The 459,850-nt window shown below is 67.7% G+C and carries 423 protein-coding genes, 8 tRNA genes, 1 other RNA gene, 2 pseudogenes and 1 riboswitch (2 of these 435 only partly in view); of the genes and pseudogenes, 167 read left to right on the top strand and 267 right to left on the bottom strand.

Features of this window, described 5'->3' with window-relative positions; genetic code table 11:
* Positions 1–974: the 5' end (the start) of a S9 family peptidase gene (locus VMT40_RS03215; protein ID WP_326356460.1), read on the bottom strand. Its footprint begins 1,207 nt before the window's first position; 974 of the gene's 2,181 nt are visible here — the first part of the coding sequence; the start codon lies at positions 972–974; the stop codon falls past the left edge of the window.
* A 456-nt stretch (positions 975–1,430) separates the two neighbouring features.
* Here VMT40_RS03215 and VMT40_RS03220 point away from each other — a divergent pair, with 456 nt between their 5' ends.
* Entirely contained in the window at positions 1,431–1,646 is a 216-nt protein-coding gene (locus VMT40_RS03220; protein WP_326356461.1) for a DUF397 domain-containing protein, read from the top strand.
* Between the two features lie 81 nt (positions 1,647–1,727).
* On the opposite strand, the gene VMT40_RS03225 is transcribed toward VMT40_RS03220, so the two are convergent.
* The 5 genes from VMT40_RS03225 to VMT40_RS03245 form a co-directional block, all read right to left on the bottom strand.
* Complete coding sequence (locus VMT40_RS03225) at positions 1,728–2,687, bottom strand: alpha/beta hydrolase (protein ID WP_326356462.1); 960 nt, start codon at positions 2,685–2,687, stop codon at positions 1,728–1,730.
* A 128-nt stretch (positions 2,688–2,815) separates the two neighbouring features.
* Positions 2,816–3,253: an HIT family protein gene (locus VMT40_RS03230; protein ID WP_326356463.1), complete on the bottom strand. Its 438-nt coding sequence runs from the start codon at positions 3,251–3,253 to the stop codon at positions 2,816–2,818.
* A 130-nt stretch (positions 3,254–3,383) separates the two neighbouring features.
* Positions 3,384–4,805 carry an adenylosuccinate lyase gene (gene purB, locus VMT40_RS03235; protein WP_326309832.1) on the bottom strand — a complete coding sequence of 474 codons (1,422 nt, stop codon included), beginning with the start codon at positions 4,803–4,805 and terminating at the stop codon, positions 3,384–3,386.
* A 174-nt stretch (positions 4,806–4,979) separates the two neighbouring features.
* Complete coding sequence (locus VMT40_RS03240) at positions 4,980–5,585, bottom strand: TetR/AcrR family transcriptional regulator (protein ID WP_326356464.1); 606 nt, start codon at positions 5,583–5,585, stop codon at positions 4,980–4,982.
* A 69-nt stretch (positions 5,586–5,654) separates the two neighbouring features.
* A complete protein-coding gene (locus VMT40_RS03245) occupies positions 5,655–6,812 on the bottom strand; it encodes a pyridoxal phosphate-dependent aminotransferase (RefSeq protein ID WP_326356465.1) in 1,158 nt (385 codons plus the stop codon).
* Between the two features lie 71 nt (positions 6,813–6,883).
* Between VMT40_RS03245 and VMT40_RS03250 the strand changes: the two genes are divergently transcribed.
* The gene (locus VMT40_RS03250) at positions 6,884–8,119 is read left to right on the top strand and encodes a M23 family metallopeptidase (RefSeq protein WP_326356466.1); all 1,236 of its coding nucleotides are present in this window, start codon (positions 6,884–6,886) and stop codon (positions 8,117–8,119) included.
* 63 nt (positions 8,120–8,182) lie between these two features.
* Here VMT40_RS03250 and purD read toward each other — a convergent pair whose 3' ends face one another.
* Complete coding sequence (gene purD, locus VMT40_RS03255) at positions 8,183–9,466, bottom strand: phosphoribosylamine--glycine ligase (protein ID WP_326356467.1); 1,284 nt, start codon at positions 9,464–9,466, stop codon at positions 8,183–8,185.
* 92 nt (positions 9,467–9,558) lie between these two features.
* Between purD and VMT40_RS03260 the strand changes: the two genes are divergently transcribed.
* On the top strand, positions 9,559–9,984 hold the full coding sequence (locus tag VMT40_RS03260; RefSeq protein ID WP_326309837.1) for an HIT family protein: 426 nt from the start codon (positions 9,559–9,561) through the stop codon (positions 9,982–9,984).
* A gap of 61 nt (positions 9,985–10,045) precedes the next feature.
* Here the strand turns inward: VMT40_RS03260 and VMT40_RS03265 are convergent, their stop codons facing one another.
* The 5 genes from VMT40_RS03265 to VMT40_RS03285 all read right to left on the bottom strand — a co-directional run bounded on the left by VMT40_RS03265 (position 10,046) and on the right by VMT40_RS03285 (position 13,850).
* Positions 10,046–11,482, bottom strand: a complete 1,437-nt coding sequence (locus tag VMT40_RS03265; protein WP_326356468.1) for a sensor histidine kinase — start codon at positions 11,480–11,482, stop codon at positions 10,046–10,048.
* A gap of 41 nt (positions 11,483–11,523) precedes the next feature.
* Positions 11,524–12,261 carry a response regulator transcription factor gene (locus tag VMT40_RS03270; protein ID WP_326356469.1) on the bottom strand — a complete coding sequence of 246 codons (738 nt, stop codon included), beginning with the start codon at positions 12,259–12,261 and terminating at the stop codon, positions 11,524–11,526.
* A 121-nt stretch (positions 12,262–12,382) separates the two neighbouring features.
* Positions 12,383–12,454 (bottom strand) — tRNA-Thr (locus tag VMT40_RS03275).
* Between the two features lie 164 nt (positions 12,455–12,618).
* The gene (locus VMT40_RS03280; protein ID WP_019931522.1) at positions 12,619–12,861 is read right to left on the bottom strand and encodes an MbtH family protein; all 243 of its coding nucleotides are present in this window, start codon (positions 12,859–12,861) and stop codon (positions 12,619–12,621) included.
* 155 nt (positions 12,862–13,016) lie between these two features.
* On the bottom strand, positions 13,017–13,850 hold the full coding sequence (locus VMT40_RS03285; RefSeq protein WP_326356470.1) for an alpha/beta fold hydrolase: 834 nt from the start codon (positions 13,848–13,850) through the stop codon (positions 13,017–13,019).
* 187 nt (positions 13,851–14,037) lie between these two features.
* Between VMT40_RS03285 and VMT40_RS03290 the strand changes: the two genes are divergently transcribed.
* Both VMT40_RS03290 and VMT40_RS03295 read left to right on the top strand, forming a co-directional pair.
* Positions 14,038–14,205 (top strand): hypothetical protein, encoded by a 168-nt coding sequence (locus VMT40_RS03290; protein WP_326309841.1) that lies wholly within the window; start codon positions 14,038–14,040, stop codon positions 14,203–14,205.
* Between the two features lie 4 nt (positions 14,206–14,209).
* Positions 14,210–15,691, top strand: coding sequence for an alpha,alpha-trehalose-phosphate synthase (UDP-forming) (locus tag VMT40_RS03295; RefSeq protein WP_326356471.1), 1,482 nt, complete (start codon positions 14,210–14,212; stop codon positions 15,689–15,691).
* 54 nt (positions 15,692–15,745) lie between these two features.
* On the opposite strand, the gene VMT40_RS03300 is transcribed toward VMT40_RS03295, so the two are convergent.
* From VMT40_RS03300 to VMT40_RS03360, 13 genes are all read right to left on the bottom strand, one after another.
* Entirely contained in the window at positions 15,746–16,696 is a 951-nt protein-coding gene (locus VMT40_RS03300) for an oxidoreductase (RefSeq protein WP_326356472.1), read from the bottom strand.
* Between the two features lie 163 nt (positions 16,697–16,859).
* Complete coding sequence (locus VMT40_RS03305; RefSeq protein WP_326356473.1) at positions 16,860–17,348, bottom strand: h domain protein; 489 nt, start codon at positions 17,346–17,348, stop codon at positions 16,860–16,862.
* Positions 17,345–18,124: a hypothetical protein gene (locus VMT40_RS03310; protein WP_326356474.1), complete on the bottom strand. Its 780-nt coding sequence runs from the start codon at positions 18,122–18,124 to the stop codon at positions 17,345–17,347. Before VMT40_RS03310 ends, VMT40_RS03305 begins: the two co-directional genes overlap by 4 nt.
* Complete coding sequence (locus VMT40_RS03315) at positions 18,121–19,530, bottom strand: MlaD family protein (protein WP_326356475.1); 1,410 nt, start codon at positions 19,528–19,530, stop codon at positions 18,121–18,123. Before VMT40_RS03315 ends, VMT40_RS03310 begins: the two co-directional genes overlap by 4 nt.
* A complete protein-coding gene (locus tag VMT40_RS03320) occupies positions 19,527–20,765 on the bottom strand; it encodes an MCE family protein (protein WP_442789892.1) in 1,239 nt (412 codons plus the stop codon). The genes VMT40_RS03315 and VMT40_RS03320 overlap by 4 nt, the downstream gene beginning before the upstream one ends.
* Positions 20,762–22,012, bottom strand: a complete 1,251-nt coding sequence (locus VMT40_RS03325; protein WP_326356477.1) for an MCE family protein — start codon at positions 22,010–22,012, stop codon at positions 20,762–20,764. Before VMT40_RS03325 ends, VMT40_RS03320 begins: the two co-directional genes overlap by 4 nt.
* Positions 22,009–23,070 carry an MCE family protein gene (locus tag VMT40_RS03330; protein ID WP_326356478.1) on the bottom strand — a complete coding sequence of 354 codons (1,062 nt, stop codon included), beginning with the start codon at positions 23,068–23,070 and terminating at the stop codon, positions 22,009–22,011. The genes VMT40_RS03325 and VMT40_RS03330 overlap by 4 nt, the downstream gene beginning before the upstream one ends.
* On the bottom strand, positions 23,067–24,098 hold the full coding sequence (locus tag VMT40_RS03335; RefSeq protein ID WP_442789893.1) for an MCE family protein: 1,032 nt from the start codon (positions 24,096–24,098) through the stop codon (positions 23,067–23,069). Before VMT40_RS03335 ends, VMT40_RS03330 begins: the two co-directional genes overlap by 4 nt.
* Positions 24,095–25,294, bottom strand: a complete 1,200-nt coding sequence (locus tag VMT40_RS03340) for an MCE family protein (RefSeq protein ID WP_326356479.1) — start codon at positions 25,292–25,294, stop codon at positions 24,095–24,097. The genes VMT40_RS03335 and VMT40_RS03340 overlap by 4 nt, the downstream gene beginning before the upstream one ends.
* An 8-nt stretch (positions 25,295–25,302) precedes the next feature.
* A complete protein-coding gene (locus VMT40_RS03345; protein WP_326356480.1) occupies positions 25,303–26,154 on the bottom strand; it encodes an MlaE family ABC transporter permease in 852 nt (283 codons plus the stop codon).
* Between the two features lie 4 nt (positions 26,155–26,158).
* The gene (locus tag VMT40_RS03350; protein ID WP_326356481.1) at positions 26,159–26,923 is read right to left on the bottom strand and encodes an MlaE family ABC transporter permease; all 765 of its coding nucleotides are present in this window, start codon (positions 26,921–26,923) and stop codon (positions 26,159–26,161) included.
* A gap of 323 nt (positions 26,924–27,246) precedes the next feature.
* Positions 27,247–28,149 (bottom strand): 3-oxoacyl-ACP reductase, encoded by a 903-nt coding sequence (locus tag VMT40_RS03355; protein WP_326356482.1) that lies wholly within the window; start codon positions 28,147–28,149, stop codon positions 27,247–27,249.
* Between the two features lie 45 nt (positions 28,150–28,194).
* A complete protein-coding gene (locus VMT40_RS03360; protein ID WP_040854753.1) occupies positions 28,195–28,383 on the bottom strand; it encodes a ferredoxin in 189 nt (62 codons plus the stop codon).
* Between the two features lie 152 nt (positions 28,384–28,535).
* Between VMT40_RS03360 and VMT40_RS03365 the strand changes: the two genes are divergently transcribed.
* Complete coding sequence (locus tag VMT40_RS03365) at positions 28,536–29,729, top strand: acyl-CoA dehydrogenase family protein (protein WP_326356483.1); 1,194 nt, start codon at positions 28,536–28,538, stop codon at positions 29,727–29,729.
* A gap of 23 nt (positions 29,730–29,752) precedes the next feature.
* A complete protein-coding gene (locus tag VMT40_RS03370; protein ID WP_326356484.1) occupies positions 29,753–30,880 on the top strand; it encodes an acyl-CoA dehydrogenase family protein in 1,128 nt (375 codons plus the stop codon).
* Between the two features lie 154 nt (positions 30,881–31,034).
* On the opposite strand, the gene VMT40_RS03375 is transcribed toward VMT40_RS03370, so the two are convergent.
* Positions 31,035–31,730, bottom strand: a complete 696-nt coding sequence (locus VMT40_RS03375; RefSeq protein WP_326356485.1) for a maleylpyruvate isomerase family mycothiol-dependent enzyme — start codon at positions 31,728–31,730, stop codon at positions 31,035–31,037.
* 75 nt (positions 31,731–31,805) lie between these two features.
* Positions 31,806–33,002, bottom strand: a complete 1,197-nt coding sequence (locus VMT40_RS03380) for a glycosyltransferase (RefSeq protein WP_326356486.1) — start codon at positions 33,000–33,002, stop codon at positions 31,806–31,808.
* A 115-nt stretch (positions 33,003–33,117) separates the two neighbouring features.
* On the opposite strand from VMT40_RS03380, the gene VMT40_RS03385 reads away from it, so the two are divergent.
* A complete protein-coding gene (locus VMT40_RS03385) occupies positions 33,118–33,534 on the top strand; it encodes a VOC family protein (protein WP_326356487.1) in 417 nt (138 codons plus the stop codon).
* Positions 33,535–33,578: 44 nt separating this feature from the next.
* On the opposite strand, the gene VMT40_RS03390 is transcribed toward VMT40_RS03385, so the two are convergent.
* From VMT40_RS03390 to VMT40_RS03400, 3 genes are all read right to left on the bottom strand, one after another.
* The gene (locus VMT40_RS03390) at positions 33,579–34,580 is read right to left on the bottom strand and encodes a sigma-70 family RNA polymerase sigma factor (RefSeq protein ID WP_326356488.1); all 1,002 of its coding nucleotides are present in this window, start codon (positions 34,578–34,580) and stop codon (positions 33,579–33,581) included.
* A 113-nt stretch (positions 34,581–34,693) separates the two neighbouring features.
* On the bottom strand, positions 34,694–36,343 hold the full coding sequence (locus VMT40_RS03395) for an acyl-CoA synthetase (protein ID WP_326356489.1): 1,650 nt from the start codon (positions 36,341–36,343) through the stop codon (positions 34,694–34,696).
* A 96-nt stretch (positions 36,344–36,439) separates the two neighbouring features.
* On the bottom strand, positions 36,440–37,477 hold the full coding sequence (locus VMT40_RS03400) for an LLM class F420-dependent oxidoreductase (protein ID WP_326356490.1): 1,038 nt from the start codon (positions 37,475–37,477) through the stop codon (positions 36,440–36,442).
* Positions 37,478–37,570: 93 nt separating this feature from the next.
* Here VMT40_RS03400 and VMT40_RS03405 point away from each other — a divergent pair, with 93 nt between their 5' ends.
* From VMT40_RS03405 to VMT40_RS03420, 4 genes are read left to right on the top strand one after another with little or no spacing between them, the layout of a single operon-like run.
* Entirely contained in the window at positions 37,571–38,536 is a 966-nt protein-coding gene (locus VMT40_RS03405) for a Zn-ribbon domain-containing OB-fold protein (RefSeq protein WP_442789894.1), read from the top strand.
* Between the two features lie 17 nt (positions 38,537–38,553).
* The gene (locus tag VMT40_RS03410; RefSeq protein ID WP_326356491.1) at positions 38,554–39,582 is read left to right on the top strand and encodes a thiolase domain-containing protein; all 1,029 of its coding nucleotides are present in this window, start codon (positions 38,554–38,556) and stop codon (positions 39,580–39,582) included.
* Positions 39,579–40,745, top strand: coding sequence for a thiolase domain-containing protein (locus VMT40_RS03415; protein ID WP_326356492.1), 1,167 nt, complete (start codon positions 39,579–39,581; stop codon positions 40,743–40,745). The genes VMT40_RS03410 and VMT40_RS03415 overlap by 4 nt, the downstream gene beginning before the upstream one ends.
* On the top strand, positions 40,742–41,161 hold the full coding sequence (locus VMT40_RS03420; RefSeq protein ID WP_326356493.1) for a nuclear transport factor 2 family protein: 420 nt from the start codon (positions 40,742–40,744) through the stop codon (positions 41,159–41,161). The genes VMT40_RS03415 and VMT40_RS03420 overlap by 4 nt, the downstream gene beginning before the upstream one ends.
* A 59-nt stretch (positions 41,162–41,220) precedes the next feature.
* Here VMT40_RS03420 and VMT40_RS03425 read toward each other — a convergent pair whose 3' ends face one another.
* The gene (locus VMT40_RS03425; RefSeq protein ID WP_326357176.1) at positions 41,221–42,420 is read right to left on the bottom strand and encodes a cytochrome P450; all 1,200 of its coding nucleotides are present in this window, start codon (positions 42,418–42,420) and stop codon (positions 41,221–41,223) included.
* A gap of 206 nt (positions 42,421–42,626) precedes the next feature.
* Between VMT40_RS03425 and VMT40_RS03430 the strand changes: the two genes are divergently transcribed.
* Together VMT40_RS03430 and VMT40_RS03435 are read left to right on the top strand one after the other, a co-directional pair.
* Entirely contained in the window at positions 42,627–43,793 is a 1,167-nt protein-coding gene (locus VMT40_RS03430) for a steroid 3-ketoacyl-CoA thiolase (protein ID WP_326356494.1), read from the top strand.
* 358 nt (positions 43,794–44,151) lie between these two features.
* The gene (locus VMT40_RS03435) at positions 44,152–44,568 is read left to right on the top strand and encodes a helix-turn-helix domain-containing protein (RefSeq protein ID WP_011207048.1); all 417 of its coding nucleotides are present in this window, start codon (positions 44,152–44,154) and stop codon (positions 44,566–44,568) included.
* A gap of 600 nt (positions 44,569–45,168) precedes the next feature.
* Here the strand turns inward: VMT40_RS03435 and VMT40_RS03440 are convergent.
* From VMT40_RS03440 to VMT40_RS03460, 5 genes are all read right to left on the bottom strand, one after another.
* Entirely contained in the window at positions 45,169–46,191 is a 1,023-nt protein-coding gene (locus tag VMT40_RS03440) for a hypothetical protein (RefSeq protein ID WP_326356495.1), read from the bottom strand.
* A complete protein-coding gene (locus tag VMT40_RS03445) occupies positions 46,188–46,700 on the bottom strand; it encodes an ImmA/IrrE family metallo-endopeptidase (protein ID WP_326356496.1) in 513 nt (170 codons plus the stop codon). Before VMT40_RS03445 ends, VMT40_RS03440 begins: the two co-directional genes overlap by 4 nt.
* Positions 46,701–46,710: 10 nt before the next feature.
* A complete protein-coding gene (locus VMT40_RS03450; RefSeq protein WP_326356497.1) occupies positions 46,711–47,949 on the bottom strand; it encodes a hypothetical protein in 1,239 nt (412 codons plus the stop codon).
* A gap of 466 nt (positions 47,950–48,415) precedes the next feature.
* Positions 48,416–49,327 (bottom strand): SDR family oxidoreductase, encoded by a 912-nt coding sequence (locus tag VMT40_RS03455; RefSeq protein ID WP_326356498.1) that lies wholly within the window; start codon positions 49,325–49,327, stop codon positions 48,416–48,418.
* Between the two features lie 46 nt (positions 49,328–49,373).
* Positions 49,374–50,168, bottom strand: coding sequence for an SDR family oxidoreductase (locus VMT40_RS03460; protein ID WP_442789895.1), 795 nt, complete (start codon positions 50,166–50,168; stop codon positions 49,374–49,376).
* Between the two features lie 50 nt (positions 50,169–50,218).
* On the opposite strand from VMT40_RS03460, the gene VMT40_RS03465 reads away from it, so the two are divergent.
* The 5 genes from VMT40_RS03465 (at position 50,219) to VMT40_RS03485 (ending at position 54,480) form a co-directional block, all read left to right on the top strand.
* Complete coding sequence (locus tag VMT40_RS03465) at positions 50,219–50,983, top strand: enoyl-CoA hydratase family protein (protein WP_326356499.1); 765 nt, start codon at positions 50,219–50,221, stop codon at positions 50,981–50,983.
* A gap of 5 nt (positions 50,984–50,988) precedes the next feature.
* On the top strand, positions 50,989–51,864 hold the full coding sequence (locus tag VMT40_RS03470; protein ID WP_326356500.1) for a CoA transferase subunit A: 876 nt from the start codon (positions 50,989–50,991) through the stop codon (positions 51,862–51,864).
* On the top strand, positions 51,864–52,622 hold the full coding sequence (locus tag VMT40_RS03475; RefSeq protein ID WP_326356501.1) for a CoA-transferase subunit beta: 759 nt from the start codon (positions 51,864–51,866) through the stop codon (positions 52,620–52,622). Before VMT40_RS03470 ends, VMT40_RS03475 begins: the two co-directional genes overlap by 1 nt.
* Complete coding sequence (locus VMT40_RS03480; protein WP_326356502.1) at positions 52,619–53,698, top strand: NAD(P)H-dependent flavin oxidoreductase; 1,080 nt, start codon at positions 52,619–52,621, stop codon at positions 53,696–53,698. Before VMT40_RS03475 ends, VMT40_RS03480 begins: the two co-directional genes overlap by 4 nt.
* Before the next feature lie 212 nt (positions 53,699–53,910).
* Complete coding sequence (locus VMT40_RS03485; RefSeq protein WP_326356503.1) at positions 53,911–54,480, top strand: Uma2 family endonuclease; 570 nt, start codon at positions 53,911–53,913, stop codon at positions 54,478–54,480.
* 12 nt (positions 54,481–54,492) lie between these two features.
* Here the strand turns inward: VMT40_RS03485 and VMT40_RS03490 are convergent, their stop codons facing one another.
* Positions 54,493–55,326, bottom strand: coding sequence for an SDR family oxidoreductase (locus tag VMT40_RS03490; RefSeq protein ID WP_326356504.1), 834 nt, complete (start codon positions 55,324–55,326; stop codon positions 54,493–54,495).
* 84 nt (positions 55,327–55,410) lie between these two features.
* Here VMT40_RS03490 and VMT40_RS03495 point away from each other — a divergent pair, with 84 nt between their 5' ends.
* On the top strand, positions 55,411–56,289 hold the full coding sequence (locus VMT40_RS03495; protein WP_326356505.1) for a metallophosphoesterase family protein: 879 nt from the start codon (positions 55,411–55,413) through the stop codon (positions 56,287–56,289).
* Here the strand turns inward: VMT40_RS03495 and VMT40_RS03500 are convergent.
* The 8 genes from VMT40_RS03500 to VMT40_RS03535 form a co-directional block, all read right to left on the bottom strand.
* On the bottom strand, positions 56,278–57,672 hold the full coding sequence (locus VMT40_RS03500; RefSeq protein ID WP_326356506.1) for a uracil-xanthine permease family protein: 1,395 nt from the start codon (positions 57,670–57,672) through the stop codon (positions 56,278–56,280). The two genes, VMT40_RS03495 and VMT40_RS03500, sit on opposite strands and share 12 nt — an antisense overlap.
* Before the next feature lie 234 nt (positions 57,673–57,906).
* Positions 57,907–58,452 carry a hypothetical protein gene (locus VMT40_RS03505; RefSeq protein WP_326356507.1) on the bottom strand — a complete coding sequence of 182 codons (546 nt, stop codon included), beginning with the start codon at positions 58,450–58,452 and terminating at the stop codon, positions 57,907–57,909.
* Between the two features lie 80 nt (positions 58,453–58,532).
* A complete protein-coding gene (locus tag VMT40_RS03510; RefSeq protein WP_326356508.1) occupies positions 58,533–60,359 on the bottom strand; it encodes a multicopper oxidase family protein in 1,827 nt (608 codons plus the stop codon).
* 134 nt (positions 60,360–60,493) lie between these two features.
* A complete protein-coding gene (locus tag VMT40_RS03515; protein ID WP_326357178.1) occupies positions 60,494–61,645 on the bottom strand; it encodes an acetyl-CoA C-acetyltransferase in 1,152 nt (383 codons plus the stop codon).
* Between the two features lie 73 nt (positions 61,646–61,718).
* On the bottom strand, positions 61,719–62,336 hold the full coding sequence (locus tag VMT40_RS03520) for a TetR/AcrR family transcriptional regulator (protein WP_326356509.1): 618 nt from the start codon (positions 62,334–62,336) through the stop codon (positions 61,719–61,721).
* A gap of 67 nt (positions 62,337–62,403) precedes the next feature.
* Entirely contained in the window at positions 62,404–63,159 is a 756-nt protein-coding gene (locus tag VMT40_RS03525) for a hypothetical protein (protein ID WP_326309887.1), read from the bottom strand.
* Between the two features lie 207 nt (positions 63,160–63,366).
* A complete protein-coding gene (locus VMT40_RS03530) occupies positions 63,367–64,161 on the bottom strand; it encodes an SDR family oxidoreductase (RefSeq protein ID WP_326356510.1) in 795 nt (264 codons plus the stop codon).
* Positions 64,158–65,378, bottom strand: a complete 1,221-nt coding sequence (locus tag VMT40_RS03535; RefSeq protein ID WP_326357179.1) for an acyl-CoA dehydrogenase family protein — start codon at positions 65,376–65,378, stop codon at positions 64,158–64,160. The genes VMT40_RS03530 and VMT40_RS03535 overlap by 4 nt, the downstream gene beginning before the upstream one ends.
* Before the next feature lie 71 nt (positions 65,379–65,449).
* Between VMT40_RS03535 and VMT40_RS03540 the strand changes: the two genes are divergently transcribed.
* The 7 genes from VMT40_RS03540 to VMT40_RS03570 are packed head-to-tail and all read left to right on the top strand — an operon-like array spanning position 65,450 to position 71,832.
* Positions 65,450–66,997 (top strand): FadD3 family acyl-CoA ligase, encoded by a 1,548-nt coding sequence (locus VMT40_RS03540; protein WP_326356511.1) that lies wholly within the window; start codon positions 65,450–65,452, stop codon positions 66,995–66,997.
* Entirely contained in the window at positions 66,994–67,878 is an 885-nt protein-coding gene (locus tag VMT40_RS03545) for an enoyl-CoA hydratase (RefSeq protein WP_326356512.1), read from the top strand. Before VMT40_RS03540 ends, VMT40_RS03545 begins: the two co-directional genes overlap by 4 nt.
* Positions 67,879–69,009, top strand: coding sequence for an acyl-CoA dehydrogenase family protein (locus tag VMT40_RS03550; RefSeq protein WP_326356513.1), 1,131 nt, complete (start codon positions 67,879–67,881; stop codon positions 69,007–69,009).
* A gap of 19 nt (positions 69,010–69,028) precedes the next feature.
* Positions 69,029–70,120 carry an acyl-CoA dehydrogenase family protein gene (locus VMT40_RS03555; protein WP_326356514.1) on the top strand — a complete coding sequence of 364 codons (1,092 nt, stop codon included), beginning with the start codon at positions 69,029–69,031 and terminating at the stop codon, positions 70,118–70,120.
* Positions 70,117–70,287 carry a hypothetical protein gene (locus VMT40_RS03560; protein ID WP_326356515.1) on the top strand — a complete coding sequence of 57 codons (171 nt, stop codon included), beginning with the start codon at positions 70,117–70,119 and terminating at the stop codon, positions 70,285–70,287. The genes VMT40_RS03555 and VMT40_RS03560 overlap by 4 nt, the downstream gene beginning before the upstream one ends.
* On the top strand, positions 70,284–71,327 hold the full coding sequence (locus tag VMT40_RS03565; protein WP_326356516.1) for an acyl-CoA dehydrogenase family protein: 1,044 nt from the start codon (positions 70,284–70,286) through the stop codon (positions 71,325–71,327). Before VMT40_RS03560 ends, VMT40_RS03565 begins: the two co-directional genes overlap by 4 nt.
* 16 nt (positions 71,328–71,343) lie before the next feature.
* Positions 71,344–71,832: a YbjQ family protein gene (locus VMT40_RS03570; protein ID WP_442789896.1), complete on the top strand. Its 489-nt coding sequence runs from the start codon at positions 71,344–71,346 to the stop codon at positions 71,830–71,832.
* Between the two features lie 3 nt (positions 71,833–71,835).
* Here the strand turns inward: VMT40_RS03570 and VMT40_RS03575 are convergent, their stop codons facing one another.
* Positions 71,836–73,281 (bottom strand): amino acid permease, encoded by a 1,446-nt coding sequence (locus tag VMT40_RS03575; RefSeq protein ID WP_326356517.1) that lies wholly within the window; start codon positions 73,279–73,281, stop codon positions 71,836–71,838.
* Between the two features lie 164 nt (positions 73,282–73,445).
* Between VMT40_RS03575 and VMT40_RS03580 the strand changes: the two genes are divergently transcribed.
* A complete protein-coding gene (locus VMT40_RS03580; RefSeq protein WP_326356518.1) occupies positions 73,446–74,198 on the top strand; it encodes a DUF427 domain-containing protein in 753 nt (250 codons plus the stop codon).
* A gap of 25 nt (positions 74,199–74,223) precedes the next feature.
* On the opposite strand, the gene VMT40_RS03585 is transcribed toward VMT40_RS03580, so the two are convergent.
* On the bottom strand, positions 74,224–74,961 hold the full coding sequence (locus VMT40_RS03585; protein WP_326356519.1) for an SIR2 family NAD-dependent protein deacylase: 738 nt from the start codon (positions 74,959–74,961) through the stop codon (positions 74,224–74,226).
* Positions 74,962–74,998: 37 nt separating this feature from the next.
* Positions 74,999–75,910, bottom strand: a complete 912-nt coding sequence (locus VMT40_RS03590; RefSeq protein WP_326356520.1) for an AraC family transcriptional regulator — start codon at positions 75,908–75,910, stop codon at positions 74,999–75,001.
* Between the two features lie 96 nt (positions 75,911–76,006).
* On the opposite strand from VMT40_RS03590, the gene VMT40_RS03595 reads away from it, so the two are divergent.
* Together VMT40_RS03595 and VMT40_RS03600 are read left to right on the top strand one after the other, a co-directional pair.
* Positions 76,007–77,065 carry a saccharopine dehydrogenase NADP-binding domain-containing protein gene (locus VMT40_RS03595; RefSeq protein ID WP_326356521.1) on the top strand — a complete coding sequence of 353 codons (1,059 nt, stop codon included), beginning with the start codon at positions 76,007–76,009 and terminating at the stop codon, positions 77,063–77,065.
* The gene (locus tag VMT40_RS03600; RefSeq protein ID WP_326356522.1) at positions 77,062–77,472 is read left to right on the top strand and encodes a cupin domain-containing protein; all 411 of its coding nucleotides are present in this window, start codon (positions 77,062–77,064) and stop codon (positions 77,470–77,472) included. Before VMT40_RS03595 ends, VMT40_RS03600 begins: the two co-directional genes overlap by 4 nt.
* 3 nt (positions 77,473–77,475) lie before the next feature.
* Here the strand turns inward: VMT40_RS03600 and VMT40_RS03605 are convergent, their stop codons facing one another.
* Together VMT40_RS03605 and VMT40_RS03610 are read right to left on the bottom strand one after the other, a co-directional pair.
* Positions 77,476–77,805: a hypothetical protein gene (locus VMT40_RS03605; protein ID WP_326356523.1), complete on the bottom strand. Its 330-nt coding sequence runs from the start codon at positions 77,803–77,805 to the stop codon at positions 77,476–77,478.
* Positions 77,805–79,034, bottom strand: a complete 1,230-nt coding sequence (locus VMT40_RS03610; protein WP_326356524.1) for a Rieske 2Fe-2S domain-containing protein — start codon at positions 79,032–79,034, stop codon at positions 77,805–77,807. Before VMT40_RS03610 ends, VMT40_RS03605 begins: the two co-directional genes overlap by 1 nt.
* 199 nt (positions 79,035–79,233) lie before the next feature.
* Here VMT40_RS03610 and hsaA point away from each other — a divergent pair, with 199 nt between their 5' ends.
* The 4 genes from hsaA to hsaB are packed head-to-tail and all read left to right on the top strand — an operon-like array spanning position 79,234 to position 82,800.
* Positions 79,234–80,403 carry a 3-hydroxy-9,10-secoandrosta-1,3,5(10)-triene-9,17-dione monooxygenase oxygenase subunit gene (hsaA, locus tag VMT40_RS03615; protein WP_326356525.1) on the top strand — a complete coding sequence of 390 codons (1,170 nt, stop codon included), beginning with the start codon at positions 79,234–79,236 and terminating at the stop codon, positions 80,401–80,403.
* Between the two features lie 3 nt (positions 80,404–80,406).
* Positions 80,407–81,285, top strand: coding sequence for a 4,5:9,10-diseco-3-hydroxy-5,9,17-trioxoandrosta-1(10),2-diene-4-oate hydrolase (gene hsaD, locus VMT40_RS03620; protein ID WP_326356526.1), 879 nt, complete (start codon positions 80,407–80,409; stop codon positions 81,283–81,285).
* Between the two features lie 2 nt (positions 81,286–81,287).
* Positions 81,288–82,187, top strand: a complete 900-nt coding sequence (gene hsaC, locus VMT40_RS03625) for an iron-dependent extradiol dioxygenase HsaC (RefSeq protein ID WP_442789897.1) — start codon at positions 81,288–81,290, stop codon at positions 82,185–82,187.
* A gap of 28 nt (positions 82,188–82,215) precedes the next feature.
* Entirely contained in the window at positions 82,216–82,800 is a 585-nt protein-coding gene (gene hsaB, locus VMT40_RS03630) for a 3-hydroxy-9,10-secoandrosta-1,3,5(10)-triene-9,17-dione monooxygenase reductase subunit (RefSeq protein ID WP_326356528.1), read from the top strand.
* A 79-nt stretch (positions 82,801–82,879) separates the two neighbouring features.
* On the opposite strand, the gene VMT40_RS03635 is transcribed toward hsaB, so the two are convergent.
* The 4 genes from VMT40_RS03635 to kstD all read right to left on the bottom strand — a co-directional run bounded on the left by VMT40_RS03635 (position 82,880) and on the right by kstD (position 88,168).
* Positions 82,880–83,830, bottom strand: coding sequence for an AraC family transcriptional regulator (locus tag VMT40_RS03635; RefSeq protein ID WP_326356529.1), 951 nt, complete (start codon positions 83,828–83,830; stop codon positions 82,880–82,882).
* A complete protein-coding gene (locus VMT40_RS03640) occupies positions 83,830–84,852 on the bottom strand; it encodes an NADP-dependent oxidoreductase (protein WP_326356530.1) in 1,023 nt (340 codons plus the stop codon). Before VMT40_RS03640 ends, VMT40_RS03635 begins: the two co-directional genes overlap by 1 nt.
* 520 nt (positions 84,853–85,372) lie before the next feature.
* Positions 85,373–86,233, bottom strand: coding sequence for a MaoC family dehydratase (locus tag VMT40_RS03645; protein WP_326356531.1), 861 nt, complete (start codon positions 86,231–86,233; stop codon positions 85,373–85,375).
* A gap of 228 nt (positions 86,234–86,461) precedes the next feature.
* On the bottom strand, positions 86,462–88,168 hold the full coding sequence (gene kstD / locus VMT40_RS03650) for a 3-oxosteroid 1-dehydrogenase (RefSeq protein WP_326356532.1): 1,707 nt from the start codon (positions 88,166–88,168) through the stop codon (positions 86,462–86,464).
* A 152-nt stretch (positions 88,169–88,320) separates the two neighbouring features.
* Here kstD and VMT40_RS03655 point away from each other — a divergent pair, with 152 nt between their 5' ends.
* The 4 genes from VMT40_RS03655 to VMT40_RS03670 all read left to right on the top strand — a co-directional run bounded on the left by VMT40_RS03655 (position 88,321) and on the right by VMT40_RS03670 (position 92,172).
* Complete coding sequence (locus VMT40_RS03655; protein WP_326309911.1) at positions 88,321–89,106, top strand: 2-keto-4-pentenoate hydratase; 786 nt, start codon at positions 88,321–88,323, stop codon at positions 89,104–89,106.
* Positions 89,107–89,134: 28 nt separating this feature from the next.
* Positions 89,135–90,043, top strand: coding sequence for an acetaldehyde dehydrogenase (acetylating) (locus VMT40_RS03660; protein ID WP_326356533.1), 909 nt, complete (start codon positions 89,135–89,137; stop codon positions 90,041–90,043).
* 12 nt (positions 90,044–90,055) lie between these two features.
* Positions 90,056–91,120 carry a 4-hydroxy-2-oxovalerate aldolase gene (gene dmpG, locus VMT40_RS03665; protein WP_326356534.1) on the top strand — a complete coding sequence of 355 codons (1,065 nt, stop codon included), beginning with the start codon at positions 90,056–90,058 and terminating at the stop codon, positions 91,118–91,120.
* A gap of 164 nt (positions 91,121–91,284) precedes the next feature.
* The gene (locus VMT40_RS03670; RefSeq protein ID WP_326356535.1) at positions 91,285–92,172 is read left to right on the top strand and encodes an endonuclease domain-containing protein; all 888 of its coding nucleotides are present in this window, start codon (positions 91,285–91,287) and stop codon (positions 92,170–92,172) included.
* On the opposite strand, the gene VMT40_RS03675 is transcribed toward VMT40_RS03670, so the two are convergent.
* A complete protein-coding gene (locus VMT40_RS03675) occupies positions 92,164–92,412 on the bottom strand; it encodes a DUF433 domain-containing protein (protein WP_326356536.1) in 249 nt (82 codons plus the stop codon). The two genes, VMT40_RS03670 and VMT40_RS03675, sit on opposite strands and share 9 nt — an antisense overlap.
* A 126-nt stretch (positions 92,413–92,538) precedes the next feature.
* Here VMT40_RS03675 and VMT40_RS03680 point away from each other — a divergent pair, with 126 nt between their 5' ends.
* Complete coding sequence (locus tag VMT40_RS03680; protein WP_326356537.1) at positions 92,539–92,778, top strand: glutaredoxin family protein; 240 nt, start codon at positions 92,539–92,541, stop codon at positions 92,776–92,778.
* 23 nt (positions 92,779–92,801) lie between these two features.
* On the opposite strand, the gene VMT40_RS03685 is transcribed toward VMT40_RS03680, so the two are convergent.
* A complete protein-coding gene (locus VMT40_RS03685) occupies positions 92,802–93,836 on the bottom strand; it encodes an AraC family transcriptional regulator (protein WP_326356538.1) in 1,035 nt (344 codons plus the stop codon).
* Between the two features lie 242 nt (positions 93,837–94,078).
* Here VMT40_RS03685 and VMT40_RS03690 point away from each other — a divergent pair, with 242 nt between their 5' ends.
* On the top strand, positions 94,079–94,378 hold the full coding sequence (locus tag VMT40_RS03690) for a hypothetical protein (protein ID WP_326356539.1): 300 nt from the start codon (positions 94,079–94,081) through the stop codon (positions 94,376–94,378).
* A 99-nt stretch (positions 94,379–94,477) separates the two neighbouring features.
* On the opposite strand, the gene VMT40_RS03695 is transcribed toward VMT40_RS03690, so the two are convergent.
* The 8 genes from VMT40_RS03695 to zapE form a co-directional block, all read right to left on the bottom strand.
* Complete coding sequence (locus VMT40_RS03695; RefSeq protein ID WP_326356540.1) at positions 94,478–94,909, bottom strand: hypothetical protein; 432 nt, start codon at positions 94,907–94,909, stop codon at positions 94,478–94,480.
* On the bottom strand, positions 94,906–96,180 hold the full coding sequence (locus VMT40_RS03700) for a DUF58 domain-containing protein (RefSeq protein ID WP_326356541.1): 1,275 nt from the start codon (positions 96,178–96,180) through the stop codon (positions 94,906–94,908). Before VMT40_RS03700 ends, VMT40_RS03695 begins: the two co-directional genes overlap by 4 nt.
* Positions 96,181–96,187: 7 nt before the next feature.
* Positions 96,188–97,150, bottom strand: coding sequence for an AAA family ATPase (locus VMT40_RS03705; protein ID WP_326356542.1), 963 nt, complete (start codon positions 97,148–97,150; stop codon positions 96,188–96,190).
* 20 nt (positions 97,151–97,170) lie between these two features.
* A complete protein-coding gene (locus tag VMT40_RS03710) occupies positions 97,171–97,674 on the bottom strand; it encodes a hypothetical protein (RefSeq protein WP_326356543.1) in 504 nt (167 codons plus the stop codon).
* A 49-nt stretch (positions 97,675–97,723) separates the two neighbouring features.
* Complete coding sequence (locus tag VMT40_RS03715) at positions 97,724–98,662, bottom strand: DUF4129 domain-containing protein (protein WP_326356544.1); 939 nt, start codon at positions 98,660–98,662, stop codon at positions 97,724–97,726.
* A gap of 443 nt (positions 98,663–99,105) precedes the next feature.
* Positions 99,106–100,557 (bottom strand): UDP-glucose dehydrogenase family protein, encoded by a 1,452-nt coding sequence (locus tag VMT40_RS03720; protein ID WP_326356545.1) that lies wholly within the window; start codon positions 100,555–100,557, stop codon positions 99,106–99,108.
* Positions 100,557–101,705 carry a glycosyltransferase family 4 protein gene (locus VMT40_RS03725; RefSeq protein ID WP_326357180.1) on the bottom strand — a complete coding sequence of 383 codons (1,149 nt, stop codon included), beginning with the start codon at positions 101,703–101,705 and terminating at the stop codon, positions 100,557–100,559. The genes VMT40_RS03720 and VMT40_RS03725 overlap by 1 nt, the downstream gene beginning before the upstream one ends.
* Positions 101,706–101,926: 221 nt before the next feature.
* The gene (gene zapE, locus VMT40_RS03730; protein WP_326356546.1) at positions 101,927–102,895 is read right to left on the bottom strand and encodes a cell division protein ZapE; all 969 of its coding nucleotides are present in this window, start codon (positions 102,893–102,895) and stop codon (positions 101,927–101,929) included.
* A 76-nt stretch (positions 102,896–102,971) separates the two neighbouring features.
* Here zapE and VMT40_RS03735 point away from each other — a divergent pair, with 76 nt between their 5' ends.
* On the top strand, positions 102,972–103,559 hold the full coding sequence (locus VMT40_RS03735) for a TetR/AcrR family transcriptional regulator (protein WP_326356547.1): 588 nt from the start codon (positions 102,972–102,974) through the stop codon (positions 103,557–103,559).
* Here VMT40_RS03735 and VMT40_RS03740 read toward each other — a convergent pair.
* A complete protein-coding gene (locus tag VMT40_RS03740) occupies positions 103,552–103,869 on the bottom strand; it encodes a hypothetical protein (protein ID WP_326356548.1) in 318 nt (105 codons plus the stop codon). The genes VMT40_RS03735 and VMT40_RS03740 overlap by 8 nt on opposite strands.
* Before the next feature lie 124 nt (positions 103,870–103,993).
* On the opposite strand from VMT40_RS03740, the gene VMT40_RS03745 reads away from it, so the two are divergent.
* A complete protein-coding gene (locus tag VMT40_RS03745; protein ID WP_326356549.1) occupies positions 103,994–105,031 on the top strand; it encodes an LLM class flavin-dependent oxidoreductase in 1,038 nt (345 codons plus the stop codon).
* Here VMT40_RS03745 and VMT40_RS03750 read toward each other — a convergent pair.
* Genes VMT40_RS03750 through VMT40_RS03775 form a run of 6 tightly spaced genes read right to left on the bottom strand, consistent with a single transcriptional unit; the run spans position 104,950 to position 111,905 of the window.
* On the bottom strand, positions 104,950–106,125 hold the full coding sequence (locus VMT40_RS03750) for a lipid-transfer protein (RefSeq protein WP_326356550.1): 1,176 nt from the start codon (positions 106,123–106,125) through the stop codon (positions 104,950–104,952). The two genes, VMT40_RS03745 and VMT40_RS03750, sit on opposite strands and share 82 nt — an antisense overlap.
* Positions 106,122–106,535, bottom strand: a complete 414-nt coding sequence (locus VMT40_RS03755) for a MaoC family dehydratase (RefSeq protein WP_326356551.1) — start codon at positions 106,533–106,535, stop codon at positions 106,122–106,124. Before VMT40_RS03755 ends, VMT40_RS03750 begins: the two co-directional genes overlap by 4 nt.
* The gene (locus VMT40_RS03760) at positions 106,532–107,497 is read right to left on the bottom strand and encodes a bifunctional MaoC family dehydratase N-terminal/OB-fold nucleic acid binding domain-containing protein (protein ID WP_326356552.1); all 966 of its coding nucleotides are present in this window, start codon (positions 107,495–107,497) and stop codon (positions 106,532–106,534) included. Before VMT40_RS03760 ends, VMT40_RS03755 begins: the two co-directional genes overlap by 4 nt.
* A gap of 15 nt (positions 107,498–107,512) precedes the next feature.
* Positions 107,513–108,682, bottom strand: coding sequence for an acyl-CoA dehydrogenase family protein (locus tag VMT40_RS03765; RefSeq protein ID WP_326356553.1), 1,170 nt, complete (start codon positions 108,680–108,682; stop codon positions 107,513–107,515).
* A complete protein-coding gene (locus VMT40_RS03770; protein ID WP_326356554.1) occupies positions 108,667–109,725 on the bottom strand; it encodes an acyl-CoA dehydrogenase family protein in 1,059 nt (352 codons plus the stop codon). Before VMT40_RS03770 ends, VMT40_RS03765 begins: the two co-directional genes overlap by 16 nt.
* Positions 109,726–109,751: 26 nt before the next feature.
* Positions 109,752–111,905, bottom strand: a complete 2,154-nt coding sequence (locus VMT40_RS03775; RefSeq protein ID WP_326356555.1) for an acyl-CoA dehydrogenase — start codon at positions 111,903–111,905, stop codon at positions 109,752–109,754.
* A 124-nt stretch (positions 111,906–112,029) separates the two neighbouring features.
* Between VMT40_RS03775 and kstR the strand changes: the two genes are divergently transcribed.
* The 5 genes from kstR (at position 112,030) to VMT40_RS03800 (ending at position 118,550) form a co-directional block, all read left to right on the top strand.
* Complete coding sequence (gene kstR / locus VMT40_RS03780) at positions 112,030–112,680, top strand: cholesterol catabolism transcriptional regulator KstR (RefSeq protein WP_326356556.1); 651 nt, start codon at positions 112,030–112,032, stop codon at positions 112,678–112,680.
* Positions 112,681–112,937: 257 nt separating this feature from the next.
* Positions 112,938–115,508 carry a trehalose-phosphatase gene (gene otsB / locus VMT40_RS03785; RefSeq protein ID WP_326356557.1) on the top strand — a complete coding sequence of 857 codons (2,571 nt, stop codon included), beginning with the start codon at positions 112,938–112,940 and terminating at the stop codon, positions 115,506–115,508.
* Between the two features lie 209 nt (positions 115,509–115,717).
* Positions 115,718–116,680 carry a metal ABC transporter solute-binding protein, Zn/Mn family gene (locus VMT40_RS03790; protein ID WP_326356558.1) on the top strand — a complete coding sequence of 321 codons (963 nt, stop codon included), beginning with the start codon at positions 115,718–115,720 and terminating at the stop codon, positions 116,678–116,680.
* Between the two features lie 35 nt (positions 116,681–116,715).
* Positions 116,716–117,675 carry a metal ABC transporter ATP-binding protein gene (locus VMT40_RS03795; protein ID WP_326356559.1) on the top strand — a complete coding sequence of 320 codons (960 nt, stop codon included), beginning with the start codon at positions 116,716–116,718 and terminating at the stop codon, positions 117,673–117,675.
* Complete coding sequence (locus VMT40_RS03800) at positions 117,675–118,550, top strand: metal ABC transporter permease (protein ID WP_326356560.1); 876 nt, start codon at positions 117,675–117,677, stop codon at positions 118,548–118,550. The genes VMT40_RS03795 and VMT40_RS03800 overlap by 1 nt, the downstream gene beginning before the upstream one ends.
* A gap of 166 nt (positions 118,551–118,716) precedes the next feature.
* Here the strand turns inward: VMT40_RS03800 and VMT40_RS03805 are convergent, their stop codons facing one another.
* The gene (locus VMT40_RS03805) at positions 118,717–119,619 is read right to left on the bottom strand and encodes an A/G-specific adenine glycosylase (RefSeq protein WP_326356561.1); all 903 of its coding nucleotides are present in this window, start codon (positions 119,617–119,619) and stop codon (positions 118,717–118,719) included.
* A 120-nt stretch (positions 119,620–119,739) separates the two neighbouring features.
* On the opposite strand from VMT40_RS03805, the gene VMT40_RS03810 reads away from it, so the two are divergent.
* Together VMT40_RS03810 and VMT40_RS03815 are read left to right on the top strand one after the other, a co-directional pair.
* Positions 119,740–120,363, top strand: coding sequence for a carbonic anhydrase (locus tag VMT40_RS03810; protein ID WP_326356562.1), 624 nt, complete (start codon positions 119,740–119,742; stop codon positions 120,361–120,363).
* A 187-nt stretch (positions 120,364–120,550) separates the two neighbouring features.
* Positions 120,551–121,219, top strand: a complete 669-nt coding sequence (locus VMT40_RS03815) for a hypothetical protein (protein ID WP_326356563.1) — start codon at positions 120,551–120,553, stop codon at positions 121,217–121,219.
* 140 nt (positions 121,220–121,359) lie between these two features.
* On the opposite strand, the gene radA is transcribed toward VMT40_RS03815, so the two are convergent.
* Both radA and VMT40_RS03825 read right to left on the bottom strand, forming a co-directional pair.
* Positions 121,360–122,760: a DNA repair protein RadA gene (radA, locus tag VMT40_RS03820; RefSeq protein ID WP_326356564.1), complete on the bottom strand. Its 1,401-nt coding sequence runs from the start codon at positions 122,758–122,760 to the stop codon at positions 121,360–121,362.
* Between the two features lie 133 nt (positions 122,761–122,893).
* Positions 122,894–123,538 (bottom strand): hypothetical protein, encoded by a 645-nt coding sequence (locus VMT40_RS03825; protein ID WP_326356565.1) that lies wholly within the window; start codon positions 123,536–123,538, stop codon positions 122,894–122,896.
* Between the two features lie 430 nt (positions 123,539–123,968).
* Between VMT40_RS03825 and carD the strand changes: the two genes are divergently transcribed.
* From carD to VMT40_RS03855, 6 genes are all read left to right on the top strand, one after another.
* Positions 123,969–124,457 (top strand): RNA polymerase-binding transcription factor CarD, encoded by a 489-nt coding sequence (carD, locus tag VMT40_RS03830; RefSeq protein ID WP_019931623.1) that lies wholly within the window; start codon positions 123,969–123,971, stop codon positions 124,455–124,457.
* Positions 124,458–124,459: 2 nt separating this feature from the next.
* Entirely contained in the window at positions 124,460–125,206 is a 747-nt protein-coding gene (gene ispD, locus VMT40_RS03835; RefSeq protein WP_326356566.1) for a 2-C-methyl-D-erythritol 4-phosphate cytidylyltransferase, read from the top strand.
* Positions 125,207–125,220: 14 nt separating this feature from the next.
* Positions 125,221–125,688, top strand: a complete 468-nt coding sequence (gene ispF / locus VMT40_RS03840) for a 2-C-methyl-D-erythritol 2,4-cyclodiphosphate synthase (protein ID WP_326357181.1) — start codon at positions 125,221–125,223, stop codon at positions 125,686–125,688.
* Positions 125,689–125,731: 43 nt separating this feature from the next.
* A complete protein-coding gene (cysS, locus tag VMT40_RS03845; protein ID WP_326356567.1) occupies positions 125,732–127,129 on the top strand; it encodes a cysteine--tRNA ligase in 1,398 nt (465 codons plus the stop codon).
* Between the two features lie 297 nt (positions 127,130–127,426).
* The gene (rlmB, locus tag VMT40_RS03850; RefSeq protein ID WP_326356568.1) at positions 127,427–128,410 is read left to right on the top strand and encodes a 23S rRNA (guanosine(2251)-2'-O)-methyltransferase RlmB; all 984 of its coding nucleotides are present in this window, start codon (positions 127,427–127,429) and stop codon (positions 128,408–128,410) included.
* 126 nt (positions 128,411–128,536) lie between these two features.
* Positions 128,537–128,815 (top strand): DUF4190 domain-containing protein, encoded by a 279-nt coding sequence (locus VMT40_RS03855; protein WP_326356569.1) that lies wholly within the window; start codon positions 128,537–128,539, stop codon positions 128,813–128,815.
* Between the two features lie 80 nt (positions 128,816–128,895).
* On the opposite strand, the gene VMT40_RS03860 is transcribed toward VMT40_RS03855, so the two are convergent.
* From VMT40_RS03860 to VMT40_RS03870, 3 genes are all read right to left on the bottom strand, one after another.
* Positions 128,896–129,708: an enoyl-CoA hydratase/isomerase family protein gene (locus tag VMT40_RS03860; RefSeq protein WP_326356570.1), complete on the bottom strand. Its 813-nt coding sequence runs from the start codon at positions 129,706–129,708 to the stop codon at positions 128,896–128,898.
* Positions 129,709–129,815: 107 nt separating this feature from the next.
* Positions 129,816–130,988, bottom strand: coding sequence for an acyl-CoA dehydrogenase family protein (locus VMT40_RS03865; protein WP_326356571.1), 1,173 nt, complete (start codon positions 130,986–130,988; stop codon positions 129,816–129,818).
* 78 nt (positions 130,989–131,066) lie between these two features.
* The gene (locus tag VMT40_RS03870) at positions 131,067–131,810 is read right to left on the bottom strand and encodes an alpha/beta fold hydrolase (RefSeq protein ID WP_326356572.1); all 744 of its coding nucleotides are present in this window, start codon (positions 131,808–131,810) and stop codon (positions 131,067–131,069) included.
* Between the two features lie 107 nt (positions 131,811–131,917).
* Here VMT40_RS03870 and mhuD point away from each other — a divergent pair, with 107 nt between their 5' ends.
* Positions 131,918–132,229, top strand: coding sequence for a mycobilin-forming heme oxygenase MhuD (mhuD, locus tag VMT40_RS03875; RefSeq protein WP_326356573.1), 312 nt, complete (start codon positions 131,918–131,920; stop codon positions 132,227–132,229).
* On the opposite strand, the gene VMT40_RS03880 is transcribed toward mhuD, so the two are convergent.
* From VMT40_RS03880 to VMT40_RS03900, 5 genes are all read right to left on the bottom strand, one after another.
* On the bottom strand, positions 132,201–133,472 hold the full coding sequence (locus VMT40_RS03880; RefSeq protein ID WP_326356574.1) for a DUF418 domain-containing protein: 1,272 nt from the start codon (positions 133,470–133,472) through the stop codon (positions 132,201–132,203). The genes mhuD and VMT40_RS03880 overlap by 29 nt on opposite strands.
* Positions 133,473–133,624: 152 nt before the next feature.
* On the bottom strand, positions 133,625–134,068 hold the full coding sequence (locus tag VMT40_RS03885) for an OsmC family peroxiredoxin (protein WP_326356575.1): 444 nt from the start codon (positions 134,066–134,068) through the stop codon (positions 133,625–133,627).
* A 46-nt stretch (positions 134,069–134,114) separates the two neighbouring features.
* The gene (locus VMT40_RS03890; RefSeq protein WP_326356576.1) at positions 134,115–134,555 is read right to left on the bottom strand and encodes an SRPBCC family protein; all 441 of its coding nucleotides are present in this window, start codon (positions 134,553–134,555) and stop codon (positions 134,115–134,117) included.
* A gap of 30 nt (positions 134,556–134,585) precedes the next feature.
* On the bottom strand, positions 134,586–134,906 hold the full coding sequence (locus VMT40_RS03895; RefSeq protein WP_326356577.1) for a DMT family transporter: 321 nt from the start codon (positions 134,904–134,906) through the stop codon (positions 134,586–134,588).
* 1 nt (position 134,907) lies between these two features.
* The gene (locus VMT40_RS03900) at positions 134,908–135,555 is read right to left on the bottom strand and encodes an FMN-dependent NADH-azoreductase (protein WP_326356578.1); all 648 of its coding nucleotides are present in this window, start codon (positions 135,553–135,555) and stop codon (positions 134,908–134,910) included.
* A gap of 105 nt (positions 135,556–135,660) precedes the next feature.
* Between VMT40_RS03900 and VMT40_RS03905 the strand changes: the two genes are divergently transcribed.
* A complete protein-coding gene (locus tag VMT40_RS03905; protein ID WP_326356579.1) occupies positions 135,661–136,266 on the top strand; it encodes a TetR/AcrR family transcriptional regulator in 606 nt (201 codons plus the stop codon).
* 1 nt (position 136,267) lies between these two features.
* Here the strand turns inward: VMT40_RS03905 and VMT40_RS03910 are convergent, their stop codons facing one another.
* Together VMT40_RS03910 and VMT40_RS03915 are read right to left on the bottom strand one after the other, a co-directional pair.
* Entirely contained in the window at positions 136,268–137,116 is an 849-nt protein-coding gene (locus VMT40_RS03910; RefSeq protein ID WP_326356580.1) for an ABC transporter permease, read from the bottom strand.
* A complete protein-coding gene (locus VMT40_RS03915; RefSeq protein ID WP_326356581.1) occupies positions 137,113–138,009 on the bottom strand; it encodes an ABC transporter ATP-binding protein in 897 nt (298 codons plus the stop codon). The genes VMT40_RS03910 and VMT40_RS03915 overlap by 4 nt, the downstream gene beginning before the upstream one ends.
* Before the next feature lie 125 nt (positions 138,010–138,134).
* Here VMT40_RS03915 and VMT40_RS03920 point away from each other — a divergent pair, with 125 nt between their 5' ends.
* The gene (locus tag VMT40_RS03920; protein ID WP_326356582.1) at positions 138,135–139,361 is read left to right on the top strand and encodes a sensor histidine kinase; all 1,227 of its coding nucleotides are present in this window, start codon (positions 138,135–138,137) and stop codon (positions 139,359–139,361) included.
* Positions 139,362–139,388: 27 nt separating this feature from the next.
* On the top strand, positions 139,389–140,051 hold the full coding sequence (locus VMT40_RS03925; RefSeq protein ID WP_326357182.1) for a response regulator transcription factor: 663 nt from the start codon (positions 139,389–139,391) through the stop codon (positions 140,049–140,051).
* Between the two features lie 182 nt (positions 140,052–140,233).
* Here VMT40_RS03925 and VMT40_RS03930 read toward each other — a convergent pair whose 3' ends face one another.
* The 20 genes from VMT40_RS03930 to ftsH all read right to left on the bottom strand — a co-directional run bounded on the left by VMT40_RS03930 (position 140,234) and on the right by ftsH (position 159,969).
* Positions 140,234–141,022: a phytanoyl-CoA dioxygenase family protein gene (locus VMT40_RS03930; protein ID WP_326356583.1), complete on the bottom strand. Its 789-nt coding sequence runs from the start codon at positions 141,020–141,022 to the stop codon at positions 140,234–140,236.
* Between the two features lie 152 nt (positions 141,023–141,174).
* Positions 141,175–143,733, bottom strand: a complete 2,559-nt coding sequence (locus tag VMT40_RS03935) for an ATP-dependent Clp protease ATP-binding subunit (RefSeq protein ID WP_326309965.1) — start codon at positions 143,731–143,733, stop codon at positions 141,175–141,177.
* Positions 143,734–143,980: 247 nt separating this feature from the next.
* On the bottom strand, positions 143,981–144,934 hold the full coding sequence (locus VMT40_RS03940; protein ID WP_326356584.1) for an esterase/lipase family protein: 954 nt from the start codon (positions 144,932–144,934) through the stop codon (positions 143,981–143,983).
* 190 nt (positions 144,935–145,124) lie between these two features.
* Positions 145,125–145,754: an anthrone oxygenase family protein gene (locus tag VMT40_RS03945; protein ID WP_326356585.1), complete on the bottom strand. Its 630-nt coding sequence runs from the start codon at positions 145,752–145,754 to the stop codon at positions 145,125–145,127.
* Positions 145,755–145,913: 159 nt separating this feature from the next.
* Positions 145,914–146,537: an FHA domain-containing protein gene (locus VMT40_RS03950; protein WP_036545715.1), complete on the bottom strand. Its 624-nt coding sequence runs from the start codon at positions 146,535–146,537 to the stop codon at positions 145,914–145,916.
* A 205-nt stretch (positions 146,538–146,742) separates the two neighbouring features.
* On the bottom strand, positions 146,743–147,105 hold the full coding sequence (locus VMT40_RS03955) for a histone-like nucleoid-structuring protein Lsr2 (protein WP_326309968.1): 363 nt from the start codon (positions 147,103–147,105) through the stop codon (positions 146,743–146,745).
* Positions 147,106–147,222: 117 nt separating this feature from the next.
* Positions 147,223–148,689, bottom strand: coding sequence for a lysine--tRNA ligase (gene lysS / locus VMT40_RS03960; protein ID WP_326357183.1), 1,467 nt, complete (start codon positions 148,687–148,689; stop codon positions 147,223–147,225).
* A gap of 178 nt (positions 148,690–148,867) precedes the next feature.
* Positions 148,868–149,299, bottom strand: coding sequence for a rhodanese-like domain-containing protein (locus VMT40_RS03965; protein WP_442789898.1), 432 nt, complete (start codon positions 149,297–149,299; stop codon positions 148,868–148,870).
* A complete protein-coding gene (locus VMT40_RS03970; protein WP_326356586.1) occupies positions 149,296–149,925 on the bottom strand; it encodes a cysteine dioxygenase in 630 nt (209 codons plus the stop codon). The genes VMT40_RS03965 and VMT40_RS03970 overlap by 4 nt, the downstream gene beginning before the upstream one ends.
* A gap of 193 nt (positions 149,926–150,118) precedes the next feature.
* Entirely contained in the window at positions 150,119–150,922 is an 804-nt protein-coding gene (locus VMT40_RS03975; RefSeq protein WP_326356587.1) for a type III pantothenate kinase, read from the bottom strand.
* A 13-nt stretch (positions 150,923–150,935) separates the two neighbouring features.
* Positions 150,936–151,355 carry an aspartate 1-decarboxylase gene (gene panD, locus VMT40_RS03980; protein ID WP_326309973.1) on the bottom strand — a complete coding sequence of 140 codons (420 nt, stop codon included), beginning with the start codon at positions 151,353–151,355 and terminating at the stop codon, positions 150,936–150,938.
* Between the two features lie 12 nt (positions 151,356–151,367).
* A complete protein-coding gene (gene panC, locus VMT40_RS03985) occupies positions 151,368–152,294 on the bottom strand; it encodes a pantoate--beta-alanine ligase (protein ID WP_326356588.1) in 927 nt (308 codons plus the stop codon).
* A gap of 7 nt (positions 152,295–152,301) precedes the next feature.
* Positions 152,302–153,228, bottom strand: a complete 927-nt coding sequence (locus VMT40_RS03990) for a Rossmann-like and DUF2520 domain-containing protein (RefSeq protein ID WP_326356589.1) — start codon at positions 153,226–153,228, stop codon at positions 152,302–152,304.
* A gap of 122 nt (positions 153,229–153,350) precedes the next feature.
* Positions 153,351–154,334 carry a DUF6779 domain-containing protein gene (locus VMT40_RS03995; RefSeq protein ID WP_326356590.1) on the bottom strand — a complete coding sequence of 328 codons (984 nt, stop codon included), beginning with the start codon at positions 154,332–154,334 and terminating at the stop codon, positions 153,351–153,353.
* 69 nt (positions 154,335–154,403) lie between these two features.
* Positions 154,404–154,874 carry a DUF3180 domain-containing protein gene (locus VMT40_RS04000; protein WP_326356591.1) on the bottom strand — a complete coding sequence of 157 codons (471 nt, stop codon included), beginning with the start codon at positions 154,872–154,874 and terminating at the stop codon, positions 154,404–154,406.
* A 16-nt stretch (positions 154,875–154,890) separates the two neighbouring features.
* Positions 154,891–155,424, bottom strand: coding sequence for a 2-amino-4-hydroxy-6-hydroxymethyldihydropteridine diphosphokinase (gene folK, locus VMT40_RS04005; protein WP_326356592.1), 534 nt, complete (start codon positions 155,422–155,424; stop codon positions 154,891–154,893).
* Between the two features lie 4 nt (positions 155,425–155,428).
* The gene (gene folB / locus VMT40_RS04010; RefSeq protein WP_326356593.1) at positions 155,429–155,824 is read right to left on the bottom strand and encodes a dihydroneopterin aldolase; all 396 of its coding nucleotides are present in this window, start codon (positions 155,822–155,824) and stop codon (positions 155,429–155,431) included.
* 19 nt (positions 155,825–155,843) lie between these two features.
* Positions 155,844–156,767 carry a dihydropteroate synthase gene (gene folP / locus VMT40_RS04015; RefSeq protein WP_326357185.1) on the bottom strand — a complete coding sequence of 308 codons (924 nt, stop codon included), beginning with the start codon at positions 156,765–156,767 and terminating at the stop codon, positions 155,844–155,846.
* Between the two features lie 11 nt (positions 156,768–156,778).
* Positions 156,779–157,411, bottom strand: coding sequence for a GTP cyclohydrolase I FolE (gene folE / locus VMT40_RS04020; protein WP_326357186.1), 633 nt, complete (start codon positions 157,409–157,411; stop codon positions 156,779–156,781).
* 191 nt (positions 157,412–157,602) lie between these two features.
* Complete coding sequence (ftsH, locus tag VMT40_RS04025) at positions 157,603–159,969, bottom strand: ATP-dependent zinc metalloprotease FtsH (protein ID WP_326356594.1); 2,367 nt, start codon at positions 159,967–159,969, stop codon at positions 157,603–157,605.
* A 305-nt stretch (positions 159,970–160,274) separates the two neighbouring features.
* Here ftsH and VMT40_RS04030 point away from each other — a divergent pair, with 305 nt between their 5' ends.
* Positions 160,275–161,204, top strand: coding sequence for a hypothetical protein (locus tag VMT40_RS04030; RefSeq protein WP_326356595.1), 930 nt, complete (start codon positions 160,275–160,277; stop codon positions 161,202–161,204).
* Between the two features lie 79 nt (positions 161,205–161,283).
* Here VMT40_RS04030 and VMT40_RS04035 read toward each other — a convergent pair whose 3' ends face one another.
* Positions 161,284–162,108 carry a DUF1266 domain-containing protein gene (locus VMT40_RS04035; RefSeq protein ID WP_326356596.1) on the bottom strand — a complete coding sequence of 275 codons (825 nt, stop codon included), beginning with the start codon at positions 162,106–162,108 and terminating at the stop codon, positions 161,284–161,286.
* 177 nt (positions 162,109–162,285) lie between these two features.
* Between VMT40_RS04035 and VMT40_RS04040 the strand changes: the two genes are divergently transcribed.
* On the top strand, positions 162,286–162,552 hold the full coding sequence (locus tag VMT40_RS04040; protein ID WP_326309983.1) for a DUF2277 family protein: 267 nt from the start codon (positions 162,286–162,288) through the stop codon (positions 162,550–162,552).
* 3 nt (positions 162,553–162,555) lie between these two features.
* On the opposite strand, the gene VMT40_RS04045 is transcribed toward VMT40_RS04040, so the two are convergent.
* The gene (locus tag VMT40_RS04045) at positions 162,556–163,800 is read right to left on the bottom strand and encodes a PucR family transcriptional regulator (RefSeq protein WP_326356597.1); all 1,245 of its coding nucleotides are present in this window, start codon (positions 163,798–163,800) and stop codon (positions 162,556–162,558) included.
* Between the two features lie 156 nt (positions 163,801–163,956).
* On the opposite strand from VMT40_RS04045, the gene VMT40_RS04050 reads away from it, so the two are divergent.
* The 3 genes from VMT40_RS04050 to VMT40_RS04060 are packed head-to-tail and all read left to right on the top strand — an operon-like array spanning position 163,957 to position 167,349.
* Positions 163,957–165,606 (top strand): aldehyde dehydrogenase family protein, encoded by a 1,650-nt coding sequence (locus VMT40_RS04050; RefSeq protein ID WP_326356598.1) that lies wholly within the window; start codon positions 163,957–163,959, stop codon positions 165,604–165,606.
* Positions 165,607–166,437 carry an SDR family oxidoreductase gene (locus VMT40_RS04055; protein ID WP_326356599.1) on the top strand — a complete coding sequence of 277 codons (831 nt, stop codon included), beginning with the start codon at positions 165,607–165,609 and terminating at the stop codon, positions 166,435–166,437.
* Positions 166,438–166,467: 30 nt separating this feature from the next.
* Positions 166,468–167,349, top strand: a complete 882-nt coding sequence (locus VMT40_RS04060) for a PfkB family carbohydrate kinase (RefSeq protein ID WP_326356600.1) — start codon at positions 166,468–166,470, stop codon at positions 167,347–167,349.
* Between the two features lie 12 nt (positions 167,350–167,361).
* Here VMT40_RS04060 and VMT40_RS04065 read toward each other — a convergent pair whose 3' ends face one another.
* From VMT40_RS04065 to VMT40_RS04075, 3 genes are read right to left on the bottom strand one after another with little or no spacing between them, the layout of a single operon-like run.
* Positions 167,362–168,048, bottom strand: coding sequence for a nucleoside/nucleotide kinase family protein (locus VMT40_RS04065; RefSeq protein WP_326356601.1), 687 nt, complete (start codon positions 168,046–168,048; stop codon positions 167,362–167,364).
* Between the two features lie 19 nt (positions 168,049–168,067).
* A complete protein-coding gene (locus VMT40_RS04070) occupies positions 168,068–170,257 on the bottom strand; it encodes a protein kinase domain-containing protein (protein WP_326356602.1) in 2,190 nt (729 codons plus the stop codon).
* Positions 170,254–172,794 carry a serine/threonine-protein kinase gene (locus tag VMT40_RS04075; protein ID WP_326356603.1) on the bottom strand — a complete coding sequence of 847 codons (2,541 nt, stop codon included), beginning with the start codon at positions 172,792–172,794 and terminating at the stop codon, positions 170,254–170,256. Before VMT40_RS04075 ends, VMT40_RS04070 begins: the two co-directional genes overlap by 4 nt.
* 143 nt (positions 172,795–172,937) lie before the next feature.
* On the opposite strand from VMT40_RS04075, the gene VMT40_RS04080 reads away from it, so the two are divergent.
* Entirely contained in the window at positions 172,938–174,392 is a 1,455-nt protein-coding gene (locus VMT40_RS04080) for an amidase (protein WP_326356604.1), read from the top strand.
* Positions 174,393–174,571: 179 nt separating this feature from the next.
* Here VMT40_RS04080 and VMT40_RS04085 read toward each other — a convergent pair whose 3' ends face one another.
* From VMT40_RS04085 to dacB, 5 genes are all read right to left on the bottom strand, one after another.
* Positions 174,572–175,459, bottom strand: a complete 888-nt coding sequence (locus tag VMT40_RS04085; protein ID WP_326356605.1) for a LysR family transcriptional regulator — start codon at positions 175,457–175,459, stop codon at positions 174,572–174,574.
* Between the two features lie 429 nt (positions 175,460–175,888).
* Complete coding sequence (hpt, locus tag VMT40_RS04090) at positions 175,889–176,443, bottom strand: hypoxanthine phosphoribosyltransferase (RefSeq protein WP_326309993.1); 555 nt, start codon at positions 176,441–176,443, stop codon at positions 175,889–175,891.
* A 59-nt stretch (positions 176,444–176,502) separates the two neighbouring features.
* Positions 176,503–177,444 carry a tRNA lysidine(34) synthetase TilS gene (gene tilS / locus VMT40_RS04095; protein ID WP_326357187.1) on the bottom strand — a complete coding sequence of 314 codons (942 nt, stop codon included), beginning with the start codon at positions 177,442–177,444 and terminating at the stop codon, positions 176,503–176,505.
* Between the two features lie 161 nt (positions 177,445–177,605).
* Complete coding sequence (locus tag VMT40_RS04100; RefSeq protein ID WP_326356606.1) at positions 177,606–178,709, bottom strand: zinc-dependent metalloprotease; 1,104 nt, start codon at positions 178,707–178,709, stop codon at positions 177,606–177,608.
* 13 nt (positions 178,710–178,722) lie between these two features.
* A complete protein-coding gene (dacB, locus tag VMT40_RS04105; RefSeq protein WP_326356607.1) occupies positions 178,723–180,189 on the bottom strand; it encodes a D-alanyl-D-alanine carboxypeptidase/D-alanyl-D-alanine endopeptidase in 1,467 nt (488 codons plus the stop codon).
* 167 nt (positions 180,190–180,356) lie between these two features.
* On the opposite strand from dacB, the gene ppa reads away from it, so the two are divergent.
* Positions 180,357–180,848 (top strand): inorganic diphosphatase, encoded by a 492-nt coding sequence (ppa, locus tag VMT40_RS04110; protein WP_326356608.1) that lies wholly within the window; start codon positions 180,357–180,359, stop codon positions 180,846–180,848.
* A gap of 45 nt (positions 180,849–180,893) precedes the next feature.
* Here the strand turns inward: ppa and VMT40_RS04115 are convergent, their stop codons facing one another.
* Together VMT40_RS04115 and VMT40_RS04120 are read right to left on the bottom strand one after the other, a co-directional pair.
* On the bottom strand, positions 180,894–182,549 hold the full coding sequence (locus VMT40_RS04115; protein ID WP_326356609.1) for an MDR family MFS transporter: 1,656 nt from the start codon (positions 182,547–182,549) through the stop codon (positions 180,894–180,896).
* A gap of 82 nt (positions 182,550–182,631) precedes the next feature.
* The gene (locus VMT40_RS04120) at positions 182,632–183,453 is read right to left on the bottom strand and encodes a crotonase/enoyl-CoA hydratase family protein (RefSeq protein ID WP_326356610.1); all 822 of its coding nucleotides are present in this window, start codon (positions 183,451–183,453) and stop codon (positions 182,632–182,634) included.
* A gap of 151 nt (positions 183,454–183,604) precedes the next feature.
* Here VMT40_RS04120 and VMT40_RS04125 point away from each other — a divergent pair, with 151 nt between their 5' ends.
* Genes VMT40_RS04125 through VMT40_RS04135 form a run of 3 tightly spaced genes read left to right on the top strand, consistent with a single transcriptional unit; the run spans position 183,605 to position 185,035 of the window.
* Positions 183,605–183,919, top strand: coding sequence for a 2-oxo-4-hydroxy-4-carboxy-5-ureidoimidazoline decarboxylase (locus VMT40_RS04125; RefSeq protein ID WP_326356611.1), 315 nt, complete (start codon positions 183,605–183,607; stop codon positions 183,917–183,919).
* A 40-nt stretch (positions 183,920–183,959) separates the two neighbouring features.
* Positions 183,960–184,433, top strand: a complete 474-nt coding sequence (locus tag VMT40_RS04130; protein WP_326309999.1) for a YbaK/EbsC family protein — start codon at positions 183,960–183,962, stop codon at positions 184,431–184,433.
* A 53-nt stretch (positions 184,434–184,486) separates the two neighbouring features.
* Entirely contained in the window at positions 184,487–185,035 is a 549-nt protein-coding gene (locus VMT40_RS04135) for a flavin reductase family protein (RefSeq protein ID WP_326356612.1), read from the top strand.
* Positions 185,036–185,059: 24 nt separating this feature from the next.
* On the opposite strand, the gene VMT40_RS04140 is transcribed toward VMT40_RS04135, so the two are convergent.
* Together VMT40_RS04140 and VMT40_RS04145 are read right to left on the bottom strand one after the other, a co-directional pair.
* Positions 185,060–185,695: a LysE family translocator gene (locus VMT40_RS04140; RefSeq protein WP_326356613.1), complete on the bottom strand. Its 636-nt coding sequence runs from the start codon at positions 185,693–185,695 to the stop codon at positions 185,060–185,062.
* A 108-nt stretch (positions 185,696–185,803) separates the two neighbouring features.
* The gene (locus tag VMT40_RS04145; protein ID WP_326356614.1) at positions 185,804–186,463 is read right to left on the bottom strand and encodes a biliverdin-producing heme oxygenase; all 660 of its coding nucleotides are present in this window, start codon (positions 186,461–186,463) and stop codon (positions 185,804–185,806) included.
* A 208-nt stretch (positions 186,464–186,671) separates the two neighbouring features.
* Between VMT40_RS04145 and VMT40_RS04150 the strand changes: the two genes are divergently transcribed.
* Positions 186,672–187,523: an SAM-dependent methyltransferase gene (locus VMT40_RS04150; RefSeq protein ID WP_326356615.1), complete on the top strand. Its 852-nt coding sequence runs from the start codon at positions 186,672–186,674 to the stop codon at positions 187,521–187,523.
* 63 nt (positions 187,524–187,586) lie between these two features.
* Positions 187,587–187,700: riboswitch (SAM riboswitch) on the top strand.
* Between the two features lie 68 nt (positions 187,701–187,768).
* Positions 187,769–189,082 (top strand): aminotransferase class V-fold PLP-dependent enzyme, encoded by a 1,314-nt coding sequence (locus VMT40_RS04155; protein WP_326356616.1) that lies wholly within the window; start codon positions 187,769–187,771, stop codon positions 189,080–189,082.
* Between the two features lie 14 nt (positions 189,083–189,096).
* Here the strand turns inward: VMT40_RS04155 and VMT40_RS04160 are convergent, their stop codons facing one another.
* Positions 189,097–189,285, bottom strand: coding sequence for a hypothetical protein (locus VMT40_RS04160; RefSeq protein ID WP_326310005.1), 189 nt, complete (start codon positions 189,283–189,285; stop codon positions 189,097–189,099).
* An 18-nt stretch (positions 189,286–189,303) separates the two neighbouring features.
* Complete coding sequence (locus VMT40_RS04165; protein ID WP_326356617.1) at positions 189,304–189,753, bottom strand: DUF2752 domain-containing protein; 450 nt, start codon at positions 189,751–189,753, stop codon at positions 189,304–189,306.
* A gap of 127 nt (positions 189,754–189,880) precedes the next feature.
* Between VMT40_RS04165 and VMT40_RS04170 the strand changes: the two genes are divergently transcribed.
* Complete coding sequence (locus VMT40_RS04170; protein WP_326356618.1) at positions 189,881–190,507, top strand: hypothetical protein; 627 nt, start codon at positions 189,881–189,883, stop codon at positions 190,505–190,507.
* 14 nt (positions 190,508–190,521) lie between these two features.
* Here VMT40_RS04170 and VMT40_RS04175 read toward each other — a convergent pair whose 3' ends face one another.
* On the bottom strand, positions 190,522–191,169 hold the full coding sequence (locus VMT40_RS04175; RefSeq protein ID WP_326356619.1) for a TetR family transcriptional regulator: 648 nt from the start codon (positions 191,167–191,169) through the stop codon (positions 190,522–190,524).
* 133 nt (positions 191,170–191,302) lie between these two features.
* Here VMT40_RS04175 and VMT40_RS04180 point away from each other — a divergent pair, with 133 nt between their 5' ends.
* Both VMT40_RS04180 and VMT40_RS04185 read left to right on the top strand, forming a co-directional pair.
* Positions 191,303–192,088, top strand: a complete 786-nt coding sequence (locus tag VMT40_RS04180; protein WP_326356620.1) for an SDR family oxidoreductase — start codon at positions 191,303–191,305, stop codon at positions 192,086–192,088.
* A gap of 25 nt (positions 192,089–192,113) precedes the next feature.
* Positions 192,114–193,178 (top strand): NAD(P)H-dependent amine dehydrogenase family protein, encoded by a 1,065-nt coding sequence (locus VMT40_RS04185; RefSeq protein ID WP_326356621.1) that lies wholly within the window; start codon positions 192,114–192,116, stop codon positions 193,176–193,178.
* A gap of 3 nt (positions 193,179–193,181) precedes the next feature.
* Here the strand turns inward: VMT40_RS04185 and VMT40_RS04190 are convergent, their stop codons facing one another.
* The 11 genes from VMT40_RS04190 to VMT40_RS04240 all read right to left on the bottom strand — a co-directional run bounded on the left by VMT40_RS04190 (position 193,182) and on the right by VMT40_RS04240 (position 205,425).
* Positions 193,182–194,852 (bottom strand): copper resistance CopC/CopD family protein, encoded by a 1,671-nt coding sequence (locus VMT40_RS04190; RefSeq protein ID WP_326356622.1) that lies wholly within the window; start codon positions 194,850–194,852, stop codon positions 193,182–193,184.
* Positions 194,849–195,538: a YcnI family copper-binding membrane protein gene (locus VMT40_RS04195; protein WP_326356623.1), complete on the bottom strand. Its 690-nt coding sequence runs from the start codon at positions 195,536–195,538 to the stop codon at positions 194,849–194,851. Before VMT40_RS04195 ends, VMT40_RS04190 begins: the two co-directional genes overlap by 4 nt.
* Complete coding sequence (locus tag VMT40_RS04200; RefSeq protein ID WP_326356624.1) at positions 195,535–196,950, bottom strand: pyridoxal-phosphate dependent enzyme; 1,416 nt, start codon at positions 196,948–196,950, stop codon at positions 195,535–195,537. The genes VMT40_RS04195 and VMT40_RS04200 overlap by 4 nt, the downstream gene beginning before the upstream one ends.
* Complete coding sequence (locus VMT40_RS04205; protein WP_326356625.1) at positions 196,947–197,789, bottom strand: ABC transporter ATP-binding protein; 843 nt, start codon at positions 197,787–197,789, stop codon at positions 196,947–196,949. Before VMT40_RS04205 ends, VMT40_RS04200 begins: the two co-directional genes overlap by 4 nt.
* Entirely contained in the window at positions 197,783–198,796 is a 1,014-nt protein-coding gene (locus VMT40_RS04210) for an ABC transporter permease (protein ID WP_326356626.1), read from the bottom strand. Before VMT40_RS04210 ends, VMT40_RS04205 begins: the two co-directional genes overlap by 7 nt.
* Positions 198,793–199,875, bottom strand: a complete 1,083-nt coding sequence (locus VMT40_RS04215; protein WP_326356627.1) for an ABC transporter substrate-binding protein — start codon at positions 199,873–199,875, stop codon at positions 198,793–198,795. Before VMT40_RS04215 ends, VMT40_RS04210 begins: the two co-directional genes overlap by 4 nt.
* Positions 199,876–199,987: 112 nt before the next feature.
* Positions 199,988–200,060: transfer RNA gene (locus VMT40_RS04220), tRNA-Thr, on the bottom strand.
* Positions 200,061–200,142: 82 nt separating this feature from the next.
* A complete protein-coding gene (locus tag VMT40_RS04225; RefSeq protein ID WP_326356628.1) occupies positions 200,143–201,357 on the bottom strand; it encodes a DNA polymerase III subunit delta' in 1,215 nt (404 codons plus the stop codon).
* A gap of 42 nt (positions 201,358–201,399) precedes the next feature.
* Positions 201,400–201,906 carry a DinB family protein gene (locus tag VMT40_RS04230; RefSeq protein ID WP_326356629.1) on the bottom strand — a complete coding sequence of 169 codons (507 nt, stop codon included), beginning with the start codon at positions 201,904–201,906 and terminating at the stop codon, positions 201,400–201,402.
* 117 nt (positions 201,907–202,023) lie between these two features.
* Positions 202,024–204,978: a type I DNA topoisomerase gene (topA, locus tag VMT40_RS04235; RefSeq protein WP_442789899.1), complete on the bottom strand. Its 2,955-nt coding sequence runs from the start codon at positions 204,976–204,978 to the stop codon at positions 202,024–202,026.
* 243 nt (positions 204,979–205,221) lie between these two features.
* Positions 205,222–205,425, bottom strand: a complete 204-nt coding sequence (locus VMT40_RS04240) for a cold-shock protein (protein ID WP_033089373.1) — start codon at positions 205,423–205,425, stop codon at positions 205,222–205,224.
* Positions 205,426–205,859: 434 nt separating this feature from the next.
* On the opposite strand from VMT40_RS04240, the gene VMT40_RS04245 reads away from it, so the two are divergent.
* Entirely contained in the window at positions 205,860–208,256 is a 2,397-nt protein-coding gene (locus VMT40_RS04245) for a DEAD/DEAH box helicase (protein WP_326356630.1), read from the top strand.
* A gap of 353 nt (positions 208,257–208,609) precedes the next feature.
* Here the strand turns inward: VMT40_RS04245 and VMT40_RS04250 are convergent, their stop codons facing one another.
* The 7 genes from VMT40_RS04250 to ssd form a co-directional block, all read right to left on the bottom strand.
* Positions 208,610–208,987: an Rv3654c family TadE-like protein gene (locus tag VMT40_RS04250; RefSeq protein ID WP_326356631.1), complete on the bottom strand. Its 378-nt coding sequence runs from the start codon at positions 208,985–208,987 to the stop codon at positions 208,610–208,612.
* Positions 208,987–209,298 carry a TadE family type IV pilus minor pilin gene (locus tag VMT40_RS04255; protein WP_326356632.1) on the bottom strand — a complete coding sequence of 104 codons (312 nt, stop codon included), beginning with the start codon at positions 209,296–209,298 and terminating at the stop codon, positions 208,987–208,989. Before VMT40_RS04255 ends, VMT40_RS04250 begins: the two co-directional genes overlap by 1 nt.
* Positions 209,299–209,333: 35 nt before the next feature.
* Complete coding sequence (locus tag VMT40_RS04260) at positions 209,334–209,528, bottom strand: DUF4244 domain-containing protein (protein ID WP_326357189.1); 195 nt, start codon at positions 209,526–209,528, stop codon at positions 209,334–209,336.
* 78 nt (positions 209,529–209,606) lie between these two features.
* On the bottom strand, positions 209,607–210,203 hold the full coding sequence (locus VMT40_RS04265) for a type II secretion system F family protein (RefSeq protein ID WP_326356633.1): 597 nt from the start codon (positions 210,201–210,203) through the stop codon (positions 209,607–209,609).
* A complete protein-coding gene (locus VMT40_RS04270) occupies positions 210,200–210,841 on the bottom strand; it encodes a type II secretion system F family protein (protein ID WP_326356634.1) in 642 nt (213 codons plus the stop codon). Before VMT40_RS04270 ends, VMT40_RS04265 begins: the two co-directional genes overlap by 4 nt.
* A gap of 363 nt (positions 210,842–211,204) precedes the next feature.
* Positions 211,205–212,401, bottom strand: coding sequence for a TadA family conjugal transfer-associated ATPase (locus VMT40_RS04275; RefSeq protein WP_326356635.1), 1,197 nt, complete (start codon positions 212,399–212,401; stop codon positions 211,205–211,207).
* Positions 212,394–213,707, bottom strand: a complete 1,314-nt coding sequence (gene ssd, locus VMT40_RS04280) for a septum site-determining protein Ssd (protein ID WP_326356636.1) — start codon at positions 213,705–213,707, stop codon at positions 212,394–212,396. Before ssd ends, VMT40_RS04275 begins: the two co-directional genes overlap by 8 nt.
* 356 nt (positions 213,708–214,063) lie before the next feature.
* Here ssd and VMT40_RS04285 point away from each other — a divergent pair, with 356 nt between their 5' ends.
* A complete protein-coding gene (locus VMT40_RS04285; RefSeq protein WP_326356637.1) occupies positions 214,064–214,948 on the top strand; it encodes an HAD family hydrolase in 885 nt (294 codons plus the stop codon).
* Between the two features lie 497 nt (positions 214,949–215,445).
* On the opposite strand, the gene VMT40_RS04290 is transcribed toward VMT40_RS04285, so the two are convergent.
* The 5 genes from VMT40_RS04290 to VMT40_RS04310 are packed head-to-tail and all read right to left on the bottom strand — an operon-like array spanning position 215,446 to position 221,480.
* Positions 215,446–216,192, bottom strand: a complete 747-nt coding sequence (locus VMT40_RS04290; RefSeq protein ID WP_326356638.1) for an oxidoreductase — start codon at positions 216,190–216,192, stop codon at positions 215,446–215,448.
* 51 nt (positions 216,193–216,243) lie between these two features.
* A complete protein-coding gene (locus VMT40_RS04295) occupies positions 216,244–217,932 on the bottom strand; it encodes an ABC transporter ATP-binding protein (protein WP_326356639.1) in 1,689 nt (562 codons plus the stop codon).
* A gap of 4 nt (positions 217,933–217,936) precedes the next feature.
* On the bottom strand, positions 217,937–218,911 hold the full coding sequence (locus VMT40_RS04300; protein WP_326356640.1) for an ABC transporter permease: 975 nt from the start codon (positions 218,909–218,911) through the stop codon (positions 217,937–217,939).
* Positions 218,904–219,830 carry an ABC transporter permease gene (locus VMT40_RS04305; RefSeq protein ID WP_326356641.1) on the bottom strand — a complete coding sequence of 309 codons (927 nt, stop codon included), beginning with the start codon at positions 219,828–219,830 and terminating at the stop codon, positions 218,904–218,906. The genes VMT40_RS04300 and VMT40_RS04305 overlap by 8 nt, the downstream gene beginning before the upstream one ends.
* A gap of 60 nt (positions 219,831–219,890) precedes the next feature.
* The gene (locus VMT40_RS04310; RefSeq protein ID WP_326356642.1) at positions 219,891–221,480 is read right to left on the bottom strand and encodes a peptide ABC transporter substrate-binding protein; all 1,590 of its coding nucleotides are present in this window, start codon (positions 221,478–221,480) and stop codon (positions 219,891–219,893) included.
* A 382-nt stretch (positions 221,481–221,862) separates the two neighbouring features.
* Between VMT40_RS04310 and acs the strand changes: the two genes are divergently transcribed.
* The 4 genes from acs (at position 221,863) to VMT40_RS04330 (ending at position 226,775) form a co-directional block, all read left to right on the top strand.
* Positions 221,863–223,812: an acetate--CoA ligase gene (gene acs, locus VMT40_RS04315; RefSeq protein ID WP_326356643.1), complete on the top strand. Its 1,950-nt coding sequence runs from the start codon at positions 221,863–221,865 to the stop codon at positions 223,810–223,812.
* Between the two features lie 205 nt (positions 223,813–224,017).
* The gene (gene nhaA, locus VMT40_RS04320; protein WP_326357190.1) at positions 224,018–225,241 is read left to right on the top strand and encodes a Na+/H+ antiporter NhaA; all 1,224 of its coding nucleotides are present in this window, start codon (positions 224,018–224,020) and stop codon (positions 225,239–225,241) included.
* A gap of 41 nt (positions 225,242–225,282) precedes the next feature.
* The gene (locus VMT40_RS04325) at positions 225,283–225,798 is read left to right on the top strand and encodes a phage holin family protein (RefSeq protein ID WP_326356644.1); all 516 of its coding nucleotides are present in this window, start codon (positions 225,283–225,285) and stop codon (positions 225,796–225,798) included.
* Positions 225,799–225,821: 23 nt separating this feature from the next.
* The gene (locus VMT40_RS04330) at positions 225,822–226,775 is read left to right on the top strand and encodes an alpha/beta fold hydrolase (protein ID WP_326356645.1); all 954 of its coding nucleotides are present in this window, start codon (positions 225,822–225,824) and stop codon (positions 226,773–226,775) included.
* Positions 226,776–226,842: 67 nt separating this feature from the next.
* On the opposite strand, the gene VMT40_RS04335 is transcribed toward VMT40_RS04330, so the two are convergent.
* Genes VMT40_RS04335 through nth form a run of 4 tightly spaced genes read right to left on the bottom strand, consistent with a single transcriptional unit; the run spans position 226,843 to position 230,132 of the window.
* Complete coding sequence (locus tag VMT40_RS04335; protein WP_326356646.1) at positions 226,843–228,036, bottom strand: MarP family serine protease; 1,194 nt, start codon at positions 228,034–228,036, stop codon at positions 226,843–226,845.
* A complete protein-coding gene (locus tag VMT40_RS04340) occupies positions 228,033–228,761 on the bottom strand; it encodes an NUDIX hydrolase (RefSeq protein ID WP_326356647.1) in 729 nt (242 codons plus the stop codon). The genes VMT40_RS04335 and VMT40_RS04340 overlap by 4 nt, the downstream gene beginning before the upstream one ends.
* A gap of 34 nt (positions 228,762–228,795) precedes the next feature.
* Positions 228,796–229,455, bottom strand: a complete 660-nt coding sequence (locus VMT40_RS04345; protein WP_326356648.1) for a TlpA family protein disulfide reductase — start codon at positions 229,453–229,455, stop codon at positions 228,796–228,798.
* The gene (gene nth / locus VMT40_RS04350; RefSeq protein WP_326357191.1) at positions 229,452–230,132 is read right to left on the bottom strand and encodes an endonuclease III; all 681 of its coding nucleotides are present in this window, start codon (positions 230,130–230,132) and stop codon (positions 229,452–229,454) included. The genes VMT40_RS04345 and nth overlap by 4 nt, the downstream gene beginning before the upstream one ends.
* A 271-nt stretch (positions 230,133–230,403) precedes the next feature.
* Here nth and VMT40_RS04355 point away from each other — a divergent pair, with 271 nt between their 5' ends.
* Together VMT40_RS04355 and VMT40_RS04360 are read left to right on the top strand one after the other, a co-directional pair.
* On the top strand, positions 230,404–230,646 hold the full coding sequence (locus VMT40_RS04355; protein WP_033089361.1) for a hypothetical protein: 243 nt from the start codon (positions 230,404–230,406) through the stop codon (positions 230,644–230,646).
* Between the two features lie 273 nt (positions 230,647–230,919).
* Positions 230,920–231,594, top strand: a complete 675-nt coding sequence (locus tag VMT40_RS04360; protein WP_019044571.1) for a Crp/Fnr family transcriptional regulator — start codon at positions 230,920–230,922, stop codon at positions 231,592–231,594.
* A gap of 70 nt (positions 231,595–231,664) precedes the next feature.
* Here the strand turns inward: VMT40_RS04360 and VMT40_RS04365 are convergent, their stop codons facing one another.
* From VMT40_RS04365 to VMT40_RS04375, 3 genes are all read right to left on the bottom strand, one after another.
* Positions 231,665–232,471, bottom strand: a complete 807-nt coding sequence (locus VMT40_RS04365; RefSeq protein ID WP_326356649.1) for an MBL fold metallo-hydrolase — start codon at positions 232,469–232,471, stop codon at positions 231,665–231,667.
* Between the two features lie 79 nt (positions 232,472–232,550).
* Positions 232,551–233,060 (bottom strand): RidA family protein, encoded by a 510-nt coding sequence (locus VMT40_RS04370; protein ID WP_326356650.1) that lies wholly within the window; start codon positions 233,058–233,060, stop codon positions 232,551–232,553.
* Entirely contained in the window at positions 233,060–233,221 is a 162-nt protein-coding gene (locus VMT40_RS04375) for a DUF4177 domain-containing protein (RefSeq protein ID WP_086007868.1), read from the bottom strand. Before VMT40_RS04375 ends, VMT40_RS04370 begins: the two co-directional genes overlap by 1 nt.
* Before the next feature lie 167 nt (positions 233,222–233,388).
* On the opposite strand from VMT40_RS04375, the gene VMT40_RS04380 reads away from it, so the two are divergent.
* Complete coding sequence (locus VMT40_RS04380; protein WP_326356651.1) at positions 233,389–234,411, top strand: ArsA-related P-loop ATPase; 1,023 nt, start codon at positions 233,389–233,391, stop codon at positions 234,409–234,411.
* A gap of 2 nt (positions 234,412–234,413) precedes the next feature.
* The gene (locus VMT40_RS04385; protein ID WP_326356652.1) at positions 234,414–235,595 is read left to right on the top strand and encodes an ArsA family ATPase; all 1,182 of its coding nucleotides are present in this window, start codon (positions 234,414–234,416) and stop codon (positions 235,593–235,595) included.
* A gap of 124 nt (positions 235,596–235,719) precedes the next feature.
* On the opposite strand, the gene VMT40_RS04390 is transcribed toward VMT40_RS04385, so the two are convergent.
* The gene (locus VMT40_RS04390) at positions 235,720–236,043 is read right to left on the bottom strand and encodes a WhiB family transcriptional regulator (protein WP_033089817.1); all 324 of its coding nucleotides are present in this window, start codon (positions 236,041–236,043) and stop codon (positions 235,720–235,722) included.
* A gap of 300 nt (positions 236,044–236,343) precedes the next feature.
* Between VMT40_RS04390 and VMT40_RS04395 the strand changes: the two genes are divergently transcribed.
* On the top strand, positions 236,344–238,707 hold the full coding sequence (locus VMT40_RS04395; RefSeq protein ID WP_326356653.1) for a penicillin-binding protein: 2,364 nt from the start codon (positions 236,344–236,346) through the stop codon (positions 238,705–238,707).
* 72 nt (positions 238,708–238,779) lie between these two features.
* Here VMT40_RS04395 and VMT40_RS04400 read toward each other — a convergent pair whose 3' ends face one another.
* Positions 238,780–239,244 (bottom strand): GatB/YqeY domain-containing protein, encoded by a 465-nt coding sequence (locus VMT40_RS04400; RefSeq protein ID WP_326356654.1) that lies wholly within the window; start codon positions 239,242–239,244, stop codon positions 238,780–238,782.
* Between the two features lie 83 nt (positions 239,245–239,327).
* On the opposite strand from VMT40_RS04400, the gene VMT40_RS04405 reads away from it, so the two are divergent.
* The 4 genes from VMT40_RS04405 to VMT40_RS04420 all read left to right on the top strand — a co-directional run bounded on the left by VMT40_RS04405 (position 239,328) and on the right by VMT40_RS04420 (position 242,522).
* Positions 239,328–240,290 carry a metallophosphoesterase gene (locus tag VMT40_RS04405; protein ID WP_326310045.1) on the top strand — a complete coding sequence of 321 codons (963 nt, stop codon included), beginning with the start codon at positions 239,328–239,330 and terminating at the stop codon, positions 240,288–240,290.
* A gap of 52 nt (positions 240,291–240,342) precedes the next feature.
* Entirely contained in the window at positions 240,343–241,356 is a 1,014-nt protein-coding gene (locus VMT40_RS04410) for a hypothetical protein (protein ID WP_326356655.1), read from the top strand.
* Positions 241,357–241,393: 37 nt separating this feature from the next.
* Positions 241,394–242,383 (top strand): hypothetical protein, encoded by a 990-nt coding sequence (locus VMT40_RS04415; RefSeq protein WP_326356656.1) that lies wholly within the window; start codon positions 241,394–241,396, stop codon positions 242,381–242,383.
* A 65-nt stretch (positions 242,384–242,448) separates the two neighbouring features.
* Positions 242,449–242,522: transfer RNA gene (locus VMT40_RS04420), tRNA-Pro, on the top strand.
* A gap of 71 nt (positions 242,523–242,593) precedes the next feature.
* Here the strand turns inward: VMT40_RS04420 and VMT40_RS04425 are convergent.
* Entirely contained in the window at positions 242,594–243,451 is an 858-nt protein-coding gene (locus VMT40_RS04425) for a helix-turn-helix transcriptional regulator (protein WP_326356657.1), read from the bottom strand.
* A 119-nt stretch (positions 243,452–243,570) separates the two neighbouring features.
* Here VMT40_RS04425 and VMT40_RS04430 point away from each other — a divergent pair, with 119 nt between their 5' ends.
* Positions 243,571–244,179, top strand: a complete 609-nt coding sequence (locus VMT40_RS04430; protein ID WP_326356658.1) for a YbhB/YbcL family Raf kinase inhibitor-like protein — start codon at positions 243,571–243,573, stop codon at positions 244,177–244,179.
* Positions 244,180–244,185: 6 nt separating this feature from the next.
* Here VMT40_RS04430 and VMT40_RS04435 read toward each other — a convergent pair whose 3' ends face one another.
* Positions 244,186–245,775: a succinic semialdehyde dehydrogenase gene (locus tag VMT40_RS04435; protein ID WP_326356659.1), complete on the bottom strand. Its 1,590-nt coding sequence runs from the start codon at positions 245,773–245,775 to the stop codon at positions 244,186–244,188.
* A 134-nt stretch (positions 245,776–245,909) separates the two neighbouring features.
* On the opposite strand from VMT40_RS04435, the gene VMT40_RS04440 reads away from it, so the two are divergent.
* Positions 245,910–246,731, top strand: a complete 822-nt coding sequence (locus VMT40_RS04440; protein ID WP_326356660.1) for a crotonase/enoyl-CoA hydratase family protein — start codon at positions 245,910–245,912, stop codon at positions 246,729–246,731.
* A gap of 6 nt (positions 246,732–246,737) precedes the next feature.
* Here VMT40_RS04440 and VMT40_RS04445 read toward each other — a convergent pair whose 3' ends face one another.
* From VMT40_RS04445 to VMT40_RS04485, 9 genes are all read right to left on the bottom strand, one after another.
* Entirely contained in the window at positions 246,738–248,549 is a 1,812-nt protein-coding gene (locus VMT40_RS04445; protein WP_326356661.1) for an ABC transporter ATP-binding protein, read from the bottom strand.
* 108 nt (positions 248,550–248,657) lie between these two features.
* Positions 248,658–249,428: an SDR family NAD(P)-dependent oxidoreductase gene (locus VMT40_RS04450; protein WP_326356662.1), complete on the bottom strand. Its 771-nt coding sequence runs from the start codon at positions 249,426–249,428 to the stop codon at positions 248,658–248,660.
* Positions 249,425–250,135, bottom strand: a complete 711-nt coding sequence (locus tag VMT40_RS04455; RefSeq protein WP_326356663.1) for an acetoacetate decarboxylase family protein — start codon at positions 250,133–250,135, stop codon at positions 249,425–249,427. Before VMT40_RS04455 ends, VMT40_RS04450 begins: the two co-directional genes overlap by 4 nt.
* A 58-nt stretch (positions 250,136–250,193) precedes the next feature.
* Positions 250,194–251,822 (bottom strand): acyl-CoA synthetase, encoded by a 1,629-nt coding sequence (locus VMT40_RS04460; protein WP_326356664.1) that lies wholly within the window; start codon positions 251,820–251,822, stop codon positions 250,194–250,196.
* Positions 251,823–251,846: 24 nt separating this feature from the next.
* Positions 251,847–253,103 (bottom strand): hypothetical protein, encoded by a 1,257-nt coding sequence (locus VMT40_RS04465; protein WP_326356665.1) that lies wholly within the window; start codon positions 253,101–253,103, stop codon positions 251,847–251,849.
* A complete protein-coding gene (locus VMT40_RS04470; RefSeq protein ID WP_326356666.1) occupies positions 253,097–253,645 on the bottom strand; it encodes a nuclear transport factor 2 family protein in 549 nt (182 codons plus the stop codon). Before VMT40_RS04470 ends, VMT40_RS04465 begins: the two co-directional genes overlap by 7 nt.
* A gap of 30 nt (positions 253,646–253,675) precedes the next feature.
* A complete protein-coding gene (locus VMT40_RS04475) occupies positions 253,676–253,879 on the bottom strand; it encodes a ferredoxin (protein ID WP_326356667.1) in 204 nt (67 codons plus the stop codon).
* The gene (locus VMT40_RS04480; protein WP_326356668.1) at positions 253,879–254,661 is read right to left on the bottom strand and encodes an SDR family oxidoreductase; all 783 of its coding nucleotides are present in this window, start codon (positions 254,659–254,661) and stop codon (positions 253,879–253,881) included. Before VMT40_RS04480 ends, VMT40_RS04475 begins: the two co-directional genes overlap by 1 nt.
* Positions 254,662–255,867, bottom strand: a complete 1,206-nt coding sequence (locus tag VMT40_RS04485; RefSeq protein WP_326356669.1) for a cytochrome P450 — start codon at positions 255,865–255,867, stop codon at positions 254,662–254,664.
* Between the two features lie 232 nt (positions 255,868–256,099).
* Here VMT40_RS04485 and VMT40_RS04490 point away from each other — a divergent pair, with 232 nt between their 5' ends.
* From VMT40_RS04490 to VMT40_RS04515, 6 genes are read left to right on the top strand one after another with little or no spacing between them, the layout of a single operon-like run.
* Positions 256,100–257,569 carry an aldehyde dehydrogenase gene (locus VMT40_RS04490; RefSeq protein ID WP_326356670.1) on the top strand — a complete coding sequence of 490 codons (1,470 nt, stop codon included), beginning with the start codon at positions 256,100–256,102 and terminating at the stop codon, positions 257,567–257,569.
* An 11-nt stretch (positions 257,570–257,580) separates the two neighbouring features.
* Positions 257,581–258,333, top strand: coding sequence for an SDR family oxidoreductase (locus VMT40_RS04495; protein WP_326356671.1), 753 nt, complete (start codon positions 257,581–257,583; stop codon positions 258,331–258,333).
* Complete coding sequence (locus tag VMT40_RS04500; RefSeq protein ID WP_326356672.1) at positions 258,330–259,214, top strand: NAD(P)-dependent oxidoreductase; 885 nt, start codon at positions 258,330–258,332, stop codon at positions 259,212–259,214. The genes VMT40_RS04495 and VMT40_RS04500 overlap by 4 nt, the downstream gene beginning before the upstream one ends.
* Positions 259,211–259,591: a carboxymuconolactone decarboxylase family protein gene (locus VMT40_RS04505; protein WP_326356673.1), complete on the top strand. Its 381-nt coding sequence runs from the start codon at positions 259,211–259,213 to the stop codon at positions 259,589–259,591. Before VMT40_RS04500 ends, VMT40_RS04505 begins: the two co-directional genes overlap by 4 nt.
* 29 nt (positions 259,592–259,620) lie before the next feature.
* On the top strand, positions 259,621–261,093 hold the full coding sequence (locus VMT40_RS04510) for an FAD-dependent oxidoreductase (protein WP_326356674.1): 1,473 nt from the start codon (positions 259,621–259,623) through the stop codon (positions 261,091–261,093).
* A 15-nt stretch (positions 261,094–261,108) separates the two neighbouring features.
* Positions 261,109–261,969, top strand: coding sequence for an LLM class F420-dependent oxidoreductase (locus VMT40_RS04515; RefSeq protein ID WP_326356675.1), 861 nt, complete (start codon positions 261,109–261,111; stop codon positions 261,967–261,969).
* Positions 261,970–262,151: 182 nt separating this feature from the next.
* Here VMT40_RS04515 and VMT40_RS04520 read toward each other — a convergent pair whose 3' ends face one another.
* A complete protein-coding gene (locus VMT40_RS04520; protein WP_326356676.1) occupies positions 262,152–263,609 on the bottom strand; it encodes an HNH endonuclease signature motif containing protein in 1,458 nt (485 codons plus the stop codon).
* A gap of 432 nt (positions 263,610–264,041) precedes the next feature.
* Between VMT40_RS04520 and VMT40_RS04525 the strand changes: the two genes are divergently transcribed.
* Entirely contained in the window at positions 264,042–264,938 is an 897-nt protein-coding gene (locus VMT40_RS04525) for a hypothetical protein (protein ID WP_326356677.1), read from the top strand.
* A gap of 22 nt (positions 264,939–264,960) precedes the next feature.
* On the opposite strand, the gene VMT40_RS04530 is transcribed toward VMT40_RS04525, so the two are convergent.
* Positions 264,961–265,344, bottom strand: coding sequence for a hypothetical protein (locus VMT40_RS04530; RefSeq protein ID WP_326356678.1), 384 nt, complete (start codon positions 265,342–265,344; stop codon positions 264,961–264,963).
* A 119-nt stretch (positions 265,345–265,463) separates the two neighbouring features.
* Between VMT40_RS04530 and VMT40_RS04535 the strand changes: the two genes are divergently transcribed.
* Together VMT40_RS04535 and VMT40_RS04540 are read left to right on the top strand one after the other, a co-directional pair.
* Positions 265,464–266,027 carry a TetR/AcrR family transcriptional regulator gene (locus VMT40_RS04535; RefSeq protein WP_326357192.1) on the top strand — a complete coding sequence of 188 codons (564 nt, stop codon included), beginning with the start codon at positions 265,464–265,466 and terminating at the stop codon, positions 266,025–266,027.
* A gap of 120 nt (positions 266,028–266,147) precedes the next feature.
* Positions 266,148–267,506, top strand: a complete 1,359-nt coding sequence (locus tag VMT40_RS04540) for a cytochrome P450 (protein ID WP_326356679.1) — start codon at positions 266,148–266,150, stop codon at positions 267,504–267,506.
* Here the strand turns inward: VMT40_RS04540 and VMT40_RS04545 are convergent, their stop codons facing one another.
* Positions 267,507–267,995 (bottom strand): glutathione peroxidase, encoded by a 489-nt coding sequence (locus tag VMT40_RS04545; RefSeq protein ID WP_326356680.1) that lies wholly within the window; start codon positions 267,993–267,995, stop codon positions 267,507–267,509.
* Between the two features lie 39 nt (positions 267,996–268,034).
* A complete protein-coding gene (locus VMT40_RS04550) occupies positions 268,035–269,267 on the bottom strand; it encodes a cytochrome P450 (protein ID WP_326356681.1) in 1,233 nt (410 codons plus the stop codon).
* Positions 269,268–269,462: 195 nt separating this feature from the next.
* Between VMT40_RS04550 and VMT40_RS04555 the strand changes: the two genes are divergently transcribed.
* Positions 269,463–271,088, top strand: coding sequence for a GMC family oxidoreductase (locus tag VMT40_RS04555; protein ID WP_326356682.1), 1,626 nt, complete (start codon positions 269,463–269,465; stop codon positions 271,086–271,088).
* Positions 271,089–271,222: 134 nt separating this feature from the next.
* Here VMT40_RS04555 and VMT40_RS04560 read toward each other — a convergent pair whose 3' ends face one another.
* Positions 271,223–272,818, bottom strand: a complete 1,596-nt coding sequence (locus VMT40_RS04560) for a PKD domain-containing protein (RefSeq protein WP_326356683.1) — start codon at positions 272,816–272,818, stop codon at positions 271,223–271,225.
* Between the two features lie 127 nt (positions 272,819–272,945).
* Here VMT40_RS04560 and VMT40_RS04565 point away from each other — a divergent pair, with 127 nt between their 5' ends.
* Entirely contained in the window at positions 272,946–274,100 is a 1,155-nt protein-coding gene (locus VMT40_RS04565) for an MFS transporter (protein ID WP_326356684.1), read from the top strand.
* Positions 274,101–274,564: 464 nt separating this feature from the next.
* Here the strand turns inward: VMT40_RS04565 and VMT40_RS04570 are convergent, their stop codons facing one another.
* Positions 274,565–275,167: a TetR/AcrR family transcriptional regulator gene (locus VMT40_RS04570; protein WP_326356685.1), complete on the bottom strand. Its 603-nt coding sequence runs from the start codon at positions 275,165–275,167 to the stop codon at positions 274,565–274,567.
* Between the two features lie 106 nt (positions 275,168–275,273).
* Between VMT40_RS04570 and VMT40_RS04575 the strand changes: the two genes are divergently transcribed.
* Together VMT40_RS04575 and VMT40_RS04580 are read left to right on the top strand one after the other, a co-directional pair.
* Positions 275,274–276,389 carry a hypothetical protein gene (locus VMT40_RS04575; RefSeq protein ID WP_326356686.1) on the top strand — a complete coding sequence of 372 codons (1,116 nt, stop codon included), beginning with the start codon at positions 275,274–275,276 and terminating at the stop codon, positions 276,387–276,389.
* A gap of 2 nt (positions 276,390–276,391) precedes the next feature.
* Positions 276,392–277,417 carry a phosphotransferase family protein gene (locus VMT40_RS04580; RefSeq protein WP_326356687.1) on the top strand — a complete coding sequence of 342 codons (1,026 nt, stop codon included), beginning with the start codon at positions 276,392–276,394 and terminating at the stop codon, positions 277,415–277,417.
* Between the two features lie 62 nt (positions 277,418–277,479).
* Here VMT40_RS04580 and VMT40_RS04585 read toward each other — a convergent pair whose 3' ends face one another.
* A complete protein-coding gene (locus VMT40_RS04585; RefSeq protein WP_326356688.1) occupies positions 277,480–279,012 on the bottom strand; it encodes an MFS transporter in 1,533 nt (510 codons plus the stop codon).
* A 156-nt stretch (positions 279,013–279,168) separates the two neighbouring features.
* Here VMT40_RS04585 and VMT40_RS04590 point away from each other — a divergent pair, with 156 nt between their 5' ends.
* Complete coding sequence (locus tag VMT40_RS04590; RefSeq protein ID WP_326356689.1) at positions 279,169–279,912, top strand: TetR/AcrR family transcriptional regulator; 744 nt, start codon at positions 279,169–279,171, stop codon at positions 279,910–279,912.
* A gap of 18 nt (positions 279,913–279,930) precedes the next feature.
* Here VMT40_RS04590 and VMT40_RS04595 read toward each other — a convergent pair whose 3' ends face one another.
* Positions 279,931–281,091, bottom strand: coding sequence for a low temperature requirement protein A (locus VMT40_RS04595; protein WP_326356690.1), 1,161 nt, complete (start codon positions 281,089–281,091; stop codon positions 279,931–279,933).
* 21 nt (positions 281,092–281,112) lie between these two features.
* Positions 281,113–281,838, bottom strand: a complete 726-nt coding sequence (locus VMT40_RS04600) for an SDR family oxidoreductase (RefSeq protein WP_326356691.1) — start codon at positions 281,836–281,838, stop codon at positions 281,113–281,115.
* A 99-nt stretch (positions 281,839–281,937) separates the two neighbouring features.
* Here VMT40_RS04600 and VMT40_RS04605 point away from each other — a divergent pair, with 99 nt between their 5' ends.
* On the top strand, positions 281,938–282,516 hold the full coding sequence (locus VMT40_RS04605; RefSeq protein WP_326356692.1) for a TetR/AcrR family transcriptional regulator: 579 nt from the start codon (positions 281,938–281,940) through the stop codon (positions 282,514–282,516).
* Here the strand turns inward: VMT40_RS04605 and VMT40_RS04610 are convergent.
* Positions 282,488–283,132: a MerR family transcriptional regulator gene (locus tag VMT40_RS04610; RefSeq protein ID WP_326356693.1), complete on the bottom strand. Its 645-nt coding sequence runs from the start codon at positions 283,130–283,132 to the stop codon at positions 282,488–282,490. The two genes, VMT40_RS04605 and VMT40_RS04610, sit on opposite strands and share 29 nt — an antisense overlap.
* A 105-nt stretch (positions 283,133–283,237) precedes the next feature.
* The gene (locus VMT40_RS04615) at positions 283,238–284,698 is read right to left on the bottom strand and encodes a catalase (protein WP_326356694.1); all 1,461 of its coding nucleotides are present in this window, start codon (positions 284,696–284,698) and stop codon (positions 283,238–283,240) included.
* 260 nt (positions 284,699–284,958) lie between these two features.
* Here VMT40_RS04615 and VMT40_RS04620 point away from each other — a divergent pair, with 260 nt between their 5' ends.
* Positions 284,959–286,311, top strand: coding sequence for a serine hydrolase domain-containing protein (locus VMT40_RS04620; RefSeq protein WP_326356695.1), 1,353 nt, complete (start codon positions 284,959–284,961; stop codon positions 286,309–286,311).
* Between the two features lie 16 nt (positions 286,312–286,327).
* Here VMT40_RS04620 and VMT40_RS04625 read toward each other — a convergent pair whose 3' ends face one another.
* Positions 286,328–287,560, bottom strand: a complete 1,233-nt coding sequence (locus tag VMT40_RS04625) for a helix-turn-helix domain-containing protein (RefSeq protein WP_326356696.1) — start codon at positions 287,558–287,560, stop codon at positions 286,328–286,330.
* Between the two features lie 454 nt (positions 287,561–288,014).
* Here VMT40_RS04625 and VMT40_RS04630 point away from each other — a divergent pair, with 454 nt between their 5' ends.
* On the top strand, positions 288,015–288,215 hold the full coding sequence (locus VMT40_RS04630) for a hypothetical protein (RefSeq protein ID WP_326356697.1): 201 nt from the start codon (positions 288,015–288,017) through the stop codon (positions 288,213–288,215).
* A 79-nt stretch (positions 288,216–288,294) separates the two neighbouring features.
* Here the strand turns inward: VMT40_RS04630 and VMT40_RS04635 are convergent, their stop codons facing one another.
* The 3 genes from VMT40_RS04635 to VMT40_RS04645 all read right to left on the bottom strand — a co-directional run bounded on the left by VMT40_RS04635 (position 288,295) and on the right by VMT40_RS04645 (position 291,153).
* Positions 288,295–289,326 (bottom strand): aspartate-semialdehyde dehydrogenase, encoded by a 1,032-nt coding sequence (locus tag VMT40_RS04635; protein WP_326356698.1) that lies wholly within the window; start codon positions 289,324–289,326, stop codon positions 288,295–288,297.
* A 4-nt stretch (positions 289,327–289,330) separates the two neighbouring features.
* Positions 289,331–290,596, bottom strand: coding sequence for an aspartate kinase (locus VMT40_RS04640; RefSeq protein ID WP_326310090.1), 1,266 nt, complete (start codon positions 290,594–290,596; stop codon positions 289,331–289,333).
* A gap of 128 nt (positions 290,597–290,724) precedes the next feature.
* Complete coding sequence (locus VMT40_RS04645) at positions 290,725–291,153, bottom strand: SgcJ/EcaC family oxidoreductase (protein ID WP_326356699.1); 429 nt, start codon at positions 291,151–291,153, stop codon at positions 290,725–290,727.
* A gap of 97 nt (positions 291,154–291,250) precedes the next feature.
* Between VMT40_RS04645 and VMT40_RS04650 the strand changes: the two genes are divergently transcribed.
* Positions 291,251–291,715, top strand: coding sequence for a MarR family winged helix-turn-helix transcriptional regulator (locus VMT40_RS04650; RefSeq protein WP_326356700.1), 465 nt, complete (start codon positions 291,251–291,253; stop codon positions 291,713–291,715).
* A gap of 36 nt (positions 291,716–291,751) precedes the next feature.
* On the opposite strand, the gene VMT40_RS04655 is transcribed toward VMT40_RS04650, so the two are convergent.
* Entirely contained in the window at positions 291,752–292,327 is a 576-nt protein-coding gene (locus VMT40_RS04655; protein ID WP_326356701.1) for a dihydrofolate reductase family protein, read from the bottom strand.
* Positions 292,328–292,399: 72 nt separating this feature from the next.
* Between VMT40_RS04655 and VMT40_RS04660 the strand changes: the two genes are divergently transcribed.
* From VMT40_RS04660 to VMT40_RS04675, 4 genes are all read left to right on the top strand, one after another.
* On the top strand, positions 292,400–292,978 hold the full coding sequence (locus tag VMT40_RS04660) for a TetR/AcrR family transcriptional regulator (RefSeq protein WP_326356702.1): 579 nt from the start codon (positions 292,400–292,402) through the stop codon (positions 292,976–292,978).
* Positions 292,979–293,008: 30 nt separating this feature from the next.
* The gene (locus VMT40_RS04665) at positions 293,009–293,191 is read left to right on the top strand and encodes a DUF1918 domain-containing protein (protein ID WP_326356703.1); all 183 of its coding nucleotides are present in this window, start codon (positions 293,009–293,011) and stop codon (positions 293,189–293,191) included.
* A gap of 193 nt (positions 293,192–293,384) precedes the next feature.
* Positions 293,385–293,984 (top strand): SRPBCC family protein, encoded by a 600-nt coding sequence (locus VMT40_RS04670; RefSeq protein ID WP_326356704.1) that lies wholly within the window; start codon positions 293,385–293,387, stop codon positions 293,982–293,984.
* Positions 293,985–294,049: 65 nt separating this feature from the next.
* Positions 294,050–295,261, top strand: a complete 1,212-nt coding sequence (locus tag VMT40_RS04675) for a low temperature requirement protein A (protein ID WP_326356705.1) — start codon at positions 294,050–294,052, stop codon at positions 295,259–295,261.
* Here VMT40_RS04675 and VMT40_RS04680 read toward each other — a convergent pair.
* The 7 genes from VMT40_RS04680 to VMT40_RS04710 all read right to left on the bottom strand — a co-directional run bounded on the left by VMT40_RS04680 (position 295,200) and on the right by VMT40_RS04710 (position 303,418).
* A complete protein-coding gene (locus tag VMT40_RS04680; protein ID WP_326356706.1) occupies positions 295,200–296,054 on the bottom strand; it encodes an ion transporter in 855 nt (284 codons plus the stop codon). The genes VMT40_RS04675 and VMT40_RS04680 overlap by 62 nt on opposite strands.
* A 53-nt stretch (positions 296,055–296,107) precedes the next feature.
* A complete protein-coding gene (locus VMT40_RS04685) occupies positions 296,108–297,703 on the bottom strand; it encodes a GMC oxidoreductase (RefSeq protein WP_326357193.1) in 1,596 nt (531 codons plus the stop codon).
* A 156-nt stretch (positions 297,704–297,859) separates the two neighbouring features.
* Entirely contained in the window at positions 297,860–298,570 is a 711-nt protein-coding gene (locus VMT40_RS04690; protein ID WP_326356707.1) for a type 1 glutamine amidotransferase, read from the bottom strand.
* Complete coding sequence (locus VMT40_RS04695) at positions 298,567–299,799, bottom strand: Mur ligase family protein (RefSeq protein ID WP_326357194.1); 1,233 nt, start codon at positions 299,797–299,799, stop codon at positions 298,567–298,569. The genes VMT40_RS04690 and VMT40_RS04695 overlap by 4 nt, the downstream gene beginning before the upstream one ends.
* An 88-nt stretch (positions 299,800–299,887) precedes the next feature.
* A complete protein-coding gene (locus VMT40_RS04700) occupies positions 299,888–300,511 on the bottom strand; it encodes a pyridoxamine 5'-phosphate oxidase family protein (RefSeq protein ID WP_326356708.1) in 624 nt (207 codons plus the stop codon).
* A 64-nt stretch (positions 300,512–300,575) separates the two neighbouring features.
* Positions 300,576–302,342, bottom strand: a complete 1,767-nt coding sequence (locus VMT40_RS04705; RefSeq protein ID WP_326356709.1) for a hydroxysqualene dehydroxylase — start codon at positions 302,340–302,342, stop codon at positions 300,576–300,578.
* A 125-nt stretch (positions 302,343–302,467) separates the two neighbouring features.
* Complete coding sequence (locus VMT40_RS04710; RefSeq protein ID WP_326356710.1) at positions 302,468–303,418, bottom strand: EamA family transporter; 951 nt, start codon at positions 303,416–303,418, stop codon at positions 302,468–302,470.
* Between the two features lie 318 nt (positions 303,419–303,736).
* Here VMT40_RS04710 and VMT40_RS04715 point away from each other — a divergent pair, with 318 nt between their 5' ends.
* Complete coding sequence (locus VMT40_RS04715) at positions 303,737–304,633, top strand: LysR family transcriptional regulator (RefSeq protein ID WP_326357195.1); 897 nt, start codon at positions 303,737–303,739, stop codon at positions 304,631–304,633.
* A 47-nt stretch (positions 304,634–304,680) separates the two neighbouring features.
* Positions 304,681–305,670, top strand: a complete 990-nt coding sequence (locus VMT40_RS04720) for an LLM class F420-dependent oxidoreductase (RefSeq protein WP_326356711.1) — start codon at positions 304,681–304,683, stop codon at positions 305,668–305,670.
* A 52-nt stretch (positions 305,671–305,722) separates the two neighbouring features.
* Here the strand turns inward: VMT40_RS04720 and VMT40_RS04725 are convergent, their stop codons facing one another.
* From VMT40_RS04725 to VMT40_RS04750, 6 genes are all read right to left on the bottom strand, one after another.
* On the bottom strand, positions 305,723–307,273 hold the full coding sequence (locus VMT40_RS04725) for a MinD/ParA family ATP-binding protein (RefSeq protein WP_326357196.1): 1,551 nt from the start codon (positions 307,271–307,273) through the stop codon (positions 305,723–305,725).
* Between the two features lie 319 nt (positions 307,274–307,592).
* Entirely contained in the window at positions 307,593–309,395 is a 1,803-nt protein-coding gene (leuA, locus tag VMT40_RS04730) for a 2-isopropylmalate synthase (protein WP_326356712.1), read from the bottom strand.
* 222 nt (positions 309,396–309,617) lie between these two features.
* Entirely contained in the window at positions 309,618–310,604 is a 987-nt protein-coding gene (locus tag VMT40_RS04735) for a zinc-binding metallopeptidase family protein (RefSeq protein ID WP_326356713.1), read from the bottom strand.
* Positions 310,605–310,606: 2 nt separating this feature from the next.
* On the bottom strand, positions 310,607–311,500 hold the full coding sequence (locus VMT40_RS04740) for a transglutaminase family protein (RefSeq protein ID WP_326356714.1): 894 nt from the start codon (positions 311,498–311,500) through the stop codon (positions 310,607–310,609).
* A 3-nt stretch (positions 311,501–311,503) separates the two neighbouring features.
* On the bottom strand, positions 311,504–314,230 hold the full coding sequence (locus VMT40_RS04745; protein WP_326356715.1) for a circularly permuted type 2 ATP-grasp protein: 2,727 nt from the start codon (positions 314,228–314,230) through the stop codon (positions 311,504–311,506).
* Between the two features lie 21 nt (positions 314,231–314,251).
* Positions 314,252–318,010 (bottom strand): transglutaminase family protein, encoded by a 3,759-nt coding sequence (locus VMT40_RS04750; protein WP_326356716.1) that lies wholly within the window; start codon positions 318,008–318,010, stop codon positions 314,252–314,254.
* Between the two features lie 129 nt (positions 318,011–318,139).
* Here VMT40_RS04750 and VMT40_RS04755 point away from each other — a divergent pair, with 129 nt between their 5' ends.
* The 3 genes from VMT40_RS04755 to VMT40_RS04765 all read left to right on the top strand — a co-directional run bounded on the left by VMT40_RS04755 (position 318,140) and on the right by VMT40_RS04765 (position 319,362).
* A complete protein-coding gene (locus VMT40_RS04755) occupies positions 318,140–318,358 on the top strand; it encodes a hypothetical protein (RefSeq protein ID WP_442789900.1) in 219 nt (72 codons plus the stop codon).
* Between the two features lie 16 nt (positions 318,359–318,374).
* Positions 318,375–319,016, top strand: a complete 642-nt coding sequence (locus VMT40_RS04760) for a hypothetical protein (protein ID WP_326356717.1) — start codon at positions 318,375–318,377, stop codon at positions 319,014–319,016.
* 154 nt (positions 319,017–319,170) lie between these two features.
* Positions 319,171–319,362, top strand: a complete 192-nt coding sequence (locus VMT40_RS04765) for a hypothetical protein (protein WP_326356718.1) — start codon at positions 319,171–319,173, stop codon at positions 319,360–319,362.
* A 4-nt stretch (positions 319,363–319,366) separates the two neighbouring features.
* On the opposite strand, the gene recR is transcribed toward VMT40_RS04765, so the two are convergent.
* Positions 319,367–319,975: a recombination mediator RecR gene (recR, locus tag VMT40_RS04770; protein ID WP_326310112.1), complete on the bottom strand. Its 609-nt coding sequence runs from the start codon at positions 319,973–319,975 to the stop codon at positions 319,367–319,369.
* Between the two features lie 18 nt (positions 319,976–319,993).
* Complete coding sequence (locus VMT40_RS04775; protein ID WP_326356719.1) at positions 319,994–320,326, bottom strand: YbaB/EbfC family nucleoid-associated protein; 333 nt, start codon at positions 320,324–320,326, stop codon at positions 319,994–319,996.
* Between the two features lie 125 nt (positions 320,327–320,451).
* On the opposite strand from VMT40_RS04775, the gene VMT40_RS04780 reads away from it, so the two are divergent.
* Together VMT40_RS04780 and VMT40_RS04785 are read left to right on the top strand one after the other, a co-directional pair.
* Entirely contained in the window at positions 320,452–321,261 is an 810-nt protein-coding gene (locus VMT40_RS04780) for a MerR family transcriptional regulator (protein ID WP_326356720.1), read from the top strand.
* Between the two features lie 30 nt (positions 321,262–321,291).
* Positions 321,292–321,642 carry a VOC family protein gene (locus VMT40_RS04785; protein ID WP_326356721.1) on the top strand — a complete coding sequence of 117 codons (351 nt, stop codon included), beginning with the start codon at positions 321,292–321,294 and terminating at the stop codon, positions 321,640–321,642.
* Here the strand turns inward: VMT40_RS04785 and VMT40_RS04790 are convergent.
* Positions 321,639–322,076 (bottom strand): SRPBCC family protein, encoded by a 438-nt coding sequence (locus VMT40_RS04790; protein WP_326356722.1) that lies wholly within the window; start codon positions 322,074–322,076, stop codon positions 321,639–321,641. The two genes, VMT40_RS04785 and VMT40_RS04790, sit on opposite strands and share 4 nt — an antisense overlap.
* A 101-nt stretch (positions 322,077–322,177) precedes the next feature.
* Positions 322,178–323,398, bottom strand: coding sequence for an SLC13 family permease (locus tag VMT40_RS04795; RefSeq protein ID WP_326356723.1), 1,221 nt, complete (start codon positions 323,396–323,398; stop codon positions 322,178–322,180).
* A 185-nt stretch (positions 323,399–323,583) separates the two neighbouring features.
* Here VMT40_RS04795 and VMT40_RS04800 point away from each other — a divergent pair, with 185 nt between their 5' ends.
* Positions 323,584–325,011: an FAD-binding oxidoreductase gene (locus VMT40_RS04800; RefSeq protein WP_326357198.1), complete on the top strand. Its 1,428-nt coding sequence runs from the start codon at positions 323,584–323,586 to the stop codon at positions 325,009–325,011.
* On the top strand, positions 325,008–326,324 hold the full coding sequence (locus VMT40_RS04805; RefSeq protein WP_326356724.1) for a class I SAM-dependent methyltransferase: 1,317 nt from the start codon (positions 325,008–325,010) through the stop codon (positions 326,322–326,324). The genes VMT40_RS04800 and VMT40_RS04805 overlap by 4 nt, the downstream gene beginning before the upstream one ends.
* Before the next feature lie 54 nt (positions 326,325–326,378).
* Here VMT40_RS04805 and VMT40_RS04810 read toward each other — a convergent pair whose 3' ends face one another.
* The 5 genes from VMT40_RS04810 to VMT40_RS04830 all read right to left on the bottom strand — a co-directional run bounded on the left by VMT40_RS04810 (position 326,379) and on the right by VMT40_RS04830 (position 337,955).
* Entirely contained in the window at positions 326,379–327,833 is a 1,455-nt protein-coding gene (locus VMT40_RS04810; RefSeq protein WP_326357199.1) for an alpha/beta hydrolase, read from the bottom strand.
* Between the two features lie 138 nt (positions 327,834–327,971).
* On the bottom strand, positions 327,972–331,493 hold the full coding sequence (locus VMT40_RS04815; protein WP_326356725.1) for a protein kinase domain-containing protein: 3,522 nt from the start codon (positions 331,491–331,493) through the stop codon (positions 327,972–327,974).
* Positions 331,494–331,814: 321 nt separating this feature from the next.
* The gene (locus VMT40_RS04820; protein ID WP_326356726.1) at positions 331,815–333,977 is read right to left on the bottom strand and encodes a 3-hydroxyacyl-CoA dehydrogenase NAD-binding domain-containing protein; all 2,163 of its coding nucleotides are present in this window, start codon (positions 333,975–333,977) and stop codon (positions 331,815–331,817) included.
* 37 nt (positions 333,978–334,014) lie between these two features.
* Positions 334,015–335,226: an acetyl-CoA C-acetyltransferase gene (locus tag VMT40_RS04825; protein ID WP_326356727.1), complete on the bottom strand. Its 1,212-nt coding sequence runs from the start codon at positions 335,224–335,226 to the stop codon at positions 334,015–334,017.
* 254 nt (positions 335,227–335,480) lie between these two features.
* Positions 335,481–337,955, bottom strand: coding sequence for a DNA polymerase III subunit gamma and tau (locus VMT40_RS04830; RefSeq protein ID WP_326356728.1), 2,475 nt, complete (start codon positions 337,953–337,955; stop codon positions 335,481–335,483).
* A gap of 393 nt (positions 337,956–338,348) precedes the next feature.
* Here VMT40_RS04830 and VMT40_RS04835 point away from each other — a divergent pair, with 393 nt between their 5' ends.
* Both VMT40_RS04835 and VMT40_RS04840 read left to right on the top strand, forming a co-directional pair.
* Positions 338,349–339,182: a hypothetical protein gene (locus VMT40_RS04835; protein ID WP_326310124.1), complete on the top strand. Its 834-nt coding sequence runs from the start codon at positions 338,349–338,351 to the stop codon at positions 339,180–339,182.
* A gap of 104 nt (positions 339,183–339,286) precedes the next feature.
* Positions 339,287–340,582 carry an ammonium transporter gene (locus VMT40_RS04840; RefSeq protein WP_326356729.1) on the top strand — a complete coding sequence of 432 codons (1,296 nt, stop codon included), beginning with the start codon at positions 339,287–339,289 and terminating at the stop codon, positions 340,580–340,582.
* A gap of 24 nt (positions 340,583–340,606) precedes the next feature.
* Here VMT40_RS04840 and VMT40_RS04845 read toward each other — a convergent pair whose 3' ends face one another.
* Positions 340,607–341,908 carry a neutral zinc metallopeptidase gene (locus VMT40_RS04845; RefSeq protein ID WP_326356730.1) on the bottom strand — a complete coding sequence of 434 codons (1,302 nt, stop codon included), beginning with the start codon at positions 341,906–341,908 and terminating at the stop codon, positions 340,607–340,609.
* A gap of 85 nt (positions 341,909–341,993) precedes the next feature.
* Between VMT40_RS04845 and VMT40_RS04850 the strand changes: the two genes are divergently transcribed.
* Positions 341,994–343,601 carry a DUF2207 family protein gene (locus VMT40_RS04850; protein WP_326356731.1) on the top strand — a complete coding sequence of 536 codons (1,608 nt, stop codon included), beginning with the start codon at positions 341,994–341,996 and terminating at the stop codon, positions 343,599–343,601.
* 3 nt (positions 343,602–343,604) lie between these two features.
* Here the strand turns inward: VMT40_RS04850 and VMT40_RS04855 are convergent, their stop codons facing one another.
* From VMT40_RS04855 to VMT40_RS04880, 6 genes are read right to left on the bottom strand one after another with little or no spacing between them, the layout of a single operon-like run.
* Positions 343,605–346,301 carry a fumarate reductase/succinate dehydrogenase flavoprotein subunit gene (locus VMT40_RS04855; protein WP_326356732.1) on the bottom strand — a complete coding sequence of 899 codons (2,697 nt, stop codon included), beginning with the start codon at positions 346,299–346,301 and terminating at the stop codon, positions 343,605–343,607.
* Positions 346,301–347,062 carry an ABC transporter ATP-binding protein gene (locus VMT40_RS04860; protein WP_326356733.1) on the bottom strand — a complete coding sequence of 254 codons (762 nt, stop codon included), beginning with the start codon at positions 347,060–347,062 and terminating at the stop codon, positions 346,301–346,303. The genes VMT40_RS04855 and VMT40_RS04860 overlap by 1 nt, the downstream gene beginning before the upstream one ends.
* Positions 347,059–347,925, bottom strand: a complete 867-nt coding sequence (locus tag VMT40_RS04865; RefSeq protein ID WP_326356734.1) for an ABC transporter permease — start codon at positions 347,923–347,925, stop codon at positions 347,059–347,061. Before VMT40_RS04865 ends, VMT40_RS04860 begins: the two co-directional genes overlap by 4 nt.
* Positions 347,922–349,301 (bottom strand): ABC transporter substrate-binding protein, encoded by a 1,380-nt coding sequence (locus VMT40_RS04870; protein ID WP_326356735.1) that lies wholly within the window; start codon positions 349,299–349,301, stop codon positions 347,922–347,924. The genes VMT40_RS04865 and VMT40_RS04870 overlap by 4 nt, the downstream gene beginning before the upstream one ends.
* A gap of 9 nt (positions 349,302–349,310) precedes the next feature.
* Positions 349,311–349,538: a 4Fe-4S dicluster domain-containing protein gene (locus tag VMT40_RS04875; protein WP_326356736.1), complete on the bottom strand. Its 228-nt coding sequence runs from the start codon at positions 349,536–349,538 to the stop codon at positions 349,311–349,313.
* Entirely contained in the window at positions 349,539–350,306 is a 768-nt protein-coding gene (locus VMT40_RS04880) for a GntR family transcriptional regulator (RefSeq protein ID WP_326356737.1), read from the bottom strand. It lies immediately after the preceding gene.
* Positions 350,307–351,001: 695 nt separating this feature from the next.
* Between VMT40_RS04880 and VMT40_RS04885 the strand changes: the two genes are divergently transcribed.
* A complete protein-coding gene (locus tag VMT40_RS04885) occupies positions 351,002–352,279 on the top strand; it encodes an ROK family protein (protein ID WP_326356738.1) in 1,278 nt (425 codons plus the stop codon).
* A 209-nt stretch (positions 352,280–352,488) separates the two neighbouring features.
* Here VMT40_RS04885 and VMT40_RS04890 read toward each other — a convergent pair whose 3' ends face one another.
* The 18 genes and pseudogenes from VMT40_RS04890 to VMT40_RS04975 form a co-directional block, all read right to left on the bottom strand.
* A complete protein-coding gene (locus tag VMT40_RS04890) occupies positions 352,489–353,625 on the bottom strand; it encodes an LLM class flavin-dependent oxidoreductase (protein ID WP_326356739.1) in 1,137 nt (378 codons plus the stop codon).
* Complete coding sequence (locus tag VMT40_RS04895; protein WP_326356740.1) at positions 353,622–354,434, bottom strand: DUF1684 domain-containing protein; 813 nt, start codon at positions 354,432–354,434, stop codon at positions 353,622–353,624. Before VMT40_RS04895 ends, VMT40_RS04890 begins: the two co-directional genes overlap by 4 nt.
* On the bottom strand, positions 354,431–355,816 hold the full coding sequence (locus VMT40_RS04900; RefSeq protein WP_326356741.1) for an NtaA/DmoA family FMN-dependent monooxygenase: 1,386 nt from the start codon (positions 355,814–355,816) through the stop codon (positions 354,431–354,433). The genes VMT40_RS04895 and VMT40_RS04900 overlap by 4 nt, the downstream gene beginning before the upstream one ends.
* A gap of 9 nt (positions 355,817–355,825) precedes the next feature.
* On the bottom strand, positions 355,826–356,902 hold the full coding sequence (locus VMT40_RS04905; protein WP_326356742.1) for an LLM class flavin-dependent oxidoreductase: 1,077 nt from the start codon (positions 356,900–356,902) through the stop codon (positions 355,826–355,828).
* A complete protein-coding gene (locus tag VMT40_RS04910) occupies positions 356,902–358,527 on the bottom strand; it encodes an ABC transporter ATP-binding protein (RefSeq protein ID WP_326356743.1) in 1,626 nt (541 codons plus the stop codon). Before VMT40_RS04910 ends, VMT40_RS04905 begins: the two co-directional genes overlap by 1 nt.
* Positions 358,524–359,339: an ABC transporter permease gene (locus tag VMT40_RS04915; protein ID WP_326356744.1), complete on the bottom strand. Its 816-nt coding sequence runs from the start codon at positions 359,337–359,339 to the stop codon at positions 358,524–358,526. The genes VMT40_RS04910 and VMT40_RS04915 overlap by 4 nt, the downstream gene beginning before the upstream one ends.
* The gene (locus VMT40_RS04920; RefSeq protein ID WP_326356745.1) at positions 359,332–359,541 is read right to left on the bottom strand and encodes a hypothetical protein; all 210 of its coding nucleotides are present in this window, start codon (positions 359,539–359,541) and stop codon (positions 359,332–359,334) included. Before VMT40_RS04920 ends, VMT40_RS04915 begins: the two co-directional genes overlap by 8 nt.
* Complete coding sequence (locus VMT40_RS04925; RefSeq protein ID WP_326356746.1) at positions 359,534–360,493, bottom strand: ABC transporter permease; 960 nt, start codon at positions 360,491–360,493, stop codon at positions 359,534–359,536. Before VMT40_RS04925 ends, VMT40_RS04920 begins: the two co-directional genes overlap by 8 nt.
* A gap of 4 nt (positions 360,494–360,497) precedes the next feature.
* Positions 360,498–362,111, bottom strand: coding sequence for an ABC transporter substrate-binding protein (locus VMT40_RS04930; protein WP_326356747.1), 1,614 nt, complete (start codon positions 362,109–362,111; stop codon positions 360,498–360,500).
* Positions 362,108–363,193 (bottom strand): LLM class flavin-dependent oxidoreductase, encoded by a 1,086-nt coding sequence (locus VMT40_RS04935; RefSeq protein WP_326356748.1) that lies wholly within the window; start codon positions 363,191–363,193, stop codon positions 362,108–362,110. Before VMT40_RS04935 ends, VMT40_RS04930 begins: the two co-directional genes overlap by 4 nt.
* Positions 363,194–363,196: 3 nt before the next feature.
* On the bottom strand, positions 363,197–364,177 hold the full coding sequence (locus VMT40_RS04940; RefSeq protein ID WP_326356749.1) for an ABC transporter substrate-binding protein: 981 nt from the start codon (positions 364,175–364,177) through the stop codon (positions 363,197–363,199).
* 27 nt (positions 364,178–364,204) lie between these two features.
* A complete protein-coding gene (locus VMT40_RS04945) occupies positions 364,205–364,972 on the bottom strand; it encodes an amino acid ABC transporter ATP-binding protein (protein WP_326357200.1) in 768 nt (255 codons plus the stop codon).
* A pseudogene (locus VMT40_RS04950) lies at positions 364,875–365,895 on the bottom strand (amino acid ABC transporter permease). Before VMT40_RS04950 ends, VMT40_RS04945 begins: the two are co-directional and overlap by 98 nt.
* Positions 365,896–365,940: 45 nt before the next feature.
* Positions 365,941–366,513 (bottom strand): flavin reductase family protein, encoded by a 573-nt coding sequence (locus VMT40_RS04955; RefSeq protein ID WP_326356751.1) that lies wholly within the window; start codon positions 366,511–366,513, stop codon positions 365,941–365,943.
* A 118-nt stretch (positions 366,514–366,631) separates the two neighbouring features.
* Entirely contained in the window at positions 366,632–367,357 is a 726-nt protein-coding gene (locus tag VMT40_RS04960) for a hypothetical protein (protein WP_326356752.1), read from the bottom strand.
* A gap of 230 nt (positions 367,358–367,587) precedes the next feature.
* The gene (locus tag VMT40_RS04965; RefSeq protein WP_326356753.1) at positions 367,588–368,298 is read right to left on the bottom strand and encodes a hypothetical protein; all 711 of its coding nucleotides are present in this window, start codon (positions 368,296–368,298) and stop codon (positions 367,588–367,590) included.
* A gap of 158 nt (positions 368,299–368,456) precedes the next feature.
* Positions 368,457–369,152 carry a hypothetical protein gene (locus VMT40_RS04970; RefSeq protein WP_326356754.1) on the bottom strand — a complete coding sequence of 232 codons (696 nt, stop codon included), beginning with the start codon at positions 369,150–369,152 and terminating at the stop codon, positions 368,457–368,459.
* A 118-nt stretch (positions 369,153–369,270) separates the two neighbouring features.
* Entirely contained in the window at positions 369,271–369,849 is a 579-nt protein-coding gene (locus VMT40_RS04975) for an HhH-GPD-type base excision DNA repair protein (RefSeq protein WP_326356755.1), read from the bottom strand.
* A 157-nt stretch (positions 369,850–370,006) separates the two neighbouring features.
* Between VMT40_RS04975 and VMT40_RS04980 the strand changes: the two genes are divergently transcribed.
* Positions 370,007–370,813, top strand: a complete 807-nt coding sequence (locus tag VMT40_RS04980) for a methyltransferase domain-containing protein (RefSeq protein ID WP_326356756.1) — start codon at positions 370,007–370,009, stop codon at positions 370,811–370,813.
* 61 nt (positions 370,814–370,874) lie between these two features.
* Here the strand turns inward: VMT40_RS04980 and VMT40_RS04985 are convergent, their stop codons facing one another.
* Together VMT40_RS04985 and ffs are read right to left on the bottom strand one after the other, a co-directional pair.
* Positions 370,875–372,164: an aminotransferase class I/II-fold pyridoxal phosphate-dependent enzyme gene (locus VMT40_RS04985; protein ID WP_326356757.1), complete on the bottom strand. Its 1,290-nt coding sequence runs from the start codon at positions 372,162–372,164 to the stop codon at positions 370,875–370,877.
* A gap of 151 nt (positions 372,165–372,315) precedes the next feature.
* Positions 372,316–372,410, bottom strand: an RNA gene (ffs, locus tag VMT40_RS04990) — signal recognition particle sRNA small type.
* Between the two features lie 99 nt (positions 372,411–372,509).
* Between ffs and VMT40_RS04995 the strand changes: the two genes are divergently transcribed.
* Complete coding sequence (locus VMT40_RS04995) at positions 372,510–373,559, top strand: hypothetical protein (protein ID WP_326356758.1); 1,050 nt, start codon at positions 372,510–372,512, stop codon at positions 373,557–373,559.
* Between the two features lie 77 nt (positions 373,560–373,636).
* Positions 373,637–373,722: transfer RNA gene (locus VMT40_RS05000), tRNA-Ser, on the top strand.
* 43 nt (positions 373,723–373,765) lie between these two features.
* On the opposite strand, the gene VMT40_RS05005 is transcribed toward VMT40_RS05000, so the two are convergent.
* A complete protein-coding gene (locus tag VMT40_RS05005; protein ID WP_326356759.1) occupies positions 373,766–375,196 on the bottom strand; it encodes a WS/DGAT domain-containing protein in 1,431 nt (476 codons plus the stop codon).
* Between the two features lie 97 nt (positions 375,197–375,293).
* On the opposite strand from VMT40_RS05005, the gene qcrB reads away from it, so the two are divergent.
* Entirely contained in the window at positions 375,294–376,952 is a 1,659-nt protein-coding gene (gene qcrB / locus VMT40_RS05010) for a cytochrome bc1 complex cytochrome b subunit (protein ID WP_326356760.1), read from the top strand.
* Positions 376,953–377,061: 109 nt separating this feature from the next.
* Here the strand turns inward: qcrB and VMT40_RS05015 are convergent, their stop codons facing one another.
* Positions 377,062–377,265: a DUF397 domain-containing protein gene (locus VMT40_RS05015; RefSeq protein WP_442789901.1), complete on the bottom strand. Its 204-nt coding sequence runs from the start codon at positions 377,263–377,265 to the stop codon at positions 377,062–377,064.
* 399 nt (positions 377,266–377,664) lie between these two features.
* On the opposite strand from VMT40_RS05015, the gene VMT40_RS05020 reads away from it, so the two are divergent.
* The 3 genes from VMT40_RS05020 to VMT40_RS05030 all read left to right on the top strand — a co-directional run bounded on the left by VMT40_RS05020 (position 377,665) and on the right by VMT40_RS05030 (position 380,020).
* Entirely contained in the window at positions 377,665–378,162 is a 498-nt protein-coding gene (locus tag VMT40_RS05020) for a DUF309 domain-containing protein (protein WP_326356761.1), read from the top strand.
* A 98-nt stretch (positions 378,163–378,260) separates the two neighbouring features.
* Positions 378,261–379,190: a tRNA glutamyl-Q(34) synthetase GluQRS gene (gene gluQRS / locus VMT40_RS05025; RefSeq protein ID WP_326356762.1), complete on the top strand. Its 930-nt coding sequence runs from the start codon at positions 378,261–378,263 to the stop codon at positions 379,188–379,190.
* Between the two features lie 59 nt (positions 379,191–379,249).
* On the top strand, positions 379,250–380,020 hold the full coding sequence (locus VMT40_RS05030; protein WP_326356763.1) for an RDD family protein: 771 nt from the start codon (positions 379,250–379,252) through the stop codon (positions 380,018–380,020).
* Positions 380,021–380,109: 89 nt separating this feature from the next.
* Here the strand turns inward: VMT40_RS05030 and VMT40_RS05035 are convergent, their stop codons facing one another.
* Positions 380,110–380,685, bottom strand: coding sequence for a DUF4190 domain-containing protein (locus tag VMT40_RS05035; RefSeq protein WP_326356764.1), 576 nt, complete (start codon positions 380,683–380,685; stop codon positions 380,110–380,112).
* A 61-nt stretch (positions 380,686–380,746) separates the two neighbouring features.
* Between VMT40_RS05035 and VMT40_RS05040 the strand changes: the two genes are divergently transcribed.
* On the top strand, positions 380,747–381,514 hold the full coding sequence (locus VMT40_RS05040; RefSeq protein ID WP_442789902.1) for a queuosine precursor transporter: 768 nt from the start codon (positions 380,747–380,749) through the stop codon (positions 381,512–381,514).
* Between the two features lie 29 nt (positions 381,515–381,543).
* Here the strand turns inward: VMT40_RS05040 and tgt are convergent, their stop codons facing one another.
* Genes tgt through VMT40_RS05065 form a run of 5 tightly spaced genes read right to left on the bottom strand, consistent with a single transcriptional unit; the run spans position 381,544 to position 387,742 of the window.
* Positions 381,544–382,794: a tRNA guanosine(34) transglycosylase Tgt gene (gene tgt / locus VMT40_RS05045; RefSeq protein WP_442789903.1), complete on the bottom strand. Its 1,251-nt coding sequence runs from the start codon at positions 382,792–382,794 to the stop codon at positions 381,544–381,546.
* 24 nt (positions 382,795–382,818) lie between these two features.
* Entirely contained in the window at positions 382,819–384,783 is a 1,965-nt protein-coding gene (locus VMT40_RS05050) for an ABC transporter ATP-binding protein (protein ID WP_326356766.1), read from the bottom strand.
* On the bottom strand, positions 384,780–386,513 hold the full coding sequence (locus tag VMT40_RS05055; RefSeq protein WP_326356767.1) for an ABC transporter ATP-binding protein: 1,734 nt from the start codon (positions 386,511–386,513) through the stop codon (positions 384,780–384,782). The genes VMT40_RS05050 and VMT40_RS05055 overlap by 4 nt, the downstream gene beginning before the upstream one ends.
* A gap of 58 nt (positions 386,514–386,571) precedes the next feature.
* On the bottom strand, positions 386,572–387,105 hold the full coding sequence (locus VMT40_RS05060) for an RrF2 family transcriptional regulator (RefSeq protein WP_326356768.1): 534 nt from the start codon (positions 387,103–387,105) through the stop codon (positions 386,572–386,574).
* A 49-nt stretch (positions 387,106–387,154) separates the two neighbouring features.
* On the bottom strand, positions 387,155–387,742 hold the full coding sequence (locus tag VMT40_RS05065) for a TetR/AcrR family transcriptional regulator (RefSeq protein WP_326356769.1): 588 nt from the start codon (positions 387,740–387,742) through the stop codon (positions 387,155–387,157).
* 238 nt (positions 387,743–387,980) lie between these two features.
* On the opposite strand from VMT40_RS05065, the gene VMT40_RS05070 reads away from it, so the two are divergent.
* Entirely contained in the window at positions 387,981–390,314 is a 2,334-nt protein-coding gene (locus VMT40_RS05070) for an MMPL family transporter (RefSeq protein ID WP_326356770.1), read from the top strand.
* A 60-nt stretch (positions 390,315–390,374) separates the two neighbouring features.
* On the opposite strand, the gene VMT40_RS05075 is transcribed toward VMT40_RS05070, so the two are convergent.
* The gene (locus VMT40_RS05075) at positions 390,375–391,484 is read right to left on the bottom strand and encodes an FAD-dependent monooxygenase (RefSeq protein WP_326356771.1); all 1,110 of its coding nucleotides are present in this window, start codon (positions 391,482–391,484) and stop codon (positions 390,375–390,377) included.
* 94 nt (positions 391,485–391,578) lie between these two features.
* Here VMT40_RS05075 and VMT40_RS05080 point away from each other — a divergent pair, with 94 nt between their 5' ends.
* The 3 genes from VMT40_RS05080 to VMT40_RS05090 all read left to right on the top strand — a co-directional run bounded on the left by VMT40_RS05080 (position 391,579) and on the right by VMT40_RS05090 (position 392,768).
* Positions 391,579–392,136, top strand: a complete 558-nt coding sequence (locus VMT40_RS05080; RefSeq protein ID WP_326356772.1) for a TetR/AcrR family transcriptional regulator — start codon at positions 391,579–391,581, stop codon at positions 392,134–392,136.
* Between the two features lie 132 nt (positions 392,137–392,268).
* On the top strand, positions 392,269–392,439 hold the full coding sequence (locus VMT40_RS05085; protein WP_326356773.1) for a hypothetical protein: 171 nt from the start codon (positions 392,269–392,271) through the stop codon (positions 392,437–392,439).
* A 32-nt stretch (positions 392,440–392,471) separates the two neighbouring features.
* A complete protein-coding gene (locus VMT40_RS05090) occupies positions 392,472–392,768 on the top strand; it encodes a hypothetical protein (protein ID WP_326356774.1) in 297 nt (98 codons plus the stop codon).
* Positions 392,769–392,825: 57 nt separating this feature from the next.
* Here VMT40_RS05090 and VMT40_RS05095 read toward each other — a convergent pair.
* The 3 genes from VMT40_RS05095 to VMT40_RS05105 form a co-directional block, all read right to left on the bottom strand.
* A tRNA-Ser gene (locus VMT40_RS05095) sits at positions 392,826–392,913 on the bottom strand.
* A 31-nt stretch (positions 392,914–392,944) separates the two neighbouring features.
* Positions 392,945–393,406, bottom strand: coding sequence for a nucleoside deaminase (locus tag VMT40_RS05100; RefSeq protein WP_326357202.1), 462 nt, complete (start codon positions 393,404–393,406; stop codon positions 392,945–392,947).
* Between the two features lie 32 nt (positions 393,407–393,438).
* Entirely contained in the window at positions 393,439–393,978 is a 540-nt protein-coding gene (locus tag VMT40_RS05105) for a tRNA adenosine deaminase-associated protein (protein WP_326310182.1), read from the bottom strand.
* A 58-nt stretch (positions 393,979–394,036) separates the two neighbouring features.
* On the opposite strand from VMT40_RS05105, the gene VMT40_RS05110 reads away from it, so the two are divergent.
* Positions 394,037–394,987: a prephenate dehydrogenase gene (locus tag VMT40_RS05110; RefSeq protein ID WP_326356775.1), complete on the top strand. Its 951-nt coding sequence runs from the start codon at positions 394,037–394,039 to the stop codon at positions 394,985–394,987.
* Here the strand turns inward: VMT40_RS05110 and VMT40_RS05115 are convergent.
* Positions 394,984–395,586 (bottom strand): putative glycolipid-binding domain-containing protein, encoded by a 603-nt coding sequence (locus VMT40_RS05115; protein ID WP_326310180.1) that lies wholly within the window; start codon positions 395,584–395,586, stop codon positions 394,984–394,986. The two genes, VMT40_RS05110 and VMT40_RS05115, sit on opposite strands and share 4 nt — an antisense overlap.
* Positions 395,587–395,861: 275 nt before the next feature.
* Between VMT40_RS05115 and VMT40_RS05120 the strand changes: the two are divergent.
* The 4 genes and pseudogenes from VMT40_RS05120 to VMT40_RS05135 all read left to right on the top strand — a co-directional run bounded on the left by VMT40_RS05120 (position 395,862) and on the right by VMT40_RS05135 (position 398,982).
* Positions 395,862–396,897, top strand: a pseudogene (locus tag VMT40_RS05120) (DNA cytosine methyltransferase).
* Between the two features lie 37 nt (positions 396,898–396,934).
* Positions 396,935–397,357, top strand: a complete 423-nt coding sequence (locus VMT40_RS05125; RefSeq protein WP_326356776.1) for a very short patch repair endonuclease — start codon at positions 396,935–396,937, stop codon at positions 397,355–397,357.
* Positions 397,358–397,578: 221 nt separating this feature from the next.
* Positions 397,579–398,238 (top strand): DUF998 domain-containing protein, encoded by a 660-nt coding sequence (locus VMT40_RS05130; protein ID WP_326356777.1) that lies wholly within the window; start codon positions 397,579–397,581, stop codon positions 398,236–398,238.
* Between the two features lie 27 nt (positions 398,239–398,265).
* The gene (locus VMT40_RS05135) at positions 398,266–398,982 is read left to right on the top strand and encodes a maleylpyruvate isomerase family mycothiol-dependent enzyme (RefSeq protein WP_326356778.1); all 717 of its coding nucleotides are present in this window, start codon (positions 398,266–398,268) and stop codon (positions 398,980–398,982) included.
* Between the two features lie 53 nt (positions 398,983–399,035).
* Here VMT40_RS05135 and VMT40_RS05140 read toward each other — a convergent pair.
* From VMT40_RS05140 to VMT40_RS05150, 3 genes are all read right to left on the bottom strand, one after another.
* Positions 399,036–399,108: transfer RNA gene (locus VMT40_RS05140), tRNA-Arg, on the bottom strand.
* A 36-nt stretch (positions 399,109–399,144) separates the two neighbouring features.
* Positions 399,145–399,234 (bottom strand) — tRNA-Ser (locus VMT40_RS05145).
* Between the two features lie 88 nt (positions 399,235–399,322).
* Positions 399,323–400,015 (bottom strand): dienelactone hydrolase family protein, encoded by a 693-nt coding sequence (locus VMT40_RS05150; RefSeq protein WP_326356779.1) that lies wholly within the window; start codon positions 400,013–400,015, stop codon positions 399,323–399,325.
* Positions 400,016–400,183: 168 nt separating this feature from the next.
* On the opposite strand from VMT40_RS05150, the gene hisC reads away from it, so the two are divergent.
* Entirely contained in the window at positions 400,184–401,263 is a 1,080-nt protein-coding gene (hisC, locus tag VMT40_RS05155) for a histidinol-phosphate transaminase (protein WP_326356780.1), read from the top strand.
* A 34-nt stretch (positions 401,264–401,297) separates the two neighbouring features.
* On the opposite strand, the gene VMT40_RS05160 is transcribed toward hisC, so the two are convergent.
* The 5 genes from VMT40_RS05160 to VMT40_RS05180 all read right to left on the bottom strand — a co-directional run bounded on the left by VMT40_RS05160 (position 401,298) and on the right by VMT40_RS05180 (position 405,448).
* Positions 401,298–402,344 (bottom strand): alpha/beta hydrolase, encoded by a 1,047-nt coding sequence (locus VMT40_RS05160; RefSeq protein ID WP_326356781.1) that lies wholly within the window; start codon positions 402,342–402,344, stop codon positions 401,298–401,300.
* A 52-nt stretch (positions 402,345–402,396) separates the two neighbouring features.
* Positions 402,397–403,428, bottom strand: a complete 1,032-nt coding sequence (locus VMT40_RS05165) for a HoxN/HupN/NixA family nickel/cobalt transporter (protein ID WP_326357203.1) — start codon at positions 403,426–403,428, stop codon at positions 402,397–402,399.
* Positions 403,429–403,472: 44 nt separating this feature from the next.
* A tRNA-Ser gene (locus VMT40_RS05170) sits at positions 403,473–403,560 on the bottom strand.
* A 64-nt stretch (positions 403,561–403,624) separates the two neighbouring features.
* Complete coding sequence (locus VMT40_RS05175) at positions 403,625–404,059, bottom strand: MarR family winged helix-turn-helix transcriptional regulator (RefSeq protein ID WP_326356782.1); 435 nt, start codon at positions 404,057–404,059, stop codon at positions 403,625–403,627.
* A 210-nt stretch (positions 404,060–404,269) separates the two neighbouring features.
* Positions 404,270–405,448: a lactate 2-monooxygenase gene (locus VMT40_RS05180; RefSeq protein ID WP_326356783.1), complete on the bottom strand. Its 1,179-nt coding sequence runs from the start codon at positions 405,446–405,448 to the stop codon at positions 404,270–404,272.
* Positions 405,449–405,770: 322 nt separating this feature from the next.
* Here VMT40_RS05180 and VMT40_RS05185 point away from each other — a divergent pair, with 322 nt between their 5' ends.
* Positions 405,771–406,757, top strand: coding sequence for an NAD(P)H-quinone oxidoreductase (locus VMT40_RS05185; protein ID WP_326356784.1), 987 nt, complete (start codon positions 405,771–405,773; stop codon positions 406,755–406,757).
* A 14-nt stretch (positions 406,758–406,771) separates the two neighbouring features.
* Here VMT40_RS05185 and VMT40_RS05190 read toward each other — a convergent pair whose 3' ends face one another.
* Positions 406,772–407,977, bottom strand: a complete 1,206-nt coding sequence (locus VMT40_RS05190) for a cysteine desulfurase-like protein (protein ID WP_326310188.1) — start codon at positions 407,975–407,977, stop codon at positions 406,772–406,774.
* Positions 407,978–408,201: 224 nt separating this feature from the next.
* Between VMT40_RS05190 and VMT40_RS05195 the strand changes: the two genes are divergently transcribed.
* The 6 genes from VMT40_RS05195 (at position 408,202) to VMT40_RS05220 (ending at position 413,863) form a co-directional block, all read left to right on the top strand.
* Positions 408,202–408,798: a bacterial proteasome activator family protein gene (locus tag VMT40_RS05195; RefSeq protein WP_326356785.1), complete on the top strand. Its 597-nt coding sequence runs from the start codon at positions 408,202–408,204 to the stop codon at positions 408,796–408,798.
* Between the two features lie 152 nt (positions 408,799–408,950).
* On the top strand, positions 408,951–409,784 hold the full coding sequence (wzm, locus tag VMT40_RS05200; protein ID WP_326356786.1) for a galactan export ABC transporter permease subunit Wzm/RfbD: 834 nt from the start codon (positions 408,951–408,953) through the stop codon (positions 409,782–409,784).
* Positions 409,785–409,791: 7 nt separating this feature from the next.
* Positions 409,792–410,613, top strand: a complete 822-nt coding sequence (gene wzt / locus VMT40_RS05205; RefSeq protein ID WP_326310191.1) for a galactan export ABC transporter ATP-binding subunit Wzt/RfbE — start codon at positions 409,792–409,794, stop codon at positions 410,611–410,613.
* A complete protein-coding gene (gene glfT1 / locus VMT40_RS05210) occupies positions 410,610–411,533 on the top strand; it encodes a galactofuranosyltransferase GlfT1 (protein ID WP_326356787.1) in 924 nt (307 codons plus the stop codon). Before wzt ends, glfT1 begins: the two co-directional genes overlap by 4 nt.
* Before the next feature lie 223 nt (positions 411,534–411,756).
* The gene (gene rsgA, locus VMT40_RS05215; RefSeq protein WP_326356788.1) at positions 411,757–412,863 is read left to right on the top strand and encodes a ribosome small subunit-dependent GTPase A; all 1,107 of its coding nucleotides are present in this window, start codon (positions 411,757–411,759) and stop codon (positions 412,861–412,863) included.
* Positions 412,864–413,014: 151 nt separating this feature from the next.
* Positions 413,015–413,863: an SDR family oxidoreductase gene (locus VMT40_RS05220; RefSeq protein ID WP_326356789.1), complete on the top strand. Its 849-nt coding sequence runs from the start codon at positions 413,015–413,017 to the stop codon at positions 413,861–413,863.
* A gap of 58 nt (positions 413,864–413,921) precedes the next feature.
* On the opposite strand, the gene VMT40_RS05225 is transcribed toward VMT40_RS05220, so the two are convergent.
* Together VMT40_RS05225 and VMT40_RS05230 are read right to left on the bottom strand one after the other, a co-directional pair.
* Entirely contained in the window at positions 413,922–415,814 is a 1,893-nt protein-coding gene (locus VMT40_RS05225; protein ID WP_326356790.1) for a glycosyltransferase, read from the bottom strand.
* A gap of 141 nt (positions 415,815–415,955) precedes the next feature.
* The gene (locus tag VMT40_RS05230) at positions 415,956–416,453 is read right to left on the bottom strand and encodes a GtrA family protein (protein ID WP_326356791.1); all 498 of its coding nucleotides are present in this window, start codon (positions 416,451–416,453) and stop codon (positions 415,956–415,958) included.
* Positions 416,454–416,550: 97 nt separating this feature from the next.
* On the opposite strand from VMT40_RS05230, the gene VMT40_RS05235 reads away from it, so the two are divergent.
* Genes VMT40_RS05235 through VMT40_RS05245 form a run of 3 tightly spaced genes read left to right on the top strand, consistent with a single transcriptional unit; the run spans position 416,551 to position 420,192 of the window.
* Positions 416,551–417,510, top strand: a complete 960-nt coding sequence (locus VMT40_RS05235; RefSeq protein WP_326356792.1) for a glycosyltransferase — start codon at positions 416,551–416,553, stop codon at positions 417,508–417,510.
* A 50-nt stretch (positions 417,511–417,560) separates the two neighbouring features.
* Positions 417,561–419,123, top strand: a complete 1,563-nt coding sequence (locus VMT40_RS05240; protein WP_326356793.1) for a DUF2142 domain-containing protein — start codon at positions 417,561–417,563, stop codon at positions 419,121–419,123.
* A gap of 49 nt (positions 419,124–419,172) precedes the next feature.
* A complete protein-coding gene (locus tag VMT40_RS05245) occupies positions 419,173–420,192 on the top strand; it encodes a hypothetical protein (RefSeq protein WP_326357204.1) in 1,020 nt (339 codons plus the stop codon).
* On the opposite strand, the gene rfbB is transcribed toward VMT40_RS05245, so the two are convergent.
* Positions 420,189–421,193, bottom strand: coding sequence for a dTDP-glucose 4,6-dehydratase (gene rfbB / locus VMT40_RS05250; RefSeq protein ID WP_326356794.1), 1,005 nt, complete (start codon positions 421,191–421,193; stop codon positions 420,189–420,191). The genes VMT40_RS05245 and rfbB overlap by 4 nt on opposite strands.
* Positions 421,194–421,628: 435 nt before the next feature.
* On the opposite strand from rfbB, the gene VMT40_RS05255 reads away from it, so the two are divergent.
* Positions 421,629–422,333, top strand: coding sequence for a hypothetical protein (locus tag VMT40_RS05255; RefSeq protein WP_326356795.1), 705 nt, complete (start codon positions 421,629–421,631; stop codon positions 422,331–422,333).
* 133 nt (positions 422,334–422,466) lie between these two features.
* On the opposite strand, the gene VMT40_RS05260 is transcribed toward VMT40_RS05255, so the two are convergent.
* Complete coding sequence (locus VMT40_RS05260) at positions 422,467–423,444, bottom strand: alpha/beta hydrolase (protein WP_326356796.1); 978 nt, start codon at positions 423,442–423,444, stop codon at positions 422,467–422,469.
* Positions 423,445–423,689: 245 nt separating this feature from the next.
* On the opposite strand from VMT40_RS05260, the gene rfbA reads away from it, so the two are divergent.
* A complete protein-coding gene (gene rfbA, locus VMT40_RS05265; protein ID WP_326356797.1) occupies positions 423,690–424,565 on the top strand; it encodes a glucose-1-phosphate thymidylyltransferase RfbA in 876 nt (291 codons plus the stop codon).
* A 3-nt stretch (positions 424,566–424,568) separates the two neighbouring features.
* A complete protein-coding gene (locus tag VMT40_RS05270) occupies positions 424,569–425,135 on the top strand; it encodes a dTDP-4-dehydrorhamnose 3,5-epimerase family protein (protein ID WP_326356798.1) in 567 nt (188 codons plus the stop codon).
* A gap of 96 nt (positions 425,136–425,231) precedes the next feature.
* On the opposite strand, the gene VMT40_RS05275 is transcribed toward VMT40_RS05270, so the two are convergent.
* A complete protein-coding gene (locus VMT40_RS05275) occupies positions 425,232–426,623 on the bottom strand; it encodes an MFS transporter (protein WP_442789922.1) in 1,392 nt (463 codons plus the stop codon).
* Positions 426,624–426,785: 162 nt separating this feature from the next.
* Here VMT40_RS05275 and VMT40_RS05280 point away from each other — a divergent pair, with 162 nt between their 5' ends.
* Complete coding sequence (locus tag VMT40_RS05280) at positions 426,786–427,211, top strand: MarR family transcriptional regulator (protein ID WP_326356800.1); 426 nt, start codon at positions 426,786–426,788, stop codon at positions 427,209–427,211.
* A gap of 1 nt (position 427,212) precedes the next feature.
* On the opposite strand, the gene VMT40_RS05285 is transcribed toward VMT40_RS05280, so the two are convergent.
* Together VMT40_RS05285 and VMT40_RS05290 are read right to left on the bottom strand one after the other, a co-directional pair.
* Complete coding sequence (locus VMT40_RS05285; protein WP_326356801.1) at positions 427,213–428,085, bottom strand: helix-turn-helix domain-containing protein; 873 nt, start codon at positions 428,083–428,085, stop codon at positions 427,213–427,215.
* A gap of 106 nt (positions 428,086–428,191) precedes the next feature.
* A complete protein-coding gene (locus VMT40_RS05290) occupies positions 428,192–428,779 on the bottom strand; it encodes a DUF4282 domain-containing protein (RefSeq protein ID WP_326356802.1) in 588 nt (195 codons plus the stop codon).
* A 350-nt stretch (positions 428,780–429,129) separates the two neighbouring features.
* On the opposite strand from VMT40_RS05290, the gene VMT40_RS05295 reads away from it, so the two are divergent.
* From VMT40_RS05295 to VMT40_RS05305, 3 genes are all read left to right on the top strand, one after another.
* Complete coding sequence (locus VMT40_RS05295) at positions 429,130–429,594, top strand: hypothetical protein (protein ID WP_326356803.1); 465 nt, start codon at positions 429,130–429,132, stop codon at positions 429,592–429,594.
* 172 nt (positions 429,595–429,766) lie between these two features.
* Positions 429,767–431,980, top strand: a complete 2,214-nt coding sequence (locus VMT40_RS05300) for a molybdopterin-dependent oxidoreductase (protein ID WP_326356804.1) — start codon at positions 429,767–429,769, stop codon at positions 431,978–431,980.
* Between the two features lie 415 nt (positions 431,981–432,395).
* On the top strand, positions 432,396–433,013 hold the full coding sequence (locus VMT40_RS05305) for a pyridoxamine 5'-phosphate oxidase family protein (RefSeq protein ID WP_326356805.1): 618 nt from the start codon (positions 432,396–432,398) through the stop codon (positions 433,011–433,013).
* 22 nt (positions 433,014–433,035) lie between these two features.
* Here VMT40_RS05305 and VMT40_RS05310 read toward each other — a convergent pair whose 3' ends face one another.
* Entirely contained in the window at positions 433,036–433,491 is a 456-nt protein-coding gene (locus tag VMT40_RS05310) for a GtrA family protein (protein WP_326356806.1), read from the bottom strand.
* Between the two features lie 71 nt (positions 433,492–433,562).
* Here VMT40_RS05310 and VMT40_RS05315 point away from each other — a divergent pair, with 71 nt between their 5' ends.
* Complete coding sequence (locus VMT40_RS05315; protein WP_442789904.1) at positions 433,563–435,062, top strand: FAD-binding protein; 1,500 nt, start codon at positions 433,563–433,565, stop codon at positions 435,060–435,062.
* A complete protein-coding gene (locus VMT40_RS05320) occupies positions 435,059–435,820 on the top strand; it encodes a decaprenylphospho-beta-D-erythro-pentofuranosid-2-ulose 2-reductase (protein WP_326356808.1) in 762 nt (253 codons plus the stop codon). Before VMT40_RS05315 ends, VMT40_RS05320 begins: the two co-directional genes overlap by 4 nt.
* A gap of 87 nt (positions 435,821–435,907) precedes the next feature.
* Here the strand turns inward: VMT40_RS05320 and VMT40_RS05325 are convergent, their stop codons facing one another.
* Positions 435,908–436,798: an NAD-dependent epimerase/dehydratase family protein gene (locus VMT40_RS05325; protein WP_326356809.1), complete on the bottom strand. Its 891-nt coding sequence runs from the start codon at positions 436,796–436,798 to the stop codon at positions 435,908–435,910.
* Between the two features lie 111 nt (positions 436,799–436,909).
* On the opposite strand from VMT40_RS05325, the gene VMT40_RS05330 reads away from it, so the two are divergent.
* Both VMT40_RS05330 and VMT40_RS05335 read left to right on the top strand, forming a co-directional pair.
* Positions 436,910–438,838, top strand: a complete 1,929-nt coding sequence (locus tag VMT40_RS05330) for a galactan 5-O-arabinofuranosyltransferase (RefSeq protein ID WP_326357205.1) — start codon at positions 436,910–436,912, stop codon at positions 438,836–438,838.
* Between the two features lie 156 nt (positions 438,839–438,994).
* Positions 438,995–440,860, top strand: a complete 1,866-nt coding sequence (locus tag VMT40_RS05335) for a glycosyl transferase (RefSeq protein ID WP_326356810.1) — start codon at positions 438,995–438,997, stop codon at positions 440,858–440,860.
* Positions 440,861–440,890: 30 nt separating this feature from the next.
* Here VMT40_RS05335 and VMT40_RS05340 read toward each other — a convergent pair whose 3' ends face one another.
* Both VMT40_RS05340 and VMT40_RS05345 read right to left on the bottom strand, forming a co-directional pair.
* On the bottom strand, positions 440,891–442,435 hold the full coding sequence (locus VMT40_RS05340; protein WP_326356811.1) for a serine/threonine-protein kinase: 1,545 nt from the start codon (positions 442,433–442,435) through the stop codon (positions 440,891–440,893).
* Positions 442,436–442,449: 14 nt separating this feature from the next.
* Positions 442,450–444,330: a serine/threonine-protein kinase gene (locus VMT40_RS05345; protein WP_326356812.1), complete on the bottom strand. Its 1,881-nt coding sequence runs from the start codon at positions 444,328–444,330 to the stop codon at positions 442,450–442,452.
* A 130-nt stretch (positions 444,331–444,460) separates the two neighbouring features.
* Here VMT40_RS05345 and VMT40_RS05350 point away from each other — a divergent pair, with 130 nt between their 5' ends.
* Together VMT40_RS05350 and VMT40_RS05355 are read left to right on the top strand one after the other, a co-directional pair.
* Entirely contained in the window at positions 444,461–447,712 is a 3,252-nt protein-coding gene (locus VMT40_RS05350; RefSeq protein ID WP_326356813.1) for an arabinosyltransferase domain-containing protein, read from the top strand.
* A 125-nt stretch (positions 447,713–447,837) separates the two neighbouring features.
* Positions 447,838–451,191 carry an arabinosyltransferase domain-containing protein gene (locus tag VMT40_RS05355; protein ID WP_442789905.1) on the top strand — a complete coding sequence of 1,118 codons (3,354 nt, stop codon included), beginning with the start codon at positions 447,838–447,840 and terminating at the stop codon, positions 451,189–451,191.
* 90 nt (positions 451,192–451,281) lie between these two features.
* Here the strand turns inward: VMT40_RS05355 and VMT40_RS05360 are convergent, their stop codons facing one another.
* The 5 genes from VMT40_RS05360 to fadD32 all read right to left on the bottom strand — a co-directional run.
* Positions 451,282–451,488: a DUF5988 family protein gene (locus tag VMT40_RS05360; protein ID WP_326310224.1), complete on the bottom strand. Its 207-nt coding sequence runs from the start codon at positions 451,486–451,488 to the stop codon at positions 451,282–451,284.
* 75 nt (positions 451,489–451,563) lie between these two features.
* The gene (locus VMT40_RS05365; RefSeq protein WP_326356814.1) at positions 451,564–452,034 is read right to left on the bottom strand and encodes a hypothetical protein; all 471 of its coding nucleotides are present in this window, start codon (positions 452,032–452,034) and stop codon (positions 451,564–451,566) included.
* 54 nt (positions 452,035–452,088) lie between these two features.
* A complete protein-coding gene (locus tag VMT40_RS05370) occupies positions 452,089–453,633 on the bottom strand; it encodes an acyl-CoA carboxylase subunit beta (RefSeq protein WP_326356815.1) in 1,545 nt (514 codons plus the stop codon).
* Positions 453,634–453,685: 52 nt separating this feature from the next.
* Positions 453,686–458,899: a polyketide synthase Pks13 gene (pks13, locus tag VMT40_RS05375; RefSeq protein ID WP_326356816.1), complete on the bottom strand. Its 5,214-nt coding sequence runs from the start codon at positions 458,897–458,899 to the stop codon at positions 453,686–453,688.
* 116 nt (positions 458,900–459,015) lie between these two features.
* Positions 459,016–459,850: the final stretch of a long-chain-fatty-acid--AMP ligase FadD32 gene (fadD32, locus tag VMT40_RS05380; protein WP_326356817.1), read on the bottom strand. It continues 1,088 nt past the right edge of the window; only the last 835 of its 1,923 coding nucleotides appear in the window; its start codon lies beyond the right edge, outside the window; it ends in the stop codon at positions 459,016–459,018.

Below are 459,850 nucleotides of genomic sequence, written 5' to 3' on the forward strand. Positions count from 1 at the left end.
TTGACCGCCTTCACCCCGTCCACCACATCGTTGTGCAGGATGAGCAGCTTGTCCTCGCCGCCGATCACCGCGTGCTCGGCGGAGTACTCCACGCCCTCGCGGCGCGGCATGAGCACCCGGAACTCGCCCTCCGGATTGTCGGCCTCGAGGATCCAGTTCTCCGTGGTGATCTTGGAGCCGGTCATGATGACCAGGAACTTCTCCGAGCGGGTCGCGCCGATGCTGACCCAGAAGCTCTCGTCCGCCTCGTGGAAGACGCGCACATCCGCGGCCTGCTCGGTGCCCAGGCGGTGCCGCCACACGCTGTCGGGCCGCCAGGACTCGTCGAGGGTCTGATAGAAGAGATGCGTTCCGTCCAGCGACCAGGTCGCGCCCGGCGCGATATTCGGGATCTCGTCGGCGAGCAGCTCGCCGGTGCGCAGATCCTTGACCCGCAGCGTGTAGCGCTCATTGCCGAGGGTGTCCACCGAGTAGGCGAGCAGGTCACCGGCGTGGCTGATGGAGTACGCGCCGAGGGCGAAGAAGTCGTGGCCCTGGGCCAGCTCATTGGAGTCGAGGACGATCTCCTCGCCCGGAATCTCGACGTCGGCCTCCAGCTTGGGCGGGGTCCAGTCGTCGGGATCGGCGATCGGGCAGCGGCAGTGCACGCCGTGCTGCTTGCCCTCGAAGGTGCGCGAGTAGTACCAGTAGTCGCCCATGCGGGTCGGCAACGACAGGTCGGTCTCCTGGGTGCGGCCCTTGATCTCCTCGAAGATCTTCTCCCGCAGCGGGCCCAGCTTGGCGGTCTGCGCGTCGGTGTAGGCGTTCTCCGCCTCCAGGTACGCGATGACCTCGGGATTCTCCTTGTCCCGCAGCCACTCGTACTCGTCGACGAACACGTCCCCGTGGTGCACGCGCTCCTTGGGCACCCGCTTGGCGATCGGCGCCACCACCGCGCCGGTTACTGAGGTCGCGCTCCCACTGTCCAAAGCCATGGGGTCCACGTTAGTAGCGCGCCCCCGGCGCTGGTCCGCGACCCGGCCGTGGCGCGGCTCCCGCACCGACGGGCGGGGAGCCGCACGGCGCGGCTCGTGGCCAACGCGTTCGAACTCAGCGCAATCGCCGCTGCCGTGCCCCATTCCCGGCGTGCTGATGCTGCTCGTAGAGATAGAACACCGCTGCCTTGCGACGGGCGCATTGGTCAGTCGGGCAACTTCGGTGAATCCGCAGAATGCTGTGAGCCAGTTCCACAGTGAAGCGCTCCGGAACCATCTCACAGCTGTCGGAGATGGGAGCAGCCCGCTGCGGGGACCATGGCGTGCGCACCACAAACCTCCTTCCGCTGACAGAAGATGGAATATCCGATCCGAACCCCTCACAAACACTGGCATGATGAGTGCGATCTACATCACCGACCAGTACTCGCTGGTGCCGCACAGGGGAGGCCGACAGTGGAAGCGAAAAATCGCGCGATCGAAGCCGATGCGGTGTGGCGGCGCGGCGACGAGAACGCCGACGGCGTCGAGATCGCCTTTCTGGCCAGTGGAAACGTGGGATTGCGGGATTCCCGCAATCCGGACGGACCCGTTCTGATCTTCACCCCGGGCGAGTGGGAAGCCTTCGTCGCGGGAGCCAAGGACGGCGAATTCAACCGGCCCGGAGCCTGATTCGGGTGGGCCCGACTCGATTCGAATCGGGCCCACCCGAATTCGTTCAGGGGGCTTGATCGGGCCGCGGCGTCGGCCCGCTCAAGCTCCGATCGCGGGACCGATGGTCGGCCAAGATTCGTGCAGCGTGTCCTGCCAGTACGACCACGAATGCGTGCCCACCGGCGAATGCTCCACCCGCGCCGGGATGTTCAGGGAGCGCAGTCGCTGCTCGAACGAGGTGACGCAGGCGTCCACCCCGAATTCGATGGGCCCGCCGAAGAAGATGTTCTCCGGCAGCTGCGGTTTGATCTCCAGCTCGTGCGGGCCGGGAATGCCGGTGCCGGTGGACAGGAAGATGGTCTTGCCGCGCAGCGCCTCGGTCAGCACCGCCGGATTGTGTTCCTGCCATGCGGGACTCGTCGGCCCGCCCCACATATTGAGCGGATTGCCACCGCGATTCGCGATCGAGAACATCATCGCGCCCTGGGCGATGGTGGTGTCCGGGCACGCGCTGTAGCCCGCCACCGCGCGATACAGCTCCGGATGCCGCACCGCGAGCACGAAGGCCGCGATGCCGCCCATGGACAGCCCACCGATGGCATTCACCCCGTTACCGGCGAAGTAGTCGTCGATGATGGGCGGAAGTTCTTGTGTCAGAAAGGTTTCCCACTGATAGCGGCCGAAGCGCGCGTCATCGGCGGCCCAGTCGGTGTAGTAGCTGGCCTGGCCGCCCATGGGCAGCACCACGTTCACGTTCTTGCCCTGGAAGAAGGGTTCGGCATCGGTGGCATTGGTCCAGGTGCTCTGGTTCGCGCCCGGATCGAGGCCGTCGAGCAGGTAGTAGCTGGGGCGGTCGCCGCCACCGGCCGGGTGTAGCACCTGGACCTGGATGGTGCGGCCCATGGCCGCGGAGTCGATGAAGATCGCCGAGCGGGTCGCGCTCAGCTGGTCGACGCGGACCACCTGTGCCGCCCGGGCGACCACCGGCGGCGTGGCCACCGGACACAGCAAACCAGCAGCAATGGCCAAAACTGCTGCGGCAACGACTCTTTTGCGCATGCCCCACCTCCATCAGCCCACCACAATCACGATCAAACGTAACTCGAGTGACTGCGGTGACGCGGAGAAATCAGGTTATGGCGTGTCCTCGGCAAACCAGACGGTTCGGATATGGTAATGCGCCTCGGCTATGAATCGGAAGGGGTTCGGGACAATGCGCCCCGAATCGATCCCGCCAGATAGTCCAGGTCCGCCCGTGGCGGCGTGGTCGGCCGCGCCCGCAGCCCGAAACCGTCGCCCGGAGTGCGCGGAATCACGTGCAGATGCACATGGAAGACCTCCTGGCCCGCCGTCACCCCGTCGGCCAGGAAGAAGTTCACGCCATCGCAGCCCACCTCCGAGGCCCGCAGGCCCGCCGCGATCCGCTGCCCCACCTGAAACAGCTTGCCGCCCAAGGCCGGATCCAGCTCGGCGAGACTGCGGGCCGGGGTCTTCGGAATCACCAGCACATGCCCGGGCGTCACCGGCCGAATATCCATGAACGCCAACACATCCTCGTCCTCGTACACCTTCGAGGACGGTGCCCGCCCGGCAACGATGTCGGAGAAGATCGTGTAAGGATTCATGCCCCGCAGCTTAAAACCCGACGACCCGGTCCATTCGATGGCCGGGGCGGCATGACCACACTCACCACCAACTCATTCGCCCCCGGCTCCGTTCAGGAGCCGGGGGCGAGATTCGAGAGTCGTTGTATCCCTAGAGGATCGGGGAGGGCGTGTAGCGGGCCGCCTCCGGATTGGCGTCCACCAGCTTCTGCACCTGGGCGATGACATCGGCGACCTGGGCCTCGGCCGCTCCGATGAACGCGGAGCGGTCGGCCAGGGCGGCGTCGAGCGCCGCGCGGTCCAGCGGCATGCGGTCGTCGGCGGCCAGGCGATCCAGCAGATCGGGCTCGCGGCCCTGCTCGCGCATGGCCAGCGCCACGGCCACCGCGTGCTCCTTGATGACCTCGTGGGCGGTCTCGCGGCCCACGCCCGCGCGCACGGCCGCCATCAGCATGCGGGTGGTGGCCAGGAACGGCAGGTAGCGGTTGAGCTCGCGATCGATGACGGCCGGGTAGGCGCCGAACTCGGCCAGGACCGTCAGGAAGGTCTCCATCATGCCGTCGATGGCGAAGAAGGCGTCCGGCAGCGCGACGCGGCGCACCACCGAGCAGAACACATCGCCCTCGTTCCATTGCGCGCCAGCCAATTCCGCCGCCATGGAGGCGTAGCCGCGCAGCACCACCTGCAGGCCGTTGACGCGCTCGCAGGAGCGGGTGTTCATCTTGTGCGGCATGGCCGAGGAGCCGACCTGGCCGGGCTGGAAGCCCTCGGTCACCAGCTCGTGGCCCGCCATCAGGCGAATGGTGTGCGCGAACGAGGACGGGCCCGCGCCCACCTGCACCAGGGCGGAGAGCACGTCGTGGTCCAGCGAGCGCGGGTAGATCTGGCCGACGCTGGTGAAGACGTTGGCGAAGCCCAGGTGCCCGGCGACCTTCTGCTCGAGCTGCGCCAGCTTGGCCGCGTCGCCGCCGAGCAGGTCCAGCATGTCCTGGGCGGTGCCCATCGGGCCCTTGATGCCGCGCAGCGGGTAGCGGTCGATGAGCTCCCGCAGCCGGGTCAGCGCGATGAGCAATTCGTCTGCGGCGGAAGCGAATCGCTTACCCAGCGTGGTGGCCTGCGCCGCGACATTGTGCGAGCGCCCCGCCATCACCAGCGTCTGGTACTCGGCCGCCCGCTCCGCCAGCCGCGCCGCAATGGCCACCCCGTGCGCGTACACATGCTCGAGCGAGAGCCGAATCTGCAACTGCTCCACATTCTCGGTGAGATCCCGAGAGGTCATCCCCTTGTGCACGTGCTCGTGCCCGGCGAGCGCGTTGAACTCCTCGATCCGCGCCTTCACATCGTGCCGGGTGACCCGCTCCCGCTCCGCGATCGAAGCCAGATCCACCCGATCCACAACCCGCTCGTAGTCCTCGACCACCCCCGCCGGAACATCCACCCCCAACTCGGCCTGCGCCCGCAGCACCTCCAGCCACAGCCGCCGCTCGAGCACGATCTTGTTCTCGGGCGACCACAGATGAACCAGCTCGGGGCTGGCGTAACGGGTGGCAAGGACGTTCGGCACAAGACTCACGTTGTGCCAGTTTACCGGCACGTTTACGCCCAGTTTGCCCAGCACCGTCCGTGGCACCCGGCGACTGCCCGCTGTTGCGAGTTCAGCCCCCTCGGTTGGGGTTTCAGGGGCTTGCCCCTGAGTCTTTTCTGTTGTTGGGGTTTCAGGGGGTACCCCTGAGAGTCCGAGAGTTGGTTAGGCCGGTGGGGCGACGATGTCGATGATCTCGAGGAGGGCGGCGCGCGCCATGCGGCGCGGCTGCGGGTCGAGTTCACCGAGCGCGGTCACCACCGCCCCATCGACGACCGCCACCAGGCGGCGGGCCTGTTCCGCGCGCACCACCCGATCGGAGCGGCGCAGCACGTCCAGCAGTAGCTCGTCGAGCTGGGCGCGTAGTCGAAGCTGCACTTCTCGGAGTTCGGGGTGGCGGGCCGAGGCGACCGAGCGCTCGTAGCGGGCGATGAGCTGGCCCCGGGCGTCCTCGTCCTGAATCTCCGGACCCACCAACAGGTCCAGCACGAGTTCGACGGTGGCCTCGGCGCCGCGGCGGCGGTGGGTGACCTCACCCACCCGACGACGCATGGTCTCCAATTCGGCATTGCCGGAGAACTCGACCGCGCGCGCGATCAGATCCTCCAGCGATTCGAAGTAGTAGGTGGTCGACGCGAGCGGCAGATCCGCCCGGGTCGCCACCGAGCGGTGCCGGACCGCCTCGAAGCCACCTTCGAGCAGAAGCTCGGCGGCGGCACAAACCAGCGCTTGGCGACGCCGTTCGCCTTTCGGAGTCGTCGCAGTGGTCACGGTGCAATCGTGCCAGTCATCTTCGACGCTGTGTTCATTTTGCCCACCGCGTTCAATCCGCTTGGCAGATCAGGCCAAATACCGTTCCAACCGGTCGAGTGCCGCTTCGATGTCGGCGCTGGCCCCGGCGAACGAGAAGCGAACCGTGTGATGACCATTGCGGGTGTCGAAATCGATGCCCGGGGCGAGCGCCACGCCGGTGTTGTCGAGCACCTCGGTGCACCAGCGCATCGAGTCGTCGGTCAGGTGCGCGATATCGGCGTAGGCGTAGAACGCGCCGTCAGCGGGGGCCAGATCGGTGATGCCGAGTTTCGGCAGGCCGGTGAGCAACAGCTGACGGTTTGCCGCATAGCGTCGAACATGACCGTCCAGTTCGGCTTTGGCCTCCGCGCCGAACGCGTGCACCGCCGCGAACTGAGAAATAGCGGGCGGGCACACGGTCATATTGGAAGCCAAGCGCTGGAGTGCGGGTCGCAGAGATTCGGGGACCAGCATCCACCCCAGCCGCCACCCGGTCATGGAGAAGTATTTCGACACCGAGCCGATGACGACCGACTCGCGTGAGGTCTCCCAGGCCGAGGAGGTCGGTTCGGTGTCGTCGTACACGATGCCGTGATAGATCTCGTCGGAGATCAGCAGCGTCCCGTGCTCATCGCACCAGCGGGCCAGCGCGGCCAGCTCCGCGGGCGCGATCATGGTCCCGGTCGGATTGGCCGGGCTCGCCACGATCAGCCCCGCGGGCGGCTCCGGCAGCGCCTCGAGCATGGCCACGGTCGGCTGGAATCGGGTCTCGGGCCCGCAGTCCAGTTCCACTACCTTGCAACCCAGCGCGGTCAGCGTGTTCCGGTAGGCCGGATAGCCGGGCCGGGCCACCACCACGGTGTCCCCGAGATCGAACGCCGCCAGGAAGATCAGCGTGAAAGCGCCCGACGAACCGGTGGTCACCACCACGTCCTCGGCGTCCACCCGCACCCCGTAGGTGCTCCGGTGGTGCTCGGCGATGGCCTCCCGCAAGGGCAGGATCCCGAATGTCTCGGTATATCCCAGCAATTCGCTGTCCATTGCCGCCCTGGTGGCCCGCAGCACCGCCTCCGGTGCGGGCGTGGAGGGCTGCCCCGCCGCCAGCACCAGCACATCTCCGTGTGTCCGGGCCCGCTGCGCTGCTGCTTTCCAGACGTCCATCACGTAGAAAGGTGGAATGGTCGACCGGCGAGATTCGATACGCACTCGACAGACGGTAGAGCACCCGCTCCCCCGCCTGTCCGGGAACGGCCACGCGAATGCCTGAGGAGGGCGCTGTGCAGGGGGGACCAGCAACCACCGGGAACACCCCGGAAACGGACGCACACCCACCCAACCCCACCCCACCTGCGCCGGAACCACCCGCCCAACCCGAGCGCCTCCTGGGTGCCCTCGTCCGACGGCGTCGCTCCACCCCCCTTCCCCGGCCCGACTCCGATGAGGCCGCGGACCTCACCCTCGCCGAGGCGGCACCCGATAGCGACGGCTTCCGCTTCACGGGCGGCAGCTATACCCCCGGGGTGCGGTCGCAATTGGCCGCCGAAGACACGGGGCCTTCGCGGTTCGAGGAGGTCGCGGCGCGGCTGCGGCGGGTGGCGGTCCGGCTGCTACGGCAGGTCGTGGAGTGGCTACGGGTGTATGCACCGATCGTGCGCGATCGGGCTGTCGAGCTCTGGCGACAGCGGCCGCGTTCGTGGGCCGAGACCGTCGAGCTGGCGCGGCGCGGGCGGGCCGAGGCGCGGCGGCGGTGGCCGACGGTGCGGGCGTGGAGCATTCGGCATCGGGTGCTGATCGGGGGCGTGGTCGCGGTGCTGGTGTTCGCGAGTGCGGACGGGGCGCTGGGGTTGATTCCCAGCGATGCGCAGGTGAGTCCCGGTGTGGCGCTGCGGGTTCCGGTGCAGTACCCGCTGCAGGTGCAGGCCTCGCCGGAGTCGTCGAAGCGGTATCTGGACGCCATCAACAATGGTGAGCATCTGCGCGAGCAGGCGGTGGTGTCGGCGGCCGCGGCGCAGACGCTGGAGCGGGCCAAGGCGGAGGCCGCGGCCGCGGTGGCCGGGCAGCCGCAGCCGTGGATGACCCCGTCGCCGGACAGCTCGCTGCCGCCGGGCTTCGTGATCCCGGGCGTCGGCGGCTACGCCCTGCCCGCCAAGGGCGTGTTCACCTCCGGATTCGGCCCGCGCTGGGGCACTTTCCACGCGGGCATCGATATCGCCGCGCCCCTGGGTTCACCGATCTACGCGGTGGCGGCGGGCACGGTCATCGACGCCGGACCGGCGCAGGGCTTCGGCCTGTGGGTCCGCATCCGCCACGACGACGGCACCATCTCCGTCTACGGGCACATGTACGACTTCTCGGTCTCGGTCGGCGAACGCGTCCCCGCGGGCCTCCAGATTGCCCGCATCGGCAACCGCGGCGACTCCACCGGCCCCCACCTGCACTTCGAGATCATCATCAACGGCCAGCACGTCGACCCCCAACCGTGGCTGGCCCAGCACGGCATCATCGTCGGATAAGGGCTTCGAATACGAATGCGGCCGTCCGAATTCGGTTCGGACGGGCGCACTTTCGGGTGGGAGTCAGTTCGCGGTGGGGATGGTGATCCGTCCCTCTTCGGCGGCCTGGCCGATGTCGCTGCGGAAGTGGCCGCCCGGCAGCTTGATTCCGGCGAGCCGGTCGTAGGCGTTGCGGCGGGCCTCGGCGAGGTTCGCGCCCTGGCCGACAATGGCGAGCACGCGGCCGCCCGCCGACACCAGCGCGCCGTCCTCGCGCTGCGCGGTCCCGGCGTGCAGCACCTCGGATTCGGTTCCGGTGCCGGTGGATTCGGCCCCGGTGATGACATCGCCGCGGCGCGGGCTGGCCGGGTAGTTCTCGGCGGCCAGCACCACGGTGACGGCGGAGCCGTCCTTCCAGCGCGGCGGGGCCACCCGATCGAGGGTGCCGGTGGCGGTGGCGTAGAGCAGCTCGCCCAGCGGGCTGTCCAGCATGGCCAGCACGGCCTGGGTCTCGGGATCGCCGAAGCGGCAGTTGAATTCGACCACGGCCGGTCCGGCCTGGCCGATGGCGAGCCCGGCGTAGAGCAGGCCGCTGAACGGCACGCCGCGGCGAACCATCTCGGCCGCAACGGGTTTCACCACGTCCTCGACAATGGCGGTGAGGGTCTGCTCCGGCAGCCACGGCAGCGGCGTGTACGCGCCCATGCCGCCGGTATTGGGTCCGGTGTCCCCGTCGCCGACGCGCTTGTGGTCCTGCGCGGGCAGCAGCGGCACCACGGTCTCGCCGTCGACGAGGCAGAACAGCGACACCTCGGGCCCGTCGAGGAAGGACTCCAGCAGCACCGGGTGGCCCTGCTCGAGCAGTTCGGCCCCGTGCTCGCGCGCCACCGACCGGTCCGCGGTCACCACGACGCCCTTACCGGCGGCCAGCCCGTCGTCCTTGACGACCCAGGTCGGACCGAATCGATCCAGCGCCGCGTCCAATTCGCCCGGGTGGTCGACGATCTCGCTGTGCGCGGTCCGCACCCCGGCGGCGTTCATGACGTCCTTGGCGAAGGCCTTGGAGCCCTCGATCTTGGCGGCCTCGGCGGACGGCCCGAACGTAGGGATGCCCGCGGCCCGCACGGCGTCGGCGACACCGAGCACCAGCGGCACCTCGGGCCCGATCACCACCAGATCCACGCCCAGCTCCTGCGCCAGCGCGGCCACGTCCTCCCCGGAGCTGGCGTCGACGGCATGCACCTGCGCATGCTGGGCGATGCCCGCGTTACCGGGCGCGGCGTGGACGGCGGTCACCGCCGGGTCCTTCCGCAGTGCCAGGACGAGGGCATGTTCACGGGCTCCGGAACCGATGACGAGTACGCGCACGGCAGACAGCTTAAAGGGCTGGCCATCGGCAATCGGTGGCGGTCTGTTGTGCGTTCGCGCGGTGCTCGCCTTCCCCGCGTAGTGTCCGGGGCATGGCTTCTGTTTTCTCCGCAATCATCAACGGTCAGCTGCCGGGCCGGTTCGTCTGGGAGGACGAGGAATTCGTCGCTTTCCTCACGATCGCCCCGGTGACGCAGGGGCACACGCTGGTGGTGCCGCGCCAGGAGATCGATCAGTGGCAGGACGTCGATCCGGACACCTTCGCGCGCATGAACGGCGTCGCCCAGAAGATCGGCAAGGCCGTGCGCGCCGCGTGGGACGCCCCGCGCGCGGGTCTGCTCATCGCGGGTCTGGAGGTGCCGCACCTGCACATGCACGTGTTCCCGGCCTTCGAACTGGGCAATTTCGACATCACCGGCGCCGATCCGGAACCGAGCAAGGAATCCCTCGACGAGGCCCACGCCAAGATCAAGCAGGCCCTGCGCGATCTGGGCTACGGCGCGAACGTCCCGGAGTAGACGCACCGAGCACACTCGACCTCGCCCCGGGGCGGGGTCGAGGCCGCGGGGCGGGGTCGTCTCAGCGTGCGTCGCGGGGCAGGCGCACGGTGAAGGTCGTCCCCTCCCCCGGTTCGCTGGCCACCGACACCGTGCCGCCGTGGGCATCGACCAGTGCCTGCACGATCGAAAGTCCCAGTCCCGTACCGCCGCTGACCCGACTGCGCGAGGCGTCGGTGCGGTAGAAGCGTTCGAAGACCCGCTGGGCCTGCTCGGGCTCGAGGCCCGGCCCGGTGTCGGCGACCTCGATCAGCACCTCGTTCTCGACGGGCGTGAGCCGCACCGTCACCTCGGCGTCGGTGGGCGTGTGCACCAGCGCGTTGTTGATCAGGTTGGCGAGCACCTGTCGCAACCGCGCCTCGTCGCCGAGCATCTCCAAAGTGCCGGGCCCGGGCCGGATTTCGAGATCGACCTTGCGCTCCGGCCCGTCCGGATGCTCGGCCGCGGCCTGGGCGCGCGCACTGTGCACGGCATCGCTGGCCAGCGTGAGCAGGTCCACCGGCCGCCGCTCGACCGGCCGCTGCGCGTCCAGGCGGGCCAGCATGAGCAGATCCTCGACCAGCAGACCCATGCGCTTGGATTCGCGTTCGATGCGATCCATGAGCATCTCCGGATCGGTGATCGCGCCCTGCCGGTACAGCTCGGAGAAGCCCTTGATGGTGGTGAGCGGGGTGCGCAATTCGTGGCTGGCGTCGGCGACGAAGCGCCGCATCTTGGCCTCGGAGCGCCGCGCCGCCTCCTCGGAGGCCTCGGTGGCGGCGAACGCCTGCTGAATCTGGGTCAGCATGGTGTTCAACGACTGCGAGAGGTGATCGACCTCGGTATCGGTGCCGCGCACCGGAACTCGCTGATGCAGGTCCCCGCCCGCGATGGCCGCCGCCGTGCGCTCGACCTCCCGCAACGGCCGCAGACTGCGCCGAATCACGATGCGCGCCACCGCGGCCAGGGCCGCGAGGACCAGCGCGCCGATCACCAGCTGCAGCACGATCAGCTTGTCCAGCAGCGAATTCGTCTCGTCCATGCGCAGGGCGATGGTGCTGTTGCCGTATTCGTTGACCGTCCGCAGCACCCGCCACTGCTCGGTGGAAGAACCGATCGAACCGACCGTCTCCGGCCGGGTGCCGATATCCGCGGGCACGTCCGGCTGCTGCGCGCCCGCCGACAGGCTCAGCGTGGTCTGGCCCGAAGTGTCCTGCACCTGAACCCAATACAGGTGCGGCGGCCGTTCCCGCCCGCGCACGGTGGGCAGTGGCTCGGGTCGCTGCGCACCGGGCGCGGCCCAGCTGTGTGCGGCGTCGTAGAGCTGCCGGTCGATGCGTTCGACCAGCACATTGCGCATGAGCGAGGTGACCGCGATGCCCGAGACGAGCAGTCCGAAGCCGACCAGGGATACGAGGGCCAGCACGAGGGTGGTGCGCAGGGGCACCGCGGCGAGGCGGTCAGCGAGCTTGCCCCGCAAGGTACTGGCTGCCCCTTTGCCGACAACAAGCTCGGCGGCGTTCACGTGGCGGCCGTTTTGCCGCGCGGTTCCCGCATCACATAGCCGACTCCGCGCAGGGTGTGAATCAACCGGTCCGGTCCGGTATCGACCTTCTTGCGCAGATACGACACATACGTCTCCACCACCCCGACCTCACCGCCGAAGTCGTAGCGCCACACATGATCCAGAATCCGCGGCTTGCTCAGCACCGTGCCCGCATTGACCAGGAAATACCGCAGCAATGTGAACTCGGTGGGCGACAACGACACCGGCTCCCCCGCCTTCCACACCTCGTGCGTGTCGTCGTCGAGCTCGATGTCCGCGAACCGCAGCCGCGAGGATTTGGTCTCGGGCGCGGCTCGGCCCGCGCGCCGCAGGATCACGCGTAGCCGCGCCACCACCTCTTCGAGGCTGAACGGCTTGGTCACGTAGTCGTCGGCCCCGAGCGTCAGCCCGGTGATCTTGTCGTCCACATCGTCGCGCGCGGTCAGGAACAGCACGGGCGAATCGATCCCGTCTGCCCGCAACCGCCGCAGCAACCCGAACCCATCCATACCCGGCATCATCACGTCGATGATCAGCGCGTCCGGCCGAAAGGTCTTGGCCTTGTCCAACCCCTCGGTGCCGCTCGCGGCGGCGGCGACCTCGAACCCCTGATACCGCAGACTCACCGACAGCAGCTCGACGATCATCGGCTCGTCGTCGACGACCAGCACCCTGGCCTCGGGTTCACGCATCTGCGCGGGCGCACCTGTCATGACGACATATTCTGCGCTTCGCCCGCGAAGAACCTGGCCCTTCCCTGGGAGTTTCCTGGGAACGGCGACGACTCGGAAATACGACGAACGCCGGTCGATGATCGACCGGCGTTCGTCGTCGAGCCCCCTGTCAGGATTGAACTGACGACCTTCGCTTTACAAGAGCGGTGCTCTACCACTGAGCTAAGGAGGCGGAAGCGGAGCAATCATAACCGGGGTCGTCGGCTGCGCGGAAAAGCCGACGTCCCGGTCGGAACGATGCTGCGTCTGGAACCGGAGCACGACCGGGCGACGCCAGGAGCGTCGCGCGGCCGCGTTCGGAAGCCGTTCGCGCAGTATCGGACTAACCGCAGGGTGTCAGGACTGCGCCGCCTGACGTGCCGCGTCGTCCGCCGCCATGGCGTCACGCAGGCTCTTCGGCCGCATATCGGTCCAGTTCTTTTCGACATACTCGACGCACGCGGCGCGGGAGTCCTCGCCGAAAACGACTCGCCAACCCGCCGGAACCTCGGCGAAGGCGGGCCACAGGGAGTGCTGTTCCTCATCGTTGACCAGGACGAAGAACCGGCCGTCTTCGTCATCGAAGGGATTGGTGCTCATTTCACCTCACTGGATACTGGCGCTGTGTACGGAGTACGTAGACGGATCGCCCAACACCGCAGTGTTTGGAACGAGCCCCCGACGTTGATTCGACCCTAGCAAGGCAGGTGTTACCGCTGGGCGGTTACCTGCACTTCCTTGACCGGGCGAAGCATTCAGGCCGCGAAGAACTCGAGCAGGATCTTGTTGACGGCCTCCGGCTGCTCGAGGTAACCGAAGTGCCCGGCGTCGGGAACCTCCTGGTAGCGGGCACCCGGAATGATATCGGCGACCTCGCGGGAAAGATAGGGCGGAATCATCCGGTCGTCGGCGAAGCCCACGGACAGACACGGCACGGTGATGGCCTTGTAGGCGGCGGTGCGGTCGAAGTCGTGGTCCATGCGCCGCTGTGCCCGCACGCCGGGAGTGACCGGGCCGCCGGTGAATTCGAACAGGTCCAGCCAGTCGCGCGCGGCGTGCGCGTCGGCCAGGGTGGCCGGGCTGAGGTTCATCAGGGCGGTCATGGCGGCCTCGTATTTGGCGGGCAGCCGCACGCCGGTGGTGTCGAGTTCGTGTTCGCCCAGCGACAGCGTCTTCTGGAATTGGTCGAGCCGGGCGTGTCCGGCCATGAACACGGCCTTGCGCACCAGATCGGGCCGAGTCAGCGCGAGTTCCTGCGCGACCCGCGAGCCCATGGACTGTCCGACCACCAGCGCCGGTCCCTCGTCGAGGAATTCGATGAGGGCCGCGGTGTCGCGGACCAGATCGTCGATGGTGATTCCGTTGGGCGATTCGAAAGACGGTGCGATGCCGCGATTGTCGAAGGTGCAGACCCGGTATCCGGCCGCCACCAGCGCGGGCACCTGGTGCAGTTCCCACACCCGGCCGCCGCTGCCGGTGCCCATGATCATGACGACCAGCGGCGCGGACCCTTTGACGTCGGTGCCCTTGGAGCGGTCTCCCTTGACCTGGTAGTTCAGCGAGATTCCGTTCACCGTCGCCAACGGCATGCTTGCGACCCCTTCATCAGGTGTTTCGACTCGTGCTTTCGTCCACCGTATAGGTATCGGGACCCGGAACGTTTCGTCCCTCACCATTGCGGTTGGGGCTCGCAATACGAGCAGCGGGCGAGCACGACTTTCCCGACGGATACGATGGACGTCACGCACCAGCAGACTTTCCCGAGAGGACATCGATATGGCCGCGAAGACCGGCGCCAACGACATCGCGGACGACGATCTGGAACCGCTCGCCGACGAAACCGCTCGCCAGGCTCAGCGCGTGGTGGCCGCCTACGCCTCCGACGCCGACGAGTGCCGCATGCTGCTGTCGATGCTGGGCATCGGTCCGACGCGAGGCGAATAGAACCGTGCAGCCGGACAGCTCCGGTTCCGGTTTTGTCGTCGTCGCGAACCGGCTACCCGTCGACCTGGAGCGACTACCCGACGGCACCACCCGTTGGAAGCGCAGCCCCGGCGGCCTGGTGACCGCACTCGAGCCGGTACTGCGCAACAACAAGGGCGCCTGGGTCGGCTGGGCCGGTGTCCCCGATGTGGAACTGGATCCGATCGTCGAGGACGGCCTGGAACTGCACCCGGTGCCGCTGTCGGCCGAAGAGGTCGCCGACTACTACGAGGGCTTCTCCAACGCCACGCTGTGGCCGCTGTATCACGACGTGATCGTGCGGCCGGTGTACGACCGCCAGTGGTGGCAGGCGTACGTGCAGGTGAACCGCCGCTTCGCCGAGTACACCGCGAAGGTGGCCGCCGAGGGCGCGACGGTGTGGGTGCAGGACTACCAGCTGCAGCTGGTGCCCAAGATGCTGCGCATGCTGCGCCCCGATCTGACCATCGGCTTCTTCCTGCACATTCCGTTCCCGCCGGTGGAACTGTTCATGCAGATGCCCTGGCGCACCGAGATCGTCGAGGGCCTGCTGGGCGCCGACCTGATCGGCTTCCACCTGCCCGGCGGCGCGCAGAACTTCCTGTACCTGGCCAGACGCCTTGCCGGACAGCCGACTTCGCGCGGCAATGTGGGTGTGCGCTCGAAACTCGGTGTGGTGCAGGTGGGTTTCCGCACGGTGCGGGTGGGCGCGTTCCCGATCTCCATCACCTCCACCGAGCTCGACGAGTACTCGCGCCGCCGCAGCGTGCGCGAGCGGGCCGCGAAAATCCGTGCGGAACTGGGCAATCCGAAGACGATCCTGTTGGGTGTGGACCGGCTGGACTACACCAAGGGCATCGACATCCGCCTGGCCGCACTCGAGGAGCTGCTGCACGAGGGCCGGGTCAATCCCGAGGACACGGTCATGGTGCAGCTGGCGACGCCCAGCCGCGAGCGGGTCGAGTCCTACAAGCAGATGCGCGGCGACATCGAACGCCAGGTGGGCCGGATCAATGGCGAGTTCTCCCGCGTGGGCTATCCGGTGGTGCACTACCTGCACCGCCCGATCCCGCGCGAGGAACTGGTCGCCTTCTTCGTGGCGGCCGACGTCATGGTGGTGACGCCGCTGCGGGACGGCATGAACCTGGTCGCCAAGGAGTACGTGGCCTGCCAGGGCGGCCTGGGCGGCGCGCTGGTGCTCTCCGAATTCACCGGTGCGGCAGCGGAATTGCGCCAGGCCTACCTGTGCAACCCGCATGACCTCGACAGCGTCAAGGACGCCCTGATCGGCGCGATCGACGACGACCGCGACACCCGTCGCCGCCGCATGCGCTCGCTGCGCCGCCAGGTGCTGACCCACGACGTGGACCGCTGGGCCCGCGCCTTCCTCGACGCCCTCGCCACCGACCGCGTCGCGGGCAGCGCCCTGCTCACCGACGACGACGTGGACCCCGACGTGCGCCGCTGAGCACCGAAACGCGAACGCCCCCTGGAGTTTCCAGGGGGCGTTCCACGTTGTCGCCTAGTCCGCGTCCTCGAATCGGTAGGTGACGCCGGTGAGCCGTTCCGACTCGGCCCACAGCCGCGCCGCCAGCTCAGGATCGCGCGTCTGCTCGCTCGCCTCGTTCAGCACCGGATACCCCTTGGTATTGCCGGACGGCCCGAAGAAGTCGCCGCCGCGCACCGTGGGATCGGTGGCCGCGCGCAGGGTGGGCAGCGCGCCCATCTCGACGGTCTGCATGGCGAACCGGAATATCCACCGCAGCGAGGGCCGCGACAGGAATTGCACTGCGGGCCCGAGGTTCTGAGCGAAGTCGGACTCGGCGGCCCCCGGGTGCGCGAGGACCGAGATCAGCGCGCTGTCGGTGCCATTGAGCCGCCGCTGCAACTCCAGCCCGAAAATGGCATTGGCCTGCTTGGACTGCGAATAGGCCCGCAAAGGCTTGTACTTGCGGCGCTCGAAGCCGAGATCGTCCAGATCGAGCCAGAGCCCCTTCTGCGCGGGCATCCCGCTGGCCACCGTCACCACCCGCCCCTCCGGCGCGGCCCGCAACAGATCGAAGATCAGCCCCGTAAACGCGAACGGCCCCAGATGATTGGTGGCAAAGGTGGTTTCGAACCCATCCACCGTGAACGTCCGCTCCCGACTCAACATCCCCGCGTTGTTCACCAACAAATCGACCCGCTCGAACTCCCCCCGCACCTCCGCCGCAGCCTTCCGCACCGACTCCAACGAAGCCAAATCCAGCTCCACGAACGGCAATTCGGCCCCCGGCGCGGTCTGCCGAATGTCTTCCGCCGCCGCAGCCGCCTTCTCCGCACTCCGACAAGCCAACACCACCCGAGCCCCACGCTCGGCCAACCGCCGCGCCGTCTCCAACCCCAGCCCCGCACTCGCCCCGGTCACAATCGCGGTGCGCCCCTGCAGATCTGGAATATCCGCCGCGGTCCACGGCGCCGTCTTGCTACCCACGATCGATCCTGACTACTCAGCGTGCACTCTCACTCAGCGTGCACTCCCCGTGCAGCAGCCTAAATCGCCTCAAAGTCGCCTACCAATCGACAACCGCTGCGCAGCAACGAAAAACGCGCGCGGCCACCGGGCCACACTCGCTCTCCGACGCCGCGGTGGATGCTCAGATCGGCTTGATATCGGAGATGAGCCAGTTGTCGTGTTGCTTGGTGAGTTCCACCTGGAGACGGTCGCTGGTGATCGTCTCCTGGGCCGAGTCGGTGCTCGAGAAGCGCTGGTTGGCGATGACGAGGACCGTGGCCTTGTCCCGGGTCGTCGAGATCACGCCGGTGGCGTGGACAACCGTCTGGACGGAGAGCTTCTTCTCCTTCGCCGCCGGAATGGCCTGATCCTGAATCACCTTCATGTAGGAGTCCCGGTAGTCGCTGGTGAGCTTGTCGGCGACCTGCGGCAGCTTCTTTTCGGCGGTGTCGTAGTTGTACGAGAACAACTCCTCGACGGTGTCCTGTGCGACGGCCATCGCGGAGGAGCGGTTCTGTTCGGCTTGCCGATCGGACCAGAACCGGTATCCCGTCAACGACCCGACGACCGCGGCCGCGACGAAAAGCACCGCGGCGACGCCGACGAGGAGGGAGCGCTTGTCGAACTTCACGGCACAATCTCCAGGTTCGAAGCGGACACGGTATCGCCGCTGCGGGTGACGTGCACCCGGACGCGATAGTCCCGCTGCATCGGGCCGTTGGTGGCGACATTGGACACCGTCTGCTGCGCCAGCAACAGCACGCTGGCCGAATCGGCGTCATCGCTCTCGATCGCCGCCGCGATGACCTTGCCCGACGACTGCACCTTCAGCTGCTCGAAGAACTTCTTGATGTCGTCGCGATTCTGCGAGACATCATTCTTGAGCCCGCCGCCCGTGACCGACAGCAGTCGGTCGATATCGGGACCGCTGGACGAGTCGGAAACGGTGACCATGTTGATGTACGCCTGCTTGGCGACCTGAATGTATTCGGCGCGCCGTTGGCTGAGCGTGTCGGCCCGATGCTGGTGATAGAAGAACAGACCCGTCGAACCGATGAGCACCAGCGCCGACACCAGTGCGACCGCCGCCGCGACCGTGCCGACCCGACCGAGCGAACCGATCACTTTCCGAATTCGCGACTTCGGTTCGGCGTGCTCGGGCTCGGTCTGCTCTACGGAATCCCCATTCGCCGACACGGGATCCACCACGCTGTCGGCCGCAGCGGGCTCGGCGTCCGGCTCCGCGACGGGCGTCGGCTCGGCGTCGACCGCGGCCCGTTCCGGACTCACATGGACGACAACCGATTCTCGGATTTCGACGGCCGCGCCATCGCCTTCAACGGGCGGCCCCGCCTGCCGAACGACTCGCCGCCGAGCGCGGCCTCGATTTGCTGTGTTTTCGCTCATCGCGCTGGCTCCTGAAGTAACTCCTGCCAACTCGAGGGCACCTTCGTGGAGCCATCTGCGTTGACGCCTCCCTGACGGTACACGCGGCCATCGGGTCCGACGAATGTGCCAGTAGCCGGGTCCAGATTTCCGATGAACGGTGTCTTCTGGTTATCCAGCAGATTGGCGATCGGCTTACCGTTGTTGTCCACCGGCCGGGGCGATCCGATGGGCGGATTATCGCCCTCGGGGACATAGCCATTCGGGTCGCGGCACAGCTCCGGGGTCGGAGCCCGCTTCCCCGGTACCTCCGCACACGGGGTATTGCGGATGCCGCGCACCGCTTCCTTGGCGTTCTGCGCCACCTTGCAGTACAGGTTGTCCGGAGTATCCAACTGGGACAGGTCGGCGGGCGAGCGTCGCTGGTCGGCCGGTAGGAAGCCCGTCGTGCAACCCGGCGGGTCGTTGAGGCCGAGCATGAAGTCGACCATCGCGCCGTACTGAAGCGGCCCGCGGATTGAGGTGAGCAGTGCCGCCAGCAGCGGCGGATAGATCACGAGGATCTGTTCGAGCCCGGCGTGATACGTGACGCCGACCTGCCCGACGCTGATCATATTGGCGAGCAGAATCGGCAGCGTGGGCTTCAGGTCCTGGAAGGTCTGGTTCACCCGCTGGATCGTGGAGGGCGTGTGCTGTAGGACCGATCTCAGCGACGGATCATGTTGGCGCAGTTGATCGGTGACGGTGGCAAGGTCCTTGGTCCAGCTGCGGATGGAATCCGCGGACTGGTTCTGGGTGTCGAGCAGGGGCCCGAGCTTGTCCAACAGATCCTTGGTCGGCTCGGTGTTGTCCTTGGCCTCCTGCACCAGCAGGGAGGCCGAGTCGAGCAACCGTTGCAAATCCGGCCCCGCGCCGTTGAACGCCACGAACGCCTCGTTGATCACCTCGGCCAGTTTGGTGTCCGCGACGGTCGACAGCAGCCGGTCGGCCTGGTCGAGCATGTCACCGACGTCCTGCGGCAGTTTGGTGCGCTCGACCGGGATGACCGAACCATCGTGCAGATTCCCGCCTTTCGGCGATTCGGCAGGCACCAGGTCGACGTACTGCTCGCCGACCGCCGAGACGCTCTTCACGTACGCGTCGACATCACTCGGGATCTTGAAGTCGCTGTTGATGGACAGCTTGGCGTCGACTCCGGCGGGGGTGAGTCGGACCTCCTCCACCTTGCCGACATTGGTACCGCGGTAGGCCACGTTCGCCGACTGGTAGAGACCACCGGTCGCCGTCAATTGGACCGTCACGCCGTATCGTCCGATGCCGAACATGGCGGGCAGTTTCACATAGTCGCCGCCCATGACCGCGAGCCCGATCACGGTCAGCACGGAGAAGATCGCCAGCTGTACCTTGACGAATTTCGTGAGTTTCATCGGCCGCCCCCTTGCTGCGGTGCGGGCACTGTGAGACCGGGGATCGCGGGCAGGCCCGGAATCGGCGGCAGCCCTTGAATACTCGGCGTCGGCGTCGGCGTCGCGGGCTGAGTCGACGGCTTGAGCGGATCCGACAGCGGGTCGCCCTTGCCCAATGCCGTGGGCGGGATCCCGTACCCGAGGGTGGCCTGCGCGCCACCGAGGGAGCCGCCCAGGGGCGTGCCGGTGAGGAAGTTCGAATCCAGCCGGGCGCCGGTGAGATCCACCGTCATCCACAGATTCATGTAGTCGCCCTTGATGACCTTGTCGATGTTCTTGATCGGGAACGGGAAGGTCAGCAGCCATTGCAGCGAGTCGGCCAGTTTTCCACCGGTATTGGCCAGGGACTCGAGCGCTGGCTCCAGATTGGCCAGATCCGCCTTCAAGTTGTCGCCGCCCTGATCGATGATCTTCTGCACGACATCGCTCAGATCGCCCAGGGAGGTAATGGCTTTGGTGATGTTCTCCCGGCGGTCAGCAAGCACGGTCAGCGCCGGGTGGATGGTCGTGATGGCGGCGGTGACGTCATCCTTCTGCTGCGCCAGCACTCCGGCGAACCGGTCGAGTCCGCTCATCGCCGCGATGATGTCGTTCGTCTGCTGGTCGAGCGTCGTGGTCAGCTGGTTCAGCTGCGGAAGCAGGTCGCGAATCGCGTCGGTGCGGCCCTTGAAGGTGGCGTCGAGCTCCCGGGTAATGGTCTCCACCTGGGAAATACCGCCGCCATTGAGCACCACCGACAGCGAGGACAGGGTCTGCTCGGTCGTCGGGTACGCACCGGCACGGTCCAGTGGGATGACGTCCCCGTCCTTCAGCCTGCCTTGTGCCGGTACATCTTTCGGTGCGGCGAGCTCCAGGTGATTACTACCCAGCAAGCTGGTCTGCCCGATGCGAGCGATGGCGTTGGCGGGCAGCTCCAGTCCCTTCTCCAAGCCCACGGTGACCAGCGCGTGCCAACCCTCGACCTGAATTCCGGTGACCGTGCCCACCGTCACGTCGTTCACCTTGACCGGTGAATTGCGGGTCAGCATCGTGACATTCGGCATCTCGATGCGGACCTGCCACGACCCTTCCCCGGTGCCGACAGCGCCGGGCATCGGGACCGAATTGAGTCCGTCCCATTCACATCCGCTCACGCCGAGCACCGCGACCAACCCGATCGCCACGCCCGCGGCGCGAATTCGCCGTCGGCTCATCATCGTCCACCTCCAGGAACGAGAAGGTCCGTCAGAGATTGCGGAGACGGTGCGGAAACCGGTCCGGCCGCCGGGGCCTGGTTCGCCAGATCGGGCGTGCTGTAGGTGAGCTGCTGCGGGAAGGCGTTCTGCTCGGTCAGCGGATTCAGCAGCAGCGGCGGGTAATTCATCATGATCGAATTGAGGATCGGTCCCAGGTACTGCTTGCACAGGTCGGCGCTCTTGTCGGACTGGTTGGCACCGACGGCTTCGGCCGCACCGCACAGGAACGCGATCGGGTTGGCGAAGTTCGGGAAGGCCAGGGAGCCGGTCAGCGTGCCCTGGGCGGGCTTGTAGAGCTGATAGAAGTTGCCCAGCGCGGTTGGACCGGAGTGCATGATGCGCTCCAGCTCGGGCTTCTTGTCGGCCAGTACCTGGGTCGCATCGGCCAACCGCTGCACGCCTTCGGTGAGGTCGCCGCTGCGTTCGTCCAGGAATCGCTTCACATCGCCGATGGCGGTATCGAGGTTGTCGAGGCCGCTGCCCAGATCGGTGGACACGTTCGAGAGCACGGACGACACCGATGCCAGCCGACCGCCGAACTGAACGATCTGATCGTTGGACTTGGACAGCACGTCGACGAATTGCTGCAGATTCCGGATGGTGCCGAACAGATCGGTCCGCCCGCCGGAAAGCGTTGTCAGCGTGCTGGACAGCTCCCTGAGGGTGTCACGGAACGCCTGCGCATTGCCATTGCCGAGGTTGGCGGCCGCGGTGTCGATGGCGCGGCCGAAGGATCCCTGCTTGTCCTCGCCGATCGGGCCCAGGGCCTTGGACAGCTTGGTCAGTTCGGCCTTGATGTCGTCCCACTCCACGGGAACCGCGGTGCGCTCCACCGGAATCGAGGCACCGTCACTCATCTTCGCTCCACCGGTGTACGCGGGCGCGAGCTGAATGAAGCGCGCCGACACCAGCGACGGGGAGATGATCACGGCCTTGGCGTCGGCGGGCAGATCGATACCGCGGTCGACGGTGAGCTTCACGGTGACCCGGTCCTTGCCCGGATCGATGGAATCGATCCTGCCGACCTTCACGCCCAGCACCCGTACCTCGTCACCGGCGTACAGACCGTTGGTGGAGGGGAAGTAGGCCGTGATGTGCTTCTTACCGATATCGGAGACCAGGCCGTAGACGAGCCATCCCGCGACCACGAGTACCAGCGCCGCGGCGACCAGGCGCGCCCAGCGGGGCACCTTGGAAAGTGCGTTCATCGCGGCGGCTCCGTTCCTGCGGGCTGAATCGACGGCAGCGGATTGAGGTAGGCGTTGAGTGAATCCGGCAGATGCTGCGGCCACACCATCGCGTCGACCAACACCTGAATCATCGGCGAGTCGATATTGGACAGGTACGCCTGGAAGTACGGGCCGCTACCGACCTGCTCGCCCAGCGCGGCCTCGAAGGGTCCGAGCTCGTCGAGCGCCTTGCTCAGGTTGTCCTTGTTGTCCTGCAGCAGCTTGAGCACCGAATTCAATTTGTCCAGAGTCGGTTTCAGCTGCGCCTCGTTGTCGTTGACAAAGCCGGAGAGCTGCTTGGCCAGGCCGTTGATGTAGACGATCAGCTGGCTCAGTGCGGCGCGGCGCGCGTCGAGCTCACCGAGCAGGCTGTTGCCGTCGACGAGCAGTGAATTGATCTGCGTCGCACGCTCACCGAGCACCTTGGTGACGTTCTGGGCGTGCGAGAGCAACTGGGTGAGCGCCTGGTCGCGGTTGTTCAGGCTGCGCGAGAGCTGAGTGATCCCGTCCAGCGCCGACCGCAGCGGTCCGGGCGTATCGGTGAACGCCTCCGAGAGCGTGTCCAGGGTCTTGTTGACCTGGTCGGTGTCGAGCCCCTTGACCGTGGTGGCCAGATCGCCGAGCGCGTCGTTGAGCGAGTACGGCGACGTGGTGCGGGCCAGCGGAATCGTGTCGTTCTTGTGGATCGCACCGCCCCCGGTCGGGAGCACCTCGAGCGACTTGCGTCCCAGCAGCGTGTTGGTCTTGATGGCCGCGGATGTCCTGTCGCCCAGCACGATCGACTCGTCCAGCGTGAAGCGCACCTTGACCTTGGCGCCGTCGAGTTTCACGTCCTCGACCCGGCCGCTGCGAACACCGGCCACCTGAACGGGATCTCCGGGCAGCAGTCCACCCGCGTCGGCGAAATAGGCGCTGTACTCGGCCCCGGACCGCAAGAACGGCAGCCGGTCGAACTGGAGCGCCGTCAAGCAGACGGTCACCGCCAGCACGATGCCGATGATTCCGACATTGATCAGCGGGGAGCGTTGTTCGTTCATTTGTCGGAACACCTCCCGGTGTGCTGCCCGCCAAGGAAATTGACCTGCTGCGTCTTGCCGTCGGGTCCGTCGACGAGGAAGTTCGCACCGCAGACGAACATGTTCAGGAACGAACCGTAGGAACCGATGCGGATCAGCTTCTTGTAGGTTTCGGGCAACAGGTCCAGCACGTACTGCACGTCGGGCTTCCGATCATCCAGGTTCCCCGACAGTCGGCCGAGCTGCTCGACATTCGCCTTCAAGTCCGGGCGCACCTGCTGCAGCAGCGAGGTGAGATCACCGGTGGCTCCGGCCAATCGGGGCAGCGCGGCACCGATCGGATCCTTGTCCGCGGCGAGACCGCTGACGAGACGCTGCAATTCGTTGAGCGTGGTGGCGAAGTCCTGATTGCGGTCGTCGATGGTGGCGAGCACCGTCTTCAGGTTCTCGATCACGCTGCCGATCAGAGCGTCACGGTCGGCGAGGGTCTTGCTGAAGGAGCCACCACTGTTGAGCAGCGACACCAGCGTCCCGCCCTGTCCCTGGAACACCTGCAGCAGAGCGCCGGTCAGATCGTTCACCTGGTCGGGATTCAGGCCCCGCAGCAATGGCTTGAAGCCACCCAGCAGCATGTCCAGATCGAGCGCCGGTTTGGTCTGCTCGACATGGATGGTCGAGCCCTTGCCCAATGCCTGCGCGGTGCCCGGTCCGTCCATCAGTTCCAGATACCGGTCACCGACAAGGTTTTCGTAGCGAATCGCGGCCTGGGTGCTGGAGTAGATCCGGTACTGGTGGTCGATATCGAAGTCGACGTGGGCGAGGCGGTCCTTGCCCACATACACCCGCGAGACCGATCCGACCGGTACGCCGGCGATGCGCACCTTCGCGCCCGGCAGCATCCCGGACGAGCTGGTGAAGATCGCGTGGTATCCGGTCGAGCGCGAGAAGCGCATCTGGCTGAAGATGACGCCGAGCCCTGCCAACACCAGCACCATGACCAGCGTGAAGATACCCAGTTTCACCGAACTCGCGTGCGGCTTGATCCTCATGGGTTCGGCACCCCCGGCAGTCCGGCGAACAGCAACTGGAACACCTTGGGGCCGTTCAGATGTGTCGAGGTCGGCGGTTGCCACACCTCGCCCTCGGTGATGTCGGTGACGAGATAGTTGGCGTGGCTGCCCGGAACACGGTCGAGAATGTTCTCGCAGTGCGGGCCACCGGTGGCATTCACCTTCGGCAAGTCCTTCGGGTACTCGTACGGCGTGCCGCCGCCCATGAAGCTGGCGTTCAGCGCCACCCACGGGTTGTCACCACCGAAGATGCGGTTGCCATCCGGCAGCGCGTTGGCCGATCCGACCACCAGGCAGTACAGCGCCGGGTTGTATTCGTTCAGCAGTTCGGCGGTGGGGCGCAACAGGTCCAGCGCGGTGACCAAGGACTGCGTATTGTCCTTCAGCACGCCCCCGGTGTCGTCGGCCAGGCCGACGAGGTTCAGGAGCACCCGATCGAAGTTGGCCTTCTCGTCGACGATCGTGCCGCCGGTGACCGTCACGTTTCCGGTGGTGCGCAACAGATCCGGCACGGTGTCGGCATAGAGATTGGTCACGCCGACCGAGGTCTGCAAATCGCGTTTCAGGTCCGGCAGGCTCGGGTTGATGTCCTTCAGGTACTCATCGCTGTTGACCAGCAACTGCCCGATCTTGTCACCCCGGCCGTCCAGTGCCTGGCCCAGCGCGGTCAGGGTCGCGTTCAGCTTCTCCGGCTCGATCTTGGCGAGCACATCGTTGAGGTGCTGGAAGAGCGTATTGAATTCGACGGTCACCGAACTCGCCGCCACGACCGCCCCCGGCTTCAAGGAGTCGGCGGAGGGCTGCTGCGGTTCCAGGAAATTGATGTACTTCGCACCGAACACCGTGGTCGAGTTGATGTCGACGCCCGCGTTGGCGGGCACCATCTTCAATTTGTCCGGCTCGATGGCGAGTTCGATGTTGGCGCCGTCGGCGGTATCGACGATGTCGCGGACCCGGCCGATCTCGACACCGCGGATCTTGACCTTGGCGTCCTTGTCCAGGACCAGACCGGCCCGCGGGGACGAGATAGTCACCTTGACGGTGTTCTGGAATCCGCCCGCGAAGCTCACCAGGCAGATGGCGACCACCCCGACCAGCGCGAGTACCAGGCCCGCGCCCGCCAGGCGGATGACCCACGCCTGTTCGAGGTATCGCTTGGGCTCTTGTTGCACCATGTCCCGCCCTACCCGGAGAGATGGAAATTGCCGGAGGTGCCGTAGATGGCCAGCGACATCAGCAGCGTCACCATGACGACCGCGATCAGCGAGGCCCGCACCGCATTACCTACCGCCACGCCCACGCCCACCGGACCGCCTGCGGCGTTGTAGCCGTAGTAGGTGTGGATCAGCATGACCGCCATGGCCATGAAGATCGCCTGCGCGAACGACCAGAGAATATCGCTGGGGATCAGGAAGGTGTCGAAATAATGGTCGTACACACCGGCGGACTGTCCGTAGATCACCACGGTCGCAAAGCGACTCGCGATGAACGAGGCGATGACCGCCAGGGAGTACAGCGGAATGATGGCGATGATGCCCGCGAGCATCCGGGTGCCCACCAGGAAGGGGATGGGCCGGATGGCCATCACCTCGAGGGCGTCGATCTCCTCGGAGACGCGCATGGCGCCCAATTGCGCGGTGGTACCGGCCCCGAGGGTCGCGGCCAGGCCGATGCCCGAAATCACCGGCGCCGCAATGCGAACGTTGATGAACGCGGCGAAGAAGCCGGTCAGGGCCTCCACGCCGATATTGCCGAGCGAGCTGTAGCCCTGCACCGCGATGGTGCCACCGGCCGCCAGCGTCAGGAAGCCGACGATCACGACGGTGCCGCCGATGACCGCCAAAGCGCCTGTGCCCATCGAGATCTCGGCGATCAGCCGAATGGTCTCGGTGCGGTAGTGCACCAGCGCCTTGGGCACCGAGCCGATCGACTGCGCGTAGAACACCGCGTGCTTGCCGACCGAGTCGAGGCCCTCGTTGAAGCGCCGAAAGCGCTTGGTCACCTTCGGAAAACGAGATTGGATCACGAACGCCATCAGATCACCGCGCCGTGAACTTGATGCCAACGGCGGTAACGACCACGTTGATGACGAACAGCGCCATGAAGGCGAAAACGACGGTCTGGTTCACGGCGTCGCCGACGCTCTTGGGGCCGCCCTTCACGTTCAGGCCCAAATAGCAGGCGACCAGTCCGGCGACGAGACCGAACAGCGTGGCCTTCACCTGCGAGATGACGAGCTCGGGCAGGTGGGTCAGCAGGGTGATGCCATTGACGAAGGCGCCGGGGTTCACGCCCTGCAGCAGCACCGAGAACAGGAAGCCGCCCAGGATGCCGATGGTGGACACCAGGCCGTTGAGCAGGAAGGCCACGAACATCGAGGCGAGCACACGCGGAACCACCAGGCGCTGCACCGGATCGATGCCGAGCACCCGCATGGCGTCGATCTCCTCGCGAATGGTGCGCGCGCCCAGGTCGGCGCAGATGGCGGTCGCGCCCGCACCGGCCACGATGAGCACGGTGACCATGGGGCCGATCTGGGTGACCGAGCCGAAGGCGGCACCCGCGCCCGAAAGGTCCGCCGCGCCGATTTCGCGCAACAGAATGTTCAGGGTGAAGCTCACCAGGACGGTGAACGGAATCGCGACCAAAAGCGTCGGAACGATGGAAACCCGGGCGATGAACCAGGCCTGATCGATGAATTCCCGTCGCTGGAACGGGGGCCGTACCGCGGCGCGGGCGACAGCACCGGCGAGTTCGAAGAACCCCCCGACCGCCCGCAGCGGTACGGCAAGGACTTCATTCATTCCCGCTTTTCCTCCTGCCCCTGCCTAGCTATAGCAACCGAGATATGGATGTGATCTCGGTCCCGCTCGAAGATTAGAACACGTTCTCATGCAAATCGGGTAGGTTTCGACGGTTTTGAACAGGCCTTCTTTCTGAACTGGTGTCCAGTTTTGAGAACATGTTCACCCCAGCCTAACCGTCAGACATATGCCGCACTGTGAGACGACACACATGGTTGATCCCCATTCCTACCAACGATCCATCTCGTGATCAACCGCTGCACCGGGGACTGCCGCGTGTCTACGGAAACTCACAGCCCCCGGCGGGGAAACTGAGGTAAGCCTCAGCCGAGATCCTTGAGCGAGGAAGCGGAAAACGTAGCGTCCGAACCGCGTTCGGCGAAATAACCGCCCAGGGTCGCCGCGAGACCCTCGCGGGTCCATTCGCCCTCGGCGTCGAAACGCCGTTCCACCACGGGAGCCGCCATCAGGGCCACCATCGGGCCGTACACGACGAACAGCTGACCGGAAATCGATTCGGCCGCCGGGGAGGCCAGATAGGCCACCAGCCGCGCCACGTGATCGGGCGAGAGCGGATCCGGCCCCTCCTCGGGAGCCGCGGAGAAGACCTTCTCGGTCATGGCGGTGCGAGCGCGCGGGGCGATGGCATTGGCGCGCACGCCGACGCTCTCGAGGGCGCGGGCCGCCGACAGGGTCAGCGCGGTGATACCGGCCTTGGCCGCACCGTAATTCGCCTGTCCGGCCGGGCCGAGCAGACCGGCCTCGGAGGAGGTGTTGATGATGCGCCCGTACACCGGGGCACCGGTCTCCTTGTATTTGCCGCGCCAGTACGCGGCGGCATTGCGGGTCAACAGGAAGTGCCCGCGCAGGTGGACCGCGACGACCGCGTCGAAGTCCTCGTCGGACATGTTGAACAGCATCTTGTCCCGGGTGATCCCGGCATTGTTCACCACGATGTCCAGCCCGCCGAAGGTCTCCTCGGCGGTGCCGATCAGGGCGTCGGCGGTGGCCCGCTCGGCGATGCTGCCGCCGACGAACTCCGCCTTCACGCCCAGCGCCCGGATGTCGGCGAGCGTCGCGCTCACCGCGTCGTTCTCGGCGAGGTCGTTGACGATGACCGAAGCACCGGCCCGGGCCAGCTCGAGGGCCTCGGCCCGCCCCAGCCCGGCGCCCGCGCCGGTAACGATGGCAACCCGCCCGGAAAGACTTACATCAGAATCGCTCACGCGGCCGACTCTAGAACGTGTTCCACCCGGCGGGCAAGCATCCGCTCAGACCAGCTTGAGCGCGGCCTTCGGGCATTGCGCCACGGCCGACTCGATATCGCGGCGGTTGGCCTCGGTCACCTCGGCCTCGTTGACGTGCAGGTTGTCGTCGTCATCGAGATCGAAGACGTCAGGGGCGATTCCGACGCAGATTCCGTTCGCTTCGCACTGATCGAAGTCGACGATGACCTTCATGTTTCTCTCCTTAACCACAGGTTGTGCCCGAGCCTAACAACCAGACCCGCGCGCAACCAGCAAAGTAGCCCTAACCGGAACCAATACTGGAACATGTTTCACTTGCATGCGATGATCGGCTGAACCGAGAAACGAAGGCTAGAGGTACTGCTATGCGTATCGCCTACACGCCGCAACAGGAACAGCTGCGTGCCGAGCTACGTGACTATTTCACCAAGCTCATCACTCCCGAACGGCGGCAAGCGCTTTCGGCGCAGACCGGTGAATACGGCGAGGGCAATGTCTACCGGGAGATCGTCGCCGAGATGGGTCGCGACGGTTGGCTGGCGCTGGGTTGGCCCAAGGAGTACGGCGGGCAGGACCGCTCCACCATGGATCAGCTGATCTTCACCGACGAGGCCGCCATCGCGGGCGCCCCGGTGCCGTTCCTGACCATCAACTCGGTGGCGCCGACGATCATGCACTACGGCACCGAGGAGCAGAAGAAGTTCTTCCTGCCCAAGATCGCCGCCGGTGAACTGCATTTCTCCATCGGCTACTCCGAGCCGGGCGCGGGCACCGACCTGGCCTCGCTGCGCACCTCCGCGGTCCGCGACGGCGACGACTGGATCATCAACGGCCAGAAGATGTGGACCTCCCTCATCGCCTACGCCGACTACATCTGGCTGGCCGCGCGCACCGACCCGAATGCCAAGAAGCACAAGGGCATCTCCATGTTCATCGTGCCGACCACGGCCGAGGGCTTCTCCTGGACGCCGGTGCACACCATGGCCGGTCCCGACACCTCGGCCACCTACTACCAGGACGTGCGGGTCAAGAACTCGGACATGGTGGGACCGGAGAACGGCGGCTGGTCGCTGGTCACCAATCAGCTCAACCACGAGCGGGTGGCGCTGACCTCCTCCGCGCCGCTGGCGCTGGCGGTCGCGCAGGTCACCGAGTGGGCGCGGAACACCAAGAACTCCAATGGCACTCGCGTGATCGACCAGGAGTGGGTGCAGATCTCCCTCGCCCGCGTCCACGCCAAGGTCGAGTACCTGAAGCTGCTGAACTGGGAGATCGCCTCGCGCGCCGATGCGGGCGGGGATGCCGCGCCGCGCCCGTGGGACGCCTCCACCTGCAAGGTGTACGGCACCGAGCTGGCGACCGAGTCCTACCGCGCCCTCATGGAGATCCTGGGCCCGCAGGCCTATCTGCGCCAGGACTCGGCGGGTGCGCAGCTGCGCGGCCGCCTCGAGCGCATGCACCGCGCCTGCCTGATCCTGACCTTCGGCGGCGGCACCAACGAGGTGCAGCGCGACATCATCGCCATGACCGCTCTCAAGCAGCCCGCCGCGGCCCGCTAGATTTCGAAAGCTGGTTTCTCACCATGGATTTCACCCTTACCGAAGCGCAGCAGGATCTGGCCCGGCTCACCGCCGAGGTGACCGGGAAGCTGGTCACGGCCGACAAGCTGCGGGAACTCGACAAGAACACCGATGCCGCCGGTGCGCGCACCGTGCGCTTCGACGAACAGCTGTGGGAATCGCTCGCCGAGACCGGCGTGCTGGCCGCGGCCCTGCCGGAAGCGGTGGGCGGCAGCGATTTCGGGGTGCTGGAGCAGACCTCGATCCTGCGGGAGCTGGGCAAGTCGGTCGCGCCGGTGCCGTACCTGTGGTCGATCGTGCTGGGCGCGGGCGCGCTGGCGCGGTTCGGTTCCGCCGCACAGCGCGAGCTGGCCGCGCAGGCCGCGAGCGGGTCGGTCATTCTCACCGCCGCGTTGAGCGAGGAGCGCAACTGGGACCTCGCCCGCCCGGTCACCACCGCCATGGCGGGCAACGGCTGGCAGCTGACCGGCCTCAAGACCACCGTGCCCTACGCCCGGCAGGCCGCCCGAATCCTGGTGCCCGCCAGCGTGGATGGCACGCCCGCCGTCTTCCTGGTCGACCCGGCGCACGAGTCGGTCCGCATCGAGGACCAGATCGTGACCGACCGCTCCCCCGAGGCCGAGGTCGAATTCGCCGGTACCCCGGGTGAATTGGTCGGCACGGTCGAGCAGGGCCCGGAAATCCTGGAGTGGCTGCTGCACCGGGCCTGGCTGGGCCTGGCCGCCACCCAGCTCGGCACCGTCGAGAAGGGCCTGGAACTGGTCGCGGACTACGCGCGCGAGCGCGAGCAGTTCAACCGGAAGATCGGCAGCTTCCAGGCCGTGGCCCAGCGCCTGGCCGACGGCTACATCGATGTCCAGGGCGTGCGACTGGCCGTGCAGCAGGCGGCTTGGCGACTGGCCGAAGGACTTCCGGCGGCCGCCGAGATCCACACCGCCAAGTTCTGGGCCGCCGAGGCGGGCCACCGCGTCGCCCACACCGTGGTGCACGTGCACGGCGGCGTCGGCATCGACCGCGACCACATCGTGAACCAGTACTTCACGGCCGCCAAGCACAACGAGTTCGCGCTCGGCGGCGCGACCGATCACCTGCGCGCGCTCGGCGGTTTGCTCACCGACGCACAGCAGTAGACGTCCCCGGCGTCCGCGAAAGCCAGCCGTCCCCTGCATTGGCGGCTATGGGCGAGGCGGTGGTTTCCATACCGGCCACCGTCTCGCCTTTTCCGTGTGCGGGTCAGGGCATTTCCGGTAAGGGCTAGGGCATTTCGGGTACGGGCAAGGGCACCTAGGGCACCAGGGGTCCGGCGAGGACCTGCGCGCCCGCGGCCCAGTTTCCCTGCCAGCTCAGCGCCGCGTCCTTGGGGTCCTTGCGCTGCCACAGGGTCAGCAGCAGATCCGAAGCGGTGCCGGAGATTTCGGCGACCGGGGTGCCGGGGCCGTAGGTCCAGCTGTCGCCGGTGTCGGTGGCGTGGACGCTGAGCGCGACCTCCGGCTCCTTGGCCAGGCCGCGCTGAATCATGCGGAGCGCGAACATCTCGAACACCTCGGTGATGCCGTCGGCGGCCAGGGCCGGATCGAAGGCGTCGGCGGTGCCGAGCGCGTCCTGGGCGTCCCACAGATGCATCAGGGTCTCCTGGGCCCGGCGACGCCGCCAGAATCCGACGGTGCGCGGCATCAGGCTGGTGAAGGTCCAGGCCGGGGTCGCGGGGTCCACCGACAGCGATTCGACGATCGCCCGCGCGGAGTCGTCGAACCAGGCCCGCAGTTCGGCCCGGTCCACCGGCGCGGGATCGCCGTGGTAATCCCCGCGCCCCTCCGCGACCGCGGTCACCACCCACCGATTGCCTTGCCCGACATGGTCGACGAGGTCGTAGAGGGTCCAGTCCCCGCAGCTCGGGACCGGGGCGGCCAGATTGGTCTCGGGCGTGATCAGCTCCCCGAACTCGCTCAGCTTCTCGCGCAATACCGCCAGGAAATCCATGGAGCACACGCTAGGCAGTGAACGCCCAGCGTGCCAGCCATATCCGGCCTACGACACGCGAAATTCGGCCAAACCTCAGGTTTCGAGCTCCCGCACCGAGAAGATGTGCTCGCCCACGGTGTCCTGGTGATCGGCCGCGGGTTCGATCTCGTGCAGCAGGGCCTCGCCGCGCGCGTCGTGGCGGATGGCGCGGCCCAGTTCGGCCGCGGCGCGATAGTAGGTCGGGGTGCGCAGGACGCGGCGGACCACGCGGGCGATGCGCTGCGGAGTCGCGGTGCGCGGCACCACGATTCCGGCCCGGTGCGCGCGTACCCGGGCGGCATTGTCGGCGGTGTCTCGACCGTGTGGCAGGACCACCACCGGCAGGTCGGCGGCGAAAGCCTTCATCAGGGTGCCGTGGCCGCCGTGGGTGATGACCAGGCTGGCGTGGCGCATGAGCTCGCGATGCGAGGCGGCCCGCACGACGGTCACATTCGCCGGTGCGCGAATCTGCTCGGTATCGACGGCCGGGCCGGTGGTGATGACGCCGCGCACCGGGAGCAGCGCCAGCGCGTCGGCAATCCTTTGCAGGCAATCGGTTTGGCGTTGGAAGGTGGTGGACAGCGCGACCAGCACGAGCGGCTCACCACCGTCGGCCTGCGTCCAGGCTCCCTTCTCGACCCAGTCCGGTTCGTCCAGGATCGGCCCGACCCAGCGCACCCCGTCCGGACCCTGCCCCGGGAAATCGAAAGCGGCACTGGACAATACGAGCTGACGCCGGGCCAGTTGCGCCTGATCCTGGTAGTGGGCCAGGCGTTCCAATCCGAAGTCCGCGCGCAGGGCATTGAGCCGGGGTAGCAGTTCCTCGTCCCAGCGCCGCTGGACCAGCGTGCCCACGATCCGGTCCCGCAACCGGCCGAGCGGACCGCGAGCCCGGCCGAATCCGGTGCCGGGCGGCGGCCCGCCCTCCACGGGCAGCGGATAGATCCCGGGCATGAGCACCGAGAACGGCACGTCACAGGCCTGTGCGGCGACCATGGCCCCGAAGGCGAAGAAGGAGGCCAACACCAGATCGGGCCGCCCGGCGTCGATTTCGTCGGCGGTCTCGCGGGCGAACCCGGCTCCCGCGCGCGGCCGCAGCCGTGCCCCCGTGGCCGCCACCGCCTCGGCCAGACTCTCCTCGGCCAGCACGGTCACCCGATGTCCACGTCGCACCAGTCGCCGCACCACACCCAGTTCCGGCGGCACGGTTCCGCCGCTACCGGTGAGCGCGACCAGGTAGCTGTGATTCATCGGGCACCTCCACCAGTCACTCTTGCACGACCGATGACTTTTCCGCACCCGCTTCGTCCCCACCAATACATCGATGTACGCGCGATCGCATCGCGGGGAAGAGGGGCGAACCACCATGCCGAGCAAGATGATCTTCATCAATCTGCCGGTGGCCGACCTGGACCGGTCGAAACGGTTCTACGAGGCTCTCGGCTGGAAGGTGAACCAGGACTTCACCGACGCCAATGCCGCCTGCATCGTGATCGACGACAACATCTGCGTCATGCTCCTGACCCGCAGCTTCTTCACCACGTTCACCCACCGCACCCCGGGTGACCCCCGCGAGTTCGTCAGCGGGATTTACGCCCTGGCCATGTCGGGTCCCGAGGAGGTCGACGACCTCACCGAAGCGGCCCTCCGCGCGGGCGGCACCGAGGAGGTCGACACCGACCGCCGCAGCCAGGAGGCCCGGATGGGCATGTACGGCCGCACCTTCCTGGACCCCGACGGCCACCAGTGGGAGTCCTTCTACATGGCCTACCCCGACCGTTGAGTCGCTGAGTCGCTGCGCGCCAACCTGGTTCGGGCCGCGTCAACCTAGTTCGGGCGTAGCTCCATGGGCAGGCCGAAGAGGGGGAACAGCTTCTCGGTGTCGAGGAAGAAGGTGAGGCCGGAGATGCGGTCGCCGTCGAGTTCGAGGGTGGTGATGGACCAGGGGGTCCAGAGGCCGGGCTCGCCGCTGGGCTTGTAGTGGCCGAAGGCGGGCAGGCCATTGGCGCCGTCCAGCGGAATCATGCGGGAGTCGCGGCAGGCGTGGCCGGTGCCGAGCATGAAGGCGGCCACGTTCTCCGGGCCGGAGATCCACAGCGAGAACGGCGGCATGGACAGCGCCACATCGGCTTTCAACAGCTCGGTGAGGGCGTTCATGTCGTAGGCCTCGAAGGCCTTGACGAAATCGTCGACGAGTTTGCGCTGCTGCTCGTTGTTCTCGTCGAAGGTGTCGGAGACGGTGGACTTCTCCTGCACCTTCGACATGGTGGCGCGGGCGCGCTGCAGGGCGCTGTTCACCGATGCCGGGGAGACATTGAGCATGTCGGCGGTTTCGCCCGCGGAGAAGCGCAGCACCTCGCGCATGATCAGAATGGCGCGCTGGCTGGCGGGCAGATGCTGCACCGCGGACACGAAGGCCAGGCGCAGCGTGTCCTTGGCGCTGGCGGCCTCGGCCGGGTCCGCGCCGAAGGCGAGCGCGTTCGGAATCGGCTCCACCCACACGTAATCCGGCTCCGGCGGCGGCAATTGCGAATCGGGGGTGGACGGCCCGTTCAAATCCATGGGCCGGGCCCGCCGCTGCGGCCCGTCGAGCATGTCCAGGCAGACATTGGTCGCGATCTTGTACAGCCACGATCGCAGGCTCGAACGCCCCTCGAATGAGTCGTACGACTTCCACGCGCGGGTGAAAGTCTCCTGTACCGCGTCCTCGGCCTCGAAGGAGGACCCGAGCATCCGATACGCGTAGGCGCACAATTCGCGCCGGTGGCCTTCGAAAGACCGCAACACATCATCCGAAACGGTGACGGATCTGCCTGCCTTCTCGCTCATGCCAGACAGCCTGGCACAACCCACCGACAGAAAATACCCACCAAAATCAAATGAGTGATGCCCGCCCGCGAATGCGGACGGGCATCACAGTGTTGTAATTCGTTGCGCTCGAATTACTTCGAGCTGGAAGCGCTCGCGTGGTCGTCGGCCTCGCGGGCCTCGGTCTGCGCCTTCGCCCACTTGTAATCCGGCTTACCGGCGGGCGAACGCTTGATCTCGTCGACGTACCAGAGGCTGCGCGGCATCTTGTAGGAGGAGATCTCCTTGACCAGTGTCGGCCGCAGTTCCTCCAGCGTCGGACGGGCCTCGCCGCGACACTGCACGACCGCGACCACCCGCTGGCCCCAGCGCTCGTCGGGCACACCGACCACCAGCGCGTCGAAGATGTCCGGGTGCGCCTTGAGCGCGCCCTCGACCTCCTCCGGGTAGATCTTCTCGCCGCCGGAGTTGATCGACACCGACCCGCGGCCCAGCATGGTGACGGTCCCGTCCTCCTCCACCCGGGCGTAGTCGCCGGGGACGGAGTAGCGAACGCCGTTGAACACCTTGAAGGTTTCGGCGGTCTTGACCGGGTCGTTGTAGTAGCCCAGCGGGATATTGCCGGTGCGGGCCAGCATGCCGACCTGACCGGAGCCGGGGGCGATTTCGTTGCCCTGTTCGTCGATCACCTTGGTGGAGGCGTCGATCTTCACGCGCGGACCACCGGTGTGGGTCGCGCCCTTGGCGGCCACGGCCAGCCCGCCGAAACCGGTCTCCGAGGCGCCGATCGAGTCGGTGATCAACGCGTTCGGGAATCGCTCGATGAACTCGTCCTTCAGCGCCGGTGAGAACAGCGCCGCACTGGAGGCCAGCACCCACAGGCTCGAATGGTTGTACGGCTCACCGGTTTCCGGGTTCCCCTGGGCCACCGCGTCCAGCATCGGACGGGCCATGGCATCGCCGACGATGAAGATCATGTTCACGCCGTGCCGCTCGATGGCCTGCCACACGCCGTGCCCGGAGAACTCCGGCAGCATGACCGCCTTGCCGCCGTCGAAGAGGCTGTGCAGCGTCGCGGTGAACGCGCCGCCGTGGATCAGCGGCGGAATCGGGTAGCGCACCATCTGCGTATTGCCGCTGGCGCCGCCCTTGGCCTGCTCCCACTCGTCCTCGATGAAGACGCCGGTGTAGAAGTTGATGCCGCCGCCGAGCACGCGCCACCAGTCCTCCTGCCGCCACATGACGCCCTTGGGCATGCCGGTAGTGCCGCCGGTGTAGATCATCATGATGTCGTCGGAGGAGCGCTCCTCGAAATCGCGCTCGCCGTGCGAACCCGCCAGTGCCGCTTCGTATTCGACGGCGCCCGGGGGCAGCGGGAGATCGGTGTCGTCTTCGACGGTGAGAACGGCCTTGATGGCGGGCACCTTCGGCAGCACATTGGCGACCTTGTCGCTGTAGCGACGCTCGTGAATGAGAGCAACCATGTCCGAGTTCTCGAAGATGTATTGCAACTCGTTCTCAACGTACCGGTAGTTCACGTTGATCATGACGGCGCGCGCCTTGAAGATGGCCACCATGGACTCCACGGCCTCAATGGTGTTGCGCGAGTACACGCCAACCTTGTCACCCGGCCGCACACCCTGTTCCTGCAGGTAGTGCGCCAGTCGGTTGGCTCGATCCTCCAGTTCGGCGTAGGTCACCGAACGCGAGTCGTCAACCAGTGCGACACGTTCCGGCATGAGGTCGATGGTGTGCTCGACAAGGTCCGCAATGTTGTAGCTCACAGGATCAAAATAGAACGTGTTCTTGTGTGTGACAAGCCACAAATCCCACTCAGTCGATGGACCGAATGTGCCCCCTGTCACACACTACAGCCATTTCTAGGATTCGATCAGCGGACGCAGGCGCTCGAACTGCGACACATCCCGGACACCCACCAGCAGCATGGTGACGCCCGCCTGCTCCCACACCTTCAGCTGCTCACGCACGTGGTCCTCGTCGCCGATGATGGTGGTGTCGAGAATCAGCTCGTCCGGAACCGCCGCGGCCGCTTCGGCTTTGCGCCCGGAGCGGAACAGCGCGGTGATCTCGTCGACCGCCTCGCCGTAGCCCATGCGCCGGTAGACCTCGGCGTGGAAGTTCAGCTCCTCCGCGCCCATGCCGCCGATGTAGAGCGCGCTGTAGGGCCGGATGGCGTCGAGGGCGGCCTTGCGGTCGTCGGTCAGGATGACCTGCGCGGTGGCCGCGATCTCGAAGTCCTCGCGCGAGCGCCGCGCTCCCGGGCGCGAAAAGCCCTCGTCGAGCCACTCGTTGTACATGTCCGCCAGGCGCGGCGTGTAGTAGATGGCCAGCCAGCCGTCCGCGATCTCCGCGGTCAGCGCGACATTCTTCGGCCCCTCGGCCCCGAGCCAGATGGGCAGGTCGGCACGCAGCGGATGGGTGATCGGCTTGAGCGGCTTGCCGAGTCCGGTGGCGCCGGAACCGTTGTAGGGCAAGGGAAAATGCGGGCCGTCGCTGACGACCTTGCTCTCCCGGGCCAGCACCTGCCGCACGATCGAGACGTATTCGCGGGTGCGCGCGAGCGGTTTGGAGAACGGCTGCCCGTACCAGCCCTCCACCACCTGCGGGCCGGACACGCCGAGCCCGAGAATGTGTCGCCCGCCGCTGAGGTGATCGAGGGTCAGTGCGGCCATGGCAGTGCCGGTGGGGGTGCGCGCCGACATCTGCACGACCGAGGTGCCCAGCCGCACCCGGCTGGTGTCCGAGCCGTACCAGGCCAGCGGCGTGAAGGCGTCCGATCCCCAGGATTCCGCGGTGAAGACGGCGTCGAACCCGACCTCTTCGGCGGCCAATACCAATTCCCGCGTATTGGCGGGCGGCTGCGCGCCCCAATACCCCAATTGCAGACCAAAGCGCATTCGAGTGTCCTCTCCTAGAACATCGCGGGGCGTTCGGCAGTGGCCCAGCCCCGACTCTTGCCACCGTCACTAGAACCTGTTCTACTCGATCTCGTGACTCTGGGGAACACCGAAGTACTCTCCGCACCGCTGCGGATGAAATTCGACTACACCCGCTCAACCGGTCCGATCCTCGGCCGCTTCCTCACGGAATTGCGGTCCGGCAAGGTCGTCGGGGTGCGGGGTTCCGATGGGCGCGTGATCGTGCCGCCCGCGGAATTCGATCCGAAGACCAGCGAACCCCTCTCGGAGTTCGTCGAGGTCTCCGACGTGGGCACGGTGCAGACCTGGTCCTGGGTGGCCGAGCCGATCCCGGGCCAGCCCTTCGACCGGCCCTTCGCCTACGCGCTCATCAAGCTGGACGGCGCGGACACCGCCATCCTGCACGCGGTGGATGTGGCCTCGCCCGAGGACATCTCGACGGGCATGCGGGTGCGGGCGCGCTGGGCCGCCGAGCGCAGCGGGAGCATCCACGACATCGCCGCCTTCGAACCCGGTGAAACATCCAATGCCCCCACCGATTCCGATGCCGACGCGGAACCCATCACCGGCATCGTGACCCCGGTCGACTTCTCCATCAAGCACACCGCCGCCCCGCAGGAGGCCGTCTTCCTGCAGGGCCTCATGGAGGGCAAGCTGCTGGGCGCCCGCGCGCAGATGGACGGCAAGGTGTACTTCCCGCCGCGCGGCGCGGACCCGCGCGACGGCTCGCCGACCGATGACTTCGTCGAGGTGGCCGACACCGGCATCGTCACCACGTTCTGCATCGTGAACGTGCCGTTCATGGGTCAGTCGATCAAGCCGCCGTACGTCGCCGCCTACATCCTGTTGGACGGCACCGACATTCCGTTCCTGCACCTGGTGCTCGGCATCGACGCGAGCGAGGTCCGGATGGGCATGCGGGTCAAGGCGGTGTGGAAGCCGCGCGAGGAGTGGGGCCTGTCCATCGGCAATATCGACCACTTCGAGCCCACCGGCGAACCGGACGCCGACTACGACTCTTTCGCGCACCACCTGTAGAGAGGCGCTGAAATACCTTGAGTAACAATGACATCGCGGTGGTCGGCTTCGCGCACGCGCCGCACGTGCCGGAGACCTTCGGCACCACCAATGGCGTGGAGATGCTCGCGCCGTGCTTCCGGGAGCTCTACGCCAAGCTCGGCATCGGCGTCTCCGATATCGGCTTCTGGTGCTCCGGCTCCTCGGATTACCTTGCCGGGCGCGCCTTCTCGTTCATCTCGGCCATCGACTCCATCGGCGCGGTGCCGCCGATCAACGAGTCGCACGTGGAGATGGACGCGGCCTGGGCGCTGTACGAGGCATGGGTGAAACTGCGCTCCGGGCAGGCGGAGACGGCGCTGGTCTACGGCTTCGGCAAGTCCTCGGCCGGTACCCTGCGCCAGATCCTGTCCCTGCAGACCGACCCGTACCTGGTCGCGCCGCTGTGGCCGGACTCGGTCTCGATGGCGGGTCTGCAGGCCCGTGCGGGCCTGGACGCGGGCCTGTGGACCGAGGCCGACATGGCCGCGGTGGCGGCGCGCAGCAATGGCGGCGACGCCGAAAAGCTTTTGGCCGAGGCGAAAGTCGCCGATCCGTTCCGCGCCCACGACATCGCGCCCATTACCGACGGCGCGGCCGCCATCGTGCTGGCCGTGGGCGATCGCGCCCGCGAACTGTGCGAGCGCCCGGCCTGGCTGACCGGCATCGCGCACTACATCGACACCCCGGTGCTGGGCGCGCGCGATCTGACCGTCTCGGAGTCGGCGACCCGCGCGGCCAAGGCCGCCATCGGCGACGACAGCCGTGAGTTCGACGTCGCGGAGCTGCACGCGCAGTTCAGCCACGAGGAACTGATCCTGAAGCAGGCCATCGGCCTCAACGGGAACACCCGCATCAACCCGTCGGGCGGCCCGCTCTCGGGCAACCCGATGTTCGCGGCCGGACTCGAGCGCATCGGCTTCGCCGCCACCGAAATCTTCAATGGCACCGCGAATCGCGCACTGGCCCATGCCAGTTCGGGTCCCGCGCTGCAGCAGAACCTGGTCGCCACCCTGGAGGCACGATGACACTGCCAGCCGCTGTCCTGGGTACGGGACAGACTCATCACGTGACCAAACGGTCGGATGTCTCCATGGCGGGCATGGTCCGCGAGGCCATCGACCGGGCGCTGGAGGACTCCGGCCTGACCATGGCCGATATCGACGCGGTCGTGGTCGGCAAGGCCCCCGACTTCTTCGAGGGTGCCATGATGCCGGAGCTCTTCCTCGCGGATGCCTTGGGCGCCACCGGAAAACCGCTGCTCCGCGTGCACACGGCCGGTTCGGTCGGCGGTTCCACGGGCGTCGTCGCCGCCAATCAGGTGCAGGCGGGCGTGCACCGGCGGGTGCTCGCCATCGCGTGGGAGAAGCAGTCCGAATCCAACGCCATGTGGGCGCTGTCGAACCCGGTCCCGTTCACCAAGCCGGTCGGCGCGGGCGCGGGCGGCTACTTCGCCCCGCACGTGCGCGCCTACATCCGCCGCGCCAATGCCCCGCTGCACGTGGGCGCGATGGTCGCGGTCAAGGATCGCCGCAATGGCGCGCGCAACCCGTTCGCGCACCTGCATCAGCCCGACATCACCATGGAATCGGTGATGGCATCCCAAATGCTGTGGGACCCCATTCGTTTCGACGAGACCTGCCCGTCCTCGGACGGCGCGTGCGCCATCGTGATCGGTGACGAGGCATCGGCCAAGGCGGTCGAGGCGCAGGGCAAGAAGGTGGCGTGGATCCACGGCACCGCCATGCGCACCGAGCCGCTCGCCTACGCGGGCCGCGACCAGGTCAATCCCAAGGCGGGCCAGGACGCCGCCAAGGCGCTGTGGAAGCAGGCCGGGATCACCAACCCGCTCGAGGAGATCGACGCGGCCGAGATCTATGTTCCCTTCTCCTGGTTCGAGCCCATGTGGCTGGAGAACCTGGGCTTCATGTCCGAGGGCGAGGGCTGGAAGCTCACCGATGCGGGCGAGACCGAGATCGGCGGAAAGCTACCGGTCAACCCGTCGGGCGGCGTGCTGTCCTCCAACCCGATCGGCGCGTCCGGCATGATCCGCTTCGCCGAGGCGGCCAAGCAGGTCATGGGCCGCGCGGGCGACTACCAGGTCGAGAATGCCCGCAAGGCGTTCGGCCACGCGTACGGCGGTGGCTCGCAGTACTTCTCGATGTGGGTCGTCGGGAGTGAGCAGCCGTGACCACCACCACCGAACACCCGGCCCGGGTGGCGGGCGCGGCGTCCCAGGCCGCGGTCCGCGCCAAGGACAAGGACGCCTGGGTGGCGCTGTTCGCCGCAGACGGGATCGTGGAGGACCCGATCGGGCCGTCGTTCTTCGATCCCGAGGGGGTGGGCCACCGAGGTGCGGAGGCCATTGCGGCCTTCTGGGACAAGGCCATTGCCCCGACCGAGTCGATCGAGTTCCTCTTCGACGACTCGTTCGCCTGTGGTGGCGAGGTCGCCTATACGGGCCGCATCCGCACCACCATGGGTGGCGGCCACACCGTCGACGCGGAAGGTGTCTTCACCTACAAAGTCGATGAAGACGGCAAAATCCTGGCCCTACGCGCCTTTTGGGAAACTGAACGCGCGATGGCGACTCTCAAAACTCTCTGAAACTCTCGTGCCCCGCCTGCTACCGCAGGCGGGGCACGAAGGTATTTGGAAACAGCCGCTCAGTGCTTGACCGGGCAGCCGCCCGTGTAATCCACCTGGAATTGCTTGATGCCATTGAGCCAGCCCGACTGCAGGCGACGCGGGTCGCCCAGCTTGGAGATGTCGGGCATATGGTCGGCGATGGCATTGAAGATGATCTCGATCTCCAGCCGCGCCAGGTTCGCGCCGATGCAGAAGTGCGCGCCGGTACCGCCGAAGGACAGGTGCGGGTTCGGATCACGCAGGATATTGAAGGTGAACGGATCGTCGAACACGTCCTCGTCGAAGTTGGCCGAGCGGTAGGACAGCACCACCCGCTGCCCCTTCTTGATCTGCACGCCACTGACTTCCACGTCCTCGAGCGCGGTGCGCTGGAACGAGCTGACCGGGGTGGCCCACCGAATGATCTCGTCGGCGGCGGTCTTCGGGCGCTCGGACTTGAACAGCTCCCACTGCTCGGGATTCTCCAGGAAGGCGATCATGCCGTGGGTGGTGGCATTGCGCGTGGTCTCGTTGCCCGCGACCGCGAGCATCATGACGAAGAAGCCGAACTCCTCCGGCAGCAGCGCCTCGCCGTCCATATCGGCATTGATGAGCTGGGTGACGATATCGTCGGCCGGGCAGGCGCGGCGGGCCTCGGCCATTTGGTAGGAGTAGCCGAGGATCTCGGTGGAGGCGACCACCGGGTCGGCGTCGCTCTCCGGATCGTCGTAGCTGGTCATGTCATTGGACCACTGGAACAGCTTCTTCCGGTCGTCCTGCGGCACGCCGATCAGTTCGGCAATGGCCTGCAGCGGCAGTTCGGCCGCGACCTGCTCGACGAAGTCGCCGGTGCCGGTCTCGACGGCCGCCTTCACAATGGCCTCGGCGCGGGCGGTCAGCTCGGCGCGCAGACCATTGATGACGCGCGGGGTGAAGCCCTTGGAGATGATCTTGCGAAGTTTGGTGTGCTCCGGCGCGTCCTTGTTCAGCAGGACGAAGCGCTGCAGATCGATCTGCTCGCGGGTGATGTCGTCCTGGAACCGCGGGATCGCGGTGTTCTCGTAGGTGGAGAAGACGTCATCGCGGCGCGAGACGGTCTTGACGTCGGCATGCTTGGTCAGCACCCAGAAGCCGTCGTCGGTAAAGCCGCCCTTGCGAGGATCCTTGGGATTCCACCAGATCGGGGCGGTGCGGCGCAGTTCGGCTAGTTCCTCCACCGGCACCCGGTGCGCCCACATCTCCGGGTCGGTGACATCGAATCCATCCGGCACTCCGGGCCGGGCTGCAGTGTCCACCACCAGCAGTCTCCTTTGACCAACTGAAACACGTTCTACCGCTATTGAAGCATAGGAGGTAAAACAAGAGAAGGGACTAGGTAATAGCTCCGAACAGGCTTACGTTACTGGTTGTGAACTCGTTGCAGTTCTAATCCGGAAGGACAGACATGGGTACTCCCGTCATCGTCGAGGCAGCGCGCACGCCCATCGGCAAGCGCAATGGCTGGCTGGCCGGTCTGCACGCCGCCGAGCTGCTGGGCGCGGCGCAGCAGGGCGTGCTCGAGCGCGCGGAGCTGAATCCGGCGCTGGTCGAACAGGTCATCGGCGGCTGTGTCATGCAGGTGGGCGAGCAGGGCAACAACGTCACCCGCACCGCGTGGCTGCACGCGGGGCTGCCGTGGCAGACCGGCGCGGTCACCATCGACAATCAGTGCGGTTCGGCACAGCAGGCCGCGGGCCTGGTGGCCGGGCTCATCTCCACCGGCGCCATCGAGGTCGGCATCGCCTGCGGCATCGAGTCCATGAGCCATGTTCCCTTGGGCGCCAATGTCGGAACGCACGCCGGGCCGCGGCGTCCGGCCTCGTGGAATATCGATATGCCCAACCAGTTCGAGGCCGCCGAGCGAATCGCCAAGCGGCGCGGCATCACTCGCGACGATGTCGAGGAGCTCGGCGAGCGTTCGCAGCGACTGGCGGCGCAGGCCTGGGCGGAGGGCCGCTTCGACCGGGAGGTGCTGACGATCAAGAACGCTCCTCAGGTCGACAAGGAGGGCAACCTCACCGGCGAGTTCGCCGACATCGGCCGCGATCAGGGGCTGCGCGAGACCACCCGCGAGGGCCTGGCGAAGCTGAAGCCGGTGCTGGAGGGTGGAATTCACACTGCGGGCACCTCCTCGCAGATCTCCGACGGCGCGGCCGCGGTGCTGCTGATGGACGAAAAGGCCGCGCTGCGTGAGGGTTTGCGGCCGCGGGCCCGCATTGTCGCGCAGTGCCTGGTGGGCGGCGAGCCCGAATTCCACCTGGACGGTCCGGTTCAGGCGTGCGAGCGCCTGCTCGAGCGTTCCGGCATGAGCATCTCCGATATCGACTTGTTCGAGATCAATGAGGCTTTCGCGTCCGTGGTGCTGTCCTGGGCCTCGGTGCACAAGCCCGATTTCGATCGCGTGAACGTCAATGGCGGCGCGATCGCCCTCGGCCATCCGGTCGGCAGCACCGGATCCCGCTTGATCACAACGGCTTTGCACGAGCTGGAGCGTTCGGACAAGAGCACCGCCATGGTCCTGATGTGCTGCGGCGGCGCGCTCGCGACGGGCACGATCATCGAACGGATCTAGTCTCTCAATGATTTTGGGCCAGGTTGAACGTTCATCCGTCTTGCCGCGAAACGTGGCGTACGCCACACAAACTTCGGTACAGACAGGAAGATGAGACGTCAGCTATCTTATGGCTACCCGAGGCCCGTCCGGGAAGACCCTCGCGACGGGCCAGAACCGGGGCTCTTAAGCCCTTGGCAAGAACCGTGGGGTGAGCCCGCAAACGCCCAAGCCACACAGGGTGAAGCGGATCACCGCCTAGAAGCTTCAAGGAAATCGCGAATCAGGCGTAGGTTTTCAGTTACTGAGCCGCTAATATCAATGATACGTATCCGAGATAACGACTGTTAGTACAGCGAAGGGAATTGGGCGGCTCACAATGGCTGATTTCGCGGCGCGGCTGAACAAGCTGTTCGAAACCGTGCATCCCCCGGGGCGTAAGCCGCACACGAACGCAGAGGTGGCGGCTGCCTTGACGGCCTCCGGCCATCCGATCTCGAAACCGTATCTGTCGCAGTTGCGGTCGGGACAGCGCACGAACCCGTCGGATGAGACGGTGGCAGCACTGGCAAAGTTCTTCAAGGTCAAACCGGACTACTTCTTCAACGACATCTACGCGGCGAAGATCGATCATGATCTCGAGCTGCTGTCCCAGCTGCAGGGCTATGGACTCCGTCGTCTGTCGAGTCGGGCGTTCGACCTGTCCGAAGAATCTCAGAACCTCCTCACGTCTATGGCGGAGAAGTTGCGGGCCAGCGAAGGGCTGCCCGAAATTCCTCCGGACGGCACGGAATAGGCACTGCCACAGAGCAACACAGTGCGGCTAGCTCGGAGGCCGCACTGTGTTGGTTTGCTACAGGGCCTGGTCCGGACTCGACATAGGGCGGGTCACCGGCGGCGCTTGCAGGGCGGCGCCGGTGTCTCGCCGGACCATTCGGTCCGAGTGTTGGATGTTGCACCGGCCTCAGCGTGCTGAGGCCATGTGGCGTAGACCTCTGCGCTGGTGCATTATGCACAAACCTGGCATAACGCTGCCCGGGTGTTCCCGTGCGGCCGCGTGAGTTGTTTTGTGCACTATGTCGTTTTGTGCACTGTGAGTGTTTCGCCCCAATGCACCAACCGCGACAACAAGAGTGACAACTTCAAGTGACAAGTAAGTCCCGTACTACGCACGGCGGGTTCGATGAGACGAAACCTCGGATACGAAGTCTCATCGAGAAGGCCCGCCGGAATGCCACGCCCTTGGCAATCATGCGCGGTGCGGGACTTGCTCATTTGCGTCAAGATCGCAATTGCGTCGGTGATCTCCGCGTGATCAACTTCGGCGTCACCGGATCGGCAATGCCGAACTCTTCCGAATGGTAATGGGGCGGTAATGACTACCGGGGTGCGATGACTACCGGGGGGCGATCGCGCTCGACGCCTCCGCGCCCGCGGCATCGTAGGCGCGGGCAATGGCCTGCACCCAGCCGCGCGGACTCACGCCCGCGGGCGGCGAGATCCACCGGCCGTCGATCACCACCTCGCCGAACGGATTCCGCGCCCACTCGGCCACCCGCCGGGCGCGCTCGGTCACCGAGGTCGGCGGCGCACCGGCCGCGGCCAGTTCCACCCCGCCGCCGGACTGCAGGTAGAGCGCGTCCATGATCTGCGCGACCTGATCCGAGGCCTTGAGCTGGGTGCCCGATCCGGTTTGATCGTGCGCCACCACCTCCGGGAAGCGGGCGATCAGCACCCGATGCAGGGTGCGAATCTGCTTGAGCAGCGCGCGGGCTCGCCACCACAGCTCGAGCACGATCCACACCGCGCCGATGGCGATGAGCATGGCGGCGATCTGCCACATCGGCCAGAACCAGCCCTCGTCGCCGGGTTTCGGCAGCGGCTCGTCACGCATCTCGCGGCGAATCGACAGTGCCGCCAGCACACCGACGCCGAAGGTGCCCGTCGTGTAGAGCGCGATGCCGCGGCCCAGGGTCGTCCAGTCCAGGTTGCGCACGCCGGTGATCACGATGAACACGCACTCCAGCAGCACGACCCACCAGCCGAAGGTGATCGACCACAACAGCGTCGCGATCATGGCGACGGCCCCGCCCGCGTAGATCATCATGCCGATCTGGCGCAGATTCCGGCGCGACACCACCGGCCAGGCGGCGGCCGCCACCACCGAGGTGGCGGTGGCGAACATGATCCAGGCGGCGGTCACCACCCGGTCGCCGAGCCAATTGCCGTGCACCCCGCGGGGTGCCAGATGGTCCACGGCCAAGCCGATTTCGGGCACGCCGACGGTCACCGCCAGCGCCACCGCCGCCACCGCGATCACGATCGCCACGCGCGCGGTGGTCGCCGGTTTCACCAGCACGCGCCCGACGCGAGCGCCCGAGGCCATCCAGACCAACATCGCCACCAGCCAAAATGTCATCCGAGTGCCTCATCGAATCGAAGGACCGAGACGCCCGCGCCTCGACTGTGGAACACCCGCAGGCGAGTCAGGAGCATGCTCGCGAAGGTTTCGGCCTCCCACTCGCACTGCTCGTCATCGCCCAGATCGACCGCCTTCTGATGGGCGCGCTGGCTCAACATGTAGGCGATGAGATCGTCGCTGGCCTCCAGCGTCACCTCGGTCGCCGCCTCGCCCGGATGGTCGAAGACGATATGGCCCAGTTCGTGCGCGAGGGTGTGCTCGCGGCTGGGTAGCGCCTGCGCGAGCACGATCACGTCCCGATCCGGATAGCTGCGGCGCTGGCCGCACACACCGGGACCCAGTTGCGCACTGGCGATTTCGATGGGCCGCCGCCGTTCGGCGGAGATGGCCAGCACCACCTCGTCCAGGTCGGTGGCGTCGAAGTCGGCCGCCACCGCGCACACCGCGTCCACCGCGGCGGCCACCCGCCGGTAGGACCCGATGCTATGAGCCTTGCTCTCGGTCATCGCGGTCCCCTCATGCCCTCGGTCCGAAGAACGCCGCGCGCGCGGCATCCACGCGTGCCTGGGCGGCGGACGCGCTCTGGAAGCTCACCGCGCCCGAACCCGTGCCCGCCAGCGCCATGGCGATCAGGCCGCCGATCACCGACAGCACCGGAATCGGGGGCAGCGGTGTGTTGTTCGAGGTCGGCTTCACGTCCGGATTCGGTTGCGCCAGAACGGGAGCCGGGGCCGATGCGGGTGGCGGCGGGGGCGGTGCGGGCGCGGGCTCCGGTGCGGCTGGCGCGGCCGGTGCCGCCGCCGGGGCGACCACGGCGGGCACCGGCGGTACCGCGGGCGGCTGCGGGATCTCGAGCGGCAGCGGCGGCACGGCGGGCGGTGCGGGCGGCGGAATCAGCAAGAGCAGCAGGGGCGATGCGCACACGGCGGCCGAACCCACGCCCGCCGAGCCGACCGCCGCGGAACCCACCGCGGCCGAACCGAGATCGGCCGAACCGGCGGCGGAACCCGCACCGGCCGAACCCACGCCCGAACCGACGGCGGCGGAGCCGACACCGGTGGAGCCGCCGACGGCGGAACCCAGTCCGGCGGAACCGATTCCGGCCGAACCGACGGCGGCGGAGCCGGTGCACAGGGTGGCCAGTCCGGCCGAGCCGACGGCCGCCGAGCCGACGGCGGCGGAACCCGTCGCGGCCGAACCGGTGCCCAGCAACAGGCCCAAGAGCGCGGAGCCGGTACCGATTCCGGCCGAGCCGACGCCCGCGGAACCCAGGCCGAGGACCGAGCCGGTGCCAACGCCAGCCGAACCCACTGCGGCGGAACCGGTTCCGAGCACCGCCGAACCCGTGGCGGCACCGGCCGAACCGGTGCCGACCGCCGCCGAACCCAATCCCGCACCCGCGGAACCGGTTACGGCCGAGCCGGTGCCCAGGGCGGCCGAGCCGGTGCCACCGAGGACCGCGCCCAGGCCCGCCGAACCGACGGCGGCCGAACCGGTTCCGGCGGATCCGACGGCGGCCGAGCCCGTTCCGAGGCCGAGGAGGACGGACAGGAGGTCCTGCGGTCCGGCCACGGGCGTGGCGGGTTGCGCGTCAATGGGTTGCGATTGAGGAACCGACTGACCGGGATCTTGTCCGGCGGGCGCGGGATCGAGCGGGATGCCCGGCTGCGCCAGGGCAGCCGCGGGTCCGAGCAGCGCCGAACCGGCGACAGCTGCGATCACTGCCGCCAGGCGCATTGCACGATCGACGATCATGCGACAGCCATCCCCTCATCGATACCGCGCTTGGCTTGTCTCCGCACCAGGGGTACGGAATCCCGATCCGCACCCGACAGATCGAGACAGGTTGTCGAGCTCACACTGTCGCCCCGATTGCCAGACCGTTGCGGAACGCGGTCATCCTAACGGCCACCGCGCCGCCCCGCACAAGTCCCGATCGCATTAGGGGTGCCCACAAACCGTACGCCTGCGCGTCCCCCTACGCACCCAATATGACCAAGCGCCCCAGCCCAATTGGCCTAGACCACCCCCGACCGAGGAACCTCACAACCCCGGATCCCACCCCGTGAGGTCCCCCCACCATGTCCAATACCGACAATTCAGACCAACCTGACAGCAATCCCCCCGTCATTCCGGCATACTTCCGGCCTCTGTGATCAAGAGCACAAAAATACGAAACCGCCCTCGGACAATGGGTCCGGGGCGGCTCGGTTGTGCGGGCTTACGCGCCGTAGACCGGCTCCGGGGTGGTGGCCTTCGACAGCAGGTCGCGGACGACCGGACCCAGGTCGGCGGGGTCCCAGCGAGCGCCGCGGTCGATGGAGACGCCGTGGCGCCAGCCGTCGGCGACGGTGACCTTGCCGCCCTCGACCTCGAACATGCGGCCGGTGACACCGGCGGAGTCGGCGGAGCCGAGCCAGACCACCAGGGGGGAGACGTTTTCGGGGGCCATGGCGTCGAAGCCGTCCTCGGGGGCGGCCATCATGTCGGCGAACACGGTCTCGGTCATGCGGGTCCGCGCGGCCGGGGCGATGGCATTGACGGTAATGCCGTAGCGCGCGAATTCGGCGGCGGCGGTGAGGGTCAGGCCCGCGATGCCGGACTTGGCGGCCGCGTAGTTGCCCTGGCCGACCGAGCCGAGCAGGCCCGCGCCGGAGCTGGTGTTGATGATGCGGGCCTCGGGGGTGCGACCGGCCTTGGCCTCGTTGCGCCAGTACTCGGCGGCGTGCCGCATGGGCGCGAAATGACCCTTCAGGTGCACCTTGATGACGGCGTCCCACTCGTCCTCGCCGAGGTTGACCAGCATGCGGTCGCGCACGATTCCGGCATTGTTGACCAAAACGTCCAGGCGGCCGAAGGTTTCGACGGCGGTGGCGACGAGGCGGCGCGCGCCCTCCCAATCGGAGACGTCGTCGCCGTTCACGACGGCCTCGCCGCCGAGCGCCTTGATCTCCTCGACGACCTGCGCCGCCGGGGAATCCGGACTGGGCGCGCCGTCGAGCTCGGCGCCGAGGTCGTTCACGACCACCTTGGCCCCGGCCGCCGCGAAGGCGAGGGCGTGGGCCCGGCCGATGCCGCGACCCGCTCCGGTCACGATGACGACGCGGCCGTCGCAGATCTTGTTGTCCGTCATGGGGATTACCTCTGCTTGTGAATGGTTTCAGTGTTGTCGATCGGATTCAGTGACCGGAGACGGCGGGGACGTCCGCGGTGGAAGCCTCCAGAAAGGCGGGCTTCTCGCCGCCGCCGTGCACCAGCAGCGCACTGCCGGTGATGTAGGCGGCCAGCGGTGAGGCCAGGAACGCGGCCGTGCGGCCGATGTCTTCGGGGGTTGCCATGCGCTGCATGGGAACCGTGCGGCTCACCGCCGCGATACCGTCCTCGTCGCCGTAGTGCAGATGCGAAGACTCGGTGTTGACCAGTCCGCAGATCACGGAATTGATCCGCACCTTCGGAGCCCATTCCACCGCCAGCGACGAAACCAGGCTGTCCACACCGGCTTTCGCCGCACCGTAGGCCGCCGTACCGGGCGACGGCCGATGCCCGGAGATGCTCGAGATCATCACGATCGACCCGCCCGTCTCCTGCTGCTGCATCACCGCATTGGCCACCTGCGAAACCAGCAGCGGCGCAAGCAGATTCAACTGCACGATCTTCGAGTGAAAGTTGGCGCTGGCCTCGGCGGCCAGGGCGAAGGGCGCGCCACCGGCATTGTTCACCACGGTGTCGAGCCGCCCGTACTTCGCCACGATGGCCTCGATCAGTCCGCGCACCGAATCCGGTTCGCGCACATCGCACGGCAGGAAGTCGATACCGCGCCCACCGCTCTCCACGGGGACATCCGCGGGCCGTCGCGCACAGGCCACCACGGTCGCGCCCGCGTCCAGGAAGACCCGGCTGATACCGGCTCCGACGCCGCGCACGCCGCCGGTGACCAAGACGACCGAGCCGGACAGGTTTACTTCGATTCCCACCGTGATAACCTACCAAGCACTTGCTTGTTTTGCCAACGATGGGACATTCGATGGGGATCAACCGTCACACCGAAACCGAGGGCGTCGAAGTCGTCACTGTCGACTACCCGCCGGTCAACGCGCTGCCTTCGGACGGCTGGTTCGCCCTGGCCGACGCCATCACCCAGGCCGGGAAGCAGCCGGAGACCCGGGTGGTCGTGCTGCGCGCCGAGGGGCGCGGTTTCAACGCGGGCGTGGACATCAAGGAGATGAACCGCGACACCGGGCACACCGCCCTGATTCGTGCCAACCACGGCTGCTTCGCCGCCTTCGCCGCGGTCTACGACTGCGAGGTCCCCGTCGTCACCGCCGTGAACGGCTTCTGCCTGGGCGGCGGCATCGGCCTGGTCGGCAATTCCGATGTCATCGTCGCCTCCGACGACGCGACCTTCGGCCTCCCCGAGGTCGACCGCGGCGCGCTCGGTGCGGCCACCCACCTGGCTCGACTCGTCCCGCAGCATCTGATGCGGACCATGTTCTACACTGCGGGCACCCTCACCGCGCAGCAGTTGCACCACTACGGCTCGGTCTTCAAGGTGGTGCCGCGGGCCGAACTCGATGCCGCCGCAATGGAAGTGGCCAAGAACATCGCCAACAAGGACGGCCGCGTCATTCGCGCCGCCAAGAAGGCACTCAATGGCATCGACGTGCAGGACGTGCACCGCTCCTACCGCTTCGAGCAGGGCTTCACCATGGAGCTCAACCTCGCGGGCGTGGCCGACGAGATCCGGGCACGCTTCGACGACGATCTGGCCGCGCAGAAGAAGGAGAAGTAAAAGCCATGCGCGACAAGCGAATGTCGCTCGACGAGGTCGTCGGCGAACTGCGCAGCGGAATGACCATCGGCATTGGCGGCTGGGGCTCGCGGCGCAAGCCGATGGCCTTCGTGCGCGCGCTGCTGCGGTCGGACATCACGGATCTGACGGTCGTCACCTACGGTGGCCCGGACCTGGGTCTGCTGTGCTCGGCGGGCAAGGTGAAGAAGGCGTACTACGGCTTCGTGTCGCTGGATTCCGCGCCGTTCTACGACCCGTGGTTCGCCAAGGCCCGCACCGAGGGCGCGATCACCGTGCGCGAGATGGACGAGGGCATGGTCAAGTGCGGTCTCCAGGCCGCGGCGGCGCGCCTGCCGTTCCTGCCGATTCGCGCCGGATTGGGTTCGGCCGTCATCGATTTCTGGGAGGGCGAGCTGAAGACCGTTCAGTCGCCGTACCCGACGGACGGCAAGACCGAAACCCTGGTCGCCATGCCCGCTTTGCACCTGGATGCCGCCTTCGTCCACCTGGATCTGGGTGACAAGCACGGCAATGCCGCCTACACGGGCGTGGACCCGTACATGGACGACCTGTACGCCCTGGCCGCCGAGAAGCGCTACCTGTCGGTGGACCGGCTGGTCGAGACCGAGGAGCTGGTGAAAGCCGTTCCGACGCAGGCCCTCATCCTCAATCGCATGATGGTCGACGGCGTGGTCGAGGCCCCCGGCGGCGCGCACTTCACCTTCTCCGGCAGCTACGGCCGCGATGAGAAGTTCCAGCGCCACTACGTCGAGGCCGCCAAGACGCCCGAGGCGTGGGCCGAGTTCAAGGCCCGCTACCTGGATGTGTCCGAGGACGAATACCAGGCCGCCGTCAAGGCTTTCGCCGAGGAGCAGAAGTAATGACCGACACCACCACCGTTACTCGGGCCGAGATCTGCGTTGTCGCGGCGGCCGAGATCTTCCGGGGCGCGGGCGAGATCATGGCCTCGCCGATGTCCACCATCACCACCATCGGCGCGCGGCTGGCGCGGCTCACCTTCGAGCCGGATCTGCTGCTGTCCGACGGCGAGGCGCTGTTCTTCGCCGAGATTCCGCCGATTGGCGGCAAGGCCCCCATCGAGGGTTGGATTCCGTTCTCGAAGGTCTTCGATGTCGTGAATTCCGGTCGCCGCCATGTGGTCATGGGCGCGAACCAGCTCGACCGCTACGGCAATCAGAACCTCTCGGCGTTCGGCCCGCTGCAGCAGCCGACTCGTCAGATGTTCGGTGTGCGCGGCGCGCCGGGCAACACCATCAACCACGCCACCAGCTACTTCGTGCCCAAGCACGGTAAGCGGGTGTTCGTGGATCGGGTCGACATCGTCTCCGGAATCGGTTACGACAAGATCGATTCCGAGAATCCGGCGTTCCGGTTCCACCATCTGCACCGAGTGGTCTCGAACCTGGGCGTGTTCGATTACAACGGTCCGGACCACACCATGCGCGCGCTGTCGCTGCATCCGGGCGTGACCGCCGATGAGGTCGCGGAGAACACGTCGTTCGAGATCGCGGGGCTGGCCGAGGCGGGCGAGACCCGGCTGCCGACCGAGGAAGAGCTCACCATCATCCGGACCGTGCTGGATCCCAATGGCTTCCGTGAGAAGGAAGTGACGGCATGACCGCCCAGCGTCTCAAGACCCCACTGACCGAACTGGTCGGCATCGAGCACCCGATCGTGCAAACCGGCATGGGATGGGTCGCCGGTCCGGGCCTGGTCGCGGCCACCGCGAATGCGGGCGGCCTCGGCATTCTCGCCTCGGCGACCATGACCTTCGAGGAACTCGAGCAGGCCATCGCCAAGACGAAGGCCAAGACCGACAAGCCCTTCGGCGTCAATATCCGCGCCGACGGCTCCGACGCCGCCGAGCGGTGCGAACTCATGATTCGCGAGGGCGTGAAGGTGGCCTCGTTCGCGCTGGCTCCCAAGCAGGAGCTCGTCGCGCGGCTCAAGGACAACGGCGTGGTGGTGGTGCCGTCCATCGGCGCGGCCAAGCACGCGGTCAAGGTGGCGTCCTGGGGCGCGGACGCGGTGATCGTGCAGGGCGGTGAGGGCGGCGGCCACACCGGTTCCGTCGCAACGACTCTGCTGCTGCCCTCGGTGCTGGATGCCGTCGACATTCCGGTCGTCGCCGGTGGCGGGTTCTTCGACGGGCGCGGGCTGGCCGCGGCGCTGTCCTACGGCGCGGCGGGTGTCGCGATGGGCACCCGCTTCCTGCTCACCCAGGATTCGGCGGTGCCGGACTCGGTCAAGCAGGAGTACCTGACGCGCGGGCTCCAGGACACGGTTGTCTCGACCAAGGTCGACGGCATGCCGCATCGGGTGCTGAACACCGAGCTCGTCAACAAGCTGGAGCACTCCAGCGGCGTGCGCGGTCTGGCCGCCGCGGTGTCCAATGCCGTCAAGTTCAAGTCCATGACCGGCATGAAATGGTCGACCATGGTCAAGGACGGGCTGGCCATGCGCAAGCACAAGGACCTGACCTGGTCCCAGGTCATCATGGCCGCCAATACCCCGATGCTGCTGAAAGCCGGTCTGGTGGAGGGCAATACGCACGCGGGCGTGCTGGCCTCCGGTCAGGTCGCCGGAATCATCGACGACCTCCCCACCGTCGCCGACCTCATCGACCGCATCATCACCGAGGCCGTCGAGCGCATCGACAGCCTGAACCAGTACCGCGTCACCACCACGGCCTGACGCATCGCACGTGCGCGGCCACCACAGCCCGTCCGCGCACCCGGATCCGAACACCCTCGGATCCACGTGCGCGCCCCCTGTCGGGCGCGCCCGAGCCGCTCCCGGATCCTCTCGCCCGGGGGCGGCTTCGCGCATTCGGCCCCTCCCTTGATTTGGAACGCTCGAGCTATGTTGAGAGCAACCGTCGTCCGCAAGGATTGGAGCGATTGGTCATGAGTCTCCCCACCATGCGTCCCCGCCCGGGTAACCTGCGTTCCGTCGCCGAGCAGATCGAGCGGGCTACCGGCCTGCGCGTACAAATCCTGGGGGGCAGTCTGGTGATGTCGCCGACTCCGCGAGGCAAACATGCGGGCACGATCCTGGAGCTGCGGGAACAACTGCAGCCCCTACTGCCTGCCGAATTGAAGCCCTATGAAGTCTCATCGATTCTCATGCCCGCCGATCCGGACGACTACAGCACTCCGGACCTCGTGGTCCTGCCCAAAAGCTGGAGCGACGACGACGAATGGCTGGCCGATCCCGGCGACGTCGAACTCGCCATCGAGGTCATCTCGAAGAGCGAGAAATCCAAGCAGATCTCCGACAAGCAGGGCTGGTATGCAACAGCTGGAGTCCGCACCCTTCTAGTTGTCGATCCTCGGTATGGACGCTGGACGCTGTTCACCCATCCGAAAGACGGCGAATACCACGGATCTCTGGACGGCGTTTACGGGGACGCGGTACCGCTGCCCGAACCGTTCGGATTCTCACTCGATACCAGCAGTCTCCCCACGTACCGCTGAGTCCGTACACCTCTACTTCCTGCGGATACCGGAGGCCAGGGCGAACAAAGTGTCCAGGACTGGGGTGGGGGTCAAGGAGGTGGCCACCACCTGGATCTTTCCGGCCAGGCCGGGGATGTAGCGGGCGCGGGGGTGTTTTGCGGTGAGGGCCTTTTCGACTTCCTTGACGACCGTGTCTACCGGGGCGGCGATCTTCGGGACCTGTTGGGACATTTTGCGGAGGCCCGCGAGGTGGGCGCTGTAGAGGTCGCGTTGGGATTCGGTGAGGTGGGCGGTGGTGGTGTCGACCATGTCCGTGGCGCCGAACCAGAGGTCGGTGGCGATGGGGCCCGGTTCGATGAGGCTGGTGTGGATTCCGAAGGGGCGCAGTTCCACTCGTAGGGCGTCGACCAGGCCCTCGAGAGCGAACTTGGAGGCGTTGTAGGCGCCGGTGCCGGGGGTGGAGACGCGGCCGGAGAGGGAGGAGATGAAGACGGCCCGGCCCTTGGTGGCGCGCAGGCGCGGGAGGACGGCCTGGGTGACCGCCACCTGGCCGAAGACGTTGACCTCGAACTGGTTTCGGAGTTCGTCGAGGGTGAGCAGTTCGACGGGGCCGTCCACGACGATGCCCGCATTGTTGACCACGGCGGTGAGGTCGGCGGGGAGGACCGCGTCCAGGGCCGCGATGTCGTCGGGGTTGGTGACGTCGAGCTGGATCGGGGTGATGCGGGAGTCGGCGGCGGCCAGCGCCTCGCCGTCGGAGAGCTTGCGGACACCGGCGTAGACCTGCCAGCCCCGCTCGGCCATGCGCAGGCTGATGGCCTTGCCGATGCCGCGCGCCGCGCCGGTAACCAACACAGAGTTCATGGTGGTCAGCCTAATTCGGAGCGGCCGGGCGTGGCGTGCGGTAATGGAGATGCCGTTCGAGTGCGGGGGTGCCACCATGTGGCGATGGGGAATGTCCTGATTGCCGGAGATCTGCATGGGAACGCGACGTTCGCGCAGGCGTTGTTGCAGGTCGCCAAGCGCAAGGACTGCGCGCGGGTCTTCGTGGTGGGCGACTTCGGGGCCTGGGAGCACATGCATTCGGGGCGGCGGTATTTCGACGTGGTGAATCGGGCTGCCAAGCGGGCCGGGGTCACCGTGTACTTCCTGGACGGGAACCACGACAAGAGCTCACTGCTGCACGAGCTCTACGACGACCATCCCGACGACGAGGGATTCCTGATCTGCCGCACCCACCTGCGGTACGCGCCGCGCGGGCACCGCTGGAACTGGGAGGGGACCAGCTTCGCCGCCTTCGGCGGGGCGGCTTCGACCGACAAGGCCTGGCGACTGGCGAAGGAGGCGCGCAAGGCGGCCAAGGCCGAGACACGGCGGCGCTACGGGTCCTCGAAGCGGCCGCAAACCGCTGGCACGCTGTGGTTTCCGGAGGAGGAGATGACCGACGAGGAACTGGACGCGCTGCTCGAGGCGGACAGCTCACCGGTGGACATCCTGCTCACCCACGACAAGCCGCGCGCCGCGGAGCCGCCGTGGAACCGCAAGGACAAGCCCGAGTGCTATCCCAACCAGGACCGCATCCAGCGGGTGGTGCACACGCTGCGGCCCGCCGTGCTGTTCCACGGACACCTGCACGTGCGCTACACCGACACCATCGCCAGCGGGGACGGGCAGTGGACCCGGGTCGAGGGTCTGGCCTGCGACCCGGAAGCCGCGCAGTACCTGGAGTATTCGACCGAACACTCCTGGTACGTGCTGGAGCTGCCCTATGCCGAGCAGCGGTTGGAGAGCACCGGCGGGACCGAATCCCATTCCCTACCGGCTTGATTCGTCCCGGCTCGGTTCGTCGTAGGAGGAGGTGCCCTCGTCCAGCAGGGGCTCCTCTCCCTTGAAGTGCGCGGGCGCGAAGAAACGCAGCACGTGATAGCCGGAAATGACGACCAGGGTGCCCAGCGCGATGCCGCTCAGGGTGAAGTTGTCGGTGAACTTCATGCTCACATTGCCGATGCCGATGATCAGCCCCGCCGCGGCGGGCACCAGGTTCAGCGGATTGCGGAGATCGACCTTCGCATTGGTCCAGATCTGCGCGCCCAGCAGACCGATCATGCCGTAGAGGATGACGGTGATGCCGCCCAGCACACCGCCCGGAATGGCCGCGACGATCGCCCCGAACTTCGGGCACAGACCGAACAGCAGGGCGAAAAAGGCCGCCGCCCAATAGGCCGCGGTCGAATAGACCCGGGTGGCCGCCATGACACCGATGTTCTCGGAGTAGGTGGTGTTGGGCGGGCCGCCGACCGCGGTGGAGAGCATGGAGGCCGCGCCGTCGGCGGCAATCGCGGTGCCGAGCCTGCCGTCCAGATTGTCGCCGGTCATCTCGCCGACGGCCTTCACGTGTCCGGCGTTCTCCGCGACCAGCGCGATCACCACGGGCAGCGCCACCAGGACGGCCGACCATTGGAACGACGGCGCGTGGAAGGTGGGCAGGCCGATCCAATCCGCCTTGCCCACACCCGAGAGATCCAGCCGCCAGTGGTCGGTGACCTTGCCGCTGCCGTCGGCCGAATGGATCTGTCCGAGCACCCGGTCCAGCACCCACGACAGGGCGTAGCCGAACACCAGGCCCAGGAAAATCGCGATGCGCGAGAAGAATCCGCGCAATCCGACCACGGCCAGGCCGGTGAACAGCATGACCAGCAGGGCCGTCCACTGATCCTGCGGCCAGTAGGTCGCGGCGGTGACGGGTGCCAGGTTGAAGCCGATGAGCATGACCACCGCGCCGGTCACCACCGGCGGCATGGCGGCGTGAATGATGCGCGCCCCGAACTTCTGGACGGCCAGGCCGATGAGGAACAGCGCAGCGCCGACCGCGAGGCAGGCCCCGGTAACCGTCGCGCTACTTCCGCCCTGCGCCCGGATCACCGCGGCCACACCCACGAACGAGAGCGAACAGCCCAGGTAGCTGGGCACCCGGCCGCGGGTGGCGAGCAGGAAGATGGCCGTGGCCACGCCCGACATCATGATGGCGAGGTTGGGGTCCAGCCCCATCAGCACGGGCGCCACGAAACTCGCGCCGAACATGGCCACGACGTGCTGTGCGCCGAGCCCGAAGGTGCGCGGCCACGACAGCCGCTCATCCGGCCGCACCACCGCCCCCGGCGCGGGCGTGCGCCCGTCGCCGTGCACCGTCCAGCGGACACCCAAAACCATCAACCGCCCGCTTTCTCCCGAAGGTCCGAAATGCTTCGCGGACATCCTAATGCGAGCAAACCCCCAGCTCCCGCCCACACACGCGACGGGACTCGCCCGGCGCGCGACCCGAGACCACCGCGCCCACGACCGATCCGGACGGTGGCATGCGGCGAGCAACCACGAGCGTCGGCCCTCGAGGCCGCGAGTCTCCGGTCGCGGCGGATCACCACCGGATTCCCACCGCGACGCGGGTCAGACAAGACCGTAGCGACGGCGGATCGCGGGCGGCAGAGCGTACGGGTTCGGTCCGTCCGCGGACGACGCGTCGTGAATCTCCCATGGCGCACCGGCATTCGGACCATCCGACGTGGACATCGGGGCGCACTGCGGACGGACGCCGGTAAGGACCGCCGGGTCGGCAAGGTCATTATCGGTGACGTCGGTGATGAGCTGCGACGCAGTGTCATTCGGGCGTTCGGGGGCCGTCCGCGCGAAGTAGCGCAGCGCGTGGGCGACGGCCGGGTCGGAGGTGAGTTCTTCCCGGAGGGCCGCGGCCTGCGCGCGGGCGCTCTTCAGAGCCAGCTCGTGGGCACGCGAAATAGCTTGCGCCATAGCTGAATCCGGCATGTCCAGCACCAGGATGCGGCCGTCCGCGTCGGTCTCGACGCGGACGCGGGCCACCACCTCACCTCGGCCTACTTCTTCGACGGCCGTCGCCCGGACCGCGGCGATGGCGTCCTGCACCCGGCGGGCCTTGCGGGCGATCTCCTCCAGTCGCCCTTCCTCCGATGTCGGCATGACCGCAACCTAGCCAGCCGTGGCGAAAGCCGGTGCTGTGTCGGCGACTTCGCGCGCGGTGTCGGCGACTTCGCGCGTGGTCAGGGTTGTACGCGGATCTGCTGCATCATGTCGTGGTCGGCGTGGTCGAGGTTGTGGCAGTGCCAGACGTAGCCGTGGATCTCGGGGGCGTCCGCCATATCGCCGGACATGCCCGTGCCGGTGGGGGACATGGCTTCCGCGCCCGGTGGGATCGGGAGGGCGGTGTCGGGGTCGAAGCCGAGTTCCTCGACGGACGGCCATTTCACGAGGATCCGGGTGATGGTGTCGGTGGGGCACTCGATGGTGTCCTTCCAGCCGACTTCCCAAGGCGGCGGGCCCTGTTCGGGGCCGATGGCGTACGGGTCGGCCGAGGGCGCCCAGCGGGTGCCGAACTTGGGCGGATAGTTGGCGAAGAAGTAGGCCGAGGTGAGGATGGGCTGACGCGCGATCACGCGCAGCCGCGCCAGGTGCAGGTGGATGGGGTGGTCGAAGGGCGTGGTGTTGACGATGTCCCACTGCTCGACCGTCCCGGCCCGCGCCATGTCGATATCCGAACTCAGGAACGCCAGATTATTGAGCGACATCATGGTCGGGAAGACCGCCGCGGCCCGGGAATCGTCATTGAGTCCGAGCAGCGTCATGGTGCGCACCGCCCCCGGGCGGTAGACCGGTTCCAGCGCCTCGGGCTGCCCGGGCCCGCCGCGCAGCGTGAACGGAATGTCGTAGGCCGGACCGTCACCCGCGCCCACGAACCGCATGATCGGCCTCAGCTCCGGGACCATGAACACGGTATTGCCGAGATCGTTCTTGGCGGTATTGATCAGATCGACGGTCTCCCCGTCCCCGAGCCCGCTGAAGTCGACGAGCATGTCCACCCGCTCCCCCGGGCTCACCCGGATGGACGGCGTCGGCACCGGCCCGTCGAGCAACCCCAGGTCGCCGCCGATGGCGAAGAACAGCATGCCGTTGGAGAACTCGAAAATATAAGGGCGCGAATTGGATCCATTGAGCAGCCGGAATCGGTACACGGTGCGCCGCACCTGGAACCGCGGCCACACCACCCCGTTCACGCAGCACACGTCCCCCAGCTGCCCGGATTGGTTGTAGCCCTCGGGAATATAGGTCGCGACCATGGGTTGCAGGCTGCCGTCGGCATTGAAGGTGCGGTCCTGCACGATGAGCGGCACCTCGAACTCACCGCTGGGCAGTCCGAGCGGATTGTCCGCACGCCCGGTGTCGAATTCGTCTCTCAGGTAATACAACCCGGCGAGCCCGGCCTGAATGTTCAGCCGGGTGATCCCCATGGCGTGATCGTGATACCAGAGGGTGGCGGCCTCCTGCCGGTTCCCGTACGCGAAGCTCGGCCCGCCGCCATTGCGCCATGCGACGAGCGGATGCCCGTCGGAGTCGGGCGAATTCGCGCCGCCGTGCAGGTGCACGGTGAAGCGCGGATCGGTGCGGTCGAGTTCGGTCACCCCGTGCATGGTGAGATCCACGTGCGGGGCCAGCACGTGGGTGCCGAGCTCATTGCGAAACGCGATGCGCGCCACCCGATCTCGATACGCCTCCAGATTCGGCCCGAGCACCGGCTGCCCGAACCCCCAACTGCGGGTCTCCGGCAGGTCCCGGTGATAGCGGTGCATGCCGGAGATGGCCGCCAATTCCCCGGCAGCCGCACGGGTTTCGGGTATCGGCAGCTCGTCGACGAACGGCTGCAAGGCGGGCGAGTGATAGTTGAGCGGCGTGATCGTCGGCGCGGGCAGCGGCGGAATGGGCACGGGCGGCGGGGGCAAGGGCACCGGATCGGCCGCGGCCGACGCCAGATAGCCCATGCCCGCGATTCCGAGAGCCCCCAGTAGGAACCCCCGCCTCGGCAGGTCGTTCATCACCCAGTCCCCACCCGGACGATACCGCTATGTCAACCGGTCTATCGTCCGACGATAGCCGACATTACCGACCGGTGAATACGAAAAGCCGCACTCCGAAAACCGGTGTGCGGCTTCTCAACAGCGGCGGCCGACTAGCCCAGACGCTCGATGATCGTCACATTCGCGGTGCCGCCGCCCTCACAGATGGTGAGCAGACCGTAGCGGCCGTTCACCCGCTCCAGCTCATTGAGCAGCGTCGCGAACAGCTTGGCCCCGGTCGCGCCCAACGGGTGGCCGAGCGCGATCGCGCCGCCATTGACATTGACCTTGTCCGGGTTGGCCCCGGTCTCCTTGATCCAGGCCAGCACCACCGAGGCGAACGCCTCGTTGATCTCGATGACGTCCATGTCGTCGATGGTCAGGCCGGTCTTCTCCAGCGCCCACTTGGTGGCCGGGATCGGCGCGGTGAGCATGTAGATCGGATCCGCGCCGCGCGCGCTCACATGGTGGATCCGGGCCCGCGGGGTGAGGCCGTACTCGGCGACCGCCCAGTCCGAGGCGAGCAGGGTGGCGCTGGAGCCATCGGAGATCTGGCTGGCCAGCGCGGCGGTAATGCGGCTGCCCTCGGCGAGCGGCTGCAGCCCGGCCATCTTCTCCAGGCTGGTCTCGCGCGGGCACTCGTCGATCCAGAAGTCGCCGACCGGAACGATCTCGCGATCGAAGACGCCGTCCACGATGGCCTTGCGGGCGCGCTCATTGCTGCGCAGCGCCCACTCCTCCATCTCGCGCCGGGAGATGTCCCACTTCTCGGCGATCATGGTGGCCGAATTGAACTGCGACACTTCACCGGTGCCGTAGCGGTGGTCCCAGCCCTGCGCGCCGACGAACGGCGAATCGAACCCGTACGCCTGCCCGGCCAGCATCGCCGCCGAGATCGGAATGGCCGACATGTTCTGCACGCCGCCCGCCACGATCACCTCGGCGGTGCCGGACATGATGGCCTGCGCGCCGAAGGTGATGGCCTGCTGCGAGGAGCCGCACTGCCGATCCACGGTGACACCCGGCACCGACTCCGGGTAGCCCGCCGCCAACCACGAAGTGCGCGCGATGTTTCCGGCCTGCGGGCCGATGGTGTCGCAGCACCCGAACACCACATCGTCCACGGCCGCCGGGGTCAGATTGGTGCGCTCGATGAGCCCCTTGATGGCGGCCGCGCCGAGATCGGCGGGATGCACGGCGGCCAGCGAACCGCCCCGCTTGCCCACCGGGGTGCGCACGGCGTCGATCACATACGCCTCACGCATCGGCGAATACTGGCGGCGGGACGGTGCTGACATGGAGAACTCCTACTGCTGAATGCCGAGCTGTTCAGTTGTCTCAGTTGGCTTTCGCGCCCTGAGCCGGATTGATGAGCCCGTCGAGGACGATGGTCAGGTACTGCTTGGCGAGGTTGTCGACGGTGATGCGACCGCCGGGCTGGTACCAGCGCACCGACACCCAGACGGTGTCGCGCAGGAATCGGTACGCCAGTTCGATATCCATCTCCGGGCGGAAGCTGCCGTCGGCGACGCCATTGGTCAGCACCCGGTGCCAGAGCTCGCGGAACTCCTTGTTGTATTCGGAGATGTAGTCGAAACGCGGTGTGCCGCTGAGTCGTTTGGCCTCGGCCTGGTAGATGGCCACGGCGGCGTGGAACTGGTCGAACGATTCGTAGGACGCGACGACCAGCGCTTCCAGCGTGTCGCGCGCGGGCAGGCCCGCGGCCACGATCTCGCGGTAGCGGCCGAAGAGGTCGTCGAGGAACCCGCGCAGGATTTCGTCCACCATGGCTTCTTTGGAATCGAAGTGGTGGTAGAGACTCCCGGATAGAATCCCCGCCGCGTCGGCAATGTCACGAACCGTGGTGGCGCGCAGGCCCCGCTCCGCGAATAGGTTCGCGGCCAGGCCGAGCAGCTCGTTGCGACGTGCTGATTTGGAGGGGTCAGGTTGGGTCACCCCGCCAATATACAACCAAGCATTTGCTTGGTCCACCCGCCTCCCACTCAGCGCCCACCAAAGGGACTCAGCGCACCGAATACCGCAGCGGCGAGGAGACCGAGAGATCGGCCAGGAGTCGATCGCAGATCACCACCGGGGAGATTCCCGCCCGCGCCATCCGAGCCACCAGTGCCAATCGGCGTTCGGGACTGTCCCATTCGACGGTCAGCGGTTCGTGACCGGGCCCGGCATCCACCGTGGCCATGACCCGCGGCGGACCCCCATCCCCATCGGGCTCCTCGATGATTTTGAGAACCATTCCCCGTTGCCATGCCCGATATGTCTCCATATCGGCGCCCACCACCAATTTGTCTGTGGCAGCACACAACCCCTGCGCTATTTGATCGGCGAAGGCCACGTGGTCGTACCGTAGGCGTCTGCAGGTGCGCACCACCTCCAAAAGGTCGGCACGTACCTCGCACAGCAGCGCGGTTCTCTTACGGCGACGTCGATCGGCTTCGGAATCGACGTATCCCGCCGCACGCGACAGACCGAGACGGCGGGCGCGATCACGGTCGCGAATCATGTCCCGCCGCAATGCGGCGCGCGGATCACGCACCACGTCGCTCTCGTCCACGGCGTGTTGTTCGAGGATCTGCGCGGCCCGCATGGCGGTGGCGCGCTCGGAGTCGTGGTCGAGCAATTCCGCGCCCAATGTCAGTGCGGCCAGAACGACATTGTCGAGTCTTCGGCGCGCCAGGACGACCTCGCGCACCAGCTCGAGTTCCAATTCCTCGTGGGCTTGTTCTGGGGCTGCTTGTTGTCTGCGATCCGGACCCATGGGTCGTGCCCTTCGACTAGCGGTACCGGCCTAAACCAGGATTGCACAGGGAGACCCTCAACGCGCCAGCCATTTTCCGCCCTCAAAAAAATGGGCACTGCCGCGCCCCCTCTCGGGACGCGGCAGTGAGAAAAGCTGCGACCCGAAGACACAGCATTTCGCGCCAACCGAACGCACTAATTCGGTTGGCGCGCGCGGTATTCCGAATTACGCGCGCTGGCTGGAAATGGAGACCACCTCACCGGTGAGGTAGGTGGTGTAGTCGCTGGCGAGCATGGCGATGGTGGCGGCCACCTCCCACGGCTCGGCCGCGCGCCCGAAGGCCTCACCGGCCGCCAGCCGGTCCAGCAGATCCGCCGAGGTGACCTTGTCCAGGAAGGCGTGCCGGGCGATGGACGGGGCAACCGCGTTGATGCGCACGCCGAATTCGGCGGCCTCGACCGCACTGCAGCGGGTCAACGCCATGACCCCGGCCTTGGCCGCGGCGTAGTGGGCCTGGCCGTGCTGGGCGCGCCAGCCGAGCACCGAGGCGTTGTTGACGATGACACCGCCATGCCCCGACTCACGGAAGTACTTGAGCGCGGCGCGAGTTGCCCTAAAGGTCCCGTTGAGGGTGATGTCGAGAACCTTGTCCCATTGCTCGTCGGTCATGTCGACCACGGGCACCTCGCCACCGAGGCCCGCATTGTTGACCAGAATGTCGATGCGACCCACTGCGGCCACGGCACCGGCGATCAATGCGTCCACCTGCTCGGTCGAACTGACGTCGCAGGGCACGGAAGCGATTCGGCGGTCCGGGAATTCGGCCTGCAGCGCCTGCTCGGTCTCCTTCAGGCGACGCTCGTGCCAGTCGGAGATCACCACGTCCGCCCCTTCGGACAGCAGGCGGCGCGCGGTGGCCGAGCCGATGCCGGTGCCGGCGGCGGCGGTCACGACCGCGATCTTGCCCGCGAGCAGATTGTGGCCCGGGGTGATTTCGGGAGCGATGGACAGGTCGGTCACGGTCGAGCCTCTCGGGGAAGTCCGAGCACGCGCTCGGAGATGATATTGCGCTGCACTTCGTTCGAACCGCCGTAGATGGTGTCCGCACGCGTGAAGAGGAACATGCGCTGCCAGGCATTGAGATCATCGCCGGGGCCGTCGGCGATGAGGCCGGGCGCGCCGAGCACGTCCATGGCCAATTCACCAAGGCCGCGATGCCAATTCGCCCACAGCAGCTTGGTCACCGAGGCCTGCCCGGCGGCCGTGCGGGCATCCACGGAGGCCCCGTCGTGGCCCGACTCGAGGGTGCGCAGCACGTGGGCGCGCAGCACGCGCAGGCCCACCCACGCCTTGTCGAGTCGATCCGCGATGACCGGGTTTTCGATGGCACCGTTCGAGCGCGCCACCGCCTCGAGATCGGCGAGCTCGCGCGCGTAGCGAATCTGCTGACCCACGGTGGAGATGCCGCGCTCGAAGGTGAGCGTGCCCATGGCGACCTTCCACCCGTCGCCGGGCTGCCCGACCACGAGATCGGCCGCGGTGCGGGCATTGTCGAAGAAGACCTCGTTGAATTCCGCGGTCCCGGTGAGCTGGATGATGGGCCGCACCTCGACGCCCGGCTGCTTCATGGGCACGAGCAGATAGGACAGGCCGTGGTGGCGGGTCGAGCCCTTCTCGGTGCGGGCGACCACGAAGCACCAGTCCGACAGATGCGCCAGGGAGGTCCAGATCTTCTGCCCGTTGATGACCCACTCGTCACCGTCCAGATGGGCGGAGGTGGTGACGGCGGCCAGGTCCGAGCCCGCGCCCGGCTCCGAGTAGCCCTGGCACCACAGCTCGGTGACATTGCGGATGCCGGGCAGGAAGCGCTTCTTCTGCGCCTCGGTGCCGAAGGCGATGACGGTCGGTCCGAGCAGTTCCTCGCCGAGGTGCGAGACCCGGCTCGGCGCATCGGCTTTGGCGTACTCCTCGTGGAAGATGACCTGCTGGCGCAGGGTGGCGTCGCGGCCGCCCCACTCCTTGGGCCAGCCCAGGCAGGTCAGACCGGCGGCGGCGAGGGCGCGATCCCATTCCAGGCGCTCCTCGAAGGCCTCGTGCTCGCGCCCGGGACCACCCAGACCGCGCAGCCCGCGGAACTGGCCGTTCAGGTTCTCGGCCAGCCATTCCCGCACCTCGATACGGAATTCGGCGTCCTCGCGGGGCTCAATCCCGCTGGCCGGTTCGGGGGTCTGGATCATGCTCACGTCGGTAGAGTAACCTACCAAGCACTTGCTTTGTTAGACCCTTTCCCGGACAGCGAGGACGCCCTGTGACATCTCCTCCGCAGACCACGCCGCTCGCCCTGCACGAGGCGGCGCGTCTTCACGGTGACGCGCCCGCCGTCGGCGACGGTGCCGTGCGACTGAGCTGGTCGCAACTGCTGGACTCGGTGCGTGAGACCGCCCGCGCGCTCATGGCGCGCGGCATTCAGCACGGCGACCGCATCGGCATCTGGGCTCCCAATACCCATCACTGGGTGACCGCCGTGCTGGCCATCCACTACGTCGGCGCGGCCGTCGTTCCGTTGAATACGCGGTACGTGGCCGCCGAGGCGGTGGATGTGCTGGAGCGGGTGAACGCCAAGGCGCTGTTCATCGCGGGCAGCTTCCTGGGCCGTGACCGGCTGGCCGAACTACGCGCCGCCGCACCGGAATTGGGCATCGAAACCGTCATCGTGATCCCCGTCGAGGGCGAGGAGCCGGTCGAGAACGCCCTGGCCTGGTCGGAACTGGGCAAGGTCGCCGAGGCGGTGAGTCTCGAGCAGGCCGTCGCCCGCGCGGAATCGGTGTCGCCGGACGATCTTTCGGACATCCTGTTCACCTCGGGCACCACCGGGCGCAGCAAGGGCGTGCTCATCGCGCATCAGCAGGTGCTGACCAGCGCCCGGGCCTGGGCCGACTGCGCGACGCTGAACAGCGAGGACCGCTACCTGATCGTGCCGCCGTTCTTCCACGCCTTCGGTTACAAGGCGGGCATTCTCACCAGCCTGGTCACCGGGGCGACCATCATTCCGCAGGCCGTGTTCGACGTGGCCGAGACCATGCGACTGATCCACGACGAGCGCATCACCGTGCTCACCGGGCCGCCGACCATCCACCAGTCCATCCTCGATCACCCCGCGCGCGGTGAGGCGGACCTGTCCAGCCTGCGCGTCGCGGTCACCGGCGCGGCCACGGTTCCGGTCGTGCTCATCGAAAGACTGCGCAGCGAACTGACTTTCGACGTGGTGCTGACGGCGTACGGGCAGACCGAGTCCGGCGGCTTCGGCACCATGTGCCGTCCGGAGGACTCCAGCGAGACCATCGCCAATACCTGCGGGCGCGTCATCGACGGCTTCGAGATGAAGCTCGCCGACAATGGCGAACTGCTGCTGCGCAGCTCCCAGGTGATGCGCGGCTACCTCGACGATCCGCAGGCCACCGCCGCGACCATCGATCGCGACGGCTGGCTGCACACCGGCGACGTGGCCGTCATCGACGAGCGCGGCTACATGAAGGTCACCGACCGGCTCAAGGACATGTACATCTCCGGCGGCTTCAATGTGTATCCCGCCGAGGTGGAACAGACCCTGGCCCGGCTCGAGGGCGTCGCCGAGACCGCGGTCATCGGGGTGCCGGACGAGCGCATGGGCGAGGTCGGCAAGGTGTTCGTGGTCCGTCGGCCGGGCTCGACGCTGACCGCCGAAGACGTTGTGGCCCATGCCAAGACGCAGCTGGCCAACTTCAAGGTCCCGAAGTACGTGGAGTTCCGCGACGAGCTGCCCTACAACGCCGCGGGGAAGGTCCTCAAGCGGCAACTACGTGAGGAGACCGCGTGAGCCAGGCACCGGGAGCCATTCCCGACGAGGGCGATGTCGTCCGCTACGAGAAGCGCGGGCCGATCGCGGTCGTCATGCTGAACCGGCCGGACTACCGCAATGCCCAGAACTCGGTCATGACCTACGCGCTCGACGCCGCCTTCGTGCGGGCCGTCGAGGATCCGGAGGTCAAGGTCATCGTCTTGGGCGGTGCCGGAAAGCATTTCAGCGCGGGGCACGATATCGGCACGCCGGGGCGCGATCACCACATCCAGTACGAGAACAAGGCCGCGCTGTGGTGGGACCACACCGATCGCCTCGGCGGCGATCAGCGCTTCGCGCGCGAGTCCGAGGTGTACCTGGGCATGTGCCGCCGCTGGCGGGAGATTCCCAAACCGACCATCGCCATGGTGCAGGGCGCGTGCATCGCGGGCGCGCTCATGCTGGCCTGGTCGTGCGACATGATCGTCGCGTCCGAGGACGCCTTCTTCTCCGATCCGGTTGTCCGCATGGGCATTCCGGGCGTCGAGTACTTCGCGCACCCGTGGGTGCTGGGTCCGCGCCGCGCCAAGGAGATCCTGTTCACCGGTGAGCGCTTCACCGCCGCCCAGGCTTACGAGTGGGGCATGCTCAATCGCGTTGTCGCGCGCGAGGATCTGGAGACCGAGACCTTCGCCCTGGCCGAGAAGATCGCGGAGATGCCGCAATTCGGGTTGGCGCTGACCAAGAAGGCCGTCAACCAGTGCGAGGACCTGATGGGCATGCGCGCGGGCATGGATTCCGTGTTCGGGCTGCACCATTTCGCGCACGCCCACAATGCCGAGGTCGGCACCGACTCGCTGGGCGGGATGAACGCCAAGTCCATGAAGGCTGCGGCCACTGATCACAACGGGGCAAAGTAAGTGGATCTCGAATTCGACGCCAAGACCGAGGAATTCCGCGCCGAGGTGCGGGAGTTTCTGGCGGCCAATGTGCCCGCCACCCCCCTGCCGTCCATGGACACCAAGGAGGGGTTCGAGGCGCACCGGGCCTGGGAGGCCAGGCTCGCCGACGCCCGCCTGTCCTGTGTCGCCTGGCCCGCCGAGTACGGCGGCCGGGACGCCTCGCTGACCGAATGGGTCATCTTCGAGGAGGAGTACTACGCGGCGGGCGCACCCGGGCGCGTCTCACAGAACGGCATCTTCCTGCTCGCGCCGACCCTGTTCGAGCACGGCTCGCCCGAGCAGCTCGCGCGCATTCTGCCGAGAATGGCGCGCGCGGACGATATCTGGGCGCAGGCGTGGTCCGAGCCCGAGGCCGGGTCGGATCTGGCGGGCATCCGCTCGACCGCCAAGCGCACCGAGGGCGGCTGGCTGCTCAATGGCCAGAAGACCTGGAGCTCGCGGGCCTCGTTCGCGGACTGGGGATTCGGCCTGTTCCGCAGCGACCCGGAGGCCGAACGCCACCGCGGGCTCACCTATCTGATGTTCCCGCTCACCGCGGAAGGCATTACGGTGCGGCCGATTCCGCAGCTGGACGGCGAGCCGGGCTTCGCGGAGATCTTCCTGGACAATGTGTTCGTGCCGGACGCCGATGTGATCGGCGAGGCCAACAATGGCTGGAAGGTCGCCATGGCGACCTCGAGTAATGAGCGCGGCCTGTCGCTGCGCGCGCCGGGGCGGTTCACCGCCACCGCCGCCAAGCTGATCGAGCTGTGGCGCGAGACCGCCGACGAATCCGACACCGCCAGCACCGACCGGGTGGTCGACGCGTGGGTGGGCGCGGAGGCATACCGGCTCAATACCTGGGCGACCGTGACCCGCCTGGCCGACGGCGGCCAGCTGGGCGCGGAATCCTCGGTGAACAAGGTGTTCTGGTCGGACCTGGACATCGCCATGCACGAGACCGCCCTGGATCTGCACGGCGCGGCCGCGGAGCAAGAGTCGGCCTGGACCGACGGCTTCCTGTTCTCGCTGGCGGGCCCGATCTACGCCGGTACCAACGAGATTCAGCGCAATATCATCGCCGAACGCCTGCTCGGCCTGCCGCGATAGCCACAGGGAGGACGACGACATGCGATTCGCATTGACCGCGGAACAGAACGATTTTGCCGCCAGCCTGCGCAAGATGGCCGAGGCCGCCAAGACCCCCGGCATCGTCCGGGCCTGGGGCACGGGCGATTACGCCGCGGGGCGCGCGCTGATCGGCCAGCTGGCCGAGGCGGGCGCGCTGGGTCTGACCATTACCGAGGAGAACGGTGGCTTCGGCGCGGGCCCGGTCGAGCTGATCGTGGCCTGCACCGAGATCGGCCGGGCCGCCGTGCCGGGCCCCCTGGTGGAGACCGCCGCCGCGATTCCCGCACTGCTGCAGGCGCTTCCGGATTCGACGCTGGCCGCCCGATACCTGCCCGTGCTGGCCGAGGGCGCGAAGCTGGCCACCCTCGCACTCACCGCCTCGGGCGGGGCGAACGCAGGCCGTGCCGCCGCACCCGAATCGCCCTCGGGTGCGGCCGGATCCGCCGCGACGGCACCCGGAACGGCCACCGCGCTGGATGCCGATATCGCCGACCTTGTGCTGATCGCCGAGGGCGACCGCATTGCGCTGGCGACCGCCGGTGACCTCGTGAAGTCGGTGGACGCGGCCCGTCGCCTGTTCACCGTGACACCAGGCGAGGCTCTCGCCGAGGGTGAAGGTGTCAGCGCCGCAATCGATCTGGCCTTCGATACCGCCGCCCTGGCCGCGGCCGCCCAGCTGCTCGGCGCGGGCCGCGCGCTGCTGGACACCAGCGTCGACTACGTCAAGCAGCGCCAGCAGTTCGGCACCCCGATCGGCCGCAATCAGGCCATCAAGCACCACCTGGCCAATGCCCACATCGCCCTGGAAATGGCGCAGCCGCTGCTCTACCGGGCCGCTTTGACCCTGGAGTCGAACGCGGACAGCGTGATTCGTGGCCGCGACATCTCCGCCGCCAAGCTGGCCTGCGGCGAGGCCGCCTACCGGACCGCCCGCATTGCCCTGCAGGTCCACGGCGCGATCGGCTACACCGCCGAATGCGACCTGTCCCTCTGGCTGACCAAGGTCACCGCCCTGCGCTCGGCCTGGGGCACCCCGACCCAGCACCGAGCCCGCATCGCCACGGCGCTCCGGGCCGGAAACGTCGCATGAGCACCCCGGCGGCCGAGCCCGGCAGGCTCGAGTTCCCGTGCGCGGACGGCACATTCACCCCGTGCGTGGCGCGGGCCGTGCGCTCGCTGCTGTCCACCGCCGACAGCTCGCCCGGCCGCCGGGCATCCGACTCGAACACCATCTACGACAGGGGAGCGAAGGCATGAGCCTCACTGCCGAACAGCAGGAACTCGCCGCGACCGTGCGCGCGGTGCTGACCAAGCACGCCGACAGCGCGGCCGTGCGGCGCGGGCTGGAGAGCGAACTCGGCTACGACGAGCAGCTGTGGAAGCTGCTGTGCGAGCAGGTCGGTGTCGCGGCCCTGGCGATTCCGGAGGAGTTCGGGGGCATCGGGGTCGGATTGGTCGAATCTTTGCTGGTGGTCGAGGAACTCGGGCGCACGCTCGCCGCACCGCCCATGCTCGGCTCGGCCGTGCTGGGTGTGCAGGCGCTGCTGTTGGCCGCAAACACGGCGGCCAATGAGCGGCTGCTGCCCGAGGTCGCCGAGGGCACTCGCACGCTGGCCCTGTGCTGGGCCGGGCCGCGCGGCTGGGATTCGTTCGGGGTCGCTGTCGCGGACGGAAAGCTTGACGGCTCGGCGCATTACGTGCTCGACGGTGTCCATGCCGACACCCTGCTGGTCCTGACCGCCGCGGGGCTGTTCGAGGTCGACGGCCAAGCCGCGGGCGTCACCCGCACCGCGGTCGTCACCCAGGACCCGACCCGCAAGCTGGCGCGCATCGACTTCGAGGCCGTCGCGGCCCGTCCGGTCGGCGCGCTCGATGTCACCCGCCTGCGTGAAATCACCTGGGCCGCAGTGGTCGCCGAACAGATCGGCGCGGCCGAGCAGTGCCTGGACATGACGGTCGAATACACCAAGTCGCGCGTGCAGTTCGGCCGCCCGATCGGCAGCTTCCAGGCCCTCAAACATCGCATGGCCGATATGTACGTGCTGGTCGAATCCGCCCGCTCCCTGGGCTATCTCGCCATCGCGGGCCTGGCCGAGGGCGTCCTCGATCCGATCGACATCCAGGCCGCCCGCCTGCACGCCATCGACGCGTTCAACGCCGTCGTCTCCGAAACCGTGCAGATGCACGGCGGTATCGCCATCACCTGGGAACACGACGCGCACCTGTTCTTCAAGCGCGCCCACGCCGACGCCCAACTCTTCGGCACCCCCGCCCGCCCCCTGTCCCGCCCGGCCTAGCCGTACGATCCGGCTCATGAACCAACCCATGCCGCCACCGGGGCAGTACCCCTACCCGCCGCAGGGCCAGTCCCAGCCGGGGTACCCGCAGCAGCCCCAGCAGCCGTATCCCCCGCAGGGCCAGCAGCCCTACCCACAGCAGGGCCAGCCGCAGCAGCCGCCGGGACCGCAGTTCCCGATCCTGGTCTCCACCATGAACGACGTCCCCGGCCACGAGATCACCAAGGTGATCGGCGAGGTCGCGGGCCTGACCGTCCGCAGCCGCGGCCTGGGCGCGAACTTCGCGGCCGGTTTCCGCGCCTTGGGCGGCGGCGAGATTCACGAGTACACGCAGCTCCTCTACCAATCCCGGCACGAGGCGATCATGCGAATGTGTCAGCACGCCATGGCCTATGGCGCGAACGCCGTCATCGCCATGCGCTTCGACTGCAACGAGATCGCCAACACCATGAGCGAGGTGGCGGCCTACGGGACTGCGGTGATCGTGAAGGCCGCCGACCAGTAGCGGTCAGTGCTTCAAGACCTCGACCTCGCGGACCGGCTCCTTGCGGCCCAGTTTGGCGCGCAGGGGGTAGATCGCCATGACCACCAGGAGGCTGACGGTGGAGGCGAGGAGCTGGTTGCGCTGGTCGGGGTTGCGGGCCATGGCCACGAAGACGGCGACGATGGCGATGACGACGGCCCAGCTGATGTAGGGGTAGCCCCACATGCGGTAGGTCAGGGCCGAGGGGTCCTCGCGGCGCAGGCGGGCGCGAAGTCGCAACTGGGAGAACATGATCGCGACGTAGACGAAGGCCAGGACCACGCCGATGGAGTTCACCAGGAAGGTGAAGACCTTGTCCGGGGAGACGTAGGAGGCGATGACCGCGCCCCAGGCCGCGACGGTGCCGAGCAGGACCGCGCGGGCGGGGACGCCGCGCTTGTTCAGCTTCACCAGGGAGGCGGGGGCGTCGCCGTCGCGGGTGAGGACGTAGAGCATGCGGGAGGAGACGTAGATGGCGGAGTTCAGCACCGACAGCACCGCGGTCAGGATGACGACCTGCATGATGGTGCCCGCGGCGGGGATCCCGATGTAGTCGAGGGCGCTCACGAACGGGCTCTTCAGGACCTTGGCGTCGTTCCACGGCAGGATCGTCACCACCAGGAAGATCGAGGCCACGTAGAACAGCCCGACCCGCCACAGCACATTGTTGGTGGCGCGGGCGACGGTCTTGCCCGGCTCCTTGGATTCGGCCGCGGCCACGGTCACGATCTCGGTGCCGCCGAAGGCGAACATCACCACGACCACGGCGGAGAAGATGCCGCCGATGCCATTGGGCGCGAAACCGCCGTGCTGGGTCAGATTGCCGAAGCCCGGCGTCGAGCCGGGCCACAGCCCGAAGACCCAGGCCAAGCCGATCACCAGGAACAGCACGATCGCCACCACCTTGATGGAGGCGAACCAGAACTCGAACTCGCCGAACGACTTCACCGAGACCAGATTCACGGCGGTCATGACCACGAGCAGTCCGGCCGACAGGATCCACTGGTCCAGGTCGATCCAATTGCCCAGGATCGCGGCACCGGCCACCGCCTCGGCCCCGACCAGGATGACGTAGAGGTACCAGTACAGCCAGCCGACGGTGAATCCGGCGAACGGTCCCATGGCCATGCGCGCGTACTCGCCCATGGACCCGGCGACGGGCCGGGCCACCACCATTTCGCCGAGCGCGCGCAGCACGCACAGCACCACGAGTCCCGCGCCCGCGTAGGACAGGATCGCGGCGGGTCCGGCGGTCTCGATCACCGAGCCGCTGCCCACGAACAGGCCCGCGCCGATGGCACCGCCGATGGCGATCATGGTCATGTGCCGTCGCCGGAGACCGGTACGCAGACCCTCCTGCTCGACATCGCTCGATGCCGTCACGTGGGCACTGCCCGATGCCGTCACCTGGGCACTGTCGGCTTCCGACATCTGACCGCCACCTTCTTGTGTTGCTCGAGTGTTGCCCAAACACCATAACGAGCCTGGTCAGGCTATAAAAATCGCGTCGACGGCCGGGAATGCCCCGGATGCCGCCGATACGCGAATCCCGCACCCCGGCAGGCGTTTCCATTCCGGGGGTACCGTCGGGAGGTATGACCGAAACACAGCGTGGCCGAGTGCGCGTCGAAGCGAGCGCCAAGCGGGTGCGCGCCTATCTGGGCGGTCACCTGGCCGTCGACACCGTCCATCCGACGCTGGTGTGGGAGGGACCCCACTACCCCACCTACTACCTGCCGGTCGCCGACCTGCGGGTGAAGCTCGAACCCAATGGCAAGACCCGCCCGTCCCCCAGCCGCGGGGAGGGGACCGAATTCGATGTCGTCGCCGACGGCGTCACCGCCGCGGGCGCGGCCGTGCGTCATCTCGACTCCCCCATCGCCGAACTGCGTGAGCTGGTGAAGCTGGACTTCGCCGCCATGGACGAGTGGTTCGAGGAGGACGAGCCCATCTACGTCCACCCGCGCGACCCCTACACCCGGGTGGACATCCTCGCCAGCTCCCGCCATATCCGGGTGGAACTGGACGGCGTGACACTGGCCGACTCGCACTCCCCCCACATCCTGTTCGAGACCGGGCTGCCCGCGCGCTACTACCTGCCGCTCACCGATGTCCGCATGGACCTGCTGCGGCCGTCGGAGACCAGGACCTCGTGCCCGTACAAGGGGCACGCCGAGTACTGGAACATCCAACTGGCCGAGTCCAGCCATCCGGATCTGGTGTGGATCTACCGCACCCCGCTGCCGGAGAGTCAGAAGATCGCCGGGATGGCCTCGTTCTACAACGAGAAGGTCGACATCTGGGTGGACGGCGAGCTCCAGCCGCGCCCCAAGACGCCCTTCAGCTGATACAGCCGCCGTTCCGCCGAAAACCTCAGGCCCCCATGATCTCCGAGACCAGTCGGGGCAGGGCCGCCCCGATCGGGTCGCGCACGATCTCGGCGGCGTACTCGTCGTAGGGGGTCGGCTCGGCATTCACGATGACCAGGTCGGCCCCCGCGTCCACCGCCACCGCGCACATGGACGCGGCGGGTTCGACCTGGAGCGAACTGCCCACGGCCAGAAAGATTTCCGCGTTCTCCGCGATCTGCACCGCGGCGCGGATGGCGGTGGTGTCGAGTTGCTGACCGAACATGATGACGGCCGCCTTGAGAATGCCGCCGCAGTTCGGGCAGTCCGGATCGGGTTCGCCCGCCGCCACCCGGGCCAGGGTGGCGACCATGGTGTCGGTGAAATCGCAGTCGATGCAGACGACTTCGAACATATTGCCGTGGATCTCCACCACGGAGTCGGATCCGGCGCGCTGATGCAGCCGGTCGATGTTCTGGGTGATGATGCCGACCTCACGGCCCGAGCTCGCCAGCCGCACCAGCGCCTCGTGCGCCGGATTGGGTGTCGCCTGCCAGGCCGGATTGTCGCGCCGCGCCAGCCAGGCCCGCACCCGCAGCTCCGGATCGGCCACATAGTTCTGGTAGGTCGACAGCAGCTCCGCGATCGGGTCCTCGGTCCAGACCCCGCGCGGCCCACGGAAATCCGGGATTCCGGAGTCCGTCGAGATGCCCGCTCCCGTCAACACTCCGATCGGTCCCTTGCGGGTGCGCCAGTCCGTCACCCTGTCCACCCTAGGCCGAATCCGCGGCCCGGGCCGTTTACACCGCTAGGACGGCGGGCTGCTCGTCGGCGCGCCGGTATTGTCCGGGCGCGCGCCCGTATTCGCGCTTGAACGCCTTGGCGAACGCGAATTCGCTCTGATACCCGACCTTTCGGGCGACACCGGCCAAGGGCAGGTCGGTATCGCGCAGCAGGCGGGCGGCGGTCAGCATGCGCCAGCGGGTCAGGTAGGACAGCGGCGGTTCGCCGACGGTGGCGAGGAAGCGCCGGGCCAGGGTGGCGCGGCTGACACCCGCGAGCGCGCTCAGCTCCGGCACCGTCCAAGCCCGTTCCGGCGCAGCGTGCATGGCACGCAGGGCGTCCGCGACGGCCGGATCGGTGAAGGCCCCGGCCCAGCCGGTCGGGGCGGGCCGCTCGTCGAACCAGGCGCGCAGCAGGAACAGCAGCATCGTGTCGAGCAGCGCGGGGATGGCGGCATCGGTGCCGGGCCGGGGTTCGGCGATCTCGGCGGCGAGCAGATCGACCGCCGAGCGGAGCGCCGGATGGCGGCCGGGACGCGCCGGGAGATGGATGAACTCGGGCAGCTCGTCCAGCAGCGGATGACTGCGCTGCCTGCCGAGTTCGTAAGCGCCGCAGACCAGTACGGTCCGAGCGCCGGGACCCGCGATCTCGCGCGGCTCCCCCGGGTGCGCGACCTCACTGATCGGCGTGCCGAGGGCGTCGAGCAGATCGTGATGCTCACCGCGCGGCATGAACAGCACATCGCCCGCACCCAAGGCGATGGGTTCCCCGCCGGGCGGCACCACCCAGCACGAACCCTGTAGGACCACATGGAATCCCGCGCCCGGGACCTTCGGATAGCGCCGACCCCACGGCGCGTGCCGGACGAACAGGCCGGAGGCGGGACTGCCCGTGCGGATGGCGGCGACGGTCTCGCTGAGGATGTCCACCGATTCACCATACAGCTCATGCGATGAGCGTTTGGAGCATTATTATGAGCATTCGAACCATTCAGATGCTCATCGATTCTCCATAACGTTGAGGGCATGACGAACAACGAGTTCCCGAGCATCGCCGTGTACGGTGTGAGCGGCCACACCGGCGGCTACATCCTGGCCGATCTGCGCCGACGCGGCCTGACCCCGATCCTGGTGGGCCGCAATGCCGAACGGCTGCGTGCGACAGCCGAGGCGGCCGGGCTGCCCGACGCCGAGCTCCGCATCGCCGCGGCCGATGACCGTGCCGCCCTGGTCGCCGCGTTCACCGGCGCGGACGTGGTGATCAGCAGTCTTCCCGGCTACGTGGACATCGGCGAAGAGATCCTGGCCGCCGCCATCGAGGCGGGCGCACACTACGTCGACATCTCGGGCGAGCAGCTGTTCACCCGCCGCGTCTTCGACGAGTACGGTCCGCGAGCCGAAAAGGCGGGCGTGACAGTCGTTTCCGCGGTCACCGACAGCAATCTGCCCGCCGACCTACTCGCCCATCTGGTCGCCCAACGACTCCCGGACCCGATCGACTTCGTGATCAGTCACCGCAGCCGCAGCGGGGGTGACGGCTCGCGCGGCAGCGCGAAAACGGTACTGGCCAGCCTGGACTGGTTCCGTGACGGCGGGTGGCACTACGCGGACGGCGAATTCCGCACCGGCCCCGTCGATCCCGCACCGATGCGGTACCCCGGCGACGCCGAGCCGACCGCGGTGGCGAAATTCGCGTTCCCGGCGGTGCTCACCATTCCGCGGCACACCGCGGCCGCGACCGTCACCGGTGTCGTGGACGGTGTTTTCCGCGAGAACATCACCGGCCTCACGCCAGAGCTCGTCGCCAGCCTGCCGGAAAAGCCCAGTGCCGCCTCCGATCTGCGCTTCGACATGGTGGTGGACGCGACCGGCGCGGACGGTCGTGGGCTGCGCGGCGTGCTCAGCGGCCTCGATTCCTACCGGGACTCCGGCCTGATCGCCGTCGAGGCGGCGGTGCGGCTGGCCGCGGGCACCGCGAAGGCGGGTGCACTCGCCCCGGCCGAAGCCTTCGATGCCGAGGACTTCCTGAATTCCCTCGCGCCCCACGGCATCACCTGGACGATCACCAATAGAGTGGGTGCATGAGCGACGACCGACCGAAGCTGGCCGCGGAGTTGGATCTGGAACCGCATCCCGAGGGCGGCTGGTTTCGGGAAACCTGGCGCAGCGGAATCGAATTCGAGCCGGAGGGTTACGGCGGGCCGCGTTCGAGCGGGACGGCGATCTATTACCTGCTGCTGCCCGGCGAGAAATCCGCGCCGCACACGGTGACCTCGGACGAGATCTGGTTCTGGCATCGGGGTGGCCCCCTGCTGCTGAACATCGGGGGTGAGGAGGTCGTCCTCGGACCCGATGTCGAGCAGGGGCAGCGCCCCCAGGCGGTGGTCCCCGGTGGGGTCAGCCAATCCGCCCGACCGGCGGGGGACCACTACAGCCTGGTGAGCTGTGTGGTCTCCCCCGGTTTCGATTTCGCCGACTTCCGGCTCGACTGAGCCTCAGCTGTCGACTTCGAGAATCCCCTCGGCCACCGCGTGATCGATGGTCTTCTCGAGGTTGGGGCAGGAATCGGGCTTGCCGAAGACTGGACCGTTCTCGGCGAGCTTCTGGAACACCGGGCAGTGCGTGGCCGGATTCTCCTTCCACTGCACCGTCTTCTGATTGTGCGAGTGCTTGCGCACCAGCACCTCGGTGCCGCAGGACTGACACGCGATGGGTGTCATGCCCGATTCCATGTAGTGCTCTTTGTCGAGAACCGTCTGGGCGCGCACCTGTTCACGCTGTTCCGGACGGTCCGCGAAATCGGGTGCCTTCGCCCAGCTGGTCATCAGACTCCTGCTTCCTCCGACGAGGCCGAGTCGGCGGCAGCCGCTTCGGCCTCCTTGGCTTCCCGCTTCTTCCGCAGATTCTCCTCGACCTCGGCGGTCCAGGACTCGACGGCCTTGGAGGTGTCGATCTCGAATTCGAAGCGCTGCACCGACTTCGGATCGATATCGGCGACGTCCACATAGAACTGGTCGTACCAGCGGCGCAGCTGGTAGACCGGCCCGTCCTCCTCGGTCAGGAGCGGGTTGTCGATCTTGGACTTGTGCTTCCAGATCTCGACATCCTGCAGGAAGCCCTGGGAGACGCCCTCGGTCATCTTGGCGGCGAACGCCTCGGCCTGCTCGTCGGGCAGCCCCTTCGGCTTCTCGAGCGAGACGCCCCACTGCAGAACGAAGGAGTTCTGCGTGACCGGGTAGTGGCAGTTGATGAGGACCGTCTTGACCTCGAAGCCGCTGTAGATATTGAGCAGCGGGTTGATCATGTACGACGGCCCGAAGTACGACGCCTCGGACTTGAGCAGCACGTCGATCCCGGCCTCGGCCGCCTGGCCGATGTCCGGACGCCCCTTGGTCTCCAGGTACTGCGTGGCCACGTGGCCCTCGAGTACATTCTTGAAGTACGTCGGGAAGGCGTAGTGGATATAGAAGAAGTGCGCCATATCCACGACGTTGTCGATGATCTCGCGGCAGTTGGAGCCCTCGATCAGCATCGAGTGCCAGGTCCAGTCGGTCCAGCCCTCGCTGAGCGTCTCCGAGGGCGTGCCGTCGGCATTCGTGAAGGGACCCTCGATGTAGGGAATGGTCACCTCGTCCGGCGGCGGATTGCCCTCGTGGTCGTGCCAGACGAACAGCTGGCCATTGCGCTCCAACGTGATCCAGGAACGGGTGCGCGCCAGCGGCGGTACGCGCCGGGCGTAGGGGATGCCGGTGCACTTGCCGTCGCCGCCCCAGCGCCAATCGTGGAACGGGCAGGCGATGGAGTCGCCCTTGACCTCACCCATACTCAGGTCGCCACCGAGGTGGCGGCAGTAGGAGTCCAGCACCTTCAGCTCACCCTGGCTGTTCATGAAAACGACCAGCTTGGTGCCGAACACATTGACCGCGTGCGGCTTGCCGTCACGGAAATCCTTGGCAAGCCCCAGGCAGTGCCAACCCCGGGCGTAGCGGGTGGGCATCGAACCCACGTCGATCTCGCGGACCTTCCCGCGGGGCCCTTGGGCGCTTGTCGCCATCGTTGATCCTCCTATGGATGTACTAGAACACGTTACAAAATTGACTGACGGTTGGCCAGCGATAGGTCCAACTACCAGGATGGGGGCACCCTGAGCTGCGCTAGCACCACGTTCTCGACAGGAATAAGAACGTGTTCTACTCTCAGGGGCAAACGAAGACCGCTTCCCGTACCAGCACCAGGCAGGAGCAACTGGCGAGATGACGCAAGAAGTAGTTGAGCGGGTCGAGGCGCTGCTGCCCACCCTGCGCGAGCGCGCCCAGCAGGCCGAGGATCTGCGCCAGATCCCGGAGGAGTCCATCAAGGAACTCGAGGCCGCCGGTTTCTTCAAGCTGCTTCAGCCCAAGCAGTGGGGCGGCCACGCGGCCGATCCGGTCGTCTTCTACGACACCGTCCGCAAGATCGCCAGCGCCTGCGGCTCCACCGGCTGGGTGGCGGGCATCATCGGCGTGCACAACTGGCACCTGGCGCTGTTCGATCAGCGTGCGCAGGAAGAGGTTTGGGGCGAGAACACCGACGTCCGCATCTCCTCGTCCTACGCGCCCATGGGCGCGGGCGTGGTGACCGAGGACGGCGAGGGCTACACCGTGAACGGTTCCTGGGCCTGGTCTTCGGGCTCGGGCCACGCGGACTGGGTGGTCGTCGGCGGCCCGGTGATCAAGAACGGCAAGCCGGTGGACTTCGGCTCGTTCCTGATCCCGCGCAGCGAGTACGAGATCAAGGATGTGTGGCACGTGGTCGGCCTGCGCGGCACCGGCTCCAACACCATCGTGGTCGAGAATGTGTACGTCCCCAGGCACCGTTTCCTCAGCTTCCGTGCCATGAGCGAGCTGAAAGCGCCTGGCCTGGAGCAGAATACCGACCCGGTCTACAAAATGCCTTGGGGCACCATCCATCCCACCACCATCTCGACCCCGATCGTCGGAATGGCCTACGGCGCTTACGAAGCCCACGTCGAGCATCAGGGCAAGCGAGTGCGCGCGGCCTACGCGGGCGAGAACGCCAAGGACGATCCGTTCGGCAAGGTGCGCATCGCCGAGGCGGCCAGCGACATCGACGCCGCCTGGCGTCAGCTCTCGGGCAATGTCGCCGAGGAGTACGCCTATCTGCTGCGCGGTGAGGACGTGCCGTTCGACGTGCGCGCCCGCGCCCGCCGTGACCAGGTGCGGGCCACCGGCCGGGCGGTGGCCTCGATCGACAAGCTGTTCGAGGCGTCCGGTGCCACCGCGCTCGCGAACGGCACTCCGCTGCAGCGCTTCTGGCGCGACGCGCACGCCGGTCGCGTGCACGCGGCCAATGACGCCGAGCGCGCCTACGTCATGTACGGCACGCACGCGTTCGGCCTCCCGATCACCGACACGATGGTGTAACCCATGACATCAGTTGGAGAAATCACCTTCGAATCCACCTCGCGCTACGCGCAGGTGCGCCCGGATCTGAAGCTGCACTATCACGAGGCCGGGGTCGGCAACGGCCCCACCATCGTGCTGCTGCACGGCGGCGGCCCGGGCGCGAGCTCGTGGTCCAACTTCGCCAAGAACATTCCGGTGCTGGCCAAGGACTTTCACGTGCTGGCCGTCGACCAGCCGGGCTTCGGACTGTCCGACAAGCCGACCGAGCACCCGCAGTACTTCGTGCACTCGGCCTCGGCGTTGAAGGACCTGCTCGACACCCTCGGCATCACCGAACGCGTGCACCTGCTGGGCAATTCGCTCGGCGGCGGCGCGGCCACCCGCTTCGCGCTGGACTACCCGGACCGCGCGGGCAAGCTGGTGCTCATGGGCCCCGGCGGCCTGTCCACCAACCTGTTCGCGCCGGACCCCACCGAGGGCGTGAAGCTGCTGTCCAAGTTCAACTTCGAGCCCACGAGGGAGAACCTGGAGGCGTTCCTGCGGATCATGGTCTTCGACCAGTCGCTGATCACGCCGGAGCTCGTCGAGGAGCGCTTCGCCTCGGCCTCCCAGCCGGAGTCCCTGGCCGCCACCCGCGCCATGGGCAAGTCCTTCGCCGGACCGGATTTCGCCAAGGGCATGATCTGGCGCGACGCCTTCAAGTTGCGGCAGCCTGTACTCATGATCTGGGGCCGCGAAGACCGGGTGAACCCGATCGACGGCGCGCTCGTGGCATTGAAGATGGTGCCGCGCGTGCAGCTGCACGTGTTCGGTGGATGCGGCCACTGGGCGCAGTTGGAGAAGTTCGACGAATTCAACCGCCTGGCAACCGACTTCCTGCTCGGCGTCAAGGAGAAGTGAGCATGGGTATCAAGGCGCTCGGATACATGCGCATCGAGGCCACCGACGTGGCGGCCTGGCGGGAGTACGGGCTCAAGGTGCTCGGCATGATGGAGAGCACCGGGGCCAACCCGGACGCGCTGTACCTGCGCATGGACGATTTCCCCGCGCGCTTGGTGATCGTCCCGGGCGAGCGGGATCGCCTGCTGGTCTCGGGCTGGGAGGTCACCGATGCCCGGGCCCTGCAACAGCTTCGGGAGACGCTGTCCAAGAACGGCATCGCCTTCACCGAGGGCACCAAGGACGAGCTCGCCGAGCGGCGCGTGGAGGGCATGATCCGATTCCAGGATCCGTCCGACAACACCCTCGAGGCGTTCTACGGCGCGCAGTACCTGGGCCGCCGGTTCGTCAGCCCGTACGGCCACAAGTTCGTGACCGCCGAGCAGGGTCTGGGCCACGTGGTGCTGACCTGCACGGACGACGCCGCGGCACAGGCGTTCTACCAGGACATCCTGGGCTTCCGGCTGCGCGACTCCATGCGGCTGGCGCCCCAGATGGTGGGCCGTCCCGCCGACGGCGAACCGGCCTGGCTGCGGTTCTACGGCTGCAATCCGCGCCACCACGCGCTGGCGTTCCTGCCGCTGCCCAACCCGACCGGGATCGTGCATCTCATGGTCGAGGTGGAGAACTCCGACGACGTCGGCCTCTGCCTGGATCGCGCCAACCGCAAGAAGGTCAAGATGTCGGCCACCCTCGGTCGGCACATCAACGACAAGATGCTGTCGTTCTACATGAAGACGCCGGGCGGATTCGATATCGAATTCGGCTGTGAGGGACTGGAAGTCGACGATCACTCGTGGATCGCGCGGGAATCCACCGCGGTCAGCCTGTGGGGCCACGACTTCAGCGTCGGATTCAAATAGGCGAAGCACGAGGGGCGGCAGAGTCGATATGACCACCGAGGAATACCCGTTGATCGACGGGCGCAAGTTCCGGAATGTGCTGGGGCAGTTCTGCACCGGCATCACCGTCATCACCACCTTCGACGGCGAGGGCGAGGCGAGCGCGCCCATCGGGTTCGCCTGCCAGTCCTTCGCCGCGTTGTCCCTCGATCCGCCGCTGGTGCTGTTCTGCCCGACCAAGGAGTCCCGCTCCTGGGCGGCGATCCAGCGCAACGGCAGCTTCGCCGTGAACATGCTCGCCGAGGAGCAGCAGCCGGTGTGCGCCCGCTTCGGCTCCCGCGAACCCGACAAGTTCGCCGGAATCGATTGGCACACCTCGGATCTGGGGCTCCCGGTGCTGGACGGCGCGTTGGCCACGATCCAGTGCACTGTGGACAACGTGCTCGACGGCGGCGATCACTACATTGTGATCGGCCGGGTTCTGGCCCTGTCGGAGTCCACCGACTCCGGCAGGCCGCTGCTCTTCTATCGGGGCCAGTACACGGCCATCGAGCCGGAGAAGTCGACGCCCGCGCCCTGGCGCGCGGATCTGGAGCACTTCCTCACCACCACGACGCTCGACACCTGGCTCTAGCGCTTCGCCGGTGAAACGAAGGGTCCCTGTGGAATTCATCCACAGGGACTCTTCTCATGTGTGTGGATTTGTGGATAACTCAGGCTGCGGTGACGCGGGCTTGGCGGCGGTATTGGCCTGGGGCCAGGCCGTATTCGCGCTTGAACGCCTTGCCGAAGGCGAACTCGGAGCTGTATCCGGCTCTGGCGGCGACCTTTTCGATGGCCAGATCATCCTCGCGAAGCAGCCGCGCCGCAGTGGTCAGTCGCCAGCGGGTCAGATAGGCCAGCGGCGGTTCGCCGACCATCGCATTGAACTTGCGGGCGAAGGCAGCTCGCGACAGGCCCGCGTGGTCGGCCAGGGACTGGACCGTCCACGGCGCGGCCGGATCGTCGTGCATGGCGGCCAGCGCCGGGGCGACCGCCGGATCCCGCAGGGCCGCAGCCCATCCCGTCGCCTCCTTCTCGGGCTGTTCCTCGATCCAGGCGCGCAGGATGTAGAGCAGCAGGGAATCGATGAGCGCGGGCACGATGCCGTGCGATCCAATGCGCGGATTGTCGAGTTCCGCGCCGAGCAGCCCGACCGCGGCGGCCAACTCCGGATGCTTGCCGTGCCGCGCGGGTAGATAAATCACCTCGGGCAGCTGCCGCAGCAGTGGATGCGGCCGCTGCCCATCGAGGTGATAGTTGCCGCAGAGGAGACTGGCGGCGGGGCCGTCACCGCCGAGCCGCAGCACACCCACGGGCGGGCGCTGGAGGTACTGCTCGGGCCGCGGCACCTCCGGTGGGGTGTCCGGGTGGTCGGCCAGGATGTGCCCCGCCCCGTCCCGGACGAACACCACGTCGCCCGGTCCCATGGCGATGGCCTGCGCGGGATCCTCGGTCGGATAGAACCAGCAGGTCCCGTGCAGCACGACATGGAATCCCGCGCCCGCGGTCGGCGGCAGCCGCAGCGCCCACGGCGCGCGCCCGTCGGTCCGCGCCGAATTCGGCGCACCCGTCCGCATGGAGGCCAACGCCTCGCTCAGCACATCCATCGCCCGCTCTCCCATCACTCGACGGTCAATACAACCTTGCCGACCGTCTCACCGGAAGCCACCAGCTCGTGCGCCTTCCCCGCCTCTTCCAGCGGCAGCGTCTCGGCGACGGTCGGCCGCACCTTCCCCGCGTCGACCAGCTCCGCGATCTGCTCCAGCCCCCAGTAATCCGGCTCCACCGACACACCGGCGAACCGCCGCCCCGCCGCCTTCACGGTCTGCTCCAGCTCGGCACTCGGGTGCTCGAGAATCGTCACCAACACCCCACCCGGCTTCAACACACTCAGCGACCGCACCCCATCGGCAACGGAGTCGAAGACGATATCGACATCCTTCACCACCTCGGTGAAATCCGTTGTCCGATAATCGATCACCTCATCGGCCCCCAGCCCCTTCACATACTCGTGCTTCCCCGCGCTGGCGAGCGCGATCACATACGCTCCCTTCGCCTTCGCGATCTGCACCGCCAGGTGCCCAACCCCACCGGCAGCCCGGTGAATCAACACCCGATCCCCCGCCTTGACCCCGGCCTTGTCGACCAGCCCCTGCCAAGCGGTGAGCGCAGCCAGCGGCAACGCCGCCGCCTCAATATGACTCAACGACTTGGGCTTCCGCGCCACCTGCCGCGACGGCGTAGCCACATACTCCGCGTAACCCGTTGCCGCCCTGGGAAAGAACGGCATCCCATAAACCTCTTCCCCAACCTCATACCGAGCCCCCGGCCCGACCGCCTCGACCACCCCCGAGATATCCCAGCCAACCCCGAACGGCGGCTGCCCAAGCAACGGGAACGCCCCCGACCGCACAGCCACATCAACAGGATTGACCGCACTCGCCTTAACCCTGACAAGCACCTCCCCACTCAACAACTCCGGCTTCTCAGCCTCCACAACCTCGAGCACCTCAGGCCCACCAAAGCTCGTCTGAACAACCGCCCGCATCGCAGTCATCTCCTCTGCCTGAACTCCCTCGGCCCGACCTCCGAACCGAACAAGAAGAACATTACGAAGCAGAAGAAAGACTTTGAATGACTGCACGTCTCCTATTTTTATCCACAAGTCTTCCAATGAAGACGGCTTGGACAGCGTTGACGAATCAACTCCGGATCCAACCTCGAAAATTCGCTGGACTCGACAGATAGCCTTTCGCTATGGAATTGAGTACGGGGAACTCGAAGGTCATTGTCGACGGATCCGAACTGGCCTTTCGAGTGTTGGCAGCCATCGCGAGGACCAATCGGGCACTCGTCGAGAACGCCTTGTCGGCGCAACTGACCTGGCTGGCCTGGCTACCCGATAGCGCACGCGCAGCGTGCATCTCGGAGCTCATGGACCATTTCGCACAGGGCACGGAAACCTCGGCAGTACTGTCATTCTCGCGAGCCACCCGAGAGTGGCAGTCGACGGCAGACGTGTACTCCGATCCCGACCTTGCCCGCCATCTGAGCGGTCCCTTCAACCCATACACCAACGACCGAACAAGATCAGGGAGCTCCCACCGCGGAAACCTGTCCGATTTCCCACAGTGAGAGCTCCCTGATCTTGGAGCTATGTCGGGTTACGAGTGCGTGAGGACCACGTCGGCGAGGACGGGGGCGTCGTCGCGTTCGACGACGGTCACGGCGATGGCCAGTTCGCCGTCCTGCTGCCAGATGCGGGAGCGCAGGGTTTCGCCGGGGTACATGACACCGGCGAAGCGGGCGCGGAAACCCTTGATGCGGGCGACATCCGAGGCCAGCACGGTGTCGGTGGCGGTCTTGAGGACTAGGCCGTAGGTGCACAGGCCGTGCAGGATCGGGTTGGGGAAGCCCGCGTTGCGGGCGAATTCGGGGTCCGAGTGCAGGGGGTTGCGGTCGCCGCACATGCGGTAGAGGAGGGCCTGCTGGGGCAGCGTGGGCGTCAGGACCTCGAAATCCGGTGCGCGGTCGGGGAGTTCGGTCTTGGCGCTGGGGCCGCGCTCGCCGCCGAAGCCGCCCTCGCCCTTGGCGAAGATGGAAGAGCGTGCGGTCCACAGGGTTTCGCCGTCGGAGCCGATGGCAGTGTCCTCGCGCCAGACGACGGCATTGCTGCCCTTGTCCCAGATCTCGGTGATGCGGCCGGAGATCGAACCCTTGCCCGAGGCCGGAATCGGCCGGTGCACGATGATCTCCTGGCTGCCGTGCACGACCTTGGCCAGGTCGATGTCGATGCCGTCGAACTTCACCTTGGGCGGCTCGGTCTCGTGGAAGGACGGCGCGACGGTCGCGAAGGACGGGAGCACGGCGGGCTCGCGGTCGTCGAGGTAGCGCAGCTCGGCCGGGTCGGTCCAGCGGTCGCCCGCGCCGAGGGCCAGGTTGTAGGTCTGCACATCGCTGGCGGACCAGCTGAATTCGCGCGCCGGAATCCGCGCGCCGAGCGCGACACTCAAATCGATGGGCATGAAGGGTTCTCCTCGTCACTCGCGTCCGATGGTCCGGCGCGACTCGCCTCCCCGCAAGCCGCCGCCCCGCTGACCGGGTAGCGCGTCAAAGTCTGGTTTCCCGGATCCGCCACCGGGATAGAGCGTTCCATGGTGGCGAATCCGGATTCTTCAATTGTGCTGGGTTGGGCGCGGACTCGACGTGACCCGACTCGCGCCCAACCCGATCCTGAACCGGGTTGGGACGGTTCAGGACGCCTTCTCGGCCGGGACATTCGCGCCATTGCGCTTGCGCGCGGCGACGTCCAGGGCGGCCAGGTAGCCGAAGGTGATGGCGGGGCCGATGGTCGCGCCGGGCCCGGCGTAGGTGTGGCCCATGACCGGCGAGGAGGTATTGCCCGCCGCGTACAGCCCCTCGATGACGGTCCCGTCCTCGCGCAGCACCCGCGCGTCGTTGTCGGTGACCAGACCGCCCTTGGTGCCCAGGTCGCCGGGGACCATCTTGACCGCGTAGAACGGCCCGACCTCGAGCTTGTTCAGGCACGGGTTCGGCTTGATGGTCGGGTCGCCGTAGTAGCGGTCGTAGGCGCTGTCGCCACGGTGGTAGTCGAGGTCCTTGCCTGTCTCGACGAAGCCGTTGAACCGCTCGATGGTGGCGGCCAACTGGTCCGCGGGCACCCCGATCTTCTCGGCCAATTCGGCCACCGTGGGTGCGACGACGATCAGGTCGTTTTCCATCCAGCGGGACGGAATCCGCTGGCCAGGCTGCAATCCGGCGAAGATGTAGCGGGACCGGTAGCGGTGGTCGAAGACCAGCCAGCACGGCACGTTCTCGCCCGGGCCCTCACCCTGCCCGTATTCGCCGCCGTACATGGTGTGCACTGCCTCGACGTAAGGAGCGGACTCATTACCGAATCGCCGACCTTGCGCATTGATCATGATGCTGCCGGGCAGGTTTCGCTCCGCGAGGCAGAACCAGGGCTTGCCTTCACCACGGAAGGTGGTCGGCCCCCACCAGGCGTCGTCCATGAACGCGATATCGCCGCCCGCCTCGATGCCCGCCCGAATGCCGTCGCCGGTATTGGCGGCCGCGCCGGTGGTCCACTCGGTGGTGATGGGCTCACGCTGGTACTTGTGCCGCATGTCGGCGTTGTGCTCGAAGCCGCCGCTGGCCAGGATGACGCCGTAGCGGGCGGTGAAGCGCACCGCTTCGCCGTTCTGCTCGGCGTCGACGCCGGTGACCACACCGTTCTCGATCACCAGTCCGGTGAGCGGAGTGTTCAGCAGCACCGGAACATTCGCGTCGAGCAGGCCCTTGCGCAGACCCGCGATGATGGCCTGGCCCATGCCGACCAGCGCCTTGCCGGTGACCTTGCCCCACGCCCAGCGGGTGCCAACCCGCAGCACGCGCGCGATGCCGCTCGGGTGGCGGCGAATCAGATTGAGCCGCTTGTAATCCGCCTGCATGACCACCACGTTCAGCGGAGCCTTGCTGTAGGCGGGCTCCAGCTTGAACCGCTCGTCACCGAGGATCTTGAGGTTGAACGGCTTGGGCTCGCAGCTGCGGCCGTCCGCCTTGCCGCCCGGTGCTTCGGGGTAGTAGTCGGAGTAGCCCGGCACCCAGGTCATCTTCAGCGCGGAGTGGTCGAGCACGAAGTCGAAGGCTTCCGCACCCCGATCGATGTAGGTGTCGATCTTCTCCTTGGGCACCACGTCGCCGATGATGCTGTACAGGTAGGTCCGCGCCTCGTCGAGGTCATCGCCCCGGCCTGCGGCCTTCAACACTTTGTTTCCGGGAATCCAGACGCCACCGCCCGATCGCGCGGTAGAACCGCCGTAATGAGCGGCCTTTTCGATGAGCACCGTGCGCAGACCGTGGTGCGCAGCGGTGAGGGCGGCGGACATACCGGCGGCACCGCTGCCGACCACCACCACGTCGTAATCCCGATCAGTCATGTAGAACACGTTATAGAATCAATCCTGGTTTGGTCTATGTTGGTCTGGCAGATGGGACTGCCGAAGCGACGTTCTTCACAAAAACTCGTTTCAATTTCTAGTCTCGTTACCGGAAGGCCACCGGCCGGTACCCCCAATGGAAGGAACACAGCGTGCTGACCGACGCGCTACGCAAGGAACTGGCCGACGAGCTCGCCGCGGCGGAGCGGACCCGGGTGCCCATCGATCCGCTGGTCGCGCGGTATCCCGAGATCGACGTGGTGGACGCCTACGAGATCCAGCTCATCAATATGCGGCAGCGCTTCGACGGCGGCGCCAAGGTCGTGGGCCACAAGGTGGGGCTGTCCTCCAAGGCCATGCAGCAGATGATGGGCGTGGACGAGCCGGACTACGGGCATCTGCTCGCGGAAATGGAAGTGTTCGAGGACGTTCCGGTCGACACCGCCAAGTACCTGTACCCGCGCGTGGAGGTCGAGGTCGGTTTCATTCTGGGCGCGGATCTGCCCGGGGAGGACTGCACCGAGGAGGATGTCCGCAAGGCCACCGTCGCCTACGCGCCCTCCATCGAGCTCATCGACACCCGCATCAAGGACTGGAAGATCGCGCTCTGCGACACCATCGCCGACAACGCGTCCTCCGCCGGATACGTGCTGGGCAAGCAGCGCGTATCGCCGGATCAGTTGGATATCAAGAACATCGACGCCGTGCTGACCCGTAACGGCGAGGTCATCGCCGAGGGTCGCTCCGACGCCGTGCTGGGCGATCCGACCATCGCCGTCGCCTGGCTGGCGCGCAAGGTCGCCTCCTTCGGTGTCCGTTTGAAGGCGGGCGACATCGTGCTGCCCGGCTCCTGCACCCGTGCCATCGACGCCCGACCGGGCGACGAGTTCATCGCCGAGTTCGCCGGACTCGGTTCCGTCCATTTGGCTTTCGCGTAGACCTGATCGAAACGAGTAGGAGAACCCCGTGACTGCAAGCAAAGTCACCGCCGCGATCGTCGGGTCCGGCAATATCAGCACCGATCTGCTCTACAAGCTGCTGCGTTCGGACAAGATCGAGCCGCGCTGGATGATCGGCATCGACCCGGATTCCGAGGGTTTGAAGCGGGCTCGCGGCCTGGGCCTGGAGACCTCCGCCGAGGGCGCGGACTGGCTGCTGGCGCTGCCGGAGAAGCCGGACCTGCTGTTCGAGGCCACCTCCGCGTACGTGCACCGGGCCTACGCGCCGAAGTACGCCGAGGCGGGCATTCGCGCCATCGACCTCACCCCCGCCGCCGTCGGACCGGCCGTGATTCCGCCGGTCAACCTGGACACGCTGCGGGACGAGATGAACGTCAACATGATCACCTGCGGTGGGCAGGCGACGATTCCCATGGTGCACGCGGTGTCTCGCGTTGTGCCGGTGGAATACGCCGAGATCGTGGCGTCGGTGTCGTCCGTGTCGGCCGGTCCCGGTACCCGCGCGAACATCGACGAGTTCACCAAGACCACCTCGGCCGGTGTCGAGACCATCGGTGGGGCCAAGCGCGGCAAGGCGATCATCATCCTGAACCCGGCCGAGCCGCCGATGATCATGCGCGACACCATCTTCTGCGCGATTCCCGAAGACGCCGACCACGACGCCATCACCGAGTCGGTGCACCGGATGGAGAAGGCCATTCAGGAGTACGTGCCCGGGTACCGGTTGCTCAACGAGCCGCAGTTCGACGAGCCGTCGCTGGTTTCCGGTGGCATGGCGAAGGTTTCGATCTTCGTCGAGGTCGAGGGCGCGGGCGACTTCCTGCCGCCGTACTCGGGCAATCTCGACATCATGACCGCGGCCGCCACCCAGGTGGGCACTGTGCTGGCCGACCAGATCCTCTCGGCTCGGGTGTAAGGAGTTCCGACAGTGAGCAATTCGAACATTCTCAAGCCGTTCTCCGCGGATCTCGACGTGCGGGTCACCGACACCAGCCTGCGCGACGGCTCGCACCACAAGCGCCACCAGTTCACCGTGCAGGAAGTGCGCGACATCGTCGGCGCTCTGGACGCTGCGGGCGTGCCGGTCCTCGAGGTCACCCACGGTGACGGACTCGGCGGTTCCTCGTTCAACTACGGTTTCTCGAAAACCCCTGAGCAGGAACTGATCAAGGCCGCCGCCGAGACCGCCAAGCGGGCCAAGATCGCCTTCCTCATGCTGCCGGGCGTGGGCGTCAAGGAAGACATCAAGATCTCGCAGGACAATGGCGCGAGCATCTGCCGCATCGCCACTCACTGCACCGAGGCCGACGTCTCCATCCAGCACTTCAACATGGCCCGCGATCTCGGCCTCGAGACCGTCGGCTTCTTGATGATGGCCCACTCCACCACCCCGGAGAACCTGGCCAAGCAGGGTCGCATCATGGCCGACGCGGGCTGCCAGTGTGTCTACGTCGTCGACTCCGCGGGTGCGCTTGTGCTGGACCAGGTGACGGACCGCGTCTCTGCGCTGGTCGCCGAACTCGGCGACGACGCGCAGGTCGGCTTCCACGGCCACGAGAACCTCGGCCTCGCCGTCGCCAACTCCGTCTACGCGGTGCGCGCGGGCGCGACCCAAATCGATGGCAGCGCACGCCGTTTCGGCGCGGGCGCGGGCAACCTCCCCGTCGAGGCCTTCATCGGCGTCTGCGACAAGCTCGGCATCAAGACCGGCGTCGACTTCTTCGCCGTGACGGATGCCGCCGAAGATGTTGTCCGCCCGGCCATGCCGAGCGAATGCCTCCTCGACCGCCAGGCCCTCATGATGGGCTACGCGGGCGTCTACTCCTCCTTCCTCCGCCACGCCGAACGCCAAGCCGAACGCTACGGCGTCTCCGCCGCCGAAATGCTCGTCCGAGCAGGCCAACGCAAGCTGGTCGGCGGCCAGGAAGACCAACTCATCGACATCGCCCTCGAACTCCAGCGCGAAAAGGAAAAGTCCGCCGCCAACGCCTGACCCACCTCCCCCACCTTGGGCCGCAGTCGAACTCGACTGCGGCCCAGTCTCATTCCAAGATCAGGGAGCACCCACGGAGGCGAACCGGACAAATTCACACAGCGAATGCTCCCTGATCTTGTTGATGTGTGCGATGTCGGAGGGGTGGGGGATGATCTGCGGGTATGGGGGAAATTGCGGGGCCCTTTGTGGGGTCGTGGGCGGTGGCGGCGGGGCTCGTGACGGCGTGGGCGTTGCGGGGTGGGAGGTATGTGCGGGTGCTGCCGGACGTGTACGTGGTGCGCGGGAGTGAGTTCGGGGCGCGGGAGCGGGCGCTGGCGGCGGGTTGCTGGGCCAAGAAGCGGGGCGTGCTCGTGGGGGTTTCCGCCATGGCGATGTTCGGGAGTCCGTATGCGGACGAGTGGCTTCCGGCGGAGATCGCATTGCGCAGTTCACGGCATGCGCCGGACGGGGTGCGAGTGGTGCGCGATCGGATCACCGACGACGAGTGCTGCCTGATAGACGGATTCTGGGTCACCACTCCGATCCGAACCGCATACGACATCGCCCGCCGTTACCCACGCGACGCGGCAGTGCCACTGCTCGATTCACACTGCGCGACAACGGGAATCCGCCCCGGGGAAGTGCTGGAGTTCGCCGCTGGGCGGGCGGGTGAGCGCGGCATCGCACAGCTGCGCGCCACCCTGTCACTCGTCGACCCGGGGTCGGCGTCCCCCCAGGAATCGCGGACCCGCCTGCTGTTGATCGACGGTGGCTTCCCCCCACCCCAGACCCAGATCGTAGTCCGCGATGAACGCGGGAACTTCGTAGCGCGAGTGGATATGGGCTACCGCGAATGGCGCATCGCCATCGAATACGACGGCGCCCAGCACTGGACCGACCCAAAACAGCGCGCCCGCGACATCGACCGCCTCGCCGCCCTCGAGTCCCTCGACTGGATCGTCATCCGACTCACCGCCGCCCACCTCCGCACCCACCCCACCCTCATCCTCACCCGTCTCCAGAGTGCCTTCACCTCCCGAGGAATCAAGATCGGGGAGCTGTCAGCGTGAGAAATCGGACAGATCTCCGCAGTGGGAGCTCCCTGATCTTGTTGTGGCGTGGGTGGTGTAGAGGAGGGCGGCTATGAGGTCTTCTCGGGTGAGGGCGGGGCAGTCGGTGAGGAGTTCGGAGGGGGTGATGCCGCTGCGGAGGAGGTCGACTATGAGGGAGACGGGGTAGTTGGTGCCCTGGATGACGGGGGCTCCCTGGCAGGTTGCGGGGTCGAGGGTGATGCGGTGGAGGAAGGCCATGGAGGCAACGGTAGGGGTGGGAGGTAATCGAACTCTGAGGTAGGAGTTGCCCGGGTCTGTGAGGTGGAGGACTGGGCGGTCGGACTTGTTGGCGGGGCGGTTGCCGGGGTGTGGCAGAGTCGGGGCATGGGCGACATCGTGATGTACGGGGCGGACTGGTGTGGGGACTGCCGACGGGCGAAGGTGTGGTTTCGGGAGAACGGGGTGGCGTTCACCGAGGTGGATGTCGAGCGGGATGAGGCGGCTCGGGAGCGGGCCATCGAGTTCGCGGGCGGGCGGAAGAACATTCCGGTGATCGTGCTGCCGGATGGGCGGGTGCTCATCGAGCCGACCAATGCGGAGCTGGCCGCCGCCCTGAAGGACTGAGACACTCAGACCCGCACCGGCCCTCAGACCCGCACCGAGACCCTCCCCCGGTTCTCGCGCGCGTACTGCCCGGGCGACTGCCCCTTCCACGCCCGAAACGCCGAGGTGAACGCGGAGACACTGGCGTACCCCAGGCGAATCGCGGCCTGTTCCACCGTCATTCCGGCCACCAGGAGTTCCTCCGCGAGCAGACCCACTGTCTCCGTGGAGAGTTCACGGAACGTGGTCCCCTCATCGGCGAGCCGACGGCGCAGGGTCCGCACGCTGACGTCCAATTCGGCCGCTATGCGTGTTTGGTCGGCTATGCCGCCGCGGGAGATCAGCAACTGACGCACCTGGCCGCTGATGCCCTGACGGCGCTTGCGGCGCTGCATGAGCTCGGCGCACTGCTGTTCGTAGAACCGCGCGGTGGCCGTATTCGCTTGGGGCAGTTGCAGATGCTGAATACTGGACGGTCCGGTCACCACCGAGCGCGGGGCATTGAAGACGACCTCCTCGACCCCGAGCATGGCCCCGAACATCTCGTAGACCGGATGCGGCGGGAAGGCCACGGCCACCCGGGTGATGGGCGGGCGCATGGGCATGACGTCCTGCTGAATGGTCCAGATGGCGGCCACATCCCGCTCGACCGCGAACCGCCGCACCTCGGGCGGCACCCCGCTGTCATCGCGCACGATCGACACGTCGTCGCCGGTGATGACCAGCTGGTGGCGGGCCACGGTGAAGGACAGATCGGCGTAGCGCAGCGCGAGGTCGACCGCGTCGCGCACCGTCGGACAGCTCATGAGCGCGAAGCCGAGCACCCCGAGACTCGGTGGGTGGCACAGCAATCCGGCCATAAGCCCCATACCGGGCTCGTCCCCGACCCCGGACACGACATTGCGCATCAGGGCCAACTCCTGCGCGAGGGTGATCTCGGCGGTGGAGTCCAACAGGTCGCGTTCCCGAATGCCGGTGTCGCGCAAGAGATCGGGCATACCGAGGCCGCGAGCCACCGCGAACTCGACGAGAAGTGCCGCGCTGGTGATGGAGCGCAGTTGAGCCTGACCGTCCGTCACATCGAAATGGTCGCAAACTTTCAGCGTGCCAGGGGGCGGAACGAGCGGGGAAGTTGCTGAAAGCGGCCGAAATTCGATTGTTTCTGACCCAGGACGAGCTGGAGGCGTAACGTCTTCGGACATACGGTGAATATCTAGCTAACCAACTGAACAACTAGCTGACTACAACCGATAGACATGGAGAAGGTGAGCCAATGGCCGCCTGGCAAGTGTTCACGGCAACTCTCGCAACGCTCGTGATCATGACGATTGCCATCATGAGCCTGCACCACCCCCAGCGGGACCCGGACAGACTCTCCGTAGACCGGATCCGCGACCGAATCAACAAGGAGCACAGCGCATCAGCGCCGACGGGCACCGACCCGTCCTCCTGGTCCCACCTCGCCCCCGACCACCCGCTCGGCCTCCAGGAAGCCCACCGCACCATGCAGCAGCATCGCCGCTGTCCGGTAGCGGAATGTGCGCGCAAGGCCGCGGCGTTCCGGGCGCTCATCGACGCGGGTCGCATCAAGCCGACCCGCATGCCACCCGCCCTCCAGTAACCAACCGGACCCCCGTTGGTGCTGACCTGGAAAACGTGCCCGTCGCGGTGCATGGCCGCGGCATCCACGGTCAGCACCAACGGGCTTGCCACCACCGTGTCAGCCGCTCGCCCGCTCGTCGGTCAGGCCGCGAACCAGCAAGGCGTACAACAGGATCACGGTGAACGGCGCGAGGATCGGCACCCACGTCAAACCGGTGGGCAGTACGGTGGCCGCCCCGGCGGCGACGGTGAACACCACCGCGCCCGCCACCGACGGCACCGTGGTGGGCACCACGCCCACGGGCGCCGACACCGTGGCCGTATTCAGCAGGTACGTGGTTGCCACCAACCCGATTCCCCCGGCGACCAGCGCCCCGGTGCCGACCCAGGCCACCGCACCCATGGCCGCGAGTACGGCCAGCACCGCGGCCACCCGCCAGCGCCACCCGGCCACGGCCAGCGCGACCACCGGAATCGCCGCCCAGGGCAGGACGATCGCCACCGCGGCCGCGAGCAGCAATCCGGACAAAACAGCCAGGAATTTGGTCATCGGCGTACCCGAACCGTGCGGCGGTGCTCCGGCAGCAGCTTCATGACCTGATCGAGCCGGGTGCCCTCGGGCCAGGACACGATATCGACGCCGACGGTGCCCATATCGCGGTACATGGAGGTCCGCTCGAGCTGCCACATGCGCGCCAGCGTCGAATCGAGGTCACCGTGGAAGGGCGGCCCGCGCAGGACGTCGACCACCACCACGACGTGCCCGCGTTTGCGCAGATCGATGAGGGCGAGGGCGAACTGGGTGTCGAGCAGCGTGGAGAACGCGATGACCACCGCGCCGATGGGGACCGCGGCGTGCGGTGCCAGCGTGCCCTGGGTGAGGATGTGCTCGTCGCCCACGTCGAGGACCGTGTCCACGATCCGGTAGAACTGGCGGCGGCCGATATCCGGGCGCAGCCAGCGCGGATTGCGGCCGAGGCAGACCACGGCGGTGCGATCACCGGCCTGCAGCGCCGACTGCGCGACCTGCGCCGCGCCGCGCACCGACAACTCGAGCGAATCGGAGGCGGGCCCCGGCGCCTGCAGCGAAGTGTCCACCAGCACAACCACATCCGCGGCCCGGTTGGTGAATCGCTCGGTCACGAAGAGCTGTCCGCGCCGCGCACTCACCGGCCAGTTCACCGTGCGCAGTTGATCGCCGGGGGTATAGGCGCGAATGTCGGCGTATTCGACACCCGGCCCGTGCCTGCGGGTCAGATGGGTACCCATGCGCTCGGGAAGTTCGGTGCGCGGCAACCGCATTCGCTGCGGATCAGTGATCGGATAGACGTACACCTCACCGGCGGGCAGCCGCACCGAGGCGACCGCCAGCCCCGCGGGACTCAGCGCCGACACGCGCATCGGCACCGGATACCGCCCCCACCGGGGTGCCGACAGCGCCAATCGCAATCCGGCCGGTGCGGGCCCGGAGTCCACCGCCTCCTCGACGTGCACCTCCATGCTCCGCATGGGTTCGGGATGCAGCCGCAGCAGCGCGTGCCCGGTCTCCACGAACGCGGCCGCGGTCAGCACCACCTCCTCGGTCTCGAAGCAGCGCAGCACCCCCGCCCCGTCCACCTGAATCCTGGTGCGCGACTGCTGCAATGGCGCGGTCGCCAGCACCCCGAGCATGGGCGCGGCGAACACCACCAACTGCCACTTCCCCAACACGATCGCCAATACCAGCGCCGGTGCGGACACCGCGGCCAGCATGAACACCAATGGCGCTGGCTGCCAACGCAATTCGGCCTCGACGGTGGAGCTGGTATCGCGATGCTTCATACGAACCTCAGGCCGGGGTGGCGCGCGGCACCGGCAGGCGGCGCAGCAGCTCGGCGATGACGTCCTCACCGCGAATGCGGCGCACCCACATTTCCGGGCGCAGCGTGATGCGGTGGGCCATGGCCGGGATGGCCAGGGCCTTCACGTCCTCGGGGACGACGTAGTCGCGACCGTTGAGAAGCGCACGGGCACGGGCCATTTGGACCAGATCGAGCTCGGCGCGCGGACTCGCGCCGACCTCCACCTGAGGGTGGCCTCGGGTGGCGGCGGCGAGGGAGACGACGTAGCCGACCACATCGGGGTGCACGGTCACGTATTCGACCGACTGCCGCATCTCCAACAGTCCGTCGGCATCGACGACCTGGGTGATCTGGGCCGGTTGGGATCCGCGTTCCAGGCGGCGGCGGATCATGTTCATCTCGTCGTTCTCCGACAGGTAGCCCAGCCGCAGCTGCATGGCGAAGCGGTCGAGCTGGGCCTCGGGCAGCGGGTAGGTGCCCTCGTACTCGATCGGATTGTCGGTGGCGAAGACGATGAAAGGGTCTGGCAGCGGGAAGGTTTCGCCGTCGATCGAGACCTGCCCCTCGGCCATGGCCTCCAGCAGGGCGGCCTGGGTCTTGGGTGGGGTGCGGTTGACCTCGTCGGCCAGCAGCATATTGGTGAACACCGGGCCGCGCCGGAAACTGAAACGGCCCGAATGCATGTCGTAGATGGTGGAGCCGATGAGGTCGGCGGGCAACAGGTCCGGGGTGAACTGCACGCGCGTGAAGTTCAGTCCGAGCGCCGACGCGAACGACCGCGCGATGAGCGTCTTGCCCAGTCCGGGCAGGTCCTCGATCAGGATGTGGCCGCCGGACAGCACCGCGATCATGATCAGCTGCAGCTCATCCCGCTTGCCGACCACCACCCGGGCTACTTCGCGCAGCACGGCGTCGGTGCGCTTGATGGTCACGTCCATCGGTGATGTCATCGCAGGTCTCGCATCTCATCTCACATGTTCTGTAACCGGCGCAGGATCTCGTCGAGCGCCGCGCGCCCGGGCGCCCGATTGGCCTGATCGCGCAGCGCCGAATTGGCCGGGTCCACCCAGCGCCACAGCTCGGGCCCGAACTGCAGCTGTCCGGCCGCCTCGAGCGCACGCCGGTTCTTGGCCATGCGGTGTCCGCTGGTCAGCTCGAATTCCTTGGCCAGCAGGGGCCGCAGGTGCCGATCCCAGTCGGCGCGCGTGCCCTCGGACCGATCGGCCAGCATCTGGGCGCGCGCCTGCCAGCGGCGCAGCATCTCGGCCGGGCCATTGTCGATATCGTTGTCGTCCGGATCGGGCGGGGCCAGTCGTCGCGACCGCTCCACCAGCGACCACACCAGCAACCCGAGCGCCCCCGCCACGGGAATCCCGGTGACGGCCAGCAGGGCCTCGCGCTGATTGCCGAAGGAGACCATCTCGAACAGCGCGGCCAAGGCCAGCGCGCCCACCACGATGGCGATCCGATTCATGGCCGACCCCCCATCCGGTGCCACGGGATCCGCTCTGCGACAGGACTATTCATGCTGCCTGCCCCTGCAGATCAGCCAATACGATACGCAGCAGCTGCTCGGCCCGCATCCGCTGCCACTCCAGCATGGAATGCGGACTGAACCGCGCCTCCTCGAACAGCGCCACCAGTTCCCGCGCCGAGGCATCGTGCAGAAAGCCGCGATCGAAGGCGCGCGCCAAGACTTCCGAGGGTGTGTCCGAGGCCAGCGGCGCGACCTCCCGTGCCGTCGCCAAACCGCGCTCCATGGCGACGTAGCAGGCGATGATGGCCGTGCGCGGATCCTGCCCCGGCGCGATCATGGCCGCCAGACCCATTTCCGCCACCTTGGCCAGCGACACCGCCTCGGCGGGCGTGGGCTGCGGCAGCGGGGTGCGCTGCAGCGACGGCGCCCGATTCGAACTCACCGCCACCACGACCAGCCCGACCATGGCGATCAGCACCAGCACGCCCGCCGCGATGCCGACCAGCAGCAGCGCGGTGCCCGACAGGGGCGGGGAGGACACCGTATCCGAGGGTGGCGCAACGGTTTCCGGTGGCGGCGCGGTCCCGCTGGGCGCGACGGTCGGCCGCTCGCCCACCTCGCTCTGGCGCGCGGGCGTCACCAGGTACACCGACACCACCGCGGTCACGATCAGTGCCAGACCCGCGATACCGGCCAGCACCAGCAGCCCGATCCGCCGCAATCCCAGTCCGCGCAGGGCATTCTCGCGGTCGGGTTCGGGCATGGCCAGCGGCAGCCGGTGCTGGCTGTTGATCACCCCCGCCACCAGGATCACCATCGACACCAGCAACAGCACGGGCATCAGGGCCAGCGAGACGGCCGAGGAGGGATGGGGCGCGGAGGGTCCGCCGGTCCCCGGCAGGTATCCGCGCAGTGCGACGACAGCCAGCATCACGAGCCCGATCAATGCGATCGCGCGCGCTGCCACCGTCCCCACCCCAGTCACGAACACTCCTAACCAGAGTCCAGCCGAAAACAGGGCAATGGTTACATGCCGAGTGGTCCGTCAGGACCAAAATCGAGAACCCCGCCTCACATACCCGACCCACATAAATCCCCCACCAGCACCCCGGCCCCCACCACCCCCGAAAACCCAGGTCACCCCGCCCAATTCATCCCATCCCCGAGATCACCACGCAACCCCACTTATCACCATCCCCGCACGATGCCGCCGCCCCACCACCCCGCCCAAACAAGATCAAGGAGCGCTGAGCGTGGCGGATACGCCCAATTCCCGCGCTGACAGCTCCCTGATCTTGTTACGGCACATACATTTCGGGCCGGAGCACCCCCAGCCGGGCGTAAGCCCGTCTCTTTCTCTAGGCACGCCGAATCCACGAGCGATACGAGAGCAAATACCGGGGACGCGTCCCTACCCCACCAGAGGGATCAAGCCGTACGCCGCACCCGGGCCCGCAGTCGGGTCAGCGGCGACGGCGTGGCCAGTTCCCGCGCCACCACAGCCGGTGCGGGATGTTGGGTCACGGCCGGAGCGCCCATCCGCCCCGCCGCAGTCCGCGGCTCCACCAGCCGACCCATCGCCCGGAAATCCCACCCGGCCGCCAGCCACGGCTCCGGGTCGAGGGTGTTCCGCGCGTCGATGATGACCCGTCCGCGAGCCACCGTCCGCAGGAAAACCGGGTCCAATTCCCGGAATTCGCGCCACTCGGTCAGATGCAGCACCACATCCGCCTCGTGCAGCGCCGCGGCCGCCGTGGCCGCGAACACCAGTTCCGGTGCCACATTCCGCGCCGGAATCGTTGCGGCAGGGTCGAATACGGTGACATCCACCCCGGCGGCATGCAGCCGCCGCGCCACATCCAAGGCCGGTGAGTCCCGGACGTCATCGGACAGCGGTTTGAAGGCCGCGCCCAGGATGCCGACCCGCCCCGACGGCCGCCGCCCACCCCCGAGCAGCGCCAGCGTCTCCGCCACCACCCGCTCCCGCCGCCGCACATTGATCGCGTCGATGTCCCGCAGGAACTCCACCGACTCCCCGGCCCCGAGTTCGGTGGCCCGGGCGATCAAGGCCCGCACATCCTTCGGCAGACACCCGCCCCCGTAACCCAGTCCGGCCCCGAGGAACTTGCGCCCGATCCGATCGTCGTGCCCGAGCGCATCGGCCAGCAGCGTCACATCCGCACCGGTGAGATCACACAGTTCGGCCATCGCGTTGATGAACGAAATCTTGGTCGCCAGAAAGGCATTCGCCGACACCTTGATCAGCTCGGCGGTCGGCATATTGGTGATCACCACCGGCGAGCCCGCCGCGATCGGCGTCGCGTACACCTGCCGCAGCGCCCATTCCGCGTCCGGCGTGGTCACCCCGAACACCAGCCGATTCGGGTGCAACGTGTCGTACACCGCGTGGCCTTCCCGTAGGAATTCCGGATTCCACGCCAGATCGACCGAAATCCCTTCCGGCGCGAGCTCGGCGATGCGCGCGGTGAGCGCCTCGGCGGTGCCGACCGGCACCGTGGACTTGCCGACGATCAGACAGTTGCGCGTCAGATGCGGCACCAGCCCGTCCAGCGCCGAGTACAGCTGCGAAAGGTCCGCCGCCCCGTTCACCCCGGGCGGCGTTCCGACACACAGGAAATGCACATCCGCGAACTCGGCCGCCTCGACCAGCGAGGTCCCGAACCGCAGCCGTCCGCCCGCGACATGCCCGGCCAGCAGTTCCGGCAGTCCGGGCTCGTGGAAGGGCACGGTGCCCATGGACAGCGCCGCGGCCTTGGCCGGGTTGTTGTCCACGCCGAGCACCTCGAAGCCGAGTTCGGCCATGCCCGCGGCATGGGTGGCACCCAGATATCCGGTGCCGATGACGGAGATACGGAGCATCAGGATGCCTCCTTGGTGGCCGGGATCTCGCCAGGGCGCGAATCCGGTTGCAGGCGTTCCGCGATCACCTCGCGGTAGTGACGAATGAGCAGGTCGTTGACCGCCGCCCAGGATCGGTCGCGCACGCTGCGCACCGCGGCGGCCGCGGTCTGCTCGTGCAGCGCCGGATCCGCGAGCAGGCGGCGCACCAGGTCGGTCATGGCCTCGGCATCGCCGGGCGGGTAGAGGAATCCGGCCCCGGGGGTGATCACGTCGATGGGGCCGCCCGCCTTGGGCGCGACCACGGGCACCCCGGAGGCCAGCGCCTCCTGCGCGGCCTGGCAATAGGTTTCGTGACGGCCGGTGTGCACGAAGACATCCAGCGAGGCGTAGGCCGCCGCGAGTTCCTCACCGTGCAGGACACCGAGGAATTCCGCCTCCGGCAACAGCTTTCGCAGGCGCTTCTCCTCGGGCCCACCGCCCACGATGACCAGCTTCACGCCCTCGAGCACGCGCAGGTGCGCGAGCAACTCGAGCTCCTTCTCCGGAGCGAGTCGCCCGATGTAACCGATCAGCGCTTCCCCATTGGGGGCCAGGCGCTTTCGGAGTTCTTCCGAGCGCCGGAACGGCCCGAACTGCTGCAGGTCCACCCCGCGCGGCCAGCGTCCGAGCCCGGGGACGCCCATCAGCTCGAGCTGGCGCAGGCTGGCGGTGGAGGGTGCGAGGGTGCGATCCACGCGCAGGTGAATGCGCCGGGTCAGCGCGGTCATGGCGCGGACGCCACCGGGTAGGTCGTAGCGCAGGGCGAAACCCACCAGATCGGTCTGATAGATGGCCACGGTCGGCACGCCGAGCTCGTTCGCGACCTTGGCCGCCTGATAGCCGAGGGTGGCCGGGGAGGCGATGTGCACGACATCGGGCTGGAATTCGCGCATGATCTTGCGCAGCCGCCGCCGCGTCTCGAGGCCGATCCGGAAATCCCGGTAGAACGGCAGCCGCGCGCCGCGGACCACGTGCACGCGAAAGCCCGCGTACTTCTCGGGCCCGGTGGGCGCGACCAGGGTGGCCTCGTGGCCCTTGGCGGCCAGGTGATCGAGTACCCGTCGTACGGAGTTGGTGACGCCGTTGACCTGGGGAAGGAAGGACTCGGCGACGACCAGCACCCGCAGACGGGCACTGTTCCGGTTGTGGGGGCTACTGGGTATCCTCGGGTTCCGCGGCGCGGAATCCTTTGCCTGCTCGCGGATTCGCATCGGTCCCCTCCGGTTCGGTGCAGCTCCTGACGCCACGGTAGGAAGCGGCCCGCAACGCAAGACCCCCTGCGTATTGACGGCAGTTGAACCGTGCCTGTCGATCAAGTCGGCCAGTTCACCGGGTTTTCGCCGAACGGCTATCGCGCCTCGAGTTTGGCGGGTTTCGACAGCTCACCGAGCCTGCTGAGGGTGCGGTAGAGATCGGGAACCCGCCGGATCTCGCCGCCCAACTGGGCCAGCGGAACCTCGGCGTAGACCGACAGTTCCAGATCGGCGTCATAGAGCACGTCGACCAGATTCACGAAACGCATGACCCAGTCCGGCGGGACCGTGCCCATGGGCGGCACGCCGCACACCACCCAGCGGCGGATCTCCGCGGTGAGAGCCAGAAAGTCGGCCGCCGAGACCGGGGTGCCGCACAATTCGGTGAAATCGACGGTCAGTTCCCCGTTCTCGAGGGCTCGCGCGCGCAGCTGCCGATGCGCCACGGGGATCTCCACGGCACCGCTCACCCCGCACGAGCCGACCACGTAGTGCCCGGCCGCGAATCCGGTGTGCCGTCCGCCCAGCGAGCGGTAGTCGGTCGGCCCGTTCACCGACACCACCTCGAGGTGTTCGAGGATTCGGTCGATGGTCGGCACGAACATGTGGTGCATATAGGGGTTCGGCAACAGACCCTGCGGCGGGTAGTTCGAGGTCACCACCAGCGTGATGCGCCGGGCGAAGAGGGTCTCCAGCAGCCGGGAGACGAGCCGCGCGTCACCCGAGTCGTGCACGTGGAATTCGTCGAAGCAGAGCAGATCCACACCGGTCAGCAGGGCGTCCACCGAGGCGTCGATGGTGCCGTACTCGTGAATGCCCGCATTCAGGCGCGCGAAGAAGGCGTGGAAATGGTAGCGGCGCTTGCGGTCCGAGGGCACCGCGTCGAAGAAGCGGTTCATGAGCATGGTCTTGCCACGGCCCGGGCCGCCGTACAGGTACAGCCCGCGCGGGCCCTTGCGCCCGATCGAGATTCGCGACCGCTTGCCGACCCGCTCGGCAATGGCCGCCAGTCGGTCGGCGGCGACCCGCTGATCCGCGTCGAGCACGATCTCGGGAGTTTCCATGACCCTCCTCCTTCCTCTACTTCCGTAGAGCGTCCTCTATAGTTGTAGAGGATCGGGCCGTCGCAGAGGAGCAAAGGTGACCACTTCCACATCCGACCGGCGCGGCCTCATCGTGGACAGCGCCATCGATCTCATTGCCGCCCAGGGACTTCGGTCGCTCACCCACCGCGCCCTGGACACCGCGCTGGAGCTGCCCGCCGGATCGACGTCGTACTACTTCCGCACCAGGCGCGCCCTGATCGAGGGCATGGTGGATCGCATCGCGACCCGCTCCCGCACCGACTTCGAGGCGCGGCCGCCGGAAATGAACGAGCGGGACCCGGACCGGCTGGCGCGCGGCATCGCGGGCTGGCTGGATCGCCTACTGGCGCACCGCCGCAACGACCTGATCGCCCGGCACGCGCTCATCATCGAATTGCTCGGCGACACGGAGCTGCACGCGAAGCTCGTGGGCTGCCTGTTCTCACACCGGCACGCCACGGGACTGTTCGAAACCCTCGGCGCGCCCGACCCGGCGACCGCCGCCGCCGATTTCATCGCGGTCATCGAGGGTTTGGTCTTCGACCGCTTCGCTGGTGCCCGGAAGCGAATCAAGCCGGGCACCGCGAAGAGCGTGGATCAACTGGCGACCGTACTGGCCGCCCAGCTGCGAAGCATCACTTAGAGCGGATGCGAATATCCCAGAAGCGCATATTCGGCCACGGCGGCTGCTTGATCACGGCGATCGTGCCGAGCGTCGCCGCGATCAGTCCGGTGAGCACGCCGACCAAGGCGATCCTCGAGGCATCCACCGCCGCTTCCCACTTGACCTCCCCGCCGTGCACGACGAAAACCCCGACCGGGCGCGAACCCCGCCAGGGATTCACCGCCGCGACGGTAATGATCGTGGTCCCCTCGGACGTCTGATGTGGCTCCCCGTAGACCAGCGTGCTCCCCATCGCCGGTAGTTCGTTCAGCCGATCTCGCAAGGTCATCGCGACCCCTTTCCCCACAAAGGCAGTGCGCCCAATCTACGCCGGTGCCCGCGACAGCCGCTGAATCTTGCTCGGCCGCACGGGTTCCGGAATAAGTGGACACAATGCCCGGTTATCTCGAGACATGATCCCTTCCGACAAGATCGGCATTGTCTTCGGCAGCCTGACCCCACCCGAACAGTTGCGCGCGGGCGCGGCTTTGGCCGAACGTCTCGGCCTCGGCGAGCTCTGGTTCTCCGAGGACTGCTTCTTCACCGGTGGCCTCTCCGGCCTCACCCAACTCCTGGCCGCGACCCGCGAGATCCCTGCCGGACTCGGCCTGGCCAGCATCGCGACCAGGCATCCGGCGGTCCTGGCCATGGAATTCGCGGGCCTGGCGCGCACCTATCCGGGCCGCGTGCGCGCGGGCATCGGCCTGGGCAATCGCGGCTGGCTCGAACAGATGGGATTGCTGCCGCGGCGACCGCTGACCGCCCTCGACGAGACCACCGACATCCTGCGCGAACTGCTCTCCGGCGCGACCGTCGACCGCAAGACCGACACGCAGACGCTGTCCGATATCCGGCTGAGCTTCCCGCCGGATACGCCACCGGAACTGTGGATCGGCGCGGTCAATGAGCGCGGCCTGCGCCTGGCGGGCGAAAAGGCCGACGGCGTCCTGCTTTCCGTGCTCGCCGGTACGGCCTACCTGCGGTGGGTGCGTGCGCTGCTGCCCCGGCACGCCAAGGTCACGGCCTTCGTGCTCACCGCCATCGACGAGGACGAGCGGATCGCACGGGACGCGGTACGCGATGCCGTCGCCATGTTCCTGCAGGCCGAATCGGCATCGGCCCTGGTCGGAAAATCACCGTACGCCAAGGAAATCCGCACCGCCGTGGCCGAACTCGCACCCTCCGAACAGCTCACGGTGCCGGACGCCTGGATCGACGAATTCGCGGTGGCCGGAACCCCGGACCAGGTCCGCGCCCGGCTCGGGGGACTCCTCGACGCCGGTGCGAATTCCCTGGGCCTGTGGCTGTTTCCACCCGATCGACTCGAGACTCAGCTGGTTCGCCTGGCCTCGGAGGTCCTCGACACCGGTCAGTCGGCGGTGAGCACCAGACCCGAGGTCGGGACACCGGTTCCGGCGGTGACCACGATGCGCTCCAACCCGTCCACCTGATTCACCGAGGTACCGCGAATCTGGCGCACGCCCTCGGCGATGCCGTTCATGCCGTGAATGTAGGCCTCGCCGAGCTGGCCGCCGTGGGTGTTGAGCGGGAGCCGACCGCCGATCTCGATCGCTCCGTCGGCGATGAAGTCCTTGGCCTCGCCGCGCCCGCAGAAGCCGAGCTCCTCGAGCTGCATGAGCACGAACGGGGTGAAGTGGTCGTAGAGGATTCCGGCCTGCATGTCCTCCGGCCGCAGCCCGGACTGCGCCCACAGCTGGTCACCGACCAGGCCCATTTCCGGTAGGCCGGTCATGCCGTCGCGGTAGTAGCTGGTCATGACGTACTGGTCGGCCCCGGAACCCTGGGCGGCACCGGCGATCAGCGCGGGCTTGTTGGGCAGATCCTTGGCCCGCTCGGCACTGGTGACGACAATGGCCACGCCGCCGTCGGTCTCCTGGCAGCAGTCCAGCAGGTGCAGCGGTTCCGCGATCCAGCGCGACGCCTGGTGCTCCTCGAGGGTGATCGGCTTGCCGTAGAAGTGCGCCGCCGGATTCACGGCCGCGTGCTTGCGGTCGGCGACGGCCACCCGACCGAAATCCTCACTGCGCGCGCCGTATACGTGCATGTACCGGCGCGCCACCATGGCCACTTGCGCGGCCGGGGTACCCAGGCCGTGCGTATAGGAGAACGCGTTGTCCACGCCGGAGGAGCTCGGGTTGCCGGTCGCGAGGTGAGTCGCGAACTGCCCGAAGCGGTTTCCCGAACGCTCGTTGAAGGCGCGGTAGGCCACCACGACATCGGCGATACCGGTCGCCACCGCCATGGCGGCGTGCTGCACGGTCGCGGCGGCCGCGCCACCGCCGAAGGGGATATTGCTGAAGAACTTCAGCGACGGGATACCGGTGGCGCGCGCCACGGCGGCCTGGGTATTGGTGTCCATGGTGAAGGTCGTCAGACCGTCCACGTCGGCGGGCGTGAGGCCCGCGTCGGCGAGGGCGGCGGTGACGGCCTCCGCGGCCAGCCGCAGCTCGCTGCGGCCGGAGTCCTTGGAGAAGTCGGTCGCGCCGATGCCGACGATCGCCGCTTTACGGCTCAGCTCGCTCACTTCGACTCCTCCAGGGAGATAACGGCTTTGGCCGTGATGTGGTCGCCCAGCGAATCCTTGCCGACCACATCGATGGTCACCTCCGCACCGTCCACGGCGGAGACGGTGCCGGACAGGGTGAGGGTGTCACCCGCGTACAGCGGCACGCCCAGGCGCAGTGCGATGGACTTGACCCGGGCGCTCGGCCCCGCCCAGTCCGTCACAAACCGCTGCACCAGACCGGTGTCGGTGAGGATATTGACGAAGATGTCCTTGGATCCGCGTTCGACCGCCTTGTCGCGGTCGTGGTGCACGTCCTGGAAGTCCCGGGTGGCCAGGGCCGTCGAGATGATGAAGGTGGCGTCGGCGTGAATCACCAACTCCGGCAACGTGGTTCCGACCTCGACGGTCGAGAGTTCGACGGTCGTCATTTCACGGCCTTCCAGTAGGGCACGGTGTTCTCGTCGTCGAGCTTCAGGAAGCCGACCTCGACGGGCAGGCCGATCTCGACCTCGGCCGGGTCGATGCCGGTCAGCTCGCCGAGCATGCGGACGCCTTCCTCCAGCTCGACCAGGGCGATCACGTACGGCAGCTGCCGTCCCGGCACCCGCGGCGCGTGATGCACGACGAAGCTGAAAACGGTGCCCTTACCGGAGGCCACGACGTAATCGGTCTGCTCGCTGTGGTGCTTCCAGATCGCCGGAACCGGCGGGTGCTGGAGCGAGCCGTCGGGCCGCCGCTGAATGCGCAGCTCGCCGAGTTTCACTCCGTCCCAGAAGAATTCGGTGTCCTTGGAGACCGTCGGGCGCACCCGCTTGGCCAGATCCTCGGCGGACACTTCGCCGGATTCCTTGGGAGCGGCCGCCTTTCCGGTGCCCGGCACGAACTTCAGCATGCGGAACTTCATCTCGGTGACCAGCTCGTCACCGACGTACCAGTTGGTGAGGTAGGTGGTGAACCAGCCGTCGCCGAGCCCGGTCTTCTTGGGCCCCACGATGTCGCCGATGCTGGTGCGCACCGTCACCTGCTCGCCGAGCTCGAGGTACCGGTGGTAGACCTGCTCGCAGTTGGTGGCGACCACCGAGGTGAACCCGGCCGCGTCGAACAGCTCGTTGGTCCGCGTCATCGGGTCGTCGTCGGCGCGAATTCCGCCCAGCCCCAACATGGTCCACACCTGCGCCATGGCGGGCGGGGCCACGATGCCGGGATGCCCGGCGGCCTTGGCGGCGGCCTCGTCCACGTAGATCGGATTGGTGTCGCCCAGGGCCTCGACCCAGTTGTTGATCATGGGCTGATTGATCGGATCCCGCCCCGCGCGCGGCGCGGACTCACCGTCGGCCTTGATCTTCTCCAGGCCCGCGCGGATCTCGTCGGCCGTGAAACTCTTTGTCACGCTCGGTATCTCCTACTATCGCGGCACACGCGGGAGCCGCAGGCCCATTTGGGCGATCAGTTCACGCATGACCTCGTTGACACCGCCGCCGAAGGTCACCACCAGGTTCTGTTTGGTGCGCTTGTCCAGCCACACCAACAGTTCGGCGGTGGCCGGGTCGGCGGAATCGCCGAAACGACCCACGATCTCCTCGGCCAGGCGGCCCGCCTCCTGCAGCGCCTCGGTGGAGAACACCTTGGTCGCCGAGGCGTCGGCGATGACATCGCGCGGATCGGCGTCGGCACGTTCCATATTGGAGGCGACCTGCCAGTTCAGCAGTTCGTTCAGCCGGGTCATGGCGTGCAGGCGGCCCAGCGTGCGCCGCACATCGGCCTCACCGAGCACACCCTGCTTCTGCGCCCATTCGCGCACCGCCTCGTACAGCTGCTCGATCTTGCCCGACGGTCCCAGGCTCACCCGCTCGTGATTGAGCTGGGTGGTGATCAGCTTCCAGCCGCCGTTCTCCTCGCCGACCATCATGTTCGCGGGGACGCGGACATTGTCGAAGTAGGTGGCGTTGGTGTGGTGCGCGCCGTCGGCGGTGATGATCGGGGTCCACGAGTAGCCCGGATCCTTGGTGTCCACGATGAGGATGGTGATGGCCCGGTGTCGCGCCTCGACCGGACCGGTCCGCACCGCCAGCCAGATGTAGTCGGCCTCGTGCGCGCCGGTGGTGAAGATCTTCTGGCCGTTGACGATCCAGTCGCCATTGGCATCGCGCACCGCGGAGGTGCGCAGCGCCGCCAGATCGGTGCCCGCGTCGGGTTCGGAGTAGCCGATGGCGAAATGCACGTCACCGGTGAGGATTCCGGGCAGGAACTTCCGCTTCTGCTCCTCGGTGCCGTAGGACTGCAGCGCCGGGCCGACGGTCAGCAGCGTCACCAGGGGCACGGGCACATCGGCCCGGACCGCTTCATTGTAGAAGATCTGCTGTTCCAGCGGCCCGAAGCCCTGCCCGCCGTACTCCTTGGGCCAGCCGACACCGAGCTTGCCGTCGCGGCCCATGCGCTTGACCACCGCCCGGTAGGCGTCGCCGTGGCGGTTCACCAGCATCTCGGCCTCCTCCTCGGGAGTCACGAGACCGGTGAAATACGAACGCAATTCGTCGCGCAGCTGCCGCTGTTCCGCGGTCAGTTCGATGAACATCTGGCTCCCAAACGGTCCAGCCGGAACGATTCGCCGCCGAGCCAGCGCGCGATGTCCTTGGCCTGTGAGTAGTAGCGGTGCAGCGGATGGGTGATGTCGACGCCCAGGCCGCCGTGCAGGTGGTGACACTTCTGCATGGCCGCGGGCAACTCCGAGGCCACCGAGTACGCCAGCACGTCCAGGTCGTCGTCGATCCGCTCGATGTCGGGCTCCGCCTGGGCCAATGCCCAGGCGGCCGAGCAGGCGGCCACGTGCAGGGTCCGCGACACCACGTAGACATCGGCGATCTGCTGTGCGACGGCCTGGAATTCGGCCAGCGGGCGGCCGAACTGCTGGCGGGTCCGCACATGCTCGGCGGTCAGCGCGACCACGCCCTTGAGCAGGCCGTCGGCCACCGCGCCGAGGCTGGCCAGCGCGTAGCGGTGCAGCTCGGTCAGGCCATCGGGGAGCAGTTGCTCGGCCGGGATCTCCACCTGGTCGAAGCGGAGCGAAAACTCCGGCACGCCATCGGAAGTCGGGTTCGCGGTGCGGGTGATGCCCGCGGCGTCACCGTCCACCACGGCGATGCCATTGTCGGTGGGCACCAGAATCCAGCGCGCGGTCTCGGCGTAGGGCACCGCCACCTTGTGGCCGCTGATCCGGACGGTGGTGCCGTCGGAGACCGCGGTGGTCTCCGGCTTCACGGTGAACGGCGAACCGGTCTCGTGCAGCGCGGCGGTCAACACCGCGCCCTGCGCCACGGCCGGAAACAGCTTCTCCGCCAAGGCATCCGGCACACCGATCGCCTTCAGGGGCAGCACGCCGAAGCCCAGCGTGGCGAGCGCGGGCACCTGCGCGGCGTCGGTGGCCAGCTCGGTGAGCATGGCCGAGACCTCGAGCAGGCCCATATCGTCGCCGCCGAATTTCTCCGGCAGCGGCACGGCCAGCAAACCGCTGTCCGAAATGACCGGCCACAGCGCGATATCGCGCGCGCTGTCACGTTCCAGCAAACTTACGACAACCTCGGCGACAGCGTCCTGGCTCTCGTCCCTGGTGAAGTCCAATTCCATGCTCCCGGTTGAGGTGTGGGTTAGCCGTGCGACTCGCGTGGCAACCCGAGGATCCGTTCACCGGCGACGGTCAACAGAATCTGCTCGGTCCCGCCAGCAATCGACAAACAGCGTGTGAGCAGGAATTCTTTCACCACATCGGTTTCCAGAGCACCCGCCGCACCGGACAATTCGACGGCAAATTCGGCCACCGCCTGCCGGTGCCGGACACCGACCAGCTTGCGAACGCTACTTTGCGCGGCGGGGTCGCCACCGGTCAGCAGCTTCTGTGCCGCACGAGCTTCCAGCAAGGTTCCAGCAACAGATTCTGAAATGAGTGCGCCCAAGCGGTCCGCCACCACTTCCGCACCCGGCCCCGAGGTCGGGGCGGCGGCGATCATGGCCTCCAGCTCCTCGCCGATTCCCTTGCCGCCCATGGCGACTCGTTCGGCCGACAGGGTCGAGCGCGCGATCTTCCAACCGTTGCCCAACTCACCGACCAAGCATTCGTCCGGAACGAACACGTCATCGAGGAACACCTCGTTGAAGCGCGCCTCACCGGTGATCTCCACCAGCGGGCGGATGTCCAGCCCGGGGCTCTTCATATCGACCAGGAAGTAGCTGATGCCCTTGTGCTTCGGCGCGGCCGGGTCGGTGCGCGCCAGGCAGATACCCCACGTCGCCCGATCCGCCAGCGAGGTCCACACCTTCTGGCCGCGCAGCCTCCAGCCGCCCTCGACCCGCTCGGCCACCGTGCGCAGCGAGGCCAGGTCGGAACCCGCGCCCGGCTCGGAGAACAGCTGACACCAGATGACCTCGCCGGTCAGCGTCGGCATGGCGAAGCGCTCGATCTGCTCGGCTGTGCCCCACTGCAGCAGCGTCGGGATGGCCCAGTTGGCAATCACGATGTCCGGCAACTCGATACCGGCCTGGCGAATCTGATCCTCGATCTGGGTGCGCAGGATCGGACCGGCCCCGCGGCCGTAGGGTGCGGGCCAGTGCGAGGCCAGCAGTCCCGCCTCGGCCAGCGCCACGCGCTGCTCGGGCTGCGGCAGCGCCGCGATCTTGGCCAGGTCGGCCGCCAGCACCGCCGCCTCGGCGGCATCCAAACCGGCTGCCTCCCAGGCCGATCCGGCCTCGTCGTCACCCAGATCGATGCTGACCGTGCGGCGCTCGCCCGCCAGCGTCAGCTCCGCGACCCGGGCACGCCAGCGCGCCGAACCGCCCAGCAGCTGCCGCAGGGCGGTGGCCCGGCGCAGGTACAGGTGCGCGTCGTGCTCCCAGGTGAACCCGATGCCGCCGAGAACCTGAATGCAGTCCTTGGCATTCTCGACCGCCGCGTCCAGCGCCACGGCCAGGGCGACGGCCGCGGCCAAGCGCAGTTCCGCGCTCCCGGAATCGACGGCCGCCGCGGCATCGGCGGCCACCGCGCGAATCTGCTCGGCCCGGCACAGCATCCACGCGCAAAGATGTTTGATCGCTTGGAATTCACCGATCTTGCGGCCGAATTGTTCACGCACCTTGGCATATTCGGTGGCGGTCTCGAGGCACCAGCCCGCGATACCGGCGGCCTCCGCGGCCACCAGCGTGGCCGCCACGTCGAGCACCGAAAAGTCCGGCTCGAAAAGACGATCCGCGGCCACGGCCACATCGGCGCACATGACCTTGGCCAGCGGCACGCTCTGGTCGAGCGCGGCCAGCGGCTCCACCCGCAGCCCGGCGGCGTCGGCCTCGATCAAGGCCCAGAGGTGACGGTCGCCGTCACGCACCGGGACCAGCACCGCCGTGCCCGGCGCGGCACCGGGAACCGAGTCCCATTCGCCGGACACCGTGGCCCCGGATTCGCCCACGGATATCGCGATTTCACCCCCGAGCGCGACGCCGCATGGCGTAATCTCGTCGAGCGCCTCGCCGGTGACCAGACCCGCCAGAGCCGTCGAGAGCACCGGTCCGCCGACCAGGTCATGCGCCGCCTGCTCCACCAGAACGGCCAGATCCCCGACGGTCCCACCCGCGCCCCCGGCCTCTTCCGGCACCGCGACCCGGAATATCCCGAGTTCGGCCAGGCGCGGCCAGTATTCGCGCCAGAATTCCGGTGTGCCCGAACGCAGTGTTGCAATTGGGCGCACCGCGGCAGCCCATCCACGCATCGACTCCTGAACGGCTTTATGCTCGTCAGTGGTGGCTATGGTCACACTCCATACCGCCTTTCCGGCGTGACTTCAGCTCCTAGAACATGTTCTAATGTTCGAGCCGGGCTGAAGTCAAGCGCCGTCCGGTCGCGGTACGAACTCGTGTGTAGGAAAGGACTTTCAACCGATGGCCAGTCCCTCCCGATCGCAGGCCGCCGACGGTGGACGCACCGCGCCCGCGCCCGTCACCACCCTCAGCGAGGAGGATCTGAGCTCGGCGGCGCAGCGCGACCGACGCAAGCGCATCCTCGACGCCACCCTCGCGCTGGCCTCCAAGGGCGGATACGACGCGGTGCAGATGCGCGCCGTGGCCGAGCGCGCGGATGTCGCCGTCGGCACGCTCTACCGGTACTTCCCGTCCAAGGTGCACCTGCTGGTGTCCGCCCTGGCCCGGGAATTCGAGCAGTTCGAGGGGCGCCGCAAGCCGCTCGCGGGCGCGACCCCGCAGGAGCGCATGCACCTGCTGCTCACCCAGGTCACCCGGGCCATGCAGCGCGACCCCCTGCTCACCGAGGCCATGACTCGCGCCTTCATGTTCGCCGACGCCTCCGCGGCCGCCGAGGTCGATCGCGTCGGCAAGGTGATGGACCGCTTCTTCGCCCGGGCCCTGTCCGACGAGACCCCCACCGACCGCCAGTTGGCCATCGCCCGAGTCATTTCCGACGTCTGGCTGTCCAACCTGGTCGCCTGGCTGACCCGCCGCGCCTCGGCCACCGATGTGACCGAACGATTGGAACTCACCGTCGATCTGCTCATCGGCGGCGGAGACAAGGAGTAGCGCGAACGCATCCTTGCGTTCGTCGTGTCGAGGGGCCGCCCGGTCCGGAGAACCGGGCGGCCCCTCTGCTGTTTGCTGAAACCACGCTGGTCAAGCGGGGTAACGCACTAGCAAACCGCGCGTGTCTCACAGAACCGGTGAACGACGCGGAAGTGTCTTGTAAACGCTATGTATCACCGCACACACGAGTGGGCAATCAAGACCCAGTAGCATCACTCGCGCCCTGAAAAATCTCCTCCGATCATTAGGTTGGATGCGTGAGCGCACAGGATTTGTCACTGGAACTTCGCCGTGCCCTGTCGGCCATCGCCCGCGTGCCACGGTTGCTGGTCGCTTCGGACTACGACGGGACTATCGCGCCCATCGTCTCCGACCCGACCAAGGCCTATCCCCACCGAGAGTCCGTGAGTGCCCTGCGCGCGCTCGCCGGACTCACCGGCACCACGGCCGCCGTCATCTCCGGTCGCGCGCTGCGCGACCTCGCGGCCCTGTCCCGGCTTCCCGTCGAGGTACAGCTGATCGGTAGCCACGGTTCGGAATTCGATGTCGGCTTCGTGCACGCCATCGACAACGACGCCAAACAGCTACTGGCGGAGGTCACCACGACCCTGACCCAGATCGCTCAGGACAATCCGGGCGCCACCGTCGAAATCAAACCGGCCAGCGTGGCCCTCCACGTCCGCAATGCCAGCCCCGAAATCGGCCGTCGCGCACTGGTTCAGGTGCGACAGGGCCCGGCCAGTTGGGTCGGCGTGCAGACCACCGAGGGCAAGGAGGTCATCGAGCTCGCGGTCGTGGAGACCGACAAGGGCGCGGCGCTCGATATCGTCCGCCATCAGCAGGGCGCGTCCGCTGCCCTGTTCATCGGCGACGACGTGACCGATGAGAAGGCGTTCAAGCGCCTCTCCGGGCCGGATGTCGGAATCAAGGTCGGTGACGGCGAGAGTCTCGCGAAGTATCGAGTCGCCAGCACCGAGGAGGTGTCGAAGGCGCTGGCGTTCCTACTCGAGGAGCGCCGCACATGGTTGGCAGGTGCCAGCGCCCCTCGAATCGAACGGCTGACCATGCTGGCCAGCCCGCGCTCCAAAGCCCTTGTCACACCGGACGGCACCATCACCTGGCTGTGCCATCCCGAACCCGACTCCGCCGCCATCTTCGCCCACCTGCTGGGCGGACCGGGCGCGGGGCACTTCACCATTCAGCCCGAGCGCCACGGCCTGCCGCTGTCGCAGCGGTACGTCGACGGCACCATGACCGTCGAAACCCGTTGGTCGAGTTTGCAGGTGGTGGACTACCTGCCGCACGACGTGGTGCCCGAGCGCACCGACCTGACCCGCGTCATCACCGGTGACGCCAAGGCCGTCATCACCTTCGCGCCCCGCCCCGAATTCGGGCAGGTGCCGGTGCGGCTGGTGCACGCCACCGGCGGACTCAAGGTGGAGGGCACCAACGATCCGATGGTGCTGCGCTCCCCGGGCGTGGACTGGGAGATCATCGACGAGGGCAATCACCACACCGCCCGCGCCGTGGTCGACCCCCGACAGGGTCCGATCGTGCTGGAAATGCGCTGCGGCACCTCGGATCTCGCGCCCGCCATGCGGCCCGAGAGCGACCGCCGCCGGGAAGCCGAACGCTACTGGGCGGATTGGGTCGGCACGCTCGAATTGCCGCCGCTCAAGCCGGATCTCATGAAGCGCTCCGCGCTCACCCTGCGCGGCCTGGTGCACGCGCCGTCCGGATCCATTCTGGCCGCGGCCACCACCTCGCTGCCCGAGGACATCGGCGGCGTGCGCAACTGGGACTACCGCTACTGCTGGCTGCGCGACGCCTCGCTGACCGCGTCCGCGCTGGTCTCGCTGGGTTCGCTCGCCGAGGCCGAGGACCTGCTGGCCTGGGTGCACCGGGTGCTCGAGACCCTGCCCGGCCCCGAGCGGCTGCACCCGCTGTACACGCTCTACGGCGAGACCCTGCCGCCCGAGGCCGTCATCGACCAGTTGCCCGGCTACGCCGGTTCGCGGCCGGTGCGGGTCGGCAACGCGGCGAACATGCAGGTGCAGCTGGACGTGTTCGGGCCCATCGTGGACCTCATCTCCCAGCTCGCCCACGCGCGGGAACGCAAGGGCATCAACGATCCGGCCAAGGCGCTGCCGGACATGGACTGGGAACTGGTGCACGCCATGGTGTCCGCGGTGCAGCGGCGCTGGCGCGAACCCGACCACGGTATCTGGGAGATCCGCGGCAATCCGCGCCACCACGTGTACTCGAAGGTCATGGGCTGGCTCACCGTGGACCGGGCGCTCACCCTGGCCCGCCAGTTCGGGCGACCCGTCGATCCGGAATGGGAGACGCTGCGCGACACCATTTCCGACGAGGTCAAGACCGAGGGCTGGAACGAGGAGGTGCAGTCCTACACGGCCGCCTACGAGGGCACCGATCTGGACGCGGCCACGCTGCACATCGGGTTGTCCGGGCTCATCGACCCCTCGGACCCGCGCTTCGCGGCGACGGTGGTGGCGACCGAGGCCGAGCTGCGCAGCGGGTCGACCGTGTACCGGTACCACCACGACGACGGTCTGCCCGGCGGGGAGGGTGGCTTCCACCTCTGCGCCGCCTGGCTGGTCGAGGCGTATCTGTTGATCGGCAAGCGGGAGGACGCCGAGGCGTTGTTCGCGCAGCTGGTGGATGTCGCGGGACCGACCGGTCTGCTCTCGGAGGAGTACGACCCGGTTGCCGAACGCTCGCTCGGCAATCACCCGCAGGCCTACAGCCACCTCGGTCTGCTGCGCTGCGCGCAGTTGCTCAGCCAGCCGGTCGCGGCACTGACCTAGGGGATTAATGACACTGACCTAGGGGATTAGTGGCACTGACCTAGGGATTCATCGTTTCGAAAGGCCCGGGAAGCCCCTCGCTCCCCGGGCCTTTCGTGTCGCGGGCCACATCTCTTCGCACTGGTTAGGGACCTAGCGGTCGTTTGCGCTACATTCAAATGGCAATCGTTTTCGTTTTCCAGTAAGCCGCAGTGCCAGGAGTACCCCGCGTGACCAACAGCTTTGCCCGAGGTTTTGCCGTGTTCGCCGCCGGACTGGCCACCGTCGCCACCCTCACCGCCTGCGGCAGCTCGAAGGATTCCGATCGGCTCACCGTCGTCGCCTCCACCAATGTCTGGGGTGACATCACCAAGGCCGTGGCCGGACCCGACGTGCACGTCGAATCGATCATCAGCGATCCGAAAGTGGACCCGCACTCGTTCGAGGTCTCCCCCGCCGACGCCGCCAAGATCACCGACGCCAAGCTGGTCGTCTACAACGGCGGGCACTACGACGAATTCATCGACAAGGCCATCGCGGGCAAGAACACCAAGACCGTGAACGCCGTGAGCATCGCCTCCGAGGGCGACCACGATCACGACGGTGTCGGGCACGAGAATACCGCGGCCGCACCGGAACCCGCCAAATCCGAGGCCGCGGGCCACTCCCACGAGACCAACGAGCACGTCTGGTACGACGTGCACCAGGTCGGCCACATCGCCGAGCACATCGCCGACGCCCTGGGCGAGATCGACCCGGCCCACAAGCAGGCCTACGCCGACCGCGCCGCGGCCTTCGCCGCCAAGCTGGCCCCCATCGAGGCCGTGACCGCCAAGATCGCCGCCGAGCACCCGAATCAGCCGGTCCTGCAGACCGAGCCGCTGGCCGCCTACCTGCTCACCGCCGCCAAGGCGGACGACAAGACCCCGCACGCCTTCCAGGAGGCCATCGAACAGGGCACCGACCCGGCCCCCGCGGATGTGGCCGCGGTCCGGGACCTGTTGTCCACCAAGCAGGTTCGGGCCCTGGTCTACAACACCCAGACCGAGGACAAGCTCACCCAGGACCTTCGCGCCACCGCCGACAAGTCCGGCGTCGCCGTCGTCGAGGTCACCGAAACCCTCCCCGCGGGCAAGGACTACGTCACCTGGATGACCGACAACGCCAACGCCCTGGCCAAGGCACTGGGATAGCCACCCGCACCACCGCAGCACCCGGGAGCACCACCATGACCGCGAACACCGCGTCGGCAACCGACAGCGGCCTCACCTCCGCCGCGCCGGGATCGGCGACGAGCATCGCTGTGACACAGGCGGATACGACGCGCTCGGGAACGCCCGCGGTACGACTGTCCGGGGCGCGGCTGTCGTTCGGCGAGCGGACCCTGTGGGAGGGGCTGGATCTCGAGGTCGGTGCCGGGGAATTCATTGCGGTGCTGGGGCCCAACGGCTCCGGGAAGACCTCGATGCTGCGGATGCTGCTGGGACAGGTGGCGTTGAGCGCGGGGACGGCCGAGATCGCGGGAGCTCCCGCGCGGCTGGGGAATCCGGCCATCGGGTATGTGCCGCAACAGAAGACCATCGAGGGCGGATCGCAGTTGCGCGGCGTCGACCTGGTCGGGCTCGGAGTCGACGGGCACCGGTGGGGACTCGGGTTCCGCGGGCGCAAGGAACGCAAACGGAAAGTGGCCGAGGCGATCTCGGCCGTCGGCGCGGAGCGGTTCGCCTACGCGCCCCTGGACGCGCTGTCCGGTGGCGAGCAGCAGCGGCTGCGGGTGGCACAGGCGCTCGCCGGAGATCCCCGGGTGCTGCTGTGCGATGAGCCGCTGCTGTCGCTGGATCTGGCTAATCAGCGCCTGGTGTCCGAGCTCATCGACCGGCGGCGGCGCACCCACAACACCGCCGTGCTGTTCGTGACGCACGAGATCAATCCCATTCTGCCGCTGGTGGATCGGGTGCTGTACCTGGTGGACGGGCAATTCCGGATCGGGACGCCCGATGAGGTCATGACCTCCGAGACACTGTCGGAGCTGTACGGCACCGAGGTGGACGTGCTGCGGGTGCGCGGGCGACTGGTCGTGGTCGGCACCGGCGACGCCATGGACGCGCTCGGCGAATCCGGGGCCGCGCACTGCCACGGCGAAAACCGGCACGGCCACGGCGAGAGCGCGAAGGAGGCTCGGGCGTAATGGAAAAGCTGTCCAAGCTGTTCTCACAGCTGTTCGATGTCTCGACCACCACGCACCTGCTGTCCTACGACTTCGTGCAGCAGGCCGTCCTCGCCGCCGCGCTGCTCGGCCTGCTGGCCGGGGCCATCGGCCCCCTGATCATCAGCCGTCAGATGTCGTTCGCCGTGCACGGCACCAGCGAGCTCTCGCTGACCGGGGCCGCCGCCGCGCTGCTGGTCGGCATCGGTGTCGGGGCGGGCGCGATCATCGGCTCGGTCATCGCGGCCGTACTCTTCGGCGTGCTGGGTTCGCGTGCCCGCGAACGCGATTCGGTGATCGCGGTGGTGCTGTCCTTCGGCCTCGGCCTGTCGGTGCTGTTCCTGTGGCTCGGCCCCGAGCGGGCGGGCTCCAAGTTCTCGCTGCTCACCGGCCAGGTCGTGAGCGTCGGGAATTCCGGTCTGGGCCTGCTGGCCACCTGCACCGCGGCGGTGCTGGTGGTGCTGGCCGCGATCTACCGCCCGCTGCTGTTCGCCAGCTCCGACCCGGAAGTGGCGGTGGCGCGCGGGGTTCCGGTGCGGGCGCTGTCCATCGTCTTCGCGGTGCTGCTCGGTGTGACCGCCGCCTTCGGGGTGCAGATCGTCGGCGCGCTGCTGGTGCTGTCGCTGCTCATCACCCCGGCGGCCGCGGCCGCCCAGCTCACCGCGAGTCCGGTGCGGGTCGCGGTGCTATCGATCGTGTTCGCCGAGATCGCCGCCGTCGGAGGCATTCTGCTCTCGCTGGCCCCCGGCGTCCCGATCTCGACCTTCGTCACCACCATCTCGTTCACGATCTACCTGATCTGCCGCATCGTGGGCCGCCGCACCCGCAATCACCGCCGGATTCTCGTCGCCGCCTGATTTTTCGCGCGCTGGCGAAACGAATCCGCGTCGAATCCGCGATCTACCGCATGAGGGGCGGGCAGATCGCCCCCGCGCACCCTCCCGGCACCAACAACCCCTCGGCCGGGAGGGTGTTCGCGGGTCACCACGGGTTGTTCGGGTGTCATCGCAGGATGTTCGGGGCTCAGCCACCCTCACCCGCGAGTGCGAACAGGCCATCGGCGGTCTGCTCGATCAGACCGTCCACCAGCAGCGAATCCAGCGCCCGGTCCCGCTGCCCCGGATCGCGAGTCCAGGCCAGGTCCAGGCGAACCCGCTCGACCGGACCCGACGCGTCGCGCAGCACATCCAGCAGGCGGCCGCGCGCCTGGCGATCGGTGCCCTCGTACTTCTGCACCCGACGCACGGTCTCGGCGACCGGACGACCGGCGGATACCCACGCGCACTTGGGAAGTGGGCACCGCTCGCACTCCGGGGTGCGGGCGGTGCAGATCAGCGCGCCCAGCTCCATCAGGGCGGCCGACATGACCGCCGCCCGCTCGACCGAGACGGGCAGCAGCGCCTCGGTCTCGGCGAGATCGCGCGCGGCCGGATTGCCCGCGTCGGCCCGGCCGTGCACCGCACGCGCCACCACGCGCCGAACATTGGTGTCCACCACCGGAACTCGCTGCCCGTAGGCGAAACAGGCCACGGCCCGGGCGGTGTACGCGCCGATGCCCGGCAGGCTCAGCAGCACGTCCACATCGGTCGGCACCTCGTCACCGTGCTCCTGCGCCAGCACCCGCGCGCACTCGTGCAGCCGCAGCGCGCGGCGCGGATAGCCGAGCTTGCCCCACGCGCGCAGCACCTCACCCTGCGAGGCGGCGGCCATGGCCGAGGGCACCGGCCACCGGGCCACCCACTCCCGCCAGATGGGTTCCACCCGCACCACCGGCGTCTGCTGCAGCATGATCTCGCTCATGAGGATCTGCCACGCGGTGACACCGGACCGCCGCCACGGCAGATCCCGCGCGGTCGCGCCGTACCACTCGATGAGCGCGTCGCTGTCCAAAACTGCCTCCTCCCGGCCGCTCCCGATGGTATCCATAGCGCGCACCCGCCGAATCCGGCGGCTCACCGCGCGTGCGATAGTGCGGTCGGACCGTCTTTGCCGGACCGTAACGCTAGCGACTCGCCGGTAACCGAGGGGCTATGGAAAATGGGACACATGCCGCATAACAACCCGATTAGTGCCTGGAAAGCCCTGCGCGAAGGCAATGAGCGCTTCGTCAACGGCACGTTGCAGCACCCTAGCCAGGGTGCCGTCGACCGGGCGAAACTCGTCGCGGGCCAGCAGCCCAGCGCCGTACTGTTCGGTTGCGGCGACTCTCGCGTCGCCGCCGAGATCATCTTCGACCAGGGCCTCGGCGACATGTTCGTGGTTCGCACCGCCGGGCACGTCATCGACTCCTCGGTGCTGGGTTCCATCGAATACGGCGTGCAGGTGCTGTCGGTGCCGCTGATCGTGGTGCTCGGCCACGACAGCTGCGGTGCGGTCCGCGCCACCATCGACGCCCTCGACCACGGCAATGTGCCCGGCGGATTCATCCGCTCGGTGGTCGAACGCGTCACGCCGTCGATTCTCATCGGACGCCGCGAGGGCCTGTCCGAGGTCGACGAGCTCGAGGCCCGCCACGTCGAGGAGACCGCGCGCCTGCTCATGCAGCGGTCGATGATCATCTCCCAGCGCGTGGCCACCGGCGAATGCGCGATCGCGTGCGTCACCTACAACCTCTCCGACGGCGAGATCAAGCTGCACCGCGTCATCGGCAACATCGGCGAAGTGGTCTGAGGACTGCTCTCTGGGATCTCCCGTGCCCACTGCTGACGCAGTGGGCACGGACAGTGAAGGAGAGGAGCGGCAAAGAGGGGCGGATCGGCGCGGGCGGCGGAATTTACAGGCCGCGTAGCCGCTTTCACGTCCGACACGCCGAGACCCTGCCCGGGATGATCCCGACGGTGCCCTTACCGTTGTCACCGTGCTGGAACCGAACGGACCACTGCCACCGGAAATCTACTGGCGCCGTCGCGCGGCCGCGATCGGCGCCCTGGTGATCGCGCTCGCGCTGGTGATCTGGGGCGCGTTCGCCCTGCTCAAGGGCGGCGGCGACCACAAGGCGGACGCCAAGGCGTCCACCACCGCCAGCGCCGCGGCCACCAACAAGCCCGCGGGCAGCTCCTCGGCCGCGGCGGACGCGAGTACCCCCAAGCCTTCCGCCGCGACCTCGAGCGGCGCCGCGCCCGCCGCCGCGCAGGGCCAGTGCCCGGATCAGTCACTGGCCGTGAAGGTCACCGTCGGGCAGCCCACCTACAAGACCGGTGAGCAGCCGCAGTTCGGCATTGTCATCACCAATATCTCCAGCGCCGCCTGCGAACGCGACATGGGTTCGGGGCTGCAGCTGGTCCAGGTGCAGTCCCTGGACGGCCAGCGCAAGCTGTGGTCGAGCACCGACTGCTACCCGGACGGCACCCCCGACATGCGCAGCCTGGCCCCCGGGCAGCAGGCCGCCTTCACCGTCACCTGGTCCGGCTCCACCTCCCAGCCCAACTGCGCCGGTGAGCGGGTCCCCGTGCCGTCGGGCCCGTACACCGTTGTGGCCCAGCTCGGTTCGGTGCGCAGCGCCCCGGAGCCGTTCAATATCGCCTGAGTTAATCCAGCACACACGCCGGAGGCCGGGATCCGATCCATGGATCCCGGCCTCCGGCGTTATTCGAGAATTCCCGGAATTGCGAACAGAATTCATTCTCGAGCGAATACCGTTCACCCGCGATCATTCGATTTCGACTGTCATTCGGCCATTTCTACCGGAACGTCCGCACGCCGCCGTTTACGAAGTCCGGTAACCGCAAGCGCGGCACGGATATCGGCGACCTCGCGCACCGTGATGCTGCGGCCCGTGCGTTCCACGCCCGGCGGCACCAGCGCCTCGGTGAAGCCCAGCCGCTCCGCCTCCGCGAGCCTGCGGCTCAATCCGGTCACCTGCCGCACCTCGCCCGCCAGGCCCACCTCGCCCAGCACCACCAGCCCGCTGGGCAGCGCCTGATCCTGGCTGGCGCTCGCGATGGCAAGGGCCACAGCCAGATCCGCGGCGGGCTCGGTGAGCCGCATACCGCCCACGGTGGCCGCGTACACGTCCTGCTTGCCCACGTACACGCCGCCGCGGCTCTGGAGCACGGCCAGGACCATGGAAACGCGGTTGTAGTCCAGACCGCTCACCGCGCGCCGCGGCGCGGGCACCTGGGTGTCCACGGTGAGCCCCTGCACCTCGCCGAGCATGGGCCGCTTGCCGTCCATGGCGACTGTGACCGCCGTGCCCGGCACCGCGTCGCCCCGGTGGTGCAGGAACAGCCCGGAAGGGTCGTCCACGCAATGGATTCCGGCCTCCCGCATCTCGAAGCAGCCGACCTCGTCGGTGCTGCCGAAGCGGTTCTTGATGCCGCGCACCATGCGCAGCGAGGAATGCTTGTCGCCCTCGAACTGCAGCACCACGTCCACCAGATGCTCGAGCGTGCGCGGACCGGCCACCGCGCCGTCCTTGGTGACGTGCCCGACCAGCAGCACCGCGATCCCGCTCGCCTTGGCCAGCGAGGTCAGCGCCGCGGTCACCGAACGCACCTGGGTGACACCGCCGATCACGCCGTCCGCGTCGGCGGCCAGCATGGTCTGCACCGAGTCCACCACCAGCAGTGTGGGTTTCACCTGCTCCACGTGGCCCAGAATGGTCGCCAGATCGGATTCGGCGGCCAGGTACACCTTGTCGTGCACCGCGCCCGTCCGGTCGGCCCGCAGGCGCACCTGGCCCGCCGACTCCTCCGCGGTCACGTACAGCGCGATCTCGTTGTTCGCCCGGGCCCACCGGTGCGCCACCTCGAGCAACAGCGTGGACTTGCCGACCCCCGGCTCCCCCGACAACAGCACCACCGACCCGGGGATGATCCCCCCGCCCAGCACCCGGTCCAGCTCGGACACGCCCGTCCCCCGCGCGTGCGTCTTGTTCGAGTCGACGCTCGAGATCGGCACCGCCGCCGTGCTCGGCAGCATCGCCCGCCGCCCCGTCGCCACCGCCGCCGACGACGCGGCGATCTCCTCGATGGTCCCCCATCCGCCGCAATCCGGGCAGCGCCCAACCCATTTCGCCACCTCGTGCGCGCACTCCGCGCACCGGTACAGCGATTTCACCTTGGCCACGCGGGCAGCCTAATCAGCACCCCCGACACTCTCCGGCAACACCGCGCCCGGAACCGGTTCGGCCGAGCCCGAATACGACGGTGCCCGCCCCGGAGGATCCGGGACGGGCACCGTCGAAGTATCGGTTACGAGCTCAGTGCTCGCCGCCCTTCTCGGCCTTCGGGGGCTCCTGGCGCGGGTTGTTCGGGCCCGCGTCGACCGGAGTGTTGACGACGACGGTGCCGCCCTCCTTGAAGTTGAAGGTCAGCGGGTAGGTCAGGCCCGGGGTGACGTCTTTGGTCAGGCCGGTGACCTCGACCAGGATCGGCTTGGCGTTCGGGTCGGTGACCTTGTCGCTGGCCGCCTCGCCCTGGTTCTGCTCGTGCACGGCGGCGGCCTGGGCCGCGTCCTTGGCGGTCGGCTTGTCGGCGACGACCACGCTGGACGGCTTGATCTCGACCTTGTCGGCCAGCTTGACCTGGCCCAGATCGGAGCTGATGCTGACCAGCTCGTCGGTCTTGGAATCGCTCAGGTTGACGGCGCTGAAGGCCAGCACGGCCTTGCCGCCCTTGGCGTTGTTGTACTCCTCGGTCTGCGGGAGCAGGAAGCGCACGTCGCGCAGGGCGATGGAACCGACATTCGCGCTGTTGCCATTCACGGCCGCGACCTGGGTGGCGGTCTGCGAGACCTGACCGGCGCCGCAACCCGACAGCGCGAGCACCGCACCCGCGGCGAGTGCGGCAACTGTCACGGCACGCCGGCGCGGCTTCGACGCAAGGGTGGCTTTCAGGGCAGTCACGGGGTCCTCCATGTCGACCGGGCTAACTCCACTATGGAGAGTAGTAGTCACAGAGAGTAATGCGTGCGTTCCCCCGCGCTACACGCGGGCGGTGTCGCGTGCGCGTGGTGGATACGGCCGTGTGCGTGTCGTGGATACGGCGGCGTGCGCGCGGCGGAAGCGCCAGGGGGCCTGACAGAGATTCGGAGACGACTTCTCGAGAGCGGCATTGCCGTTTATGTGAGGGTGCTCGGTCGCGTATGCGAAGTAGGCACTCGCATATGCGCGTGACAAGTGCGATGCGCTATCCCCTTATGCCACAACGGGATGCACACGATTCGCGTTCTGTCAACCCCCGCCGCCGCCTCGTTGTGGCCCTGACCTGCGCCGTTGATCGCGCCGTTACCGAGTCGCATGTTAAACTGTGAACATCGAAAGGGGCACGGGACACATGATTTTTAAGGTCGGAGACACCGTCGTTTACCCCCACCACGGAGCGGCGCTGATCGAAGCTATCGAAACCCGCACCATCAAGGGTGTACAAAAGGAGTATCTGGTCCTGAAGGTCGCACAAGGCGACCTGACCGTTCGGGTTCCCGCGGAGAATGCCGAGTACGTCGGCGTCCGCGACGTCGTTGGTCAGGAGGGCCTGGACCGGGTCTTCCAGGTGCTGCGGGCTCCGCACACCGAAGAGCCGACCAACTGGTCCCGTCGCTACAAGGCCAACCTCGAGAAGCTCGCCTCCGGCGATGTGAACAAGGTGGCCGAGGTCGTTCGCGACCTGTGGCGTCGTGAGCAGGATCGCGGCCTGTCCGCCGGTGAGAAGCGGATGCTGGCCAAGGCCCGCCAGATTCTCGTCGGTGAGCTCGCGCTCGCGGAAGGTACCGACGACGTCAAGGCCGAGACCCTGCTCGACGAGGTTCTCGCAGCGGCCTCCTGACCGTGAAAACAACACCCGGCGACGACACCCGTGTCGTCGCTCTGGTTCCTGCCGCCGGTATGGGCGTGCGTCTCGGCGAGAACAAGCCGAAGGCCTTCGTCCATGTCGGCGGCAGTCCCATGCTCACTTTGGCCGTGCAAGGGCTGATCGATTCCGGGTCGGTCGACGAAGTTGTGGTTATGGTGCCCGCCGAACTCGTCACCGAGACCCGCGCGCTGCTGCCGGTCTCCGCCGTGCCCGTTCGAGTGGTGCCCGGCGGGGCCGAGCGCACCGATTCGGTGCGGGCCGGGCTGGCCGCCGCGCCCGACGCCGCCCTCGTCCTGGTGCACGACGCGGCCCGGGCCCTGACTCCCCCGGCGCTCATCACCCGGGTGGTCGAGGAACTGCGCGCGGGCGCCCGGGCGGTGGTTCCCGCGCTGCCGGTGTCCGACACCATCAAGTCGGTGGACGCGGGCGGTGCCGTCACCGGCACGCCGGACCGATCCGGGTTGCGCGCCATTCAAACTCCGCAGGGCTTCGAGGCCGAGCTACTGCGCGCCGCCTACGCTGTGGGTACACAGGCGACAGACGATGCGGGGTTGGTGGAAATGCTGGGAGCGACCGTTCACACGGTGCTCGGTGACGCCCTGGCCTTCAAGATCACCACCCCCCTGGATCTGATCCTGGCCAATACCCTTGTCAGCCGTCGTGATACCCCCGACACCGCAGGTGGACTGGACACGACACGCGAGGCGGTGATCGCGCCGTGATCGATCCCCGGGCGCTGCGCACCGGCATCGGCAGCGATGTGCACCCCGTCGAACCCGGTCGGCCCTGCTGGATGGCGGGCCTGTTGTTCGAGGGCGACAGCGGCTGCGCGGGTCACTCCGACGGCGACGTCGCGGCGCACGCGCTGTGCGACGCGCTGCTGTCCGCGGCCGGATTGGGCGATGTGGGAGCGGTTTTCGGCACCGGCCGACCCGAATGGGAAGGCGTGTCGGGCGCGGCCATGTTGAAGGAAGTCCGGCGGCTTTTGGACGAGGCCGGATACGACATTGTCAATGCGGCTGTACAAGTAATCGGGAATCGCCCGAAAATCGGTCCGCGGCGGATCGAGGCACAGGATGTGCTGGGCGAGATTCTGGGTGCGCCGGTGTCGGTATCCGGCACCACCACCGACGGATTGGGCCTCACCGGCCGCGGCGAGGGCGTGGCGGCGGTTGCCACGGCGCTGCTGTGTTGTCGGGCCTGACGCGCCCGTAATCCGCCATTTCCCAACAGCTAGGATGCCCGTCGTGACTCTGCGCCTTTTCGACACCGAGACGCGGACCCTGCGTGAATTCACGCCGCTGGTCCCCGGCAAAGCCTCGGTGTACCTGTGCGGCGCGACCGTTCAGGGGAACCCCCACATCGGCCATGTGCGCAGCGGCGTCGCCTTCGACGTGCTGCGACGGTGGCTGTCCGCCAACGGTTTCGATGTCGCCTTCATTCGCAATGTCACCGATATCGACGACAAGATTCTGAACAAGGCCGCCGAGCACGGCCGCCCCTGGTGGGAGTGGGCGGCCACCCACGAGCGCGCCTTCGATCGGGCCTACGAGACCCTCGGCGTGCTGCCGCCGTCGGGCGAGCCGCGCGCCACCGGGCACATCACCCAGATGGTCGGGATGATGGAGCGGCTCATCGAGCGCGGCCACGCCTACGCCTCCGAGGGCAATGTCTACTTCGACGTGCTGAGCTTTCCCGACTACGGAAAACTGTCCGGCCACAAGCTCGATGACGTGCACCAGGGCGAGAGCGCGGGCCAGGGCAAGAAGGATCCGCGCGACTTCACGCTGTGGAAGGCCGCCAAGCCGGGCGAACCCAGCTGGCCCTCGCCGTGGGGTCCGGGTCGGCCGGGCTGGCATTTGGAATGCTCCGCCATGGCCGAGTTCTATCTCGGGGCGGAATTCGACATTCATTGCGGTGGAATGGATCTGGTTTTCCCGCACCATGAAAACGAGATCGCGCAGTCGCGCGCGGCCGGGGATGGATTCGCCCGCTACTGGCTGCACAACGGCTGGGTGACCATGGGCGGCGAGAAGATGTCCAAATCGCTGGGCAATGTGCTGTCCATTCCCAACGTGCTGGAACGGGTCGGGGTGCGCGCGGTCGAACTGCGCTATTACCTGGGCAGCGTGAGCTACCGGTCCCAGATCGAATACTCCGATCAGGCGCTGACCGAGGCCGCGGCCGGATACCAGCGGCTCGAGGCCTTCGTGCTGCGGGTGGCCGAGCGCTCGGGCGAGGTGCCGGTCGGCACCTGGACCCCGGCCTTCGCCGACGCGCTGAACGACGATCTCGGAGTTCCGCAGGCGCTGGCCGAGATTCACGGCGTGGTGAGCGAGGGCAACAAGGCGCTCGACGCCGGTGACCTGTCCGGTGCGCGGCTGCTCGCGGGTCAGGTGCGGGCCATGCTGGGCATTCTCGGCGTGGACCCACTGGACGAGCACTGGGCCGCGCCCGCCGACAATTCCGCCGCCATCGCCGCGCTCGACGTGCTCATCGGCGCGGAACTGCAGCGGCGACAGCAGGCCCGGGCCGACAAGGACTGGGCCTGCGCCGACGCGGTCCGCGACCGGCTCAAGGCCGCGGGCGTGGAGGTCACCGACACGCCGCAGGGCGCGGAGTGGTCGCTGTCGAAGGAGAAGTGAGCGCTTTCGCCACGGCGGAAGCGCACTCGCCCGAATAGTGCGCGCGGTGTGGCCCAGCGCACCGAATTCGGGGTCCAGGCCCAGCGTGGGGCACAATTTGTAGCGATCCCTCCGGCACTGCCGCGCGTTTCGTGGCAGGTCCGGGGGCGCTGTCGTCCAGACGGCACGAATTTTTGCAGGGGCGCAGCCATTCGCTGCGCCGACCGGAGGCAGGTTTCCCGCATGATCGACCGTGAGCGGGTTCGTCCCGCGGTCCGGTCGAGGCGGGTCACCCGCGAGATACGGAAGGCGAAGTGAATGGCAGGCAATTCCCAGCGACGCGGGGCGACGCGCAAGGCGGGCACCAAGAAGGGGCAGACCGTCGGTTCCGGCGGGCAGCGGCGGCGCGGCCTCGAGGGCAAGGGCGCCACCCCCAAGGCCGAGGATCGCGTCTACCACGTCGCGGCCAAGCGGGCCAAGGCGAAGGCCAAGGCGCAGGCGGCCTCCGCGACCACCCGGGCCCGCAACGCGTCCCGGCCCATCGCGGGCCGTAAGGACAATGAGGGACCGGAGCTGGTGCTCGGGCGCAACCCGGTGGTGGAGTGCCTGCGGGCGGGTGTGCCCGCCACGGCGCTGTACGTCGCCAACGGCACCGAGAACGACGACCGGCTCAGCGAGGCGGTGAAGACGGCCGCGGAGATCGGGATCTCGATCCTCGAGGTGCCGCGCACCGACCTGGACAAGATGAGCCACAACGGCATGCACCAGGGCATGGCGCTGCAGGTGCCGCCCTACAAGTACGCGCATCCGGACGATCTGGTCGACCGCGTGCACGCCTCGGGCGAGCCCGCGCTGCTGGTGGCGCTGGACAATATCTCCGATCCGCGCAATCTGGGTGCGGTCATCCGCTCGGTGGCCGCCTTCGGCGGGCAGGGCGTGGTGATTCCGCAGCGGCGCAGTGCCAGCGTCACCGCGGTGGCGTGGCGCACGAGTGCCGGTGCGGCGGCGCGGCTTCCGGTCGCGCGTGCCACGAATCTGACTCGCACGCTGAAGGATTGGGCCAACAAGGGCTACCAGATCGTCGGACTCGACGCGGGCGGGGACACCACCCTCGATGAATTCGACGGCAGCGCACCGACGGTCATCGTGGTCGGCTCCGAGGGCAAGGGGCTCTCGCGGCTGGTGCGCGAGACCTGCGACGCGATTCTGAGCATTCCGATGGCCGGACCGGTGGAGTCGTTGAACGCGTCGGTCGCGGCGGGCGTCGTGCTCGCCGAGGTCGCCCGCCAGCGCCGGGTCTGAATCCAGACGGTCGCCCACTTGGTGACACCTGCGACGAGGCCGAGCGACACCCGCGAAGATCAAGTGCCGCAAGCGAAGACCGCGCGTCAGCCTGCTCGCGCGGTGTCGCGCCCGTAAACTCGGGCGGTGGTCTACGATCAGCCGCCCATCGGACAACCCGTCGAGCACGAGCACGCCACAGCCGTCCTGCTACTGGGCGCGCTCAGCGTGTTCTGCTGCGGCGCGCTGGGACCGATCGCCTGGGCCATGGGGCGGCGCGCCCTCAATGAGATCGAAGCGGGCGAGGGGCGATTCGGCGGCCGGGTCCAGGTGCTGGTCGGCTACATCCTGGGGATTATCGGCACCTGCCTCATGGTGGTGATGGCGATCCTCTTCCTGCTGATCGCCATCAGCGGCGGGAAATAACAACTCTCGTAACTCTCAGGGGCTTCGCCCCCGAACCCCCTCGAGATCCCAGGGGCTCCGCCCCCGGACCCCCGCCTATCTCAGTCCAGGCCGGGGCGTTGGTCGCCGCCGGTTACGGCGTCCCAGGCGGGCCATTCGCCGCTGACGCTGCCGGTCCATTTGGGTGGGCGGCGGTCCTTGAGGGCGGCTACGCCTTCGCCGCCGTCGGTGCTCTGGGAGACGTAGTCGTTGAGTTCGGTTTCCAAGCGGCCCACGGTTTCCGGGGGCATGGTGGGGGCTTCCCAGAGGAGGCGCTTGGACAGGGCCACGGGGAGGGGGGCCGAGCCGTGGGCGATATCGTGGGCCACCTCGAGGGCGGTGGGGAGGACCTCGGCGGCGTGCAGGCAGGCATTGGCGATGCCCAGCGAGTAGGCCTCGTCGCCGTCGAAGGTGCGACCGGTGAGGAGCAGGTCGGCGGCGCGGGCGCTGCCGATGAGCCGGGGCAGCGTCCAGTGCGCGAACCCGTCGGCGAGCGCGCCGCGGCGGACCTGGTTGAGGGCGTAGACGGCGTCGCGGGCGACATAGCGCAGATCGCACTGCAGGGCGATCTCCAGGCCGATGCCGACGGCATGCCCGTTCACCGCGGCAATGACCGGTTTTCGAATTCGGAACGGTGGCGGGTCGATGAGGCCGTTGACCTCGCCGACCTTCAGCGACAGGTCCGCGCCCGCGCAGAACGCGGGCGGGGTGCCGGTGATGACGACGGCCCCGATGGCATCGTCATTGTCGCAGCGACGCAATGCCGCACCGATTTCCGACGCCATGGCCGGGGTCAGCGCGTTCTGCTGGGCGGGACGATTGAGCGTGAGCACCGCGACGCCACCGGAGACGTCCACGTGCAATTCCGAACTCATAGGCAGAAATCCTAGTCATCGCGGCGGCGGCACGCCCGGGAGCCGACGCCAAGATCTCCAGGGGTTTCAGGGGTGAAACCCCTGAGAGTTTCGAGAGTTGTTCCCCCCTATCCGCGCAGGATCTGGCGTCCGATGGCGTACTTGTGTACCTCGGTCGGGCCGTCGTAGAGGCGGAAGGCGCGCATGTCGCGGAAGATCATCTCCACCACGGTCTCGTCGGAGATGCCGATGCCGCCGAGCACCTGGACGCAGCGGTCGGTGACCTTGAACAGCTCCTCGGAGACGTAGGACTTGGCGATGGAGGATTCGTGGCGGGCCTTGTGGCCCTGATCCATCAACCAGCAGGCATGCCAGATGGTGAGGCGGCACTGGTGCAGCGCGATCTCGTTGTCCGCCAACATGAACGACACGCCCTGGTGCTCGCCGATGGGCTTGCCGAAGGCGGTGCGGGTCTTGGCGTAGTCGACCGCGATGGACTGGGCCCGCTCGGCCGCGCCCAGCCAGCGCATGCAGTGGGTGAGGCGGGCCGGGGCCAGCCGCAACTGGGCGTAGCGCAGCGCCTGGCCGGTCTCGCCGAGCACGGATTCCTTGGGCAGCACCAGGTTTTCGAACTTCACCACCGCGTGGCCGCCCACGTAGTTGCGGTCCATGGTGTTCATGATCCGCTCGATCACGATGCCCTTGGTGTCGCCCTCGGTGAGGAACAGGGTCGGACCCTCGGGCAGGTACGGGTTGGCGGCCAAGCGCGCCATGATGATCCAGGTCTTCGCGCCGTCGGCACCGGTGATCAACCATTTGCGGCCGTTGATGGTGAAGTTCTCACCGTCGAAGGTGGCCTCGGTGGCGAGCTGATTCGGGTCCGAGCCCGCGCCGCCGGGTTCGGTCATGGCGAAGACGCTGCGCTGGTGGCCGTCCATGACCGGCTGCAGGAAGCGTTGCGTCTGTTCGGGATTCGCGATTTTGGAGAGCAGGAACATATTGCCCTCGTCGGGCGCGGCGCAGTTCATGGCGACCGGGCCGAGGGTGGACCAGCCGGACGCCTCGTACAGCACGGCCTGCTCGACGTGGGTGAGACCGCGGCCGCCCAGCTCCACGGGGGCCTGGATGGTGAGCAGCTTCTCGGCGCGGGCCAGCTCGACCATTTCCTGCCGCAGCTCGTCGTTCGGGCCGTGGGCGGTCAGGCGCGGATCGCGCTCGAAGGGCACGATCTTGTCGATGACGAACTGGCGAACACGATCACGTTCGGCAGCGAGGTCGGCGGGAATCGAGAAGTCGATCATCGGTGGTCACCATCCGTCTGGAGTCGCGGTCGAGCCGAGCATACGACGCCACCCCCACCCGACTGAAGGCACCCGCCATCAAACGATGACGCGACGCAGAAATTTCTCGACTTCGGCCCGGTAGGCGGCCGGTTGGTCGTCGTGGACCAGGTGGCCCGCGTCCGGGATCAGGACATGCCGGGCATCCGGGTGGACCTGCGCCATCTCGCGCATCTGCCCGGGCGGGGTGATGGTGTGCTCACCCTCGAGCAGCAGGGCCGGGGCGGTGATGGTTTTCCACTGCACCCAGAAGTCGCGGGTACCCCACTCCTCGGAAATGTCCCGGAAGGTCGGCACCTCGCCGTGCAGGCGGTAGCCGTCCGGACCGTGGGTGAACGAGTCGAGGAAGTAGCGCCCGGCCACCGGTCCGAAGAATTCCAGCACCGCCGCCTCGTCCGGAAACGGTTGCGGCCAGGCCGAAATCACGGCGGCCCAGTTCTCCGCGGTCCGCCCCCGAAAGTCGGGCGCCATGTCCTCGACCACCAGCGCCCGCACCCGATCCGGATGCGCGGCGGTGAACATCCACCCGTGCAGCCCGCCCATGGAATGTCCGATCACCACCATGGGTTCGGCGATCTCGACGGTCGCCGCGGCCAGGTCGGCCACGAACGCCTCGGTGGTCAGCTCCGCCGGAGCCGGACGCCCGTGCCCGGCCGCATCGAACGTGTAGATATGCCCGAACTCCCGCAGCCAGCCCAACTGCGACCGCCAAGTGCGAGCGCTGCCCATCAATCCGTGCAGCAGCAGGATCGGCACGCCGGTGCCGCCTTCGTCGTGCAACATCACCTCAACCATGTTCCGGGGGTTTCAGGGGGAACCCCTGAGAGTTTCGAGAGTTGTTCCATTCGCCTCGAACGATACGTCCGAGTCGCCGGAGTAGGGTCGCACCCATGGCTGTCGTCAAGATCAACGCAATCGAGGTCCCCGAGGGCGCGGGCCCCGAGCTGGAGAAGCGCTTCGCGCACCGCGCGCACGCGGTCGAGAACTCCCCGGGCTTCCTGGGCTTCCAGCTGCTCCGCCCGACCTCCGGCGAGACCCGCTACTTCGTTGTCACCCAGTGGGATTCGGAGGAGTCCTTCGCCGCGTGGCGCGATGGCCCGGCCCGCGAGGCGCACGCCGGTGAGGCCCGCAAGCCGGTCGCCACGGGCGCGTCCCTGCTGGAGTTCGAGGTCGTCATGGATGTGGCGGGGAAGAACGCCTGACCAAGGCATTCGTCACCCCCGAGGTGACGGTGTGGAGCAGCCATTCCGCCGGACCGCGGCGGAACAGGCTGCGCCACAGGGTCGCCAACGCCAGTGAGCCGAGGGCGAGCAGCGCCAACAGTGCCCAGCTCGGGCCGTGAATGCCGCCGGGCAGCGCGGTCGCGTCGGCGTCCGGCACTGGCACCAGCACACTGACCGCCACGGCCTGCAGGATGTAGAGGCTCAGCGCGCACGAGCCTGCGGCGATCAGCGGCCGCAGCGCGATCCCGGCGCGCGGGACCAGCGCCATCAGCACGCCGATCACCCCGAACGCGACACCGGTCGCGCCGACCACCTCGAACGGGGTGCCGCTGTGCGGATTGGCGACGGTCAGCCACCACCAACTGGTCGTGCCCACCGTGCCCAGGCCGGTCATATCGATGATCTGCCCCGGATCGAAGTCGCTGACCCCGGCCTCGGCCATTCCCCGGGTCAGCAGGTCCACCAAATGCGCGCGCCCACCCAGCGGATGCTGCACCAGCCACGAACCGCCGTATCCGAGCAGCGCCAGCCCCGCCCCGACGCCGATCACGGGCAGCGCCCGCAGCGAGCGAATTCCCCAGCGCCCCAGGGCCATACCCGCGAAGAGAAACGGCATCCAGGTGAACGCCGGGTACGCACCGGTGAGCGTCAGCATCTCGGCCGCCTGCCGCAGCCCCGACCACGAAGTGAACATCTCGAAGGTGGGGCTCCCACCAAATGTGTTCTGGTTCATATGACTTCGGATCACGAACGAGGCGATCGGCCCGGCCACCGCCCACACCACCGCGAGCAGCGCCAGCGCGCGGGCGTCCAACCGCAGGGCGGGCAGCGCCAGCAGGAAGAACAGGCCGTAGTAGGTCAGGATGATCATGATCCCGATGCCCGAATGCAGTTGCGCCAGTGCCAGACCCACCAGTGCGACGAGGACGGCGCGGGTCGCGATGCGAATTGCGCTGCGGCGGGCCGCGATTCCGGTGACCGGTCGCGCCCCGCCGGACATGAGCGCCAGCGACACACCCGCGAGCACCGCGAACAGCGCCGCCGAGCGCCCCTCGAAGGGAGTCAGCCAGGACGCCCCGGGCATGCCGCGATGCGGTCCGACATGGACCGCGAACATGCCCAGCACCGCGATGCCCCGCGCCGCATCGAGCGCGAGCACCCGCGGCAGCGAATTCGAAGCATCCGACTCTTGCGGTTCGGTGACCGATACCGGCGACGCCATAACCTTGCCCACCTCCAGGGTTTCGACTGGCAGTGACAGCGAGGCTAATTCGAACCGGGCGGGAAATTCGAGCCCAATGCGGGCCGAAGACAAAGAAATAGCCGAAAGAGTTAGTTCCCGGCTAACCAAAGTGTCAGCCGGGAACTCGCGAGCTACGCCTCGAAGCGGGCGTCCAGCTCGATGGTGTCGACACCCGAGAGCGCCTTGGAGACCGGGCAGCCCGCCTTGGCGGCCTCGGCGGCGGCCAGGAATCCGGCCTCGTCGATGCCCGACGCCCGGCCGACTACGGTGATCTTGATCTTGGAGATGCGGAAGCCGCCCGCCGGATCCGGCCCCAGCGTCACATCGGCGGTGGTGTCCAGGCTCTGCACGGTGCCGCCCGCATTGCCGATCTGACCCGAGAGGGCCATCGAGTAGCAGGAGGAGTGCGCGGCCGCGATGAGTTCCTCGGGGCTGGTGGTGCCGTCGGCCGTGTCGGCGGCGCGCTTGGGGAAGGAGACGTCGTACTTGCCGACGCCCGAGCTGACCAGTTCGACCTGACCGGAACCGTCCTGCAGGCTGCCGGACCAGGCAGTGCGCGCGGTACGTGTGGGCATTCCAAATCCTTTCGATGATTTCCGGGTACGGCGTCGAACCTACGCTTCAGACCGCGGCCGCGGTGCGGTGATCCCAGCGCTCCAGGATCTTCGGCCACGCGATCTCGTGGCGGTCACGGGTGGCCGCCGTCGGGAATCCGGCGTGGGTGAGCAGCAGCGCCGTTCCCGCGCCGTGGGGCGAGAGTTCGAGGGTGACAACGGTTTCCGCGCCCTCGGTGCCACTGGTGACCCAGGTCAGCTCGACCAGCCGGTCGGGATCGAGCCGCAGGAATCTGCCGTAGTGCGGCTGGCCGCCGCCCGCGGTGAAGAAGAACGGCTCGTTCACTTCGGCGCGCATGAGCACCGAACCCGGGTCGGCGAACCAGAGCCCGAATTGCGTGGTGCACTGGCGATAGAGCTCGGCGGGCGAGGCGGCCATGATGCGTTCGGCGACCAGGAAGAACGGTCGCGCGGCGAGGTCGGGTGGCCGCAGGGGCGCAACGTCCATGGGCCGCGACGATACCGCCCCCGCCCGCGCTCACTCGGGATTGGTGACCCGAGCCAACACGATGCCGCCGATGATCATGGATAGCGCCAGCAGCCGTCCGGCGCTGAGCGGATCCTTCTGGATCACGATGCCCAGCGCGATCGCGCCCACCGCGCCGATGCCGGTGAAGACGGCGTAGGCGGTGCCCACCGGCAGCGATTGCATGGCGTAGGAGAGCAGATACACCGCGACCGCCGCGAGCACGAAGCAGATCAGCGTCGGCAGCGGCCTGGTGAAATTCTGGGTCGGCTTGATGGATTGCGACCAGGCGATTTCCACCCCGCCCGCCAAAGCCAGGACCAGCCAGTTCATTTCAGTACTCCTTGCCGAGTCTGCGGGCGGTGTCGAGGGCCGCGGTGTAGGAGGCCTCGTGCTTCTCGCGCAGGTGCGCCAGGGCCGGATCGTGGCGCGAGTTGACCAGTTCGGCATTGACGAAAACCGTGTCCTGGACCGCGAAATGGCCCGCGAAGAAGTCGCGCAGGTAGCGCTCCTGATAGTCGTAGATCGCCTTCGGCGCGCCCGGCGAGTACGCGCCGCCACGTGCGGTGACAACCACGAAACGCCTGGGAGCCAGCGACATTCGCGGGAAGGTGATCTGATCGAGCCACGCCTTGAGGCTCGCCGGAATCGAGTAGTTGTACATCGGCGTGCCGATGAGGATGACGTCCGCGGCGCGGACCTCGGTCAGCAGGGGCTCGACAATTTCCCAAGCCTCCTGCTGCGCTGGCGAATTCACCAGTTCACCCAGCCGGTCGAGGTCGGTGCTGCCGCGCGCGAGTACCCGATCGCACAGTTCGGTCCAGCCCTCGCCGATGAAGGGAATGGGGTCGGCGGCCAGGTCGCGATACGTGTAGCCCCCGGCGGGGTGTTCGCCGCGCCAGGCGTCGGCGAAGGCCGTACCCAGCAGGCGGCTGACCGAATTGCGGCGGGCACTGGCGTCGAGGTGCAGCAGGGCGGTCATGTTCGAGCCTTCCATCAAGTGGACATCGAGTCCGTTTACGCGATCTACGCTAGGTCATAACCGGACAGTTCGTCCACTTATTCCGAGGCGGCTACAGTGAGCTGCATGAACACCCCCGGTCTGCCGCTGCTGAATACCTCGTCCGCGCCCGTCGAGCGCGCCGACGCGGCCCGGAATCGGGCCAAGGTGCTGGCCGCCGCGGCGGAACTGTTCACGACCCGCGACCCGCGCACGGTGACCATGGACGATGTCGCCAAGGCGGCGGGCGTGGGCCGGGGCACCCTGTACCGGCGGTACCCGGACGTGGTGTCGATCGCGGTCGCGCTGCTCGACGAGCACGAGCGCGTCGTGCAGGAGCACTTGCTGAGCGGGGAACCGCCGCTCGGTCCGGGTGCGCCGCCCGCTGAGCGCTTGGCCGCGTTCTACGGCGCGATGGTCGATCTGCTGGACACTCACGCCCCGCTGGTGCTGGGCGCGGAGACCGGGGGCGCGCGTTTCCGGACCGGGGCCTACCAATTCTGGGTGGCGCACGTGCGGTCACTGCTCGTGGAAGCCGGAGTGCCGCAACCGGATTCGCTGGTGGATCCGCTGCTGGCACCGCTCGCCGCGGAGGTGTACCAACACCAGCGCGAGCGCGGACTGACCTCCGAGGAGATCAAGTCCGCGCTCGCTCGACTCGCCATCGGTGTTATCGGTTCCGCCGCAGCCTGATTCAGATCATGTCGCGGCGTCGGATCAGCCAGATCGTGCCGGTCACGAAGGCGATGACGTAGAGGGCCAGGACCAGCAGGGACTCACCGCGGCTCAGAATATTCAGCACGCCGGGGGTGGCCGGACCGGTCACCGTGCGCAGCGAACCCGCCAGTGAACCGGCGGCCGTGCCGGGCAGGTGGTCGGTGATCGCCCTGATGGGCGAGAAGATCGCGGCCACCCCGCGCAGCAGGTTCTCCACCACCAGCACCCAGACCAGGCCCAGGCCGACGGCCAGCGCGGGCCCCCGGGCGATCGCGCCGATCAGCGCGCCCGCCAGCGTCCACATGCCCAGAATGGCGGTGCCCGAACCGATTCCGAGCGCTACCCGACCCACCGAGGGCAGGGCGAGGGACTGCCCCTGGGTACTCGCGATGAGCGTCGCGACGCCGGTGTCGACCACGAAGGCGACCAGCACCAGCGCGACCACCGTCAACGCCAGGCCGAGCACCACCGCGCCGATCACGTGCACCCGCGAAGGTCCTTGGGTGAGCGCGGTTTTCCAGCTGCCCCAGCCGTATCCGCTGCCCACCGCCAGCGCGCCGAGCACCAGCATGAGCGCACCCCCGAACATGGCCATTCCCTGCGTGAACACCTCGGGCACCGCCGACGGCAGCATCTGTTGCAAGAGCTGCTCGCGCGGCAGGCCGTTGGACATGCGGGTGCTGCTGCCGGTCGAATAGGCCAGATAGTTGAACAGATAGGCGAAGGTCAGGTTCAACAGGATCCAGGTGCCGAGCACGATCCAGTAGGCGGGCCAGCGCCGCAGTCGCAGCAGTTCGGCCCGGGTGCTGGCCAGTAGGTCTGTCATTTCGGGGTCTCCGTCATCTCGAAAAAGACTTCTTCCAAGGACTTCTCGTCATTGCGCAGCTCGAGCAGGTCGGCACCGGCCTCGATCACCGCCCGCGCCACCGCTGGCGCCGCGCCCGCCCCGGCGTCGACGCGAATACCGTTGGCGGTCAACAGCGCCGACCGCTCCCCCACCGCCGCCCGCACCGCCGGAAGGGCGATGCCGAGCGGCTCGGCGCGCACGAAAAGCGATGCCGCGCCCCGCAATTCCCGCACGGTGGACTCGACCAGGAGCCGCCCACCGGAGATCACGCCGACGCGATCACAGATCTCCTGCACCTCACTGAGCAGGTGACTGGACAGCACGACGGTGTGCCCGTCGGCGGCGAGTCCGGTGATGAGCTCCCGCATCTCGGCCATTCCGGCCGGATCCAGGCCATTGGTGGGTTCGTCGAGAATCAGCAGGTCGGGGCCGCCGAGCAGGGCGGCCGCGACGCCGAGGCGCTGTTTCATGCCGAGCGAGTAGGTGCGGAAGGCGTCCTTGCCGCGGGCGGTGAGGGCCACCCGGTCCAGGGCCTCGGCGACCGCGTTGTCGCCGACGCCCCGATAGCGGGCCAGGACGCGCAGGTTGTCGCGGCCCGAAAGATAGGGGTAGAAGCCGGGGCCCTCGATGAGAACGCCCGTGCGGCGCAAGGTGTCCGGATCGCCGGGCGCTCGGTCGAGCACCGTGGCGGTGCCCGCCGACGGCCGGATCAGACCGACCAGCATGCGCAGGGTGGTGGTCTTGCCCGCGCCGTTCGGGCCCAGGAAACCGTAGATCTCACCGCGATGGACGCTCATGCTCACGGCGTCCACGGCGGTGTGGGAGCCGTAGCGCTTGGTCAACCGGTCGGTGACGACAATCGCTTCGTTCATGGGACCAACGATCCGCTCGAGCGTGCGGGAAATAATCCGTCGCGGCGCGTGATCCGCCGTACGTATCTCGACGTATTTCGCCGTGACACGGTGCCGCGGCCCGCGTACGGCGCTACGGTGCAGCTATGGACTTTCGCGGGGGAAGGCTCGGGCGACGTGATGTGCTCCCGGCAGTGGCGGTGGGGGCGATACAGCTCGGTTTCGGCACCCTGGCGAATCACCACCAGACCGTGGCCCGCGGCCTGGACGTCGGCGGTTACCTCCTGCTCGTGGCCGGTCCGCTGCTGCTGGTGCTGCGGCACCGCTACCCGCTGCAGGTGTTCTACGGGACGCTCGTCGTCACCGCCGTCTACCTGCTGGCGGGCTATGGCTACGGGCCGATCTTCATCTCCCTGGTCGTGGCGTTCCTGGTCGCCGCCGTCCATGGATCCCGTTGGTACACCTACCCGTTCGTCGCGGTCGGCTACTTCCTCATGGTGTGGCCGCTGCCCGGCTGGCGCGGCTACCACACCAACGCGTGGCAGGAATTCGGCTTGCTCGCTTGGCTTTTCCTGCTCGCCGCCGGGGCCGAGGGCATCCGCCAGCGCAGTGCGGCGGTGACCGCGCGCAAGCAGCGCGCCGAGTCGGCCCGGCGCAGTGAGCAGGCGCAGCGGGAACGCGAACAGGCCCAGCGCGCACTGGAATTGGCCGAACGCGAGCAGCGGGTCACCGAGGAGCGCCTGGCCATCGCGCGCGAACTGCACGATGTGCTCGCGCACAGCCTGTCGCTGATCAATGTGCAGTCCTCGGTCGCACTGGAATTGATCGACCGCAAGCCGGAACAGGCCGCCACCGCGCTGGCCGCCATCAAGTCCGCCAGCAAGGACGCGCTGGGCGAGGTGAACGCGCTGCTGCGCTCGATTCGCGGCGGCACCGCCACCGTGGCCGCGCCCACCGCGCCCACCATCGGCATCACCGATCTCGACAAGCTCACCGGCCCGGCCCGTTCGGCCGGACTCGTGGTGCACACCATGGTGACCGGCGGCCCCCGGCGGCTGCCCGCGGTGGTGGACGTGGCGGCCGCGCGCATCGTGCAGGAGTCACTGACCAATGTGGTGCGGCACGCGCCCGGCGCGAGTGTGCTGGTCAGCGTGCACTATTCGGCCGAGCGGCTGCAACTCACCATCGACAACACCCGGCCCACCCGCCAGCCCGCCCCGCAGTCGCCGACCGGTGGCCACGGCATTACGGGCATGACCGAACGCGCCCACGCCCTGGGCGGCAATCTGTCCGCCGAGCCCAAGGCCGACGGTGGTTTCCGGGTCCGGGCCCGGCTGCCCACCCACCTGGCCCGGCCGGAACCGGCTGCGTGAGTGGATGATTCGAGCGAGGAGGGCGCGATGGGCATCCGGGTGGTGATCGCCGACGATCAGGCGCTGGTGCGCGCGGGCTTCGTCGCGCTGCTCGGCGCGCAGGACGGGATCGAGGTGGTGGGCGAGGCCGACAATGGCGAACAGGCCCTGGCCCTGGCCCGCGACCTGGTGCCCGATGTGGTGCTGATGGATATTCGCATGCCGATCCTGGACGGCCTGGCCGCCACCCGCGCCATTGCCGCCGACCCGGCGCTGGCCGCGGTGAAGGTGGTCGTGCTGACCACCTTCGAACTCGACGAGTACGTCTTCGAGGCGATGCGCGCGGGCGCCACCGGTTTTCTGGTCAAGCACACCGAGCCCGCCGACCTCATCAAGGCGGTCCGCGTGGTCGCGGACGGCGAGGCGCTGCTCTCCCCGAGCGTCACCAAACGTCTGGTGGCGGAGTTCGCCTCGCACGCCAAACCCGCACCGACGGCGGAATTCTCCGAACTCACCGACCGCGAGCGGGAGGTCATGACCCTGGTGGCCGAGGGCCTGACCAATGCCGAGATCGCCGATCGGCTCTACATGAGCCCGGCCACCGCGCGCACGCACGTCAGTCGAATCCTGGTGAAGCTCAATGCCAGAGACCGCACCCAGCTCGTGGTCATGGCCTACGAGTCGGGCCTGGTCCGGCCCGGGTGGCAGTAGGTTACCGGGGACGGTGGCGGCGGGTCCCATTCCCCGAGCACGCCGCCACCGACACCAGCGGTGCGAATCCGGTCGGCACCGGTATGGAAAAGCGAACCGAGATCACCCGGGTGAAACAGTAGCGACCCGAACCAGATCCTGAATCGGTCAACCAACCGGTCGGTCGCCGTCGGCGCGCGTACTCAGCGCTCCACACCCAGCTCCAGTCCCGCCCGGATCGCCTGTTCCACCGGCGAATACGCGCCGTCGGGGCGGTCCAGGACGCAAGGTTCACGCGACAGCAGCGGTGGCTGTGCCATGAACTTGGGTCGGCCGGTGAGATTGGGCTGGGCGGCGTGGATGAGGAAGGGGTGGCACAGGTAGACGTCGCCCGCCTTGCCCGTGGCCGCCACCTCGGGCAGATCGTCGCAGTCGGCGTAGAACTCGTGCAGATCGAACATCGTGGTGCCCTCCTCCCCGAACGGGCGCAGCACCGCAGCCAGGCGCTGATGCGAGCCGACCCGAATCCGGGTGGGGGCGTCGTCGGGGCCGACATCGGAGAACAGGAACAGCATGAGCAGGGCGCGGCCCTTGGAGAAGACGTTCACCCGCCAGCTCAGGAAGTCGTTCACGTCGGCATCGCCCTGGAAGCTCACATCGACGTGCCAGCCCGCGTCGCCGGGCGGTTCCGGGCTCGGGAAGCGAATCGGCCAGCTGCCCAGGCTCTTTCGCGGCAGCCAGCGGCCGGGGCCCACCAACTGGTCGTAGGCCTCGAGCAGTACGGGAGCGGTGACCGCGCGCTGGAAAGGCTCCTCGGCGTGATCCCAGAGCCGGATGACCGGCTGCGTCCACGTCGCCGGATCGTCCGGGTCGCAACCGGTTTCGCGCCAGAGGATCTCCCGGCCCGCGGCGGCGGTCTCGGCGGAGAAGGCACCTTCGACCTTGACGAATCCATCGGTGATGAAGGCGTCGATCTGTGCGTCGGTAAGCATGCGATCCTTTCTCGTCGGCCACCAGCATCGACCATCCCGGGATCGCGCCGCCACCGAATTTCGGCCCCGGACAAGGCGGAAGCCCCGCCCTCCCGAAGGAGATGCGGGGCTTCCGTTGTCTCGCTGAGCCTTTACTCGCCGGAGGCCGAGCCTTACTCGCCGGAGGCGGCGGCCGGGGCGTCACCCGCGAGGGCGGCGACCGGCTTGTCCTCGGCGGCGTCGGTCTTCTTGGTCAGCTTGGCCTTCGGGCTGAACGTGAACTTGGCGTTCTCGCCCTGGCCTTCGCCGTCCCAACCCTCGACGTCCACCACGACCACCTGGCCGGGGCCCAGTTCGCCGAAGAGGATCTTCTCCGACAGCTGGTCCTCGATCTCGCGCTGAATGGTGCGACGCAGCGGGCGGGCGCCCAGGACCGGGTCGAAACCGCGCTTGGCCAGCAGGCTCTTGGCCTTCTCGGTCAGCTCGATCTCCATGTCCTTGTTCTTCAGCTGGTTGGCGACGCGGCCGATCATCAGGTCGACCATCTGGATGATCTGATCCTGGGTCAGCTGGTGGAACACGATCACGTCGTCGATGCGGTTGAGGAACTCGGGCCGGAAGTGCTTCTTCAGCTCGTCGTTGACCTTGAGCTTCATCCGCTCGTAGTTCGAGCCCTCGTTGTTGGACTGGGCGAAGCCCAGACCCACGGCCTTGGAGATGTCCGAGGTGCCGAGGTTCGAGGTGAAGATCAGGACGGTGTTCTTGAAGTCGACCGTGCGACCCTGACCATCGGTCAGGCGGCCGTCCTCGAGCACCTGCAGCAGGGTGTTGTAGATCTCCTGGTGCGCCTTCTCGATCTCGTCGAACAGCACCACCGAGAACGGTTTGCGCCGCACCTTCTCGGTGAGCTGGCCGCCCTCCTCGTAACCCACGTAGCCCGGAGGGGCACCGAACAGGCGCGAGGCGGTGAAGCGGTCGTGGAACTCGCCCATGTCGATCTGGATGAGCGCGTCGTCCTCGCCGAACAGGAAGTTGGCCAGCGCCTTCGACAGCTCGGTCTTACCGACACCGGACGGACCGGCGAAGATGAACGAGCCCGAGGGACGCTTCGGGTCCTTCAGACCGGCGCGGGTGCGGCGGATGGCCTTGGAGACGGCCTTGACCGCGTCCTCCTGGCCGATGATCCGCTTGTGCAGCTCGTCCTCCATGCGGAGCAGACGGGTGGTCTCCTCCTCGGTGAGCTTGAACACCGGAATACCGGTCCAGTTGGCCAGCACCTCCGCGATCTGCTCGTCGTCGACCTCGGCCACGACGTCCAGATCGCCGGAGCGCCACTGCTTTTCGCGCTCGGCCCGCTTGGCGACGAGCTGCTTCTCCTTGTCGCGCAGGCGCGCGGCCTTCTCGAAGTCCTGCGCGTCGATCGCGGACTCCTTCTCCCGGCGCGCCTCGGCGATCTTGTCGTCGAATTCGCGCAGGTCCGGCGGCGCGGTCATCCGGCGGATGCGCATGCGCGCGCCCGCCTCGTCGATGAGGTCGATCGCCTTGTCCGGCAGGAAGCGGTCGTTGATGTAGCGGTCGGCCAGGGTGGCGGCCGCGACCAGAGCGCCATCGGTGATGGAGACCCGGTGGTGCGCCTCGTAGCGGTCGCGCAGCCCCTTGAGGATGTTGATGGTGTGCTCGACCGTCGGCTCGCCGACCTGCACCGGCTGGAACCGGCGCTCCAGCGCGGCATCCTTCTCGATGTACTTGCGGTACTCGTCGAGGGTGGTGGCGCCGATGGTCTGCAGCTCACCGCGAGCCAGCTTGGGCTTGAGGATCGAGGCCGCGTCGATGGCGCCCTCGGCCGCGCCCGCACCCACCAGGGTGTGCAGCTCGTCGATGAACAGGATGATGTCGCCGCGGGTGTTGATCTCCTTGAGCACCTTCTTCAGGCGCTCCTCGAAATCACCGCGGTAGCGGCTGCCCGCGACCAGGGAACCCAGGTCGAGGGTGTAGAGCTGCTTGTCCTTGAGCGTCTCCGGCACCTCGCCGTTGACGATGGCCTGGGCGAGACCCTCCACGACGGCGGTCTTACCGACGCCGGGCTCACCGATCAGGACCGGGTTGTTCTTGGTGCGGCGGCTCAGCACCTGCATGACGCGCTCGATCTCCTTCGAGCGGCCGATGACCGGGTCGAGCTTGCCCTCGAGGGCGGCCTGGGTCAGGTTGCGGCCGAACTGGTCGAGCACCAGCGAGGTGGACGGGGTGCCCGTCTCGCCGCGCGAACCGGAACCCTCGACCGACTCCTTGCCGCCCTGATAACCCGAGAGCAGCTGGATGACCTGCTGACGCACGCGGTTGAGATCCGCGCCCAGCTTGACCAGCACCTGCGCCGCGACACCCTCACCCTCGCGGATCAGGCCGAGCAGGATGTGCTCGGTGCCGATGTAGTTGTGGCCGAGCTGCAGCGCCTCGCGCAGCGACAGCTCCAGCACCTTCTTGGCACGCGGGGTGAAGGGGATGTGGCCGGACGGAGCCTGCTGGCCCTGACCGATGATCTCCTCGACCTGCGACCGCACACCCTCCAACGAGATGCCCAGGGATTCCAGCGACTTCGCCGCGACACCCTCGCCCTCGTGGATCAGGCCCAGCAGGATGTGCTCGGTGCCGATGTAGTTGTGGTTGAGCATCCGGGCCTCTTCTTGGGCCAGGACAACGACCCGCCGTGCGCGGTCGGTGAACCTCTCGAACATCGCTCCCTCACTCTCCTGCTCCGCCTACTACGGCATCCGGCGCTTCAGACCCTGTGCTGCCCTTCTGGTCGCCAGCCTGCCATGAAGCCCTGGGGTTGCATCCCCCGACTCCACTCTAGTTGCCGGGGGTCACGCACGTCGTCCGTCCACCCTATTGCGAACCGGCCTCAGTACGACTCATTCAGTCATAACGGGGCAGTTGCGCGGACCGTTTCCACTTGGTCTACGCCCACAGCGAACAAGCCGGTCAGTCCCCTGTGAAGGGCGGAACGAACTCGCAGGGGACCGCCCGCGGATGCGCCGGATCGAGGGCATTGAGGGCGACCATCGCCCCGCGATGACTGCCCGCGATGGCCATGTGATCGGAGAAGTCGGTGGGGCAACCGTCCTGCATGCGGACATTGGTGGCATTGGGCGCGGGAACCAGCGCGACCGAGGGCCACACCGCCTCGTCGAAGTCGGAGGCCAGGTTCGTGTAGGTGACCGAGGGGTCGTAGACGCCGTCGGCGTTCAGGGCGTTCATGAACGAGGAGTTGCCGAGCATCTCCGGGCAGGCCTGGCAGATGGCGCTCATGGTCGGAATGGAGTCGACGGTGTCGGCGTCCACGCCGAGTCGGTGTCCGAACTCGCGCAGCACGTTCATCTGATCGCCGAAGATGCCCAGCCACGGCGGCGCGATGCCGACGAACTTGTCCACCTTGCCGTGCCCGCCCAGCCGCTTGATGTAGTAGTCGCCGACCGTATTGCCCTGCGAGTGCGCGACGAAGTCCACCTTGGCCGCGCCGGTCGCGTTCAACACGCGGTCCACGAAAGCGGCCAGCTGCGCGGCGCTTTCGGGGATCGGCTTCATGCCGCCCATGGCCGAGAGCGGCCACGGCACGTCGAGGCTGCCGTAGGTCAGCGCGAAGACGCAGTAGCCCTCATTGGCGAGCAGCGGCGCGTACGCGCCCCAGTTGGTCTGCGCGCCGCCCGCGGTGCCGTGAATGAGCACCACCGGATCGGGGTGCGCGGCGGTGGGTTTGCAGGACCAGTCATTGGCCCCGGGCAGGGAACCGCCGGGATTGGCGAGCTCGTACGGGATGCCCGCGAAGAAGTTGTATGTGACCGGATATTCCGCATGCGCGGCACCGCTCGAGCCGATCCATAGCATTGCCAGCACCGCCATGATCAGCAGCGATCCCGGCGTTCGACGCGTGGGCATCCTTCTCATGTTCCCTCCCAAATTAGAACGCGTTCCGTCAACCTAATCGGGAAACAAGCAAGGGAGATGGGTTACTGACGAGTAGGGTCTGAAACTCGTTCTAGTACAGGAAAACGGCGGTGGCCGGGACCCACAGGCGACTTGCGAAGCCGCACACCGGGTCCCGGCCACCGCCGGAAATTCGAGCGAATTACCGCTGACCGGAACCGAATCCGGGCTGCGGGGCAAACTGCTGGGCCGGGGGAAAGCCGGGCTGCACCGGGAAGGGCCAGGCCGACGCCGCCGACGCCGCCGGGGCCGCCTGCGCCACCGCGCCCGCCCGGGCGTGCTGCATGCCCGCCACGAACAGCGCCCCGGTCAGCACCAGGAAGGCCAGCGTGTGCAGCAACGCGCGGACGACATTCCAACGCACCCAGGAGGTTTCGAACTGCGCGCGCACCGCCGCCAGATCCCCGATCTGCCCCACGTCACCGGCATTGGCCAGCTGGTTGTTGAGCGGCACGTTCAGGCCGGAAGTGACGGCGAAGGCGATGATATTGAGCAGCAGCGCGACTCCGATCCAGATCAGGGTCGTGCGGGAACCCTTGCCCAGGTGCAGCGCGGCCGCCAGCACGGTGAAGCCGACCGTGCCCAGGAATCCGAGCATGAACCACGGGTTGATGATGACCACGTTGATCTTCTGCATGACATCGATCAGCGTGCGGTCGTCGGCTCGGTGCAGCGCGGGCATGACCGAGATGGCGTAGGCGTAGAAAACACCGGCGACCAGCCCGGTGGTCAATGTCGCCGCCACCAGAGCGGCCGTACGAAATGCGAACATTGTGATCTCCTGACTGGACCTGCCACCCGTGAGTTCCGGGTGATCGACTGCATCCAGTCAATCGCCAGCGGGCCTCGAAACCCATGGCTCAGAAGCTCGCACGCATGCGTGAGACGAACTCTCCTAACTCTCAGGGGCTTCGCCCCCGAACCCCCAGGGTCAGAGGTCGCGTTCGGAGATCACACCGGACTGCATGGCCAAGTTGGCCAGGCGGACTCGCTTCTGGTTCTGGGGGAGATCCTCGACGCCGAATTTGGCGAAGAGTGCGCGCAAATGGGTCTTGATGGCATCCACGCTCAGGAACAGTTCGGCGGCGATCTGCTGGTTCGAGGCGGGCGAGGCGAAGCCGTCATTGCCGCGCAGCGGGCGACACAGGGCGATCAGGACCGACCGCTGGGTTTCGGTGAGGGAGCGCAGGGTTGGCAGCCCGCCGGTGGAGGTCTGCGTGACATCGCCTGCGGCACCGGAGAAGTCGTGGAAGGTGACCCGCGAGGTACCCATGCGAATGACGTCGCCGGGCTGCAGCCGGTGTCGACCCACCAGGCGATCCCCATTGACGAAAGTGCCGTTGCGGGAAAGCCCGTCGTCCACGATGGTCCAGTGCGCGCCCAGGTATTCGGCGGTGGCGTGCAGGCGCGAGACCTCCACGTCCCAGAAGAGCGAGAGGTCGGCCTGCGGGGAGCGTCCGATGGTGATGCGGGGCTGGTCAGGGGACAGCATCAGCTCGTGCTGGCGTCCCTCTTGATCCTTGACTCGCAGGAAGGAACCGTGGAATGCGGTCACTGCGCCGATACCTCTTCTCTAGTTCCAGCCAGTGACATCGTCCGCACGTTTCAATGGTGCCTGGCCGCCGGGGCACGAGCAAGATCGTGGCTCGAGCCCGGCGGAGTGATCTTGGCGTTATACGCAAACCGTATGAATAAACCACTGCCGCCCGGGTTCGCACGAAACACCCGGACGGCAGTCGAATCGGCGACTAGTCGGACAACTAGTTCTTAGCAGCGGCCTTGTTGTAAGCCTCGGTGATGTCCGCGGAGATACGACCACGAGCGGACACCTTGTGACCATTCCGGCGCGCCCATTCACGAATGGCCGCGCTTTGTTCGCGATCGATCGACACCCGGTTCTTCGGGCCCGCGGCCGGAGCACCGGCCACCTTGGTACGACGCCGCCCACTCACCCGTCGAGCGGCGGAAACCCAGGTTTCCAGACCGTCCCGGAGCTTGGCCGCGTTCTCCGTCGACAAGTCGATCTCGTAGGACACGCCATCGATAGCGAACTCGATGGTCTCCTCCGCGATGGACTCACCGTCGACATCGTCGATCAAGCTAACGGTGACCTTCTTTGCCATGAGATGAACGTCCTCTCGAAATCGTGCGACCCGCATAGTCAGGCCGATTACCCGACGCCAGAATACCGCTAATTCCGATAGTCCCAGAACAGGCCCCGGAAATGCAATCCGGAAGAACTATCTGGCCGCCGGACGCACAATTGGAAAGAGTATCGTTTCCCGGATTCCGTGGCCAGTCAGGGCCATCAGCAAACGATCGATACCCATACCCGTTCCGGTTGTGGGGGGCATACCGTGCTCCATCGCGGCGAGGAAGTCCTCGTCCAGACGCATGGCCTCGTCGTCGCCCGCCGCGGCCAAACGTGCTTGATCCACGAAACGTTCACGCTGGATGACCGGATCCACGAGTTCGGAATAGCCCGTGGCGAGTTCGAAGCCGCGCACGTACAGGTCCCACTTCTCGGTAACCCCGGGCTTGCTCCGATGCTGGCGCGTCAGCGGCGATGTCTCGACCGGGAAGTCGCGCACGAAAGTCGGGGCGTAGAGCTTGTCGCCGTAGACGTGCTCCCACAGTTCCTCGACCAGTTTGCCGTGGCCATAGCCCTTGCCCTCGGGAATTTCCAGACCGACCCGATCGGCGAGTGCCAGCAATTCCTCGACGGTCGTTTCCGGCGTGACCTCCACACCGATCTGCTCGGACAGCGAGGGGTACATCTCGACGGTCGCCCACTCGCCCGACAGGTCGTATTCGGTGCCGTCGGCGAGCGTCACGACCTGCGTGCCGAAGACCTCCTGTGCGACTTCCTGGATCAATTCCCGCATCATGGTCGCGGAATCGTCGTAGGTGCCGTACGCCTCGTAGGTTTCCAGCATTGCGAACTCGGGCGAATGGGTGGAGTCCGCGCCCTCGTTGCGGAAGTTGCGGTTGATCTCGAAGACCTTCTCGATGCCGCCCACCACGCAACGCTTCAGGAACAGCTCCGGCGCGATGCGCAGGAACAGCTCCATGTCCAGGGCGTTGGAGTGGGTCACGAAGGGCCGGGCCGCCGCGCCGCCGTGGATGGTCTGCAGCATCGGGGTCTCGACCTCGAGGAATCCCCTGCGCTCCAACGCGTTTCGCAGCGCGCGCACGGCCGCCACCCGGGTGCGGGCCATCTCGCGCGCCTCCGGGCGCACGATCAGGTCGACATAGCGCTGGCGGACCCGCGACTCCTCGCTCATCTCCTTGTGCGCCACCGGCAGCGGGCGCAGCGCCTTCGCCGCCATTTCCCACGAGTCGGCCATGACGCTCAATTCGCCCGTGCGCGAGGCGATCACCTCGCCGTGCACGTGCACGAAATCGCCGAGATCGACATCGGCCTTCCAGGCCGCCAGGGATTCCGCACCGACACCGTTGAGGCTGATCATGGCCTGCAACTGGGTGCCGTCGCCCTCCTGCAGCCGGACGAAACACAGCTTGCCGGTATTACGGGCGAAAATGACACGCCCCGCAATCCCGACCAGCTGGCCGGTCTGGGTATCGGGCTCGAGATCCGGGTAGGCCGCGCGAATTTCGGCGAGGGTATGCGTCCGCGGCACCACCACGGGATAGGCCTCGCGCCCCTCCCCCAGCAACCGCTCACGCTTCTCCTGACGAATCCGCATCTGCTCGGGGACGTCATGCTCCACGGCGGCCGCGGCAGGCTTTTGTCCAGCGGAAACAGTGGTGTTTGCGGGAGAAGGGGGGGTGGGGGTGCTCACGGGTCTCTAGCCTATCTTGCGGCGGAAATCGATATTCCCGCCGCCCGGCCAATAAACCGTGAAACCGGGTCGGGGATGAACCTCAGACCCAGGCGAGCGTGGCTACCTCGCGCTCGAAGTGCGGGGCGGTCGCGGCGACGGTGAGAAGTCCGGCGGCTTTCAACGCCTGGTATCCGCCGTCCAGATCGGTCGCGCGGCGCAGTCCCAGCTGCTGCAACGAGGCGGCGGCCAGGCTCGAGGTGTAACCCTCGGAGCAGACGATGATCCATTCCACGTCGTGGTGTTCGGCCAGCGCCAAACGGGCGGAACTGGTCGGGTCCAAACGCCATTCCAGGACATTTCGTTCGATGACCAGGGCGCCCGGCAGGGTGCCCTCGCGCAGGCGCTGGGCCTGCGGGCGAATATCCACCAGAATCGCCCCGCGCGCGATGGCCTGCGGCAATTCGATCGGGAGCAGGCGACGCAGCTGCTGGCGGGCGTGGGCGAGCATGCCGTCGATCGTCAAGTGGGTCATTCGAGTTCGCCTTCGGGCTGGTCGGTGAGGACGGAACGGGTGCGCCGCAGGGTGCCGTGGCCGGTGACCTCGTAATAGGACATGGCCGTCAGCGGCGGGGAATAGGCGTGCACACTCAAAGTCGGGTTCAGCGGGCCGGTGATTCCGGCTTCTGCTTCGGGCGCACGCACCACGTCGTGCACCCAGCCGAGCGGGAAAGAGGCCTGATCACCCGCGGTGAGGGTGCGGCGGCGCAATTCCCGGCCATTCCAGCGATATTCGGAAAGCGCGCCGGAGAGCACGGTCAGCGCCCCCAGCGAACCGGCGTGATCGTGCAGTTCGGTGTACTTGCCCTCGACCCAGCTGATCAGCCAGATGTCCACCTCGTCATCGGCGACGAGCCGTGCGGCCCAACGGTTTTCGGTGGGCCACAGGCCGCCCTCGGGCAGCAGGTGGTCGTAGCGGCCCTCCAGCACGTCCTGGGCGCCCTCGTCGGTCAGACGCAGCAGGTCGGCCGGGCGCAGCCGGGTCGGCAGGGCGGAGGCGGTGGCCCGCTCGGTCACCTCGGGCAGCAGGCGCGAGGTGTTCGCACGGGTGGCGGCGTCGGCACGGGTATCGACGGGTAGGGAGAGAACAGAGGAACGCATGAGCGAAACTCCAAGGAATGTGAAAGTGGTCGGGGGCTATACGAAGCCTCGACGACCGTCGAGGCGAATCAGCCTCGACAACACTCCTGGGTGCTCACGCGGAAATACACGTCGGCGAGTCTAACAGTGCGGCGCCGGGAATCAATAGCGCCTCCCGGCGACGACTGCGTCACTTTTATTCCGGCCGGTCTGTTCAGGGGCGGGTATCCCGGGCGCGGCGCTGCTGGTTGCGCTCGTAGACCAGACGCAGGCCGTCCAGGGTCAGATGCGGCTCGTGGTGCTCGATGGTCTCCGACTCCGGCACGATGAGCGGTGCGGTCGCACCCGTCGCCACCACCGCCACATCGTCGCCGGAGAAGGCGTCGATATCGCGAATGCGGTCGATCAGCCCGTCCACCAGGCCCGCGAATCCGAAGATGGCGCCCGACTGCAGACATTCCATGCTGTTCTTGCCCACCACCGACCGCGGCCGGGTCAACTCCGCGCGGCGCAGCGCACTGCGGGCAATCAGGGCCTCGGTGGAAATCTCCACCCCCGGCGCGATACTGCCGCCGAGAAATTCCCCCTTGGCCGACACCAGGTCCACACAGATGGCGGTGCCGAAATCCACCACGATGGCCGGGGACTGGAAACGGTGATATGCCGCAAGACAATTCACGATGCGATCCGCGCCGACTTCCTTCGGATTGTCGACCAGCAGCGGAATACCGGTGCGCACACCGGGTTCCACCAGCACGTGCGGCACGTGACCCCAATACCGCGCGAGCATTTCCCGCAGTTCGCGCAGGACCGGCGGCACCGTGGACAGCGCCGCGACGCCGATCACCTGATCGGCGTCCGCGCCGATCAGGCCGCGCACCTGCAGCGCGAATTCGTCCGCGGTCAGCAGCGGATTGGTGTGCATCCGCCACTGCCGCACCAGCTTCGCGTGGTCCCCGCTGCCGGAGAACAGGCCCAGCTCGATGCTGGTGTTGCGGACATCGATACAGAGCAGCATGCCCGCCCGCCGCTCAGGCCAGGGTGAGCGTGCGCGGCGAGATCAGGTCCGACCCCTCGGGTGCGTGCGCCGGGTCGGTGCCGAGCTCGATGGGGCGGTTGCGCTCGTCGACGAAAACCACATGCGGCGCATAGTCTTTCAGCTCCTCGGCGTCCATCATCCCATAGGCGATGAGGATGACCAGATCACCCGGGTGCACGAGATGCGCTGCGGCGCCGTTGATTCCGATCACGCCGGAGCCGCGCTCGCCCGCGATCACATAGGTCTCGAGCCGGGCCCCGTTGGTGATGTCCACGATCGAGACCTTCTCGCCCTCGAGCAGATCGGCGGCGTCCAGCAGATCCTGGTCCACGGTCACCGAGCCGACATAGTGCAGATCGGCGTGAGTCACCGTGGCCCGGTGGATCTTCGACGTCATCATGGTGCGCAACATCGTCGTCGCCTCCTAGAGAGTTGCCTGGGCAGGCTGGTCGGGAACGGTGGGCTGACCATCGAGCGGCTTGCCGATGGAGACGGGCATATTGTCGATCAGGCGGGTGGTGCCGACCCGGGCCGCGACCAGCAGGCGGGCATTGCCGCTGGGCCACTCCTCGGAGAAGTCGGAACCGCGCAGGGCCAGGTAGTCGAGCTCGATCTGCGGGGCCAGCGCCAGCACCTCGCTCGCGGCCGTCAGCACCGCCTCGGGACCGCGGCCCGCCGCATGGCGACCGGCCAGCAGCGCGGCCGACAGGGTCGTGGCCAGCTCGCGCTCCTCCGGGCTCAGGTACCGGTTGCGGGAGGACTTGGCCAGGCCGTCCGCCTCCCGGACGGTGGCCGCGGGCACGATCTTCACGTCCATGTTCAGGTCCACGACCATCTGGCGGATCAAAGCCAGCTGCTGGTAATCCTTTTCGCCGAAGAACGCCTCGTGCGGCTGGCAGATATTGAACAGCTTGGACACCACGGTGAGCACGCCGGAGAAATGGCCGGGGCGGGTCGCGCCCTCGAGAATGTCGCCGTACGGACCGGCCTGCACCGTGGTGCGGGGGCCGAACGGGTACATATCGTTCGCGCTGGGCGCGAACACCAGCTCGACGCCCTCGCCACGCAGCAGTTCGACATCGGCGTCGAGGGTGCGCGGGTACTTGTCGAGATCCTCGTTCGCGCCGAACTGCAAGGGGTTCACGAAGATCGACACGATGACCGTGGTGTTGGTCAGCTTCGCCAGCCGCACCAGCTCCAGGTGGCCCTCGTGCAGCGCGCCCATGGTCGGCACCAGCGCGACCCGGCGGCCCACCGACTTCAAGGCCTTGACGACCTTGGTCATGATGGCCGGATCGTGGTGCACGGTCAACTCGCCGCGCTTGTAGGTGCCGATCAGTTTGGGATCCATGGGGTGGTCAGCGTCCTTCCAGCAGGTCGAGCAGGGCGGGGTTGGTCTTGGCGCGTTCGGCCGAACGCAGTGACTGGGCGCGATACCCGGCGGCCAGGCGGGGATCCACGGCTTCGAGGGCCTCGAGGTGCGCGGCCACGGCCGCCACATCGCCGCGGGCGACCGGACCGGTGAGCGCGGCGGGGCCACGGCGCAGGGCATTGTCGAGGGCCGCCGAGGCCAGGGGCGCGAGCATGCGTTCGGCCAGACCGCCCGGCTGATCGTCGACGGTCTGCTGGCCCAGCAGCCCCGGGCCCGCGAGGGCGGCGCGCAGCGCCTCGACGGCGTCCACGATCAGGGTCACCAGGTGGTTGCTGCCGTGCGCGAGCGCCGCGTGATAGAGGGTGCGGTGCTCCTCGGAGACCCGCACCGGTTCGCCGCCCATCTCGATGACCAGGGACTGCGCGATGGCGTAGCCGATGTCGTCGGCGGCGGTGATGCCGAAACAGGCGTTGGCCAGTCTGGCCACATCCTCGTCGTGCCCGGTGAACGTCATGGCCGGGTGGATGGCCAGCGGCAGCGCGCCCAGCGCGGTGAGCGGCGCGAGAATGCCGACTCCGTTCGCGCCCGAGGTGTGGGCCACGATGGTGCCGGGGCGGACCGCCTTCGCGGCCGCCAAACCGGTGATCAGACCGGGTAATTCGGCGTCGGGAACGGCCAGGAGCAGCAGTTCGCTGCGGGCGGCCACCTCCTCGGCGGGCAGGACCTGGGAATCCGGCAACCGCGTCGCGGCACGCCGCAGCGAGGCATCCGAAATCGCGGATACCCCGAATACGACATGACCGGCCCGCTCGAGTGCCGCGCCCAGTGCGGATCCGACGCGTCCCGCCGACACGATTCCCACCGTCAGGCGTGCGGGCGCAGGATCACTCCAGACATCCTTGTCCGAGGTCACTTTGTCCTCTCGAAAGTCGTTCCAGTCCCGCCATGCGGGTACCGGACGTTACTCGGCGAGGATATCGCCGCCCATTCGCCAGAGCCACAACATGTGGGATAGGCAACTCTGGCGGGCGGCGGCTAGTGGGTGTTCTCGGACTTCAGGTTGGCCATGATTTCGGCGACCGAGAGGCGCTGGGTGCCTTCGGGGTCGGGGGCGTCGTCGCGGCGGCGACGCCGGGCGGTGGCCCGGCCCACCGGGGTGGACGAGGCGGGGTCGGCGTGCAGGCGCGGGATCGGGGTGGCGTGCGCGGTCGCGGCGGCCGGTTCGGGCGTGCGGGTTTCCTTGGCGGGCTCCGGGTTCGGGGTCGGGGCGGACGAATCCGATTCGGCGGCGGCGCGTTCGGCGGCGCGTTCGGCCTCGTAGTCCTGGCGCATGGCGTCGGTGATGATCGAGGTCTCGGCGGTCACCGGGTCGTCGAAGGGGGTCGCGAAGGCGGGCGGCTCGGGATGCTCGGGATCGAACTTGGGGGCGATGCGGGCGCGCGGGTCCTCGTCGTCCTCCTGCTGATCCGGCGAGGACCAGGGATCCCACGGATCCGCGTCCGGCCAGCTATTGTTCGCCGCCTCCGGGGCTTCGGCGCCGTCTCGGCTCGGAAGTTCCTGTACCCGAACGGCATCCGCGCGCAGGGCGGGGCGTTCGAAGGGCAGGTCGCCGTCGAAAAGGCGCTGCAGACTCTCGCGCAGGACGGTGAGTTCGGCGCGCAGCGCGGCCATCTCCGCGGCGTCCGCGCCCACCTCGTGGCGGACCCGGGCCTCCACGCCCAGTTCGTATTCGCGGCGCGCGGCAACCTCGCGCTCGAGCTGGAGTTGGTAGACCTTCTGCAGGTCGCCGACTTTCGCCTTGTCGATGGCCGCCTCCCTGCGATAACGCGTGGCGGCGAGGGCACCCACGGCGGCCGCCCACAGGGCCGCGACCAGGCCAACGCGGATCAGATGCAGGTTGTCGGTGAAGATCAGGAAAACGCTGGCAACCAGTCCGAGGAGAAGCAGAAAGCCGGTGAACAACTTTCCCGCATCCTCCCGCCGCCGACGGGAAGCACTGCTACGGGAGGGTGAAACCATGCCAGCCAGCGTAGCGTGATCTTCCGGACCGGGCCCCCACCTTGGCGATCATCAGTATCAAAGCGTTAGCTATGAAGTAGCTGCTTCATCGGGAGGGTCGATGGGGGCACGGCAGCAATATTCCAGCCACAAAGCCGCGGCCACCAATCCGGCACCGCCGATCAACCCCACCACCGCGCCCGGCGTATCCGACGCCGCCGCACGCAGATCCGAGCGCTGCATGAGCAGCCACACCAAAAAGCCCAGCCAGATGCCGCCCACCAGCGAGCCCACCTGCGCCGACGCCTTGGCCAGCGCCACCGCCCGGGCCGCCGTGATCGGATGCAGCTGACCGGAACCCGGGCCGATGCCGTGATTGTCCTTGCGCTGCCGAATCACCAAGGCCAGCACCAGCTCCAGCAGCGCCACCGGAATCAGCGAGGCGCCCGAGAACACCGAGATGGGTGGGAAACTCGAATACGCCATATTGGTGGCGACCCAGGCCACGATCGCGGCCAGCAGGACATTCGCCGACAGGTCGAGAATGCGCGTCGGCTTCACCGCATCAACTCCAGCATCAGGGCGTCCATCCCAAACTGAGTTCGGTGCGGCGCACACCCGCCACCTCGGCGGAATCCAAGGCGGACAGCCACTCTCGCACCGACCGCGACGCGCCCGTCGCTTCCAGTCGGGCCTCCGGCTCCACCTCGAGCCACGGCACCAGCACGAACGCGCGATTGTGGGCCTGCGGATGCGGCAGCGTCAGCACCGGGTCCAGGCTGGTCACCACCACCCGCACATCGCGGCGGCGCTGCTCGGCCCACACCACGTCCACGTCGAGAGTGCGCGCGCCCCAGCGGACTTCGCGCACCCGTCCCGCGGCCTGCTCCAGCTCCTGGCCCAGCCGTAGCCAGTCCGACGGCTCCAGGGCCGGATCCTCGGCCACCAGAACGGCATTCAGATAGTCCTGCTGCGGCACCCCGCCCCAGGGCGGCGTGGAGTACACCGACGACACCGCCACCACGCGCGGGCCCAGCGCCGACACCACGCTGCGCAGGTGCGCCAGGCGGTCGCCCAAATTGGATCCGATGGACAGAACTACGCGGGTCACCGCTCTACTCCTCCGGTTCGCGACGGCGGGATGTGACTACTCGGACGTCTTCGAAGGTATGCGGAATCGGCGCGAACGGCTTGTGCAGCACCACTTCCACGGCCTGGATGCGGGGATCGGCCATGATGTCGTCGGCGATCCGCGAGACCACCGTCTCGATCAGGTCCCGCGGTTCACCGGACACGATGGCGACCACCTGCTCGGCGAGCTCACCGTAGTGGACGGTGTCGGCGATGTCGTCGGATTTGGCGGCGGCGGTGAAATCGGTCCACAGCGTCACGTCCACGACGAACTCCTGGCCGTCGCGCTTCTCGAAATCGAAGACGCCGTGATGGCCGAACACACGCAGACCGCGCAGTTCGATTCGGTCCCCGGACAATCCGAGGCGATCAATGCTCACAGCGACTCCCCCGCAATGCTCACGGCTGCTCCCCCGCCGCGCGCCGGTACCGATCTCGCAGTCGCCGCGCCGCGTTCGTGGCCGCGTCGACCACCGCGATGGCGTCCAGCGAGGACCGCACATCGTGCACGCGCACGCCCCACGCCCCGTGCTCGGCGGCCAGGGCGGAAATCGTGGCCGTGGCCACCTCGCGGCCGTCCGGCGGGCGCGGACCCTGGTCGTCCGCGAGCAGCGCGCCGAGAAAACGCTTGCGGGAGGCCCCGATCAGCACCGGCAGACCCGCGTCCATCAGCTCGGTCATGCGATAGAACATGCCGCCCAACAACTCCCAGTTGTGATCGGCGTTCTTGGCGAAACCCAGGCCTGGATCCAGCACCAGCTGCCCGAAGTCGACGCCACCGGCGAGGGCGAACTCGACCTGCGCGTTCAGCTCCTCCCAGACCTTGCTCACCACATCGTCGTACTGCTCGGCCGGACCGGTGTGCCGATAGTCGGCGTCGGCCCGCCAGTGCATGAGGATCCACGGAATCTTGGTCGCCGCAACGACTTTCACCATGTCCGCGTCGGCGCGGCCGCCGGAGACGTCGTTCACCATGGACACGCCCGCCTCGATGGCCGCCTCGGCCACGCTGGCGCGCATGGTGTCCACGCTGGTCGGCACCCCGGCCGCGGCGAGCCGCCGGATCACCGGAACCACGCGCGCCGCTTCGGTTTCCGGGTCGATGCGCACCGCACCGGGGCGGGTCGACTCACCGCCGACATCGATGATGTCCGCGCCCAGCTCGTACAGCTCGAGCCCGTGCGCGACCGCCAGAGCAGGATCGAGATAGCGGCCACCGTCGGAGAACGAATCGCTGGTGACGTTCACCACGCCCATCACCACGCACGAGCGGCCCCCACGCGGAACGACCAATCCGGCCCCCCGCGTACCGCTCTCGGCCATGGCGGGTGCGCTCACTTCCGCAGAATCAGGTCGAGGGCCTCCGCGCGCGAGGACGCGTTGGACTGCAGCAGGCCGCGCACCGCCGAGGTGGTGGTGGAGGCGCCGGGCTTGCGGATGCCGCGCATGGCCATGCACAGGTGCTCGGCCTCGATCACCACGATGGCGCCGCGCGGCTCCAGCTTGGCCATGACCGCGTCGGCGATCTGACTGGTCAACCGCTCCTGCACCTGCGGGCGCTTGGCGTACAGGTCGACCACGCGGGCCAGCTTGGACAGTCCGGTCACCCGCCCGCTCGGACCGGGGATGTAACCGACGTGCGCGACACCGTGGAAGGCAACCAGGTGGTGTTCACAGGTCGAGTACATGGGGATGTCGCGGACCAGCACCAGCTCCTGGTGGCCCTCGTCGAAGGTGGTGTTGAGCACCTCGGACGGATCGGTGAACAGGCCCGCGAACATTTCCCGATAGGCCCGCGCCACCCGTGCCGGGGTGTCGGCCAGGCCGGGCCGGTCCGGATTCTCACCGACCGCGATGAGCAGCTCGCGCACGGCCTTCTCGGCGCGTTCCTGATCGAAGGGCCGACCGGTGTCGAGCGCGATCGGCCCGGTCACGCTGGTCGCGCCGTCCTCGTCGAGCGCGCTCACCTCGTGTTGCTCGAGGACGTGGTTGTTGGTGGCCGACAATCGACACCTCCTGTGTTGACTTGCCGCACGTGCAGACGCGGCCTGGACGCGGTCGCCGACCACTCGGGCGGGCCCGGCGGCGGGGTGTGCACCCGGCTGCCGAGCCCGGCCCGAGCCGGGCCGCGAACCCATTGAGCGTATCGGGACCGCGATCAGCGACGACCGTTCGGTCCGTCCCAACCGTTCTTCTCGTCCTCGTCATTCCCGGCGGGCTGCTGCCCGGTCGGATAGTCCGGCTGCTGGCCGTAACCCGGCTGGTACTGCCCGCCGCCGGGCTGGTAGCGCTGATTGCCCGCGGGCGCCCAGCCGCCGTACGCGCCGCGCGGCTGCGGCGCCTGCGTCTCCTCCTCCGGCGGCCAGCCCGGCGCGGACCAACCGGCCGGAGCGCCGTAGTCCGGACGCGAACCGTGTGTCGGGGCGCCACCGTGGCGCGGGTAGGCCGCGCCCTGCGGCAGGGGGTAACCCTGCGGCGCGGGGGCCGGGTAGCCGCCGTACTGCGGGGCACCGCCGTAGGCCGGTTCCGGATATCCGTTGGCGGGCTGGGCAACCGGACGCGACGGCCGCGAATCCTCTTCCGGCCACGGCTCACCGCGCTCGGCGGCCAGCTCGCGCGGTGTCTTCACCGGCGGGCGGTCCGACGGGGTGCGATCGCCGAAATCGTTGAAAGCCGTGATGCGCGGGCGCTTTTCGACGGTGGTGAGCACCTCTTCGAGATCCTTGCGGTGCAGGGTCTCGCGCTCGAGCAGCGCGGTGGCGAGCGAATCCAGCTCGTCGCGGTACTCGTTGAGCACCGCCCACGCCTCGGTGTGCGCGGCCTCGATGAGGTTGCGCACCTCCTCGTCGATCTCGCGGGCCACCTCGTGCGAGTAGTCCGAGGCCATGCCCATGGACCGGCCCAGGAACGGGTCGCCCTGCTCCTGGCCGTAGCGGACCGCGCCCAGGCGGGCGCTCATGCCGTACTCGGTGACCATGGCGCGCGCGATCTTGGTGGCCTGGTCGATATCGGAGGACGCACCGGTGGTCGGCTCGTGGAACACCAGTTCCTCGGCCGCGCGACCGCCCATGGCCATGACCAGGCGGGCGATCATCTCCGAGCGGGTCATCAGGCCCTTGTCGTCCTCGGGCACGGTCATGGCGTGGCCGCCGGTGCGACCGCGGGCCAGAATGGTGACCTTGTAGACGGGCTCGATATCGGGCATCGCCCAGGCGGCCAGGGTGTGCCCGGCCTCGTGGTAGGCGGTGATCTTCTTCTCGTGCTCGGAGATCACCCGCGACTTGCGACGGGGACCGCCGATGACGCGGTCGACCGACTCCTCCAGGGCCGCACCGGTGATCACGTTGCCGTGCTCGCGCGCGGTGAGCAGCGCGGCCTCGTTGATGACATTGGCCAGATCCGCGCCGGACATGCCGACGGTCCGCTTGGCCAGACCCTCGAGATCGGCGTCGGGCGAGATCGGCTTGCCCTTGGAGTGCACCTGCAGAATCGCGCGGCGGCCGTTGAGATCCGGGTTGCCGACCGGGATCTGGCGGTCGAAGCGGCCCGGGCGCAGCAGCGCCGGATCCAGGATGTCGGGGCGGTTGGTGGCGGCCATGATGATGACGCCGGTGCGCTCACCGAAGCCGTCCATCTCGACCAGCAGCTGGTTCAGCGTCTGCTCACGCTCGTCGTGGCCACCGCCGAGGCCCGCGCCGCGCTGGCGGCCGACCGCGTCGATCTCGTCCACGAAGATGATGCAGGGGCTGTTCTGCTTGGCCTGATCGAACAGGTCGCGCACGCGAGACGCGCCGACACCGACGAACATCTCGACGAAGTCCGAACCGGAGATGGTGAAGAACGGCACCCCGGCCTCACCGGCAACGGCCTTGGCCAGCAACGTCTTACCGGTGCCGGGCGGGCCGTAGAGCAGCACGCCCTTCGGGATCTTCGCGCCCAGCGCCTGGTAGCGCGCCGGGTTCTGCAGGAAGTCCTTGATCTCGTAGAGCTCTTCGATGGCCTCGTCGGCGCCCGCCACATCCTGGAAGGTGGTCTTGGGCATGTCCTTCGACAGCAGCTTGGCCTTGGACTTGCCGAAGCCCATCATGCCGCCGCGGCCGCCGCCCTGCATGCGCGCCATCACGAAGATGAACAGGCCCAGCAGGATCACCATGGGCAGCATGAACAGCAGGATCTGGCTCAGCCAGGAATCCTGCTTGACGGTGGTGTTGACCTTGGCGCCGGAATCCTCGGCGGCCTTGAAGATCTGCGCGGAGACCTCACCGCCGCCCGGGTACTTGGCGATGAGCTTGGTCTCACCCTTGGTGGCATCGTTGCCGTTCTTCAGCGTGATGCGCAGCTGCTGTTCTTTGTCGTCGATCTGGACCGATTCGACATTGGACTTGTCCTGGAGCTGGGACAGCGCCACCGAGGTATCGACGCTATGCCAGCCGCGCGTGTCGTTGCTGAAATAGCTGACCAACCAGATCACGAGCAGAAAGCCCGCGACTATGGCCAGGTTGCGGAACACAGTCTTGCGGTTCATAGAGCGTCGGCCGGCGGCCAGTCCTTTCCGGGGGGGGTATCCGGTTTGCCTGCGATGCTTGCGTGGCACGCCCGTTCCGGCGAACGGATGCGGACATGCCACGTTACCGCGTACGGTCTAGTCGATACATCGCGCAGTTCGGCAGGTAGTGCAGTTCAGCAAGTAAACGGCTGGAGAACGCGGGTGGTTCCCCGACCATCTGCGGCAACACATCGGATCGATCACCCCCTGGTGTCGGACCGAGTGGTCACAATCATGGCATGGTCGTCCTATCGTGAGTGACGACACAACAGAGCGCAGGGGGTATGGACATAGTCGAGCTACGGACACCCACGGCGATTGTGCGCCATGGCAACGGGCGTTTGACGGTGCTGCGGCCCGGAACGGACGGCGAGCGCGTGCTCGACGTGCCGGTCAGCGACCTGCTCAAGGTGCGCTTGAACCGGCGCGCCGATGACGCCGTCGTCATCGAGATCTACCTGCGCTACCCCACACCCGTCCTGACCGGAGTTCCGGCCGACCGGACCCCGCTGCCGGTGCTCATCGCCGAACACGACGTGCCCGCCGCCACCGTCATCGTGGAGCGCATCAACAATCAGGTGCTGGCCACCCAGCGCCTGGACGTGGCCGCGCCCGATCTGACCCCGCCCGCGCCCTCCTGGGGCCGCACCGGGCCCAGCCGCGCCGACGTGGACCGCGCGGTGCGGCGGATGGCCCCGAAGCGGGATGCCAAACCGGCCGTCGCGGCGCTGCAGCGCTATGTCACGGCCGACGAGTACGTGCTGGAGACCGCGCTGGTCACCGCGCAGCCGCCCGCACCCAAGGCGACCGGGCTGCTGGCCGTCACCACCACCCGGCTGATCTTCGTCTCGCTCGGCTCGGGCAAGCGTTTCGCCCACGAGCTACCCATCGCGACCCTGCTGTGGGCCCGCACCACCGATGAGGCCGACGCTCCGGCCACGGCGCCGGGCGAATACGGGGTCGAGGTCAGCGACGGCAATCTGACCTGGCATTTCACCGGCACCGATCGGGCGGACACCGATCGGGTCACGGGCGCTTTGAATTTCGCCATCCAGCGCGAGGTGGCCGATGGCGCGGCGGGTCCTGCGGATCCGGGCGTGGCCAAGCTGTACTCGGAGTGGGAATTATTGGTCGAGCGGCATTCGCTCGGCATGGTCGACGACGCGCAGTTCCAGCGCTACGGGCGCGGAATTCTGCGGTCCCTGCCGGACTGACGGAAAAGGCCGGACCGACGGAAAGGGTTGGGGGCCAAGCCCCCAGCCCTTCACGAGCTTTCGGTATTGGCGCGCGCGGCTATTCGTCGGGCTGCAGGGTGATGCGTCGCCACGGGCTCGTGGGCCGCATCCACAGGCGCAGCAATTCCAATCGCCGGTCCACGCCACCGGATTTCAGTTCCGCGAGATCCTCGCACGCCTGCCAGTAGGTCCATCCGGCCAGATAGGCATCGCCGAATTGCCGCCAGTTGCGGTATTTGCGCTGGGCCGGGGGCAGGGCACGCATGAGGTAGTCCCAGGCCACGTCGGCGTCGAGATAACCGGCGGTGTAGGCCATGCGGGCCACGGCGACCACGCGGGCCAGATCCCAGGCCTGAATATCGGTCGGCAGGGGGCGAACCAGATGGTCGGTGAGCCCGAGCTTGATGGCCTGCGACCAAATGTCGTAATCGCGGACCAGCGCCTCCGGATTCTCCATGCCGCGGAAGGATCCGACCTGCCGTAAGAAGGCGCGGTGCCGATCGGCGCGCTCGCCGAAGCGATCGCGTTCAGGGGAGTTGATGGCGGCCATGACGAGCGGATGCACCAGGGCGTAGAGCGGGCCGTGCATGCCGTCGAGAAGTTGTTCCATGGAGGCCATGGCCTCGGTGCCGTCGGTGATGCCCCATGCGCCGGTCAGGGTGTCGATGGCAAGCTCTCGGCGATCGCCGAGCGGGTGTTCGCGTTCGGGGCCGAGCAGCAGCGCGTCGTGGAAGGCGTCCCAGCGGGCGGAGTAGAAACCCCCCAGCGACAGAGCACGCAATTCGTCGTCGGAGACCTGCGCGCCGGACCAATGATCATCCTCGCGCTCATCCAGCTCCGGATACGGAAATGTCGTCAACGTAGGCACGTCGCGGGCAGGCATACCGTGAGTCTAATTTGCCTCCGCTTCGCTCCGGCTGGTTCGCGGCCCGACAGTCTTGGGATGATCCGGTGCGAATGGTCAGCAAACCGTTCGGTCCGAAATTTGGGCGGCGCAGTCGGGCAAATGTCTGAATCTTGCCCTGTCACACGGGGTAATCGGGCGCTAACCTCTGGGGGCATGAGTGGGAACATCACCCTCCTGCGCGGGCTGACCCCGGCTGCCACGGAGCAGGAAATCTATGCCGCCGCACAGGAATACGTGCGCAAGGTCGGCGGGGTGTCGGGTTTGACGACGGCCACCAAGACGGCCGTCGACAAGGCGGTGGCGGCCATTGCCGCGGCCACCACCCAATTGCTGGCGGAATTACCGGATCGGCGTCCCTCCGAGGGCGAGGCGCCGGTGCGCCGCCGGGTTCGCGACACCGTCACCGAAGAGGCGAGCTGAGACTCACACGCCGTAGACCGCCACGCAGTCGAGCGCCATTTCCAGCCGGGCGCCGCGCTGGTCGAGCGAGTGACCGAGTAGTTCTTCTATGCGCTGAATCCGGTATCGCACCGTGTTCTTGTGCACGCCGAGCAGTTTCGCGGCCGCGTCAGGGCTGCGGCGGGCGCGCAGATAGGCATGCAGGGTTTCCCGCAGTCGCGCCGACTGCGCGTCGGGCGCGGCGAGCGCGCCCAGTTCCCGATCGATGAGCGACCGCATGGCGACCTCGTCGGTGCCCGCCAGATAGGCGACCTCCACCTCCGCGTAGTGCGTCACCCGCGGCGCGCCCGGGCGGGCGCGCTCGGCGACCTGGCGGGCGGCGACGGCCTCCCGGTGGCTGGCGCGGAATCCGGCGGTGTGCGCGGCCGGTGCGCCGACCGCCACCCGCACGGGTGCGTCCACCGACCACGCCGGGTCCGCGGCCGCGGGCCCCTCGCCGTCCAGCCCGATCCAGGCCCACAGCGCCGAGGCCCCCGACGGCATGGTGAGCAGACTGCCGTTGCCGAGGGCGGCCGCGTAGCGGGCCACGATCCGATCCAGCAGGCCGACGGCCTCGCCGGTGCCATCCGGCAGGGGCGCGGCGTCCTCGTCGGTCCACAGCACCAGTGCCACATGCCGCTGTGCGAGCCGGTATCCGAGTCTGGCGGAGGCGCTTTCGGTGTCCACCTCCGCACCGTCGAGCAGGCTGCGCACGATTTCGGCGCGTTGGGTGAAGGCGGCGCGCAGGCCGCGTTCGCGTTCGGCCATGTAGGTGTCGGTGAGGGTCTCGACCGAGGTGCTCACCCACCGGGTGGTGCGGTCGAAAAGCCGCAGCAGCACCGATCTTTCGATGTCCGGCGGCAGCTGCCGCTGTTCGAGCACCTCGGTCATGTAGTCGATGACGGCCTCTTGACCGAGGTGGTAGACGCGCAGCAGCAGGCGCACGTCGTAGCCGCGGCGGGCGAGGGTGCGCGCGAAGGCGTGCGCCTCCTCGGGCACCGGGTAGTGGAAGCGGTCCTGGGTGAGGCCGCTGAGCACCTCGACCGCGTGGGCGCGGCTGCTGGCGGCGAGATCGCGGCGCATGTCCCGGTCCCGCAGTTCCGGAATGCGGGCGATGATGGCGTCGTCCAGGCGGGTGACGACCTGTTCGAGAGTTTCGGGGGGCAGGGTCTCGGCGACGAAGTCGGCGATCCACTGGCGGATCTCCGCGCTGTTCGGCGTCGTCGCCACGAAAGACCTCCCCAGTTGTACTCAGGGCACAAAACCGACCGGAACAATTGACTCGATTGGCCAAGCATCGGCCCTCGAAATTGTGTCACGATCATAGTCCAGTGAGCTGCCACACAGCTCGCCGTCGCAATGTAGCGCACGTGGGGAAGGCATACCGTGACCAATACCGAACCCGCCGCGGGCACGGCCCGCAAGACCGGGACCCGTAAGCCCGCCGGGACGGCCGCCAAGGCCGCGCCGAAGCAGCAGGCCCCGAAACAGGAGGCCCCGCAGGCGGCCACCGAACTCGAGGTCCGCAATCCGGCCACCGGCGCGCTGGCGGGCACGGTGCCCATCGATTCGGCCGAGACGGTCGCGGCCAAGGTGCGCGCCCTGCGCGCGGCCCAGCCCGCCTGGGAGGCGCTCGGCCCCGACGGGCGCAAGGAATGGCTGCTGAAACTGCAGGACTGGTTGGTGGACAACACCGATCGCCTCGCCGATGTGCTCCAGTCCGAGACCGGCAAGGCCCGGGTCGACGCGCTCATCGATCCCGCCTTCTCCATCGACCTGACCGGCTACTACGCCCGGCGTGCCGCGAAATTCCTTGCCGACGAACACCCTTCGCCGCACAGCCCGCTGGCCCGGGTCAAGCAGCTGACCACGGTGTTCCGGCCGTATCAGGTCGTGGGTGTGATCACGCCGTGGAACTTCCCGCTGGCCATGCCGGTCATCGATGTCGTCCCGGCGCTGGCCGCCGGTGCCGCGGTCATCCTGAAACCCTCCGAGGTGACGCCGCTTTCGGCGGTCGAGCTGGCGCGCGGCTGGCGTGAGATCGGCGCGCCGCCGGTGTTCGAGGTGGTCACGGGTGCGGGCGAGACGGGCGCGGCCGTGGTCGGCACCGCCGACTACGTTCAGTTCACCGGCTCCACCGCCACCGGTCGCAAGATCGCGGCGGCCTGCACCGAGCGCATGATTCCGTTCAGCCTGGAGCTGGGCGGCAAGGATCCGGCCATCGTGCTGGCCGACGCCGACCTGGATCGCGCCGCGCACGGCATCGCCTTCGGCGGGCTGTTCAATGCCGGTCAGGTGTGCATCTCGGTGGAGCGGGTGTACGTGGAAGCGCCTGTGTACGAAGAGTTTCTGCGCAAGCTGACCGCCGCGGTCAAGGAGGTCCGCCAGGGTGTGGACGGCCGCAAGCCCGAATTCGACATGGGCGCACTGGCCAACGAGAACCAGGCGCAGATCGTGCAACGACACGTCGAGGAGGCCGTCAAGGCGGGCGCGCGAATCACCACCGGCGGCAAGCGAACCGGTGTCGGGACGCTGTTCGAACCGACGGTGCTGGCCGATGCGGATCACAGCATGAGCTGCATGACCGAGGAAACCTTCGGCCCGACGCTGCCGGTCATGAAGGTGGCCGACGAGGCGGAAGCCATTGCGCTGGCCAATGATTCGATCTACGGCCTGTCCGCCTCCGTCTGGTCCGGCGACAAGGATCGCGCCGAACGCGTTGCGCGCCAACTGAACGCGGGCGCGGTGAACATCAATGACGTCTTCTCCAATATGTTCAGCTTCGCGCTGCCCATGGGCGGCTGGGGTCTGTCGGGCACGGGCGCGCGCTGGGGCGGGGCCAATGGTGTCCGCAAGTACTGCCGTCAGCAGGCGATCACCAAGCCGCTCCTGCCGACGCAGACCAAAGAGCCGCTGTGGTTCCCGTATTCGCCGCCCAAGCTGACCTTCGCCATGGCGGCCATGCGGGCCGCGGGCACGCGCGGACTGCGGCGGATCAACCTGCCCGCCATTATCAAGACCGTACGGGGGATGTAGATGAGCGACTTCGGAACGATCGCCGGGAAGGTCGTCGTCATCACCGGTGGGGCGCGCGGCATCGGCCTGGCCACCGCCACCGCCCTGCAGGCGTTGGGCGCGAAGATCGCCATCGGCGATATCGACGAGACGACGGTCAAGGAGTCCGGCGCGGCACGGGGTTTCGACGTCTACGGCAGGTTGGACGTCACCGACCACCAGTCGTTCGAGGCGTTCCTGGACGACGTGGAGCGGCGCCTGGGACCGGTGGACGTGCTGATCAACAATGCCGGGATCATGCCCACCGGGCGCGTGGTGGACGAGCCGGATCAGATCACCAAACGCATTCTCGACATCAACGTGTACGGCGTGATCCTGGGCTCCAAGCTGGCCATCGCGCGCATGCTGCCGCGCGGGCGCGGCCATGTCATCAATATCGCCTCCCTCGCGGGCGAGACCCACATTCCGGGTCTGGCCACCTACAACGCCAGCAAGCACGCGGTGCTGGGTTTCACCGACACGCTGCGCGAGGAGTATCGGGGCACCGGATTGCGCTTCTCCTCGGTGCTACCGACGCTCACCAAAACCGAACTGGGAACGGGCATTACCGCACCCAAGGCGCTGCGCCCGGCCGAGCCGGAGGAGATCGCCGACGCCATTGCCAAGCTGATCGTCGCGCCGCGCTCCAAGGTCCGCGTCACCACGGTGGCGGGCCTCATCTCGCAGGTGGTGGGCCTCCTGCCGGAGGCGTGGGGCGATGCCCTCGGGCGGGCGCTGGGCGCGCAGACCGCGTTCCTCGACGACGTGGACGCCGACGCGCGCAAGGCCTATGAGCATCGGGTGCGCGACTAGCTCGACCTGGCTCGTCGTAGGGTCGGCGGCATGGGTAATCCGAGCGCGGTGTTCGTCGGACTGTCGACACTCGATCTCTCCTATGCCGTCGACCGATATCCGGTCGAGGACAGCAAGACTCGGGCCGACGGGCTGTTCGTCGGCGCGGGCGGCCCGGCCGCCAATGCCGCCATCACCCACGCGTTCCTGTCGAACCGCGACACCACGCTGGTGACCGCCCTGGGCGGACACGCACTGGCTCAACCGATTCGGGCGGACCTGACAGAACAGGGCGTCGGACTCTGGGACGGGACTCCCGAGGATCCGGCCCGGCCACCGGTGTCCTCCATCATTGTCGCCACCGACACCGGATCCCGAACGATCGTGTCGATGGACGGCTCCGAACGAGACCCCCAGCCGCCCAACGAGGCCCGGTACCTGGACGGATCCGACGTGGTGCTGGTGGACGGGCACTATCCGAACCTGGCGTTTCGGGCCGCCGAATGCGCGCCCGACGGCGTGCCGGTGGTCCTGGACGGTGGGCGCTGGCGCGAGGAGGTGCATCGGAAACTGCTGTCGGACATCACGATCGCCATCTGCTCGGAGAGTTTCGCGCCACCGGAGCTGGAATCCGGCGATCTGGACGAGGTGATCGATTTCCTGCACGCCGCCGGTCCGCGGCTGGTGGCGATCACCCGTGGCGGCCGACCGATCAAATACTCGACGCCCGAGGGGCGCGGCGAAATCCCGGTCTCCGCCGACGCGGTGGTCGACACCCTCGGCGCGGGCGACATTCTGCACGGCGCGTTCTGCCATTTCTTCGCGTCGGGATCGGATTTCCCGTCCGCGCTCGAGCAGGCCGCCCGGGTCGCCACCTTCGCCTGCCGATTCGTCGGCACCCGGGAATGGATGCGCCACTACGACTCCCGGTAAAGCGCCACGCGCTCAGTCGATGCGGTAGCCACGCCCCGCCTTGCGCAGCACCAGATCGGCGCGCGTGCGGGTGGATTCGACGAGGGCGGCATTGCGCAGATCACTGTGGGCGACTTTGGTTTTCGCCGCCTCCGGGGTGCGTCCACCGCGAATGTGGCGGCGCAGCAGCCGTTGTTCGATGATCGGCCGCGGCACGTCCAGGTACCAGGTCTCGTCGAGCAGCGGACGCACCGCCGCCCAGGCGGGGTAGGCGCGGTCGTCGAGGAGCAGGTAGTTGCCCTCGGTCACCACGATGGACTGGCGCTCGAAAACCGCTCCGCCCGGGACGGGTTCGTGCAGTTCGCGATCGTAGGTGGGCCAGGGCACGGGCGTTCCCGGCGCGGCGTCGCGCACGGTGCGCAGGAGCTCGACGTAGCCGGGCGCGTCGAAGGTGTCGGGCTCGCCCTTGCGGTCGAGGATTCCGGCGGCGCGCAGGCGCTCATTGGTGAGGTGGAAGCCGTCCATGGGCGCGACTTCGGCGATCTCGGTCCCGGCGGCCAGATTCAGTTCATCGCGAATGCCGCGGGCCAGGGTCGATTTGCCCGCTCCGGGCGGGCCCGCGATACCCAGCAGAAACCGACCGGAATGCCCGTCCGCGCGGCGGCGGACGCGAGCCGCCAACTCCGCCAAGGAGGTTTCGACACTGCCGCGTATCGCCACCCCCCAACCCTACGGGGAGTCAGTGCCCGCCTTCGGGAATGGCGCGCACGAGCGCCCGCAGGTCCGCCTCCAGCACGCGGAACAGTCCGTAGGTGAGCACGAACGCCAGCACGCCGCCGACGCTCAACCATCGCAGCGGGACGATGACCAGCCACAGGTCCGCGGTGGACACGAAGGTCATGGTCGCCACCCCGAGCAGCGGCACCGAGGCGGCCGCGGCCAGATACACATTGCTGCGCCGGGCCAATGCCGTCAGCTGCCGCCGATCGGCGGGCCCGACCGAGCCGCGCGCCAACAGCTGCGGATACAGCGACCGCATCGAATACACGGTGATCAGGAAGAACGGGTAGGCCAGCGCGATGGTCGCGCACACCACCTGGGCGGCGAAGAAGTGCCAGAAGGCATGGTGCGGCAGGCGCGCTCCCGCGCCCTCGAGCGCCAGCGGCCAGACGACACCGGCGATCACCCACATGGCGAAGGGAATCCACACCGCCCGCTCCCCGATCAGCAGGGTGTCGGCGCGGGCACGGGCCAGCCGGGCGGGACTGTACTCGTGTCCGCGCGCCAACCGGTACGAGACCGTGAGCGGTCTGCGGGCCAGCCACAGCAGCAGCAGCGCGGCCAGCGGAAACGCGATGACATTGTTCACCAGCGCCACCTGCTCGAAGCGATGCTGATCGACCGCCGACAGCTCGTCCACGATGAGGCTCTTGTTGATTCGAATGTTGTACCAACTGGCCAGGGCATTGGGCAGACCCACGCACAGCGCCGCGATCGGCACCGGCCAACCCCGCAGTCGCGCCCAAGGACCGCGCGGCGGCGGGTCCACCAGATCCCGCGCCCGCTCGTCCAGGCACAGGTCCAGTTGCCCTGCCAGCTGTCCCCCGGTCTGCCAGCGCCGCACGGGATCGGGCCGCAGGCACTCCAGCAGAACCCGGCGCAGGGTGGCGGGGGTGTCGGCGGGCAGGGCGGCGAGCGCGGCGGCGGGCGGTCCCGCGAGGCGACGCTCCAGCATGGCCGTCACCGCCTCGTCTCCGGACAGATCCGCGTCGTCCTCGAAGGGGATTGTGCCGGTGAGCATTTCCCAGAGCACCAGTCCGAGCGAGTAGATATCGCCGCGCGTATCCGGCAGCGGTGCGGCGGGATCCACCACTGCGGCGAGGGCTTCCGGTGACCGATAGCGCAGCGCCTCGGCCCGATTTGCGATCGCGCCGACCGGGTTGGCCGCACCCCAATACCCCGGCCCCAGCGCGAAATCCGCGAGCTTGGGCACCCCTTCCGCGGTGAACAGCACATTGCCCGGCCGGATGTCGTGATGCAGCACCCCGTGTCGCTCGCCGTACTCGAGCGCCTCCGCCAGCCGACGCCCCACCCACGCAACGGTTTCCGGCCAACTCATCCCGGCGATCTCCGCCCGCACCCGTGAACCGGACGGCCGACTCTCGCCCTTGGCCTCCATCGCGGAATCGATGGCCCGCAACAACAGTCGACCGTCGACCGCGCCGGTCTCGGCCCGCAGGCACGCCAGCACCCCCTCGGCGGTGCCGCCCGGCAGGTACTGCATGTACAGCAGCCGCAGGGGTTTCCCGGTGCTGCCGTCGGCGATCAGGCGCTGGTCGAAGACCCGCACGATGTGCTGATGGTCGAGCTGGGCGACGGTCTCGGTGTCGCTGTCCGCGCCCGCCTCGACCCGCACCGCCACCAGTCGCTGCATGGACCGCTGCCGTGCCAGGAACATGCGGCGGTGCTCACCGCCGCCGAGATCGGTGAGCAGATCGAAATCGTCGAGGCGACGGCCGATCTCGATGCCCTCGGGCAGCACCGGCGGCGCGGGCCGCGCGCCCGCATCGGTGAAGCGGCGGCGGATCTCCCCCGCCACCTCCGGGTATTCGTCGGTGAAGCTGTCCACGTCGAGTGGCCGGAACCGGCTGCGCGCCAGGAACTCCTCGCACACCAGGTCCGCGAATCCCGGACTGTCGCCCACCTCCGGGAATTCCGCGCGGTACTCGGTGATCCGCTTCTCCAGCCCGGTCCGCCGCCAGCGCTGGCGCATGTCCACCCGCACCAGATCGGTGAGCACGGCCAGCCGGACGGTCTCCCCGTCGGGCAGGTATCCGGCCAGCCGCGGCGGTTCCTCGCGTTCGCCACGCAGGGTGGATTCCCAGTCGGCGGCGAAGCGGGCGAGGGCTTGCGCCGGTAGTTCACTCACGATTCGGTACCCGCCCCGTTCGGGCCCGGCCGCACCGGTGACACCACCCGTTCCAGCGCCGCCAGATCGGCCTCGAGTGCCCGGAACATGATGTAGACGGCCACGAACGCCGCGATCCCGCCGACGCTGAGCACCCGGACCGCGACGATCACCCGCGGAATGTCGTCCGGCGGCAGGAAGGTCACGCCCGCCACCGCCAGCAGCGGGATCGACGCCGCCACCGCCAGATAGTTGGTGCAGCGCCGACCCAGCCGATGCAGCCAGACCGCGTCCTCGGCGCTGATGTCCCCGTGCCGCAGGTACATCGGATAGATGCAGCGCACCAGATAGAAGGTCACCAGGAAGAACGGGTACGCCACCGCGATGGCACCGCACACCACCAGCGACACCAGAAAGTGCACGACGCCGCGCACCGGCAGATCACTGGCGGTGAGTCGCAGCGTGAGCGGGAAGGTGAGGCCCGCGATCACCCACAGGGAGAACACCACCAGCGAAATGCGCTCTCCCGCAAGCAGCACGTCGGCACGCGCCCGGCGCAGGGTGTCCGGATCGTAGTCGCGGCCGCGGCGTAGCCCGCGCGGCACCAGGATCACCGACCGGCACAGGTAGGCGATGATGATCGTGCCCAGGGGGAAGAACACCAGGTTCACCGTCGCCGTGGTGAGCACGAAGGTGCGCATGGCGGATTCGGACAGGTGACTGATGATGAAGGCCCGGTTGTGCGCGATGTTGTACAGCGAGGCGAGGGTGTTCGGCACCGCGACGAACAGCGTCACCAGTGGAATCAGCCACGGCCGCAAGCGCATCCGCCAGCTGTGCGGGGGCGGGTCGACCAGATCGCGGGCCCGCTCGTCCAGGCACATGTCGAGTTGCTTGGCCAGCACCGATCCGCTGGCCCACCGGTGGTCGCGGTCGGGCCGCAGGCAGGTGAGCAGCACCCGGCGCAGGGCGGCCGGGCAATCCGACGGCACCCGGTCCAGGGCGGCGGTGTCGACGCCGCTGCGCCGCCGGTCCAGCATGGCCTCGAGGGTGGTGCGGTCGCCGTGGTCGCCGGGTCCGGCGGTGCTGTCGTCGAAGGGTTTCGCGCCGGTGAGCAGTTCCCACAGCACCACGCCGAGGGAGAAGATGTCGGCGCGGGTGTCCAGATCGGCGGCATTGGTGGCGGTGCCGGGATGGCAGGCCTCGAGCTGTTCGGGCGACATGTAGGACAGCGACCCGCCGAAGTACGAGACCGGGCTGGTGCCATCGAGATTCCGGCTGAAACTGATATTGAAATCAGCCAGTTTCGGAACTGCCTCGGCGGTGAGCAGCACATTCGCGGGCTTCACATCCCGGTGCAGCACCCCGTGCCCGTCCGCGTAATCCAGCGCCTCCGCCAGCCGACGACCCAGCCACGCAACGGTTTCCGGCCAGCTCAACCCGGCCAGCTCGGCGCGCACGCTGGAGTCGGTGGGCCGGATCTCACCCTTCTCCTCCATGGCCGCGTCCACCGCGTCGAGCAGCAGCCGCCCGCTGCGTTCGGCCGCCGGGGTGGCCCGCACCCAGCGCAGCACGCCCAACAGGGTGCCGCCGGGCAGGAACTGCATGTAGAGCAGGCGCAGCCGCCGCCCGGTCTCGGTGCGCAGATCCGACATCAGCCGCTGGTCGAAGACCCGCACGATGTAGTCGTGGTCGAGTTGGGCCAGGGTCTGCGGTTCGGTGCCGTGGTCGGCGGAGATCTTCACCGCCACCAGTCGTTGCAGCGACCGCTGCCGGGCCAGGAAGACACGGGCGAAGGCACCCGAGCCGAGGCTGGTGAGCAGATCGAAATCATCGATGCGCTGGCCGATTTCGATGCGGTCGAGCAGTTCACCGGTATCCGGCGCACTCACGCCGCCACCGGTCACCCGCGTCTGTTCGGGGGGAGCCGCCTGCACCGACGCGTCGAACAAGGTCAGCTCGCCCGCGTCCGGCACCCGCGTGGTGTCGCCATCGAAGGGCGGGGCCGGATGATCGAACGGCGGGGCCGGATGAATGGTCTCCTCGCTCGACATTCGCGTCGAGGGCTCCAGGGGCTCGAGGGTGAAGCCGCCGCGCGTGGACTCCTCCAGCTGCGTGCGCCGGGTGCTCTGATCCTCGTCGTCGGCATTGAGCAGTTCCCGCAATTCGCTCGCCTGATCCGGATATTCGCGCAGGCAGTCGCGCGGATCCACGCGCTCGCCGCTGTGTCGGCGGATCACGAACTCCTCGTAGACCAGCCCGGCCGGGAGCTCCGGTGCGGTGAGTTCGGGGAATTCGGAACAGTATTCGCGCAACCGCTTGGGCGGCAGCGGCGGCCCGATGGGCGGGCTGCCCGGATTGCGCAGCCAGCGGTGTCGCATATCGACCCGAATGAGCTCGAGGAGGGCCCCGCGGCGCAGGGTGCTGGCGTCGGGCAGGTAGTCGGCGATGCGCGGGGGCGCGGCAGCGGAGTCCCAGGCCGCCGCGAACGCGGCGACCGCGCTGAATTCCGTTCCGGCCGAGTAACCCCCGGAACGGTGGTCGGAACCAGAAGTCATGTGCGCACCCATCTGGTCGGCAGATTCGGACAAAGAACCCGCCACACCCGACACCATCATCCCCGACCGATAGCGGGAATGATAACTTGCGGCTCACGAGCGGATCACCCGATTTCGACACGAGGCGACGGGGGAAGACGAGCATGTACGACGAGGGCACGGCGCTGACTGCCGATCGCGTCACTGCCGAAACCACCGAGGAGGTAGCGGTGGCGAGCACCACGACCGATTCCGACAGTTCACCCGAATCCCGTCCGCCCGTGGACCTGACCACGGCCATCGGCACCGCCGCGGCCGTACAGAACGGATCGATCTCCCCGGAACAGGCCGTCGAGGCCGCGCTGGAACGGATTCGCGGCCGGGACCGGAAGTTGAACGCCTTCACCCTGGTTCGCGAGGAGGCCGCCCGCGCCGAGGCGCGCGCGGTGGCCGAACGCCAGGATCTGGACATGCTGCCGCTGGCCGGGGTGCCGATCGCGGTGAAGAACAATATCGACGTCTCCGGCGAGGTGACCCGGGGCGGTTCGCTCTCGGGTTCGGACACGCCCGCCGCGGACGATCATCCGGTGGTGCGGCGACTACGCGCGGCCGGGGCGGTGGTCGTCGGACTCACCACCGTCCCCGAGTTCGGGCTCTGGGGCGTCACGGACGGTCCGGGCAGCATTACCCGCAGCCCCTGGAACACCCGCTACTCCGCCGGTGGTTCGTCGGGTGGTTCCGGGGCGGCCGTCGGCTCGGGCATGGTGCCCATCGCGCACGGCAACGACGGTCTCGGCTCGGTGCGCATCCCGGCCGCCTGCAACGGGGTCGTCGGGCTCAAGCCCGGCCGCGGTCTGGTGCCCGCCGAGGTGGGTGTGGACTCCTGGGGCGGGATGACCGAAAACGGTGTTCTCGCAACGACTGTCGCGGACACCGCGCTCATGCTCTCGGTGCTCGCCGACCGACCGGATCTGGCCGATCTGGAGACACCGCCGACCCTGCGCATCGGCCTGGCCACCGGCGCCCCGATGCCGCTGACCCATGTCGATCTGGCCTGGACCGCCGCCGCCGACAAGGCCGCCGCGGCCGCCTCGCAGGCGGGCCACATCGTCGGTGTGGCCGAACTTCCTTATCAGGGCGCGACTTTCGCGCTGATGCTGCGCTGGCTGGGCAATGCCGCCCGCGAGGCCGCCACGGTCCCGCATCCGGATCGACTGCAGCGCCGCACCCGCACCCACGTCGCGCTGGGTAGGGCGGTGCTCAAGTCGGGGCTGTTGCGGCCGTCCCAGGTGGATCGCGTGGAAGCCCGGCTGCTCGACTACTTCGAGCGCTACGACGTGGTGATCACGCCGACCCTGGCCACCCCGGCGCCGCGCGCCCGCCGCTGGCACTCACGGCCGTGGCTCGCCAATGTGCTTGCGAACGTGAAGTTCTCGCCGTTCACGCCGGTGTGGAATCTGGTCGGCTGGCCCGCGCTGTCGATTCCGATGGGCGTTCACCCGCGCACGGGCACGCCGGTCGCGGCCCAGATCGCGGGCCCGCCCGGCAGCGAATCCACCATTCTGCGACTGGCCGCCCAGATCGAGGCCGCGCATCCCTGGCAGCGCCTGGCGCCCTAGGCCACGCGCGCCCCGGGAACAGCCACGCGAGCCCCAAGAACAGCCACGCGCGCCCCGGGAACGCGAAAGCCCGGGCGGTGGCGGCAACCTCCGACCCTCTGCCGCCGCCCTCCCGGGCGTTCTGGTGAATTGTGTTGGTGCGCCGACAGCCTGCTTCGGGCTATCGAGCGCGATACCGGCTACTGCGCGGCGACCGTTTCCTTCTCCGCGAAGCCGCCCTCGAGGACGCGGGCCGCGAACTCGAGAATGGTCGGGCGGTCGTCGTCGGCGCGCCAGGCCACCGCGAGCTCGCACGGGGCGAGACCGGTCACCGGGCGGGCGGTCAGACCCGGCCAGCGGTACATGGGGACATTGTTCTCGGCCAGCAGGCACACGCCCAGGCCCAGGCTCACGGCCTCCAGGCGCTCCTCGGCGGTGGCCGCCTCCGCGCCGATCTTGGCCGAGCGGCCGCCGCGGGCGTCCGCGCCGAGCCAGAAGTCGCGGGCCGCACCGGCTTCGGCGGGCATGGCGATGAACGGCTCGTCGATCAGGTCGGCGAAGTCGATGCTCTCCTGGTTGGCCAGCGCGTGGTTCTCCGGCAGCAGCACCCAGCGCGGCTCGGTGCGCAGCACCTGCCAGCGGTAGCGACTGGTGTCGGGAACCGGCAGCCACATCAGGGCCAGATCGGCCTGGCGTCCGGCCAGCCCGCTGGACGGGTCGGTCCAGGAGGCGGAGTGCAGGGCGAGCCGATGGCCGCTGGCGCTCTCCAGGTCAGTGATCAGGCCGCGCCCGATGGAGGACTGGATGCCGACGCGCAGCACCTCACCGGCCTCCTGCAGGGCGACATTGGTGACTTCCCAGAGCTCCAGGATCTTCCGCGCGCCCTCGAGGAGTTCCTTGCCCGCGACGGTCAGGGCCACGCTGCGCTGGTTGCGGTCGAACAGCACGACGTCGAGCTGGCGCTCCAGCTGACGAATCTGCCGTGACAGGGTGGGTTGTGCGATGTGCAGCCGCTGGGCGGCGTTCGTGAAATGCAGTTCCTCAGCGACGGCGACGAAATACCGCAGGTCGCGCAAATGCGGGTCCATAGCCCCTTGCTATCAGAATCGGTCTTGATTTTCCAGCCGTATCCGACCCGAAAGTTTGCAACAGGATCAGAAAACAGCCGTCAGGTTTGTTACAGACAGCATAAGACGCCCGTGAAACATTCCGTTAACCGGATCCGCGAATTTCTGGCCACTCAACGGGACTCCACCGCCCGACACCGAGCAAACAGTTGACCAGCGGTTACACACATCACGCCCGCAACGGGCATACCCGCCCGTCATGCCACTGCGGACATCCAGCAACAAGGCACCCGAAGTGCCTAAATCCCAAACCACAACCCCGAGTGACATTCATCACATCAACGCGGAAAGCCGCCCCGAATCATGGGACGGCTTCGATGCGGGGTCCGGGACCGCCCCGAAAGCCCTCCCTTGGGGGTTCGGGGGCGAAGCCCCTGAGAGCTATGAGAGTTATCCCCCGTACACCTTCGGATCCAAGGTGCCGATGTACGGCAAGTCGCGGTAGCGCTCGGCGTAGTCGAGGCCGTAGCCGACCACGAACTCGTTGGGGATGTCGAAGCCGACGGCCATGACGTCCACCTGGGTGCGCAGCGCGTCGGGCTTGCGCAGCAGGGTGACGACCTCGAGCGAGGCCGGGTTGCGGCTGGACAGGTTGCGCAGCAACCACGACAGCGTCAGACCGGAGTCGATGATGTCCTCGACGATCAGGACGTTGCGGCCCGCGATGTCCTTGTCCAGGTCCTTCATGATGCGCACGACACCGGAGGACGAGGTGGACGAGCCGTAGGACGAGACGGCCATGAACTCCATCTGCGTCGGCACGGTGAGCTTCTTGGCCAGATCGGTCATGAAGAAGATCGCGCCCTTGAGCACGCCCACCAGCAGCAGGTCGCCCTCGGGGGCATCGGCCGGGTAGCGCTTGGCGACCAGTTCGGCGAGTTCCTCGACCTTGGCCGCGATCTGCTCCTCGCTGATCAGCACCGACGCGATGTCGTCCCCGTACACGTCCGCTGGTATCCCTTCAGTGATGTGTCGAACCGGCCGCGCCCTCGGCACGCGCGGGTTCACTCTGACCTGAGTATGAGAGTGCCATGTTCACGCGCGGCAACCAACCTGGTCCCGCCGGGTGAACCGCCGACCGCGACACCGCCCTGTCCACGCCATTGTGTGACCAGCGCCTCGACCGCCCGTAACTTGCTGTCGGTCAACGATTTTGCGCCACGTTCGAGCAACCACCCGCGAATGACGCGTCGACGCAGGGCGGGCGCGACAGTGGCGAGCGTCTCGATTCGCAGCGCATCGCCCTCCCGCGCGGCGGCCAGCAACTCTCCGGCGAGCGCATCCAACACCTCCCCGTCCTCCCGCAGCTGCGTCGCCGTCCGCACCAGCGCCGCGGCGACCCCACCCCCCAGCACCTCCTCCAGCAGCGGCAACACCTCCGCCCGCAGCCGCACCCGGGTGAACTCCGGCGCGCTGTTGTGGGGGTCCTCCCACGGATTCATCCCCAGGTCTCCACAGAGCTCGCGCGTCACGCTCCGCCGCACCCCGAGCAATGGCCGCCCCCACGGCTCATCGAATTCCGCCATCCCCTGAATCGACCGCGCCCCGGACCCTCGAGCCAATCCCAACAGCACGGTCTCGGCTTGATCATCGAGCGTGTGCCCGAGCAGCACCGGCAGCCCCTGCCGCGCTTCCTCCAGGGCGGCGTAACGAGCCCGGCGCGCCGCGGCTTCCGGGCCGCCGGAATTCCCGCCCGATCGCTCCACCGTCACCGCGAGTACCTGCGCCGACCGGCAGCCCAACTTCAGCGCCACCGCGGCCGCCCGGTCCGCCACCTCCGCGGAGCCAGCCTGCAATCCGTGGTCGACGATCAGCGCGTCGACCGCATCCGCCTCGGCGCACGCGGCGGCGGTCAGCGCCAAGGAATCCGCGCCACCGGACAGGGCCACCGCGACCACACCGTCGGGGGCGTAGCGGTCCAACCACTCCCGCACGGCGCGCCGCATTTCCAGCGCGGCGCGCGTCTCGGGCAGCCGGGGCCGATCATTCACGCCCAGATCGTCGCATGCGGGCATCTCCTCACCACCGCGCCGGGCCAGGCTGGCGCATTCGATCGCACGCAGGCGCAATCGGTCTCACCCGCGAGCCGAGCGCACGCCGCCCGCCGTCAGCCCAGGACGCGGCTCACCCAGCGCTGCGGTTCGCCGATTTCGTCTGTGCGGGGCAGGGTTTCGGGTTCGGTCCAGATGACGTTGAAGCGATCCATGCCGACGGTGTCCACCACCGCGTCGACGAAGGCCTTGCCGCGCACGTACTGCGCCACCTTGGCGTCCATGCCGAGCAGGGCGCGCAGGAGTCGCTGGATCGGGTTGGTGGGGCGTTTGCGGCGTTGGTCGAAGGCGGCGCGAATGCGGGCGACCGAGGGCACCACGGCGGGTCCGACGGCGTCCATGACGTGGTCGGCGTGGCCTTCCAGCAGGGTGCCGAGCATGAGCAGCCGGTCCAGGGCCTCGCGCTGGGGTGCGGCCTGGGTGGCGCGCAGCAGGCCGATGACCCCGCCCGCGGCCGGGTCCTCCTCGCCGCGGCGGCGCGCCTGCACCGCCTCCGCCAGGCGGGCCAGCATATCGGCGAGCGGTTCGTCCCCGGCCTCGCCGAGCACCTCGACATTGCCGCGCATGTAGTCGGCGATCCAAGGGGCGGAAGAGAATTGGACGCGGTGGGTGACTTCGTGCAGGCACACCCAGAGCCGGAAGTCGCTGGGCGGCACGGCGAGTGCGCGTTCCACCGCCATGATGTTGGGCGCGACCAGCAGCAGGGTGCCGTCGGGTCCGGTGAACGGGTCGTACTGCCCGAGGATGGCGGTGGACAGGAACGCCAGCATGGCCCCGGCCTGCAAACCGGCCGGTTTGCCAACGAATTTGCCCGCGCCCCCGGGCTCCACGCCACTGCCGGTGAGCTGCGACATGGAGTCGGCGGCGGCCCGGATCCAGCCGGGCCGATCCACGATCCGCGCGTCCGGCACCACCGATCCGTCGTCCAGCCCACTGACCTCGCGCACCGGACCCTCGGCCCGCACGGAGGCCGAGGCGAGTTCGGCGACGGCCTGCTCGGCGGAATAGCGCGAGGTCCGCGGCCCGGCGGGGACCAACGCGGAGCCGGTGCGGGCGGCCACATTCCAATCCACCACGCCGGTCAGATTGGTGCGGGTTCGCTTGCTCGGCTCGCGGCCTTCGAATTCAGCGGGGGCCGAAGGGTTCTCGGATCCGGTCATTGTCATCCACCCGTCAGGAGCAGCCACAGTTGCGCAGTGCGTTGGCGACGGCGTCCAACGCGGGTCGGCTCACCTCCGGCGGGCGATCGTTCGACATGAGGGCGAACGTCAGGACCCGTCCGTCGCGGTCCAGCACATACCCGACCAACGCACTCGATACGGACAGAGTTCCTGTTTTGGCCCGGATCCAACCCGCCCCGTCGCGATCCCGGTCGACATATCGGTTCGCCAGCGAACCGGTGCCGCCCGCGACCGGCAGATAGTCCAGCAGCGGGGCCAGCGGGGACCCGGCGGACTTGTCCTTGTCCGAGGCCGGGTCGGCGGTCGAATTGTCCGACACGGCGGCCCCGGCGGGCAGCGCGGCCACGGTCAGCACCCGGTTGAGCAGGCGCGGCGGAATGTGGTCCTCGGTCGAAAGCCCGCTGTTGTCCGACATTTTCAGGCCGTTCAGGTCGAATCCGGCGGCCTGCAGCACGGTCGTCATGGCGGTCACCGCGCCGGTGAAGGAGGCCTCCTGTCCGACCGCCACCGCCACCTCGCGCCCGATGGCCTCGGCCAGCACATTGTCCGAGTGCACCATGGCCTGCAGCATGCGTTCGCGCAGCGGCGCGGACTGCACGGCCGCCAGCTGGGTCGCGCCCGCGGGCGCGTTGCCCAGCTTCACCTTCGCGGGATCGACGCCGAGTTCGGTGGCCAGCTTCTTGCCCGCGTCCAGCGCGGGAGTGGCGGTGCGGGGCGAATATTCGACCAGCGGGTCGAGTCGTCCGCCGTCGATCATGACCGGATCCATCGGGGCGATGGATCCGCCCGCGATATCGGAGGTCTCCCAGCCGGGCGCGAAATTCGGCCCGGTGTAGGCGGAGGTGTCCACCGCGATCGAATCCACCCGCTGCCCCGAGGCCTTGATCTGCGCGACCAGGTCCTGCAGCTTCGGCGCGTCCGGGTAGTAGCCCTTGCCGTCGGGCTGCGCGGTGATGGTCGGGTCACCGCCGCCGACCAGCACGATCTCGCCGGGAGCCGAGCCGGTCACCACCTTGGTGGTGACCCGGTGGTCGTCGGGCAGGGTCAGCAGGGCGGCCGCGGTGGTCAGGATCTTGGCGGTGGAGGACGGGATCATGCCCTTGTCGGCATCCTGGGTCCACAGCACCTTGCCGGTGTCGCCGTCGGACACCGAGGCCGCGAAAATGCCCAGATCCGGATTGCCCACCACCGGGGCGAGCGCGGCGGCCAGACCGGCGGTGGTGGCCGCGGGCGCGGTCACCGGCGCGGGCGCGACCTGGGGAACCGGCTTCACCGCTGGCGGCGGGGCGGCGATCGTCAAGCCCCCGTGCTGGAATTCCTCGGTCCACGGCTTCAGGATCAAGGCCACCGATCCGGCCGCCACCAACACCATGACCAGCACCAACGACACCAGGATCCAGGTTCTGCGCCGACGCTTGGCCTCCAGACCACCGATGTTCTGCTTGCTCCGACCAAACACCTGCCGCTGTCTCCCTGATACCTGTGGTGGGGCTATGGCTACTGCTCGGGCCCCGGGACGTCCCTGCCGAACCCACACACTCGCGGTCCACACTATCCTCGTTGCGCAGTCGTTCCCCCGAACGAGCTGGCGAGTCGGCAGCCCTACCGCCCACAGAAGGAGATGACGTGGAGTTCGACGTCACCATCGAGATCCCCCGGGGTCAGCGCAACAAGTACGAGGTCGATCACGAGACCGGACGCGTGCGGCTGGACCGCTACCTCTACACCCCGATGATGTACCCGGCCGACTACGGCTACATCGAGAACACCCTCGGCGGCGACGGCGACCCGCTGGACTGCATGGTGCTGCTGCCCGAGCCGGTGTTCCCGGGTGTGCTGGTCGAGGCCCGTCCGGTCGGCGTGCTCATCATGAGCGATGAGGCCGGTACCGACGAGAAGCTGGTCGCGGTCCCCAACAAGGACAAGCGCTGGGATCACATCCAGGACGTCGAGGACATCCCGGAGTTCCAGCGCAAGGAGATCGCGCACTTCTTCGAGCGCTACAAGGACCTGGAGCCCGGCAAGTGGGTCAAGGTCGAGGGCTGGGAGGGCCGCGAGAAGGCCGAGAAGCTGGTCGAGGAGGCGTACGCGCGCCTGAAGGAGCAGGGCTCGCACTGAGCCCGTGGGCTCGAGGGCGGCACGGAATCCGTGCCGCCCTTCGCTCTATTCGGCCGCGGTGGCCAGTCCGGCCGTGGTGCGCAGCGGCACTTCGCGCCAGAACAGCACGAGCACGAACGCCAGCAGCGTGACCGCGGACGTGGTCAAGAAGACCGTCGAGAGCGAGTCGGCGAATCCGACCTTGAACGGGTGCGCGAGCACCGGATTGAGCTTCTGGATCACCGAACTGTCGTTCAGGACGCCCTGCGCGGCCGAGGTGTCGTGGTTCAAAAAGCCTTGGGACAGGGCCATATCCGCCGGATTGCCATCGTGGGCGCCGTCGATGACGGCCTTCTGGAAGGCCGGATCCCGACCCGCCGCCAGCAGCTGCGATCGAATATTGGGCCCGAGCCGATCGAACAGGATCGACAGGAACACCGCCGCGCCGAGCGTGCCGCCGATCTGGCGGAAGAAGGTGGCGGCGGCCGTGGAGACGCCCATGTCCTTGGGCGGCAACGCATTCTGCAGCGCCACGATGAGCGGCTGCATGAGATTGCCGAGACCGAAGCCCACGCAGAGCATGAACAGCACCACGATCCAGAACGCGGTATCGGCCTTCAGGTAGTGCAGCAGGAACAGCCCGATCGTGATCATGGCCGAACCCAGCAGCGTGTAGATCCGGTAATGCCCGGTGCGCGAGATCAATTGCCCCGACACCACCGAGCCGATCATCATCCCCAGCACCATGGGAATCATCTGCAGGCCGCCCAGCATCGGGCTCGCGCCCCGGTCCGCCTGCAAATACTGTGGCAGCAGCAGGATTCCGCCGAACATGCCCGCGCCGACCACGAACGAGATGACCACGCCGAGGGCGAAGGTCCGATTGGTGAAGATGCGCAGCGGGATCAGCGCAGCATCCCCCAGTGAGGCCTCCACCAGCACGAACGCGATCACGCCGACCGCGGCGATGACGAAGCAGGACACCGATCTCGCGCTGTCCCAGCCCCATTGGCGACCCTGTTCGGCCACGATCAGCAGCGGGGTGATGGCCAGCGCCAGGATGATCGCTCCCCAATAGTCCACGCGGTCACGGGATTTCTGCACCGGCGGCAGATGCAGCACGCGCGTCACCACCACCAGCGTGAACAGTCCGATGGGCACGTTCACCAGGAACACCCAGCGCCAGCCCGCGATGCCGAGAATGCTGTGCTGCCCGGCGAACAGGCCGCCCAGCACCGGCCCGATCACGCTGGAAGTGCCGAACACCGCCAGGAAATAGCCTTGGTACCTGGACCTTTCACGCGGGCTCACGATATCCCCGACGATGGTCAGGGCCAGCGACATCAGCCCGCCCGCGCCGAGCCCCTGGATCGCCCGGAACGCGGCCAGTTCGTACATCGACTGCGAGAACGTGCACAGCAGCGAACCGGCCAGGAAGATCGAGATCGACGCCAGGTAGAAGGGCTTGCGCCCGTACATATCCGAGAGCTTGCCGTAGAGCGGCGTGGCCAATGTCGCGGTGATCAGGTACGCCGTGGTGGCCCAGGCCTGCAGCGAATAGCCGTTCAGGTCATCGGCGATCGTGCGAATGGCCGTCGACACAATGGTCTGATCGAGCGCCGCGAGCAGGATTCCCAGCAGTAGCCCGCTGAGTATCACCAATACTTCGCGATGACTGAATCCACCGGTCTCGGTCGATTCCCCCACATCGGATGTAGCCATGGCCAAACCTCCAGCTCCCCGCCCAACGATAGGCCGGGAACCGGAGGTACGTAATCCTTTTTCTGGGACCTACCCGAAGGGGTTATTTCCCTTTGAATTCCGGCGGGCGCTTCTCGAAGACGGCCGTTATCGCCTCGGTGAGATCCTCGGAGGGCAGGAACGCTGCATTCCATGTGGAGACGTATCGCAACCCGTCGGCGATCTTCCCGCGCTTGGGCTGATCCAGCACATCCTTGATGCCCTGCACGACCAGTGGCGGATTGACCGCGATCTCCTGCGCCATGGCGTAAGCGGCCTCGAGCACGGCGTCCTGATCCGCGAACACGTCATTGACCAGACCGATCTTCTCGGCCCGCGCGGCGTCGATGTCCTTGCCGGTGTAGGCGAGTTCGCGCACGTGGCCCTCGCCGATGATGCCCGGCAGCCGATGCAGCGAGCCGATGTCCGCGACAATGGCGACCTTGGCCTCGCGCAGGCTGAACTTGGCGTCGGCGCTGGCCAGCCGGATGTCCGCGGCCGCGATCAGGTCCAGACCGCCGCCGATGCACCAGCCGGAGATGGCCGCGATGACCGGCTTGGTGCAGTCCGCCACCGCGGTGACCGAGTCCTGCATGGCGCGCACGTGCTTGAGGAAGTCGGTGCGGGGCGCGGCCAGGGCCTTGTCGGCGAGCAGCGGCCCGAACAGCGGGCTCATGGCGGGCAGGTCCAGGCCGTAGGAGAAGTGCTTGCCCGATCCGGTGAGCACGATGGCGCGGATGTCCGCGTCGGCGTCGAGTTCGCCGAAGATGAGCGGCAGCTCGCGCCAGAAATCGGGGCCCATGGCATTGCCCTTGCCGGGACCGGTGAGCGTCACCCGGGCGATGTGGTCCTTGCTTTCGACGTCGAAAGCCTTCCATTCGGTCATCGGTCCAGCGTATCGGGGGTGCGGGCGGCCCGGCAGCCCGGTGTAAACGCTGTGCTAATTCTGCTGCGTCCCAGTGTTTTCGGCCGGATCCCGCGTCACGCTTATCGGGTCCGCACATTCTGCTCCTCCCGTTTGTGAGGTCACGGTGTCGATGCATCACGGAATCGGCCTGGACCGGTTCAATTCCCTGTCTCGCCTGCGCGCGATTCACGCCCTCTACGCCTGCTGCTGCAATGTCACCTGGGCGCAGAAGATCGCCGACGGCCGCCCGTACCCGGGTCATGCCGCGCTGCTCACGGCCGCCGCCGCGGAGCTGCACGCGCTGTCCGCGGTGGACCTGGAACGGGTCTTCGATTCCTGTGCGCGCGAGCGGGTTTCGGAGCACACCGTCGAGGGGGTGAATCCCCTCGTCCGCGCCCGCCTGCTGGAGTTGCTGGGCCCGGAGGAGGGCTATCCCGAATACTGATCCCCCGCACATCCACCGCAATCGCTCTACCCTGGTTGCCATGCGCCGGTCGCTGCCACCCGTCGCCTCGAGGGTCTCCGACACCTTGATCGCGCGCGGACATCACGGGGTGATCATCACCCAGCCCACGCCCACCCATACCGCGCAGGAAGCGGCCGATGCCCTCGGCGTGACCGTCGGGGCCATCACCAAATCGCTGGTCTTCCTGCTCGACGACGATCCCGTGCTGCTGTTGGTCTCCGGCGCGCACCAGGTCAACCTGGACCGCACCGGCGAGCGACTCGAGGGCACCCTCACCCGCGCACCCGCGGCTATGGTGCGCGAGGTGACCGGCCAGCCCATCGGGGGCGTCGCGCCGCTCGGGCATCCGACCAATCTGCCCACCTACATCGACAACGCGCTGTCGCAGCATCAGGAGCTGTGGGCGGCGGGCGGGCATCCGAACACGCTGTTCCGCACGACCTTCGGGGAATTGGTGCGGATCACCGCGGGGCTGGCCATCGACGTGGACTGAGCGATTTCTTACACGGCGGAATAACCGGGCGGCCCAGCACGTAGGTTCGTGACGTGAGTGATTCACCGACGCCCGGCACCGAGCTACACGTGCCCGACGACCTGAGCGGGATAACCGCGCAGCAGTATCGCGCCGCCATGCGGCACTATCCGGCGGGCGTCACCATCGTCACCCTGAACTCCGCGGACGGTCCGGTGGGTTTCACCGCGACCTCGTTCGCCTCGCTCTCGGCGCAGCCGCCGCTCATCTCGTTCAATATCGCCGAGACCTCGTCGAGCATCGAGGCGATGGTGCGGGCCGAATCGCTGGTGGTGCATTTTCTGGGGGAACATCAGAAGCATCTGGCGCAGCGATTCAGTCGATCCGCCGAGGAGCGCTTCAGCGACCGGTCGCTCTGGACCAGCCTGGGGACCGGTGAACCGGTGCTGCACGGCACCCCGATCTGGGTGCGCGCGACGGTCCACCAGTTGATTCCGATCGGCGATCACACGCTCGTCATCGGCCTGGTCACCCAGGTGCACGACAATACCGAGAGCTCCCCCGCCGTCGGCCCGCTGGTGTATTACAACGGCGCGTACCACCGCGCCGAGATCGCGGACTGAGCCTAGGCCGCCGAGGCTGGAGGCCTATGCGGCGGAGGCCGCGGTGCCGATGCCCAGCGCGGCGAGAATCGCGGCACTGACCTGTTCGAGCCGGGCCCGGATTCGCGGCCGCTTCAGCAGCGCCACCGCCCGCGCGGCCGCGACCGCCAGCACGATCATTTCGATTGCGGCGACGGTGGATTCGATCGCGCCGAGCGTTAGCGTGTTCACGAAGGTCACGTGGGTGAGGAACTGCGGCAGCACCGCGAGGTAGAACAAGCCGACCTTCGGATTGAAGGTGCACGAGAGCAATCCCGCAGCGAACGCTGAGCGAACCGAGACCGGCTTCCCTTCGGCCACCGCGACATCCGCCGCCTCGGTGTCCTGTTCCCGCCCGCGCCGATGCTCGAGCAGCGCCCGAATCCCCAAGTACACCAGGTAGATTCCGCCGATCACCTTGAGCGTGCGATACGCGGTGGCCGACTGCTCCAGCAGCGCCGCCACCCCCGCCGCGACCACGGTCGCCCACACGATCCCACCGAACGCCGACCCCATCGCCGCCGCGACCCCGGGTCGCGATCCGTTCATCGAAAACCGCAGCACCAGAAAGGTGTCCGGACCGGGGGTGAGCGCCAACAGCACGCACAAACCCACGAAGCTCAACAGCAGCGGAAAACTCATACCCTCCATGGCAACCCATCACCGCGAACGCACGCAAGGGCAATACCGCCGACCGCCCCCGACACCGCTGACCCGCCCCCGACGGCCAGGTCAGCGGTACGGGTGGGTTCAGTTCCGCGCGCTGAACTCCGCACCCAGTTCACGGAACACGTCGGTGTTCATCGTGAACGCCAGCCGTGCCTCGTCGAGCACGCGATCGACTTCCGACCCCTCGAGCGGAAGGCGATCCAGGCTCTCGCGGTACTCGCGCTTGAACGCGGCCGGATTGCCGATCTCCTCGAACACGTAGAAGCGCACCCCGTCGCCCTTCTTGGGCAGGTTCCACAGCTTCTCGGCGGTGCCGCGAATGACCTGTCCGCCCGAGAGATCGCCCAGGTAGCGGGTGTAGTGGTGCACGACGTATCCGGCGGGCCACTCGCTCGCGCACTCCTCGACGCGCGCGGCGTAGGCGGCGGTGGCGGGCAGCGCGGTCAGCTCGTCGCGCCAGTTCTCGCCGCCCAGGTGGGCCAGATCGGCTTCGAGCGAGGCCAGCCGGGCCAGCTCCGGTTTCACGAAGGGACCCGCGACCGGATCGGAAGCCAAGGCCTCGGAACGCTTTTCGAGCGCGGCGTACACGAACCACAGCTGCGAGGTGTACCGGTAGAACGCCTCGACCCCGAGTTGCCCGGTCAGCAGGTCACGCATGAACGTGGAGTGCTCCGCCTCGTTGTGCTGCTGCTCGGTCGCGGTGCGAATGAGCGTCGAGAACGGGGTGCCGGTATCCAACATGGTCGAGCTCCTCGTGATCAACTCCGGGGCACCCCACTTTGGCTACCCTAACTTCACTTCGACCATACGCCCCAGCAACCATCACGCGATTCGAACTTCCCGCCCCACCCCCTCCAACTTTCGGACGATTTTTCTATTCCGGACGTGCCCTTCGTCACACCGCATCGATCCCGTCGACGCTCCGCCGACCGCCTGGAACAGTGGTCCCATGGCCACTCGAGCCGCCGATACCCCACTGATCCCGATGCTCATCGCCGCCACGGAGAGCGCCGAGCCCTCCGGGAACCGATTGCTGACCGACGACCTGGCGATCCGCGTGCTGCCACTCGGACTGCGACCGCTGGTACGCAACCGAACCACCCGAGGCTGGTTACGCAAGGTCATGGAGCGGGAAGGGCCCGGGCTGTGGGACAGCTTGGCTTGTCGGAAGCGGTATTTCGATGAGCAGACCGATGCGGCCGTGCGGGCGGGGGTCGGGGCGGTGGTGGTGCTCGGTGCGGGGCTCGACACTCGAGCCACGCGGCTGGTGGCGGCGGCCGGGATTCCGGCCTTCGAGGTGGATCTGCCGGTGAACATCGAGCTGAAGCGGCGGCGAATAACGCTGCCGGACAGCGTTGTTCAGGTGGCGATCGATTTCGAGACACAGGATCTCGCGACGACTCTCGCCGAGCGTGGTTACCGGGGCGAGGCGACAACGCTTTTCCTGTGGGAAGGGGTTACCCAGTACCTGACCGAGAAGGCGGTGCGCTCGACGTTGGAGACCCTCGCCGCCGCGCCCGCGGGGAGCCGACTGGTCTTCAGCTATGTCCGACAGGATTTTCTCGACGGCACGAATCTCGAGGGGTGCGAGCGCGCGTATCGGAGATTCGTTGCGGGAAAAGGTATTTGGCGATTCGGATTGCTGCCCGCGGACGTTCCGGGCCTGCTCGCCGAGTACGGGTGGCGGGAGCTGGAACAGGTGGGCGGGCGGGAGTACGTCGACCGGTTTCTCGAGCCACTCGGCCGGGGTGCGGAAGGCGTGCCGGACCTCGAACGCTGCGTCACCGCGACCAAGATCTGAGCCCGACGAGCCCGGCGGGCGGGGTTGACAAGGCCGGGAATCGTCTGCCAATCTCTGCAATCAGGTCATGAGTACCAGCGTCAAGCCCCGGCTAGCTGGTCGGCAACCCTCCTCCGCGGTGGGGTGCTCCGGGTGACGACCGGGCCGTAGCCCGACCGGGTACGGCAAGCGCGGACTCTCGATCGATATCCGTCTCGAAGCAGACACCTCCGATCGCGTGTCCATGAACCCGATGGAGTTTCGTGATGACCGCATTCGCCGACCAGACCTGTGCCCCGCTCGCCACCGTGTCCGGCTGTGACCTCCAGGTTCCGCTGGTCCAGGGCGGGACCACCACCTACGCCAACTTCGACTACGCCGCCAGCGCCCCCGCGCTGCGGCAGGTCACCGACCGCGTCGCCGAGCTGCTGCCGTTCTACGCCAGCGTGCACCGCGGCGCGGGCTACGCCTCCCGCGTCTCCACCGACTGCTACGAGTCGGCGCGCGGTTCGGTCGCCCGCTTCCTGAACGCGGCCGACGACCAGGTCGTGGTCTTCACCCGCAACACCACCGACTCGCTGAACCTGCTGGCCTCCTGCGTGCCCGGCGACACCGTGGTGCTGGACGTGGAGCACCACGCCAACTTCCTGCCCTGGACCCGGCACGGCCGCCGAGTGGTGCCGGTCGCCGACACCATCGAGGAGACCATTCAGCGCCTGGTCGCCGAGCTCTGTTCGAAACCGGCCGCGCTGCTGGCGGTTACGGGCGCGTCCAATGTGACCGGTGAACTACTGCCGCTGGAGCGGCTGGCCTGGATCGCGCACCAGTGCGGCACCCGCATTCTCGTGGATGCCGCGCAGCTGGCCCCGCACCGCCGCATCGACCTGCGGACCGCGGGCATCGACTATCTGGCCTTCTCCGGCCACAAGGCCTACGCCCCCTTCGGTACGGGCGTGCTGGTCGGCCGCCGCGACTGGCTCGACGCGGCCGAGCCCTACCTGGCGGGTGGCGGCGCGGTGCGCTCGGTCTCCACCGAGGGCGTCGAGTGGGCCCCGGCCCCGCAGCGGCACGAGGCCGGTTCGCCGAACGTCCTGGGCGTGGCCGCATTGGCCGCGGCCTGCGACGCCCTCGCCGACCTGGACGAGACCACGGTCATCGAGCACGAGCAGTACCTCACCCACCGCCTGCGCTACGGCCTGAAAACCGTTCCGGGCGTGAACTTCCTGCGTGTCTGGCGCGACAGCACCGACGCCGTCGGCATTGTCGCGTTCACCATCGACGGTTTCGAGCCCGGCCAGGTCGCCGCCTACCTTTCGGCCGAGCACGGCATCGGCGTGCGCGACGGCCGCTTCTGCGCCCACCCGCTGCTGTCTCGCCTCGGCGTGGACGCCGCCCTGCGCGCCAGCATTGGCCTCGGCACCACCGCCGCCGACGTGGACCGCCTCATCGAGGCCATTGCCACGCTGGTCGAGAACGGCCCGACCTGGAATTACGCGCGCACCGAGGGACATTGGAACCCGGTCCCGGAGACCCGACCGTTCGGCGACTCGTCGACCGGCGCGGCGCCCTGCGGATTCTGAGCGCGGATTCCGAACTACGGCACGAGGTATCGGGCCGCGAGCTCCTCGATCACCGGATCGTCATCCGCCACCGCGTCCAGCAGGTCGAGATCGTCCTGCACCGAGACCTGCCGGGTGTCGCCCTGCTCGGGATCGGGCGGCCCGTCCTCCTCGAGTTGCCGCACCATCTTCTCGCGCACGCGGTCCCGCAGTGAATCGCTCATACGCAGAGCATGCCCCGGTTAAACAGGCGCAATCCAGCTCCCCCACGGCGTGTTCCGCACAATGGTGAAGACAATGAGGAAGGCGAGCGCGAGCCACAGCGCGTATTTGGGCAGGATCTGGGGTAGTCGCGGCGGTGTCGGATTACCGCGCCAGCCGCGCACCAGCCAGGTGCCCCACCAGGCGAGGAAGCCGAGCGTCAATGGCAGCAACAGCACATTGCTGTGAATGGCGTCGAGAATCCGGCCATCGGTGAGATTGTGCAGCCCCCGCAGCCCGCCGCAGCCGGGGCACCAGTACCCGGTGAGCTCGTAGAAGGGGCAGTACCCGTAGGTGCCGGACACGTGCGGATCCCGGAAGTGCAGCAGCGCCAGCCCACCGGCCACGGCCCCACCGGCCAGCAGCGGTAGCCCGACGCCGAGCCACCGCGGGCGCGCGGGCGATTCGATTGCTGCTGCCGTGGTATCCACGACCACCAACGGTAGCCGCGCCGCCGCCGACCTGCCAGATCACTCCCGACTTCGCACCCCGCGGGGCTCGAGCGCGCTTGGGTATGCTGCCCCGACAATCATTTTCGAGTTCGGGGGAAGTCCACTCATGTCACAGAACTCAGGTGGCAGCAAGATTCGCGGCGCGCTCGCCGTGGTCGGCGCCATCGTCCTGATCATTGTCATCAAGGTCGGCATTCGCGTCATCGGCCACCTGTTCGGCCTCATCGGCCTGGCGGTGGTTCTGCTCATCGCGGTGGGCGCGTACTTCGCCCTCAAGAAGAAGAGCGAGACCGCGACCACCACCGCGCCGGTGTATACCCCGGCCCCGAGCCCGTACGACGCCAATACCCCCGCCCAGGGCTACCCGGCCCCGCAGGGCTTCCTACCGCCCCCGACCGGCGCGCCCGACCGGGGCTACCTGCCGCCGCCGAGCGGTGCGGCTGTCCCGGGTTACGCCGCGCCGCCGACCTACCCGCCCTCGGCGAATACCGTTCCCTCCCACGGGCATCCCGCTCCCGGCTACGCTCCCGCGCCACAGCCGAACTACCCGGCCCCACAATCCCAGCCTCGTTACCCCGTGCCGAATCAACCGGGCTACGGCGCGCAGCCGCCGAATCCGTATGCGCCGCAGGGCTACCCGGCCCAGCAGGGCGGATACCAACAGCAGGGATACCAACCGCAGCAGGGTTATCCACAGCCCGCACCGCCGAATTATCCCCAGCAGCAGCGGTAATCCAACTTGCCGCGTCAGCGAATCGGCGCGCGTTCCACGACCGGCGCGGTCAGCACCCCCGCGAGCATGTCGACGATCTCACCCCAGGCCGCCACATCGCCCGCCGTCACCCGCCCGGCCTCCACGGCCCGCTCGTGATCGGCCAGCAGCGCGAACAGGATGGTCGGCAAGGCCCGTAATCGCCGCAGCCGCAACCGTTTCGGCAGTTCGGTCAGCTCCCGCTCGAGCTGCCGCATGATGACCCGGACCGAGGTGCGCCGCGCCGATTCGAGATTGGCCGCGTCGTTGACCGCGGGGTGGGTGTGTATCTGTTCGAGAAACCGCCCGTAGTGGTCGATCCCCTGCTGATCGCTCAGCTCGAGCATGGGAATGACGAGCGCTTCCAGCAGATCGTGCACGCCGGTCGCGCCCGCGGCCGACTGTTCGGCGAGCAGTTCCAGCCGCCGCACCTCCAGCGTGGCGAGCCGGTGTTCCACCACCGCGAGAATGAGCCCGTCCCGGGATCCGAAGTGGTACTGGATGGCCGAGTTGTTCCGCTGTCCCGCGGCCGCGGCGATATCGCGCAGCGGCACCGCCTGCCCGCGCTCGGCGATGAGCCGTTCCGCCGCCTCGATGATGCGCTCACGCGCCTGCGGCTGCTGCTTTTTCTCGCTTACCGCCACCGCTCGCCCTCCTCCTCGACACAGTGTGCACCATAGCCGTTCACCAGCGGATAAAGAACTTCACCTTGACGGTTAAGAATTATTGCTTAAAGCTGCTTGTGACTGTCGTCACCCGAGAAGGACTGATTTCGCGATGATCCTGGACACCTTCCGACTGGACGGCCGCGTGGCCGTCGTGACCGGCGCGGGCCGCGGCATCGGCGCCGCCACCGCCCTGGCCCTCGCCGAAGCCGGTGCGGACGTGGTCATTTCGGCCCGCACCGCCGCCCAGCTCGACGAGGTGGCGGGCAAGATCCGCGCCCTGGGCCGCACCGCCGTCACCGTCCCGGCGGACCTGTCGGACCTCTCCGCCGTCGCCGCCCTCGCCGATACCGCCGCCGAGCTCGGCCGCCTCGACATCGTGGTCAACAATGTCGGCGGCACCATGCCCAATACGTTCCTGACCACCACGTCCGAATTCCTCGAAGAGGCATTCCGTTTCAACGTCTCCACCGCGCACGCCCTCACCCGCGCCGCGGTGCCGCACATGCTGAAGAACGACGGTGGCTCGGTCGTCAATATCTCCTCGATGATGGGCCGCTCCCCCGGCCGCGGCTTCCTGGCCTACGGCACCGCCAAGGCGGCCCTCGCGCACTGGACCCGACTGGCCGCCGCCGACCTGTCCCCGCGCATTCGCGTGAACGCCATCGCCGTCGGCTCCGTGCTCACCTCGGCACTGGAAGTCGTTGCACAACAACCGGAGATCAAGAAGCAGATGGAGGACGCCACCCCGCTGCACCGGCTCGGCGAGCCGTGGGAGATCGCCGCCGCCATCGTCTACCTGAGTTCACGCGCGGGCGGTTACGTCACCGGCAAGGTGCTCGAGGTCGACGGCGGCATTGCCGCACCCAACCTGGACCTTCCGATTCCGGACCTGTAATCGTCTGCACCACAGGAGCTTTCCCATGACCTATCGCGTAGTCCAGTGGAGCACGGGCAATGTCGGCCGTCGCACCCTGCGCTCCATTATCGCCCGGCCCGAACTCGACCTGGTCGGCGTCTGGGTCTCCAGCGCCGAGAAGGCCGGTAAGGACGCCGGTGAGCTGGCCGGTCTCGACCGCGAAATCGGTGTGACCGCAACCCAGGACGCCGAGGCGCTGCTGGCGCTGCGGCCCGACTGCATCATTCACACCGCCATGGCCGACGACCGCCTGATGGAGGCGGTGGAAGACCTGAAGGCCTTCCTCCGCGCGGGCATCAACGTCATTTCGAGCAGCCCTGTCTTCCTGCAGTTCCCCTACGGCACCCTCCCCGATGAGGCCATCGCACCCATTGTCGAGGCGGCCGAGGCGGGCGGAGCCTCCCTGTGGGTCAACGGCATCGATCCCGGCTGGGCCAACGACTGGCTGCCCCTGCTGCTGACCAGCGGCTCCGAGCGCATCGACAAGATCATCTGCTCGGAGGTGATGGACTACTCCACCTACGACAACCCGAAGGTGCTGTTCGACATCATGGGCTTCGGCAGCGCGCTGGACGATCTACCGCTGCTCCTGCAGCCGGGTGTCCTGACCCTCGCCTGGGGCAGTGTCGTTCGCCAGCTCGCCGCCGCCCTGGACATCGAACTCGACTCCGTCACACAGCATTTCGAGCGCCTGCCCGCCACCGAGGAGCTGAAGGTCGGCAGCCACACCATCGCCGCGGGCACCGCAGCGGCCTTGCGCTTCCAGGTGCACGGCATCAGCAAGGGCCGCGAGATCCTCACCCTCGAACACACCACCCGCCTGCACCCCGACCTGGCGCCCGACTGGCCACAACCCGCCGGAAAGGGTTGCTACCGAGTCGAAGTCCAGGGCGAGCCCGACTACATTCTCGACCTCCAGCTCTACAGCAATGGTGACCACGCCGAGGCGGGCATAGTCGGCACCGCCGCCCGCCTCGTCAGCGCCGTCCCCGCCGTCGTCGCGGCCCGCCCCGGCCTCCTCACCGCCACGGACCTCCCCCTCACCACCGGCCGCGGCCTGGTCTCCTGACCCTCACCACACCCGATAAGGCACCGTGGCGGCGTATCCCTTGGTCCGATCCGCCACCACGGTCAGCCACAACCGCCACTCCCCCGCCACCGGCACCGGCACCGCCCGCGACACAAAGTAATCCGGCCCGAGCTCCACCGGCTCAACCCGCCGAAACACCACCTCCACCGGCCCGGTCCCACCCTCGACCCGCTCCAATCGCCCGGTGACTTCCAGTGCCCCAACCGGCATGCCCGACGAATCACGCAGCCGCACAGTGAATTCCTGCCGCCCGGCATGCGTCCCGTCCACATGTACCTGCGCCCGCAGCGGCCCAACAGATGCCTCCAAAGTGGCCGCCGGATCATAGGTATCGCGCGCCGGAGCAACCCCCGTCAGCAGTGCGGTCACCACCAACACCGCAACCTGCAGCCCGATCTCGGCCCACACCGATCGGCCCGACCGCCGCCCGATCGTCCATCGCCGCGCCGAGCTCGCCCCAGCCAACACGACACCGCCGGTTCCGGCCGTGCGCACCACCAGCGCCACCCCCACCGCCAACGCCGCCAGCACCAGCTTCACCAACAGCAACCGCCCCCACGACGTATCCCACAGCGCGGCAACCGGACTCACCGCCCGCCAACTCTGCACCAGCCCGCTCAGCACCAGGACGGTCACCGCCCCGCCCGCCACCGGCCCGAATCGCGCGACCACCTCGGCCCGCCGCGTCGTCCGCCACGCCAGACCGACCAGAATCACCCCGCCAACCCACACCGCCATGGCGACAACATGCAGGACCGTCGAACTTACAGCAGCCCAACGATATTCACCCGTCACGGCATGACCGGACACCGCCACAGCGAGCACCACCGCGGCGGCCGCGGCTCCCGCGGTCATATCGCGTCTGACGGCAGTGACTCTTCCCGCCGTCGCCGCCCAACCCAGCACTGTGGCGGCGACAACCCGAACCAGCGCCGAGGCACCCAATAGTGAGGCCGCCGACTGCACCCACACTTGCGCGTTGCCCCATCCGGCAGCACCCGCGAGCCGCCCCGGCGTGGCCGCGAAGGTCAGGAAGGCCGCGATCGCCGTCGCGGCCGCACCGACACGGATCACTTGGGTGATCGCGCGGGCTCGCGACGCTTCCGGCCAGATCAGTCGCACGGCGAGTGGAATGCCCACAGCCAGCACGATTCCCAGGTAGCCGACTGCCGTCAGTAGTCGCACCACGGTGTCGAGCATGGCGATCAGCGGGTCGAGGTGGGCTGCGGTCACCGTCAGGTCGGGTGGGACGCCGATGCCGAAGACGATCGAGCCCGCCACCACGTGACCGTCGGCCGACAGCAGTGACCAGCCCAGCAGGTAGGTCCCATTGGCAGTTCCGGACCGTAGCGGCAGCGCGATGGTGCGCCCGCCGTTCGAGGTCTCGGCATTGCCGGTATCCACGCGCCCGCCATCGCGATCAGTCACCGTGACCGCGTTCGGCGCGGCCGTCACCGGCTCGTCGAAGGTGATCGACACCCTATCCTGCGCGTGATCGACCATTGCGCCATACGCCGGGTCACTGCTGACGAGCACCGCATGCGCGGAAGCCGTTGCCGCGCCGAGGAATATCGCGGCGGCCGCGTATCCCAGAAGAAGTATCAGCGCGGCGAGCGACCGCCGCGTCCCGCGCGGCGACCGTCTCGCGGTCATCTCTTGATGCGAACGCGCCGCAGCTTCGGCGCGGCCGCCACGGCCAGCGCACCGAGCGCGACAACCAGGGCGGCCTCGGCGAGTCGGCGTGACGAATCCTTGTGCGTCACGGACTCGGTCGGCGCGGCGGCGGGTTGTCCGTGCGTACCGTCGTGCGCGGCCGACAGTTTCAGCACCGGCGCGGGCTTGTCCGGGGTGGTGCCATCGGAGGATCGCTCGATCCAGGAAACGACCGAGCCGTCGCTATAGGTCTGAATGGCCGGAAACGCCAGTTCATTGGTGTGTGGCAGCGGGCCGACCTGGAGTTTGAACTCCCCGAATTCCCCGGGTCGAATCGAAACCCCGTCGCGCGCCGTGAAAGTGACGCTCGAGACGTAGTCGCTGACCTTGCCACCGTGCCCATTGTCGACCGGTGTCGCCAGGGTGGCCCGCTGCTGCGTCACGTCCCATCCCGCGACCGACTCATTGCGCACCACCGCGAGCGGATGATCCTGCGGCAGTGTGATTTCCAGCTTCACCGTCCCGGCCGTGGCCGATTCGGTCGGCACTCGCACCGTCACCACCGCGAATTCGCCGGGCTCGGCATCGGGCGCGCTGATCCCGACGTGGGCCGCGGCCGTCGGTGCCCCCGCCAGCCCGAGTCCTGCGGCGACCACCGCCACGGCGGTCCAACGTGCGAATGTCACTGTGTTTCTTCCTGTTCCGTGTAATCGGTGAGCCGCGTCGCATCGATGACCGCGATGGCTCGCCCTTCGTGTGCGAGAACGACGGGTCCAGGCCGTCCGGCGATCCGGCTGACTGCCTGCGCGAGCGGTTCGGTGGTGCCGACGAATGGCAGCGGTGTTCCGAGATGTTCACTCACCGTGTCCGTCTCGGGTGCATCGGCGAGGTCGGCGGCCGTGACGGCACCGAGAATCTCGGCCACCACGGTCGGTCCAGAGGCCGGGCGCTGCAGAACAACGGGCAGCGCGTCACTCTCACCCAAGAGCGCTCGCGCCTGACCCACGGTCGTCCCCGACGGCACCGCCGCCAGATTCGCGTCCCGCTCGAGGTCGCTCAGCACCGCGCCGACCGCCACGCCGGTCGCCGCCGTGGTCAGCGGAAATCCCAGGCTGCCCAGCCATTCATCGTTGTAGTACTTCGACAGATAGGCCCGCCCCGAGTCGGGCGCGATAACCACCACCACATCCTCGGGCCCGAGCGCCCGCGCGGTCCGCAGCGCCGCCGCGATGGCCGTCCCCGAGGAACCGCCCAGCAGCAGCCCTTCCTCACGCGCCACCCGAAGCAGGATCCGAATGGCCTCGACGTCGGGTATCCGCTCGATCCGGTCCACCACCTCCGGGTGATATGACTCCGGCCATTCATCCACCGCGGTCTCGGGGTGCCGGAAGTGCCCGACCGCCTCCACGTACCAGATCCGCCCGTCGCCGCCGCCGTACACCGAGGTCACCGGGTCGGCCCCGATGACGCGGACGGTCCCGCCCGACGCCTCCTTCAGATATTCACCGGTCCCGGTAATGGTTCCGCCGGTCCCGATGCCCGCCACGAAATGCGTGACGCGCCGGCCGGTCTGCTCCCAGATCTCGGGTCCGGTGGTCGCCCTGTGCGCGGCCGGATTGGCGGGATTGTCGTACTGTCCCGCGAACCAGGCCCCGGGAATCTCCGCGGTCAACCGCAGCGCGACCGAGCGCAGATGTTCGGGATGGTCGACCGGCCGCAGTCCGGGCGTCTCGTGCACCTCGGCGCCGTGCGCCCGCAGCAGTGCCTTCTTCTCCGCGCTCACCCGATCCGGGACGACCACGATGGTCCGGTACCCGCGCGCGGCCGCCAACGCGGCCAACCCGAGCCCGGTATTGCCGGAACTGGCCTCGACCACCGTCCCACCGGGACGCAGCTCCCCCGCCTGTTCGGCGGCAAGCAGCATGCCGAGCGCGGCTCGATCCTTGACGCTCCCACCGGGATTCAGATATTCGAGTTTCACGTACACGGTGGCGCGGATGTCGTCGACGACCCGGTTGAGCCGCACCAGCGGCGTATGTCCGATGGCCTCGGCGACGGAGTCGAACACGCCCGCGGCGTGCGTGGAAACACCGGTCATGCGGCAGCCCTGCCTGTCTCGCCGAGCGCGGTGAACAGCTCTCGGCGCAATCGGAGATATTCGGGATCATCGTGGTCACGCGGGCGCGGCAGCTCGATCGACAAGTCCCGCACCACTTTTCCGGGCCGCGGCGTGAACACCACGACCCGGTCGGCCAGCCGCAGCGCCTCGTCCACGTCATGGGTGACGAGTACGGCCGTGAATCGATCACGCTCCCACAGCCGCGCGATCTCACCCTGCAGGGTCGCGCGGGTCAGGGCGTCGAGCTTGCCCAGCGGTTCGTCGAGCAGGAACAGGCGCGGTCGATTCACCAGTGCGCGCGCCAGCGCGACCCGCTGTGCCATGCCGCCGGAGAGCTGCGCGGGGAAGGCATCCCGGAAGCCCTGTAGCCCAACAAGTTCCAGCGCCTGCACCACATGCTCCCGCTCGGCAGCCAGCGTTCCGCGCGCCTGCGGTCCGAGCGCGACGTTCTGCTCGACCGTCCGCCACGGGTAGAGCGTCGGATCCTGAAACATCAAGGCCCGATGCGGATCCGGGCCGACAATGGGTTCGCCGTCCGCGCGTAGCGCTCCCCGGGACGGCCGCTCCAGCCCGGCGAGCAGCCGCAACAGCGTCGACTTCCCGCACCCCGACGGCCCGAGCAAGGCCACGAATTCCCCCGGCTCGATGCGCAGCGAGATATCGGTGAGCACCCGCAATCGCCCCAATTCCTGTGCGCGGGTCGGCACCGGCGCGGGCCGCCCCAGTACCCGGTCCAGGATTGTGCGCTTGCGCGCCCCCGCCACCGCGAACTGGTGTGACACCCCGTCGATATCCACCGCGATCCCCTGGCTCACCATCGCACCAAATCCTTCTGCCAGGCCAGCGCGCGATTGCGCACCCGGAGCAGACCCGCGATCGCGGTGCAGCACACCACGATCATGATCACGATCGCCGCGTACATGCGCGGGTACGCCGCCCAGCCCTTGGTCCACTGGATGTACCAGCCCAGCCCGTTCTTCACCCCGAGCAGTTCGGCCACCGCCAGCGCGGTCAGCGACGCGCACAACCCCATGAACAGGCCGGTGAAAATGTTCGGCAGCGCACCCGGCACCGCCACCCGCCAGATCAGAAATCGATTCGAGGCACCCAGGGTCTGCGCCACATCGAAATATCCGCGCGCCACCCCGGACACGCCCACCCGGGTCAGGAACGACACCGGGAACCACACGCCCAGCGCCACCATGAACAGGCTGCCCAGATACGTGCTCGGAAACAGGATGAACACCAGCGGCAGAATGGTGGCGGGTGGCACCGGCCCGATGGTCATGAGCACCGGATTCGTCCAGTAGGCAACGCTTTTCGCCCATCCGGTGGCAATGCCGGTCACCAACCCGCCCGTCGCGCCGATGGCGAATCCCGTGACCAGCAACAGCAGCGAGTGCCACGTGCACGACAGCAGCAGCCCGCCGTCCTCGTAGAACACCAGCAGCATCTGCTGCGGCGAGGCGAAGTGCGGCGGCTCCAGCCAGCCGGTCTTGGCGGTGCTGTACTCCCACACCAGGAGCCATGCGGCCAGCACACCGATCCAGGGCGTCCAATGCCGCAGCCGCAGCGTCGCGCCGCGATGGCGATAGGCGAGCGCGGCCCAGGCGGTGAGTCCGAAAGTTATTGCCGCAAAGAGTATTCCGACGGCGGTGGGCGCGGCCGCCGAAAGCTGGTCCGGCACCACCAGCGTCACCGCCGTGGTCAGCACCCACAGCGACCAGGCCGTGGCGAAACCCAGCGTCGGCGCGTACGCGATCGGCCGCTTCGCGACCTCCGTTTTCGCCTCCGCCGCAAGGGTTTCCGCCGGAGCGGTCGTCACCACGTCAGCCCCAGATCCGCGTACACCTTGTCGGCGAGCACCCGCGCATCCGTCTTCCGGTCCAGATACCCGGTCTTGGCGAACTTCTCGATGCCCGGGGTGATCTCCGGCTTGAACTTCACCGCGGACGGGTTGTAGCCGTAGGTCTTCAAGGTCGACTCGACCACCGTCAGATCCGCCGCCACATATTTATTGTCGACCTCGAGCGCCGCGGTCTGCGCCAGATTGGCGCCCACCCAGCGGCTGCCCTCCGCCCACGCGGTGACCAGCGCCCGCGCCGTGTCCGGATCCTCCCGCAGTAGCCGACCATTGATCGCGGTCGCGCAGCAGAACAGCTCCCGATTGGCGCCCTGCTGATTATTGGTCAGCTCGCGCGCCTTGCCCTTCAACAGCGGGAGCAGCGCGTTCGGGTCACTGCCCGCGACGGCCTGGATCTCGCCCCGGGCCAGCGCGTCCCCCAGCTGATCGCCCGGAAACACCCGCCACTCCACGTCCTGACTCGGATTGATCCCCGCGTCCAGCAGATCCAACGAGAAGAACGACATGGACGAATCCCCGATGGCCGCCACCCCGATGGTCTTGTTCCGCAACTCGGCCACCGACCGAATCGCGCTCTCCGGCGGCACGATGATCCGCAAGCACCCCTCGTGCAGCCCCGCCGCCAACTTGGCATCGATCCCCTGCTCGATCGGCTTCAGCCACGAGAAGAAGATCCCCGGCGCCGCATCCAGCTTCCCGGCCCCCACCGCATCCTTGATCTCATCGGACCCGGTCTTGACCACCTCGACCTTCAGCCCATGCTTCTCGAAAATCCCCTGATGCAATGCCGCGAACAACGGCGCCTCACAAATCCCACCCCCGAACCCGATCTTCAACGCCCGATTCGCCGCCCTCACCCCCGGCGTCCGCCGCGCGGTCAACCACGCCCCCACCCCACCCCCGGCAACCACCGCCGCCGCAATCCCGGCCCCCGCGAACAACTTTCGCCGCGAAATCCCCGGAACCTCCACCTCCCCAGCCGCTCCCAAGTCCTCCGACTCGTCCGCATCCCGCCCAGCGCCCAGCTCGCTCTCACTCACCCCGCCACACTCCCAAACCCACCCACCCCCCAACCAGACTTCCCCTCACCACGAACACAAGTCCCCCAAACACAAAAAGAGGCGAGGACCCACTGGTCCTCGCCTCTTTCCGAGCCGCCTGGGGGAATCGAACCCCCGACCTTTTCATTACGAGTGAAGCGCTCTACCGACTGAGCTAAGGCGGCGTGCCTTGCGGCGCTCGCGAGTCTATCGTCTCGTGCCCGTTTCGCGAAAACGGGTGGTCGTGGTCACCGAGGGCACGCCGGGTCAGGTGGAGCGGGCCGCTATCAGGGCGGCGGCCATGGCGGCCAGGGCGAAGCGGGGCTTCACGTTGGTTTCGAGGGCTTCGCGGCAGTCGAGGACGGCTTGGATGGAGAGGAGTAGGCCTTCGGGGCGGACGTCGGTGGCGAGTTCGCGGATCTGGTCGGCCATGTCCGGGTGGGTGAGGACGACGCCGGAGGAGGAATCGGGTTTGGCGGCGCCGAAGCGGACGGCGAGGGCGTCGCGGTACATGCCCGCCACGTCGATGAGGGCTCGGTCCAGGGCGTCGCGGCCGGTGCGGGTGGAGCGCGATTTCTGGCGTTTCTCCAGTTCTTTCAGCGCGCCCGCGGAACCACGGGTGGCCGAGGCCGCGCCCTTGCCGGTGCCGCCCGCGCCCAGCGCGACGGCCAGTTCCTCGCGTTCCTTCTCGTCCCGCTCGGCACTGACCTGCTTGGCCTCGTCATCGGCGGACTTCACCAGTTCGTCGGCGGCGGCGTAGGCCGCGGCGGGCCGTGCGGTGGCCGTGACCAGCGCGAGGGCTCGCTTGCGGCGGGCGCGGGCCTGGTCGTCGGTGGCCAGTCGCCGGGCCCGGCCCACGTGACCGCCGCTGACCGAGGCCGCCCACTCGGCGACCTTCGCGTCCAGGCCGTCCCGCTCGCGCAGCACCTGCGCGATGGCGGCGACCGACGGCGTCGCCAAATGCACATGGCGGCACCGGGATCGCAGCGTGATCGAAATATCCTCCGGATCCACCGAGGGCGCGCAGAGCAGGAACACCGTCCGCTCCGGTGGCTCCTCCACCACCTTGAGCAGCACATTGCCCGCCGCCTCGGTCAACCGGTCGGCGTCCTCGACCACGACCACCTGCCAGCGCCCGGTGCTCGGCCGCCGCGAGGCCACCTGCACGATCTCGCGCATCTCCTTCGTGCCGATGCTCAGGCCCTCGGGCACCACCCGCCGGACATCGCCGTGCGTTCCGGCCATGGTCGTGGTGCACGCGTGGCAGCGCCCGCAGCCGGGCGTCCCCGCATCGGTGCACTGCAGGGCCGCGGCGAAACACAGCGCGGCCACCGAGCGCCCCGATCCGGGCGGCCCAGTGAACAACCACGAATGCGTCATGGCCGACGACGATCCGGCCCCACCCCGCGCCGCCACCGCCGCAGCCGTCAACTCGGACTCGACCGCACCCTGGCCGACCAGTCGATCGAAGACACCCGCCACGCCGACAACCTTAGCCGCCACCCCCGACAGCCAGGCCGACGGTCAGTTGGCGCGCTGATACGTGGTGTTGGCTCCGTCCAGCGACTCCCGAATGATGTCGGCGTGGCCGGAATGATGCGCGATCTCCCGCAGAATGTGCAGCAGGATGTAGCGGACGGTCAGGTGGACGCGTTCGGGAGCCCAGGGCGCGGTCGGCGTCGGCACCGAATCATCGAGGTTGGGTAGCTCGCGGATCAGCTTGGCCGTGTGCTCGGCGACCACCTCCCACTCCGCCAGCAGTCCCGCCACCGTCTGATCCGGGCCCAGCCGGTACTCGGAATCCATTCGCGAGACATCGAATTCGGAGTTCGGATCGCGCTCGACCAGAATCGTCGTCCAGTGCTTCTCCACGTTCACCGCGTGATTGAGCAGACCGCCGAGGGTGAGTTCACTGACCGTGGTGCGCTCGCGCGCCTGTGCGTCATCGATGCCCCGGAGGGTGATCCGGAACATCTCCCGCTGACTGTCGAGAATTTTGATCAGTTCTTCACGCTCGAGGTCGACGGTCATCGAATGTCCTTCCACTGGTTCGAATTCCAGTACTCACGCTACGGCAGGACACCGACACCAACGCGGCGAAAAAGCGAAGCGCCCCCGCGACGACGGGGGCGCTTCGATCGTCCGATCTCAGGACTGCGCGCTGGCAGCGGCCTTCTTCGCCGGGACCTTCTTGGCCGCCGCGGCCTTCTTGGTCGTGACGCCATCGGCCGTCTTGGCCGCCGCCTTCTTCGCGGCAGCCTTCTTGACGACGTTCTTGGCCACCGCGGTCTTCTTGGCCGCGGTCTTCTTCGCCGCCGCCTTCTTGGCCGTCTTCTTCGCGGCCTTCTTCACCGGCCCGCGGGCCCGTCGATCCGCCAGCAGTTCCGAGGCCCGCGCATCGGTGATGGATTCGACCTCATCGCCCTTGCGGAGGCTGGCATTGGTCTCACCGTCGGTGACGTACGGGCCGAATCGCCCGTCCTTGATCACCATCGGCTTCTCCGACACCGGGTCCACACCCAGCTCACGCAGCGGCGGCGCGCTGGCCGACTGCCCGCCACGCCGCTTGGGCTCGGCGTAGATCTTGAGCGCCTCCTCCAGCGTGACCGTGAAGATCTGATCCTCGCCGGTCAGCGAGCGCGAGTCCGTGCCCTTCTTCAGGTACGGCCCGTACCGCCCGTTCTGCGCGGTGATCTCGTCCCCGGAAGCCGGATCCACACCCACCACGCGCGGCAGCGACAGCAGCTTGAGCGCGTCGTCCAGGGTCACGGTCTCGACACTCATGGACTTGAACAGCGACCCGGTGCGCGGCTTCGGCTTGTCGGCCGCCTTCTTCGCGGTCTTCTTCGCGCCGGTGTCGATATCGTCGGCGGGCTCGGGCAGGATTTCGGTGACGTAGGGCCCGAAACGCCCTTCCTTGGCGACGATTTCGTGCCCGGTCGCCGGATCGGTGCCCAGCGAACGACCCTCCTGCGGCGTCGCGAACAGCTTCTCCGCGACCTCCGGGGTCAGCTCGTCCGGCGGCAGATCATCGGGCAGGTTGGCCCGTTGCGAGATCGGATCCCCGTCCGGGTCATCGGGATTGACGATCGTGCGCTCGAGATACGGCCCGAACTTGCCGACCCGCACCACCACATCGCGGCCCTCGGCATCGGCGAACAGCTTGATGGAGTTGACTTCTCGCGCGTCGATGCCGTCGAGCCGTTCGCCCACCATCTTTTTCAGGCCGCCCGAGCGCGCCACCGAACCCTCGGCACCGTGATCGCCGCCGAAATAGAAGGAGGACAACCAGTTTCCGCGCTGTTCGCGACCACCGGCGATGGCGTCGAGGTCATCCTCCATGGCCGCGGTGAAGTCGAAGTCCACCAACCGCCCGAAGTGCTCTTCCAGCAGCCCGATCACCGCGAACGCCACCCACGACGGCACCAGCGCGCTACCGCGCTTGTACACGTAGCCGCGGTCGAGAATCGTCTTGATGATCGAGGAGTAGGTCGAAGGACGGCCGATACCAAGGTCTTCCAGCGCCTTGATCAGCGAGGCTTCGGTGAATCGCGCCGGTGGATTGGTGGTGTGCCCGTCCGGCAGCAGCTCGATGGCCGTCACGCCCTGGCCCTCGGTCAGCGCGGGCAGCCGCGATTCGGCGTCATCGGACTGGCCGCCCGCCTCCTCGTCGACACTCTCCACATACGCCTTGAGGAAGCCCGGGAAGGTGATGGTTCGGCCGGAGGACGAAAACACGCACTCCTCACCGGAATTCGCGACACCGGTGATCCGCACCGTCAAGGTGGTGCCGCGCGCGTCCTGCATCTGCGAGGCCACCGTGCGCTGCCAGATCAGCTCGTACAAACGGAATTCGTCGCCGTCGAGCTTGTTGTGCAGCTGCCCCGGCGTGGCGAAGGTGTCACCCGCCGGACGAATGGCCTCGTGCGCCTCCTGCGCGTTCTTGACCTTGCGGTTGTACTGCCGCGGTGTGGGACTCACGTACTCCGCGCCGTACAACTGGGTGGCCTGCGCCCGCGCCGCCTGAATCGCCGACTCCGACAGGGTGGTCGAGTCGGTACGCATATAGGTGATGTAGCCGTTCTCGTACAGCCGCTGCGCCACCCGCATGGTGCGCTCGGAGGTGAAACGCAGCTTGCGCCCGGCCTCCTGCTGCAGCGTCGAGGTCATGAACGGCGCGTACGGCTTTCGCGTGTACGGCTTGGATTCCACCGAGGTGACCGTGAAGTCCACCCCGTGCAACGATTCCGCCAATCGCTGCGCGTACCCGGCATCGAGCACGACGACGCCCTGCGATTTCAGCTGCCCGTCGGATCCGAAATCACGACCGGTCGCCACGCGCGCGCCCTCGACACTGACCAGGCGCGCACCGAAAACCCGCGGATTCCCGCCCTCTTCATTGCCGCCCGCGTCCAGCTTGGCCGCGATATCCCAGTACTCCGCGGACCGGAACGCCATGCGTTCGCGCTCCCGCTGCACGATGACGCGCGTCGCCACGGACTGCACCCGGCCCGCCGACAGTCGCGGCATGACCTTCTTCCACAGCACCGGCGAGACCTCGTAGCCGTAGAGCCGGTCCAGGATGCGTCGCGTCTCCTGCGCGTCGACCAGGTCCTGGTCCAGCTCACGGGTGTCGGCGGCGGCGGCCTGAATGGCGGGCTCGGTGATCTCGTGGAACACCATGCGCCGCACCGGCACCTTGGGCTTGAGCGTCTCGAGCAGATGCCAGGCGATGGCCTCGCCCTCGCGGTCGGGGTCGGTGGCGAGATAGAGCTCGTCGGCGTCGGCCAGCAGGCTCTTCAGCTCACTGACCTTCCCCTTCTTATCGGGGCTGACGACATAGATGGGCTCGAAGTCGTGATCGACATCCACGCCGAGGCGCGCCCACTGCTGTCCTTTGTATTTGGCGGGCACATCCGCCGCACCGCGCGGCAGGTCCCGAATATGACCGACCGACGCCTCGACCACGTAACCGCGGCCCAGGTAGGGGGCGATCTTCTTGGCCTTCGTCGGCGACTCGACAATCACGAGACGACGCAGGGAGCGGCCCTGGTCGGGCGCTGCCTTGGAGTTCGGCGCTGCACCGCGGTCTCGTGTTGCCACCGGCGAACACACCTTTCGTCTCGATCCGCGTCGGAGCTGGTGTACGCGCTCTACCGCGGCTGGGGCAAACGGCTGCGATGTCCGATATCGCTGCCAGCAACGTTTATACCGTGTTCAAAGGCCGCGGCTGGTGCGCGGCGACGATGTAGCCCCTGATCGTGATCGAGTGTAATGGGTCCAGATATGGGTCGTCCCCCACCGCCCGGAGGCGATGGGGGACGGAACCTGTGGGTTGGCTCGCTCTCAGAGCGCGCGAACACCGGTGGCCTGCGGGCCCTTGGTGCCCTGGCCAACCTCGAACTCGACCTTCTGGTTCTCCTCGAGGGTGCGGAAGCCCGTTCCCTGGATCTCGGAGTAGTGGACGAAGACGTCAGCGGAGCCGTCCTCGGGCGCGATGAAGCCGAACCCCTTCTCCGCGTTGAACCACTTCACAGTTCCCTGTGCCATTCTGTTCCTTCTCTTTCCATACCGGAACGGCGGACAAGTAGGTTCATCCACCGGGTCCGTTCCGACCGCTGTACTCTGTTCCCCCTGCAGGAATCACCCAGTACACCGTTCGCAACATCGATCCTGCTGATGGTTTGGACTTTGGATCCGTTCCCTCGAACACAGAAGCTTGCGACCAGGAACCAGTGAACCATGTCTTCGGGCAATTCAACAGCCGAGTTACCCACAATTTGCAAAAAAGTTGATCTTGCGAATGCGCAGGTGAGGGGCATAATGCCCAAATCCGTACTTGAAGTTGGTTTGCTTCCAGATAACAGAGCGAGCATCTGGCAAACAGGGTGTGAGACAGGCCGCTACTCGGTAGTGAAATGGCAGGTAGAGCGGCGGGCGCACACACCTTTCGCACCCGTTGGGCGTGTCGCGGTGACGACTCGATGAATGATGAAGATCAGCCGCGACGGACCGGAGACAACAGCGACATCAGCTACGGGAGATCGTTGCTGAATCGTGTCCTAAACGGCGGCGTTTCAGGCGACGGCAGGCTCACGCACGTCACCGAACTACCGCCGCGTGCGGCGCAGATCACGAAATGGCCCGAATGGACATCTCCGGATGTCATCGCCGCAGTTCAGGAGGCCGGAATCGAGGAGCCGTGGAGCCACCAGAGCCGGGCCGCGGACCTCGCCGCGGCGGGGCGGCACGTGGTGGTCTCGACCGGGACGGCGTCCGGAAAATCGCTGGCGTATCAGCTGCCCGTCCTGACCGCGCTCCAGGCCGATCCGCGGGCCACGGCCCTGTATCTCTCGCCGACCAAGGCGCTGGGCGCCGACCAGCTGCGCATGGTCAACGAGCTGACCAGCGAAGATCCCTTGCGGAACGTGCATCCCGCGCCCTATGACGGCGACACACCGGCGGAGATCCGGCAGTGGGTGCGCGCGCACGCGCGGTGGGTATTCACCAATCCGGACATGCTGCACGTGGGCATGCTGCGGTCGCATCAGCGCTGGGCGCGGCTGCTCCGGCAGCTCAAATACGTCGTGGTCGATGAATGTCATATCTACCGGGGGGTTTTCGGCTCGCACGTGGCGCTGGTCCTGCGCCGACTCCGGCGACTCGCCGCGCGGTACGGGGCGGATCCGGTTTTCGTGCTGTGCTCGGCGACCACCGCCGATCCCGCGGCCACCGCCGAAAAGCTGATCGGCGCACCGTGCGTCGCGGTCACCGAAGACGGGTCGCCGCAGGGGTCGCGGACCGTGGCGCTGTGGGAGCCGCCGCTGCTCGGGGCCGGTGTGACCGGGGAAAACGGTGCGGCGGTGCGGCGTTCGGCGGGTGCGGAGGCCGCGACGGTCATGGCGGATCTGGTCGCGGAGGGGGCACGCACCCTGACCTTCGTGCGCTCGCGACGCGGGGCCGAACTGGTGGCAATGGACACGCGACGCCTGCTTGCGGACGTGGACGCGCAGCTCCCCGGGCGTGTCGCGGCCTATCGGGCCGGATATCTGGCCGAGGATCGGCGGGCCCTGGAGACGGCGCTGTCGGAGGGCGCGCTGCTGGGCGCGGCCACCACGAACGCCCTGGAACTGGGCGTGGACATCGCGGGGCTGGATGCCGTTGTGGTGGCGGGATATCCGGGGACGGTGGCCTCCTTCTGGCAGCAGGCCGGGCGCGCCGGGCGACGCACGCAGGGGTCGTTGGTGCTGCTCATCGCCCGTGACGACCCGCTGGACACCTACCTCGTGCACCATCCGGAGGCCCTGCTCGGGCGGCCGCTCGAAGCCAGCATCACCGATCCGCACAATCCCTACGTGCTCGGGCCGCACCTGTTGTGCGCGGCCCTGGAACAGCCGCTCAGCGATGCCGAGGTGCACGACTTCCGAGCCTGGGATCTGCTGTCCGACCTGGCCGAACAGGGTTTGATCCGGCGTCGGGACGGCGTGGCCCGAGACGGAAGCGCGCGCTGGTTCGTGACCGCCGACGCGCATCCGCACGACGCGGTCGACGTGCGCGGCGGCATCGGCACCGCGGTCGCGGTGGTGGATGGGGAATCGGGCCGCATGCTCGGCACCACCGATGCCGGTCGGGCCCCGGCCACGCTGCATCCGGGAGCGGTGCACCTGCACCAGGGCGAGAGCTATGTGGTCGACGAGCTGGACCTGGACGAGGGCGTCGCGCTGGTGCACGCCGACACGCCGGGGTGGAGCACCAGCGCGCGGGCGGTGACCTCGCTGGAGATCGAGGAGGTGACCGAAGAACGCCGATATGGCTCGGTCACAACGGCTTTGGCGCACGTCCTGGTGACCCGGCAGGTCATCGGCTACCTGCGCCGACTGCCCAGCGGCGAAGTGCTGGACATGATTCCGCTGGACCTGCCCGCGCAGACGCTGCCCACCCGGGCGGTCTTCTACACGGTCACGCCGGGCCTGCTGGCCAGGGCCGGAATCGACGCGCGACACGCCGCGGGGGCGCTGCACGCCGCCGAACACGCCGCCATCGGCATGCTGCCGCTGGTCGCGACCTGCGATCGCTGGGATATCGGCGGCGTGTCGACGGCCGAACACGCCGATACCGGGCTGCCGACGGTCTTCGTCTACGACGGCCATCCCGGCGGCGCGGGCTTCGCCGAGCGCGGGTTCGCGCGACTGCGGGACTGGCTGACGGCCACGCTGGGGGCCATCGACTCCTGCGTCTGCGCCACCGGCTGCCCGTCCTGTGTGCAGTCACCCAAGTGCGGGAACGGCAACAATCCCCTGGACAAGGCCGGTGCGGCCCGGCTTTTGCGGGCAATCCTGGCCGAGCTCGGGGAAGGTGACGATGGCACCCCCGAACCGTGACGCCGCCGTCGCCGGAGCGAGACCGGAGCGCCATCCGACCAACCAGTCGGCGTGATCAGCTGGTTGGTATCGGGCGCGTTCGGAGTGCTCGGAGGTGTCTGCGACACGCCAGGGGCCGAAGACGATTAAAAAGGGATGTGATCCTGTTAACTGAGGGGTTGCTCCGTTCGATAATGTCGCCCCCGGATTTACCTGTGCATTCATTCCAATGAGTCTCGGAGAACGAATTGGAAAGTGATCGATACCCAATCAATTCGCCGATCATATTCATCGAATTTCGACATTGATCGACTGCCGATGTGGCCCGCGCCATCGCATTTCTAACCAACCGCTCGGTACGAGATATTGCCTCGCTACCCCTCTCCCTCCGCCGGTCCCGCCCGCGCCGCCGCGCGCACCTCCCGACGCCCCAGCGGACCCAGCGAAATCCGCCCTTCGGCCGTCACCGTCACATCCCATCCGCGCACCACGCAGCCCGCCGACCGCGCGCCCATCCGGTCCACCACCTCGACCGCCCGGGCGCAGGCCGCCGCGCTCCCACCGTCGAGGGCACCGGCCGCAGCGAGCGCGCCCAGGTCCGCCGCGGCCTGCACCCGATGTCGAGCGGCCACCGCGACGCCGATCTGCGCGATCAGGACCATGGACGTGAGCACGCCGATCAGGGCCAGGCAGGCGGTGACCGTCACCGCTCCCGCCTCGCCGTCCCGTCGGTCCCGGCCGGTCGGTCTCATCAGGGCTCCCCCGGCTCACGAGCCGCCACGGCCGTCGCGCGCAGGATGAGGGGAAGCACTGTCGCGCGGGCACTCACCTCCGCCACGACCAAGTCGCCGTCGGCACTGAGTTCGATCCGGGCACCGGGTGGTGCGACCCGGCGCGCGGTGGAGACCGCCGCGGCCGAGTCGCCGCGCGCCGCCAGGCGGGCCGCCTCGCGGGCGGCATCGACACAGCGCACCTGCGCCGACACCGTCAGCAGGGCTCCGATGCCGAGCAACAGCACCGCGACCAGCGCGGCCAGCGCAATGGCCGCTTCAACGGTCGCCATGCCCGCCTCGGTATCCAAAGGTGGTGTGGCATACGTCACTTGACGGGAGTCTTCAGTGCCTTGTCGATGATCTTGGTCAGCGCATTCACGATGCTGTCGCCGGTGACCACGGTGTACAGCACCGCCCCGAAGGCCGCCGCGGCTATTGTCCCGATCGCGTATTCTGCCGTGCTCATACCGTTTTCGGCGGTGAGAACATGCCACAGTCGAGTTCGGGCTCCCCAGAACAGGCTTCGAACGGTCGATCCCACACTCACTCCTTCCCTCGCTCCGGTGCGGCGATTCCGCACCGGCACAGTCGTCCTCGGTCACAGCAGTCCGCCCTCCAGCACCCGACCGGCCAGGCCGATCACCACGGGAACGATCCCCAGACACAGGAAGGCGGGCAGGAAGCACAGGCCCAGCGGACCGCCGATAAGCACACCGGCGCGTTCGGCCCGCGCGGCGGCGGCGTCCTCGAGCTCCGCGCGGCGGCGCTCCGCGAGTTCGGCCACGGCCGTGGCCAATCCGGCTCCCGAGCGCGCGGAGCGGCGCGCCATCCGAGCCAGGGCCGCCACCGAGTCGTCGGCGATTCCGGCGCTGGCCTGCGCCCAGGCCATGGTCGGATCCGCGCCCAAGGTCAGGAGATCGGAGGCCCGGCGCAGGGTTCCGGCCAATGGCTCGGGGGCCTCGGCCGCGACGGCCGCCGCCGCTGCGGCGGTGGGCAATCCGGCGCGCAGGCAGGCCGCCAGCAGGTCGAGGGTCGAGGCGACGCCGAGCGGGTCCGGCTCCGTTCCGGCCGTCCCGGCGCTCGGCCCGCTGGGTGCGGGGTCGTGCAGTCGACGAAGGCGGCGGACCGCGTCGACCCGACCCGGCAGCATCAGCAGGGCCGCGGCCGCGAACAGGGCGGCGCACGATGCGGTCATCGCAGTACCCGGTCGGTAATGGCATCGGCCCACAGCAGTCCGGCGCAGGTCAGGGCGGAGCCCAGGGGCAGCAGCACCGTGCCCGCCGGAGAGTAGAACAGCACGCGCAGCGGAGACGCACCCATGAGCTGACCCAGTCCGATGCCGAGCAATGGCAGCAGGGCCAACACCGTCGCGGTGGCACGGGCGCCCGCCAGCGCGGCCCGGGTGCGCTCGCGGAAACGCCTGCGGCCGAGCAGATCCAGACGGGCCGCGCCGAGGAGCTCGGCCAGCGCCAGACCGTGCCGCTCGGCCACCCGCCAGGCCCCGGCCACCCGCTCCAGCTCACCGGCCACGATCGAGCCGGGACGGCGCAGGCCCTCGGCACCGGACCCACCGAGTCGGCTGCGGGCGGCGCTGGTCGAGAAGGCCCGCGCCACTTCCGCTTCGGTCTCCTGGGCCGCCACCCGGGCCGCCGCGCTCGGATGCGCGCCGATGCGCAGTTCACCGATCACCGCCTCCAAACCCTCCAGCAGGGTGGCGGACGCCGCGGCACGCGAACGCTCCCGCCGAGCCCGCCGGTGCCGAATCCAGATCGTGATCGTCATCAACAGGGCGGCCACCACCGGCCCCGGACCGGCCAGCACAGCCGTCGGCACGCAAACGAGGGGTGCGATTCGAATCATCCAGCAAGAAACAGGCTTTCGAGGTTTCTCGGCCCGAACGAACAGCCACTCGAAGCGGAGACGACTCGCGGGCGCGGGCGCGAGGAGCAATGCGAACGCGAGGCAGGCCAGCACCGGCGCGATCGCTCGGGGGTCGAGGTTCATCAGCGGCTCTCCGTCGATGCCGGACCCGAATCATCCTCCACCACAGCGTCTTCCAGGAGCTCATGCCGAGAACATGGGTTACGCAGGCTCAAACGCAGACCGGTGAATCTCGATCCGGCCACACCGAACGGGCTGCAACACAGTGGCTTACCGCCGCCGGGGCTCGGCTGTGACGGTTCCGAATCGGCCGATTCATTCGTGGGGATCATCTGCGGTCCTTTCGTCGAGGAGATTGCGAAGAGCCGGGGCGGCCGGGGCCGGGCAGCCGTCGGCGGTCCAGGCGGGTGTGATGCGCACGCGACCGTCGACAGGGGTGACCATGCCGATCTCCCTGAGCGTGCGGCGGCCGTCGGTATGGCGATGGACATGGAGGATGACCTGGATGGCGGCCGCCAGTTGGCTGTGCAGCGCCGCGGCGGGCATACCGCCCAGGGCCGCAAGGGCTTCCAGCCGAGCCGGGACCTCGCCGGGCGAGTTGGCGTGCACGGTGCCCGCGCCACCGTCGTGGCCGGTGTTCAAGGCAGTCAAGAGATCGACGACCTCGGCACCCCGGACCTCGCCCACGACAATGCGATCCGGGCGCATGCGCAGGGCCTGGCGGACCAGATCACGCACCGTCACCTGGCCCGCGCCCTCGATATTGGCGGGTCGCGCGACGAGCCGGACCACATGGGGATGCGGCGGCGCGAGCTCGGCGGCGTCCTCGACGCAGACGATGCGCTCGGTCGGGGCGACCTTCGCCAGCAGCCCGGACAGCAGGGTGGTCTTGCCCGACCCGGTGCCGCCGATGACCAAAAACGCGAGGCGGGCTCGAACAATGCGCTCCAGCAAGGCCTTCGCGTCCGGAGGTACCGTGCCCGCCGCGGCGAGGGCATCCAGTCCCAGGGTGGCGGGCCGCAGCACCCGCAGCGACAGGCAGGTCCCGCCGTGTGCGATCGGGGACAGCACCGCGTGCAGCCGCACACCGAACGAATCCCCCAGCGCCGCTTCCGATCCCGCCAGCCGACCGTCCACCCACGGCTGTGCGTCATCGAGGCGGCGGCCCGCCGCCAGCGCCAATCGCTGCGCCAACCGCCGCACCGAGGCCTCGTCCGGAAACCGCACCGAGGTGCGCCGCAGGCCGTGGCCGCGGTCCACCCACACCGAATCCGGCCCGGTGACCAGCACATCGGCCACCTCGGGATCGTGCAGCAGCGATTCGAGCACACCCGCACCGGTCATCTCGGTCTGCAGCAATCGCAAGGCGCGCAGGAGATCCGTATCGGCCAGCACCCCGCCCGCCTCGGCCCGGATGGCCGCCGCCACCCGCGCCGGATCGGGATCGGCGGTGCCCTCCGCCAGCCGCTCCCGCACCCGCTCGAGCAGCTCCGCCGTCACGAGTTCACTCATCGCGCACCTGCACACGGGCTGTTCGGTGCACCGCCGCGTGGTGTGAGCGCGCGATACGCCACCAGGCGGCCTCCGGGCGGACCGGATTGCGGCGTGGCTCCGAGTAGTCCGCGAACAGCGCCGTCAGGGCGGTTTCCGCGGCGGTGCGCAACGGCCCCCGGCGGCGAACGGTGAGTCCACCCCGTTCCAGACGCTCGGCGAGTCCGGGTTGGGAGGGAACCGTGGCCAGCAGCGGAATCCCCAGGGCCGCGGCAATATCGGTCGCGGCGAGCCCACCCGGCGACGGCCCTCGGACGATCACCCGCACATTCGGATTGCGCGCACCGAGATAGGCCGCCGCCGACTCGGCCGCCGCGACCGACCGCAGGCGCGCCTGGGTCACCAGCACCACCAGGTCAGCGCTGTCGAGAGCCTGATCGGTGTACGGCCCATGGTCACTGGAGAGATCGGCGACCACCAGATCACCCGCGGCACGCCCGCCTTCGATCACGGCCCGCACCGCCGCTGGCGAGAGCGAGGCAGCAGTGATGTCGGGATCTCGGGCGGGGTCGGCGGTATCGCGCTCGATCAGGCCGACGACCTCGGCCCCTGAATCCTCTTCCGTTCCGGGTGAATCGATTTCGAGGGCGCGGCCGACGGTCACGCCGGAATCGTGTGCGGGAGTGCCCCTTCCACAGGACAGCACCGCCAACCCCGAGACAACCGGCAGCGCGGCATGCAATGTCGATGCCGACACGCGGCCGCGTTCGATGGTGAGATCGGGCCACCGCAGCCCCGGAGCCTTCTCGAGCCCGAGCAGTAGATCGAGCCCGCCGCCGTACGGGGCGCAATCCACCAACAGCGTGCGATCCCGGAAACGGCCTGCGGCCGTGAGGGCTACGGCCGCGGCGAGCACCGACGCGCCCGATCCGGCCCCGGCACCCGCGACCGCCAGCACCGCGCCGTCACCCGGGCGGCGACCGTCGTGGGCGGCGAAGGCGGCGATGAGAGCGTCGGCGGCGGTCGGGAGGGCCAGCACCGCCTCGGCCCCGGCGGCGGTGGCGGCCTGCCAGTCGAGCAAACCCGGTTCGCCGTCGGTCACCAGGAGGATTCCGGCGCGGCGGGGGTGCTCGGCGGATGTGCAGCTAAGCGCGGCGGCGGTGTCGAGGATGATCACCGAGGCCGCGCCCCAGGCATGGCGGCCGGGCGGCGGCACCCGCTCGTCGAGCGGACGGTCGGCCGCGGCGGCAATGCGGCGAATCTCATCGCGCAAGCGGGGATCGGCGACCAGCGACAGGGCCGGTGGGGTGGCGGCTTCGGAGTTCATGCTGGTCAGCGTCGCCCGATTCGGAAGTCGGCGACAGGGCCCGCACGGCGAGTGTGGATAACACGCGGCCTGTGCAGAACTCGAGGCGAGGATGCGGAGCCGGACCTGTCCGGAAATAGAGGACGGCCCCAGCCGGGGGGGGGAGGAGGCTGGGGCCGTCGGGTTCAGCCCCGGGGGGTCGGGCTGAACGCGCCTGGACCATGTCCAGGTAATTGCGATACTACACCCAAGCCCCGGCAGGATTGCAAGTCCGCCCGGCGAGTCTTTTTCCCGCCCTGACGGCTCGGCTTCCGACTGGCTAACCCGGACAATTCCCACCGCCGAAGTGACCGCCGCCACCCGGGTCCGCCACGCGCATGAAAAAGGGCAGGTCCATCGCGCGGACCCGCGCGCCACGCCCAAGATGCCCACGACGCGCCGCCGAACCATATCCTGGACGCGTGACAGCCGAACGCGGACGAGTCGCCGCCTTCTTCGATCTCGACAAGACGGTGATCGCCAGGTCGAGTGCCTTCGTGTTCAGCAAGCCGTTCCTGGACCAGGGTCTTCTCAGCCGCCGCGCGGTGCTGGAGAGCAGTTACGCGCACTTCCTGTTCTTGTTATCGGGCGCGGACCACGACCAGATGGAGCGCATGCGCGAGCATCTCACCAAGATGTGCGCGGGCTGGGATGTCGACCAGGTGCGCGCGATCGTCGCCGAGACCCTGCACGACATCGTGGATCCGCTCATCTACGCCGAGGCCGCCGATCTCATTGCGGACCATCGCATTCGAGGCCACGACGTGATCATCGTGTCGGCCTCGGGCGAGGAGATGGTCGCGCCGATCGCCGCGGCCCTGGGCGCGGACCACTTCGCCGCCACCCGCATGGTCATCGAAAACGGTAAGTACGCGGGCGAAGTCGAGTTCTACTGCTACGGCAAGGGCAAGGTCGAGGCGATCGAAAAGCTTGCCGCGCAATACGATTACGATCTCTCGCGCTGCTACGCCTACTCCGACTCGATCACGGATCTGCCCATGCTCGAGGTGGTCGGCCACCCGACGGCGGTGAACCCCGACCGCGGCCTGCGCCGGGAGGCCAGCGCCCGCGGCTGGCCCGTGCTGACCTTCTCCAACCCGGTCTCACTGTGGGCCCGCATCCCGGCCCCGACCACCACCACGGTCGCCGCGACCGCCGCGGTCGGCCTCGGCGCGGTGGCCGCCGGTGCCCTCACCTACCGGCTGCTGCGCCGCCGACGCTGACACCCGATCAGTCGGAAACGCCCGGACGCAAAAACCATCGAACACGCCGGGTATTTCAATGTTTCCCCAGGTCTTGATGTGATGGCGGTCACGGGGTAACAATGGATGCACGGAAGGACGGAAGGCCAAGATCGGATCGGAAGAGAAGGTTCGACCTCCCATCCCACCCTTCCCAGCACGGACACCAGGCACCCACGCGGAGCACGCCGCGACAAGGGCACGAGTAGTTGTGGGCCTGCGTTATCCGGGATTTCGACGGCGAGGGCCTCGCATCCAAGCGGGGATGAACCACCGGATCCTGGAGAGCTCGCCGAGGCCGCTAGAACACAACCCGAGAAGCACGCTTGGTAACCGGGTAGTCCGTGCTACGCGGGCGGTGAAGTCGCATAACGCGACGGCGCCGCCCGCTTTGATGTGGCCGCCCGCTTTGATGTGTAGGAACAACTCTCGGACTCTCAGGGGCTTCGCCCCCGAACCCCCAAAAGACTTCGCGGGAGTTACCCCGTAGCCGAGTCGGCGATCGAACGGGCCTCTCGCGCACCGTCTTCCAGCGCGCCGCAGGTGAAGATCACCCAGCCGCCCACACCTTCTGCCGTGCCCATGCCGAAGGCGGCGGCGGCGTCCAGGTAGGCCTGGCGGCGGCGGAGCCAGAAGACTTCGGGGACGCCGAGGCTGTGGGGGTCCAGGCCGCTGGACACGGCGACCAGGCGGGAGGCGGCGCGGGCGACGATGCCGTCGGCGGTGCCGAAGGGGCGCAGGGAGAGCAGTTCGCCGTGGACGATGGCGGCGATGACGGGCGCGGGGGCCTTTGTGGTGGTGATGGTTTGGGCCAGCAGGTCCAGGCGTTCGGCGACGCCGGGGACATTGCGGGGGCGGCCGAGTTGTTGGTCGTCGTCGACCATGTCGGCGGCGGCGAGCAGGTGCAGGCGGGCCAGGGCCTGCAGGGGCGCGCGCTGCCAGACGCCGACGAGGTTGGTCAGCGCCTCGGCGTCGAGGGCCTGGCCGACGCGCAGCGAGCCCGCGAGGATCGGGTCCTCGACCCGGCCGTCGGCGGGCAGGTCGATGGTGCCGCCCTCGATGGCCGCGGAGGAGCGGGCCGCGCGCACGGCGGCCTCGGCGGCGGTGGTGGGCCAGCCGCGTCGGTTCGCCCGGTGGCGGTGCACCTCGGCGAGGGCGTCACGGGCCTTGTCGGCGGCGTCGCGCACGCCGGGCAGGTCGACGAGGGGCTGCAGCGGGTCGGTCACGAGGTACGAGGCTACTGCCGGGTGCCGTGGTGACCCACGACACCCGGTCGGTCAGCTCACCAGCAGGTCGCGGCCGGGAATGGCCTCGAGCAGGCGGCGCGTGTAGTCCGACTGCGGATTGTCGAAGACCTCGGTGGTGGAGGCCGCCTCGACCACCTTGCCCTGACACATGACCAGGACATCGTCCGCGATCTGGCGAACCACGGCCAGGTCGTGGGTGATGAACAGGTACGTGAGTCCCAGCTCGGCCTGAAGCTCGTTGAGCAGTTGGAGGATCTGGGCCTGCACCAGGACGTCCAGGGCCGAGACGGCCTCGTCGCAGACCACCACCTCCGGCGAGAGCGCCAGCGCGCGGGCCACGGCGACGCGCTGACGCTGGCCGCCGGAGAGCTCGTTCGGATAGCGCCGCATGACCGAGGCCGGGAGCGAGACCTTGTCGAGCAGGTCGCGCACGGTGGCCTCGCGTTCCTTCGGGGTGCCGATGCGGTGGGTGCGCAACGGCTCCTCGATGGTGCGGTAGATCGAGTACATCGGATCCAGGGAGCCGTAGGGGTCCTGGAAGACCGGCTGTACGCGGCGACGGAAGGCGAACGCGCCCTTGGCATCCAGCGTGGCGACCTCGCGTCCGTCGAAGGTGACACGGCCCGAGGTGGGTGGCAGCAGACCCAGGACCATTTGCGCCACGGTCGATTTGCCGGAGCCGGATTCACCGACGATGGCGGTGGTGGTGCCGCGCCGCAGGGTGAACGACACATCGTCCACGGCCCGCAGTTCGGTCGACTTCCACGGTGCGTTGCCGCGGATGCGGAACACCTTGGTGAGCCCCTCGACCACCATCACATCGTCGGGGGCACTGGCGAATTCGGCATCGGTCTCGGCCAGCTGCCCGGCCATGGCGACGGCCTGCTCGCGCACCTCGGCGCGCTTGTGCACCGAGGAGAGCCGCTGCGAGGCCAGCGACGGCGCGGAGTTCACCAGCTTCTTGGTGTACAGGTGCTGCGGTTCGCGCAGAATCCGCAGTGCCGGACCGGATTCCACCACCCGGCCCCGGTACATGACCACCAGATGCTCGGCTCGCTCGGCCGCGAGCCCCAGATCATGGGTGATGAGCAGGACCGCGGTGCCGAGTTCGGCGGTGAGCCCGTCGAGATGGTCGAGGATCTGCCGTTGCACGGTCACGTCCAACGCCGAGGTCGGCTCGTCGGCGATGAGCAGTTTGGGCCGACACGACAGACCCATGGCGATGAGCGCGCGCTGGCGCATACCGCCGGAGAACTCGTGCGGATACTGATTCACCCGGCGCTCCGAATCCGGCATGCCCGCCTCGGAGAGCAGTTCGATCGCGCGCTGCTTGGCCGCCTTGCCCTTGGCTATCCCATTGGCCTCCAAGGTTTCCCGGATCTGGAAGCCGATCTTCCAGACCGGATTCAGATTCGACATGGGGTCCTGCGGCACGAAGCCGATGCCCTTGCCGCGCACCTTGACGATGTCGTGCTTGGACGCCTTGGCCAGGTCCTTCCCATCGAAAGTGATGGAGCCGGAGGTGATCTGGCCGGTGCCCGGCAGCAGGTCGATGATGGCGTGCGCGGTCGTGGACTTGCCGGAGCCGGACTCGCCGACAATGGCGACGGTCTGGCCCGGGTACACCGTCAGATTCACGCCGCGTACCGCCGGGACCTGCTTGCCCTCGGAGGTGAAGCAGACGTTCAGGTCGCGGACGTCGAGCAGTGGTTCGGTCATGTCGTCACCTCTTTCGGGCCTTGGGGTCCAACGCGTCTCGCACCGCGTCGCCGAGCATGATGAAGCTGAGCACCGTCAGCGCCAGCGCCGTGGCGGGATAGAACAGGATTCCCGAGGTGCGAATCTCCTTCTGGTCCGCGGCGATATCCGAACCCCAGGACACGATCTGCCGGGACAGCCCGACGCCCAGGTAGGACAGCGTCGCCTCGGTGACGATGAAGACGCCCAGCGAAATGGTGCTGACCACGATCAGCGGCCCGGTCGAGTTGGGCAGCACATGCCGGATCAGGGTCCGGAATCTGGAGACCCCCAAGGCCTTTGCCGCCGTGACGTATTCGCTGTTGCGCGCCTGGATCACCGCCCCGCGCGCGATGCGGGCCGCCTGCGGCCAGCTGAACGAGGCCAGGGTGATCATGACGGTCCACACCGTGCGGGTGTGCAACAGCTGCATGAGCACGATGGCGGCCAGGGTCAGCGGCAGCGCGTAGAAGATCTCCGCGATGCGGGACACCACCGCGTCGAGCAGTCCGCCGTAGTACCCGGCGAACGCGCCGAGCGTGCCGCCGATCAGCACGAACAGCAGGGTCGCGCCGAGCCCCGTCTCGACCGAGGCCCGCGCCCCGTAGACGGTCCGGGTGTAGATGTCGCAGCCCTGTTTGTCGAAGCCGAACGGGTGCCCGGACGACGGCGGATGCATGCTGAAATCGCCACTGCAGTACCGCGGATCCTGGCCGCTGAACAGCGACGGCCAGATGGCGACGAGCAGGATGAACAGGATCAGCAGCGCCGCCACCAGGAAGATCGGATTGCGACGCAGCTGATGCCAGGCCTCGCGCCACACGCTGGTCGGCGCGGCGGCCTCGTCGACCCGGTCGGTGGCCAGCACCTCGACCTCGTCCGGCGGGGCCACGAAATGCTCTTGCCCGGGACGGTTCTCGTTGGTTGTCTCGGCCCGGATTTCGGTCTGCGGCTCAGGCATAGCGGATCCTCGGATCGAGTGCGGCGTAGAGCAGATCGACGATCAGGTTGGTCAGCAGCAGGATCACGATGAGCACGGTCACGAAGGCCACCACGGTGGGCGGCTCGCCGCGGGTGATGGCCTGGTACAGGGTGCCGCCCACGCCGGGAATGTTGAAGATGCCCTCGGTGACGACCGCACCGCCCATGAGGAAGCCCAGATCGGTGCCGACGAAGGTGATCACCGGAATCAGCGAGTTGCGCAGAATGTGCACCACGATGACCCGCCGTCGGCTCAGGCCCTTGGCGGTCGCGGTGCGCACGTAGTCGGCACTCATGTTCTCCGCCACCGCGTTTCGGGTCAGCCGCAGCACGTAGGCGAACGACAGCGAGCCGAGCACGAACGCGGGCACCAGCAGATCGGTGAAACTCGCCTTGCCGCCGACCGTCACCGGCGCGACACCCCATTTGATGCCGAGCAGGTACTGGGCCAGGAAGCCCACCACGAAGATCGGCACGGCGATGATGATCAGGCTCACCACCAGCATGGTGGAGTCGAACAGTTTGCCCTTGCGCAGTCCCGCGACCAGTCCGAAGGCGACACCGAAGAAGAACTCGATGCACACGGCCATGATGGCCAGCCGGAAGGTGATCGGGAAGGCGCGGGCCAGCTCCTGGCGCACCGGACGTCCGGAGAACGAGGTGCCGAAGTCCAGGGTGACAATGCCTTTCAGGTATTCGAGGTACTGGATGTAGAAGGGTTGATCGAGGTGGTAGCGCGCCTTGAGCGTCGCCTCGATCGCCGGTGTCATCTGCCGGTCACCGGCCAGCGCCTGAATCGGATCGCCCGGAATCAGGAACACCATCGCGTAGATGAGCAGCGTCGCTCCGATGAAGACGGGAATCATCTGGAGCAACCGCCGCACGACATACCAAGCCATGTTTCGGCTCCTATATGAGAGCGGGGGCCGCGCCGGTGCGGCGGGCCCCCGTGTGGCGGTTTACTTCTCGATGTTCTCGAAGTCGAACAGACCCGACCAGGAGACCTCGGCCTTCTTCACCTTGTCCGAGCGCCCGGCCGCGACGTTGTAGTCGAAGATCGGGATGTCGGCCATGTCCTTGAACAGCAACTGCTGCGCCTGGGCGAGGATGTCGTAGGCGGCCTCGGGGGTGGCGGCGCCCTGGGCCTGGTTCAGCAGCTTGTCGAACTCCGGGTTGGAGTACTGCGTGTTGTTGGTCCCGGAACCGGTGAGGTACAGCGAGGTCAGGAACTCGAACATGGAGGGGTAATCACCCTGCCAGCCGTAGCGGAACGCCTTGCCGACGGTCTTGTTGGTGATCTCGTCGCGAATGTTCTTGAACGTCGGGTACGGCACGCCGACCGCCTCGATGCCCAGGGTGTTCTTGACGCTGTTGGCCACCGCCTCGATCCACGCCTGGTGACCGCCGTCGGCGTTGTAGGCGATCTGGTAGGTGCCCGACCACGGCGAGATCGCATTGGCCTGCGCCCACAGCGCTTTCGCCTGATCCGGGTTGAACTTCAGCACCTCCGAGCCGGGCAGGTCCTTGCGGAAGCCGGGCAGGGTGAACGCGGTGAAGTCCTGGCAGGGCACGCGGGTGCCGTGGAAGATGTTCTGCGCGATCTGTTCCCGGTTGATGGCCATGGAGATGGCCTTGCGCCGCAGCACGCCCTCCTCGCCCGCGAAGTGCGGCACCGTCGGCTGGATGCCGATGTGCTGGCTGTAGGCGATGGGCTTGTGGATGGCCCGGTCGCCCAGGTCCTTCTCGTAGGTGGCCAGCGCCGTGTCCGGGATGATGTCGAGGGCATCGAGATTGCCCTGCAACAGATCCGCGTAGGCGGTGTCGTAGGACTGGTACATCACGAACCGCAGCCCGTGGTTCTTGGCGGGGCGGCCGCCGTGGTAGTCCGGATTCGGCACCACCTCGATCTTGACGTTGTGTTCCCAGGTCGAGAACTTGTAGGGACCGTTGCCGATCGGGTGCTCACCGGCGGCCTTGGGATCCTTGAAGAAGGCCTCCGGCATCGGATAGAACGGCGCGAAGCCGAGTTTCAGCTCGAAGTCGATCGAGGGGTTGGTCAGGTCGACGGTGAAGGTGTGGTCGTCGACCACCTTCAGACCCGACATCGTCTGCGCCTTGGGCGGATTCGCCTGGACGTCGTCGTAGCCGACGATGCCCTCGAAGGCCCAGTTCTGCAGCTGGCCATTGGTGGAGAGCGCGCCGTAGTTCCAGGCGTCCACGAAGGACTTCGCCGTCACCGGGGTGCCGTCGGTGAACTTCCAGTCCTTGAGGGTGATCTTGTAGTGCTGCCGATCGGTCGACTCGATCGACTGCGCCACCTCATTGTGGGCGGTGCCGTTGACGTCGTAGTACTTCAGGCCCGCCCAGAGCCGGTCGGTCACGCGACCGCCCATGTTCTCGTTGACGTCCGTGGGTACCAGGGGCCGTTGCGGTTCACCGCCGTTGACCGTCACGAAGCCGGAATCGTCGCCGCCTCCGGAGGAACAACCTGTCACCGCCAGGCCGGTCGCCAAAATCGCCGCAGCGGCCAGCGCGGTAATCGTCTTCATTCTCAACGCTTTTCTCCCGTGTCCAGGAAGGGTGCGAAGGCGGACCGGACAACCACGCGGGATCACCGGTGGTTATAACAATCCACCTTGGGTGAATCGGACAGTAAACGTCCCGGCCGGTGTTGTCAGCGGATCGAAACATGAATGTTCAGCTTGTTAGCAATTCGGCAACATGGGTCATACGGAGAGAGGACCCCGAGTGGCACAGTGCACAGCTGTCCGAACCTCGCGTTCATGATTCGCTCATACCCGTTCTGACAGGTTCGTCACGACCGCCCACCGATCGAGACGGCGAAACACGACGCAGGTCACAGTCGGTTAGGGTCGAACGTGGCCGCCGTCACCCCAGCCGCGGCCCGCAAGCGAGAGAAGAAGAGACGAGATGACCACGGAATCCTCTGCCGACCACCTGGACGCGTACCCGCCCAGCGCGGAGTTCGCGGCAGCCGCCAATGGCGATGCCTCTCTTTATGCTCGAGCCCAAGGCGACCGGGAAGGCTTCTGGGCCGAACAGGCCAAGCGTCTGCACTGGCATCAGCCCTTCACCCAGGTGCTGGATTGGGAGGACGCCCCGTTCGCCAAGTGGTTCGCCGACGGCAAGCTCAACGTCGCCTACAACTGCGTGGACCGGCACGTGCTCGACGGGCACGGCGACCAGGTCGCCATCCACTGGGAGGGCGAGCCCGGCGATTCGCGCGCCATCACCTATGCCGAACTGCTGGCCGAGGTGTCGCGGGCGGCCAACTACCTGACCGCGCTGGGCCTGGTGGCCGGTGACCGCGTCGCCATCTACATGCCCATGGTCCCCGAGGCCATCGTGGCCATGCTCGCCAGTGCCCGTCTGGGCCTGACCCATTCGGTGGTCTTCGCGGGCTTCTCCCCCAGCGCCCTGCGCCAGCGCGTGGACGACGCCGCGGCCAAGCTGGTCATCACCACCGACGGGCAGTGGCGGCGCGGCAAGCCCGCCCCGCTCAAGACCGCGGTGGACGAGGCCCTCGCGGAAGGCGATTCGACCGTCGAGCACGTGCTCGTGGTGCGCCGCACCGGCATCGACACCCCGATGACCGAGGGCCGCGACCTGTGGTGGGACGAGACCGTCTCGCTGGCCTCCCCCGAGCACGAGGCGCAGGCCTTCGACGCCGAGCACCCGCTGTTCATCCTCTACACCTCCGGCACCACCGGAAAGCCCAAGGGCATCCTGCACACCACCGGCGGCTACCTGACCCAGGCCGCCTACACCCACCACTACGTCTTCGACCACAAGCCCGGTCAGGACGTGTACTGGTGCACCGCCGACATCGGCTGGGTGACCGGGCACAGCTACATCGTGTACGGCCCGCTGGCCAACCGCGCCACCGAGGTCGTCTACGAGGGCACCCCCAACTTCCCCGATGAGCACCGGCACTGGCAGATCATCGAAAAGTACGGTGTCAGCATCTATTACACCGCTCCGACGCTGGTCCGCACGTTCATGAAGTGGGGTCGCGAGATTCCCGAGGCGCACGACCTGTCGAGCCTGCGACTGCTGGGTTCGGTCGGCGAACCGATCAACCCGGAGGCCTGGCGCTGGTACCGGGAGGTGGTGGGCGGCAACAGGACTCCGATCGTGGACACCTGGTGGCAGACCGAGACCGGCGCGATCATGATCTCGCCGCTGCCGGGCGTCACCGCCGCCAAGCCGGGCGCGGCCATGACCCCGCTGCCGGGCATTTCGGCGAAAGTCGTTGACGAGGAGGGCAATCCGGTCGAGCTGGGCGAGACCGAGGCCAACGGGTACCTGGTGCTGGATCAGCCGTGGCCGTCCATGCTGCGCGGCATCTGGGGCGACAACGAGCGCTACAAGGACACCTATTGGGCGCGCTACGCCGAGCAGGGCTGGTACTTCGCCGGTGACGGCGCGAAGCTCGACAAGGACGGGGACCTGTGGGTGCTCGGCCGCGTCGACGACGTCATGAACGTCTCGGGCCACCGCATCTCGACCGCCGAGGTCGAGTCCGCGCTGGTGGGTCACTCGCACGTGGCCGAGGCCGCGGTCGTCGGCGCGTCCGACGAGACCACCGGTCAGGGCATCGTGGCGTTCGTCATCCTCACCGCCGAGGGCAAGGACACCGGCGCGGATCTGGTCGCCGAGCTCAAGGCCGAGGTCTCCCGCGAGATCTCCCCCATCGCCCGCCCGCGCGAGATCCACGTCGTGCCGGAGCTGCCCAAGACGCGCTCGGGCAAGATCATGCGTCGCCTGCTGCGCGATGTGGCCGAGGGGCGCGAACTGGGCGACACCTCAACCCTGGTGGACCCCAACGTCTTCGAGGCGATTCGGGCCGGTAAGGCGTAAACGCGCACGCCAAGCACGAGGCCCCGCGACCAGTGGTCGCGGGGCCTCTTCGCGTGTGCGGTGAAAAGTTTCCGCGGGCAAACCGTTAGAATTGCGCAAAAGGTGTGCCGGGAAGTCTGGTCGGCATGCGGTTGTGCCGAGGTCCCTGGAGTGGTGTCGCACGCCGCTTTCTAGTCGACCCTTACGACCGAAAGGCTGCACCGTGATCACTCAGGTCCGTTCGGAGCTGGCGCGCTACCTGAGGACCGAAACCTTCGGTGGCGCACTCCTTCTCATCGCGGCCGCGGGCGCGCTCATCTGGGTCAACTCGCCCTGGGGGGCGAGCTACACCACCATGGTCGACACCAAGCTGGCGATTCCCGCACTGCACCTGGATCTCACGCTGGCCGACTGGACCAAGGACGGCCTGCTCGCCATCTTCTTCTTCGTGGCCGGGCTCGAGCTCAAACGCGAGCTGGTGGTCGGTGAACTCGCCGACCGCAAACGCGCCACCCTGCCCATCGTCGCCGCGGTCGGCGGCGTGCTCATGCCCGCGCTCATCGCCATGGCCGTGGGTCACGGCATCGAGGGCATGGACCGCGGCTGGGCCATTCCCGTGGCCACCGATATCGCCTTCGCGCTGGCGGTGCTGGCCATGACCGGCTCGCGGATCCCGGCCAGCGCCCGGGTGTTCCTGCTCAGCCTGGCGGTCGTCGACGATCTGATCGCCATCATTCTCATCGCGGTGCTGTTCACCACCACGCTGAAGATGCTGTGGCTGGTGATCGCGCTGCTGTGCTTCGCGGGCTGGGCGCTGGGCCAGAAGTTCCGGCTCGGCAGCCCCCTGATCTATGTGCCGCTGGGCCTGCTGTCCTGGTATGCCCTGCACGAGGCCGGTATTCACGCGACCCTCGCGGGTGTGGCGTGCGGGTTACTGACCCGGGTGCGCCCGGACGACGACGAGGACGAGCACTGCGTGCCCGCGGCCAAGCTCGAGCACTTCTTCCAGCCCATCTCCGCGGCCCTCTGCGTGCCGCTGTTCGCGCTGTTCGCCTCGGGCGTCCCGCTGGATTCGAAGGTGCTCTCGCAGATGTTCACCAACCGGCTGGCGCTGGCCATCATCGTGGGCCTGCTGGTCGGCAAGACCGTGGGAATCTTCGGATTCAGCTGGCTCGCGGTGCGATTGGGTATAGCGGAGAGACCGGCCGATCTCGGTTATCGGGACATGTTCGCCCTGTCGGTACTGGGGGCGATCGGCTTCACCGTTAGCCTCTTGGTGGCAGAACTGGCACTGGAAGGCGTCGGCGACGGGTCGGCGGCAGAACTCGCAAAAGCGGCGGTGTTGCTCACGTCTTTGGCGGCTTCCCTGGCCGGTTCGGCGCTACTGTTGCGTCGTGGGCGTGCTCATCAGGCACGACGGGACGCGCGAGCGCTGCAAAGTCAAGAGTGACACCGGACAGTACTACCGGGACATGGAGAAGGGTCGAGCAATTGAGCTTCACACAGGGCGGTAACGGCTACGACGGGAACCGCACCCGCACCGTCACCTCGATTCCGCTGTCCGATGTCGACGCCCATCAGTCGGCCACCTTCGGCACCTTGGTCCGCGACGCGACCGAGCAGATGTCGACCCTGGTGCGCGCCGAGGTGGAGCTCGCCAAGGCCGAGGTGACCGGTGAGATCAAGAAGGGCCTGCAGGGCAGCGTCTACTTCATCCTGGCGCTGACCATCCTGCTGTTCAGCTCCTTCTTCTTTTTCTTCTTCCTGGCAGAGCTGCTCGACATCTGGCTGTACCGCTGGGCCGCGTTCCTGGTGGTGTTCCTGCTCATGATCGCCGCCGTGGCGGCGTTCGCGCTGCTGGGCTATCTCAAGGTGCGCAAGCTGCGCGCCCCGGAGAAGACCATCGAGTCGCTCAAGGAGGCGAAGAGCGTGCTGCCCAGCGGTTTCGGCCACGGTGACGAGCAGACGACCGACGCCACAGTCGAACTCGGCAAGCCTCGGACGTAGACCTTCGATTACGCTCCATCGGCGTGTCGTCGAATACGCATCCCGATCCGTCCACCGTCCGCTATGACGGACCGTGGACCCATCGGGATGTGCACGCCAATGGCATTCGCTTCCACGTGGTCGAGGCCGTGCCCGCGGGGACCACGGTCTACGCCGACCCCGACACGCCGCTGGTGGTGCTGCTGCACGGCTTCGGCGACTTCTGGTGGACGTGGCGGCATCAGCTGACCGGGCTGGCGGCGCGCGGCTACCGCGCGGTGGCGGTGGACCTGCGCGGCTACGGCGACTCCGACAAACCGCCGCGCGGCTACGACGGCTGGACCCTCGCCGGTGATGTGGCCGGTCTGATTCGCGCGCTCGGGCACACCGAGGCCACCCTGGTCGGCCATGCCGAGGGCGGGCTGGTGTGCTGGGCGACCGCGGTGCTGCATCCGCGCGTGGTGCGGTCCATCGCCCTGATCAGCTCCCCGCATCCGGTCGCCCTGAAGCGGGCGGTGCTGCGCGATCGGCGACAGCGCTCGGCCTGGCTGCCGAGTTTCCTGAACTGCCAGCTGCCGCGCCTGCCCGAGCATCGGCTCACCCGCGACGACGGCATCGCCATCGAGCTCATGTTGCGCGCGCGGGTCGGCGAACGGTGGTCGGCCACGCAGGAATTCACCGACACCGCGCGCCGCATGCGCACGGCCATTCGGATCCCCGGCGCGGCGCACTGTGCCCTGGAATACCAGCGCTGGGCCTTCCGTAGCCAATGGCGGCCCGACGGTAGGCGTTTCATGGCGGCCATGAGCGAGCCGGTGCGGGTGCCGACGCTGGCCATGTACGGCGACCAGGACCGGTACATCCTGGCGAACACCGTGCGCCGCGGCCAGCAGCTCGCACCGGAGCGGCGGGTGGTGGCTATTCCGGACGCGGGTCACTATGCGCATCAGGAGAATCCGGAGCCGGTGACCGCGGAGATCGCCAAGCTGCTGGGCTGAGACATCGGCCGCTGGGCTGAGACCATCGGCCGCTGAGCTGAGCCCGTCGGCCCAGCCCAGCCCGAAGTCAGCTCAGGACACAGCTACCCGTGCCGACCGCCGCCGATTGGCTTGCCGCCGAGTTCAATTCCGGCCGCACCTCGTCCAGGGTCAGCACGTAGCCGGTGTCGTCGTCGGTGACGGCCGCGCCGAACACCACGCCGAGCAGTCGACCGTCGGTGTCCACCAGCGGTCCACCGGAATTACCGGCCCGCACCTGCCCGCGAATCGTGTAGACCTCGCGCTTGACGTCGGCATCGCGGTAGATGTTGGGACCCTTGAGGTTCAGCGTCTCGCGCACGCGGGCCGCGCTGGCGGTGTAGCGCCCGCCGCCCGGATAGCCGAGCACGATGGAACTCTCACCCGAGGTGGCGTCGGCCGGGGCGAGATCCAGTGGCGTGGCGTTCAAGCCCGGCACCGCCAGGATCGCCACGTCCTTGGACGAGTCGAACAGCACCACCGTGGCGGGCAGCGGCCCGCGCGCGGTATCCACGCTGACGCTATTGGTGCCCGCCACCACGTGCGCGTTGGTCATGATGCGCTCGGGGGCCACCACGAAGCCCGAACCCTCCAGCTGGCGTTGGCAACTCGGCGCTATGCCGCGAATGCGCAGCACGCTGGATTGCAGCTGCTGGGCCACCGGCAGCTGCAACACGCTGCCATCGGGCGGATCCACCGCGGTGATCGGGACATGTCCGAACGGGCCGATGACGTCCGGCAGCCCGGAGGTGTTGAGCAGGTTGGAGAAGTCGGTCGGCACCCGCCGCAGCCAGTCCGGCGCGACGTGATCGACATTGCGCAGCACCTGCGAGTTGGTGACCGCGGCCGCGATACCCGGCTGCGAGGAGTTGGTCAGCGGCAGCGCCAGCAGCCACGCGGTGGCCAGCACGGCCACCGCCTGCAGGCCCGCGCCCACCACGGAGTCCACGCTGCGGGTGAACGGATCCCGCATGCCGCCGCGCGCGGCGCGCCCGAGCACCATGCCCGCGACCTCGCCGACGATCACCAGCGCCACGATGAGCAGCACGCCCACCAGCACCCGGGTCCGGCCCTCGTTGAGGTGCTTGAGAATGTGCGGCGCGATCAGAATGCCCGCCACCGCACCGAGAATCACGCCTAGGAAGGCCAGTGCCGAGGCGACCGCGCCCTGACGCCACCCGGAGGTGGCGGCCAGCAGCGCCAGAATGATGATCCCGAGGTCGAGCCAGCCAGAGGCGCTCATAATGTCATCCCTACCGCGGCCAGCGAGGCCTGCAGATCACGTACATCGTGATGGTCCCATTCGGTTTCCCACCCCGACACCGCCAGCAGCCCCGCGAGCACACCGGCGGTGAACCCCCACACCAGCATTCCGTCCACGGCGAACGCCGGACCCATATAGCCCAGCGGATGCCGCACCACGAAACGGTTGGCCGGATCGATGAGCTCGCTGATCGGCACCCGCGCCACGCGGGCGGCCTCCGTCTCGCTCACCACACCGACCTCGCCGGGGGTGCGCCAATAGGCGACCACCGGCGTCACATCGAACCGCGAGGGCGGCACGAAGATCTTGGGCAGCACCGCGATCGGCTCCACACCGGCCGGATCCAGGCCGGTCTCCTCCTGGGCCTCGCGCAGCGCGGTGCTGATCGGGCCGTCGTCCTGCGGCTCCACCCCGCCGCCCGGGAACGCCACCTGACCGCTGTGCTGGCGCAGGGTGGCGGCGCGCTGGGTGAGCAGCACATCGGCATCGGCCGGAAGTCCGCCCGGCGCGGTCGAATCCGCGTCCGGGGAGCCACCGAACAACACCAGCACCGCCGCATCCCTGGGCCGGGTCGCCGCGGCCGCGAAGCGCCGCATGGCACTTCGCCGCAGCACCGGATTCACCCCGGTCGGATCGGCCGGATCGTGTTCGGCCACACCGCGCAACCACTCCGGAATCCCGTTCGTCGACGCGTTCACTCTCATCACCGCACCCTCACCCCGACACTCGCGCTGTCCGTCACGCCTTCACTCCCAATTCAGCCGCGACGGTGGCGGAAATGTCCTCGACGCTGGTGAACGGTCGCACCACGACCTTGGCAACGGTGCCGTCCGCGCGCAACAGCACCGAGATCGGCAGCACCGCGGGCGCGTGAACGGCGGTGCGCACCTTGGCATTCGAATCCTCGACCCCGGGCAGGTGGACGCCGAGGTCGATCAGCCGGGACAGCGCCTTGGACGTACCCGGATCGCTGTGCACGGTCAGCACCGTGATCGCGTTCCCGGCCTGCTGCGAGAACCGTTGCAGCAGTGGCAGTTCCTCGGCGCACGGTCCGCACCAGTACGCCCACAGGTTCAGCAGGGCGGGTTTTCCGGCCAGTGCCGCAACCAGATCCACGGGCTTGCCGTCGGCGAGACAGGTCAGCGTGAGGCCGCGCAGCGGGCTGTCGCCGACGGGTGCGCCGGTCGGCTGCGGACAGGCGGCCAGGGCGGCCGCGGCCCGATCCGCCTCGGCGACAGCCGGTTCGATCGGAGCGGCCGTCGTCGAGCCGGTCGCGGCGTTTCCGTCCTCGTGCCGCGTGAACTGCGGCCACAGCGCGACCGCCGCGGCGACCGCGACGATGACCGCGGCCAGCACCCAGCGCCACCAGGTCCTACCCGTCGCCGCGTCGGCGCTCACAGCCCCACCAACCCGAGCAGATGCTCGGTCTCCGGGCCCTTGACGAGCTTGGCGGCCTCGGTCGGATCGGTCGGCCCCTCGCCGAAGGACGGGCAGTCGTTGGCCAGGAAGCAGGCGCCGCAGGCGGGTTTGCGGGCGTGGCAGACGCGACGGCCGTGGAAGATCACCCGATGCGAGAGCATGGTCCAGTCCCGGCGCTCGATCAGTTCGCCGACCGCGTGCTCGACCTTGACCGGATCCTCCTCGGCCGTCCACTTCCAGCGCCGCACCAGACGGCCGAAATGGGTGTCGACCGTGATCCCCGGCACATCGAAGGCATTGCCGAGGATGACATTCGCCGTCTTGCGTCCGATGCCGGGCAGCGTCACCAGTTGGTCGAGGGTGTTCGGCAATTCGCCGTCGAAGCGCTCCACCAGTTCCTGGCCCAGCCCGATGAGCGAATTGGCCTTGTTGCGGTAGAAGCCCGTCGGCCGGATGTACTCCTCGAGCTCGGCGCGATTGGCCTCCGCGTAATCGCGTGCGCCGCGGTACTTCGCGAACAGCGCCGGTGTGGTCATGTTGACCCGCACGTCGGTGCACTGCGCGGAAAGAATTGTGGCGACCGCCAATTCGAGGGGTGTGGTGAAATCCAGCTCACAGTGCGCGTCCGGAAACTCCAGGGTCATATCCCGATACATCCGCCGCGCCCGGCGGACCAGGCCGATTCGAGTCTCTTTGGCGCGCTTGTTCGCTTTGCCGGGCCGCGAAAACGCTGGCGCATCCGAGACATCGGCCGTCGCTTCGTCAGCAGCTGTCGACACGCCCGATTTATCCGGGTCTGCCCCGCTCACGGCCGCGTTGGATTCAGAGACACGCACGCGTCCACCTTACGGAACCACCCCTGTCCCACAACCGGGCTGAGTACCCGCCGTGTTCCATCTGAGACCTTCGGCGTGTTTACTGCTGCCTATGCAAGGACTCGCTGTGGTGCTGTTTCCGATAGCGCTGATGCTGTTCGCGTTGGTGATGGAACGGGTCGAGAATCGACTTCGCAAGCTTCTCGAACCCGACCCCGAAGTCCAGCAGTACCTCGATCGAGCCACGAATGCCGAGGTCAGTGATCTGACCAAGCTGGGTTTGCCCGCCGCGGCGGCGCGTCCACGGCGCGCCCGGCCCGCGGCCAAGGGAATGGACGTCGCACAGGCCAGCTGATCCATCGGGATCTCTGGTCGGGTGGTCCGGCAGCCTGGGGCTCCGGACCACTTTTTACGATCTTCATGACGCCGGTCTCACGGCGTGTCGTAGATTCGTAGGGAAGCGTGTCGCGAAACCGTCGTTGCGTGTCGCGTACTGGGGCCACGCGGGTCCGAGAATGAGCTCGGCGCGTGGTGTCTATCACTACCCGACGGTATTGCAAAGTAGACTGCACTGTCGGCCGAGTCGTTTCGGTCCAGGACAGAGCCATTTCCCATAAGGAGCACATTCGTGGACGAGGCCCTCGCCAGAGCAGGCATCTTCCAAGGCGTAGAGCCCACCGCGGTGGCGGCTCTCGCCAAACAGCTGCAGCCCGTTGACTTCCCGCGCGGCCACGTCATCTTCAACGAGGGTGAGCCCGGCGATCGGTTGTACATCATCACCTCCGGCAAGGTGAAGATCGGCCGCCGTTCGCCCGATGGTCGCGAGAACCTGCTGACGATCATGGGTCCGTCGGACATGTTCGGCGAGCTGTCGATCTTCGATCCGGGTCCGCGCACCTCGACGGCCACCACCGTCACCGAGGTCCGCGCGGTCACCATGGACCGGGACGCCCTCAAGGCGTGGATCGACCAGCGGCCGGAGATCGCCGAACAGCTGCTGCGGGTTCTCGCCCGCCGCCTGCGCCGCACCAACAACAACCTGGCCGACCTGATCTTCACCGACGTGCCGGGTCGTGTCGCCAAGGCGCTGCTGCAGCTGGCCCAGCGCTTCGGCACCCAGGAAGCGGGCGCGCTGCGCGTGACCCACGACCTGACCCAGGAAGAGATCGCCCAGCTGGTCGGCGCCTCCCGCGAAACCGTGAACAAGGCGCTGGCCGACTTCGCGCACCGCGGCTGGCTGCGACTCGAGGGCAAGAGCGTGCTGATCTCCGACTCGGAGAGACTGGCCCGCCGGGCCCGCTGAGCCGCCACAACTACAACGCATGGACCGGGCGTCACCTCCGTAGCGGCGATGCCCGGTCCTTTCGTGTGTTCTAACCGCGGGAACGGATGTAGGCCAGTTGGGCCTTGACCGAGCTCTGGGCGGCTGGCCACAGCCGCTTGTCCACGTCCGCGTAGACCTCGGCGACGATGCGCAGGGATCCGGCCTTGGGGCCGAGCTTTTCCAGCGCCGCGCGGACCTGGTTCAGACGCTCCTCGCGGTGGGCGATGTAGTAGCGGATGACCGGTTCGGCGTCCGGATGGTCGGGGCCGTGGGCCGGGAGCAGGTGGCGGCCCGGGGCGGCGGCCACCAGGCGGTTCAGGGAGTCCAGATAGTCGGCGAGCGCGTCGTCACGGGATTCCAGGACGGTCGTCCCACTGCCCAGGACGGTGTCGCCGGTGAGCAGGACCCGTTCGCCGTCGGGGCCATCCACCAGGAAGCTCAGCGAGTCCTCGGTATGTCCCGGGGTGGCGAGCACCGTGATGCGCAAACCCGCGGCCTCGATGACCTCGCCGTCGGTCAGCACTGTGCCCGAGCCGCGCAGGAATTCGGAATCCTTGGCGCGCACCGGGGTTCCGGTGGCCTTGACCAGATGGTCGATGCCGCCGGTGTGGTCGGCGTGGTGATGGGTGATGAGGGTGAGGGCGATGTCGCCGCCGGTCTCGCGGACGAGGGCCTCGGTGTGCTTGCGATCCTTCGGACCCGGGTCCACCAGGACGTATTCCGTTGCCCCGGGGGCGCGCAGCAGCCAGGTGTTCGTGCCCTGCAACGTCATTCCGTTGGGATTGTCGGCCAGCACCACGGCGGCGGACGGAGTCACTTGCCGCAGTTGCTCATACGCGGGATGGGTGAGCGTCATCTTCTCGTCCTAGTGCACGGGGTGCGGTGCGTCCAGGGTTGAACGCACCACACTCGCCTTGTGCCGCAACGGCTTCGCGTCAGCGAACCTCGGCGATGAGTTCCACTTCGACCGGCGTGTTCAGGGGCAGCTCGTTGACGCCGACGGCCGAGCGCGCGTGCACCCCGGCGTCGCCGAGCACCGCGCCGAGCAGCTCCGAGGCGCCATTGATGACCAGCGGCTGGCTGTTGAAACCGGCCGCGGAGGCCACGAAGCCGACGACCTTCACGATGCGCACCACATTGTCGAGCCCGACCAGGTCGTGCACGACCGAAAGCGCGTTGAGCGCGGCCAGTTTGGCCATCTCGGCGCCCTGCTCGACGCTGATCTCCGCACCGAGCTTGCCGGTCAGCGGCAGCTCACCATTGACGAACGGCAGCTGGCCGGAGGTGTAGACGTAGCTGCCGGACCGCACACCGGGCACGTACACCGCGACCGGCTTGGGAGCCGGAGGCAGCTCAAGCCCGAGCTCCTTCAGATTCTCGGCCCACCCCGCCCGACCCGTCGCCCCGCCGCCACCCCCAACGGAATCGCTCTGCGATGCCGCCATCATTTCCTCCTCTTGAGGTAGGCGACATGCTGTTCGCCGGTCGGCCCGGGCAGCACGGTGACGAGTTCCCAGCCGTCGGAACCCCACTGGTCGAGAATGGCCTTGGTGGCATGGGTCAGCAGGGGCACGGTGGCGTACTCCCACACGGTCACATCACTCATGGCCTGAGACTAGCCCCGGCACGGTTACCCCAGTTCCCCAGGCCCTCCGACTACGCTGCGGGATTGGGAAATACAAGTCCCTAGTGGTGTATCAGACAGTTGACAAGTCCTGTGGGCAGGAATCCGGAACGAGTTATAGGCTCGCGAGCGTGGGAGTACCGATAGCAGTGCCCGTTTCGGTTGAGCCGGGGGTCGAAGCAGGGTGGCCGGAGCGAGCGGACAAGGCCCGCTTGCACTATGTATCCGGCAAGGGTGGGACCGGTAAGTCGACGGTCGCCGCGGCATTGGCGCTGGCACTCGCGGCGGGTGGGCGTCGCGTACTGCTGGTCGAGGTCGAGGGCAGACAGTCCATCGCGCAGCTGTTCGATCTGCCGCCGTTGCCGCCCACCGAAACTCGCATCGCCACCGCGGACGGTGGCGGCGAGGTGATCGCGCTGGCGCTGGACGTCGAGCACGCCTTCCTCGAATACCTCGACATGTTCTACAACCTGGGTTTCGCCGGTCGCGCCATGCGCCGGGTGGGTGCGATCGAATTCGTCACCACCATCGCGCCGGGTCTGCGGGACGTCATCCTCACCGGCAAGATCAAGGAATGCGCGGTGCGCGTCGACAAGAAGACCGGCAAGCCGGTCTACGACGAGATCGTCATCGACGCACCGCCGACCGGCCGCATCGCCAGCTTCCTCGACGTCACCCAGGCCATGGCCGAGATCGCGGGCGGCGGCCCGATCGCCTCGCAGGCCGAGGGCGTGTCCAAGCTGCTGCACTCACCGCAGACCATGATTCACCTGGTCACCCTGCTCGAGGCGCTGCCGGTGCAGGAAACCGCCGACGCCATCGCCGAACTCACGGCCAATGACCTGAATATCGGCACGGTGATCGTGAATCGGGCCAGCGAGGGCTACCTGGCGCGGAACACCCGCGAACGCGCCGCGACGGGCGAGGTCGACGTCGACGCGTTGCGGGCGGGGCTGACGGAGGCCGGAATCACCTTGTCCGAGGCCGATTTCCAGGGTCTGGTCGCCGAGGCCGTGGAGCATTCGCGCCGCCTGGCCGCCCAGGACGAGAGCGCCGAGGAGCTGTCGGCGGTCGACATCTCGCGGCTCTACCTGCCGTCCCTGACCGACGGCATGGATCTGGGCGGGCTCTACGAGCTGGCCGAAGTCTTGAGCGCCCAGGGGGTTCGCTAGTCATGGTCGTTCCGGCAGGCACTGTGCCCCTGGATGTTTCGAAGATCATCGCCGATCCGTCGGCCCGCATCGTGGTGTGCTGCGGTTCCGGCGGCGTCGGCAAGACCACCACGGCCGCGGCCATCGCGCTGCGCGCGGCGGAGTCGGGCCGCAAGGTCGTGGTGCTCACCATCGACCCGGCGCGCCGACTGGCTCAGTCGCTGGGCGTGAGCGACCTCGGAAACGTGCCGCAGAAGGTCGAACTCGGCCCGGAGGCCAAGGGCGAGCTGTTCGCCATGATGCTGAACATGCGCCGCACCTTCGACGAAATGGTGCTCGAGCACACCAGCCCCGAGAAGGCCGAGCAGATCTTCGCCAATCCGATCTACCAGACCGTCGCGTCCTCCTTCGGTGGCACCCAGGAGTACATGGCGATGGAGAAGCTCGGGCAGTTGGCGTCCAAGCGCGAGTGGGACCTGATCGTGGTCGACACCCCGCCCTCGCGCAATGCCCTGGACTTCCTGGACGCGCCCAAGCGCCTGGGCAATTTCCTCAACGGCAAGATGATTCGCGTCATCATGGCCCCGGGCCGGGGGGTCGGCAAATTCGTGGCGGGCGCCATGAGCCTGGCGCTGCGCGGCGTCTCGACCATTGTCGGCGGGCAGTTGCTCAAAGACGCCAGTGTCTTCCTGCAGTCACTGGAGTCCATGTTCGGCGGCTTCCAGGATCGCGCCGACCGCACCTACGCCATGCTCTCGCGGCCCGGCACCCACTTCCTGGTGGTGGCCGCCGCCGAGCCGGACGCGCTGCGCGAGGCGAGCTTCTTCGTGGATCGGCTCTCGACCGACAAGATGCCGCTGGCGGGTCTGGTGCTCAATCGGACGCACCCGGTGTTGAGCTCGCTGTCGGCCGAGCAGGCTCAGGTCGCGGCGGACCGTCTAGCCCCCCTGACGTCGCCGAACGGCAGTGGCTCCGAACCGGTCTCGGAGACGCCGGAGTCGCTCGCGGCCGCGGTGCTGCGCATCCACGCCCACCGGGCGGCCACCGCGAAGCGGGAACAGCATCTGCTGCATCGCTTCACGGGCGCGCACCCGAGCGTCCCGATCGTGGCGGTCACCGCCCTGCCGTTCGAGGTCGCCGACCTGGAAGCGCTACGCGCGGTCGGAGACCAGCTCGTCGAAGCAGCGGCTGCCAAGCCCGCCTGACACGGCCGGGTCTTTCGACCCTTCCGCGCCCTTTGCCCGATCCGACCCCGGACACGGATCGAGCCCGCTACCGCGGGCTCGATCCGTTCTGCTTATAGGGGGGATCTGGGTAAGGGATACTCGGTTACATCGCTACCTTCTGTGATCGCTGGACGCGGAAGAAGTCCGCCCAACTCGTCACCTCCGGATGCTGTTTGAGCAGCGCACGGCGCTGCCGCTCGGTCATGCCGCCCCACACACCGAACTCGACGCGATTGTCCAGGGCGTCCGCCCCGCACTCCATCAGAACCGGGCAGTGCCGACAGATGGTTGCCGCTTTACGCTGCGCGGCGCCACGCACGAACAGCTGGTCGGGATCCACTTCCTTGCATCGGGCCTGGGAAACCCAGGCGATTCTCGCTTCGGCCTGCTCCACGTCCAATCGAGCGATCGGGGTAGTCATGTGCATTTGGTGTGCCCCTTTGCAGTCCGAACACCGGGTCACGGCGCTCCAGAATCGCGAGTGCAGCGCGCAGTTACCCAACCCCACTGCGTTCTGCACCACATTCCACTTTGAGTGTTAGCTCTATCACACTGGGTTCTCAATCTAGGTAAAGGTGCATGGCCTGCGCAAGACCGTCCCGAGATTTTCTGGTACGTCCGTCCACGCATTCGTTGCATGGAACCGGGCAGTCCGTCCCATTTAGGACGAATGGACACCCCGGCGGGCGAACACCGAGCGCCCGAAAGGCCAATTAGGCTAGGGCCCGTGCCCATCACACGAACGCTCTGGAGACTGGCCGGTAGCTGCGTCCTGGCCGCCGTCCTGCTCGCCGGGCTGCTGTTCCCGCTCGCCGGTGGCTTCGGGTTCATCTCGAACCGCGCCGCCGACGCCGTCGACAATGTCTCCGCCGAGCTGGTCGAGGGCACCGTGCCCGCGGTCTCGACCATGGTGGACGCGAACGGAACTCCGTTCGCGTGGCTGTACGAGCAGCGCCGGTTCGAGGTCCCGAGCGACAAGATCTCCAATGACATGAAGCTGTCCCTGGTCTCGGTGGAGGACAAGCGCTTCGCCGATCACCACGGGGTGGACTGGCAGGGCACCTTCCGCGCCTTCCTGACCAATACCTCGGGTGGCCAGGTGTCCCAGGGTGGTTCGACCATCGACCAGCAGTACGTGAAGAACTACCTGCTGCTCGTGGTCGCCAAGACCGACGCCGAACGCCGCGCCGCCACCGAGACCACCCCCGCGCGCAAGATCCGCGAGATCCGCATGGCGCTGACGCTGGACAAGCGGCTCACCAAGGACGAGATCCTCACCCGGTATCTGAACCTGGTGCCGTTCGGCAACGGCTCCTACGGCATTCAGGACGCCGCGCAGACCTACTTCGGCGTGGACGCCAAGGACCTCAACGTCCCACAGTCGGCGATGCTGGCGGGCATGGTGCAGTCCAGCTCCAAGCTGAACCCGTACACCAACCCACAGGGCGTGCTGGAGCGCCGGAACACCGTGCTGGACACCCTGATCCAGAACGTGCCCAACCGCGCCGACGAGTACCGCAAGGCCAAGGAGACGGCGCTGGGCGTGCTGCCCGAGCCCAAGAGCCTGCCGCGCGGCTGCATCGCCGCCAACGACCGCGGCTTCTTCTGCGATTACGCGCTGCAATACCTGAACAACGCGGGCATCAGCCGCGATCAGATCGAGAAGGGCGGCTACCTGATTCGCACCACCCTGGACCCGGCGGTCCAGGACCAGGTGCGCGATTCGCTGGCGGCCAACACCAATCCGAATCTGGACGATATCGCCGAGGTCATGAATATCGTGGCCCCCGGCCAGGATTCCCATCCGCTGCTGGCCATGGGCTCGAGCCGCGTCTACGGCCTCGACGCGAACGCGCATCAAACCGTACAGCCGCAGCCGTATTCGATGGTCGGTGACGGCGCGGGCTCGATCTTCAAGATCTTCACCACGGCCGCGGCCATGGAGAAGGGCCTGGGCATCAACGCCACCCTCGACGTGCCCGCCAACTTCCAGGCCAAGGGCATGGGTAACTCCGGCACGCCGGGCTGCCCGCCGGAGACCTACTGCGTGAAGAACGCGGGCAACTACAAGGGCTCCATGTCGGTGACCGAGGCGCTGGCGACCTCGCCGAACACGGCCTTCGTCAAGCTGATTCAGGCCGTGGGCGTGTCCCCGACCGTGGACATGGCCGTGCGCCTGGGCATGCGCTCCTACACCCAGCCCGGCACTTCCGGCCACGGCAACCAGAGCCTGGCCGACATGATCAAGGACCAGAATCTGGGCTCGTTCACGCTGGGCCCGGTCGCGATCAATCCGCTCGAGCTGTCGAATGTGGCCGCCACGCTGGCCTCCAGCGGCAAGTGGTGCCCGCCCACCCCCATCAAGGAGGTGGTGGACCGCAGTGGCAAGTCGGTGCCGCTGACCCAGCAGGCGTGTGAGCAGGTGGTGGATCCGGGTCTGGCCAACACCCTCGCGGTAGCGCTGGGGCAGGACGTGGTGAGCGGTACCGCGGCCGCGTCGGCGCACTCGGTGGGCTGGAACATCCCGACCTCCGCAAAGACGGGAACCACCGAGAGCCACCGGTCCTCGGCCTTCCTGGCGTTCACCAACTCCTTCGCCGGGGCCGCCTACATCTACGGCGACAGCCCGACGCCGGGCGAGATCTGCTCGTTCCCGCTGCGCAGCTGCGGCAGCGGAAACCTGTACGGCGGTAACGAACCGGCCAAGACGTATCTGAGCGCGATGAAGAACGTGCTGGACCGGTTCCCGCCCGCGGTGCTGCCGCCCACCGACGACAAATACGTTCGCGGATCGAACAATTCGCAGATTCCGGACGTGATCGGCATGAACCAGGCCGAGGCCACCTCGACGCTGGTGGCGGCGGGCTTCCAGGTGTCGGTGACGACCCAGCCGGGCGCGGCCAAGGGGACGGTCATGAACGTCTCGCCCAATGGGTCCGCCATTCCGGGCTCGGTGATCACGCTCTACGTCAGCGACGGCAGTCAGGTCCCCGCGCCCGCGCCGAACGCACCGCCCGCGGCACCGGGATTGCCGAGCATCACCATCCCGGCACTGCCGCCGATCCCGATTCCCATACCGATCCCGCGGTAGGCAAAGAAAAGACCCGGAGTGATTCGATCACTCCGGGTCTTTCGTATCCATGGAACCTTCAGAGCCGAGCCTTCACAGCCGGGCCTTCACGGCCGCCGAGATCCGGGACCCGTCGGCGCGCCCGGCCGCCAGCGCGGTCGCGGCCTTCATGACCTGGCCCATCTGCTTCATCCCCGGCCGCTCACCGAGTTGCTCGGCGATGTCGGCGATGGCGGTGTCGGCGATATCGCCCACCTCGGCGTCGGTCAGCTGGGTGGGCAGGTACTCGTCGATGATCTGCTCTTCGGCGCGCTCGTTGGCGGCCAGCTCGCCACGCCCGGCCTGCTCGTAGACGACGGCGGCCTCATTGCGCTTCTTCGCCTCCTTCTGCAGGACGGCGATGACCTCGGTATCGGAAAGCTCCCGCGCCTCGGGTCCGGCGACCTCGGCGTTCTGGATCGCGGACAGCAGCATGCGCAGGGTGCCCAGGCGCAGCGCGTCCTTGCTCTTCATCGCGGCGGTCATATCCGATCGAAGCTTGGTTTTGAGTTCCGACATGAGCGACACGGTACGAGGGACTTCTATCGTGGTCCAGCTCATTTGACTCGATGTTTCTCCGCCGGGTCGCCTATTCTGGGCAAATGCCCGTCTTCTCGACCTCCACCCTCAGCCGTGCCGCACTCGGAGCCGCCGGGGTCGCGGTCGCCGGAATCGGATACGCCACGCTCATCGAGCGCAATGCCTTCACGCTGCGGGAAGCGACGCTACCGGTGCTCGAACCGGGCAAGCCGTCCCTACGGGTGTTGCACATCAGCGACCTGCACATGATGCCCGGCCAGCAGCTCAAGCAGGCCTGGCTGCGCGAGCTGGACCGGCTGGAGCCGGACCTGGTGGTGAACACCGGGGACAACCTCTCGCATCAGAAGTCGGTGCCCGCCGTGGTGCAGTCGCTGGGCGGATTGCTCGCGCGCCCCGGCATTTTCGTCTTCGGCTCGAACGATTACTTCGCGCCGGTGCCCAAGAACCCGCTCAAGTACTTCAAGAAGGACCACAAGCGCGTCTACGGCGATCCGCTGCCCTGGCAGGATCTGCGGGCCGCGTTCACCGAGCGGGGCTGGCTGGACCTGACGCACGTGCGCCGCGATCTCGAGGTCGCCGGGGTGAAGATCTCGACCGCGGGCGTGGACGATCCGCACCTGAAGCGGGACCGCTACGACACTGTGGCGGGTGCGCCGAATCCCTTGGCGGACTTGAGCATCGGACTGACCCACTCGCCGGAGCCGCGCGTGCTGGACCGGTTCGCGGCCGACGGCTACGACCTGGTCATGGCGGGCCACACGCACGGCGGGCAGCTGTGCGTGCCGGGCTTCGGCGCGCTGGTGACCAACTGCGGTATCGACCGGGCGCGGGTGAAGGGTCCCTCGCGATGGGGCGCGCACACCCGGCTGCACGTGTCGGCCGGGCTGGGCACCTCGCCGTGGGCGCCGTACCGGTTCTGCTGCCGTCCAGAGGCCACGCTGCTGACGCTGGTCGGCGCGCCGCCGAAGAAGCCGATCGCCGAGTCGGGTCGCGGCCGTACCGCGTCGGAGGCTGTCGCGCGGTGAGCGCCCGCCGCGATATACAGCGCGGTATGTAGTTTTCAGTCAGGGGGCAACCGTGACCAGTGGAAACGACCACAGCAACGAGCCGGGTCGGCAACCCGATCCGAATTGGTGGCAGGGCGCGCCCGCCCAGGAGCCGACCTGGCAGCAGCCGTATCCGCCTGCCCCGCAACCGAATCCGACGTGGCAGCAGCAACCGCCTACGACACCCGTTCCCGGCGGACCGTACGGCCAGCAGTATCCGCCGACCCAGGCGTTCGGCGGCCCGCCGCCCGGCTACGGCGGCCAGCCGCCCTATCCTCCGCCGCCCGGCGGCAAGCGCCCCACCTGGCTTTTCGTAGCCCTCGCCGGACTGATCGTGGTGATCATCGCCGCGGTCGTGGCGGTCGTGCTGGTGAACCGGAATTCCCAAGACACCTCGGCGAAGTCGAGCACCACGCCCTCGCTGATCAGCGCCCTCACCTCGACCACGGCCAAGCCCAGCGCGTCGAAGCCCACGACCACCAGGACGACCGGCCCGAAGCCGACCTCCACACCCACCGCCGTCATCCCCGGCTATCAGGTGGTGACGATCCCGGACAACGGTGCGGCCTATGACATTCCGCGGAACTGGCAGGTGGATCGCAGCGGGCAGACCACCTTCGGCAGCGGCACGGACACGATTCCGGTGGCCGGGCTGGCGCAGGACGGCGTCGACTACTGCCCGCAGAATGTGCGCACCAATGTCTTTCTGACCCAGTCCGACGAGTCGGATCCGGCCAAGGCGGCCGCCGATATCGGAACCCGCCTGGGCCGCATCGGCTGGTCCGCCTCGACCGGCGCGACACCCGGCGCGCCGGAGTCGTTCCAGTCCTCCGACGGGCAGTTGCAGGGCATCTTCCTGGAGACCAAGGGCAATGCCCCGACCACCACGGCGGGCTGCGCCTCGACCTACTCCGTCTACACCTTCGCCTTCCCGGGCGACAATGGCGCGTTCGTGTTCACCATTGCCGCCGACACCGGGGTGGACCAGGCGGTGGACGCGACCCTCGCGAAGAAGATTCTCGCCAGCATCCGCCCGATTCAATAAGGGCGACAAGACAACTCGTCAGACAGGGGGTCCGACGATGAGCAGTGGCAACGACGATCGGGACATCGATCCGGAGAAGACCACGTCCAGCGGTGATTGGTGGCAGGGCCTGCCCGGCCGGGGATACACCACGCCACCCAACACTCCGCCGCAACCGACATATCCATATACGAGCCCCAACCCCTACACGCCGTATCAATCGGCCCCGAATCCCATTCCGCCGGTGCAGAATCCGTATACCACCGGGCCGAACATGTTCCCGCCCAACCCAACCGGCGGCTATCCGACACCGCCACCACCGCCCGGCGGTCGTGGTCGCCTGTGGTTGCTCGTCGGGGTGGGCGCGCTGGTCGTGGTCATCGCCGTGGTCGTCGCGATCGTGGTGGTGGTGCGCGATTCCGGCAATTCCGCCGCGCCCGCCAGCACTTCGGCACCCGCGTCGACCAGCCGGGCGACCACGTCGGCACCGCGCACCACCGCGCCCGCGACCTCCACGGTGCCGCCCCAGATCCCCGGCTATCAGGTCGACGTGCCCAAGGACCTGACGGCCGCGTGGGACATTCCGAAGGACTGGAGCATCGATCAATCCATCAGCACCTTCGGCACCAGCGAGGACAGCATCCCGGCCGTGGGCTACGCGCAGGAGGGCGAGGAGTACTGCCCGAACAATGTGCGCACCACCATGTTTCTGACCTCCTCGGACATCGACGACGCGACCGCGGCGGCCTCCGATGTGGGCACCCGCGCCGCGCGCATCGGCTACTCCACCAAGACCTCGGTCACCGGCGGCACCCCGCAGCCCTTCGCCACCACCGACAGCCTGCACGGCATCTTCCTCGAGACCAGCGGCACCTTCACCGCCCCCGCGGGCTGCGCCACCACCTTCTCCGTCTACACCTTCGCCCTCAGCGTGGGCACCGCGGGCAAGGGCTCACTGGTCTTGACACTCGTCGCCGACACGGGCGTGGATCGCTCGGTCACCGCCGATTTCGCGCGTAAACTGTTCGCCACTTTCCGCCTGCTTTAGACCACCTGACCAGCCGATTTAACGTCTGGCACGACCGTGCGCTAAGCTACTCCAGGTTCGCCTCACGGGGTGTGGCGCAGCTTGGTAGCGCGCTTCGTTCGGGACGAAGAGGTCGCAGGTTCAAATCCTGTCACCCCGACTGTGTGGTTGAGACACAACTCGGCCCCCGGCTCTTTCGAGAGTCGGGGGTTTTGTGTTGTGCGGGGTCGGTCAGCCTGCGACCGGGCGAAGTCGGGTGCCGCCCAGGCGATTCGCGTGGTCGGTGAGGATGGTGCGCAGGACGGCGGCCGAGGTCTCGTCGGCGGGGGTGAGGACGGTGAGGCTGTGGTCCGCGCCGTCGGGGCTGGTGAGGTTGTCGTAGCAGACGGTCAGGTCACCGGCCTGGGGATGCCGGATTCGCTTGCTGCCGTGGCTGCGGTCCTGGACCGTGTGGTCGTCCCACCAGGTCGCGAATTTCGGGCTCTCCGTGCGTAATTCGGCGATCACCGCGCGTAGTCGGGCATCGTCGGGGTGGCGTGCGGAGTTGCGGCGCAGATTGCCGACGGTTTCGCGGGCGATCCGCTCCCAGTCGAGTTGGGTGGCCCGGGTGCCCGGGTCCAGCAGGGTCAGGCGGGCGGCATTGACGCCGGGCTCGAAGCCGGGGCCGAACAGGGCCGCCGCGGCGGTATTGCGGGCCAGCACATCCAGCCGGAAATCGCTCAGATAGGCCGGGAGCGAGGGCATGCCGTCGAGGATGGCGCGCAGCGAGGCCGGGGGCTCGCCGGTCCGGCGGCTGGGCGGCTGTGCGCCGCGGGCGATGAGGTGCAGGTGCGCGCGCTCGGCGTCGGTGAGCCGCAGCGCGTCCGCGAGCGCGTCGAGGATCGCGGCCCCCGGCGTGCCGACCCGGCCCTGCTCGAGCCGGATGTACCAGTCGATGCTGACCGCGGCCAGCTGGGCGACCTCCTGCCGCCGCAATCCGGGCGTGCGCCGCGTGCCGACGCTCGGCAGTCCGGCGTCCTGCGGCAACAACCGCTCTCGCATCGCGCGCAGGAAAGCGCCCAGCTCCCTACCGGATCCCGTACCGTCCACCAGGCCAGCCTAGGGCCGCGCCGGGTGGTACGCGGAATACCAGGGTGCGGACAATCTCCCTGCCCGTTCCGAATCGCGGGATTCTGGTCCTGCCATTCGAAATACCGAGGAGGACGGCCATGAACCGCACCGCACGCATTGTTTCCACGACCTTGGCCGTGGCGGCGCTGGCGGGTATCGCGGGCTGCACCAGCGACAAGGACTCGGCCACCACGACGACGACCCCGACCTCGACCTCGGTCCAGGTCCGTCCGGTCGTCCCGGCCAATGCCGCCGCGTTCACCGTGACCACCCCCGACGCCACCACAACCTTCCCCGCCGACTTCTACGCGGGCAGCTTCGGCTGCACCGCCGCCAATCGAGCCCCGCATCTGCAATGGTCCGGCGCCCCCGCGGCCGCGAAGAGCTTCGCCGTCACCATGTTCGATCCGGACGCCCCGACCGGCGCGGGCTTCTGGCACTGGGTGAACTGGGACATCCCCGCCACCGCAACGGATTTCACCGCGGGCACGACCGGCGTGGCGGGCACCAACGATGCCGGTGTCCCCGGCTACCTGGGCCCATGCCCGCCCGCCGGAGACCAGCCGCACACCTACCAGATCTCGGTCCTGGCCCTGGACACCCCGAGCCTGGACCTGCCCGCCACCACCATGCCCACGGTCGCTTCGTTCTCGATGGGTTCGCACATCATCGGCGTCGCGCGGCTGACCCTGACCGCGCGACGCTGACCCCGCTCAGCCCAGGTGCAGGCGGCGCATCAGCCGCAGTGTGACCAGGGTCGACTTGAGCTGCTTCTCGTAGGGCATGGACGCCCGCGCGGCCATGATCTGCTTCTTCTGCACGCCGACATTGATGGTGTCGGTGTACTTGAGCAGCCCGGCCGCGCCGTGGCGGGTGCCGACGCCGGACTGCTTGACGCCGCCCGACGGGGTGCCCTTGGCGGCGTAGCTGGTGACGAAGCCGTCGTTGATATTGATGGCTCCGGCCTCCAGGCGCTCGGCCAAAGCCGTTGCGCGGTCGATGTTTCCGGTCCAGACGCTGGCATTGAGCCCGTAGGCGGTGTCGTTGGCGAGGGCGACGGCCTCGTCGACGGTGGCGTACTTGTAGATGCTGACCACGGGCCCGAAGGTCTCCATGGTGGCGTGGGCCATGTCCTTGGTGACGCCGGTGAGCACGGTGGGCTCGAAGAAGGCCGGGCCGATATCGGGGCGCGGATTGCCACCGGTGACGACGGTCGCGCCCTTCTCGCGGGCCTCGTCGACATGGGAGGCGACGCGCTTCATGTGGTCCACCGAGACCAGCGAGCCCATCTCGGGCTCGAAGTCGTAGCTCGCGCCCATCTTCTTCCCGAGTTCCTCTGCGGCGGCGACGAATCGGCGCAGGTACTCGTCGTAGATGCGCTCGTGCACGTAGATGCGCTCGATGTGCATACAGGCCTGGCCGGTATTGCCGAAGACGGCGAAGATGGCCGACGGGATGGCCTCGTCGAGGTTGACGTCGTCGAGCACGATCATCGGATTCTTGCCGCCGAGTTCGAGACTGCAGCCGATGAGATTGCGCCCGGCCTGTTCGCCGATGGTGCGGCCGGTGGCGGTGGAGCCGGTGAACATGACGAAGTCGACATTGTCGATGAGGGTCGGGCCGACATCGGGACCGCCGCCGCACACGACCTGGACCAGTCCGCGCGGCATACCCGCCTTGTGCAGCAGTTCGATGCCGTAGAGCGTGCACAGCGCGGTCTTGTTGTCCGGCTTCATGATCACGCCATTGCCCGCGATGAGCGCCGGGGTGGAGTCGGACATGGAGATGGCGAAGGGGAAGTTCCACGGCGCGATGACCGCGACCACGCCCTTGGGCCGATGCTCCTCGGTGGAGGAGGTGATGACCGGCATCGGGCCGGAGCGCTTCTTCGGCTTCAGCGTCTTCTCGGCGGTCTTGAGGTAGTGCGCGATGACCATCGGGGTGTCGCAGGCCTCTTCGATGGCCATGCGCCGGGCCTTGCCGCAGCCGATCTGAATCAGGTCCGCGATGGTCTCGATCTCGGAGAGAATCAGTTCGTGCGCCCGCTCGAACACCGCGAGCCGGTCCTTGAGCGGCCGTGCGGCCCATTCCTTTTGCGCGGCCCGCGCCATCTCGGCGGCGGCCACCACATCCTCGGGCGAGGACTGCGGCAGGTAGCCGACGACATCGCCGGTGTAGACCTCGACCATTTCGAAGGGCTCGCGAGCCTCCCCGGCCTGGCCCGCGGTCACCATCGCGGTGAGCCGATCGATGAGGGATTCCGTGACGCGCGGCGGAAGCTTCGCCTTGCTCTTTGTGCTCATGGGACTCTCTCCACTACTTGCCGCCCGTGACGGCGGTCACCATGATCCAAACTAGAACACGTTATTGTTCAGGACAACGGCACGGGGTAGTTTCGTGCCGGAATCAGCCCGGAAAGTGGAAAGAAGGGTCGGCGATGACCGCAGCGACTGCTGAGACGACTAGCAATACCGAACCGCACGCTCTGGTCGAGAAGCGCGGCGCGACGCTGATCGTCACCATGAACCGGCCCAAGTCCAAGAACGCCCTGACCGGCGAGATGCTGGCCATCATGACCGAGGCGTGGGACACCGTCGACAACGATCCGGAGATCCGCTCGTGCATCCTCACCGGTGCGGGCGGCGCGTTCTGCGCGGGCGCGGACCTGAAGGCGATGAGCAAGCGGAATCCGAGTGACGGCATGGCCGAGGGTTCGGCCTTCGACCCCGCGCGCATGCCCGGCCTGCTCAAGGGCCGCCGCCTGACCAAGCCGCTCATTGCCGCGGTCGAGGGCGCGGCCATCGCGGGCGGCACCGAGATCCTGCAGGGCACCGATATTCGCATCGCCGGTGAGAGCGCGAAATTCGGTGTGTCCGAGGCGAAGTGGAGCCTGTTCCCGATGGGCGGCTCGGCGGTGCGGCTGCCGCGGCAGATCCCGTACACCGTCGCGGCCGAGTTGCTGTTGACCGGTCGGCACATCACGGCGGCCGAGGCGCTGAACTTCGGGCTCATCGGGCATGTGGTGCCGGACGGGACCGCGCTGGACAAGGCCCTCGAGATCGCCGAGTTGATCAACAACAACGGCCCGCTGGCCGTGCAGGCTATCCTGAAGGTCATTCGCGACACCGAGGGGATGCACGAGGAAGAGGCGTTCCAGATCGACGCCAAGGTCGGACTGCCGGTCTTCCGCAGCGAAGACGCGAAGGAAGGCCCTCGCGCCTTCGCCGAGAAGCGCAAGCCGAACTTCCAAGGGAAGTAAGGCCTTTCAGCGAAGAGAGGACGTTTGGGGGCTGGGCCCCCACACCCCCTTGTCCTCTCCCAGGAATCCGCCCGACTGATGCCGCCACAGCTGCGCGTACATGCCCTCGGCGCGCAGCAACTCCTCGTGGCTGCCCTGCTCGACGATCCGCCCGCGATCGAGCACGATCAGCCGGTCCATATCGGCGACCGTGCTCAGCCGGTGCGCGACCACCAGCGCCGTGCGCCCTTCCATCAACTCCCAGAGCGCCTGCTGGACCAGGATTTCGCTCTCGGAGTCGAGGGCGCTGGTGGCCTCGTCCAGCAGCAGGATCGGGGCGTCGCGCAGGATGGCGCGCGCGAGCGCGACCCGCTGTCGTTGTCCGCCGGACAGTTTCACGCCGCGCTCACCGATGAGCGTGTCCATGCCGTCGGGCAGTCCGTCGGCGAATTCGGTGACGTGCGCGGCCTTGGCGGCCCGGCGCACCTCGGCATCGGTGGCGTCCGGCCGGGCGAACCGAATGTTCTCGATCAAGGTCCGGTGGAACATCGCGGGATCCTGCGGCACATAGGCCAGCATGCTGCGCAGATCACTCTGCTTCAGCCGCGAGATATCCTGCCCGCCAATGCGAATCACCCCGCCGTCGATATCCATCATGCGCAGCAGCAGCTGGGTGATGGTGCTCTTGCCGCCGCCGGAACGCCCGACCAGGCCGATCCGCGAGCCGCTGGGCACATCCAGGTCCAGGCCGCGGAACAGCGGCGGCGCACCCGCGTGCGCGAAGTCCACCCGCTCGAACCGAATCCCGGAGCCATTGGGCCGCAACGGTTCCGGATCCACCGGATCCAGCACGGTCGGCGATTCCAGCAGCAGTTCGGTGAACTGGGCCGCCTCGGTGACCGAGCTTTCCAGCCGCCGGTAGATCTGGTTGAACCGGAACATGATTCCCGTGGCGTTCCAGTAGTAGGTGAACGCCACGATGATCACCTCGACCGACGCGTGCCCGCCGTCGATGCCCAGCGCGATGAGCAGCCCCAGCACATTCACGATCACCATGAGCGGCATGACCGCCGTGTCGATGTACAGGTTGTTGTAGTCCCACGACCGCAGCGTCTTGCGCCGCTGCCCGACCACCCGCCGCCGGTGTTCGGCCGCCTCCTGCGGTTCGGCCGCGAAGGCCCGCACCGCCTGCATGTTCGACAGGCTGTCGGAGACGTGCCCGGAGACCAGCGCGACCGCGGCCTCGCGCTCGTCGACCAGGTGCTGGCGCCGCCGAATGAGCGGCGCGACCACCAGACCGCACAGCGCGATCAGCCCCAACAGGGTCACGACCAGCATCGGGTCGTAGCGCCACAGCACCACCGAGGCGAAGGTCAGGGGCACCAGCGCGGAGACGATTTCGAAGGCGAAGGTATCGGCGAACTCCTCGAACCGGGTCGCGAAGCTCAGCGACCGCTTGGTGAGCGAACCCGCGAAATTATTGTGGAAGAACGCCGCGTCCTTGGCCAGCAGCTCGTCCATGGCGATGGTGTAGAGGCCCTCGATGCCGTAGGCGTCGAGCCGGTTCAGGAAGTGAATCCCGATGCGCCAGAACACCTCCGACAGCAGCAGGACGCCCGCGAAGGCCAACACGTACGGCGCGAGCGCGCCGAACGAGGAGTCACCCGTGGCGGCGACCTTGCCGACCACCAGCGCCACCAGCAGCGGCGCGATGTAGAGCTGACAGGTGTTGCCGAGCGCCGGTCCCAGCATGCCCAGGGCCGTGATCGTCTTGCGCCGGTTCATTTCCCGGCCGTAATAGCGCAGAACCAGCATCACAGCGGATGTGCGCGAACTCATCCATCCCCTCTCGAATCAGTACTTCGAGCAGTGCAGACAGCCCAGAGTGCCTGGTCGGGAGGGTTCACGCCACTGAATTATCGCGGGGTGGTAGCTGGGTTGCGTGACTTACTCGGTCGGATGGATCGAGCGCCGGATGATGGCCCGGGCCACGCCGGGCAGGAACCGTCGCATGTAATACGCGGGCCGCGCCTGCCCCGGGAACACATACAGCGGCGTCTTCGGCTTCGCCAGCGCCTTCTCCAGCGCGTCGATAATGCTCTCCGGACTCGCCCCGCCGGTGCCGCCGAGCACGCTGGCGTTCTCGGCGCGCACCGCGTCCAGGAACGGCGTCTCCACCATGGGCGGACACAGCACCAGCAGCCGCACCCCGGTGTCATGCAGTTCGTAGGAGAGGCTGTCGGCGAATCCGATCACCGCGTGCTTGGAAGCCGTGTAGCCGGTCAGGCCCGGCGAGGGCAGCCAGCCCGCCAGCGAGGCGAACAAGACGACGGTCCCGGCGTCGGCCTGCTTCATGGCGGGAATGACCGCCTGGCAGAGGTTCACGGTGCCGATGTAGTTGACGTCCATCATCTTTCGGATCTGGGCCACATCCTGATCCAGCACCGAGGCGTGCGCGTGGCACATGCCCGCGGCGTGCACGAGCCGATCGATGGTCCCCCGTTCCGAGCGCACCTTGTCCACGACCGCCCGGACCTGCGCGGGATCGGAGACGTCGCAGGTGTAGGTGTGCGTGTTCGGTGACCGCCGCGCGGTGTCGGCGAGGCCGTCACCGTTCAGGTCGACGGCCGCCACGTGCCAGCCCGCGGCCGCGAGGCGTTGCGCGACAATGCGACCCATGCCGCTGGCCGCGCCGGTGACGAGTGCTGTCCGGTTCATCGGGCCTCCCGGGTTTGCAGGACCGTGGCGGCGTCCTCGAAGGTCATGCGGAGCGCGCCGATTCGGCTGGAGAAGAGCGCACCCCTGGGCAGGCCGAGGGCGCGCAACTGGTCGGAGACGGGATGGGTGCCGAGCCGCACCCGGGTGCCGCCGGGCCGTCCGCGCACCGCACCGGGATTCATGACCCACGGTGTGCGGCGCAGGATGCCGTCGCGCCAGGTGTAGGCGTCGATGGACGCGCCACCGGCCCCGCCCGGCATCGGGAAGCCGTCGGCGACCCGCAGCTCGATGACCAGCTCGTTGTCGATCCGCACCGCGCAGCGATGACCGTGACCGTCGGGCGTGATGTCGATATCGGCCATCAGCTTCGGGAAACCCCAGATCGACTGCCCCGCTTCACAAGTGAAGCTCTGATTTACCGGCAGCCAGTGAATGTAGGCCCCGGTGCTGTTCTTACGCCCGTGCTGCTTGGCCATGAGCGAGAAGGCGAACTCGTGATACGGCCCGAGATCGCCGTCGACGTAGCGCACGAAAGCCAGTGACAGCACGGCCTTCCCGAGCACCGTCACGGGTTCGAGCCCGGCGTCGGCCAGCAGCGCGCGGGCCGCCGCGGTATCGGCCAGGAACAGCGCCGAGCAGGCGTCCGCGTGGCGGATCTCCACCGGCATGCGGACCTGTTCGCCGAGTATGGAATGCGCCTCCACCATGTCGAAATTAGAACAGGTTTCACTGGGGTTGGCGGTTGGTTTCATCGAGTTTTCCCACTCACCGGGTCTCGTGATCGGGTTCCCGGGACGCGGCATAGGACTTGGCCCATCGATAGTCGGGCTTGCCGCTGGGCGTACGGGACACGGCCGCTGCCACCCAGATTCGACGCGGCAGTTTGTATCCGGCCAGATGGGTCCGCACGTGCTCGGTCAGCGCGTCGAAGTCGATCGCGTTCCCGGCCGCCGACACCACCGCCGCGACCTGCTGACCCCATCGCTCGTGCGGCACCCCGATGACCACGGCGTCGTACACCTCGGGATGTGCCTTCAGAACCGCGTCGACCTCTTCGGGAAAGACCTTCTCACCGCCGGTGTTGATGACCATATTGCCGCGCCCGATCAGCGTGACCGACCCGTCGGATTCCACCCGCGCGCGGTCGTCGGTAATGACCATTCGCACGCCGTCCACGGTCCGGAACAGCTTGTCGGTCTTCACCGGATCCTTGTAGTAGCCCAACGGAATATTGCCGGTCTTGGCCACCCAGCCCTCGCCACCCGGCGCGACCGGATGTCCGGCGTCATCGACCACCAGGGCCCCGCGCCCGGTGGTGACCCGTGGCGCCCGCGCCGGATCGTCGTCCTTCTGCGCGAATCCGATACCGCCGAAACCGGTTTCGGAGGAGCCGATGGATTCGGTGACCAGCGTGCTCGGGAACAGTTCCAGCAGCGCGTTCTTCACCGGCTGGGTGAGCTGGGCGGCGCCCGAGCCGATGGAGACCAGCGACGACGCGTCCACCGGGTGGGCGCGATAGGAGTCCACGAGCGGGCGGGCGATGGCGTCACCGGTGACGACCAGCACCTGGGGCCGCTCCCGCGCCACCACCCGCCAGACCTCGTCCGGATCGAAGCGCGGCTGGAACAGCACGGCGTTGCCCGACCACAGGGCGGTGAAGGTGGGCATCATGGCGGCCGCGTGAATCAGCGGCGGCAGCACGAACCAGGTCATGGGCCAGGCGTTCTCGGCGGCCGTGCGGGACTGCTGGTACTCGTCGGCGACGGGTTCACCGGTATAGAAATCGATGCCGCCGCCCAGCACCCGCCACATGTCCTCCTGCCGCCAGATCACGCCCTTGGGCAGGCCGGTGGTGCCGCCGGTGTACATGATGAAGTGATCGTCGGCGCTACGCGGACCGAAATCCCGCTCGGGCGAGCCACTTTCGAGGACCTGCTCGTACGGAACCGAACCGCTGGCCAACCCGTCGCCACCCAAGCGCGGGGAGGCGGAGCGGTCGTCCTCGACCACCAGCGCATGCCGCAGCTTGGGCAGCTGCGGCCGAATCTCCTCGACCAACGGTGCGTAGCACCGGTGGTGCACCGTCATCTCCAGATCCGCGTTGTCGTAGACGTAGCGCAGTTCCTCGGCCCGGTATCGATAGTTGATATTGACCGGCACGGCCCGAATCTTGTAGCAGCCCAACAGCGTTTCCAGTGACTCGATGCTGTTGTGCATGTGGAAACCGATATGCGTCCCCGGCCCGGCCCCGGCCGCCGCGAGGTGATGGGCCAGCCGGTTGGCACGGGCGTCGAGTTCGGCGAAGGTGAGCCGCCGCCCGCCCTCGATGACGGCCGTCCGGTCCGGCACGGTGTCGGCGCAGTGTTCGTAGAGGTCGGCGAAGTTGCACGCCATGGCCGTTACTCCAGGTTGTCTCGACTACAGGACGGTGAGCGGCAGCGGTGCGCCCCGATCGGCGAAGGTGAAGCCCGCCCCGGAGCTGAACCGGGTGATGGCGACCTCGTCGGCGGTGCGGAAAGGCAGGTCCGCACAGCGTATTTCGATGGTCAGGGCACAGTCGTCGACGGCGCGGACCCGGCAGTAGAAGCGCGGGTTGACCCCGCGCACCAGCGCGTCGAGCGGCTCGAGGTGCTCGGGTTCGAGCAGGGACGCCCACGCGCCGTCGTCGACGGCACCGCAGCCGCGCCCGATCCGCAGCTCCACCGAGCGTTCGCCACCGGCGGTTTCACTGGTCACATCGATATCGACATAGGCGGCCGGATTGAACGCCGGATGCACGCGAAGCACCTTCGCCAGCGCCGCGAAATCCTCCCCGAGTCCCAGCGCTGCGCGAATGCGTTCCGCGGTGAGCCCGGCGATGCCGGTGAACTGCTTCCGCAGAATATCCAGGGCCGCTTCGGGTTTCGTCCGCGATTCGACCGCGTTGCGGTAACCCAGGGTGAGCAGGTGGTGCTGCAAACTCACCTCGTCGGCGATGCGCACGAGCGCCGAGCGGGAAAAGTCCTCGAACCGAAGATCGCTGAGCAGGGGCCCCGAATAGTCCCGCTGCCCCGGATCCTCCGGATCGATGGGCGACAACACCACCCCGGCCGCCTCGGATCCGGCCACCACCTGTGCGTCCGGATGCGGCTCGGGCGGCTCGTTTGCCGGATCGATGGTGACGGTCCACGCGCACACCGGCTTCCGATCGGCGGGCTCACGCGGCGGCCGGTGCACCGGCCGCACCTGCGCGAACGGATTGGTCGCCAAGGCCGTCGCATCGAAGGTCGGATCCTCGATGTCGTGGCACATGGCCACCACGAACTCCGTCCCCATCGGCTCCACATCGGCCAGCGCGCCGCAGTGGTCCAAATGGAACTCCCCGTGATCGTGATCGATCACCCGATACCGAAAGTCCATGAACTGCGGCGGCGCGCCGATATCCAGCTGAAAGCACTTGAAGATGGCGTCCACGCCATCCCCGGTGATGTTGAGCGCCTTGCGGATTCGCCGCGTGTACACCGGGCTGGCCAGCCGCCATTCGTCGATGGCGACCGCCGTCATCCCTTCCCGTCCGAGCGCGCCGAGCACATGCGCCATCCCCGACCGGTCGATCAGGTGCCCGCACAGCAGCAGTTCCGGAACCAGAAGGGCCAGTTCGGATCTGGTCAGTGATTCGTATCTGCTGTTCACCACAGGGGCACCGGCCCCTTTCCGATCGGGTACCAGCCGGGCAGCGGTTGGCCCGACATGGCCCGCTCCATGCGCTTGCGCATTCCGGACGATAGCGCGTCGTTCGAGATCATCTCCACGAAAAGCGCTGTCACATTGCCGAAGTCGAAGAAGTCACGCTGCCAGCTCCACTGGAAGCCACCGGCGTAGCGAAACCAGCTGCCACCGATGCCCTCCGGTGAGTACGGCCGCCCGTCGGGCCGTCGCTGCTCGTTGACCTGCTTCCAGAATCCGATGACCGAGCCGCTGCGCTCGTCCACCACGAATTCCTGGTACGGATACGTCCAGCCCTCCAGTCCGAACATTTCCTGGCCGAGCGCGATCTCCCGGATCTCATCGCGTCCGACGGCCATGAACTCCTGCTGCGGCCCGTAGTTCCAGCCGTAGGTGGCGTCCTCGGTGTAGAAGTGCTCCAGGGGCTTCCAATCCCCTGCGGCCTCACACTGCTTGTTCTCGTCCACCCAGCGGCGGATCATCTCGTCGAGTTCGTCGCGGGACCAGGCCATTTCGGCCTCCTGTCGAGGAGTAGGCGTTTTTCACGAATCGGCGTCGTCGTCGACCAGCGACAACGCCTGGGTGGGGCAGTAGCGGACGGCGGCGCGCGCCGCCTCGAGATCGGTGCCGGGATCGGCGCGCAGAATCCGCACCTGCCCCTGTTTCGGCACCTCGAAGAGTTGCGGGGCCTCGTCCTGGCAGACGGCGTGGCCCTGGCAAAGATCTAGATCGACGACGAGTCGCATCAGGCATCTCCTGTCAACGGTGCTTCGGGCTGCACCTCGACCAGCACGAGGTGCGACCCACGCGGCGTGGAGACGACCGCGGTCACCGCTGCGGCGAGATCGGCGGGCCGCAGGAAGTGCGCGTGCCGCGCGAATCCCCACTTCACCCAGTTCTCCAACAGCGGCCCCACCACCTCGGGCGTGGCCTGCATGCCCATGCCGGTCAGCGTTTGCCCGGGCCGCACGATCGAGGAACGAACCCCGGTGCCCTCCAACTCCATTCGCAGCTGGGTGGCGAAGGCCTCGACGCCGGTCTTGGCGGCGTTGTAGGCCCCCGCGCCGGGCCGGGCCCGGACCGCGCAGTCGGAGCCGATGATGACGAAGTCGCCGCGTTGGCGCTCGATCATGCCCGGCAGGACTCGGTGTGCCAGGCGCTGAGCACCGACCAGGTGCACGCGAACCTGTGATTCGAACAGGTCGGGATCCATCTCCCAGCCCCTGCCGAACTCCAGGTCACCGGCACCGGACACGACGATCTCGGTGGGGCCCAAGGATTCCTCGGCGGCGCTGACGAATTCGTTCACCGAGCCGGTGTCGGCCACGTCCAGCCGTCCGGCAAAGGCCTCACCGCCCTCGGCCCGAATCGTCTCGGCGAGCGTCTCGCAGATCTCCACCCGACGCGCCCCCAGCGCCACCGGATGCCCCAGCGCGGCAAGGGCTTCCGCCGTCGCCGCGCCAATGCCGGACGACGCCCCCGCGACAATCGCCGGGCGACGGTCGGGATGTGGTGCGAAGCGAGCCATCTATCGAACCTCCACGCCGACGGGCAGATGCGCGAACCCGCGCACGTTCACCGAATGCACACGCTGAATCCCGGAGTCGCCGATCCCGTACGCCCGCACGCGAGTAGCGAACTCCCGCAACACGATCGACGCCTCCAGCCGCGCCAGATGTGCGCCGAGGCAGAAGTGCACGCCGCGGCCGAAACTGATCAACCCACCCTTATCGGGCCGCTCGATGTCATAGCGGTCCGGATCATGGAAGACATCGGTATCGCGATTGGCGGACCCGACCAGCAGCAACACCTTCGACCCCTGCGGGATCGTCCGTCCGTAGTACTCGAGATCCTCGGCGGCGGTCCGGGCCAGGATCTGACTCGACGCGTCATAACGCAGCGTCTCCTCCACCCAGTCCGGCACCAGTTCCGGATTCGCCGCCACCTTCGCGTACTGCTCCGGATTGCGGCTCGCCCAATACAACGCATTCCCAAGCAGTTTGGTCGTGGTCTCGTTCCCGGCGACCACCATCAAGAACATGAACCCGAGGATCTCCTCGTCGGCGAGCCGGTCGCCGTCCGCCTCGGCATCCAGCAGGGCCGAGGTCAGATCGTCCGTGCGCCGCTGCTTACGGGCCGCGAGCATGTCGTTGTAATAGCCCGCCAACTGCAACGCCGCTTCCATGGCCGCGACGGGCACATCCAGCACACCCTCCTCGCGATGCACCAAAAGATCCGCGAGCCTGCGCAATTCGGCGCGATCGGATTCCGGCACGCCCAGCAGCTCGGAGATGACGTCCATGGGGACCTGTCCGGCGACCGCGTCGATCCAGTCGAAATCGCCAGCGGCCAGCGCCGGTTCGAGATAGCGCAATGTGATGGCCCGAATCCGCTCGCTCATCTCGGTGACTCGGCGCGAGGTGAAGCCCTGATAGACCAGTTTCCGCAGCCGCAGGTGCCCCGGGTCGTCCATGGCCAGGAACGACATGGTGCGCCACGCGTGCGGCCCCCAGGCGGCGGGATCCAGGGAGACCCCGTTGGCGCTGGAGAGCCGCACATTGTCGCGGAATCCGGCGGCCACGTCGACGTGCCGCGACAGGGCCCAGAAGTCGAGCTCCGGATGGTGGTACAGCGGGGCCTCGGTGCGCAGCCGCTGATACACGGGATACGGGTCCTCGTGCACGCGGTAGTCGTAGGGGTCGAACAGCAGCGGCTCGACGGAGGCTGCGGTCATTGTGTCTGCACCTCGTATTCGATAACGCGTTCATCTGCTCTGATGAACGTTTTCCAGCAACGGAGACACATAGCTGGACATGTGTCTGTACGGTACTAGCGACGGGATCACCTGACAACGGAATCCCGAATCCGAATTGGCGACGGGGACGCAAACTGAAACAGGTTCTTGCGCGTCTCCGAGCCACGAACCTATAGTCCGTACACGTGTCCGGACAGCATGGGAGCTACCTATGAGCCCGAGCGATCTCGTCCCCGACGGCGGTTCGCAGTTGCTGATCGGCGGCAAACTGACGCCCGGCGGCGGCGGTGTGTTCACCACCGTCGACCCGGCCACCGGGGCACCCCTCGGCCACGCCGCCAATGCCGACGCCGCCGATATGGACGCGGCCATCGCCGCGGCCCGCACGGCATTCGACACCACGGACTGGTCGCGCGATCCGGGTTTTCGCGCGACCAGCCTCCGGCAACTCCGCGACGCGCTGCGCGATCACCTCGAGGACCTGCGCGAAATCACCATCGCCGAGGTCGGCGCACCGCGCATGCTGACCAGCGGGCCGCAGTTGGAAGGCCCGATCACCGATCTCGGTTACTTCGCGGACCTGGCCGAAAACTACGAGTGGGAAACCGATCTCGGCATTGCCTCGCCGATGGGTATCAAGAGTGCGCGCACGCTGCGCCGCGAACCCATCGGCGTCGTCGGGGCGATCACGCCCTGGAACTTCCCGCATCAGATCAACTTCGCCAAGCTGGGTCCCGCACTGGCGGCGGGCACCACGGTGGTGCTCAAACCCGCGCCCGACACCCCCTGGGTCGCGGCGGCGGTGGGCCGAATCATTGCCGAGGAGACCGATATTCCGGCCGGTGTCGTCAATATCGTCACCTCGGACGATCATGGGCTGGGCGCACAGCTGGTCACCGATCCGCGGGTGGACATGATCTCGTTTACCGGGTCAACGGCGACCGGCAAGACGGTTATGGCCGCGGCGGCGGCGTCGTTGAAGAAAGTCTTCCTGGAACTCGGCGGCAAGTCCGCATTCATTGTGCTGGACGACGCGGATATCACGGCGGCGGCAAGCTACGCGGCTTTCGGGGTCTGCGTGCATGCCGGGCAGGGCTGCGCGATCAGCACGCGGCTGCTGGTGCCGCGCGGACTTCACGATCAGGCGGTCGAAGCGGCAGCGCGGACCTTGGCCAACATCAAGCCCGGTAATCCCGCCAAGCCCGGAACCGTCTGCGGCCCCGTCATTTCCGAGCGTCAGCTGGCCCGCATCGAACGCTACCTCGATATCGCCCGCGCCGAGGGCGGCACCATCGTCACCGGCGGCAACCGGCTCGACGGGCCCGGCTGGTTCATCGAACCGACGTTGATCACCGGCCTGCCCAACAGCTCCCGCGTCGCCCAGGAGGAGATCTTCGGCCCCGTCCTCACCGTCATCCCCCATGACGGCGACGCCGATGCCGTTCGTATCGCCAATGACTCGCCCTACGGCCTGTCCGGATCGGTCTGGGGTCGCGATCCCGAGCGCGTGCGCACGGTCGTCGAAGGCGTCCGCACCGGAACGCTCAGCGTGAACGGCGGCGTCTGGTATTCGGCCGACGCGCCCTTCGGCGGCTACAAGCAGTCCGGCCTGGGCCGGGAAATGGGCGTCCTCGGCTTCGAGGAATACACCGAGACCAAACTCATCGCGACCGGCTGCTGAGGAGCACTGACATGAGCCGTTTCACCGACAGGTCGATCATCGTCACCGGCGCGGCCCGCGGCATCGGCGCGGCCTACGCCCGGGCCCTGGCCGCCGAGGGCGCGAAAGTCGTTGTCGCCGACCTCAATAGCGAGCTGGGCGAGTCAGTCGCCAAGCAGATCACCGCCGACGGCGGGACCGCGGTCTTCGCACAGGTCGACGTGGCCGACCCGGCCTCGGCCAAGGCCGTCGCCGATTTCACCGTCGCCAATTTCGGCGGCATCCACCACCTGGTCAACAATGCCGCCATCTACGGCGATATGAAGCTCGACATTCTGCTGACCGTGCCGTGGGATTACTACAAGAAGTTCATGGCCGTGAATCTCGATGGCGCGCTGAACATGACCCGCGCGGTGTACAAGCATATGGCGAAGGCGGGTGGCGGATCGATCGTCAACCAGTCCTCCACCGCCGCGTGGACCTACTCCGGCTTCTACGGTCTGGCCAAGGCCGGAATCAATAGCCTGACACAGCAATTGGCGCACGAGCTGGGCCACTCCAAGATTCGTGTCAACGCCATCGCGCCGGGTCCGACCGATACCGAGGCCACCCGCAGCATCGTGCCGGAGCAGTTCGTGGATCAACTGGTGAACCAGATGGCGTTGAAGCGGCTGGGTACCACCGAGGACATGGTCGGGGCGTGCCTGTACCTGCTGTCCGACGATGCCGCGTGGGTGACCGGCCAGGTTTTGAATGTCGATGGCGGGCAGGTTTTCCGGCCATGAGCGAAACTTCGGAATTCTCAGTAGGTTTCATCGGGCTCGGCAATATGGGTGCGCCGATGGCCCAACGCCTGGCCGATTGGCCGGGCGGGCTGGTCGTCTGCGACATGCGCCCGGACGCGGTGCAGCCGTTCACCGATGCAGGGGCCGCGATCGCGAACTCCCCCGCCGAACTGGCCGAACGCTGCGGCGTCATCTCCATCGCGGTCCTCGACGACGAGCAGGTCCGCTCGGTCGTCACCGGGCCGGACGGACTACTGATGACCGCCAAACCCGGCACCGTCATCGCCGTCCACTCGACCATTTCCGACACCACCGCCGTCGAGCTGGCCGCCGAATGCGCCTCGCAGGGCGTCGAATTCGTGGACGCTCCGATCAGCGGCGGTGCACCCGCCGCGCAAAAGGGCGCACTGGCGATCATGGTCGGCGGCAGCGCCGTCGCCTTCGAAACCGTCCGCGAACCGTTCTCCCGCTTCGGCTCACTCGTCATCCACGCCGGTGAGGTCGGCGCGGGAACTCGAATGAAGCTGGCGCGCAACCTCCTCCACTTCGTCGCCTTCACCGCCGCGTCCGAGGCTCAGCGCCTGGCCGAGGCGGCGGGCCTGGACATCGCCGCCCTCGGCAAGGTGGTCCGCCACTCCGACTCACACACGGGCGGCCCCGGCGCGATCATGCTCCGCAAGACCACCGCACCGGTCGCCGCCGACGATTTCTGGTTCCCCATCCTCGGCCACGTCCGCGACCTCGGCGAAAAGGATCTCGCGCTGGCCCTCGACCTGGCCAGCCGACTGGATGTGGATCTACCCCTGGCACAACGGGCATTGCACGACCTGGGCACCGGACTCGGCGTGGGACCCGGCCCGATCGCGAAGGAGAACTCATGACCGACGAACAGCTGCCGTCCGAGACGAGGCAGCGCGGACTGAAGACGATGTCGGAGGTCTATGGCTTCGATCTCCCGAACCTGAACGGCGACCCCTTCTACGAGGTCACCGTCGACCACCTCTTCGCCGATATCTGGAACCGACCCGGTGATCTGTCGATGCGCGATCGGCGGCTGTTGCTGCTCGGAGCCATTACCGCACAGGGCCATTCGGAAATCGCCGAGATCCAGGTCGGCGCGGCCCTGCGCAATGGCGAACTCGATGCCGACCAGCTGCGCGAGATCGCGGTCTTCCTGGCCCACTACGTGGGCTGGCCCGCCGCCACCAAGCTCGACGGGGTCATTCGCAAGACGCTCGCCAAGGACAAGAAGAAGTAATCCCAACCCGCAGTGAGGAATTCAGAGATATGGCGGAATCGCCTACCGTCCGGCCGCTCGCCGCGAGCGAGGTCGAGACCTGGGACCACGAGGCCGATGTGGTGGTCGTGGGCTTCGGCATCGCCGGGGTGTGCGCGGCCATCGAGGCGGCCCGCTCCGGGGCCGACGTCCTGGTGCTGGAACGCACCGGCGGCTGGGGCGGTGCGGCCGCCATGTCCGGCGGATTCATCTACCTCGGCGGCGGCACCGCGCTCCAGCGGAAGCTGGGATTCGAGGACACCGCGGAGAACATGGAGAAGTTCCTGACCGCGGCCCTCGGCCCCGGCGTGGACAAAGCCAAGATCCACGACTACTGCCAGGGCAGCGTCGACCACTTCAATTGGCTGGTCGCCCAGGGTGTCCCGTTCAAGGAGGAATTCTGGGGCGAGCCCGGCTACGAGCCGCCCGCCGACCAGGGACTCATGTACTCCGGCGGCGAGAACGCCGCCCCCTTCAAGGACCTCGTCCCGCCAGCTCCCCGCGGCCATCTGGCCTGGACCAAGGACAAGAAGCTGGGCGAGAAGGGCGGCGGCTACATGCTCATGGAGCCGCTCGCCCAGAAGGCGGACGAACTGGGAGTCCGCCACGAATACGACGTCCGCATGCGACGCCTCATCACCGACGAGTCCGGCCGCGTGGTCGGCGTGGCCGCCACCCGCTACGGCAAGCCCGTCCACGTGCGCGCCGACCGCGGCGTCGTCCTGGCCACCGGCAGCTTCGCCTACAACCACGCCATGGTGGAACGCTTCGCGCCCAAGATCTCCGGCCGCCCCACCGCCACCGTCGAGGAACACGACGGCATCGGCATCCAGGTGGCGCAGGCGCTGGGCGCGGACCTCGCGCACATGGACGCCACCGAGGTCGCCTTGGTGGTGGACCCGCAGTTGGTAGCCCGCGGCATCCTGGTCAACGGCCGCGGCCAACGCTTCATCACCGAGGACACGTATGCCGGTCGCATGGGCCAGGCGGTCCTCCAGAACCAGGACAATCAGGCCTACCTGGTGATCGACGAGATCGCGCTGGAGGAGGCCATGGAAACCCAGTCCTCCCTGTCGTTCCTGCGCACCGCGCCCACCTGGGTGGCCGAGACGGTCGCCGAGTTGGAGAGCGAGATGGGGCTGCCCGAGAACACCCTGCAGTCCACCATCGACCTCTACAACCATCACGCCGAGAAGGGCGAGGACCCCTTCCTGGGCAAGAAGACCGAGTGGGTCAAGCCCATTCGCACTCCCCTCGGCGCGTACGACCTGCGCGGCTACACCGGCGGTTTCACCCTCGGCGGCCTGCGCACCGACCTGGACTCGCGGGTCCTGCACGTCTCCGGCGAACCCATCCCCGGCCTCTACGCCGCCGGGCGAGTCACCTCCGGCATCTGCGCCGGGGGTTACGCCTCCGGCTGTTCCCTCGGCGATGGCAGCTTCTACGGCCGTCGCGCCGGTGTCGCCGCTGCCAAGCAGCTCTGAAAGGACCTTTCCCCCATGCGATTCGGTATCGTCCTCTTCACCAGCGACCGCGGCATCACGCCAGCGGCCGCCGCCAAGGCCGCCGAGGAACGCGGTTTCGACTCCTTCTTCGTGCCCGAGCACACGCACATTCCGGTCAAACGCGAAGCGGCGCATCCGCAGACGGGCGACTCGAGTCTTCCCGACGATCGCTACATGCGGACGTTGGACCCGTGGGTGGCTTTGGGCACGGCCGCTGCGGTCACCTCGCGGATCGAATTGTCCACAGCGGTAGCGCTTCCCACCGAGAGCGACTGCATCACCCTGGCCAAGACGATCGCGACCCTTGACCACCTGTCCGGGGGACGCGTCACGCTTGGGGCCGGGTTCGGTTGGAACACCGACGAGCTCACCGACCACGGTGTGCCCGGCAACAAGCGGCGCACGGTTCTCCGGGAATACATCGAGGCCATGCGGGCCCTTTGGACTGAGGAAGAAGCCTCTTACGCAGGCGATTTCGTCAAGTTCGGGCCGAGCTGGGCTTGGCCGAAACCGGTCCAGTCCCACATCCCCCTGCTGATCGGCGCGGGCGGCACCGAGAAGACGTTCAAGTGGATTGCCCGCTCGGGCGACGGCTGGATCACTACTCCTTACGAATCCGACGTCTCCGCCTCGACCTCTCTGCTCATGAAGCACTGGGAAGAGGCGGGCCGATCAGGAGCTCCGCGCGTCGTAGCACTGGCCTACAAACCGAACGCCGAACAACTCGAATCCTGGTCAGCCGCAGGCGTAACCGACGTCCTCTACGGCCTCCCAGACAAACCGGAATCAGAAGTCCTCGCCTACCTAGACCGTTTGGCCGGAAAGCTATCTCCTTTGGGTCTTTCTAATCCCTAAAAGGTGATCCGTGCAGTCCGTGGGCCGGAACGTGAGTTACGGCTCCCAACCCGGCGTCAGCCCAAGTCCGGTAGGGCAGGCGACGCAACCACACTTCCGGTACCTGCCATCGAGAGGATTCCAGTCGTCAGTCATCCACCCAAGTAGTCTTCCCCCGGGTTACCTGACCTCGAGCATCCGAATCACATATTGCGCCGAGCCCGCCAGAACGCACGCCGCTGAGACGGTGTGCAGTAAACGTGCACCATTTCCATCAGCCCGTTGATCACCGGCCCCGGATCAATGAACGGGCTGATGGTCTCAGCATCGGGCACCCCGCCAGCGGTCACCGGCGCAACAGCTTCCGTGGGAAACAGGAACGGCGTCCCCTCAGGAGCAGTGGTCACCGAATCGCCACTGGGCGTGCGCCATTCCACCTCCCGCCCGGGATGGTGAGTAATCCGCCAGCCATTGCGTTGATTATCCGCAAGTGTCTTCAGCCGATGATGGCGTCGACACCGCGCTCCAAGATTGTGTTCGCTGGTGCGACCCCCCTTGTGGGGTTCCGCATGATCGAACCGATCCTGATGATCGAGATCGGTATCCGCCGCCGGAACCTGACACCCCGGCGCCCGGCAGATCCCATCCAGCGCACGCACCCGCCCGGCCATCCGAGCACCCGGCCGGTACCGCAATTCGGCATTCCCACCGGCGTTTTCGACCGGTGCGGGAGCCGCAGCATCCGTACCGCTGGTCTCAGTGATGATCTCGAAGCGAGCGTGCCGCGCAATCTGCCGCGCGAGGTCGGCATCGATAGCACCAAACCCCGCCAGCAGACCCGGGTTGTCCCGCAGCCCCGCAAGCGTTTCCGCCGACACACCCACCTGCACCAACGCCTTCCGCGCCACCGGCAACTCCGCATCGGTGTCCGCGCGCGGGCAATCCGCCCGCCCACACAGACAGCTCAGCCGCCCACTGCCATCGGCCAGCGCGACCAAAGCATCAGCCCGACGCTGATTCTGAGTGCGCGGATCCTCCCCACACACCTGAGTGCAAGCCATCTCCCGCAACCGCTCGTACAGCGTCCGCCCACCCGCAGCAGGCAACACCGCATCCACCACAGCGGTCCCGTTATCGGCAGCATTGACACTGACATACCGCTCAGCCTCGGCCTCCTTGCGCCGCACGGCCTGCCCCTCCGGATCAGCCTCGGCAATCCACCGCCGCGCCGTACGCCGAACCCGCTGCGGGTCAACCTTTTCCGCCAACGCAACAACCTTGGGCTCGAGCTCCGCGAGCAGCTCCTCGGACACATTGGTGAGCGTCTCACTGATAGCCCGGACCCGAGGCAGATCAATCCGCCCCTCCGCGAACGCCACCCCCGCCGACGGATACCGATGCTTGAGCCCCAGCCCCAGCCCGATCAAATTATCCGCCGACCGCTGCGAAACCTTGAGCGCCACCCCAATCTCAGTAGCCGCATCCTCCCCCGCATGCGCCAGCCCCACCCCAAGCGCAATCTGCTGAGCGCGGCGAGTCTCATACAACAACGTCATCAACGCCGTCTCCTCAGCCTGCAACACAGCAATCTCCGAGTGCACCACACGAAGCCGCTCCACCACCTCCTCAGCAGCGGCCCACTCATCAGCGATTTCACTCATAAATCGATCATAATTTCGAAACCCCCGACACAACAGCATGATCGATCCAACACACCGTGTAATTCTTTGGCTATCAATAGAATTCAACTCGGACCCACGAAGGCTGTCCGCGCGTTGATCCGGTCCGCCGACACCATAAGACCGCCCGGTCCGCAAACTACTCCGGTCAGTCTTAAGCTTCGCCGAGTGAGTGAAGGTGAAGCCAGCCCGATGCATTATCCGGGCTGGGAGCAAGACCAGGTGCCACCCGGAGATCCGAGCGACACCACGGCGGCGGAATTCGTTCCGCTACCGCCTATTCCACCCTTGGAACAGCCGCACGCCGTGTTCACGGCGCAGCCGGACACAGCCGTACGCCTAGGGATGGCCCTAGCGAATTGGGGGCAGCGGAGCCCAATTTCATGGGTGTGGTTCGTTCTACTGTGGGGCGGAGTGGCCGGAGTGATCACGCTTTTTCTTGGACGCGACGGCGCGATCCTCGGCGCGATGGTCTTCGGGGCGAGTCTGGTGGCCCGCCTAACCGGAAAAGGTAGCGTGGTCCGGAGATACACCAACCTCGCGAAGGCGAACTTCGTCCCCGGCCAGGTGCAGGCCATCCGTTTCGGACCGGATGCCCTGGATACCAGCAGCTCTCGGGGCCGCACCAGGATGTATTACAGCGATATTCGATCCGTATACACCGGCTACCCCGGCGCGGTGGTGTTGCGCTACCGGGGAGGCCTGTTAGCACTCCCCGAGCAGCTGTTCCCCGAGTGGAGCATCGGGCTCATCACCGCCGCCCGGCGCGGCGGCGGACCCGTGAATGAATCGGCGGTCACCGAACTGCCGCCCATTCCGACCGTCGAAAAGCCGACCGCAACATTCGTCGCTGGAACCGACACGGCCGGGCGAATGGCCCGCACCCACACCCCGTATGCCCTGCGCCCGTTGCTGGGCACGGCCCTCGCCCTGGCAGCTATGCCCCTCGGAGTCGCGCTACTCGCACACAATCGGTTGGGGATCGCGATAGCGCTCGCCCTCTTGGTGGTGATCGCGGGATTCTTAGCAACGGTGGCGGTGACAACCCTGCGCCAGCTAACCGAGTCGTACGGTCTGGCCGTGCCACCCGGACTGCCACTCACCGTCCGCTACGGCTCGGACGCAGTCGATTTCCAGCAGGCCGACGTCTGGACCAGGACTCCCTATTCGTCAATCCGCTCGATCACGCTGCACGGCCCAATCGCCGTCGTGACCACCACTCGCCCCACCGTGTGCCCCCGGGAACTGATCCCTGACCACGCCCTCGCACACATGTGCGCGGTGAACCCGCGCATCGTCGTCAAACGCTGACCGTGGGCGCTGAGGGATTCGGCTAGTTGCAGGCGGCGAGGCGCTGGAGGATGTGGACGGGGCCGACGGTGGCGAGGTCACGGTATTTGCCGCCGAGCAGGATTCGGCGGTGGAGGTCGTTGGCATTCCGGAGGGCGAGCAGGCCGCCGCCTGCGATCCAATGGCCCCAGTCGGCATAGGCGCGGGTGGCGGTCGATTCGGAGTCCGGGTCGAGGATGAGGAGTAGGCGTAGCGGGGTGCGCCAGGCCGCGACTGCTTCGCGGTAGGAATTTGGGTCGGCTGATTCGGCGGTGGTCGCGACTTCCAGGATGGTGCCGTTACCGATGTATGGGCGCACAGCGTCGGCGATTTGCTCGGGGAGTGCGGGTAATTCGCGAACCACGGCGGTGAGCATCGGGGAGGTCATTCGAAAGCCTTTCTCCACGACGCTTATTCAGGCGGATTCGGTTTGGCGCTGGTTGCTCGGGGGGCTTGGCCATAGTAGCATCCGGACACGTGTCTGATCCCTATTCCGCTCGGTCGGCGGTGAGCATGGAGGCCACCCGGCGGCGGCTCACCGAGAAGCAGGCCGATACCGTGGACAGGCTGACGCGGGCGGCCATGGACGTGCTGTCGCGGGAGGGGTTCGCCGGGTTGACCGTGCGGATGGTGGCGGCGCAGGCCGGGGTGGGTACGGCTACCGCGTACACCTATTTCAGCTCCAAGGAACACCTGGTCGCGGAGATGTTCTGGCGGCGCCTGGCCGCGACGGACGCGCCCGCCGAGGACGGATCCGATTCGACCACGCGGGTATTGGCGGTGCTGCGGCAGATCGCCATGCTGATGGCCGACGAGCCGACCCTGGCCGGAGCGGTGACGGCCGCGCTGCTGGGCACCGATCCGGATGTGGCGCATCTGCGGCTGCGGATCGGCAGCGAGATCCGGCGGCGGTTGATCGACGCGTTGGGCGGCGACGCCGATCCCGAACTCGTAGAAACACTGGAAATGATCTACGCGGGAGCACTGGTCCGCGCGGGCATGGGTTATGCGTCCTACGCCGAAATTGCCGAGCGGATGGAGAAATCCGCGCTGCGCATCCTCAAACCCTGAATGCGCATCCCGAAACCCTGAAACAACCATTCCGGAATATCTCGCGATTTCGTGAGATCCCTTGCCGTGCAATGCCTTCCGTAGTACCGTCTGGACAGGTGTCTACCCGGGAGGTCACAGATGACCCTGGTCAAACCGCGCGCGGTATCCGGTGGCGAGCACGAGCACGGCCACCTCGAGGAATTCCGCACCGACCCCATCGCCCTCATGGCGCGGGTGCGGCAAGAATGCGGTGATATCGGCTCGTTCCGACTGGCGGATCGCGACGTCATCCTGCTGACGGGCGCGCAGGCCAACGAGTTCTTCTTCCGCGCCAGCGATGACGAGCTGGATCAGGCCGCGGCGTATCCGTTCATGAAGCCCATCTTCGGCGAGGGCGTGGTCTTCGACGCGCCGCCCGAGCGCCGCAAGGAGATGCTGCACAACACCGCCCTGCGCGCCGAGCAGATGCGCGGCCACGCCACCACCATCGCCCGCGAGGTGGATCGCATGCTGGCCCGCTGGGGTGACGAGGGCGAGATCGATCTGCTCGAATTCTTCGCCGAACTCACCATTTACACGTCCTCGGCCTGCCTGATCGGCACCAAGTTCCGCGAGGAGCTCGACGACCGCTTCGCGCACCTGTACCACGAACTCGAGCGCGGCACCGACGCCTACTGCTACGTGGATCCGTACGCACCCATCGAAAGCTTTCGCCGTCGCGACGAGGCGCGATGGGAGCTGGTGAAACTGGTGCGGCACATCATGGCCGGGCGGCTCGCGAATCCGCCGCGGGGCAAGGACGACCGGGACATGCTCGATGTGCTGGTGTCGATTCCCGACGAGCAAGGGCGGCCGCGTTTCTCGGCGAGCGAGATCACCGGCATCTTCATCTCGATGATGTTCGCGGGTCACCACACGACGTCCGGAACCGCAGCCTGGACGATCATCGAATTGCTCAGGCACCCGGATGTTCTGGAGCGGGTCGTCACCGAACTCGACGATCTCTACGCCGACGGCAAGGACGTGAGTTTCCATGCCCTGCGCCAGATTCCGAACCTGGAGGCGGTGCTCAAGGAGGCACTGCGCCTGCACCCGCCGCTCATCATCCTCATGCGCGTCGCCCGCGAGCAGTTCGAGGTCTGCGGGCACCGGATCGATCCCGGTGATCTGGTGGCCGCGAGTCCCGCTGTCTCCAACCGGATTCCGGAGGCATTCCCGAATCCGGAGCGCTTCGACCCGGGCCGCTACCTCGATCCCAACCAGGAGGATCTGGCCAATCGCTGGACCTGGATCCCCTTCGGCGCGGGACGGCACCGCTGCGTCGGCGCGGCCTTCGCGCTCATGCAGCTCAAGGCCATCTTCTCGATCCTGTTGCGGGACTGGGAATTCGAGCTGGCCCAGCCGTCCGACAGCTACCGCAACGACCACTCGAAGATGGTGGTACAGCTGCAACAGCCGTGCGCGGTCCGCTACCGCAGGCGCGCACGGCCGAGCTGACTACAGCGCCGCCTCGATCGCGGAGACGACGGCCGGATCCTTCGGCTCGGTGCGCGGCCGGAACCGACCCAGCACGGTTCCGTCGCGCCCGATCAGGAACTTCTCGAAGTTCCACTGAATATCCCCGGCCTCACCCGAGGCATCGGCGGTGGTGGTGAGGGCCTGGTAGAGCGGAATCCGGCCCTCGCCGTTCACGTCGGACTTCTCCAGCAGCGGGAAATCCACGCCGTAAGTGGTGGAACAGAATTCGGCGATCTCCTCCGCCGTGCCCGGCTCCTGGCCCATGAACTGATTGCACGGCACACCGACCACGGTGAAACCCTGCGGCCCGTAGGTCTGCTGCAGTTCGACCAGGCCGGTGTACTGCGGGGTGAGCCCGCACTTGGAGGCGACATTGACCAGCAGCACGACCTTGTCACCCGCCAGTTCGGCGAGCGTCGTGGGCTTATCGGTCAGGGTGCGCAGCGGAATCTCGCGAAGAGTGGTCACGAATACCGATCCTAGAACGGGTTCGGCGGGATGCGCGGTTCAGGAGTAGCGCACCTGCCAGTGTTTGATCCCGTTGATCCACCCCGACCGCAGCCGCTGCGGCGGCGCGACCTCGGCGATCCCCGGCATGGCGTCGGCAATGGCATTGAACATGAGATCGATTTCGAGCCGCGCCATATTCGCGCCCACGCAGAAATGGTTTCCGGTGCCGCCGAATCCGACGTGCGGATTCGGGTCGCGCAGCACATCGAACGAGAAGGGATCGTCGAAGACCTCCTCGTCGAAATTGGCCGAACTGTAGAACAATCCGACCCGCTGACCCTCCAGGATCTTCTGCCCGCCGAGTTCGGTGTCCTGCGTGGCGGTGCGCTGGAATGCCGTCACCGGGGTGGCCCAGCGCACGATTTCATCGGGCGCGGTGCGCGGGCGACGCTCCCGATACAGCTCCCACTGATCCGGGTTGTCCACAAAGGCTTTCATGCCGTGCGCGATGGCATTGCGCGTGGTCTCATTGCCCGCCACCGACAGCAGGATGACGAAGAATCCGAATTCGTCGGAACCCAGCGCCTCGCCGTCCACATCCGCGGTCACCAATTGACTGACGATGTCCTCGGCCGGACAGGACTTGCGTTGTTCGGCCATGTTGTAGGCGTACCCGAGCAGTTCGGCATTGGCGGTCATGTTCTGGCCCGCGAATTCCGGATCGTCGTAGTTGAGCAGCTGATTCGACCAGGTGAACAGCTTGTGCCGGTCGTCCTGCGGCACCCCCAGCAGTTCCGCGATCGCCTGCAGCGGCAGTTCGCATGCCACCTGTGCGACGAAATCGCCGCCGCCGCTCGCTTTCGCCTCCCGCACGATCTTTTCCGCGCGCGCGGTGAGCGCGGCCCGCAGGCCTTCGATGGCGCGGGGCGTGAAACCCTTGGAGACAATGCGCCGAATCTTGGTGTGCTTGGGCGGATCCATATTCACCAGCAGTGCCTCCCGCCCCAACTCCAACTGTTCGGGTTGGGAGTCGGCGGGCATTCTGATGATGGAGCCCTTGCGATTCGAGGACCAGAGTTCCGGTTTCCGGGATATCTCCTTGACGTCCTCGTGGCGGGTTATCACCCAATAGCCGTCGTCGTCCATGGGCGCCGCCTGCGCGGGGGTCTGCGCATTCCACCAGATCGGTGCGGTACGCCGCAGCAGCGCGAACTCCTCGGCGGGGCTATGGTCGGCCCACAGCGCGGGATCGGTGAAGTCGAATCCGGCCGGTAATGACGGAACAGACACTGTTCCTCCTCGGGCAAGGTGCCGCTATGATCACGAAATTGGAACGTGTTTCACACCGATTCAACCACGTCGACCTGCGGTTGGGCGGCGTTTCCGGCCAGTTGATCTTGCTACTGGACATTGCGTCCAGCCACTCGGCAGACTAGAACTTGTTCTACAGTGATGCCAGGCGCACTCGAAGATGAGGTAACTGATATGACCGCTTCCCCGGGCTCCACGAACGAGGCCGATTACGTCGTCGTAGGCGCGGGTAGCGCCGGTGCCGTCGTGGCGGGACGTCTCGCCGAGCGCGGCGCGCGGGTCATCCTGCTGGAGGCCGGACGCAAGGACAACACCCGCATGGTCACCATGCCGGGTGCGATCAGCATGGTGCACACCGTTCCGCAGCTGAAGAAGCGCGTGACGTGGAAGCAGTTCTCCATCCCGCAGAAGCACGCCAACGACCGTCGGATCCCGATGACCCGCGGCAAGGTGCTCGGCGGTTCCAGCTCCGTCAACGGCATGCTCTACGTGCGCGGCAACCGGGCCAACTTCGATTCCTGGGCCGCCGAGGGCAATACCGGCTGGAGCTACGAAGACGTGCTGCCCGCCTACAAGCGCCTGGAGAACTGGCAGGACGGCGACAACGACTACCGTGCGACCGGCGGCCCCATCGAGGTCACCCGCCAGCAGGACCTCACCCCGATCGCCCAGGAGTTCATGACCGCCGCCGCCGACACCCTCGGTGCGCCGATCATCGAGGACTACAACGGCGAATCGCAGGAGGGCATCTCGATCTTCCAGCAGTCCGTGCGAAACGGCCTGCGCTACAGCTCCTCTCGCGGCTTCATCACCGATATGCCGAACGAGAACCTGACCGTGGTCACGCACGCGCACGTCACCCGCGTGGTGATCGAGAAGGGACGCGCCACCGGCGTCGAGATCGTGGAACGCAATGGCACCCGCCGGGTCGTGCGGGCCGCCAAGGAGGTCATCGTCTCCGGCGGTGTCATCGGCTCGCCGCAGATCCTCATGCTCTCGGGCATCGGCCCGGCCGCGCATCTGCGCGAGCACGGCATCGAGGTGGTGGCCGACCTGCCCGTCGGCCAGAACCTCCACGACCACCTGTTCGTCCCCATGACCTTCATCTCCAAAAAGGCCATCCACCGCGGCATTCCGACCCATTTCGCGAGCGGCATCCTGCAGGAGCTGCGCCGCCCGGGCAGCTCGTGGATGGGCCGCACGGTCTTCGAGGCGTGCGGCTTCGTGAAGACCAAGTTCGCCGAGGGCGATTACCCGGACATGCAGATCCACACCCTGCCGTGGAGCTACCCGATCCCCAACCAGGACGAGGACAAACTGCACCTGGTCGATCGTCGCCCCGGCTTCACCATCTTCCCCAGCCTCATCTACCCGAAGAGCCGCGGTGAGTTGAAGCTGGCCTCGGCCGATCCGTTCGCCTCGCCGCTGATCGACCCGGGCTACCTGAGCGACCCCCGCGACACCGAATTCCTCGTCGAGGGCATCCGGATGATCCGGGAGATCATGGCGCACAAGAGCATTGCGAGCGACTGGACCGAGGAGCTGGCCCCCGGGCCCGCGCTGATGGACGAGACCGCGCTGCGGCGCGAGCTGCCCAACCGCGTGCACTCGATCTACCACCCGGTCGGCACCTGCCGCATGGGCGTGGACGAGCGGGCCGTGGTGGATCCGACGCTCAAGGTGCGCGGCATCGAGGGGCTGCGGGTGGCGGATGCGTCGATCATGCCGAGCATTACCGGCGGCAATACCAATGCGCCGAGCTACATGATCGGCGAGAAGGCGGCGGAATTCATCGGGTAATTCCAAACTCGGGGGCTCTGCCCCTGAACCCCCGAACCGCGGTGGAGGGCGCTGCTACTTCCCTGGTTGCTCCGTCACCGCTGACAGCCCCGGGCCCTTTCCTCTCGGCCCGGGGCTGTCGTATTGCTACCGACTCAGTCGACCATGACCGGACGGTCGAGTTCGAACAGGCTGCGGTGGCCGGTCATGTCCGTGACCACCAGGCGCGGCAGGTTCGGGCCGCGGCCGTTGTAGGTGTGGGCGATGGTGGTCTCGGTGGTGGTCTCGTGCGAGCCGTCGCCGAAGTACCAGTCGTATTGGCGGATCGCACTGCCCGCCTTGGCCGCATCGAAGACGACCGGGGTGCCCGGGGTCGTGCTGTGCGACGAGGCCGTGAAGCCGTCGCCGAGTGCCGCACCGCCACCGAACCATTCGTTGACGCGCGGGTTCAGCAGGAAGGCGTCGGCGTACTTGCGCGCGCCGTCGGCGTCGGCCGCCGCCGCGACCGGCACGGTCAGGCACTGCGGCAGACCGGGCTGCGCACAGGCCAGCTGGCGCAGCGAGATCGCCTCGTCGCCAAGGGGATTCATGGCCGGTCTGCGGTCCCCGGTCGGCACGGCGTCCTGGGTGAACAGGCCGTCCGCGGCCGCCGCGAAGGTCTCCCCGGCAGCCGCGTTCGCATCCGCCGCGGCCTGCCGGAACACCTCCGACGACAGTCGCACGAATTCCGACCACCGCTGGGTCAGCCCCTGCGGGACCCGGCCCGCGTCGTAGCCGTGAAAATAGTCGCCCACCAACACCTTCGGCGCACCGGGCAGCTCATGGGCGGCCTGCATGGCCTCGCGCATGCCGCGCCCGCCGTAGCCGAGCTTGGCCCCGCTGAAGTACGGGAGGTCGGCGGCCGGATTCGCCGCGTCCGCGCCCACGCCGCCGCATTCGCGGCGCACCGCGGCGGCCAGGTCCTGGGTGCCGGGGGTGACGCCGACGGGGATGCCGAAGAAGGGGTCCAGGTCGTTGAGGCAGCCGTCCATGAGGACCAGGTCGATTCGATAGCCGTTCGCGGCGGCCTCGGCCGCGGCCTGCTCGAGTTGGCAGAAGACATCGAGGGTGGCGTCGTCGCCGCGGGGGCAGCCGTCGACGTGCTGGGCCGGGGCGTCGAGGGTCGCGCCGGAGGTGGTGTAGTCGTGTAGCTGCGCGGTGCGGCCGGTGCGGGTGCCCAGCGCCTGCGTGAACAGGTCCGCGAAGGTGCGGTCGCGGTCCAGCCCCTGCCCCCACAGCACCGAATCGCCGACCGAAACCACGTGCAGCGGACGGCATTCGGTGTTCACGCGGAAGCTCCACGGCTTGCCGTAGCCGGTCACGTCGCCGCCGGGGACGCGGGCGCGAGCGTCCACGCGGAGCAGGCCGTCGGGGGGCAGTTCGTCGCGGCGGATGTCGAAGCCGACGGTCATCACATCGTTCTGTACCACCGTGATGCCGGTGCGAATCGGCTGGCCGCCGCCCAGGATTCGCCATTCCACCTCGGCGTGGGCGGGCACGCCCGGCGGGAGGTAGACGGCGGTGGTGCCGTGCAGCGGGCCGTCGCAGGGCCCGTCGTGCGGGGTGCTGACGTCGAGGATCAGGGGTAGGTCCGATGGGGGGTCGGCCGCGGCCGGTGCTCCGGCCTGGATGATGGTTCCGGCCACCGCGAGCACACCCGTCAAGGTCGGCAGCAGGACTGCGCGGCCTTGCCGGGATCGCCACAACTTCACATGCTCCTCCTGGGAGATCCGCAATCTGACAGCAGACATGGTGCGGACCGGTCGGGACGAGATGGTGAGGCGCGCCGAGATGGCCGAATTTAGTCCGTTCTACCTGCATTTCTGTTAGACAAAGGGGATGAACGCGAGAAATCTGACACTCGCAACACTGGCCTTCGCCCTCACCTTCTGGGCCTGGAATCTGATTGGTCCGCTATCGAGCAGCTACACCAAGCAGCTGGGCCTCTCACCGGGCCAGCAGTCCTTGCTCGTGGCGACTCCGGTCCTGGTCGGGTCGCTGGGACGCATTCCCATCGGCGTGCTCACCGACAAGTTCGGCGGGCGGCTCATGTTCACCGTCATCGCCGTCGTCTCGATCATCCCGGTGCTGCTGGTCGGCTGGTCGAATTCCTTTGTGGCACTGATCATCTGGGGATTCTTCCTGGGCATACCGGGCACGTCGTTCGCCGTCGGCATCCCGTTCGTCAACTCCTGGTTCGAACCGGCCCGCCGCGGCTTCGCCACCGGCATGTTCGGCCTCGGCATGGGCGGCACGGCACTCTCGGCCCTGCTCACCCCGCGCCTGGTCGATCACCTCGGCCGGGCCCAGACCCACGTGCTGATGGCCGTCGCGCTGGCGATCCTCGGCGCGATCATGTGGCTGTTCAGCCGCAACTCCCCGCAGTGGAAACCGGCCACCGAACCGGCACTGCCCCGGATCATGGACGCGTTGAAACTCAAGGCCACCTGGCAGGGCTCGATCCTGTACGCGCTGGCCTTCGGCGGATTCGTCGCCTTCTCCACCTACCTGCCCACCGTGCTCAAGAACGTCTACGAGTTCTCCCAGTCCGAGGCCGGACTGCGCACCGCGGGCTTCTCCATCGCGGGCGTGCTCGCGCGACCGCTGGGCGGCACCCTGTCCGACAAGCTGGGACCGATCAAGGTACTGGTCATCTCCTTCGCGGGTGCCGCGATCATGGCCATCGTGCTGGCGTTCAAGCCGGAACCGGAGATTCCGGCCGGGGTCAGCCTGGTGCTCATGGCCTTCTTCCTCGGCCTCGGTACCGGTGGCGTGTTCGCCCTCATCGCCCGGCTGGTGGAGCCCGCCCGGGTCGGCACGGTGACCGGTCTGGTCGGCGCGGCGGGCGGACTCGGCGGCTACTTCCCGCCCTTGGTCATGGGCGCGGTCTACAGCGCCACCGACGAATACACCGTCGGCTACATACTGCTCGCCCTGACCGCGGTGGCCGTGCTGCTCTACACCCTGAGACTCGGTCGCGAGCTTCGCAATTGACGTCCACTATCTCGAAAATGGCCCTTTGCCAGGACCTTTCATGAATACAAGATCTTGTTAAGGCCGCGCCAAGCGCGGCTGGGCATCGTTTGTGTCAACGCCGGAGCACACCGGCGGACCCGACGAGCCACCAACCGGGGGTGGGGACGCTGGGGTCGACCCACCTACGAGGGGTGGCGGGTCGACCACAGCAAACCAACCAATCGGTTCTCGATGGGAGACCTGGCCTGCCGCGAAGGGGGTGGTAGGCCAGCGCCGAACCCGCTGTATTCATCCACGAGGGGTGTTGGATACAGCGGGTTCTTCGCGTCCAAGGCTACCGGTCAGCGATCTTGTTCGTCCGATTTCTGGCCCCCGCCGCCCGGCGCACGGCATCATGGAAGGCAAGAGCGCCAAGAAGATTGGGATTGACGATGGAAACCGTGGTCGTCTTCGTACTGGCCTGCCTGATCTATTGGTGGGGCCTACTCTGACGTCGGGGTTCGCGCGACCGCGTACAGCGCGTCGGCGATACGACGGCTGAAGTGGTCGGCATCCTCGGTGCCATGGGTGAGAGCGCGCATCAGGGTCGCACCGCGCAGGAATTCGAAGATCGCCTCGACATCGCAATCGGGATCCGCCTGACCGGAATCGGCGGCGGAGGCGAGCAATTCCCGCAGCGCGGCAATGGTCGGACGCTCGCCACCGTCGAGCAGGCGACGGTAGCTCTCCCGGTCGTCGTGATACTCCGAGAGCAGCCCGGGAATGGCCGAGCGGGCCGCGGGATGCGCGGCGGCATCCAAGAACAGGCGGGTCCAGGCCAGCAGGTCGGCGCGTAGGTCGCCGGTGCGGGCCGGATGGTTCGCGGTGTCCAGCGCGAAGACGGCATCCTCGACCAGCGCGCGCTTGCCGGGCCAGCGGCGGTAGATCGAGGTGGTGACCACGCCCGCGCGCCGGGCCACGGCGGCGATGGTGGTGGCCTGGTAGCCGTCGCGGACCAGGAGTTCCTGGGCGGCCTTGAGCACCTGGGCATCCAACTGCGGATCGCGGGGACGGCCGGGGCCGGTGCGGGGGGCTGCTGCGGTCACCGATTCCCCTCTCTGACTGTGGGTCATCACAATTTCTGAAACAGGTTACATGGCGGCCGCATTTGAAATACGCTGCGCCTCGTATTCTAATTCAGGAGGCACCCCCATGCTGACGCCGCAGGACGAACTGCTCGCCCACCAGCTCCCCACCACCTTCGACCACGTGCAGCAGAGCGATCTGCGCTGGACCGAACGCGTCGTGCTCTACGGCTTCGACACCACCGGCGAGGTCAGCGTCATGACCGGCATGGCCCGCTACCCCAATCGGAATGTGCTCGACGCCTATGCCATGGTCACCATCGGCGGGAAGGCCGCGCACGTGGTCCGGCTCTCGCGCGAGATCGGCGGGCGCTACGACGGGATCGCGGATTGGACCGTGGGGCCCTACCGGTACGAGGTCCTGGAACCGCTGCGCAAGGTACGCGCCACCCTCGGCGACAATGAGCACGGCGTGCTGCTGGAGTTGGAGTTCGAGGGGCAATTCCCCGCCTATGAACAGGAACCCGCGTTCTTTCGCAGCCGCGGGCGGGTGCGGGAGGATGCTCGGCGGTATTACCAGAACGGGCGCATTACCGGCTGGCTCGAGGTCGAGGGGACGCGCTTCGACATCGACCCGGAGACATGGTGGTTCGGCCGCGATCACTCGTGGGGAACCCGGCACGGCGGGGGCGGCGGCAGCCTCGGCGAGGGCGAGGGACTGCAGCCGAGCGAGATCCCGGACGGCGTCCTGTATTACATGGGCATCTTCCAATTCGAGAATGAGCTGGTGCATTTCGCGCAGCGTGAGACCGCCGACGGCCAGCGCTGGCACTTCGAGGGGACGGTGCTCGGGCCCATCGACTCCGGGCGGCCGCCGGTCCCGATCCTCACCACCGATCACGCGCTGAGCTTCCGCGACGACTTCCGGATCGTGAGCGGCGGCAGCTTTACCGTGCGGTCCGCCGATGGGCGCGAGCGCGAGTTCACGATCACACCGATCTCCGACTTCTGGCCCGGGATCGCGGGATACGACCACTACCGGGGTTATGCCTCGGGGCTGTGGAAGGGCCCGGACTGGAGCGACGGCTTCACCGCCGACCTCACCGACACCGCGGATTTGAAGCAGGTCAGCATGCTCAGCGAAACCTTCTGCCGGATCGAGACCGATGGCAAGGTCGGGTACGGGCTGGTCGAGATGGTGTTCATGGGTCGCAATGCGCGGTACGGGTACGCGGGGTACTGACCGTGAGCTACAGCCGAATTCCCGTCGAGCACCTGGCGACGGCCTTGGAACCTGCGGTGCGCCAGCACCTTCCGGGATCAGGTGGCGGGCGGGTGCGGAACCTGGTTCGGACCGAGCGCGGGTTCGCCACCGAGACCTATCTTTTCGAGGTCGAGGACGAGTACGGCTCGCTGCCGTTGGTGTTGCGGCGGCCGCCGGATCTGTCGTTGTTCCCGGATTACGATCTGCTGCGGCAGGTGTTGGTCATGAAGCGGCTGGCCGATACGCCGATCCCGGTGCCGACGGTCGCCTGGCTCGAGCGCGGCGACAATCCGCTCGGCAGCCCGTATTTCGTCATGAACCGGCTGGAAGGGCAAGCGCCGAGCGACTATCCGTCGTATCACGCGGCCGGGAATTACTTCGAGGCCACGCCGGAGCAGCGGGCACGCATGTGGTGGGGGTGCGTGGACACCATTGCCGAGGTCGGCCAACTGGACTGGCGGGCACTGCGATTGGATTTCCTCGCCTTTCCGCGATTCGGCGCGGGTGTCATCGAGCAGGGGGTGAATTATCTGGCGGCCGCGTTGGACTGGGCCTGCGAGGGAAATCCGCCGGATACCTATCGGCGGGCCGTGGCCTATCTCCGGGAGAATTTGTACGAGCCGGAACAGCCCTGCCTGTGCTGGGGTGATGCCCGCATGTCGAACATCCTGTACGACGCGGACTTTCGGGTGCGCGGGGTGCTGGACTGGGAGATCGCGCATCTCGGCGCACCCGAGTCGGATCTGGCCTGGATGCTGTTCCTGGATTGGGCGTGCAGCGAATTCGAGGGGCATCCGCCGCTGCCCGGCACACCGACGCGCGAGGAGACGATCGCCTACTACGAGAAGCGCACCGGAACCGCGGTCCGCAATCTCGAATACCAGGAGGTCTTCTCGGCGGCGCTGCTGTCGATTCCCTTGCTGCGCATGACGCGTCGGGTGCAGTTGCCGCCGGAGATGAACATCACCGGGTTCTGTACCGCGCGAATCGAGCAGTTGATCGGCTGACGGTCCGACGACGACAATCCGCCCCGGCATCGGTGCCGGGGCGGATTGTGTTGTCGTGCCGGTTATCCGACCTCGACCAGTTCGGACTCGACGGCCATTGCCTCGCCGCCCGCCGCCTTCGCGCCCTTCATCAGGAAGAAGGCCATGACGGTGGCGGCCACGACCGCCGCGCCGCCCGCCAGGAAGGTGGTGGACATGGCGTGGGTGAAGGCATCGCGGGCCGCGGCGATCAGGGTGCCGTCGCCGGTGGCGACGGCCCCGGCAATGCTGTCGCGGGCCGCGGCGGGAGCGCCCGAAGGCATGGCGTCGGTGTAGGTTCCGGCCAACACCGCGCCCAGGACCGCGACGCCCAGCGCGCCACCGGTCTGCTGAATGGTGTCGTTCAGCGCCGAGCCGACACCGGCCTGCTCCGGCGGAATCGCACCCATGAGCGCGCCGATCGCGGCGGGCATGGCCAGACCGGCACCGGCACCCACCAGCGCCATCGCCAGGGCCGCGGCCCAGAAGCCGGAGTCGGTGTCCAGCGCGGCCAGCGCACCCGAACCGACGGCCAGCACCAGCATGCCGACCAGGGTGATCGGGCGGACGCCGAACTTCTGCACCAGACCCGCGCCCGCACCCTGCGCGACCAGGGCCGCGAACGCCAGCGGGGTGAAGGCCAGCGCGGTCTTCATGGCCGAGTAGCCGAGCACGAACTGCAGGTACTGGGTCAGCAGCAGGAGCAGACCGGCATTGGCGAAGGTGACCAGCACCAGCGAGAAGCTGGATCCGGTGAAAACCCGGTTGCGGAACAGGTGCAGCGGGACCATCGGATGCTCGGCCTTCAGCTCACGAATCATGAAAGCCGCCAGGAAGATCGCCGCGACGATCAGCGAAACCCAGGTTCCGGCAATGCCCTTGGTCGGGAATTCGATAATGCTCCATACCAGCGCCACCGTGCCCACGATGGACAGCGCCATGCCCGGCAGATCGGTCGGCCGGGCCGGGCCCTTGGACTCCGGCATGAGCGCCAGCGCGGCCAGGATGGCCACGCCCGCGATCGGCACGTTCAGCAGGAAAACCGAACCCCACCACAGGTGTTCGAGCATGACGCCGCCCAGCACCGGGCCGCCGACCATGCCGATCATGGCCACGCTGCTCCAGGCCGCGATGGCCTTCGGCCGCTCCTGCTCGTCGAACACCGTGATCAGAATGGACAGCGTGCTCGGCATGATGAGCGCGCCGCCGATGCCCATCACCACGCGGCCCGCGATCAGGGTCTCGGGGCTGGTGGCGTAGGCGGCCAGCAGTGAGGCCGCCCCGAAGAGCACCAGCCCCACGATCATGACCAGCCTGCGGCCGAAGCGGTCGGACAGGCTGCCGGTGGTGAGCAGCAGGCCCGCGAAAACCAGGATGTAGGAGTCGATCACCCACTGCAGCGCCTGCGGCCCGGCGTGCAGGTCGGTCGCGATCTGCGGCAGCGCGACGGTGAGGACCATATTGTCGATCACCAGCACCAGCGAGGCCAGGCAGAGCACGACCAGGATCAGCCAGCGCTTCGGATTGCGCTCGGCCGCAGGCGATGTCAGCGCCTCGGTCAGTTTGTCGGCAGTCATATCAGGTCCCCTTCGAGAAGCTCGACCGCACACTGTGCGGCGTTGTCGAACACTGTACGGTCTCCGTACAGTGTTCGCAAGAGGGAACGGTGTGCGGCTGGACGAACGGCGTTCTAGCTGGGGTTATGCTGTTCCGCAGACGAAGGAGGAAGAGCCATGGCGGCAAACACGCAGGAGTTCTCGTCGGTATGGACCCGGCCGCAACGAGAACGGCGTGACCAGCCCGCACTCAGTCGCGAGCAGATCGTCAGTGAGGCCCTCGCCCTGCTCGATACCGAGGGCTACGACGCGCTCAGCATGCGCAAGCTCGGCACGCGACTAAATGCCGGTGCCACCTCCCTGTACACCCATGTCACGAACAAGGACGAGATCCTCGAATTGGCGATCGACGAGGCGTTCAACGACGTCCGACTCCCTGACACCATCGACCCCGCGAACTGGCGCGCCGATCTACTCACCCTGGGTAGCGACGTGCGCACCGCGGTGCTGTCGCATCCGTGGATCAGCACCGCCATGACCGGAGCCGGACTGGCCTACCTCGGCCCCAATCTCATGCGCCTGTCCGAAGGCATGTTCGCCATCCTCGAGGCGGCGGGCTTCGACGACACGTCAGCGGACCGGGCCGCGAATGCCTTCTGGTCCTACACTTTCGGCGCTACCAGCGGCGAGACCGCCATGCTCACCACCATCGCCCGCAGCGGACTGAGCGATCAGGAGTACATGGCCAAGTTCATGGACATGGCCGAGCGGGTGACACGGGCCTACCCGCGCATTGCCAGACGCTATGACGTGTACCGAAATCTGGACGTAGTTCAGTCGCGGGAGGACTTTTTCATGGAAGAGCTCCAGCTCATCCTGGATGGGCTGGAAGTGCGACGCACTCGCGGCACCGGGAAATAGCCTGCGGCACGGGCCGATTCAGCCCAGTTCCGCGAGCCGTTGGCGCTGGGCCGGAGTCTCCACGATCACCGAGCCGATGACCAATGCGGCCAGCACCGTGAGCAGCCCGGCCACCGGGACATGCGTGGCAATCGGCAGCAGTGCCGCTACCAGTACCGCGGTGACCAGCCGAATCACCACCACGCCCTCGCGAATCCCGGTGAAGGCGGCTCGGACCACGGATACCGAGACCAGATAGACGATTACGCCACCGACGATGCAATCCGCGGCGGTGGTGTTGAGGTGCGAGCCGCCTCCGGTCACCGCCATACCCATGGACGCGCCCGTCAAAGCCAGCGCGAGCAGCATGGGTAGGTGTCCGAAGGTGAAGACGTGCAAGAGTTTTCCGGTGCGGGCCAGCTCGGTGTGCGAACCCGGGCGGATGCCGCTGCCATTGAAATAGGACCACCACAGGCCGACGGTGAGCGCGAAGGCGGCGGCCGCGGTCACAGCCGCCCAGCCCGCGGTCCGCGCGGTCGCCAGGCCATTGGTGAAGCCCAGCACGGATTCGCCGAGGATCACAATGGTGAACAGCCCGAAGCGTTCTCGCAGGTGGTCGGTTTCCTGCTCGACCCGCGCGAGGCGACGGTTCACGATGAGCGGGAGCGCCAACTCCATGGTCATGGCTATGCCCCACGCGGTGTAGCGCTCGACCTGGGATCCGAATGCCAGACCGCCGAGCCAGAAGACGGCACTCGCGGCCGAACCCGTGGTGAACGACAGGAATACAGGCCGCAAGGTCGGATTTTGCCGGGAGTCCCAGGCGTACAGCGCCGCGACGCCCGCCCGCGCGCCGAGGTAGGCAATCACGAATCCGGCGTCCACGGCGCGGCTTTGGCCCACCGCGCCCGCGAAGACCGCCATGCCGACGATTCCGGCCAGACCGCAACCGGTCAGCACCCGGTGCGCCGCGGTGTCCCGATCGGCTCGATTGGCATGCACCGCGTAGAGCACCCACGCCCACCACAGCGGCACGAACAGTCCGGCCGCCGCGGCCACCGAGCCGACATCCGGATGGGATCCGACCCGGTGGGTGATCTGGCCGACCGCCGCGGCGAACACCAGGTCGCTGAAACACTCGAACCAGGTGGCCCGGCGCGGCGTGGTGGATTCCGGTGGGGCGGCGGAGCTTTCGTGCATGCCGCCCAAACTACTGCCCGGTCAGCGGCCCGTCGCCAGGCTGGTGCCGCCATTGACATCCAGCACGACGCCGGTGATGAAACCATTGGTGGCCAGCATGTGGATGGCGCGGGCGACGTCCTCCGGGCGACCGACGCGGCCCACCGGGGTGGTGGCGACCAGGCCGTCGAAGAGGGCGCGGCGGCGTTCCTCGGGAACCCGGTCCCACCACGGGGTGTCGATGACACCCGGGGAGACCGCATTGATGCGCAGCGGAGCCAGTTCCACCGCCAGCGGCCGGACCATGGCGTCCAGTGCGCCATTGATGGCGGCCAGGCCCGCGGTGCCGGGGAAGGCCGAGCGGGACGAGCCCGCGGTGACCAGCGTGACCGAGCCTTCCGGATTCAGGTGCGGGAGAGCGGCTTTCAGAATGCGCACCTGCGGCCAGAACTTCCCATCGAAACCCGCCGCCAGTTGATCCAGGTCGAGATCGGCGAACGGTCCGCTGCCCGCCGAGCCGCTGACCGAGATGACCAGGTGGTCGATGGTTCCGGCCTGGGCGAAGAAGGCGTCGATATCGGTCTGGCCGGTGGCGTCGAGCGCGAAACCGGTGGTCTTGCCGCCGATTCGAGCGATGGCCGCGTCCAGCTTGTCGCGGCTGCGGCCGGTGATGACGACCTCGGCGCCGTCGGCGGCGAAGGCGGTGGCGGTGGCCTCGCCGATGCCGGAGCTGCCACCCATGACGACGACGCGCGGTGTTGTGGTCATTGTCGGAAAAACCTCTCTGTCGCTGTCCGTTTATTCTTACGGAACTGACAGTCTCGACAACACCGTTGACGAGACTTTTAGTCTCGACAAAGGAGTGATGTGCATCACGAGCGACCCCACACCGGGCGGCGTCGCAACGAGGCCACCCGCCAAGCCATCCTGGACGCGACCCTGCGACTGCTCGGCGAATCCGAGGGCGCACCGGTCACCGCCGACGCCATCGCGCGCGCGGCCGGCGTCGGCAAGCAGACGGTCTACCGGTGGTGGCCGTCCAAGGGGGCGGTACTGCTCGACGCGCTCACCGAGCGGTCCGCGCTACAGGTGCCCGATCCCGACTCCGGCTCGGTGCGCACCGATCTGCACAGCCTTATCGAAGCGACCTTCCGTGGCGCGCAGAGTGATTCGACCGCGCCCGCACTGCGCACCCTGGTGCGCGAGGCGGCACACGATCCGCATCTGGCGGAGTTGCTGCAAAAATTCACCGCCCAGCGGCGGGCGGCCATTCACGCGGTGCTGGCCCGCGGGCAACAGCGCGGCGAGCTCCCGGCGGACGCCGATCTGGATTTGATGGTCGACGAGTTCTACGGAGTGTTCTGGTATCGCTTCATCCTCGGCCACGCGCCGCTGGACGACGCCGTGGCCGCGCGGCTCACCGACTCGATTCTGGCCCGGGGCTGAACAATTCGGCCGAGCGATTGGTCTGCGCCAGATGCCGCAGGGCGCTGATCAACTCGTTGCCCAGGATGTTCCCCACCAGCACGGTCTCCGCCATGCTGTCGATGTCGGCACGCGAGGTCAGCAGGGCCAGATCCAGTTCCGCGACCGGTTCGAGTGCGCGCGCGTAGTCGTCGAGGCGGTCGGCCATGTCGCCGTGGCCCAGTTGCCGGAGTGCACCGACGACTTCGGCGGCGGCCAGCACCGCGGGGTTGCCGTGCCCGACCCGCCAGCCGAGACGATCCACCATGGCCCGAACCTCTTCGAGGGCAGCGGCCTTCGATTCCTCATCACAGAACGCGATGCTGCGGGTGGCGGTGTGCTGGGCGACGCCGAGGATTTTGTGGGTGCCCAGGTCCGGGCTGTCCAGCGCCGTGATCACATCACGGGCCGCGGCGATGGACAGCCCGCCCACATCGATGAGCGCGCGAATCAGGCGGAGCCGCCGCAAGTGCTCGTCCCCGTACTGGGCCTGATTGTGGCCGGTCGCTTCGCCTTTCGGCAGCAGGCCTTCCCGCAGGTAGTACTTGATCGACGGGGTGGACACACCGCTGGCCTTGCTCAGCTCACCGATTCGCATCGAACCTCCTCGTGACGGGTAGCGCGACTATCCACCTTACGAGCACCGAAAAGGCCCGCACCGCGGGATGCGGTACGGGCCTTTTCGGAGGCTCACTCGGCCGGGCTAGTTGCCCAGCTGCTCGCGGACGCCCACCTCGATGCGCTTGCCGAGATCGGCGTCGATGCTCTTCCAGTAGTCGAACACGCGGCTCAGGATCGGCTCGCGGACGCCGCCGAGGATGTGGCCGACGACGTTGGAGACCAGGCGGTCGCGCTGGGCGTCGTCCATGACCTCGCGGACCAGGGTGCCCGCCTGCACGAAGTCGTTGTCCTCGCGGTGCTGGATGTATCCGGCCCGGACCATGGTCGGGTCGAAGGCCCAGGCGCCGTCGTCGATGGCGCGCTCCGGGTCGGCGTGCGCGCCGCCGAAGGAGTTGGGCGCGTACACCGGGACGCTGGAGGCGTTGTGCGAGAACCGCATCGCGCCGTCCTGGGAGTACGAGTTCACCTGCGCGGCCTTGGGCCGGTTCGGCGGCAGCTGCGCGTAGTTGGCGCCGATGCGGTAGCGGTGCGCGTCGGCGTAGGCGAACACGCGGCCCAGCAGCATCTTGTCGGGCGAGAAGGCAACGCCGGGAACGGTGTTCGACGGCTCGAAGGCGGCCTGCTCGATGTCCACGAAGTAGTTCGCGGGGTTGCGGTTCAGGGTCCAGCGGCCGACCTCGATGAGCGGGTAGTCCTGCTGCGACCAGACCTTGGTCAGGTCGAACGGGTTGAAGCGGTAGTTGTCCGCCTCGGCGACCGGCATGATCTGGACCTTGAGGGTCCAGCTCGGGAAGTCGCCGCGCTCGATGGCCTCGTACAGGTCGCGACGGTGGTAGTCGGCGTCCTTACCGGCGATCTCGTCGGCCTCGGCCTGGGTCAGGCACTTGATGCCCTGGTCGGTCTTGAAGTGGTACTTCACCCAGAAGCGCTCACCGGCGGCATTGATCCACTGGTAGGTGTGCGAGCCGAAGCCGTCCATGTGGCGCAGGGTGGCCGGGATGCCGCGGTCGCCCATGAGCCAGGTGACCTGGTGGGCGGTCTCCGGACGCAGGGTCCAGAAGTCCCACTGCATGTTCGCGTCGCGCAGGCCCGAGCCCGGCAGGCGCTTCTGCGAGTGGATGAAGTCGGGGAACTTGATCGGGTCCTTGATGAAGAACACCGGGGTGTTGTTGCCGACGATGTCGAGGTTGCCCTCGGTGGTGTAGAACTTCACCGCGAAACCGCGCGGGTCGCGCCAGGTGTCGGGGGAGCCCTGCTCACCGGCGACGGTGGAGAAGCGCACCAGCGATTCGGTGCGGGTACCCGGCTGGAACACCGCGGCCTTGGTGTAGCGGCTCACATCGCCGGTAACCACAAGTTCGCCGAACGCGCCCGCGCCCTTGGCGTGCACCACCCGCTCCGGCACCCGCTCACGATTGAACTGAGCCAGCTTCTCGATCAGGTAGTGGTCGTGGAGCAGGATCGGGCCCTGGGTACCCGCGGTGAGCGACTCGTTGTCGCTGGGCACAGGGGCGCCGGAATTGGTGGTGGTCGCCTTGGTCATGCGTCCGAGCCTGCCGAGTTTTCTGGAACTAGTCAAGAAAAGCGAGCAGGCTGGTGAGTAAACAAAGGTGTATACACTCCGGGCCGCTCCGACCGGGGGAATAGATCCGCCGAACCACCCGTTGACCACAGTTGCCGGCGTCGGAACAGCCCCGGGCCGCACCCTTTGTCGCTACGAGCGACCACTCGCCGAGAGGCGCTTGTTGGGCGTCGGCGTTTACTTACCCGGGAAAGCCGGGGGGTGGCCCTACCCTCGGAAACATGGTGCGCATGCGCAGGGGGTTGGCCGCCGGGTTCGCTGCGGTACTCGTGGCGGGCAGTGTGATTATCGGAGGCGGTGTCGCGGCAGCGGCACCGCCTTCCGCGCGCTGTGCGGCACCGGACGGGCGGGAGTTCGAGCGGGCCGCGCCGGAGGATACCGGCGTGGACTCGGCCGGGCTCGCGGCGGCGCTGGACTTCGCGGCCTCCCGAAATCGATTGAATGTTCAGGTGTTTCGGCACAACTGTCTGATCGGTGAGGGACCGCTCAATGCCGAAACCGGTGGGGTGCCGTGGAACGTCTGGAGCGTTACCAAGAGCATCGTCTCGCTGGTGGCCGGAATCGCCTGGGATCAGGGGAAACTCGATATCGACGCGCCGCTGGACCGGTACCTGCCGCCGGGGATCGGCGCGCCGGACCATCGCGCGATCAGCGTGGAGAATCTGCTCCAGGAGTCGTCCGGGCTGCGGGTCGGCGCGGTGACCGAGGGGATCACCGGGATCGTGCCCATCGATCCGTTCAGTGCGGTGCAGGCGCTGGGCGTTCCGTTCGACGAGCCGCCGGGCACCACCTTTCAATACAGCCAGCGCAATGTGGATCTGCTGTCGTATGTCATCGAATTGGCGGTGGGCGAACCGCTCCAGCAGTTCGCGCAGCGAGAACTGTTCGATCCCCTCGGAATTCAGCGCACCGACTACTACTGGGCGCGGGACCGGACCGGGCACACCTACGGCTACGCGCACCTGTTCATTCCGCCCGATGATCTGGCCCGGCTGGGCATGCTGGTCGCCGAGCACGGAAACTGGAACGGGCGCACCATTGTTTCGCCCGCCTACCTGACGCGCGCCACCACCCCGTCGGCCACCAACCACTGCTACGGCTATCTGTTCTGGACCGGTCCCGGATGCGCGGAGAATCCCGAATTCCTGCCCGCGGACATGTATTCCATGTCCGGCCTGGGGCTGCAGCACGTGTACATCGTGCCCAGTCTGGATCTCATGGTGGTGTGGACCGGTGTCTTCGGCGTCCACAGCTCACAGGGGCCGAGCGGCATCCTGCAGTACGGGGACGAGCCGCCCCACGAGTTCTTTCGGCGGTTGCTGGCGGCGTTGGACGACAACGTGATTCCCGATCCGGGACCGTATGTGGAGGCTCCGCTGTCGGTCGACTATCGCGGCTATTTCGATCCCGACATCACGCTCGCCGTCTTCGGTGTCGGCGCGGACGCGTATCCGGGCTGCGATCTGCTCTCCTGCCTGAATCTCCCCCTGCGCGCACCCTTCAGCGACGCGCCACCGGGGTGCGTACTCGTGGCATGCGTCGGACCCGACCCGCGCACACCGGGTATTCACTGACGGACCGCAGCCCCGCTCACGGGGTGATCGCGGCGCGGCCCGCTAGCTCCCGCAGTTCGTCGGCCGGTCGACGACCGGCGAACTGCAGCAGATCTCGCACCACCTCGCGGGTGCGATGGTCGGTGTGGACCAGTTCGGGCGTTAGTCGCTCGGCGGTGAGCAGGGCGTCCAGCGCCTCGGCCGCCTGCCGCCGCTGCGCGTGCGCGCGAGCGACGTCGACCAGGAAGCGGGCCTGCCGTTCCGGAGAGAGGATCGAGGCGTCGACGGTGCGCGCGGTGTCGAGTGCCTCACCGGCATCGCCCAATTCGACCGCCACCGCCACCGCGTGCACGGCGACGCCGGTCGGCCCGAATTCGGTGTCGAAATCATTGCGGCCCTCGCCCAATCGGTCGGCCGCGACGCGAGCCGCCGCCAATCCGCTGCGCGCCGCCGTGCGATTGCCGTCCGTCGCCGCGATCACCGCCAGCATGAGCTGCAGAGATCCGTAGAGCGACAACACTTCCGGCGGCGGTGACTCCGACGCCACCTGCGCGGCGAGCGCCGTCACCGACACCCGCGCCGCCTGCTCGGCCTGCTCGAGTCGCTGCAGGCGCAGGAAGGCCTGTGCCATGCGATAGGTTCCGGCCACCACGCTGAGCGCGTCACCGGATTCCTCGGCCGCGGACAGCGCACGGTCGGCCGCGACCCAGGCCGCGTCGACTTCTTCCTGACGGGTGAACGCGGTCGCGGCCACCTGGTAGGCGCGCGAGAGCAGGGTCAGCACTTCGGACCGCTGCGCGGTGGTGGCCCGCGCGGCGTGCTCGAGGTCCGGAATCAGTTCCAGCAGACTGCTGCCCACCTCGACCAGACGGGATTCATTGGCCAGTTGCCAGGCCAGGTCTACACGTTCTTCCAGCTCCGAGAGTTTGGCCGACTCGCGATCGGCGTCGTCTCCGAATAGCTGGTCCAGTGCGGGATGTCCGGTCAGCAGCAGGCGCAGTCGTTCGAAAACCGCCGAGCCGGGCCGCTGCCCGTCACCGCGATCGGCGGCCATGGGTTCGGCCGCCTCGGGTCTCAGGTCGCGTACCGCCACGCCGAGCACATCCGCCAGTCTTTGCAGAACGGACAGTCGCTCAACAGGCAGGACGTCTCGCTCGACCTGCGATACCCAACTCTCCGAGCGACGTATGGCCGCTCCCAACTCCTTCTGCGATAGCCCCCGCCTCCGGCGCAACTCCGCTACCCGTGCCCCAAGGGTACTTTCGGCCACCGGGTCAAACTCCTTCTGCCTGATCGGCTTTCCCGGCCGTCACCGCCCGCTTGTTTCGCCGATGTCTACCATGCCCTTCTCCTTCCGCCCTTTCTGTCCAGACGGGATCTGCCGACAAGGATTCCAGACCGGGCGAGCTTACGGCGCACAGTATGGAACATGGATTTTTCTTATTGCACCGCAATTTTTCTGTGTTTAACGTTTGAAGAGGACCCGTCGAACCAAACGGACGACAAGGGGTGGTCATGCCCGGCGAACTTCTCTTCTTCCTACTCGGAGCCGGAATCGGCGGCGCGGCAATGTGGTTCGCGGCGTGCGCCCTTGCGGCCACCAAGTATTCCTCCACTGCCGACGGGGCGACGGTGCAATCCATCACCGCACGCCTCGAACGCGAGGGTATCCGGAACTCGCGGTCAATGAAAGGTCAACCAGCGGCGCATCGGGCCCCGTCGAGATGACCGCGCTGCCCGAAACCGAGGAAGTGCATGTGCGGCTGCGCTTTCCCGGCGGAATGATCTTGGATTACCGCACCGAGCGCACAATTGCCGAACGGCTGGCAGCGCATTTGCGTCCGCATCGGATAGAAGTCACGATCGACGGGTTCCGAACCGACCGGCTGCCACCCCTGCCCTGTGCGGAACTTTGGACGGATTGACCGGTATCGGATCACGCCGTGTCCGATCGAAAACGGGCCGCGCACTTTGTCGTGCACGGCCCGTTACGCATATATCTGATCAGTTGTTCAAAAGAACTTCGGCGATCTGAATGGTGTTGAGCGCCGCGCCCTTTCGCAGATTGTCACCGGAGATGAACAGCGCCAGACCACGACCGTCCGGCACACCCGGATCCTGGCGGATGCGGCCGACCAGCGACTCGTCGATACCGGCGGCGGCCAGCGGGGTCGGGACGTCGGTCAGCTTCACGCCCGGCGCCTTGGCCAGCAATTCCTCGGCGCGCTCCACCGAAAGCGGCTGCGCGAACTCGGCATTGATGGACAGCGAGTGGCCGGTGAAGACCGGGACGCGCACGCAGGTGCCGCTCACCAGCAGATCCGGGATGCCCAGGATCTTGCGGGATTCATTGCGCAGCTTCTGATCCTCGTCGGTCTCCCCGCTGCCGTCGTCCACCAGCGAGCCCGCGAGCGGAATGACGTCGAAGGCGATGGGGGCCACGTACTTGTTCGGGGCCGGGAACTGCACGGCCGAACCGTCGTGCACCAGCTTCTCGGCATCGCCGATGACGGCGCGCACCTGGCTCGCGAGCTCCTCGACGCCCGCCAGCCCGGAACCCGAAACCGCCTGGTAGCTGGACACGATCAGCCGCCGCAGGCCCGCCTCGTCGTGCAGCACCTTGAGCACCGGCATGGCGGCCATGGTGGTGCAGTTCGGGTTGGCGATAATGCCCTTGACCAGGTTGCGGGTGGCTTCCGGGTTCACCTCGGAGACCACCAGCGGCACCTCGGGATCCTTACGCCAGGCCGAGGAGTTGTCGATGACGGTGACACCGGCGGCCGCGAAGCGCGGGGCCTGCACCCGGGACATGGTGGCACCGGCCGAGAACAGCGCGATGTCCAGTCCGCTCGGGTCGGCGGTCTCGGTGTCCTCGACCACGATGTCCTTGCCGCGGAAGGGCAGGGTCTTGCCCGCCGAGCGCGCGGACGCGAAGAACCGCACCTCGTCGGCCGGGAAGTCGCGGTCCTCCAGCAGCTTTCGCATGACGGCGCCGACCTGTCCGGTCGCGCCGACGACGCCTACTCGTACGCCCATGTCCCTATCGCCCCGTTCCGCCGTGCACCACGGCGACCTCGTCGCCGCCCAGATCGAATGCCGAGTGCAGCACCTTGACCGCCTCGTCCAGGTCGGTGTCCTTGACCAGCACCGAGATCCGGATCTCCGAGGTGGAGATGAGGTCGATGTTGATGCCCGCGTCGGCGAGGGACTCGCAGAAGGTGGCGGTCACGCCCGGGTGCGACTTCATGCCCGCGCCGACCAGCGACACCTTGCCGATGTGGTCGTCGTACACGACCTGGGAGAAGCCGATGTCGCCCTGCTGCTTGGTGAGCAGCTCGACGGCGCGCGGGCCCTCGAGCTTGGGCAGGGTGAAGGTGATGTCGGTCTTACCGGTCTCCACCTTGGAGATGTTCTGCAGCACCATGTCGATATTGATCTCGGCATCGGCGACCGCGCGGAACACCTTGGCGGCGTAGCCCGGCTTGTCCGGAATGCCGACCACGGTCACCTTGGCCTCGCTGCGGTCGTGCGCGACGCCCGTGAGGATTGCTTGCTCCAAGGGGATGTCCTCCATCGATCCGGTAATCATGGTGCCCGTTTTGTCGGTGTACGAGGACCGCACGTGGACGGGCACGTTGTAGCGGCGCGCGTACTCGACGCAACGCAGCATGAGAACTTTCGAGCCGCAGGCGGCCATCTCCAGCATTTCCTCGTAGGAGACGGTGTCCAGCTTCTGGGCGTCGGAGACGATGCGCGGGTCGGCGGAGAAGACGCCGTCCACATCGGTGTAGATCTCGCAGACATCGGCATTGAGCGCGGCGGCCAGCGCGACGGCGGTGGTGTCGGAACCACCGCGACCCAGCGTTGTCACGTCCTTGCTGTCCTGGCTCACGCCCTGGAAGCCCGCGACCAGCACGATGGTGCCCTCGCCGAGCGCCTGCTGCACCCGGCCCGGGGCCACGTCGATGATCTTGGCGTTGCCGTGCGTGCCGGTCGTGATGACACCGGCCTGCGATCCGGTGAACGAGCGGGCCTCCGCGCCGAGCGAGTGAATCGCCATGGCGACCAACGCATTGGAGATGCGCTCACCGGAGGTGAGGAGCATGTCCATCTCGCGGGCCGGGGCGGCGGGCGCGACCTGCTGGGCCAGATCGAGCAGTTCGTCGGTGGTGTCACCCATGGCGGAGCACACGACGACCACATCGTGGCCCTGCTTCTTGGTCTCGACGATCCGCTCAGCGACCCGACGGATGCGCTCGGCGGTGGCGACCGAGGATCCTCCGTACTTCTGGACGACTAGAGCCACGGCGGAAATCCTCCAAGATCGACAAACTGCTGCTACCGACCCACAAGAGTACCGGCCGAGGTCCTGCGGATTTCCCCTACCTCCGACTACCTGCGCGAAACCGCGCTACTGCCGGGCGAAGAGAGCCGCTACTGCTGTGCGAAGAGCGCATTGAAAAGCCAGTGGTACTTGGTGTTCTGGAAGGCGGCGATCGACCACTCACCCCCGGTGCGCACGATCACGTACTGAACCATCTTGGTGTTGAAGCGAGTGAGCTTCTTGTCGCCCTTCACCACCGCGCCCCGCCCGTGTACGAGCGCCACGTCCGGCGCCAGGAAGCGCACCGAAGTGATCTCGCCGATGGTGCGGGTGCCCTTCAGATACTTGGCGAAGAGCGGAACGTGCGAGGCCTCGATGGCCTCGCGCCCCTTCAGTCGCTGACCGAACCAGGTGGTGTAGTCCGCGTCGGGCGCGAAGACCGCCGCGAAGGCCGCGGCGTCCCCGGCCTCCCAGGCGCGATCGGCCCGGGCGAGCAGGTCGCGAACGGCTTCCTCATCGGTGCGCTGCTGGATGGTCATGACATTCCTCCGAAACTATCTGCGTGATTCATCAACTGAATCTGTAAGTAGTTGACTTATTCAGATATTGTCCGAGTAAGGCTAAGCTGTCAAGGCGATGACGAAAAAACACGACGAACTGGGGGCCGCGCTGACCTTCGCCGCCCAGCGCAGCGCCACCGACGCGGTCATGCTGCACGGGGCCATGGCCGACAAGCTCGGCCTGCACGTCACCGATCTGCGCTGCCTGACCATGCTGCGGGCGAGCGGACCCGCCACGGCCGGGGAGTTGGCCCAACGCACCGGCCTGACCACCGGGGCCATCACCCGCATGATCGACCGGCTGCTGAAGGGCGGATTCGTTCGGCGCGAACACGATTCGAAGGATCGGCGGCGGGTGATCGTCACCGCGGTCCCCGAACGGATCGACGAGATCGCGCCGCACTACGAGGTGCTGGCCCGGGAGTTCGGCAAGGTCGCCCGGGACTACACCGATGAGCAGCTCGAACTACTGCTGGAGATCTTCAATCGACTGCACGAGACCTCCGTGCACGTCACCACGCTGCTGCGCGAAAGCGACTGAGCCCAAGGGACCCAGCCGCTTTCGGAGGCCGATCGATCAGACCCGGTCGAGCCAGGTGACCTGGGCACCATTGCCGAACTCCCGGCGCTGGGTGACCTGGAACCGCGTCGGGCTGAAGTTGCCGCCGATCATGGGCACGCCCGCGCCCGCGATGACCGGGTAGCTCTTGACGATCAATTGGTCGATCTCGCCGATCAGCTGCCCCGCCAGATTCGCGCCGCCGCAGAGCCAGATGTCCAGGCCCTCTTCCTTCTTCAGACCCCGGACCAGTTCGACCGCATCACCGGAGACGACCTCCACCCGCGGATTGTCGACCGGTGCGAGGGTGGTCGAGAAGACGTACTGCTTCAGGTGGTTGTAGGGGCTGCCGGTTCCGGCGGCCAGTCCGGGCTCATAGGCACCGCGGCCCATGAGGACCGTGTCGAACACCTGGTTCGGGGTATCGACCGGCATGCCGATCATGCCGCGCACGTGAGTCGGGATCGTGTCCGGCATGGCCTCACCGAACCAGGCCATCATGTCCTCGCCGATCGGATAGAAGTCGTACTCCCCCTGCGGACCGGCGATGTAACCGTCGAGAGAGACCGCCACGTAGTAGACAAGCTTTCGCATGGTTTACCGCCTTGTTCGTTGTACTATGTCCGTAGTGATTACGAACGTAGTACTACACATGGAGTGGTGTCAATGGTTCGGACGAATCCGGAACGACGAAATGCCTTGATCGACGCGGCGATCGAGGTCCTGGCACGCGACGGTGCGCGCGGACTCACCTTCCGCGCGGTCGACAAGGAGGCCGGGGTGCCCGCGGGCACGGCGTCCAACTACTTCCCCAACCGCGACGAACTGCTGGTACAGGCCGGGCACCGCTTCTACGAGCGGCTACAACCCAGCGCCGAGACCATGGACCACCTGTTCACCGGACCGCGCACCCGCGAGACCATCGCGGAGCTCATGAACGAAACCGTCGGGCGCATCACCGATTTCCGCACCGGCTACCTGGCCCTGCTGGAACTGCGCCTGGAGGCCACCCGCCGCCCGGAGCTGCAGGCGATCCTCACCGAGCGGGTGCGCGCCGATCTCGACCTCAATGTGCGCAACCACCTGGACTCCGGACTGCCCGGCGACGCGGACTCGGTCCTCCTGCTGTACCTGGCGCTGAACTGGCTCATTGTCGAAAGGCTCACGCTGCCAGGCATTTTCACCGACGAACAGGCCGCGCACCTGGTCGCGATGGCGGTCGAGCGCGCGATTCCGGCCTTGTGACGAGCATCACCTCGCGAATAATCTCGAGGTATGCGAGCAAGTGTCGGTGACCATCTGGTCATCCATGGGCGCAATGTCGGACTCCCCGATCACACCGCGGAAATCGTCGAAGTGCGCGGCGCGGACGGTGAACCGCCGTATGTGGTGGAGTTCGCCGACGGGCGGCGCAGCCTGGTGTTCCCGGGCCCGGACTCGGTGGTGAAGCCGGGCTGAGCCCGGCCCCGCGCGACCCTTCACCGCGGCCGTATCGAGAACTTTTACGTACACGTTCCGGCACGGTCGAATCTCCCTGTTGAACAGGGAAATTGGGATCAATCAGACCGACCAGTCGGTCAGAAGCATCGAGATGCGAGGTTGACTCTCGAAGCGACGCTGGTCACAATCGGTCCCCGAGTGGAGGGTAGATATGAGAACGAAAACTGATCACCGGTTCGTCATCGACATCGATCCCGAACAGGTGATGGACGCGTTGCTCATGGTCGAGCAGATGCCCGACTGGTCGCCCTCCCACCAGGATGTCCGGGTCGCCACCCGCGACAAGTTCGGCCGCCCCAAACGCGTCTACGTCTCGGCCACCCTGATGGGTCGCCCGGACCGGCAGGTCGTCGAATACACCTGCACCGAGAACCGCATCGAATGGCGGGTCTCCGAATCCAGCGCCGGGGCCGGTGGCAAGGGCTGGTTCGATCTCGGCGAGACCGAGGACGGCGCCACCGAGGTCTGGTACCACTCCGAGATCTACCTGCCGATTCCCGCGCCCGGCATGATCCTCAAGCGCAGCGCCAAGCGCGAGGGCGAAACGATGATCACCAACTTCATCGCCTTCGTCGAATCCGTCACCGGCATCGAGGGACTCGCCGAGGTCGACGAGGCGCCCTACACCGAACCGGCCACCGAGTACGAGCAGTCCGGCGGCGGCTTCGTGCAGCCCGGTTACGCCCAGCCCGGCTACGCGCAGCGCATCGACTACGGCCGCAATTTCGAGCCGGGATTCGGCACCGCGTGACGCCGAGGGCGAACACTCGCCGCTGACACTGCCTTTCGCGACCCGGACCAGGCAGTATGTCTGCCATGCCCGGTCTGCAACGAGCCCGCATGATGCCGGTCGCCGAGAACGCCTCGGTGACGCAGCTGGAACTGTTCTTCGACCTGGTGATCGTGTTCGCCTTCACCATGGTCACCGACTTCGCCGCGCACGAGACCACCGCGGTCAACCTGCTGCGCGCCCTGTTGATCCTGGCCATGCTGTGGTGGGCCTGGATCGGCTACTCCTGGCTCGGCAATGTGGTCAAGGCCGACGAGGGCGTCGCCCGGGTGGCCATGTTCGTGGCCATGGGCGCGGCCTTCATGATCGCGCTCACCATTCCCGAGTCCTTCCACGATCTGCCCGGCGGCTGGTACGGGCCGCTGGTCTTCGTCATCTCGTATCTGGCCGTGCGGCTGATCCACCTGGCCGTGTTCTGGTTGGCCAGCGCCGAGGACGCCCAGCTGCGCCGACAGGTGATCCGTTGGGCGGCGGGCTCGCTCAGTGTGGCCAGCGTGCTGCTGGTGGTCGGCGCGATCGCCACGCACGGGACCGCGCAGCTGGTGCTGTGGCTGGCGGCGCTGGTCTGGGACATGGGGTGGACGTTCTTCGCGGGCAACGAGTGGCGGCTCTATTCGGCCTCGCACTTCGCCGAGCGGTACGGGTTGATCGTCATCATCGCGCTGGGTGAATCCATCGTGTCGATCGGCGTCGGGGTGGCCGGGCTGCCGATCTCGTGGTCGATCACCGTGGGCTCGATGCTGGGTCTCGCGGTGGCGGGGCTGCTGTGGTGGGCCTACTTCGATGTGGCCGCCCTGGTCGTGGAGCACGCCATGCATCGCGCCGGGGGCGCGCGCCGCATTCAGATCGCGCGCAACTGCTACACCTTCTGGCACTTTCCGATGATCGCCGGAATCGTGGCCATGGCACTGGGTTTGAAGAAGGTGCTCGGCTACGTGGGTGGGGCGCAGGGCCATTCGCTCAGCGACGAGCTGCACGGGATACCGCTGTTCGCGCTGTACGGCGGCGTGGTGGCGTATCTGATCGCGCTGGTCGGGTTCCGGCACTACGCGACCGGGAAGGTGCTCACGCCGCGGATCGTCGCGGCGCTGCTGCTGGTGCTGCTGATTCCGGTCGCCTCGGCCCTGCCCGCCCTGGCCGCCCTGGGCATCCTGTGCGCGGTGCTGCTGGCGCTGATCACCTTCGAGGTGGTGCGCTACGCCCAGCCGCGGGATCTGATCCGGCACGGGCTGGAGTGAGCCGGTTGTCGATCGCCTCCGGCACCCGCTCCCCCGCGTGCACGGCCGCGCGAATCTGATTGATGTTCTCGCGCAGCGCATCCGCCACCAGTTCGTCGGTGCGCGGATCGGCCAGCACCTGGAAGACGACCCGGAAGCTGGCGTCGGCGATGCCGCGAATCATCTCCTCGTGGAACGGGACATAGCGCACCCGGCCCAATTGCGGGTCCTGCCGGATGATCTCGAGGATCATCTGGTCGATCTCGGAGCGGTTCTCCTCCAGCGCGCTGGCGATATTGCGGGTGTAGCGGCCGGTGCGCAACACCTCGGCGACCTCCTCGAGCACCGCCACGGTCACCGGCCGCTTGATAGCGTCGACGATCGCGCCCACCGAGCGGCTGACGATGATGGCGGTGATCCGGTCGCCGAAGGCGCGGTCGGCGACCCGGCCCAGCCGCACCGCGATCACCACGATGCGCAGCAGCCGGAAGCCGCGGAAGAAGGGGCTGGTCACCGGGACCATGCCCAGCACCTCGTACCAGTAGATGAACGGGAAGGTCCAGCTCCAGCCCTCGTGCCGCCAGCGCCACAGGAATTCGACGAGGAACACGCCGCAGATGCTGTAGTCGACGACCCGGATGATCCGGTAGGTCTGACCCGCGACCGGGAAGAAGGTCACCCAGGCGACCAGCACCACCGAGACCACCGCGAGGGCGAGCATGACGAAGTCGCCCCACAGGGCCGGGGGCTTGTGCGGAAACTCGTCCGCCTCCGGTGCGCCGGGCACTCCACCGATCTCGTCCACCGCGGCCACGACGTCCCCTTCCTCATCGAACGGTCCCGCCAGCGTAGTCGGCGTACGGGCGGCTACCGTCCGGAGCGGATGATCGCCTCGATATTGCGTTCGGCCACGGCGGTGATGGTGAGCGACGGGTTCACCGTCGCGGTGCTGCCCGGAATTCCCGCGCCGTCCATGACGTAGAGACCCGGATGTCCGATGACGCGACCGTAGCCGTCGGTGGCCCGGCCCAGCACCGCGCCGCCGAGCGGATGCGCGGTGAAGAAGCCTTGGGCGTCATAGCCGATCGGCTGGTAATCCATCATCGAGCCGCCCGCCCGCGCCACCTTGTGGTCGACCGCCCGGCACGCCGCGACCACCGCCTCCTGGGCGGCGGTGGGCCAGCGCAGGCCGACCGCGTTGCTGCCGCGGTCGTAGCCGAAGCGGGCCCGAGTCGGATCCAGCACGATGCCCAGCGAGGCGATGGCGCCGGTGTCCACGGGAATGCCCGGGACATACCAGCTTTCGAGGTGCAGCGGCATGCCCGACTCGTCGAGGATGCGGCTGGCGCTGGGCACGCCGCCGCCGGTCATGGACGGCTCGCTGATGCTGCGGGCCAGCACCACATCGCCATTGGTGCCCCAGCCGTCGCCGACGTGCTCGTTGAGGTTGGGCAGGGTGCCGGTGGCCTGGGCGCGCACCAGCAGTTCGGAGGTGCCGACCGAGCCCGCGCCCAGGAACAGGCGATCGCAGGTGAGGGTGCGGGTGCCGAGCACCTGACCGGTGGGGGCCAGCTTGGTCACCGAGACCACGTACTTGCCATTGCAGTCCTGGCCGATCGAATCCACCTGGTGGCCCGGGTAAATGGCGGATCGGCCGGTGCCCTCGGCGTAGCGCAGATAGTTCTGGTTCAGATCGAACTTGGCGCCGTTGGAGTTTCCGAGATTGCTGCGCGCGGCGGTCGCGGACGCGCGGCTGCCGCCCGCCAGTTCCGAGCGGATGACATCCCAGTTGAAGATCGAATCATTGGCCTGCGGTTCGTATCCCGCGGCGCGCACCTGCTGATCCCACACCCGCGAATGGGTGAAGGGCGCGGAGTTGTACACATCGCCGGGCATGGTGGACAGCCGCAGCATCTGCCGGACCCGCGGGTAGTAGACCGAATCCAGTTCGTCGTAGTTCACCACGCCCTGAAAGACCTGATCGAACAGGTGCTTCGGCGGCGCGACCATGGCCCCGGTGAACACGATGGATCCGCCGCCCACCGCCGCGGCCCGCCACACGTCGATGCCCGGGTATTCGGTGACGTCCAGGACGCCGCCGAAGGACGCGCACGGCATGGGGACCCGAGTCACGCCGGTGAAGCTGGTGCGATGCCAGAAGCCACGGCCGTCGGGCAGGTCGTCGCCGGTGAAGATCTCGCGCCAGGGGTCGTTGGGCCAGCGCGAGCCGCGCTCGAGCACCGTGTTCTGCACACCCGCCTCGGCCAGGCGCAGCGCGGTCACCGCCGCCCCGAAGCCGGAGCCGATGACAATGGCCTCGGAGTGTTCGGGCGGATCCGGTAGCGGCGCAAAGATTTCCGGCACCCAGGCCTGGAACAGCGCGTTCCACAGCGGATTGGCCGACGCGGTCCCGGCACCGCGCGTGGCGGCACCCGTCCCGACGCCTGCCAGCAGGGCCGCCATCCCGGCAGCCTTGAGCACGGTGCGTCTACGCAACCGGCCACCTCCCTCTGTTCCCGTGACCGCGCGCGAGATTACCGGCCGGTCCCCAACCCCTCAACAGGTTCGCCGACTCTCACAGTGATCGAGGGCCGCTTCTGACCGATATGGCCAATTCCCTCAGGCCCGGAGGCGTTCCCGGCGCAATTGATCGACCTCCGGGAGATCCAAGGGCGGAAGCGAATCCACGCCCAGGGCCCGGCACAGCAGGTAGTCCGCGAGTTCCGGATTGCGGGCCAGGGCCGGACCGTGCATGTAGGTGCCGAGCACCGAACCCTGCACCACGCCCTCGAGCCCGTCGCCGACACCGTTGCCGACGCCCTTGGTGACCCGTCCCAGCGGTTTGGCGTCACCGCCGAGCTTGGTTCCGCCCCGGTGGTTTTCGAAGCCCGTGAGGGGCGCTGAGAGGCCGGGAATCAGTGGCTGGGTGGCGACCTCGCCGATGGCGCGCTTGTCCTGGGGCGAGGTGGTGACGTCGAAAAGGCCGACGCCGTCGACGCGTTCGCCCGAGGAGGTCTCGTACCAGTGGCCGAGCACCTGGATGGCCGCGCAGATGGCCAGCACCGGCGCACCGCGCTCGGCGGCCTCCTGCAGGCCGGGGTAGCGCTGCAGATGCCGGGTGGCCAGCCGCTGCGCCGAATCCTCCGCGCCGCCAAGGGTGTACACGTCCAGCGAGTTGGGAACCGGCTCGGTGAGCGGGATTTCGACGATCTCGGCGGCATGGCCGCGCATGCGGGCCCGCTGGCGCAGCACGACGGCATTGCCGCCGTCGCCGTAGGTGCCCATCACATCGGGCAGCACGAGGCCGATGCGGAGTATCGATTCGGTCATGCGCGGACACCCGTCTTCTCGGCGAGATCGCGGTTCAGGTCGCGGAACGCGGTGTAGTTGGCCAGCACTTCGACGCGGCCGGGCGGGCAGGAGGCGATGGCGCGCACGGGATCCGCGACGGTGATGTGCTCGACCCCGGCGTAGGTCAGGCGCACCGCGAGGTCGGTGGCGCGCTCACCGGCGGCCACCACCTGGGTGCCCTCGAAGTGTTCGAAACGCACATCCCAGAGCCAGGACAGGTCCTCGCCGTCGGGCACCTGGCCGTTGACCGCGATCACCAGACCCGTTGCGGCCGGGTCGATCATGGACAGCGCCTCCTGCCAGCCCGCCGGGTTCTTGGCCAGCAGCATGCGGGTGCTGCGGCCGTCCACATCGATGCTGCGATAGCGGCCCGCGATCTCGCGCACGGTGCCGGTGGCCGCGGCGGCCTTGACGGGATCCGCACCCAGGGCGACCGCGGCGGCAACAGCCTGGGCCGCGTTGCCGCGATTGGCGCGGCCCGGAAGGGCAAGGGAGAGCTGGATTTCCAGCCCGTCGGGACCGTGCAGGCCCTGCTCGTCCACCCGCCACTGCGGCTCGGGTCGCTTGAAGTCCGCGCCGGTGCTGTACCAGTGCTCGCCCTCCCACACGATGGGCTCGCCGCTGCGCGGGCAGCTGGTGGCGTCCACCGACCAGCCGCTACCGGCCGACACCCACACCACATTCGGGTGGTCGTAGGCGATGGAGGTCACCAGGACGTCGTCACAGTTGGCGACGAGGACGGCCGCGGGATGCCGGGCCATGCCCTCACGCAGACGGCGCTCGATCATATTGATCTCGCCGACCCGGTCGAGCTGATCGCGGGAAAGATTCAGCAGCACCACGACCGACGGGTTCAGCGCGTCGGCCACATGCGGCAGGTGCAATTCGTCCACCTCGATGGCCGCCAGCGGCGCGGTGCGGTGCGCGGTGAGCGCGGCCACGATTCCGGCGTCCATGTTCGCGCCGTCGGCCTGGGTGGCGACCCGACCCAACGTCTGTAGCGCCGCGGTGGTCATGCGGGTGGTGGTCGACTTGCCATTGGTGCCGGTCACCAGCACCGTGCGCTTGCCACAACCCAGCTGCGCCATGAGCGAGGGGTCGATCTTCAGCGCGATCAGCCCGCCGATCATGGAGCCGTTGCCGCGCCCGGCCCGCCGGGAGGCCCACGACGCCGCCGTCGCGGCCCGCAACGCCAGCTGTCCGCGCATCGAGATGTCTGCCACGACGCGAGTTTATGGGGACGGCGGGCCGGACGCTCGGGCGGTATCGAGGCCGGTGACGTGAACTACACCGGGGTCAGCTGTTGTAGAGCATCTTTTCGTAGTTCGCGGGCGAGTAGTACTCCTCCAGCTGTTCCACCGTCTCGGCGATCGCGGGCACCACGTCCTTCGCCATCCGGGCGGCACTGGGCAGGGTGTCCTCCGGCCACCGCTCCGGCTCCCACAGCGAGCTGCGCATGAAGGCCTTGGCGCAGTGGAAGAAGATCTGGTCGATCTCGACCTCGAGGGCCAGGATCGGACGGTTTCCCTTCACGATCATGTCGTCGAAATACGGTGCGTCACGGACCAGCCGGGCCCGTCCGTTGATGCGCAGGGTGTCGCGGCGGCGCGGGATGACGAACAGCACGCCGACGTGCGGGTTGCTCAGGACATTGAAATACCCGTCCGCGCGCCGGTTTCCGGGCCGCTCGGGAATGGCGATGGTCTTGTCGTCGAGCACCTTCACGAATCCGGCGGGGTCGCCCTTGGGCGAGGCGTCGCAATTCCCGTCGGCGTCGCTGGTCGCCAGGACGATGAAGGGTGTCCGGGCGATCCACTCGCGATCGTGCTCGTGCAGGGAGTTACGGACCTTGTTCTTCGGCCGCCAGGCGACCTCGCCCAGCAGTTCGCGCAGTTCGACAGGGTCCGTGATCTCGTTCATGACTCGATTCAACGCGGAACACCGGTCCTCACACCAGCCTTTTTCGCCGGTGTGAGGAATTCGGCTAGGCGTCGAACATATTCGGCTGCCCCGCGGCGTAGCGCTGTGCGTCCAGCTGCCGGAACGGCTCCAGTTCCACCGCGCGGTAGAGGGTGAACAGCTTGCAGCGCGCGGCATCCGAGCCGGACACGTCCAGGATCTTGTTGACCGCGGTGCGGGCCGCCTCCGACGCACCCTCCATGGTGGCGAGGTCCACGTTGGTGCGCACGTAATCACCTGCCAGGAACAGGTTTTCGAGGGCGGCGCTATAGGACTCCGGGCGCAGCACCCAGGAGCCCGCCGTATTGATCAGCAGCGGATCGGCATTGGTGTTGCGCTGCTGCGCGGCATCCCAGGCCACCCCGGTGTCGAGGAACCAGGAATGCAGGTCGTCGTCGCGCAGCAGTTCGGCGCGGTCGTTGAGATGCGCCTTCAGCTGCGCCCACACCTCGCGGGCGATCTCCTCGTGCGTGCACTCCTTGGCCGTCTTGCCGTACAGCATGCCGGGGGTGTTCCAGTCGGAGATGTCGACCGACAGGCAGTCCTGGACCGTGCCGTCGCCCAGACCGGTGATCGGGGCGCGATTCCAGAACTGGCCCTGCGAGATGGAGGTCAGCGACCACGGGGAATCCACGTAGGCGACATGGCCGCGCGCGATATCGGTGGGGCGGCGCAGGAAGAACTGGATGCCGGTCATCCAATCCACCGTGAGCTGGTTCATGCCCGCCAATTCCGGTCGCAGCGACAGGATTTCGGGCGTCCACAGGGTGCGGGCCACCTCCACCGGCAGCGCGCTGACGAAGTAGTCCGCCGCGACCGTCTGGGCCGATCCCGCCGAATCCACCACGCGCGCACCGGAAATCCGCGACCCCTCCAGCTCCAGACCCTTGACCTCGGCGTTGACGAAGGTGACGCCGAGATCCCGAAGCCGATTCACCCAGGGATCGATCCAGGCCTCATTGGTGGCCCCGTTCAGCAGGCGGTCCAGGGCGCCGTCATTGGCGACCTCGAGCGGATTGCCCAGGAACTGCTCGCCCATGGTGCCGATGGTGAGGGTGCTGGCCTTGTCCTCCTTCGCGGCGACCAGCAGTGTGGTCAGCGTGCGCGAGAGCAGCATGCGGAATTCGTTGGAGCGCTTGCCCGCACCGACGTAGTCGCGCCAGGACATCTGGTCCCACTGCCCGTAGCGGCGGGCGTCGCAGCTGGTGTTGAAGACCAGCAGGCGATTGGCGAAGTAGAGCGCGTCCGCGGTGCCCATGGCCGTGGAGGTGGCGATGGCCGAGCCGACCGTCTCCCGGAAATCGGCCGGGGTGGACCAGGCCTTCCCGAATTTGCCCATGGGGATCAGGGTGTCGTCCGCGTCCTTGCGCGAGAAACGCGCCTCGGGGGCGGCCACCAGGTTGTCCCACACACCATTCGCATTGCCAGCGAACGGGATTCGCCGCATAGTGTCCGGAATGTGGCGGTAGAAGCCGGGAAAGAACCGGAATCCGTGCTCACCCCACAGTTCCGGTCGCCCGTCCTTGCCGGTACCCGGCACCGCGATGCTGCGGGCCTTGCCGCCCAGGGCCCGCCGTTCGTAAACCGTCACCTCGAAGCCGCGTTCGGCCAGTTCGTGGGCCGCGGTCAGACCCGCGACACCCCCGCCCAGCACCGCCACCCGACGCCCGGTCTCGGCCCGGGCCGCGGTCGGGGTGGCGGCCCCCGCCGCCACCGCCCCCGCCATCGCCCCGGCCGCGACCGCTCCACGCAGCACTGTCCGTCGTGTGACGGACAAACGTTGTCCTGCCATACCCGTTACCTCCCAGCCTGGTCCGCATCCTATGGAGCTGTCGCAGACAGATGGTCGGTTGGGGTGGAAATTTTCATGCCGGGGGCCCGCAAATCTTGCGAACCCCAGCAAACCCGACTGTTCGGCTAGGCCTCGACGAGATTCGGGTTTATTTCCAGGCGGCGTGTCGGCTCGGCGGGTTGCATGGCCGCGGATGCTCGGCGGCCCGCCGACGTGGCCGTGAAGGCTCCCGCGATGACGATCACGGCCCCGATCAGGGACAGCGCGGACGGGGTCTCGTGCAGCAGTGCCCAGGAGGCGGCAATGCCCACCACCGGCACGGCCAGCGACAGCGGGGCGACCGTGCTGGCCGGGTACCGACTCATCAGATACGTCCACAGGCCCGAACCGGCGATGGTGCCCAACAGCACGATGTAGGCCAGGGCCGCGAAGGCGGGCCACCCGCTCGGCGAGAAGGACCCGATCAGCGCGTTCCAACCGGTGGTCGAACCCTCGGTCAGGGCGGAGAGCGCGAACATCGGAATCGGCGGCACCACGGCCATCCACAGCGTGAGGTGCAGCGGGTTCACATTCTCCGATCGCGCTGCGGCCAAACGAGATCCGATATTGCCGAAGGCCCAGCCCAGACCGCCCAGCAGGGTGAGCAGCAGCGGCAGCAGCGCGGCGTGGTGCGAGCGATCCCAGCCGATCACACCCATCCCCAGCATGGCCACCGCGATGCCCGCCAACTGGATCCCGCGCAGCCGCTCCCGCAGGAAGATCGCGCCCAGCAGGACCGTGAACGGCGCGGACGACTGCAACACCAGCGAGGACAGCCCGGTCGGCATGCCCGCCCGCATGGCCGTGAACAGGAAGGCGAACTGCAGGATCCCGAACCCGGTCCCGTACAGCAGCAGCCACTTCCACGGCACCTGCGGCCGCGGCACGAAGATCAACACCGGAATCGCGATCACGGCGAACCGCAGGCCCGCGAAGAAGAACGGCGGGAAGTGCTCGAGACCCACATGGATGGCCAGAAAGTTCAGCCCCCACAGCACCACGACGGTGAGCCCCAGCAGTCGATCACGATTGGTCATGCCGAAAATCTTGCGTTGGCTAATAGGTAAGAACAATCGAATAATTCTGCAACAACAATGTAGTAGAACTTAACCGTGCCCCAGCCCGACCCACCCCGAGCGGTCCCACCCCCACGCCGCGTCACCCGCGACACACCGTCGCCAGCGGCACCTCGCACCCCCGCCGAGCCAACCTCACCACCCGGAACGGGCATCGGCCCGGCCAAAGTCAGGCGAGTTGCCCGCGGTCGAACCGGGACCACCCCCATGACCGGCATCGACCCGGTCGCGACGGAGACCGGCGGCGGCTCGCCCGCGGGCCGGGTAGACGGGCCGCTCATGTCGCTCGAACGACTGCGGGTGCTGCGGGAATTGGCCGATCGCGGGACGGTTGCGGCTGTGGCCGAAGCACTCTCGATGACACCGTCGGCGGTGTCACAGCAACTCAAGGTGCTGGCGCGGGAGGCGGGGGTCTCACTGCTCGAACCGGATGGTCGCCGGGTTCGGCTCACCGATGCGGGGCGGGCGCTCGTGGTGCGGGCCGATGAGGTGCTCGAGGCCATGGAACGCGCGGTCAACGAGATGGCCGAGTATCGGGGGTCGCCGCGCGGGCGGGTAAGGGTGGCGCTGTTTCCCTCGGGGGCGACGCTGCTCCTCCCTCACGTGTTGGCCGAATTGGCGGGTAGCGGCGTGGAGATGGTGGCGGCCGACGAGGATGTGCCGCCGAGTGAGGTGCCGCGGTTGCTGGCCGATTACGACGTGGTGCTCACGCACCGTGATGAGCGGGGCTCCGCGCTCGGCGGGCCGCGGGTGTCGTCGCGGGTGCTCATGCGTGAACCGATCGATGTCGTGGTTGCTCCCGACCATCGGCTGGCCCGGCAGGGCGCGGTGGTGCCCGCGGAGCTCGCCGACGAGACCTGGATCAGCGTGCGTACCGGGTTCCCGGTCGACGATGTGCTGCGCTCCATCGCCACCGTCACCGGCGTGCAGCCGCGAATCACGCAGCGGCTCAACGAGTTCAGCGTGATCGAGGCCCTGGTCGCCACCGGGTACGGGGTGGCCCTGATGCCCCGGTACGCGGTCCGCCATCCGGATCTGGTCATGCTGCGCCTGGCGGGGGTGCGCGCCGCGCGCGTGTACGATCTGGCCACCCGCCCGCACGCCGACAAGCGTCCCGCCGTGGCCATGGTCATCGCCGCCTTCCAGGCCGCGGCGCGCAAGGCGACGGGAGCCTGAATCCAGCTGTTGACTTGGAGTGCACTCCAAGTTTTAGCGTGTGCTGCATGAGCATTCGACTCGGGTATCAAATGCCGAACTTCAGCTACGGGGTCGCGCCGCGGGATCTCTTCCCGGCGGTGGTGGCGCAGGCGCGCGAGGCCGAGGCGGCGGGCTTCGACGCGGCCTTCGTCATGGATCACTTCTACCAGTTGCCGCTGATGGGCGCGCCGAGCGAGCCCATGCTCGAGGCGTACACCGCGCTGTCCGGCCTGGCGGCGTCCACCGAGCGAATCCAGTTGTCCGCCTTGGTGACCGGCAATACCTACCGCAATCCGGCGCTCACCGCCAAGACCGTCACCACCCTGGACGTGGTGAGCCGGGGCCGGGCCGTGCTGGGCATCGGCGCGGGCTGGTTCGAACTCGAGCACCAGGCCTACGGCTTCGACTTCGGGACCTTCACCGAACGCTTCGAGAAGCTCGAGGAGGCCCTCGAGATCATCACGCCGATGCTGCGCGGCCAGCACTCCACCTTCGACGGCAAGTGGTACCGCACCCAGGACGCCATGAACGAGCCGCGGGTGCGCGACGATCTGCCGATCCTGCTCGGCGGTGGCGGGGAGAAGAAGACCTTCGGCCTGGCGGCCCGCTTCGCCGACCACCTGAACATCATCTGCAATGCCTCGGAGATTCCGCGCAAGCTCGAGGCACTGCACGCCCGCCTGGACGAGGTCGGCCGCGACCCGAAGACCCTGGAGACCAGCTTCCTGGCCTTCGTCATCGTGGACGAGGACGGCGACCGCGCCCGCAAGACCCAGGCCGAGATGCTGGCCCGCATCGGGATCACCGATCTGAGCGCGCTGCCGGTGGAGACGCTGCGGCAGAGCCCGGCCGATCGCCAATTCGTCGGCACGCCTGACGAAGTCGCCGAGCAGTTCCAGACCCGAGTGCTCGATCATGGCATCGACGGCCTCATCGTCAATATGATCACCAACGGCCACGAGGAGGGCAGCGTCGAGCTCGCCGGGCGGGCGCTGGCTCCGCTGGTCCGCGGCTGAACGGTACGAACGAGAATGCCCCGCGGCTCTTTTCGAGCCGCGGGGCATTTCGTCATTGCTGCGGGTAGCCGCCCGGCGGCTGGAATCCCGGCTGTTGCTGCGGATATCCGCCCTGTTGCGGCGGGAATCCCTGCGCCGCAGCGTGATACCCGAAGTCGTCGGCCACCATGGCGGCCAGCTCCAGCAGCGCCCGCCGGGTCGGCTTGCCGACCAGCTCCAGATCGATCTCCGCGCCCTCGGCCAGGTGATCGTCGAACGGCACCACCTGCACCGCGCGGGTGCGATCCAGGAACAGCTTGCGCAGCTGGTCCAGGTCCACCGTGGAGGAGCCCTTGCGAGAGGCGTTGACCACCACCACGGTTCGCTCCACCAGCTTGTGGTAGCCGTGGTGGTCGAGCCAGTCCAGCGTCGCCGAGGCGCTGCGCGCGCCATCGATGGCCGGAGAGGTGACCAGCACCAGCGAGCTGGCCATATCCAGCACACCCGACATGGCCGAGTGCATCAGACCGGTGCCGCAGTCGGTGAGGATGATGTTGTAGAACTGCTGCAGGATGCCGATGGCCTTGCGGTAGTCCGCCTCCGAGAACGCCTCCGACACGGCCGGATCCTGTTCGGAGGCAAGCACTTCCAGGCGGCTCGGCGCCTGCGAGGTGTGCGCGCGCACATCGGAGTACCGGCTGATGTGCCCGTCCTCCAACAGGTTTCGCACCGTGGAGCGGGTCTGCCGGGGCACGCGGTGGGCCAGCGTCCCGAGGTCGGGATTGGCGTCGATGGCGATCACGCGGTCGCCGCGCAGCGAGGCGAAGGTGGAGCCGAGACCGACCGTGGTGGTGGTCTTTCCGACGCCGCCCTTGAGCGAGAGGATGGCGATTCGGTAGTCCCCGCGCACCGGCTGGTTCACCCGGTCCACCAACTGCCGGTACACCACATCCGCGGCCGACTCGCCCGGATTGATGGCACCGCCGGAGGCCTTGTGAATGGCGCGACGCCAGCCACTGCGCGGAGCGCGCTTGGCCCGCTTCAACAGGTTCAGGTCATTGACCGAATGGCCCGGGGGCATCGGCTGCTGGCCGTACTGCTGTCCGAAGCTGCCCGGTGGCTGCTGCTGTTGCGGAAAACCCTGCTGCGGCTGCGGATTCCAACCCGGCTGGAAGCCGACCTGCGGCGGCTGGGGCTGCTGCTGCGGCGGCGCGGCCGGGGGCGGCGACCAGCTGTAGATCGGTCCGTCGGGCTGATCATTGGACGGCGCGAACTGGCCCGGCTGCCCGGGACCGCCGAAATGCCCCGGCTCCCCGTTCATTTCGACGGGACCGGGTCCGCTGTTCTCGGGGAACACCCGTCGCACCATGCCGTCACTGCCGATCTCCTGACGGATGTCGCCGTAGGGTGTGTGGTCCACGACCTCGCCCAGCGGCGCGCCGGGCGGCGGAAAACCATTCGGCGCACCGGGATTCGGCGGCGGCGCGAACTGCCCGGCGTCCGGCGGCGGGAAACCACCGGCGGGCGGGAAGCCCGGCGGGCCGTACGGCCCGGGGCCGCCCGGCGCGGCGAACGGACCGGCGGGTGCCGCGAATGGATTCGAGCCCTCCCCCGGCCCGGCCATGTGCACGGTCTGGTCGATCGAATCCGGTACCGGCGGGAAGAAACCCGCCGCCTGCTCCTCGGAGTCGGCCTCGGATTCCTTCGCCTCGTCGGTCTCGTCCCGCCCCGCGGACGCCTCGAGGGCGTCGTCGAGGTCCTCCGGATCACCCGGCTTGGCGGTCGAATTCTGATCTTTCGTGGTCACGTGTCCCCCATCTGCTCGACAGCTCGAACAGAGAGCTCGGCGCTATTGCGAACCAACGCTAGCATTATCGGCCCGCCCGGACAGTTCGAGCCCGCCGCGAAATCATCGCGGCGGGCTCGACAACCTGCGGTTTCGCTCAACCCTTGCGGGCAGCGCGGTTGACCGCCGAGACGACCGCGCGCAGCGAGGCGGTGGTGATCGAGGTGGCGATGCCGACGCCCCAGGTGACCTGGTCGCCAATGGCTACCTCGACGTAGGCGGCGGCCTGCGCGTCGTCACCGGAGGACATGGCGTGCTCGCTGTAGTCCAGCACCCGCACGTCGTAGCCGATGGTGGCCAGGGCGTCGACGAACGCGGCGAGCGGGCCGTTGCCCTCACCGGAGATGGCGTGCTCGACGCCGTCCACCTTGACCACGGCCTCGATGTGGTCGACGCCGCCGTCGGTCTCGGAGGCGGTGACCTTCTGGCGGATGCGTTCCAGCGGCAGGATCGGGGTCAGGTACTCCTCGGAGAAGACGTCCCACATCTCCTTCGGGGTGACCTCGCCGCCCTCGCCGTCGGTAATGCGCTGGATGGCCTGCGAGAACTCGATCTGCAGGCGGCGCGGCAGCACCAGGCCGTGATCGGTCTTCATGATGTAGGCCACGCCGCCCTTGCCGGACTGCGAGTTCACCCGGATCACGGCCTCGTAGGTGCGGCCGACGTCCTTCGGGTCGATGGGCAGGTACGGGACCTCCCAGGTGATGTCGTCGACATCCGCGCCCTGCGCGTCGGCGGCGGCCTTCATGGCGTCCAGGCCCTTGTTGATGGCGTCCTGGTGCGAGCCGGAGAAGGCGGTGTAGACCAGGTCGCCGCCGTAGGGGTGGCGCTCGGCGACCGGCAGCTGGTTGCAGTATTCGACCGTGCGGCGGATCTCGTCGATGTTCGAGAAGTCGATCTGCGGGTCCACGCCGCGGGAGAACATGTTCATGCCCAGCGTCACCAGGCAGACATTGCCGGTGCGCTCGCCATTGCCGAACAGGCAGCCCTCGATGCGGTCCGCACCGGCCAGGTAGCCCAATTCGGCGGCGGCGACGGCGGTTCCGCGGTCATTGTGCGGGTGCAGCGACAGCACGATCGAGTCGCGGCGGGCCAGATTGCGGCTCATCCACTCGATGGAGTCGGCGTAGACGTTCGGGGTCGCCATCTCGACGGTGGCGGGCAGGTTGATGATCAGCGGCTTCTCGGGGGTCGGCGCGATGATCTCGGAGACCGCATCGCACACCTCGCGGGCGTACTCCAGCTCGGTGCCGGTGTAGGACTCGGGGCTGTACTCGTAGCGCCAGTTGGTGTCCGGGTAGCGCTTCTCGATCTCCAGGCACAGGGTGGCGGCGTCGGTGGCGATCTTCTTGACCGCGTCCCGGTCCGCGCGGAAGACCACGCGGCGCTGCAGGATCGAGGTCGAGTTGTAGAAGTGCACGATCACGTTCGGGGCGCCGTTGCAGGCCTCGAAGGTGCGCTCGATCAGCTCGGCGCGGCACTGGGTCAGCACCTGGATGGTGACGTCGGCCGGGATGGCGCCGTCCTCGATGATCTCGCGGACGAAGTCGAAGTCGGTCTGCGAGGCGGACGGGAAGCCGACCTCGATCTCCTTGTAGCCCATGCGCACCAGCAGGTCGAACATGCGGCGCTTGCGGGCCGGGCTCATGGGATCGATGAGCGCCTGGTTGCCGTCGCGCAGGTCCACGGCACACCAGCCGGGCGCGCGGTCGATGATCTTGTTCGGCCAGGTCCGGTCGGGCAGCTCGACGGCCTCGACCTCTTCGGCGAACGGGCGATACCGGAAGGTCGGCATCGAGGAGTTCTTCTGCGCGTTCCACGCGGGCTGGTCGGCGGGCGCGGGCTTGGACGGCGGGGTGATGGTGCGCGTACCGGATACGAAAGCGTCAGCGGGTGACATGGCGATTTATCTCCGAGGGTGTGGCTGGATCCCAGGTATGGGTAGACCGGCGCGGCAAATCCCCGCGACGGGAGCCGGTCCGTATCAGAACCCGTCGCGGCGGCCGAGGAGAAGAAGGGCCCGCTGCATGATGATCACGAGTTTACATGCGGGCGATAGACGCCCGGAAGTCGGGGAGGCGGGGGCCACACCGGAGGTCTGCGCCTGCACGGTCCGAGTGTGTCACCCTCGCGCGGCCGCCGCGCAGAGTTCGTGAATCAAGCGCATTTTGTCGAGAACCGGGTCCGCGAGCACGAAAGGATACGGATCCCGGTGGCCCATGGCGCGATTCATCATATTGAGCGCCCAGACCAGCGGCAGCCACAGCTCGATGATGCGGTCGAAGGCGGCGTTCCCGGCCGGGAGCCGGTCCAGGGTCGCCCCGGCGGGCGCGAAGCCGAAGGCGGCCGCGGTGTCGAGGGTGTCGCGAATGTGCAGGTAGTGGGCGAAGGTCTCGGCCCAGTCCTCGACGGGGTGCATGGTGGCGTAGGAGGAGACGTGGGTGTTCTCCCAGCCGGGCGGCGCGCCCTCGGCGTAGTGGCGGTCCAGTGCCTCCTGGTAGTCGGCGAAGGGGTCGCCGAACAGGTCGTGGAAGCGAACGGTCTCACCGTCGGTGAGCAGCAGCACCTGGTAGTAGTGCCCGATCTCGTGGCGGAAGTGGCCCAGCAGGGTGCGGTAGGGCTCGGCCATCTCCACGCGCAGGCGCTCGCGGTGCAGATCGTCGCCCTCGGCCAGATCGAGGGTGATGACACCGTGCTCGTGACCGGTGGTGACGGGGCCCTCGGCGCTGGAGAGCAGGTCGAAGGCCAGACCGAGCTCGGGATCGGTGGCGCGATCGACGAGGGGCAGCCCGAGTTCGGTGAGTTCGACGACCAGGCGACGCTTGGCGGCCTCGGCCTCCCCGAAGGCGGTGAGCCACTTGCCTTCCAGGGTGGCCGGGCGGGCGCGGGTCAGGCGGCAGGATTCGCACGGGCTCGGCGCGGTGTCGGCGGGCACCAGCCAGTTGCACTGCGCCACAAACTGGTTCGCGCACATGACGAACTTCTCGGGATCGACGGGCAGCAGGGCCCGTGCCTCGAGGCTGAAACCGATGTCGCTGCCGCAGCCGAGGCAGACGGTGTTCTCGAAGGCGAGCTGCTGGCCGCAGCGGGGACAGGCGAAATCGCGCATGACTAGTCCTCCACGGGTGCGACGTCGACGGAGACGGTGATGGTGGATTCCTTGGCGTCGGTGTAGATGATGCCGCGCAGCGGTGGGACGTCGGCGTAGTCGCGGCCCCACGCGACGGTGACGTAGCGGTCGTCGGCGAACTGATTGTTGGTGGGGTCGAAGCCGATCCAGTGCCCCTCGCCGTCGCCCGAAAGCCCTTCACCGTCGCCCGGCAGCCACACCGCGGCCCAGGCGTGGGTGGCGTCGGCGCCGACCATGCGCTCCTTGCCCGGGGGCGGGTCGGTGGCCAGATAGCCGGAGACGTAGCGGGCAGCCAACCCCAGGGATCGCAGGCAGGCGATGGCCAGGCGCGCGAAATCCTGGCAGACGCCGTGGCGGTCGGCGAAGACGTCGGCGACCCGGGTGGTCACGGTGGTGGACCCGGATTCGTAGGCGAAATCGGTGTGGATGCGGGCTGTCAGCTCCTTCACGGCCTCCAGCAGCGGACGGCCGGGCGGGAAGGATTCGGCGGCGTAGGCGGCGACCTCGGGGATGATCTCCGGCGGTGTCAGATCGAGGGCGAATTCGACTGCCAGGGGGCCGTTTTCACCGGTCGGCCGGGCCTGCTCCCAGGTGGGTTGCTCCTCGGGCGCGGGCGGCGGCTCGAGCTCCACGACGGATTCGCCGGTCACCTCGAGGCGTCGGTGTTCGGCGGTGACATGGAAGTAGAGCGTCGTATTGCCGTACACGTCGGTGCCGACCGAGCGATCCGACGGCACCGGGTCCACCCGAATGTCGTGCGAGAGCAGGTGCTGGCCCGGGAATTCGCGCGGCGTGAGAAACGCGCGGCCGTACGAACTGCTGACCACATCCGAGTACACGTAGACGGTGCGGTGCAGCACGCGCAGACGACGCATGGCTCACCCCACCACTCGTGTGGAGCCCCACAGGGGCTGGGTCTCGCGGGGCACGGAAAGCCGGGTGGCCTCGAAGGATTCGGAGAGTTTGCGCAGCCGCAGGTGGACGCCGTCGAGCAGGTCGGCCAGGTCGACGCGGTGGCCGTCGGCGTCGGTGGCCTCCAGATCGGCGGGATCGACGCGGCGCAACATGCGCCGGGTGTCGGCCAGGAGTCGTTGCGGGCGTGAGGATCCCGAGGCGCCGGGCAGGGACAGGAAGTCGGCGTCCAGGTGCTCCAGCTGATAGGCCAGCGAGCGCGGATTGTGCTCGTCGAACAGCAGCAGGCCCGCGACGGCGGCGATCCGGACCGAATCCCGGTGGCGGCGGCGGTAACTCACCGCGGAGACGGTGGCCGACAGGACCGCGTCGGTCACCACCCGGCCCACCTCCTCCGGGTAGGTGTCGGTGAGCGCGGCGGACAGCAGGGCCGACAGCGCCAGCGCGCGTTCGATGCGACGGCCGATATCCAGGACGTGCCAACCGGTGTCGCGCACGGTCGATTCGGCGTCGATGCCGGTGAGCGCGAGCAAGCCGGACAGCACCTTCGAGTGCACGGCCGCGAGTGCGGCACCGCGATCGCCGCGCCCGGTGTACTCGGCGAGGGCGCGATCGATCGAGCCGATGACCATCCAGGTGTCGGGAGAGAGCTGATCCCGCACGGCGCGTGCGGCTTTCGCGTAGCGCTCGACCGAATACGCGACGGAACCGGAGAGCTCACGGTCTACCGTGAGCGACACCAGGTAGTCGTGATCGCGCCGGGACGCGCCGGGCAGCGCGATCGGCATGGTCGGCTCGTCGGAGTATTCGCGGTGGCGCGTGGACTGGGTTTGCGACTGCGACTGCGACTGCCCCTGTGCCGCCTGCTCCTGCACCTGCCGACGCCGGGTGCGCCGCCGTTCGGCCGTATCCCGTTGCGCGGCGGTCTTTCTCGGCGGCGGCTGGACGGTGCCGGTCATGCGGCCCAGCGCGGACATGAGCACCGGCATGGCCTCCGCGCCCTCCATCCAGGGCCGGTACCGGTAGTCCTGGTGCCGGTCGTGAATGGCGCTGAGCAGGCGCACGGTGACCTCGGCGCGTTCGCCGTAGCGGCCCAGCCAGAACAGGTCGTTGAGCACGCGCGGCGAGCTGACCACGTCCACCGAGGCGACGGCGGCCACCCGGCGCTCCCGCTCCTCGGGTACCTCCACCGCGGGCACGGCCGGGACGGCGGCGGGGGCCGCGCGCACCCACACGTCCTTGGCGGCGGCCTCCCCCACCATGCCCTCGGGTCCGCCGCGCTGGTGCAACTGCCCCAATCCGCCCTGCATGATGCGGTATCCGACGCGACCGGCCAGCGAGAACAGGCGCACCGCGACGGGCGCGGCGGCCAGTCCGCCGTCACCGGCCACGGCCGGGGCGACCGAGAACCGGGCCGGTTCCTGGCCGACCCACTTCCAGCCCTCCGCCTCGATGCGGGCCCGCCATTCCGCGCGCTGGGCGGCGGTGAGGATGGGACCGAAGACGGTGGTGTCGTCCACGGCGGAGCGCAGGATCAGGCGGTGCAGCTTGGCGGTCAAGTGGGAGCGCTCGGAATCGTCACCGCCCCAATAGGATTCGATGCCGGGAAGTTTCAATTCCTCATCGAGCAGCCGCCGCGACAGGACTGGCAGGAACGCGGCCAGCGCGGGATTCTCCAGCAGCCCGCTGCCCAGGGTGTTGACCACGGTGACCGCGCCGCGGCGCAGCACCTCCACCAAACCGACCACGCCCAGCTGCGAATCCGGCCGCAGGTCCAGGGGATCGGAGAATTCCGCGTCCACCCGGCGCAGCACCACGTCGACGCGCTCGAGCGTGCCCAGCGACCGCATCCACAACCGTCCGTCCCGCACCACCAGATCCGCGCTCTCGACCAGCGGAAACCCCAGCACCGATGCCAAATACGCCTGGTCGAAGGCGGTTTCGGAGTGCACGCCCGGGCTCAGCACGACCACGGTGGGGTCCTCGTCGGCGGCCTGCGGGGCGGCCTCGATGAGCATCAGTCGCATGGCGCGCACGAAGGGGGTGAGCGGGCGTGGGCTGGCCAGTTCGAAGGCCTCCGGAATGGCCGCGGAGACCACCCGGCGATCGGCCAGCGCGTAGCCCGCGCCCGAGGGGGCCTGCGCCCAGTCGGCCAGCACCCGGAAACCGCCGTCGCTCCAGCGGCTGACATCGCAGGCGTGCAGGAACAACTGATGCCGTCCCGGCAGCGAAATGCCGTGCGCCGCACGCACATACCCGCGATGGGCGAAGACCACCTGCGGCGGCAGCATGCCTTCGAGGATGGTGCGGCGCGGGCCGTACACATCGGCCAGCACCGCGTCGAGCAGCCGGGAGCGTTGCACCACACCGGATTCCAGCGCGGCCCAGTCGGTGTCGGAGAGCAGCAGCGGGATCGGGTCCAGCCGCCACGGCGAGGGCGCGGCGGGTGCTTCGGCGGGGTTCAGTTCGGTGTAGGTGATGCCGTCGTCCTCGATGAGCCGCCGCACGCGGCCGTCTATGCGGTGCAGCCCTTCCCGGCCCTGGTCCAGGAAGTCGGCGGACAGGTCGGCCCACATGGTGCGCAGGCGGCCGTCACGGTCGACGAGCTCGTCGTAGAAGCCGCCGGTCGGCAGGCCGCAGGCGTCGAGCGCGCCGGTACCGGCCGCGGCGGCACGGTAACTCGCGAATTCCACCGCTACCACTCCCCGGTGTGCCTATCGGTCGCCCGCCACGCTCGCGGTGGAACCGTACCGGGCCCACACGGTCCGCGCTCGCCGCAGATCGAGTATCCCGGGCGCTCCCACATCGGTGGCCTGTATGGCCATTTTGGCACGCAGCCCGGCAATGTCGACCTGACCGGAGGTATGCCCGAAGGGTACGAAACGTCGATTGCGCCGCGATTGCGCGACCGCGGCGTTCACCGGTGGCGAATCGAAATACATGCCGCCCGGATGGGACACGTAGTACCGGCAGCCGCCGCGCGAGACACCGGTCTCCAGGTCGACCACGTCGAAGACCAGTGGGGCGTCCACCGTCAGCGAGGGGTGCAGCGAGTTGGGCGGCTGCCAGGCCCGGTAGCGCACGCCCGCCACCTGCACGTCGGCCTTGCCCGCCGCGATGAGCGGCACCGGGAATCCATTGCAGGTCAGCGCGTATCGGCCCCGGTCCGCGCCGACGACCCGCACCTGCAGCCGCTCCACCGAGGAGTCCACGTAGCGGGCGGTGCCGGTGCCGGTGGTCTGTTCGCCCAGGGTGTTCCACGGTTCGATGGCCCCGCGCAGTTCGACTTCCATATCCCCGAGTACCACGGTGCCGATCCGCGGAAAACGAAACTCCGCGAACGGTTCGAGCCAGCTGATATCGAATTCGATACCGTGCGAGCGCAGATCGGCCGCGACATCGGCGATATCGGCCAGCAGAAAATGCGGCAGCAGATAGCGGCCGTGCAGATTGTCACCGTGGCGCAGCAGCGGCGCGGTGTAGGGCCGCTCCCAGAACCGCAGCACCAGCGCCCGCACCAACAGCGACTGCACCATGGCCATGCGGAAATGCGGCGGCATCTCGAAGCCGCGCAATTCCACCAACCCGAGTCGCCCACGCGCGGTTTCCGGGCTGTAGAGCTTGTCGATACAGAATTCCGCGCGATGGGTATTGCCGGTGAGATCGGTGAGCAGATGCCGCAGCGCCCGATCGACTTCCCAAGGGGCCGAGGTGGACTCACCGTCCTCGCCCGCCCGCTCGGCGCTCAACCGGGCGATCTCGGCGAAGGCGATCTCCAACTCGTACAGCGCGTCCGACCGGCCCTCGTCCACCCGCGGGGCCTGCGAGGTCGGCCCGATGAATCGCCCGGAGAACAGGTAGGACAGCGACGGATGCCGCTGCCAGTAGGTAAGCATCGACACCAGCAGGTCGGGTCGCCGCAGTAGCGGCGACCGCGCGGGCGTGCGCCCACCCAGGGTGATGTGATTCCCGCCGCCGGTGCCGCTGTGGGTCCCGTCCACATCGAACGATTCGGTGCCCAGCCGGGCCAGTCGCGCCTGCTCGTACAGGTCGTCGAGCAGTCTCGCCTGTTCGGCGAAGCTGGACGTCGGCTGCACATTGACCTCGATCACGCCGGGATCGGGTGTGATCGACAGGGTCTGCAGCCGCGAATCCCCCGGCGGGGCATAGCCTTCCAATACGACCGGCTGCCCGACCTCGGCGGCGGCCGCCTCGATCCGGGCGACCAGATCGCAGAAGGCGTCGAAATCCTCCAACGGGGGCAGGAATACGAACAGTCGCCCGTCGCGAACCTCCGCCACCAGCGCGGTGGTCGGTGCGCCGTCGGCCGGTTCGACCACGGCGGCCTCGTCCGGACGCGGGCTCGTCGCCGGGGCCAGCGGATCCGAATCCGGCGGTACCGGCGCGTCGCGCCAGGAAATCGAGCCGAGCGGCAACCGCAGCCCCGCCGGAGAATCGCCCTCGGTCAAGACGATTCGCCCGCGCCGCAACCGCCAGTCCGCGCTGGCCCAACCCGCACCGTCCGCGCGCCGATACAGCGGCAACACATAAGCGGCGGGTTCGGCGACCACCGCGTCGAGCGCCGCCAGCAGCGCCTTGCGCGCCTGCACCGAATCCTCCCCCGGCTCGAGATCATCGTCGGCGTGGACCGGTTCCCCGTCCGGCGCACGGGTTTTCGCCGCCAGCCGCAGCAAGGCGTCCTCGTACGCGGGCCGCGCCTGACTCGGCGGCAGTCCAAGCCCACGCGCGACATGCTCGACCAACTCTCGCGCGGGTCGCGTGGCCTCGTCGGCCTGCCCGCTTCGCGCGCCCGCGGCACCGCCCGCCACCGCCGGGCGCAGCGACTCGGCGCGACCGGTTGGTATCTGCCAAGACTCATGGCCGACTCGTACCGAAGCGGTGAGCATGGCAGCCTCGTCGCCCGGTATCGGCGTGTCAAGCATCTCGACGCCCGCGTCGGCGACGGATGTACGAGCGTGCTGCGAATGAGACAGTCCGACTGAGATCGGCTCTGCCGCGCCACCGTCGCCGACACAGTCTGCCGTGTCGGACAACTCGGCATTCTCATGCTCCGCCGCGCCGCCGGGACCGGGCTCGCCCAGCGCAACGGTACGTGCCGCCACTCGGCTACCGCCGTCATTCTCGCCGGATTTGCCGGAATCCGGTGCAGGCGGGCGGATTCTGCGTTGATCGGGCGGGAGCCAGGGGTCGTCGAGGAGGGTCTGGTCGAGCCAGAGGGGCTGGTTGTCGGTGCGCCAGAGCAGGGAGATATCCCAGCGGGGCAAGGGTTCTCCCGGGTACCACTTGCCCTGGCGGTATTGGACCAGGCCGTTCGGGGCGTAGATGGCGCGCAGGCGTTGGGCGAGGTCGGCGGCGCGTTCGCGCTTGTGGGGTCCGTCGGCCTCGGTGGTCCATTCGGGGCTGGTCTGATCGTCGATCGAGACGAAGGTGGGTTCACCGCCGATGGTCAGGCCGATGCCCGCCGCGCGGGTGCGGGCGTCCACCGCGGCACCGGCGGCCGCGATGCGCTCCCATTGACTGTCGCTGTAGGGCATTGTGGTTCGCGGATCCTCGTGAATGCGACGCACGGTATTGGAGAAGTCCAGCGTGGCATTGACCGGATCGGTCGCGCCGGTGATGGCGGCCGAGGACACCGGGTGCGGGGTGGCGGCCAGCGGGATGTGGCCCTCACCGGTGAAGAGCCCGGAGGTGGGGTCCAGACCCACCCAGCCCGCGCCGGGGAGATAGACCTCGGTCCAGGCGTGCAGATCGGTGAAGTCGGCGGGCGGGCCGGAGGGACCGTCGAGGGAGGGGATGTCCTGGGCGAGCTGGATCAGGTAGCCGGAGACGAACCGTGCGGCCAAACCGAATTCGCGCAGGATGGCGGTCAACAACCAGGCCGAGTCACGGCAGGAGCCGAGCGCCGTGCGCAGCGTGTGGTCCGGCGTCTGCACCCCGGGCTCCATGCGAATGGTGTAGCCGACATCGTGGCGCAGGGCCTGATTCAGCGAAATCAGGAATTCGATGGTGCGCGGATGGTCTTTCGGCCGATGCGCCGCCACCCACGCGCGCACCAGTTCCCCTGCGCCGGAACCGGGTTCACCCTCGTCCACCGGGCGCAGGTACACGTCCAGGTCGGTGGCGAGGTCGGGGGTGTAAGAGAAGGGGAAGTGTTCGGCGTATTCCTCGACGAAGAAATCGAACGGGTTGATCGCCTCCAGATCGGCGACCAGACCGATCACCACCGACAATTCCCGCGCGGGCTCGGTGAACACCAGGCGCGCAAGGTAATTGCCGAAGGCGTCCTGCTGCCAGTTCACGAAGTGCTCGGCGGGCGTCACCCGCATGGAATAGGCCTCGATGGTGGTGCGCGTATGCGGTGCCGGGCGCAGCCGGACCACGTGCGGATGAATCCGTACGGCGCGGTCGAAGGTGTAGACGGTGCGATGCTCGAGGGAAACCTTGATCCCCATCCGTCCAGTTCACCACGCGGAGTGCCTGCCACGCTGGCGTTTTTCCGACAGTTCGGGCGACACGCGGTGAGCTCCCACAGTTGTCGCACCGTGGTGATATCACCGTAACGACGCGTGAAGGAGGAGACGGTGGAACGCATCGAATGCGCACTGTGCGAATCGGCCCTCGATCACTGTCACGGGACATTGATCGTGCACGCCGCGGGCTCGGTGGACTGCACCGAATCCGACTGTTTCGATACCGCCCGGGCCCGGCATGTCTTCGTGGCCGACTGCGCCGATGTGGCGGGTGGCTGCGCCTGCGCCGCGCCGCCGGTACGGACCGGTCGGCAGGCTCGAGTGGGCTAGCCACTAGCCTGGCCGGGTGAGCTACGACCTCGTTCTGCTGCCCTCCGGCGCCGCCGCGTCCCCCGCCGAGGTGGACGCGTACCTGACCGCGCAGGACGGTCGACCGGCCGTCGATGCCGTCGCCGAGATCGCGGCCGAGCTGGACAAACGCAATGCCGAGCTGCCCGAGGCGGACGCCTTCCTGGGCGCACCGGCCGTCGACGGCGTGCTGGGCGCGGCGCTGTTCGTGTCCACGCCCTACGACGCCATCGGGCACACCCGAAACCTGTTGTTCGAGCTGGGAACCCCGCGCGGCTACGCGGTGTGGGATCCGCAGCTGGCCTGGCTCATGGACCCGGCCGATTCGGTGGCCGCCGCCGTCACGCACGGTGGCGCCGGTGAGTTCCCGTACCTGACAAAGCAACTCGTGGACGAATGGGTGCCCGATCTCGGGCAGCCCGGCCCGTATCTGATCGTGGAAACCGGTGATCAGGTCTACATCCAGACCTATCGGCATCCGGATGGGCATTTCGATCTCGAATACCGCGAAGGGTCCGCCGATAAGCATTTCGCGGCCACCGCAAACGATCCGCGAATTGTCGCGGATCTGATCTGGGGATGGGCCACCGGAGATCGTTCGGGATTCACGGCCCTCGATTGGCAGCGTCTCACATTCTGAGCGCTGAATAACGGAGAGATTTCAATTTCGGCTCACCCGCCTCGGCAATGACGAGTACACGCGTGCGCGAAAGCTAGCCTGCAGTTAATAGACAGGCTAATTGCATGCGGTGTTTCGGCTTGTGCGCATTACTCACCCAGGCGAGGAGCGAGAGATGAAGCTACGTCCGACCATGAGCGCGGGGACCCTACGTAAGGGCTTGGCCGTCGTGGCCGGATTAGCGGCGACCTTCGCCATCGCGGTGGCATTGCACGCCAGCGGCGCGGGGGCGGATATCCCCCGGAATGTGCAGCACATTCCATGCCCGCAGCCAGCGGCGCTCCCGGCGCCGCCGACCTGGACATAAACCTCTAGAGCGCCCGCCGACCCGAAAGGGCTCGGCCCAGGGTCAATTCGTCGGCGAACTCCAGGTCGCCGCCCATGGGTAGGCCGCTGGCCAGGCGGGTCACGCTGAGGCCCGGGAAGTCTCGCAGCATGCGGACCAGATACGTGGCCGTCGCCTCGCCCTCGGTATTGGGGTCGGTGGCGATAATGACCTCGGTGACGTCCACACCGTCGTCCTGATTTCCGATGCGGGTCAGCAGTTCCCGAATGCGCAATTGGTCCGGGCCCACGCCCGAGAGCGGGTCGAGCGCGCCGCCGAGCACGTGATACCGACCGCGGAATTCGCGGGTGCGCTCGATGGCCTGCACGTCCTTGGGCTCCTCGACCACGCAGATCATGGTGCGATCGCGGCGCGGGTCGGCGCAGATGCGGCAGAGTTCCCCGTCGGAGACGGTGCCGCAGACGGCACAGAACCGCACGCCGTCGCGCACCTTCTGCAGCGCCGCCTGCAGGCGGTCGATCTCCGGCGGCTCCACCCCGAGCAGGTGAAACGCGATGCGCTGCGCGCTCTTCGGGCCGACGCCGGGCAGTTTGCCCAGCTCGTCGATGAGATCCTGAACCGGACCCTCGTACACCTGCGCCGTCCTCCGCCGTCAGAATCCGGGCAGGGCGCCGCCGCCCATGCCGCCCGCGAGCGGACCCAGGCGTTCGGCGGCGAGGTTCTGCGCGGCCGTCATCGCGCTGTTGAGCGCGCCGATCACCAGGTCCTGCAGGGTCTCGATGTCCTCCGGATCGACCACCTTCGGGTCGATGGTCAGCGCCAGCACCTCACCGGTGGCCTTGATCTTGGCGCGCACCAGGCCACCGCCCGCCTCGCCCTCGACCTCGGATTCCGCGATCTCCTGCTGCGCGGCCATGACGGCCTGCTGCATCTGCTGGGCCTGGGCCATCAACTGCTGGATGTCGAATCCTTCACCGGGCTGCACGGCGCGTCCTTCCTGGGGGATGGTGATTGCACCCCAGCCTAGTCGGCGGCACGGATCACCGACTCGATCGGCTTGCGCGGCGATCTTCTTGACTCTCCCCTCGCTGGAGGGTGTTCGCTTAGGGCATGACGGCAACGGTTCCGATCGGCGAGTTCTCCCGACTCACCTACCTGACCATCAAGACGCTGCGCTACTACCACGAGATCGAGCTGCTGGAGCCGGTCGCCATCGACCCGAGCTCGGGCTATCGGTTCTATTCCACCGAGCAGGTGGACCAGGCGCATCTGATCAAACGGCTGCGCGAGCTGAACATGCCGCTGCCGGAGATCAAGGCGGTCATGGCGGCCCCGGATCAGGCCGCCCGGGACGCGGCCATTCGCGCGCATCTCGAACGCATGGAGGCCGAGCTGGTGCGCACCCGGGACGTGGTGGCGTCGTTGAAGGCGCTGCTGCTGCCGTCCGCGGGGCTGACGGTCGAATACCGTTCCATCGCAAGCCTTCCCGTACTTGCCATGACCGCGACCGTGACCCGCGACGAGTGCGGACAGTGGTGTGAGCAGAGTTTCGGGGCGATGTACGGCAGCCTGGCCGCGGCGAATCTCGCACCGGCCGGGCCGGGCGGCGCGACCTACGCGCTGGAGTTCTTCGAATACGACAAGGGCGAGGTCGTCACCTACGTGCCGATCGACCCGCGCCACCGTGACCGCTTCGACGCCGGGTCCGTGCTGGACCTGCCCGCCCGCCGCTTCGCCATCGCCGTGCACGCGGGCCCGTTCGAGGACTTCGACCGCACCTATGGCGCCCTGGGCAGCCATGTGGCCGAACACGACTCGGCGCTGGCCGAACCCGTCCGCGAGATCTACCTGGTCGGCCCCGGTGACGCCGAGCCCGCCGACTACCGCACCGAAGTCTGCTGGCCGATCGGTCGGCTCTGAAATATCGGCCCTGAGAACAAGGAGAGAACCATGGCACTGTCCCTCGGCAATATCGTGTTCGACTGCCACAATGCCGCCGCCCTGGCGGGCTTCTACGCACAGTTGATGGATCGCCCCGTCGACGAGGGCGCGAACCAGTACTTCGCGACCATCGACAATGCCGCCGCCACACCGACGTTCATGTTCGTCGCGGTCCCGGACAAGAACCCGGGCAAGAATGTGGTGCACCTGGATCTGACCGGCGGCGCGCTGGCCGACGAGATCGAGCGCGCGGTCGCCCTCGGGGCCAAGCACATCGCGGACTTCGACGAATACGGCGCGAAGTGGGCGACGCTGAGCGACCCGGAGGGCAACCTCTTCGATATCGGCGTCTCGAACTAGGCGGCCAGTTCCTTCTTCAGGTTCTCGAGCACCTCGGCCTGGATCTTCTTCAGGCCGAGCGGCGCGAAGATGCCCTCGAAGATGCCGCCGATGCCGCCCGCGCCCTTCCAGGTGGTGCGCACGGTGACCAGCGAGCCCGAACCCGAGGGGGTCACGGTCCAGGCGGTGACCATGGAGGAGTTCGAATCCCGTTCCGTCACCATGGAATCGGAGACCGAGACGGCCGCGCGCACATTGCGGGACCGCTTCTCGGTGGCCTGCAGCGTCCACTCGGCGACGGTGCCCGCACCGTGGCCGCCCTCGACCACCTTGTAGTCGCGGTAGTGCGAGGAGAGGATCTTCGGCCGCACTGTCTCGTAGTCGGCGATCGCGTCGAGGGTGCGCTGGGGATCCGCCGACACGACGATCGAACTGGAGGCGCTGACCTGTCCCACCATGTGCTCCTTTGTGATTACGCGGGCCGACCGGGTCATGCTACGCCGGATCGCGACGGGCCGGTTCGCCGCGCCACGTGGGCTCCGCCACGCCCGGGTGCTCAGCGGGTGAGTAACAGGCCCGCCGTCGCGGCGGCGGTCGCCGCCACCGCCAGCACCAGGCCGGTCAGCACGAATTTGCGCAGCGGCACCTCGACCGCGTGGGTGCGGCAGAACTCCAGGCACAACAGCGTCGCGAGCGAGGCCCACGGCGTCACCACCGGGGCGACGTTCACACCGATCAGCAAGGCCAGCAACTGGTTTCGCTCGCCGTCGGCGATGACGGCCTCCCCGGCGGTGTAGGCGGGCAGGTTGTTGACGACATTGGACAGGGCCGCGCCCGCCCCCGCCGCCCGGATGACGCCGAGGCCGCTGCCGTCCCGGCCGATCAGATCGGCCATGACGTGCGAGAGCCCGTGCAGCGACAGCGTGGGCACCACCAGGAACAGTCCGGACACGAAAACCAGCAGCCGCCAAGGGAACAGCGACCAGCGCAGCGCGGCGCGGTCGTAGACCGCGCAGGCCGCCACCGCGATGGCCGCCGCCACCGTGGCGGCGATCCCGATCCGATCCCCCACCACCGGAATCGCCACCACGAACAGCACGCACGCGCCGCCGGAGGCGTAGAACAGCACCCGCTCGCGCGCGTTCTCCAGCCGGATCGGCTCGGGCACCACGTACCGGTCGGCCCCGCGCTGTGCGCGCCGCCAGTACCACCACCACAGGCACGCCATGGTCACCGCGATCGAAAGCAGTTGCGGCAGCCACATTCCGGCGGCGAATCCGGTCGCGGTCAGCGCCACCCGATCGGCCGCCAGCAGATTCGTCAGATTCGACACAGGCAGCAGCAGACTCGCCGTATTCGCCAGCCACAGGGTCGTCATGGCCAGGGGCAGCGGGGGAATCCGGGCGGGCACCGCCAGGGCGAGCATGACCGGGGTCAGCAGTACCGCGGTGGTGTCGAGGTTGAGCACCATGGTGGTGGTCGCGGCGAACAGCACGCACAGCAGGAACAATCCGACATAGTTCCCGCCCGCCACGATCGCCAGCCGATGCGCGATCACATCGAACACCTTGGCCCGCCGCGCCAACTGCGCCAGCACGATCACGCTGCCCAGGAACAACAGCAGCGGCGCGATCCGCCGCATGTTCACGGCCGCCTCGTGGCGGGGCAGCAGTCCGGTTGCCACACAGAGCAACCCGGCCACCAGCAGCCCGATGCGGACCGTGTCCAGGGCACTCGGCCGCCACCGCCGGGCCTCCAGCTGATCTAGATCGGGCATTACGCGATTATCGCCCTTCAATCGTTAGCGAGAGTAAGAATCATCACGAAAATACAGGGAATAGACTCACAGGAAGGCAGGTAAGGACTGCCGACACGCATGCAAACTATGCGTGAAAACCCGCCCCGCCGGTGCTCCCCTGCTGGCCGTACCGGTCGGTGCACGCTAGGTTTCCGAGGGTGGCAGTGAGTCTGTTGGGGAAGGCCGGACGCGCACCGGCACAGGAATCAGGTTTCACCGCGCATCAGGCAGGAGTGGATCGCCTGCTGGCCTCCTATCGGGCCATCCCACCCGATGCGAACGTACGCCTGGCCAAGAAGACGTCCAACCTCTTCCGGGCCCGGGCGCGCACCACCGCGCCGGGACTCGACGTGTCCGGATTGACGCAGGTCATCGCGGTCGACCCGGAGGCCCGCACGGCCGATGTGGCGGGCATGACGACCTATGAGGACCTGGTCGCCACCACCCTGCGCTACGGACTCGCCCCGCTGGTGGTGCCGCAGCTCAAGACCATCACCCTGGGCGGTGCGGTCACCGGGCTGGGCATCGAGTCCACCTCCTTCCGCAATGGCCTGCCGCACGAATCGGTCCTGGAGATCGACGTGCTCACCGGCGCCGGGGAGATCGTCACCGCGACCCGCGACGGCGAGCACGCGGATCTGTTCCGCGGCTTCCCGAATTCGTACGGCACACTGGGCTATTCGACGCGGCTGAAGATCGAGCTGGAGCAGGTCGAGCCCTACGTCGCCTTGCGGCACATCAGGTTTCACGATCTGCGCGAGCTCGAGGCCGCCATGGTCGCGATCATCGCCGAGCGCGCCTGGGACGGCGAGCGGGTCGACTACCTCGACGGCGTGGTGTTCACCGCCGACGAGAGCTACCTGGTGCTGGGACGCCAGACCGACGAGCCCGGCCCGGTCAGCGACTACACCGGCATGGACATCTTCTACCGGTCCATCCAGCACGACTCCAAGCAGCCCAAGCGGGATCGGCTGACCATTCACGACTACCTGTGGCGCTGGGACACCGACTGGTTCTGGTGCTCACGGGCTTTCGGCGCGCAGAATCCGACCATCCGCCGGTTCTGGCCCAAGCAGTACCGGCGCTCGAGCTTCTACTGGAAGCTCATCGCGCTGGATCACAAGTACGCCATCGGCGACAAGATCGAAGCGCGGCACGGGAATCCGCCGCGCGAGCGGGTGGTGCAGGACATCGAGGTGCCCATCGAGCGCACCGCGGACTTCGTGGAGTGGTTCCTGCGCGACATCCCGATCGAGCCGATCTGGTTGTGCCCCTTGCGGTTGCGAGACACCGAGGGCGAGCGCCCCTGGCCGTTGTATCCGCTCGAGCCCGACCGCACGTACGTCAATGTCGGCTTCTGGTCGGCGGTGCCGACCACGCCGGGACAGCCGGAGGGCGCGGCCAACCGCGCCATCGAGCGCAAGGTTTCCGAACTGGACGGTCATAAATCCCTGTATTCGGACGCCTACTACGACCAGGATGAGTTCGCCGCGCTCTACTACGGCGGCGACACCTATTCCTCCCTCAAGAAACGCTACGACCCGGATTCTCGTCTACTGGATCTGTATTCGAAGGCGGTGCAACGCAAGTGACCACGTTCAAGGACCGTTCCGACGTATTCGCCGAGCTCGGAACCAAACTCAGCATTGCCGAGATCTTCGAGACGCTGCTCGACGGCCCCGTGCCCATTCGGCTGACCTGCTACGACGGCAGCAGTGCCGGTCCGGAGGACTCCGAGTTCGGCCTCGAGATCAAGACCCCGCGCGGGGTCAACTACATCGCCACCGCGCCCGGCGACCTCGGCCTGGCCCGCGCCTACATCGCGGGTGACCTGGAAGCCCACGGTGTGCATCCCGGCGACCCCTACGAGCTGCTGAAGGCCATGGGCGGCTTGAAGTTCCGCCGCCCCACCGCCCTGCAGCTGGTGGTCATCGCGCGCTCGCTGGGCTGGGAGCTGCTCAAGCCGATCGCCCCGCCGCCGCAGGAGACGCTGCCACGCTGGCGGCGCATCGCCATGGAAGGCCTGCGGCACAGCAAGGCTCGCGACGCCGAGGCCATCCACCATCACTACGACGTCTCCAACACCTTCTACGAGTACGTGCTGGGACCGTCCATGACCTACACCTGCGCCGCCTACGAGGATCCGGCCTGGACCCTCGAGCAGGCGCAGGAGAACAAGTACCGCCTGGTCTTCGACAAGCTGAACCTGAAGGCCGGGGATCGGCTGCTCGATATCGGGTGCGGCTGGGGCGGCATGGTGCGCTACGCCGCCAAGCGCGGGGTCAAGGTCATCGGCGCGACCCTGTCCGCCGAGCAGGCCGAGTGGGCGCAGGCCAAGATCGCCGAGGAGGGCCTGTCCGACCTGGCCGAGGTGCGCCACTCCGACTACCGCGACGTGCGCGAGGGCGACTTCGACGCGGTGTCCTCCATCGGGCTCACCGAACACATCGGGGTGCACAACTACCCGGCGTACTTCGAGTTCATCAAGTCGAAGCTGAAGGTCGGCGGCCTGTTCCTCAACCACTCGATCACCCGGCCGGACAACACCCGCGTCACCAAGGCGGGCGACTTCATCGACCGCTACGTCTTCCCCGACGGCGAGCTGGCGGGCTCCGGGCGCATCATCTCCGAGATCCAGAACGTGGGCCTCGAGGTGCTGCACGAGGAGAACCTGCGTCGGCACTACGCGCTCACGCTGGCCGAATGGTGCGACAACCTGGTGAAGAACTGGGACGACGCGGTGGCCGAGGTGGGCGAGGGCACCGCCAAGGTGTGGGGGCTGTACATGGCTGGCTGTCAGCTGGGCTTCGAGCGGAATGTGGTGCAGCTGCACCAGATTCTGGGTGTGAAGCTGGGTGAGGACCAGGCCTGGACGGTGCCACTGCGTCCCTGGTGGAAGGCGTAGGAACGCTCGTAAGACCAAGAAGGAGTGCGCCTTTGGCGCACTCCTTCTTACGTTCTACGACGATATGCCCGGCACCGGGATTCCCAATCGCGCTGTCAGCCAAGGGAATGACGAGGTGAACGCCGAGGCGGCGAACTGCCAGGTGTGCCCGCCGACGGTGGTGTGCACCGTGCAGTCGATGCCGACCTTCTTGCCCTCGTCGCACAGTTTCTCGGCGGCACCTTCCTCATTGGTGTCCCGGACGCCGTCGCGGCCGCCCTTGCCGATCTGCTCCTCGTTCACCTTCGGCATGCCCGGGTAGTGCATCTGCTGGCCGTTGGGCTGCTGGCCGGAGTCGTTGCGCTTGGGCGCGGTCAGATCGTCGAACAGGCCAACGACATTCGTGTACGGCCCGTGCTTCGCCATGACCGTCAGCGGGTCGAATTCGGCGTAGGCGTCGGCGTTTCCGCCGTAGAGGCGCTTGATGGTCTGTTCCTTGGTGCCCGCCGTCGGCCCCAGATCCCCCGCGATATCGACGAAGGTGCCGAACAGCTCCGGATGCATGACGGCCAGATCCACCGCGCAGGTGCCGCCCATGGACCAGCCGACCACCGCCCACAGTGCCGGATCGGGCGAGACCCCGAAGGTCGACTCCATATAGCCCGGCACATCCTTGGTCAGATGGTCGGCGGCATTGCCGCGCGGGCCGTTCACGCATTCGGTGTCGTTGTTGAAGCTGCCGCCCGCGTCCACGAACACCAGCACGGGCGTCACACCATTGTTCCTGGCCGCGAAATCGTCCACGGCGGGCATGATCTGGCCGCTGCGGGCCCAGTCGGCGGGCGTATTGAACTCCCCGCCGATCATCATGACGGTCGGCAGCGCGGGCGGCTTGTCACCGGCGAACCACGCGGGCGGCAGGTACACGTATTCGCTGCGATGCCGGAAGTCGCTGCCCGCCTCCGGAATATCGACCTCGACGATCCGACCCGTCCCCACATTGGTATTGCGCAGCGACGCCAGCTCGTCCTGGTCGACCTGGTGCGGCAGCGGATCGGCATTGACCGCGTCCCACGCCGCCTGCACGGTCGGGTAGTAGCCGACCCACTGGTTGAGCACGACACCCGTGTACAGCAGCGCCACCGGCACCGCCAGCACCGCGGCGATGCGCTGCCACCAGGATCCGGTCCGCAGGCCGACGAGGGCGGCCGCGAGCCCGGCCCCCGTCAGACCCACACACGCCCACAACAGCGCCGGGGCCGGATCCGAGGCCAAGCCCTGATCATTGGTGTAGCTCCACGCCGCCCAGGCAGCGGCCCCGCCCACCACCGCGCACACCGGCATCCACAGCAGCCACCAGCGGCGAGTGAACCGCGCGAACGCCAGCACCAGCAGCAGCACCGCGACGAACAGCACCACCTGCGGCACCCAGCCGTGCAGCAGCGAAAGCCCATGGTGGAAGCCCGGATACCCGGTCCGCGCGGCCGGTGCCTGCGGTGCGGGCGGCGGCCCGAGGGGCGGAGACTGCATCGGTGCCTGGGGCAATCGCATCGGCGCACGGGTCAATGACACGACGGCGATTGTCGACGAGTTTCCTCGAGAAAGGCTGTGAACACCCTCCACGAAGACTGGACGCCGGGCCGTCGGCTACAGCAGGGGCACCAACCCTCACAGCAGCGAGTCCAAGAACCGGCGCGGGAGCTCCTGACCGTCCGGACCCGGCGCGCCCAGCGGCATCTCGTGCCGCAGGGTGCGCAGGATATTGAGGACGCCCGGCCCCGCGTCCAAGAGCGGTCGCGGCCAACCCAATTCGGCGCACCGTATCACCACCGGGCTCAACACCGCGATGGATTCGCCCAGCCAGCCCGAGGCGGACAGGCATTCGGCCAATAGCAGCGCCGCATCCAATTCCGCGCGCGGGCGGTGTTGATCGCGGATCCGCGCGTGCAGGGCGCGGGCCCGTTTGACCGCGGTGTCATCGGTGCCCAGCGGCGCGAGATCGTCGCTGCCGCGGTCCTCCCCGCGATAGTGCCGGGCCAGCAGCGCGCGAATGGTGGCGATCTCCTCGGCCTCGGCGGCAAGTGCCGCCGAGCCCGTGGCGTGGCGCAGCGAGCGCACCATGGGATCGGTGACCAGTCCGGCGGTGAGCGGATCGGCGGGCAGACCCAATCGCATGCGCTCGGCGCGCACCTGGGCGGCCAGCCGGGTGAGCTTGCGCTCGGCCGCGATTCGCGCGCCCTCGTCGAGGCGGGCCGTGGCGGTCTCCAGGTCGCCGCGCACCGCCTTCACCCGCGCCCCGCTCACGAAGATGGTCACCAGGAAGTCGACCGGCCCGACCCGGGCGGTCAATTCGTGGCTCTGATCCAGCAGTCGCTCGGCCATGTCCAGGTCCCCGCGCCGGTAGGCCAGCTCACCCAGCAGCGCGGCCGCCACCCGGGCCGGATTCGAGCGCGAACCCGCCCGGTCCCGCGCGGTCTGCCAGGCCTTCTCGAAACACTGTGTGGCGGTGTCGATATCGAGTTCCTCGTAGGCGGCCGCACCCTGGCCGCACAGCCCGAACACCGCGCCCAGCGGATCCGCCGAGCGGGCGTGATAGGGCTCGGCCCACTCCTGCATCCGCCGCGCGCCCTCGAAGTCGAACTCGCACAGGCGCACGTACGAGGCCAGATTCGCGGCCGTGGACACCGTCCAGGGCGGGAGTTCGTCGGCCAGCTTCAGGCTTTCGGCGAGCTTGTCCAGCACCCCGTCGGTGCGATCGCGGGCCACCTGGTCGGCCGCGGCCAGCACCGCGGCCTGGCAGCGCTGGTGCGCCGCCTCGGTGTCATTGGGTGAGCTGCGGGCCAGCATGTTCGACAGCCGCCCCAACGCCGTGCGGGCCGCGCCCGACTGCTGCAGGTTCACATTCGCCCGGGCCAGCGCCATCAAGAGCTTGGATCGCGAAGCCACCTGCTGCACCGGCAGTTTCGACACGGTCCCGAACAGCGTGGCCAGCCGCGAACTGTCGATCAGGTCCATGCCGCCCTTCTCGACCAGATCCAGGGCGTACTTCAGATCGGTGGCGGCCAGCGCGTGATCCACCGACTGGCGAATCAGATTGTGCTCGGCGAACCAGCGGGAAGCCTTGCCGTGCAACTTCTTCAGCTGTCCGGGCTGGGCGCGATCGAGTCGGGCGCGCAGATGCTCGGCCACCATCGGCTGCATGCGGTACCAGCTGGAATCCCCGGCGAGCCGGTGCAGGAACAATTCTCGCTGCTCGGCCTGCTCGAGCAGCTCGGCCGCGTCGGACGCACCGGTCAGGGCCTCGGCCAGGGACGCGTTCACCCGCTCGGGAACCGCTATGGCGCTGAGGAATTCGAGCATGCGGGGCTCGATGGTGTCGAACACGTTCTCGGCGAGGTACTCGCGAATCGCCTTGTTGTCGCCGGAGAGTCCGGCGATGAGCCGGTCCACGTCATGGTCAGTCGAGCGCAGCGACAGGCCCGCGAGCTGGATCGCGGCGGGCCAGCCGTCGGTGGCGGTGTGGATCTGCTCGACCTGGCGGTCGCTCAACTCCAGCCCCATGCGCTCGACCAGGATCTGGCGGGTCTCGTCCGCGGTCAGCCGCAGCTCCTGGGCCCCGATCTCCACCAGCTCGTCGGCCACCTGCAGGCGGCTCAGCGGCAGCCCGGCCCGCTCCCGACTGGTGATCACGAAACGCAGGTGGTGCGAACAATTGTCGAGCAGCGACTCCATGGCCCGCTGCGCCCCGGAATCGGTGATGCGATGCCAGTCGTCGACAACGACCACCACCGGGGCGTCACTGGCCGCGAGTTCGTCGATGAGCGCCGACACCGCGTACGGCACCGCCTCGGCGGGCCGCTCCTCCAGCAGCTGCTCGAGCCCCGCGCCGATCTCCGGCCGCACCTTGCGAATCGCGGCGATGATGTGCGACAGCAACCAGACCTCATTGTTGTCGGCGTCGCTGTCGATGCCGATCCAGGCCACCGCCACCCCGCGATCGGTGAGCTCACCGCACCACTGCAGGGCCACCGTGCTCTTGCCGAAGCCCGCCGGGCCGTGAATCATCGCCAGTCGCCGCCGCCCGCCCGCGCGCAGCGGCTCCAACAACCGGGGCCGCGGAATCGGTTCGCGCGCCGGGGTCGGCGGCAGGAATTTCGTTGCGGCCGTGGGCGGCACGGTATTGCCGGTGGCCGGGAAGCGGATGCTCGGGGAGCCCGACGGCCGCAGCGTCAACGACGGACTGCGCGGCGCGGTCACCACCGTGTGCGTGCGCTGGCGCGTATAGGCCTGTGTCGCTTCGGGATCGGTGCCCTCGCCGATCGTCTCGTCACCGGAGAGCAAGGCCATCTCGTCGGGCACCTGCCCCTGCTCGTCCTGCACGGTGCGCAGCAGTTCACCGAACTCCACCGCGCTGCCCGGCCGGTCCCGCGGGTCCGGCGCCATGGCCACCTCGATGGCCGCGGCCACCCCCGCCGGAATCTGCAACTCCCGCAGGTCCGGCACCGGTTGGCTGGTGATGCGCAGGAACTGCGCGATGACCTTCTCCCCCGCCTGCCGTTCGAAGGCGGCGTGACCGGTCAGCAGCGCGAACAGGGTGGAGCCCAGACCGTAGACGTCCGAGCGCACCGTGGGCTCGTCGCCCTTGAGCACCTCGGGGGCCGTGAACGCGGGCGAGCCGGTGATCATGCTCGTGGAGGTGCGGAAACCGCCTGGGATGCGGGCGATTCCGAAATCGGTGAGCTGCGGCTCGCCATAGCGGCTCAGCAGCACATTGGCCGGTTTCACGTCCCGGTGCAGCACCTGGGCACGGTGCGCGGTCTCGATGGCCCCGGCCAGCTTCACCCCCACCCGCAGCGAGTCGGCCCAGCTCAACGGTCCGTTGTCGCGCACCACCTGCTCCAGCGAACCCCTTGTGGCATAGGGCATCACGATGTACGGGCGGCCACTCGGTGTGACGTCCACCTGCAGGATGTCGACAATGTTCGGGTGTCCGGACAGTCGGCCCATGGCGTGTTCCTCGCGCAGGAACCGCTCCCGGCCGTCGTCGTCTATCTCGGTGGACAGCACCTTGACCGCCACCACCCGATCCAGGGACCGCTGGGCACAGCGGTACACCACCCCGAACCCACCCCGACCGATCTCCTCCGCGTCGAACAGGCCCATGGCCTCGAGCTCGTCGGTGATGCTCATGGGAAGGTATGCCTGCGTGGAGTTTTCGGAAGAGGTCTGCTCACTCCGCGAGCCACCCGGGCGCGCCTGGTTCATCTGGACCACCTCGAACTGCCACCGTCGAACTGGAACGAGCGCGTACCGAACGTACGGGCTGTTTCCGGTGTTCTACCCGCGCATAAACCAACGTAGCGCGGACCTGGACAACGTGTGCAGGAAACCGCGCCCGTGCCGTCGTCCCGACCTATCCCCGCCATACCCGTTAATCGCCGAAACCCGGGCCGCGTATTTCGCGACCCGGGTCTCGGTTTCTACAGCGTCAGCGGTGCGACCGCCTCCGGATTACTTGCGCAGCGAGGCGGGAACCTCGAAGCGGCTGCCGAACTTGGCGGCCAGCTCGTCGGCGCGGGCCACGAAGGCCTCCTGGCCGCCCGGGTAGCCCACGATGAACTGGTGGGTGCCACCGGTCCAGGCCGGGAAGCCGATGCCGAAGATCGAGCCGATATTGGCGTCGGCGGTCGAGGTCAGCACGTTCTCGTCGAAGCACTTCTGGGTCTCGATGGCCTCGGCGAACAGCATGCGGTCCTTGAGGTCCTGGAAGGTGACACCCTCCGGGAGCTCGGTCGAGGTCTTGAACAGCGACCGCAGCTCCGGCCACAGGCTGGTGGCCTTGCCGTTGTCGTAGTCGTAGAAGCCCGCGCCACCGGCCTTGCCCTTGCGGTCGAACTCGCCCACCAGCTTGTCGAGGATCTGCGCGGTCGCCGCGGAGGCCGCGTCGATCTCGCCGCCCGCGGCCACGATGGCCTCGGCGGTCTCCTTGTAGATCTTCTGCATGGTGGTGAAGTTCAGCTCGTCCGACAGCTTCAGCGGCGCCGCCGGGTAGCCCGCCTGCAGACCGGCCTGCTCGATGGTCTGCGGGTCGACGCCCTCACCGAGCATCATGATGGCCTCGTTGATGAACTTGCCGATCACGCGCGAGGTGTAGAAGCCGCGCGAGTCGTTCACCACGATCGGGGTCTTGCGGATCGCGAGGGTGTAGTCGTACACGCGAGCCAGCGCCTCGTCGGAGGTCTTCTCGCCCTTGATGATCTCGACCAGCGGCATCTTGTCGACCGGCGAGAAGAAGTGGATGCCGATGAAGTCCTCGGACCGCTTCACGCCGTTGGCCAGCAGGGTGATCGGCAGGGTCGAGGTGTTGGAGCCGAGCAGCGCGTCGGCGTCCACGATGTCCTCGATCTCCTGGAAGACCTTGGCCTTGAGCTCCGGGTTCTCGAACACGGCCTCGATGACGAAGTCCACGCCCGCGAAGTCGGCCGCGTCGGCGGTCGGCTTGATGCGGTCGAGCAGGGTCTTGGACTTCTCCTCGGTGGTCTTGCCACGCGAGAGCGCCTTCTCCTCGAGCTTGACCGAGTAGTCCTTGCCCTTGTTGGCGGCCTCGATGGTGACGTCCTTGAGGACGACGTCGATACCGGCCTTGGCGGTGACGTACGCGATGCCCGCGCCCATCATGCCCGCGCCGATCACGCCGACCTTCTTGATCTCACGCTTCGGCACGTCCTTAGGACGCGAACCACCGTTGTTGATCGCCTGCAGGTCGAAGAAGAACGCCTGGATCATGTTCTTGGCGACCGGGCCGGTCAGCAGGGACACAAAGTAGCGCGACTCGATGAGCGAGGCATTGTCGAAGTCGACCTGCGCGCCCTCGACCGCGGCGGCCATGATGGCCTGCGGCGCGGGCATGTTCTGGCCCTTGAGCTGCTTGCGCAGGTTGGCCGGGAAGGCCGGGAGGTTGGCGGCCAGCGCCGGGGTGGACGGGGTGCCGCCCGGGATCTTGAAGCCCTTCTTGTCCCAGGGCTGCACGGCGGCGTCCGGGTTGTCCTTGTTGGCCAGGATCCACGCCTTGGCGGCCGGGACCAGCTCCTCGACGGAACCGACGACCTCGTTGACCAGGCCGGTGGCCTTGGCCTTCTGGGCGTTGAACTCGTTGCCCTGCAACAGGACACCCATCAGGCCGTTGGCGATGCCGAGCATGCGGGTGATGCGGGTGACACCGCCACCGGCGGGCAGCAGGCCCAGCTTCACCTCGGGCAGGCCGATCTTCAGGCCCTTCACATCGGCGGCGATGCGGTAGTGGGTGGCCAGGGTGATCTCCAGGCCGCCACCGAGGGCCGCGCCGTTGATGGCCGAGACAACCGGCTTGCCCAGCTGCTCGAGGCGACGCAGGTCGCTCTTGATGAAGGTCAGTTCCTCCATGATGGCCGCGGCGTCGGCCGGGGTGGTCTGCATCATGTTCTTGAGGTCACCACCGGCGAAGAAGGTCTTCTTGGCGGAGGTGATGACGACACCGGTGATGTCGTCCTTCTCGGCGACCAGGCGGTCCACGGTGGCCCGCATGGAGTCCTTGTAGAGCTGGTTCATGGTGTTGGCGCCCTGGTTCGGGTCGTCCATGGTCAGCACGACGATACCGTCGGCGTCCTTTTCCCAGCCGATCATGTTCTCGGTCATAGTCTTTCGTGTCTCCCTTGAGAAAAGTCGGTGGGCGTCAGACGCGCTCGATGATGGTGGCGACACCCATGCCGCCGCCGATGCAGAGGGTGATCAGCGCGTAGCGCGCGTTGCGACGGTGCAGCTCGTCGACCATGGTGCCGGTGATCATGGCGCCGGTGGCGCCCAGCGGGTGACCCATGGCGATGGCGCCGCCGTTGACGTTGAGCTTCTCGTCCGGGATCTGCAGATCCTTCTGGAACTTCAGCACGACGGAGGCGAAGGCCTCGTTGATCTCGTAGAGGTCGATGTCCTCACGCTTCAGACCGGCCTTGGCCAGCGCCTTCTCGGCGGCCGGGGTCGGACCGGTGAGCATGATGGTGGCGTCGGCGCCGGAGGTGGCGGTGGCGACGATGCGGGCGCGCGGGGTCAGACCCGAAGCGGCACCGGCCTCTTCGGAGCCGACCAGCACCATGGCGGCGCCGTCGACGATGCCCGAGGAGTTACCACCGGTGTGGACGTGGTTGATGCGCTCGACGTAGTGGTAGCGCTGCATGGCGACGGCGTCGAAGCCGCCCATCTCACCGATGCCCTCGAAGGCCGACTTCAGCTTGCCCAGGTCGGCGGCGGTGGTGCCGCGACGCATGTGCTCGTCGTGGTCCAGCACGGTCAGGCCGTTGATGTCCTTGACCGGGACGACGGACTTGGCGAAGTAGCCGTTGTCCCACGCCTTGGCGGACAGCTCCTGCGAGCGGACGGCGTAGGCGTCCACGTCGTCACGGGAGAAGCCCTCGATGGTGGCGATCAGGTCGGCCGAAATGCCCTGCGGGACAATGTAGCTGTCGTAGCTGGTCTTCGGGTCCATGAACATGGCGCCGCCGTCGGAGCCCATCGGCACGCGGGACATGGACTCCACGCCACCGGCGATGACCAGGTCGTCGAAGCCGGAGCGGACCTTCTGCGCGGCCAGGTTGACGGCCTCGAGGCCGGAGGCGCAGAAGCGGTTGATCTGGAAGCCGCCGACGGTGTCGGGCAGGCCCGCGGTCAGCACGGTGGTGCGGGCGATGTCGGCGCCCTGGTCACCGACCGGCGAGACGACACCCAGGATGATGTCCGAGATGCGATCCTCGTCCAGGTTGGGGAACCGGTTCCGCAGCTCCTGGACCAGACCGGTGGTCAGGTCGATCGGCTTGACCGAGTGCAGAGCGCCCCCGCGGTTCTTGCCGCGCGGGGTGCGGATGGCCTCGTAAATGTAGGCCTCTGTGGTCATATCGGAGTTTTCCTCTCTTGGGTGCGCCGTCACCGCGTTGTGCGGAGCGGCCGCGGGTAACCTCGCCGACCGGCCTCTCGACCGATCGCCTGACGCTGTACAAACCACGTCACGAGCAGGTTTGTTGACGCTCCAGTAGGCCCTCACGCCTGGGCATACCTTAGAACCTCGCGAAACCGATACTCACGGCCACCCGATCATAGTACCGAACTATGCGAACTCCGGTTAACTTAATCTGCCCCGCAGGCGAACTGTCAACCCTCGAGAGGTGTGGCCCCCAACTCCGACCGCAGCAGCGCTAGCGCCACCTCATCCGGGTCGCGACGCTCCTCCGGAGGCACCGGCCTGGCCGACTCCTCGAGCATCTCCCGCTCTTCCTCCGGCGTAGTAGCAGGTGGGACGCCGTCATAACCTACCGGCGAGTAGTCCCCCGGCCCCGGATCATCGGGAAGGTCCGGCCCGTCAGGTAGTGGAATATCGTCCTCGGGCGGCGCGAACCGGGCGTTGCTCGCCTCGGACGAATCGCCACCCGACGGAGCCGACGGCGCGGGGGGCGGGGCGGCCGGAGTCGCGGGCGCGGGTGAGCTGCCCCACCCGCTCGCGGCGGGCTCGGCCACCGGCGCGGCCGGGGCCGCCTTGGCCTGACTCGGCCGGGAGAACTTCGGCGCGGCCTTCTTCGGCGCGGCGGGCGCGGCCGGTGCCGCGGGCCCTCGGCTCGCACCCGCCTTCGCGGCGCCACCGCCCGATCCGGCCCCGCCGACCTCCCACTTCACCCCGTGCTCACGCCCCAACACGGCCTTGACCGCCGACTGCACCGCCTCCACGTACTGCGGCTGCGACAGCCGCTGCGCCAGCGGCGCGTGCTGATGCGCGAAGACGATCGTCTCCCCCTCCACCCGCGCCACACTGGCCCCGGACAACAGCGCATGCACCGCCGCCCCGAACTCCCGCACCTTGGCCCGAATATCCGCCCACGCCGCCTCGATCTCGGCCAGCACGGCATCGCCCACGGGCGCGGCCTGACTCACCGGCGATTCCTCGGCAGCCGCCGCGATCGGTTCCGCGACCGGCTCGGGTGCGACGACCGGCTCGGGAGCCGCGATCGGCTCGGGCGCGGTTGTCGGGGCAATCGATTCCGCGGGTGCGGGTTCGATGGGTGCCGGTTCGGCCGGGGCGGAAACCTGCTGCGCGGCAGGCGTTTCCGCCGGAACTTCCACGTCCACAGCTGCGGGCGGAGTGGCAACAGCTTCGGGCGCGGGCGAGATCTGTTGCGCCGCAGCGCGCTCGGCAGGATGGGCAGCCACGGCCGGGCTGAGCTCCGGCGGGCGGACCGCGCTGCTGGCGGGCGCGGGATCAGGGGGCGTCGGCACGGCGGCCGGTGCCGGGGCTACCGGCGCGGGTGCCGTTTCGGCGTCGGGAACCGCTGGCTCACCGGACTTTTCGGCGCGCATGGCGGCCAGGGCGGCAGCACCGCGACGACCCGGGGGCGCGGCGGCGGCCGCGGACGACGCCGGGGTCGTGGCTGCCTGTTGCGGCGCGGCCTGGGCCTGTTGCGGGGTGGCCGGGATTGCGCCCGTGGCGATTCGGCGTTCCAGCTGCTCCAAGCGTTGCAGAGTGGCCGTTTCGGCGTCGGAGGCCGCAGGCAGGAGCATGCGGGCGGCGATGACCTCGAGCAGGAGGCGGGGGTTGGTGGCGCCGCGCATGTCGCCGAGGCCCTCGTGGAGGAGTTCGGCGTGGCGGGCCAGGGTGGCGGGGCCGAGGCGGTCGGCCTGGGCGCGCATGCGGTCGAGGACATCGCCGGGGCCGGTGACCAGGTTGCGCTCGGTGGCATCGGGGACGGCGCGCAGCAGGATCAGGTCGCGGAGGCGCTCGAGCAGGTCGGTGGCGAAGCGGCGGGGGTCGTGGCCCGCCTCCACCACGCGGTCGATGGTGCCGAACAGGGCCGCGCCGTCGGCGGTGGCCAGGGCCTCGACGGCATCGTCGATCAGGGCGACGTCGGTGACGCCGAGCAGCGAGACCGCGCGGGGGTAGGTGACGCCCTCGGGACCCGCGCCCGCGAGCAGCTGGTCGAGCACGCTGAGGCTGTCGCGGGGCGAGCCGCCGCCCGCGCGAATCACCAAGGGATACACCGACTCCTCGACCTGCACGCCCTCTTGATCGCAGATCTTGCCGAGCAGCCCGCGCATGGTGGCGGGCGGGAGCAGACGGAAGGGGTAGTGGTGGGTGCGCGAGCGGATGGTGGGCAGCACCTTGTCCGGCTCGGTGGTGGCGAAGACGAAGATCAGGTGGGCGGGCGGCTCCTCCACGATCTTGAGCAGCGCGTTGAAGCCCGCGGTGGTGACCATGTGCGCCTCGTCGACGATGAAGACGCGATAACGGGATTCGGCGGGCGCGTAGAAGGCGCGGTCGCGCAGTTCGCGGGTGTCGTCCACACCGCCGTGGCTGGCGGCGTCGAGTTCGATGACGTCGAGGTTGCCGGAACCGCCCGGGCCCAGCGCCACACACGACGAGCACACGCCGCACGGCGTGGAGGTCGGGCCCTGCGCACAGTTCAGCGAGCGCGCGAGAATGCGCGCGGAGGAGGTCTTGCCGCATCCGCGCGGTCCCGAGAACAGGTACGCATGACTGATCCGCCCGGTGTCGAGCGCGGTACTCAGGGGATCGGTGACGTGCTCCTGACCCACCACTTCAGCGAACGTTGCCGGTCGGTACTTCCGGTACAGAGCCACGGGGGAAGGTTACCGGCCGCTACCGACACGGAACGATTCGCTGCCGGACCACCCGGACTGTGATGCAAATCACATGCATTCCGAGGGCTCAGTAGATACCGACCGGACCGAACTCCAAACCCTGCTGATCTTCGCAGCAAATTCTCAGCGTGTCTTTAGACCCGGATTGCCGAACCCGCCTCATCTGCTACGTCACCAGATACAGACTTACGTTCTGTTTCAACTCCACAGAGCGGACATAACGATCCAGTCAATCGATGCGGCAAGATCGCAATCGTTTGGCTACCGTGGACATCGGCAACTTCGGTAGCCAAACCTTCATCAGGTTGGTTGCCCCGGCCGGTCCCTCATCCCGACCGGGGCACAACCAAATCTCCCGGAGGAAATGCCCAAGTGCCGTCGCATGACGTCATCGCCGCCGCCTGGCTCTCCAGCACCGAATTCGCGGGTGACCCCGCCGCCGCCGGTCTGCTCAGTCGAGCCATCAGCCCGCACGATTACGACATCAAGCGTGATTCGCTACCGGTGTCCGCCGCCGCCGATCCGGCCACCGCGGGTGCGATCCTGGAATTACTCCAGCGCGGCCAGGTTCCGACCATGGCCGCGATCAAGACCCTCATCGTGCAGAACGACATGCGCGCCGAGGCCGAGCGCATCGAGCGGCTGGGCCGCCGGGCGCAGCGCAGCATCGACGACTTCGGGCGCGTGCTGGCCAAACTCACCGACGAGTACTGGACCGCGCACGGCACCGGTCCGACTCGTCGCGACATTCTGCTGACCGAGCCGGTGATCGCCCTGATCCGCGATCGGGTGGGCGAGATTCCGCCGACGGCCATCAAGCATCTGTGGCTGATCGAACGCGCGCAGCGCGCGGGCTGGATCGCCTACAACGCCACGCCCCGATCCCTGTGTGCCGGAAGGCGTTTCCACGCCGCGCGGTATGGAAACCGGGTCTCGCTGCGGCCGGTCAACACCATCGGCACGCTGGTCGCGGCCTATCTGCGCGATCAGGTCGCCGAACTCGGCCGCCCGCCGCGCTGGTCGGTGCTGGCCTACGAATTGCGCGACGACCGGGGTCGCCGGGTGTTCAACGACACAGCCGATGCCCGCGCCCAGCAGCAGTGGCTGGTGACCGCGGAGTGGATGGCGCTCGAGGACGGCAATCCGGTGCCCGGCCCGCGCGGATTGCGCGCCCTGGCCAAAAAGGTCAAGAGTTCCCGCAGCTAGAGCTGTTACGGGACGGTTTCCAAACTCGCATATTTGTAACAGCGCCTTAACGTGAGGATTCGGTAACTTCCACGAAACGCGATCCGCGTGGAAGGAGTTACCGCATGACACCCCACCTCGACCCGGCGGCGACGGCCTGGCTGTTGGCCGCCACGGCGTTGGTGCTGTTGATGACCCCCGGCCTGGCCATCTTCTACGGCGGCATGGTGCGGTCCAGCGGTGTGCTCAACATGCTGATGATGAGCTTCATCTCGATTCCGCTGGTGGCGGTGGTGTGGCTGCTAGGTGGCTACAGCCTGGCCTTCGGGGACGACGCGGCGGGCGGAATCATCGGCGACCTCGGGCATTTCGGGCTCGCCGGGATCAATCCGGACACCCTGCACGTGGTGGACGCGAAAACCGGTGCGGCGGTGCCGGAGCTGTTGTTCGTCACCTTCCAGCTGACCTTCGCGATTCTGACGGTGGCGCTGATCAGCGGCGCGATCGCCGATCGCGCCAAGTTCTCGGCGTGGATGATCTTCGTGCCGGTGTGGGCGCTGATCGTGTATGCCCCGATCGCGCACTGGGTGTGGACGCCGGACGGCTGGCTGAACAAGCTGGGCGCGCTGGATTACGCGGGCGGCCTGGTGGTCGAGATCGCCTCGGGCGCTTCGGCGCTGGCCATGGCGATCGTGCTCGGGCCGCGCGTGGGCTTCAAGACCGATGCCATGCGGCCGCACAATCTGCCGTTCGTGCTGTTGGGCGCGGGTCTGCTGTGGTTCGGCTGGTTCGGTTTCAATGCCGGTTCGGCCCTGCAGGCCAATGGGATTGCCGCAGCGGTGTTCCTGAACACGCTGGTGGCGGGCTGTCTGGGCATGCTGGGCTGGCTGGTGGTCGAGGCGCGCCGCGATGGCAAGCCGACCACCTTCGGCGCGGCCTCGGGCGCGGTGGCGGGTCTGGTCGCCATCACGCCGTCCTGCGGTGAGGTGAACACCATCGGCGCGGTGATCGTGGGTCTGGTCGCGGGCGTGGTGTGTTCGTTCGCGGTGAGCTGGAAGTTCAAGGGCAATTACGACGATTCGCTCGATGTGGTGGGCGTGCACTTCGTGGGCGGCATCGTGGGCACCCTGCTGATCGGGTTCCTGGCGGCCGCGGTCATGACCGGCGGTCCGGAGGGTCTGTTCTACGGCGGCGGGCTCGGGCAGCTGGGCAAGCAGGCCGTGGGTGTGATTGCGGTGGCGGCCTTCGCCTTCGGGGTGACCTTCCTGTTGGGCAAGCTGATCGACAAGGCCATCGGCTTCCGGGTCAGCCGCGAGGACGAGATCGGCGGCGTGGACTTCGCGCTGCACGCCGAAACCGCGTACGCCGAAGGCGTGCACGGGCATTCGCCGAGCCGGATCGGCAAGCCGTCGGGGCACTGAGGCGCTTGGTTGGCACTGATTCTTTCAGTTGACCTTGCTGGCCGGGACGCTGAAGGTGTTGCACGCCATGGCGCGGTCCTTGTCGTAGCCGACGACGAACCAGTCGCCCATGTTCTGCGCGGTGCCGTGGTCGCGCATATCGCCGGGGGCGTCACCCCGGTGGTAGGCGTCGTTCTTGGCCACGCCGATCTGGGCGCTGGACAGTGACCCGCCATTGCTCGAGGACGACAGGTACATGCCGTCGAAGCACTGGGCCTGCTGCTCGGTGCGGCGGGACAACTCGAGGCCAAGGTCGCTGCGCGCGCCCGCGTCCCGGCGCTGGGAGTGCACCTTGCCGAGAATTCCGGCCTGGGCCTGGACGTGGTGGCCGTATTCGTGGGCGAAGACCGACAGGTAGACCACCCAGTTGTTGCCGAATAGATCGGTCTGCAGCTGGCTGATCGGCATGTAGATGGTCATATCCGCCGAGCAGTAGAAGGCCGCGAAATTGCTGCTGTTCCCGGTGCACAGCGTAGTGATGCCGCTGGTAGTGGCCGACACGTTCAATTTCGGCTGCTCGAAGGGCAGATTCATCTTGTCGAACAACGGCTTCCACGCCGAGTACAGGCAGTCGGCGGCCGTCTGGAAGAACTTGCGGGCGACCTCGACCTGCGTACTCCACTGGGTGTAGGCGCATTTCGCGGGCAGCAGCGTGTAGTCGGGGTTGGTGAGCAACGGATTGTCCGAAGTCGCCTGTACACCGCGGTTCTCACCGGAATCGCCGGAGTAGGTGGTCTTGACCGTCGAGCCCGCGTTGATGGAGTGCAGGCCCGTGCTGACGGCGGTGCGCAGCAGGACACCCGTCACGACCAGGACCAGGATCACCAGCAGCGCTCCCACCCGACCGCGGCGCGCCGGGGTGGGGCGGGCCACCGGGAAACCACCGGTCGGCGGGGCGGCGGTGGGCGGCGGCATGGGTGCGCGGTAGCCGGGTGCGGCCTGACCGTAGGGCGGCTGGCCGTAGCCCGGGGGCGGCGGAAAGCCCTGGCGCTGTGGATAACCCGGGGGCGGGACGGCGGCACCGGGCTGCTGTGGATAACCGGGGCGTTGGGGATAACCCGGCGGTGGGACCTGGCGGCCCGGCTGTTGCGGGGTGCCGGACGGGCGGGGATAGCCGGGCGGCATCGCCGGTGTCGAATTCGGTTGCGGGGTACCGGGCCGCTGGCGCGGCACCGCCGGAAAGCCTTGCGGCGAGGCCGGGTAGGCCGGATTGCCCTGCGGCTGGGGCGTTCCCGGCGGCCGCTGGCCCGGGGGCGTGGGTCCGTGATCGGACGGTGGGCGAGTCATCCCCCGCACCCCCTCGTTCCTCAGCGATAACCTGCCTGCGACTTGCCGCTGAGGAAGAATAGCAAGCTGGCTAGAGTACTCGGTCATGCAGATTTTTCGGGGGGCCGCCCTCGTCGCGCTGCTGCTCGCGCTGGCGGGTGTGGCGGCACCGGCCGCGCGGGCACAGGCGGACGGTGTGGATATCACCGCCGAGGTGAATCTGGGCGACGACGGTTTGCTGCGGATCACCGAGACCGTGAAAGTGCCCGAGGGCGGGGAATTTCGGCAGGTGCTGCCGCTGCGGGTGCAGACCGGCGCGTCGGTGCAGCGGAATTTCCAGGTCACCGACGTCTCCGCGACCGGCGATGGCGAGGCGGGTGTGGCCAACGATCAGTTCACGATTACCGCCCGCCCGGGGTCGACCACCGTCAAGTACACGGTGCACAACACCGTCAGTGACGCTACGGGCGCGCAGGTGTTCCAGTGGACCGGCGTGCTGAATACCGATGTGGCGTCGATCAATGCGACGGTCTCGAGCCCGAGTTTCCGCATGGGCGTCACCAAGTGCACCATTGGCCCGCCCGGAAATCCCCAGGACTGCGCCGATATTCGCGTCGAACCGGACGGGTTCGCGCATTTGTCGAAGACGGACCTGCACAAGGGCGACATTCTCGATGTGACGCTGCAGCTGCCGCCGAACACGGTGAAGGCCAATGCCGATGTCCGCGACGACAACGCGCCCAACGCGTTCTCGGTGACCGGCCCCGTCTTCGCCGCCTTCGGCGTGCTGCTGGCGGCGCTGGTCGCGGCGGCCGGATACGTGGTGTGGTCGCGCCGCTCGACTCCTACCGGTACCGAGGTGTTGGATCCGCTGGTGCGCCAGGGTGATCGGGTCCAGTTCACCTCGCCGGACGGCATGCTGCCGAGCACGGCCGGGCTGCTGCTCGACGGCCACGCGGACGTCCCCGACATGGCGTCCACGGTGGTGGATCTGGCGGTGCGCAACTATCTCTGGGTAAGCGCCGTCGGCGATTCGGATTGGCGCTTCGCCCGGGTGAATCCGCCGGACGAGCAGCTGACCGCCTACGAGCGCGCGGTGTACGCGGCCCTGATTCCGGAGGGCGTCGATTCGGTGCTGCTGTCGCAGCGGCGCGGCCAGATCGACGCGAAGGCGGTGCGCACCACCCTCATCGACGACGCGGTGGCGGCCGGGGTGTTCATCGACCGCTCCCGCCGGGGCCTCGAATTCTGGCTCGGCGCGGCCTTGCTCGCCCTCGGCGTGATCGCGACCGTGGCGCTGGCGTTCGGTCCGCAGCGGCACGCCCTGGTCGGTGTGGCCATCGCCCTGGGTGGCGTGGCGGCGCTGCTGCTCCCCCGCTACCTGCCCGCGCGCACGGCCCTGGGCCGGGAGCTGACAGCCCAGGTCAACGCCATGGTGCGAGGCCTGGACGCGCTTGCGCCGCAGCAGATTCCGGCTCCCGACCAGGAATCGGTCTTCTCGCGGGCGCTGCCCTTCCTGGTGGCCGCGCGGCGCGGTGACCAGTGGGTGCGCACCTTCCGGGACCTGGACCCGACGGCGGACGGGAGTCCGGGCCTGTACTGGTTCGGCGGCTTCGAGGGCGATCGCCGACTGCACCGTTTCGGCGCGCACTTCCCGTATTTCATTACCGCGGTGGAGGGTTTGTTCCGGGACGCGGGTAGGGACGCGGCGTAGGACTCAGCCCGCGTGCACGGCCAGTGCGCGCCGGGCGTAGGCGCGCACGTCGGCATCGCTGTCGGCGAGGGCGGTGTCCAGTGCCGCGCGGGCCGCGGCGGATTCGGGCCAGGTGCTCAGCGTCAGCACGGCCGCCTTGCGAATGTCGGGGTGGATATCGGCGAGGGCGGCGCGCAATGGCTCGGCGGCGAGCTCGGCACCGACCGCCGCGAGGCCGCGGGCCGCGCCCTCGCGGATCTGCCAGGCCGAATCACCCAGGGCGGCAGTCAAGGTCGCGGTATCGGCCTCCGTACCGAGGCGCGCCAGCGCGGTGAGCGCCGCGGCCCGGACCAGCGGATCTCGGTCGCGGATGAGCGCGCGCACCGTGTCGGCCCCGCCGAGTCCGATGGTGGCCAACCCGCGCGCGGCGGCAATGCGGACCTCGCGATTGTCGTCGTGGGCGGCGGCGGTCAGGGCGGACCAATCGTCCAGGGAGACCAGGGCGTGCACCGCCTGGACCCGGACACGATGGTCGGTGTCGACGGCGGCCTTGGCGAAGAGTTCGGCGGAGCCGGAGCGAAGCGCGCGGGACAGATCCACCACGGCCGCGCGCACGATCGGATCCGGCGAATCCGCGTGCCGGACGAGACCGGTTGCGGTGGGCAGGATTTCGGCCAGTTCCCGCAGGCCCGCGACCGCGGCCAGCCGCACCTGCGCGTCCTCGTCGGCGAGCGCGTCGATCAATTCCTCCGCGAAGCCTTCGGGTGTGTTCTCGGTCAGGACGGACAGCGCCGTGGCGCGCACGCGCGGATCGGCATCGGCGAGGAAGGGCCGCAACTCGGTGATGCCGGGTGCGTCCAGGCCCAGCAGTAGCGCGATACGCGGGGCGACAACGTCTTTCGGGGCCGACGCCGAGGCCGGGGCGTGCGATCGCACCTGCGCGCCCAGGTTGGGCGGCGTGCCGACCAGGGCGGGCTGAGCCACCGGAATGACGGTCGGGTCGGCCGAAGGCAGGTCGTCCAGCCCGGGCACTGGCACGAAATACGGTGCCACCGGCCGCTTCAGGAACTCCATCCGCCCGTCGTCGGTCTTGCGCAGGTTCAGGTGGTAGCGCCACTCGACGTCATCGCGGGCGGGCAGGTCGGCCCGCTGGTGATAGAGGCCCCACCGCGATTCGGTGCGGGTCAGCGAGGAACGGGCGGCCATTTCCGCGCAGTCGCGAATGAAGCCGACCTCGGCGCAGCGCATGAGCTCGTGCGGGGTGCGCGCCCCCATGGCGGTGAGATCGTCGCGCATGCGGTCGAAGGTCTCGATGGCGAGGGAGAGCTTGGTGGCCGTCTTGGGCGGGGCCACATAGTCGTTGACGAAGCGGCGCAGCTTGTATTCGACCTGCGGCTGGGGCGGCCCGTCGGGATTGCGCAGCGGACGGTAGATGAGCTCGTGCGCGTCGGCGAGCTGATCGGCGGGCAGTTCGGCGGGGGCGGGCACCTCGGCGAGGGTGGACGCGGCGTGCGCCCCGGCGAGGTCGCCGTAGACGAACGCGCCGATCATGTAGTTGTGCGGCACGCAGGCCAGGTCACCGGCGGCGTAGAGCCCGGGGACCGTGGTGCGGGCATGCTCGTCCACCCATACTCCGGACGCGGAATGTCCGCTGCACAAACCGATTTCGGAGATATGCATCTCGATGTCGTGGGTGCGGTAGTCGTGGCCGCGATTGGCGTGGAAGGTGCCGCGGGTGGGTCGCTCGGTGGTGTGCAGGATGCCCTCGAGCGCGTCGAGGGTCTCCGCGGGCAGATGCGAGACCTTCAGATAGATGGGCCCGCGCGCGGACTCGATCTCGCGCTTCACCTCCGACATCATCTGGCCGGACCAGTAGTCGGAGTCCACGAAGCGCTCGCCCAGGGCGTTGACCTGGTAGCCGCCGAACGGATTGGCCACGTACGCGCAGGCCGGGCCGTTGTAATCCTTGATGAGCGGGTTGATCTGGAAGCATTCGATGCCGGAGAGCTCCGCGCCCGCGTGGTAGGCCATGGCGTAGCCGTCGCCCGCATTGGTGGGGTTCTCGTAGGTGCCGTAGAGGTAGCCGGAGGCGGGCAGGCCGAGGCGGCCGCAGGGGCCGGTGGCCAGGATGACCGCCTTCGCGCCCACCGCCACGAATTCGCCGGTGCGCGTGTGCAAGGCGGCCGCGCCCACGGCGCGACCGTTCTCGGTGAGCACCCGCACCGGCATGAGCCGATTCTCGATGCGAATGCGCTCGCGCATGGTGCGCTGCCGCAGCACGCGGTACAGCGCCTTCTTCACATCCTTGCCCTCCGGCATGGGCAGCACGTAGGACCCCGACCGGTGCACGCGGCGCACCGCGTACTCGCCGTAGGCGTCCTTCTCGAACTTCACGCCGTAGCGTTCGAGCCGCTGCACCATGGCGAATCCGCGGGTGGCGGTCTGATAGATGGTGCGCTGGTCGACGATTCCGTCATTGGCGCGGGTGATCTCGGCGACGTAGTCCTCCGGCTCGGCCTTGCCGGGGATGACCGCGTTGTTGACTCCGTCCATGCCCATGGCCAGCGCGCCGGAGTGGCGGACGTGTGCCTTCTCGAGCAGCAGTACATTCGCGCCCGCCTCGGCGGCGGTGAGCGCGGCCATGGTGCCCGCGGTGCCGCCGCCGATGACCAGCACATCGCAGTCCAGGCGGGTGGTGTCGGCGAGATCGGGGATATCCATCAGTTCGTTGCCTCCGTGAGCTCGCCCGAATGATCCAGGGCGGCAAAGATTTCGGTGCGCAGTGCGGTGCGGTCGACGCCCGTTTCGCGGGGCCGCGGGACGTCCAGCAGCGCGCGCAGCGGTTGACCGGCCCGGCCCAGCACCGCGACGCGGTCGCCGAGCGACAGCGCCTCGTCCACGTCGTGGGTGACGAAGACGACGGTGGTGGGATGGCTGCGCCAGGTGTCGATCAGCAAGCGCTGCATGGTGTTTCGGGTCTGCGCGTCGAGCGCGCCGAAGGGTTCGTCCATCATGACCGCGCGGGGCGCGCCCGCCAGTCCGCGGGCCAGCTGCACGCGTTGGCGCATGCCGCCGGACAGGGATTTGGGTAGGAAGTCGGCGAAGCCGGTGAGCCCGATCTCGGCGATCCAGCGATCGGCCAGTGCCCGGCGTCCGGGGCGCGGCTCACCTCGAAGCTTCAGGGCCAGTTCGATATTGGCGCGCACACTCTTCCAGGGCAGCAGGGCGTTGTCCTGGAAGACGACCGCGCGATCGCGATGGGTGCCGGTCACCTCGACCCCGTCGGCCAGAATTCGTCCGGAGTCGGGCCGGAGCAGTCCGGCCAGTGCGCGCAGGACGGTTGACTTCCCGCAGCCGGAGGGTCCGGTGAGGATCAGGATCTCCCCGGGCCGCACCGTGAGCGACAGGTCGTCGATCACGGGCGCTCCCGTATAGGACAGTGCGACCCGGTCGAGGGTCAATCCGATTCCGGCGGTGCTCATTTCGCGACTTCCTCACCGCGCGGCAGCCAGTGTGTGACCCGTCGTCCGAGGAATTCCACGGCGGCCGAGGTGGTGTAGCCGAGCACGCCGATGGTGATGATCCCGACGAAGACGCCCGGATAGTCGACGATGGTGTACGCCTGCCAGGTGCGGTAGCCGACACCCAGCCGCCCCGAGATCATCTCGGCCGACACCACGCAGATCCAGGCCACGCCGATGCCGGTGGACAGTCCGCCGAAGACGCCGGGCAGGCTGCCGGGCAACACGACTCGCCAGATCACATCCCAGCGGGTGCCGCCCTGGGTCCGCACCGACTCCTCCCAGATGGTCGGCAGCGCCCGCACCGCGTGCCGGGTGGCGACCATGACCGGGAAGTACGCGGCCAGGAAGGTGATGAACACGATCCCGGCCTCGTCGTCGGGGAACAGCAGAATCGCCACCGGCACAATGGCAATGGCCGGTATCGGTCGTGCCAGCTCGGTGAGCGGTCCGACGATATCGGCGAACCAGCGCGAACGACCCAGTGCCACACCGGTGATCACGCCGACGGCCGCCGCCAGCCCGAATCCGGTGAGGATGCGAATGAGCGACTGGCCGAGGTCGAGGTAGTAGGTGTCGGTGCCGAGTTGATGCCGGAAGGCCCGCACGATCTGTGTGACGGTGGGCAGGGTGTCGAACCGCACCCAGAGTCGAAGGTGGTTGGCGGTCAACAACTGCCAGACACCGACGGCGACCAGCACCGACAGTGCGCGAACCAGTCGCGATCGCCAGGGCGCACGCCCGGCGCGCGGACGGACCGCGTCCGGCCGGGCCGGGTCGACGACCGGAGCCGCCGCCTCGAGCGTCACGGCCGGGGCGCTCATACCCGGACCTCGCTCACTGCCTGGTCGTAGCCGACACTGACACCCGACGGGTGCTGCGCCAGGTAGCGCTGCGCGGCCGCCGCCGTGGTGAAGGGCAGGTAGTTCTCGCCGTCGCGGACCCACAGGGACTTGTCGGCGAACCACCGGGTACCGAGTTCGGCGTCCGGGACGTAGGCGGCCCGCACCGTCTTCCCCTGTGCCCGAGACTGTTTCACGGCGCGCAGCAGTGCGGTGGGATCGGCGACCGACTGCGTGGTGTCCTGGCCGGACAGCCACAGTTCGCCGCCCGCGCCCGGCAGCGGGTTGGCGGTGTTCGCCACCTCGGCGTCGTAGTTCAGACCGCGTTCCCGGTACGCCTGCCGCAGGGCCGTCGGGTCGACGAACGTGTCGATATCGAGGTCGGCGAAGTCGCCGATCGACTTCAGGTACGGCACATCGCCTTTGAGGGCCGAGATCAGCGCGGGCTTCAGCGTGGTGTCGAAGGAGGTTCCGCCCGGCCCGTTGTAGAGGTACACGACCTCCGGGGCCAGCCCGGCGTTGTCGGCGACGGTGCGCGCCGCCTCCACGGGGTGCTGGTGGAGGAAATCGGTGGCGTCCAACTGGGCTTGCAGGAAGGCATCGAGCACCTCCGGGTGCTGCTTGGCGTAGTCGCGCCGGGCCACCACGCCGTGAAAGGTCGGGACGTTCAGTTCCGCGCCGTCGTAGAGCAACTTGGCCTTGTTCTGGAAGACCAGCAGGCCGGGCCAGGCCACGAACTGCGACAGCGCCGCCACCTGGCCGGATTCCAGTGCGGAGGAACCGATCTGGGGCTGCTGGTTGAGCACCTCCACCCCGGACTTGGGATCGATGCCCGCGCGGGTCAGCGCCTGGACGAGGGTGCCGTGCCCGGCCGAGCCGACGCTGGCCGAGATCTTCTGCCCGGCCAGGTCATTGATCGACTGCGCCTTGGAGTCGGGCGCGACCACGACCATGTTCAGCGCGCCCTTGGGGTTGTAGCCGGTGATGGAGACCAGTTCGGTCGTGGCGCGCTCGGTGGCCTGGGTGCGCGAGCCATTGATCAGCAAGGGGTAGTCGCCCATCGAGCCGATGTCGATCTTCTCCGCCACCATCTGCGCGGTGATCGGCGCGCCGGTGTCGTAGTCCTGCCATTCCACCCGGTACTTCTTGCCGCCGAGCGCGTTGAGGCGATTCTCCAGAAAGCCCTTGGCCTTCAACAGGGTTCCGGCGGTGACGGTATTGATGGTCTTGGACTGGTAGCCGATGACGACCTTGACGGTGTCACCGCCGCCGCTGTTCTCGAGCGAGCAGCCGGACGCGGTCAGGACGAGAGCGGCGGCAATGGCCGCACCGGTGAGTCGGGCGGGGCGGTACTTCATGGGTGTTCCTCAACGCAGCAGGTAGGGCATGTTGACGGTGACGGCTCCGGTGGGACAGCGGGCGGCGCACGGGCCGCAGTACCAGCACTCGTCCACGTGCATGTAGGCCTTGCCGTTGTCGGGATTGATCGCCAGCGAATCGAGCGGGCAGATCTCCACGCACAGCGTGCAGCCCTGGATGCACAGCGATTCGTCGACGGTCACCGGGACATCGGCCCGCTGCTCGACCATGGCCATCTAGATCAACCTCCAGTCGGTTCGCTCCGGCTGTCGGGTGAGACTGCCGCGCATGGTGATCCGGTCACCGCGCATCCGGATGTATTCCAGGTCGACCGGGCGGCCGTCCTCGAGTTTGGTCAGCCGCTCCAGCAGCAACAGGGCCCCGCCCTCCGGCATCTGGAGGGTCATGGCCGAATGCGCGTCGGCGGTAATGGCTTCCAGCGCCAGGTCGGCGGACCCGAGCGGTCCGCCACTGATCTGCTCGATGAGCGCGAACACGTCATTGGACTCGAGATCGCGGGTGATGACCTCGTCGCCGATATCGGGGACCAGATAGGTGAGGTCCAGGCTGAGTGGCAGATCGCCGAGGTAGCGCAGGCGTTCGATGTAGACGACCGGTTCGCCGGGCTCGAGCCGCAGCCTGCGGGCGACCGCGGGCGGCGGCAGGAGCCTGCGCGCCGCGCGGACCTCGTTGCGCACCTCGCCGTGACCGCGCAGGGTCTCCTTCAGACCGAGCAGGGCGTCGAGCCCGTGGTCGTACTTGCGCTGGGCCACGTGGGTGCCGACCTTCGGGACGCGATCGATGAGTCCCTCGTCCTTGAGCAGGGCGAGTGCGTCGCGCACGGTATTGCGGGAGACCGCGAATTCGGCGGCCAATTCCGGCTCGGACGGCAGCGCCCGATCGAAGGCCCCCGCGTGGATCTGCTGACGCAGTACATCGGCCACCTGGCGGGCGCGATCGGCCCGGCGTTCGGGGACGCGCAGCGGTACCGGCTCTGGCGACACCTCGACTCCTTTCCACGCCTTTGACCTGCGGTTTCAGAACTGTAATGGCGAGCGGGCGGGCGAGTTGGGCGCTCACCGGGCGGCTCGAAACCCGGTGCGCTTCTACGCCGCCCGGCCGGGCCCGCGGCCTGCCGAAATGCCCGCGAATCCGGCTATTGCGCCACCCGGCGACCGGACCTGTGACTTGGAATCAGCTCGAGCGGAATGCGTGTGCGCGCAGCCGGGCCGGAGTGGGCTGTCGGCAAGCGAGTGTTCTCGAGATGTGGGAGGGGAACGTGTCCTGCACCACATTTTCCGGGCGCTCGGAACTACCGCACAGCTGGCGCGAAATATCAACCGGCGCAAAAGATTCGGCCGGATCGGAGGCAGTCCGAAGGGATTGGAGCGGGAGCGCCGTCACGGGCCCGATGCTGCCGGGGCGGTGCCGCGTGCCTTCCGTTCGCCGTGATCGGAATGATACTTTGATCCTATGTCTGCCAGTCGCCCTCTCTCCGCGCCGCGGGTCACCTACGTGACCGTCGCGCTGGGCGTTCGGCTGCCGCGGCAACGGGAACTGTGTTGTCCCTGCCGTCGCGCAGTCGAGTTCTGACCCCGATTCGCTTTCCGAATCCGGGTTCCTCGCTGCACAGCTGATACCTCCATGTAGGCATTCGTCCCCCTGTCGGCAGCGGGGACCGCAGCAAGGATTCCGAAAAGTGTCCAGCCCCATCCTTGAACGTCCCCACGGCACCGCGTCGGTCGCGACCGCGCGGTTGGCCCCGGCCCGCCCGGCGGTCCCGCCGGAGCTGCGCATCACCGACAACCCGGCGGCCGCCGTGCTGCGCGCCGCCACCCGCGGCCCGATCTTCCGCGATGTCGCCGCGCAGACCACGGGCCTGAGCATCGCCACCGTGAATCGCCAAGTGTCCGCGCTGCTTTCGGCCGGACTGCTGCGCGAGCGCGCCGATCTCACCGCGTCCGGCGCGGTGGGCCGTCCGCGCGTCCCGTTCGAAGTCGACACCGACTCGTATGTGACCCTCGGTGTGCACATCGGCTTCACCGTCACCCGCATCGTGGCCGCGGATCTGTCCGGCCGCATCCTCGGCGGACTCGAAATCGCCACGCCCCAAACGACTCAGGACGCGGCGCTGACCATAGTGGCCCGCAGCGCCAAGGCCTTCCTGGATCGACTGCCGCGACGCAAGCCACTGTGGACGGGTGTGGCGCTGGCCGGTCGCGTCGACCCGGCCGCGGGCGTGGTGGATCATCCGCGCCTGGGTTGGCAGGCCGCGCCGGTGGCGGCGGTGTTCAGTAGCGTGCTGGATCTGCCGGTGTCGGTGTCCGCGCACGTCGAGGCCATGGCCGCCGCGGAGCTGCTGCTGGCCCCGCGCGAGCCGGGCGAGGAGACCAGACCGGGCAGCAGCCTGCTGGTCTACGCCCGCGAAACCGCCGGTGTGGCAGTGACTTTGCACGATCGCGTGCACACCCCGACCAATGGTCCGGGCTCGATCGCGCATCTGCCGACCGGTTCCGACGTCGATTGCACCTGCGGCCGTCGCGGCTGCTTGGAGGCCACCGTCGGTGAGCGCGCCCTGCTCGAGCGCGCCGTGCGCAAGGGCGTGCTGCCCAAGCCGGAGGCCCCGCGCCGCCCGGCCATCACCGACCTGTACCGGGCCGCCGACACCGGCAATGCCGCCGCCCGCGAGCTGCTCATCGAGCGCGCCGAAATCCTCGGCCGCACAGCCGCTCTGGTGCGCGACATGTTCAATCCGGACCGGGTGGTGCTGGGCGGTCAGGCCTTCACGGGCTGGCGGCCGGGCATGGATCGGGTGGCCAAGGCCTTCGCCGAGTCGACCACGCTGCCCGCGGCCGATCTGCGGATCTCCCGCTTCGGCGGCCGGGTGCAGGAATTCGCGGCGGCGGTGACCTCGGTGAGCGTGTTCTACGCCGACCCGCTGTCCGCAATGCGCCGCGCCACCCGCACGGCGCGCTAGCAGCCCAGACGAACGAAAATCCCCGCCGGGACCAACCCGGCGGGGATTTTCGCGTGGCTCAATGGTTTTCGTGTACGGGTTGGGGGGTCGGGCCGGACGGTCCACGGTCCGGCCCGACCCCGATCCCGCACGCGCGCGAGGCCCTGCGCGCGGTGCGGGGAACCGCCGCCCGCCCCGGGAGTCCCCTTCCCGGGCGGGCGGCGGTGGTCTCAGGCGGCGCGCACCTGCGGGGTCAGACCCCACTCGCGGGCCAGCAGGCGGTGCGAGTTCAAGCGGTCCCTGTGATCGAAAGTGACGCTGGTGACCACGATTTCGTCCGCGCCGGTCAGCTTGCGCAGGGCGTGCAGCCGCTCGGCCACGGTGGCCGGTGAGCCGACGAACTGGGTGGTGACCCGATCGTCGACCAGGCGGCGCTGCTGATCCGACAGCGGTGCGGCGGTGTCGGGATCGAGGTATTCGGCGGCCCCGGCACCGCTGCGAATGCTGTAGACCCAGTGCCCGTAGGTGGAGGCCAAATGCTGTGCGGTGGCATCGTCCTCGGCGACCACCACATCGGCGGACACCACCAGATACGGGCGCGGCAGGCGCGCCGAGGGGCGGAAGGCCGCGCGATAGGCCTCCACGGTCTCCACGATGGTGCCCGGGGAGACGTGGTAGTTGGCCGCGAAGGGCAGTCCCAATCGTCCGGCCAGCTGGGCACTTTCGCCGCCGCTGCTGCCGAACAGCCACGGCTGCACGTCCGCGCCCTCGCCGGGGACGGCGTGCAGTTCGACGCCGTCGGGGCTCACATAGGTGCCCTCCAGCAGGGCGAGAATGTCCTCGACCTGTTCGGTGTAGGGCAGTGGCTGCGCGCCGGGCAGGTGCAAGGCCGCCAAACCCGCCTTCACCCGGGAGAAGTCGAGCAGCTGCCCCGGGAAGAACGGCGGCGGCAGCACAACGCCGTCGCGCACCTGGGTCGGCCGCTCGGGCGCGGGCACCGGCGGCACGCCCGCCGAGCGGATCTGCTCACCGCGATGCCCGGAGCGTCCCAGACCCAGATCCAGGCGGCCCGGGTACAGGGCGTCGATGGTGCCGAACGCCTCCACCACCGAGATCGAGGTGTGGTGGCCGAGCTGCACGGCCGCCGAACCGACCCGAATGGATTCGGTGGCGGCCGCGATCAGGCCGATGAGCGTGGTCGGCGCGGCGCTGGCGACCCGCACGAAATGGTGTTCGGCGACCCAGAATCGGCGGTATCCGAGACTTTCGGCGTGCCGGGCCAGGTCGATGCTGTTGCGCAGCGCCTGCTGCGGGGTCGACCCCGTGCTGATCGGGGCCAGGTCCAGGACCGATAGTGGGATGGTCATGCCGCGTGCTCCTTCCGGGGATCCTTTTCGCCCGCCTCGACGGCCAGCGGCAGCCGGTTCTCGGCCGGGGCGACCGGGCAGGTGGCGTAGTCGGTGAACGCGCAGGGCAGATTGACCGCGCGATTGAAGTCGAGGATCACGGTGCCGTCGGCGGCGGGGCGGGACAGATCCAGTCGGCGGGCACCGCCGTAGGTGGTGACGCCGCTGGTGGCGTCGGTGAAGAGAATGTGCAGGCCGTGCAGCTGGTTGCCGAAGACGACGAGTTCGCGTGCCTGGCCGTCCAATTCGAAGGTGACGGTGCCCGTGGCGGTGTGATGGTGTTCGAGGCCCTCGACCACCGCGCCGGTGGTGACCACCCGGGCCACCTCGTAGGGCTCGAAGTGACCGGTGACCACCCAATCCGGATTCGGTTGGTAGACCGGGATGTCGGTGAAGGCGGCCAGGGTCGGGGACGCCGGATCGTGGATGCGCAGGGCGAACTGGCCGGTGCGGCGAATGACCTCGATGACGCGGTCGCCGGTGCGGACCTCGAGGCCCGGCGCGCCCTCGGCCGGGGTGAGGACGGTCGAGCCGGTGAGCTCCGCGCCGTCGAGGCGCAGCTGCTCACCCGCGTCGGAATCGACTGTCACGTAGACGTTCTCGCCGTCGGCGCGCCAGCGGCCGGGAAGTCCCGCCGCGGTCTCCTCGTCGCTGCCGAGCCAGTGCAGCCCGGTCAGGCTGAGCCAGCCCAGCGGTTGCCGCGCCCAGGCGGCGCGTTCGGCGCGGAAGGTGGCCCACTGCTGGTCGAATTCGGTGGCGGTGGCGGTCATGACGCGCGTGCTCCTTCGGTGCCGTGATTCGGATTGCTGCTGGCGTGATGCGGATGGCGCAGACCCAGGTGGTGACGCAGGGTCGGGCCGGTGTACTCGGTGCGGAAACTGCCCAGGGACTGCAGTTCCGGAACGACCTTGTCGACGAACTCGTCGAGTCCGGTCGGGGTCAGGTGCGGGACCAGGACGAAACCGTCGGCGGCGTCGGACTGGACGTAGTGGTCGATCTCGGCGGCCACCTCGGCGGGCGTGCCGATGAACTGCTGGCGGGCGGTGGTCGCGATGATCAGTTCACGAATCGACAGGTTCTCCGCCTCGGCCCGGGCCCGCCAGGCGGCGGCGATGGCGCGCGGGTCGCGGGCGTGGCGGACCCGGCCGCGGGTGATGGTCACATCCTCGGCCGGGTCGATGTCCGGCAGCGGGCCGTCCGGGTCGTAGGCGGAAAGGTCACGGCCCCAGACCTGTTCGAGGAAGGCGATGGCGGTCTGCGGTGACACCTGCTGCAGCCGGATGTGGCGGGCGCGCTCGTGGGCGTCGGCGGTGGTGTCGCCGAGCACGAATCCGGCGGCGGGCAGGATCTTCAGCTCGTCGCGGGTGCGCCCGTACTTGGCCAGCCGGTCCTTCACGTCCCGGTAGAAGCGCTGCCCGTCCTCGAGTTCGCCGTGCGCGCTGAAGATGACATCGGCCTTGGCGGCGGCGAATTCGCGGCCCTCGTCGGAGTCACCGGCCTGGATCTGCACCGGGTAGCCCTGAGGGCTGCGCGGCAGCACGAACGGGCCGTCGATCTCGAACTGCTCGCTGGAGAAGTGAACCGTCGGCGCGGGCCGCGCGAAAACGCCCCGCTCCCGGTCGACGACGAGCGCGTCGGCGGGCCAGCTGTCCCACAGTGCCCGGGTGGCGTCGACCACCTGGTGCGCCCGGGTATAGCGCTTGGCGTGCTCGAGGTAGCCGCCGCGCCGGAAGTTCTCGCCGGTGAAGGCGTCGGAGTAGGTGACCGCGTTCCAGGCCGCCCGGCCGCCGGAGAGATGGTCCAGTGTGCCGAATTGCTTTGCCAGCTCGAAGGGTTCGTTGAAGGTGGTGTTGATGGTGCCCGCGAGCCCTAGGTGGGTCGTCACCGCGGCCAGGGCATTGAGCACCGTGAAGGTGTCCGGGCGGCCCACCACGTCCAGATCGTGGATGCGGTCGCGGTGCTCGCGCAGCCGCAGACCCTCGGCGAGGAAGAAGAAGTCGAACAGGCCCCGTTCGGCCGTGCGGGCCAGGTGCACGAAGGAGTCGAAGTCGATCTGGCTGCCCGAGGCGGGATCGGTCCAGACCGTGTGGTGATTGACGCCCGGGAAGTGGGCGGCCAGGTGAATCTGCTTGCGTAGGCGCTGATCCGGCATGGTGGCTCCTCAGGCGTGGACGTAGCGACCGACGGGACGGGGTAGGCCCAGTCGCTCGCGCAGCGTGCGGGTGAGGGCGGGCAGCCGGTCGAGGGCGGCGTGCAGGGCGAGCGGTCGCAGCACCACACCGTCGGCGGCGCAGTCGGTTCCGACCTGCCGCAGCAGGTCTCGGAGTTCTCCGACGGTGCCGATGTGGAAGATCGTGGGCGGGGCCGGGGTTGCGATCCACTCCTCGAGCTGGGCGACCTCGGCCGCGGCGGCGTCGACCGTGTCGGCGAGGTGGATATCGAGGTCCAGCAGCACCCGGACCTGGTTCGGGTCGCGCCCGGCGGCGGCGACGGCGGCGCGCAGTTCGCCGCGAGTGGTGGCGGCGGTGGTGAGATCCGGTGCGGCAATGCGGATCAGGTCGGCCCGGTGCACGGCCACCCGGGTGCTGTGCGGGTCGGCGGCGCGCACCGCGACCAGCGGCTGGCCCTGCGGTGGACGCGGGGTGATGGATGGGCCCTTCACCGAGAAGTGCTCGCCGCGGAAGTCGATGTAGTGCAGTTTGTCGCGGTCGATGAACCGGCCGGTGGCGCGGTCGCGGATCTCGGCGTCATCGTCCCAGCTGTCCCACAGCCGGGTCACCACCTCCACGGCCTCGTCCGCCTCGCGCCAGCGGGACCGGTCGTCCTGTTCGGGCTTGCGACCGAACAGGGCCGCCTCACCGACGCCGACGACGACCTCCCAGCCCGCCCGGCCGTGGCTCGCGAAGTCCAGGCTCGCAATGGCTTTGGAGAGATGGAAGGGCTCGGTGTGGGTGACCGACGCCTGCGGAACGAGACCGATGCGGCGGGTGGGTGCGGCGGCGCGGGCGGCCACGGCCACCGCGTCGAGGCGGCCCAGCGCGCCCTCCGACTGCAGCGCGAAGGAGTCCGGCAGGAAGGCCAGATCGAGGCCCGCGTCCTCGGCGGCGCGCAGCGCGTCGACCCAGTAGCGGGCGTCGAAGAGTTCCTCGGCGCGGGAGTCCGCGCGCCGCCAGGAGGCGGGGTGCGCGCCGGTGCCGGACAGTTCCAGGCCCAGCAGCAGCGGGGACGAGTGCGGCATCAGGCTGTCCTTTCGAGCGGGAGGGGGACGGCGGGCGCGGCGGGCCGGGGCACGGCCGCGAGCAGCTCGCGGGTGTAGTCGTTTTGGGGATTGTCGAAAAGCTGTGCAGTGGTGGCGGTTTCGACGACACAGCCCTGACGCATCACCGCGACGCGGTCGGCCAGGCGGCGGACCACGGCCAGATCGTGAGAGATGAACAGGTAGGCCAGATCCAGTTCGGACTGCAGCGATTCGAGCAGGTCCAGGATCTGCGCCTGCACCGAGACGTCCAGGGCCGAGACCGGTTCGTCGAGCACCAGCAGTTCCGGGCGCAGTGCCAGGGCACGAGCGATGGCGACCCGCTGCCGCTGGCCGCCGGAGAGCTCGGCCGGACGACGGGCGACATAGGAGGCGGGCAGGGCGACCTGTTCCAGTAGTTCGGCCGTGGTGGCGCGACGGGTGCGCCGATCGCCGATGCCGAACGCCTGCAATGGTTCCGCCACAATCGCGCCGATGGTCAGCTTCGGATTCAATGACACGTACGGGTTTTGATAGACCACCTGGATGCGGCGACGCAGTGCCCGTAGCCCCGCACCGCGCAGACCGGTGATGTCCTGGCCGTCGAAGGTGATGGTGCCCGCGTCGGGCTCGGCCAGCCGGGCGAGAATGCGCGCGGTGGTGGACTTGCCGGAGCCGGATTCGCCGACGACCGCGAGGGTTTCGCCCCGATGGATCTCGAGGGAGACATCGTCGACGGCGGTGAGCGTGACCTCGCGGGCAATGCGGAAGGACTTGCGCAGGCCGGTCGCCGTCAGTAGCGGGGTCGTCCGCTCGAGGGTGCGGCGCGGGCGCTCGGTGGGATCGAGACTGGGCGCGGCGGCGATCAGACGCCTGGTGTATTCGTGCCGCGGAGCGCCGAGAACCTCGGCGGCCGTGCCGGTTTCGACGATCTCGCCGTCGCGCATGACCGCGATGCGATCGGCGCGCTCGGCGGCGACCGCCAGATCGTGGGTGATGAGCAGCACCGCCGTCCCGGACTCCGCGGTGCGCTCGGCCAGATGGTCGAGAATGCGGCGCTGCACGGTGACATCCAGCGCGCTGGTCGGCTCGTCGGCGATGACCAGTTCCGGGCCGCAGGCCAGGGCGATACCGATCAGCACGCGCTGCCGCTGGCCGCCCGACAGGTCCTGGGGATACTGCCGGGCTCGCAACTCGGGTCGATCCAACCCGGCCTGTTCCAGGATCCGCACCGCTTCGCGCCCGGCCGTGCGGCGATCGGCCCGGCCGTGAATGCGCAGTACCTCGCCGACCTGCTCACCGATGCGCAGCACCGGATTCAGCGAGGTGCCCGGATCCTGCGGCACCAAACCGATGCGCGCACCGCGGATCCCCTGCAGCTTCCGCTGCCCGGCCCGCTCGAGGCGCTCACCCGCGAAGGTGATCTCACCACCGGTGATGGCACCACCGCGGAGCAATCCGATCACGGCGTGCGCGAGCGTCGATTTCCCCGAACCGGATTCACCCACCAGCGCCACGGTCTCCCCGCGCCGCACCTCCAGCGAGGCACCCCGAACGGCCCGCGTGGTCCCGGTCCTGCCCCGGTACTCGACCTGCAGCCCCTCAATTCTCAACAGCAGATCGGTCATCGGACATCGTCCTTCTGGAGAGCACGCGCGATGCGCTGGGTGGACAGCACCAAGACGACGATCACCACCCCCGGCAGAGTGGTCAGCCACCAGGCCGTGGCCAGGAAGCCCCGCCCGTCGGATACCAGCGATCCCCACTCCGGGGTCGGCGGCACCGCGCCGTACCCGAGGAAACTCAGGGTGGCCACGAACAGCACCGCGACGCCGAAGTCGACCGCGGCCAGCGCCGCGACCGGAAGGTACGCATTGCGCAACACATGCCGGAACAACACGGTGTGCCACCGCACCCCCGAGGCGAACGCCGCCTCGACGTAGGGTGCGCCGCGGACCCGCAGCACCTCGCCGCGCATCACCCGGGCGAACCGCGCGATGAGCGAAACACCCACGGCAATGGCCACATTGCGGGTGCCCAGCCCCAACACGGTGATCATGGACAGCGCGACGAGCAGATCGGGAATGGACAGCAGCACATCGACCACCCGCATGAGCGCGGTGTCCAGCAGGCCGCCCGCGGTCCCGGACACCAATCCCAGCAGCGATCCGGCGACCAGCCCGAGCAGTACCGCGAAGACGGTGGCGCTCACCGAGAGCGCGGTGCCGTGCACCACGCGGGTATAGAGGTCCCGGCCCAGATTGTCGGTGCCGAACCAATGGTCCGCGCTCGGACCGCGCAGCTTCTGGGCGGGCACGCCGCGCAGCGGATCGCGGCCCGCGAACAGCGACGGCACCACCGCCCAGGCCAGAATGAGCGCGACCACCGTGCCCGCCACCAGCAGGCCGAGATTGCGGCGCAGCCAGGCGGTTTCAGTCATCGGCCCACATCCCGCTGTCGGAATGGTCGGGTGCGTCGTCGACGACCCAGTAGGCGATGCCCGGATCGAGCAGCGGGTGATTCAGGGTGACGACCCGCAGGCGCGAGCGGGGTCCCGACGACGGTGTGGCTCCCGAAGCAAGAGGGGCCCGCAGGCGTTCGCGCAGGTTCCGGATCAGGTGGTGCGGGCGAAAATCAGACATGAGCACGCTCCTTCCTCGAATCCCGCCGTGCGTTGCGGGGATCCAAGAGTGGATAAGCCAGGTCGATCAACAGGTTGACGGTGACGAAGGCGAGCGCGGCGAACACCACGATGCCCTGCACCACCGGAATGTCCTGGTGCAGCACAGATTCCTGGGTCAGGCGACCCAATCCCGGTCGGGAGTACACGGTTTCGGTGACCACCGAGCCCGCCAGCACCTGACCCACCCAGAGTCCGGCCACCGTGAACGCGGGGGTCGCGGCCGGACGCAGCACGTGACGCAGCTGCACCCACCAGCGAGACGCGCCCTTGGCGAACGCGACATCGACGAACGGCTGCCGCCAGGTCACCACCAGGCTGGTGTAGAGCACCTGGGCGACCACCGCGCCGATCGGCAGGGCCAGGGTGACGGCGGGCAGGATGATGCCGCGGAAGCCCGAGCCACCGAAGGCCGGGACCAGGCGCAGTCGGAACGAGAAAAACTGCAGCAGCAGCAATCCCACCCAGAACGCGGGCATGGACGCCCCGATCGGCGGCAGCGCGGTGAGCACGCCGCGCAGCCACGGCCGCCGCGTGTAGGCGGCCACCAGCGCGAGCCCGGTGCCGCCCACCAGGGCCAGCGACAGGCCCAGCCCGGCCAGCGCGAGTGTCGAGGGCAGGGCGTCACCGAGTGCGCCGGTGACGGTCTGGCCGCTGAAGATCGAATGGCCGAGGTCGCCGCGCAGCGCGTGGGTCAGCGCGGTCCAGTACTGCGTCCAGAGCGGTTGATCCAGGCCGTATCTGGCCCGCATCTCCGCCACGGCCGCGGCGTCGACCGGGGTGCCGGCGGCGGCATTGGCGGCCATGTCCACCGGGTCCCCGGGCAGCAGGTAGAGCACGACGAAGGACAGCGTGAACGCCGCCCACAGCACGCCGACCGCCTGCAGCATCCGTCCGATCACATAGCGGCCCATGGGATCACCGCTTCAGCCAGGTGTCGTGGAACTGGAGGCGGGCCGAGGCCTCGAACTTCACCCCGGCGACGTTCTTGCCGACACCGATGGCCTGGGACAGCTCGATGGTGGGTATCCACAGGCCCTGGTCCAGGACCGCGGACTGGGCGTCACCGATGACCTTGGCGCGGGCGGCCGGGTCGGTGGCCGAAAGCTGTTGGGACAGCAGGGTGTCCAGGGGTTCGGCGGGTCCGCGCGCGTTCAGGTTGCGCTGGTCGACGGCGAAGGTGGTGCGCAGGATGTCGCCGTCGGCGCGGGTCGAGTTGTAGTAGTCGAAGTCGAAGTCCTTGTTGTTCTGGCGCACATTGGATTCCGCGACCGACAGCGGTTCCAGCCGCAGATCGAAGCCGACCGCCCGCAACTGCTGCTGGGTCAGCTCCAGAATCGCCTGATTGCCCGCGAATACCGGCGCGAAGATGACACTCGCGGTCAAGCGCTGCCCGTCCTTGACCCGGATGCCATCCGCGCCGGGCACCCAGCCCGCCTGATCGAGCAGCTTCTTGGCGGCCTCGGGGTCGTACTTCACGCGCGACGAAAGGTCCACGTAGCCCGGTGTTTTGGAGGCCAGGACACTGGTGGCGACCTTGAACTGCGGACCCAGCACGGTGTCCACGAGTTCCTTGCGGTTGATGGCGGGCACCAGCGCGGCCCGCACCGCGGCATCGCGCAGCGGCCCGCGGGTCACGTTCACCTGGAGACCGAAGGGCACGCCCGGATTGGCGGTGAACTGCACGCGCCCGCCGCCCGACTCGATCTGCGGAACGTCCTGCGGCAGCGCGTCACTGATGGCATCGAGCTGGCCGGAGGCCAAGCTGCCGGTTCGGACCCCGGATTCGGGGACCACGGTGAACACGATCTTGTCCAGGTACGCCTCACCCTGCGAGGCGAAAACGGCGGAGCCCCAGGCATATCCACTGCGCTTGGACAGCGTCGCCGAGGCGTTCTGCTTCCACTCGGTGTAGGTGAAGGGGCCGCTGCCGATATTCGTCCCCACGCAGCGCTCGTCGGCCGTTTTCGCGACCGTGGCATCGGATTGAATGCCGAGCTGCGGAGTCGAGGTGGCTTGCAGGAACTGGGCATTGGGCCCACTGAAGTCCACCCGCACGGTATGCGGATCCACCACGGTGCTGCCGATGTAACCGGCCAGGTAGCTCGCGCCCAGCGGGGCCTTCGCACCGCCGAGGGCCACGATGGCGTCGAAGTTCTTGCGCACCGAATCCGCGGTCAGCGGCGTGCCGTCGCTGAAGGTGATGCCGTCGCGCAGATGGAAGGTGAAGGATTTGGCGTCCGGGGAGACGGTCCAGCTGTCGGCCAACCAAGGCTTCAACTGACCGGTGTCCGGATCCTGATCGACCAGTGAATCCACGATCTGGCGGGTCACGTAAATGGTCTGATTGGTCGCCGACTGCGCCGGATCCGAGCAGGTCGGGGCCAGTGACAGGCCGTAGCGCAGGGTGCCGCCGGTCTGCGCCGGACCCGACGGCTCGCCGTTCCCGCCCCCGTTGTCCCCACCGCCACCGCAGGCGGCAAGGGTGAACGCGGCGGCGACCGCGCCGGTCAGGGCGAGGGCACGCTTCATGAAAAATCTCCGTTTCGGGGATCTCCGGAGGGGTAGCGGTCGGCTCCGAGCGGACGGCTCGGAATGCGTTGGCGCAGTGCTGGAGCGACCTCGGACTGGAAGAGTTCGAGGCTGTCGCGGTGCTGGGCCTCGGTGCGGCCGTCGGCGTCCGCGCTCAGGTGGATCACCTCGTGGCCGAAGCGCTCGTGGTAGCGGCTCACCTTGTCCAGCACCTGCTCGGGGCTGCCGATCAGCGCCGACGAGCGGGCGGCGAAGTCCTCGACGCTCTCGAACACGATGGGTACGTTGAACTTTCGCGCCACCGCCAGCCGCGCCTCGAAGATCGGGCGGTACAGGTCCAGGGCCTGCTGCGAGGTGCGTGTCACCAGGAAACCCGCGGTGCCCGCACCCACCAGCGCCTGCGCCGGATCGTGGCCGTAGGCCGCCCAGCGCTCGCGATAGTGGTCGATCAGCTCCGCGTACGGCTCGATCGGATAGGTGACATTGGCGGAGAACAGCGGATCCCCGTGCCGCGCCGCGTAATCCGCCGATTCCCGGCTGGTGGCGCTGCCGTGCCAGATGCGCAGGCGCGGCTGTAGGGGGCGGGGCAGCGCCTTGGCCTCGGTCAGCGACGGCCGGAAGCGCCCTTCCCAGGTGACGCTGTCGCTGTCCCAGAGCTTGCGGAACAGCTCGTAGCCCTCGCGATTGCGGTCCCACTGGTCCTCGGTGGTGACGTGGAACAGCTTGGCCTGGGCCGCGCCATTGCCCTTGCCGATGATCAGCTCCAGGCGACCGTCGGAGAGATTGTCCAGCGTCGAGTAGTCCTCGAAGGCGCGCACCGGATCCAACAGGCTCAGCGTGGTGACCCCGGTGAACAGGGCCAGGCGCGAGGTGACCGCGGCAATGTGGCTGAGCACCACGGGTGGCGCGGCGGAGATGAACGGGTCCTCGTGCCGCTCCCCCACCGCGAAGCCGTCATAGCCGAGCTCCTCGGCCAGGCGGGCGCTGTCGACCACCCGCCGCAATCGCTGCCGGGGCGATTCGGTGGTGCCCGTCACCGGGTCGGGGGTATGCGTGATCAGGGTCAGCAGCAGGAATTTCACCGCTCATCCCTTCTTCTTGGGCAGGCCGGGGGGATTGATGCGGGACTGCTTCACGGCCTCGCCGCCCAGGCCCCAGCGGTCGAGGACCTTCTGGTAGGTGCCGTGGTCGATGGCGTACTGGATGGCCTGCTGCACCACGCCGATCAGGCCGTTGTCCTTGCGGGTCATGGCGGCGATCTCGGCCTGCAGGGCGTCACCCGCGCCGGACCAGGTGGTCAGCACCTTGGTGCCGGTGGTGGCCGAGTGGTACTGGGCCGACGGGTTGGGGCCGACATAGCCGTCGATGCGATTCGAGGACAGCGCCAGGTAGTAGTCCGAAGGCTGCTGGTAGTAGGCCAATTCCAGCTTGGGCAGCCCCTCGGCCACGTTCTGGTCGTTCCACGCCACCAGCAGCTGCTCCTGATTGGTGCCGGAGGTGACGCCGATCTTCTTGCCCGCCAGCGACTTCCGGTCCTGATAGGTCCAGGTCGAATCCTTGGGCACCTCGAGGGCGATATTGTCCAGGCGGTAGGTCGCGAAGTCGTACTTCTCCTTGCGCTCCTCGGTGACCGTGGCGTTGGAGACGAACAGATCGGCCTCGCCGGAGTCGATCTTCACGAAGTTCTGCGCCCAGTCGCCATTGCGGCGGTCCACCTTCAGGCCGAGGATGTCGCCGATCAGAATGGACAGGTCCACCTCGGAGCCGACAATGGTGCGGTCGTCGGTGGCGTAGAAGCTCAGCGGCGGTGTCGCGCCGATGGTGCCGGTGACCACCAGCGTGCCGCGGTCGCGAATGGCCTGCGGGACCTGCGCGGCAATGGCATCCACCTTGTCGGCGTGAATGCGCCCGGCCTGCTCCGGCGACAGATCGTAGGACAGGCCGTTCACGCTGCGGGTGCTCTCCGCCCCGCCGTCACCCTTGCCGCCGCACCCGCCCACCAACAGGCTCAGCAGGGTGACGGCGATCAAGGCGCTGGTCCGTCTGCGACGGCTCGCCAGGGACATGGGCGGATTCCTTACTAATTGGGGACGTCAGAGGACGTGTGCGAGAAAGGCTTTGGTGCGCGGATGCTCCGGGCTGTCCAGCACCCGGGCGGGTGGACCCTGTTCGACAATGCGGCCCGCGTCCATGAGCACCACGGTGTCGGCGACCTCGCGAGCGAAACCGACCTCGTGGGTGACGATCACCAGCGTGGACCCGCCGCGCGCCAAATCCTTGATGACATCGAGGACCTCGCCGACCAACTCCGGATCCAGCGCGGAGGTGGGCTCGTCGAACAACACCACCTCGGGCCGCAGCGCCAGGGCCCGGGCGATCGCCACCCGCTGCTGCTGCCCGCCCGAGAGTCGACTCGGATACTCATCGGCCTTGTCCGCCAAGCCGACTCGTGCCAGCAGCTCCAGTGCCTCGGCATTCACCTCGGCCTTGGGGCGGCGTTGGGTGGCCACCGGGGCGAGCGTCACATTCTCCCGAACCGTCAGGTGCGGAAAGAGATTGAAGTTCTGAAAGACGAATCCGATGCGGGCCCGCTGCCGCAGGATCTCCCGCTCGTGCAGTTCGTAGAGCTTGTTGCCCTTGCGGCGATAGCCGACCAGCTCGCCGCCGACCCGCACGGTACCGCCGTCCACCTGCTCGAGGTGGTTGATGGTGCGCAGCAGCGTCGACTTGCCGGAGCCGGAGGGGCCCAGGATGACCGTGACCTCACCGGGCCGGACCGCCAGATCGATACCGGCGAGCACCTCGTTGCGGCCGAACGACTTTCGGACACCGCGCACTTCGATCGCGAACTCGCTCACCAGCGGTCACCGCCCTTCGCGGCGGAACCCCGCGCGCGATCACCCTTCGAGTAATGCCGCTCGATGTAGTACTGGATGATGCTCAGCACCGTGGTGAGCAGGATGTACCAGACCGTCGCCACCATGAGCAGCGGCACCACCCGGCCATTGCGGCCGTAGATCACCTGCACCTGGTAGAACAGCTCCGCGATGGCCATGACCGAGACGATCGAGGTGCCCTTGAACAGGCTGATCACCTCATTGGCGGCATTCGGCAGAATCCCGCGCATGGCCTGCGGGACCACGATGGTGAAGAACTGGCGTCGCCACGGCAGCCCCAGCGACCGCGCCGCCTCCCACTGCCCCTGGTCCACCGAAATGATCCCGGCCCGAATGATTTCCGCGGAATAGGCGGCCTGATGCAGGGCCAGGCCGATGACGGCGGCGGTGAATCCGCTGATCACCCCATTGGTCTGGAAACGCACGACCTCCGGCCCGAAGGGAATGCCCAGCGACAGCGTTTTGTACAGATACGCCAGGTTGAACCAGAACAGCAATTGCACGATCAGGGGAATCGAGCGGAAGGCCCAGATATAGGTCCACGAAATCGCGTGCAGCACCGGACTTTTCGACAATCGGCCAATGGCCAGCCAAACGCCCAGAAAGAAGCCGAGCAGGGTGCCCCAGAAGGTTAGTTCCAGGGTCACCTTCAGTGCCGACAACACCGATTTCGCGGTGAAGTACTGCGCGAAAGTGCCCCAGTCCCAACCGGCATTGGTGATCAGCCCGTGTGCGAACTGGGCGACCAGCACCAGTGCGACGGCGGCCGTAGCCCAGCGCCACGGATGCCGGGTCCGGACGATCGGCAGATCGCCGTCCTCGGGTTCGGTTGCCGCCACCGGGTGTTCGGTTGTCACCGACTGCGCGGATGCCGCCAGGGTGCTCATGAAACCGACGATACGAAGCCCCGCCGCCGCTGTCGCCGGTCCCGATCAGGCTGAATTCAATTGCCCGACAGGTGATTTCCCCTCGAATGCGCGGAAAATACTGCGATGGAAGACCAGCGGCTCCGAGTCGGAACTCACGCTGACCCGGTGCACCCGCAACAGCACGACGGCATGATCCCCCGCCGGAACCTGCTCGTGCACCGAGGTCTCCAACCAGGCGGTGGCCCCGCCCACGAAGGCCGCGTTCCCATTGCCCGTGTGCAACTCGACATTGCGGAACCGATCCCCGCGCCGTGAACTCAGGCTCCGCGCCGCCGGTTCCTGCTCGCTGCTGAGCAGACTCAACCCGAGCCGGGACGCCTGCTCCAACCGCGGCCAGGTCTCCGAGGTGTACTGAACGCAGATCGACACCAGCGGCGGATCCAGCGACACCGGCACGAAGGTGCTGGCCACCAGCCCGTACGGCGTCCCACCGATCCGCGCGCAGACCGCCACCACCCCGCTGGGGAAGTGCGCGAAAGTCCGTCGTAGATCGGCTCCGTCGACGGGAGCAAGCGCCGCAGCCGCGCCGTGAATCGGGGATATCTTGCCCAGAGACTCAGTGGTCAGCTCGCCCATCACTCGAGTCCAGCACCGCCCCCGACGCGGCGACAGGATTGGGCTCACACCGATTACAAACGAACCCCCGCCCGACAGATGTCGAGCGGGGGTTCGAGTGCGCGCGTGGCACGCGGAATTACTTGGGCACGTTCAGCGTCGGCTGGTTGATCGTGACGAAGTAGTTGTAGGCGGCCGCGATGGCGATCGGGGCGGTCACGAAGAGCTGACCGGCGATGGTGCCCAGGAAACCGACGGCGGCCATACCGCCGATGCAGCCGATCACACCGGCGGGCAGGAACGGACCGAACAGACCGACAATGGTGGCCGAGGCGACACCCGCGCCCACGACCGCGCCGAGCGCGCAACCGACGGCCGCGCCGCCGATGCCGCCGACCAGGGTGCCGATGGTGGCACCGGTGGAGATGGTGTCGCGCATGCGGTTCCAGGCCGCCTGCTCACGGTCGTAGTCCGACTTCCACGGAGCCTGATCCTCGTACGGGAGGTTGACGTCCTTGGCCTGCGCGACCGGCTTGTAGGTCGCGTGGTCCATATCGACCTGCGGGGTCAGGGTGGCGGTGTGGTCGGAGATGTTCGCGGCGATCGGGAATTCGAAATCGTCGATGTGGATGCTCAGCGGCATACCGGCCACGACGGTGCCATTGGCGGCCTTGATTTCGAAGTTGCCGTTCTCGACGACCATGGAACCGGCATCCGTGCGGATGATGGTGCTCGAGTCGGAGGTGGTGGCGGTGTAGTCGATCACGCCATTGTCGGCGGCGGGGGCCGCGTTCACGGTACCGGCGGTGACGCCCATGGCCGCGATCACCAGCGCCGCGGTCGCGGCGAAATTCTTGAAGCGCATGAAATTTCGTTCCCTCATCAGACGGTCCGCCAGATATGGACCGGACCGCATGATCGAAACGGTCCGACGCGAACGAAGTATGTCCCAAAGGTACCGATTCGGTGAACACTTTCGAGGGGAGAATCAGCCCGACATTGGGAAACCCGCCCGATCATTCGATCGAGCGGGCTGTCCCGATGAGGTAATGCTGATTCCTATAGAGCCCCTTGCTCTTTCAGTCGGTCGCGGTATTACTTGGGCGCGACGACGTGCGGCTGGTTGATGGTGGTGAAGTACTGGATCGCGGCGGCGATGGCCACCGGAGCCGTGATGAACAGCTGGCCCGCGATGGTGCCCAGGAAGCCGACGGCACCCGCGCCGACGAGGCAGCCGATGATCGGACCCGCGCCGAACAGGGTGGCGAGCACACCGGTGGACAGTGCGCCGACGCCGAAGCCCAGCACGCAGCCGACGGCCGCGGCACCCAGACCACCGACCAGGGTCGCGATGGTCGCGCCCAGGGAGATGGTGTCCTTCATGCGGTTCCAGGCGGCCTGCTCACGGTCGTAGTCCGACTTCCACGGAGCCTGATCCTCGTACGGCAGCGCGACATCCTTGGCGACCGGCGCGTAGGTCGCGTGGTCCATGTCGTACTGCGGAGTCAGGGTCGCGGTGTGGTCGGCGATCTCCGCGGCGATCGGGAACTCGAAGTCGTCCACCCGGAACTTCAGCGGCATCCCGGCGACAACGTTGCCGTTGGCGGCCTTGATCTCGAAGTTGCCGTTCTCCACGACCATCGAACCGGCATCCGTGCGGATGATGGTGTTGGTATCGGTGCTGGTGGCGGTGTAGTTGATCGGCGCGTTGGTGTCCGCGGCGGGCGCGGCGTTCACGGTACCGGCGGTCACGCCGAGCGAGGCGACGACCAGGGCGGAGACCGCGGTGAATTTCTTGAGACGCATGTGTTTTGGAGATCTCTCTTCGGATGAGCAGATGCGTCCCAGGGGAACATGGTCAGGTGTCTCCCCTGGGACGCTGTGATGGAAACCCGCCTTTACAAACGCAATGTGGCAGGCGGGTTCCCCGCGGATGAACCTTTGCCCATCGGTTGCCGTAATTCTTACTTGGCGGCGTTGAACGGCTGGTTGATGGTCGTGAAGTATTGCACCGCAGCGGCGATCGCCACCGGCGCGGTCACGAACAGCTGACCCGCGATGGTGCCGAGGAAGCCGACGGTGGAAGCGCCGACGACGCAGCCCAGCAGCGGGCCCGCACCGAACAGGGCCAGCAGCGCACCGGTGGCGGTCAGACCGACCGCCGCACCCGCGGCGCAGCCCAGGGCCGCACCACCGAGGCCACCGACCAGCGTGCCGACGGTCGCACCCAGTGAGATGGTGTCCCGCAGGCGGTTCCACGCGGCCTGTTCCCGGTCGTACTGGGTCTTCCAGGGCGCCTGGTCCTCGTACGGCAGCGCGACCGGCTTGTACACGGCGTGCGATTCGTCGAGCTGCGGGGTCAGGGTGGCGGTGCGATCGGAGATATCGGCCGCGATCGGGAACTCGAAATCATCGACCCGGAACTTCAATTCCGTGCCCGCGACCGTGGTGCCATTGGCCGCCTTGATCTTCAGCACGCCGTCCTCGACCGCCAGCGAACCGGCGTCGGTGCGAATGATCGCGCCGGTATCGGTGACCTGGCCGGTGTAATTGATGGCACCGCCGTCGGCCGGGGCCGGTCCGGCGTAGGCCGTCCCCGCCGTCACGCCGGTCGCCGCGATCACCAAGGCCGCGATTCCGGCGAATTTCCTCATCTTCATTCTGGTACTGCTTCCCACTGCCGCGAACTGATCTCTGTCGGCGGCAAGCATTAAGCAACCCCTCAGGATTCTGGAGGTTAAAAACCAGCTTGATTCTGGCGGCCGGGGCCGAACGGGATTACTTCGTCTTCGCGGCCGCCTTGGCCTGTTTCTTGAATTCCCGCACCTGCGTGAGGGATTCGGCGTCGGTGACGTCCGCGACCGAGCGCCGCGAGCCGTCCTCGCCGTACGCGCCCGCCGCCTCGCGCCAGCCCGCCGCGGTCAGCCCGCGCTGTTTGCCCAAGAGCGCCAAGAAGATTCGGGCCTTCTGATCGCCGAACCCGGGCAGCTTCTTGATCCGCTTCAGCACTTCCTTGCCGTCCGGATCACCCTCGGTCCACAGCGCCGACGTATTGCCGTCGTAGTTCTCGACAATGTAGCGGGCCAGTTCCTGCACCCGACGCCCCATGGAACGCCCGTAACGGTGGATGGCGGGCGGGGTCGCGGCCAGCTCCTCGAATTCCTCGGGGTCGGCGGCGGCGATCTTGTGGATATCGAAGCCGCCCATTCGGTCGGCGAGTTTCCAGGGCCCGCGGAATGCGTGCTCCATGGGGAACTGCTGATCCAGCATCATTCCGACCAAGAGGGCGAAATCATCGGTCGAAAGCAGCTCGTCGGCATCGGATTCCTGCGCAATACACAGCGTGCGGCTCACCATGCCTCGATCATCCCATTACTCGTGCGTCACCGTGACACGGGTCACCCCTGAGCGTCGAAAAGGCTAGGCTTCGGCCATGCCCGACACCATGGCTAATTCTTCAGTACGAACCGCGTCGCACCCCGACGCCGCATCGCTGGAGCGCAGCGGAGGCGCGATGGACCCAGCCGGACTGCGACCGGACCGATTCGACCGCGATGGGCAGGATCAGCTCGTCGACGTCAACGATCTGCAGGCGGCCCTGCCGGGCATCCGGCGGCTGCGGGCCTGGGCCCACGACGCCCTGGCCACCCAACCCGGCGAGAGCGCCATCGATATCGGATCCGGTACCGGGTCGGAGGTGTTGACCCTGGCCGCCAAGGTCGGGCCCACCGGCACCGCGCTCGGCGTGGAACCCGACCCGGACCTGCTGCTGGCCGCCGAACGCCGCGCCGCACAGGCCGGATCCACCGCCACCTTCGTCAGCGGTGACGCCTACGGCCTGCCCGTCGGGAGCGAGAGCTTCGATGTGGCGCTGTGCGAGCGCGTCTTCGGGCATCTGACCGCCCCCGCCCGCGCGGCCGGTGAGATCGCCCGCGTGCTGCGCCCCGGCGGGCGCGTGGTGGTCATGGACTCCGACTGGGGCACGGCCATCGTGCATCCCGGCGATCGGCACGTGGTGCACGAGGTCATCGAGACCATGATCGCGGGCACCACCAATCCCTTCGCGGGCCGCCGCCTGGCCGGGCAGCTCACCGCGGCCGGACTCGTCGTCGACGACATCGGCTCGCACGCGCTCATCCAGGACGGCGGCGTCGGCGCGGGCGCGCTGGTGGCGCGCGTCGCCGATCGCGCCGTCGCGCGCGGTTCGATCACCGAACGCCAGCGCGACCAGTTGCTCGCGGACCTGGAGGCCGGTGCGGCCAGCGGCGACATCCACCTGTCGGTGACCATTTTCGCCGTGCTGGCCCACAAGCCGCACTGATCCGAAAAGACAAGAGGCGCGCACCGTTTCGGGGTGCGCGCCTCTTATTTCTTTGCGTCTCTTACAGGTTCATGAGCTTTTCGGAGGCGGCCAGGAGGACACAGGTGGCCAGGCCGTCCATCGCCTTCTCCAGCTCCGCCGTGGACGGGAAGCTGGGCGCGATGCGAATGTTCTTGTCCTCCGGGTCCTTTCCGTACGGATAGGACGCACCGGCCGGGGTGAGCGCGATGCCCGCCTCCTTGGCCAGCGCCACCACCTTGCTCGCGGTGCCCTCCAGCACATCGAGGCTGATGAAGTAGCCGCCCTTGGGCTCGGTCCAGGACGCCACCTTGGACGCGCCCAGGCGATCCTCCAGAATCCGCAGCACCAGCTTGAATTTCGGCTCCAGGATGGCGCGGTGGCGCTGCATGTGCGCCCGCACACCCTCGGCGTCCTTGAAGAAGCGCAGGTGCCGCAGCTGGTTCACCTTGTCCGGGCCGATGGTCTTCTTGCCCAGGTGCTTCAGGTACCACTCCACATTGGCGGTGGAGGAGCCGAAGAAGCTCACGCCCGCGCCCGCGAAGGTGATCTTCGAGGTGGAGGCGAGCACGAACGGGCGGTTCGGGTGTCCGGCCGCGGCGGCCAGGCCCAGTACGTCCACCACCGGGTCGGCGGTCTCGGTGAGCGGGTGCACCGCGTAGGCGTTGTCCCACATGAGCCGGAAGTCCGGCGCGGCGGTGGGCATCGAAACCAGCTCCCGGACAACGGCTTCGGAGAAGGTGATGCCGGTCGGGTTGGAGTAGTTGGGCACCGCCCACAGGCCCTTGATGCTGGGGTCGGAGGCCACCAGCTCCGCGATCAGGTGGACGTCGGGGCCGTCACCCTTCATCGGGATCGGGATCATCTCGAAGCCGAGCGCCTCGGTGATGGCGAAGTGGCGGTCGTAACCCGGGACCGGGCACAGGAACTTGAGCACCGGCTCGTCGATCCAGCGGCGCACCGAATCCGCGTTGCCGTGCAGCATGGAGAACGTGAGCAGGTCGTTCATGATCTCCAGGCTGGCGTTGTTGCCCGCCAACAGGTTCGACACCGGAATGCCCAGCAGCTCACCGAAAATGGCGCGCAGCTCCGGCAGGCCGTGCAGGCCACCGTAATTGCGGACATCGGTGCCATTGGCGTCACGGTAGTCGGCGGTGCCCGGCAGCTCGAGGAGTCCCTGCGAGAGATCCAGCTGCTCGGGCGATGGCTTACCCCTCGTAATATCCAGCGTCAGCTTCTCGGTCTTGAGCTTCGCGTAGTTCGCGGTCTGCGTCTCGTGTTCCGTCACGAGTTCCGCATGGCTCATCAAACCGAATTGCGTCTGCCGAGGCATCTGACAGCCTTTCCAAGGGCGTGGGTGTATGTCGAGGGTTGCGCTCAGCGCGAACCCAACCGCCCACGTTACTAGCAGGCCACTCCGATTCGGCAGCGATATACGGAGTCCCACGGTAACCACCAAAGAGTCCCGCTGTGCCCACCAAAAAGAAAGGGGACCCAGCGCACCCGGCAGAGCCCGTTGACCCTTGCTGCCTTCCGGCCCTGGGGGAGTTCACAGGATGCGCGCCGCGCTGGATCCGTCGGCCAGTGTAGCGGCTCACCGAGACCCGTGCCGCCCGGGGTCGATACGATGCCTGCGATACGCGGGGTCTCCCGCTCATTTCCGGAGGGGAAAGATCACATGACGAGTTCCGAACCAGGACCGGGCGGGCCACACGACCCGGCGAAAGCCCAGGAGACGGCGCAATGGTGGGCCACCCCGCCCACCGGAACCGATTCCGGCCAACCGGTTCAGGGCGCGGACCCGACCATGCTCAACTACGCGTCCGGGGGTATGCCGCCCTACACCCCACCCGCCCAGGCCATTCCGCCCGCGCAGTCCGGTGGCGGCTATCCGCAACAGCCGATGACCGGCGGCTACGGTCAGCCGGTGTCCGGCGGTTTCCCGCAGCAGCAGTACCCGCCGCAGCAACAATTCGCCCCGCACCAGCAGTACACCCCGACACCCCCGGTCGCGCCCGCCTACGGCTACGCCGCGCCGCCGCCGCGTTCCGGCGGCAACAAGACCGGCTGGATCATCGGCGGTGTCGTCGGCCTGGTGGTGATCATCGGCGTGATCATCGGCGCGGTCGCGCTCAGCGGCGGCAACTCCCCGCTCGGTGACGACAAGAAGAAGAACGCCGGGAAGTACACCATGGACGGTGTCACCAACGGCTGCAGCGTGATCGACACGTCGGTGCTCAGCAAGTTCGCCGCCAACTCCAAGGGCGCCCCCGAGCACTCCGAGACCAAGCCCACCGATTACTCGGGTGGCCGCTTCGAATGCCGCGCGGGCAACGAGGAGACCACCAAGCCCGACAAATACGGTTCCACCGACACCAACACCGCCGACCTGACCCTGGACGTGTCCTTCCTGAGCGGTTCCTCCAGCGCGTACAACCGTCCGGAGTACGACATCTGGAAGACCTCCGACACCGGCACCACCGGCAGCGGCCGCACCTCGGGTGACCTGGCCGGGATCGGCGAGGCGGGCTACTGGGTGTCCAAGTCCGACGACTACACCTACTTCACCACCACCGACTACACCTGCGCGGTCAAGGACGACAACGCCTCGGTCAAGATCGAGATCCGCCTGACCATGTACAAGGGCAAGACCGTCAGCAAGGACGACCTCGCCCAGACCTGCAAGGACCAGACCCGCAAGGCCCTGGACAACATCAAGAAGAAGTGAGTGTGAATTCGGCGGAGAAGTAGCCGCCGACCACGGCATTTGCTTCGACCAGGGGTGCACCCGGTATATTGCTCGACGGAGGATTCGCCTAGTGGCCTATGGCGCTCGCCTGGAACGCGGGTTGGGTTAACAGCCCTCAGGGGTTCAAATCCCCTATCCTCCGCTTCGAAGGCCCCGGCCGGACTCAGTCCGGCCGGGGCCTTCCGCTATTCGGGCGCTCCGAGCTCCGGCAAAGCGGTATCGACCTCCCGCAAAGCGGTGGCGACCTCGTCCACCGCGGCCTCCAGCAAACTCGCGTACCGGTCGGGATCGGGGAGCACGGCGGGATCGGCGTGGACGGAGAGGGTGAGGGTGTCGCCGAGGCCGTGCAGACCATGGGTCAGATGCATGACCGCGCCCAGGGCCGGGAACCCGGCGGTGAAGCGCACCGCACCGCCGCCGAACTCGAGATCCGCGGCACCCCGGTCGACGCTCGACACCACGGTGTGACCCGAAACTCGTTCGGGGAGTACGTCGATCGGCGCGTGAGCCACGTCACGGTGGAGCAGTGGGGCGGGCAGGACCGCGGTCACCGCGTCCCGCGCGCCCTGGAGCGGATGCGCGGCACGCTCCCGGCGCGCGGCCAGATCGGCGGCAATGCGGGCGGCCCGGGCGCGCGGGTCCGGTTCGGCGACGGCCAGATCCACCGACAGATCGCGGTAGCCATTGCGGCCGGTGCCGGTCTCGACGATCGCCATGGGCACCTGGGCGCGCAGATCATCGATCGGCTCGCCCGTTTCGCGCAGGTGGCGCTCGAGCGCGATCGACACCGCCGCGAGGAACACAACCGTCACAGAGTGGCCCGGGACCCGCAGCCGGTTCTTGTCGCACACCAGCATTCGCACGGAGTGCGAGGTCGGCACCGCGCCGCCGCCATTGAGGACGTTCGGTTGTGTATCCGGTGCGGGTGGCGGCAGCGCACCGGCGGCCGTCAGCTCGGCGAGGCGGCGTTGCGCGCGGGCGGCGCTCAGCCCGCGAACGACGGTGCGGGCCATACCGATCGGGACTCCGGGTATGGCGGCGGTAGCGGAGAGGACGCTCATTACCGACTCGCGAATCTGGTCCGGCACCAAACGGTGAATGACCGGTGCGGCAGCACCCTTACCGGGTGCTGCCGAAAATTCGCTCCGCCCGAACAACTCTCGTGCGATGAGGGCCGCACGCCGCCCGTCGGCCAGGGCGTGCGATAGCTGGAGCACCGCTACGAGCGCGGACTCGCCGGTAGCAAAACCCGGTGCGTCCCGGACATTTCGGAAGACGTGCAGCCGCCAGGGGCGGTCCTCGGCGCGGAGACCACTGCCGACCAGGCCTCCCACGGCGGCGGTGACATTCGCCCATGTCGCCGCCTCCAGTTCGTGCTCGACAAACTGGTCATTCGTGAATTCGCAAGGCGCCCAAATCGGATACGCAATGTTCGCAGGAGTGTCCAGCACGTGTATCAGCAAATCCGGAACATGCTCGACCCGCTTCGCCACGGCCGCCCGCAGCCGCTCCGTATCGCTTCCGGCGTCGACGAAGCAGTAGAGCAGGAACAGGTCGTTGCGCGTGCGCGCGGACAGCCAGTACATGGCGGCGTCCCGGGCGGCGAGGGAATTCACCCCGAGCACCCTAACGAAACTCCATACGACGCACCGGCTCTGGGTGCTACCGTTTGTAGTAGAAGCCAATCACTGTCCCGGGGGCGGGTGACCGCATATGGCAACCAAACTGGCGATTCAGGCCAATGAGGCGGACGAGCGGTACCAGGGTGCCGCATTCCTGAAAAGATCCATCAACAAGGTCTTTCCGACCCACTGGTCGTTCCTGCTCGGCGAAATAGCGCTCTACAGCTTCATCATTCTGCTGCTCTCCGGCGTCTATTTGACCTTGTATTTCGATCCGTCCATGCAGGACGTGACCTACAACGGCGCCTATCAACCGCTGCGCGGGGTCACCATGTCCCGCGCCTACGAGTCCGCGCTCAATATCTCCTTCGATGTGCGCGGTGGCCTGTTCGTGCGGCAGGTACACCATTGGGCCGCACTGCTGTTCACCGCGTCCATGATCGTGCACATGTGCCGGATCTTCTTCACCGGCGCGTTCCGCAAGCCGCGTGAGGCCAACTGGGTGCTCGGCGCGCTGCTGTTCATCATGGCCATGTTCGAGGGCTTCTTCGGCTACTCGCTGCCCGACGACCTGCTCTCGGGCACCGGCCTGCGCGCCGCCTTCGCGGGCATCACGCTGGGCAGTCCGGTCATCGGCACCTGGCTGCACTGGCTCATGTTCGGCGGCGACTTCCCGGGCAACATCATCATTCCGCGGCTCTACATCGCCCACGTGCTGCTGCTGCCGGGAATCATGTTGGCGCTCATCGTGGTTCACATCGCGCTGGTCTGGTACCAGAAGCACACGCAGTACCCGGGGCCCGGACGCACCGAGAAGAATGTCATCGGCACCCGCATCGTGCCGGTGTTCTCGCTGGATCAGGGCGCGTTCTTCGCCTTCACCCTGGCGGTGCTGTCGATCATGGGCGGGGTGCTGCAGATCAATCCGATCTGGAACCTGGGTCCCTACAATCCTTCTCAGGTCTCGGCGGGTACTCAGCCGGACTTCTACATGATGTGGACCGACGGCTTCCTGCGTCTGTTCCCGGCCTGGGAGCTGTACATCTTCGGGCACACCGTGCCCGGCGCGTTCTCGGTGGCGCTGTTCATGCCGCTGATCTTCACGCTGATCATCGCCTATCCCTGGATCGAGAAGCGGCTCACCGGCGATCGGGCCCGGCACAATCTGCTGCAGCGTCCGCGCGATGTGCCGGTGCGCACCTCGATCGGGGCCATGTCGCTGAGCTTCTATCTGATCCTCACGCTGGCCTGCGTCAACGACATCATCGCCTACAAGTTCGACATCTCCCTCAATGCCACCACCTGGGCCTTCCGCATCGCGCTGCTGACCGTGCCGCCGCTGGCCTACACCATCGCCTACCGGCTGTGCCTGGGTCTGCAGCGCAGCGATCGCGCGGTGCTCGAGCACGGCATCGAAACCGGTGTGGTGCGGCGACTTCCGCACGGTGAGTACATCGAGATCCATCAGCCGCTGGGGCCGGTGGACGAGCACGGCCATCCGATTCCCCTGGAGTATCAGGGCGCTCGCGTGCCTCGGAAGATGAACGAGCTGGGGGTAGCGGGCAGCCCCGGCACGGGTGCGTTCTTCTGGGCGGATCCGCCGCAGGAGCGCGAGCTCAATGCCGCCAACGACCGCGAGGCCGAGCATGCGCAGCTGGCGGTGCTGCGGCGGGCGCAGGAGGCGGCCGCGGGCAACGGCAGTTCCGGCAACGGTCAGCGGGCGGGGCACAGCGGAACCACCGAGCCCTAGCCGCCGTACGAGTACTGGCCGCCGTACACACGAGTGAAGCCCCGAGTCTCCGGGACTCGGGGCTTCGCTTTGCTCCCGGTGGGGCCGCGGTCAGGCCCCGCGGTGCCGATCAGGCCCGCTTGAACTCCCCGTCGGAGACGCCCGCCATGAAGGCATCCCACTCGCCCGGGGTGAAGGCGAGGATCGGCCCGCCACCGTGATCCTTGCTGTCGCGCACGGCGACATTGCCGTCGCGGAGAAACGCGACCTCTACGCAGTTGCCATTGGGGCCACTGTGTTTGCTCTTACGCCACACGGCGCCTGTGAAATCCACGTTCACGGTCCTAGCTCCTTTGCTGCGTCAAGTACGAGATCTTGCTGGCATCGATCTTGGCGACCTCGGAATCCATCGAGATTCACGAATCCCGGTTACGCCGCGGGTCGCACGCAAACGCTCCGTACAACCGGTTCTCTGCACTTCGCGATGGGAATGCACCCCCGATGGCCGTTCCCGCGCTAAACACTAGCAGGGTTCGTCATAAGGAGATCGCATTCTTTCGTTTTCAATCAGCAAATTTGCGGCAAGGTTAGCCAGCTAATTATTTGCACGAAAATAGCCCTAATTTGAGGCTTTTGAATTTCAGAAGTCCGAATTCCGTTGTCGTGTCATTGATGAGCCCGGCGAGAAACACGGTGCGCGGCGCGGCACCCGCCATGGGGAATCATGGAGGGCATGCCCGAGGACACCCGCGAAGACGCCGAACGGGACCGCGACGAGAACGGACGCGCCCGGAATGCCCGACCCCGTGACCGTTTTGGGCGGCCCCTCCCGTTCGGCAGCGCGGGTGTCCCCCGCATCCCCGATGATCTCGAACTGCCGCCCGCCGAGACGCTCGACTATGCCCAACGCCTGATCGATGACGGCCTGGCCTTTAACGCGCACGAGGTACTCGAGGCGGCCTGGAAGAACGGTCCGTTCGCGGAGAAGTCGCTGTGGCAGGGCCTCGCGCAATTTGCCGTTGGGCTGACCCACATTCAACGCGGAAATCCGAAGGGCGCTCGCACGCTGCTGGAACGGGCGGCCCAGCGCCTGGCCGCCTACGGCCCGGCACCCTACGACATCGACTCCGCCGGGCTGCTGGCCTGCGCCGACGCCCTGCTCACCGCGCTCGACCAGGGAAACCCGGTGTCCGAGAACGACCTTCGACCGCGACTCACAATCTCGCACTGAATTCACAATTCACTTCCGGACGCACACCCGGTGTGCGCGCTCGCAAGAAGGCGCGGGACCGGCGGCCATGCGAAGGATGCGAACTACCATCGACAGACATGCCCACCGACCCCGCCACAGCAAAGCCCGGGAACGGCCGCTTCGCGCCGAGCCCCTCCGGCGATCTACACCTGGGCAACCTGCGCACCGGACTGCTGGCCTGGCTGTTCGCCCGCTCGACCGGACGCGGATTCCTCATGCGGGTCGAGGATCTGGATCGAGTGCGCAAGGGTGCGGCCGAACGGCAGCTCGAGGATCTCGCGACCCTCGGCCTGGACTGGGATCCGCCGGTGGTGTGGCAGTCGCGGCGACTCCCGCTGTACGAGGCGGCCATCGCACGCCTGACCGCGGCCGGGCTGACCTACGAATGCTTCTGCACGCGTAGGGAAATCCAGCAGGCCGTCACCGCGCCGCACGGACCCATGGGCGCGTATCCCGGAACCTGCCGCACCCTCACCGAACAAGAGAAGCGGCAGCGCCGAGACGAAGGCCGACCCGCCGCGCTCCGGTTGCGCGCGGACGTCACCGAATTCACCGTCACCGATCGGCTGCTCGGTGAATATCGCGGCGCGGTGGACGATCTGGTGTTGCGCCGCGGCGACGGCACCCCCGCCTACAACCTCGCGGTCGTCGTCGACGACGCGGACCAGGGCATCGATCAGGTGGTGCGCGGCGACGACCTGCTGCCCTCCACCCCGCGTCAGGCCTATCTGGCAACCCTGCTCGGACTCCCCGTGCCCGAATACGCCCACGTGCCGCTGGTGCTGAATACCGCGGGCCAGCGCCTGGCCAAACGCGACGGCGCGGTCACCCTGCGGGATCGGATGGCGCTCGGCGAAACCCCGGAGTACGTACTGAGCGTGCTGGCGGAGTCCCTCGGCTACACCGGCGCAACCACGCCGTCGGCGCTGCTCGACAAATTCCGACCGGAAGACCTGCCGCGCGAACCCTGGACACTCGACGCTAACGGGTTGTTGCAACCCAGCTGATATACGTAACGTACGCACTCGACCAGATCCCGAACGAATTCGACGAGGACGGCGAAACAATGACGAGCGGTGGGTACGACCCCAACCAATATCCGCAGGGCGGCCAGCCGTATGGGCAGCAGCCTTACGGGCAGCAGCCCCAACAGCCGTACGGGCAGCAGCAGCCCTACGGTCAGTCCGATCCCTACGGTCAGCAGCAGCCGCAGCAGCCGTACGGTCAGCAGCCCTACGGCCAGCAGTCCGACCCGTACGCTCAGCAGCAGCCGCAGTTCGGTCAGCAGCCGTCGTTCGGTCAGCAGGATGCCTACGGCCAGCAGCAGCCCTACGGTCAGCAGCCGTACCAGCCCTACCCGGGCGGCGGCCAGCCCGGTTACGGCGCACCGGGTTTCGGTGGCTCGCAGCCCGGTGATCTGTGGGTTCGCTTCGGCGCCCGCGTCATCGACTACCTGATCGCCGGTATCCCCACCGGCATCGTCGTCGGAATCCTGGAGGCCGCCATGGGCGGCGGGATCAGCGCGTCGATCCTGGGTTCGGTCATCTCCGCCGCGATCATCACCGCCTACTTCGTGCTGATGGAGACCCAGAACAACGGTCAGACCCTCGGCAAGAAGCTGCTCGGCCTGCGCGTCATCGGCCCGGGCGGCGCGCCGCTGGATGTCGCCACCTCGCTGAAGCGCAATATCTTCGTCGCGGCCGACATCGTCTACTGCCTCGGCAACCTGGTCAGCATCGGCCTGATGATCTGGGCCGCGATCTCCATCGAACAGGACCCGAACAAGCAGGGCTGGCACGACAAGTTCGCGGGCGGCACCCAGGTGCTCAAGGGCTGAGACCCGGACCCGACGGACCGAGACTCGGACCCAACAAAAGTGGGGCGCATCCTTGCGGATGCGCCCCACTTTTGTTGCCGCACAGCCTTTCAGCTGTAGCTCGTGCTCCAATCCCCCAAGGCGATGAGGAGCACCAGCAGCCCGAGGCCGATCACCACTCCGGCCGCGCCCACCCAGATGCCGCCCAGCGCGAGCCCGCGGCCCTGCTGCTGTGGATTGGACTTGATCTGATTGAGCGAGACGATCCCCAGCACCAGGCCGACAATCGAGATCAGCGGGATGAACAGGCACATGAACATGCCCGGCAGGCCGACGATCGACACGATCAGCGAGGCGATGGCCAGCGAATTGGTCTGCTGGGTCGGCAGGCTGTAACCGTAGGGCTGATAACCCGGGTAGCCGTAGCCCGGCGGCTGCGCCCCACCACCCTGCACCTGGCCCGCGGGCGGATATCCGGCAGTCGGATTCGCCTGTGGCTGAGGGTAATTCGGATACACCGGCTGCGGTGGCGGCGTCAGCGGCGGATTCTGATACTGGGGCGCGGAGGTGTAACCGGCCGGGGGCGGCGACGGTTGCGGCTGTGGTGCCGCGGGTGGAGTCTGGGGCACGGAGCTCTCGCCGCCGTACTGTTTCCACCACTCGTCGGAATCGCCGGGATTCGTCATTCGCTCAGCCTAGGACACCCATGGTTCCGTGCGTATCGGTCCAGGCAGGGATACTTTCCGCGTGAGCGAAACGAAAACGGTCGAAAACGACCGATCTGGACACCCCACGCCGGAGCACGCCGCATTCGCGGACGCGGCGGGGGGATATTTCACACCGGTGGCGGTGGCCTTCACCGCCGTACTGCTGATCTCCAATGTCTGCGTCGCCAAGGGCGTGCAGTTCTTCACCGGACACCATGTGTCCCTCGGCCCCATCACCGTGCTGCCCCTCACCATGGACGGCGCGTTCTTCCTCTTCCCCATCGCCTACGTCATCGGCGACATCCTCAGCGAGGTCTACGGCTTCCGGGCGACCCGCCGCATCGTCTACTACGGATTCGGCGCGCTGCTGCTCATGATCATCTGCTTCCAGGTGGTCATCAAGCTGCCCGGCAACGACAATCAGAACAGCCAGTCGTTCGCCGATGTCCTCGGCCATACCCCGCAGCTGGCCTTCGCCGGGATCGCCGGGTACTTCGTGGGTCAGTTCCTGAACTCGGTCACCCTGGTGCTCATCAAGGAGAAGACCAAGGAGAAGCACCTGTGGGCGCGACTTCTGGGCTCCACGGTGGCGGGCGAGGTCGGCGACACCTTCGTGTTCTGCTCGATCGCGGCCACCGCCATCGGTATCAACACCTGGGGCGACTACATCAACTACACGATCGTCGGCTTCGTCTGGAAGACCCTCGTCGAGATGTGCGTGCTGCCGATCAGCTACCGCTGCATCGCCTTCCTGAAGAAGCGGGAACCCTCGTATCGCCCGCGCGAGCGGTCTGCCATCTACGAGTAAGGGTTTCGGCGCGGTCGCGTCGAAACTTCCTACAGCCCAGGGGCTTTGATGCGACCGCGCCAGCGGCCCAGGAAATCGGTCTTGTAATCGTCGAAGTAGCCGCCGTCCAGGCTTTCTCGCACGCGATCCACCAGGCGCACCGTGAAGCGCTCGTTGTGGATGGTGCACAGCGTCGCCGCGAGAATCTCTTTCGCCTTGAACAGGTGATGGATGTAGGCGCGGGTGTAATTCGCGCAGGTGTAGCAGTCGCAGGTTTCGTCGATGGGCGTGAAATCGCGCTTGAAACGGGCGGTATTGATATTGAAGCGGCCCTCGTCGGTGTAGAGCGCCGCATTGCGCGCCACGCGTGAGGGATTCACGCAGTCGAAGGTGTCCGCGCCGTTCTCCACCGCGGTGAAGATGTCCTCCGGTTCGCTGATGCCGAGTAGGTGCCGCGGCTTGTGCTCCGGCAGCTCGTCACAGCACCAGCCGACAATGGTGCCCAGATTGTGCTTCTCGAGCGCGCCGCCGATGCCGTAGCCGTCGAATCCGGTTCCGGCCTCGCCGCGCAGTGCCTCGAGATCCCGGCAGGCCTTGCGGCGCAGGTCTTCGTACTGTGCGCCCTGAATCACCCCGAACAACGCCTGATACGGCCGATGCGAGCGCGCGGCGGTGAGCCGCTCGTGCTCGTCGAGGCAGCGCTTGGCCCAGCGCCGCGTGCGCTCGAGCGATTCCTCCTGGTAGCCACGGGTATTCATGAGCGTGGTGAGCTCGTCGAAGGCCATCATGACGTCCGCGCCCAGCCGATGCTGGATCCCCATGGACACCTCGGGGGTGAAGCGGTGCTTCGAGCCGTCCAGGTGCGAGCGGAAGGTGACGCCGTCGTCGTCGACGTGCGCCAGCCGCTCCTTGCCCTTGGCGATCACATCGTCGCTCTGGACGCCGACGGATTCCATGGCCAGCACCTTCTTGAAACCGACGCCCAGCGACATGACCTGGAAGCCGCCGGAGTCGGTGAAGGTCGGCCCGTTCCAGTTCATGAAGGCCGCCAGGCCCCCGGCCTCGTCGATGATGTCGGGACCGGGCTGCAGGTACAGGTGGTAGGCGTTGGCGAGCAGCGCCTGCGAGCCGATCTCCTTCATGGTCTCCGGCAGGACCGCCTTGACCGTGGCCTTGGTGCCGACGGGAGTGAAGGCGGGCGTGGCAATATCCCCATGCGGGGTGCTGATCACGCCCGTCCTGCCGTGCCGCCCTTCCAGACGGGTACCGACTTTGAACGAGAACTCGGAGGCAGCAGACACGGCCTCCATCCTCTCAGGTGGGAATCAGGCCTTTCCCGCACCCACCGCGTCCGGCTCGGGATCGTCCACATTGTTGCCCTCGCCGTCGGTGAGCGCCGCGGCGAACTGCGCGCTGTAGAGCCGGTAGTACGCGCCCCGCTCGCGCAGCAGCGTCTCGTGAGTGCCCTGCTCGACGATCTTGCCCTTCTCCATCACCACGATGGTGTCGGCATCACGAATCGTCGAAAGCCGGTGCGCGATCACGAAACTCGTGCGGTCCCGGCGCAGCGCCGCCATGGCGTGCTGCACCAGCAACTCGGTGCGGGTGTCGACCGAGCTGGTGGCCTCGTCCAGGATCAGGATCGACGGCTTGGCCAGGAACGCGCGAGCGATGGTGATGAGCTGCTTCTCACCGGCGCTGACGCCGGAGCCCTCCTCGTCGATGACGGTGTCGTAGCCCATCGGCAGGGCATGCACGAACCGATCCACGTAGGCGGCGCGGGCGGCCTCGAGGATCTCCTCCTCGGTGGCGTCGATGCGGCCGTAGGCGATGTTCTCGCGAATCGTCCCGCCGAACAGCCAGGTGTCCTGCAACACCATGCCCATGCGCGAGCGCAGGCGATCGCGGCTGATGCGGGTGATGTCGACACCGTCGATGGTGATCGCGCCGGAATCCACCTCGTAGAACCGCATGAGCAGATTGACCAGCGTGGTCTTGCCCGCGCCGGTCGGCCCGACAATGGCCACCACGTGCCCGGGTTCGGCCACCAGCGAGAGGTTCTCGATGACCGGCGTCTCCGGCTCGTAGCGGAAGGACACGTCCTCGAAGGCGACCCGGCCGCGATCCAGCGGCCGCGTATCCTCCTCCGGGTCCGGCGACTGCTCCTCGGCGTCGAGGATCTCGAAGATGCGCTCGGCCGAGGCCACACCCGACTGCAGCATGTTCATCATCGAGCCGATCTGGGTGAGCGGCTGGGTGAATCCCCGCGAGTACTGGATGAACGCCTGCACCTCACCCAGCGACAGCTGACCCGACGCCACCCGCAGGCCACCGACCACGGCGATCAGCACGTAGTTCAGGTTCCCGAGGAACATGATGGCGGGCATGATCAGCCCGGAGATGAACTGCGACTTGAACGAGGCGTTGTAGAGCTTGTCGTTGGTCTCGTCGAAGCGCTCGCCGACCTCGCGCACACGACCGAAGGCGCTGACCACCTCGTGCCCGGTGAAGGCCTCCTCGACCTGGGCGTTGACCTCGCCGGTGAACTTCCACTGGTCCACGAAGTGCGGCTTGGAGCGCTTGGCGATCTGCGCGGTCACGATGATGGCCAAAGGCACTGTGAGCAAGGCGATCAGCGCGAGCAGCCACGAGATCCAGAACATCATGATCAGGATGCCGATCACCGACAGCACATTGATGATCAGCTGGGACATGGTCTGCTGCAACGTCTGTGCCATATTGTCGACGTCATTGGTGACGCGGGAGAGCACATCGCCGCGCGGCACGGAGTCGAAATAGCGCAGCGGCAGCCGGTGCAGCTTGTCCTCGATCTGCGCGCGCAGCCGCTTGACGGTCCGGTTGATCACGATGATCAGCAGCTGGGCCTCCAGCCAGCCGAACACCGAGGCACCGATATAGAGCGCCAGCACCCAGGCCAGCACATGGCCGACCGCGACGAAATCGACTCCCACACCGGGAATCACGTTCATGTTGGCCAGCATGTCGGCGAAGTTGCCGTTGCCGGCCTGGCGCAACTCCTCGACCTTCTGGTCCTTGCTCAGCCCCGGGGACATCATCTTGCCGACCACACCGTCGAAGATGATGTTGGTGGCCTTGCCGAGAATCTGCGGACCCAGCGTGTTCAACACGACCGAGCCGACGGCCAGCAGGAAAACGACGATCAGATAGAACCGCTCGGGTGCCAGCATGCGCAGCAGGCGCTTCAGCGACGGGCCGAAGGACTTCGCCTTCGCGTCCGGCGCACCGGGATTGACGGCTCCGGGCCTCATCGCACCTCCTCCGCGCTGAACTGCGACTCCACGATCTCGCGGTACTCGGGACAGTCCCGCAGCAATTGGTCGTGGGTGCCGATACCGGCCATCGCGCCGTCCTCGAGCACCACGATCTGATCGGCGTCGCGAATCGTCGAGATCCGTTGCGCCACAATAATCACCGACGCGTCGGCGGTCTCCGGCCGCAGCGCCTCGCGCACCCGCATGTCGGTGGCCACGTCGAGGGCGGAGAAACAGTCGTCGAACAGGTAGACCCGCGGCCTGCGGACCAGCGCGCGGGCAATGGCCAGGCGCTGGCGCTGACCGCCGGAGACAGTCGTACCACCCTGTGCCACCGGCGTTTCCAGGCCCTGGGGCATCTCCCGCACGAAGTCGGCGGCCTGCGCGATCTCCAGTGCACGCCAGAGTTCCTCGTCGGTCGCGTCCGGCTTGCCGTAGCGCAGGTTCGAGGCCACGGTGCCGGAGAACAGATACGCCTTCTGCGGCACCAGGCCGATCTGCGAGCGCAGCGTCTCCAGCGGGAGGTGTCGCACATCGGTGCCACCCACATAGATCGCGCCGTCGGTGACGTCGATGAGCCGGGGAATCAAGTTGATCAGCGTGGTCTTGCCCGAACCGGTCGCGCCCACGATGGCGGTGGTGGTGCCGGGCGCGGTCTGGAATCGGATGGCCCGCAGCACCGGCTTCTCCGCGCCCGGGAACTTGAACTCCGCGAACTGCAGGTCCACCGTGGCGGCATCGCCCTTGAACTGTTGCGGCAGGCGCGGTTCGGCCACCGAGGACTCGGTGTCGAGCACCCCGCCGATGCGCTCGGCCGAGACCGCGGCGCGCGGAGCCATCATGGCCAGGAAGGAGGCCATCATGACCGCCATGAGGATATACATGATGTAGGTCAGCATCGCGGTGAGCGAACCGATCTGCATCTTGCCATCGTCGATGGCGTGGCCGCCGAACCAGATGACGCCGACCGTGGTCACATTGGAGATCAGCATGACCGCGGGGAACATGAGCGCCATGTACTTGCCGACGTAGAGCGACTGCGCGGTCAGGTCGGTATTGGCGACCCCGAAACGCCAGGTCTCCTGCCGCTCCCGCACGAACGCGCGCACCACGCGAATACCCGTGATCTGTTCGCGCAGCACCCGGTTCACCACATCGATGCGCACCTGCATACGCCGGAAACCCGGCACCATGCGGCTGATGATGAAGGCCATGGTCAGGGCGAGCACAGGCACCGCGATCAGCAGCAGCCACGACAACTGCAGGCTCTCACGCAGCGCCATGAAAATGCCGCCGACGCACATGATGGGGGCCATGACCAGGATGGTGGCGCTCATGAGGATGAGCAGCTGCACCTGACCGACGTCATTGGTATTGCGCGTGATGAGCGACGGCGCGCCGAACACCCCGACCTCACGCGCGGAGAAGGTGCCGACCCGGTGCAGCAGGGCCGAGCGCATATCGCGGCCCGCGCCCATGGCGGCCTGGGAGCCCAGATACACCGAAGCGGCGTTGGCGACGATCTGAATAGCGGCATAGAACAGCATCCAGCCGCCGGTGGTCCAGATGTAGCCGATATCGCCCGTGACGACGCCGTTGTCGATGATGTGGGCGTTCAGGGTGGGCAGATACAGCGTGGCGATGACCGAGATCAGCTGGAGCACGACGACCCCGGCCAATTGGGAGCGATAGGGCCAGAGGAAGGTGCGTAGAAGTCGGATCAACATGATGTTGGCAGGCTACCGCCGAAACCGGAGCGCCGCCCTCACGTTTTCGGCACGGTGCTCAAATATCGGGCTGGTCCAAGTCCTGCCACTCCACGGCGACCTCGCCGCGGTGCGGGGTCGCGACCGGGCCGCCGTTCGGGCGGCGGGTCCAGGCGTCCGGGTCGCGCAGCAGTTCGTCGAGGAAGGACGGCAGCAGATCGTGCGCGATATCGGCGATGGTGACCCGCTCGAGCACCGAGCGAATATTCACCCGCAGCCCGATCCACACCCGCTGCAGCGGTTCGGCCGCACCCGGATAGCCGACATCCTCGGGCCGCTGCCCGCGCACCGAGGCCAGCGGACCCTCCACCGCGCGAATCACATCCGCGACGCTGATCTCCGCGGCCGCGCGCGCCAACCGATAACCGCCGTCCGGACCGCGGCGGCTGGTCACCAATCCGCCCTTGCGCAGATCCGAGACCACCGATTCCAAGACCTTGGGCGGAATGTCCTGGGCGGCCACAATGGCGTCGGCCTTCACCGAATCCGGTTGCGCCTTCGCGATTTCCACGAGTGTGCGCACCGCGTAATCGACCTTCGCGGTGATGTGCACGGGAACTCCTGACTCGCGGCATTCGATTCGGGCGGGGTAAAGGAAAACCCTATCGCTTCGGATTCAGTACGCCGAGTGCGGCATTCAACAGCGTCTCCTCGACATGGGCGATATCGGTGTCCGGCACGATCTCCTGGGACATCATCGCGGTGCTCAGCACCTGCATGGCGGCCGTGGCACGCAGCAGGGTGTCGGCATCGGCGTCCGGCCCGGCCAGCCACCGGCAGGTCCGGTGATGCAATTCGATCAGGTCCGGATAGCGATTGCCGAGGGCGTTCACGATGGCCACGGTGTCGCGCATGCACAGCGCACCAACCTGTCGATTGGCCAGCGTCGAGCGCAGACGCTCGCGAATCACGCGTTCCACGTTCTCGGGGGTGTGCGGAATATCGGCGAGACCCTCGACCTGTGTACGCACCTCGTCGAACATCGGCTCGATGATGGCGACGAGCAGATCGACCTTCGAGGCGTAGTGATAGTAGAGCGACGCTTTTGTGATTCCGACCGCATCGGCGACCTCGCGCAAACTGCTGTGGTCGAACCCTTTGGTCGAAAAAAGCTGTAGAGCCGCCTCGCGAATCGCATCCTTGGTGCTTCTACCTGCGACAACTGTTCCGGAAACGACTGGGGCGCCCATGGTCTCATCCTCTCACCCGTGCGGACCGGTCCTCCAACCGCGCTCGGAGTGCGATCTACGCCACCTAGAGTCGAGGTTGTTCCTCCACTTAATCGCTCGGTAGTCTACCTACCGCACGGTAGGCAGATTTAGTTTTCGTGGAGGCGGGGGGCCGAGGCTCCCGGCGGCAGTGCCTGTCTACGCGCCAGCGCAACCAGCACCCTGTTTCGCCCGTAACCATTCGCCAGGAGAACCCCTCGTGTCCGTATACCTCTATCGGTGGGGAAAGTTCGCCTTCCGCCGGAAATGGATAGTCATCTCGGCGTGGATCGCCGCGTTGCTCGTCATCGGCGGCCTCGGCGGTTCCCTCGCCAAGCCGTTCCAAGACTCCTTCACCATGCCCAACCTGCCGTCGGAGCGGGCCACGGAAATCCTCGACCAGCATTTCCCGGGCATGTCCAAGGACTTCGATCCCAATGCCGTCACCGGCACCTACGTGATCGCCGCGCCCGAGGGCCAGAAGCTCACCGACCCCGCGAACGCGGCGGCGCTGGCCGGGTTCCTCCAGGACTTGGACGCGTTGTCGATCGTGGACAAGTCGGACCCGAAGTCCGTGCCCGCCAACCCGATCGAGGTCACCAAGAAGATCGGTGAGCCCGCGGGCATCGACTGCCTGGGTGGCGATCGGTCCAACCCGAACTTCGCCGCCATCTGCTCGAGCGCGCCGCTGAACGTGCTCAACAAGACCAGTCCGGATTCGGTGGCGACGGTCAAGGCCAAGTACACGATTCCGAAGTTCTCCGATATCAAGCAGGACGATCGCGACGCCGCCTACAAGGTCGGCGACAAGGCGCGGCAGGCCGGGCTGCAGGTGGAGCTCACCGGTTCCATCGCGCAGGATCCGGGCGGCTCCAACGGCTCCTCCGAGCTGATCGGCATCGCGGTGGCGCTGGTGGTCATGGTGATCGCGTTCGGCGCGATCGTGGCGGCCTTCGTGCCGATCCTCACCGCGCTCATCGGCGTGGGCACCGCCATCTCCATCATCATGTTCGGCACCCACTTCCTGACCGTGCCGACCTTCACCCCGATCCTGGCCTCCATGATCGGCCTGGCGCTGTCCATCGACTACGCCATGTTCATCGTCTCGCGGTACAAACATGAACTGGCCGTGTCCAATTCGCCGGAGGAGGCCGCGGGCACCGCGGTCGGCACCGCGGGTTCGGCCGTCATCTTCGCCGGTCTGACCGTCATCATCGCGCTGGCGGGCCTGTCCTTCGTTGGCGTCAGCTTCCTCACCTACATGGGCATTTTCGGCGCGGTCTCCGCGGCCATGGCGGTGCTGGTGGCCGTCACCCTGATGCCCGCGCTGATGGGCGCGTTCGGGCGCTTCCTGTTCAAGCCGAAGCTGCCGCTGGTCGCCCAGCACGATCCCGAGGACGAGCACTCGGTCACCAATGGCATGCGCTTCGCCCGCCTCATCGGCAAGGCTCCGGCGTTGACGCTGGGCATTTCGGTTGTGCTGCTGGGGCTTTTGGCCGCGCCCGCGGTGAATCTGCAGCTGGGTCTGCCCGGCGGCGACTCCATGCCCAAGCACCAGACCATCCGCAAGGCCTACGACCTGCAGACCGCAGGCTTCGGCGAGGGCGCCAACGGCACCCTGATGGTGGCCGTCGACCTCAGCAAGACGCCGGAGAATCAGCGCGCCGAGGCCCTGGATGCCTTGCGCGCCAAGCTCGCCGGATACCCGGGCATGGACTACCTGACCTTCGCCATGAAGAGCCAGGACCAGCAGGCCGCCATGTTCACCGGCGTGCCCAAGTCCGGGCCGAACAACCAGGAGACCAAGGACCTGGTCAAGAACGCCCGCGACGCCGAGTCCGAGTTCAAGGACCGGTACGGCATGGAGTACGGCATCACCGGCACCACCGCCATCTACGCGGACGTGTCGCAGGCGCTGCTGAACAAGATCATTCCGTATCTGGCGATCGTGGCGGGCGCGGCATTCATCCTGCTGCTGTTGGTGTTCCGCTCGATCATCGTGCCGCTGACCGCCGCGCTGGGCTTCCTGCTCTCCATGGCGGCCACCTTCGGCGCGACGGTGCTCATCTTCCAGGAGGGCCACTTCGGCCTGGTGGAGCCGCACCCGCTGGTGAGCTTCCTGCCGATCATGTTGATCGGCTTGGTATTCGGGCTCGCCATGGACTACCAGGTATTCCTGGTGACCCGCATGCGCGAGGAGTACGTGCACGGCAAGTCGGCCAAGGACGCCATGATCAGCGGCTACCACCACGGCGCGCGCGTCGTGACCTCCGCCGCCGTCATCATGATCTCGGTGTTCAGCGCCTTCATGCTCGACGACAACGTGGTGGCCAAGTCCATGGGCTTCGCCATGGCGGCTGGCGTCTTCTTCGACGCCTTCATCGTCCGCATGGTCCTGATCCCGTCGCTGCTCGCGCTGCTGGGCAAGTGGGCCTGGTGGATGCCCAAGTGGCTGGACCGCATCCTCCCCGACATCGACGTGGAGGGCTCCAAGCTCACCGCGTTGAAGGAGGCCTCGGCGCCCGTCGAGGACAGGCAGCCCGTCACGGTCTGACCCTCTCGTAAACCCTCGGCCCCCACCCGATTTCGGGTGGGGGCCGAGTGCGTTCCGCGGTCATCGCAGGAAACGGGTGACGGTATTGCGGATCGCGATGCCTGCGGCGGAGGCCGGGACCATGAGGGCGGTGGCGGCGCGGAAGCCTCGCTGTTTGGGTTCGACGAGGGTGCGGTGGCGGCGTTCGTAGGCGGCGAAGGCGGTTTCGGGGTGGTCGGGCGTGCGGGTGAGTTCCTCGGCCAGGGTGTGCGCGCCCGCGATGGCGAGGGTGGAGCCGTCGCCGAAAAGGGACAGTGAGGATCCGGCGTCGCCGAGCAGGGCGATGCGGCCGGAGGACCAGTGCGGCAGGCTGATTCGGCTCACCGAGTCGAAGTAGATGTCGTCGGCGGCCTTCAGTTGGTCGAGGACATCGGCGAAGATGTCGAGCGGCTCGGAGTAGGCCTCGGCGACCAGCCGCTTGTGCTGGGACAGGTCGCGATGGTCGAATCCGGGCACCGCGGCGCGGCGGAACAGGAACGCCGCCACCGCTTTTCCCTTCGCTGGATGGACGGAGATCGCGCGGCCCGGCTGGTTCAGCATGACCACCTCGGTCTCGTCGCCGAAGGCCCGGTCGACCGGCAGCGTCGCGGCATACATGCCCATGTGGTGGATGAATTCGGATTCCGCGCCGAAGGCCAGCCGACGGACATTCGAGTGCAGGCCGTCGGCCCCGATGACGAAGTCATAGCGCTCGGTGGCACCGCTCTCGAAGCCGACGTCCACGCCCTCCGCGTCCTGGGTGAGATCGGAAATCGAATCGCCCCAGCGGATTTCGACGCGATCCCGCGCCGAGTCGAGCAGGATGGCGGCCAGGTCGGTACGGGCGACCTCCACCTCCCGCGCACCCGCCCCGCCTTGAAAGGCACTGAGCCGCAAGCCCGATCGCCGCCGACCGGCCGTGTCGACGAAGCTCATCCGATCCACCCGCGACGCGACCGCACGCAGTTTCGGCATCACTCCCATGGCCTCGACCACCTCGACGGCTGGGCCCTTCACATCGATCGGATTCCCACTGGAGCGCTGGGCCTTCGCCCGCTCGACGATGGTCACCTCGAAGCCATTGCGCCCCAACCAATATCCCAGCGTCGAACCCGCGATTCCGGCCCCGGAGATCAGTGCCTTCTTGCTCATTGTCCTCACCTCGACTCAACTGGACGATTTTCGTCCACTTCTCGAATGCTAGGCTAAGCGGAAGATTTTCGTCCAGTTTTCGGAGGAGAGTTCCATGGCCGAGCTCAGGGCCGATGCCCGCAGCAACCGCGACCAGATCCTGGCCGCGGCCCAGGTCGTCTTCCGCGAGCAGGGCGTCAATGTCTCCATGAAGGACATCGCCGATGCCGCCGGTGTCGGCGTCGGCACCCTCTACCGCCGCTTCCCCGACCGCGGCGCCCTGATCTCCGCCGCCGCCCACTCCTACCTCTCGGCCCTCTCCGACCTGGCCGCCACCGCCGAACGCGAATCCCCCGACGCCTGGCACGCCCTGTCCCGCCTCCTGCGCGAATGCGCCGAAATCCGCCTGGGCGCAACAGCATCCGCCATCGAGCCCGCCCTCCACGCCGACATCAAGGCCGACCCAACCCTCACCGAAGTCCGCACCACCATCACCGACCGCCTAGCCCGCCTGACCACCCAGGCTCACACCGACGGCACCCTCCGCCCCGATGTCACCCCCGAAGACATCGGCCGCCTGATGACCCTCCAGATCTACGCCACCCCCGACGAGTCCTACCCCGAAGCCATCAACCGAGTCCTCGACCTCCTCCTGAAAGGCCTTCGCCCCTAACCCCTTAACCAACCCTTGCGATCCGGATAAGCCGAACCCTTCTCCGGACCCAACGGTGAACCGATTCGCCTGTGAGTCGTGTCTGTAGATGAGTCGATTTGGCTCAGCCTCGTCTCGAATCAGGAGAGAGCGATGTTCAGACGGTCACTCGGCACCATGCTGGCCGCGACAAGTATTTTCGGTGCCCTGGTAGCGGGCTCGGTTCCGCTGACAATGGGCCTGGCACAGGCCGACACCTTCGGCATCTGCCACGCCTGCCACCAGCCACCACCGCCGCCATGCCCGAACTGCCACAGTGGCTAGCGCCCTTGATATTCGGCGCTACCATCGGCGAGATGATCGCTCGCATCTGGCGCGGGGTGATCCGCGCGACCGACCTGGATCCCTACGTCGCCTACATCCAGGACACCGGCATCAAGGAGTACAAACAGACTCCGGGGAACCAGGGTGCCTGGATGCTCACCCGGATCGACGACGACCGAGCCGAAATCATCACCCTAAGCTTCTGGGACTCCTACGCCGCCATCGAAGGCTTCGCGGGCCCCGACATCGAGCGCGCCGTCTACTACCCCGAAGACGACCACTACCTCCTCGACCGCCCCGACAAGGTCCTCCACTACGAAATCGCCTGAGCGGTTGGGAAATAGAAAGAACCCCTCACCCGCGTGAACAGGTGAGGGGTTCCTCAGCGGTGGCGGAGGGATTTGAACCCTCGGAGGGGGGTTACCCCTCACACGCTTTCGAGGCGTGCTCCTTAGGCCGCTCGGACACGCCACCGCAGGTGACTTTACCTGAGCACCCCGAGGAATCAGAAATCGGCTGGAGAGGGGGGTTGGGGGCGGTGGGAATCGAAGAAATCGGCGAGGAGAGCGGCGCATTCGGGTTCGAGGACGCCCGCGCGGACCTGGGGGCGGTGATTGAGACGTCGGTCACGGACCACGTCCCAGAGGGAGCCGACCGCGCCGGTCTTGGGTTCCCAGGCGCCGAAGACGAGGCGGGAGACGCGGGAGAGGACCAGCGCGCCAGCGCACATGGTGCACGGCTCAAGGGTGACCGCGAGGGTCGCGCCCTCCAGGCGCCAGCCGTCACCCAGCACCTGGGCCGCCGCGCGCAGGGCCAGCACTTCGGCGTGGGCGGTCGGATCGCCCACGGCCTCACGGGCATTGGCGGCGCGCGCCAGCTCGCGACCCGCGGCGTCGAAGACGACCGCGCCGACGGGGACGTCGCGCGGGTCGGCGGCACGCGCGGCTTCGATCGCGGCCCGCATCATCGCTTCGTCGGCAGCGAGCGAACCGGCGCCGATCAACGCGGGAGCTTGTCCAGGACCGCGGAGAGCTCGTTGGCGAAGCCGAGACGCTGGGCGATCATGCCGAGCTGCTCGTCCGGGTAGAGGTCGGTCTCGGCGAGGATGACCGCCAGGACCGGCTCGGGCAGGCCGAGGTCGGCGAGCACGCCGAGGTCGCCCTCCTCCCACGGTTCGATGTCGTCGAGCTCGTCGGGATCGATGTCGGGGATCTCGATATTGAGTTCCTCGAGGACATCGGCGGCGATGTCGTAGTCGATGGCGGCCGTGGCGTCCGACAGCAGGATGCGGCTGCCGGTCGGGCCCGGGCGCAGAATGATGAAGAATTCGTCGTCGACATCGAGCAGGCCGAATGTCGCGCCGGAACTTCGCAGCGCGCGCAACTCGTGCTCGGCCGCGGACAGACTGGACAGTGCCGCCTCGCTCAGGGGCGTCACTTTCCAATTGGCTTCCTCGCGGACAACCGCCACTGCGAACCCTTCCACGTCGTCGAAGTCGTCCGACGCCGCCCTGTTCGTGCTCGAGCGCTGTGCTGCCATGGCCGCAACGGTAGTCCGCTTCGGGGGAAATGTTGAAGTCGTATGCCAATCTGATCGCATGACGGGCTCTCCGAAACCAGCTGTGTGCGTCCTGGGTACCGGTTTGATCGGCGGATCGGTGCTGCGCGCCGCCGCCGCGGCCGGGTACGAGGCGTTCGGCTACAACCGCTCCGAGGTCGGCGCGAAGGCCGCTCGCATGGACGGATACGACGTGATCAGCGATGTGGAGGCGGTGCTGTCCCGGGCCGCCGAACGCGACGCGCTGATCGTGGTCGGCGTGCCGATGCCCGCGATCGACGCGGTGCTCTCCGACGTGAAGACCTTCGCACCCGACTGTGTGCTCACCGACGTGGTGAGCGTGAAGGCCCCGGTCGCCGCGGCCGTGCAGCGCCACGGGCTCGGCCAGCACTACGTGGGCGGCCACCCGATGGCCGGGACCAGCGAATCCGGTTGGGCGGCATCGGCTCCCGATCTGTTCAAGAACGCGGCCTGGGCGGTCAGCGTGGATCCGGGTGTGCGCGCCGACCCCTTCCGGCGTGTCGCACAGCTGGCGCTGGACTGCGGCGCGGTGGTGGTGCCGGTGCTGGCCGTGGAACACGACCGCGCGGTCGCGCGCATCTCGCATCTGCCCCACGTGCTGGCCGAGGCCCTGGCCATCGAGGGTTCCAATGGCGGCGCGCTGGCCCTCGGCCTGGCGGCGGGCTCCTTCCGGGACGGCACCCGGGTGGCGGCGACCGCCCCCGACCTGGTCCGCGCCATCTGCGAACCGAACGCCGCGGCCCTGCTGGACGTCCTCGACGACACCCTCGAGGTCCTCACCCAGGCCCGCAACAGCCTGCGCGCCAACGGCACCATCACCGAGCTGGTGGAAGCGGGCCACGACGCCCGCACCGACTACGACGACACCGAGCGCTGGTTCATCACCGATGTCAGCCCCGGCGAGCACAACTGGCTCACCAAGCTCATCGACGCCGGACGCTCCGGCGGCGTCCTCAACTCGCTGGACTAGATCCGTTCGGCCAGGCCGGGGTAGTCGAGCAGGAAGCCGTCCTCATCGACGGTGACGGTGGCGCTGGAGACGGGTGAGAGCACGTGGATGCCGTCGGGGCCGCTGCTGTAGGTGAGGCTGGCTTCCTGGACCAGCAGGTCGGGCAGGCGCACGTAGACGACCGGGACCTGGACGTCCTCGCTGGCGTGGGCCAGTCCGTAGCGGCGGATGGGGAGGGTGTTGAAGAACGGGCTCAACACCACGTCCACGTCCAGCGCACCGCCGAAGGTGGAGCGCACGTGGGTGTTTCCGGCGTCGATGAGCCAGTAGTCCTCCTCGTCGCGGGCGATGGAGGCGTGACGTTCGCCGGTGGCCAGGGTGCTGCGCAGCGACAGTCGCTTGGTGACCCCGGACTCGTCGGTGACCAGGTCGTAGGAGGCGCTGAAGGCGGGGTGATCGTCGCAGTCCCCGGCGATGATGCGGCCCGCGGCGCGAATCCGATTGCCGCTCAGCACCACCCGCACCGATTCCATGCGCGACGCGTTGTGCGACCGCCAGGTGAGAATGGCAGGCCACCGCGGTGCGCCCGGCTTGGCGTCCTCACTCCCGTTATCCGTCACGCCTATAACCGTAGTTGCAGGTGTGCTCGCGCCCGCGCTACCCGGCCGGTATCACTGTGCGCGCGCGACATCGTGATCAACATGCAATGGTGCGGGCCCGTCCGCGGCGTTTTCCCACGCCGTCGCACGGTGATCACCCGCCCGAGTGATAGCGGCAGGCTCTGGAACGGACCTGTGGAACGGTGTTGATCACGATAGGGGTGCGGCGACTCGAGTAACGTGCTCTGCGGCACGGGGACTCCGGGGTGAAAGGGACTGTTGTGACGGGCGCGCGGATGGTCGGCCTGTTCGCCGGGATCGGCGGGCTGGAGCTAGGACTCGCGGCGCACGGGTGGCGCAGTGAACTGCTGTGCGAGATCGACTCCGGGGCGCAGGCGGTATTGGCGGCGCACTTCCCGGATGTGCCTTTGCATTCCGATGTGACCAAGCTGCGCGCCCTGCCGTCGGGAACCGAACTGGTCGCGGCGGGATTCCCCTGCCAGGACCTCTCGCAGGCCGGACGCACGGCCGGAATCACCGGCGCCCGTTCGGGTTTGGTGGACGAGGTATTCCGGCTGGTCAAACGCAAGAAGGGCCCGCGCTGGCTGCTCATCGAAAATGTGCCGTTCATGCTGCAACTCGGGGGCGGCGCGGCCATGCGGCACATCACCGACGCGCTCACCGAACTCGGCTACACCTGGGCCTATCGGGTCGTGGACGCGCGCGCCTTCGGGCTGCCGCAGCGCCGGGAGCGGGTGCTCATGCTGGCCTCGCGCACCGAGGACCCGCGGCCGGTGCTGTTCGGGACCGACGCCGGACCGCGCGAGGTGGGCGATCCCGCGCACGATCCGTGCGGCTTCTACTGGACCGAGGGCACCCGCGGCCTGGGCTGGGCGGTGAACGCGGTGCCGACGCTGAAAGGCGGTTCGGCCCTTGGCATTGCGAGCCCACCCGCGGTGCGGCTGCCGTCGGGTGAGCTGGTCACGCCGGGAATCACCGACGCCGAGCGGCTGCAAGGCTTCGATCGGGATTGGACCACACCGGCTTTGGCGGTGCCGGGGGTGCGCAAGGGGCATCGGTGGAAGCTGGTCGGCAATGCGGTGAGCGTGCGCATGGCGTCCTGGATCGCCGAGCGGATCACCCATCCGTCCGATGATCCGGTTCCGGACGGCGAGCCGCTGACCCGCCGCAGCTGGCCGACGGCGGCGTGGGGGCATCGCGGGGTGGTGCATCGGGTTCCGGATGGGTTCGCTGCGCTTTCCGGAGGGCTTCCTCGACGATGTCGCCAACCATCTCGAGCGGATGGGCGGGGCGCCGCGCGAGGCGGCCTGACCTTGCCCGGGATTCGAGGCGTGGCCAGGATGGCCTGATGGCGGATGCGCGGCGACCGGGGACCGATGCCGCGACCAGTGCGCGCCTGGCCCGGCAGCGCCGGGTCGGGACGAAGCCGGAAATGGCGTTGCGCCGGGAATTGCATCGGCGCGGAAAACGGTTCTTCGTGGACAGGGCACCGCTGCCGGGCTTGCGTCGGCGGGCCGACCTGGTGTTTCCCCGGTTGAAGGTGGCGGTGTACGTGGATGGATGCTTCTGGCACAGCTGCCCGGAGCATGCGACCCACCCGAAGAACAATGCCGAGTGGTGGGCCGCGAAGTTGGCGGGAAATGTGGCGCGGGATCGGGATACCGATGCCCGGCTGGCGGCGGCCGGATGGACCGTGGTGCGGGTCTGGGAACACCAGGACGTGGAATCGGCGGCCGACCTGGTGCTGGGGGCGTTGGCGCGCGGGGTGTGACAACCATGTTTCCGAATGGGCCACAATGGTCCTATGACCGGACCAGCCGACCAGTCCGGGCAGGTCAACTGCGGGCAGGGCAGTACGAGTAAGCGAGGCCAGCGAAAGCGAGCGCGGTAATGCCAACCGAGCAGAAACTAGCCGAGGCGGCTCCGAGCGCACCACCGCTCCAGCCGCGATGGCGACGGGCGCTGCGATGGCTTATCGCGATCTTGATCGCCGTGGCCGGATTCGGTTACTCCTCCTGGGTTCTGGAGTTCATCCTCCCCATCCACAGCGACCCCACCAATACGTTCCTCAGTCAGCTGGCCGAGAAGGGCGCGCCGTTCCGGTGGGTGTTCACCACCGGCGACACCGTGTCCGGCTCGCTGCTGGTGGTGGCGGGACTGGGTGGGCTGCTGCTGTTCTCGCGGCGGCTCTATTCGACCATCGGCTGGGTGGCGCTGACCTGCTTCGGCGCTGCCACCATCGCGGACGCGCAATGGCCCATCGTGCCGGACGATCCGGACGGGCCCAAGCGCTATGTGGATACCGGGCTGTTTCCGCAGCTGCATCAGATTCACGCGCTGACCAGCACACTGGCGGTGTTCTCCATCTACATCGCGATGATCGCGTTCACCGTGGCGGCGTTCAAGTACCGGCGCTGGCCGATCCTGCGGCATACCGGCCTGTGGATTCTCATCATCGGTTCCGCGGTGACGGCCTGGATGTTGATCGCCGACAACCTGCCCGGCAACTACGGTCTCGGTATCGCGCAACGCATCCAGGTCGGGGCCATGTCGCTGTGGCTGGTGGCGCTGGCGGTCCAAATCGTTGTCGCCGAACGCGATTCCGGTCTCCCGGCCAAGCATCGGCACACCACGTCATCGTCCGGTCACTGACCGCCCGAAACGGTTAGGGTCGAATTCGTGACCAGCGACGCCCCACAACTCGCCGACACCGCCGCCCTGCTCGACTCCGTCGCCGCCGCGACCGACCGCCTGATCCCCGCGGTCGCCGCCCTGACGGATGCCGACCTGGTCGAGCCCTCCCTGCTCCCCGGCTGGACCCGCGGCCACGTGCTGGCCCACCTGTCCCGCAATGCCGACAGCCTGGTCAACCTGCTGCTGTGGGCCCGCACCGGCATCGAAACCCCGCAGTACGCAAGCCAATACCTGCGCGAGGCCGACATCGAATCCGGCGCCCCCCGCCCGCTGCGCGAACAACTCGAGGACCTCACCGCCTCCCACGAACGCTGGCTCGCCCTCGCCCGCGTCATGCCCGACGACCGCTGGCCCGCCCTCGTCCGCAACCGCCAGGGCGGCGAAATCCCCGCCACCCGCATCCCCTGGATGCGCTTGCTCGAGGTCGAAATCCACCACGTCGACCTGGCCCTCGACTACACCCCCGCCGACTGGTCCCCCGACTTCACCACCCGCCTCCTGACCCAATCGGTCACCGAGGTCAAACCCGAGAACGGCGCGGGCTTCACAGTCGTGGCCACCGACCTCGACTACACCGGCACCGTAGGCACCCCCACCACCACAATCTCCGGCCCCGCCACCTCCCTCGCCGCCTGGCTGATCGGCCGCTCCCCCGGCACCGACCTCACCGGCCCCCTCCCCAACCTCGCCGCCTGGAAATAACGCGAAAAGCTGAGGGCCCCACACCGTTTGGTGTGGGGCCCTCAGCTTGAAAGCGCGCCCGGAGAGACTCGAACTCCCAACCTTCTGATCCGTAGTCAGATGCTCTATCCGTTGAGCTACGGGCGCAGGCTTATTCATGTGTTCACCCGGCGTGCCGGGTGGTGGCGGAGGCGAGAGGATTTGAACCTCCGGTCCCCGTGAAGGGACAACTCATTAGCAGTGAGTCCCATTCGGCCGCTCTGGCACGCCTCCTGGTGCCCCTCTTCGAGGGCGCCGGTTCCTTTCGAACCGCCGGGACAGAAGATTACACAGCGGGTGACCAATAGGCCAAATCGGCTGGTCAGCGTAGGTGGGAGTCGAACCATTCGTAGATTCTGGTCTGGGCGTCGAGGACGGAGATGTCGTCGAGGGCCGCGGGGTCGAAGCCGGGATGGTCGGGGCGGTGGTGCAGACCCGGATAGGTGACGACGAGGGTGGCGACGTCGGCGCGGGCGGCGGCCTCGCGCAGGCGGTCGACCTGATCGGGCGGGGTGAGGGGGTCGTCCTCGCCGAAGAGGCCGAGCCAGGGGGCCTTGAAGCCGGGGGCCGCGGTGAGGAGGGCGACGGCCTGCGGGGTCAGGGGTTTCTCGATGCCGGGGGCGGCGACGCTGACGGCCGCGCCGATACGGCGGTTGGTGGCGACCAGGGCGGCGGCGGTACCGGCGGAGTCGAAGCCGAGGACGCCGATGCAGTCGCGGAAGACGCCGTGCGCGGTGAGCCAGTCGAAGCAGGCGTCGAAGTCCTCGAAGAGATCGTCGCCGAAGACGCGGTCCGGTGCGTTGCCGTTGGCGGGTCGATGGAAGAGATCGGGGGCCAGGACGGTCCAGCCGTCGGCGGCGAGCGAGTGCATGAGTTCCAGCAATGGCTCGGTGAATTCACGGGATTCGTGCAACACCACGATGCCGCCGCGGGCGTGTCCCTCGGGTTCGAGCACGGTGAGCGGAACCGTGGTCGTGTCGTGCACAGGGGCGTGTTCTCGATAGATGCCCGACATAGGGCCACTGTAGTTGCGCTAGGTAAAAACGCGATAAATCTTTCCGGCGGTCCGGTATTCCGGAGATATTCCGGCCGAGCAGCATTCGAGCAAGCGAGGCGGCATCCCGGGGGCCGATCGCGAGCCACCCCGAGGCGACCCGGAGTGGGCGGGACTTAGGGTAGAGGGGTGAGTGCGCACATTCGCCCGGACCTCGATGCCATCCCGGCGTACGTCGCCGGGAAAACCCACCCCGGCGCAGTGAAGCTGGCCAGCAACGAGACCACCTTCCCGCCGCTGCCGTCGGTGTCCAAGGCGATTGCCGAGGCGGTCGAACTGTCGAACCGGTACCCGGACAACCACGCCGTCGAATTGCGCGGCGCCCTCGCCGATTTCCTCGGTGTCGAGATCGAGAACGTGGCGGCCGGGTGCGGCAGTGTCGCGCTGTGCCAGGAGCTGGTGCAGATCACCTGCCGCCGTCCCGAGGACGAGGTGTTGTTCGCGTGGCGCTCGTTCGAGGCGTACCCGATCGTCACGCGGGTGGCGGGCGCGAAGGCCGTGCAGGTGCCGCTGGACGACGAATTCGCCCATGACCTGGACGCTTTGGCGGCGGCCATCACGCCGAACACCCGGGTGGTGTTCGTGTGCAACCCGAACAATCCGACCGGTACCGCGCGCGGGCGGGCCGAGATCGTCGAATTCCTCGACAGGGTGCCCGGCGACGTGCTGGTGGTGCTCGACGAGGCGTACTTCGAATACCTGCGCATTCCCGCCGAGGACTTCCCCAATGGCGTCGAGCTGGGCCGCACCCGACCGAATGTGCTGGTGCTGCGCACGTTTTCGAAGGCGTACGGGCTGGCGGGGCTGCGCGTCGGGTACGCGGTGGGCGCGCCCGAGGTGGTCACCGCGCTCATGAAGGTGCATGTCCCCTTCAGCGTGAGCCGCGTGGCGCAGGCGGCGGCCATCGCCTCGCTGGAGGCGCGGCACGAACTGCTCGAGCGCACCGATGCGGTGGTGGCCGAACGCGATCGCATGCGGGAGGCGCTGATCGCGGCGGGTTACCGGGTGCCGGTGAGCCACTCCAACTTCGTGTGGCTGCCGCTGGGTGAGCGCAGTGCCGAATACGGTGCCGCCAGCACCGAGGCCGGGGTGATCCTGCGGCCCTACGGCACCGATGGCGTGCGCGTCACCGCGGGCGATCCGCACGAGAACGACGCGTTCCTGCGCTTCGCCACCGATCCGGAGATCCTCGCGCGCTTCCTGGGCTGATGCGCCGGGCGATTCGCGGGTTCGCGCTCGCGGGTCACTCGAGGCCGAGTCCGGCGGCCACCGTCGGCCAGGAGCGGGGCAGTTCGTCGGCCCAGTAGGGCCAGGAGTGCGTTCCGGTGGGTCGGCGGTGCACCGTTGCCGGGATGCCCAATTGCGTGAGCCTGTCGGCCAATTGACGGGTGCACATGTCGGAGCCCGCCTCGATGGGTCCGCCGAACAGGACCGCGTTGCGCAGATCCGGGTTGCCGGGGGTGTCATGCTCGCCGGGCAGACCGCTGCCGGAGGAGAGGTAGACGGCCTTGCCGCGCAAGGCTTCCGCCCGGGCCAGCACATCGTGTTCGGCCCACTCCGGATCGTCGGCGGGGCCGAACATATTGTCGGGATCGCCGCCGAAGGTGCCGATCACCGCGCGGGCCTGCGCCTGGCCGAAGTCGGAACTCATTGCGTAGCAGCCGCTGTGGGCCGCCACCGCGCGATACACGTCCGGATTGCGGACGGCCAGCATCATGGCGGCCTCCGCACCCATGGAGACGCCCTCGAGGCCGTTGCGGCCGTCGCCGCCGAAGCGGGCGTCGATGAGCGGCGGCAGTTCGCGGGTCAGGAAGGTCTCCCAGCGATTGGTGCCGAGCTTGGGATCGCTACGCCGCCAATCGGTGTAGTAGCTGGCGGGGCCGCCGAGGGTGAAGACCACGTTCACGTTCTTGTCGGCGAAGAAGCGCAGCGCGTCGCCGCGGGCGGTCCAATTGTTGACCTCGGCCGCGGCGCTGCGGCCGTCGAGCATGTAGACGGTGGGCCGGGGCGCGTCCCGGCGCGTCGGGAGCAGCACCTGCAACTGCACGGTGCGGCCCATGGCCGGGGAGGCCACGGCGACGCCGAAGAGGTTGCCGGACAGGGCTTCCACGCGTTCGATGCGAGCCTGGGCGGGGTGCACCGGGTCCACGCCGGGAGCGGACTGCTCGTTGGAGCCGGTCTCGACGGGTGGTTCGGTCAGGGCGAGTGGGGCTTCGGCGACGGTCGCGCCGACCAGCACCATGGCACCGGCGAGGGCACCGAGGAGGCGACGTGCACTGCGGCTGGCCACTCAGCCACATTTACCAGAAAATCGCGGCCCGGCGGCGGGCCGGAGAAACCGGTCACTCGGCGATGAGGTCGCGCTCCCAGCGACTTTCGATGTCGGTGAAGCGCCACACCGCCAGCGCCACCGCCCAGGTGAGCACGAACAGCCCGACGATGAGATAGCCCAGGCTGCCCAGATCCAGATTCCCGATCCAGGCCACGAAACCCGTGGTGATGGACAGCTTTTCGACGAAGATCGAGACGATCTCCTGCACGCCGATGAGCAGTGCCACCGCCACGGACAGGCCGGTGATCACCAGGTTGTAGTAGATCTTGCGGACCGGCCGCGCGAAGGCCCAGTCGTAGGCGTAGCTCATGAACGCCCCGTCGAGCGCGTCGAACAGCGCCATGCCGGCCGAAAACAGCAGGGGCAGCACCAGAATCGCGTACCAGGGCAGTCCGGTGGCGGCCGCGCCGCCCGCGATGACCAGCAGGCCCACCTCGGTGACGGTGTCGAAGCCGAGGCCGAACAGCAGTCCGACCGGATACATCTGCCAGGGCTTGCGCACGAGTTTCACGACGGGCCCGAGCATTCGGTTGAGCAGGCCGCGATCCGCGAGCGCCCGCTCGAGCGAGGCCTCGTCGAAGTCGCCGCCGCGCATGCGCCGGTACACCCGCCAAATGCCCAGCAGCGACACCAGATTCAACAGTCCGATGGCGATGAGGAACCCGCCGGAGACGCTGGTCCCCCACAGCCCGGTCCACCGGTGCAGGCCCGAACCCTCGTCCTCGATCGACCCGGCCAGCGCCCGCACCCCGAACGCGAGCAGCGCGACCATGACGAACACAATGCTGGAATGACCGAGCGCGAACCAGAATCCGACGGTCTGCGACTTCGCACGACCGTTCTCCGACACCAGTTTTCGCGTGGTGTTGTCGATGGCGGCGATGTGGTCGGCGTCGAAGGCGTGCCGCATACCGAGGGTGTAGGCGGTGATCCCCAGGCCGACGCCGAAGACCGAGCCCTGCACCACGTGCGCGCCGGGCACCACGAACAGCAGCAGAATGCCCCACCCGAGCAGGTGCAGGACGAGCACGGCCAGACCCATACCGAGCCAACCGCGCACGCCACCACCCCATCGTCGATAAGAACTGGCGGAAGCGGAGGGATTTGAACCCCCGGTCGCTCTCGCGACGCTCGCTTTCAAGGCGAGTGCATTCGGCCGCTCTGCCACGCTTCCAGGCGCTTGATGGTAACTGATGGCGCGTGCGGTCTGCCTCCCACTTCCGGCGAGCGGGCGCGGTTCACTCCAGATCGGCGGTCGCGGGCTCCCCGGCCCGGTGGTCGGCGGCCTGGTTCACCAGGTCCAGGGCGGTGGCCACGGCGGCCAGTTGCTGGGGTGTGAGCAGGTCCACGAAGAAGCGGCGGACCGCGGCCACGTGGCCGGGCGCCGCGGCGCGTAGTCGGCGCATGCCCTCGTCGGTGAGCTGGGCCAGCACGCCGCGCCCGTCGTCCTCGGCGGCGATGCGGCGGACCATGCCCTGCAGTTCCATGCGGCGGATCTGGTGGGTGAGGCGGCTGCGCGAGGACAGCACGCCGTCGGCGAGATCGCTCATGCGCAGCGCGCGGCCGGGGGCCTCGGACAGTTTCACCAGGATGCGGTAGTCGGCGAAGGACAGGTCGCTGTCGCGCTGCAACTGCCGGTTGAGATCGGCCATGAGGCGCTGACTGCCGTCCATGTAGGCCCGCCAGGCGCGCTGCTGCTCCGGGGTGAGCCACCGTGGTTCGGGCGCGGCCCGACCGTCGGCGTCGATGGTCCCCGACTCGTTGTGATGACGGTACTTGATCGCCCCTCCTCGGCTCGGGAGCCCGGACGAACAGCTCCGCTGAATCCACGCGATCGAACGGCGCGCCGATTCCCCCAGAAGTTTTCCTCCACCGTGGCCGAACTAAACGCGATACGACGAGATCATGGTGCGACTCAGGTCCTGCGGGCTGGTACAGCCCGAAAGCCCCATGGCCGCATCGAAATCCGCGAGCAGGCTGCGCAGCGCGTGCCGCACGCCGTCGGCCCCGCCCAGGCCCAGACCGTACACCCAGGGGCGGCCGTAGAGAACGGCCTTGGCCCCCAGGGAAAGCGCGATCATGACATCGGAGCCGGTGCGAATCCCGGAGTCGAACAGCACATCCGCGCGATCCCCGACCGTGGCGACAATGGTGGGCAGCGCGTCGAGGGAGCCGATCGCGCCGTCCACCTGACGGCCGCCGTGATTGCTCACCACCACCGCGTCCGCGCCCGCGTCCACCACCTGGCGGGCGTCGTCGGGGTGCAGGACGCCCTTCACCGCGATGGGTAACTCGGTCCAGTCGCGCAGGCGGGCGATATCGGCCGGGCGCAGAGCGTGATTGCCGAAGAGGCCGATCCAGGTGAGGACGGCGGCCCGCATCGCCTCCTCGCTCTCCTCGGGAGGGGCGGTGAGCTTGGCGCGGAAGACCGGGTCGGACAGGTAGTTGGCGATGCCCTTGCCCTGCAGGAACGGCAGGTGCCCGAGCTGCAGATCGCGTGGCCGCCAGCCCAGGCTGGGAGTGTCGGCGGTGACGACAATGGCCTTGGCCCCGGACTTTTCGGCACGCTCGACGAAGGAGCGGGCGAGTTCCGAATCGTTGGGCCAGTAGAGCTGGAACCACCATTCGCCCGCGCGCTCGCCGACCTCCTCGACGGTGGTGGACGCGGCGGTGGACAGGCACATGCCGATGCCCAGTTCCCGGGTCACCTCGGCGACGATCGCCTCGCCGTGCTCGCGCACCAGGCCGAGCACACCCACCGGGGCCGTGAGAATCGGTGCGGCCAAATGCGTTCCGAGCACTTCGACCGAAAGATCCCGTGCCCCCGGCCCACTCGCACCACGCAGCATGCGCGGCAGCAGACGGTATTTCTCGAAGGCGGCCAGATTGGCCTGCGCGGTGCGCTCGGCGGAGGCACTGCCCGCCACGTAGGCGAAGGCCGCCGGATCCAGCACTTCCCGGGCCCGCTCTTCCAGGCCCGCCGCCGTCATCGGTAGTGCCGGGACGGTGCCCGCGAGGCCGGAGAGATAGATCTCGTTCTGGAAATCGACGAAACTGCCCATGCCCCGGAACCGTAGTACCTGCGACCCGCGCGCGGAGGGGGTCGAAGTTACTTTCCCCGGGCGTAACTTTCGCGGCTACAAATGGGAAATGATCAGCGGTTACGGACGCGGACGAGTGCGCGGGGAGCATCGTCCGCGACGAATCCGGACAGGGCCATGGCGGTCAGGATGAGCATGCCGCCCAGCACGGCCAGGGTGGTGATCATGGAATCTCCTCTCGAATCCCTCACCCCACGGTGACGGCCGATGCTGAGGGAATGCTGTGCCCACACCGAGGGTGGCCTGACAGTAATCGGTGGGGTCCGGTCGTACGCTCGTTTTCATGTATGCGGTGACGCTCGACGGTTTCGGTGGGCCCGAGGTCATGAAGTGGGCGCAGGTGGAGGATCTGCCCGCGCCCGGACCGGGCGAAGTGGCGATCGATGTGGTGGCCGCGGGGGTGAATCGGGCGGACCTGCTGCAGCGGCAGGGTTTCTACCCGCCGCCGCCCGGGGCCAGCGAGATCCTGGGCCTGGAGGTGTCCGGGGTGGTCGCGGAAGTCGGTCCGGGAGTGCGGGATTGGCGGCCGGGCGATCGGGTGTGCGCGCTGCTGTCCGGCGGCGGCTACGCCGAGCGCGCCATCGCGCCCGCGACGCAGCTGCTGCCCGTACCGGAGGGACTGGATGTGGCCGCGGCGGCCGCGCTGCCGGAGGTGGCGGCCACGGTCTGGTCCAATCTGGTGATGACGGCGGGCCTGCACAGCGGGCAATTGCTGCTGATTCACGGGGGCGGCAGCGGAATCGGCACGCACGCGATTCAGGTGGCGCGGGCGCTGGGCGCGCGGGTCGCGGTCACCGCGGGCTCACAGTTCAAGCTGGATCGCTGCCGGGAATTGGGCGCGACCGTGCTGATCAATTACCGCGAACACGATTTCGTGACCACGCTGCACAGCGAATACCCCGGCGCGGACATCATTCTCGACGTGATGGGCGCGGCGTACCTGGAACGCAATGTCGAGGCGCTGGCCGAGGACGGGCACCTGGTCGTGATCGGAATGCAGGGCGGGGTGAAGGCGGAATTGAATCTCGGTGTGCTGCTGGGCAAACGGGGTTCCATTCACGCGACGAATCTGCGGCGGCGGCCCGAGCACGGGCGCGGGTCCAAGGCGGAGATCATCACCGAGCTGCGCCGCCACCTGTGGCCGTTGATCTCCGACGGCACCGTGGTGCCGGTGGTGTCGGCCGAGGTTCCGGTGACCGACGCCGCCGCGGCGCATCGCCTGCTCGACTCCGACGAGACCGTCGGCAAGGTGATCCTGCAGATCGGTTAGGTCTGCGGTACCGGTTAGGTCTCCAGTGCGGCGAGCGCCCTGCCCAGCTGTTCGATCTCGAATCTCGTTGTGTAGGGCGCGAGTCCGATGGTGACCGCGCCGCCCTCGTCATTGACGCCCAGGGCGTCGAGCAGGCGGCTGCCGCCGTGGGATCCGCTGAGCGTGCCGATGCGGGCGTCGGCGAGCTTGGCGGACACCTTCTCCGCCTGCATGCCCGCGATGGTGAAGCTCACCGTCGGGATGCGGGTGGAGGCGCGGCCGATGACGGTCAGGTTGGGGATGGTGTCCAGCACCGCCATCAGATCCTCGAAGAGCTGATCGTGGTGGTCCTGCAGGGACGTGATCGACATCTCGAGCCGTTCGCGGCGGGTGCCCTTGGCGCGCTCGTCGAGGGAGGCCAGATAGTCGATGGAGGTGGTGAGCCCGGCCAGCAGCGCGTACTGGTGCCCGCCCACCTCGAGCCGTTCCGCGCCCTTGGCATAGGGATTCAGCGACATGGACGGAATCCGGTCCAGGAACGCGGGATCGCGGAAGACCAGCGCGCCGATCTGCGGGCCACCCCAGGCGGGGGCGCTCAGCGCGATCACGTCGGCATTGAGTTCGTCGATGTCGATGAGCGCGTAGGGCGCGGCGCCGAAGCAGTCGGCGACCAGTAAACCGCCGACCTCGTGCACCCGGTCCGCGGCCACGCGCACCGCGGGCGCGGAGCCCACGATGGGTGAGGCGGCGGTCAGCGCCACCAGGCGGGCGGTGGGTCCGATCAGTTCCTCGAACTGCCAGGCGGGCATTTCGCAGGTCTCGATCTCGACCTCGGCCCAGCGCACGTGCGCGCCATAGCGATTCGCGATGCGCAGCCACGGCGCGACATTGGCCTCGTCATCCAGGCGCGACAGCACGATCCCGGTCCCCAGACCCAGCCGGGAGCTCAGCGATTCGGCCAGCCAGGCCAGCAGGACCGCGCGATCCGGTCCGAGCACCACGCCCGCCGGGTCGCCGCCGACCAGATCGGCGACGGCCTCGCGCGCGGCCTCCAGGATCGCGGCGCTGCGCTTGGCCGCACCGTGCCGGTTGGTGTGCGAGAAGGCGGAGGTCCGGAAACCCGTTGAGACGGCCCGGGATACCGAATCCGGGACCAACATGCCCGCTTGCGGGTCGAGGTGGATCCAGCCGTCGCCCAGGGACGGTATAAGGCCCCGCACCCTCGCGACGTCGTAAGTCATGCTGGCCACTCTAAAGGGAGAGGGCACAACTGGGTAACGGTAGGGAGGTAAGCACCTCCGAGGATCGGGACGACCTGCGTCTACCGCACAAACCGGACGGACGTCTCTGTCCGACCTACCCACGGCTTCGTTCCGGGCGCCGCCCGAGTTACACGTTGGCTCCCGAATGCTTTCGAATGGGGTGGCGCTTAGCGCCCGCGGCGCGGATTCGGCAGGATGGGGGCATGACGCAATCGGATGGGCTTCCGGAATCCATTGTCGTAGTCGGGCCCGAGGGTAAGCCGCTGTTCATTCCGGCGGCGGCGCAGATCGGCGGCGAGCCGGTGGAGATCACCGGACAGCTTGTCGGCGACCGGGATTCGGGCCAATCGGACGATTCGCGGGAGAGTGAATCGCTCGCCGACATGGTCGAGCAGCCCGCGAAGGTCATGCGCATCGGCACCATGATCAAGCAGCTGCTCGAAGAGGTCCGGCACGCTCCGCTGGACGACGCCTCCCGCACCCGCCTGCGCGAGATCCACCGCACCTCCATTCGCGAACTGGAGACCGGCCTCGCGCCCGACCTGCGCGAGGAGCTCGAGCGGCTGGCCCTCCCCTTCACCGACGACACCGTCCCCTCCGACGCGGAACTGCGGATTGCCCAGGCCCAGTTGGTGGGTTGGCTCGAGGGCCTGTTCCACGGCATTCAGACCGCCCTGTTCGCCCAGCAGATGGCGGCCCGCGCGCAGCTCGAGCAAATGCGCCAGGCCCTCCCGCCGGGCGCGAGCCACGGCGGTGACGCGCGCGGACAGCAGAGCTCCGGCGGCGGGCAGTACCTGTAAGCCGTGTCGGAGAACACGCCTGCCGTTGATTTGTCGGGGTCGGCGGCAGGTTCCCGCCGCAACGCGGTAGCAATTAGATAGGGTCGGGAGCTGTGCCTGCTGCTGCTCCCCCCGACTCGGTTGCCACCGAGGCGACACCGGACAATGCTCCCGTGCCGCTAGTGTCGGACTCCCAGACGTTCCGTCGCGCGTTCAAGGACTTCCGTGATGGATTCGGCCAGCGTGAGCTGTGGCTATCGCTCGGGTGGCAGGACATCAAGCAGCGGTATCGCCGCTCGGTGCTGGGTCCGTTCTGGATCACCATCGCCACCGGCGTGCAGGCCGCGGCCATGGGTTTCCTCTACGCCACCCTGTTCCATCAGCCGCTGCACACCTATCTGCCCTACGTGACGGTCGGTCTGATCGTCTGGAATGTGATCAATGCCAGCATTCTCGAGGGCTCGGATGTCTTCATCGCCAATGAGGGTCTGATCAAACAGCTGCCGTCGGCACTGAGCGTGCACGTGTATCGCCTGGTGTGGCGGCAGTTCCTGTTCTTCGCGCACAACCTGGTGATCTACGCGGTCATGCTGGTGGGCTTCGGCGTCTGGCGGGATCTGCACTGGACGGCCATCCTGGCGATTCCGGGCATCCTGCTGCTGTTCCTCAATGCCATGTGGGTGTCGATCGCCTTCGGCATCTTCAGCACCCGCTACCGCGATATCGCGCCGATCCTGGGCAGCATGACGCTCATGCTCTTCGTGCTGACGCCGGTCATGTGGAGCACCAAGTCGCTGCACGATCAGGGCGGCACGGTCAGCGAGCGGGCCCGGCTGGTCGAGCTGGTTCCGACCTACCATTATCTGGAGATCGTGCGCGCGCCCCTGCTGGGCGAGCCGCAGCCGCTGACCTCCTGGATCGTGGTGCTGGCCATTACGGTGGTCGGCTGGGCCGTCGCCGTGCTGGCCATGAAGCAGTTCCGTTCCCGCGTCCCCTACTGGGTGTGAAGGCTCAATGACCGACCATGTGAGTATCGAAACCCAGAACGCGTGGGTGGAGTTCCCGATCTTCGACGCCAAGTCCCGCTCGCTGAAGAAGGCGTTCATGGGCAAGGCCGGCGGCGCGATCGGACGCAATCAGTCCGACGTGGTGGTGGTCGAGGCGCTGCGCGACATCAACCTGTCGCTGAAGGAGGGCGACCGGGTCGGGTTGGTCGGCCACAATGGCGCGGGCAAATCCACGCTGCTGCGCCTGCTTTCGGGTATTTACGAACCGACCCGCGGCAGCGCGCGCATTCGCGGCCGCGTGGCGCCGGTCTTCGATCTCGGTGTCGGCATGGATCCGGAGATTTCCGGGTACGACAACATCATCATTCGTGGACTGTTTCTCGGGCAGACGCGCAAGCAGATGCTCGCCAAGATCGATGAGATCGCCGAATTCACCGAGCTCGGCGACTATTTGGAGATGCCGCTGCGCACCTACTCCACCGGCATGCGGGTCCGCCTGGCCATGGGCGTGGTGACCTCCATCGATCCGGAGATCCTGCTGCTCGACGAGGGCATCGGCGCGGTGGACGCGGAGTTCATGAAGAAGGCGCGAACCCGCCTGCAGGAACTGGTGTCCCGCTCCGGCATTCTGGTATTCGCCTCGCACTCCAATGAATTCCTGGCGCAACTGTGTGATTCCGCTCTCTGGATCGACCACGGCAACGTGCGGATGCACGGTGGAATCGAGGAAGTCGTGCGAGCCTACGAGGGCCCGGAGGCGGGTGATCACGTGGCGCAGGTGCTGCGGGATCTGGAACGTGAACGTGAACCGGAACGGAATCCCGCATGAGTGAGAAGTCCACCCCCGTCTATGGCGACGATGCGCGCATTGTCGCCATCGTGGTCACGCACAAACGCCGGGACCTGCTGGCCGAGTCGCTGAAGGTGCTCTGTAGCCAGACCCGGCCGGTCGACCATTTGATCGTGGTGGACAACGGCAATGAGGCCGAGGTCGGGGAGTTGGTCAAGCAGCAGCCGATCGAAACGACGTATCTGGGTTCGGAGCACAATCTCGGCGGCGCGGGCGGTTTCGCGCTCGGCATGCTGCACGCGCTCACCATGGGCGCGGACTGGGTGTGGCTGGCCGATGACGACGGGCGGCCCGAGGGGCCGGAAGTTCTTGCCACGCTGTTCGATTGCGCCAAGCGGCATCAGCTGGTCGAGGTGTCGCCGGTGGTGGCCGATATCGACGATCCCGACCGGTTGGCCTTCCCGCTGCGTCGGGGTGTGGTGTGGCGACGACTGCGCTCGGAGCTCGGCGACGAGGACTTCCTACCCGGCATCGCCTCGCTGTTCAACGGCGCGCTGGTCTCCGCGGAGGCCGTGGACAAGATCGGCGTACCGGATCTGCGACTGTTCGTGCGCGGCGACGAGGTGGAGGTGCACCGGCGACTCGTGCGCTCGGGTCTGCCGTTCGGCACCTGCCTACAGACCGCCTACCTGCACCCGAACGGTTCCGCCGAATTCAAGCCGATCCTGGGCGGGCGCATGCACACCCAGTACCCGGACGATCCGGTCAAGCGACACTTCACCTACCGCAACCGCGGATACCTGATGGCCCAGCCGGGCATGCGAAAGCTGTTGCCGCAGGAGGTCGCCCGGTTCGGGTGGTTCTTCCTGGTACAGCAGAAGGATCCGGCCGGGCTCATGGAGTGGCTACGCCTGCAACGCATGGGACGCCGCGAGCAGTTCGACAAGCCCAAGAACTGAACGAAAAATGCGTTGCGACAACGGGGACAGCCTGACAAGGTTGTCCCCGTTCTTGTTGGGAGCGGTTACCTCGGTGACCGCGTGAGGAGAGATGGGAGGTGGATTTCGTGACGACGACAGTGCGGATTGTCGTGCCCGGGCGCGTGGTCGCCCGCCGCGTATCCATCTCGAATTCCCCTCGCTGAGTCCGTGATTCGGGCTCGGCCCGTCAAAGGACTCCCCCATGTCTTCGGTCGATTTCGACCTGCTCGTACCCTTCGGCTGGAACTCCGACCTCGCCGCCGACTACTCGCCCCTGCTCGGTGACGATCTGATTCCGGCCCGCGTGATCCGCATGGATCGCAGCGAATGCGATATCGCCGCACCGCTTCCCACCCCCTTCGTCCTCGAGAGCCGATTGACGGCAACGGTCGTCCGCGCCCAGCTCCCCCGATCCGATTCCGAGATCAGCGGACTGTGCACCGGCGACTGGGTCGCCATCGATCGCGGTCGCACCGTGCGTGCCCTGCTGCCGCGCCGGACCGCGATCGTGCGCGCCGCGGTCTCCGGACAGCCCGACGCCCGGGCCCGCTCCGCGCATCAGGTGCTGGCCGCGAATGTCGACACCGTCCTGGTCTGCACCGCCGGTGACGGCGATGTCGATCTCGGCCGCATCGAACGACTGCTCGCCCTGGCCTGGGAATCCGGTGCGCAACCGGTCGTGGTGCTCACCAAAGCCGATCTGGCGCACGATATTCCGCTCGAGGAGGTACGGGCCGCCGCGCCCGGGGTGACCGTGCTGGCGGTCAGCGCCACCGCGGGCGTCGGCATGGATGTGCTCGGCGCGCTGCTCCGCGGCACCGTCGCGCTGATCGGCCCCTCCGGAGCGGGCAAATCCACGCTCGCCAATGCCCTGCTGGGCGCGGAGGTCTTCGCCACCAACGCGGTCCGCGCGGCCGACCAACGCGGCCGCCACACCACCGTGCACCGCGAACTGCGACCGCTGCCCGGCGGCGGCACCCTCATCGACACCCCGGGCCTGCGGTCGATCGGCCTGTGGGATGCCGCCGAGGGCCTGGGCCGCACCTTCAGCGATGTCGAATCCCTGGCCACCCGGTGCCGTTTCACCGACTGCTCGCACCGCACCGAACCCGGCTGCGCGGTGCTCGCGGCCATCGACGCGGGCACACTCCCGCAACGCAGGCTCGACAGCTACCGCAAGCTCACCCGCGAGAACGAATGGCTGTCCGCCCGCACGGATGCCCGCCTGCGGGCCGAGCGGACCAAGGCGTGGAAAGAGATCAACAAGAACCAGCGCCGCATGTACAAGGAACGCGGCAAGCAGCGCTGAGTAGCGCACAGCGAAACCGCCTATATGCACTTCGTTGCATATAGGCGGTTTCTCGCCTACTGTCCGAGATGCGAGAGTTTCTGCCCCATCGGCTCAGCCGGGCGCGGATGATCGGATTCGGGGCGACGAACAGCAGAAGAGGAGTGGATCCATGACCGGAGCACAGAGGCCGCTGGCGGGTCGGACCATGATCATGTCGGGCGGGAGTCGCGGGATCGGGCTGGAGATCGCCAAGCGGGCGGCGGCCGACGGCGCGAACATCACCCTCATCGCCAAAACCGATGCGCCACACCCGAAATTGCCCGGCACCATTCACACCGCGGCGGCGGAGCTGGAGGCGGCGGGCGGGACCGTGCTGAAGTACCTCGGCGATGTGCGCGATGACGAGGCGGTCGCGGACGCGGTGCGGCAGACGCGGGAGCGGTTCGGCGGCATCGACATGGTGGTGAACAACGCCTCGGCCATCGACATCTCCCCGACCGAGCTGCTGCCCATGAAGAAGTACGACCTCATGCAGGACATCAACTGCCGCGGCAGCTTCCTGCTGTCCAAGCTGAGCATTCCGGCCCTGCGGGAATCCGCGGAAGCCGGGCGCAACCCGCACATCCTGACCCTGTCCCCGCCGCTCAATCTGGACCCGAAGTGGGCGGGCATGGCGCTGGGCTACACCATCGCCAAGTACGGAATGTCGCTCACCACACTGGGTTTGAGCGAGGAGCTGCGCAAGTACGGCATCGGCGTGAACTCACTGTGGCCACGCACCACCATCGCCACCGCCGCGGTGAAGAACCTGCTCGGCGGCGAGGAGATGATCGCCACCTCCCGCACCCCTGACATCTACGCCGACGCCGCCTACCTGGTGCTCACCGCCCCCGCCAAGGACACCACCGGCAACTTCTTCATCGACGACGAAGTCCTTGCCGCCCACGGCATCACGGATCTCGACAAGTACCGCGTGGTCCCCGGCGACGGCCCCCTCACCACCGACCTGTTCCTCTGAACGAACCATGGCCCGGGACACGCGGTCCCGGGCCATGATCGGTCGAATATCTTGGCCTCTAGTCGATTCCGTAGAGGCGTTCCCAGTTCTCGCGGCTGGTCAGTTCCGGCATGGCGGCGCGCCAGCGACGCTGGAGGTTCGGGAGGTCCTTGCGGAGTTGGCGGAGGACCCGGTAGGTGCGCAGCAGCAGGCGGCGGGCGGTTTCCTTGTCGCGCACGCGAACTCGGACGCCGGACTGGGAGGCGTCGGTGACGACCACGTGGTCGAACAGACCCACGTGCCACCAGTGGGCGTCCTCGCGGGTGACCGCGACCGGGCCCGGGATGGTGCGGCCGAGCCACTGGTTGAGGGCGCGCTTGTAGAGCACCAGCAGCGGGTGGCTGGGCTCGCCGCCCGCGCGGCGCACGTGCAGGTGCGCGTTGGGGACCGGGGAGGTGGCGGCCGGATGCTTGATGGTCTCCGGATAGTCGGAGCGGGAGCCGCGGGCCTTGGCCAGGGCCTCGATGCCGCCGTCGCGCAGGATCTCCGGGCCCTTCAGGTAGTCCTCGATGCCCTGCAGGGTGGTGTGGGCCAGGCCGTACTGCATGCCGACCAGATACTCGCCGATCTCCCGGAACAGCTGGCGGGTAATGGCTTTCGGGTCCAGGTCGTGGTGCAGCGAGGACACGATGAGCGAGTTGCGCGAGGAGAAGTAGCGCGCCCAGTCGTCGAAGTCCTTCCAGTAGAAGTCGGCGTGCCACACCGCGGCATTGGGGAGGGTGACGGTCACGAAACCGTGCTCCCGGGCGCGCAGGCCGTATTCCACGTCGTCCCACTGGAAGAAGATCGGCACCGGCAGCCCGATCCGCTTCACCACCTCGGCCGGGATCAGGCAGGTCCACCAGGCCTGGTAGCCCGCGTCCACGCGGCGTTCCTGATGCTTCTTGAGCATGGAGGTGTTGCGCAGCGCCTTGGCCACCTTCTGGCCGTGGCGCAGCTTGCCCAGATTCGTTTCCTCCGCACCGACATTCAGGTAGTCGGGGTTGAACAGGAACAGCATCTGCGCGCCCACCAGGGTGGGTTCCACGGTCAGATTCGCGAAGGCGTTGAGGCGCAGGACGGTTTCGGGCTCGCACAGGATGTCGTCGTCCATGAGGATGACATCGGCGTGCTCATTGGCCGCGGACACCTCGTAGAGACCGCGCGTGAAACCGCCCGCCCCACCGAGATTCGGCTGCCGGATGTAGCGCAGCTTGTCGCCGAAGCGCGGCTGGGTCTCGGTGAACAGCGCCTGATCCTGGACCAGATCGGTGCCCTGGTCGACCACGTACACCGCGTCGATGAGCGACAGCACGGTCGGGTCGGAGGCCAGGGCCGCAACGGTATTGGCGCAATCCTGGGCCCGGTTGAAGGTACAGATGGCGATGGCCACCGGGCGCACGTGCTCGGGCGCGGCGGCGGTCCACGCCAGATCGGTGACCACGGCCTCGCCGCCGAGGGCCTCGATCTCGAGCCAGATCGCGCCGCCGTCGATGTACATGTCCAGCGGCGCGCGCAGCGCCACCCGGCCGGTCTCGGTGACCACCGCGGTGTCGACCACCCGGCGATGCCCCGCGATATCGGAGGCGGCCAAGCGAATCCGCACCTTGCCGCTCACCTCGAGGGTCATGCCCACCTCGACCTCGGTGACGGAGGTCCAGCGCTGCCAGTAGGCGGCGGCGAAGCGCCCGAAGTAGGTATTGGTGTGGACCGACGCGCCCTTCTCCAGGCGCAGGGTCTGCCGCTCCCGGCTCACCTTGCCCTTGGCCACCGCGTACAGCTCATCGCTGATCTTGGGCGCGGGCCCGGTGAAGATGCCCCGCGCCAGCACCAGACGCTCCGGCGCGGCGTGCTCCGCGCGCAGGGTCGCCGGAGCTGCCTCGCTCTTGCGGTCCTCGGTTTCGGTCACGGCCTGGCCAGCCGACGCATCCATGAATCCCTCGACATCCTTTGAATACTGAGACACCGGCTCATCCGACGTGGTCGCACCGCCACTGTCTGGCTGGACGGGCACTGTCTTGCTCGGCGGGCCGAGAATATCAATCGTGAATGGCGCGGGCAGCGCGAACCCGCGCTAACGATCGTTTTCGGGTGTTCGCGTGAAGACGAATTTCCCGTAGGCCCAGAATCGGAACCCCATGGCCACCGCTTGACCGATGAGCGTCCCGGAAACGTTGTCCGCCAACGGACTGTCCAGTCCGAGAACGTACCGTGAAAAGCCGAGACACCCGAGTTGCAGTCCGATGGCCAACACATTCAACACCGCGTAGATGAGGATGTGCCGCGCCCCGGTATCGCCCTCGTGGTCGGAGTAGGTCCACCACTTGTTGCCGAAATAGGTGACCACGGTGGCCACGCCAATGGAAATGATCTTGGCGACCAGCGGGGCATGGAACAGCGGGCCCTCGCCGCCGAGGAAGACCAGCAGGTTGTAGGTGCCCGCGTCGACGACGAATCCGATCGCCCCGACCACCAGGAACGCGCCGCCCCGCTGCAGCAGTCCCCTGATCTTGCCGGTCAAGGACGGATTCGGCGGTTGGTCGCTCACCGCGGTGGACTCGTTCGCAGACACCGGCCGACGGTACCCCAACCCCGCCGCATCCATATTCCCGTCAAGGTCGGGTACCCTCCCGGTGTTCATATTCGCCTCCGATCAGAGGATTGACCGGGTGGACTCCACCGAGCTTCGTATTGCCGCCATTGTGCCGTGCCACAACGAAGAGGCCGCCGTCGCGAAGGTCGTGACCGACCTGAAGGCCGCCGTCCCGGGCATTGTCGTCTACGTCTACGACAATCTGAGCACCGACGCCACCGCCGAGAAGGCGCGCGCGGCCGGTGCGATCGTGCGCACCGAGAACCGCAAGGGCAAGGGCAATGTGGTCCGCCGCGCCTTCGCCGATATCGAGGCCGACGTGTACCTCATGGTCGACGGCGATGACACCTATGACGCGGCCGCGGCCCCCGAGATGATCAAGACCCTGCTCGAGGGTCCCTACGACCACGTGCTGGGCGTGCGCCGCGAGATCGAGGCCGGGTCGGCCTACCGCGCGGGCCACGAGACCGGCAACAAGGTGCTCAATGGCGTGGTGGGCAAGGTCTTCGGCGAGAACGTCGAGGACATGCTCAGCGGCTACCGGGTCTTCTCCCGGCGTTTCGTGAAGTCCTTCCCGGCCGTGTCGCGCGAATTCGAGATCGAGACCGAGCTGACCGTGCACTCGCAGCACCTGCGGGTCCCGCAGACGGCCGTGCCGGTCGGTTTCCGTGATCGGCCCGCGGGCAGCGAGTCCAAGCTGCGCACCTACAGCGACGGCTTCAAGATCCTGCGCCTGATCATCGGCCTGGCCCGGCACGAGCGACCGGTCGCCTTCTACGGCCTGTTCGGCACGCTGGCCTGGCTCGTCTCGGTCATCCTGATCACGCCGATCGTGGTCGAGTTCTATCGGACGCACACCGTCCCGCGGTTCCCGACGTTATTCCTCGGCTTCACGCTGCTGCTCCTGGGCAGCCTGGCCTGGACCGCCGGTCTCATCCTGGACGGCATCCGCCGCTCCCGGCACGAGGCAGCTCGCCTGATGTACCTGCGTTATTCCGCGGTCGGCGAGGACAACGCGGCCGGTCCGACGCGATGACCGTGGAGCTTGCCGGACAGAAACCGAACGGCAAAGCAGAATCGGACATCGTGGTTACCGAAGCGAACGAGAATCCGGCCCTCGCGGCGCCGGAGAAGATCCCGGCCGCCGCGCCCGAACCCCGGTCCGCCCTGCGGCGCGCGGTGATCGGTATCGAGCGCCGGTTCGGCTCGGCGGCACTGATTTTCGTGCTGGTCGCGGGCATTTTCGGCGCGGTGTGGTCGGTGCTCACGCCGCCGTTCTGGGGACACGACGAGATCACCCAGTTCGGCCGGGCCTATCAGGTCGCGCACGGCGGGTTCCTGCCGGAGAAGATCCACGACGACCGCGGGCCCGCGTGGGGCGGCGACGTGCCCGTCAGCATCGACGCGCTGATGAGCTACGCCTTCAACGACTACCAGCGCGATCGCGACGACGAGCAGGATCCCATGGTCGCGGATCCGCACGTGTACGACCGGCTCGGCGCGGCGGCGGTGTCCACCTCCGACACCAAGCAGGTCTGGTTCACCAATACCGCCGCCTACTCCCCCGTCCCGTATGTGCCTCCGGCGCTGGGTATTCGGATCGCGGAGGCCCTCGACCTGAACGCGGGCGGGATGGTGCTGGCCACCCGGTGGGCGGGGCTCCTCGCGTACCTGCTGATCGTCGGCTTCGCGCTGCGCGTGCTGCGCGGACATCGGGTGCAGTGGCTGGCATTCACCATCGCGGTGCTGCCCATCGCGCTGTTCCAGGCCGGGACCGTCACCGCGGACACCGTCACCAACGCGCTGGCGCTGCTGGTGTCGGCGCTGGTGGTCAAGGGTCTGTTCCTGGGCGAGCGACTGACCAAGCCGGAGACGGTGGCCGCGCTGGCCGCCACCGTCCTGCTGCCGGTGTGCAAGCCGACCTATGTGCTGATCGCCATGCTGACCGTGCTGATTCCCGCGCGGCGCTTCGGTTTCGGGGCCGCCGAGCGGGTCGCGCCGTGGCAGCGGGTGCTGCCGTGGGCGGCCGCGGGGATCGGTGCCGTCGCGTTCGCGGTATGGATGAAGATCGCCGCGCCGACCGGCGACGGCATGAGCCTCATGCGGCCCAAGAAGGATTGGGGCAGCGTCCGTCCGGGTGATCAGCTGCACGGCATCCTCGCCGATCCCGGCCATTTCGTGCGGGTGTTCGGCGACAGCATCGCGCGCCGCGACCAGCACTGGTTCGTCCAGTTCTTCGGTGAGCTCGGTTTCTCCTACGTGGAGGTGCCCGCGCTGACCATCCTGGCGAGCCTGCTGGCCTTCGCCGTGAGCGTCGGTGCGGCCGAGCGCTTCTCGCCCCGCGGCGCGAACCGCCTGAACACCTGGCTGGTGCTGCTGACGGTGGTCGCCAGCGTGGCCATGATCTACGTGACGCTGTATATGTCCTTCACACCGGTCGGCTACTTCATCATCGACGGCGTGCAGGGCCGATACTTCGTGCCGCTGGCGCTGCTGGCCCTGGCCGTGCTGTTGCGCTGGATGCCCGTGCGGCTCACCGACGCCGCCGGTCGCTTCCCGACGCGGGGCGCGGCGATCACCGTGGTGGCCGCCACCTCGGTCGCGCTCATCGCGGCGGTGGTCAAGTACTCGACCATCGTCTGGGGCTGAAACCGGCTCGCCGGACACCGAATCCGCCGCTAGCATGCGCTTGGTGGGGATGGGGTGGTGGCGGCGAAAGGGCCGCCACCGGCGAATAGCCTTGGGGTTGCTGGTCATTGCCTGCCTGGCGCTCACGCCGGTCGCCACGGCCGCAATCTATCTGCGGCTCGAGGATTCCGGAACCCTGCGGGACGATGCCCGGACCCGCGGACGAGACGCGCTCTGGCTCGGTCACGCCTGGGTCGACGGACGCAAAAGCGACACCGATATCGCCGAGCTGGGAATTCGGCTGGCCGGGACCGGAATCAAGGATCTGTACGTCCACACCGGGCCGCTCGACAATGACGGCACACTGCGCGCGGAGCTGTATCCACGGGCCCGATGGTTCATCGACGCCGTGCACCGCACACTGCCCGGAATTCGGGTGCAGGCCTGGCTCGGAGATTTGCTCACACCCGAATTCGACGGGCTGAATACCGGTGATCCGGGGACGCGCGATCGTGTTGTCATGACATCGTCCCAGGTCCTCGATCTCGGATTCGACGGCATTCACTTCGATTTCGAGCCGGTGCGCTCCGGATCGAGCGGCTATATCGCCCTCCTCGAGCAAGTGCGCGCGGTCACTTCGGCCCGCCACTCGCTACTGTCGGTTTCCGCTCCGGTTATCGATCCGCTACCCGGATTGCATTCGGTCGGAGTGGCGCTGTTCGATCATGGGAAATGGTGGTCGCAAGACTATTTCGCGCAGGTGGCGCGGCGCGTCGACCAAATCGCCGTGATGTCCTATGACACCGCCATGCCGACCCGTTCCCTCTACGGCGGATATGTCGCCCAACAAACCACTCTCGCCCTCCAGGCCACCCCGGCCACGGTGGATCTGCTGATGGGCCTGCCCGCCTTCCGGACCGACGATCTCGGACACCACGCGGCGGCCGAAACGGTGGCGGCCGGAATCCGCGGTGTCCGTGTAGGTTTGGCGCGCACCGACCGCGGTCGTCGCTCCTTCGGCGTCGCGCTGTATGTGGATTTCGCTGCCACCGAACAGGATTGGGCGGACTACCGCCGGGGCTGGTCCTAGAGGACCCGTTCGCCCGCGGCGGCGTAGGCCGATTCGGTGGCGGCTTTCTGTGGGCGCCACCAGGATTCGTTGTCGCGGTACCAGGCGACGGTGGCGGCGAGGCCCTCGCCGAAATCGCGATAGCGCGGTTCCCAGCCGAGTTCGGTGCGCAGTAGCGAGGAGTCGATGGCGTAGCGCAGATCGTGGCCCGGACGGTCGGTGACGTGGTCGAAGTCGTCGGGCGCGCGGCCGAATGCCGCCAGGATCATCTCGACCACGGACTTGTTGTCGCGCTCGCCATCCGCGCCGATCAGGTAGGTCTGCCCGATGCGCCCGCGCTCCAGGATCTCCCACACCGCGCTGTTGTGATCGTCCACGTGAATCCAGTCGCGCACCTGGTGGCCGCTGCCGTAGAGCCGCGGCCGCACCCCGTCGATGAGGTTGGTGATCTGGCGCGGGATGAACTTCTCCACGTGCTGGTAGGGCCCATAGTTGTTGGAGCAGTTGGAGATTGTGGCCCGCACCCCGAACGACCGCACCCACGCGCGGACCAGCATGTCGCTCGAGGCCTTGCTGGCCGAATAGGGACTCGACGGGTTGTAGGGCGTGCTCTCGTCGAATGCCTTGGGGGCGTCGAGTTCCAGGTCGCCGTACACCTCGTCGGTGGAGATGTGGTGGTAGCGCACCTGGTGTCGGCGCACCGCCTGGAGTAGCGAATAGGTGCCGATGATATTGGTCTGGACAAACGGCCAGGGGTCGGCCAGCGAATTGTCATTGTGCGATTCGGCGGCGAAATGCACGACCGCGTCCACACCGCCGACCAGGCGATCCACCAGGGCGGTGTCGGCGACATCGCCGTGCACGAACTCGATTCGGTCCGCGACCGGGTCGAGCGAGGCGCGGTTACCCGCATAGGTGAGTTTGTCCAGCACGGTCACGTGCACACCCGGACGCGTGGTCACGGTCTGATGGACGAAGTTCGCGCCGATGAACCCGGCACCTCCGGTTACGAGCAGTCGCACACCGAAACATTACGTCGGCCGGGGCGGCCGCCGACGTCGGGTCGGGGAAGTTGCCTTCTTTACACCAAACCGACTCTCGACGTGCGCGGAATCGGTCATCCGGTTGAAACATATGTACTTAATTGAAGGGCTAACGCCTGGTCGAAATGTCGGTATTTGGTGTCCTCACCGTGACATTCGCGGAGGAATGGTCACGACTTTGCAAGCCAAAGGTGTGACCTTCGTCACACTCTGGTTCTCAGGTAACGATCAGCCTGATCAGATATACGCGCGAAAACCTTTCGCAGGCAGTGGTTTTCCACTACCTTGCAGACCGCACGATCCTGATGGTGAACAAAATTTGAACGAACGGTCACGATGGGTTCACCGCTCGTTAGCTGTCCTCCATTTCGATTCGTGTTGTCCCCCCGAGCTCTTCGATGAGGTTTCTAGACAATGCTGATGAGGAAATTCGCCGCCACCGCGGCGCTGGTGACCGCCGCTCTGGCCGTCACCGCTGGCACCGTCAACGCCGCCCCCGCGGCCGACGCGAACGCGCCGATCGACTACGCGGTCACCACCACTGACAAGAGCACGGTCCTGCGCACCGATGCCGGGTCGCTGGTGAACGACAACGGCACCTTCGAGATCAAGGCTGCCAACGGCACCGTCGTCGCGAGCATGCCGCTGTCCTTCCGGGTGGACGACTTCACCTTCCCGATCGCTGCGGACATCTCCGGCAACACCGCGACCCTGACCCCGCAGTACGACATGGAGCACGCGGCCTACACACCGGTCAAGGACGTCGCGCTGCCCTACGAGGACCAGGCTCCGTGGAAGTCGGACTACGACCGTGAGCAGGCCGCCTGGAACCGCATGAAGGACACCATTTCCACCGGTGCCACCATCGGCACCCTGGTCGGTGGTATCGGCGGCGCGGCTGTCGGCTGTGTCGCGGGTGTTGCCGTGGGTCTTGTCGCGACCGGTGCGCTGGCCACTCTGTTCGGCCTCGGCCCGCTCGGTGGCTGCATCCTCGGTGCCGCCACCGTCGGCTTCCTGGGCACCCTGGCCGGTCAGATCTTCGTGACCGCGCCGGTCGCCATCGCCGCCGCGATCCAGTACTTCTCGACCATCAACGAGCCGCACATCTCCGCCAAGTAATTCGCGGACCGCAGCTCTACGAAACCCCCGCCCGGGTCAGCCGGGCGGGGGTTTCGCTTGTCCGGGAGCAGATGTGGGGCCCGAGGTCTGCGCCCCGAGCCCCACATCATCAATCACGCTGTGATCGAACCGATTACGCGGTGCGAGCGATCTGCTCGGCCGCCATCCGCTCGCGCACGAACCGCGCCACATGCGCCAGGGCGGCCCGGCTCTCGGGCATGTTCGGGAAGATCGCGGGGAAGGCGTGCACCTGCCCGCGCCAGATCTCGAGGGTGGCGGGCACGCCCGACTGGGCCAGGCGCTGGGCCATGATCTCGCTGTCGTGCCGCAGCACCTCGTCCTCGGCGATGATGAGCAGCGCGGGCGGCAGTCCCGCGAGCACATGGTTGACCGGCGACATCCGCGGATCCAGTCGGCCGTCGACCTCCGCGCCGATCTTCACGACGGATTCCAAGGCGGACAACGGAATCAGGGCGTCGCGGCGGTAGTTGGGGTGGGCGCGCTTCTCGGTGCAGTCCAGATCGAGCGCGGGGCTCAGGCCCACCAGCCCGGCGGGGACGGGGAGTCCGGTGTCGCGGGCGCGCAGGGCGGTGGCGAAGGTCATGTAGCCGCCCGCGGAGTCACCGGCGAACACCACGCGCGCGGCCGGAACGCCGTGCGCCAGTAGCCATTTGTAGGCGGTCAGGCAGTCCTCGACGGATCCGCTGATATCGGTCTTCGGCAGCTGCCGGTATTCCACGCTCACCACCGGCAGCCCGGTGCGCCGGGCCAGCGCCGCGACCACCGGGCGATGGGTGTCGAGCCCGCACAGGAAGAAGCCGCCGCCGTGCATGTAGAGCACCGCGCCGTCGCGCAGCGACCTGCTGGCACCGGCGGGCCGAACGATCTCGATGCGGAAGCCCTTCAGCCGCACTTCCTCCCGTTCCACCCCGCGTGGGTTCGGGCGCAGTCTGGCCAGGCCGTTGATGACGGCGTTGACCACCGGCATCGAGCCCACGGTGACCGTCGCGCGGTCACCGGCGGGCCGGATCACGGTGCGGGAGAAGACTGTCAGGCTGCGCGCGGCGGCGCTGGTCCGGTCGGGGTTCTGGACGGGCGTGTCGTGAGTCATCGCGCACCTACCTCGTTGTTGGCGCGCCGAGCCGTTCGTCCGGAAGAGACCGAGGGCTCGGCAAACCCGGCGCGCGAGAGTCGGCGCTGACATCTCACATAGCGTCATTTCAGAACACCATGAGAACGTGACCTACGCAACAGAAATCGCCAGATCGGGCCGCCGGTAAACGGGCGTGATCGATTCGAGGTCGACTCGGAACCTGGCCGCCGCGCTCCGCGATCGAACTGGCAGACTCTCGTGACATGCGCGGAATCATCCTGGCCGGGGGCACCGGATCGCGGTTGCACCCGATCACGCGCGGGGTGAGCAAACAGCTGGTCCCGGTGTACGACAAACCGATGGTGTACTACCCCCTGTCCACGCTCATGCTGGCGGGGATCCGGGACATCCTGGTGATCACCACCCCGGAGGACAGCGACGCCTTCGCCCGGCTGCTCGGCGACGGCAGCCGCTTCGGCGTCTCCATCTCCTATGTGGTGCAACCCGAACCCGACGGCTTGGCCCGCGCCTTCGTGCTGGGCGCCGACCACATCGGCACCGACACCGCCGCACTGGTGCTGGGCGACAATATCTTCCACGGCCCGGGCCTGGGCACCCAGCTGCAGAAGTTCCACGATCTCGACGGCGGCGCGGTGTTCGCCTACCGGGTCTCGGATCCGACCGCCTACGGCGTGGTCGAATTCGCCGACGGCCGCGCCATTTCCATCGAGGAGAAGCCCAAGGCGCCGCGCTCCAACTACGCCATCCCGGGGCTGTACTTCTACGACAACGACGTGCTCGCCATCGCCCGCGATCTGAAGCCCTCGGACCGCGGCGAATACGAGATCACCGATATCAACCGCGCCTACCTGGAGCAGGGCCGCCTGCACGTGCAGGTGTTGGCCCGCGGCACCGCCTGGCTCGACACCGGCACCTTCGACTCCCTGCTGGACGCCGCCAATTACGTGCGCACCATCGAGGAGCGGCAGGGCCTCAAGATCGGTGTGCCCGAAGAGGTGGCCTGGCGGCTCGGCTTCATCGACGACGATCATCTGACCCGACTGGCCGAACCGCTGGTGCGCTCGGGATACGGCAAATACCTGCTGGGCCTGCTGGACCACGGGCGAACCTGGGAGTAACGCATGCGCATTCGGGAACTGTCGATACCCGGCGCGTGGGAGTTCACGCCCCGGCTGCACGGCGACGACCGCGGGGTCTTCTACGAGTCGTTCAAGGCCTCGGAATTCGAGAAGGCGGTGGGCCGCCCCTTCGATCTGCTGCAGGTCAATATCTCGACCTCGGCCGCGGGCGTGCTGCGCGGCATCCACTACACCGAGAATCCGCCCGGCCAGGCCAAATACGTGACGTGCGTGCGCGGCGCGTTCCTGGACGTGGTGGTGGACCTGCGCCGCGACTCGCCCACCTTCGGCACGTGGGACGCGGTCGTCATCGACGATGTGGAGCGCAAGGCGGTGTATCTGGCCGAGGGCCTGGGCCACGCGCTGCTCTCGCTCGAGGACGGTTCGACCGTCAACTACCTGTGCTCGCTCGAGTACTCCCCCGAATTCGACCGCGATCTGGACGCTTTCGATCCGGACCTGGGCATCGAGTGGCCGACCGTCGGCCGCAATGGCGAACCCCTCGAATTCATCCGGTCCGCCAAGGACGCGGCGGCTCCGCGGCTAGCGGATCTGAAGCAGCCGCACTGACGTAGCAACGAAGGGGCGCACCGCAAAGGCGGTGCGCCCCTTCTCTTTTCCAGGTGCGACCGAGTCCGTGTGAGCGGCGGACCCGGCCGATGGGTACTAGCCGACCAGTTCGACCTCCAGCTCACGGGCCTCCTGGCGACGGGCCCGCCGCTTGGGCAGGAAGACCGTCAGGGCGACCAGGGCCCCGACAATCGACACACCGGCGGCGAATTCCAAGCCGGGACGGTAGGTGTCGAGCATGGCCGCGGGGGTCGGGTTGCTCGGCACGCCCGAGGTGACGATGGCGGTGGTCACCGCGAGCACGATGGCCGCGCCGACCTGCATGGCCGTCTGCAGCACACCGGCCGCCAGGCCCTGCTCGTCATCCTCGATGCCACTGGTGGCCTGAATATTGATGGCGGGGAAGCCGACCCAGCCGATGCCGACCAGCAGCACGGCGGGCAGCAGCACGGTCAGGTAGGACGGGGCGGTGTCGATGCGCAGGTACATCAGGTAGCCCACGGCCATGACCACCATGGTGATGGCGATGATCGGGCCGGTGCCGAAGCGGTCAACGAGCTTGTCGGAGACGAAGGCCGAGGCGACCACCAGCAGGCCGACCGGCAGCAGTGCCATCGACAGCTTCAGCGGCGACCAGCCCAGGGTGTCCTGCAGGTACAGCGTGGTGATGAACTGCCAGCTGAAGTACGAGCCGCCGACCGCGATGATGGCCAGGCTGGCCCGGACCAGGGTGGCCTTGCGCAGGATGCCCAGGCGCACCAGCGGGTAGCGCACCTTGTTCTCGGTGTAGACGAACGCGGCACCCAGCACGGCCACGCCGACGAACGATCCGATGGTGCGGGCCGAGCCCCAGCCCGCCTGCGGCGCGGAGACCACGGTGTAGACCAGCAGCAGCATGGTGGCGGTGGACAGCAGCGCCCCGAGCAGATCGTGGCCGCCCTCCTCGGCGGGCTTGTCCTTGGGGACAACGAAGTACGCGGAGATCAGCGCGGCCGCCGCGACCGGGACCGGGAGCAGGAAGGTCCAGCGCCAGCCCAGGCCGGTCATCAGACCGCCGAACAGCAGGCCCATGGAGTAGCCGCCCGCACCGAACACGGTGTAGATGGACAGCGCCTTGTTGCGGGCGGGTCCCTCGGCGAAGTTGGTGGTGATGATGGACAGACCGGTCGGCGCGGTGAACGCGGCGGCCAGGCCCTTCACGAAGCGGGTCAGGATCAGCAGGGCCGGGGAGCTCACCAAAGCTCCTGCCAGCGAGGCCAATCCGAAGACGGCCAGGGCGATCAGGAAGACCTTGCGGCGACCCAGCAGGTCGGCGGTGCGCCCGCCCAGCAGCAGCAGGCCGCCGTAGCCGAGCACGTAACCGCTGACCAGCCACTGCAGGGTGGAGGTCTGAATGTGGAGTTCGGTGCCGATGGACGGCAGCGCGACGCCGATCATCGACACGTCGAGGCCGTCGAGGAACAGCACGATGCACAGGGTGATGAGCATGCCCCAGAGCCGACCGGTCCATTGCGTGGTGTCGGCCGCGGTGCTCACTGCGGGGCGAATCTCGGTGGAAGTCACGAGAAGCGACAGTACATGCACACGCATCAAATGCACAAGCATTTAATGCGGTTGCATGGTTTGACCGAAACCACTAGGATGGGCCGCATGCCGAAGCCGACAGCGTCTGTCGACCGGCCCGTGGCAACGTCTTTCGACACGTCCGGGCTGGTGGGCGAATGGCGCGATCTGCTCGCCCGGCACGCGACGACCTCGTGCGCTCTGGAAAAGGAACTGCAAGGCCGCCACCACATCGGGCTCAGCGAATTCGAAACCCTCGACCGTCTCGTCGAAGCAGGCAGCGACAGCTGCAAGATGAGCGATCTCGCCAATGACATCTACTTGAGCCAGAGCGCGCTCTCGCGCACGGTGGCTCGACTCGAGCGCGACGGACTGGTCGATCGCACCCTGTGTACCGAGGATCGCCGCGCGATCTTCGTGTGCCTCACCGACAAAGGGCGCGAGCTGCACAGGCAGGCCGCGCCCACGCACCGGGAAGTGCTGGCGGAAACTCTCGGGTCCCCGCAGGTCTGAGCTAGACGGCGGCGCGGAGGGTGTCGATCACCGGAAGCGCCGCCACCGCAAGGGAACTCACGCCCGTGAAGGCCTCGCGGTAACGCTCCACCTCGTGCTCCTTGTCCAGATACGAGGAGCCGGTGAGGGATTCCACGTAGACCACCGGGGGTTCCGTGGGTTCGCCTGCGGCGGTGGGGAATTCGAGCAGGACGAACCGACCGGCATCCATGCCGTGGTGGTAGCCGCAATCGGCGGGCTGCACCCGCAGCCGGACATTGGGCAGTTCGCCGAAGGCACGCAGCCGATCCAGCTGGCCGCGGGTCACCTCGTCGCCGCCGATGCGATGCCACAGCACCGCCTCGGCGATCACCACGTCCAGTTGCAGCGGCGATTCGGTGCGCGTGATCAGGGACTGCCGCGCCAGCCGCACCCGCACCCGGCGGTCCATCTGCTCGGTCGAGATGCCCGGGTAGGCCCCGGCGAGCACCGCACGCATGTACTGCTCGGTCTGCAAAAGCCCTGGGACCAGCTCGTTCTCATAGGTGGTGAGCCGCCCGGCGGCCTCCTCGAGACCGATGTAGACCTCGTAGCCCTCGTCGATCACATCGCTGAACTCCGTCCACCAGCCGCGGGCCTTGGTCTCGCGGGCCAGCGTGGTGAGCGGTTCGATGGCGTCCTCGGGGGCACCGTAGATCCGGCACATGGCCTCGACATCCAGGCTGCGCAAAGACGTCTGCCCGGTTTCGATGCGCCAGATCTTGGCCTCGGACCATTCCAGGCGCTGCGCGGCCACCCGGGTCGTCATCCGTGCGCGATTGCGCAGATCGCGCAGGTGTCGGCCGAGCTGCCGACGCGGCACGGTCGATCCGGTAATCCCCTGCGGTAGAGCCATTCGTCCCCCTATACCAGTGTTGCGATCGCATTGTTGCACAGGAAAACTCAGCGATCCATGGACGCGGGACGCGGCCGGGTGGTTAGGATGGCGACCTTTATCAAGGCTACTTCCTCGAGGACCGCCTGCGGAAGCGCCAGAACTGCACGGCCTGAACATCTTTCGAGAGCTGATTGACCGGTTCCGCCACATCCGAGAGCGCCTGGAACAGATCGTCGGCCATATCGGAAATGTGCGAGACGCGGGCGGCCAGCCGGGAGGCGTTGAGCACGAACTCCAGCAGCAGGCGCACCGTCGCGGCGATCACCAGGCCCAGCGGAATCGCGAACAGCACCGCGAAGCCGATGCCCAGCCAGGCCGAAATCCGCCACAGCCCTACGGTTCCCACGATCGGAATGGCGACCGCGCTCGCCAGGCCCAGCAGATACGCCAGCGGCAGCAGGGTGCGGGTCGCGGCGCGGTGGAATTGCACGTCCAGCAGGGCGCGCGCGGCGTCCACGCTCCAGGAGCCGAAAGCGCTTGGGCTGGCGAAGGGTTCGACCGGTTCCTCGGCGGTCTCCTCTTCAGCGATGCGCCGGGACATGCGCCGCGTCGCGGACTCCTTGAAGGCCGCCCAGCGGCCCTCGGTGATGATCTCGTCGAACTCGTCGAACTCCTCGACGTCGGCGGTGTTCCCACCCGATTGGTCGGCCATGCCGACGATCTCCTCTCCCGCAGACCTTTTCGGCGGATCCAGTGTCGCCGGTGTCACCGGCGAAGCGCAGTCCGAGACAGTGTGTTGTAGAACACGTCCCGCTCCCGCGCCGGTTGCGGGCCACGATGGGGTCTCCAGCGCCCTTGACAGCGTTGTCGCAGGCAGATCCCCTGCCGAGGCATGGCGTCGCTTCTGGGCCAAGTTCACTAATGGGTCAAAACAGACCGGGCACCCGCCGATTCGGCACACAACCGGACCTTTGGTGAAAAAGGGTGTGTAACGACCCGAACGCCTCGTTCCGATACGTCGCACAGAGCAGGAACTAGATCTACCGGGGAATGGAGAATCCAGTGCGTACGACGTTTTCGTCTTCCGTTGCGGAATCTGCGCAGGACTACATCCGGCGCGGCTGGACGGTCGCCGAAACCGCCAATGGCGTCTGCCTGGTCACCGACGAGGAGATCTCGGGTATCGAGGTCACCGGCGAGACCGCCGCGTTCGTGCGCCGCTACCTGCGCGCCAATGATCTGACCGGTCCGGTCATCGAGATCCCGGGCGCCGAGCGCCGCGAGATCCACCTGGTGACCGGGCTGCGCAAGGCCGAGCGCGCCATCGAGGCGCTGCGCGAGGCCGGTGTCCTCGTCCACACCGACGGCGCGGGCATCCCGCTGCCGCCGAGCAAGCTGTCCGCCGGTGCGGCCTGCTGGGGCGTCGCCCCGCACGAGGCCCGCTGGGTCCCGCCGGTCGTGGCCATCGCCGCCGCCGTCCGCGCCGCCACCAAGGGCGCTGCCAAGGCTGCTCGTATCGCCTCCTGAGACAGGCTCGAAGAATCGACGCGAAACCCGCGAGTGCACCCCGGCGCTCGCGGGTTTCGCTGTATCCCGCTCGAAACGTTGCAAATTCAGAGATAACGGACATGGCCCGAGGCCCGGGCGCAAATCCCACCGCGGGTGTTTCGCCCGCACCGGCTCCGGGCGATCATGGGGTATGACCCACGTCGCGGACAGCCCCCGGACACTGCTACGCACCTGCCCGCTCTGCGAGGCCGTGTGCGGCCTCGAAATCACCCTCGACAGCGCCGATCGCGTCGCCTCGGTGCGCGGCGATCACGCCGATCCCTTCAGCAAGGGCTTCCTGTGCCCCAAGGGCGCGACCCTGGGCCACCTCGACGCCGACCCGGATCGACTGACCGCGCCCATGATTCGCGATCGCGCCACCGATACCTGGCGCACGGTGAGCTGGGACGAGGCGTTCGGGGTGATCCGGGAACGGCTGCCGCGGGTCTCGGCCGCGCACGGCAACCAGGCGGTCGGGCTGTACCTGGGCAATCCCAATGCCCACACCGTGGCCGGGGCGCTGTACGTGCCGCTGCTGATCCGCGCCTTGGCCACCCGGAGTCTGTTCTCCGCCAGCACCGCCGACCAGATGCCCAAGCAGGTGGCGAGCGGGCTCATGTTCGGCGATCCGCTCACCGTGCCGGTGCCGGATCTGGATCGCACCGACTATCTGCTCATGCTGGGCGCGAATCCGCTGGAATCCAATGGATCCCTGTGCACCGCACCGGATTTCCCCGGTCGACTCAAGGCGCTGCGGCAGCGCGGCGGACGGTTCGTGGTGGTGGACCCGCGACGCACCCGGACCGCCAAACTGGCCGACGAGCATCTGTTCGTGCGACCGGGCAGTGACGCGTATCTGCTGTTCGGGATCGTGCACACGCTGTTCGCCGAGAATCTCGTCGACGTGCGGGTCGCGGTGAACGGGCTGGACGAAGTGCGCGCCGCCGCAGTCGATTTCACCCCGGAGCTGGTCGCCGAGCGGACCGGGGTTCCGGCCGAGACGATCGTGCGCATCGCGCGCGAGCTGGCCGCCGCGCCGACCGCGGCCGTCTACGCCCGAATCGGTACCTGCACGGCCGAATTCGGGACGCTCACGCAGTGGCTGGTGGAGGTGATCAATGTGCTCACCGGCAATCTCGACGCGCCCGGCGGTGCCATGTTCGCCACCGGGGCGGCCCTGGGCATCGTGCGTACGCGGCCGTTCCGGACCGCGCGCTGGGGCAGTCGGGTGCGCGGATTGCCCGAGGCCATGGGCGAATTGCCGGTGGCGACGCTGGCCGACGAGATTCTCACCCCGGGCGAGGGGCAGATCCGGGCCATGGTGACCGTCGCGGGCAATCCGGTGTTGTCCGCGCCCAGCGGCGCGCGGTTGGACGCCGCCTTCGCCGGGCTCGAGTTCATGGTGAGCGTGGACCGCTACCTCAACGAGACCACCCGGCACGCCGACGTCATCCTGCCGCCCCCGCGCATTCTGCAGTCGCCGCACTACGATTTCGCGCTGCTCAACTTCGCGGTGCACAACTACGCGCGGTATTCGCGGCCGCTGGTGCCGCTGGGCGCGGGCGAGATGTCCGAGGCGGAGGTGTTGGCGCGGCTGGCGCTCGCCGTCTCCGGTCAGGAGCCGCAACCCGGTCTCGATCCGCTGACCGTGGTCGACGAGATCGTCATCGCGGGGACGCTGCACAAGGCGGGCATGGCCGATCGGCGCAAGGAACTGCTGGGCGAGAACACCACCGAGCAGCGCATCGACATGATGCTGCGGCTCGGACCCTTCGGCGAGTGGGCGTCGACACCCGATGACACCAACGAGTGGCGCGGCAAGCTGAATCTGCAGGTGCTGCTGGACAATCCGCACGGTATCGACCTGGGTCCGCTGGAATCCCGGCTGCCCGGCGTGCTGCGGACCGCCTCCCGCAAGGTCGAACTCGCGCCCGCCGAGTTGCTGGCCGATCTGGAGCGCCTGCGGGCCCGGCTGCGGGCCGAGCAGCCGGAGATGGTGCTGGTGGGTCGGCGCCAGCTGCGGTCGAACAACAGCTGGCTGCACAATGTTCCGCCGCTGGTGGGCGGATCGAACAAGTGCACCTTGCACATTCATCCGCAGGACGCGGCCCGGCTCGGGTTGAACGGCACCGCCATCGTGAAATCGGCGGCGGGCACGCTGACCGTGGAGGTCGAGCCGACCGACGACATCATGCCCGGCGTGGTGAGCCTGCCGCACGGGTGGGGACACGAGGACAGCGCGCAATCGGTGGCGCGGGCACACGCGGGCGTCAATGCCAATGCGCTGACCGATGATTCGCTGGTGGACGCCCCGTCCGGAAACGCGATCTTCAATGGGGTGCCGGTAACTCTCACGCGCGCCTGAGAATTGCCGCGTACCCGAGTATTAAAGACCTTTCGGTATTAATGTTTCGCGTACCGAAGATCGGTCACAACTAGGGGGATGACAGGCGGAGAGCGCAGTCCAAAACTCCGCAAAATGGACAAAGCAGGAATGCGAAATCCCCGGGGCCCCTGGGGATCTCGCGTACCCGCGCCCCGGAACTCCCCATAGCATCCCCACAGTTAAGGGCCAAAGGTCCCTTGTGAACCCTTTCATCCGGGAGGATCCTCGCCCGGGAAGGTTTGTCCGGCACCAGTCGAGGAAGCCCCACCAGGGCAGATCCGCCGGTTCACGCATTCGCCACACGAAAATAGTTCAACCGTATAGGATTTCGGATGGCCGAAGTTCGTGGCCGAGCCTCTTCCATCCGGTATTCAGCTACCAAAGGGGGCGCACGATGCCCGGTATCAGAAACGGCAGCGACGGCGAGCGGGAACTCCAGGAGCGCTACGGAACCGAGGAAAGGGCCGGGCGCTTCTATAGCGACCAGGTGCGAGATCGGCTCAATACCCACATGATCGATTTCATTCGCCGGATGGATATGGCCTTCATCGCGACCTCCGACAAGCACGGGGAATGCGATTCCAGCTTTCGCGCGGGCAAACCCGGCTTCCTGCACGTGATCGACGATCACACCGTGGCCTACCCGGAGTATCGCGGCAACGGCGTCATGGCCAGCCTCGGCAATATTCTCGAGAACCCGCACGTCGGCATTCTCATGATCGATTTCGTGCACGACCTGATCGGACTGCACGTCAATGGCACCGCCCGCATCGTGGACGACGCCCTCATGCGCCGCTGCGTGCCCGACCTGCCCGTCGAACAGCGCGGGCGGATTCCGGAGCGCTGGGTGGTCGTCGATGTGGAAGAGGCCTATATCCACTGCCGCAAACACATTCCACACCTGGTCCCGGCCCGCCGCGAGGCGCGGGAATGGGGTACCGACAATGTGCGCGCCAAGGGCGGCGATTTCTTCCGAGCCAAGGAAGAGAACAACGCCCTGGTCGAGTCTTGATATAGGCGCGGCGTGAGCCCGATTACTTGATCTTGAAGATCACGGCCCGCTGCACAATGAAGTTGATCACGGTGGCGGTGCCCTGCGCGACACAGAACGCGAAGAAGATCCGCCACCACGCCTCCGGCAGCGCGTAGTAGCAGAGCTGGTTGATCCCGACCTGCAAGGCGAAGGTCAGCGCGTACAGCGCGATCACCGCGAGGAAGCGCTTGCGGCTCGGCTCGGCCTTGAAGGTCCAGCGCCGATTGATCAGATAGGCCGTGGTCGTACCGGCGATGAAGCTGATGGACTTGGCCACCGGCAAGGGAAAGCCGACCAGCTTGAAAAGCAGGGTGTACAGGCCGAAGTCCACAATGGCCGACAGGCCGCCCGTGACCGCGAATCGAATGATCTGCGTCTTCAGCTCAACGTCCGTACCGCCCGGTTCATCGACCAGGGGCAGTTCGGGCGGGAGTGGCAGATGGGGTTCGGCGGTCACAGTGCAGAAGGGTAATGCCCGGGACAAAGGACACAAGCCTCGAGACGGTTATCCCTGTAGCCTCTATGCCGATGTCCACGAAAGCTCAGACCACCACCGCGGCCGCCACGGAGCCCAGCTCCGCAGGCGAGAGCCCGGTCGTCGGCAAAGAAAAAGAGGGCACAGCGGCGCAGGGGGCGTTCGGCCTGCCGACGCAGACCCGGCGCCTGCACGGTTGGGGTCGCACCGCGGCCACCACGTCGGAAGTGCTCTCCACCAATGACCCCGAGCTGATCGCCAAGGCGGTCGCCATGGTCGCGGAGGACAACGACGCCAAGCCCGCACACCTGCGGCGCGGTGTCATCGCCCGCGGCCTGGGCCGTTCCTACGGCGATCACGCGCAGAACGCGGGCGGCCTGGTCGTCGACATGACCGCCCTCAACCGCATTCACCGCATCGACCGGGACTCCCGGCTGGTGGACGTGGACGCGGGCGTGTCCCTGGACCAGTTGATGAAGGCGGCGCTGCCGTTCGGCCTGTGGGTTCCGGTGCTGCCCGGCACCCGGCAGGTGACCGTGGGCGGGGCCATCGGCTCCGACATCCACGGCAAGAACCACCACAGCGCGGGCAGCTTCGGCAATCACGTGCGGTCCATCGATCTGCTCACCGCCGACGGCAAGGTGCAGACCATCGGGCCGAAGAAGAACGCCAAGCTGTTCTGGGCCACCGTCGGCGGCAATGGCCTGACCGGCATCATCCTGCGCGCCACCATCGAGATGACGCCGACCGAGACGGCCTACTTCATCTCCGACGGCATCAAGACCACCTCGTTGGACGAGACCATCGCGGTCCACAAGGACGGGTCCGAGGAGAACTACACCTACTCCTCCACCTGGTTCGACGTGATCAGCGCGCCGCCGAAGCTGGGGCGCGCCAATGTGTCTCGCGGTCGGCTGGCGAAACTCGATGAGCTGCCGAAGAAGCTGCGCAAGAATCCGCTGAAGTTCGACGCGCCGAATCTGCTGACGGTGCCGCCGATCTTCCCGAGCTTCGCGGCCAACAAGTTCACACTCGGTATGGTCGGCGAGGCGTACTACGCGCTCGGTGGCAACTACACCGGCAAGGTCATGAACTTGACGCAGTTCTACCACATGCTCGATGTCGTCTCGGAGTGGAACCGGGCCTACGGACCTGCGGGTTTCATCCAGTACCAGTTCGTGCTGCCGCCCGAGGCGCTCGATGAATTCACCAAGATCATCGTGGATATCCAGCGCTCCGGGCACTACTCGGCGCTCAATGTGCTGAAGTTCTTCGGCCCGGGCAACCCGGCCCCGCTGAGCTTCCCCATGGAGGGCTGGAACATCTGCGTGGACTTCCCGGTCCGCCCCGGTCTCAACGAATTCGTGCGCGAACTGGACCGGCGCGTCCTGGAATTCGGCGGTCGCCTCTACACTGCCAAGGACTCGCGCACCGACGCGGAGACCTTCCACAAGATGTACCCCCGGATCGACGAGTGGATCAAGATCCGCCGAAGTGTCGATCCCACAGGCGTTTTCATGTCCGATATGGCGAGAAGGCTGGAGCTTCAGTGATCAATGCGGTAGGGAACCCGCAATCCATTCTGCTGCTGGGCGGCACCTCGGAGATCGGCTTGGCCATCTGCGCCGAGTACCTGAAGAAGGGTCCCGCGCGCATTGTCCTGGCCGCCCTGCCGGGCGACCCGCTGCGCGAGGACGCCGTCTCGCAGATGAAGGCCGCCGGTGCCTCCGAGGTGCAGGTCATCGACTTCGACGCGCTCGACACCGACAGCCACCCGGCCGTGATCGACGCCGCGTGGGCCGCCGGTGACGTGGACGTGGCCATTGTCGCGTTCGGCATCGACGGCGACGGCGAGATCTTCTGGCAGGACCAGCGCAAGGCCGTCATGATGGCCGAGATCAACTACACCGCCGCGGTGTCGGTCGGCGTGCTGCTCGGCGAGAAGATGAAGGCGCAGGGCTTCGGCCGGATTCTGGCCATGTCCTCGGTCGCCGGTGAGCGCGTGCGGCGCTTCAACTTCGTCTACGGCTCCACCAAGGCCGGTCTGGACGGCTTCTACCTGGGCCTGGGCGAGGCGCTGGCCAAGTTCGGCCCGCGGGTCACCGTCATCCGCCCCGGCATGGTGCGCACCAAGCTCTCCGCGCACGCCAAGGAGAACGGGCTCACGGTCGACAAGGAAGACGTCGCCGTACTCGCGGTCGCGGCGTCGGAGAAGGGCAAGGAAATCGTCTGGGCCCCGGGCACTTTCCGGTACGTCATGATGATCCTGCGCCACATCCCGCGCCCGATCTTCCGCAAGCTGCCGATCTGAGAAACTCTCGGGACTCTCAGGGGTAAACCCCTGAAACCCCGACAGACCCGGTACCAGCGCCGCCCCGACCCGGGGCGGCGCTGTTCGTTATCGGAGCGACGCGATGATCGAGTCCAGGTCGGAAAGCTTTGGTTCCCAGCCGAGTTCGGCGGCCGCGCGGGTGGCGTCGGCGATCAGGACCTGCGGCTCGTGCGCGGGCGGGTTGTGCACCAACGGGACTCGCTGCCCGGTGACCCGCTCCACCGCCGCCACCACATCGAGAATGCTTGTCCCCCGCGCGCTTCCGAGGTTGTAGCGCGCGAACCCACCCGGGGCGGGCAGGCGCTCGACGGCAGCCACGAAACCGGCAGCGGCATCGTCGACGTGAAGGTAGTCGCGGACCGCGGAGCCGTCGCCGTTCACGCCCAGCGGCGTCCGGCTCGTCGCCGCGGCGAGCACCCGGGGAATCAGCCGGGTCGGATCCTTGTCCGCTCCCCCGGCCAGATTCGGTAGGCGCAGGACGATCGCCCCGAGCGCACCGCTGTTCGCCTGAGCTTCGACCACGGCCTCGGCCGCCACCTTGCTGCTCGCATAGGGATGCGGCGGCGCGGCGGGCAGGTCCTCGGTCATGGGCTGCCGATCCGGCGAACCGTAGACCGCGCAGGTGGAGGAGAACACCAGACCCCGCACCCCCGCGTCGGCCATGGCCTCGAGCAGGGCGAGGGTGCCGCCGGTGTTCACCCGGAAATACCGCAGCGGCTCATCGAAGGATTCGCGGGCGCGGGTGAGTCCGGCCAGGTGGCAGACCCGATCGACGCCCTCGACGGCCCGGCGCAGACCATCGGGGTCGAGCAGATCGGCCGCGCGGGTCTCCCGTGCGCCGGGGATGGCGCCGACGCCGGGCCGGACCATGGCGATCGGCTCGTGTCCGGCCGCGGTCAGGGCGGCGACCAGGGCCCGACCCAGGTAGCCCCCGGCACCGGTGACAAGTACTCGCACGCTCCCATCCCTTCCTTCGAGGCTCATACGACCCTAGTGACTAGGCTGACGCGCGGTCCTGGACACGAATGCGAAGGCAGGGTGCGGATGAGCGAGCGGGCGAGTGGGCGGATGACGCCGCTGGCGCGGCAGGCCGGTGGGGCGATCGGCGAGGCGGTGCTCGCGGCGGTGGTCGCGGGGGTGGTGGCCGCCGTCGGGCTGAAGGCGTTCTCGACCGTGCACTGGCCCGCGTTCAACTCGTCCAATGTGACCCGGTCGCTGACCACCGTGGGGCAGGTCGTCGCGCTGGCGCTGCTGGTCGGTGCGATTGTGCTGCTGCGCCTGCACAAGTGGGGATGGCTGGCGAAACTGCTGTCGTGGGGCGGGATTTCGGCGTTCGTGACGGTGACGCTGGGGATGCCGCTGGCCGCCACCAAGCTGTACCTGTTCGGCATGTCGGTGGATCAGGAGTTCCGGACGCAGTATCTGACGCGCCTGACCGACAGCGCGGCACTGCACGATATGAACTACATCGACCTGCCGCCGTTCTATCCGGCGGGCTGGTTCTGGATCGGGGGGCGATTCGCCAGCCTGACCGGGATGGCCGGGTGGGAGGCGTTCAAACCGTACGCGATCATCGGGCTGGCGGTCGCGGCGGTGGTCGCACTGGTGTTGTGGTCCAACCTGATTCGCGCCGACTGGGCGGTCGCGGTGGCCGCCGCGACGACCGCGGTGACACTGGCCTACGGTGCGCCGGAGGCCTACAGCGCGGTGCTGACCCTGCTGCTCGGCCCCGCCCTGCTGCTGGCCTGGGGTGCGCTGCACCGGCCCGCCGAGGCCACCGGGAGCAAGACCGAAGCCGGGAGCGACGAGGAATCGACGGCCGGAGGCTGGGGCGCGGTGCTGGGGGCCGGACTGTTCCTGGGTCTCGCCGCCACCTTCTACAGCCTGTATTTCGGTGTCGCGGTGTTCGCGGTGTGCCTGATGGCGGTGATCGCGGCGGGTCTCGCGATCCGCGCGGAGCGCACCTGGCGGTCGATCCTGCCGATCCTGGTGCGACTCATCGGAATCGGCGCGATCGCCGGTCTGCTCGCGTTGACGGTGTGGACCCCGTTCCTGCTGAAGTTCGTGTCCGGCAAGGCGTCCCTGGGCTCGGGTTCGGCCTTCCACTACCTGCCGGAGTCGGGTTCGCGACTGCCGCTGCCCATGACCGAGTTCAACCTGCTCGGTGTCTTCTGCCTGGCCGGAACGATCTGGCTGGTGCTGCGGGCCGGGAGTTCGCGGCGCGCGCAGGCATTGGGTATCGGAGTCGTCGCGATCTATCTGTGGTGTCTGCTGTCGATGCTGGCGACGGCCGCGGGCACGACGCTGCTGGCCTTTCGGCTCGAGTCCCCGCTGATCGCCCTGCTCGCCGCGGCGGGTGTGTTCGGCTTCGCCGAGGGCGCGCGGGCGATCTATCAGGCGCTCAACGAGCCGGGCCGGTTCCGGATCGCCGCGGCGGCGGTCGCGCTCGCGGGGGCGATCGGGTTCAGTCAGGGGATTCCGAACGTGTTGGCGGCCGAGATCAATACCGCCTATACCGATACCGACGGCAATGGCGAGCGCGCCGACAAGCGGGCACCCTCGGCGGTGTCGTATTACCGCGATATCGACGCGAAACTGCTGGAGCAGACCGGGCGGCCGCGGGATGCGAGCGTGGTGCTGACCACGGACACCAGCTTCCTGGCCATCTACCCGTACTACGGATTCCAGGCGCTCACTTCGCATTACGCCAACCCGCTGGCCGATTTCGCGGCGCGCACGGCCGAGATCCAGCGCTGGAGCACGCTGACGACGCCGCAGGAGTTGACCGACGCGCTGAACCACTGCCGCTGGCGGGCTCCGGACGCCTTCCTGTTCCGGCGCTCCGGTGATGATTACTCGCTGCGCCTGTCGCAGGACGTGTATCCCAATGACCCGAATGTGAAGCGGTTCACAGTGACCTTCCCCAAGTCCCTGTTCGATGACGCGCACTACCGGATCACCGATATCGGCCCGTTTACGCTCGTGGTGCGTGTCTAAACCAAGGAACGAGACAAGCATCACTTATCCCCAAAAAGCGGTCCGATTCTGTGGATAGATCCTCGTTTCTGTGGATAACTTCGCGACTTGCCAGTGCAATCTCAGGCGAACCCGGTAGCGTGGGCCGCTAATTGCAAGGCATCAAGGAGTTAGCGCGTGGCACAGGGGCGGGTTTCCGACCGGGGGGTTGAAGACGGTGCGGCGGTAGCGGTTCTCGACCGCCCCGCCCCGAAAACGGCTCCTCCCAAGGTAAGTCGACCGCAGCGGGTCGCCCGGCGCATTCGCCTGGCCCGCACCGATCTTCTCGTCGCCACCGGATATCTGGCGCTCGCGGTGCTGGTGCTGTCGGGGCAGTGGCTGCACACCGATCGCGGCTATCTGATCAAGAGCGGCCAGGACCAGACCATGTGGGAGTGGTTCTTCGCCGTCACCGCGCACAATGTGGCGCATCTCGAGAACCCGCTGGGCTCGCTGCTGCAGAACTATCCCGACGGCGTGAACATGATGGCCAATACGGCCATGTTCGGCGTGGGCGTGCCGCTGACTCCCGTCACGCTGCTGTTCGGTCCGACGGTCACCTTCGTCCTGGTGCTCACCCTGGGCCTGTTCGGCACCGCCTTCGCCTGGTACTGGCTGTTCTCGCGCGAGGTGGTGGCGTCCAGACTCGCCGCGTCCGTGGGCGGTCTGTTCTGCGGGTTCGCGCCCGCCATGATCTCGCACGCCAACGCGCACCCGAATTTCGTTGTGCTGGCGCTGCTTCCGCTGATCGCGCTGCAGCTCATCCGCATGGCCCGGCGCGCGGACTCCGCCAAGCACGTCCGCAAGGCGCGACGCAATCGCGACGCGGTGGTGCTGGGCCTGCTGGTGGCATTGCAGATCGCGCTCGGCGAGGAGCCGCTGCTGATCTTCGCGCTCTCCTTCGGCCTGTTCGCCGTCGTCTACCACCTGCACACGCCGCGCACCGGCCTGCACGCCCTGCGCGCGATCACCCCGACCGTGCTGCTCGCGGCGCTGATCACGGTGGCGCTCACCGAGATTCCGCTGTGGTGGCAGTTCTTCGGCCCGCAGTCCTACCGGTCCATCGACCACGGGACCATGCAGAACGATCTCAAGGCGCTGTTCCAGTTCCCGTCCGAATCGCTGGGCGGGTTGGTCGCGCACGGTCAGAACGTGGCCATCAATCCCACCGAGGAGAACTCGTATTTCGGCTGGCCGCTGTGGATCGTGGTCGCGGTGGCGACCGTGCTCATGTGGCGCGAGCGGGTGGTGCGCGCCGCGGCGGTGGTGATCGTGGTGTTCTCGGTGATGTCGCTGGGTTCGACGCTCATGATCGGCAAGCACGACACCGGAATCAGCCTGCCGTGGAAGCACTTCGAGAACGTGGCGCTGCTGGATACGGTGCTGGAGTCGCGATTCACCATGGCCGCGATTCCGGCCATCGCCCTCATTCTGGTCCTGGCCACCCAGCGCGCCCTGGACTACTGGAAGGTGGCGGCGACCGATTGGCGGCCGCTGGCCCTGTTCGCCGCGCTGGCCTTCGCCCTGCTGCCGCTCACCCCGACCATCCTGCCGGTGGTGCAGCGTCCGGCCACCCCGGAGTTCTTCACCGACGGCACCGTGCGCCAATACGTTTCGCACGGCTCGGTGGTGGTGGTCCCGCCGCCGACCCCGCCGGATGCCCGCGCGCTGCGCTGGCAGGTCGACTCCGGCTTCGAATTCCCGCTCGCCGGAGGCTATTTCGTCGGTCCGACCGGTGCCTCCAAGAAGGGCCGCTACGGTCCCGACGATCGGCCCACGGCCAGCCTGCTCATGAAGGCGCAGCGGACCAACACGGTTCCGACGGTGGACGACGCCGCCCGCGCCCAGGCGCTGGCGGATCTGCGCTACTGGCGCGCGGACGTGCTGGTGCTGCCGCCCACCGATAACACCGATACCCTGCGACAGACCGTCGACCAGCTGCTCGGATTCCCCGCGAAACTCGTTGACGGCGTGTGGGTCTGGGATGTGCGCGGGCTGGTGTGAGACTGCGCTGGCCGGTGCGAGACTGTGCGATCAGCTCACCTTCCGATAGGTCACGAAGCCGCTGACCGACAGCGCCCGGGTGAGGACGCCATTGCTCAAGACGAGTTCGTGCGTGCCCTGCACCTGACACCCGCTGCCGCCCGAGGTGAGTGTGCCCGCGCCGAGCGTGATGTCGCCGGTGCTGGGCACCCCGAGCAGGCGATAGTCGAAGACGCAGATGACCCGGCCGCCATTGGAGATGGTCGAGGTCACCAGCGGCTGGTTCAGCTCGCCCTGGCGGATGGTCAGGCGGTAGTCGTTGGTATTGGAATCGCTGGATCCGGTCCAGTCGCCGACGAATTCGGACGGCACGCGCCCGGCTGGCGTGCTGGCGGCCGGGGTCGTCGTGGCCGCCGGGGTCGTCGGCGCGACCGTCGCGACCGTGGGCACCGCGGCGGACAGCGGCGTGTTGTTGTTCCGCCCATGGCTTTCCAGGCTCACCGTCACCCAGATGGCACTACCGCCGATGACCGTGGCCGCCAGCACCGCCAGCATGCCGGTGAGCACGGCCCGGCCGGTATCGGGTGCGGTGCGCACGGGATCCGGGGCCCGATGTCGGTGCGGCGCATCGTCTTCGACGGGTCCGGAGTACGCGCCGTAGGAAACGCCGTATACGGGTTGCGGGGGATCGGTGTAGTAATGCCCCGGTCCCAGGACCGTCGGATCGGTACGGGAGGAACGCGAGACGGTCGCGGTGGCCGGTGCGCGCCACGCCCGCAGGGCCGCATCGGTGAAATCGGCGCAGCTGGCGAATCTTTCGTCGGGATGCTTGGCCAGGGCGCGGTCGAAGACGGCGTCGAGGCCGCGCGGCAGGTCCGGGCGAATCTGGGTCACGTGCAGCGGCGGTGTGCTCGTGTGCGCGTAGATGAGACCGGCCAGATCGTTCGCCAGGTATGGCCGCGATCCCGTCAGCAGCACGAAAAGCGTGCAGGCCAGCGAGTATTGGTCGGTGCGAGGGTCGAGGAAGCGGCCCGACACCTGCTCCGGTGACGCGAAGGCGAAGGTGGCGGAGATGTCGCCGGTCTTGGTGACGTGGGTGGTCTCGTCGCGCAGGCGCGCAATGCCGAAGTCGGTCAGCAGGGCCCGCTCGGGGCGGCCGTCCTCGGCCGGGGAGAGCAGGATATTGGACGGCTTCACGTCCCGGTGCAGCACGCCCTTGCTGTGCGCGTAGTCCAGGGCCGAGGCGATGCCGTCGCCGATGCGCAGCGCCCGTTCCGGGGACAGACCCGAAAGGTGGTCCGCGGCCGGGCCGTCCACGTATTGCATGGCGATCCACAGCCGCCCGTCGTCGAGCCCGCGGTCGTAGACGCTGACGATGTTCGGGTGGTCGAAGCGGGCGGTGATATCGGCTTCCCGTTCGAAGCGCCGCCACCCTTCCGCGTCGGCGGTCACCTCGTCGCGATTGAAGACCTTGAGGGCGGCCAGGCGCGGTAGTCGGGGATGGCGTGCGGCGTAGACGGTGCCGGAGCCCCCGGCGCCGATCCAGCGTTCGATGACGTATCCGGCGATGTCCTCGCCCGGCTTCAGATCGGTCATGATCGCACACCTAGTTACTTCAGGGGAGCCCTCTCGAGCCAGTCGGTCAGGAGGCTGTTAACGGTGTGCCCGGGCCAGCGCAGCACCATGACGAAGCGGGAGCGCGGATCGCCGTCGGGAAAGCTGACCGCGGCGATGGCGCGATGGGATTCGGTATCGGTAGTGGTGGCCGGGTCGACGGTCGCGCCGGTGGTGACGGTCAGATTGCCCGCCACGTCCTCGTGGTCGACCGCGGTGGTGTGGACCGGGGTGCTGTCGAAGAACAGCTGGGCCACCGATTGCCCGGGGCGGGTATCGAAGTCGAGCACGTCGAAGTGCACCTGGCCGGAGGTGTCGTCGGCATTGCAGCGCACGCGGTGCGCGCCCTGGGCCGCCTCGCCGGGGCCGGGATCGCGGGGCTGACACAGGCCGCCCTGCCAGCCGACCGCGGTGCCGGAGGAGGCGAGCTGGCCGATGAGGCTGGGGAAGGTGCGCGCGATGGCCGCGTCCTCGCGGCCCCAGGACGACACCACCGCGTCGGCATTGGTGTACGTGATCAGGCCGCTCACATCGGTTTTGCGGCTGACCCGGCCGTCGGGCAGCAGGGTGAGGGTGGTGGGGCCGTTGGCCTTGCAGGCGTTCGCCGGTTCGCGCACCACGATCTCGGAGGTCCCGACAATGAGGCGATCGCCGTCGCCGGGCACCTCGTCGAGGGGTGCGGAGAACTCGCAGTGGAACGGACTGCCATTGGGGAGCACGCCGTCCACGCGATTGGACAGCACCGGGTCGCCGATCTTGGCCTGCTGCACCGTGAGCCGGTAATTGGTCTGCCCCTCGGTGGCCAGCCAGGTGCCGACGAACCGGTCCGGCACGAGTCCGCCGGTGGCCGGGGCGGGCGGCGAAATGCCCTGGTTCAGGGCGAAGCCGACACCCGCGGCCGTCACCGCGGCCACCGCCACCGGGATGAGGGTGCGGCGATGTAAGACGCTCTGCCACAGCGGTTTCCGCCCACGGCCGCCGGGCCGGGGCGGGAACGGCTGCGGAAGCAGGCGCGCCGGGGCGGTCAGCGCCAGGGCCGGATCGGAGTAGTAGGCCTGGGTGGCGGCGTAGGCGAAATCCGCGCAGCTGTCGAAGCGGTCCTTGGGATCCTTCGCCAGGGCCCGGTCGAACACCGCGTCCATGGCGGCGGGGAGTTCGGGATTCACCTCACTCACGCGCAGCGGGGGTTCCTGGGTGTGGGCGTGCACCCAGCCCAGCGGATTGTCCGCGCGGAAGGGGCGATGGTCGGTGAGCAGCACGAAAAGCGTGCAGGCCAGGGAGTATTGATCGGATTTGGGACCGACCGGTTTGCCGCTTACCTGCTCGGGTGATGCGAAAGCGAAAGTGGCGGAGATATTTCCGGTATGGGTGAGTTTGGTGGTCTCGTCGCGCAGCCGGGCAATGCCGAAGTCGGTGAGCAGGGCCCGCTCCGGGCGGCCGCTGTCTGGGTCGGCGATGAGGATATTGGAGGGCTTCACATCCCGGTGCAGGATGTTCTTGCCGTGCGCGTAGTCCAGCGCGGCCGCGATCTCGGTGCCGATGCGCAGCGCGCGGTCGGGCGAAACATGGTGCAGCTCGGCCGCATCCAGGCCGTCCACGAACTGCATGGAGATCCAGAACAGCTCATCGGCCACGCCGCGGTCGTAGACCTGCACGATATTGGGGTGATCGAAGTGGGCCGCGATATCGGCCTCGCGCTCGAAACGCCGCCACACGTCGTCGTCCCCCACGACATCGTCGCGTTTCAAGATCTTCAGGGCCGTAAGCCTGGGTAACCGCGGGTGCCGCGCCGCGTAGACGACGCCCGACCCCCCGGCCCCGATTCGCCGCGCGATCACATACCCGGCGATAACTTCGCCAGGTCGCAGCTCGGTCATACTTCCTCTTGTCTTTCCGGCCCGGCCCCACGCCCAGTTCGGATAACAACCATCCTGACGGACAACCGCGAATTCGGCTACAGCGCAGCCTCGCGGAGAGCTGTGGGCCGGGTCGATAGAGTCGGTGCTCGTGCGCGCAGACTCCCGAGCGTTCCACCGCATCCGCGTCGTCGCCCTGGTCTCCGGGTTACTCGGATTCCTGTTGGCGGCGATCACGCCGATCCTGCCGGTCAACCAGGATCGGCCGACACTGCATTGGCCCCAAGGGGATACGGCGAATGTCGATGCCCCTTTGGTCTCGTATGTGCCGTTGAGCCTGGACGTGAGCCTGCCGTGCCAGATGCTGCGGGAGCTGCCGACCGGCACGCTGTTCTCGACCGTGCCCGAGGCCTCGGGGCAGGCCGAGTCGAAGGGCCTGGTCGTCAAGGTCACCGATGAGCCCGACAAGGGGCGCACGGTGTCGGTGCTGGTGCGGCTGATTCCGCTGCTGTCCGCGCCGGTGTCGGAAATCGAGAGCTGCCAGGCCATCACCGTGCATTCGGAGGCCAGGGAGACCCGGGTCGAGTTCACGGGGGTGAATCGCAAAGACGGGACACCGTTCGTCGGCAAGGTCGGCGGCGACACCCGGCCGCAGGTGGTGGGCCTGTTCACCGATCTGAAGCGGGATCAGCTCGCGAACGCCTCGGCCACGGTGAACATCGACGCGCGCTTCACCTCCAGCCCGAACTGGATCAAGCGGGTGGCGACCGTGCTGGCCGTGGTGTTCACGCTGATCGCCCTGGTCGCGCTGCATCTGCTCGACACCTCCGACGGCCGCAAGCCGCGCCGGTTCCTGCCCGCGCACTGGTGGCGGGTGCGGTTCGCCGATGTGGCGGTGATCGGCACGCTGCTGGTGTGGCACATCATCGGCGCGAACACCTCCGATGACGGCTACATCCTCAATATGGCTCGGGCCTCGAAGGTTTCGGGCTACATGGCCAACTACTACCGCTGGTTCGGGGTGGCCGAGGCCCCGTTCGGCTGGCCGTACGAGGTGCTGGCGTGGATGACCCGGATCAGTGATTCCAGCCCGTGGATGCGCCTGCCCGCGCTGCTGGCCGGTATCACCTGCTGGCTCGTCATCAGCCGGGAAGTGCTGCCGCGCTTGGGTTCGCGGGTGCGGCGCGACAATGTCGCCATCTGGACCGCCGGACTGGTGTTCCTGGCCGCCTGGATGCCCTACGACAACGGCCTGCGCCCGGAACCGCTGATCGCGGCGGGCGCGCTGCTCACCTGGTGTTCGGTGGAGCGGGCCATTGCCACCGGGCGTCTGCTGCCCGCGGCGGTGGGCGTGCTGATCGCGGCGTTCTCGCTGGCCGCCGGTCCCACCGGACTGATCTGCATCGCGGCGCTCATCGCGGGCGCGCGGCCGGTGCTCATGGTGATCATCAAGCGCGCCAAGGGTGAAGGCTCCTGGCTGCTGCGCTACGGCGCGTTGCTCGCGCCGGGCGTGGCGGCCGGAACCCTGGTGCTGGTGGTGGTTTTCGCCGATCAGACCCTGGCCTCGGTCATGGAGGCGACCCGGGTGCGCACCCTGATCGGGCCGAATGTGGCCTGGTTCGACGAGCGCACACGCTGGGATTCGCTGCTCATGCTCTCCCCCGACGGCTCCCTCGCGCGCCGCTTCGGGATTCTGGCCATGCTGCTGTGCCTGATCGTGTGCGTCATGGTGATGCTGCGCAAGAACGGCCGGATCCCGGGCACCTCGCGCGGGCCGTCGGCGCGCATTCTGGGCATCATCTTCATGTCGCTGTTCCTCATGATGTTCACGCCCACCAAGTGGACCCACCACTTCGGCGTGTACGCCGGGCTCGCCGGATCGGTGGCGGCGCTGGCCGCGGTCGCGGTGGGAGTCAATGGGATTCGGTCGCCACGCAATCGGACGCTGTTCACCGCGGCGGTGTTCTTCCTGCTGGCCATCACCTTCACCGGACCCAATGGCTGGTGGTACGTGTCCAGCTACGGTGTGCCGTGGTTCGACAAGGCCCCGCTGATCGCGGGCAAGGGCTTCTCCACGCTGTTCCTCGGCCTCGCGGTGCTGTGCCTGCTCATCGCGGCCTACCAGCACTTCCGGGAGCCCTACAGCAAGCCGAAGCCGGTGCGCGGCTTCGACAAGTTCGCCAGCATGCCGCTCACCGTCGCCGCGGCCGTGCTGGTGCTGTTCGAGGTGCTGTCGCTGGCCAAGGCGGCCATCGGTCAGTACCCGGCCTACTCCATCACCGAGTCGAATCTGCGTGCGCTGCAGGGTGATTCGTGCGCGCTGGCCAACGAGGTGCTGGTGGAGACCGATACCGCCGAGTCGCTGCTGCACCCGTGGACCGGCTCGGACGCCGACGGATTGTCCGCCGAGAACGTCGGATTCACGCCCAATGGCGTGGCGTCGGACCTGACCGCCGATGCCGAGGAGACCGTCACCGGCGGGGCCAACTCGGTCAATGACAAGTCCGGCAACAAGACCTCCAAGACCACCGGCGCGGGCACCGGCGGCGGCAAGAGCGAGGAGGTCGGCATCAATGGCAGCTCGGTGGCCCTGCCGTTCGGGCTGGATCCGGCCAAGACGCCGATCGAGGGCAGTTACACCGATGGCGAGCAGCAGGTTTCGAAGCTGACCACGCAGTGGTACAACGCCGAGAAGCTGAACAGCGTCCGCAATGACCCCGCCTACAAGGTGCTGGTGGTGACGGCGGCGGGCCGCATCAAGTCCTTCAACAAGGACGGTGTCGAGACCTACGGTCAGGACCTGCTCGTCGAGTACGGCATCCGAGATGCCGCCGGAAATGTCACCAATACCGGACAGATCCGGCCCATCGATATCGGCCCGAGCCCGTCGTGGCGCAATCTGCGCGTCCCGCTGGACCAGATTCCCGCCGGTGCCAATGCCATTCGCCTGGTACTCAATGACGCCGACATCACCCCGCGCCAGTGGCTGGCCGTCACCCCGCCGCGCCTGCCCAAGCTGGAGACCCTGAATTCCCTTGTCGGAGATACGGCTCCGGTGCTGGAGGACTGGCACGTCGGCCTGGCCTTCCCGTGCCAGCGCCCCTTCGACCACCACGACGGTGTGGCCGAGGTGCCGCGGTGGCGCATTCTGCCCGACCGGGTCGGCCAGGACGCCTCCAACGCCTGGCAGGACGATATCGGCGGCGGTCCACTGGGCTGGACGGGTTTGTTGCTGAAATCCGAGACCCGGCCGTCGTATCTGAACCACGACTGGGCCCGCGATTGGGGCTCCCTCGAGCAGTTCACCCCTTATGTCCCGGATGCGAATCCGAAGCCCACACTGGACGTGACGGTCCAGACCCGCTCGGGATTGGCCAAGGATTCACCCATCAAGGCCAAGTAGTAACCGGCGAAACGCCCGCTCGAAGCATCGCTTCCAGCGGGCGTTTTGGTTGTTTCGCACTATGCGTGTCGCACCGCCGGAGTGAAGGCGGCCACTCTCAGCGACTACCTATACCATCAGCAACCGTGCCCGACGCCTCCGCAGTCCTCACGAAGCCGAATACCCCGGCTCCCGCACCCGCTTCACAGCGCGACTTCAGGATCGCGAAGCTCATCGCGACCGTCGCGGGCCTGCTCGGCGCGCTGTTCGCGCTGGCGACACCCTTCCTGCCGGTGCAGCAGACGCAGGCGGAGGTGAGCTGGCCGCAGGGCGGTTCGCTCGATCCGGTGCAGGCGGCCCTGGTGTCGCAGGTGCCGGTCGACGTGAACGTCACCATCCCGTGTTCCGCGGTCCAGCAATTGGATCCGCGCGGCGGCATTCTGCTGGCTACCGCACCGCCGCAGGGCAAGGGCGCGGACCTGGAGGCCATGTTCGTCCGGGTGTCCGGCGAGAGCGTGGACGTGCTGGACCGGAATGCCGTGGTGGCCACCGCGACCCGGGCCGAACTGAACGAATGCTCCCGCATCGTCATCACCTCCGATGACAAGCAGACCTACGCGATCTTCGAGGGCATCACCCGCACCGTCGAGAAGCCGACCGCCGACGGCGGCCGGGAACTGGTCACCGTCCCGGCCGACGGCAAACTGCTGGGCGATCTGCGCCCGCAGGTGGTGGGCGTCTTCACCGATATGAAAGGCGCGGTGCCGGAGGGCCTTTCGTTCCACATGACGGTGGACTCGCGGTTCTCCTCCACCCCGACCGTGCTCAAGCTGGTGGCGATCATCGCCGCCGTGCTGCTCACCCTGCTGGCCATGGGCGCGCTGGCGGTGCTGGACACCAGCGACGGGCGCGGGCACCGGCGCATTCTGCCCGCGCACTGGCTGAAGCCGACCTGGGCGGACGGCGGCATTATCGGCACCCTGCTGCTGTGGCACTTCGTGGGCGCCAACACCTCCGACGACGGCTACATCCTGACCATGGTTCGGGCGGCGCCGCACGCGGGCTACCTGGCCAACTACTTCCGCTGGTTCGGTGTGCCGGAAGCGCCGTTCGGCTGGTACTACTACGTCATCCAGGCCTTCGCCGAGGTCTCCACCGCCAGCCCGTGGGTGCGAATTCCCGCCCTGCTCTGCGGAATCCTGTGCTGGCTGGTGATCAGCCGCGAGGTGGTGCCGCGGCTGGGCAACGCGGTCGCCAAGTCGAACGTGGCGCTGTGGACCGGCGGCCTGGTGTTCCTGGCCTTCTGGCTGCCCTACGACAACGGCCTGCGCTCGGAGCCCATCGTGGCCCTGGGCGCGCTGCTGACCTGGGTCTCCATCGAACGGGCCATCGCCACCTCACGGTTGCTGCCCGCCGCGGTGGCGGTGCTGGTGGCGGCGTTCACGCTGGCGGCCGCGCCGACCGGCCTGATGTGTGTGGCGGCGCTGCTCGCGGGCATCCGGCCGCTGGTGCGGATCGTGGTGCGGCGGCGCAAGCAGTTCGGCGATCTGGCGCTGCTGGCGCCCATCGCGGCGGCCGGATTCCTGGTGCTGGTGGCGGTTTTCGCCGATCAGACCTTCGCCGGAATCATGGAGGCCAACCGGGTGCGGCAGGTGACCGGGCCGAATCTGGCCTGGTACGAGGACTATCTGCGCTACTACTACCTGTTCGTCGAGACCGTGGACGGCTCGCTGGCGCGCCGCTTCGCGTTCCTGCTCATGATCCTGTGCCTGATCACCACCATGCTGGTGCTGCTGCGGCGGCGGCAGGTGCCGGGCATCGCGAGCGCGCCGACCTGGCGACTCATGGGCGTGGTGTTCGGAACCATCTTCTTCATGATGTTCAACCCGACCAAGTGGACCCACCACTTCGGTTCGTACGCGGGCATCGCGGGCTCGCTGGCGGCGGTGACGGCGGTCGCGGTGTCCGCCACCGCACTTCGCTCCCGCAAGAACCGCTCGGTGTTCCTGGCCGGACTGCTGTTCACCCTGGCCGTGGCGTTCTCCGGCATCAATGGCTACTGGTACGTCTCCAGCTACGGCGTGCCGTGGTTCGACAAGCGCGTGTCGCTGCACGGCTTCCAGTCCAACACCTTCATGCTCATGCTCTTCGGGCTGGCGCTGGCCGTGGTGGCCTGGCAGTCGCTGCGTGAGGGCTACGCCAAGCCGCTGGCCAATGGGAAGACCAAGCGCGGCAGGAGGATCCGCAAGTTCGCGGCCATCCCGCTGACCGTGGTGGCCGCACTCATGGTGGCGTTCGAGGTGCTGTCGCTGGTCAAGGGCGCGGTGACGCAGTACCCGGCGTACTCGCTGGCCCGGTCGAACTTCGACGCGCTGTCCGGCAAGACCTGCGGGCTGGCCAATGACGTGCTGGTGGAGGGGAATGTCAACGGCGGCAACCTGACCCCGATCATCGACCCGGCCCACCCGCCCAAGGACGGCGACCCGCTGGCCGGGGAGAACCCGAAGGGCTTCTCCCCCAATGGTGTCGCCGACAAGCTGGACGCCGACAGCGTCGAGGTGAAGCCGGGCACCGGCAATACCTCCACCCAGACCGTCGGCCCGGCCTTCGAGAAGGGCCAGAACGCGGGCACCGGCGGCGGCAAGGGCGCGGAGGGCGTCAACGGGTCCACCGTGGCCCTGCCCTTCGGGCTCGACCCTGCCACCACCCCGGTCATGGGCAGCTACCAGGACGGCGTGCAGCAGCCCGCCGAGCTCACCTCGAGCTGGTACGAGCTGCCCGCCCGGACCGACGACACCCCGCTGATCGTGATCTCGGCGGCCGGTCGCGTCATGTCCTTCGACGACACCGGGAACATGACCTACGGCCAGGACATCTTCCTGAAGTACGGCCACCGGAATCCGGACGGCAGCGTCACCGAGCTGGGCCAGTACCGCCCGCTCGATATCGGCCCGGCCCCGTCGTGGCGCAATCTGCGCATTCCGCGCTCGGCGCTGCCCGACGATGCCGACGCGGTCCGCATCTACGCCCGCGACCCGATCCTGATCGGCGATCAGTGGCTGGCGTTCACCCCGCCCCGGGTGCCGAAGCTGGTGTCGCTCAACAGCTATCTGGGTTCCGAGCAGCCGATCCTGCTGGACTGGGCGGTGGGCCTGCAGTTCCCGTGCCAGCACCCGTTCGATCACCGCGACGGTGTGGTGGATTCCGCCCCGAAGTACCGGATCCTGCCGGACCGGCCGCTGGCCATCAGCTCCACCAATACCTGGCAGGCCGAGGAGTTCGGTGGTCCGCTGGGCTGGGCGGAAATGCTGTCGGGCTCCAAGACGGTCCCGACCTATCTGAAGGACAACTACGCCCGCGACTGGGGTTCGCTCGAGCAGTACAACCCGTACTACGCCGACCCCTCGGACCCGACGAAGTTCCCCAAGCCCGCCCAGATCGACACCCATGTGGTGACTCGCTCCGGACTGTGGTCACCGGGCAAGATGCGAGTCTTCTGACCCGGGACATGCTCTAATCGGTGGCCGCCCGCGGCCTTGCGGGCGGCCACTGTCGTTGTGGGACTTACCGATGTGAAACGGCCAGCCGGGCTAACGCTTGGCGTCTACGTGCGCCACCCATTCGTAGACGGGCAGGCTTCCTTCCGGCGTCTCCTGCCACCGTGGCGTCACTTTGAACCGCTCGTACCCGCCCCCGAATGCCACCCGCAACTCGATGCCCGGTGGTGTGATCGGAACGATCCGCTGTTCGAGGCCATCCGGCCCGCCTTCGAGTAGCGCCTTCGGTGAGGTACTCATAGCTGAAGGCTCTCACATCTGCCCCGGCCACCCGACGGATTCGGCGCAATCGGCGAGCCGCCTGAACAAACCCGGTCAGGCGAGGCCGAACTGGTTGAGCAGGGCGCTGAGCACGCCGCCGATGATCGGAATCTTGCTCGCGCTGCCGCTGCCCATCTGGCCCGCGGGGACCGAGGTGACGCTGACGCCGATGGAACCGGCGTTGGCGCTCGTCCGGTTGCCGTCGTCGCTGGCGATGATGTTGTAGCTGCCCGCGGTGGTCGGGGTCCACGCCAGGGTCGCGGAGCCCGAGGCCACCGGGGAGGCCCCGAGATAGGTGGCATTGCCGGAGGTGTCGGCGATCCAGAAGCTCACCTGGGTGCCCGCGTTCGAGCCGCCGACGAACGCGGTCAGGGTGTAGGTCGAGTTGACGTGGGCCAGCGCGGTTCCCGCGGACACGCTGGTGACCTGCGCCGACGCCGCGGGCGCGGTGGACAGCACCGCCAGCGCGGTGGCGGCGGTCACCGCGCCGCCGAGGATCGACTGCCGAATTCGACGGGTAGCCATGCTGCTTCGCTCCCAAGCTCGCATTTCAAGAATTGGAATGCGATGTTTTCACAACTAGAGCGGGAGCAGGTGGTGTTTGCGGGGATTGCGGGGAATCCGCTTGTCCCGCAGCACGTGCAGGGCCCGGCGAATCTCCAGGCGGGTGGTGGCCGGTTCGATGACCGCGTCGATATAGCCGCGCTCGGCCGCCACCCACGGGGTCGCCATGGTGGCGTTGTAGAAGTCGATCATCTGCTGGCGCATGGCCGCGCGCTGCTCCTCCGGCGCGGCCTCGAGGGTCTTGGCCCCGATCAGCGAGACCGCGCTCTCCGCGCCCATGACCGCGATGCGCGCGGTGGGCCAGGCCAGATTCACGTCCGCGCCGAGCTGTTTGGAACCCATGACCGCGTAGCCGCCGCCGTAGGACTTGCGGACCACCACCGTCACCTTGGGGACCGTCGCCTCCACGAAGGAGAAGATGAACCGGCCGCCGCGCTTGATGACGCCGATCTTCTCCTGTTCCACCCCGGGTAGGAAGCCCGGGGTGTCGACCACGAAGACCAGCGGGATCTCGAAGGCGTCGCAGAGCCGGACGAAATGCGCCGCCTTGTCGGAGGCGCGGGCATCCAGCGCGCCCGCGTAGACCATGGGCTGATTGGCCACCACGCCGACCGTGCGGCCGTCCACCCGGGCGAATCCGCAGATGATGTTCTTGCCCGCGGATTCCCCGAACTCGTGGAACGCGCCGTCGTCGAAGATCCGAATGAGGATCTCGTGCATGTCGTATCCGGCATTGTCGGCGTCGGGCACGATGGCGTTGAGTTCCAGATCCGATTCGGTGAGCTCGGGCTCCAGACCCGGATTCACGATCGGCGGCAATTCCTGGCAGCTCGAGGGCAGATAGCTCAGATAGTCGCGCACCCATTGGAACGCGGCGGCCTCGTCCTTGGCCACATGGTGGATATTGCCGTACTGGGCTTGGGAATTCGCGCCGCCGAGCTCCTCGAGACTGACGTCCTCGCCGGTGACCTCGCGAATCACCTTGGGGCCCGTCACGAACATATAGGCCTCTTCGGTGGCCACCACCACGTCGGTATTGATGGGCGCGTAGACCGCACCGCCCGCGCAGCTACCCAGGATCATGGAGATCTGGGGGACCAGGCCGGACAACGGCTCCTGACGGCGACCGAGTTCGGCGTACCAGGCCAACGAGGTCACCGCCTCCTGCACGCGCGCGCCGCCGGAGTCGTTGATACCGACCACCGGGCAGCCCACCTTGGCCGCGAATTCCATGATGCCCGCCACCTTGCGGCCGAACATCTCGCCGACCGAACCGCCGTAGACGGTCTGGTCGTGCGAGAAGACGGCCACCGGGCGGCCCTCCACGAGACCGTGGCCGGTGACCACGCCATCGCCGTAGAGGGCGTTCTTGTCGCCCGGATTGCGCACCAGCGCACCGATTTCCACGAAGGTGCCGGGATCCAGCAGCATATTGATGCGGTCGCGGGCCGAGGGAATACCCTTTCTGGCCCGCTTGGCGATTCCCGCATCACCCGCCGGTTCCCTCGCGATGTCGAGCTTGTGTCGAAGGTCGGCGAGTTTCTCGGCGGTCGTGCTCACTGGTCTCCTTTCGGCAAAAACCTACTTTCGCAGAACCCGTGTGGCAGTGGTGCTATTTCGCTGCTGTGGTGTCGATCTCGGCGAGCTTCTTGGTGAGATCGGCGCCGATGGTCGCGATGCGCGGCTCATCGATGATCTGGATGTGGTCACCCGGAATGTGGATGATCTCCAGATTCGGAATGTGCTCGGACCAGCCACCGTTCGGTCGCCGGTCGGCGAAACGCGGTTCCAGCTCGATCATTCCATCGTGGTAGCGGTCGGCCAGGTACAGGGTCACATCGCCGTCGTACTTGGTCGGCTCGATCTTCTCCAATTCCTTGCCGTCGATCCACGACGTGCGCTGATGCTCGATCACACCGCCCGGGATGTCGACCCCGGCGAACTTCAGCAGCTCCATGATGATCTCGATCTGCTCCGCGTCGGACGCCGCGGCCAGCTCCTCGATCTGCTCCTGATCGAGTTCGCCGTTGAAGCCGTAGGTCTTCTGGGCGAACGCCTGGTAGCGACGGATCCGCTCCACCCGCTCCTCCGGCGCGTCGTTGAACGGCTCGACCGGCAAGGCCAGGTCGATCAGACCGACCTGACGGACGTCCGCGCCCTCGGCGCGCATGATCTCGGCGACCTTGAGCGCGAACACCGCGCCCAGCGACCAGCCGTAGAACACGTACGGACCCTCCGGCTGCCGCTTGCGGATCTCCGGAATGTACTGGCGCGCACGCTCTTCGATGGTGCCCTCGACGCGCTCGAAACCGTACATCGGCGTGCCCGCCGGGAGGCGGTTCAGCAGCGGCTCGTAGACCAGGGTGTTACCGCCGGAAGCATGGAACACGAAGACCGGCACCGCGTTCGAACCGGCTTCCTTCGCGCGCAGGGTGCGCACGAAGCCGTCCAGATCCGAGCTCTTGCCCTGGTAGCGCACGACCACCTCGGACAGCTGCTCAATTGTCTTGCAGGCCTTCACCTCGGCCGGATCGACCTCGGCCTTGACCCGCTCGGACAGGCGAGCGGTCAGCTTCTCCAGGGTGGCGTCGTCGATCTCGGGCAGCGGGTTGAAGATGCCGCCCGCGGTCTTACCGGTCACCAGCGCCCAGGTGGCGAAGGCGAGACGCTCCTCGCCATTGCGCGGCGGGACATTGTCCGCGTCCGTCTCGGCGACCGGTGGGGCCGCCTCGAGATCGGCGGCGGTGACCGAACTCTGTTCGGATCCGGCCGCTTCCGTGATCTCGGCGGCCTCGGCCACGACATCGTGGGTCACCGCGTCGAGCTCATCGGCCTTGGTCGGCGCGGTGCTGCCGGTCGACAGCTCCGGCTTGGGCAGCACGGCGGCCGGATCCTTGCCCTCGGCCATGGCGGCGCGGGCGGCGGAGATGAAGTCGGCGTCGACGCTGATGTCCTCGCCCGCGGCCTGGCGCGCGGCGATCTCGTCGAGCTGATCGCGGTGCTCGACGGCATAGCGCAGCACCTTGCCCACCTCGAGCAGGCTGGCGTCGCGCACCGCCTGGATCTGCAGCTGCGGAATGTCGAACTCGTACTCGACGCGGTTCTTGATGCGCATGGCCATGAGCGAGTCCAGGCCCAGCTCCATGAGCGGAATCTCCATGGGGAGATCCTCGACGGCGTAGCCCATGGACTCGGCGACGATGATGGCCAGCCGCTCCTCGATGGTCTGGGTGCCGTTGGGATCCCAGCGCTCACCGGGCGCCGCCTCCACCGCGGCGGCCGGAGCCGCCTCGACGACCGCGACCGGCGCCGCCACCACGGATTCCGGCAGCGGTGCGCCGGAGGTGACGACCGCGTCGAACAGCGGGCGGAAGGCGTTGCCCTCCTTGGCGTGCACCGACACCGACGCGCCACCCGGGTGCGGGGTGAGCGTGGTGGTCAGGGTGCCCGCGGCGGGAATCTGCCCGTGCGCGACCGAGGCCCCGACGGTGACATCCGAAAGCACCTGGGCGGCAGCGACATTCACCAGCGCGGCCAGTTCGGTGACGGCCGACGCCTGGACCTCCCACACGTGGCGACCGTCCGGCAGCGCGACATGCGCGCCCGGGACCCGGCCATTGCCCGCGCCGCCGCCGAAGCCACCGGACACCCGGGGCCAGTACTGCTTGCGCACGAACGCGGTGCGCGGCACGTCGCCGTACGCACCGGCGGGCAGCAGCGAGGGCAGGTCCACCTTGTGGCCGTGCACGTACAGCTGTGCCAGCGCGGAGATGACGCCCGCGGCCTCGTCCTCCTTGCGCTTCAGCGTCGGGATGAGCGCCGCGTTGTGCACGCCCGCCGCGAAGGTGGTGCCCAGAACCTGCATGAGCGCAACGGAATTCGGCGCGAGCTCCAGGTAGGTGGTGATGCCGGTGTCGACGGCCTTGCGGATGGCATTGGTGAAGTACACCGAGCCGCGCATATTGGTGACCCAGTAGTCGACATCGTGGACCGGCGCGTGGCCCGCCTTGTAGACGGCGTCCCGGTGGACCGTGGAGTACAGGTCGCGCTTGAGCTTGGTGGGCTCGATGCCCGCCAGTTCGGCGGCCAGTTCGCCCAGCAGCATGTCCATCTGCGAGGTGTGGCCCGCGCCGCGGGTCTGCAGCACGCGGGCGAACTTGCCCTCGGCCTCGGCGCGCGCCACGATCGCGTGCACCTGATCCGGCATGCCGCCGATGACCGTGTTGTTGGGCGCGGCGTACACCGCGACCTCGATATCGGGGAACTCGGTCTCGATGAGCTTGGCGACCTCGTCGGCCGAGTACTCGAGCAGCGCCATATTGCGCACCTGGTCGTCGGTGAGCATGGCCTCGCCCTCGGCCATCAGCCGCGAGCGGGCGCAGATCACGCGCACCGCATCCTCGAGCGTCAGACCGCCCGAAATGTACGCTCCCGCAACCTCACCCTGCGAGTGGCCGACCACGCCCTCGGGCTCCGCGCCGTGCGCGCGCAGCACGGCGGCCAGACCCACCTGAATGGTGAAGGTGCCGACCTGGCCGGTGCCGATGTCCCAGTCCATGGAGTCGTCGAGGATCATCTCCTTGACCGAGTACCCGGCCTCGTCCACGACCAGCTCGTCGACCTGGTCGACGGCCTTCCGGAAGATCGAGTTCTCGGTGTAGAGCTGCTTGCCCATCTTCCGGTGCTGCGCACCGAAACCGGCCATTACCCACAGCGCGCCCAGGGGCGCGGGGGAATCGGCGGTGTAGACGCCGGTGCCGGGCTTGCCCTCCGCGATGGCCCGCAGGCCCGCGACGGCTTCCTCGTGCGTCTTGGCGACCACCACACCGCGCGAGCGGCCGTGGTTGCGCTTGGCCAGTGCGCGGGCCACGTCCTCGAGCGGAGTCGCCTGTCCCGCTTCGGATTCCAGCCAGTCGGCGAGATCCTTGGCGGCGCGCTTGCGACGCGAGGGCAGGTAGCCCGAGACCGGGATGATCATCGGCAACGGCTCGTCGCGGTTGCTCCACTCCGGTTCCGGCGCAACCGCTTCCGCGATGGCTTCCGCCTCGGCGACCACATCGGTGGTCTCGTCGTCGAGGTCGGTGGTCTCCGGCAGCTCGGGGGTGGCCGGGGCGGGCACGTACTCCTGGACGACCACGTGCGCGTTGGTGCCGCCGAAGCCGAAGCCGGAGATGCCGATGGTGGCCTTGCCGCTGTAGCGCGGGAATTCGGTCGCCTCGTCGGTGACCTTCAGGTGCGCCTGGTCGAACGCGATGAACGGGCTCGGACCGGCGTAGTTGATGTGCGGCGGAATGATGTTGTGCTGCAACGCCATGATCACCTTGGCGAGCGCCGCGGCACCGGCCGCGGCCTCCAGGTGACCGAAGTTGGTCTTGGCCGAACCCAGCAGGGCGGGCTTGTCGGCGTCGCGGCCGCGGCCGATCACGCGGCCCAGCGCGTCCGCCTCGATCGGGTCGCCGATGGGGGTGCCGGTGCCGTGCGCCTCGATGTAATCGACCTGGGACGGCGGGATTCCGGCGTCCCGGTAGGCCTGGCGCAGCACGGCGGCCTGGGCGTCCGGGTTGGGGGCCAGCAGGCCGTTGGAGCGGCCGTCGCTATTGACCGCGGAGCCCTTGATCACCGCGTAGATGGTGTCGCCGTCACGCTCGGCGTCGGCCAGGCGCTTGAGCACCACCAGCGCCGCGCCCTCGGAACGGACCATACCGTCGGCGTCGTTCGAGAACGCCTTGATGTGACCGTCTTTCGACACACCGCCGTTGGCGTCGAAGGCGATGGTGGCGGCGGGCGACAGCAACACGTTGGTGCCACCGGCCAGCGCCAGGTCGGCCTCACCGTTGCGCAGCGCCCGCACCGCCTGGTGCACCGCCACCAGCGAGGACGAGCACGCGGTGTCGACGGCGACCGACGGGCCGCGGAAGTCGTAGAAGTAGGATACGCGGTTGGGGATGATCGCCGAGACGCTGCCCATGACGCCGTAGCCGTCGGCGGACAGCGGGGTGTTCGCGTCGCCGTTGCCGACCGCCATACCCGCGATGATCATGAATTCGGTGCTGGTGGAGCCGATGAAGACGCCGACCTGCTCACCCTTGAGGGTGTTGGCGGGAATTCGGGCGTGTTCCAAGGCTTCCCAGGTCAGCTCGAGCGCCCAGCGCTGCTGCGGGTCCATGCGCTCGACCTCGACCGGGGAGTGCGCGAAGAACTCGGCGTCGAAGCTCTTGAGGACGTCCTGATCCAGGTAACCGCCCTTGACGTTGGTCTTGGTGAGCTGCTCCACCAGGCGCGGATCGTCCATGAACTCCGACCAGCGACCCTCGGGTAGATCCCGAATCGCGTCACCGCGATTGATCAGGAACTCCCAGGTGGATTCGGGCGTATCCCCCGCACCCGGCAGCCGGGTGGACAGGCCGACGATGGCGATGTCGTGCGCCTCGCCGGGCGCGAGGCCCTGGGTGTAGAACGAGTCGTCGGCGGCCTCGGCCGGAAGTTCGGGCTCCCCGTTGATGATTCGCTCGGCCAGCGAGGCGATGGTCGGGTGCTGGAACACGATGGTCGCGTTGAGCACGACCCCGGTCAGCTCCTCGATATCACCGCCGAGCGCGAGCGCATCGCGCGAGGCCAGACCGAATTCCTCCATCGGCCGGTCCACGGTGATGTTCTCGATCGGCTGCCCGGTCGCTCCGGAGACCCAGCGGCGCAGCCACTCCTGCATATCCGCGACCGACATGTCGGTGGCCGCGGGTGCCTTCTCAGCGGACCGTGCGGCGTCGCCGTCCGTCGGAGCGTTGTCGGTCGTCTGGGTCGGGTCGATGCCCTCGTTCTCAGCCATCAGTTCCTCAAGCTACCTGTCTGCGTACGGTGCGCGGCGTGAATCCGGGTTGGTGATCCATGCATGAATGGCGCGAGCCGAACCGGCTCGCGCCATCCATCTGTGAGACGGTCGTCTCACTCCTCGTCTGGTGCATCGGGGAAGGCCTGCTGCGTGTAACCACCACGCAGTGTGCCTTCCAGATAGGCAGCCTTGCAGGCGCGACGCGCGATCTTGCCGCTGGAGGTGCGCGGAATCGACCCGGCCGGGACGAGCAGGATGTCACGCGCGGTGACACCGTGGCGGGAGGAGATGGCCGCGCGGACCGCGTCCGCGATGGGGCCCGGATCGGCCTTGCCCGCGCCCGGACCGCGCTCGGCCACGATAACCAGCTGTTCGCTGGCATCGTCGGCGTCGTAGCTCAGACCCGAATGGCTGTCCTGCGCAAACACTTCGGCGGGCAGCTGGTTGGCGGGCACCGCGAAGGCCGCGATGAAGCCGGGACGCAGCATGGTCGAGGCCGCCTCCGCGGAGTACTCGAGGTCCTGCGGGTAGTGGTTGCGGCCGTCCACGATCACCAGGTCCTTGACGCGGCCGGTGATGTAGAGCTCGCCGTCGACGTACACGCCGTAGTCGCCGGTGCGCAGCCAGATGCCGTCGGCCGGAACGCCTTCGGCGTGGCTGCCCTCGGGCAGGCGATGGGCCAGCTGGTTCCGGAAGGTCTTCTGGGTTTCCTCGGCGCGACCCCAGTAGCCGATGCCGATGTTGTTGCCGTGCAGCCAGATCTCGCCGACCCGCCCGTCCGGCAGCTCGCGCGCGCCCTCGGGGGAGTCGATGGAATCGCCGTCCACGATGGTGGCCCACTGCGACAGCGCCACGTAACCGCAGGACACCTGCGCGATGGCGTTCTCGCTGTCCGGCTCGACCTTCACCACGCGACCGGCATTGAGCTCGTAGCGGTCCACGTAGATG

The sequence above is a fragment of the Nocardia sp. CDC160 genome (assembly GCF_035818795.1).
Taxonomy (GTDB): domain Bacteria; phylum Actinomycetota; class Actinomycetes; order Mycobacteriales; family Mycobacteriaceae; genus Nocardia.

Bases quoted from the DNA above. Each gene is read 5' to 3' on its own strand.
- VMT40_RS04250 (WP_326356631.1), bottom strand. From the start codon at position 208,987: ATGAGACCGACCGGCCGGGACCGACGGGACGGCGAGGCGGGAGCGGTG.
- VMT40_RS04240 (WP_033089373.1), bottom strand. From the start codon at position 205,425: ATGGCACAGGGAACTGTGAAGTGGTTCAACGCGGAGAAGGGGTTCGGC.
- rsgA (WP_326356788.1), top strand. From the start codon at position 411,757: ATGTCTTCGGTCGATTTCGACCTGCTCGTACCCTTCGGCTGGAACTCC.
- VMT40_RS03525 (WP_326309887.1), bottom strand. From the start codon at position 63,159: ATGGGTCCGGATCGCAGACAACAAGCAGCCCCAGAACAAGCCCACGAG.
- hsaB (WP_326356528.1), top strand. From the start codon at position 82,216: ATGACCACCGAGGAATACCCGTTGATCGACGGGCGCAAGTTCCGGAAT.
- VMT40_RS04285 (WP_326356637.1), top strand. From the start codon at position 214,064: ATGAAAAAGGGCAGGTCCATCGCGCGGACCCGCGCGCCACGCCCAAGA.
- VMT40_RS03505 (WP_326356507.1), bottom strand. From the start codon at position 58,452: ATGCCGACATCGGAGGAAGGGCGACTGGAGGAGATCGCCCGCAAGGCC.
- VMT40_RS03710 (WP_326356543.1), bottom strand. From the start codon at position 97,674: ATGAATCGGATCGCCATCGTGGTGGGCGCGCTGGCCTTGGCCGCGCTG.
- VMT40_RS04480 (WP_326356668.1), bottom strand. From the start codon at position 254,661: ATGGCTCGCTTCGCACCACATCCCGACCGTCGCCCGGCGATTGTCGCG.
- VMT40_RS03285 (WP_326356470.1), bottom strand. From the start codon at position 13,850: ATGCCGTTGGCGACGGTGAACGGAATCTCGCTGAACTACCAGGTCAAG.
- VMT40_RS03935 (WP_326309965.1), bottom strand. From the start codon at position 143,733: ATGTTCGAGAGGTTCACCGACCGCGCACGGCGGGTCGTTGTCCTGGCC.
- VMT40_RS04120 (WP_326356610.1), bottom strand. From the start codon at position 183,453: ATGACCGAATGGAAGGCTTTCGACGTCGAAAGCAAGGACCACATCGCC.
- VMT40_RS03335 (WP_442789893.1), bottom strand. From the start codon at position 24,098: ATGAGGATCAAGCCGCACGCGAGTTCGGTGAAACTGGGTATCTTCACG.
- VMT40_RS03455 (WP_326356498.1), bottom strand. From the start codon at position 49,327: ATGACGGACAACAAGATCTGCGACGGCCGCGTCGTCATCGTGACCGGA.
- VMT40_RS04825 (WP_326356727.1), bottom strand. From the start codon at position 335,226: ATGACCACAGAGGCCTACATTTACGAGGCCATCCGCACCCCGCGCGGC.
- VMT40_RS03380 (WP_326356486.1), bottom strand. From the start codon at position 33,002: ATGAATCACAGCTACCTGGTCGCGCTCACCGGTAGCGGCGGAACCGTG.
- VMT40_RS04905 (WP_326356742.1), bottom strand. From the start codon at position 356,902: ATGCCGCACTCGTCCCCGCTGCTGCTGGGCCTGGAACTGTCCGGCACC.
- VMT40_RS03880 (WP_326356574.1), bottom strand. From the start codon at position 133,472: ATGGCGTCGCCGGTATCGGTCACCGAACCGCAAGAGTCGGATGCTTCG.
- VMT40_RS04920 (WP_326356745.1), bottom strand. From the start codon at position 359,541: ATGTCTGATTTTCGCCCGCACCACCTGATCCGGAACCTGCGCGAACGC.
- VMT40_RS05035 (WP_326356764.1), bottom strand. From the start codon at position 380,685: ATGACGAATCCCGGCGATTCCGACGAGTGGTGGAAACAGTACGGCGGC.
- VMT40_RS05100 (WP_326357202.1), bottom strand. From the start codon at position 393,406: ATGATGCGGGCCGCGATCGAAGCCGCGCGTGCCGCCGACCCGCGCGAC.
- acs (WP_326356643.1), top strand. From the start codon at position 221,863: ATGACCACGGAATCCTCTGCCGACCACCTGGACGCGTACCCGCCCAGC.
- VMT40_RS03360 (WP_040854753.1), bottom strand. From the start codon at position 28,383: ATGAAGGTCATCGTCGACTTCGATCAGTGCGAAGCGAACGGAATCTGC.
- VMT40_RS03495 (WP_326356505.1), top strand. From the start codon at position 55,411: ATGGGGAATGTCCTGATTGCCGGAGATCTGCATGGGAACGCGACGTTC.
- carD (WP_019931623.1), top strand. From the start codon at position 123,969: ATGATTTTTAAGGTCGGAGACACCGTCGTTTACCCCCACCACGGAGCG.
- folP (WP_326357185.1), bottom strand. From the start codon at position 156,767: ATGGCCGAGAGCGGTACGCGGGGGGCCGGATTGGTCGTTCCGCGTGGG.
- VMT40_RS03695 (WP_326356540.1), bottom strand. From the start codon at position 94,909: ATGACCAAATTCCTGGCTGTTTTGTCCGGATTGCTGCTCGCGGCCGCG.
- VMT40_RS04155 (WP_326356616.1), top strand. From the start codon at position 187,769: ATGACCGCATTCGCCGACCAGACCTGTGCCCCGCTCGCCACCGTGTCC.
- VMT40_RS03645 (WP_326356531.1), bottom strand. From the start codon at position 86,233: ATGCCCATCGATTTGAGTGTCGCGCTCGGCGCGCGGATTCCGGCGCGC.
- VMT40_RS03340 (WP_326356479.1), bottom strand. From the start codon at position 25,294: ATGGTGCAACAAGAGCCCAAGCGATACCTCGAACAGGCGTGGGTCATC.
- VMT40_RS04715 (WP_326357195.1), top strand. From the start codon at position 303,737: ATGTCGCTCGAACGACTGCGGGTGCTGCGGGAATTGGCCGATCGCGGG.
- VMT40_RS03680 (WP_326356537.1), top strand. From the start codon at position 92,539: ATGGGCGACATCGTGATGTACGGGGCGGACTGGTGTGGGGACTGCCGA.
- VMT40_RS04435 (WP_326356659.1), bottom strand. From the start codon at position 245,775: ATGAGCACAAAGAGCAAGGCGAAGCTTCCGCCGCGCGTCACGGAATCC.
- VMT40_RS04995 (WP_326356758.1), top strand. From the start codon at position 372,510: ATGACGAGTTCCGAACCAGGACCGGGCGGGCCACACGACCCGGCGAAA.
- VMT40_RS03270 (WP_326356469.1), bottom strand. From the start codon at position 12,261: ATGACAGGTGCGCCCGCGCAGATGCGTGAACCCGAGGCCAGGGTGCTG.
- VMT40_RS04335 (WP_326356646.1), bottom strand. From the start codon at position 228,036: ATGAGCGCCTCTGGCTGGCTCGACCTCGGGATCATCATTCTGGCGCTG.
- VMT40_RS04690 (WP_326356707.1), bottom strand. From the start codon at position 298,570: ATGACCGAATCGATACTCCGCATCGGCCTCGTGCTGCCCGATGTGATG.
- VMT40_RS04530 (WP_326356678.1), bottom strand. From the start codon at position 265,344: ATGACCTCCCCGATGCTCACCGCCGTGGTTCGCGAATTACCCGCACTC.
- VMT40_RS04075 (WP_326356603.1), bottom strand. From the start codon at position 172,794: ATGACTTCTGGTTCCGACCACCGTTCCGGGGGTTACTCGGCCGGAACG.
- VMT40_RS05065 (WP_326356769.1), bottom strand. From the start codon at position 387,742: ATGGGCGCCCCAGTCGTTTCCGGAACAGTTGTCGCAGGTAGAAGCACC.
- VMT40_RS03375 (WP_326356485.1), bottom strand. From the start codon at position 31,730: ATGGATTTCCTGGCGGTATTGCGCGAGAAGCTGAGCGAGTTCGGGGAG.
- VMT40_RS04450 (WP_326356662.1), bottom strand. From the start codon at position 249,428: ATGAACCGGACAGCACTCGTCACCGGCGCGGCCAGCGGCATGGGTCGC.
- VMT40_RS05075 (WP_326356771.1), bottom strand. From the start codon at position 391,484: ATGAGCAAGAAGGCACTGATCTCCGGGGCCGGAATCGCGGGTTCGACG.
- VMT40_RS04030 (WP_326356595.1), top strand. From the start codon at position 160,275: ATGGACATAGTCGAGCTACGGACACCCACGGCGATTGTGCGCCATGGC.
- VMT40_RS05175 (WP_326356782.1), bottom strand. From the start codon at position 404,059: ATGGACGGCAGTCAGCGCCTCATGGCCGATCTCAACCGGCAGTTGCAG.
- VMT40_RS03765 (WP_326356553.1), bottom strand. From the start codon at position 108,682: ATGTTCATCGAACTGACCGCGGAACAGCGGCAGCTGCGCGACGAATTG.
- VMT40_RS03600 (WP_326356522.1), top strand. From the start codon at position 77,062: ATGAGCGACGACCGACCGAAGCTGGCCGCGGAGTTGGATCTGGAACCG.
- VMT40_RS03500 (WP_326356506.1), bottom strand. From the start codon at position 57,672: ATGGTTTTGGGTGTCCGCTGGACGGTGCACGGCGACGGGCGCACGCCC.
- ftsH (WP_326356594.1), bottom strand. From the start codon at position 159,969: ATGAACCGCAAGACTGTGTTCCGCAACCTGGCCATAGTCGCGGGCTTT.
- VMT40_RS05190 (WP_326310188.1), bottom strand. From the start codon at position 407,977: ATGACTTACGACGTCGCGAGGGTGCGGGGCCTTATACCGTCCCTGGGC.
- VMT40_RS04735 (WP_326356713.1), bottom strand. From the start codon at position 310,604: ATGCGCGATTTCGCCTGTCCCCGCTGCGGCCAGCAGCTCGCCTTCGAG.
- VMT40_RS03910 (WP_326356580.1), bottom strand. From the start codon at position 137,116: ATGACAGACCTACTGGCCAGCACCCGGGCCGAACTGCTGCGACTGCGG.
- VMT40_RS04960 (WP_326356752.1), bottom strand. From the start codon at position 367,357: ATGCGCTTCAAGAATTTCGCCGCGACCGCGGCGCTGGTGATCGCGGCC.
- VMT40_RS04645 (WP_326356699.1), bottom strand. From the start codon at position 291,153: ATGACCATCCAGCAGCGCACCGATGAGGAAGCCGTTCGCGACCTGCTC.
- VMT40_RS03490 (WP_326356504.1), bottom strand. From the start codon at position 55,326: ATGAACTCTGTGTTGGTTACCGGCGCGGCGCGCGGCATCGGCAAGGCC.
- VMT40_RS04910 (WP_326356743.1), bottom strand. From the start codon at position 358,527: ATGACCGATCTGCTGTTGAGAATTGAGGGGCTGCAGGTCGAGTACCGG.
- VMT40_RS05285 (WP_326356801.1), bottom strand. From the start codon at position 428,085: ATGGCTCTACCGCAGGGGATTACCGGATCGACCGTGCCGCGTCGGCAG.
- VMT40_RS04615 (WP_326356694.1), bottom strand. From the start codon at position 284,698: ATGACCAAGGCGACCACCACCAATTCCGGCGCCCCTGTGCCCAGCGAC.
- leuA (WP_326356712.1), bottom strand. From the start codon at position 309,395: ATGTCACCCGCTGACGCTTTCGTATCCGGTACGCGCACCATCACCCCG.
- VMT40_RS04600 (WP_326356691.1), bottom strand. From the start codon at position 281,838: ATGACCACAACACCGCGCGTCGTCGTCATGGGTGGCAGCTCCGGCATC.
- VMT40_RS04305 (WP_326356641.1), bottom strand. From the start codon at position 219,830: ATGGCTTGGTATGTCGTGCGGCGGTTGCTCCAGATGATTCCCGTCTTC.
- kstR (WP_326356556.1), top strand. From the start codon at position 112,030: ATGGCCAGTCCCTCCCGATCGCAGGCCGCCGACGGTGGACGCACCGCG.
- VMT40_RS04940 (WP_326356749.1), bottom strand. From the start codon at position 364,177: ATGTCCCTGGCGAGCCGTCGCAGACGGACCAGCGCCTTGATCGCCGTC.
- VMT40_RS04970 (WP_326356754.1), bottom strand. From the start codon at position 369,152: ATGAAGATGAGGAAATTCGCCGGAATCGCGGCCTTGGTGATCGCGGCG.
- kstD (WP_326356532.1), bottom strand. From the start codon at position 88,168: ATGACTGATCGGGATTACGACGTGGTGGTGGTCGGCAGCGGTGCCGCC.
- VMT40_RS03955 (WP_326309968.1), bottom strand. From the start codon at position 147,105: ATGGCAAAGAAGGTCACCGTTAGCTTGATCGACGATGTCGACGGTGAG.
- VMT40_RS04725 (WP_326357196.1), bottom strand. From the start codon at position 307,273: ATGGCCGGGCCGGGGGAGGGCTCGAATCCATTCGCGGCACCCGCCGGT.
- VMT40_RS04340 (WP_326356647.1), bottom strand. From the start codon at position 228,761: ATGAGAGTGAACGCGTCGACGAACGGGATTCCGGAGTGGTTGCGCGGT.
- ssd (WP_326356636.1), bottom strand. From the start codon at position 213,707: ATGAACTCCGAAGCCGCCACCCCACCGGCCCTGTCGCTGGTCGCCGAT.
- hsaD (WP_326356526.1), top strand. From the start codon at position 80,407: ATGACATCAGTTGGAGAAATCACCTTCGAATCCACCTCGCGCTACGCG.
- VMT40_RS05165 (WP_326357203.1), bottom strand. From the start codon at position 403,428: ATGGGTCTGGCCGTGCTCGTCCTGCACCTGCTCGGGTGGGGCATTCTG.
- VMT40_RS03610 (WP_326356524.1), bottom strand. From the start codon at position 79,034: ATGGCGACAAGCGCCCAAGGGCCCCGCGGGAAGGTCCGCGAGATCGAC.
- VMT40_RS04900 (WP_326356741.1), bottom strand. From the start codon at position 355,816: ATGCCGGATCAGCGCCTACGCAAGCAGATTCACCTGGCCGCCCACTTC.
- VMT40_RS04415 (WP_326356656.1), top strand. From the start codon at position 241,394: ATGAGCAGTGGCAACGACGATCGGGACATCGATCCGGAGAAGACCACG.
- VMT40_RS04555 (WP_326356682.1), top strand. From the start codon at position 269,463: ATGACCGCTTCCCCGGGCTCCACGAACGAGGCCGATTACGTCGTCGTA.
- VMT40_RS03920 (WP_326356582.1), top strand. From the start codon at position 138,135: ATGGACTTTCGCGGGGGAAGGCTCGGGCGACGTGATGTGCTCCCGGCA.
- VMT40_RS04160 (WP_326310005.1), bottom strand. From the start codon at position 189,285: ATGAGCGATTCACTGCGGGACCGCGTGCGCGAGAAGATGGTGCGGCAA.
- VMT40_RS04055 (WP_326356599.1), top strand. From the start codon at position 165,607: ATGAGCGACTTCGGAACGATCGCCGGGAAGGTCGTCGTCATCACCGGT.
- VMT40_RS03755 (WP_326356551.1), bottom strand. From the start codon at position 106,535: ATGACGACCGTCGAACTCTCGACCGTCGAGGTCGGAACCACGTTGCCG.
- VMT40_RS03555 (WP_326356514.1), top strand. From the start codon at position 69,029: ATGCGATTCGCATTGACCGCGGAACAGAACGATTTTGCCGCCAGCCTG.
- VMT40_RS03225 (WP_326356462.1), bottom strand. From the start codon at position 2,687: ATGCGCAAAAGAGTCGTTGCCGCAGCAGTTTTGGCCATTGCTGCTGGT.
- VMT40_RS04710 (WP_326356710.1), bottom strand. From the start codon at position 303,418: ATGACCAATCGTGATCGACTGCTGGGGCTCACCGTCGTGGTGCTGTGG.
- qcrB (WP_326356760.1), top strand. From the start codon at position 375,294: ATGGCAACCAAACTGGCGATTCAGGCCAATGAGGCGGACGAGCGGTAC.
- VMT40_RS03315 (WP_326356475.1), bottom strand. From the start codon at position 19,530: ATGAAACTCACGAAATTCGTCAAGGTACAGCTGGCGATCTTCTCCGTG.
- VMT40_RS03800 (WP_326356560.1), top strand. From the start codon at position 117,675: ATGGAAAAGCTGTCCAAGCTGTTCTCACAGCTGTTCGATGTCTCGACC.
- VMT40_RS03450 (WP_326356497.1), bottom strand. From the start codon at position 47,949: ATGATCGTCGATCGTGCAATGCGCCTGGCGGCAGTGATCGCAGCTGTC.
- VMT40_RS04955 (WP_326356751.1), bottom strand. From the start codon at position 366,513: ATGGGCGAGCTGACCACTGAGTCTCTGGGCAAGATATCCCCGATTCAC.
- VMT40_RS04125 (WP_326356611.1), top strand. From the start codon at position 183,605: ATGCATCACGGAATCGGCCTGGACCGGTTCAATTCCCTGTCTCGCCTG.
- VMT40_RS04185 (WP_326356621.1), top strand. From the start codon at position 192,114: ATGACCTATCGCGTAGTCCAGTGGAGCACGGGCAATGTCGGCCGTCGC.
- VMT40_RS04520 (WP_326356676.1), bottom strand. From the start codon at position 263,609: ATGAGTGAAATCGCTGATGAGTGGGCCGCTGCTGAGGAGGTGGTGGAG.
- VMT40_RS04815 (WP_326356725.1), bottom strand. From the start codon at position 331,493: ATGAGCATCACCGACGAGCTCGAGGCCATGGGCCTGTTCGACGCGGAG.
- VMT40_RS04700 (WP_326356708.1), bottom strand. From the start codon at position 300,511: ATGAACGAGATCACGGACCCTGTCGAACTGCGCGAACTGCTGGGCGAG.
- VMT40_RS04490 (WP_326356670.1), top strand. From the start codon at position 256,100: ATGAGCCCGAGCGATCTCGTCCCCGACGGCGGTTCGCAGTTGCTGATC.
- VMT40_RS03575 (WP_326356517.1), bottom strand. From the start codon at position 73,281: ATGTCGGAAGCCGACAGTGCCCAGGTGACGGCATCGGGCAGTGCCCAC.
- VMT40_RS03440 (WP_326356495.1), bottom strand. From the start codon at position 46,191: ATGACATTTTGGCTGGTGGCGATGTTGGTCTGGATGGCCTCGGGCGCT.
- VMT40_RS04975 (WP_326356755.1), bottom strand. From the start codon at position 369,849: ATGGTGAGCCGCACGCTGTGTATTGCGCAGGAATCCGATGCCGACGAG.
- VMT40_RS05365 (WP_326356814.1), bottom strand. From the start codon at position 452,034: ATGGCTACCCGTCGAATTCGGCAGTCGATCCTCGGCGGCGCGGTGACC.
- VMT40_RS05110 (WP_326356775.1), top strand. From the start codon at position 394,037: ATGACGGGCTCTCCGAAACCAGCTGTGTGCGTCCTGGGTACCGGTTTG.
- VMT40_RS03595 (WP_326356521.1), top strand. From the start codon at position 76,007: ATGACGAACAACGAGTTCCCGAGCATCGCCGTGTACGGTGTGAGCGGC.
- VMT40_RS04245 (WP_326356630.1), top strand. From the start codon at position 205,860: ATGAATGATGAAGATCAGCCGCGACGGACCGGAGACAACAGCGACATC.
- VMT40_RS05105 (WP_326310182.1), bottom strand. From the start codon at position 393,978: ATGGCAGCACAGCGCTCGAGCACGAACAGGGCGGCGTCGGACGACTTC.
- VMT40_RS03535 (WP_326357179.1), bottom strand. From the start codon at position 65,378: ATGATCCAGACCCCCGAACCGGCCAGCGGGATTGAGCCCCGCGAGGAC.
- VMT40_RS03700 (WP_326356541.1), bottom strand. From the start codon at position 96,180: ATGAAGCATCGCGATACCAGCTCCACCGTCGAGGCCGAATTGCGTTGG.
- VMT40_RS04925 (WP_326356746.1), bottom strand. From the start codon at position 360,493: ATGGGCCGCTATGTGATCGGACGGATGCTGCAGGCGGTCGGCGTGCTG.
- VMT40_RS03805 (WP_326356561.1), bottom strand. From the start codon at position 119,619: ATGGATACCATCGGGAGCGGCCGGGAGGAGGCAGTTTTGGACAGCGAC.
- VMT40_RS04475 (WP_326356667.1), bottom strand. From the start codon at position 253,879: ATGCGACTCGTCGTCGATCTAGATCTTTGCCAGGGCCACGCCGTCTGC.
- VMT40_RS03745 (WP_326356549.1), top strand. From the start codon at position 103,994: ATGATCCCTTCCGACAAGATCGGCATTGTCTTCGGCAGCCTGACCCCA.
- VMT40_RS04265 (WP_326356633.1), bottom strand. From the start codon at position 210,203: ATGACCGCATCGTGCGCCGCCCTGTTCGCGGCCGCGGCCCTGCTGATG.
- VMT40_RS05245 (WP_326357204.1), top strand. From the start codon at position 419,173: ATGGGGTGGTGGCGGCGAAAGGGCCGCCACCGGCGAATAGCCTTGGGG.
- gluQRS (WP_326356762.1), top strand. From the start codon at position 378,261: ATGCCCACCGACCCCGCCACAGCAAAGCCCGGGAACGGCCGCTTCGCG.
- VMT40_RS05340 (WP_326356811.1), bottom strand. From the start codon at position 442,435: ATGACCGATCTGAAGCCGGGCGAGGACATCGCCGGATACGTCATCGAA.
- VMT40_RS05300 (WP_326356804.1), top strand. From the start codon at position 429,767: ATGACCCACGTCGCGGACAGCCCCCGGACACTGCTACGCACCTGCCCG.
- VMT40_RS04685 (WP_326357193.1), bottom strand. From the start codon at position 297,703: ATGGCGGCCCTGCTGGCAGGCGTCGGGACGGGTGCCGCCACGCGCGGT.
- VMT40_RS04635 (WP_326356698.1), bottom strand. From the start codon at position 289,326: ATGGGCGTACGAGTAGGCGTCGTCGGCGCGACCGGACAGGTCGGCGCC.
- VMT40_RS03385 (WP_326356487.1), top strand. From the start codon at position 33,118: ATGCCGAGCAAGATGATCTTCATCAATCTGCCGGTGGCCGACCTGGAC.
- VMT40_RS05305 (WP_326356805.1), top strand. From the start codon at position 432,396: ATGCCCGGTATCAGAAACGGCAGCGACGGCGAGCGGGAACTCCAGGAG.
- VMT40_RS05315 (WP_442789904.1), top strand. From the start codon at position 433,563: ATGTCCACGAAAGCTCAGACCACCACCGCGGCCGCCACGGAGCCCAGC.
- VMT40_RS04295 (WP_326356639.1), bottom strand. From the start codon at position 217,932: ATGACCGAACCACTGCTCGACGTCCGCGACCTGAACGTCTGCTTCACC.
- VMT40_RS04915 (WP_326356744.1), bottom strand. From the start codon at position 359,339: ATGACTGAAACCGCCTGGCTGCGCCGCAATCTCGGCCTGCTGGTGGCG.
- panD (WP_326309973.1), bottom strand. From the start codon at position 151,355: ATGTTGCGCACCATGATGACGTCGAAGATCCACCGGGCCACGGTGACT.
- VMT40_RS04630 (WP_326356697.1), top strand. From the start codon at position 288,015: ATGACCGCGCTGCCCGAAACCGAGGAAGTGCATGTGCGGCTGCGCTTT.
- VMT40_RS05225 (WP_326356790.1), bottom strand. From the start codon at position 415,814: ATGGATGCGTCGGCTGGCCAGGCCGTGACCGAAACCGAGGACCGCAAG.
- VMT40_RS04850 (WP_326356731.1), top strand. From the start codon at position 341,994: ATGCAGATTTTTCGGGGGGCCGCCCTCGTCGCGCTGCTGCTCGCGCTG.
- VMT40_RS04705 (WP_326356709.1), bottom strand. From the start codon at position 302,342: ATGGCAGGACAACGTTTGTCCGTCACACGACGGACAGTGCTGCGTGGA.
- VMT40_RS04405 (WP_326310045.1), top strand. From the start codon at position 239,328: ATGCCCGTCTTCTCGACCTCCACCCTCAGCCGTGCCGCACTCGGAGCC.
- glfT1 (WP_326356787.1), top strand. From the start codon at position 410,610: ATGAGTGAGAAGTCCACCCCCGTCTATGGCGACGATGCGCGCATTGTC.
- VMT40_RS03565 (WP_326356516.1), top strand. From the start codon at position 70,284: ATGAGCCTCACTGCCGAACAGCAGGAACTCGCCGCGACCGTGCGCGCG.
- VMT40_RS03670 (WP_326356535.1), top strand. From the start codon at position 91,285: ATGGGGGAAATTGCGGGGCCCTTTGTGGGGTCGTGGGCGGTGGCGGCG.
- rfbA (WP_326356797.1), top strand. From the start codon at position 423,690: ATGCGCGGAATCATCCTGGCCGGGGGCACCGGATCGCGGTTGCACCCG.
- VMT40_RS04865 (WP_326356734.1), bottom strand. From the start codon at position 347,925: ATGAGCGCCCCGGCCGTGACGCTCGAGGCGGCGGCTCCGGTCGTCGAC.
- VMT40_RS04870 (WP_326356735.1), bottom strand. From the start codon at position 349,301: ATGAAGTACCGCCCCGCCCGACTCACCGGTGCGGCCATTGCCGCCGCT.
- VMT40_RS04200 (WP_326356624.1), bottom strand. From the start codon at position 196,950: ATGACCGGTGTTTCCACGCACGCCGCGGGCGTGTTCGACTCCGTCGCC.
- VMT40_RS04670 (WP_326356704.1), top strand. From the start codon at position 293,385: ATGAGAACGAAAACTGATCACCGGTTCGTCATCGACATCGATCCCGAA.
- VMT40_RS05050 (WP_326356766.1), bottom strand. From the start codon at position 384,783: ATGAGGCCCGGAGCCGTCAATCCCGGTGCGCCGGACGCGAAGGCGAAG.
- rlmB (WP_326356568.1), top strand. From the start codon at position 127,427: ATGGCAGGCAATTCCCAGCGACGCGGGGCGACGCGCAAGGCGGGCACC.
- VMT40_RS03940 (WP_326356584.1), bottom strand. From the start codon at position 144,934: ATGCCCACGCGTCGAACGCCGGGATCGCTGCTGATCATGGCGGTGCTG.
- VMT40_RS05150 (WP_326356779.1), bottom strand. From the start codon at position 400,015: ATGTCGGGCATCTATCGAGAACACGCCCCTGTGCACGACACGACCACG.
- VMT40_RS04875 (WP_326356736.1), bottom strand. From the start codon at position 349,538: ATGGCCATGGTCGAGCAGCGGGCCGATGTCCCGGTGACCGTCGACGAA.
- VMT40_RS04515 (WP_326356675.1), top strand. From the start codon at position 261,109: ATGCGATTCGGTATCGTCCTCTTCACCAGCGACCGCGGCATCACGCCA.
- VMT40_RS04300 (WP_326356640.1), bottom strand. From the start codon at position 218,911: ATGCCTGAGCCGCAGACCGAAATCCGGGCCGAGACAACCAACGAGAAC.
- VMT40_RS05255 (WP_326356795.1), top strand. From the start codon at position 421,629: ATGCTGATGAGGAAATTCGCCGCCACCGCGGCGCTGGTGACCGCCGCT.
- VMT40_RS03905 (WP_326356579.1), top strand. From the start codon at position 135,661: ATGAACACCCCCGGTCTGCCGCTGCTGAATACCTCGTCCGCGCCCGTC.
- VMT40_RS04930 (WP_326356747.1), bottom strand. From the start codon at position 362,111: ATGAAGCGTGCCCTCGCCCTGACCGGCGCGGTCGCCGCCGCGTTCACC.
- nth (WP_326357191.1), bottom strand. From the start codon at position 230,132: ATGTATCGGGATATGACCCTGGAGTTTCCGGACGCGCACTGTGAGCTG.
- VMT40_RS03975 (WP_326356587.1), bottom strand. From the start codon at position 150,922: ATGCTGCTCTGTATCGATGTCCGCAACACCAGCATCGAGCTGGGCCTG.
- VMT40_RS03485 (WP_326356503.1), top strand. From the start codon at position 53,911: ATGAGTCTCCCCACCATGCGTCCCCGCCCGGGTAACCTGCGTTCCGTC.
- VMT40_RS04170 (WP_326356618.1), top strand. From the start codon at position 189,881: ATGTCACAGAACTCAGGTGGCAGCAAGATTCGCGGCGCGCTCGCCGTG.
- VMT40_RS04365 (WP_326356649.1), bottom strand. From the start codon at position 232,471: ATGACGCTCACCCATCCCGCGTATGAGCAACTGCGGCAAGTGACTCCG.
- VMT40_RS03720 (WP_326356545.1), bottom strand. From the start codon at position 100,557: ATGCTCCGTATCTCCGTCATCGGCACCGGATATCTGGGTGCCACCCAT.
- wzt (WP_326310191.1), top strand. From the start codon at position 409,792: ATGACCGACCATGTGAGTATCGAAACCCAGAACGCGTGGGTGGAGTTC.
- VMT40_RS04675 (WP_326356705.1), top strand. From the start codon at position 294,050: ATGCCCGGTCTGCAACGAGCCCGCATGATGCCGGTCGCCGAGAACGCC.
- VMT40_RS03580 (WP_326356518.1), top strand. From the start codon at position 73,446: ATGACCGAAACACAGCGTGGCCGAGTGCGCGTCGAAGCGAGCGCCAAG.
- VMT40_RS04585 (WP_326356688.1), bottom strand. From the start codon at position 279,012: ATGACTGCCGACAAACTGACCGAGGCGCTGACATCGCCTGCGGCCGAG.
- VMT40_RS04400 (WP_326356654.1), bottom strand. From the start codon at position 239,244: ATGTCGGAACTCAAAACCAAGCTTCGATCGGATATGACCGCCGCGATG.
- VMT40_RS04965 (WP_326356753.1), bottom strand. From the start codon at position 368,298: ATGCGTCTCAAGAAATTCACCGCGGTCTCCGCCCTGGTCGTCGCCTCG.
- VMT40_RS04310 (WP_326356642.1), bottom strand. From the start codon at position 221,480: ATGAAGACGATTACCGCGCTGGCCGCTGCGGCGATTTTGGCGACCGGC.
- VMT40_RS04355 (WP_033089361.1), top strand. From the start codon at position 230,404: ATGCAAGGACTCGCTGTGGTGCTGTTTCCGATAGCGCTGATGCTGTTC.
- VMT40_RS03435 (WP_011207048.1), top strand. From the start codon at position 44,152: ATGGCTGATTTCGCGGCGCGGCTGAACAAGCTGTTCGAAACCGTGCAT.
- VMT40_RS03330 (WP_326356478.1), bottom strand. From the start codon at position 23,070: ATGAACGAACAACGCTCCCCGCTGATCAATGTCGGAATCATCGGCATC.
- VMT40_RS04595 (WP_326356690.1), bottom strand. From the start codon at position 281,091: ATGCACGAAAGCTCCGCCGCCCCACCGGAATCCACCACGCCGCGCCGG.
- VMT40_RS03230 (WP_326356463.1), bottom strand. From the start codon at position 3,253: ATGAATCCTTACACGATCTTCTCCGACATCGTTGCCGGGCGGGCACCG.
- VMT40_RS03400 (WP_326356490.1), bottom strand. From the start codon at position 37,477: ATGCGCTTTGGTCTGCAATTGGGGTATTGGGGCGCGCAGCCGCCCGCC.
- VMT40_RS05220 (WP_326356789.1), top strand. From the start codon at position 413,015: ATGACCGGAGCACAGAGGCCGCTGGCGGGTCGGACCATGATCATGTCG.
- VMT40_RS03995 (WP_326356590.1), bottom strand. From the start codon at position 154,334: ATGGTTTCACCCTCCCGTAGCAGTGCTTCCCGTCGGCGGCGGGAGGAT.
- VMT40_RS03795 (WP_326356559.1), top strand. From the start codon at position 116,716: ATGACCGCGAACACCGCGTCGGCAACCGACAGCGGCCTCACCTCCGCC.
- VMT40_RS03415 (WP_326356492.1), top strand. From the start codon at position 39,579: ATGACACTGCCAGCCGCTGTCCTGGGTACGGGACAGACTCATCACGTG.
- VMT40_RS04485 (WP_326356669.1), bottom strand. From the start codon at position 255,867: ATGACCGCAGCCTCCGTCGAGCCGCTGCTGTTCGACCCCTACGACTAC.
- VMT40_RS04230 (WP_326356629.1), bottom strand. From the start codon at position 201,906: ATGACCGTCGACCTCGAGCGTGAAGAACTGATCAAAATTCTCGACAGT.
- VMT40_RS04145 (WP_326356614.1), bottom strand. From the start codon at position 186,463: ATGTTGGATACCGGCACCCCGTTCTCGACGCTCATTCGCACCGCGACC.
- VMT40_RS03560 (WP_326356515.1), top strand. From the start codon at position 70,117: ATGAGCACCCCGGCGGCCGAGCCCGGCAGGCTCGAGTTCCCGTGCGCG.
- VMT40_RS03370 (WP_326356484.1), top strand. From the start codon at position 29,753: ATGGATTTCACCCTTACCGAAGCGCAGCAGGATCTGGCCCGGCTCACC.
- VMT40_RS04130 (WP_326309999.1), top strand. From the start codon at position 183,960: ATGCGCCGGTCGCTGCCACCCGTCGCCTCGAGGGTCTCCGACACCTTG.
- VMT40_RS05185 (WP_326356784.1), top strand. From the start codon at position 405,771: ATGTATGCGGTGACGCTCGACGGTTTCGGTGGGCCCGAGGTCATGAAG.
- VMT40_RS03430 (WP_326356494.1), top strand. From the start codon at position 42,627: ATGGGTACTCCCGTCATCGTCGAGGCAGCGCGCACGCCCATCGGCAAG.
- VMT40_RS03740 (WP_326356548.1), bottom strand. From the start codon at position 103,869: ATGACCTTGCGAGATCGGCTGAACGAACTACCGGCGATGGGGAGCACG.
- VMT40_RS04820 (WP_326356726.1), bottom strand. From the start codon at position 333,977: ATGACCGAGAACATGATCGGCTGGGAAAAGGACGCCGACGGTATCGTC.
- VMT40_RS04085 (WP_326356605.1), bottom strand. From the start codon at position 175,459: ATGGACCCGCATTTGCGCGACCTGCGGTATTTCGTCGCCGTCGCTGAG.
- VMT40_RS03260 (WP_326309837.1), top strand. From the start codon at position 9,559: ATGGCTTCTGTTTTCTCCGCAATCATCAACGGTCAGCTGCCGGGCCGG.
- VMT40_RS04590 (WP_326356689.1), top strand. From the start codon at position 279,169: ATGGCGGCAAACACGCAGGAGTTCTCGTCGGTATGGACCCGGCCGCAA.
- VMT40_RS03350 (WP_326356481.1), bottom strand. From the start codon at position 26,923: ATGAATGAAGTCCTTGCCGTACCGCTGCGGGCGGTCGGGGGGTTCTTC.
- VMT40_RS05260 (WP_326356796.1), bottom strand. From the start codon at position 423,444: ATGACTCACGACACGCCCGTCCAGAACCCCGACCGGACCAGCGCCGCC.
- VMT40_RS05030 (WP_326356763.1), top strand. From the start codon at position 379,250: ATGACGAGCGGTGGGTACGACCCCAACCAATATCCGCAGGGCGGCCAG.
- VMT40_RS04040 (WP_326309983.1), top strand. From the start codon at position 162,286: ATGAGTGGGAACATCACCCTCCTGCGCGGGCTGACCCCGGCTGCCACG.
- VMT40_RS04860 (WP_326356733.1), bottom strand. From the start codon at position 347,062: ATGAGCACCGCCGGAATCGGATTGACCCTCGACCGGGTCGCACTGTCC.
- VMT40_RS04180 (WP_326356620.1), top strand. From the start codon at position 191,303: ATGATCCTGGACACCTTCCGACTGGACGGCCGCGTGGCCGTCGTGACC.
- VMT40_RS05080 (WP_326356772.1), top strand. From the start codon at position 391,579: ATGGCCGAGCTCAGGGCCGATGCCCGCAGCAACCGCGACCAGATCCTG.
- VMT40_RS04190 (WP_326356622.1), bottom strand. From the start codon at position 194,852: ATGACCGCGAGACGGTCGCCGCGCGGGACGCGGCGGTCGCTCGCCGCG.
- VMT40_RS04650 (WP_326356700.1), top strand. From the start codon at position 291,251: ATGACGAAAAAACACGACGAACTGGGGGCCGCGCTGACCTTCGCCGCC.
- VMT40_RS03425 (WP_326357176.1), bottom strand. From the start codon at position 42,420: ATGTGGGCGCACCGGGTGCCGGTGGAGGAACTAGCCGAACTGCGCCGC.
- VMT40_RS03365 (WP_326356483.1), top strand. From the start codon at position 28,536: ATGCGTATCGCCTACACGCCGCAACAGGAACAGCTGCGTGCCGAGCTA.
- VMT40_RS03510 (WP_326356508.1), bottom strand. From the start codon at position 60,359: ATGAACGACCTGCCGAGGCGGGGGTTCCTACTGGGGGCTCTCGGAATC.
- VMT40_RS03895 (WP_326356577.1), bottom strand. From the start codon at position 134,906: ATGAACTGGCTGGTCCTGGCTTTGGCGGGCGGGGTGGAAATCGCCTGG.
- VMT40_RS04985 (WP_326356757.1), bottom strand. From the start codon at position 372,164: ATGCCTCGGCAGACGCAATTCGGTTTGATGAGCCATGCGGAACTCGTG.
- mhuD (WP_326356573.1), top strand. From the start codon at position 131,918: ATGGCTGTCGTCAAGATCAACGCAATCGAGGTCCCCGAGGGCGCGGGC.
- VMT40_RS03690 (WP_326356539.1), top strand. From the start codon at position 94,079: ATGACGATTGCCATCATGAGCCTGCACCACCCCCAGCGGGACCCGGAC.
- VMT40_RS03515 (WP_326357178.1), bottom strand. From the start codon at position 61,645: ATGCGTGAGGCGTATGTGATCGACGCCGTGCGCACCCCGGTGGGCAAG.
- VMT40_RS03925 (WP_326357182.1), top strand. From the start codon at position 139,389: ATGGGCATCCGGGTGGTGATCGCCGACGATCAGGCGCTGGTGCGCGCG.
- VMT40_RS03465 (WP_326356499.1), top strand. From the start codon at position 50,219: ATGGGGATCAACCGTCACACCGAAACCGAGGGCGTCGAAGTCGTCACT.
- VMT40_RS03930 (WP_326356583.1), bottom strand. From the start codon at position 141,022: ATGCTTACCGACGCACAGATCGACGCCTTCATCACCGATGGATTCGTC.
- VMT40_RS04100 (WP_326356606.1), bottom strand. From the start codon at position 178,709: ATGACCGGATCCGAGAACCCTTCGGCCCCCGCTGAATTCGAAGGCCGC.
- VMT40_RS04610 (WP_326356693.1), bottom strand. From the start codon at position 283,132: ATGCGAATCGGTGAGCTGAGCAAGGCCAGCGGTGTGTCCACCCCGTCG.
- VMT40_RS04445 (WP_326356661.1), bottom strand. From the start codon at position 248,549: ATGAGTTCGCGCACATCCGCTGTGATGCTGGTTCTGCGCTATTACGGC.
- VMT40_RS03915 (WP_326356581.1), bottom strand. From the start codon at position 138,009: ATGAACGAAGCGATTGTCGTCACCGACCGGTTGACCAAGCGCTACGGC.
- VMT40_RS05085 (WP_326356773.1), top strand. From the start codon at position 392,269: ATGTTCAGACGGTCACTCGGCACCATGCTGGCCGCGACAAGTATTTTC.
- VMT40_RS03945 (WP_326356585.1), bottom strand. From the start codon at position 145,754: ATGTTCGCATTTCGTACGGCCGCTCTGGTGGCGGCGACATTGACCACC.
- VMT40_RS03865 (WP_326356571.1), bottom strand. From the start codon at position 130,988: ATGATCGACTTCTCGATTCCCGCCGACCTCGCTGCCGAACGTGATCGT.
- VMT40_RS04370 (WP_326356650.1), bottom strand. From the start codon at position 233,060: ATGGCGGCATCGCAGAGCGATTCCGTTGGGGGTGGCGGCGGGGCGACG.
- VMT40_RS03290 (WP_326309841.1), top strand. From the start codon at position 14,038: ATGGCCGCGAAGACCGGCGCCAACGACATCGCGGACGACGATCTGGAA.
- VMT40_RS05090 (WP_326356774.1), top strand. From the start codon at position 392,472: ATGATCGCTCGCATCTGGCGCGGGGTGATCCGCGCGACCGACCTGGAT.
- VMT40_RS03860 (WP_326356570.1), bottom strand. From the start codon at position 129,708: ATGAGTTCGGAATTGCACGTGGACGTCTCCGGTGGCGTCGCGGTGCTC.
- VMT40_RS04665 (WP_326356703.1), top strand. From the start codon at position 293,009: ATGCGAGCAAGTGTCGGTGACCATCTGGTCATCCATGGGCGCAATGTC.
- VMT40_RS05345 (WP_326356812.1), bottom strand. From the start codon at position 444,330: ATGACCGAGCTGCGACCTGGCGAAGTTATCGCCGGGTATGTGATCGCG.
- VMT40_RS03635 (WP_326356529.1), bottom strand. From the start codon at position 83,830: ATGGGAGAGCGGGCGATGGATGTGCTGAGCGAGGCGTTGGCCTCCATG.
- VMT40_RS03475 (WP_326356501.1), top strand. From the start codon at position 51,864: ATGACCGACACCACCACCGTTACTCGGGCCGAGATCTGCGTTGTCGCG.
- VMT40_RS04810 (WP_326357199.1), bottom strand. From the start codon at position 327,833: ATGCAGTCTCCGCCCCTCGGGCCGCCGCCCGCACCGCAGGCACCGGCC.
- VMT40_RS04140 (WP_326356613.1), bottom strand. From the start codon at position 185,695: ATGAGTTTTCCGCTGCTGTTGAGCTTCGTGGGTTTGTGCGTGCTGTTG.
- VMT40_RS04115 (WP_326356609.1), bottom strand. From the start codon at position 182,549: ATGGCTACATCCGATGTGGGGGAATCGACCGAGACCGGTGGATTCAGT.
- VMT40_RS04795 (WP_326356723.1), bottom strand. From the start codon at position 323,398: ATGCCCGATCTAGATCAGCTGGAGGCCCGGCGGTGGCGGCCGAGTGCC.
- VMT40_RS04505 (WP_326356673.1), top strand. From the start codon at position 259,211: ATGACCGACGAACAGCTGCCGTCCGAGACGAGGCAGCGCGGACTGAAG.
- VMT40_RS04385 (WP_326356652.1), top strand. From the start codon at position 234,414: ATGGTCGTTCCGGCAGGCACTGTGCCCCTGGATGTTTCGAAGATCATC.
- VMT40_RS03470 (WP_326356500.1), top strand. From the start codon at position 50,989: ATGCGCGACAAGCGAATGTCGCTCGACGAGGTCGTCGGCGAACTGCGC.
- VMT40_RS03705 (WP_326356542.1), bottom strand. From the start codon at position 97,150: ATGACATCACCGATGGACGTGACCATCAAGCGCACCGACGCCGTGCTG.
- VMT40_RS04740 (WP_326356714.1), bottom strand. From the start codon at position 311,500: ATGCGTCGTCTGCGCGTGCTGCACCGCACCGTCTACGTGTACTCGGAT.
- VMT40_RS04845 (WP_326356730.1), bottom strand. From the start codon at position 341,908: ATGACTCGCCCACCGTCCGATCACGGACCCACGCCCCCGGGCCAGCGG.
- VMT40_RS04470 (WP_326356666.1), bottom strand. From the start codon at position 253,645: ATGGCCTGGTCCCGCGACGAACTCGACGAGATGATCCGCCGCTGGGTG.
- VMT40_RS04895 (WP_326356740.1), bottom strand. From the start codon at position 354,434: ATGACCGCCACCGCCACCGAATTCGACCAGCAGTGGGCCACCTTCCGC.
- VMT40_RS04375 (WP_086007868.1), bottom strand. From the start codon at position 233,221: ATGAGTGATGTGACCGTGTGGGAGTACGCCACCGTGCCCCTGCTGACC.
- VMT40_RS03280 (WP_019931522.1), bottom strand. From the start codon at position 12,861: ATGAGCACCAATCCCTTCGATGACGAAGACGGCCGGTTCTTCGTCCTG.
- VMT40_RS05270 (WP_326356798.1), top strand. From the start codon at position 424,569: ATGCGCATTCGGGAACTGTCGATACCCGGCGCGTGGGAGTTCACGCCC.
- VMT40_RS03570 (WP_442789896.1), top strand. From the start codon at position 71,344: ATGAACCAACCCATGCCGCCACCGGGGCAGTACCCCTACCCGCCGCAG.
- VMT40_RS03810 (WP_326356562.1), top strand. From the start codon at position 119,740: ATGCCGCATAACAACCCGATTAGTGCCTGGAAAGCCCTGCGCGAAGGC.
- VMT40_RS04430 (WP_326356658.1), top strand. From the start codon at position 243,571: ATGAACCGCACCGCACGCATTGTTTCCACGACCTTGGCCGTGGCGGCG.
- VMT40_RS05280 (WP_326356800.1), top strand. From the start codon at position 426,786: ATGCCGAAGCCGACAGCGTCTGTCGACCGGCCCGTGGCAACGTCTTTC.
- VMT40_RS03445 (WP_326356496.1), bottom strand. From the start codon at position 46,700: ATGACCGAGAGCAAGGCTCATAGCATCGGGTCCTACCGGCGGGTGGCC.
- VMT40_RS04060 (WP_326356600.1), top strand. From the start codon at position 166,468: ATGGGTAATCCGAGCGCGGTGTTCGTCGGACTGTCGACACTCGATCTC.
- VMT40_RS05290 (WP_326356802.1), bottom strand. From the start codon at position 428,779: ATGGCCGACCAATCGGGTGGGAACACCGCCGACGTCGAGGAGTTCGAC.
- VMT40_RS03320 (WP_442789892.1), bottom strand. From the start codon at position 20,765: ATGATGAGCCGACGGCGAATTCGCGCCGCGGGCGTGGCGATCGGGTTG.
- VMT40_RS04765 (WP_326356718.1), top strand. From the start codon at position 319,171: ATGAAGCTACGTCCGACCATGAGCGCGGGGACCCTACGTAAGGGCTTG.
- VMT40_RS04980 (WP_326356756.1), top strand. From the start codon at position 370,007: ATGGACCCAGCCGGACTGCGACCGGACCGATTCGACCGCGATGGGCAG.
- VMT40_RS05020 (WP_326356761.1), top strand. From the start codon at position 377,665: ATGCCCGAGGACACCCGCGAAGACGCCGAACGGGACCGCGACGAGAAC.
- VMT40_RS03870 (WP_326356572.1), bottom strand. From the start codon at position 131,810: ATGTTGCACGACGAAGGCGGCACCGGCGTGCCGATCCTGCTGCTGCAC.
- VMT40_RS03480 (WP_326356502.1), top strand. From the start codon at position 52,619: ATGACCGCCCAGCGTCTCAAGACCCCACTGACCGAACTGGTCGGCATC.
- VMT40_RS04495 (WP_326356671.1), top strand. From the start codon at position 257,581: ATGAGCCGTTTCACCGACAGGTCGATCATCGTCACCGGCGCGGCCCGC.
- VMT40_RS03675 (WP_326356536.1), bottom strand. From the start codon at position 92,412: ATGGCCTTCCTCCACCGCATCACCCTCGACCCCGCAACCTGCCAGGGA.
- VMT40_RS04255 (WP_326356632.1), bottom strand. From the start codon at position 209,298: ATGGCGACCGTTGAAGCGGCCATTGCGCTGGCCGCGCTGGTCGCGGTG.
- VMT40_RS04150 (WP_326356615.1), top strand. From the start codon at position 186,672: ATGGCCACTCGAGCCGCCGATACCCCACTGATCCCGATGCTCATCGCC.
- VMT40_RS05360 (WP_326310224.1), bottom strand. From the start codon at position 451,488: ATGAGTACCTCACCGAAGGCGCTACTCGAAGGCGGGCCGGATGGCCTC.
- VMT40_RS04655 (WP_326356701.1), bottom strand. From the start codon at position 292,327: ATGCGAAAGCTTGTCTACTACGTGGCGGTCTCTCTCGACGGTTACATC.
- VMT40_RS04440 (WP_326356660.1), top strand. From the start codon at position 245,910: ATGACCGCAGCGACTGCTGAGACGACTAGCAATACCGAACCGCACGCT.
- VMT40_RS04575 (WP_326356686.1), top strand. From the start codon at position 275,274: ATGCTGACGCCGCAGGACGAACTGCTCGCCCACCAGCTCCCCACCACC.
- VMT40_RS03605 (WP_326356523.1), bottom strand. From the start codon at position 77,805: ATGACCAGCTGGGCGAAGGCACCCGATTTCGCGGACCGTCCGGAACAG.
- lysS (WP_326357183.1), bottom strand. From the start codon at position 148,689: ATGCGGATTCGTCAGGAGAAGCGTGAGCGGTTGCTGGGGGAGGGGCGC.
- VMT40_RS05055 (WP_326356767.1), bottom strand. From the start codon at position 386,513: ATGTTGATCCGACTTCTACGCACCTTCCTCTGGCCCTATCGCTCCCAA.
- VMT40_RS04660 (WP_326356702.1), top strand. From the start codon at position 292,400: ATGGTTCGGACGAATCCGGAACGACGAAATGCCTTGATCGACGCGGCG.
- VMT40_RS03965 (WP_442789898.1), bottom strand. From the start codon at position 149,299: ATGACCCACTTGACGATCGACGGCATGCTCGCCCACGCCCGCCAGCAG.
- VMT40_RS04455 (WP_326356663.1), bottom strand. From the start codon at position 250,135: ATGGTGGAGGCGCATTCCATACTCGGCGAACAGGTCCGCATGCCGGTG.
- VMT40_RS04840 (WP_326356729.1), top strand. From the start codon at position 339,287: ATGACACCCCACCTCGACCCGGCGGCGACGGCCTGGCTGTTGGCCGCC.
- VMT40_RS05195 (WP_326356785.1), top strand. From the start codon at position 408,202: ATGACGCAATCGGATGGGCTTCCGGAATCCATTGTCGTAGTCGGGCCC.
- VMT40_RS03345 (WP_326356480.1), bottom strand. From the start codon at position 26,154: ATGGCGTTCGTGATCCAATCTCGTTTTCCGAAGGTGACCAAGCGCTTT.
- VMT40_RS05180 (WP_326356783.1), bottom strand. From the start codon at position 405,448: ATGGGCAGTTTCGTCGATTTCCAGAACGAGATCTATCTCTCCGGCCTC.
- hsaA (WP_326356525.1), top strand. From the start codon at position 79,234: ATGACGCAAGAAGTAGTTGAGCGGGTCGAGGCGCTGCTGCCCACCCTG.
- VMT40_RS04510 (WP_326356674.1), top strand. From the start codon at position 259,621: ATGGCGGAATCGCCTACCGTCCGGCCGCTCGCCGCGAGCGAGGTCGAG.
- VMT40_RS04080 (WP_326356604.1), top strand. From the start codon at position 172,938: ATGTACGACGAGGGCACGGCGCTGACTGCCGATCGCGTCACTGCCGAA.
- VMT40_RS04855 (WP_326356732.1), bottom strand. From the start codon at position 346,301: ATGGATATCCCCGATCTCGCCGACACCACCCGCCTGGACTGCGATGTG.
- VMT40_RS03885 (WP_326356575.1), bottom strand. From the start codon at position 134,068: ATGCCCACACGTACCGCGCGCACTGCCTGGTCCGGCAGCCTGCAGGAC.
- VMT40_RS04390 (WP_033089817.1), bottom strand. From the start codon at position 236,043: ATGCACATGACTACCCCGATCGCTCGATTGGACGTGGAGCAGGCCGAA.
- zapE (WP_326356546.1), bottom strand. From the start codon at position 102,895: ATGGAAACTCCCGAGATCGTGCTCGACGCGGATCAGCGGGTCGCCGCC.
- VMT40_RS04460 (WP_326356664.1), bottom strand. From the start codon at position 251,822: ATGGCGTGCAACTTCGCCGACCTCTACGAACACTGCGCCGACACCGTG.
- VMT40_RS04275 (WP_326356635.1), bottom strand. From the start codon at position 212,401: ATGAGTGAACTCGTGACGGCGGAGCTGCTCGAGCGGGTGCGGGAGCGG.
- VMT40_RS03310 (WP_326356474.1), bottom strand. From the start codon at position 18,124: ATGAGCGAAAACACAGCAAATCGAGGCCGCGCTCGGCGGCGAGTCGTT.
- VMT40_RS04695 (WP_326357194.1), bottom strand. From the start codon at position 299,799: ATGCGCGGACAGCTGGCGTTGCGGGCCGCGACGGCGGCGTCGTGGGCC.
- pks13 (WP_326356816.1), bottom strand. From the start codon at position 458,899: ATGGCTGAGAACGAGGGCATCGACCCGACCCAGACGACCGACAACGCT.
- VMT40_RS05125 (WP_326356776.1), top strand. From the start codon at position 396,935: ATGGCGGATGCGCGGCGACCGGGGACCGATGCCGCGACCAGTGCGCGC.
- VMT40_RS04565 (WP_326356684.1), top strand. From the start codon at position 272,946: ATGAACGCGAGAAATCTGACACTCGCAACACTGGCCTTCGCCCTCACC.
- VMT40_RS04035 (WP_326356596.1), bottom strand. From the start codon at position 162,108: ATGCCTGCCCGCGACGTGCCTACGTTGACGACATTTCCGTATCCGGAG.
- VMT40_RS04780 (WP_326356720.1), top strand. From the start codon at position 320,452: ATGACGGCAACGGTTCCGATCGGCGAGTTCTCCCGACTCACCTACCTG.
- VMT40_RS04720 (WP_326356711.1), top strand. From the start codon at position 304,681: ATGAGCATTCGACTCGGGTATCAAATGCCGAACTTCAGCTACGGGGTC.
- VMT40_RS04205 (WP_326356625.1), bottom strand. From the start codon at position 197,789: ATGGTGAGCCAGGGGATCGCGGTGGATATCGACGGGGTGTCACACCAG.
- VMT40_RS04540 (WP_326356679.1), top strand. From the start codon at position 266,148: ATGACCCTGGTCAAACCGCGCGCGGTATCCGGTGGCGAGCACGAGCAC.
- VMT40_RS03325 (WP_326356477.1), bottom strand. From the start codon at position 22,012: ATGAACGCACTTTCCAAGGTGCCCCGCTGGGCGCGCCTGGTCGCCGCG.
- VMT40_RS04500 (WP_326356672.1), top strand. From the start codon at position 258,330: ATGAGCGAAACTTCGGAATTCTCAGTAGGTTTCATCGGGCTCGGCAAT.
- VMT40_RS03390 (WP_326356488.1), bottom strand. From the start codon at position 34,580: ATGAGCGAGAAGGCAGGCAGATCCGTCACCGTTTCGGATGATGTGTTG.
- hsaC (WP_442789897.1), top strand. From the start codon at position 81,288: ATGGGTATCAAGGCGCTCGGATACATGCGCATCGAGGCCACCGACGTG.
- VMT40_RS03970 (WP_326356586.1), bottom strand. From the start codon at position 149,925: ATGCGTTCCTCTGTTCTCTCCCTACCCGTCGATACCCGTGCCGACGCC.
- VMT40_RS05330 (WP_326357205.1), top strand. From the start codon at position 436,910: ATGACGCCGCTGGCGCGGCAGGCCGGTGGGGCGATCGGCGAGGCGGTG.
- VMT40_RS04750 (WP_326356716.1), bottom strand. From the start codon at position 318,010: ATGGGGATCAAGGTTTCCCTCGAGCATCGCACCGTCTACACCTTCGAC.
- VMT40_RS03900 (WP_326356578.1), bottom strand. From the start codon at position 135,555: ATGACCGCCCTGCTGCACCTCGACGCCAGTGCCCGCCGCAATTCGGTC.
- VMT40_RS04620 (WP_326356695.1), top strand. From the start codon at position 284,959: ATGGTGCGCATGCGCAGGGGGTTGGCCGCCGGGTTCGCTGCGGTACTC.
- VMT40_RS04785 (WP_326356721.1), top strand. From the start codon at position 321,292: ATGGCACTGTCCCTCGGCAATATCGTGTTCGACTGCCACAATGCCGCC.
- VMT40_RS04890 (WP_326356739.1), bottom strand. From the start codon at position 353,625: ATGACCATCCCACTATCGGTCCTGGACCTGGCCCCGATCAGCACGGGG.
- tilS (WP_326357187.1), bottom strand. From the start codon at position 177,444: ATGCGGCGCGCCGTGCGGGAGTGGTTGGACCGCTACGCCCCCGACGGT.
- panC (WP_326356588.1), bottom strand. From the start codon at position 152,294: ATGGATCCCAAACTGATCGGCACCTACAAGCGCGGCGAGTTGACCGTG.
- VMT40_RS05275 (WP_442789922.1), bottom strand. From the start codon at position 426,623: ATGCTCATCACCCTGTGCATCGTGCTGTTCCTCGACGGCCTCGACGTG.
- VMT40_RS03890 (WP_326356576.1), bottom strand. From the start codon at position 134,555: ATGGACGTTGCGCCCCTGCGGCCACCCGACCTCGCCGCGCGACCGTTC.